General features: G+C 73.1%; 375 protein-coding genes, 1 tRNA gene, 3 rRNA genes and 14 pseudogenes (1 of these 393 running past the window's edge). 170 read left to right on the top strand and 223 right to left on the bottom strand.

The features are described from left to right. Nucleotides 1-354 precede the first annotated feature (354 nt). The 5 genes from OYE22_RS29260 to OYE22_RS29240 all read right to left on the bottom strand — a co-directional run bounded on the left by OYE22_RS29260 (nt 355) and on the right by OYE22_RS29240 (nt 7,435). On the bottom strand, nt 355-2,535 hold the full coding sequence (locus tag OYE22_RS29260) for a 3-hydroxyacyl-CoA dehydrogenase NAD-binding domain-containing protein (protein WP_277323200.1): 2,181 nt from the start codon (nt 2,533-2,535) through the stop codon (nt 355-357). A gap of 35 nt (nt 2,536-2,570) precedes the next feature. Then, a complete protein-coding gene (locus tag OYE22_RS29255; RefSeq protein WP_277323199.1) occupies nt 2,571-3,785 on the bottom strand; it encodes an acetyl-CoA C-acetyltransferase in 1,215 nt (404 codons plus the stop codon). Nucleotides 3,786-3,863: 78 nt separating this feature from the next. Then, the gene (locus tag OYE22_RS29250; RefSeq protein ID WP_277323198.1) at nt 3,864-5,006 is read right to left on the bottom strand and encodes an acyl-CoA dehydrogenase family protein; all 1,143 of its coding nucleotides are present in this window, start codon (nt 5,004-5,006) and stop codon (nt 3,864-3,866) included. A 160-nt stretch (nt 5,007-5,166) separates the two neighbouring features. Continuing rightward, nucleotides 5,167-6,306 (bottom strand): CaiB/BaiF CoA-transferase family protein, encoded by a 1,140-nt coding sequence (locus tag OYE22_RS29245; protein ID WP_277323197.1) that lies wholly within the window; start codon nt 6,304-6,306, stop codon nt 5,167-5,169. A gap of 661 nt (nt 6,307-6,967) precedes the next feature. After that, nucleotides 6,968-7,435, bottom strand: a complete 468-nt coding sequence (locus tag OYE22_RS29240) for a MarR family transcriptional regulator (protein ID WP_277323196.1) — start codon at nt 7,433-7,435, stop codon at nt 6,968-6,970. 196 nt (nt 7,436-7,631) lie between these two features. Between OYE22_RS29240 and OYE22_RS29235 the strand changes: the two genes are divergently transcribed. The 4 genes from OYE22_RS29235 (at nt 7,632) to OYE22_RS29220 (ending at nt 11,289) form a co-directional block, all read left to right on the top strand. Then, nucleotides 7,632-8,918, top strand: a complete 1,287-nt coding sequence (locus tag OYE22_RS29235) for an MFS transporter (protein WP_277323195.1) — start codon at nt 7,632-7,634, stop codon at nt 8,916-8,918. Between the two features lie 46 nt (nt 8,919-8,964). Then, nucleotides 8,965-9,378 carry a heme-binding protein gene (locus tag OYE22_RS29230; protein ID WP_277323194.1) on the top strand — a complete coding sequence of 138 codons (414 nt, stop codon included), beginning with the start codon at nt 8,965-8,967 and terminating at the stop codon, nt 9,376-9,378. 122 nt (nt 9,379-9,500) lie between these two features. Further along, nucleotides 9,501-10,325, top strand: a complete 825-nt coding sequence (locus tag OYE22_RS29225) for an aldo/keto reductase (protein ID WP_277323193.1) — start codon at nt 9,501-9,503, stop codon at nt 10,323-10,325. Between the two features lie 169 nt (nt 10,326-10,494). Next, nucleotides 10,495-11,289: an SDR family oxidoreductase gene (locus tag OYE22_RS29220; RefSeq protein ID WP_277323192.1), complete on the top strand. Its 795-nt coding sequence runs from the start codon at nt 10,495-10,497 to the stop codon at nt 11,287-11,289. A gap of 202 nt (nt 11,290-11,491) precedes the next feature. On the opposite strand, the gene OYE22_RS29215 is transcribed toward OYE22_RS29220, so the two are convergent. Beyond that, a complete protein-coding gene (locus tag OYE22_RS29215) occupies nt 11,492-12,226 on the bottom strand; it encodes a winged helix-turn-helix domain-containing protein (RefSeq protein ID WP_277323191.1) in 735 nt (244 codons plus the stop codon). A gap of 65 nt (nt 12,227-12,291) precedes the next feature. Here OYE22_RS29215 and OYE22_RS29210 point away from each other — a divergent pair, with 65 nt between their 5' ends. Then, nucleotides 12,292-12,750, top strand: a complete 459-nt coding sequence (locus OYE22_RS29210; protein WP_277323190.1) for an OsmC family protein — start codon at nt 12,292-12,294, stop codon at nt 12,748-12,750. Beyond that, nucleotides 12,747-13,151, top strand: a complete 405-nt coding sequence (locus OYE22_RS29205) for an ACT domain-containing protein (protein WP_277323189.1) — start codon at nt 12,747-12,749, stop codon at nt 13,149-13,151. The genes OYE22_RS29210 and OYE22_RS29205 overlap by 4 nt, the downstream gene beginning before the upstream one ends. 15 nt (nt 13,152-13,166) lie before the next feature. On the opposite strand, the gene OYE22_RS29200 is transcribed toward OYE22_RS29205, so the two are convergent. Together OYE22_RS29200 and OYE22_RS29195 are read right to left on the bottom strand one after the other, a co-directional pair. Then, the gene (locus OYE22_RS29200) at nt 13,167-14,660 is read right to left on the bottom strand and encodes a sialate:H+ symport family MFS transporter (RefSeq protein WP_277323188.1); all 1,494 of its coding nucleotides are present in this window, start codon (nt 14,658-14,660) and stop codon (nt 13,167-13,169) included. Continuing rightward, complete coding sequence (locus OYE22_RS29195) at nt 14,657-15,595, bottom strand: dihydrodipicolinate synthase family protein (protein ID WP_277323187.1); 939 nt, start codon at nt 15,593-15,595, stop codon at nt 14,657-14,659. Before OYE22_RS29195 ends, OYE22_RS29200 begins: the two co-directional genes overlap by 4 nt. A gap of 266 nt (nt 15,596-15,861) precedes the next feature. Between OYE22_RS29195 and OYE22_RS29190 the strand changes: the two genes are divergently transcribed. Both OYE22_RS29190 and OYE22_RS29185 read left to right on the top strand, forming a co-directional pair. Next, nucleotides 15,862-17,052 (top strand): saccharopine dehydrogenase NADP-binding domain-containing protein, encoded by a 1,191-nt coding sequence (locus tag OYE22_RS29190; protein WP_277323186.1) that lies wholly within the window; start codon nt 15,862-15,864, stop codon nt 17,050-17,052. A gap of 124 nt (nt 17,053-17,176) precedes the next feature. Next, the gene (locus OYE22_RS29185) at nt 17,177-17,746 is read left to right on the top strand and encodes a DUF1203 domain-containing protein (protein ID WP_277323185.1); all 570 of its coding nucleotides are present in this window, start codon (nt 17,177-17,179) and stop codon (nt 17,744-17,746) included. 77 nt (nt 17,747-17,823) lie between these two features. Here OYE22_RS29185 and OYE22_RS29180 read toward each other — a convergent pair whose 3' ends face one another. Then, entirely contained in the window at nt 17,824-17,988 is a 165-nt protein-coding gene (locus OYE22_RS29180; protein WP_277323184.1) for a hypothetical protein, read from the bottom strand. Between the two features lie 51 nt (nt 17,989-18,039). Beyond that, entirely contained in the window at nt 18,040-18,771 is a 732-nt protein-coding gene (locus OYE22_RS29175) for an endonuclease V (RefSeq protein WP_277323183.1), read from the bottom strand. Nucleotides 18,772-18,878: 107 nt separating this feature from the next. On the opposite strand from OYE22_RS29175, the gene OYE22_RS29170 reads away from it, so the two are divergent. Further along, a complete protein-coding gene (locus OYE22_RS29170) occupies nt 18,879-19,178 on the top strand; it encodes a YciI family protein (protein ID WP_277323182.1) in 300 nt (99 codons plus the stop codon). Nucleotides 19,179-19,260: 82 nt separating this feature from the next. Here OYE22_RS29170 and OYE22_RS29165 read toward each other — a convergent pair whose 3' ends face one another. Together OYE22_RS29165 and OYE22_RS29160 are read right to left on the bottom strand one after the other, a co-directional pair. Then, nucleotides 19,261-20,403, bottom strand: coding sequence for an oxidoreductase (locus OYE22_RS29165; RefSeq protein WP_277323181.1), 1,143 nt, complete (start codon nt 20,401-20,403; stop codon nt 19,261-19,263). Between the two features lie 63 nt (nt 20,404-20,466). Beyond that, a complete protein-coding gene (locus OYE22_RS29160; protein ID WP_277323180.1) occupies nt 20,467-22,218 on the bottom strand; it encodes a sigma factor in 1,752 nt (583 codons plus the stop codon). Nucleotides 22,219-22,420: 202 nt separating this feature from the next. Between OYE22_RS29160 and OYE22_RS29155 the strand changes: the two genes are divergently transcribed. Further along, nucleotides 22,421-22,834: an SsgA family sporulation/cell division regulator gene (locus OYE22_RS29155; RefSeq protein ID WP_277323179.1), complete on the top strand. Its 414-nt coding sequence runs from the start codon at nt 22,421-22,423 to the stop codon at nt 22,832-22,834. After that, nucleotides 22,827-23,837, top strand: coding sequence for a PP2C family protein-serine/threonine phosphatase (locus OYE22_RS29150; RefSeq protein ID WP_277323178.1), 1,011 nt, complete (start codon nt 22,827-22,829; stop codon nt 23,835-23,837). The genes OYE22_RS29155 and OYE22_RS29150 overlap by 8 nt, the downstream gene beginning before the upstream one ends. Here OYE22_RS29150 and OYE22_RS29145 read toward each other — a convergent pair. Continuing rightward, nucleotides 23,794-24,657: an isocitrate lyase/phosphoenolpyruvate mutase family protein gene (locus tag OYE22_RS29145; protein ID WP_277323177.1), complete on the bottom strand. Its 864-nt coding sequence runs from the start codon at nt 24,655-24,657 to the stop codon at nt 23,794-23,796. The two genes, OYE22_RS29150 and OYE22_RS29145, sit on opposite strands and share 44 nt — an antisense overlap. A 431-nt stretch (nt 24,658-25,088) precedes the next feature. On the opposite strand from OYE22_RS29145, the gene OYE22_RS29140 reads away from it, so the two are divergent. The 6 genes from OYE22_RS29140 (at nt 25,089) to OYE22_RS29115 (ending at nt 32,712) form a co-directional block, all read left to right on the top strand. Next, complete coding sequence (locus OYE22_RS29140; RefSeq protein ID WP_277323176.1) at nt 25,089-26,855, top strand: transcriptional regulator; 1,767 nt, start codon at nt 25,089-25,091, stop codon at nt 26,853-26,855. A gap of 199 nt (nt 26,856-27,054) precedes the next feature. Then, nucleotides 27,055-28,605, top strand: a complete 1,551-nt coding sequence (locus OYE22_RS29135; protein WP_277323175.1) for an ABC transporter substrate-binding protein — start codon at nt 27,055-27,057, stop codon at nt 28,603-28,605. Then, on the top strand, nt 28,590-29,654 hold the full coding sequence (locus OYE22_RS29130; protein ID WP_277323174.1) for an ABC transporter permease: 1,065 nt from the start codon (nt 28,590-28,592) through the stop codon (nt 29,652-29,654). Before OYE22_RS29135 ends, OYE22_RS29130 begins: the two co-directional genes overlap by 16 nt. Before the next feature lie 95 nt (nt 29,655-29,749). Then, entirely contained in the window at nt 29,750-30,544 is a 795-nt protein-coding gene (locus tag OYE22_RS29125) for an ABC transporter permease subunit (protein WP_277324376.1), read from the top strand. Further along, a complete protein-coding gene (locus OYE22_RS29120; protein WP_277323173.1) occupies nt 30,541-32,250 on the top strand; it encodes an ATP-binding cassette domain-containing protein in 1,710 nt (569 codons plus the stop codon). Before OYE22_RS29125 ends, OYE22_RS29120 begins: the two co-directional genes overlap by 4 nt. Nucleotides 32,251-32,451: 201 nt before the next feature. Continuing rightward, a complete protein-coding gene (locus OYE22_RS29115) occupies nt 32,452-32,712 on the top strand; it encodes a DUF5988 family protein (protein ID WP_277323172.1) in 261 nt (86 codons plus the stop codon). A gap of 192 nt (nt 32,713-32,904) precedes the next feature. Here the strand turns inward: OYE22_RS29115 and OYE22_RS29110 are convergent, their stop codons facing one another. Continuing rightward, the gene (locus tag OYE22_RS29110; RefSeq protein ID WP_277323171.1) at nt 32,905-33,432 is read right to left on the bottom strand and encodes a hypothetical protein; all 528 of its coding nucleotides are present in this window, start codon (nt 33,430-33,432) and stop codon (nt 32,905-32,907) included. A gap of 614 nt (nt 33,433-34,046) precedes the next feature. Between OYE22_RS29110 and OYE22_RS29105 the strand changes: the two genes are divergently transcribed. The 3 genes from OYE22_RS29105 to OYE22_RS29095 all read left to right on the top strand — a co-directional run bounded on the left by OYE22_RS29105 (nt 34,047) and on the right by OYE22_RS29095 (nt 37,690). Beyond that, nucleotides 34,047-35,252, top strand: coding sequence for a DUF1266 domain-containing protein (locus OYE22_RS29105; protein ID WP_277323170.1), 1,206 nt, complete (start codon nt 34,047-34,049; stop codon nt 35,250-35,252). Nucleotides 35,253-35,397: 145 nt separating this feature from the next. Beyond that, complete coding sequence (locus OYE22_RS29100) at nt 35,398-36,987, top strand: histidine kinase (RefSeq protein ID WP_277323169.1); 1,590 nt, start codon at nt 35,398-35,400, stop codon at nt 36,985-36,987. A 7-nt stretch (nt 36,988-36,994) separates the two neighbouring features. Beyond that, nucleotides 36,995-37,690 carry a response regulator transcription factor gene (locus tag OYE22_RS29095; protein ID WP_277323168.1) on the top strand — a complete coding sequence of 232 codons (696 nt, stop codon included), beginning with the start codon at nt 36,995-36,997 and terminating at the stop codon, nt 37,688-37,690. A 114-nt stretch (nt 37,691-37,804) separates the two neighbouring features. Here the strand turns inward: OYE22_RS29095 and OYE22_RS29090 are convergent. Then, a pseudogene (locus OYE22_RS29090) lies at nt 37,805-38,392 on the bottom strand (phosphatase PAP2 family protein); the annotation flags it as partial. 136 nt (nt 38,393-38,528) lie between these two features. Then, a complete protein-coding gene (locus OYE22_RS29085; protein ID WP_277323167.1) occupies nt 38,529-39,893 on the bottom strand; it encodes a radical SAM protein in 1,365 nt (454 codons plus the stop codon). A 413-nt stretch (nt 39,894-40,306) separates the two neighbouring features. On the opposite strand from OYE22_RS29085, the gene OYE22_RS29080 reads away from it, so the two are divergent. After that, the gene (locus tag OYE22_RS29080; RefSeq protein WP_277323166.1) at nt 40,307-43,132 is read left to right on the top strand and encodes a SpoIIE family protein phosphatase; all 2,826 of its coding nucleotides are present in this window, start codon (nt 40,307-40,309) and stop codon (nt 43,130-43,132) included. Between the two features lie 258 nt (nt 43,133-43,390). Here the strand turns inward: OYE22_RS29080 and OYE22_RS29075 are convergent, their stop codons facing one another. After that, the gene (locus OYE22_RS29075) at nt 43,391-44,353 is read right to left on the bottom strand and encodes a D-2-hydroxyacid dehydrogenase family protein (RefSeq protein ID WP_277323165.1); all 963 of its coding nucleotides are present in this window, start codon (nt 44,351-44,353) and stop codon (nt 43,391-43,393) included. A 285-nt stretch (nt 44,354-44,638) separates the two neighbouring features. Between OYE22_RS29075 and OYE22_RS29070 the strand changes: the two genes are divergently transcribed. Next, a complete protein-coding gene (locus OYE22_RS29070) occupies nt 44,639-44,992 on the top strand; it encodes a metalloregulator ArsR/SmtB family transcription factor (protein WP_277323164.1) in 354 nt (117 codons plus the stop codon). A gap of 97 nt (nt 44,993-45,089) precedes the next feature. Here the strand turns inward: OYE22_RS29070 and mtnC are convergent, their stop codons facing one another. From mtnC to mtnA, 4 genes are read right to left on the bottom strand one after another with little or no spacing between them, the layout of a single operon-like run. Next, on the bottom strand, nt 45,090-45,794 hold the full coding sequence (mtnC, locus tag OYE22_RS29065; protein WP_277323163.1) for an acireductone synthase: 705 nt from the start codon (nt 45,792-45,794) through the stop codon (nt 45,090-45,092). Next, nucleotides 45,791-46,372, bottom strand: coding sequence for a cupin (locus OYE22_RS29060; protein WP_277323162.1), 582 nt, complete (start codon nt 46,370-46,372; stop codon nt 45,791-45,793). The genes mtnC and OYE22_RS29060 overlap by 4 nt, the downstream gene beginning before the upstream one ends. Before the next feature lie 6 nt (nt 46,373-46,378). Continuing rightward, nucleotides 46,379-47,089, bottom strand: coding sequence for a methylthioribulose 1-phosphate dehydratase (gene mtnB, locus OYE22_RS29055; protein ID WP_277323161.1), 711 nt, complete (start codon nt 47,087-47,089; stop codon nt 46,379-46,381). After that, entirely contained in the window at nt 47,086-48,216 is a 1,131-nt protein-coding gene (mtnA, locus tag OYE22_RS29050; protein WP_277323160.1) for an S-methyl-5-thioribose-1-phosphate isomerase, read from the bottom strand. Before mtnA ends, mtnB begins: the two co-directional genes overlap by 4 nt. 966 nt (nt 48,217-49,182) lie before the next feature. Between mtnA and OYE22_RS29045 the strand changes: the two genes are divergently transcribed. The 8 genes from OYE22_RS29045 to OYE22_RS29010 all read left to right on the top strand — a co-directional run bounded on the left by OYE22_RS29045 (nt 49,183) and on the right by OYE22_RS29010 (nt 57,320). Then, on the top strand, nt 49,183-50,310 hold the full coding sequence (locus OYE22_RS29045) for an LLM class flavin-dependent oxidoreductase (protein WP_277323159.1): 1,128 nt from the start codon (nt 49,183-49,185) through the stop codon (nt 50,308-50,310). After that, nucleotides 50,307-50,825, top strand: a complete 519-nt coding sequence (locus OYE22_RS29040; protein WP_277323158.1) for a GNAT family N-acetyltransferase — start codon at nt 50,307-50,309, stop codon at nt 50,823-50,825. Before OYE22_RS29045 ends, OYE22_RS29040 begins: the two co-directional genes overlap by 4 nt. Before the next feature lie 14 nt (nt 50,826-50,839). Next, entirely contained in the window at nt 50,840-51,850 is a 1,011-nt protein-coding gene (locus tag OYE22_RS29035) for an amino acid ABC transporter permease (protein WP_277324375.1), read from the top strand. Nucleotides 51,851-51,858: 8 nt separating this feature from the next. Continuing rightward, nucleotides 51,859-52,611 carry an amino acid ABC transporter ATP-binding protein gene (locus tag OYE22_RS29030; RefSeq protein ID WP_277324374.1) on the top strand — a complete coding sequence of 251 codons (753 nt, stop codon included), beginning with the start codon at nt 51,859-51,861 and terminating at the stop codon, nt 52,609-52,611. 141 nt (nt 52,612-52,752) lie between these two features. Beyond that, a complete protein-coding gene (locus OYE22_RS29025) occupies nt 52,753-53,736 on the top strand; it encodes an ABC transporter substrate-binding protein (protein ID WP_277323157.1) in 984 nt (327 codons plus the stop codon). Between the two features lie 95 nt (nt 53,737-53,831). Continuing rightward, nucleotides 53,832-54,929: an LLM class flavin-dependent oxidoreductase gene (locus OYE22_RS29020; protein WP_277323156.1), complete on the top strand. Its 1,098-nt coding sequence runs from the start codon at nt 53,832-53,834 to the stop codon at nt 54,927-54,929. Nucleotides 54,930-55,600: 671 nt separating this feature from the next. Further along, nucleotides 55,601-56,158, top strand: coding sequence for an NADPH-dependent FMN reductase (ssuE, locus tag OYE22_RS29015; protein WP_277323155.1), 558 nt, complete (start codon nt 55,601-55,603; stop codon nt 56,156-56,158). A 40-nt stretch (nt 56,159-56,198) separates the two neighbouring features. Continuing rightward, the gene (locus OYE22_RS29010) at nt 56,199-57,320 is read left to right on the top strand and encodes an LLM class flavin-dependent oxidoreductase (protein ID WP_277323154.1); all 1,122 of its coding nucleotides are present in this window, start codon (nt 56,199-56,201) and stop codon (nt 57,318-57,320) included. Between the two features lie 16 nt (nt 57,321-57,336). Here OYE22_RS29010 and OYE22_RS29005 read toward each other — a convergent pair whose 3' ends face one another. Next, nucleotides 57,337-58,284, bottom strand: a complete 948-nt coding sequence (locus OYE22_RS29005) for an RNA polymerase sigma-70 factor (protein WP_277323153.1) — start codon at nt 58,282-58,284, stop codon at nt 57,337-57,339. 199 nt (nt 58,285-58,483) lie between these two features. Between OYE22_RS29005 and OYE22_RS29000 the strand changes: the two genes are divergently transcribed. Beyond that, complete coding sequence (locus OYE22_RS29000) at nt 58,484-59,263, top strand: NAD(P)H-binding protein (RefSeq protein ID WP_277323152.1); 780 nt, start codon at nt 58,484-58,486, stop codon at nt 59,261-59,263. Nucleotides 59,264-59,372: 109 nt separating this feature from the next. Here OYE22_RS29000 and OYE22_RS28995 read toward each other — a convergent pair whose 3' ends face one another. Both OYE22_RS28995 and OYE22_RS28990 read right to left on the bottom strand, forming a co-directional pair. Further along, complete coding sequence (locus OYE22_RS28995) at nt 59,373-60,362, bottom strand: sporulation protein (RefSeq protein ID WP_277324373.1); 990 nt, start codon at nt 60,360-60,362, stop codon at nt 59,373-59,375. Nucleotides 60,363-60,478: 116 nt separating this feature from the next. Further along, nucleotides 60,479-60,700 (bottom strand): hypothetical protein, encoded by a 222-nt coding sequence (locus tag OYE22_RS28990; RefSeq protein WP_176160717.1) that lies wholly within the window; start codon nt 60,698-60,700, stop codon nt 60,479-60,481. Nucleotides 60,701-61,305: 605 nt separating this feature from the next. On the opposite strand from OYE22_RS28990, the gene OYE22_RS28985 reads away from it, so the two are divergent. Beyond that, nucleotides 61,306-61,872 carry a TetR/AcrR family transcriptional regulator gene (locus OYE22_RS28985; protein ID WP_176160718.1) on the top strand — a complete coding sequence of 189 codons (567 nt, stop codon included), beginning with the start codon at nt 61,306-61,308 and terminating at the stop codon, nt 61,870-61,872. Nucleotides 61,873-61,986: 114 nt separating this feature from the next. After that, nucleotides 61,987-62,607, top strand: coding sequence for a dihydrofolate reductase family protein (locus OYE22_RS28980; protein ID WP_277323151.1), 621 nt, complete (start codon nt 61,987-61,989; stop codon nt 62,605-62,607). A gap of 185 nt (nt 62,608-62,792) precedes the next feature. Here the strand turns inward: OYE22_RS28980 and OYE22_RS28975 are convergent, their stop codons facing one another. Further along, nucleotides 62,793-63,833, bottom strand: coding sequence for an EamA family transporter (locus OYE22_RS28975; RefSeq protein ID WP_277323150.1), 1,041 nt, complete (start codon nt 63,831-63,833; stop codon nt 62,793-62,795). An 81-nt stretch (nt 63,834-63,914) separates the two neighbouring features. Between OYE22_RS28975 and OYE22_RS28970 the strand changes: the two genes are divergently transcribed. After that, nucleotides 63,915-64,388 carry an Lrp/AsnC family transcriptional regulator gene (locus tag OYE22_RS28970; protein WP_277323149.1) on the top strand — a complete coding sequence of 158 codons (474 nt, stop codon included), beginning with the start codon at nt 63,915-63,917 and terminating at the stop codon, nt 64,386-64,388. 186 nt (nt 64,389-64,574) lie between these two features. Here the strand turns inward: OYE22_RS28970 and OYE22_RS28965 are convergent, their stop codons facing one another. The 3 genes from OYE22_RS28965 to OYE22_RS28955 form a co-directional block, all read right to left on the bottom strand. Further along, nucleotides 64,575-65,168, bottom strand: coding sequence for a 3'-5' exonuclease (locus OYE22_RS28965; protein ID WP_277323148.1), 594 nt, complete (start codon nt 65,166-65,168; stop codon nt 64,575-64,577). A 469-nt stretch (nt 65,169-65,637) separates the two neighbouring features. After that, nucleotides 65,638-66,429: a hypothetical protein gene (locus OYE22_RS28960; protein WP_277323147.1), complete on the bottom strand. Its 792-nt coding sequence runs from the start codon at nt 66,427-66,429 to the stop codon at nt 65,638-65,640. A gap of 237 nt (nt 66,430-66,666) precedes the next feature. Further along, nucleotides 66,667-67,503 carry an EamA family transporter gene (locus tag OYE22_RS28955; protein WP_277323146.1) on the bottom strand — a complete coding sequence of 279 codons (837 nt, stop codon included), beginning with the start codon at nt 67,501-67,503 and terminating at the stop codon, nt 66,667-66,669. A gap of 120 nt (nt 67,504-67,623) precedes the next feature. Here OYE22_RS28955 and OYE22_RS28950 point away from each other — a divergent pair, with 120 nt between their 5' ends. Continuing rightward, nucleotides 67,624-68,199, top strand: coding sequence for an XRE family transcriptional regulator (locus tag OYE22_RS28950; protein ID WP_277323145.1), 576 nt, complete (start codon nt 67,624-67,626; stop codon nt 68,197-68,199). Nucleotides 68,200-68,391: 192 nt separating this feature from the next. Further along, complete coding sequence (locus OYE22_RS28945; RefSeq protein WP_277323143.1) at nt 68,392-69,768, top strand: MFS transporter; 1,377 nt, start codon at nt 68,392-68,394, stop codon at nt 69,766-69,768. A 78-nt stretch (nt 69,769-69,846) separates the two neighbouring features. On the opposite strand, the gene OYE22_RS28940 is transcribed toward OYE22_RS28945, so the two are convergent. After that, nucleotides 69,847-70,890: a sporulation protein gene (locus OYE22_RS28940; RefSeq protein ID WP_277323142.1), complete on the bottom strand. Its 1,044-nt coding sequence runs from the start codon at nt 70,888-70,890 to the stop codon at nt 69,847-69,849. 839 nt (nt 70,891-71,729) lie between these two features. Between OYE22_RS28940 and OYE22_RS28935 the strand changes: the two genes are divergently transcribed. After that, nucleotides 71,730-72,944 carry a GDSL-type esterase/lipase family protein gene (locus OYE22_RS28935; protein ID WP_277323141.1) on the top strand — a complete coding sequence of 405 codons (1,215 nt, stop codon included), beginning with the start codon at nt 71,730-71,732 and terminating at the stop codon, nt 72,942-72,944. A 160-nt stretch (nt 72,945-73,104) separates the two neighbouring features. Here the strand turns inward: OYE22_RS28935 and OYE22_RS28930 are convergent, their stop codons facing one another. Both OYE22_RS28930 and OYE22_RS28925 read right to left on the bottom strand, forming a co-directional pair. After that, complete coding sequence (locus tag OYE22_RS28930) at nt 73,105-74,601, bottom strand: alpha/beta hydrolase (RefSeq protein WP_277323140.1); 1,497 nt, start codon at nt 74,599-74,601, stop codon at nt 73,105-73,107. Nucleotides 74,602-74,905: 304 nt separating this feature from the next. Next, complete coding sequence (locus OYE22_RS28925; RefSeq protein ID WP_277323139.1) at nt 74,906-75,451, bottom strand: pyridoxamine 5'-phosphate oxidase family protein; 546 nt, start codon at nt 75,449-75,451, stop codon at nt 74,906-74,908. Nucleotides 75,452-75,766: 315 nt separating this feature from the next. Between OYE22_RS28925 and OYE22_RS28920 the strand changes: the two genes are divergently transcribed. After that, complete coding sequence (locus OYE22_RS28920; protein ID WP_277323138.1) at nt 75,767-76,315, top strand: DapH/DapD/GlmU-related protein; 549 nt, start codon at nt 75,767-75,769, stop codon at nt 76,313-76,315. Nucleotides 76,316-76,361: 46 nt separating this feature from the next. Here the strand turns inward: OYE22_RS28920 and OYE22_RS28915 are convergent, their stop codons facing one another. Next, nucleotides 76,362-76,826, bottom strand: coding sequence for a GNAT family N-acetyltransferase (locus tag OYE22_RS28915; protein WP_277324372.1), 465 nt, complete (start codon nt 76,824-76,826; stop codon nt 76,362-76,364). Between the two features lie 105 nt (nt 76,827-76,931). Continuing rightward, the gene (locus OYE22_RS28910; RefSeq protein ID WP_277323137.1) at nt 76,932-77,600 is read right to left on the bottom strand and encodes an ATP-binding protein; all 669 of its coding nucleotides are present in this window, start codon (nt 77,598-77,600) and stop codon (nt 76,932-76,934) included. A gap of 206 nt (nt 77,601-77,806) precedes the next feature. Between OYE22_RS28910 and OYE22_RS28905 the strand changes: the two genes are divergently transcribed. Together OYE22_RS28905 and OYE22_RS28900 are read left to right on the top strand one after the other, a co-directional pair. After that, nucleotides 77,807-78,046, top strand: coding sequence for a DUF397 domain-containing protein (locus tag OYE22_RS28905; RefSeq protein ID WP_277323136.1), 240 nt, complete (start codon nt 77,807-77,809; stop codon nt 78,044-78,046). Between the two features lie 85 nt (nt 78,047-78,131). Further along, complete coding sequence (locus OYE22_RS28900; RefSeq protein WP_277323135.1) at nt 78,132-79,019, top strand: helix-turn-helix transcriptional regulator; 888 nt, start codon at nt 78,132-78,134, stop codon at nt 79,017-79,019. Between the two features lie 37 nt (nt 79,020-79,056). On the opposite strand, the gene OYE22_RS28895 is transcribed toward OYE22_RS28900, so the two are convergent. The 14 genes from OYE22_RS28895 to OYE22_RS28830 all read right to left on the bottom strand — a co-directional run bounded on the left by OYE22_RS28895 (nt 79,057) and on the right by OYE22_RS28830 (nt 99,350). Beyond that, nucleotides 79,057-79,884 (bottom strand): SAM-dependent methyltransferase, encoded by an 828-nt coding sequence (locus OYE22_RS28895; protein WP_277323134.1) that lies wholly within the window; start codon nt 79,882-79,884, stop codon nt 79,057-79,059. Nucleotides 79,885-80,079: 195 nt separating this feature from the next. Next, nucleotides 80,080-80,502: a sigma-70 region 4 domain-containing protein gene (locus OYE22_RS28890; RefSeq protein ID WP_277323133.1), complete on the bottom strand. Its 423-nt coding sequence runs from the start codon at nt 80,500-80,502 to the stop codon at nt 80,080-80,082. Between the two features lie 47 nt (nt 80,503-80,549). After that, nucleotides 80,550-81,632, bottom strand: coding sequence for a helix-turn-helix transcriptional regulator (locus tag OYE22_RS28885; RefSeq protein WP_277323132.1), 1,083 nt, complete (start codon nt 81,630-81,632; stop codon nt 80,550-80,552). An 863-nt stretch (nt 81,633-82,495) separates the two neighbouring features. Continuing rightward, nucleotides 82,496-83,515, bottom strand: coding sequence for a 2,3-diaminopropionate biosynthesis protein SbnA (gene sbnA / locus OYE22_RS28880; protein WP_277323131.1), 1,020 nt, complete (start codon nt 83,513-83,515; stop codon nt 82,496-82,498). Between the two features lie 36 nt (nt 83,516-83,551). Beyond that, complete coding sequence (sbnB, locus tag OYE22_RS28875; RefSeq protein WP_277323130.1) at nt 83,552-84,613, bottom strand: 2,3-diaminopropionate biosynthesis protein SbnB; 1,062 nt, start codon at nt 84,611-84,613, stop codon at nt 83,552-83,554. Beyond that, nucleotides 84,610-85,617, bottom strand: a complete 1,008-nt coding sequence (locus OYE22_RS28870; RefSeq protein ID WP_277323129.1) for a TauD/TfdA family dioxygenase — start codon at nt 85,615-85,617, stop codon at nt 84,610-84,612. Before OYE22_RS28870 ends, sbnB begins: the two co-directional genes overlap by 4 nt. Before the next feature lie 19 nt (nt 85,618-85,636). Beyond that, nucleotides 85,637-88,912, bottom strand: a complete 3,276-nt coding sequence (locus tag OYE22_RS28865) for an amino acid adenylation domain-containing protein (RefSeq protein WP_277323128.1) — start codon at nt 88,910-88,912, stop codon at nt 85,637-85,639. Nucleotides 88,913-89,070: 158 nt separating this feature from the next. Then, nucleotides 89,071-91,725 carry a Pls/PosA family non-ribosomal peptide synthetase gene (locus OYE22_RS28860; RefSeq protein WP_348652253.1) on the bottom strand — a complete coding sequence of 885 codons (2,655 nt, stop codon included), beginning with the start codon at nt 91,723-91,725 and terminating at the stop codon, nt 89,071-89,073. Nucleotides 91,726-92,949: 1,224 nt separating this feature from the next. After that, on the bottom strand, nt 92,950-93,291 hold the full coding sequence (locus tag OYE22_RS28855; RefSeq protein ID WP_277323126.1) for a DUF3140 domain-containing protein: 342 nt from the start codon (nt 93,289-93,291) through the stop codon (nt 92,950-92,952). Further along, nucleotides 93,288-93,515: a DUF2945 domain-containing protein gene (locus OYE22_RS28850; RefSeq protein ID WP_277323125.1), complete on the bottom strand. Its 228-nt coding sequence runs from the start codon at nt 93,513-93,515 to the stop codon at nt 93,288-93,290. Before OYE22_RS28850 ends, OYE22_RS28855 begins: the two co-directional genes overlap by 4 nt. A gap of 246 nt (nt 93,516-93,761) precedes the next feature. Further along, nucleotides 93,762-96,056: an FdhF/YdeP family oxidoreductase gene (locus OYE22_RS28845; RefSeq protein ID WP_277324371.1), complete on the bottom strand. Its 2,295-nt coding sequence runs from the start codon at nt 96,054-96,056 to the stop codon at nt 93,762-93,764. 189 nt (nt 96,057-96,245) lie between these two features. Continuing rightward, entirely contained in the window at nt 96,246-96,758 is a 513-nt protein-coding gene (locus tag OYE22_RS28840; RefSeq protein ID WP_277323124.1) for an SRPBCC family protein, read from the bottom strand. A gap of 400 nt (nt 96,759-97,158) precedes the next feature. Continuing rightward, on the bottom strand, nt 97,159-97,392 hold the full coding sequence (locus tag OYE22_RS28835; RefSeq protein ID WP_277323123.1) for a hypothetical protein: 234 nt from the start codon (nt 97,390-97,392) through the stop codon (nt 97,159-97,161). Nucleotides 97,393-97,736: 344 nt separating this feature from the next. Then, nucleotides 97,737-99,350, bottom strand: coding sequence for an alkaline phosphatase D family protein (locus OYE22_RS28830; protein ID WP_277323122.1), 1,614 nt, complete (start codon nt 99,348-99,350; stop codon nt 97,737-97,739). 1,093 nt (nt 99,351-100,443) lie between these two features. On the opposite strand from OYE22_RS28830, the gene OYE22_RS28825 reads away from it, so the two are divergent. The 21 genes from OYE22_RS28825 to OYE22_RS28725 all read left to right on the top strand — a co-directional run bounded on the left by OYE22_RS28825 (nt 100,444) and on the right by OYE22_RS28725 (nt 128,248). Continuing rightward, nucleotides 100,444-101,922, top strand: a complete 1,479-nt coding sequence (locus OYE22_RS28825; RefSeq protein WP_277323121.1) for a sugar transferase — start codon at nt 100,444-100,446, stop codon at nt 101,920-101,922. 70 nt (nt 101,923-101,992) lie between these two features. Further along, nucleotides 101,993-103,306, top strand: a complete 1,314-nt coding sequence (locus tag OYE22_RS28820) for a nucleotide sugar dehydrogenase (RefSeq protein WP_277323120.1) — start codon at nt 101,993-101,995, stop codon at nt 103,304-103,306. Continuing rightward, a complete protein-coding gene (locus OYE22_RS28815) occupies nt 103,296-104,594 on the top strand; it encodes a glycosyltransferase family 4 protein (protein ID WP_277323119.1) in 1,299 nt (432 codons plus the stop codon). Before OYE22_RS28820 ends, OYE22_RS28815 begins: the two co-directional genes overlap by 11 nt. Beyond that, on the top strand, nt 104,591-105,973 hold the full coding sequence (locus tag OYE22_RS28810) for a Wzz/FepE/Etk N-terminal domain-containing protein (RefSeq protein ID WP_277323118.1): 1,383 nt from the start codon (nt 104,591-104,593) through the stop codon (nt 105,971-105,973). Before OYE22_RS28815 ends, OYE22_RS28810 begins: the two co-directional genes overlap by 4 nt. After that, entirely contained in the window at nt 105,970-107,574 is a 1,605-nt protein-coding gene (locus OYE22_RS28805; protein WP_277323117.1) for a Wzz/FepE/Etk N-terminal domain-containing protein, read from the top strand. Before OYE22_RS28810 ends, OYE22_RS28805 begins: the two co-directional genes overlap by 4 nt. A 3-nt stretch (nt 107,575-107,577) precedes the next feature. Continuing rightward, complete coding sequence (asnB, locus tag OYE22_RS28800) at nt 107,578-109,506, top strand: asparagine synthase (glutamine-hydrolyzing) (RefSeq protein ID WP_277323116.1); 1,929 nt, start codon at nt 107,578-107,580, stop codon at nt 109,504-109,506. Between the two features lie 26 nt (nt 109,507-109,532). Next, nucleotides 109,533-111,758: a bi-domain-containing oxidoreductase gene (locus tag OYE22_RS28795; protein ID WP_277323115.1), complete on the top strand. Its 2,226-nt coding sequence runs from the start codon at nt 109,533-109,535 to the stop codon at nt 111,756-111,758. Continuing rightward, nucleotides 111,755-113,731 (top strand): alginate lyase family protein, encoded by a 1,977-nt coding sequence (locus OYE22_RS28790; protein ID WP_277323114.1) that lies wholly within the window; start codon nt 111,755-111,757, stop codon nt 113,729-113,731. Before OYE22_RS28795 ends, OYE22_RS28790 begins: the two co-directional genes overlap by 4 nt. A 9-nt stretch (nt 113,732-113,740) precedes the next feature. Then, nucleotides 113,741-115,291, top strand: coding sequence for a right-handed parallel beta-helix repeat-containing protein (locus OYE22_RS28785; protein ID WP_277323113.1), 1,551 nt, complete (start codon nt 113,741-113,743; stop codon nt 115,289-115,291). Then, nucleotides 115,281-116,612 (top strand): O-antigen ligase domain-containing protein, encoded by a 1,332-nt coding sequence (locus OYE22_RS28780; RefSeq protein WP_277323112.1) that lies wholly within the window; start codon nt 115,281-115,283, stop codon nt 116,610-116,612. The genes OYE22_RS28785 and OYE22_RS28780 overlap by 11 nt, the downstream gene beginning before the upstream one ends. 7 nt (nt 116,613-116,619) lie before the next feature. Beyond that, nucleotides 116,620-117,894 (top strand): glycosyltransferase, encoded by a 1,275-nt coding sequence (locus OYE22_RS28775; protein WP_277323111.1) that lies wholly within the window; start codon nt 116,620-116,622, stop codon nt 117,892-117,894. Next, nucleotides 117,895-119,130 (top strand): class I SAM-dependent methyltransferase, encoded by a 1,236-nt coding sequence (locus tag OYE22_RS28770; protein ID WP_277323110.1) that lies wholly within the window; start codon nt 117,895-117,897, stop codon nt 119,128-119,130. Next, nucleotides 119,127-119,933, top strand: coding sequence for a glucose-1-phosphate cytidylyltransferase (locus tag OYE22_RS28765; RefSeq protein ID WP_277323109.1), 807 nt, complete (start codon nt 119,127-119,129; stop codon nt 119,931-119,933). Before OYE22_RS28770 ends, OYE22_RS28765 begins: the two co-directional genes overlap by 4 nt. Beyond that, nucleotides 119,930-120,577 carry a PIG-L deacetylase family protein gene (locus OYE22_RS28760; RefSeq protein WP_277323108.1) on the top strand — a complete coding sequence of 216 codons (648 nt, stop codon included), beginning with the start codon at nt 119,930-119,932 and terminating at the stop codon, nt 120,575-120,577. Before OYE22_RS28765 ends, OYE22_RS28760 begins: the two co-directional genes overlap by 4 nt. A 2-nt stretch (nt 120,578-120,579) precedes the next feature. After that, on the top strand, nt 120,580-121,605 hold the full coding sequence (locus tag OYE22_RS28755; protein ID WP_277324370.1) for an SDR family oxidoreductase: 1,026 nt from the start codon (nt 120,580-120,582) through the stop codon (nt 121,603-121,605). Then, on the top strand, nt 121,593-122,876 hold the full coding sequence (locus OYE22_RS28750; protein ID WP_277323107.1) for a DUF4910 domain-containing protein: 1,284 nt from the start codon (nt 121,593-121,595) through the stop codon (nt 122,874-122,876). Before OYE22_RS28755 ends, OYE22_RS28750 begins: the two co-directional genes overlap by 13 nt. A gap of 5 nt (nt 122,877-122,881) precedes the next feature. Beyond that, entirely contained in the window at nt 122,882-124,192 is a 1,311-nt protein-coding gene (locus OYE22_RS28745; RefSeq protein WP_277323106.1) for a hypothetical protein, read from the top strand. Further along, nucleotides 124,189-125,145, top strand: a complete 957-nt coding sequence (locus OYE22_RS28740; RefSeq protein ID WP_277323105.1) for a glycosyltransferase family 2 protein — start codon at nt 124,189-124,191, stop codon at nt 125,143-125,145. The genes OYE22_RS28745 and OYE22_RS28740 overlap by 4 nt, the downstream gene beginning before the upstream one ends. Further along, nucleotides 125,142-126,374, top strand: a complete 1,233-nt coding sequence (locus OYE22_RS28735; RefSeq protein ID WP_277323104.1) for a polysaccharide pyruvyl transferase family protein — start codon at nt 125,142-125,144, stop codon at nt 126,372-126,374. Before OYE22_RS28740 ends, OYE22_RS28735 begins: the two co-directional genes overlap by 4 nt. Beyond that, the gene (rfbC, locus tag OYE22_RS28730) at nt 126,371-126,922 is read left to right on the top strand and encodes a dTDP-4-dehydrorhamnose 3,5-epimerase (protein WP_277323103.1); all 552 of its coding nucleotides are present in this window, start codon (nt 126,371-126,373) and stop codon (nt 126,920-126,922) included. Before OYE22_RS28735 ends, rfbC begins: the two co-directional genes overlap by 4 nt. Before the next feature lie 6 nt (nt 126,923-126,928). Then, nucleotides 126,929-128,248: a glutamate-1-semialdehyde 2,1-aminomutase gene (locus tag OYE22_RS28725; RefSeq protein ID WP_277323102.1), complete on the top strand. Its 1,320-nt coding sequence runs from the start codon at nt 126,929-126,931 to the stop codon at nt 128,246-128,248. A gap of 7 nt (nt 128,249-128,255) precedes the next feature. On the opposite strand, the gene OYE22_RS28720 is transcribed toward OYE22_RS28725, so the two are convergent. Then, nucleotides 128,256-128,927, bottom strand: a complete 672-nt coding sequence (locus OYE22_RS28720; protein WP_277323101.1) for a phosphatase PAP2 family protein — start codon at nt 128,925-128,927, stop codon at nt 128,256-128,258. Between the two features lie 149 nt (nt 128,928-129,076). After that, nucleotides 129,077-132,391: a S8 family peptidase gene (locus OYE22_RS28715; protein ID WP_277323100.1), complete on the bottom strand. Its 3,315-nt coding sequence runs from the start codon at nt 132,389-132,391 to the stop codon at nt 129,077-129,079. A 661-nt stretch (nt 132,392-133,052) separates the two neighbouring features. Between OYE22_RS28715 and OYE22_RS28710 the strand changes: the two genes are divergently transcribed. Continuing rightward, the gene (locus OYE22_RS28710) at nt 133,053-133,436 is read left to right on the top strand and encodes an RNHCP domain-containing protein (protein WP_176160771.1); all 384 of its coding nucleotides are present in this window, start codon (nt 133,053-133,055) and stop codon (nt 133,434-133,436) included. 116 nt (nt 133,437-133,552) lie between these two features. Here the strand turns inward: OYE22_RS28710 and OYE22_RS28705 are convergent, their stop codons facing one another. The 3 genes from OYE22_RS28705 to gyrB form a co-directional block, all read right to left on the bottom strand. Next, the gene (locus tag OYE22_RS28705; protein ID WP_277323099.1) at nt 133,553-134,653 is read right to left on the bottom strand and encodes a winged helix DNA-binding domain-containing protein; all 1,101 of its coding nucleotides are present in this window, start codon (nt 134,651-134,653) and stop codon (nt 133,553-133,555) included. 351 nt (nt 134,654-135,004) lie between these two features. Further along, a complete protein-coding gene (locus OYE22_RS28700) occupies nt 135,005-137,224 on the bottom strand; it encodes a DNA topoisomerase IV subunit B (RefSeq protein WP_277323098.1) in 2,220 nt (739 codons plus the stop codon). A gap of 90 nt (nt 137,225-137,314) precedes the next feature. Beyond that, the gene (gene gyrB / locus OYE22_RS28695) at nt 137,315-139,291 is read right to left on the bottom strand and encodes a DNA topoisomerase (ATP-hydrolyzing) subunit B (RefSeq protein ID WP_277324369.1); all 1,977 of its coding nucleotides are present in this window, start codon (nt 139,289-139,291) and stop codon (nt 137,315-137,317) included. 571 nt (nt 139,292-139,862) lie between these two features. Between gyrB and OYE22_RS28690 the strand changes: the two genes are divergently transcribed. Beyond that, on the top strand, nt 139,863-140,411 hold the full coding sequence (locus OYE22_RS28690; protein ID WP_277323097.1) for a hypothetical protein: 549 nt from the start codon (nt 139,863-139,865) through the stop codon (nt 140,409-140,411). Between the two features lie 172 nt (nt 140,412-140,583). After that, nucleotides 140,584-142,269 carry a ribonuclease J gene (locus OYE22_RS28685; protein ID WP_277323096.1) on the top strand — a complete coding sequence of 562 codons (1,686 nt, stop codon included), beginning with the start codon at nt 140,584-140,586 and terminating at the stop codon, nt 142,267-142,269. A 601-nt stretch (nt 142,270-142,870) separates the two neighbouring features. Here the strand turns inward: OYE22_RS28685 and OYE22_RS28680 are convergent. Then, nucleotides 142,871-143,800: pseudogene (locus OYE22_RS28680) on the bottom strand (TerC family protein); the annotation flags it as partial. Between the two features lie 333 nt (nt 143,801-144,133). Between OYE22_RS28680 and OYE22_RS28675 the strand changes: the two are divergent. Next, nucleotides 144,134-145,492, top strand: coding sequence for a vanadium-dependent haloperoxidase (locus OYE22_RS28675; RefSeq protein ID WP_277323095.1), 1,359 nt, complete (start codon nt 144,134-144,136; stop codon nt 145,490-145,492). 190 nt (nt 145,493-145,682) lie between these two features. Here the strand turns inward: OYE22_RS28675 and OYE22_RS28670 are convergent, their stop codons facing one another. Both OYE22_RS28670 and OYE22_RS28665 read right to left on the bottom strand, forming a co-directional pair. Then, on the bottom strand, nt 145,683-146,087 hold the full coding sequence (locus OYE22_RS28670; protein WP_277323094.1) for a Rid family hydrolase: 405 nt from the start codon (nt 146,085-146,087) through the stop codon (nt 145,683-145,685). A gap of 198 nt (nt 146,088-146,285) precedes the next feature. Beyond that, a complete protein-coding gene (locus tag OYE22_RS28665) occupies nt 146,286-146,579 on the bottom strand; it encodes a DUF1330 domain-containing protein (protein WP_277323093.1) in 294 nt (97 codons plus the stop codon). A gap of 168 nt (nt 146,580-146,747) precedes the next feature. On the opposite strand from OYE22_RS28665, the gene OYE22_RS28660 reads away from it, so the two are divergent. Further along, nucleotides 146,748-147,104 carry a helix-turn-helix domain-containing protein gene (locus OYE22_RS28660; RefSeq protein WP_277323092.1) on the top strand — a complete coding sequence of 119 codons (357 nt, stop codon included), beginning with the start codon at nt 146,748-146,750 and terminating at the stop codon, nt 147,102-147,104. 271 nt (nt 147,105-147,375) lie between these two features. On the opposite strand, the gene OYE22_RS28655 is transcribed toward OYE22_RS28660, so the two are convergent. Then, the gene (locus tag OYE22_RS28655) at nt 147,376-147,903 is read right to left on the bottom strand and encodes a hypothetical protein (RefSeq protein ID WP_277323091.1); all 528 of its coding nucleotides are present in this window, start codon (nt 147,901-147,903) and stop codon (nt 147,376-147,378) included. A gap of 377 nt (nt 147,904-148,280) precedes the next feature. On the opposite strand from OYE22_RS28655, the pseudogene OYE22_RS28650 reads away from it, so the two are divergent. Continuing rightward, nucleotides 148,281-149,110: pseudogene (locus OYE22_RS28650) on the top strand (IS5 family transposase). Between the two features lie 125 nt (nt 149,111-149,235). Here the strand turns inward: OYE22_RS28650 and OYE22_RS28645 are convergent. After that, on the bottom strand, nt 149,236-149,799 hold the full coding sequence (locus tag OYE22_RS28645; RefSeq protein ID WP_277323090.1) for a rhodanese-like domain-containing protein: 564 nt from the start codon (nt 149,797-149,799) through the stop codon (nt 149,236-149,238). 76 nt (nt 149,800-149,875) lie between these two features. On the opposite strand from OYE22_RS28645, the gene OYE22_RS28640 reads away from it, so the two are divergent. Then, entirely contained in the window at nt 149,876-150,157 is a 282-nt protein-coding gene (locus tag OYE22_RS28640) for a metal-sensitive transcriptional regulator (RefSeq protein WP_277323089.1), read from the top strand. 35 nt (nt 150,158-150,192) lie between these two features. Here the strand turns inward: OYE22_RS28640 and OYE22_RS28635 are convergent, their stop codons facing one another. After that, nucleotides 150,193-150,945: a sulfite exporter TauE/SafE family protein gene (locus tag OYE22_RS28635; RefSeq protein ID WP_277323088.1), complete on the bottom strand. Its 753-nt coding sequence runs from the start codon at nt 150,943-150,945 to the stop codon at nt 150,193-150,195. A gap of 402 nt (nt 150,946-151,347) precedes the next feature. Then, nucleotides 151,348-152,724 (bottom strand): MBL fold metallo-hydrolase, encoded by a 1,377-nt coding sequence (locus OYE22_RS28630; RefSeq protein WP_277323087.1) that lies wholly within the window; start codon nt 152,722-152,724, stop codon nt 151,348-151,350. Between the two features lie 1,866 nt (nt 152,725-154,590). Here OYE22_RS28630 and cysC point away from each other — a divergent pair. The 8 genes and pseudogenes from cysC to OYE22_RS28590 all read left to right on the top strand — a co-directional run bounded on the left by cysC (nt 154,591) and on the right by OYE22_RS28590 (nt 162,896). Next, nucleotides 154,591-155,163: an adenylyl-sulfate kinase gene (gene cysC, locus OYE22_RS28625; protein WP_277323086.1), complete on the top strand. Its 573-nt coding sequence runs from the start codon at nt 154,591-154,593 to the stop codon at nt 155,161-155,163. Further along, nucleotides 155,148-156,101: a sulfate adenylyltransferase subunit CysD gene (gene cysD, locus OYE22_RS28620; protein WP_277323085.1), complete on the top strand. Its 954-nt coding sequence runs from the start codon at nt 155,148-155,150 to the stop codon at nt 156,099-156,101. Before cysC ends, cysD begins: the two co-directional genes overlap by 16 nt. A gap of 175 nt (nt 156,102-156,276) precedes the next feature. Continuing rightward, nucleotides 156,277-157,610 (top strand): annotated as a pseudogene (locus OYE22_RS28615) (GTP-binding protein). A 94-nt stretch (nt 157,611-157,704) separates the two neighbouring features. Then, nucleotides 157,705-158,394: an HAD-IA family hydrolase gene (locus tag OYE22_RS28610; RefSeq protein ID WP_277323084.1), complete on the top strand. Its 690-nt coding sequence runs from the start codon at nt 157,705-157,707 to the stop codon at nt 158,392-158,394. Beyond that, nucleotides 158,391-159,677: a transaldolase family protein gene (locus OYE22_RS28605; RefSeq protein ID WP_277323083.1), complete on the top strand. Its 1,287-nt coding sequence runs from the start codon at nt 158,391-158,393 to the stop codon at nt 159,675-159,677. Before OYE22_RS28610 ends, OYE22_RS28605 begins: the two co-directional genes overlap by 4 nt. 98 nt (nt 159,678-159,775) lie before the next feature. Then, complete coding sequence (locus OYE22_RS28600; RefSeq protein ID WP_277323082.1) at nt 159,776-160,924, top strand: hypothetical protein; 1,149 nt, start codon at nt 159,776-159,778, stop codon at nt 160,922-160,924. 146 nt (nt 160,925-161,070) lie between these two features. Then, a complete protein-coding gene (locus OYE22_RS28595) occupies nt 161,071-161,973 on the top strand; it encodes a family 3 encapsulin nanocompartment shell protein (protein WP_277323081.1) in 903 nt (300 codons plus the stop codon). Continuing rightward, nucleotides 161,970-162,896, top strand: coding sequence for a sulfotransferase (locus tag OYE22_RS28590; RefSeq protein ID WP_277323080.1), 927 nt, complete (start codon nt 161,970-161,972; stop codon nt 162,894-162,896). Before OYE22_RS28595 ends, OYE22_RS28590 begins: the two co-directional genes overlap by 4 nt. Nucleotides 162,897-163,064: 168 nt before the next feature. On the opposite strand, the gene OYE22_RS28585 is transcribed toward OYE22_RS28590, so the two are convergent. Next, nucleotides 163,065-164,420, bottom strand: coding sequence for an MFS transporter (locus tag OYE22_RS28585; RefSeq protein WP_277323079.1), 1,356 nt, complete (start codon nt 164,418-164,420; stop codon nt 163,065-163,067). A 70-nt stretch (nt 164,421-164,490) separates the two neighbouring features. Between OYE22_RS28585 and OYE22_RS28580 the strand changes: the two genes are divergently transcribed. After that, complete coding sequence (locus tag OYE22_RS28580; RefSeq protein ID WP_277323078.1) at nt 164,491-165,600, top strand: helix-turn-helix domain-containing protein; 1,110 nt, start codon at nt 164,491-164,493, stop codon at nt 165,598-165,600. Between the two features lie 729 nt (nt 165,601-166,329). Then, nucleotides 166,330-166,995, top strand: a complete 666-nt coding sequence (locus OYE22_RS28575) for a hypothetical protein (protein ID WP_277323077.1) — start codon at nt 166,330-166,332, stop codon at nt 166,993-166,995. Between the two features lie 7 nt (nt 166,996-167,002). Here the strand turns inward: OYE22_RS28575 and OYE22_RS28570 are convergent. Continuing rightward, a pseudogene (locus OYE22_RS28570) lies at nt 167,003-167,158 on the bottom strand (IS701 family transposase); the annotation flags it as partial. A 94-nt stretch (nt 167,159-167,252) separates the two neighbouring features. Then, nucleotides 167,253-167,843: a TetR/AcrR family transcriptional regulator gene (locus tag OYE22_RS28565; protein WP_277323076.1), complete on the bottom strand. Its 591-nt coding sequence runs from the start codon at nt 167,841-167,843 to the stop codon at nt 167,253-167,255. A gap of 129 nt (nt 167,844-167,972) precedes the next feature. On the opposite strand from OYE22_RS28565, the gene OYE22_RS28560 reads away from it, so the two are divergent. After that, a complete protein-coding gene (locus OYE22_RS28560; RefSeq protein ID WP_277323075.1) occupies nt 167,973-168,704 on the top strand; it encodes an SDR family oxidoreductase in 732 nt (243 codons plus the stop codon). A gap of 606 nt (nt 168,705-169,310) precedes the next feature. Continuing rightward, a pseudogene (locus OYE22_RS28555) lies at nt 169,311-169,874 on the top strand (ATP-binding protein); the annotation flags it as partial. 378 nt (nt 169,875-170,252) lie between these two features. Here OYE22_RS28555 and OYE22_RS28550 read toward each other — a convergent pair. Then, nucleotides 170,253-170,519: a hypothetical protein gene (locus OYE22_RS28550; protein WP_277323074.1), complete on the bottom strand. Its 267-nt coding sequence runs from the start codon at nt 170,517-170,519 to the stop codon at nt 170,253-170,255. Nucleotides 170,520-171,136: 617 nt separating this feature from the next. On the opposite strand from OYE22_RS28550, the gene OYE22_RS28545 reads away from it, so the two are divergent. The 4 genes from OYE22_RS28545 (at nt 171,137) to OYE22_RS28530 (ending at nt 174,663) form a co-directional block, all read left to right on the top strand. After that, entirely contained in the window at nt 171,137-172,090 is a 954-nt protein-coding gene (locus tag OYE22_RS28545) for an aldo/keto reductase (RefSeq protein WP_277323073.1), read from the top strand. A 22-nt stretch (nt 172,091-172,112) separates the two neighbouring features. Continuing rightward, complete coding sequence (locus OYE22_RS28540) at nt 172,113-172,463, top strand: MerR family transcriptional regulator (protein WP_217200858.1); 351 nt, start codon at nt 172,113-172,115, stop codon at nt 172,461-172,463. Nucleotides 172,464-172,939: 476 nt separating this feature from the next. After that, complete coding sequence (locus OYE22_RS28535; RefSeq protein WP_277324368.1) at nt 172,940-174,292, top strand: GAF domain-containing SpoIIE family protein phosphatase; 1,353 nt, start codon at nt 172,940-172,942, stop codon at nt 174,290-174,292. Then, on the top strand, nt 174,289-174,663 hold the full coding sequence (locus OYE22_RS28530; protein ID WP_277323072.1) for an STAS domain-containing protein: 375 nt from the start codon (nt 174,289-174,291) through the stop codon (nt 174,661-174,663). The genes OYE22_RS28535 and OYE22_RS28530 overlap by 4 nt, the downstream gene beginning before the upstream one ends. 256 nt (nt 174,664-174,919) lie before the next feature. Here OYE22_RS28530 and OYE22_RS28525 read toward each other — a convergent pair whose 3' ends face one another. The 4 genes and pseudogenes from OYE22_RS28525 to OYE22_RS28510 form a co-directional block, all read right to left on the bottom strand. Further along, on the bottom strand, nt 174,920-175,138 hold the full coding sequence (locus OYE22_RS28525) for a hypothetical protein (protein ID WP_277323071.1): 219 nt from the start codon (nt 175,136-175,138) through the stop codon (nt 174,920-174,922). Nucleotides 175,139-175,206: 68 nt separating this feature from the next. Beyond that, nucleotides 175,207-178,424 (bottom strand): annotated as a pseudogene (locus OYE22_RS28520) (RHS repeat-associated core domain-containing protein). A 1,611-nt stretch (nt 178,425-180,035) separates the two neighbouring features. After that, entirely contained in the window at nt 180,036-180,269 is a 234-nt protein-coding gene (locus tag OYE22_RS28515) for a hypothetical protein (RefSeq protein ID WP_277323070.1), read from the bottom strand. Nucleotides 180,270-180,598: 329 nt separating this feature from the next. Next, nucleotides 180,599-180,796, bottom strand: coding sequence for a hypothetical protein (locus tag OYE22_RS28510; RefSeq protein WP_277323069.1), 198 nt, complete (start codon nt 180,794-180,796; stop codon nt 180,599-180,601). Nucleotides 180,797-181,228: 432 nt separating this feature from the next. Here OYE22_RS28510 and OYE22_RS28505 point away from each other — a divergent pair, with 432 nt between their 5' ends. Next, complete coding sequence (locus OYE22_RS28505) at nt 181,229-182,182, top strand: hypothetical protein (protein WP_277323068.1); 954 nt, start codon at nt 181,229-181,231, stop codon at nt 182,180-182,182. A gap of 500 nt (nt 182,183-182,682) precedes the next feature. Here OYE22_RS28505 and OYE22_RS28500 read toward each other — a convergent pair whose 3' ends face one another. Both OYE22_RS28500 and OYE22_RS28495 read right to left on the bottom strand, forming a co-directional pair. Next, nucleotides 182,683-183,291, bottom strand: a complete 609-nt coding sequence (locus tag OYE22_RS28500) for an RICIN domain-containing protein (RefSeq protein WP_277323067.1) — start codon at nt 183,289-183,291, stop codon at nt 182,683-182,685. A gap of 99 nt (nt 183,292-183,390) precedes the next feature. Next, nucleotides 183,391-184,065, bottom strand: coding sequence for a Tn3 family transposase (locus OYE22_RS28495; protein WP_348652280.1), 675 nt, complete (start codon nt 184,063-184,065; stop codon nt 183,391-183,393). Between OYE22_RS28495 and OYE22_RS28490 the strand changes: the two genes are divergently transcribed. After that, nucleotides 184,051-184,185, top strand: a complete 135-nt coding sequence (locus OYE22_RS28490) for a hypothetical protein (protein WP_277323065.1) — start codon at nt 184,051-184,053, stop codon at nt 184,183-184,185. The two genes, OYE22_RS28495 and OYE22_RS28490, sit on opposite strands and share 15 nt — an antisense overlap. A 1,394-nt stretch (nt 184,186-185,579) precedes the next feature. After that, nucleotides 185,580-185,789: a hypothetical protein gene (locus OYE22_RS28485; RefSeq protein WP_277323064.1), complete on the top strand. Its 210-nt coding sequence runs from the start codon at nt 185,580-185,582 to the stop codon at nt 185,787-185,789. On the opposite strand, the gene OYE22_RS28480 is transcribed toward OYE22_RS28485, so the two are convergent. Then, nucleotides 185,768-185,855, bottom strand: a tRNA-Leu gene (locus tag OYE22_RS28480). The genes OYE22_RS28485 and OYE22_RS28480 overlap by 22 nt on opposite strands. Nucleotides 185,856-186,159: 304 nt before the next feature. Between OYE22_RS28480 and fdhD the strand changes: the two genes are divergently transcribed. Further along, the gene (gene fdhD, locus OYE22_RS28475; protein ID WP_277323063.1) at nt 186,160-187,215 is read left to right on the top strand and encodes a formate dehydrogenase accessory sulfurtransferase FdhD; all 1,056 of its coding nucleotides are present in this window, start codon (nt 186,160-186,162) and stop codon (nt 187,213-187,215) included. Between the two features lie 92 nt (nt 187,216-187,307). Here the strand turns inward: fdhD and OYE22_RS28470 are convergent, their stop codons facing one another. Further along, complete coding sequence (locus tag OYE22_RS28470) at nt 187,308-187,919, bottom strand: NAD(P)H-dependent oxidoreductase (protein WP_277323062.1); 612 nt, start codon at nt 187,917-187,919, stop codon at nt 187,308-187,310. 128 nt (nt 187,920-188,047) lie between these two features. Between OYE22_RS28470 and OYE22_RS28465 the strand changes: the two genes are divergently transcribed. The 3 genes from OYE22_RS28465 (at nt 188,048) to OYE22_RS28455 (ending at nt 191,920) form a co-directional block, all read left to right on the top strand. Next, complete coding sequence (locus OYE22_RS28465) at nt 188,048-188,692, top strand: TetR/AcrR family transcriptional regulator (RefSeq protein ID WP_277323061.1); 645 nt, start codon at nt 188,048-188,050, stop codon at nt 188,690-188,692. A gap of 940 nt (nt 188,693-189,632) precedes the next feature. After that, a complete protein-coding gene (locus OYE22_RS28460; RefSeq protein WP_277324367.1) occupies nt 189,633-191,465 on the top strand; it encodes a sialidase family protein in 1,833 nt (610 codons plus the stop codon). Nucleotides 191,466-191,725: 260 nt separating this feature from the next. Continuing rightward, nucleotides 191,726-191,920 carry a hypothetical protein gene (locus OYE22_RS28455; RefSeq protein ID WP_277323060.1) on the top strand — a complete coding sequence of 65 codons (195 nt, stop codon included), beginning with the start codon at nt 191,726-191,728 and terminating at the stop codon, nt 191,918-191,920. 109 nt (nt 191,921-192,029) lie between these two features. On the opposite strand, the gene OYE22_RS28450 is transcribed toward OYE22_RS28455, so the two are convergent. Then, entirely contained in the window at nt 192,030-193,085 is a 1,056-nt protein-coding gene (locus tag OYE22_RS28450) for a bile acid:sodium symporter family protein (RefSeq protein WP_277323059.1), read from the bottom strand. A 139-nt stretch (nt 193,086-193,224) separates the two neighbouring features. Here OYE22_RS28450 and OYE22_RS28445 point away from each other — a divergent pair, with 139 nt between their 5' ends. Beyond that, nucleotides 193,225-194,091, top strand: coding sequence for a LysR family transcriptional regulator (locus tag OYE22_RS28445; RefSeq protein ID WP_277323058.1), 867 nt, complete (start codon nt 193,225-193,227; stop codon nt 194,089-194,091). Nucleotides 194,092-194,177: 86 nt separating this feature from the next. Here OYE22_RS28445 and OYE22_RS28440 read toward each other — a convergent pair whose 3' ends face one another. From OYE22_RS28440 to OYE22_RS28425, 4 genes are all read right to left on the bottom strand, one after another. After that, a complete protein-coding gene (locus OYE22_RS28440) occupies nt 194,178-194,969 on the bottom strand; it encodes an ABC transporter permease (protein WP_277323057.1) in 792 nt (263 codons plus the stop codon). After that, on the bottom strand, nt 194,966-195,973 hold the full coding sequence (locus OYE22_RS28435) for an ATP-binding cassette domain-containing protein (protein WP_277323056.1): 1,008 nt from the start codon (nt 195,971-195,973) through the stop codon (nt 194,966-194,968). Before OYE22_RS28435 ends, OYE22_RS28440 begins: the two co-directional genes overlap by 4 nt. A gap of 516 nt (nt 195,974-196,489) precedes the next feature. Continuing rightward, nucleotides 196,490-197,326 (bottom strand): DUF4097 family beta strand repeat-containing protein, encoded by an 837-nt coding sequence (locus OYE22_RS28430; protein WP_277323055.1) that lies wholly within the window; start codon nt 197,324-197,326, stop codon nt 196,490-196,492. 207 nt (nt 197,327-197,533) lie between these two features. After that, entirely contained in the window at nt 197,534-198,067 is a 534-nt protein-coding gene (locus OYE22_RS28425; RefSeq protein WP_277323054.1) for a hypothetical protein, read from the bottom strand. 409 nt (nt 198,068-198,476) lie between these two features. On the opposite strand from OYE22_RS28425, the gene OYE22_RS28420 reads away from it, so the two are divergent. Then, nucleotides 198,477-200,300 carry a long-chain fatty acid--CoA ligase gene (locus tag OYE22_RS28420; RefSeq protein WP_277323053.1) on the top strand — a complete coding sequence of 608 codons (1,824 nt, stop codon included), beginning with the start codon at nt 198,477-198,479 and terminating at the stop codon, nt 200,298-200,300. Between the two features lie 186 nt (nt 200,301-200,486). Further along, complete coding sequence (locus tag OYE22_RS28415) at nt 200,487-201,320, top strand: aldo/keto reductase (RefSeq protein ID WP_277323052.1); 834 nt, start codon at nt 200,487-200,489, stop codon at nt 201,318-201,320. Nucleotides 201,321-201,412: 92 nt separating this feature from the next. On the opposite strand, the gene OYE22_RS28410 is transcribed toward OYE22_RS28415, so the two are convergent. Then, nucleotides 201,413-202,168, bottom strand: coding sequence for an SDR family oxidoreductase (locus OYE22_RS28410; protein WP_277323051.1), 756 nt, complete (start codon nt 202,166-202,168; stop codon nt 201,413-201,415). Nucleotides 202,169-202,390: 222 nt separating this feature from the next. On the opposite strand from OYE22_RS28410, the gene OYE22_RS28405 reads away from it, so the two are divergent. After that, on the top strand, nt 202,391-203,380 hold the full coding sequence (locus OYE22_RS28405; RefSeq protein ID WP_277323050.1) for a LysR family transcriptional regulator: 990 nt from the start codon (nt 202,391-202,393) through the stop codon (nt 203,378-203,380). Between the two features lie 14 nt (nt 203,381-203,394). On the opposite strand, the gene OYE22_RS28400 is transcribed toward OYE22_RS28405, so the two are convergent. Further along, entirely contained in the window at nt 203,395-204,675 is a 1,281-nt protein-coding gene (locus tag OYE22_RS28400) for an MFS transporter (protein ID WP_277323049.1), read from the bottom strand. Nucleotides 204,676-204,969: 294 nt separating this feature from the next. Between OYE22_RS28400 and OYE22_RS28395 the strand changes: the two genes are divergently transcribed. Next, entirely contained in the window at nt 204,970-206,139 is a 1,170-nt protein-coding gene (locus tag OYE22_RS28395) for a S1 family peptidase (protein ID WP_277323048.1), read from the top strand. A gap of 322 nt (nt 206,140-206,461) precedes the next feature. Here OYE22_RS28395 and OYE22_RS28390 read toward each other — a convergent pair whose 3' ends face one another. The 5 genes from OYE22_RS28390 to OYE22_RS28370 all read right to left on the bottom strand — a co-directional run bounded on the left by OYE22_RS28390 (nt 206,462) and on the right by OYE22_RS28370 (nt 210,039). Beyond that, on the bottom strand, nt 206,462-207,439 hold the full coding sequence (locus tag OYE22_RS28390; RefSeq protein ID WP_277323047.1) for a class I SAM-dependent methyltransferase: 978 nt from the start codon (nt 207,437-207,439) through the stop codon (nt 206,462-206,464). A gap of 199 nt (nt 207,440-207,638) precedes the next feature. Beyond that, the gene (locus OYE22_RS28385) at nt 207,639-208,019 is read right to left on the bottom strand and encodes a hypothetical protein (RefSeq protein WP_277323046.1); all 381 of its coding nucleotides are present in this window, start codon (nt 208,017-208,019) and stop codon (nt 207,639-207,641) included. Further along, nucleotides 208,016-208,843, bottom strand: a complete 828-nt coding sequence (locus tag OYE22_RS28380; RefSeq protein ID WP_277323045.1) for a hypothetical protein — start codon at nt 208,841-208,843, stop codon at nt 208,016-208,018. The genes OYE22_RS28385 and OYE22_RS28380 overlap by 4 nt, the downstream gene beginning before the upstream one ends. After that, nucleotides 208,834-209,379 (bottom strand): sigma-70 family RNA polymerase sigma factor, encoded by a 546-nt coding sequence (locus tag OYE22_RS28375; protein WP_176160799.1) that lies wholly within the window; start codon nt 209,377-209,379, stop codon nt 208,834-208,836. Before OYE22_RS28375 ends, OYE22_RS28380 begins: the two co-directional genes overlap by 10 nt. A gap of 354 nt (nt 209,380-209,733) precedes the next feature. Next, nucleotides 209,734-210,039, bottom strand: coding sequence for a 4a-hydroxytetrahydrobiopterin dehydratase (locus tag OYE22_RS28370; RefSeq protein ID WP_277323044.1), 306 nt, complete (start codon nt 210,037-210,039; stop codon nt 209,734-209,736). Between the two features lie 85 nt (nt 210,040-210,124). On the opposite strand from OYE22_RS28370, the gene OYE22_RS28365 reads away from it, so the two are divergent. Next, nucleotides 210,125-210,928, top strand: a complete 804-nt coding sequence (locus tag OYE22_RS28365) for a helix-turn-helix transcriptional regulator (RefSeq protein WP_277323043.1) — start codon at nt 210,125-210,127, stop codon at nt 210,926-210,928. Nucleotides 210,929-210,972: 44 nt separating this feature from the next. On the opposite strand, the gene OYE22_RS28360 is transcribed toward OYE22_RS28365, so the two are convergent. The 3 genes from OYE22_RS28360 to OYE22_RS28350 form a co-directional block, all read right to left on the bottom strand. After that, nucleotides 210,973-211,386: a nuclear transport factor 2 family protein gene (locus OYE22_RS28360; RefSeq protein ID WP_277323042.1), complete on the bottom strand. Its 414-nt coding sequence runs from the start codon at nt 211,384-211,386 to the stop codon at nt 210,973-210,975. 343 nt (nt 211,387-211,729) lie between these two features. Next, on the bottom strand, nt 211,730-213,436 hold the full coding sequence (locus OYE22_RS28355; protein ID WP_277323041.1) for a SpoIIE family protein phosphatase: 1,707 nt from the start codon (nt 213,434-213,436) through the stop codon (nt 211,730-211,732). Nucleotides 213,437-213,892: 456 nt separating this feature from the next. Then, the gene (locus OYE22_RS28350) at nt 213,893-214,324 is read right to left on the bottom strand and encodes an ATP-binding protein (protein ID WP_277323040.1); all 432 of its coding nucleotides are present in this window, start codon (nt 214,322-214,324) and stop codon (nt 213,893-213,895) included. Between the two features lie 313 nt (nt 214,325-214,637). On the opposite strand from OYE22_RS28350, the gene OYE22_RS28345 reads away from it, so the two are divergent. The 4 genes from OYE22_RS28345 to OYE22_RS28330 all read left to right on the top strand — a co-directional run bounded on the left by OYE22_RS28345 (nt 214,638) and on the right by OYE22_RS28330 (nt 220,949). Beyond that, the gene (locus OYE22_RS28345; protein WP_277324366.1) at nt 214,638-215,510 is read left to right on the top strand and encodes an RNA polymerase sigma factor SigF; all 873 of its coding nucleotides are present in this window, start codon (nt 214,638-214,640) and stop codon (nt 215,508-215,510) included. A gap of 443 nt (nt 215,511-215,953) precedes the next feature. After that, complete coding sequence (locus tag OYE22_RS28340; RefSeq protein ID WP_277323039.1) at nt 215,954-217,153, top strand: Ig-like domain-containing protein; 1,200 nt, start codon at nt 215,954-215,956, stop codon at nt 217,151-217,153. A 247-nt stretch (nt 217,154-217,400) separates the two neighbouring features. Then, on the top strand, nt 217,401-219,587 hold the full coding sequence (locus tag OYE22_RS28335; RefSeq protein WP_277323038.1) for a PIG-L family deacetylase: 2,187 nt from the start codon (nt 217,401-217,403) through the stop codon (nt 219,585-219,587). A gap of 99 nt (nt 219,588-219,686) precedes the next feature. Beyond that, nucleotides 219,687-220,949, top strand: a complete 1,263-nt coding sequence (locus OYE22_RS28330) for an acyltransferase (protein ID WP_277323037.1) — start codon at nt 219,687-219,689, stop codon at nt 220,947-220,949. Nucleotides 220,950-221,090: 141 nt separating this feature from the next. Here OYE22_RS28330 and OYE22_RS28325 read toward each other — a convergent pair whose 3' ends face one another. Together OYE22_RS28325 and OYE22_RS28320 are read right to left on the bottom strand one after the other, a co-directional pair. Further along, the gene (locus tag OYE22_RS28325) at nt 221,091-221,939 is read right to left on the bottom strand and encodes an EamA family transporter (protein WP_277323036.1); all 849 of its coding nucleotides are present in this window, start codon (nt 221,937-221,939) and stop codon (nt 221,091-221,093) included. 165 nt (nt 221,940-222,104) lie between these two features. Continuing rightward, nucleotides 222,105-224,486 carry an MMPL family transporter gene (locus OYE22_RS28320; RefSeq protein ID WP_277323035.1) on the bottom strand — a complete coding sequence of 794 codons (2,382 nt, stop codon included), beginning with the start codon at nt 224,484-224,486 and terminating at the stop codon, nt 222,105-222,107. Between the two features lie 274 nt (nt 224,487-224,760). Between OYE22_RS28320 and OYE22_RS28315 the strand changes: the two genes are divergently transcribed. Both OYE22_RS28315 and OYE22_RS28310 read left to right on the top strand, forming a co-directional pair. Then, the gene (locus OYE22_RS28315) at nt 224,761-225,939 is read left to right on the top strand and encodes a sensor histidine kinase (protein ID WP_277323034.1); all 1,179 of its coding nucleotides are present in this window, start codon (nt 224,761-224,763) and stop codon (nt 225,937-225,939) included. Then, entirely contained in the window at nt 225,936-226,655 is a 720-nt protein-coding gene (locus tag OYE22_RS28310) for a response regulator transcription factor (protein WP_277323033.1), read from the top strand. The genes OYE22_RS28315 and OYE22_RS28310 overlap by 4 nt, the downstream gene beginning before the upstream one ends. Nucleotides 226,656-226,710: 55 nt before the next feature. Here the strand turns inward: OYE22_RS28310 and OYE22_RS28305 are convergent, their stop codons facing one another. The 7 genes from OYE22_RS28305 to OYE22_RS28275 form a co-directional block, all read right to left on the bottom strand. Beyond that, a complete protein-coding gene (locus OYE22_RS28305) occupies nt 226,711-229,959 on the bottom strand; it encodes a chondroitinase family polysaccharide lyase (RefSeq protein WP_277323032.1) in 3,249 nt (1,082 codons plus the stop codon). A gap of 199 nt (nt 229,960-230,158) precedes the next feature. Next, nucleotides 230,159-230,386 (bottom strand): DUF397 domain-containing protein, encoded by a 228-nt coding sequence (locus tag OYE22_RS28300; RefSeq protein ID WP_277323031.1) that lies wholly within the window; start codon nt 230,384-230,386, stop codon nt 230,159-230,161. Continuing rightward, nucleotides 230,383-231,234: a helix-turn-helix transcriptional regulator gene (locus OYE22_RS28295; protein WP_277323030.1), complete on the bottom strand. Its 852-nt coding sequence runs from the start codon at nt 231,232-231,234 to the stop codon at nt 230,383-230,385. Before OYE22_RS28295 ends, OYE22_RS28300 begins: the two co-directional genes overlap by 4 nt. A gap of 169 nt (nt 231,235-231,403) precedes the next feature. Continuing rightward, nucleotides 231,404-232,159, bottom strand: coding sequence for a hypothetical protein (locus tag OYE22_RS28290; RefSeq protein WP_277323029.1), 756 nt, complete (start codon nt 232,157-232,159; stop codon nt 231,404-231,406). A gap of 507 nt (nt 232,160-232,666) precedes the next feature. Beyond that, on the bottom strand, nt 232,667-233,515 hold the full coding sequence (locus OYE22_RS28285; RefSeq protein ID WP_277323028.1) for a helix-turn-helix transcriptional regulator: 849 nt from the start codon (nt 233,513-233,515) through the stop codon (nt 232,667-232,669). Nucleotides 233,516-233,539: 24 nt separating this feature from the next. Then, the gene (locus OYE22_RS28280) at nt 233,540-234,079 is read right to left on the bottom strand and encodes a DUF6879 family protein (protein WP_277323027.1); all 540 of its coding nucleotides are present in this window, start codon (nt 234,077-234,079) and stop codon (nt 233,540-233,542) included. Further along, entirely contained in the window at nt 234,030-234,293 is a 264-nt protein-coding gene (locus OYE22_RS28275; protein WP_277323026.1) for a hypothetical protein, read from the bottom strand. The genes OYE22_RS28280 and OYE22_RS28275 overlap by 50 nt, the downstream gene beginning before the upstream one ends. Nucleotides 234,294-234,488: 195 nt before the next feature. Between OYE22_RS28275 and OYE22_RS28270 the strand changes: the two genes are divergently transcribed. Further along, nucleotides 234,489-235,100: a TetR/AcrR family transcriptional regulator gene (locus tag OYE22_RS28270; RefSeq protein ID WP_277323025.1), complete on the top strand. Its 612-nt coding sequence runs from the start codon at nt 234,489-234,491 to the stop codon at nt 235,098-235,100. A 140-nt stretch (nt 235,101-235,240) separates the two neighbouring features. Beyond that, complete coding sequence (locus OYE22_RS28265; protein ID WP_277323024.1) at nt 235,241-236,002, top strand: glucose 1-dehydrogenase; 762 nt, start codon at nt 235,241-235,243, stop codon at nt 236,000-236,002. Nucleotides 236,003-236,065: 63 nt separating this feature from the next. Here OYE22_RS28265 and OYE22_RS28260 read toward each other — a convergent pair whose 3' ends face one another. Next, entirely contained in the window at nt 236,066-236,665 is a 600-nt protein-coding gene (locus OYE22_RS28260; protein ID WP_277324365.1) for a TetR/AcrR family transcriptional regulator, read from the bottom strand. A 191-nt stretch (nt 236,666-236,856) separates the two neighbouring features. On the opposite strand from OYE22_RS28260, the gene OYE22_RS28255 reads away from it, so the two are divergent. Next, a complete protein-coding gene (locus OYE22_RS28255) occupies nt 236,857-237,678 on the top strand; it encodes a class I SAM-dependent methyltransferase (RefSeq protein ID WP_277323023.1) in 822 nt (273 codons plus the stop codon). Nucleotides 237,679-237,721: 43 nt separating this feature from the next. Here OYE22_RS28255 and OYE22_RS28250 read toward each other — a convergent pair whose 3' ends face one another. The 3 genes and pseudogenes from OYE22_RS28250 to OYE22_RS28240 form a co-directional block, all read right to left on the bottom strand. Further along, nucleotides 237,722-239,161: an amino acid permease gene (locus tag OYE22_RS28250; protein ID WP_277323022.1), complete on the bottom strand. Its 1,440-nt coding sequence runs from the start codon at nt 239,159-239,161 to the stop codon at nt 237,722-237,724. A 76-nt stretch (nt 239,162-239,237) separates the two neighbouring features. After that, nucleotides 239,238-241,583 (bottom strand): annotated as a pseudogene (locus OYE22_RS28245) (phage holin family protein); the annotation flags it as partial. Nucleotides 241,584-241,840: 257 nt separating this feature from the next. Beyond that, the gene (locus tag OYE22_RS28240; RefSeq protein ID WP_277323020.1) at nt 241,841-243,286 is read right to left on the bottom strand and encodes an MFS transporter; all 1,446 of its coding nucleotides are present in this window, start codon (nt 243,284-243,286) and stop codon (nt 241,841-241,843) included. Nucleotides 243,287-243,632: 346 nt separating this feature from the next. Between OYE22_RS28240 and OYE22_RS28235 the strand changes: the two genes are divergently transcribed. Both OYE22_RS28235 and OYE22_RS28230 read left to right on the top strand, forming a co-directional pair. Continuing rightward, nucleotides 243,633-244,415: an MBL fold metallo-hydrolase gene (locus tag OYE22_RS28235; RefSeq protein WP_277323019.1), complete on the top strand. Its 783-nt coding sequence runs from the start codon at nt 243,633-243,635 to the stop codon at nt 244,413-244,415. Then, the gene (locus OYE22_RS28230) at nt 244,412-245,032 is read left to right on the top strand and encodes a VTT domain-containing protein (RefSeq protein WP_277323018.1); all 621 of its coding nucleotides are present in this window, start codon (nt 244,412-244,414) and stop codon (nt 245,030-245,032) included. Before OYE22_RS28235 ends, OYE22_RS28230 begins: the two co-directional genes overlap by 4 nt. Nucleotides 245,033-245,062: 30 nt before the next feature. Here the strand turns inward: OYE22_RS28230 and OYE22_RS28225 are convergent, their stop codons facing one another. Continuing rightward, nucleotides 245,063-245,566, bottom strand: a complete 504-nt coding sequence (locus tag OYE22_RS28225; protein WP_277323017.1) for a CGNR zinc finger domain-containing protein — start codon at nt 245,564-245,566, stop codon at nt 245,063-245,065. Nucleotides 245,567-245,673: 107 nt separating this feature from the next. On the opposite strand from OYE22_RS28225, the gene OYE22_RS28220 reads away from it, so the two are divergent. Continuing rightward, a complete protein-coding gene (locus OYE22_RS28220) occupies nt 245,674-246,555 on the top strand; it encodes an alpha/beta hydrolase (protein ID WP_277323016.1) in 882 nt (293 codons plus the stop codon). 100 nt (nt 246,556-246,655) lie between these two features. On the opposite strand, the gene OYE22_RS28215 is transcribed toward OYE22_RS28220, so the two are convergent. The 5 genes from OYE22_RS28215 to OYE22_RS28195 form a co-directional block, all read right to left on the bottom strand. Beyond that, a complete protein-coding gene (locus tag OYE22_RS28215) occupies nt 246,656-247,894 on the bottom strand; it encodes a serine hydrolase domain-containing protein (protein WP_277323015.1) in 1,239 nt (412 codons plus the stop codon). A 294-nt stretch (nt 247,895-248,188) separates the two neighbouring features. After that, nucleotides 248,189-249,283 carry a serine hydrolase domain-containing protein gene (locus OYE22_RS28210; RefSeq protein ID WP_277324364.1) on the bottom strand — a complete coding sequence of 365 codons (1,095 nt, stop codon included), beginning with the start codon at nt 249,281-249,283 and terminating at the stop codon, nt 248,189-248,191. A 405-nt stretch (nt 249,284-249,688) separates the two neighbouring features. Then, nucleotides 249,689-250,201, bottom strand: coding sequence for a GNAT family N-acetyltransferase (locus OYE22_RS28205; protein ID WP_277323014.1), 513 nt, complete (start codon nt 250,199-250,201; stop codon nt 249,689-249,691). 184 nt (nt 250,202-250,385) lie between these two features. Further along, nucleotides 250,386-251,489 carry an MBL fold metallo-hydrolase gene (locus OYE22_RS28200; protein ID WP_277323013.1) on the bottom strand — a complete coding sequence of 368 codons (1,104 nt, stop codon included), beginning with the start codon at nt 251,487-251,489 and terminating at the stop codon, nt 250,386-250,388. A 177-nt stretch (nt 251,490-251,666) separates the two neighbouring features. Beyond that, nucleotides 251,667-252,995, bottom strand: coding sequence for an aminotransferase class I/II-fold pyridoxal phosphate-dependent enzyme (locus OYE22_RS28195; protein ID WP_277323012.1), 1,329 nt, complete (start codon nt 252,993-252,995; stop codon nt 251,667-251,669). 343 nt (nt 252,996-253,338) lie between these two features. Between OYE22_RS28195 and OYE22_RS28190 the strand changes: the two genes are divergently transcribed. Next, entirely contained in the window at nt 253,339-253,896 is a 558-nt protein-coding gene (locus OYE22_RS28190) for a hemerythrin domain-containing protein (protein ID WP_277324363.1), read from the top strand. On the opposite strand, the gene OYE22_RS28185 is transcribed toward OYE22_RS28190, so the two are convergent. Beyond that, nucleotides 253,835-254,761, bottom strand: coding sequence for a GAF and ANTAR domain-containing protein (locus OYE22_RS28185; RefSeq protein WP_277323011.1), 927 nt, complete (start codon nt 254,759-254,761; stop codon nt 253,835-253,837). The genes OYE22_RS28190 and OYE22_RS28185 overlap by 62 nt on opposite strands. A gap of 183 nt (nt 254,762-254,944) precedes the next feature. Between OYE22_RS28185 and OYE22_RS28180 the strand changes: the two genes are divergently transcribed. Next, entirely contained in the window at nt 254,945-256,732 is a 1,788-nt protein-coding gene (locus OYE22_RS28180; protein WP_277323010.1) for a PAS domain-containing protein, read from the top strand. A gap of 81 nt (nt 256,733-256,813) precedes the next feature. Here the strand turns inward: OYE22_RS28180 and OYE22_RS28175 are convergent, their stop codons facing one another. Continuing rightward, entirely contained in the window at nt 256,814-257,608 is a 795-nt protein-coding gene (locus tag OYE22_RS28175; RefSeq protein ID WP_277323009.1) for a SigB/SigF/SigG family RNA polymerase sigma factor, read from the bottom strand. Nucleotides 257,609-258,082: 474 nt separating this feature from the next. Here OYE22_RS28175 and OYE22_RS28170 point away from each other — a divergent pair, with 474 nt between their 5' ends. Then, nucleotides 258,083-258,631, top strand: a complete 549-nt coding sequence (locus tag OYE22_RS28170) for a type 1 glutamine amidotransferase domain-containing protein (protein WP_277323008.1) — start codon at nt 258,083-258,085, stop codon at nt 258,629-258,631. A gap of 159 nt (nt 258,632-258,790) precedes the next feature. Here the strand turns inward: OYE22_RS28170 and OYE22_RS28165 are convergent, their stop codons facing one another. After that, nucleotides 258,791-259,378, bottom strand: coding sequence for a TIGR03086 family metal-binding protein (locus OYE22_RS28165; RefSeq protein ID WP_277323007.1), 588 nt, complete (start codon nt 259,376-259,378; stop codon nt 258,791-258,793). A 626-nt stretch (nt 259,379-260,004) separates the two neighbouring features. On the opposite strand from OYE22_RS28165, the pseudogene OYE22_RS28160 reads away from it, so the two are divergent. The 4 genes and pseudogenes from OYE22_RS28160 to OYE22_RS28145 form a co-directional block, all read left to right on the top strand. Beyond that, nucleotides 260,005-260,415 (top strand): annotated as a pseudogene (locus tag OYE22_RS28160) (CBS domain-containing protein); the annotation flags it as partial. 271 nt (nt 260,416-260,686) lie between these two features. Further along, nucleotides 260,687-262,585: a bifunctional phosphatase PAP2/diacylglycerol kinase family protein gene (locus tag OYE22_RS28155; protein WP_277323006.1), complete on the top strand. Its 1,899-nt coding sequence runs from the start codon at nt 260,687-260,689 to the stop codon at nt 262,583-262,585. Between the two features lie 267 nt (nt 262,586-262,852). Continuing rightward, nucleotides 262,853-263,683, top strand: a complete 831-nt coding sequence (locus tag OYE22_RS28150) for a methyltransferase domain-containing protein (protein WP_277323005.1) — start codon at nt 262,853-262,855, stop codon at nt 263,681-263,683. Between the two features lie 24 nt (nt 263,684-263,707). After that, a complete protein-coding gene (locus OYE22_RS28145; protein ID WP_277323004.1) occupies nt 263,708-264,067 on the top strand; it encodes a VOC family protein in 360 nt (119 codons plus the stop codon). 205 nt (nt 264,068-264,272) lie between these two features. Here the strand turns inward: OYE22_RS28145 and OYE22_RS28140 are convergent, their stop codons facing one another. Together OYE22_RS28140 and OYE22_RS28135 are read right to left on the bottom strand one after the other, a co-directional pair. Continuing rightward, the gene (locus tag OYE22_RS28140; RefSeq protein ID WP_277323003.1) at nt 264,273-266,399 is read right to left on the bottom strand and encodes a DUF5107 domain-containing protein; all 2,127 of its coding nucleotides are present in this window, start codon (nt 266,397-266,399) and stop codon (nt 264,273-264,275) included. A 218-nt stretch (nt 266,400-266,617) separates the two neighbouring features. After that, the gene (locus tag OYE22_RS28135; RefSeq protein ID WP_277323002.1) at nt 266,618-267,097 is read right to left on the bottom strand and encodes a hypothetical protein; all 480 of its coding nucleotides are present in this window, start codon (nt 267,095-267,097) and stop codon (nt 266,618-266,620) included. A gap of 359 nt (nt 267,098-267,456) precedes the next feature. Here OYE22_RS28135 and fes point away from each other — a divergent pair, with 359 nt between their 5' ends. Next, nucleotides 267,457-268,743 carry an enterochelin esterase gene (gene fes / locus OYE22_RS28130; protein WP_348652252.1) on the top strand — a complete coding sequence of 429 codons (1,287 nt, stop codon included), beginning with the start codon at nt 267,457-267,459 and terminating at the stop codon, nt 268,741-268,743. Between the two features lie 92 nt (nt 268,744-268,835). Here the strand turns inward: fes and OYE22_RS28125 are convergent, their stop codons facing one another. The 5 genes from OYE22_RS28125 to OYE22_RS28105 all read right to left on the bottom strand — a co-directional run bounded on the left by OYE22_RS28125 (nt 268,836) and on the right by OYE22_RS28105 (nt 271,934). Then, entirely contained in the window at nt 268,836-269,285 is a 450-nt protein-coding gene (locus OYE22_RS28125) for an RICIN domain-containing protein (RefSeq protein ID WP_277323000.1), read from the bottom strand. 774 nt (nt 269,286-270,059) lie between these two features. Further along, nucleotides 270,060-270,428, bottom strand: a complete 369-nt coding sequence (locus OYE22_RS28120) for a glyoxalase superfamily protein (RefSeq protein WP_277322999.1) — start codon at nt 270,426-270,428, stop codon at nt 270,060-270,062. After that, nucleotides 270,425-271,036, bottom strand: coding sequence for a GNAT family protein (locus tag OYE22_RS28115; protein ID WP_277322998.1), 612 nt, complete (start codon nt 271,034-271,036; stop codon nt 270,425-270,427). The genes OYE22_RS28120 and OYE22_RS28115 overlap by 4 nt, the downstream gene beginning before the upstream one ends. A gap of 92 nt (nt 271,037-271,128) precedes the next feature. Further along, a complete protein-coding gene (locus OYE22_RS28110; protein WP_277322997.1) occupies nt 271,129-271,617 on the bottom strand; it encodes a hypothetical protein in 489 nt (162 codons plus the stop codon). Next, nucleotides 271,614-271,934 carry a hypothetical protein gene (locus OYE22_RS28105; RefSeq protein ID WP_277322996.1) on the bottom strand — a complete coding sequence of 107 codons (321 nt, stop codon included), beginning with the start codon at nt 271,932-271,934 and terminating at the stop codon, nt 271,614-271,616. Before OYE22_RS28105 ends, OYE22_RS28110 begins: the two co-directional genes overlap by 4 nt. 397 nt (nt 271,935-272,331) lie before the next feature. Here OYE22_RS28105 and OYE22_RS28100 point away from each other — a divergent pair, with 397 nt between their 5' ends. The 4 genes from OYE22_RS28100 (at nt 272,332) to OYE22_RS28085 (ending at nt 275,264) form a co-directional block, all read left to right on the top strand. Further along, nucleotides 272,332-273,159 (top strand): helix-turn-helix transcriptional regulator, encoded by an 828-nt coding sequence (locus OYE22_RS28100; RefSeq protein WP_277322995.1) that lies wholly within the window; start codon nt 272,332-272,334, stop codon nt 273,157-273,159. After that, nucleotides 273,156-273,359 (top strand): DUF397 domain-containing protein, encoded by a 204-nt coding sequence (locus OYE22_RS28095; protein ID WP_277322994.1) that lies wholly within the window; start codon nt 273,156-273,158, stop codon nt 273,357-273,359. The genes OYE22_RS28100 and OYE22_RS28095 overlap by 4 nt, the downstream gene beginning before the upstream one ends. Before the next feature lie 228 nt (nt 273,360-273,587). After that, complete coding sequence (locus tag OYE22_RS28090) at nt 273,588-273,794, top strand: DUF397 domain-containing protein (protein ID WP_277322993.1); 207 nt, start codon at nt 273,588-273,590, stop codon at nt 273,792-273,794. A 531-nt stretch (nt 273,795-274,325) separates the two neighbouring features. Beyond that, nucleotides 274,326-275,264 (top strand): acyl-CoA dehydrogenase, encoded by a 939-nt coding sequence (locus OYE22_RS28085; protein WP_348652251.1) that lies wholly within the window; start codon nt 274,326-274,328, stop codon nt 275,262-275,264. Between the two features lie 218 nt (nt 275,265-275,482). On the opposite strand, the gene OYE22_RS28080 is transcribed toward OYE22_RS28085, so the two are convergent. Further along, complete coding sequence (locus OYE22_RS28080) at nt 275,483-275,815, bottom strand: type II toxin-antitoxin system PemK/MazF family toxin (protein WP_277322991.1); 333 nt, start codon at nt 275,813-275,815, stop codon at nt 275,483-275,485. A 255-nt stretch (nt 275,816-276,070) separates the two neighbouring features. Between OYE22_RS28080 and OYE22_RS28075 the strand changes: the two genes are divergently transcribed. Next, a complete protein-coding gene (locus OYE22_RS28075; protein ID WP_277322990.1) occupies nt 276,071-277,297 on the top strand; it encodes an MFS transporter in 1,227 nt (408 codons plus the stop codon). Nucleotides 277,298-277,319: 22 nt separating this feature from the next. Here OYE22_RS28075 and OYE22_RS28070 read toward each other — a convergent pair whose 3' ends face one another. Next, on the bottom strand, nt 277,320-277,880 hold the full coding sequence (locus OYE22_RS28070) for a DinB family protein (RefSeq protein WP_277322989.1): 561 nt from the start codon (nt 277,878-277,880) through the stop codon (nt 277,320-277,322). Between the two features lie 390 nt (nt 277,881-278,270). On the opposite strand from OYE22_RS28070, the gene OYE22_RS28065 reads away from it, so the two are divergent. Together OYE22_RS28065 and OYE22_RS28060 are read left to right on the top strand one after the other, a co-directional pair. Beyond that, complete coding sequence (locus OYE22_RS28065; protein ID WP_277322988.1) at nt 278,271-278,609, top strand: trypco2 family protein; 339 nt, start codon at nt 278,271-278,273, stop codon at nt 278,607-278,609. Between the two features lie 56 nt (nt 278,610-278,665). Continuing rightward, nucleotides 278,666-283,357, top strand: coding sequence for a tetratricopeptide repeat protein (locus OYE22_RS28060; RefSeq protein WP_277322987.1), 4,692 nt, complete (start codon nt 278,666-278,668; stop codon nt 283,355-283,357). A 183-nt stretch (nt 283,358-283,540) separates the two neighbouring features. Here the strand turns inward: OYE22_RS28060 and OYE22_RS28055 are convergent, their stop codons facing one another. Beyond that, a complete protein-coding gene (locus tag OYE22_RS28055; RefSeq protein WP_277322986.1) occupies nt 283,541-284,305 on the bottom strand; it encodes an alpha/beta hydrolase in 765 nt (254 codons plus the stop codon). A 163-nt stretch (nt 284,306-284,468) separates the two neighbouring features. Between OYE22_RS28055 and OYE22_RS28050 the strand changes: the two genes are divergently transcribed. From OYE22_RS28050 to OYE22_RS28040, 3 genes are read left to right on the top strand one after another with little or no spacing between them, the layout of a single operon-like run. Beyond that, nucleotides 284,469-285,272, top strand: a complete 804-nt coding sequence (locus tag OYE22_RS28050) for an alpha/beta hydrolase (RefSeq protein ID WP_277322985.1) — start codon at nt 284,469-284,471, stop codon at nt 285,270-285,272. Next, a complete protein-coding gene (locus tag OYE22_RS28045; protein ID WP_277322984.1) occupies nt 285,272-286,579 on the top strand; it encodes a SpoIIE family protein phosphatase in 1,308 nt (435 codons plus the stop codon). Before OYE22_RS28050 ends, OYE22_RS28045 begins: the two co-directional genes overlap by 1 nt. A gap of 46 nt (nt 286,580-286,625) precedes the next feature. Then, nucleotides 286,626-286,964 (top strand): STAS domain-containing protein, encoded by a 339-nt coding sequence (locus OYE22_RS28040; RefSeq protein WP_277322983.1) that lies wholly within the window; start codon nt 286,626-286,628, stop codon nt 286,962-286,964. A gap of 16 nt (nt 286,965-286,980) precedes the next feature. Here OYE22_RS28040 and OYE22_RS28035 read toward each other — a convergent pair whose 3' ends face one another. Then, on the bottom strand, nt 286,981-287,550 hold the full coding sequence (locus tag OYE22_RS28035) for a TetR/AcrR family transcriptional regulator (RefSeq protein WP_277322982.1): 570 nt from the start codon (nt 287,548-287,550) through the stop codon (nt 286,981-286,983). A gap of 107 nt (nt 287,551-287,657) precedes the next feature. Between OYE22_RS28035 and OYE22_RS28030 the strand changes: the two genes are divergently transcribed. Beyond that, nucleotides 287,658-289,163 (top strand): MFS transporter, encoded by a 1,506-nt coding sequence (locus tag OYE22_RS28030; RefSeq protein ID WP_277322981.1) that lies wholly within the window; start codon nt 287,658-287,660, stop codon nt 289,161-289,163. Nucleotides 289,164-289,266: 103 nt separating this feature from the next. Further along, nucleotides 289,267-290,508: an FAD-dependent monooxygenase gene (locus tag OYE22_RS28025; RefSeq protein ID WP_277322979.1), complete on the top strand. Its 1,242-nt coding sequence runs from the start codon at nt 289,267-289,269 to the stop codon at nt 290,506-290,508. Nucleotides 290,509-290,620: 112 nt separating this feature from the next. On the opposite strand, the gene OYE22_RS28020 is transcribed toward OYE22_RS28025, so the two are convergent. Next, complete coding sequence (locus tag OYE22_RS28020; protein WP_277322978.1) at nt 290,621-291,169, bottom strand: DUF1062 domain-containing protein; 549 nt, start codon at nt 291,167-291,169, stop codon at nt 290,621-290,623. Between the two features lie 257 nt (nt 291,170-291,426). On the opposite strand from OYE22_RS28020, the gene OYE22_RS28015 reads away from it, so the two are divergent. Next, a complete protein-coding gene (locus OYE22_RS28015; RefSeq protein WP_277322977.1) occupies nt 291,427-292,542 on the top strand; it encodes a MerR family transcriptional regulator in 1,116 nt (371 codons plus the stop codon). Between the two features lie 19 nt (nt 292,543-292,561). Here OYE22_RS28015 and OYE22_RS28010 read toward each other — a convergent pair whose 3' ends face one another. The 10 genes from OYE22_RS28010 to OYE22_RS27965 all read right to left on the bottom strand — a co-directional run bounded on the left by OYE22_RS28010 (nt 292,562) and on the right by OYE22_RS27965 (nt 305,431). Then, nucleotides 292,562-293,398 carry an alpha/beta hydrolase gene (locus tag OYE22_RS28010; RefSeq protein WP_277322975.1) on the bottom strand — a complete coding sequence of 279 codons (837 nt, stop codon included), beginning with the start codon at nt 293,396-293,398 and terminating at the stop codon, nt 292,562-292,564. Nucleotides 293,399-293,561: 163 nt separating this feature from the next. Further along, the gene (locus OYE22_RS28005) at nt 293,562-294,149 is read right to left on the bottom strand and encodes a GNAT family N-acetyltransferase (RefSeq protein WP_277322974.1); all 588 of its coding nucleotides are present in this window, start codon (nt 294,147-294,149) and stop codon (nt 293,562-293,564) included. Nucleotides 294,150-294,381: 232 nt separating this feature from the next. Then, a complete protein-coding gene (locus tag OYE22_RS28000) occupies nt 294,382-294,621 on the bottom strand; it encodes a LapA family protein (RefSeq protein ID WP_277322973.1) in 240 nt (79 codons plus the stop codon). Between the two features lie 238 nt (nt 294,622-294,859). Further along, a complete protein-coding gene (locus tag OYE22_RS27995) occupies nt 294,860-299,215 on the bottom strand; it encodes an amino acid adenylation domain-containing protein (protein ID WP_277322972.1) in 4,356 nt (1,451 codons plus the stop codon). Beyond that, a complete protein-coding gene (locus OYE22_RS27990; protein WP_176160880.1) occupies nt 299,212-299,442 on the bottom strand; it encodes a phosphopantetheine-binding protein in 231 nt (76 codons plus the stop codon). Before OYE22_RS27990 ends, OYE22_RS27995 begins: the two co-directional genes overlap by 4 nt. A gap of 5 nt (nt 299,443-299,447) precedes the next feature. After that, nucleotides 299,448-300,080 (bottom strand): isochorismatase family protein, encoded by a 633-nt coding sequence (locus OYE22_RS27985; RefSeq protein ID WP_277322971.1) that lies wholly within the window; start codon nt 300,078-300,080, stop codon nt 299,448-299,450. Nucleotides 300,081-300,169: 89 nt separating this feature from the next. Then, entirely contained in the window at nt 300,170-301,888 is a 1,719-nt protein-coding gene (locus OYE22_RS27980; RefSeq protein ID WP_277322970.1) for a (2,3-dihydroxybenzoyl)adenylate synthase, read from the bottom strand. Continuing rightward, a complete protein-coding gene (gene dhbC / locus OYE22_RS27975; RefSeq protein WP_277324362.1) occupies nt 301,885-303,057 on the bottom strand; it encodes an isochorismate synthase DhbC in 1,173 nt (390 codons plus the stop codon). Before dhbC ends, OYE22_RS27980 begins: the two co-directional genes overlap by 4 nt. Before the next feature lie 395 nt (nt 303,058-303,452). Then, on the bottom strand, nt 303,453-304,232 hold the full coding sequence (locus OYE22_RS27970; RefSeq protein ID WP_277322969.1) for a 2,3-dihydro-2,3-dihydroxybenzoate dehydrogenase: 780 nt from the start codon (nt 304,230-304,232) through the stop codon (nt 303,453-303,455). A gap of 191 nt (nt 304,233-304,423) precedes the next feature. Beyond that, nucleotides 304,424-305,431 carry an iron-siderophore ABC transporter substrate-binding protein gene (locus tag OYE22_RS27965; RefSeq protein WP_277322968.1) on the bottom strand — a complete coding sequence of 336 codons (1,008 nt, stop codon included), beginning with the start codon at nt 305,429-305,431 and terminating at the stop codon, nt 304,424-304,426. Nucleotides 305,432-305,603: 172 nt separating this feature from the next. On the opposite strand from OYE22_RS27965, the gene OYE22_RS27960 reads away from it, so the two are divergent. The 3 genes and pseudogenes from OYE22_RS27960 to OYE22_RS27950 form a co-directional block, all read left to right on the top strand. Then, nucleotides 305,604-306,704 (top strand): iron ABC transporter permease, encoded by a 1,101-nt coding sequence (locus tag OYE22_RS27960; protein ID WP_277322967.1) that lies wholly within the window; start codon nt 305,604-305,606, stop codon nt 306,702-306,704. A gap of 131 nt (nt 306,705-306,835) precedes the next feature. Further along, a complete protein-coding gene (locus OYE22_RS27955) occupies nt 306,836-307,852 on the top strand; it encodes an iron ABC transporter permease (RefSeq protein WP_277324361.1) in 1,017 nt (338 codons plus the stop codon). A gap of 2 nt (nt 307,853-307,854) precedes the next feature. Then, nucleotides 307,855-308,646, top strand: a pseudogene (locus OYE22_RS27950) (ABC transporter ATP-binding protein); the annotation flags it as partial. Nucleotides 308,647-308,845: 199 nt separating this feature from the next. Here the strand turns inward: OYE22_RS27950 and OYE22_RS27945 are convergent. The 10 genes from OYE22_RS27945 to OYE22_RS27900 all read right to left on the bottom strand — a co-directional run bounded on the left by OYE22_RS27945 (nt 308,846) and on the right by OYE22_RS27900 (nt 325,844). Next, nucleotides 308,846-310,288, bottom strand: a complete 1,443-nt coding sequence (locus OYE22_RS27945) for a caspase family protein (RefSeq protein ID WP_277322966.1) — start codon at nt 310,286-310,288, stop codon at nt 308,846-308,848. Beyond that, a complete protein-coding gene (locus OYE22_RS27940) occupies nt 310,281-310,661 on the bottom strand; it encodes a hypothetical protein (protein ID WP_277322965.1) in 381 nt (126 codons plus the stop codon). Before OYE22_RS27940 ends, OYE22_RS27945 begins: the two co-directional genes overlap by 8 nt. 233 nt (nt 310,662-310,894) lie before the next feature. Continuing rightward, on the bottom strand, nt 310,895-312,955 hold the full coding sequence (locus tag OYE22_RS27935; RefSeq protein ID WP_277322964.1) for a prolyl oligopeptidase family serine peptidase: 2,061 nt from the start codon (nt 312,953-312,955) through the stop codon (nt 310,895-310,897). A 3-nt stretch (nt 312,956-312,958) separates the two neighbouring features. Beyond that, the gene (locus OYE22_RS27930) at nt 312,959-314,329 is read right to left on the bottom strand and encodes a M20/M25/M40 family metallo-hydrolase (RefSeq protein WP_277322963.1); all 1,371 of its coding nucleotides are present in this window, start codon (nt 314,327-314,329) and stop codon (nt 312,959-312,961) included. 13 nt (nt 314,330-314,342) lie between these two features. Further along, a complete protein-coding gene (locus OYE22_RS27925; RefSeq protein ID WP_277324360.1) occupies nt 314,343-315,176 on the bottom strand; it encodes a M55 family metallopeptidase in 834 nt (277 codons plus the stop codon). Nucleotides 315,177-315,640: 464 nt separating this feature from the next. Further along, entirely contained in the window at nt 315,641-317,905 is a 2,265-nt protein-coding gene (locus OYE22_RS27920) for an MMPL family transporter (RefSeq protein ID WP_277322962.1), read from the bottom strand. Nucleotides 317,906-318,394: 489 nt separating this feature from the next. After that, a complete protein-coding gene (locus OYE22_RS27915) occupies nt 318,395-319,117 on the bottom strand; it encodes a class I SAM-dependent methyltransferase (protein ID WP_277322961.1) in 723 nt (240 codons plus the stop codon). Nucleotides 319,118-319,291: 174 nt separating this feature from the next. After that, nucleotides 319,292-321,814, bottom strand: a complete 2,523-nt coding sequence (locus OYE22_RS27910; protein WP_277322960.1) for a SpoIIE family protein phosphatase — start codon at nt 321,812-321,814, stop codon at nt 319,292-319,294. A gap of 336 nt (nt 321,815-322,150) precedes the next feature. Beyond that, on the bottom strand, nt 322,151-324,643 hold the full coding sequence (locus tag OYE22_RS27905; protein ID WP_277324359.1) for an MFS transporter: 2,493 nt from the start codon (nt 324,641-324,643) through the stop codon (nt 322,151-322,153). A gap of 757 nt (nt 324,644-325,400) precedes the next feature. Next, nucleotides 325,401-325,844 (bottom strand): SRPBCC family protein, encoded by a 444-nt coding sequence (locus OYE22_RS27900; RefSeq protein ID WP_277322959.1) that lies wholly within the window; start codon nt 325,842-325,844, stop codon nt 325,401-325,403. 145 nt (nt 325,845-325,989) lie between these two features. Here OYE22_RS27900 and OYE22_RS27895 point away from each other — a divergent pair, with 145 nt between their 5' ends. Continuing rightward, complete coding sequence (locus OYE22_RS27895; RefSeq protein WP_277322958.1) at nt 325,990-327,018, top strand: Rv2578c family radical SAM protein; 1,029 nt, start codon at nt 325,990-325,992, stop codon at nt 327,016-327,018. Between the two features lie 48 nt (nt 327,019-327,066). Continuing rightward, nucleotides 327,067-327,465, top strand: coding sequence for a RidA family protein (locus OYE22_RS27890; protein ID WP_277322957.1), 399 nt, complete (start codon nt 327,067-327,069; stop codon nt 327,463-327,465). Nucleotides 327,466-327,533: 68 nt separating this feature from the next. Here the strand turns inward: OYE22_RS27890 and OYE22_RS27885 are convergent, their stop codons facing one another. From OYE22_RS27885 to OYE22_RS27870, 4 genes are all read right to left on the bottom strand, one after another. Beyond that, complete coding sequence (locus OYE22_RS27885; RefSeq protein ID WP_277322956.1) at nt 327,534-329,318, bottom strand: ABC transporter ATP-binding protein; 1,785 nt, start codon at nt 329,316-329,318, stop codon at nt 327,534-327,536. 50 nt (nt 329,319-329,368) lie between these two features. Beyond that, the gene (locus tag OYE22_RS27880; RefSeq protein WP_277322955.1) at nt 329,369-330,361 is read right to left on the bottom strand and encodes an ABC transporter permease; all 993 of its coding nucleotides are present in this window, start codon (nt 330,359-330,361) and stop codon (nt 329,369-329,371) included. A gap of 18 nt (nt 330,362-330,379) precedes the next feature. Then, nucleotides 330,380-332,155, bottom strand: a complete 1,776-nt coding sequence (locus tag OYE22_RS27875; protein WP_277322954.1) for an ABC transporter substrate-binding protein — start codon at nt 332,153-332,155, stop codon at nt 330,380-330,382. 191 nt (nt 332,156-332,346) lie between these two features. Further along, nucleotides 332,347-333,315 carry an ABC transporter permease gene (locus tag OYE22_RS27870; RefSeq protein WP_277322953.1) on the bottom strand — a complete coding sequence of 323 codons (969 nt, stop codon included), beginning with the start codon at nt 333,313-333,315 and terminating at the stop codon, nt 332,347-332,349. Nucleotides 333,316-333,912: 597 nt separating this feature from the next. On the opposite strand from OYE22_RS27870, the gene OYE22_RS27865 reads away from it, so the two are divergent. Further along, on the top strand, nt 333,913-334,344 hold the full coding sequence (locus tag OYE22_RS27865; RefSeq protein WP_277322952.1) for a subtilase-type protease inhibitor: 432 nt from the start codon (nt 333,913-333,915) through the stop codon (nt 334,342-334,344). Between the two features lie 259 nt (nt 334,345-334,603). Here the strand turns inward: OYE22_RS27865 and OYE22_RS27860 are convergent, their stop codons facing one another. The 8 genes from OYE22_RS27860 to OYE22_RS27825 form a co-directional block, all read right to left on the bottom strand. Next, nucleotides 334,604-335,728 carry a S1 family peptidase gene (locus OYE22_RS27860; RefSeq protein ID WP_348652249.1) on the bottom strand — a complete coding sequence of 375 codons (1,125 nt, stop codon included), beginning with the start codon at nt 335,726-335,728 and terminating at the stop codon, nt 334,604-334,606. 279 nt (nt 335,729-336,007) lie between these two features. Beyond that, a complete protein-coding gene (locus OYE22_RS27855) occupies nt 336,008-337,081 on the bottom strand; it encodes an SPFH domain-containing protein (protein WP_277322950.1) in 1,074 nt (357 codons plus the stop codon). A gap of 191 nt (nt 337,082-337,272) precedes the next feature. Beyond that, entirely contained in the window at nt 337,273-338,136 is an 864-nt protein-coding gene (locus tag OYE22_RS27850) for a S1 family peptidase (protein ID WP_277322949.1), read from the bottom strand. 341 nt (nt 338,137-338,477) lie between these two features. Beyond that, nucleotides 338,478-339,470 carry a DUF1684 domain-containing protein gene (locus OYE22_RS27845; protein WP_277322948.1) on the bottom strand — a complete coding sequence of 331 codons (993 nt, stop codon included), beginning with the start codon at nt 339,468-339,470 and terminating at the stop codon, nt 338,478-338,480. Nucleotides 339,471-339,484: 14 nt separating this feature from the next. After that, nucleotides 339,485-340,813: an NtaA/DmoA family FMN-dependent monooxygenase gene (locus OYE22_RS27840; RefSeq protein WP_277322947.1), complete on the bottom strand. Its 1,329-nt coding sequence runs from the start codon at nt 340,811-340,813 to the stop codon at nt 339,485-339,487. Continuing rightward, nucleotides 340,810-341,835, bottom strand: a complete 1,026-nt coding sequence (locus OYE22_RS27835) for an LLM class flavin-dependent oxidoreductase (protein WP_277322946.1) — start codon at nt 341,833-341,835, stop codon at nt 340,810-340,812. The genes OYE22_RS27840 and OYE22_RS27835 overlap by 4 nt, the downstream gene beginning before the upstream one ends. Nucleotides 341,836-341,934: 99 nt before the next feature. Further along, nucleotides 341,935-344,085: an FAD/NAD(P)-binding protein gene (locus tag OYE22_RS27830; protein ID WP_277322945.1), complete on the bottom strand. Its 2,151-nt coding sequence runs from the start codon at nt 344,083-344,085 to the stop codon at nt 341,935-341,937. A 772-nt stretch (nt 344,086-344,857) separates the two neighbouring features. Beyond that, nucleotides 344,858-346,204, bottom strand: a complete 1,347-nt coding sequence (locus OYE22_RS27825; RefSeq protein ID WP_277322944.1) for a DUF5685 family protein — start codon at nt 346,202-346,204, stop codon at nt 344,858-344,860. A gap of 230 nt (nt 346,205-346,434) precedes the next feature. Here OYE22_RS27825 and sepF point away from each other — a divergent pair, with 230 nt between their 5' ends. Next, complete coding sequence (sepF, locus tag OYE22_RS27820) at nt 346,435-346,869, top strand: cell division protein SepF (RefSeq protein ID WP_176160906.1); 435 nt, start codon at nt 346,435-346,437, stop codon at nt 346,867-346,869. A gap of 179 nt (nt 346,870-347,048) precedes the next feature. Here the strand turns inward: sepF and OYE22_RS27815 are convergent, their stop codons facing one another. Together OYE22_RS27815 and OYE22_RS27810 are read right to left on the bottom strand one after the other, a co-directional pair. Further along, complete coding sequence (locus OYE22_RS27815; RefSeq protein WP_277322943.1) at nt 347,049-348,236, bottom strand: acyl-CoA dehydrogenase family protein; 1,188 nt, start codon at nt 348,234-348,236, stop codon at nt 347,049-347,051. 184 nt (nt 348,237-348,420) lie between these two features. Beyond that, nucleotides 348,421-350,157: an MFS transporter gene (locus tag OYE22_RS27810; RefSeq protein WP_277322942.1), complete on the bottom strand. Its 1,737-nt coding sequence runs from the start codon at nt 350,155-350,157 to the stop codon at nt 348,421-348,423. A 774-nt stretch (nt 350,158-350,931) separates the two neighbouring features. Between OYE22_RS27810 and OYE22_RS27805 the strand changes: the two genes are divergently transcribed. Then, a complete protein-coding gene (locus OYE22_RS27805; protein ID WP_277322941.1) occupies nt 350,932-351,888 on the top strand; it encodes a phosphatase PAP2 family protein in 957 nt (318 codons plus the stop codon). A gap of 147 nt (nt 351,889-352,035) precedes the next feature. Here the strand turns inward: OYE22_RS27805 and OYE22_RS27800 are convergent, their stop codons facing one another. Continuing rightward, on the bottom strand, nt 352,036-352,251 hold the full coding sequence (locus OYE22_RS27800; RefSeq protein WP_277322940.1) for a proteinase inhibitor I78: 216 nt from the start codon (nt 352,249-352,251) through the stop codon (nt 352,036-352,038). A gap of 559 nt (nt 352,252-352,810) precedes the next feature. On the opposite strand from OYE22_RS27800, the gene ctaD reads away from it, so the two are divergent. Beyond that, the gene (gene ctaD / locus OYE22_RS27795; protein WP_277322939.1) at nt 352,811-354,505 is read left to right on the top strand and encodes a cytochrome c oxidase subunit I; all 1,695 of its coding nucleotides are present in this window, start codon (nt 352,811-352,813) and stop codon (nt 354,503-354,505) included. On the opposite strand, the gene OYE22_RS27790 is transcribed toward ctaD, so the two are convergent. The 4 genes from OYE22_RS27790 to OYE22_RS27775 all read right to left on the bottom strand — a co-directional run bounded on the left by OYE22_RS27790 (nt 354,465) and on the right by OYE22_RS27775 (nt 358,173). Next, nucleotides 354,465-355,466 carry a YafY family protein gene (locus OYE22_RS27790; RefSeq protein WP_277322938.1) on the bottom strand — a complete coding sequence of 334 codons (1,002 nt, stop codon included), beginning with the start codon at nt 355,464-355,466 and terminating at the stop codon, nt 354,465-354,467. The genes ctaD and OYE22_RS27790 overlap by 41 nt on opposite strands. A 246-nt stretch (nt 355,467-355,712) precedes the next feature. Then, nucleotides 355,713-355,883, bottom strand: a complete 171-nt coding sequence (locus tag OYE22_RS27785) for a hydrophobic protein (RefSeq protein WP_187063944.1) — start codon at nt 355,881-355,883, stop codon at nt 355,713-355,715. Between the two features lie 95 nt (nt 355,884-355,978). Beyond that, a complete protein-coding gene (locus tag OYE22_RS27780; RefSeq protein WP_277322937.1) occupies nt 355,979-356,926 on the bottom strand; it encodes a hypothetical protein in 948 nt (315 codons plus the stop codon). Beyond that, nucleotides 356,923-358,173 carry a glycosyltransferase family 4 protein gene (locus tag OYE22_RS27775; RefSeq protein ID WP_277322936.1) on the bottom strand — a complete coding sequence of 417 codons (1,251 nt, stop codon included), beginning with the start codon at nt 358,171-358,173 and terminating at the stop codon, nt 356,923-356,925. The genes OYE22_RS27780 and OYE22_RS27775 overlap by 4 nt, the downstream gene beginning before the upstream one ends. Before the next feature lie 624 nt (nt 358,174-358,797). Between OYE22_RS27775 and OYE22_RS27770 the strand changes: the two genes are divergently transcribed. Further along, nucleotides 358,798-359,580, top strand: a complete 783-nt coding sequence (locus OYE22_RS27770) for a hypothetical protein (RefSeq protein WP_277322935.1) — start codon at nt 358,798-358,800, stop codon at nt 359,578-359,580. 206 nt (nt 359,581-359,786) lie between these two features. Next, nucleotides 359,787-360,161, top strand: coding sequence for a hypothetical protein (locus OYE22_RS27765; RefSeq protein ID WP_277322934.1), 375 nt, complete (start codon nt 359,787-359,789; stop codon nt 360,159-360,161). A gap of 110 nt (nt 360,162-360,271) precedes the next feature. Here OYE22_RS27765 and der read toward each other — a convergent pair whose 3' ends face one another. From der to OYE22_RS27740, 5 genes are all read right to left on the bottom strand, one after another. Then, a complete protein-coding gene (gene der / locus OYE22_RS27760) occupies nt 360,272-361,732 on the bottom strand; it encodes a ribosome biogenesis GTPase Der (protein WP_277322933.1) in 1,461 nt (486 codons plus the stop codon). A 58-nt stretch (nt 361,733-361,790) separates the two neighbouring features. After that, a complete protein-coding gene (locus OYE22_RS27755; RefSeq protein ID WP_277324358.1) occupies nt 361,791-362,414 on the bottom strand; it encodes a lysophospholipid acyltransferase family protein in 624 nt (207 codons plus the stop codon). A 71-nt stretch (nt 362,415-362,485) separates the two neighbouring features. Next, entirely contained in the window at nt 362,486-363,208 is a 723-nt protein-coding gene (gene cmk / locus OYE22_RS27750; RefSeq protein ID WP_277322932.1) for a (d)CMP kinase, read from the bottom strand. A gap of 249 nt (nt 363,209-363,457) precedes the next feature. Beyond that, nucleotides 363,458-364,288 carry a hypothetical protein gene (locus OYE22_RS27745; protein WP_277322931.1) on the bottom strand — a complete coding sequence of 277 codons (831 nt, stop codon included), beginning with the start codon at nt 364,286-364,288 and terminating at the stop codon, nt 363,458-363,460. Between the two features lie 239 nt (nt 364,289-364,527). Beyond that, entirely contained in the window at nt 364,528-365,613 is a 1,086-nt protein-coding gene (locus tag OYE22_RS27740) for a prephenate dehydrogenase (protein WP_277322930.1), read from the bottom strand. A gap of 245 nt (nt 365,614-365,858) precedes the next feature. On the opposite strand from OYE22_RS27740, the gene OYE22_RS27735 reads away from it, so the two are divergent. After that, nucleotides 365,859-366,221, top strand: a complete 363-nt coding sequence (locus OYE22_RS27735) for a DUF952 domain-containing protein (protein ID WP_277322929.1) — start codon at nt 365,859-365,861, stop codon at nt 366,219-366,221. 93 nt (nt 366,222-366,314) lie between these two features. On the opposite strand, the gene OYE22_RS27730 is transcribed toward OYE22_RS27735, so the two are convergent. The 11 genes from OYE22_RS27730 to OYE22_RS27680 all read right to left on the bottom strand — a co-directional run bounded on the left by OYE22_RS27730 (nt 366,315) and on the right by OYE22_RS27680 (nt 378,000). Continuing rightward, nucleotides 366,315-367,463 (bottom strand): pseudouridine synthase, encoded by a 1,149-nt coding sequence (locus OYE22_RS27730; protein ID WP_277322928.1) that lies wholly within the window; start codon nt 367,461-367,463, stop codon nt 366,315-366,317. Continuing rightward, nucleotides 367,463-368,083, bottom strand: a complete 621-nt coding sequence (gene scpB / locus OYE22_RS27725; protein WP_277324357.1) for an SMC-Scp complex subunit ScpB — start codon at nt 368,081-368,083, stop codon at nt 367,463-367,465. The genes OYE22_RS27730 and scpB overlap by 1 nt, the downstream gene beginning before the upstream one ends. Before the next feature lie 257 nt (nt 368,084-368,340). Next, nucleotides 368,341-369,780, bottom strand: coding sequence for a segregation/condensation protein A (locus OYE22_RS27720; RefSeq protein ID WP_277322927.1), 1,440 nt, complete (start codon nt 369,778-369,780; stop codon nt 368,341-368,343). A gap of 90 nt (nt 369,781-369,870) precedes the next feature. Next, nucleotides 369,871-370,452 (bottom strand): hypothetical protein, encoded by a 582-nt coding sequence (locus OYE22_RS27715; protein WP_277322926.1) that lies wholly within the window; start codon nt 370,450-370,452, stop codon nt 369,871-369,873. Beyond that, complete coding sequence (locus tag OYE22_RS27710) at nt 370,437-371,555, bottom strand: ParA family protein (RefSeq protein ID WP_176160924.1); 1,119 nt, start codon at nt 371,553-371,555, stop codon at nt 370,437-370,439. The genes OYE22_RS27715 and OYE22_RS27710 overlap by 16 nt, the downstream gene beginning before the upstream one ends. Nucleotides 371,556-371,938: 383 nt before the next feature. Continuing rightward, nucleotides 371,939-373,054, bottom strand: coding sequence for an alanine dehydrogenase (gene ald / locus OYE22_RS27705; protein ID WP_277324356.1), 1,116 nt, complete (start codon nt 373,052-373,054; stop codon nt 371,939-371,941). A gap of 132 nt (nt 373,055-373,186) precedes the next feature. After that, nucleotides 373,187-375,295, bottom strand: coding sequence for a tetratricopeptide repeat protein (locus OYE22_RS27700; RefSeq protein WP_277324355.1), 2,109 nt, complete (start codon nt 375,293-375,295; stop codon nt 373,187-373,189). Between the two features lie 623 nt (nt 375,296-375,918). Further along, complete coding sequence (locus tag OYE22_RS27695; protein ID WP_277322925.1) at nt 375,919-376,374, bottom strand: carboxymuconolactone decarboxylase family protein; 456 nt, start codon at nt 376,372-376,374, stop codon at nt 375,919-375,921. A 75-nt stretch (nt 376,375-376,449) separates the two neighbouring features. Next, nucleotides 376,450-376,932 (bottom strand): Rrf2 family transcriptional regulator, encoded by a 483-nt coding sequence (locus OYE22_RS27690; RefSeq protein WP_277324354.1) that lies wholly within the window; start codon nt 376,930-376,932, stop codon nt 376,450-376,452. Nucleotides 376,933-377,032: 100 nt separating this feature from the next. Next, nucleotides 377,033-377,353, bottom strand: coding sequence for a multidrug efflux SMR transporter (locus OYE22_RS27685; RefSeq protein ID WP_277322924.1), 321 nt, complete (start codon nt 377,351-377,353; stop codon nt 377,033-377,035). Next, on the bottom strand, nt 377,350-378,000 hold the full coding sequence (locus tag OYE22_RS27680) for an NAD(P)H-dependent oxidoreductase (RefSeq protein WP_277322923.1): 651 nt from the start codon (nt 377,998-378,000) through the stop codon (nt 377,350-377,352). The genes OYE22_RS27685 and OYE22_RS27680 overlap by 4 nt, the downstream gene beginning before the upstream one ends. Before the next feature lie 111 nt (nt 378,001-378,111). Between OYE22_RS27680 and OYE22_RS27675 the strand changes: the two genes are divergently transcribed. Next, complete coding sequence (locus OYE22_RS27675) at nt 378,112-378,666, top strand: TetR family transcriptional regulator (protein ID WP_277322922.1); 555 nt, start codon at nt 378,112-378,114, stop codon at nt 378,664-378,666. A 210-nt stretch (nt 378,667-378,876) separates the two neighbouring features. Here OYE22_RS27675 and OYE22_RS27670 read toward each other — a convergent pair whose 3' ends face one another. Beyond that, complete coding sequence (locus OYE22_RS27670; RefSeq protein WP_277322921.1) at nt 378,877-379,503, bottom strand: NUDIX hydrolase; 627 nt, start codon at nt 379,501-379,503, stop codon at nt 378,877-378,879. A gap of 154 nt (nt 379,504-379,657) precedes the next feature. After that, nucleotides 379,658-381,343: a CTP synthase gene (locus OYE22_RS27665; RefSeq protein ID WP_277322920.1), complete on the bottom strand. Its 1,686-nt coding sequence runs from the start codon at nt 381,341-381,343 to the stop codon at nt 379,658-379,660. Between the two features lie 516 nt (nt 381,344-381,859). Between OYE22_RS27665 and OYE22_RS27660 the strand changes: the two genes are divergently transcribed. Beyond that, the gene (locus OYE22_RS27660) at nt 381,860-383,662 is read left to right on the top strand and encodes a glycoside hydrolase family 15 protein (RefSeq protein WP_277324353.1); all 1,803 of its coding nucleotides are present in this window, start codon (nt 381,860-381,862) and stop codon (nt 383,660-383,662) included. An 11-nt stretch (nt 383,663-383,673) separates the two neighbouring features. Then, on the top strand, nt 383,674-385,371 hold the full coding sequence (locus OYE22_RS27655) for a PucR family transcriptional regulator (RefSeq protein WP_277322919.1): 1,698 nt from the start codon (nt 383,674-383,676) through the stop codon (nt 385,369-385,371). Between the two features lie 76 nt (nt 385,372-385,447). Here OYE22_RS27655 and OYE22_RS27650 read toward each other — a convergent pair whose 3' ends face one another. The 8 genes from OYE22_RS27650 to OYE22_RS27615 all read right to left on the bottom strand — a co-directional run bounded on the left by OYE22_RS27650 (nt 385,448) and on the right by OYE22_RS27615 (nt 395,072). Beyond that, nucleotides 385,448-386,524 (bottom strand): glycosyltransferase family 4 protein, encoded by a 1,077-nt coding sequence (locus OYE22_RS27650; protein ID WP_277322918.1) that lies wholly within the window; start codon nt 386,522-386,524, stop codon nt 385,448-385,450. Between the two features lie 640 nt (nt 386,525-387,164). Further along, the gene (gene recN / locus OYE22_RS27645) at nt 387,165-388,916 is read right to left on the bottom strand and encodes a DNA repair protein RecN (RefSeq protein WP_277324352.1); all 1,752 of its coding nucleotides are present in this window, start codon (nt 388,914-388,916) and stop codon (nt 387,165-387,167) included. A 283-nt stretch (nt 388,917-389,199) separates the two neighbouring features. Then, nucleotides 389,200-390,126, bottom strand: coding sequence for an NAD kinase (locus OYE22_RS27640; RefSeq protein ID WP_277324351.1), 927 nt, complete (start codon nt 390,124-390,126; stop codon nt 389,200-389,202). 89 nt (nt 390,127-390,215) lie between these two features. Beyond that, complete coding sequence (locus OYE22_RS27635) at nt 390,216-391,100, bottom strand: TlyA family RNA methyltransferase (protein ID WP_277324350.1); 885 nt, start codon at nt 391,098-391,100, stop codon at nt 390,216-390,218. Between the two features lie 13 nt (nt 391,101-391,113). Beyond that, nucleotides 391,114-391,491, bottom strand: a complete 378-nt coding sequence (locus OYE22_RS27630; protein WP_277324349.1) for a hypothetical protein — start codon at nt 391,489-391,491, stop codon at nt 391,114-391,116. Between the two features lie 307 nt (nt 391,492-391,798). Next, nucleotides 391,799-392,746, bottom strand: coding sequence for an ABC transporter ATP-binding protein (locus tag OYE22_RS27625; RefSeq protein ID WP_277322917.1), 948 nt, complete (start codon nt 392,744-392,746; stop codon nt 391,799-391,801). 95 nt (nt 392,747-392,841) lie between these two features. Continuing rightward, nucleotides 392,842-393,861 carry an iron chelate uptake ABC transporter family permease subunit gene (locus OYE22_RS27620; protein WP_277324348.1) on the bottom strand — a complete coding sequence of 340 codons (1,020 nt, stop codon included), beginning with the start codon at nt 393,859-393,861 and terminating at the stop codon, nt 392,842-392,844. 170 nt (nt 393,862-394,031) lie between these two features. Then, nucleotides 394,032-395,072 carry an iron chelate uptake ABC transporter family permease subunit gene (locus tag OYE22_RS27615; protein WP_277324347.1) on the bottom strand — a complete coding sequence of 347 codons (1,041 nt, stop codon included), beginning with the start codon at nt 395,070-395,072 and terminating at the stop codon, nt 394,032-394,034. Nucleotides 395,073-395,402: 330 nt separating this feature from the next. Here OYE22_RS27615 and OYE22_RS27610 point away from each other — a divergent pair, with 330 nt between their 5' ends. Together OYE22_RS27610 and OYE22_RS27605 are read left to right on the top strand one after the other, a co-directional pair. Next, entirely contained in the window at nt 395,403-396,458 is a 1,056-nt protein-coding gene (locus tag OYE22_RS27610) for an ABC transporter substrate-binding protein (RefSeq protein ID WP_277322916.1), read from the top strand. A gap of 270 nt (nt 396,459-396,728) precedes the next feature. Continuing rightward, a complete protein-coding gene (locus OYE22_RS27605) occupies nt 396,729-397,664 on the top strand; it encodes a siderophore-interacting protein (RefSeq protein WP_277322915.1) in 936 nt (311 codons plus the stop codon). A gap of 255 nt (nt 397,665-397,919) precedes the next feature. On the opposite strand, the pseudogene OYE22_RS27600 reads toward OYE22_RS27605, so the two are convergent. Continuing rightward, nucleotides 397,920-398,894: pseudogene (locus tag OYE22_RS27600) on the bottom strand (HAD hydrolase-like protein); the annotation flags it as partial. A 78-nt stretch (nt 398,895-398,972) separates the two neighbouring features. Between OYE22_RS27600 and OYE22_RS27595 the strand changes: the two are divergent. After that, nucleotides 398,973-400,331: a DUF1015 domain-containing protein gene (locus OYE22_RS27595; protein ID WP_277322914.1), complete on the top strand. Its 1,359-nt coding sequence runs from the start codon at nt 398,973-398,975 to the stop codon at nt 400,329-400,331. Nucleotides 400,332-400,418: 87 nt separating this feature from the next. Here the strand turns inward: OYE22_RS27595 and OYE22_RS27590 are convergent, their stop codons facing one another. Continuing rightward, on the bottom strand, nt 400,419-401,045 hold the full coding sequence (locus tag OYE22_RS27590) for a TetR/AcrR family transcriptional regulator (protein WP_277322913.1): 627 nt from the start codon (nt 401,043-401,045) through the stop codon (nt 400,419-400,421). 130 nt (nt 401,046-401,175) lie between these two features. Here OYE22_RS27590 and OYE22_RS27585 point away from each other — a divergent pair, with 130 nt between their 5' ends. Continuing rightward, the gene (locus tag OYE22_RS27585; protein WP_277322912.1) at nt 401,176-402,627 is read left to right on the top strand and encodes an amidase; all 1,452 of its coding nucleotides are present in this window, start codon (nt 401,176-401,178) and stop codon (nt 402,625-402,627) included. Between the two features lie 371 nt (nt 402,628-402,998). On the opposite strand, the pseudogene OYE22_RS27580 reads toward OYE22_RS27585, so the two are convergent. The 6 genes and pseudogenes from OYE22_RS27580 to OYE22_RS27555 form a co-directional block, all read right to left on the bottom strand. After that, nucleotides 402,999-403,784 (bottom strand): annotated as a pseudogene (locus OYE22_RS27580) (hypothetical protein); the annotation flags it as partial. Between the two features lie 633 nt (nt 403,785-404,417). Then, nucleotides 404,418-405,164, bottom strand: a pseudogene (locus OYE22_RS33500) (hypothetical protein); the annotation flags it as partial. A 129-nt stretch (nt 405,165-405,293) separates the two neighbouring features. Beyond that, nucleotides 405,294-405,410: ribosomal RNA gene (gene rrf / locus OYE22_RS27570) — 5S ribosomal RNA — on the bottom strand. A 132-nt stretch (nt 405,411-405,542) separates the two neighbouring features. After that, nucleotides 405,543-408,669: ribosomal RNA gene (locus tag OYE22_RS27565) — 23S ribosomal RNA — on the bottom strand. Nucleotides 408,670-408,990: 321 nt separating this feature from the next. Continuing rightward, a 16S ribosomal RNA gene (locus tag OYE22_RS27560) occupies nt 408,991-410,517 on the bottom strand. Together the 16S, 23S and 5S rRNA genes form the textbook arrangement of a ribosomal RNA operon. A gap of 548 nt (nt 410,518-411,065) precedes the next feature. After that, entirely contained in the window at nt 411,066-411,749 is a 684-nt protein-coding gene (locus OYE22_RS27555) for a DNA-3-methyladenine glycosylase (protein ID WP_277322911.1), read from the bottom strand. A gap of 170 nt (nt 411,750-411,919) precedes the next feature. Here OYE22_RS27555 and OYE22_RS27550 point away from each other — a divergent pair, with 170 nt between their 5' ends. Then, nucleotides 411,920-412,702, top strand: coding sequence for a sporulation protein (locus OYE22_RS27550; RefSeq protein ID WP_277322910.1), 783 nt, complete (start codon nt 411,920-411,922; stop codon nt 412,700-412,702). Nucleotides 412,703-412,847: 145 nt separating this feature from the next. Here the strand turns inward: OYE22_RS27550 and OYE22_RS27545 are convergent, their stop codons facing one another. Next, on the bottom strand, nt 412,848-413,189 hold the full coding sequence (locus tag OYE22_RS27545) for a barstar family protein (RefSeq protein ID WP_277322909.1): 342 nt from the start codon (nt 413,187-413,189) through the stop codon (nt 412,848-412,850). 100 nt (nt 413,190-413,289) lie between these two features. Here OYE22_RS27545 and OYE22_RS27540 point away from each other — a divergent pair, with 100 nt between their 5' ends. Then, on the top strand, nt 413,290-413,829 hold the full coding sequence (locus OYE22_RS27540) for a YbhB/YbcL family Raf kinase inhibitor-like protein (protein ID WP_277322908.1): 540 nt from the start codon (nt 413,290-413,292) through the stop codon (nt 413,827-413,829). Between the two features lie 340 nt (nt 413,830-414,169). Then, nucleotides 414,170-414,673, top strand: a complete 504-nt coding sequence (locus OYE22_RS27535; RefSeq protein ID WP_277322907.1) for an HNH endonuclease — start codon at nt 414,170-414,172, stop codon at nt 414,671-414,673. A gap of 102 nt (nt 414,674-414,775) precedes the next feature. On the opposite strand, the gene OYE22_RS27530 is transcribed toward OYE22_RS27535, so the two are convergent. The 3 genes from OYE22_RS27530 to OYE22_RS27520 all read right to left on the bottom strand — a co-directional run bounded on the left by OYE22_RS27530 (nt 414,776) and on the right by OYE22_RS27520 (nt 417,205). Further along, complete coding sequence (locus OYE22_RS27530) at nt 414,776-415,726, bottom strand: SPFH domain-containing protein (protein WP_277322906.1); 951 nt, start codon at nt 415,724-415,726, stop codon at nt 414,776-414,778. Nucleotides 415,727-415,847: 121 nt separating this feature from the next. Further along, nucleotides 415,848-416,279, bottom strand: coding sequence for an NfeD family protein (locus OYE22_RS27525; RefSeq protein WP_277322905.1), 432 nt, complete (start codon nt 416,277-416,279; stop codon nt 415,848-415,850). A 134-nt stretch (nt 416,280-416,413) separates the two neighbouring features. Next, nucleotides 416,414-417,205, bottom strand: coding sequence for an ABC transporter ATP-binding protein (locus tag OYE22_RS27520; protein WP_277322904.1), 792 nt, complete (start codon nt 417,203-417,205; stop codon nt 416,414-416,416). Between the two features lie 110 nt (nt 417,206-417,315). Here OYE22_RS27520 and OYE22_RS27515 point away from each other — a divergent pair, with 110 nt between their 5' ends. Next, nucleotides 417,316-418,161, top strand: coding sequence for a hypothetical protein (locus OYE22_RS27515; protein WP_277322903.1), 846 nt, complete (start codon nt 417,316-417,318; stop codon nt 418,159-418,161). 185 nt (nt 418,162-418,346) lie between these two features. Here the strand turns inward: OYE22_RS27515 and OYE22_RS27510 are convergent, their stop codons facing one another. From OYE22_RS27510 to OYE22_RS27500, 3 genes are all read right to left on the bottom strand, one after another. Continuing rightward, nucleotides 418,347-418,586 (bottom strand): chaplin, encoded by a 240-nt coding sequence (locus tag OYE22_RS27510; protein ID WP_277322902.1) that lies wholly within the window; start codon nt 418,584-418,586, stop codon nt 418,347-418,349. Nucleotides 418,587-418,702: 116 nt separating this feature from the next. Then, nucleotides 418,703-419,332, bottom strand: a complete 630-nt coding sequence (locus OYE22_RS27505) for a response regulator transcription factor (RefSeq protein WP_176165934.1) — start codon at nt 419,330-419,332, stop codon at nt 418,703-418,705. A gap of 58 nt (nt 419,333-419,390) precedes the next feature. Then, nucleotides 419,391-420,551, bottom strand: coding sequence for a GAF domain-containing sensor histidine kinase (locus OYE22_RS27500; protein ID WP_277322901.1), 1,161 nt, complete (start codon nt 420,549-420,551; stop codon nt 419,391-419,393). A 228-nt stretch (nt 420,552-420,779) separates the two neighbouring features. On the opposite strand from OYE22_RS27500, the gene OYE22_RS27495 reads away from it, so the two are divergent. Beyond that, nucleotides 420,780-421,481: a nitroreductase family protein gene (locus tag OYE22_RS27495; protein ID WP_277322900.1), complete on the top strand. Its 702-nt coding sequence runs from the start codon at nt 420,780-420,782 to the stop codon at nt 421,479-421,481. Between the two features lie 323 nt (nt 421,482-421,804). After that, nucleotides 421,805-422,590, top strand: coding sequence for a transglycosylase SLT domain-containing protein (locus tag OYE22_RS27490; protein WP_277322899.1), 786 nt, complete (start codon nt 421,805-421,807; stop codon nt 422,588-422,590). Nucleotides 422,591-422,749: 159 nt separating this feature from the next. Here OYE22_RS27490 and OYE22_RS27485 read toward each other — a convergent pair whose 3' ends face one another. Next, the gene (locus OYE22_RS27485; protein WP_277322898.1) at nt 422,750-425,446 is read right to left on the bottom strand and encodes an FHA domain-containing protein; all 2,697 of its coding nucleotides are present in this window, start codon (nt 425,444-425,446) and stop codon (nt 422,750-422,752) included. A gap of 489 nt (nt 425,447-425,935) precedes the next feature. Here OYE22_RS27485 and OYE22_RS27480 point away from each other — a divergent pair, with 489 nt between their 5' ends. Both OYE22_RS27480 and serB read left to right on the top strand, forming a co-directional pair. Beyond that, on the top strand, nt 425,936-426,067 hold the full coding sequence (locus OYE22_RS27480; protein ID WP_277322897.1) for a hypothetical protein: 132 nt from the start codon (nt 425,936-425,938) through the stop codon (nt 426,065-426,067). Nucleotides 426,068-426,586: 519 nt separating this feature from the next. Beyond that, a complete protein-coding gene (gene serB / locus OYE22_RS27475; RefSeq protein WP_277322896.1) occupies nt 426,587-427,831 on the top strand; it encodes a phosphoserine phosphatase SerB in 1,245 nt (414 codons plus the stop codon). A 229-nt stretch (nt 427,832-428,060) separates the two neighbouring features. Here the strand turns inward: serB and OYE22_RS27470 are convergent, their stop codons facing one another. The 4 genes from OYE22_RS27470 to OYE22_RS27455 form a co-directional block, all read right to left on the bottom strand. Then, complete coding sequence (locus tag OYE22_RS27470; RefSeq protein ID WP_176160957.1) at nt 428,061-428,579, bottom strand: histidine phosphatase family protein; 519 nt, start codon at nt 428,577-428,579, stop codon at nt 428,061-428,063. Nucleotides 428,580-429,002: 423 nt separating this feature from the next. Next, complete coding sequence (locus tag OYE22_RS27465) at nt 429,003-429,248, bottom strand: hypothetical protein (protein ID WP_277322895.1); 246 nt, start codon at nt 429,246-429,248, stop codon at nt 429,003-429,005. Between the two features lie 272 nt (nt 429,249-429,520). Beyond that, nucleotides 429,521-429,637, bottom strand: coding sequence for an SGM_5486 family transporter-associated protein (locus OYE22_RS27460; protein ID WP_254391602.1), 117 nt, complete (start codon nt 429,635-429,637; stop codon nt 429,521-429,523). Nucleotides 429,638-429,679: 42 nt separating this feature from the next. Beyond that, on the bottom strand, nt 429,680-431,290 hold the full coding sequence (locus OYE22_RS27455) for an MFS transporter (RefSeq protein WP_277322894.1): 1,611 nt from the start codon (nt 431,288-431,290) through the stop codon (nt 429,680-429,682). Nucleotides 431,291-431,482: 192 nt separating this feature from the next. On the opposite strand from OYE22_RS27455, the gene OYE22_RS27450 reads away from it, so the two are divergent. Then, a complete protein-coding gene (locus OYE22_RS27450; RefSeq protein WP_277322893.1) occupies nt 431,483-432,157 on the top strand; it encodes an FCD domain-containing protein in 675 nt (224 codons plus the stop codon). Nucleotides 432,158-432,347: 190 nt separating this feature from the next. On the opposite strand, the gene OYE22_RS27445 is transcribed toward OYE22_RS27450, so the two are convergent. From OYE22_RS27445 to fabG, 3 genes are all read right to left on the bottom strand, one after another. Then, nucleotides 432,348-432,653 carry a hypothetical protein gene (locus OYE22_RS27445; RefSeq protein ID WP_277322892.1) on the bottom strand — a complete coding sequence of 102 codons (306 nt, stop codon included), beginning with the start codon at nt 432,651-432,653 and terminating at the stop codon, nt 432,348-432,350. A 296-nt stretch (nt 432,654-432,949) separates the two neighbouring features. Continuing rightward, nucleotides 432,950-433,723 (bottom strand): enoyl-ACP reductase FabI, encoded by a 774-nt coding sequence (gene fabI, locus OYE22_RS27440; protein WP_176160960.1) that lies wholly within the window; start codon nt 433,721-433,723, stop codon nt 432,950-432,952. A gap of 5 nt (nt 433,724-433,728) precedes the next feature. Next, nucleotides 433,729-434,433, bottom strand: a complete 705-nt coding sequence (gene fabG / locus OYE22_RS27435) for a 3-oxoacyl-[acyl-carrier-protein] reductase (RefSeq protein ID WP_176160961.1) — start codon at nt 434,431-434,433, stop codon at nt 433,729-433,731. A gap of 355 nt (nt 434,434-434,788) precedes the next feature. Between fabG and OYE22_RS27430 the strand changes: the two genes are divergently transcribed. The 3 genes from OYE22_RS27430 (at nt 434,789) to tyrS (ending at nt 439,097) form a co-directional block, all read left to right on the top strand. Further along, on the top strand, nt 434,789-436,312 hold the full coding sequence (locus OYE22_RS27430; RefSeq protein ID WP_277322891.1) for a TldD/PmbA family protein: 1,524 nt from the start codon (nt 434,789-434,791) through the stop codon (nt 436,310-436,312). Next, nucleotides 436,309-437,736, top strand: a complete 1,428-nt coding sequence (locus tag OYE22_RS27425; RefSeq protein ID WP_277322890.1) for a metallopeptidase TldD-related protein — start codon at nt 436,309-436,311, stop codon at nt 437,734-437,736. The genes OYE22_RS27430 and OYE22_RS27425 overlap by 4 nt, the downstream gene beginning before the upstream one ends. Nucleotides 437,737-437,828: 92 nt before the next feature. Next, nucleotides 437,829-439,097, top strand: coding sequence for a tyrosine--tRNA ligase (gene tyrS / locus OYE22_RS27420; protein ID WP_277322888.1), 1,269 nt, complete (start codon nt 437,829-437,831; stop codon nt 439,095-439,097). A 76-nt stretch (nt 439,098-439,173) separates the two neighbouring features. Here tyrS and OYE22_RS27415 read toward each other — a convergent pair whose 3' ends face one another. After that, nucleotides 439,174-439,446 carry a GlsB/YeaQ/YmgE family stress response membrane protein gene (locus tag OYE22_RS27415; RefSeq protein ID WP_277322887.1) on the bottom strand — a complete coding sequence of 91 codons (273 nt, stop codon included), beginning with the start codon at nt 439,444-439,446 and terminating at the stop codon, nt 439,174-439,176. Between the two features lie 214 nt (nt 439,447-439,660). On the opposite strand from OYE22_RS27415, the gene OYE22_RS27410 reads away from it, so the two are divergent. Both OYE22_RS27410 and OYE22_RS27405 read left to right on the top strand, forming a co-directional pair. Then, nucleotides 439,661-440,035: a DUF3099 domain-containing protein gene (locus OYE22_RS27410; RefSeq protein WP_277322886.1), complete on the top strand. Its 375-nt coding sequence runs from the start codon at nt 439,661-439,663 to the stop codon at nt 440,033-440,035. 222 nt (nt 440,036-440,257) lie between these two features. Then, nucleotides 440,258-440,482: a hypothetical protein gene (locus OYE22_RS27405; protein WP_277322885.1), complete on the top strand. Its 225-nt coding sequence runs from the start codon at nt 440,258-440,260 to the stop codon at nt 440,480-440,482. On the opposite strand, the gene moaA is transcribed toward OYE22_RS27405, so the two are convergent. The 3 genes from moaA to OYE22_RS27390 form a co-directional block, all read right to left on the bottom strand. Further along, nucleotides 440,465-441,454, bottom strand: coding sequence for a GTP 3',8-cyclase MoaA (moaA, locus tag OYE22_RS27400; protein ID WP_277322884.1), 990 nt, complete (start codon nt 441,452-441,454; stop codon nt 440,465-440,467). The two genes, OYE22_RS27405 and moaA, sit on opposite strands and share 18 nt — an antisense overlap. A 202-nt stretch (nt 441,455-441,656) precedes the next feature. Continuing rightward, nucleotides 441,657-443,279 carry a cation acetate symporter gene (locus OYE22_RS27395; RefSeq protein ID WP_277322883.1) on the bottom strand — a complete coding sequence of 541 codons (1,623 nt, stop codon included), beginning with the start codon at nt 443,277-443,279 and terminating at the stop codon, nt 441,657-441,659. After that, the gene (locus tag OYE22_RS27390; protein ID WP_277322881.1) at nt 443,276-443,623 is read right to left on the bottom strand and encodes a DUF485 domain-containing protein; all 348 of its coding nucleotides are present in this window, start codon (nt 443,621-443,623) and stop codon (nt 443,276-443,278) included. Before OYE22_RS27390 ends, OYE22_RS27395 begins: the two co-directional genes overlap by 4 nt. A 409-nt stretch (nt 443,624-444,032) precedes the next feature. On the opposite strand from OYE22_RS27390, the gene OYE22_RS27385 reads away from it, so the two are divergent. Further along, nucleotides 444,033-445,598 carry a S8 family serine peptidase gene (locus tag OYE22_RS27385; RefSeq protein ID WP_277322880.1) on the top strand — a complete coding sequence of 522 codons (1,566 nt, stop codon included), beginning with the start codon at nt 444,033-444,035 and terminating at the stop codon, nt 445,596-445,598. 107 nt (nt 445,599-445,705) lie between these two features. On the opposite strand, the gene OYE22_RS27380 is transcribed toward OYE22_RS27385, so the two are convergent. Next, nucleotides 445,706-446,359 carry a lysoplasmalogenase gene (locus tag OYE22_RS27380; RefSeq protein WP_277324346.1) on the bottom strand — a complete coding sequence of 218 codons (654 nt, stop codon included), beginning with the start codon at nt 446,357-446,359 and terminating at the stop codon, nt 445,706-445,708. A 125-nt stretch (nt 446,360-446,484) separates the two neighbouring features. Beyond that, the gene (locus tag OYE22_RS27375; RefSeq protein WP_277322879.1) at nt 446,485-447,498 is read right to left on the bottom strand and encodes a sterol desaturase family protein; all 1,014 of its coding nucleotides are present in this window, start codon (nt 447,496-447,498) and stop codon (nt 446,485-446,487) included. Nucleotides 447,499-447,930: 432 nt separating this feature from the next. Here OYE22_RS27375 and OYE22_RS27370 point away from each other — a divergent pair, with 432 nt between their 5' ends. From OYE22_RS27370 to OYE22_RS27355, 4 genes and pseudogenes are all read left to right on the top strand, one after another. Next, nucleotides 447,931-448,941 (top strand): DEDDh family exonuclease, encoded by a 1,011-nt coding sequence (locus tag OYE22_RS27370; RefSeq protein WP_277322878.1) that lies wholly within the window; start codon nt 447,931-447,933, stop codon nt 448,939-448,941. A gap of 223 nt (nt 448,942-449,164) precedes the next feature. Beyond that, nucleotides 449,165-449,932: pseudogene (locus OYE22_RS27365) on the top strand (SURF1 family protein); the annotation flags it as partial. A 335-nt stretch (nt 449,933-450,267) separates the two neighbouring features. Continuing rightward, nucleotides 450,268-452,109: a glycoside hydrolase family 15 protein gene (locus OYE22_RS27360; RefSeq protein WP_277322877.1), complete on the top strand. Its 1,842-nt coding sequence runs from the start codon at nt 450,268-450,270 to the stop codon at nt 452,107-452,109. Between the two features lie 4 nt (nt 452,110-452,113). Further along, a complete protein-coding gene (locus OYE22_RS27355) occupies nt 452,114-452,869 on the top strand; it encodes an SDR family oxidoreductase (RefSeq protein ID WP_277322876.1) in 756 nt (251 codons plus the stop codon). Between the two features lie 98 nt (nt 452,870-452,967). On the opposite strand, the gene amaP is transcribed toward OYE22_RS27355, so the two are convergent. From amaP to OYE22_RS27330, 5 genes are all read right to left on the bottom strand, one after another. Further along, on the bottom strand, nt 452,968-453,597 hold the full coding sequence (gene amaP, locus OYE22_RS27350; RefSeq protein WP_277322875.1) for an alkaline shock response membrane anchor protein AmaP: 630 nt from the start codon (nt 453,595-453,597) through the stop codon (nt 452,968-452,970). A gap of 8 nt (nt 453,598-453,605) precedes the next feature. Beyond that, nucleotides 453,606-454,322 carry a DUF6286 domain-containing protein gene (locus tag OYE22_RS27345; RefSeq protein WP_277324345.1) on the bottom strand — a complete coding sequence of 239 codons (717 nt, stop codon included), beginning with the start codon at nt 454,320-454,322 and terminating at the stop codon, nt 453,606-453,608. A 182-nt stretch (nt 454,323-454,504) separates the two neighbouring features. Next, nucleotides 454,505-454,876 carry an Asp23/Gls24 family envelope stress response protein gene (locus OYE22_RS27340; protein WP_277322874.1) on the bottom strand — a complete coding sequence of 124 codons (372 nt, stop codon included), beginning with the start codon at nt 454,874-454,876 and terminating at the stop codon, nt 454,505-454,507. A 6-nt stretch (nt 454,877-454,882) separates the two neighbouring features. Continuing rightward, a complete protein-coding gene (locus tag OYE22_RS27335; protein WP_184568946.1) occupies nt 454,883-455,074 on the bottom strand; it encodes a hypothetical protein in 192 nt (63 codons plus the stop codon). A 44-nt stretch (nt 455,075-455,118) separates the two neighbouring features. Beyond that, nucleotides 455,119-455,583, bottom strand: coding sequence for an Asp23/Gls24 family envelope stress response protein (locus OYE22_RS27330; protein ID WP_277322873.1), 465 nt, complete (start codon nt 455,581-455,583; stop codon nt 455,119-455,121). A 212-nt stretch (nt 455,584-455,795) separates the two neighbouring features. Here OYE22_RS27330 and OYE22_RS27325 point away from each other — a divergent pair, with 212 nt between their 5' ends. After that, entirely contained in the window at nt 455,796-456,743 is a 948-nt protein-coding gene (locus OYE22_RS27325) for a hypothetical protein (RefSeq protein WP_277322872.1), read from the top strand. A gap of 77 nt (nt 456,744-456,820) precedes the next feature. Here the strand turns inward: OYE22_RS27325 and OYE22_RS27320 are convergent, their stop codons facing one another. The 3 genes from OYE22_RS27320 to abc-f form a co-directional block, all read right to left on the bottom strand. Continuing rightward, nucleotides 456,821-457,600: an enoyl-CoA hydratase/isomerase family protein gene (locus tag OYE22_RS27320; protein WP_277322871.1), complete on the bottom strand. Its 780-nt coding sequence runs from the start codon at nt 457,598-457,600 to the stop codon at nt 456,821-456,823. 163 nt (nt 457,601-457,763) lie between these two features. Continuing rightward, entirely contained in the window at nt 457,764-457,985 is a 222-nt protein-coding gene (locus tag OYE22_RS27315) for a helix-turn-helix domain-containing protein (RefSeq protein WP_176160981.1), read from the bottom strand. A 375-nt stretch (nt 457,986-458,360) separates the two neighbouring features. After that, a complete protein-coding gene (gene abc-f, locus OYE22_RS27310; RefSeq protein WP_277322870.1) occupies nt 458,361-459,959 on the bottom strand; it encodes a ribosomal protection-like ABC-F family protein in 1,599 nt (532 codons plus the stop codon). Between the two features lie 327 nt (nt 459,960-460,286). Here abc-f and OYE22_RS27305 point away from each other — a divergent pair, with 327 nt between their 5' ends. After that, nucleotides 460,287-460,700, top strand: a complete 414-nt coding sequence (locus OYE22_RS27305) for a VOC family protein (RefSeq protein ID WP_277322869.1) — start codon at nt 460,287-460,289, stop codon at nt 460,698-460,700. A gap of 76 nt (nt 460,701-460,776) precedes the next feature. On the opposite strand, the gene OYE22_RS27300 is transcribed toward OYE22_RS27305, so the two are convergent. After that, on the bottom strand, nt 460,777-461,373 hold the 3' portion of the coding sequence (locus OYE22_RS27300; RefSeq protein WP_277322868.1) for a saccharopine dehydrogenase. The gene runs 417 nt beyond the window's last position; only the last 597 of its 1,014 coding nucleotides appear in the window; its start codon lies off the right edge, out of view — the gene reads right to left on this strand; it ends in the stop codon at nt 460,777-460,779.

The raw sequence follows: 461,373 nt of genomic DNA, 5'->3' as shown, positions 1-461,373 counted from the left end.
CCGAGCTCCGCTCCGTGCGGACCACTCCAGGAGATCGTCCGACCTCAAGCTTGGTTGAGGTCAAGAGCCCGTGACGTCGAGTCGGCGCTCATCACCACGACGCCCTCGACGACACCGCGTACCCCGTGGCCCCGGAGAGCCTGACGGAGGATCTGACCCGGACCGAACGCGTCAGGCGCGGGCTCCGCTGAGCGGGCCGACGCCAACGCCCTGGCCCGGCGACTCGGTGGCGGGACGCCTCGTCGCCGGGTCAGTACGGCCGAGCCCGGCGGGTGCGGGGCCGGGCGCCGCCCGACGGTGCGGCCGCCGGGCGGCGCCGGGCCGGCGCTCCCCGAAGCCCGCGCCGGCCAGGCGCTACGCGTCGGCGAACCGCTCCCCCCGCTCGGCCTTCTCCACCAGCAGGGCCGGCGGGGCGAAGCGGTCGCCGTAGGCGGCCTGGAGTTCGCGGGCGCGGGCGACGAAGCCGGGCAGGCCGCCCGCGTAACCGTTGATGTACTGGAGGACGCCGCCGGTCCAGGCCGGGAAGCCGATGCCGAAGATGGAGCCGATGTTGGCGTCGGCGACCGAGGTGAGCACGCCCTCCTCGACGCAGCGCACGGTGTCCAGCGCCTCGGCGAACAGCATGCGCTCCTTCAGGTCCTCGAAGGGCACCTCGGGGGCGTCGCCGGCGGGGCCGAAGTGCTCGGCCAGCCCCGGCCACAGCCCCGCCCGCTTGCCGTCCACGTAGTCGTAGAAGCCGGCGCCGCCGCTACGGCCCGGGCGCTCGAACTCCAGCACCATGCGGTCGATGACCGCCTCCGCGGGGTGCGTCTCCCACACGCCGCCCGCCTCCTCGACGGCCCGCTTGGTCTCCTCGCGGATCTTGCGCGGCAGCGTCAGGGTCAGCTCGTCCATGAGCGAGAGCACCTTGGCCGGGTAGCCGGCCTGGCCCGCGGCCTGCTCGATGGTGGGGGCCGGGACGCCCTCGGCGAGCATCGAGACGCCCTCGTTGATGAAGTGGCCGATGACGCGCGAGGTGAAGAAGCCGCGCGAGTCGTTGACCACGATGGGCGTCTTCTGGATCTGCCGGACCAGGTCGAACGCGCGGGCCAGCGCGGCCTCGCCGGTCTTGCCGCCCTTGATGATCTCCACCAGCGGCATCTTGTCCACCGGCGAGAAGAAGTGCAGGCCGACGAAGTCGACCGGCCGCTCCACGCCCTCGGCGAGCAGGGTGATGGGCAGCGTGGAGGTGTTGGAGCACAGCAGCGCGTCCGGCTCCACGATGCCCTGGATCTCCTGGAACACCTTGTGCTTGAGGGCGGTGTCCTCGAAGACGGCCTCGATCACCGCGTCACAGCCGGCCAGGTCCCGCGGGTCGGCGGTCGGGGTGATGCGGGCGAGCAGCGCGTCCGCCTTGTCCTGGCTCGTACGGCCGCGCGAGACGGCCTTGGCGCACAGCTTCTCGGAGTAGCCCTTGCCCTTGTCGGCCGCCTCCTGGCTGACGTCCTTGAGCACGACCTCGATGCCGGCCTTGGCGCAGGAGTACGCGATGCCGGCGCCCATCATGCCGGCGCCGAGCACCGCGACCTTGCGCACGGTGTGCGGCTCGATGCCCGACGGCCGGTTGGCACCGGAGTTGACCGCCTGGAGGTCGAAGAAGAACGCCTGCGTCATGTTCTTGGCGATCTGGCCGGTGACCAGCTCGGTGAAGTACCGGGCCTCGATGGTCTGCGCGGTCTCGAAGTCCACCTGGGAGCCCTCGACCGCGGCGGCCATGATGTTGCGCGGGGCCGGGTAGTGGGCGCCGTTCAACTGCTTGCGGAGGTTGGCCGGGTACGCCGGCAGGTTGGCCGCGAACTTCGGGTGGGCCGGGGTGCCGCCGGGGATCTTGTAGCCGTCGGTGTCCCAGGGCTGGCGGGACTCGGGGTGGTCGTCGATGAACGCGCGCGCCTTGGCGAACAACTCGTCCCGGTCCGCGGCGAGTTCGTGGACCAGGCCGGCCTCGAGTGCCCTGGCCGGGCTGTACTGGGTGCCCTGGAGCAGCACCTTGAGCAGCGCGTCGGTGATGCCGAGCAGGCGTACGGTACGGACCACGCCACCGCCGCCGGGCAGCAGGCCGAGGGTGACCTCGGGCAGGCCGATCTTGCTGCCCGGCGCCTCCAGGGCGACGCGGTGGTGGCAGGCCAGGGCGATCTCGTAACCACCGCCGAGCGCGGCGCCGTTGATGGCCGCGACGATCGGCTTGCCGAGGGTCTCGATGCGGCGCAGGTCGCGCTTGAGTTCGCGGCTGGCGTCGAAGACCTGCCGCGCGTGCTCGGGGGTGACGGCGATCAGGTCGCGCAGGTCGCCGCCGGCGAAGAAGGTCTTCTTGGCCGAGGTGACGATGATGCCACGGACGGAGTCCCGCTCGGCCTCCAGGCGGTCGGCGACGGCGGCCAGCGACGCCTTGAAGGCGGCGTTCATGGTGTTGGCCGACTGGTCCGGGTCGTCCAGGACGAGGGTGACCACGCCCGTGTCGTCCTGTTCCCAGCGGATGGTGGTGGGCTCGGTGCTCATCTGTCTGTCTCCGTATGAGGGTTGGCGGCGGGCGGTCAGACGCGTTCGACGACGGTGGCGATGCCCATGCCGCCGCCCACGCACAGCGTGATCAGGCCGTACCGCTGGTCGCGCCGTTCCAGTTCGTCGATGACGGTGCCGAGCAGGATGGCGCCGGTGGCGCCGAGCGGGTGGCCCATGGCGATGGCGCCGCCGTTGACGTTGACCTTGTCGAGGCTGATGCCCATGTCCTTGACGTAGCGCAGCACGACCGCGGCGAACGCCTCGTTGATCTCGAACAGGTCGATGTCGTCGACGGTCAGCCCGGCCTTGGCCAGCGCCTTGCGGGAGGCGGGGGCGGGCCCGGTGAGCATGATGGTCGGGTCGGAGCCGGAGACGGCGGCGGAGACGACGCGGGCGCGCGGCGTCAGCCCGTACCGCTCGCCCACCTCGCGGCTGCCGATGGCCACCAGCGCCGAACCGTCCACGATGCCGGAGGAGTTGCCGGCGTGGTGGACGTGGTCGATCGCCTCGACCCAGTGGTACTTCTGGAGCGCCACCGCGTCGAAGCCGCCCATCTCGCCGATGGTGGCGAAGGAGGGCTTGAGGCCGGCCAGCGACTCGGGCGTGGTGCCGGGCCGCATGTGCTCGTCGTGGTCGAGGACGACCAGGCCGTTGCGGTCGCGGACGGGGACGACGGAGCGCTCGAAGCGGCCGTCCTTCCACGCCTCGGCGGCCCGCTCCTGGGAGAGCGCGGCGTAGGAGTCCACGTCGTGGCGGCTGAACCCCTCGACGGTGGCGATGAGGTCGGCGCTGATGCCCTGCGGGACGAAGCCGGTCTCCAGGTTGGTCATCGGGTCGCCGAACCAGGCGCCGCCGTCGGAGCCCATCGGCACCCGCGACATGGACTCGACGCCACCGGCCAGGACCAGGTCCTCCCAGCCGGAGCGGACCTTGGCCGCCGCCATGTTGACCGCTTCGAGGCCAGAGGCACAGAAGCGGTTCTCCTGCACGCCGGCGACGGTGTCGGGCAGGCCGGCGGCGATGGCCGCCACCTTGGCGATGTCCGAGCCCTGGTCGCCGAGGGGGGCGACGACACCGAGGACGATGTCGTCGATGGCCGCCGGGTCCAGGTCGGGCAGCCGGTGGCGGAGTTCGTGGATGAGGCCGACAACCAGGTCGATGGGCTTGGTGCCGTGCAGGGAGCCGGCGGCCTTCCCGCGCCCGCGCGGGGTGCGGATCGCGTCGTACACGTACGCTTCGGTGCTCACGTCGGAAGCCTTTCGGGGAGAGCGGTACGGGGTCTGCCACCGGGTTCGGCGCGTCCGCGCTCGCCGGGGGCGGGTGGGTCAGGAGAGCAGGGACCGGCCGATGATCTCCTTCATGATCTCGGTGGTGCCGCCGTAGATCGTCTGGATGCGGCCGTCGGTGAACGCCCGGGCGATGGGATATTCGGCCATGTAGCCGTAGCCGCCGTGGAGCTGGAGGCAGCGGTCGGTGACCCGCTTCTGGAGCTCGCTCGCCCACCACTTGGCCATCGAGGCGTGTGCGGCGTCAAGCTCCCCGGCGTCGTGGTCCACGATGCAGCGGTCCACGAAGGTGCGGGTGACGGCGCATTCGGTGGCCATCTCGGCGATCTCGAATCGCACGTGCTGGAGCTTGGCCAGCGGCCGGCCGAACGCCTCGCGCTCCTTGACGTAGTTCGTCGTCATCTCCAGGACGTGCTCGGCCCCGGCGATGGAGGCGACCGCGATGTTCAGCCGCTCCTTGGCGAGGTTGGTCATGAGGTGGACGAACGCGCCGTTCAACTCGCCGAGCAGGTTCTCCTTGGGCACGACCACGTCGTTGAAGAACAGTTCGGCGGTGTCCTGGGACTTCTGTCCGATCTTGGCGAGATTGCGGCCCCGCTCGAAGCCGGCCATGCCGCGCTCGACCACCAGCAGGCTCAGCCCGTGCGCCCCGCCCTCGGGGGTGGTCTTGGCGACGACGATGACCAGGTCGGCCAGGATGCCGTTGGAGATGAACGTCTTGGAGCCGTTCAACACCCAGTGGTCGCCCCGGTCCTCGGCGCTGGTGCGGATGCCCTGCAGGTCGGAGCCGGCGCCGGGCTCGGTCATGGCGATGGCCGTGATGATCTCGCCACTGCAGAAACCGGGCAGCCAGCGGCGCTTCTGCTCGTCGGTGCCGAGCGAGGTCAGGTACGGGCCGATGATGTCGTTGTGCAGGCCGAGCGCGAGGCCCGGGGCCGCGGCGCGGGTGAACTCCTCGGCGAGCACGGCGCTGTAGCGGAAGTCCTCGTTGCCGCCGCCCCCGAACTCCTCGGGCACCGCGAAGCCGAGCAGCCCCTGCCGGCCGGCCGCGAGCCAGGCGTCCCGGTCCACGATGCCGTTCTCCTCCCACCGCTCGTAGTGCGGCAGCACCTCCTTGGCCAGGAAGGTCCGTACGGTCTCGCGGAACGCCTCGTGTTCCGCGGCGAAGATCTGGCGCTTCACGTGTCTCTCCTCGGGTGCTGCCGTACGGGCGGACGGTGCGGGGCGGGGGCCGCGTGCGCTGGCGGCCACCCGGTGCGGGGCGCGGGCCGGGTCGCGGGCCCGGCGGTAACGGGACCGGCGATCACGGGTCCGGGCCTCCCGGGCGTTACGGGTCCGGGGGTCACGGGCCGGTGGCGGGTGGGTCGGCGAGGTGTGGCAGGCCCCAGTCGTCGGCGACCTCGGCGGTGTGCGCGCCCGGCAGGGCCGGGGGTCTGCGCACGCTGCCCGGGGTCGCCGAGAAGCGGGGCGCGGGGGCCGGTTGGACGATGCCGCCGTGCTCGGTGAAGGTGCCGCGGGCGGCCAGGTGCGGGTGGTCTGGCGCCTCGCGCAGCGAGAGCACGGGCGCGGCGCAGGCGTCCGACGCCGCGAACACCTCGGTCCACTCCTCGCGGGTACGGGTTCTGAAGCGGGCCGCCACCTGTTCACGCAGTTCGCCCCAGCGGGCCATGTCGCCCTGGGCGGGGGCCTGGTCGGCGATGCCGAGCAGGGCGACGAACTCGGCGTAGAACCGCGGCTCCAGGGCGCCGACCGCCATGTGGCCGCCGTCCGCGGTCTCGTAGACGCCGTAGAACGGGCAGCCGCCGTCGAGCAGGTTGGCGCCCCTGCGGTCCTGCCACGCGCCGGCCGCCAGCATGCCGTGGATCATCGAGGAAAGGTGGACCGTGCCGTCCACGATCGCGGCGTCCACGACCTGGCCCGCGCCGCCCGGGGTGCGGGCGTGCTGGAGGGCCGCGAGGACGCCGATGACCAGGTAGAGGGAGCCGCCCGCGTAGTCCCCGACGAGGTTGGCGGGGATGGCCGGCGGCTCGTCCGGCGAGCCGATCATGCCGAGGACGCCTGTGATGGCGATGTAGCCGATGTCGTGCCCGGCCCGCTGGGCCAGCGGCCCGTCCTGGCCCCAGCCGGTCATCCGGCCGTAGACCAACGCCGGGTTGCGGGCCAGACAGGCGTCGGGGCCGACACCGAGCCGCTCGGCGACGCCGGGGCGCAGCCCCTCGATGAGGATGTCGGCACGCTCGGCGAGGTCGAGCACGGTCCCCGGGCCCCGCTCGGACTTGAGGTCGACGGTCACCGAGCGCTTGTTGCGGTTGGTGATGTCGTGGGCCGGGTCGATGCCCAGACCGGCGCCGGCCGGGCGATCGACGCGCACCACGTCGGCGCCGAGGTCGGCGAGCACCATCGCCGCGTACGGACCGGGGCCGATGCCTGCCAGTTCCACGACCCGCACCCCGGTGAGCGGACCGTGTGGTGTTGCCGTCATCCGACCCCCACGTCGTTATGACAATTTTGCTGTAACACCGCCGATGCTAAGAACGTGTTCCAGTTTCCACAAGCCCTTGAGGCAACGGGTTCGCGCCGGTCGGCGCCCGACTTACCGTCGCGTAAGCTCCCTGCCCTCCAAGCCCGTTGAGCGCGGCGGGCGCCGGCCGCCACACTCCCGCGACTCCGCTGGCCGCGGAGTCGAACCGTCCGTCCGCGCGGGCCGCGTGGGTGGAGGAGTCACCCTGCGGCGAGGGGGCGGAGCGAGCGCACGGGCACGGGCACGGGAGAGGTTCGCCTGACGGGCCGCGCCGCGATGCCGCTGCCGCGGGGCGAGCGCGGTGTCACTGCCGAGGTGAGCGCGGTACCGCTGCCGGGGTGAGCGCGACGCCCCTGTCGGGACGAGGTACACGCCCCGCCCCTGGAACCGGCACGGGCGGGGCCGGCCCGTGGCGCGGGGGACAGCGGCTTCGCGGGCACCGTGAGCGTCGCGGCGGGGAGGTGAGCGCCACCAACGCCCCCTCCGGGGGCTCGCCGACGACCGGGCGCCTACGTTACGGACGAGGCGACCACGCCGACCTGACCCGGCGAGCCGAGGAACACGAGCCGAGGACTCGCCAAGCCCCCGGACGGCCCCGCCCCCACGACGCCGGGGCGCCGACTCACACCGGCTGGATGGCTCCCGGCAGTTCGTGGACGGCGTTGACGAGGGGCGCGAACGCGGGGTCCTCGGCCGCCTCGTCGAGGGCCTTGCGCAGGGCGGCGTTGTGGGTGGGGCGAGCCTCGTCCAGCAGGCGCGCACCGGCCTCGGTCACGTCCGTGTATATGCCGCGACGGTCGGTGGGGCACAGGTAGCGCGAGAGCAGGCCGCGCTCCTCCAGGCGGGCCACCAGGCGCGTGGTCGCGCTCTGACTGAGGACGACGGAGTCGGCGACCTGGCGCATCTGCAGGTGGCCGCCCTCGCCGTCGTGCTGCCGGCTGAGCACGTCCAGCAGCGAGTACTCGCGCGCACTCAGCTCGTGCCCCGCCTGGAGCGCGCGTTCGACGCGGCCTTCTATGCGGCCATGCAGCAGCGAAAGGGCCGACCAACGGTGCGCCAGCGCTGTCATCGCCGGGTCGGTGGCGGTCATGGGCAACTCCCTCGGGCGGATCTCGCGGGCGGCGGCGGCGCCGCGCCGACGGAAGACGGGCGGCGTATCACCTACGTCACTATACCCGCGCTTGCGGATATCCCGCGTGTGCAATTATTGTGGACGCTCGTAAGGCGCAGACGCGTCTCACCTTCGGGTTCTCCATCCCGTCCCCGCACCACCAAAGGACCCCGTCATGCCACTCGCACTGCTGGCCCTGGCCCTGGGCGCCTTCGGAATCGGCACTACCGAATTCGTGATCATGGGGCTGCTGCCCCAGGTCGGCGCGGATCTCGGAGTGTCGGTTCCGACGGCCGGCTACCTGGTCACCGGGTACGCCCTCGGTGTCATGATCGGAGCGCCGATCATGACCGTCCTCGGCACCCGGATCTCGCGGAAGAACATGCTCATGCTGCTCATGGGCCTGTTCATCCTCGGCAACCTCATCTCCGCCGTGGCCCCTGTCTTCGCCGTCATGCTGATCGGCCGGGTGGTGGCCTCGCTGGCCCACGGCGCCTTCTTCGGCATCGGCTCCGTCGTCGCCGCCGAGCTGGTGGCGCCGGAGAAGAAGGCCGGCGCCATCTCCATGATGTTCACCGGCCTGACCGTGGCCAACGTCGTCGGCGTGCCCCTGGGCACGTACGTGGGCCAGAGCGCCGGCTGGCGGGTGACCTTCGCGCTCGTCGCCGCGCTCGGCGTGCTCGGCCTGGTGGGCGTCGCCAAGCTCGTCCCCGACCTGCCCAGGCCGGAGGGCGTGCGACTGCGACACGAGGTCGCCGCGTTCAGGAACGTGCAGGTCGTGCTGGCCATGGCCATGACGGTGCTCGGCTTCGGCGGAGTGTTCGCCGCGATCACCTACATCGCGCCGATGATGACCGAGGTCGGCGGCTTCGCCGAGTCGTCCGTCACCTGGCTGATGGTGGTCTTCGGGCTCGGCATGGTGGTGGGCAACCTCCTCGGCGGCCGGTTCGCCGACCGCAGGTTGATGCCCCTGCTCTACACGGCCCTGGGCGGCCTGGCGCTGGTCCTGTTCCTCTTCACCTTCCTGGCCTCGGTCAAGATCGCGGCCGTCGTGGCCGTCTTCCTCATCGGCGCGCTGGGCTTCGCCACCGTCCCGCCGCTGCAGAAGCGGGTCCTGGACCAGGCTCACGGCGCTCCCACCCTGGCGTCCGCGGCCAACATAGGCGCCTTCAACCTGGGCAACGCGCTGTCCGCCTGGCTCGGCGGCATGGTGATCTCCGCGGGGCTCGGCTACACCACGCCCAACGCCGTCGGTGCCGCCCTGGCCGCCGCAGCCCTGGCGCTGGCCGTCGTCTCGCACCGACTAGAAGCGCGCTCGGGCCGGCGCGCCGCGACGCCCCGAGCCCCCGAACCCCTCGTACGCCCCCTCGACACCGCGGCCCCGGTGCCAGCGGACCTCGCCTGGGCCCCGGCCGCCGACTCCGGCGCCGTCCCGGCCGCGACGGGCGCCGGCCGCTCCTGACCGCCGCGACACGCGGACATCCATCCCCCACCGTAGGAAGTGTCCCATGACCACCACAGTGACCCCGCTGACCACAGCCGACGCCGAGACCCTGATCGCCGCGGCGCGCCGGGCCGCCGACGAGGCGGGGGTGCCCGTCAGCGTCACCGTTCTCGACGCCGGCGGACACCTGCTGGCCTTCCGCCGCGACGAGCGTGCCGTGCTCATCTCCGGCGAGACCAGCACCGCCAAGGCGTACACCGCCCTCCAACTGAACGCGCCGACTGCCGAGGTCGCCGACCTGGTCAAGCCGGACGGCCCCTTCCACTCGCTGCCCACCGCGCTGAACCGACCCCTGCTGTTCATCGCCGGCGGGGTGCCCGTCCACCGTGACGGCCACCTCGTCGGCGCCCTCGGGCTCGGCGGCGGCGCCCCCGAGCAGGACCACGGCTTCGCCCAGACCGCGCTCCAGGCCCTCTGACCAGCGCCGAGCCGTACTGGTCGTCGCGGACCGACACAGAGCGGCACGCACAGCCCCGACCAGCACGGACAGCGAACACAGCACCAACAAGCACCAACAAGCACCACCGAAAGGCCCCCATCGTGACTGCCATCCCGAACGTGACGCTCAACAACGGCGTGGTCATGCCGCAGCTCGGCTTCGGCGTCTTCCAGGTCCCCGACGAGGAGACCACCGCCGCCGTCGCCAGCGCGCTTGAGGCCGGTTACCGCAGCATCGACACCGCGGCGATCTACGGCAACGAGCGCGGCGTCGGCAAGGCGCTCAGCGCCTCCGGGCTCCCCCGCGAGGAACTCTTCGTCACGACCAAGCTCTGGAACGACGACCAGGGCAGGGACAAGACCCTGGCCGCGTTCGACGCCTCCCTGGACAGGCTCGGCCTCGACCACGTCGACCTCTACCTGATCCACTGGCCCACCCCGGCCCGTGATCTGTACGTGGAGACGTACGAGGTGCTGGAGGAGATCCTGGCGAGCGGACGCGCCCGCGCGATCGGCGTGTCGAACTTCCGGGTCGCCGACCTCCAGCGGCTGCGCGAGCACACCGGGGTCACGCCCGCCGTCAACCAGGTCGAGCTGCACCCCGCGCTCCAGCAGAACGAGCTGCGCGCCTACCACGCCGAGCACGGCATCGCCACCGAGGCGTGGAGCCCGCTGGCGCAGGGCGCGGTCCTCCAGGACGAACCGGTCGTGCGGATCGCGCGGTCGCACGGCGTGTCACCGGCGCAGGTCGTGCTGCGCTGGCACCTGCGGAGCGGCAACATCGTGATCCCCAAGTCCGTCACGCCCGAGCGCATCCGGCAGAACCTCGACGTCTTCGGCTTCGAGCTGAGCGACGCCGACATGTCCGCCATCGCGGGCCTGGACCGCGAGCTGCGCACCGGCCCGAACCCCGGCACCTTCAACTGACCGTCACCGAACCGCCCAGGCGCCCGCCCGCCCCGCGTGCCACGGGGACGGGCGCCGGGGGCCGGCCGTGTACCGCCGCCGGCAGACGTACCGCCGCGCCCCTCCCCCGCACCGGCACCGCATCGGCACCGCTCGACAGCCGCGCACACTCTCGACGAGGAGAACCATCGTGCAGATCGACCTTTCCGACCGCACCGCCCTGGTCACCGGCTCCACCCAGGGCATCGGGCACGCCATCGCCGTCGGCCTCGCCCGCGCCGGTGCCCGGGTCGCCGTCAACGGCCGGGGCGCGGAGCGCGTCGCGGAGGCGGTGGAGCGGGTGCGTACCGAATCCGGCAGCGACGACGTCGTCCCCGCCGTGGGCGACCTGGCGACGGAGGAGGGGGCCGCGGCCGTGGTCGATGCCGTTCCCAGTGTCGACATCCTGGTCAACAACCTCGGCATCTTCGGCTCCGCCGCACCGTTGGAGATCGACGACGCCGAGTGGCGCCGCTACTTCGAGGTGAACGTCCTCTCCGCCATCCGGCTCATCCGCGCCTATCTGCCCGGCATGACGGACCGGCGCTGGGGCCGCGTCCTCAACCTCGCCAGCGACTCGGCCGTGGTCATTCCCGCCGAGATGATCCACTACGGCATGACCAAGACCTCGCTGCTCGCCGTCAGCCGCGGCTTCGCCAAGGAGGCGGCCGGCACGGGCGTGACCGTCAACTCCGTCATCGCCGGTCCGACGCACACCGGCGGCGTCGAGAACTTCGTCCGTGAGCTGGTCGGCGACGAACTGCCCTGGGACGAGGCACAGCGCGAGTTCATGATCAAACATCGCCCGCAGTCGCTGATCCAGCGCCTCATCGAGCCGGAGGAGATCGCCCACCTGGTCGTCTACCTCTCCTCGCCCTTCGCGTCCGCGACCACCGGCGGCGCCCTGCGGGTCGACGGCGGTTACGTCGACTCGATCCTGCCCTGAGCGACCGGCGACCAGCGACCGCCGGCTCCCGACCCCCGACCCCCGGCTCCCCGCCCCCCCGGTCCCGGCTCCTCGCCAGTGGCCGGGGCGGCCCGCCAGTGGCCAGAACGGCCGCCGGTGGCCGGGCCGGCGCGGCGACGGTCGTCGGCCGGCGTCACGCACCGGAGAGAAGGGACCCGTGACGCCCCGGTCAGCGCACGGGTCAGCGCACCGGACCGGCTCCGCCGGCCGGGCCCACCGGGTCGGCCAGGTCCCCCAGCTCGATGCCCCAGGCGTCGCGCAGCAACTCGCGACCGCTGTCCGTGGTGCTCAGCCCGCGGCCGGCAGGGTGTCGTACGACCCAGCCCGCGGCGAGGAAGCGCGTGCCGATCGCGGCGCCCAGGGCGCCGGCCAGGTGGGTGCGGCGTTCCGTCCAGTCCGGGCAGGCCCGGGTGGTGGGGCGGCGGGCGCGGAGCGCGCCGTCCACGTCCACCCCGAGCGCGCGCAGGCCCGTGGCACCGGCGTCGGCGAGGGTCAGCGACTCGCGGTCGGCCAGCCATCCCTGTTCCGTCCAGGCGTCGGTCAGGGCGACGCCGAGCCGTCCGGCGAGGTGGTCGTAGCACAGCCGCGCCGCGGCCAGGTGGCGCATCTCGCGGTTGCGTCGGTACCCGGAGACGGGCACCGGGTCGGCCAGGGCGCCGAGCGCTTCGAGTGCGGTGGCCACCCGTGGGCCGGCGAGCGCGTAGTAGCGGCGGCGCCCGCGCGCCTCGCAGGTGACCAGGCCGGCGTCGACCAGCGCCGCCAGGTGCTCGGACGCGGTCGACGCGCTCACCCCGGCCGCCCGGGCCAGCTCGCCGGCCGGCCGTCTGGTGCCGTCCATGAGCAGGTTGAGGAAGGCCGAGCGGGCGGGCGCGGCGAGCGCCCTGCCCACGCTGGTGAAGTCCCGGTCCCGGCTCATGGGGGTGACGATACGACGCCGACGCTTCGGCCAGAGCCGAAGCGTCGGGCGCCTACGGTCCCCGCATGGACACCCACACCTACCGCGCCCACCTGCACTGGGACGGCTCCACCGCGGACGGGGTCCGCGGCTACTCGCGCGACCACACCGCCGTCGCCCCACCCGCCGCCGCGCGGGTCGACCTGAGCGCGGACCCGGCCTTCCGCGGCGACCCCGAACGGCTCAACCCCGAACAACTGGTGGTCATGGCCGCCTCCTCCTGTCAGATGCTGTCCTTCCTGGGCGCCGCCGCCCGCGCCGGGGTGACCGTGCTCGGGTACGACGACGAGGCCGGCAGCCACCTCGACCTGGCCGCCGAGCCGGCCCGGCTGGCCGCGATCCGGCTGCGGGTCACCGTCCGGGTCGCCGCCGGGACGGACCCGGCCCGGGTGCGGGAGATCGCCGAGCGGGCGCACCGCTCCTGTTACGTCGCCAACAGCCTGTCGGTGCCGGTCGAGGTGACCACCACCGTGGTGACCTCGTGAGCGCCGGGCCACGGGACCTCGAGGTGCGCCTGCCGGACCGGCCCGGGGCGCTGGCCGACCTGGGCCAGGCGCTCGGCGCGGCCGGGGTGAGCCTGGAGGGCGGTGGCGTGTTCGCGTGCGAGGGGCGGGCCGTCGCGCACTACCTGGTCGACGACGGGCCCGCCGCGCTGGCGGCCGTCGCCGGCGCGGGCCTTGGCCCCGCCGTCGTCCGCGACGTGGCCATGACCCGTCTCGACCAGGAGACGCCCGGCCAGCTCGGCACCCTCGCCCGCCTCCTGAGCGACGCGGGCGTCAACGTCACCACCCAGTACAGCGACCACGCCGGCAACCTCGTGCTGCTGGTGTCGGACGAACACCTCGGGGCGTGCCGCGAGGTGCTCGCGCGGTGGGAGCGGGGCTGACGCGCGGGGGCCGGCTCAGTCGGCGGGCGCCGTCCCGCGCACGTCGTCCGCCCGGGGCGGGGCCGGGCCCCGCGCCGGGGCGGCGGCCGGCACCAGGTGGTCGTCCAGCCCTTCGGGGTCGGTGATCCGGGCCAGCCGGCGCGGGACGTCACAGCCGACGAGCACGATGACGACCAGGGTCAGCCCGAACGTCAACACGGCCAGCGCCCGCCCCAACGGCATCCTCTCGGCCAGGTGGGCGCCGAGCACCGGGGCCACCGCGCCGCCGAGCGCCCCGACGTTGTAGACGAAGCCGAGCGAGGCGGCCCGGTTGCCGGTCGGGAAGTGGCTGGCGATGTACTTGGGCAGGATGCCGGAGATGCCCTGGCTGAGGGCGAGCAGCCCGAACAGCAGCACGCCGAGCGCGACCAGGCTCTCGTCGACGGCGAAGACAGGGAAGACGAAGCCCAGCGAGGCGATCAGGGTCCAGGCGTACGCGCGCCGGGTGCCCGCCCAGTCGCCGACGAAGCCCGCGAGCCAGCAGCCGCACATGGTGCCGAACCCGGCGTAGAACATGACGTCGCCCACCTGGCCGGGCGAGTAGCCCATCTCGGTCTTCAGATAGGTGGGCAGCAGCGCCTGGATCGGCCAGCTGTAGAGGAAGGCGCAGAAGACGGTGACCATCAGGGACACGTACAGGACCCACTGCCGTCGGCCGCCCACCTGGACCGCGAAGGCGATCAGGCAACCCGCGGCCAGCAGCGCCAGCGGCCACACCAGGCCCTTGCCGAGCGGGGTGAACACGCAGAACAGCGCGGCGCTGGCGAGCACGGTCAGCAACGTGTTCAGCCAGGCCCTGCGGCGCCCGGCGAACAGCGGCGCGAACGGGTTGGGGCGCCGGCCACCGGCGGCGATCTCCGCGCTCCAGTCCTCGGCCTCCGGCAGCGCGCGGCGTACCCACAGGGCGACCAGGACCGGCAGCACGCCGATCCAGAACATCCAGCGCCAGCCCCAGTTCGGCACCACCCACTCGTAGAGCTTGGAGGCGAGGATGGTGCCGCCCGCGTAGCCGGAGATCAGAAAGCCGGAGGCGCGGTTGCGCAGCCGGGGCGGCCAGCTCTCCAGGACGTAGGTGGCGCTCGCGCTGTACTCCCCCGCCATGCCCACGCCGATCAGCAGTCGGGCGACGAAGAGGCTGGCGTACCCCCAGGCGAAGCCGCAGGCGAAGGTGCCGAAGGAGTAGAGCAGGATGCTGACGATCATGGCGGCCTTACGCCCGTAGCGGTCGCCGAAGGCGCCGAGCAGCGCGCCGCCGAGCCAGCGGGTGATGAAGGCGGCGGAGACCAGGCTGGCGGCCTCGACGCCGCTGAGGTCGAACTCGTCGGCGATCTCGGTCAGCACGAGGGTGATCAGGACGAAGTCGAAGCCGTCGAGCAGGTAGCCGAGCCAGGCGGCGAACATGGCCTTCCACTGGCCCGGGGACACCTCGCGGTACCAGCGCGTGCCCGTCTCGCGCCCGGTGGCGCTCACGCGGTCAGGCCAGCGTCGTCGAGGAACTTGCGCACCCGGTCCAGGGCCGCGGCCTCCAGCGGGACCTGCGGCGCGGCGGTGGCCGGGCAGTCGATGACGCCGAGCAGGTGCAGCGCGGCCTTGAAGCCGCCGAGCGCCGACGAGCTGCCGCCCATCCGCGCCGGGTCGCCGGTCTCGGTGAGGGCGAACAGCGCGGCGAGCCGGTCCTGTTCGGCGGCGGCCTCGGCCCACCGGCCGGCGCGGGCGTGCGCGTAGAGCCGCAGGTAGCCGTGCGGGTCCACGTTGCCGAGGCCGGGCACGACGCCGTGCACGCCGGCCAGCAGGGCGCCGTCCACCGCCATCTCGGAGCCGGTCAGCACGGAGAACCGCTCGCCCAGACCCCGGTCCCGGGCCGCGACGAGCAGTCGGCGCAACTCGTCCACCTGGCCGCTGCTGTCCTTGAGCCCGGCCAGGGTGCCGTCGGCGGCCAGCGGCAGCACGGTGGCGGCGGTGAGCTTGGTGTGCACGGCGGCGGGGATGTCGTACGCGAACAGCGGCAGCTCCGTGCCGGCGCGCAGGCGGCGGAAGTGGTCGGCGATCTCGACGGGGTGGGTGCGGGTGTAGAAGGGGGCGGTGGCCACCAGGGCGTCGGCGCCGCTGGCGGCGGCGCTCGCGGCGTGGTCGCGCATCCGCGCGGTGGTCGTGTCGATGACGCCGGCGAGCACGGGGACCTGTCCGGCGGCGGCCTCCACCACCGTCTCCAGGGCGGTGCGGCGCTGGGCGTCGGTGAGGTAGGCGACCTCGCCGGTGGAGCCGAGGGCGAACAGCCCGTGCACGCCGGCGTCCAGGAGCCGTCGGGTGAGCGCGACGAGCGACCGGGTGTCCACGTCGCCGGTGGAGGTGAGCGGGGTGCACATCGGCGGGATGACGCCGGTGAGGGGAACCGGTGGGCGCATCGGGATCAGCTTTCTACGAGGCGTCAGCCAGGGTGGGAGGGAGCCAAGCCATAGCAGTAAAGATGACAATACGGACGTTGGACGTCCGATGTGTGGGGTGAATGTGACGGAGCGCCGGACGCCTGTCAACCTCTCCCACATCCGGGTGCCCTCTTGTTGACTGCTGGTCAATAGCTGCCTAGCGTGGCGGCCTCCAGGCTGTGGATCACGCACGGCGCAGCACGCACCACGCTCGGGGCCCGGCCCGCGGGCCACGAGGGGAAGCGATGCCACGCGAGGGACTCGACCAGCGCGCGTACGACGTGGTGCTCGTCGGCGCCACCGGCTTCGTGGGCACGCTGACCGCTCACTACCTGGCCGAGCACGCCCCGCCCGGGCTGCGCTGGGCGCTGGCCGGGCGCAGCCGGGACCGGCTCGAGGCGCTGCGCGCCGAGCTGGCCGCCGCCGACCCGGCACACGCGGGGCTGCCGCTGCTCACCGTCGACGTCGCCGACCCCGACGCGGTACGGGCGCTCGCCGAAAGCACCCGAGTGGTCGCCACCACCGTCGGCCCCTACCTGCGCTACGGCGAGCCACTGGTCGCCGCGTGCGCCGAGGCCGGCACCGACTACGCCGACCTGACCGGTGAGCCCGAGTTCGTCGACCGGACGTACGTGCGCCACCACGAGCGGGCCCGGGCCACCGGTGCCCGTCTGGTGCACACGTGCGGGTTCGACTCCATCCCGGCCGACCTGGGCGCGCTGTACACCGTGGGGCTGCTGCCCCGGGGCGTGCCGCTGCGCGTCGACGGCTACCTGCGCACCAACGCCACCTTCTCCGGCGGAACCCTGGACTCGGCGCTGACCGCCGCCTCCCGGCCGCTGGCGATGGCCCGCGCGGCGCGGGACCGTCGGCGCGCGGAGCCCCGCCCGCCCGGGCGGGCCGTGCGCGCCCCGCTCGGCCCCGTGCACCACAGCCGCGCTGTGCGCGCCTGGGGGGTGCCGCTGCCGACGATCGACGCGCGGGTCGTCGCCCGTTCGGCCGCCGCGTCAACGGCCTACGGACCGGCGTTCCGCTACCGCCACTTCGCGGCCGTACGCCGGCTGCCGGTGGCCGCGGCGGGCGTGGCCGGGATCGGCGCGCTGGCCGCGCTGGCGCAGGTGCCGCGGGTGCGCTCCTGGCTGACGGGCCGGCGCGGTCCGGGCGACGGGCCGAGCCCGGAGCGGCGGGAGCGGAGCTGGTTCGCGCTGCGCCTGGTGGGGCAGGGCGGCGGGCGCCGCGTGGTCACCGAGGTCCGTGGCGGCGACCCCGGCTACGACGAGACGGCCAGGATGCTGGCCGAGTCGGCACTGTGCCTGGCGTTCGACGACCTTCCCGAGACCGCGGGCCAGGTCACGCCGGCCACCGCGATGGGCGAGCACCTCACGGCCCGGCTGGTCCGCGCGGGTCTCGGCTTCCGGGTCGTCTCGGAACACTGAGCGGGAGCGGTTCCGGCGCCCGCACCGTACGGGCCGGGCTGGCCCGGCGCCCGCTCCGTACGGGCTCGAACGCGATGTCCGATATCCGCCAGAAGCGGCGCCCCGGGCGCCCCACCATGGCTGCATGAGCACCTACACGGACACCCAGACCCGCACCCCCGACCAGGACTCCGGGCCGCGCTACGAGATCCGCCCCATCGCCCCGGAGGTCCTGCGCGAACTGCGGGTGCGCGACGACGCCGGCCGGATACCGCGCGTGGTCGTCGACGAGGACGGCGGCAACCCGCTGCGCTGCTGCCTGGGCCGCAGCACCCCCGGCGAGCACCTGATCCTCGTCTCGTACGCGCCGCTGCGCCGCTGGGCCGCCGAGACGGGCGCCACGCCGGGCGCGTACGACGAGGTCGGCCCGGTCTTCCTGCACCCCGAGCCGTGTGACGGCTGGTCCGGCGGCGGGCGGGACGGCGCCCCGGGCGGCTACCCGCAGGGCCTCGTGGGCGAGCGGCGGGTGCTGCGCGCCTACTCGGCGGAGGGCCGGATCCTCGGCGGACGACTGCTGATCCAGGGGAGCCCGGAGCACGGCGGCTCGGTCGTCGACGCCCTGGAGGAGTGGTACCGCGACCCGCGGGTGGCGGCCGTGCACATCAGGGCCGTGGAGTACGGCTGCTTCCTCGCGGAGACCCGTCGCGCGGCATGAGCGAAGCCGCCGGGCCGACCCCACCGCGCGACCGGCGCGGCGGGGGCGGGCCCGACGGGGCCGGCCAGGCGGTCGGGTCAGTCGAAGAGATTGGCGATCACACCGGCGTACGACGTGCATAGCTGCCAGACCAGCCAGAACGCGCCGTACACGATGCCGATCATGAGCACGATGGCCACGATCGGGTCCAGCCGGCGCTGCCAGCGGGACCGGTTCATCAACTGGTAGTCATGCTCTGCCATGCCACCAACATACCGACAACGCCGGCGGCCCCCACCCGCGGCCGGCGCCGGCTAACCCTGCTCGCGGGCGAGGGCGGCCAGCGCCCGGCGGCAGGCGGCGTCGGCCGCGCGGGTGGTCTCCGGCAGTCGGTAGCGGGGGCTGAGGCGCAGGGTGTGGGCGCAGGCGGCGTCCAGCGTCATCCGGTGCCCGACGGAGACGAAGACCGGCTTGACGCCCGGCTGGGTACGCAGCGCCCGGCCCACCTCCTGGGCGCCGTCCCACAGCGGCGAGGCGTCGCCGCGCCGTGGGCCCGGCGGGTCGTGGCGGAAGACGAAGGGGCTCTTGGCGACGCCGATGGTCGGTAGCCCGGTGACCACCCCGAGGTGGCTGGCCAGGCCGAACCGGCGCGGGTGGGCCAGCCCGTAGCCGTCGCACACCACCAGGTCGGGCGTGCGGCCGAGGCGGTCGAGGGCGGCCAGCACGGTCGGGATCTCCCGGAAGGCCAGGAGGCCCGGCACGTAGGGGAAGGAGACCCGGCCGACGGCCGTCGCCTCCGCGACACGGGTCAGGTCGCGCGCGTCGAGCGCGACGGCCGCCGCCGCGACCAGGTCGCGTTCGTCGTCGTACGCCACGTCCACGCCCACCACCAGGCCGGGGGCGCCCGGCGCGGTGGCCACGCTCGACGCGTCGACGCCGCCGCGCAGCCGCTCCTGGACGGCGGTGGCCTCGGCCTCGGTGCGCGGCCAGTCGGCGGGCACGGCCGCCCGGGCCGGCTGCCCCGTGGGTTCGCTGGATGAGCTCATACCGGTGATCACGTTACGCGGGGCCGAACGGTTGCCCCGCGCGGGGGACGGCGGGGTCGCCGGGGACGACGGGTGCGGCGCGGGGCGCTCGGCGTAGCCTGGTGATCATGTTCGTACTCGAATTGACCTACACGGCTCCCCTGGAGCGCGTCGACGCCCTGCTCAGCGACCACGTCGACTGGCTGAACACGCACTACGCGTCGGGGACCTTCATCGCCTCCGGGCGCAAGGAGCCGCGCGACGGCGGCGTGATCCTCGCGGTGGGGGCGGACCGGGCCGCCATCGAGGAGGTGGTGGCGAGCGACCCGTTCGTCACGGCGGAGGTGTGCGCGTACCGGATCACGGAGTTCCTGGCGACCAAGACGGCGCCCGAGCTGGCCGCGTACCGGCAGGAACTGCCGGTCTAGAGGCCGCGCGGTCCCGCCCGGGCCGGGGCGAGTCACTCTCGCCCCGGCCCGGCGTCCGTCGTCCGTGCGCCCGGCGGCGCGGTCAGCGGCCGGAGAGCGCGAGGCGTCCGACGCGGCCCCGCTCGCCGGCGGCCCAGCAGCTCAGGTCCGGGGTGCAGTCGACCGTGTCGTACGAGCCGGTGTCGAAGGTGTGCCAGCGCCGGCCGCCGTCAAGGGTGATCTCGCTGCCGGTGGGGCCGACGGCGAGCGCGGCGGAGCGGCTGTGCGGCAGCCAGGCGACGCCGGAGCGGTAGCCCGGCGGCTGGTGTCGGGCGCCCGTCCAGGTCGCGCCGCCGTCACCGGTGACCGCCGCGGTGCGCGGCGACGGCTCGCCGGCGCGGTAGTCCCCGCCCACGGCCAGGCCGTGCCGGGCGTCGCGGAACGCGAGGCCGAAGACGCCGCGGGCCGGGTCGCCGGCCGGGATGGGCGCCTGGGTGACCGTCCAGGTCAGACCCCGGTCGGCGGAGTGCAGCACGCGCGCGGTGGCGGCCCCGCCGGTGGCGATCCAGGCGTCCCGGCTGCCCGAGCTGACCAGGCACTGACCGCTGGCGGCGAACGCGGCCTCGCCCGGCTGGGCGGCCGGCATCCCCGCCGATGGCAGCACCCGCCAGCTCCGGCCGCCGTCGCCGGTCGACAGGATGCGGTACTTACCGTCCACCGGGTCGCTGAGCGCGATGCCGTGCCGGGCGTCGAAGAAGGTCATGCAGTCGTAGAAGGCCGCCGGGTCGGTGTTGCGGAAGCTCTCCGTCCAGGTCGCGCCGCCGTCGGCGGTGCGGAAGACCCGCGACGCCTCGCCCTCGCCGATGGCGAGCACCACCGCGTGCCGTGAGTCGAACGCCTCCACGTCCCGGAACTCCAGCGAGCCAGCGCCGGGCGGCGAGACGTCGCGCCAGCTCCGGCCGCCGTTCACGGTGCGCAGTACGGTGCCCTTCGTACCGGCCACCCAGGCGGTGCGCCGATCGACGGCGGCCAGCCCGCGGAACCTCGCGTCACTGCCGCTGTCACTCGCCCGCCAGGTCAGCCCCGCTCCCGTGGCGTACGGCGAACCACTCCCCGTGGCCCCGGCCGGCTCCGCCGCGCCCCGGTCGCCCGTGCCCGCCGCGCCTGCCTGCGCCGGCGCCGTCAGCACGGCCGCCAGCGCCACCCCGCACAGCCCCGCCGTCATCATCCGTCGCATCGTCCCCATGACCCTCATGGCGCTGGAAGCTAGCCCATGGGCGCGGCGGCGTCCACGGTCGGCGCCCCACGATCACGCGGCGGTCGCGGGCGAGCACGAGCCGTCAGGGCCGGGTGGGGGCGGCTGCTCGCAGCCTCCGCCGCGGAACCGCCGGTCGGTCAGCGGCGCCAGCAGATCGTCCAGCCGGGGAACAGCTCCTTGCAGACCAGGCCGCCGCCGGTGGGGGTGGGCGACGGGCTCGTGGGCGCGGGCGACGTCGCCGTCGGCGAGGTCGGCTCGCCGGTGGGCGTCGGCTTGCCAGTGGGGGTCGGCCTGCCCGTCGGGGTCGGCTTGCCCGTGGGGGGTGGGCTTGTCGGTGGGGGTCGGCTTGCCCGTCGGGGTGGGCCTGTCCGTCGGCGTGGGCTTGCCCGTGGGAGTCGGCTTGCCCGTCGGCGTGGGCTTGTCCGTCGGGGTCGGTTTGCCTGTGGGAGTGGGCTTGCCGGTGGGAGACGGCTTGCTGGTCGGCGTCGGCTTGCCCGTCGGCGTCGGGGGCGTGGTGGTGGGGGTCGAGCTTGGCCGTGGCGGTGTGTCGGGGGCGGAGCTGGGTGGCGACGTGGGGTCGGCGTCCGAGGCCGGCTCCGTGCGGTCGGGGTGCGTCGGGGCCGCGAGCGCGGGCGGGGGCACCGCGAAGGTGGGGGACGTCGAGGTCGGCGACGCGGGGTTGGCCGAGGTCGGTCGGGGCGCGCCGGGCGCCGTGGTGGGCCCGGTCTCGCCCCGTGGGGTGGTGCCGCCGTACGGCGGCGGGGCGTCCGGCGCCCGCTCGGGCGCGCCCGTGGACGCCGCGACGGGGGCCTGGGCCCGCCGCGCGGCGGACTCGCCGCCGCCGAACACCTGGCCGGCCGCGACCGCGACCGCGGCGACGGCCACCACGCCGGCGCCGGCCACCGCGACACCCACCGGGCCCGCCTGGCCGACCTGTCCGCGCAGCAGGTGGCGCACCGAGCGCAGCGCGCCACCGGCCGAGCCCTTGCCGCCCGCCGCGGCGGCCGTACCGGCACCGGCGGCGCCGGCACCGAGCAGCGGGGCCAGGAACTTCGCCCCACCGCCCGCGAGCAGCGCCAGCAACGCGGGGCCGACGAGCGCCGGCAACCGGGTGTTGGCCTGGGCCAACACCGCGAGCCGGTCCCGGCAGTCCGCGCAGTCCTCCACGTGCAGGGCGATGCTCTCGGCCTGCCGGGGCGAGTCGGTGCCCCGGATGTGGGCCGGCATCCGCTCCCAGTGCCCGGCGCAGGCCGGGTTGTCCGGGGCGCCGGGCTGCTCGCGCAGGAACGCCTGTCGCATGCCCTCGCGGGCCCGGTGCAGCAGAACCGCGGTGGCGCCGGTGTTCGCGCCTATCTGGCGGCCGACGGACTCCAGCGGCTGGTCCTCGGCCTCGGCCAGCCACAGCGCCTTCACCCACCGCTCCGGCAACTGGCCCATGACCCTGGCCAGTAGATCGACGTACGCGACCCGCTGCGCCGGGTCCTGGCCGCTCCCCCGCCCGTCGTACCCGGCCAGGTCGTCCGCCTCGGCCACAGCGGGGTCGCGCGGCACCTCGCGGGCGCCACGGCCGGCCGTGCTGGAGGACAGGTGGCGCACCGTCGTCGTCAGGTACGCGGACACGTTGTCGATCTGGTGCCCGGTGCGCAGCCGGCGCCAGACACGGAAGTGCGCCTCGGCCACCAGGTCCTCGGCGACCCAGGGGTTGCCGGTCAGCGTGCGCGCGTAGGCGACGAGGCGGGGGTGCTCACGTTCGTACAGCCGCGCGTAGGCGTCCGTGTCCGGGGCGGCGGATGCTTCGGTCATGTGGGGGGACACCTCGGGGTGTGACGCGTGGTATCGCGGGGACTCGCGGGCTTGCCAGGATTTTCGCAAGCCCGACTTCGATCACCGCAGCCGCCCCTGTGGTGACGTACGTCACGCAAGGATCGAGTGCACGCGCGTAATGCAGGACCCCTCTTAGGGGTCAAAGAGACAAGGACCCGCACCAAGAGCAAGGGAGCAGGCGTTGTCCATCGTCATAGACCAAGCCATCCAGGCCCGGCTGATCGCCTCCGCGCCCGGCACCCGGGCCATCCCCGCACGACTGCGGTACGAGCCCACCGACCCGTTCGCGGTCCGCGTCTCGTTCCCGCCCGCCGCCTCCCTCGACGGGTTCGAGGTGGAGTGGGCCTTCGGCCGCGACCTGCTGGAGGAGGGGCTGCGCCGGCCCGCCGGCAGCGGGGACGTGTACGTGTGGCCGTGCAGCGCGGAGCGGATCGTATTGGAGTTCCGCGCCGATGAGGGCATGGCCATGGTGCAGCTCAACTCGGCCGACGTGCGGGAGTTCCTCGGCCGCTCGTACGCGCTCGTCCCGGTGGGTGAGGAGGGTGGGTACCTCGATGTGGACGCCGATCTCGCGGCGCTGCTGCGGGATGCCTGAGCCGATGGGCGTCCGCTGTGAGGCCGCCGCGCCGCCGACCGCGCCCGGCCCGGGTCACGTGCCCGGGCTCGCCGTGTCGCCGACGCCGGGTCGTCCCGCGCGCCTGCCGCGGCCCGCGTCGGCCGCCGGCGGTGTGCCGGGCGCCTCCCGGCCACGGGTCCCGGCCGGCCGGGACGCGGTGGCCGGCGTGCCGCTGCCACGGATGCTGACCGCCGCCTCGCGCAACGTCCCGGCCGACTCCGGCGCGGCCAGCGGCGACGTGTGCGCGGTCCGGCAGACCCCGTACGGCCTGCGGCTGCTCATCGGTGACGTACGCGGCAAGGGCCCCGGGGCCGCCGTGGGAGCCGCAGCGCTGCGCCGGGCGTTCGACCGGGCCGCGGACCGGGTGCCCACCCTGTCCGTCCTGGTGGACACCCTGGAGTGGGCGCTGGTCGGCGCGACGGCACGGCCCGCCGGGTCGGGCGCCGCCGACGGGGCCGACGCGGCCGAGGACTCCGCCGAGAACTTCGCCACCGTGCTGGTCGCCGAGGTCAGCCCGGACGGGCACGCGCTGCGCCTGGTCAACCGGGGCCACCCGGCGCCGCTGCTGCTGCGTCGCGGCCAGGTGCGCCGGCTCGAACCGCGCCAGCGGCTGCTGCCGCTGGGTCTCGGCGCGGTCTCCGGCGCCGGCCAGGTCCCCGCGCCGGCCGGCCCGTACGCCGACGAGGTGGCCTTCCCCGAGGGCGCGTCGCTGCTGCTGTTCACCGACGGGGTCACCGAGGCGCGGGACGCGCACGGCGTGTTCTACGACCCGTTGGCGCGGCTGGCCCGGTTCGCCGGCGCCGCCCCCGCCGACCTGCTCGACGTACTGCACCGCGACGTCCTGCGGCACGCGGGCGCGGCCCACGGCGCGCGGGCCCTCTCCGACGACCTGGCGATGGTCGCGGTGCGGCGCGCGCCGTGGCCCGTCGCGGGGCCGGTTACGAGCGGCGCTCGAAGAGGCCGTTCAGCTCGGGGTAGCTGAGCCCGTCGGTGAAGCTGGTGTACGTCCCCGAGGTCAGCACCTCGCGCGCGGCGCGCCGGGTCAGCGCGTGCACCGACTGCGCGATCGCCGCGCCGACGCTGATCCGCGCCACGCCGAGCTCGGCGAACTCCTCGACGCTGGGCGCCCCCGGCCACACCATCACGTTGAGCGGGGCCGCGATGCCCTTGACGAGCGCGGTCACCGTCTCGAAGTCCACGACGCCGGGGACGAAGACGCCGTCGGCGCCGGCCGCGACGTAGGCGGCCGCCCGCTCCAGCGTCTCGCTCAGCCGGGTCTCCGGCTCGCCCACGGAGGCCAGGTAGACGTCGGTGCGCGCGTTGATGAACAGCGGCACGCCGACCTCGTCGGCCGCCTGCCGGGCGGCGGCGATCCGCGCGGCGTTCTCCTCGGTCGAGCGCACCGCCGGGCCCTCGGACGCGTGGCTGGCGTCCTCCAGGTTGATGCCGACCGCGCCCGCGCCGAGCACGCCGCGCACGGTCGCCGCGACGTCCTCGGCGCTCTCGCCGTAACCGGCCTCGACGTCGGCGGTCACCGGCACGTCCACCGTGGCCACCACGCGCGCGATCAGCTCGACCGCCCGCTCGCGGCTCAGCCGCTCCCCGTCGCCGAAGCCGAGTCCCCAGCCGACGCCGGCACTCGTGGTGGCCACGGCGGCGGCCCCCGCCTCTTCGACGATGCGCGCGCTGGCCGGGTCCCAGGCGTTCGGCAGCACCAGCGGCCGCTCGCCCGTGTGCAGGTCGCGGAAGGTCCGGGCGCGCTCGATCTGGGTGGCGAGGGTGGTGGGTGTCTCGTTGCTCATGCGCCAAGTCCACCAGCCCGCAGGGCAGTTCGGCTGGCGGTTTTCCGACATGATCATCTGCGACCCGACGGCCGGCGGAGCACCAGCCCCGGCGGGCGACCCGACCAGGGTGCGATCAGTGTCCGCCGGACCGCAACCGTCTTGGCCGTACGACGGTCACCTTGGGTGTCACCGACGCACAGGGCGCGGCGGACGCGCGGTACGGGGCCGGCCGGCCCCCGGGCGGCCGGCCGCGACGAGGCGGCGCGCGCGGCACGCTCCGCGTGACGCGGGGCCGGCGGCGGTTGGCGTGGGGATGACGCGCGTACGGGTCGCGGCGTGCCACCGGACCGTGGCCGACGCGGCGGAGTGACGCGGCGTCCGGCGGTGTCAACGCCGGGCGGGTACGAGTGGGATTGAGCGGGATCACAGGGAAACGGGGGGTGGCGCGGATGGCGAGCGCGACCGAGATCGAGAAGTTCGCGGACTGTCTGCGGGAGTTAAAGGAGCGATCAGGGCGCAGTTACGGCGCATTGGCCCGCCGGTTGCACGTCAGCACCTCCACGCTGCACCGCTACTGCAACGGCGACGCCGTGCCGGCCGACTACGCCCCGGTGGAGCGACTGGCTAGGCTCTGCGCCGCCACACCGGACGAGTTGGTGGAGTTGCACCGCCGCTGGCTGCTCGCGGACGCGGCCCGCCGCACCGCGCCGGGGCGCGGGCCGCGCTCCGCGCGGGGCGCGGCGCCGGGCCGCGACGCCGTCGCCCCGGCCCCCGGGGCGGACTCCCCCGGCAACGCCGTCGCGGCGGAGGCCACGCCGCCCCCTCGACCGGAGGGCGACGCCGCCGGTGACGAGCCCGGCGCCGCGCGCACTCCCGCCGTGAACCCGACCGGTGCGCCGGCCGGTGAGCCCACCGGGGACCCGGCCGGGGGTGACGGGCCCAGCGTCACGGATGACGAACGCACCGGAGCGGAGGACGGCCCCGCCGAGACGGAGAGCGAGCCGAGCGCCCCGGACGACGGGCCCGGTGCCGCCGACGCGCCCACCTCGGACACGCCGACCACCCGGCCCGCCGCACCAACGGCGGGCGCGGGCGCGCCGGATGGGGCGCGTGGGCCGGCTCGGCCGCGCTCGGGGCGGGTGCTGCCCGTGCTGCCCGCACGGCTCGCCGCGCGGCTGCGCGGGCGGCGGGCCGTGGCGTGGGCGGCGGTCGGCGCGGTGCTCGCGGCGGCCGTCATCGGCGTCGCCGCCGCGGCGAGTTCGCCGCCGGACGGCTCCGGTGGCCGGGGCGCCGCGTCCGACGCCGGGCGCGGGCGCGCGGCGTCCGAGGCCACGGCGCCGCCACGGGCGGGCGGCGCGAGTGGCCAACCGCAGGGCGAGCGGGGCGGAGCCGCCGGCGAGTCGGCCGCCGAACGGCGCACCGAAACGGGCCGGCGGGGGCAGGCCGAGGAGCGGCGGCCCAAGGCGAGGGCGACCGCCCCGGGCCCCGCCGCCTCCGCCGGCGGCTCGTCCCGCACCGGCGCGCCGTCCGCCGACCCCACGCCCGGTGGCGACGCGGGGCGCGGCGGGGGGCACGGCGGGCCGGGGGCCGACGCGGGCACACCGCTGACGCTCAGCACCCGCTCGCACGTGTGGGAGAACGGCTGCGACCACCGCTACCTCGTCGACCGGGAGCCCGCCGAGGTCGCCCCGCCCCCGGTGGAGCAGGACGCGCCCGGTTGGGCCAGGGCGCACGGGGCCGTGCACGGCGGCACCACCAACGTGGAGGTGACCGTGGCCGGGCGCTCCTCGCGGGCCGTGGTGTTGCGCGGGCTCCAGGTCCGCGTGGTGGGGCGGCAGGCGCCGCTCGCGTGGCCGGCGTTCGCGATGGAGAACGGGTGTGGCGGTTCGCTCACGCCGCGCGCGTTCTCCGTCGACCTGGACATGGCCCGTCCGCTGGCCAAGCCCACCGACGGGCACGACGGCGAACGACCGCTGCCCGCCGTGCGCTTCCCGTACCGGGTCTCGGCCACCGATCCGGAGGTGCTGCGCGTCAACGCCCGTACCGTCGCCTGCGACTGCCAGTGGTACCTGGAGCTGGACTGGGTCAGCGGCGACCGGCAGGGGACGGTACGGATCGACGACGGCGGCCGGCCGTTCCGCACCAGCGGGCTCAAGGGGCGCCCGGAATACGGCTACTGGTCGTCGGACGGCGGGTGGCTCCGCGACGGCGGCTGATCGGATGAGGTGGCCGCCCGCGACGGCGTGTGCGCCGCCCGCGCGGGGGCACGCGCCTGCCTGCCCAGCGCACTTGGCCGCGCGTGCGACGACGAGCATCAGCCAGCCGAGAACCCGACCCTTGCAGGTTTAGGCAAGCCTTACCTACTGTTCGATCCGCGTCTGAACAGTACGAACACACCGGCGGATCGGGGACAGCGTGGATGCGACCAGAAGGCAACTGCTGTGGGCCGGTGGCGCATTGGGGACCACGGCCCTGCTCGGCGCGTGCGGCGGCGACGACCCGGACCCGGCGGCCCGGTCGAACGGCTCCGAGAAGCCCCGCAAGGGCGGCACGCTACGGGTGGGCGCGCTCGGCCGGGCCTCCGCCGTCACCCGCGACCCGCACGGTGTGCAGGCGAACGAGAGCGACTACCTCATCCTCGCCCTCGTCTACGACACGCTCACCGCCCCCGGCGCGAAGCCCAACACCGCGCCCCGCCTCGCCACCAGGTGGTCGTCCTCCAAGGACCTGCGGACCTGGCGGTTCACCATCGCCGACGGCGCCACCTTCCACGACGGCTCGCCGGTCACCGCCGACGACCTGGTCTGGTCGCTCAAGCGGCTGCGGAACACCCCCTCGGGCGCCTCCCGGATGCCGGGCGTGGCGGCGGGGAACATCAGGCCCCACGGCGAGAACGGCGTGGAACTGGTCTCCGACTACCCCAACGCCGAAATGCCCCAGCTCATGCGGCTGACCACCTTCATCCTGAAGCGGGGCACGCCGGAGAAGGAGATCCACCAGAGCCCGGGCACCGGGCCGTTCAAGCTCGACTGGTACCGGGGCGGCAACGCCCGACTGGTGCGCAACGACGCGTGGCACGGCGGGGAGGTGCTGCTCGACGCCATCGAGGTACGGCTCTTCGAGAGCCCGCAGGCGCTGTCCGGCGCGCTCCTCGCCGGCCAGCTCGACCTGGCGTCCAACGTCGGCGCGGTCGCCGCCCGCACGGCCGAGCGGCGCGAGGACATCCAGGTCGTCAGGCGGCGCGACGACATGCCGCTACCGATCGTGATGCGCACGGCCGACGGCCCGTTCGCCGACCCACGGGTGCGCGAGGCCCTGCGGCTCGCCGTCGACCGGCCGGCCATGGTCGAACAGGCGCTCTCGGGCTACGGCGTGGTCGGCAACGACATCATGGGCACCGGCGACCCGGCGTACGACCGCTCCATACCGCAGCGGGTCCGCGACCTGGACCGGGCCAGGAAGCTGCTGGCCGAGGCGGACTTTGACCTCTCCAGGACGTACGAGCTGGTCACCACCGAGGACGTGGCCGCGCTGGCCGAGTCGGCCACCCTCTTCGCCAACCAGGTGCGCGAGGCCGGGGTCAGGGTCAAAGTCGTCAAGCGGGACTCCGCCGTCTTCTACGACGACGTCTGGCTCAAGGGCGACCTGTACACCACCTACTGGGGCACCAACGACTCCGTCGTGTTCTACGCGAGCAAGACGCTGTCGTCCGAATCCGCGCAGAACGAGGCGGGTTGGCGGGACCCGTCCTTCGACGCCGCGTACCGCAAGGCCATGCGCACCGCCGACGCCGGCGAGCGCGCCACGCTGCTGCGCGAACTCCAGAAGATCCAGCACGAGAGGTCCGGCTATCTGCTGTGGGGCGTCGCCGACGGCATCGACCTGGCGGCGGCGCCCGTACGCGGCCTGCCCAAGTTGCCCGGGTACGGGCGCGTCCAGCTTGAGCGCGCGTGGCTGGCCCGCTGAGGGGCGCGGCGCGGCGGCCCGTGACACCCGGCGAGCGACCGCGCGCCGACCGACCGGCGCCAGACGCCGGCGCGCCGGAGCGCGGCGCGCCCGGCGGGCTGGCCCGCGTCGGGGCGGCCGTGGCGCGCCTGGCCGGGCTGCTCGCCCGCCGCGCCCTGCTGCTCGCCGTGCTCCTCGCGCTGGTCTTCGGCGCCGTGGAGCTGCTGCCGGGGGACGCCGCCGACGCCACCGCCGAACGCGGCGAGTCCGCCGCCGACATCGAGGCGCGCCGCCATCTGCTAGGGCTCGACCGGCCGGTCCTGGAGCGCTTCGCGGACTGGATGGCGGCGCTGCCCAGCGGCGACCTGGGCACGTCGGCGCGCGGCGAGTCGGTCGCCGCGCTGCTGGGCACGCCCTTCCCCAACACGCTGCTGCTCGGCGGCCTCGCGCTGCTCGTGACCGTGGCGGTGTCGCTGGCGCTCGGCTGCTGGGCCGCGCTGCGCCCCGGCGGCGGCGTGGACCGGGCCGTGTCCGCGAGCGCGACGGCGGTCCTCGCGGTGCCGGAGTTCGTGGTGGCGGTCGCGCTGGTGCTGGTGTTCTCGCAGTGGGCGGGCTGGCTGCCGGCCGTGACCATCGCCGACGCCACCGGCACGCCCGCGTCCTGGGACATGCTGGTGCTGCCGGTGTTCGCGCTGGCCATCCCGCAGATCGGCTGGAACACCCGGATCGTACGGGCCGCCCTCGCCGACGAGGCCACGGCCCCGCACGTGGAGACCGCCGTCATCGACGGGCTGCCCCGGCACCGGGTGCTCAGCCACCACCTGCTGCCGGGCGCGCTGCCGGCCATCGCCGCGGGGCTGGCTACCTCGACCGGCATGCTGCTCGGCGGCGCCGTCGTAGTGGAGACGATCTTCAACTATCCCGGCGTCGGCTCGGTGCTCGCCGGGGCCGTCACCGACCGCGACGGGCCCCTCATCGCCGGCGTGGTGGCCCTGACCGGCGCGGTCATCAGCGGCGTGCTGCTGCTCGCCGACCTGGTCCGGGCCAGGGCGTCCGGGAGGCGCGAATGAAGCTCCGGAGGGCACGCGTGAGAGTCTCCGCCCACCACGAAGGCCCGGCCCACCGGCCCGCCCCGGCCAACCGGTCGGGCCCGGGCCCGTGGGGCGTGGCGCTGCGCACGGCGCCCGCACTGCTGCTCGTCGCGCTGGCGGTGGCCGGCCCCTGGCTGGCCCCGCACGCCGTGGACACGCCGGTCGCCGCGCCGTACGCGGAACCCGGCGGCGACGCGGCGCTGGGCGGCGACCAGCTCGGCCGCGACGTGCTCAGCCGCCTGCTCGCCGGCGGTCGGCAACTCATCGGCACCTCGCTGCTCGTGGCCCTCCTGGTCACCGGCATCGCCGCGGTGCTCGGCGCGGTCAGCGCGCTGCGCCCCGCCGTCGGCCGCTTCGTGGAGCGCGCCGCCGACGTGCTGATGCTGCTGCCCGCCGTGCTCGGCATCCTGCTGATCTCGCTGTCCTGGCCGGACGGCGGCCGGCTCGCGGTGGTCACGGCCGCCGTGGTGCTGGGCGTGCCGTACGCGATCCGGCTGACGGCGGGCGCCGCGGCGCCCATCGCGGCCTCGGGGTACGTGGAGGCGGCGACGGCCGGCGGCGAGGGGCTGTGGCACCTGGTGGTGCGCGAGGTGTTGCCGAACCTGCGGGCCACCCTGCTCGCGCTGTTCGGGCTGCGTTTCGTCGCCGCCGTCTACCTCGTCGCCACCGCGGGCTTCCTCCAGGTCGGCCCGCAACCGCCGACCGCCGACTGGGCGTTGATGATCCGGGAGAACTCGGCCGGCGTCCTGCTCAATCCCTGGGCCGTGGTGGCCCCCAGCATCGCCATCGGCCTGCTGGCCATGAGCGTCAACCTGGCGGCCGTCGCGCTCGTCCCGCAGGCCGGCCGGAAGGCGGTGACCGCGCTGTGACCCACCGAACGCGCTGGACGTCGAAGAAGTCCCCGCGGCACCCCGCACCACCGGTCGCACCACCGGCCGCGCGGTCGGCCGCCGACTCGGCCGACGCCGCCGAGCCGGCCGTACGGGTCACCGACCTCACGGTGGTCAGCACCATGGGCCGCCACCCGTTGCTCGCCGCGGGCTCGTTGACCGTACGGCCCGGCCAGGTGGTCGCGCTCACCGGACCGTCCGGGGCCGGCAAGACCACGTTGCTGCGGGCCGTCAGCGGCGCGCTGCCGCCCGGGGCGGAGTGTGCCGGCGGCGAGGTCGAGGTCCTCGGCCGCCCGGTGCTGCGGTTGGCCGAGCGCGAGTTGCGGGCGCTGCGCCGGCACCACGTCGCCTACGTCGGCCAGGACCCCGGGTCCCGGCTCAACCCCCGGATGCGGGTGCGCTCGCTGCTCCGCGAGACGGCGGTCCGGCCCGAGCCCGACACGGTGGAGCGGTTGCTGGCCGAGGTCCGGCTGCCGGTGGACGAGGGCCTGGCCGACCGCCGCCCGGGCGGGCTCTCCGGTGGCCAGCAGCGGCGCGTCGCCCTGGCCAGGGCGCTGGCCAGGGAGCCGGTCGTGCTGCTCCTCGACGAGCCGACGGCCGGCCTGCACCCCGCGCTGCGCGACGAGGTCGGCGACCTGTTGCGGCACCTGGCCACCGAACACCGGCTCGCCATCGCGCTGTCGTGCCACGACGCCGACCTGGTGTCCCGGCTCGCCGACGAGGTGGTCGAACTGCGCCCGGCGGCCCGCCCGTCGGGCACGGCCGCCCCGTACGCCACAGGTACCGCGCTCCCGGCGCGACGACCCGCCACGAGCGCGGGCGCGCCGGCCGGGACCACCGCGCCGCCCCCTGCCACCACCACGGCCGCCACCCTGGCCACCACCGTTCCGCCCGTCCCGGCCACGGCGCTCCTGACGGTGCGGGACCTCGGCGCGGTGGTGGGTCCGCGGCGCGCGCGGCGCACCGTGCTGAGCGGCGTCGGCCTCGCGCTGCCGGCCGGCGGGTCCCTCGGCATCGTCGGCGTCTCGGGCTCGGGCAAGACGACCCTGGCGCGCGCCGTGGTCGGGCTGCACAAGCCGTCGTCGGGCACCGTCGCATTGCGGGACACGCCGCTGGCGGCCTCGGTGCACGGGCGCTCCCGCGACCAGCGGCGCCGGATGCAACTCGTCCCGCAGGACCCGCTGGGCGCCCTCAACCCGAGCGTCACGGCCGGCGCCGCCATCGCCCGCCCGCTGCGGCTGCACCACCGCACGAGCGGCGCCGACGCCCGCGCACGCGTGGCCGAGCTGCTCGAACAGGTCGCGCTGCCCGCCGACTTCGCCGACCGCTACCCGCACGAGCTGTCCGGCGGCCAGCGCCAGCGGGTGTCCATCGCCCGGGCCCTCGCGGCCCGTCCCGACGTGCTCGTCTGCGACGAGGTGACGTCGGCGCTGGACGGGGAGACGGCGACGGCGATCATGGACCTGCTGGTCGCCCTGCGCGAGCGACACGGCCTCGCGCTCGTCCTGATCAGCCACGACCTGCGACTGATCGGCGACCGGACCGACACGGTGCTGGTGCTCGACGCGGGGCGCACGGTCGAGGCGGGGCCCACGGAACGGGTGTTCCGCGCGCCGGAGCACGCCGTCACCCGGGCCCTTCTGTCCGGCCGCCTCCCCGCCACCGGACCGGCCTCGGTGGCGTAGCCGGCGCCCCACACTGCGCGTGACGCAGGTCACTGCCAAGCCCCTAACGCCCCCAGAAACACCCGCCACCCCGACGAATCGGATTTAGGGGTTACTTGGGGCGCCGGGCTGCTGCTGAACTGCGGGAGAGGCGGCCCCGTCGTCTCGCTGGAGATCGCGTACCCGCCTCCACCGCGCCGCTCACCGGAGGAGCTTTCCCTCGTGACCAACGAACTCGCGACCGAAGACGTCCTGCCCCGCCAGACCGCGCCCGCCGAGGCCAATATCATCCTCCGTGGCGGCCCCGCGGAGGACCTCCCCGACCACGAGCGCATCCGGTACGTGCGCGACCCCGGGTCCATGCTCAAGCTGCCGCGCGGGAACCACTACGCGCACTTCGCGCCGACCGCGGAGACCGTCGCCCACGGCGAGCGCGCCCTGCGGGTGTTCCGGTGGACCCGCACCACGTACGTCGCCGAGTAGCCGGCCCGCCCGGCCACCTCGGTCACGGCGGCCGCCCGTCGCCCCACCGACGGCGCCACCACGCACGAGCGCGCGGCCACGGAACCCGTACGGGACCGTGGCCGCGTGCTCGTGTGCTGTGCTGTGCTGTGTGAGGGCGTACCGCGCGCCGAGGCGTACCGCGCGCTGTGCGTACGCCGTCGGGGCCGCGGGCTACGAGGTGGGCATCTGCCGCGAGAACTCGTCGGTGCCGCTGTCGCTCCAGGTGATCGTCAGCTTCTGACCGCCCTCACTGAGCGCCGCCTTGCCGGTCATCGTGTCGCCCTGGCAGGTGGCGTTGACGTTCATCTGGTCGTCGGAGGTGCCCGAGCACGTCATGGTGCCCATGCGCATGACGAACGCGCTGCCGGAGACGCTGAGGATGCCCACCTGCCCGGAGTCGGTCCGCTCCGTCGTGTACCACAGGCCCTGAGCGCTGCTGGCGTCCGAGCCGCCGGTCGAGCCGGAGCCGCCCGAGGTGCCCGTCGAGCTCGAACCACCGGTCAGCCCGGTCGAGTCCGGGCCCGGGATCTTGATCTCGTCGCCGCCGGTGCCCTCACCGCCGCCGATGGCCTGGTTCCCGCCCTTGTTGGGCTTGCCGAACAACGACCCGCCGTCGTCGCCGTCGTCGCCACAACCGGTCAGCGTGAGCGCCAGTGCCGCGACAGCGGCTGCGGCGGCGATCTTTGTCTTGTTTCGCACGGTAGGTCCCCCGTCATGCCCTGATCAATTGCCCGGGAAACCTAGCAGGCCGTTGCGGTTTCACAGACCGTCGGACGGGGTCCGTCGAGGCTCGGGGACACAATCGATATCCAGCCGTTGCACAGCGGACCGTCCGACTCCGGCCCGACGGCTCGCGTCCCCGTCCCTCCCCCGCTCACCCCGCCGGCGCCCCATCACCCGGCGCACCCACCCCCACCTGGCCTTCCTCGCGCCGAACCCCCCGTATCCGCCGGGTGGAGGCGACCATGGCACACCGCACGGTGCGAACACCCCCTAGTCGCTCACCCCGTCCGACCCCTACATCTCTCCCTGAACCCCTATTTCCTGGCCCACGGCGTTAGCTGCCCGGGGACGGGGTTTCGGCGGCCGGGCCTCGCGCCGAGACACCCGTCGTGTGCGGCACGGCAGCGCCCTCACCCCGGCGCCGGGCTGACGAGCCGTGCCCCGTCCCCCGCCTGGCCGCGCTCCGGCGCGGCGCGGGCTCGTGCGGCCCGGCGCACGGTGGCGCGTATCCGCCGACCGCGCACCGCGCGCCGGTATCGGATTCGGCTGGCGCCCATGGCGGGGCACCCCCGCGGGGAATACTGACTGCCATGGGGACGCCGATCATCGGAGCTGCCGCACAGGTGCCCGCGTGGGTGCCGCCGACCGACGTCGAGAGAGCACTGTTCGAGGCGAAGGCACGCCGGGACTGGGACGGCTACCTGCGGGTGCTGTTCGCCGCGCCGACCTTCGCGTACGCCCCCAGACAACTCGTCGACGACGACCAACTCATCGCCTGGGTCCCGCACACGGCGGCCCACGGGCCGCGCTACCTCGCCGTCTACACCCGTGGTGAACTCACCACGCCGCGCGCCGGGGAGGTCGCCTGCGCCATCGCGCTGCCGCTGGCGCCGTACGTGTGGTGGGGCGAGAAGCTGCGCGGCATGGTGGTCAACCCGGGGACGCCGACCGAGGCGTTCTTCCCCGGCGCCCGGCGCAAGCGGCGGCGCTGGCTCGCGCTGCGGGACCAGACGCCGAGCCGCGAGGCGGCGGGAGAGGCGGCGGCCGGGGCGCTGCTGACCAAGTACACCGGGCCGCTGCGCGGGCGGCTGGCCATGGGACTCGCCTGCGGGGCGCACCTGTCCGTGCACCGGCGCGCGCTGTGGAACGACCTCACCGACGTCTACGCGGACTACCGCGCCGACACCAGGATCCTGCGCGAGGCATGGGGCGCGTCCAGCCGCGCCCAGTGGCGCCGACAGCTCGACTTCCTCCTCCGGGGCCGCAACAGCCCGCCGCAGCCCGAGTTCGTGCTGCGGGTGCGGCGCGGCATCGCCCGCGGCGCACCCGGCAGGCCCGTCGATCCGCGACTCTGGCAGCGGGCGGCGGCCGAGACGCTGTACGAGCGGGGCGCCACCGAGTCCGAGTTGGTGGAGGCGCGGGAACTCATCCAGCGCATCCTGCGCTACGAGGCGCGGTTTCGCGCCGACGGACTGCTGCCGCCCGACGGACACGTCGCCTCGGCCACGGGGTACGACTTCGGGCGCGCGGTGAGCGTCGCGCGCTGGGGGCTCGGCGCCCGGTACGCGGACCGCGCGGAGGTCGAGGCCGCCGTGATCCGGGCCGGCTCGCTGTGTCGCCGGCACTACACGTCCTGGTCGGACTTCTCCGCCGGCTACGTGCTCGGCCGCGTGCTGCGGTTCGACGAGGAGGCGTTCGGGCCGATGTACGCATCGGCCCTCGCCCCGCACCGCATCCTGCTCGACACGCCCGGCAGCCCCTGGCGCACCCTGGACTTCGCCACCCCCGGGGCGTAGGAACCCCGGCCCGGCGCGGCGCGGCCCGGGCCCACGGGTGGCTGGGGCCTACGGGCCCACGGGTGCCCTGGCCCACGGGTGGCCGGGGCGGGATTGGACTTTCGGCAGTGTCGGGCCGTGGCCTGGCCTTCGTAGGGTCGTGGGCGTGGAAAGCACGACGATCGACGGCGGGCGCGACCGTGGCGGGACTCCGCCGAGGGCGGCGCGAGGTGACGCGGGCGCGGTGGCACGGGCGCTGGCACGCGGGGTGGACCCCGGGCACCTGCTGACGGCCTCGGCGACGGTGACGGCGGGGCTCAGCGTGGTCAGCCTGTGGTGGGCGCTGCCCACCGCCGTCGCCGCGTTCCTGGCCGGGCGGCGGCCGGGCAGGACGCTGCCCACGGCGTTGGTGCTCGTCGCGCTGTTGGCCGCCGGCCTGGTGGCGATCACCGTGGTGCCCGCGTGGCTCGAGCTGTCGAGCATCTTCGTGGCGGTAGTGGTGGTCGCCGCGATGCTCCCCTGGTTCTCGGGGCGGTTCTGGCGGCAGTACCAGGAGCTGGTGCGGGCCGGCTGGCAGCGGGCCGGGCAGCTCGAACGCGAGCAGCGGCTCGTCGCGGAGCAGGCCCGGCTGCGCGAACGCGCCCGGATCGCCCAGGACATGCACGACGTGCTCGGCCACGACCTCTCCCTGATCGCGCTGTCGGCCGGCGCGCTCCAGCTCAGCCCCGACCTGGACGAGCGGCACCGCGAGGCGGCCCGTGACATCAGGGCCCGCGCCGCGGCGGCCGTCGAACGGCTCGGCGAGGTCGTCGGCGTGCTGCGCGACGCGTCGGACGCCGCGCCGGAGCGGGCCCGCGCCGCCACCCTTGAGCGCCTGGTGGAGGAGGCGGCGCAGGCCGGCCTCGCGGTGCGGCTGCGCGTCGACGGCGACGCCGCCGCGGCGCACCCATCGCCGGTCGCGGAGCGGGCCGCGTACCGGGTCGTGCAGGAGGCGCTGACCAACGCCGCCAAGCACGCGCCGGCCGCCGAGGTGGCCGTGCGGGTCAGCTACGGGGACCAGGAGCTCGCGGTACGGGTCGAGAACGGGCCGCCGCCGGGCCGGGGCGAGCGGGCCCCGGCCGCCGTCGAGGCCGCCCCCGGCGCCCCGCTCGTGGTGTCCGGGGGTGGGCGGGGGCTCATCGGTCTCGACGAGCGGGTGCGGCTGGCCGGCGGCAGCTTCGCCTGCGGCCCGTACGCGGCGGGCTTCGCGGTCACCGCCCGCATCCCGCACACGCCCCCCGCCCGCCCCGAGCAGCGCCACCCGGCGGCGGCCGGCTCCCTGGAGTGGCCTGCCGGCGGCGCCGGTCAGCCGGGCGGGCCGGGTGGCCCGGACACCGGCGCGCTGCCGCGCGAGCACCAGCGGGCCCGCCGGCGGGTGCGCCGCACACTGGTGGCGGCGCTGATGCTGCCGCTGGTCACGGGCGCCGTACTGAGCGCCGTGCTCATCGTGTGGAACGCGGTGACCACCTCGCGCGCCGTCCTGGACCCGGCCGACTACGCCCGGCTGCGGGTGGGGCAGGATCGTCGCCAGGTCGAGCGGGTGCTGCCGGACCAGCAGACGGTGCACCGGCCCTCCGCCGCGCCGCCGAAGGGCGGCCCCAGCACGTGCGAGTTCTACGCGGTGACGGCCGACCCGTTCGACGACCGGTCGGGCGACGCGTACCGGCTGTGCTTCAGGGGCGACCGCCTGGTGTCGCTCGACGTACTGACGAGTTGAGGAACCCGTGATCCGCGTACTGATCGCCGACGACGAGGCGATGATCCGCGCCGGCGTGCGAGCCGTGCTGACCACAGCGCCCGACATCGAGGTGGTGGCCGAGGCCGGGGACGGGCGGGCCGCCGTGGACCTCGTGCTGCGGCACCGCCCCGACGTGGCCGTGCTCGACATCCGGATGCCCGGCACGGGCGGCATCGAGGCGGCGGCCGAGATCGGCAGGACCGCGCCGGGGACCGGCGTGCTCATGCTGACCACCTTCGGTGAGGACGACTACATCCTGCGGGCGCTGGGCGGCGGCGCCGTCGGCTTCCTGATCAAGTCCGGCGAGCCCGAGGAGTTGATCGCGGGGGTTCGCGCGGTGGCCGACGGCGCCGCCTACCTGTCACCGAAGGTCGCCGCCCGGGTGGTCGCGCACCTCGCGGCCAGCGGCGCCGGAGACGCGGCGAGCCGGCGGTCGGCCGCTCGGGCGCGGGTCGAGGCGCTCACCGCCCGCGAGCGGGAGGTGCTCACCTTCCTGGGCGCCGGGCTGTCCAACGGGCAGATCGCCCGGCGGCTGCACGTGGTGGAGGGCACGGTCAAGGCGCACGTCAGCGCCATTCTGGCCGGGCTCGGCGTGGAGAACCGGGCCGCGGCGGCGGTCGTCGCCCACGAGGCGGGCGTGGTCGCCCCGGCCGAGCGCCCCGCGGGCCCCGGGCACGGGTGAGACCCGGGCGACCAGCGGCGTGAGGACGCGCGCGGCGAGCGGTCCCAGCGCGATGAGCACGGCGGCCGTGACGCCGCCGCCGAGCACCGCGCCGGCCAGCACGTCGTGCGGGTAGTGCACGCCGAGCACGACGCGCAGCAGCGCCGCCACCACGGCCAGCGGCAGGGTCACGGCGGCCAGCCGGGGTCGCAGCACGGCGAGCCCCACCGCGATGCCGGCGGCCAGCGTGGCGTGGTTGCTGGGGAAGGACCAGTCCCCCGGTTCCGGGCACTCGCCCAGCACAGCGGCGCCGCGCAGCGCCCGGCACGGCCGCTCCTCGTCGACGGCGAGCTTGAGCGCCTCGCTCGCCGCGTAGGCCGCCACGGTGCCGACGCCGACCAGCAGCGCGCCCGCCACCTGGCGCGCGTCGCCGCGGCGCACGGCGCGCCAGCACGCCCAGGCCAACAGCGCGCCGAGGAGGACCAGCGTGCCCTCGCTGGCCAGTTCGCTCAGGGTGGCGAACCACGACGGGGCGCCGTCCAGCGCGTCGCCGAGCGAGCGGTACGCCTTCGCCGACGGCCCTTCGGTGACCTGGACCGGGTCCGGCTCGCCGACGCCGCCCGGCGCCAGCCAGCCGACCACGCCGCCGACCGCCGCGAGCAGGCCGACCGCGAGCAGGGGGCGCCGCACGGCCCCGGAGTGTGTGGGAGATGTTCGTTCCATGGCCACTGAACGTAAAAGTGGCCGTGCTGGGAAACCCGGGTCGAACGGCAGGCCGCGCCCCCCACCTTCGTCGGGGTTGACACCCCGTCCGGGGGTGGACGCGGCGCGGCGCGTCCACCCCCCGGTGGTGCTCGGGTCAGACCGGGGTGCTGCCGGCCGGCTCCGGCGCGTCGGCGTCGTCGGGCGCCTGCGGGAGGCTGTCCATGAAGGAGCTGACCGAGAACACGGCGCGACCGGGGCCGGGCGGGCCGTAGCCGGGCGGCGAGGTCAGCCCGTACTCCTCCAGGGTGGCGCGGTAGGTCTCCAGGAGGCGGATGTGGTACTCCAGCGGCGCGCCGTTCGGGTTGGCTTTGCCGAGCGGTGTGGTGGGCTCGGGGCACCAGGTGGTGAAGCGGGGCACGACGCCGTGGGACATGAAGAAGCGCAGGCCCTCGGTGGTGGAGTCGATGGCCTCGCGCACCGTGGTGAAGCCGAAGGCCTCGGCCATCTCCACGCCCGCCACGAAGTTGGGGATCACGTTGCGTGCGCCGAAGATCTCGGTGGAGTCCAGGATGCGCCGGTGCCACTCGTCGCGGCCGACGTAGCGCTCCTTGCCGGGGCAGTACAGCTCGAACAACCGCCGGTCCCAGACCTCGAAGTTGGGGTGGTAGATGCGAATGCCGTAGTCGTGGAAGCGCCGCACGTCCTCGCGCGGCAGCGCCTGGGCCACGACCTTGCCGATCCACCGCCCGGGGAACCGCTCCTCGATGGCCTTCGCGTAGTGGCCGTAGAAGTCGGCCTCGTCCCGGCCGCCGACGTGCGAGGTGATGGAGCCGCCGGTGAGCGTGTACGCCTGCGAGGCGCGGGCCGTGTCGTACCGGTCGATGATCTCCAGCGCCTCGAGCACCTCCTCGACGGGCTTGACGCCGGTGTACGGGCGGCCCGCCGCCTTGTGCTGGCGCCAGTTGTGGTTGATGTCGCAGTACTGGCACTCCTCCTTGGCGCCGAAGTACTGGCACACCCGGAAGACCGTCAGGTACACCAGGTAGCCCCACTGGATGGTCGGCGCGACCTCCATCACGGACTTGCCGTTGGCGAGCGTGTGCCGGTAGTAGTCCGGCATCGGCGGCAGCCCGACGTCGGCTATGCGAGCCCCGTCCAGGTACAGCCCGAGCGCGCCGTCGGCGCCGGCCCGCACCACGTACGGCGACGCGGGGTTGACCCGCACCGAGACCACGGTGCGCCGCAGGTCGTAGGGGCCGCCGGTGAGCACGATCTCCTCGGGCGGCCGGTTGAGCGCGGCGGCGCCGAGTTCGGGCAGCGTGCGGTGGTCGAAGGAGAAGATGAAGTACGACTTGGGCTTGACGTCGCCGGACGCGCCGTCGGCAGTGCCGCTCAGCGCGGACTCGTCGAAGGCCATGCCGCCGCGCAGCAGGTCCTCCTTGAGCACCGCTTCCCTCGGCACCTGCGGGAAGCGTTCCATCAGGTCTTCGACCAGCGCGGTCCGGGTTCGGCTCTCCATGTGCTGCTCCATCCCTGGCGTCCTGGGCGGCCACCGGTTCGGCGGCTGCCGGCCACTGGCACTTCATTGCACCAGAGCCGCCGCCGGCCCGGCGGCGCGGGGTACGCGCCGGGGCGGTGCCACCACGGGCCTGGCGGCCCACGCTCCGGGCGGGACACCCGGGTGGTGGGCCCCCGGGTGCCGTCCCGGGCCGGGCCGCCTAGCGTGGAGCGGGCGCGGAGCGGTGCGGCTCGCCGCGCGGGGTGACGTGTGCGCCGGCGCAGCAGGGGGCGCCAGGCGTACAGTGGCCGTCCGTCGACCGATGACCTGACGTCCGTCGCGGCCTGGGCCACTCGGTGTCCTACGGTGCCCGCCCGGCACCGGTGAGCCGTCGTGGCGGGCGCCGGCCAGGACGCCGAGCGAGGTGCACGCGTATGCGACGCGCGGACAAGACCAAGGACCCCGTGTCCGCCCTCAGCGACCCCGCCGGGGCCGTACTGGACGCCCACGGCACCATTCTGGGCTGGACCGACGAGGCAGCCACGCTGCTCGGGCTGGCCGGTGACGAGGCGTGCGGGCGGCCGGTCACCTCACTGCTGGCCGACCGGGACCAGTGGCGGCGGGCGCTGCGGACCCGCACGCCCGACGCGTGGGAGGGGCGGGTGGTGCTCCGGCACGTCGCCGGCCACGAGGTGCCGGTCGTCTTCCGGGTGCTGCCGCTGAGCGGCGCGGCGGGCCGGGTCGACGCGACCCGCTACCTGGTGCTCGCCGCGGCGCGCCCCGCCTACGAGCGGTGGCGGCAGGACATCGCCTTCTCGCACGAGCTGTTCCTCCAGGACCGGATGGGCGTCGTGCTCTTCGACGTGGACCTGCGGCTGGTGCGCACCAACGCGCACCTGCTCTGGTACACCGGCGTCCCGGGCGACCTGGCCGGCCACCGGCTCGGCGACTTCCTGTTCCCCGAGGACGCGGCGGTCCTGGAGCGACACCTCGCGGAGGTGCTGCGCACCGGTGACCTGCGGCTCGGCGTCGAGGTGCTGATCCGCACCCGGGAGGACCCGCGGGGCGGGCGGCACATGACCATCTCGGCGTTCCGGCTGCGCGATCCGCACGACGGCGGCCTGGTGGGGGTGGCGGCGTTCTTCACCGACATCACCGACCACGTCCGCGCCCGGCAGCGGCTCGACCTGCTGCACCACGCGGCGGCGGTGCTCGGCGAGTCGCTCTCCATCATCCGTACGTGCGAGGACCTGACGACCGTCCTCGTCCCCGGCCTGGCGGACCTCGCCGCCGTCGACCTGGCGGACCCCGTGCTGATCGGCGAGGAGCCCGCGCACGACGGGGAGCACCTGTTCGCGCTGCGCCGGATGGCCGTGGCCGGCACGGACGGCAGCCCGCTGCCCACCGGGCCGATGACGCTCGGCAGCATCGACACCCAACGGGCGACGGACATCGCGGCGGCGGCCGAGGCCGTGGACGGCAGCCAGGCCGAGGCCGTCTCGCGCGGCGGCGGACAGCGTGCCGAGCGCCCGGACCGCGACGGCCTCGTCGCCGACCTGCGGCGCACGGCGACCGCCGACGGCGTACAGACCCCCACCCACTCGGCGAACGGCGCCGCGGGCGGCACCCAGGCCGCCGACGCGGGGTCCGCCGCGGCGGAGGCGGCTGGCAAGCGGGCGGCCGACCGACGCGAGGCCGACCAGCAGGCGGCCGACCAGCGGGAAGCCGATCAGCAGGCGGCCGGCGAGGGGACGGGCACGGCCGGCGGGGGTGCCACGGCCGGCGCGCTGGCCGACGTCGGCGCGGGCGCCAGGGGCGAGCGCTGGGTCGACCGGGAGATGACCGGCCAGCAGGGCGCCGACGGCTCGGGCGACGGCCACGTCGGGGCGCCCGGCGCAGGGGACGAGGTGCTGGCCTGGGCCCGGTCGGTGCCCGGGGCGCACTCGGTGATGACGGCACCGCTGCACGCGCGCGGCATCCTGCTGGGGCGCGTGACGGTCTGGCGCACCGAGGCTTTGGAGCCCTTCGACGCCGAGGACCTGACGCTGCTTGAGGAGGTGGCCGCCCGCGCCGGGCTCGCCGTGGACAACGCCCGGCGCTACACCCGCGAGCGGCGGGCCGCGGTCAAGCTCCAGCGCAGCCTGCTGCCGCCCGCGCTCACGGACGTGGTGGCGGCCGAGACGGCCAGCGTGTACCTGCCGACGGACGCGGCGCGCGGCGTCGGCGGCGACTGGTTCGACGTCATCCCGCTCTCGTCGGCCCGGGTCGCGCTGGTGGTCGGCGATGTCGTCGGACACGGCCTCCAGGCCACGGCCACCATGGGCCGGCTGCGTACGGCCGTGCGCACGCTGGCCGACCTGGACGTGGACCCGGAGGAGTTGCTGACCCACCTCGACGACCTGGTGCTGCAACTGACGGTGGAGGCCGACAGCGACCGGCCCGGCATCGAGGACGGGGCGCCCAACTCGCTGACCGACTCGGTCGGGGCGTCCTGCCTGTACGTCACGTACGACCCGGTGACCGGACACTGCGTCATGGCCAGCGCCGGGCACCCGCCGCCCGCGCTGATCTCCCCGGACGGCTCGGTCCGCTTCATCGAACTGGACCCCGGGCCGCCGCTGGGCGTGAGCAGCCTGCCCTTCGACATCACCGAACTCGACCTGCCGCCGGGCAGCGTCCTCGCGCTGTACACCGACGGCCTGGTGGAGCGGGGCGCCGGCGACGTGGACGAGGGCATGGCCGAACTGCGCGCCCGACTGCTGCGGGCCGACGTGCTGCGCCGCCCGCTGGCGGGCCTGCCCCGCGAGGTCGTGACCGACCTGCCGCCCAGCCGGCTGCCGGACGACGTCACGCTGCTGCTGGCCCGCACCCGGATGCTCCCGGAGCGCGATCGGGCCGCCTGGACGCTGGCGGCCGACCCGGCGCTGGTCGCCGGCACCCGTGAACTGGTCGCGGGCCAACTCGCGGAGTGGGGCCTGCACGAGCTGACCTTCACCACCGAGTTGGTGGTCAGCGAACTGGTCACCAATGCCATCCGGTACGCGGGCGGCCCCGTCGAACTCAGGCTGATCCGGGCCGGGGTGCTCATCTGCGAGGTGTCGGACCCCAGCAGCACCCAGCCCCGGATGCGCCGCGCCCGCGCCACCGACGAGGGCGGGCGCGGCCTGTACCTGGTCGCCCAGCTCACCAGCCGCTGGGGCAGCCGCTACACCCGGCACGGCAAGACGATCTGGACCGAGCAGCCGCTCCCGGACGTCTAGCTCCCGAACGCACAGGAGTACGGGCCGGCCCGCGCCCGGTGCCGAGCGGCGCGCCGGCCGTTGGGCGGCGACTCACACCGCCACCACCGCCCGCCGCTCCCGGGTGAGGTCGATGTCCGTGTCCGTGCCCGGCCGGTTCCACCGTCTGACGATCCGGGTGCGCCTGGGTCCGGGCCCGGGCGAATCCCGGGCCGACGGCGGCACCGCCCGGTGGCGGTCCCGGCCCGGTGGCGGCCCCGGGCGTGCGGTGGCGGGGACTCACCCCGTAAGACGGCGGATCGGCGCTCCCGCGAGGTAGGCCTGGATGTCCTCGACGGCCTGCCCGTAGTACCTGCGGTAGTTGCCCCGGGTGACGTAGCCGAGGTGCGGGGTGGCCAGCAGGCGGGGCGCCGTGCGCAGCGGGTGGTCGGCCGGCAGGGGTTCCTCGTCGAAAACGTCCACGGCGGCGCCGGCGATGGTGCCGGCGCGCAGCGCGGCGAGCAGCGCTTCCTGGTCGACGATCGCGGCCCGCGAGGTGTTGACCAGGTAGCCGGTCGGCTTCATGAGGGCCAGCTCGGCCGGTCCGAGCAGCCCCCGGGTGCGGTCCCCGAGCGCCAGGTGCACCGAGACGAAGTCGCTCCCGCGCAGCAGCTCCTCCTTGGAGCCCGCGTGCGCCACGCCGACCTCGGCGGCGCGCTCCGGGGTCAGGTTCTGGCTCCAGGCGACGACGTCCATGCCGAAGGCCAGGCCGATCCCGGCCACCCGGCTACCGATCTTCCCGAGCCCCAGCAGGCCGAGGCGCTGGCCCGCGAGGTCGGCGCCGAGCGTGCTCTGCCAGGGGCCGCCGGCGCGCAGCGCGGCGTTCTCCGGGACCAGGCCGCGCGCCAGGCCGAGCAGCAGCGCCCACGTCAGCTCGACCGGCGGGGTCGGCGAGCTCTCGGTGCCGCACACGGTCACCCCGTGGGCCTCGGCGGCGGCGAAGTCGATGACGGAGTTCCGCATGCCGGAGGCAACGAGCAGGCGCAGCCTCGGCAGGCGAGCCAGGAGCGAGGCGGGGAAGGGCACCCGCTCCCGCAGCGTGACCACGATGTCGAAGTCGGCCAGGGCGGCGGCCAGCTCGTCCTCGGTGCCCAGGTGTTCGGCGAAGGTGACCACGTCCACCTCGCCCGCCAGGGCCGCCCAGTCGGCGCTCGTGGCGGCCACGCCCTGGTAGTCGTCGAGGACGGCGCAGCGCTGTTGCATCTCGGTGCTCTCCCTGGTGGTCGCGGGTGCGGACGTTGCCCCCTGCCTATCGCACGGGCCTCCCCGGCCGACGCACCGGCCCCCGTCGTGTGCTCCCCGCCGGGACGCGGAGGCGCCGCTTCCGCCGTGGGAGAGCGCCGGGGACATGCCGCCGGGCGGAGCGCCGAACGGCCCACGGCCCGCCGTGTCGTTCCCCGTTCGCGGGCGGGTCCGTGCGGCCTGGCCAGGCATGCGGGGCCTGATCGGTCCTTGGCGTCCGGGAAGTGCCGGTGTCACCATAGGCATATGCCCACGCTTCAGGAGACGGCCGCGGTCCCGCGCGTTCAGCCGTGCTGCCCTCCGCTCACCCGGCAGGAACTCTCCCCCGCGGACGCGGCGACGATGGCCGCCATGTTCAAGGCGCTCGGCGACCCGGTCCGGCTGCGGCTCTTCTCCAAGGTCGCCTCCCATCCCGACGGAGAGGCGTGCGTGTGCGACATCGCCGACGTCGGCGTCTCCCAGCCCACCGTCAGCCACCACCTCAAGAAGCTGCGTGAGGCGGGCCTGCTGACCTCCGAGCGGCGTGGCACCTGGATCTACTACCGCATCGCCCCCACCGTCCTGGCCGCCCTGTCCCTCATGCTCAGCGACGCGAGGTGACCAGCCGCCCGACGCGGCCCCGTATCGCCGCGCGCGGTACCACGGGAGACGCGGGCTCCCCCCGTGGCTGAGCGCCCGTCAGGGCGGGGCGTCCGGGTTACGGGTCGGGCAGTACGCCGTGCAGGTCTGGCACGGTGGCGTGGCCCGGCACCCGGTCGCCGCGCGGGTCGCCGGCGCGGCGTACGCCGATGACGCGCCAGCCGGCCCGGGCCGCGGCGTCCAACTCCTCCCGCACGTCGCTGAGGAAGAGCGTGGCGCCGGCCGGCACCCCGATGCGGGCGGTGATGGCCAGGTAGGACCCGGGGGCGCGCTTGGCCCCCGCGTTGGCCAGGTCGAAGTACCCGCACAGCAGGGTGCTGAGGTCGCCGTGGTCGCTGTGGGCGAACCAGTCGCGTTGCGCGGCCACCGATCCGGAGGAGTAGACGTAGCGGGCGATGCCCGCGCGCCGCCAGCGGGCCAGGGCCGTGGGCACGTCGTCGTAGACGTGGCCGGCGAGTTCACCGCTCGCGTAGCCGTCGGCCCAGATCAGCCCCTGTACCTCCTTCAGCGGCGGGGCCTTGACGTCCGCGTCGGACCAGGCGGCCAGCGTCGCCGCGGCGCCTCGTTCGTCGAGGTCGGGCGCGTCGGCGTGGGCGCGGGTCGCGTGCAGCACCCGCTCCCAGGCCGGCTGGCCGCGGTGGGTGGCCAGCCAGTGGGCTAGGCGCTGGCGCGCGTAGGGGAAGAGCACGTCGCGCACGTGGTCCGCGGAGCCGGTGGTGCCCTCGATGTCGCAGACCACCGCGCGCGGCGCGGGGCCGCTCACGCCGCGTCCGCCGCGAGCAGCGCGTCGAGGCGTGGGAAGCGCTGGGCGATCGGGTCGCCGGTGAAGTCGCCCACCCAGCCGTCCTCCCCGGCGAAGAAGCGGATCGCGGTGAACTCGGGGCGCGGGCCCATGTCGAACCAGTGCGGGGTGCCGGCCGGTACGGACAGCAGGTCCCCGGCCTCGCACACCACCGCGTACACCTCATGCGCGAGGTGCAGGTAGAAGCACCCCACACCGTGGGCGAAGAAGCGCACCTCGGCCTCGGCGTGCCGGTGCTCCTCGATGAAGGTGGCGCGCGCCGTGGCGGCCTTCTGTCGCCAGGCGTCACTCTCTTCGGGGTGCAGCCCGGCGACGTCGACCAGGCGCAGGTCGTCGCGGGCCTTGAGCGCGTCCACCTCGGTGCGGTAGCGCGCCAGCACCTCGTCCGGGGCGGTGCCGGGCGCGATGGGGCCGCGCACCGGCCAGCGGTCGAAGGCCACCGCGTGCGCGCGTAGCGCGTCGGCGACGCGGGCCTGGTCGCGGGTGCGCAGGAGCACCTGGTCGGGCGCGTCGTCGGGCATGACCTGGAGCAGGGTCACGGCACGTCACCTCTCGGCATCGGGTGTGTCGTCATGTGCGTCGTCGTGCGTGTCGACGTGAGCGTCGACGGGGCTGATCGACGGCAGGCCGCCGGTGAGCAGCAGCAGTTGGCAGATCGCCTCCAGGCACTCCAGCCGGTCGCGGGCCTGTGCCAGGTCGCGGCCCCAGGTGGTGACGCCGTGGTCGGTGATGAGCAGGGCGGGGGGCGGGTGCGGGGTGGCGGCGAGGTGGTCCGCGACGTCCGCGGCGATCCGGGGCACGTCGGGCCAGTTGGGGAAGACGGGCAGCGCGGCGCTGGTCGGGTCGGCCAGGCCCAGCCCCTTGAGGAGTTCGAGGCGCTCGACGCGCAGCGTGCGCCGGCGCGCGGGGTGCCCGGCGCGGGTGGCGACGGCGGTGGCGTACGGCGCGTGGACGTGGATGACGGCGCAAGCCTGGGTCGTGCGGTAGATGGCGCAGTGGATCGTGGTCTCGGCCGACGCGCGCAGCGGCCCGGGGCTCACCTCGGCCCCGCTGTCCACGTGCACGGCGACCATCTCGCCCTCGGTCAGCTCGCCCTTGGCCCGGCCGCTCGCGGTGATCAGGGCGGTGGCGTCGGACAGCCGTACGGAGAGGTTGCCCGCAGTGCCCGGCATCCAGCCGCGCTCGTACAACTGCCGCGAGAAGCGGGCCAGTTCCGCGCCCGGATCGCCGTCGGCAGGCGGCTCGGCTCCGGTCATGTCGCCGCCCCGCCGCGCTGGTACGAGGCGGCCGGCGCGCCCGCCGGTGGTCGCGCGACGCGCTCCCGGTCGCCACGGCCCGCGGCGGCCATGCCGGCGGCGGGGGCGCCCCCGGGCACGAACACCCGGTCCTCGGAGACGATCGCGGTGACCAGGTCGGCCGGGGTGACGTCGAAGGCCGGGTTGTACGCGGCGGCGCCCGGCGGTGTGGTCACCACGCCCGCGTACGCGGTGACTTCGGTGGGGTCGCGTTCCTCGATGACGATGCCCGAGCCGTCGGCGGTCGCCCGGTCCCAGGTGGACTCGGGCGCGACGACCACGAAGGGGATGGCGTGTCGCGCGGCGGCCGTCGCGAGCCCGTACGTACCGATCTTGTTCGCGACGTCGCCGTTGGCGGCGATCCGGTCGGCCCCCACCAGCACGCAGTCCACCAGCCCCTGGGCCATGGCGGCGGGTGCTGCGGAGTCCACGCACACCCGGTAGGCGACACCCGCCCGCCCCAGCTCCCAGGCGGTCAGCCGGGCGCCCTGGAGCAGCGGCCGGGTCTCGCCCACCAGTACCTCGCGGACCAGGCCGCGGCGGCCGAGTTCGAGGATGACGCCGAGCGCGGTACCGACCGCGGCCGTGGCCAGGCGACCGGTGTTGCAGTGCGTGAGCAGGCGCATCGGCCGCGCTCCGACGCGCGCGAGGACCAGTTCGCAGGCGCGCTCCACGGCGGCGGCCCCCGTCGCGACGTCCTCATCGATCATGGCCAGCGCCTCGGCGAGGACCGCGTCGGGTCCGGCGGCGACGCGCCCGGCGGCCCGGTGGACGGCCCAGGCCAGGTTGACGGCGGTGGGCCGGGCGGCGGCCAGCCGCGCGGCGTCGGCGCGCACCGCGGCCTGGTCGCACCCGCCGTCCGTGCGGTGCCGGTGGGCCGACAGCGCCACGCCGAGGGCGCCGGCGAGTCCGATGGCCGGCGCCCCACGGATGGCGAGCGAGCGGATGGCGGCGACGAGTTGGTCCACGCTGGTCAGCCGCAGCACCCGGGTCTCGCCGGGGAGCGCGCGTTGGTCGACGGCGACGATGGCCCCGTCGTCCCAGGCGAGCGACGGCTGGTCAACCGGTGCGGCACCGGAGGCGGGCACGGGCCGCCTCCCCCTCGCGTCATCCATCGGCATTCCCTCGACTCGGGCCGGGGCGGCACGTGCGGCCCCGAACTGTGGCGTGCCCCGCGGCCCATGCCGCGGCGGTCGTACGGAGACGGCCCCGCGACCGGGCGCGGGACGGACGGACGACGGTCGGGCGCGCCGTGGTGGCGGCGCCCGACGGCCAGGCTATATGAAAACGATAATCAAATATACGGGTGCCGCGACACCGCGCGGAACCGACCGACAATGCCCCCACCCCACGGCGGGAGTGCCCCGAGACGCGGCGAACGACGAACGGCGGACGACAGTCGGCGGCGGGCGATCGACAGAACGGCCGGCGGGCGGCCGGCGGACGGTCGGGGCGTACGCCGGCGTACGAGACGGATCGGACGGCGACCGGCGGGCCGCGCTCCGCGCCGCGTCGCGACCAACTCCGCTGGTGGCGGGGCCGGTTCGTGGTCGATCGTATGTGCGCCCCTCGCGGGTGTGTCAATGGGCGCACATATCGCATCAGAGTCGGTCAATGTCCGTCCAATATCCGGGCACGTAGTTGACGGGAGGCGCAAACTACTGGTCCATTAGTTTCGTGAAGGGACAACAGCGCTTGGTCACCCGCGACCACATCGACTTCGGTCGGGTGTGGTCCGCCGCGTGTTGTCGCTAACGCGGCAGCGGGCCGTCTGACCGGCCCTCTCCTCCTGCGGTAGCCCCGTCGCGGGCCCCCCTCGCTCGCCGCCCCACCCTCGCGCGGCCCCTCCCCCACGTCGGCCGGCCCCCGCATCCCAGCGGCGCGCCGCCGCGGACCACGCCGCGCGAACCACCGTCCGAGCCCGCGCCACCCACCGGTGCGCCGTGCTCGCCGCGTCCCGTTCACCCACCACTTCCGTGCCACCCCGACGGCCCGCTCCGCGCGCCGACCCGTCGGTGTGTCGCCCTCCCCGTTTCTTCGCGAAAGGCCCTCCCATGCCCGTGGAGTTTCTTGGCATCGCTGCCACCAACGACGGTTCCGAGACCACCGCACGCTCCGGCGCCGCGTTCGACAAGGAGTACACGATCCGGCTCGCCCGGGCGCACGAGGAGTACGGCTGGGACCGAGTGCTGTTCGCCTACGCGTCCGGCGCCCCCGACCCCGCCCCGGCCGCCGCGTACCTCGCCAGCAAGCTCGACTCCCTCCAGATCCTGCTCGCCCACCGGCCCAACGTCTCGTACCCCACCTTCGCCGCCAAGACCTTCGCCACCCTCGACCAGATCAGCGACGGCCGGCTGACGGTGCACTTCATCACCGGCGGCAACGACCACGAGCAGCAGCGCGAGGGCGACACGCTCAGCAAGGACGGGCGCTACGCCCGCACCCGCGAGTACATCCAGCTCGTCAAGAAGATCTGGACCACCACGGAACCCTTCGACCACGAGGGCGAGCACTACCGGTTCCGCGATTTCGTCGCCGACGTCTTCCCCGTTCAACAGCCGCGCCCCGGCGTCTCGTTCGGCGGCTCGTCGCCCGCCGCGTACGCCGCCGGCGGCGCCGAGGCCGACATCTACTGCCTGTGGGGTGAGCCGTTGGCCAAAACCGCCGAGCAGATCGAGGCGGTGAAGGCGGCCGCCGCGGCGGCCGGGCGCACCGACGTGCCGCGCATCCAGGTCGCCTTCCGCCCGATCATCGCGCCGACCGAGGAGTTGGCCTGGGAGAAGGCCCACCGCACGGTCGGCGCCATCCGGGCCCGGCGCGAGCAGGGGCTGCCCCGCCACCACCGCGGCGGCGCGCCGGAGAACACCGGCTCCCAGCGGCTGATCGCCATCGCCGAGCAGGGCGAGCGCTACGACCGCGCGCTGTGGACCCCGACCGCGGCGGCCACCGGCGGCGCGGGCAACTCCAACGCGCTGGTCGGCACGCCCGAGACGGTCGCCCAGGCGCTGCTCGACTACTACGACCTCGGCGTCGACATCCTCTCGGCCCGCGGCTACGCGCTCCTCGACGACGCCATCGACTTCGGCCGGTACGTGATCCCGATCGTCCGCGAGGAGGTCGCCAAGCGCGACGCCGAGCGCGCGGCGGGCGCCGAGCGGAGCCTCGCGGCGGTGCGCGGATGACCTCCGTCGCACAGCCCCCATCCGACCTGACGGTCGTCGAGGTCCCGGTCTCCCACCCGCTGGTCAAGCCGCTGCTGCGGGAACTCGGTGACGAGTACACCGCGCGCTACGGCGGCGACGCGCACGAGGAGTTGGCCCGCTACCCCGACGAGGAGTTCACGCCCGCCCACGGCGGGACGCTGCTCCTCCTCCTGGAGGACGGTGACCCGGTCGCGGGCGGTGCCTTCCGCCGCTACGACGCCGCGACGGCCGAGCTCAAGCGGATCTGGACGCACTCCGCGCACCGCCGTCGCGGCCTGGCCCGACAGGTGGTGATCGAGCTGGAGCGCACGGCGCGCGAGCGCGGCTACCGGCGCGTCTACCTGACCACCGGGCCGCGTCAGCCCGAGGCCCGCGGCCTGTACCTGGCCACCGGCTACACGCCGCTCTTCGACACCGAGGCCGACCCCGAGACCATCGGCCCGCTCCCGTTCGAGAAGCACCTCGCCCCGGCAGACCAGCAGGCACGACCATGAGCAGGCACACCACCATGGGACTCACCACGGACCCCGCGCCGCCGGGCACCGGCGGCACCGACCTCGCACCTCACAAGGAGGCCGACCCGGGCGACCTCGCCGCGCTCAGGGTCGTCCCCACCCGGCACTACGGCCGGTGGGCGGCCGCCGTCGCCGTACTCGTGCTGACGGCGCAGTTCGCGCACGGGCTGATCACCAACCCCGTCTGGGAGTGGGAGGTCTTCCGCGCGTACGTGCTGTCGGAGACGATCGTCTCGGCCGTCGGCCTGACGCTCCAACTCACCGCGTACGCCACCGTCCTGGGTTTCGCGCTCGGCACCGTGCTGGCCTTCATGCGGCTCTCGCGCAACCCGGTCCTGCAGACCGTGGCCTGGGCCTACATCTGGATCTTCCGGTCCATCCCGATGATCGTGCAGCTCGTGTTCTGGTTCAACCTGAGCGCCCTGTACGAGCGGCTCGGCCTCGGCATCCCCTTCGGCCCGGTCTTCTGGTCCGTCGACAGCAACGACCTGATCGGCACCATCGGCGCCGCCCTGATCGGCCTCTCGCTGCACCAGGCCGCCTACGCCGCCGAGATCGTGCGCGGCGGCGTCATCTCCGTGGACCACGGCCAGTTGGAGGCCGCCGCCGCGCTCGGCATCCCGCGCCTGCGGCAGATCCGGCGCATCGTGCTCCCGCAGGCCATGCGCGCGATCCTGCCCACGGCCGGCAACGAGATCATCGGCCTGCTCAAGGGCACGTCGGTCGTCTACGTCATGGCCATCGGCGAACTCTTCTACCAGGTGCAGGTGATCTACGGCCGCAACGGTCACGTGATCCCGCTGCTGATGGTCGCCACCGCCTGGTACGTGTTCCTGACCTCCGTGCTCTCCCTCGCGCAGTACTACGTCGAGCGGCACTTCGCCCGTGGCGCCAACCGCACCCCGCCGCCGACCCCGCTCCAGCGGGCCCGCGCCGTCGTGGCCCGACTGCGGGCCACCGCGGCCGACAAGGCGCCCGCCGCACCCCGGGGAGGCACGGCGTGAACGACGTCATGGTCGACGTACGCGGCGTCCACAAGAGCTTCGGGGCGCTGAAGGTGCTGCGCGGCGTCGACCTCACGGTCCGCACGGGCGAGGTCACCGCGCTCCTCGGCCCGTCCGGGTCGGGCAAGTCCACGCTGTTGCGCGTCATCAACCACCTGGAGAAGGTCAACCGGGGGTGGATCAGCATCGACGGCGAGCTGATCGGCTACCGGCGCTCCGGCGACAAGCTGTACGAGTTGCGGGAGCGGGACATCCTGCGCCAGCGCACCCACATCGGGTTCGTCTTCCAGCACTTCCACCTCTTCCCGCACCTGACGGTCCTGGACAACGTCGTCGAAGCCCCGGTCGCCGCGCTGCGTCGGCCCCGCAAGGAGGCCGTGGTGACGGCGGAGCGGCTGCTCGCGCGGGTCGGCCTGGCCGACAAGGCCGGCGCCTACCCCCGCCAACTCTCCGGCGGGCAGCAGCAGCGGGTGGCCATCGCCCGCGCGCTGGCCATCGAACCCAAGGTGCTGCTCTTCGACGAGCCGACCTCCGCGCTCGACCCGGAGCTGGTCGGCGAGGTGCTCGACGTCATCAAGGACCTGGCCCGCTCCGGCACCACGATGGTCATCGTGACCCACGAGATCGGCTTCGCCCGCGAGGTCGCCGACACCGTGGTGTTCCTGGACGGCGGCGTCGTCGTGGAACAGGGCCCACCCGGCGCCGTACTCGACGCCCCTCGGCACGAGCGCACCCGCGCCTTCCTGTCCAAGGTGCTCTGACCCCGGCGCGCCCCGTACCCCGCCTCACCTCCACCCCCGCACCACCCCGTACGCCTCATATCACCCACCCTGCTCTGTCTCGTCCCGCGACACCCCGCACCCGCACCGCTCACGTTCCACCCGCAGGCAAGGAGAACACCCATGCGCACCCTCGTCGCCACCCGCACCACGGCCGCGGCGCTCGTCCTCGCGGCCACCGCCGCCCTCGCTGCCTGCAGCAACCCCTCGGACGGCGGCAGTACCGAGGTCGCCGCCAAGTCCGGCGCCCGTACGAAGATCAACCTGAGCCCGGACCAGAGACGGATCAGCACCCCCAAGGTGGAGGCCATCGCGGCCAAGGTGCCCGCCGAGATCCGCGAGCGGGGCACGCTGAAGATCGTCAACTCCTCCGGTTCGGCAGCGCCGTTGAACTTCTACGCCACCGACAACAAGACCCTCATCGGCGTGGAGACCGACATCGCCGCCCTGATCGCGAACGTGCTCGGCCTCAAGCCCCAGTTCACCTCGACCTCCTGGGAGAACATCTTCATCGGGCTCTCCAGCGGCAAGTACGACCTGGGCGCGAGCAACATCACCGTTACCGAGGAGCGCAAGGACCGCTACGACTTCGCCACCTACCGCAAGGACGACCTCGCCTTCGAGGCACGCGAGGGCAGCGGACTCACGGTCAAGGGGCCGAACGACGTGGCGGGCAAGACCGTCGCCGTCAGCTCGGGCACCAACCAGGAGAAGCTGCTGGTGGAGTGGAGCAAGGAGAACGAGCGGGCCGGCCGGAAACCGGTGGACATCAAGTACTACCAGAACGCCACCGACACCTATCTCGCACTCGCCTCCCGCCGCATCGACCTCTACCTCGGCCCGAACCCGAACGCCGCCTACCACGCGGCGTCCACCGGCAAGACCGAGGTCGTCGGCACCCATTCGGGGGCCGGCACCTCCCTCCAGGGCCTCATCGCCGCCACCACCAAGAAGGGCAACGGGCTGGTCGAGCCGCTGGCCGAGGCGCTGAACGAGGTCATCGACAGCGGCACGTACGGCAAGGTGCTGGCCCGCTGGGGCCTGACCAACGAGGCCGTGGCGAAGTCGGAGATCAACCCGCCGGGGCTGCCGCGCACCAACAGGTAATCCCCGCGTCGCGGCCCCGGCGCCCGCTTCCCCTCGTGGCGCCGGGGCCGCGTCCGCCCGCGCCCACGCCCGGCCCACGCCACCGGAGGTACCCCGTGCGATTCCAGGTCCTGACCATCGTCCAGCACGCCCCCCATCCGCTGACCGGCGCGCTCGGTTCCGCGGCCGACCGGCTCGCCGAGGTCGTGGAGACCGGCGTGCGGGCCGAGGAGTTGGGCTTTGACGCCTATGCGGTCGGCGAGCGCCACGCCGGGGCGTTCCTGTCCTCCAGCCCCACGGCGCTGCTCGGCGCGCTGGCCGCCCGCACCACCCGGATCAGGCTGCTGACCGGCGTGACCGTGGTCGCCATCCTGGACCCGGTCCGGGTGGCCGAGGACTACGCGACGCTGGACCAACTCTCGCGCGGACGCATCGAGTTGGTGATCGGCAAGGGCGCGGAGATGGGCCACTTCGACCTCTTCGGCCTGGACGAGGAGTCGCAGTGGGAGTACCAGGCCGAGAAGTACGAACTGCTGCGCAGGCTGTGGCGCGAGGAGAAGGTGAGCTGGCGGGGGCGGTTCCGCCCGGCCCTGGACGGGGCCACCACCGTGCCCCGCCCGTTCGGCGCGCGCCCGCCACGCGTCTGGCACGGCTCGGCCACCAGCCTCAACTCCCCGGAGCTGGCCGCCCAGCACGGCGACCCGCTGTTCAGCGCCAACGCCATCCAGCCGCGCGCGGCGTACGTCCGGCTCATCGACCACTACCGCGAGCGCTACGTGGCGCACGGACACGACCCGGCACACGCCTACGTCGGCGCGGGATCGGGCGGCCTCTTCCTGGCGGACACCACGCAGCAGGCCATCGCCCGGTTCAAGGACTTCTACGAGGCGCGGGTGCGCCAGACGTACAAGCCACACCTGGCGGGCAAGCCCGGCTACAACACGCCCTTCCGATCCATCGAGGAGGCGATCGCGGACGGCCCGCACCTGATCGGCAGCCCGCAGCAGGTCATCGACAAGATCCTCGACTTCCACCAGGTCTACCGGCACGATCTGCAGTCCATCACCGTGGACGGCTCCGGGCTCGCCCTGCCGGCGCAGTTCGAGCAGCTCCAGCGCTTCGCCGAGGAGGTCGCGCCGGTGGTACGGCGGGCCGCGCCCACCACGCTGTGGCAACGCCCGGCCCACGCGGAGCGGAGCACGCCCGCGCCCTGACGGGGCGTGTGCCACCGGGCCGGGCCGGTCAGCGGGCCGCCCGGGCTCGCGTCAACGGGAATTGAACGGCGATCCGTCCGCCATGCGGAATCACATTTCGGCCTTCTTGACCGGTCGAACTCCCCACTGGTTAGATCGGTGACATGAAGCGACAGGAACTCACGCGGCGACGCCATGTCGATCTCGCGCGCGTCACAAGTTCCCGCTGTCGCCCGTGATTACGAGCGCGGTCGCGCTGAATTACCCGCTCCCGCCAGGCGCCCCCGGTCGCATCGCCTCTGACCAGTGATCATTCGGGCCCACCAGCCCTCGATCCGGCGCACCGGCCTCCCTTCCGTAACTCCCGCGACGGCGCGGAAGCGGCGCGGGAATTTCCTCCCCGGATCGCCTGTTCACATTCCTGTCCTCGCTTTTCCACGGCTTCTCCAACTCCCCACGGAACAGCGCCAGCAGATCTCTCCACACGTCTGCGTGCATACGACATCGACCGGCGTGGACGGCGACGGAAAGACCTGTGTTCGCACACGTCGTCACCGGGTTCTGGCACCCGCTCGCCCCACACCGCCCGCGACGCCGGGAACGCGTTCCCGCCCCGTACTCCCCGGCCCGGCCGGCCGGCGTCCGTACGCCGCCGTGCCGACCGAACCCCTGGTCTTCGAAAGGTCCCCGTCATGGCCACCGTCCTGTCCGTCTCCGGAAGCCCGTCCGCGACCTCGCGCACCGCCAGGCTGCTGCGCCACCTCGACGCCCGACTCGCCTCCCAGGGACACGAGGTGGTCCCGCTCGACGTCCGGACCATCCCGGCCGAAGCGCTGCTGGGTGCCGACTTCGAGCACCCGGCGATCGTGGCGGCCACGGCCCAGTTCGCTCGGGCGCAGGGCGTGGTGATCGGCACCCCCATCTACAAGGCCGCCTACTCCGGCCTGCTCAAGTCCCTGCTCGACCTGCTGCCGCAGTACGCGCTGGCCGACAAGACCGTCCTCCCGCTGGCCACCGGCGGCACGACCGCGCACGTGCTGGCCATCGACTACGCGCTGCGCCCCGTGCTCAACTCCATGGGCGCGGCGCACATCGTGCAGGGGTGGTTCACGCTCGACAAGGACCTGGCCGTCGGCGACGACGGCGCGCTGACCATCGCGCCGGCCGCGGCCGGCGCCCTGGAGCAGGTCGCGGACCAGTTCTCGGCCGTGCTCGGAGGCCGTACGACCGTGTTGGCGGCCACCGGATGAGCGCCCCCACCCACCCCTGCGCGCGAAGGGCGTACACCCCGTGAGCCTCACGTTCCACTGGTTCCTGCCCACCAACGGCGACAGCCGCCACGTCGTCGGCGGCGGCCACGGCACGCCCGTCACCGCGGCCGGCGGCGACCGCCCACCGACCGTCGGCTACCTGACGCAGATCGCCCGCGCCGCCGAGGACCTGGGCTTCGTCGGCGCGCTGACGCCCACCGGCGCCTGGTGCGAGGACGCCTGGCTGACGACCGCCATGGTCAGTCAGCACACCGAGCGGCTGAAGTTCCTGGTCGCCTTCCGCCCGGGGTTCGTCTCACCCACCCTCGCGGCCCAGATGGCCGCCACCTACCAGCGACAGACCGGCGGCCGGCTGCTGCTGAACGTGGTCACCGGCGGCGAGAGTCAGGAGCAGCGGGCCTACGGCGACTTCCTCGACAAGGACGCGCGCTACGCCCGTACGGACGAGTTCCTGCGGGTGGTGCGCGGGTTGTGGCGCGGCGAGCGGGTGGACCTGGAGGGTGAGCACCTGCGGGTGGCGGACGCGCGGCTGTCCCAACTGCCCGACCCGGTGCCGGAGATCTACTTCGGCGGCTCGTCGCCCGTCGCGGGCGAGGTGGCCGCCCGCCACGCGCGGGTCTACCTCACCTGGGGCGAGCCGCCCGCCCAGGTGGCAGAGAAGATCGCCTGGGTGCGGGGGCTGGCCGAGAAGGAGGGGCGCGACATCCGCTTCGGCATCCGGCTGCACGTCATCACCCGGGACAGTGCGGAACAGGCGTGGGCCGAGGCGCGGCGGCTGCTGGACGGCTTCGACCCGCGGACCGTGCGCGCGGTCCAGAGCGGGCTGGCCCGCAGCGAGTCGGAGGGCCAACGGCGGATGCTCGCCCTGCACGGCGGCGAGCGGGACGACCTGGAGATCCACCCGAACCTGTGGGCCGGCATCGGGTTGGTACGCGGCGGCGCGGGCACCGCGCTGGTCGGCAGCCACGACGAGGTGGCCGAGCGCGTCATCGAGTACCACCGGCTCGGCATCGACGAGTTCGTGCTCTCCGGCTACCCGCACCTGGAGGAGGCGTACTGGTTCGGCGAGGGCGTCCTGCCGCGCCTGGCCGCGCGGGGCCTGTGGGCCCACCCGGCGGGGACGGTGCCCACCGCGGCGTGACCGGGGCGGGGCGCGCTCAGCGGCTGACGGCTGTCTCGCGCCCCACCCGGGACAGCTTGTCGGGGTTGCGGACGTGGTAGGCGCCGGTGACGTAGCCGTCCTCGACCCGCACCGCCACCACGCCGTCGATCTCCCCGCCCACCCGGACCAGCAACCCCGGGCCACCGTTGATCTGCACCGGCTCGACCGACCTCTCGGCGTCGCGCCGCCACCAGCCGGCGGCCAGCAGGCGGGCCACCCTGTCCGCGCCCACGACGGGTTGGAGCAGGGCGTGCCTGACTCCCCCGCCGTCGCTCAGGGCGACCACGTCCGGGGCGAGGATGTCGAGGAGGCTCTGCAACTCCCCCGTCTCGACGGCACGTTGGAAGGCCTGCAGCGCGGCCCGGGTCTGGGTGGGCGAGACGGGGCCGCGCGGTCGGCGCGCGGCGACGTGTGACCGGGCCCGGTAGGCGAGTTGGCGGACGGCGGCCGGGCTCCTGCCGACGGCCTCGGCGATCTCCTCGTACTCGACGGCGAACACCTCACGCAGTACGAACACCGCCCGCTCCACCGGCGTCAGCGTCTCCAGGACGAGCAGCATGGCCATCGACACGCTGTCGGCCAGTTCGACGTCCTCGGCGACGTCCGGGGCGGTCAGCAACGGTTCGGGCAGCCAGGGCCCGACGTAGGACTCCTTGCGCCGGCTGAGCGCGCGCATCCGGTCCAGCGCCTGCCGGGTGACGATCCGCACCAGGTAGGCACGCTCCTCCCGCACGGTCGCCAGGTCCACGCCCACCCACCGCAACCACGTCTCCTGCAACACGTCCTCGGCGTCGGCGGCCGAGCCGAGCATCTCGTAGGCGACGGTGAACAGCAGGTTCCGGTGAGCGACGAACGCCTCGGTGGCGGCGTCCACCGGCTCCGCCCGATCGCCACGCCGCGGCCTCCCGGCCGGGCTCGTGACCGGATCGCCGTGCTCGCTCATACAGACTCCCACCCGCTCGTTTCCCCACGCTGCCGCACGCACTGGACGCCGGCGCCGGCGGCCGCGTAACACCCGCGGCCGGTGGCCTACGTCACACGGGCGCGGTTGTTACGCGTGCCCCGAGGCCGACGTCTGGTGTGCGTCGGTGCGCCCACCGCACCGACCCAGCACCCCAGAACCGGGAAGAAGGACAGGGAACATGAGCACCGTCAAGTTCGCCGTGGCAGGAGCGACCGGACGGCTGGGACGCCACGTCGTGGACGTCCTCGCCGAGCGGGGACACCAGGTCGTGTCGATGTCCCGCGCCACCGGTGTGGACGTCATCACCGGTACGGGCCTGGCCGACGCCCTGACCGGGGTCGACGTCATCATCGACGTCGCGTCGTGGCACGCCTCGGACCAGGAGGCGGCCACGGAGTTCTTCCGCACCGCCACCCGCAACCTGCACGAGGCCGGCCGGCACGCGGGCGTCGACCGGCTCGTCGCCGTCTCCATCATCGGGGCCGACAAGGCCACCGCCGGCTTCGTCGCGGCCCAGCAGGCGCACGAGGAGGCCCACCTGGCCGGCCCGCTGCCCGCCCGGATCCTGCGGGCCGCGCAGTTCCACGAGTTCGTCGACCAGCTCCTGGACTGGCGACAGGGCGACGTCGCCTACGTACCGGCCCTGCCCACCCAGCTCGTGGCCTGCCGCACCGTGGCCGAGACGCTGGTCGACCTGGCCACCGACGCGGACGCGCCCGACCCGTCGGCACCCGACACGCCGATCCCCGAGATCGCCGGGCCCCGCCGGGAGGTCATGGCCGAGGCGGCCAAGCTCCTCGGCGCCCGCCGCGGCATCAAGGTCGTCGAGGTCGACGGCGCCGGCATACCCGACGCCGAGATCGCCGCGGCCGGCGGGTTCCTGCCCGGCCCGCACGCCAGGCTCGCCGGTCCCACCTTCCAGGAGTGGCTCGCCACCCGGGAGCGGGTGCCGTCCTGATGACCCAGATGTGGTCAGCCGGTACCACCCACTGATACCGGCGCCGTGGGGGCGCGGCGTCCGGCCGCGCCCCCACGGACGGGCCCGGCGAACTGCCCCGTACGCGCCGTCAGTCCTCCCCCTCTTCCCCCTCGTCGCCCTCGAAGGCGTCACCGATCTCGTCGACCACCTCGGCCGCGACGATGCCACCCACGACGCCCACGGCCACCCCGGCCGCCACTCCGGCCACCACGGCCCCGGTGCCCGGCCCCGACCGGCCTCCCGTGGCGTGCCCTGCGAGGTACCCATCGGACGCGGCGGGCCCGTGGTCCACCGCGTACGCGCCGCCACGCCGCTCGACCATGCCCCGAACCCAGGAGTCCACCGCGGCCGGCCAGTCCATCCGCTCGACGTCCTGATGGGCCACGGTGAACCGGTGGACGGCGTCGCCGCCGGCGGACAGCAGGCCACCGCGCTTGTCGGCCTCCAGCACGACCTCCATGCCCACCGGCGTGGCGAGGAACGTCACCTCGACCTCCTGGACGGCGTGCGCCAGGTCCGGCGGCGGGCTGAGTTCGATCTCCTGGTAGAACGGCAGGCTCTGGCTGGTGCCGCCGATGTGGCCGAGTTCCAGGTCCGCGCTGGTGAACCCGTATCCGAGCTGCCCGAACGCCTCCAACACCGCCTCCTGCACCGGCAGCGGGCGCACCCGCAGCGGGTCCAGGTCGCCCTTGTCTCGCGCGCCCGCGACCGCGAGTTCCGTGCGGACGCCGAGGACCACGCCGAGGCCCTGCCCGTACAGCTCGGTCATCGGCGTCTCCCATGGCAGCGGCAGCCCGAACGGCACCTCCCGCTCCTGGCCCTCGGCCAGCCGGAAGCCCCCGTCGATCGTCGCCCGGTGGAAGGCGACCAGCCCCTCCCGCTCCCCGTCGCCGCCCTCGGCCTCGACCCGGGCGACCAACTCCAGCGTGACGTGCTCGATCTCGGCCGCCGACGTGCCGCCGACCATCCGCACCCGGCCGGACAGGACGCCGCCTGGCGGCACCGCGCCGTCGTCCAGAACCGTGTCCACCGAGGGGCCGCCCACCCCGATGGCTCCCAGCAGCCGTTTGAACACCATCGCGGCGCTCTCCCTCTCCGTCGCTCTCACGTGATGATCCTTCGCACCGCGCGCCACCCGGCACGCGCCCGTACGCGGCGGCCCCCCGCGCGGGGGGCCGCCACCCGGTGCCCGGCCTACTTCGCCGCGGCGTCCAGGGCCGCGAGGGACGCGGCCCAGTGGAAGTACTTCACCTTGGCCAGATCGGCCACCGTCGTGACGCCGAACGCCTCGTGCAACAGCTCGCCGTCGCGGTCCGAGACGCCCTTCAGGGCCGAGACCGGCGCGGCGAGGATCTCCGGGAGATCCTTGTCCGCCCACGCCTTGTCGAGCACCTTGCCAAGATCTACTGCCGCCATTGCCCTCTCCCTGGGGATGTGGTGTTCACTCGTGATCGGCCGGGCCGCGGCACGGTCGCCGCCGCATCGGCCCGCACCGGTTCCGGCGATTCCGGCGATCCCGGCCCTGTGCGGCCGACTTGGCCGGAACGCCGCGCCGGCGCGGCCGCGTGGTCCGGCTTCGTGCGGTGTAGCGGGGTCTGTCGTACGTCGCCGGGGTCGCGGAACTCCGGTTGCCAGGGCCGCCACGGCGTTCCTCCGGTTCCGCTCCACCGACCGAGGGCACAGAATCTACAACACTGTAGAGGTCGACCGGACCGATCGCGCCAGCGAACGCCACCCCACGTCGAGCCACTAACCCCGCTCCCCCGGCGGGTGGATGACACTCCGTCATACCGCCGAGGAACACTCGTACGCCGCCCGAGCGCGGCTCCCACCGACGCCCGCGCGAGTGGCGCCCTCCACCGCCCCTGAGTGGTTGGCCAGTAGCCCACCAGCCCGACTCCTGCGCTCACCGTCACCGCCACGAGGTGGCCTGGTCGGGCGACCGTGGGGCGAGCCCCGCAGCCCGGCCCCCGGTCAGGGCCTCGCTTGGCGCTCCGGGCGCTCAGTGGTTAAGTAGTCACATGACGAGATCGCCGGCTGGGCGCCAGCTTTCGACGGCGGAGGAACGGCGCGAGACGGTCCTGCGGACCGCCGTCGGCGCGTTCGCCGCCCGCGGGTACTACGGCACGACGACGGGCGAGGTCGCCAAGGCCGCCGGCATCTCCCAGGCGTACGTGTACCGGCTGTTCCCCGACAAGGAGACCCTGTTCGTGGCCGTGATCGAGCACTGCTCGACGCGGATGCGGGCGGCCTTCGCCGAGGCCGCGGCGCGGGCGACGAGCAGCGATCCGGCCAGCGTGCTGGACGCGCTGGGTGACGCGTACGCGCGGTTGGTCGCCGACAAGGACCTGTTGCTGGTGATGTTGCAGGCCAAGTGCGCGGCGAGCGAGCCGGCCATCCGCGACGCGGTGCGTGCGACCTACGCGCGCGAGGTCGAGTACGTGCGAGCCGTCTCCGGCGCCGGCGAGGAGGACATCCAACGCTTCTTCGCCCGCGGGTTCCTGTGCGACGCGCTGATCGCCATGGGCGCGGACGAGGTCGACGCCCCGTGGTCGCGCACCCTGCTGACCGGAATCCGCCACTACTGAGCCGGCGAGCGGGGCCCACGCCGCTGTGCGCCACACCCGCGAAAAGAATTCTGGCGCGGGATGTCGAGAACCCGGTCCCGGCCTCGTCCCCGTTACGGCAACCGCGAGGAACGCGTGAGGGAGACGAACGACATGGGCAAGATCACCACCGGCGCCACCACGATGTCCCTGGACGGCTACATCGCCGGACCCGAGGAGAGCGGCTTCGACCTGCTGTTCCAGTGGTACGGCGACGGCGATGTCGAGATCCCGTCGGCCAGCCCCGACGTGCCGCCGTTCCGCGTCTCCGCGGCCAGCGCCGAGTTGCTCGGGCAGGAGTGGGCGAACACCGGCGCGCTGATCGTCGGCCGGCACCTGTACGACATGACGAACGCCTGGGGCGGACGTCACCCGATGGACGTGACCACGGTCGTGCTCACCCACCAACGCCCGGACGACCGGCCCGAGGACGACGAGAACTTCGTCTTCGTCACCGACGGCATCGAGTCGGCGGTGGCCAGGGCCCGGGAGCTGGCCGGTGAGAAGGACGTCGTGGTCAACGGTGGGGAGATGGCCCGCCAGTGCCTGGAGGCCGGCCTACTGGACGAGGTCGGCGTCGCGCTGGTACCGGTCATCCTGGGTGGCGGAAAGTCGCTCTTCGGCGAACTCGGCACCGTACCGGTGCGGTTCGACGGGCCCAGCGCCGTGGTCGACGGCGGCGGTGTCACCCACCTGCGCTACCAGGTCAGGAAGTAGGCCAACGCCCGCCCCGCGCCCGCGCTCCGGGGCGACGGCTCTCCTTAGCCGAGTGCGCCCGGTCGTCTCCGATCCGGTCACACTCGGCCAAGGCACGTCCGAGCAAGGCTCACCCGGCCGAGGTGCGTTCGGTCAACACCCGGTCAGGGCACGGCCTCGGAGACGGGTGCGGCGTGGCCCGGGATTCATCGGGACGAACCCTTCGGCAGGGACGACTCGGTGGCCGGGTCGGTCGCCGCCTCGCCCTCCGGCGCGTCGGCGGCCGACGCCCCGGGCGAGTCGCCGGGCGGCGCGCCCCGGCCCTTGATGCGCCGCGTGATGGCCTTGCCGCCGACGATGAGCACCACGGCGCTGACGATGACGGCCCCGCCGAGCAGCAGGTTCGGGCTGAGGTCCTCCTCGCCGAGCAGGGTGCCGAGCGCGACGGCGACCACCGGGTTGACGTAGGCGTAGGTGGCCATCGTGTCGTTGGGCAGGGTGGCGTTGGCGTAGCCGTACGCCGTGAAGGCGAGCATGGAACCGGCGACGACCAGCCACAGGAAGCCGACGATGGACTCGGTGGAGACGTTCGCGAACTCCAACTCGCCGAACTCGCCCTTGACTCCGGCGAGGGCGACCAGCAGTACCCCGCCGATCACCATCTCCAGCGAAGCCACCACCAGCGGGTGGGGCGGCAACGAGGCGCTGCGGGCGTAGACCGAACCGGCCGCCCAGCACAGCGACCCGATGAGGACGAGTATGGCGCCGCCGGTGTCCACGTCGGCTCCCGGCCCACCCACGAGGACGCCGACGCCCACCGTGCCGAGGAGGAGCGCGAGGGCCATCGTGAGCGTGACCCGCGTCTTGGTCACCGCGGCGTTGATCAGGACCATCCAGACCGGGACGGTCGCCACGATGAGGGCGGCCAGGCCGGAGTCCACGGTGGTCTCGCCGACGCTGAGCAGGCCGTTGCCGCCGACCAGCATCAGAGCGGCGACGACGAGGGCGGAGCGCACGTGCAACTTGGTCGGCCGGTTGGCCCCGCTCGCGTGGCGCGGCGCGACGATCGCGTACATCACCACGCCCGCGATGAGGTAACGGAAACCGGCCATGAGTAGTGGGGGGATGGTGTCGACGGCCATCTGGATGCCGAGGTACGTGGACCCCCACACGACCCACACCGTGACCAGTGCCAGCCAGGGTAGGAGGGAGCGGCGCGTAGACGTCAACTTAGGCTCAGTGAGCATCTGGCCTCATTTACTAAGGCAAGCTACGTATTATGGCTATGCGAGGGTAAGTTGATCCGCCACGGAGGGCAAGTTGTCACTATGACACGACAGCTAGATGACATCGATCGGACGATCCTGCGGGCGATGACGACGGACGGACGGCAGACCGTCCGGGCGCTGGCGCGGATCGTCGGGCTGTCCGAGCCGTCAGTTCGTGAGCGCCTACAGCGCCTTGAGCGCGACGGCGTCATCACCGGGTACCGCGCGCAGCTCGATCCGGCGAGCGTCGACGCGACCACGGCGGCCTTCGTCGCGGTGCGCTTCGAGCCCAACCTGGACGCGAAGGAACAGATCAACAAGCGACTCGAACACGAGGACTGCGTGTTGGAGGTGCACGAGGTGGCGGGCGAGGACTGTTACTGGCTCAAGGTGCGCGTGTCCGGTACCCACGCGCTGGCCGAGTCGCTGGACCGCATCCGGGCGATCCCGTCGGTGCGCAGCACGAGCACCACCATCGTGCTGCGCACGGTCTTCGAACGGCCGTTGGGCCCGGACACCGCGCGCCAGCGGTAAGGCCGACGACACCGCCTGGCCCCGGCACTCCGGCGCCGGCCGCCTCGACGCCGGGCGACGACGGCCGAGCGGTGCGCGCGAGCGCCCCTGGGTGACGCGTCCGGGGGCCGGCGGAGCCAGCGAACCGTACGTCGCTCGGGGGTGTGCGCCCGGCCGCCGAACGGGGGTGGGGCGCGGCTCGCGCGCCTAGAAGCAGCCCGCGGGCAGGGCGGCGCCGCCGGCGTACAGGTGCCTGATGGCCGCGGCGAAGGAATAGCAGTCGAAGAGCGCCGAGTGCTCCTCGCCGGCGAAGGGCTTGGGCAGCCCCAGCACCTTCCACAGGCGGCCCACGTTGGCCTCGGCGGTGGCCGGTGCGAGCGTGTTCAGCCAGGGGCGCACATTGAGGAAGTGGGCGGCGAGAAATCCGCTCTTCACCTCTTCCCCGCGCGCTCGTGCCCAGCCCACGTTCTCCCCGAGGACGACCATGTCGTTGCCGTACGAGAGGACGGACTGGCCGCGGCAGAAGGTCAGGAAATCGCCGAGGGCGGCGGCCGGCGAAAGGCCTTCCCGGTCGACCTCCTCCTGCGTGATGCCGGTGAGGTCGGTGAAGTACGGGGACAGTTCGGGATTGACCACGGGACGCACCAGCACCTCGTACTCCTCGGCGACGGTGAGGTCCTCCCGCAGGCGTAAGGCACCGATCTGCACGATTTCCCGGAGCTGTCCCGGCGCCGCCCAGTCCTGCTCCAGCGCCCCGGGCCACGTGGTGAATTCGAGGTCGAAGATGACAAAGGTCGACAAAGCAGCTCCTCCTAGTACGGAAATCCCGGAACTCAGGTCGCCGATGCGGGGCACGGGGTGGGAAACACGTACGGAACGCCGTCCGGAATACGACGGAAAAACGGTCGCCCGCGCTTTCCCAACGCCCCGACCCTTTCGGGGCCGTATCTCGCGGGGAGTCGTACGGTGCGCACCGCCGGGGCCCCGGAAGTGGCGCGGCGCGACGCCCCGCGAAAGGCGTTGCGATCTGGGCGCCATCGTATCGGCGACGGGCGTCGGTCCAGCTTCTTCCCGGCGCTTCGCCACTCAGTGGACACGCGCCGTTGTGGTGCGGTTTTCCGCACTTCGCCGTCCGTACGCGAACCGGGGGCCGACGTCCCGTCAGGCCGCGCGCGCGGCAGCGACGCGACGCGGCCCCGCCGCACCGGGCGGTCGGCGGGCGCGGTGGGGACGAGCCGGTGTTACCCGACGGGGCGGGCGCGCGGGTGCCTCACGCGCCGGCGTCGTGCCGGTCCGCGCGCGGCACGGGAACGTCATCGCTCAGCCGCTCGGGGCCGCCGTAACCGGGGCTGGCGAAGTCCGGGCTGGCGTAGCCGACGCGCGGGCGCTGCGGGCGACGGTCGGCCCGCCGCCCCGGCCGCGCCTGCTCGCGTTCCCGCAGGCGGTTCCGGAGAAAGGGCAGCATGCCGCGCTCCAACAGCGCCCGCTGCCAGGTCTCGCGGGCCCGGTCCACGGCGGCGGCGCGCGCCGCGCGGTCCGGTCCCGGCCGGGGTATGGAGCGGTGCCGGACGGCCGTGACGAGGAGGCCGGCCAGCGCGGCGGTCCCGGTCAGCACGGCGACCACGGCCGCGGTCCAGCCGGCGCGCACGAGCGCGTCGGCCGTCTCCGGCGTCGAGTCGGCGATCTCCAGGACGTAGCCGAGCAGCAGGAAGACCACGGCCGCCATGCTGGCCAGCAGTGGGGCGAGGACGGCGAGCGCGGGCAACAGCCTGCGCCGCGCCCGCGCCAACCGGCCGACCGGCGACGCCCGGCGCGGCCGCGTCGCGTCCGGGGCCCCACCATCGTCGGCCCGCGCGCCGAGGTAACGCGCGTACTCCGGTGCCGCGTTCGCCGCGATCTCCGACCGGCTGGCCTCGACGCGTTCGCGCAGCCAGTCGGTGAGGACGGCGGTGTGGACGCCTCGGCGCAGCAGCGTACGGATCTCCGTGGTGGCCAACGCCCGGTGCAGCACGTGGTCGAAGTCGGCCCGGTCTTCACCGCGCAGTTCGGGCGCGCTCGTCATGGTGCTCCCCCGGGTCGTGGGCGGAGCTGCCGCGTCCGCCCTTCCGTGCCGCTGTTCTTGCTGGCCTTGCTGGTCCTACTGGTCTCGCTGTTCCGCGCGAGCCTTCGCCGTTCTCGTCGAGGGTTCGCCGTTTCCCGCCAGACTGTTGAATCTACAGCACTGTAGAAACCCAGGGGTGGTAATGCGCCAGTGCCCGACCGATTGGCCACGCCCGCCCCTTCGACCCGGCGCGATCGGTCAGGTCAGGGCGAGGAGGCTGACGGCGACGGCGGCGGCGCCCAGGCCGACCCACTGGCCACGGTGGACGCGCTCGGCCAGGACACCGCGGGCGAGCAGGACGGTGCCGGCCGGGTACAGGGCGGTGATCACGGCGACCACGGCCAGGTCGCCGCCGCGGGCGGCGAGCAGGAACAGCAGGTTGGCGACCGAGTCCAGCATGCCGGCCGTCGCCGAGATCGCGTACGCGGGTCGCTCCGGGCCCAGTCGCCGGAACATCAGCCCGGCGGCGGCCAGCGTGACGGCGGAGGACACGGCGCGGCCGACGACCAGCGGGCCGACGCCGCTGTCGGAGGGCGCCTGGTGCAGGAAGACCAGTTGCAGGGCGATGGCGGCCCCGGCGCCGAGGGCCAGCAGCAGCGCGGTACGCGACGGGCGCGCCCTTCCGGCGCCGTGCCCGGCGCTGACCAGCACCACCGCCGCCAGCGCCAGCGGCAGTCCGACCAGCCCGGTCAGCCCCAGGCGCTCACCCTGCACCAGGCCGACGCCGACCGGCAGCATGGCCGAGACCAGCGCGGTCACCGGCGACAGGACGTTCATCGGCCCGATCGCGAGCGTGCGGTAGAGCAGGGCGAACGCGGCGGCCGAGGCGACTCCGGAGGCCGCGCCCCAGGCGAGGGTGGCGGGGGCGAAGGAGGCGCCGAGGAGGGGCCACAACAGCAGCTCGACGGTGAGCGAGGCCGGGGCCGCGATCATGACGGTGCGCAGGACATGGGCCTTGCGGGCACCGAGACCGCCAAGGAAGTCGGCGCATCCGTAGGCCAGGGAGCTACCCAGGGCCAGCAGCAGAGCGATCACGGGCGGCACATCCCTTACTATCAATCGAACGACCACACCGTACATCGCATCGACCGAAGGCCGTCAACCAAGCGACCGTGTGATGCAATGCACCGACCGCCGACCGAAGGGGCGACAGCGATGGCCGAGACCGAGGCGGCGTTGCGGACGCTCGCGCACAACGTCCGCGCGGCCCGCACCCGTGCCGGCCTGTCCCTGGACGAACTCGGCCGACGCGCCAAGGTGAGCAAGGGCGCGCTGGTCGCCCTGGAAAAGGCGCAGGGCAACCCGAACTTCGCCACCCTGGTACGCCTCGCCGACACCCTCGGCGTCTCCGTCTCCGCGCTCCTGGAGGGCAGCCCCGAGCAGCGCGTCCGGGTGGTGAGTGCCGACGCGGTCACGCCGCTGTGGAAGGGTGAGCGAGGCGGCGAGGCGCGGCTGATGCTGACCACCAGCGGGCCCGCGCCCACCGAGGTCTGGCGATGGACGCTGGAGCCGGGCGAGGAGTACCCCAGCCACCCCCACCAGGCCGGCGTCGCGGAGACCGTCAGCGTCACCGCCGGACGCATGGTGCTCGTCGTGGACGGCGTCGAGCATCCGGTCGAGGCCGGGCAGACCGCCACCTTCGACGCCGACCACGCGCACTCCTACCGTGGCTCGGGCACCGAGACCTGCCACCTGATCATGACCGTCCACCTCCCCCCGAGCCCCGCGTAGCGACTCGACGACTCCCGGCCGACCGGCCACCACCGGCCACGGACCGCCGCCCGCCGCCCGTCGCCCGTCGAGGCACCATCCGTCCGCTCAGTCCCGCTCAGCCGCTCGCGTCGCGTCAACACGTGCGTCATTGCGCACATGATGGCTAGATTTGACGAGCGAGCAACCGGTCACCGGCGGAGGGAAGGCCCCATGCTGTCCGTGTTACGCCGCCACCGCGGCTACCGCCGGCTGTTCACCGCGCAGGTCGTCGCGCTCGTCGGGACCGGCCTGGCCACCGTGGCGCTGAGCCTGCTCGCCTACGACCTCGCCGGTTCGCACGCGGGGTCGGTCCTCGGTACCGCGCTGGCGATCAAGATGGTGGCCTACGTCGGGCTCGCCCCGCTGATCAGCGCGTTGGCCCACCAACTGCCGCCGCGCCCGCTGTTGGTGGGCGCCGATCTGGTCCGCGCGGCGGTCGCCCTCACCCTGCCGTTCGTGGACGCGGTCTGGCAGGTCTACGCGCTGATCTTCGTACTCCAGGCGGCCTCGGCCACCTTCACGCCGGCCTTCCAGTCGCTGATCCCCCAACTGCTGCCCGCCGAGGACGACTACACCCGCGCCCTGTCCCTGTCCCGCCTGGCCTACGACCTGGAGATCCTGTTCAGCCCGCTGTTGGCCGCCGCGCTGCTGTCGCGGATCACCTACGACTGGCTCTTCCTCGGCACCGTGGCCGGTTTCCTCGGCTCGGCCGCCCTCGTCCTGTCCGCCGCCCTCCCGGGGACCACGGCGGCGCCCGCGCCGAGCCACGCCGACGGCGCCCCCGGGTTCGCGGCCCGGGTCACCCGTGGCACCCGGATCTTCCTGGCCACGCCCAGGCTACGGGCGCTGCTCGCCCTGACCCTGGCGATCGCGGCGGGCGGCGCGATGGTCATGGTCAACACCATCGGCTACGTACGCGACCACCTCGGGCGCGGCACGTCCGACGTACCGGTGGCGCTCGGCGCGTACGGAGCGGGCTCCATCGCCGCGGCGCTGCTGTTCCCCGCCCTGCTGCGGCGCGCCAGCGACCACACGCTGATGCTGCCCGCCGCCTTCGCGTCCGCCGCGCTGCTGCTCACCCTGGCCGCCCTCACCCGGGCGGGCGCCGGCGCGTGGCAGTGGCCGGCCCTGCTGGCCCTCTGGTGCGCGTTCGGCGTCACCGAGTCGGTCATCATGACCCCCACCGGCCGGTTGATCCGCCGCTCGGCCTCCGCCGCCGACCTCAACGCGACCTTCACCGCGCAGTTCTCGCTCGCCCACGGTTGCTGGCTGCTCACCTATCCGGTGGCCGGCTGGCTGGGGTCCGGCGCCGGACTGTCCGTGGTGGCACTGGTGTTGGGCGCGGTGGCGCTGGGAGCGGCGCTCGCCGCCTGGCGCCTGTGGCCCGCGCCCGACACCGCGTACCTGCCGCACGTGCACACCACGCTGGCGCACGGGCACCCACACCTGGCCGACGCCCAGCCGGCGGGCGGCGGCTGGCGGCACACGCACGAGTTCGTCATCGACGACCTGCACGAACGCTGGCCGCTGCGCCCCCGTCACACCTGAACCCCAACCGCCCACCTGGCGGGCGCCCCGGGCACCACGCCCGGCTCACCACTCCCCCGGCGGGCCGCTCGCCCCGCCTCACCCCTTGCCTGCGCCCTCGCCGGGCGCGGTCGTCGCCGCCCCCCGCTCCTCGGACGAGCCGTCGTACGGTACGTCGCCCGCGGGCCCACCCACCGGCGGCCGCGACCCACCCGGCACGCCCCGCGCCGGGGCGCCGGCGCCCTCGTCGGCCGGCGGAACGGGCCCGGGGTCGTGGCCGGTCGAGGGGGCGGGCTCGGCGCTCTGCCGCCCCGGGCGGGCCCGTCGACGGGTGGCACCGGGGCCGGGCGGGGCGGGCACGCTGTGGTGGCCGTGGCTGGCGACCATCTGGCGCACCCACACCTCGGCGGTGGCGTCCCAGTCGCGCCGGTCCGCGTCACCGTGGCTGACGAGGTGTCGGTTGAGCAACCCGTGGCCGTACGCGAACAGGCCGCCGGGCTTGTCCGCCTCCAGGATGACCTCAACGCCTCCCGGGTTGGCCAGGAACGTCACCTGCAACTCCCGCATCACCGCCGCGTAGCGGGGCGCCGGGGCGAGCCCGATGACCTGGTACAGCGGGAGGCGTTGGCTGGTGCCGTGGATGAGTCCGTGCTCCAGCCCGGCCGAGCGGAAGCCGAAGCCGAGCCGGTCGAGCGCGGCGAGCAGACAGTCCTGGACGGGCAACGGGGCCACTCTCAGCGGGACGAGATCGCTCCTGCCCCTGGTCCCGGCCGCCGCGAGTTCGGCGCGTACCCCGAGCGTGACGTCCAGCGACGCCCCGGACAGTTCGGTCACGGGGGTCTCCCACGGCAGCCGCACGTCGAAGAGGAGGCCGCGCTGCTCGCGCCGGTCGAGCCGGAAGCTGCCGGGCAGGGTGAACCGCGCGCAGACGGCCTCCGACGCGGGCCCGCCGGCCCCCGGCGCGGCGCCGACCTGGGCCACCAGCTCCAGGGTGAGACGGTCGATGTCGCAGTCGGCTTCGCCGCCCAGCAACCGGAGTTGGCCGGTGAGGCCGCCGCCGGGTAGCGCGGCCCGCGGCATGAGGGTCGTGTCGAGACTGGGGCCGCCCCGGCCGAGAGGGGCGGGCACCTTCGTGAACACCATGGCGGCGTTCTCCTTCACATGGGTGACGGGGGCGGGTTACGCGACGCCGCACGCGGTCGCGGGACAACGGCGGGCGCTCCACTGCCGGTTCGGTGGCCGCGAGCAGCGCCCGTGGACGCCCGGCCGCGCGGGCTTCGGCCGCGCACCGGGCTCCCACCCGGTGCGTGCCCCGCCAGACCCCGGCCCACCCCGCGCCCCGGCGACGGTTTCCGAGCGAGCGGCGCATTGGGGCACGTTCGCCGGGGCGCCGAGCGCCCGGACGCGCCCCCTCGCCCGCCCGTCAACCGGCCCACCACGTCTCCTGCGGGCACCGCCGGGCGTGGCGACGTACGACACCGTCACGGTGCCGCGCCCCTCCCCGTGTCCCCCGTTCGCGCCGCACAGTGGCGCCCCTCCAGACTCCGTGTCTCTACAAAACTGTAGAAGCATAGAGGGACCGTCCGGCCCCCCGCACGCCGTTTCGGCCGGGCCGGCGAAACGGCGAGAAAGCCGCGTCAGCCACCAACCCAACAGACCGCCCGCCGCCCCCGACAGAGCGCCGCGAACACACCCCGCACCGCCCCGCCCGGACGCGGCGCGCGACCACCCCCCACCCGCGCGCACCCCCACACCCACCCGCGCCCCGCTCCACACGAGCGCGAGCGCACCCCGCATCCGAAGAGTACGCCGCCACCGAACTGGCCGCGCGGAGAGACCCCTTGGCGCCACCACGCCCTCACGGGGCGGGCCGCCGGGGCGTCGGGAAGGCGGCCCGACCGATGAGGGCAGGCCCCGAGCCCCGGGCCCCGAGGCGCGGGGCGTAGACCAGGAACCAGCGTCATGGTTGGCAGACTGGGGCCATGAACAGCGAGTCCACCCCCTCCGCCGAGCCCACCGCCACGCCACGGGCGGGCGACTGGATCACCATCCCCCTCACCGCGGACCTCGTACGGGGCGCGCTCGACCTGGAACACACCACGGACGGCGTACGGCCGCACCGGCTGCCGGCCCGGGCCCGCGCGCAGTGCGCCGACGGACAACTGGCCATGGCCGAGGCGCAGCCGTCCGGCGTACGGCTGGCCTTCCACAGCCGGGCCACGGCCATCGAGCTGGACGCGCTCCCCACCAGGAACGTCTACCAGGGCGGGCCGCCGCGCCCGGACGGCGTGTACGACCTGCTCGTCGACGGTCAGCTCACCGACCAGGCCAGCGTGGCGGGCGGCAACACCCTGCTGATCGACATGGCCACCGGGTCCCGCGAGACCCGGCCCGGGCCGGCCGGCACCCTGCGGTTCACGGGCCTGCCCGACCGCCCGAAGGACATCGAGATCTGGCTGCCGCACAACGAGATCACCGAGTTGGTCGCGCTGCGCGCCAACGCGCCCGCCCAACCCACGACACACCCGACGCGCCGGGTGTGGCTGCACCACGGCTCCTCGATCAGCCAGGGCTCCAACGCCGCGAGCCCCTCCACCACCTGGCCGGCGCTGGCGGCGGCGCGCGGCGGCGTGGAGCTGGTCAACCTCGGCCTGGGCGGCGGGGCGCTGCTCGACGCCTTCACCGCCCGCGCCATGCGGGACACACCCGCTGACCTGCTCAGCGTCAAGATCGGCATCAACCTGGTGAACACCGACCTGATGCGGCTACGCGCCTTCACGCCGGCGGTACACGGCTTCCTCGACACCGTCCGCGAAGGGCACCCCACCGCGCCGTTGCTCGTCGTCTCGCCCCTGCTGTGCCCGATCCACGAGGACACCCCCGGCCCCGCCGCCCCCGACCTCGGCTCACTCGCCACGGGGCAGCTCCGGTTCGTGGCGACCGGTGACCCGGCGGAGCGGGCCGCCGGAAAGCTGACGCTGACCGTGATCCGGGACGAGTTGGCCCGCATCGTAGCCCAGCGCGCCGCCCACGATCCGCACCTGCACTACCTCGACGGTCAACTCCTCTACGGCCAGGAGGACTTCGCCGAACTACCGCTGCCCGACGCGCTCCACCCGGACGCCGCCACCCACCGCCGCGTCGGCGAGCGGTTCGCGGCCCGCGTCTTCGGCGCGGACGGCCCGTTCGCCGCGTAGGGGTGGGCAAGCCGCGTAGGGGCGGGCAAGCCGCGTAGCACCGGGCAACGAGCCGGAAGCACGACGCGGGCCCCGCCCGGCACGACGACGCGGGCCCCACGGCACCCGGCGCCCGCGTCGTCTCCGGTCCCGGCCCCCGCCGGCCCCGCGCGCCCCGCTCTCAGTCCTCGCGGCTGATCAGGTAGGCGTCGATGGCGCGCATCGTGTCCTCGGTCCCGCCCCTGCGGTAGAGCCAGTGCCCCACGACGTCCACCGTAAGCAGGGACGCCTTCGGGTAGGAGCCCGCCATGCGCCGCGCGCCCGGCAGCGGGGTCGCCAGGTCGTGGGTGGCGTTGGCCACCAGGACGGGTGGCAGGTCGCCCTTGGCCCGGGCGGGCTGGGGCAACGGTGGCATGGTCCAACCCTGACAGCCGAGTACGGTGTCCAGGGCCTGCGCGTTGTAGCGGACGTGCGGGGCGGCCCTGGCGACCCGCTCGCGGATGGCCCGGTACTCGGCGTAGTCGCGGATGCGGAAGTCGTAGTCCCGACACAGCACGAGTTGCGTCTCGATGGAGGAGCCGCCGGGAACCCAGCGCACCTCGCCCTTTCCGGTGTGCAGGGCGGCCAACTGGCGTGCCGTCTCCTCCCAGCTACTCTTGCCGAGCGCGAAGGTGAGGAAGTCGGACAGTTGGTCGGCGTTCACCCGGACCGACGTCGGCCCGTCCGGGCCCGGTTCGCGCAGGGTGCCCGCGTCCGCCCGGGCGAAGAGTTCATCGGTCACGGCCGTCACACTCTGCCCCTTGAGCACACAGGCCGCGTCCCGCTCGCACCAGGCCGCGAGCCGCTTCAGCGTGTTCTCGGTGGTGACGCTGCCGTCCGTGAGGTAGCGCTCGGCGTTCGGCCTGGCCGGGTCCATCGCGCTGTCCAGGGCCAGCGCGCGCAGGCGGGTCGGGAACAGCCGCGCGTAGCGCTCGCCGAGGAAGGTGCCGTACGAGTGGCCGATGAAGCTGATCCGGGGCTCGCCGAGGGCGGCGCGGATGGCGTCCATGTCGCGGGCCACGCTCTCGCCGTCCATGTGCGCGGCGAGCGGTCCCGTCTTGCGCAGGCAACTGTCGGCCAACCGGCCGTTCAGCGCCCGCAGCCGCGCGAACTCGGCCGCGCTGGCCGGGCGGGACGGCGCCGCGTCCCTGATCGTCTCGTCGCAGCGGGCGCCCTGGCTGCGGCCGATGCCGCGCGGGTCGAAGCCGACCATGTCGAAGCGCCGCAGCATGGCCGGCTCGTAGCCGCTGACGGGATCGTCCGCGTAGAGCGCCTCGTCCGCTCCGGGCGCCCCCGGGCCGCCCGGGTTCGACATCAGGACGCCGATCCGCCGCGCGGGGTCGGTGGCCCGGTAGCGGGCGACGAAGATGCCGATCTTGGGCCCCTCGGGCCTCGACCAGTCCAGCGGCACCTTGACCGTCGCGCACTGCGCCCTCGGGCTGGGGTCGGGATAGGGCGGGTCCGCCTTGGGACAGGCACCCCAACGAAGAGTTGACGCGGGCGGGTTGGCGCGCGGTCGGTCGTCGCTGGCTGCCGCGCCGGGGGCGGCCAGGGTGGCGGAGGCCGCCAGGGCGAGGAGGACGGCGGGCACCCGCCGTCGCGCGCCCGTCCTTCCACGCGTACGCATGCTCGTGTTCATGCGCGTCACTGTCGCGGCCCCGCATGGTGGCCCGGCTATGGGCACATGATGGGAACGTAACAACACCCGCGGGCCGGGCACACCGCTTCGTACGCACCACCAACCCGCCGACCGAACTCGGCCTCGCCGGCTGGCGGGTCGGCGGGCTGATTGGGCCGAAGGGTTGGCGCACCACCGGGGGTGGCGGTGGCGAGGCCGGGCCGGCCGCTCGGCAACGGCCCGCCCCCGGGCGGCGGCCCGCCCCCGGCCTGCCAACTCTCCGGCGGCCGGAGCTGGGGCCGGGGGCCGGGGCCGGCCCGTACGCTCAGAAGGTCCAGCGCGTGTGGCTGTAGACCCCGCCTTCCCGACCGAAGCCGTACGCCGTGTTGGGGGTCACCCCGAAGGCCAGCACCTCACCCTTCCGGATGCCGTCCGCCATCCCGAAGAAGGTGCCGTCGGGCGAGGTCATGTGGTCGCCGTACTTCGCCTCGTGGGCGGCGATGACCTCCTCCAGCAGCGCCGGGTCCGTCACGCGCTCGGCCACGCCCTCCACGACGATGTCGAGCCCCTCGGTGAGCGCGTTGCGGCCGGTGGTGAGCGCGCAGTGCGGGTCGTGGGCGAGGTTCTTCGCCTTCTGCTCCCCGGGGCCGGTGGAGAAGTAGAGCGCGCCGTCGTGCCAGGCGCCGACCAGCGGCGTGACGTGCAGCCGGCCGTCGGGGCGCACCGTGGACAGCCACAGGACCTCGGCCTTCGCCAACTGCCGAAGGGCCTCGCCCCACTCGACGGCCGTGACGGCCTCGGCGCCGGGGCGCGGGTTGGTGGCTGAGCTGTAGCGGGCGTCCAGCTCGGCCACCGGTTCCGATGCGGGCATGCGGGTCTCCTCTCGTTCCTTTGTTCTCCCCGTAACGATCAGCCGGCGTGGCGGGTTTCACCGCACCGTCCGCGCCCGGCGGGAGAGTTGCCGGCGGCGAGGGTGCGTGCGGCTGTGGCGTACGCGTGGCCGTGGCGTACGCGCGGCTCACCCGGGCTCACAACCAGGCGTTGACCCTGACCCGCGTGTTCGTTGTTTGATTCCCGGTCGTCCGCATCGCTTTGATGACGCGGTCAGCCGTTCTCCGGTCCATCGCCACGACCGCTGGCGCCACCCGACGGCCCCGCCAACCCGCCACCAACGCGAGGAGTCCGCATGCCCGACCAGGACCGTCTCTACGTCCGCACCCCCGAGTTCGCGCGGGTGGCCGAGCGGATCGAGTACGTCACCACGCTCACGTCACGCCTGAACGTCCTGCCCTTCGACGACAGGGCCGCCCGGGCGGCCCTGCTGTCCGAGATCATCGGCAGGCCGGTGCCCGACTCCGTCACGGTCTATCCGCCCTTCTACACCGACCACGGGCTGGGCATCGACTTCGGCGAGCACGTCTTCGTCAACCAGGGCTGCACCTTCCTCGACCAGGGCGGCATCCACCTGGGGGACGGCGTCCTGATCGGCCCGAAGGCCAACCTCATCTCGTCCGACCACCCGCTGCCGGCCTCCGAGCGCAGCGCGTTCATCACCCGGGCCCCCGTCACGATCGAGGCCAACGCCTGGCTCGGGGCCGCCGTGACGGTGCTTCCGGGTGTCACGGTCGGCCGCGGCGCCGTGGTGGGTGCCGGCGCCGTCGTCACCAAGGACGTGCCCGCCCACACGCTGGTGACCGGGACGGCCGCGTTCACGCGCAAGCGATGGGAGGACTGAGCGCGCTCACCGGGCACAAGCCCCCACCGCGCTCGGAGACCGCCGCTCAGCCGATCGCGCGGCGGTAGACCTGCCGCGAACCGCCCTCGGGCCCGGGGTCGGCGGCCTCCGCGGGACTGAACCCCAGGCGCTCGTAGAAGACGCGCGCCCCACCGGCCACGGCACCCGGATGGTCAGCCCCGAAGGTGATGACCTCGACGCTGCCCGGCCCCCGGACGAACCGCCGCTCCGCGTCCGCCATCAGCGCCCGCCCCACGCCACTCCCCCGGGCCTCGGCCGAGACCACCAGCCAGTGCACGTGGTACGTCGGCGCCTGGCCGCCGAACAGCAGCCCGCCGAGCAGTGGCGACTGTCCCGACACGGCCACGAGCGCCGACGCCTGGCGTATGTGCTCCCGCACGGCACGGTGGAAGCCCGGCTCGTCCACCATCGCCCCGAACCAGTGCTCGACCTGGGCCGCCAGGTCCAGGAAGCCGGGAAAGTCCTGCTCGCGCGCGATTCTCGTAGTGATCACGGGGGCAGCTTGGCAGACGCTCCGACGGTCTCGGCGTGCCGCCGTCGGAACACGGCCCGCCCACCCACGCCGCCGGGCCCCGCGCCGCGGAGACCTCCGGCCTCATACCCCCATCAGGGGACGGGAGTTGGGCCCCACCCCGGGCCGGTGGCGGCGCGCGGGGCCTGGCGCGCCGGGGGCCAGGTCGCCGGTGGCACGGGAGGCGGGGGTGGTGGGGCCGCCCGCGCCGGCGATGGTCGGTATGCGGGCCCAGACGGTCTTGCCGGTGCTCGTGGGGTGGGACCAGCCCCAGGACTCGCTGAGCCTGGTGATGATGTGCAACCCGCGCCCCTGTTCGGCCAGCGGATCGTCGGGACCCACCACCGGGGCCCGGGGGCTCGGGTCGGCGACGGCGCACAACAGGGCGTTGGCCTTGCGGATCAGGGCCAGCCAGGCGTGCTGGCCGGCGTGCGGGTGGGCCGCGCCGAAGGCGTGCTGGTGGGCGTTGGCGACCAGTTCGGTGGTGATGATCTCGGCGTCGTCCAGGTAGGCGCCCAGGTCCCAGGCCCGGAGCGTGGCCCGTACGAAGCGGCGGGACGCGGGGATGTTCTGGGCGGTGCCGTCCAGGCGTAAGGCGGACATGCTGCCGGTCGTCAGCCCGAGCGCGCACGCCCAGTCCTGCCGGGCGCTGTGCATCAGTGCGCCGAGTTCGGGGGCCCCCCCTTCGGCCACTGGGGTCTGCAGGTGGCGCTGCCTGCCACTGCGAGCTGACACGTGGCGGTCTGCCGGCATGGTTCATTCCTCCGAGGGATTTCCCAGTGAAGGCATCGAGTTGGGAAGCGTCCCCTGGATAGTGTCGCCTCTCAGCCGCTGAGGCAATTGCCTCTTGGAAATTGCCCCGATCGACTCACAGTGAAGCCATGGTGAAGGCTTTCGGCTGCCCGATCGCATTTCTCGGCGGATAACTTGTTCGAATTACGGCAAGAAAGTGGTGACCCGTGCAGCAGGTGCACAACGGAATGACGCCGGCCAGTTCGATCGCCGGTGTGACGTGGGTGAAGAGCCAGCGGACGGCGCGCGAGGGCCAGTGCGTGGAACTCGCGGCGCTCGCGGACGGCAGGGTCGCGATGCGCAACTCGCGTCATCAGGACGGGCCGGCCCTTGTGTACACGCGTGACGAGATCGCGGCCTTCCTCGACGGCGCGAAGCGTGGCGAGTTCGACTTCATGATCGCCTAAGTCGTCTCGTCTTCACGCCCATTGGCGTCAGCGCGCGCACTCCTCGGTGGAATACTGGGCCGAAGTCTTCCACCGAGGAGCGTGCATGGAAGCCGAAGCGGCCTTTCCGGCGTCAATCGAGCAGTACGCGGCCAAGGCGGGTCACGGCCCGGTCGTGGTGCGCGTGGCCCTGGCCAGCCACCTCCGGCAACGCCGCCTGGCCGCCGGCGTGTCCATGGAGCAGGCCGCCGCGCACCTCAAGGTCACGCCGTCGAAGATCAGCCGCCTGGAGAACGGGCGGCGGCCGTGCCAGCCCTGGGACGTGGTGCGTCTCCTCCAGCTCTACGGGGCGCCGCAGGCCCACATCGACCAACTCGTGGGGCTCGTCGGCGTGTCCACCGAACCGGGCTGGTGGAGCTCGTTCGGGATTCCCAAGTGGTTCGAGCTGCTCGTGGGACTGGAGGCCGCGGCGCAGCGGATCCGCATCTACGAGTCGATGCTGGTGCCCGGCCTGTTGCAGACCGACCACTACGCGTGGCACATATCCCACGGCGATCAGGACGACGAGGAGGAGGCCCGGCAGCGCCTGGAGGTGCGGCTCCAGCGCCAGCGCAACGTCCTCGACGGTGGCGGGCAGGAGTTGTGGGTCGTACTGGAGGAGGCGGCGCTCTTACGGGCGGTGGCCCCTCGTCCGGTGATGCGGGCCCAGATGGAGCGCCTGCGCGAACTGGCCGACCGCTCGGGCATCACCCTCCAGGTCGTGCCCTTCGACCAGGCCCACTTCAGCCCCCGGGTTCCGTTCACCCATCTCCACTTCGCGGAGCCGGAGTTGGCCGACCTCGTCTACATCGAGCAGGTCGACGACGCCATCTACCTGGACAAGGCGGACGACGTCGAGAAGTACCGCGCCAAGCTGGACCACCTCTCGGCCTCGGTGCTCACCCCCGAGCAGACCTGTCGCAGGCTCGACGAGGCGATCCGCTTCTTCGAGTAACCCGCCCGTCGCCGACGCCCCGCACCCAGCCACGGGGTCACTCCGAGGTGCGGGCCACGCCCCCGTACTCGATCCACTCGTCGCCCGGCTGCTTGCGGACCAGGTCGGTGTCCTGGCGCCAGGTGGAGATCTCCACCAGGCCCGGCGACACGAGGTGCAGGCCCTCGAAGTACGCCGCCACTTCCCGTGGTTCGCGCACCCGGCCCCAGTCGCCGCCGGTGCTGCGGCGCATGAAGTCCGTGGTGGCCTGACGCGTGACGGGGTCCTCGCTGACGAGGTGGCTGATGACCAGGAAGCTGCCCGGCGGCATGGCGGACACGACACGGCGTACCAGCGCCGCGGGGTCGTCCTCGTCGCCGATGCAGTGCAGTACGGAGACGAACAGCGCGGCCATCGGCTCGGTGAAGTCCAGCAACCGCCGCACGCTCGGGTCACTCATGATCGCGTCGGTGTCGCGCATGTCGGCCTGGATGACGGCGGTGCGCGACTGGTCCTCAAGCAGCGCCCGCCCGTGCGCCAGGACGATCGGGTCCTTGTCGACGTAGACCACCCGGGCGGCGGGGTCGACCTGCTGCGCGACCTGGTGCACGTTGTCCTGGGTGGGCAGCCCCGAGCCGTGGTCGAGGAACTGGCGTATGCCGCACTCGCGCGCCAGGTAGCGCACGGCCCTGCGCAGGAAGTGACGGTTGTTCTGGGCGAGGATCTTCGTGCTCGGCGCGAGGGCGGAGAGCTCCTCGCACGCCTTGCGGTCGGCGGCGAAGTGGTTGCTGCCGTCGAGGTAGTAGTCGTACATGCGCGCCACGCTGGGCTGGCTCGTGTCCACCCCGCGCGGGGAGGCGGGGCTCCGCGGAAAGTGCCCGTCCATACAGCCCCCTTGAGACGATCGTGGCGCGTCGAGCGCGCTCATCCTAGGTGGGCCGGTGCTGGTGTGACAGGTCCGGTCGGGACCACGGCAGGCGCAGGGAAGTGAACCAGCCACTGTGACGGGCGCGGGGCGCAGTCGCGCGCGCCGGGTTCGTCAACGCGCGCTCCCCCGGGCCTCCCACCACGCCGCGCTCGCTCACCGCGGCAGGTCCCGGAGGGCCGTACGCAGGTGCGTCGCGATCACCGCCGGGTCCACGCCCATCAGTTGCGCGGCCTGGTCGGTGGTGAGGGAGAGGCGGTAGCGCAGGATGAGGGCGTCCGCCTGGTCCTCGGGCCAGGCCCGGTGCAGGGTGTCGGGCGGCCGTGGATCGCTCGCCCGCGCCGCCGCCCGGACGCGGGCGCGCAGCAGCCGCCAGGCCACGGCGGGCAGGCAGGCGCTCCGTAGCGCGCCGTCCCAGTCCAGAGCCAGGTCGCCGAGGGCGGCGGCCACCGCGTTCCGGCTCGCGACCTCGTGGCGGAGGCGGACGCGGCTGTAACGGTGGTACAGCTCCTGGTGGCGGTGGCAGAAGGCGGTGTACTCCAGCGGCGGGCTGACGGCCGGGGGCGCCGGGTGGGCCACGGTCGCCTCCACGGCTCGCGCACGCTGGGGAAACCGGGCCCGCACGGTCACTCACCCTCGTCCCGCCCGGCCGCGCCGCGCGGGAGCGGGCCAGCGTCGGCCAGGGTCTCCAGCGGGGCGTCCAGGGTGGCGAGCAGCGTGTAGTGCAACCCCTCCCACACCGCGCGCAGGTCGCCAGGGCGCGCTCCGAGGGCGGAGACGAGCGCGCTCAACCGCGCCCAGTCGGGCACCTCGTCCCCGGCCAACACGCGCTCGACCCACTCCGCCGACAGCGCCTCGCTGGCCTTGCACACCTGCTCCACCTCGGGGCAGGCGGCGGCCAGGTACAGGCCCATCACGGCCGCGTGCACCCGGCGGGCCGCCTCGTCCACCCCCACGCGCGCCCGGGGGCCCAGCCCGTGCGCGCTCTCCCACAGGTGGCGCACGTACTCCGGCCGCCCGCCGCACTCCCGTACCAGGGCCTCGACCACCGGCCAGGCGGCCGAGCGCTCCCCGCTGAGGATGCGCGAGATGTACGAGGGCGAGCGCCCGACCGCCCGGGCCAACTCCTGGAGGGGGCGGTCGCCGTGCAACTGGCTCAGGGCCGCCGCCAGGGCCCGCCCCGCGCGCTCCATCGCGGTGTGCTCCCCCGGGCCCGCAGCGGTGGCCCGGCCGGGGCTGACCCGGGGCGCCTCGTCGCGGCCCACCCCGCGCTCGCGGTCGCGACGCCGCAGGAGACGCCGCACCTCCTCCTCGCCCCACCGCGTGCGGGCCGTGTACGTGCTCACCGCCGCCGCGGCGGCCACCTCGTCCCAGCTCCGCCCCGCGCGGCGCCCGTCCTCGACCGCCGCCGCGACGTAGCACTCCACCTCGCGGGCGAGCCTCCTGGCCCGCTCCAACACGGCCTCCAGGTCGGCGCCGGCCTGCTCGGCCGCCAGCAGCGCCGCGACCTCCTCGGGCAGCCCCTCGGCGACCGACAGCGCGAGCCCCGTGGACACGGGCTGGCTCGACCGCTCGCGCTGGCCCTGCGAGCGCGCCCGCTGCGCCCGCCGTCGGCACGTCGTCGAGCAGTAGACCCGCCGACGGCCAGGCCCCTGGCGCACGTCCATGCCGCGGCGGCAGAACGCGCAGGCGTGCTTCACCTCGGACACCGGGGAACCACCTTCTTCCCCACCTGGTTTTTCTCCCTGACGTGATGCCATTTCCGCGCCGTGCGGGACAGCAATGTCAGTTCATCGCCCCTGGATACGAGAGTGCGGCCAGAGGCGCATGCGGCGCGGTGGCCAACCCGCCGGCTGCCGGCCTCTCGTTGAACCGTCGATAAACCCGCAGGCAGACAAGGCGCGATTTCCTTGCCCGACACACCCTTACGACCCCGGCGCCCACCATCCCGCGCCGGCGCGTGGGATACGCGTATCAGCCGGAGACGGCAGACAGGCGGCGCCGACAACCACGCCGGGCAGATGACAGCCCTGGCAATTGCCGCACCGACACTCCTCGGCCAAAAGTCCTGGCTGCTACGGTCGCAGCACGTCAAAGGGTGCCCCCAAGCGGCCCCTTCGAACTGATGGTTCGCACATCGAATACCCTTTCGCGTGAACCGTCTCGCACGAGGGCCCCGGATCTGCTTGCCGGCCGTCCGGGGTAACCTCAACGTGAGTAATACAACGGTCAGTTCGTTCCGCGAGGACAGTACCGCTCCCGCGACAGCCGACGCCATCGGATCTGCACTTTATGCAGGAAATGTATTTTTCGCCGCCGCCCTCGGTGCGATTAGGCGCCCTACTCGGCCGGCATGCGTTCGGCTATTCCTCGTACGGCCATTCTCCCCGGCGGCGGTTAGCACAGAATTCCGAAATCGCGGCGCGCCTTACGGGTGACAGGGACGTGGACGCCTCCGAGCAGAGCGGCTTCGTCACCGGTTCGAGCCCGCATGTGAGAGGGGGCACCCGGCACGGGCCGGGTGCCCCCTCTCACATGCGCTCACTCCTGACGCCGACTGACCCGGGGAGCGTCAACGGGCCCGCGAGTCCGAGTGGTTGGCGCTCAGGTCGCGTTGCAGGTCGCTGGTGAGTCCGTCGGTGGCGAGCACGTCGTCGCCGTAGAACTCGTGCAGCCACTGCGGGTGGTAGAGCGTGTCGAGGTAGCGGTCGCCGAGGTCCGGGGCGATGGCGACCGAGGTGAGGTCGTGCGCGTCGTGCGCGTCGAGCCAGCGCTCGGCGCCGCTGACCACGGTGCCGGTGGACCCGCCGAAGAGGAAGCCGCGCCTGGCCAGACGGTGGCAGGTGCGGATGGTGTCCGTCTCCTCGACCACGACCACATCGTCCACGTACGCCTCGTTCAGCAGCGCCGGGCGGACACTGGTGCCAAGGCCCGGGATCATGCGGCGGCCCGACTCGCCGCCGAAGGTCACCGAGCCCACGCTGTCCACCGCCACGATCCGCACCGGGCGGCGCAGTTCCTTGAAGTAGCGCGCGCAGCCCATCAGGGTGCCGGTGGTGCCGGCGCCGACGAACAGCACGTCCAACCCGGGGAAGTGGCGGGCGATGGCGGGTGCCGTCGTACGGGAGTGGGCCCGCCAGTTGTCGGCGTTGGCGTACTGGTTGAGCCACACGTAGCGCTCGTCGGCGGCGCACAGCGCCTGGACGTGGGCGATGCGCGCGCCGAGCAGCCCGTCGTTGGTTGCGGGTTCGGGGATGACGTGCACCTGGCTGCCCAGGGCCTCCATGGCGCGGCGGGCCGACAGGTTGCAGCGCGCGTCGGTGACGCACACGAAGCCGTAACCCTTGCTCGCGGCGATGATGCTGAGCGCCACGCCCAGGTTCCCCGACGAGGACTCGATCAGGACGGAGCCCGGTTTCAGGGCGCCGCTCCACTCGGCGGCCTCCACCATCTCCGTCGCGGCCTTGAGCTTGATCGAGCCGGCGAAGTTGAAGCCCTCGCACTTGAGGAAGAGCGCGTGCCCGACGATCGGCCGCAGGTCGACGTAGAGCTCCTCCTCGTTGAAGTCCACCGGAGCGGAGATGACCGTCATGTCGCCCCCTTCAGCCTTCGGTGCTGGCCCGTCCGGTCAGCCATGACGGCGCAGTTCATGGAAGAAGTCGTCGATGACGTGCAGGTGACCGGAGCGGCTCACCTCGTCGTGGACGTACTTGCCGACGGCGAGGTCGAGGACCCCGAGCCCGAAGGGTGAGAAGACCACCGTTCGGTTCGCGGGCACGCTCACACGTCCGGCGAGCACGTCGTCCAGGGTGCCGGCGATGAAGGCGCGGTTGCCGGTGCGCTGCTCGGCCAGGTGTGGCGAGGTGTCGGCCTGGAGGCAGTGTTCGATGTCGTCCACGACGTTGACCGAGTCGAGGATGATCTCGGGCGCGAGGTCGCGCAGCGAGATGTGCAGCACCAGCGGGTGGTGGTCGAACCAGGTCGGGTCGCCGACGTGGGGCCTGCCGGCGGTGGTGGCGAAAACGACGAGGTCGCTGGAGCGGATCAGCGCCTCGGCGCTGTCGTGCACGGTGACGTGACCCGCGGCGTTCGACTGTTCCAGGTAGGTGCGGAAGCCGGCCGCGCTGTCGGCGGCCAGGTCGTGCACGCCGGTGTGCTCGAACGTCCAGCCGGTGGCGGCCAGGAAGGTGTGGATGTAGCGGGCGATGAGCCCCGTGCCGAGGAAGCCGACGCGGGTCGGGCGGGGCCGGCCACGGCTGAGCCGGTCGGCGGCGAGCGCGGCGGAGGCCGCCGTTCTGGTGGCGCTGATGATCGAACTCTCCAGGCAGGCGAACGGGTAGCCGGTGTCGTGGTCGTTGAGGATCAGTACGGCCGAGGCCCGTGGGATGCCGGCGGGCACGTTGGCCGGGAAGCTGGAGATCCACTTCAGGCCGTCGACCCTCGTCTGTCCACCCAGCGAGGCGGGCAGCGCGATGATCCGGGACGCGGGGCGGTCCGGGAACCGCAGGAAGTACGAGGGCGGGTTGACCGAGTCGCCCTGGCCGTGCAGCCGGTAGGTGGCCTCGACCAGCTCCACGATCGAGGTCTCGCGGCCCTGGATCGTCTGCCGCACCTGGGCCCCGGAGATCACCGCGAACGGCGGCACGGCGGCGGAGGCGGGCTGGGCGGTGGCGGAGCGCTCACTGATCACGTGTGGGTCACCTCGATCGTCGGCGAGCAGTCGGAGAGCCGCACCTGGTCGGCCATGGCGACGAGGATCTCGCGCGGCCCCTCGAACGGGTCCCTGCTGTGGGCGGTGCGGATGTTGTCCACGACCAACAGGTCCCCGGCCTGCCACGGCTCGCGTGCGGTGTGGGCCTCGTAGACGGCGTTCAACTGCCGTACGACCTCCGCGTCGATCGGGTCGCCGTTGCCGTGGAAGGTGTTGAACGGCAGGCCGTCGGCGCCGTAGACGTCCACCAGGTACTCGCGGACCTCGGGCTCGATCGTCCACTCGTTGAGGAAGGCGACCTGGTTGAACCAGCAGCGCCGGCCGGTGACCGGGTGCCGGACCACGGCGCTGCGGCGCTGGCGGGTACGGAGTGAGCCGTCGGGCTGCCACCGGAAGTCGATCGCGTTGGCGCGGCAGTAGCCCTCCACGGCGTCGCGGTCCTCGGTGCCGAACGCCTCGGCCACGGACGCGCCGATCTCGTCGTTGTAGTTGCGGGTCAGCAGCCAGCCCTGGCGTTCGAACCGCTTGACCAGCTTCCTGGGCAGCGCGTCGAGGACGGTGGGCGCGTCGGCCACGCCGGTCGCCCCGCCGGAGGTGGGCGCGGTCAGGCAGGCGAAGAGCATCAGGCCGGGGAACTCCAGCGTGTAGCTGAGTTCGTGGTGCATGCACATCTGTTGGTTCTGTGGCCACTTCGAGGAGGAGTACACCCCCGCGCTGTGCGTCCGCCGGGGCGCGAAGGTCTCTCTCTCCTCGCCCATGAGGCCGTTGGAGACGGCCCTGAAGACCGCTTCGGCCTGGCCGACGTCGCCCAGGCCCAGGCCGCGGACCAGCAGGGCGCCGTGCTCGGTGACGGTGGCGCGCAGCGCGTCCCGGTGCTGGGCCGCCCAGTGGGCCGGTTCGGCCCGGGTTTCGAGCCGCAGCACCGGCGGGCTGCCGGGCCGGCGCACCACGTCGAGCGGTGACGCCGTTGATGGCGATGGCATGTCAGTACCCCTTTCGTTCCTACTTGTCGCGGTTCACGGACGCGTCGGGCGCCTGTAGGGCGCGCAGCACGGCCTGGGCCGCGTCGGCCGGGCGGGTTCGCGGGAAGTAGTGCCCGCCGTCGGCGAGTTCGCGCAGCTCCACGCGGTCGGCCAGCAGTCGCCAGGTGTGGTGGCGGTGCGTGGCGTCCGCGGTGATCGGGTCGTCGGCGGCGACGACCGCCGTCAGGGGGGTGGTCAGCCGGTCGGCCGGCGGGTGTTCCAGAAGGTCGGTGAAGTAGCGGTGGGCCGCCACGCAGTCGTGCCGGTAGGCGGCGCCGATGTGGTCGCCGTGCCGCGCGTCCAGGTCGTCGAGGGTGCTGTAGCCGGTGTCGGCGCTCAGTTCCTTGGTGATCTGCGCGTTGCTACGCTGCGCCAACTCGGTGATCGCCGCGCGCCGTTCGGGCGCCTCGCCGAGGAGTTGTGCGCCGACGAACACCCGGTGCACGGGTATGCCGCGGGCCTCCAGGCCGCGGGCGGTCTCGATGGCGGGGGCGGCGCCGGACGAGTGGCCCCAGAGCAGCAGCCGGGGTGACCGGCGGCCGGCCAGTTCGGCGACGACCTGCTCGACCACCTCCTCCAGCGGGGCGAAGGGGGCGCGCTCGGCGGCGAGATCGTGGCCGGGCAGCTCGACGGCCTCGACCGCGAGCCCACCGGCCCGCAGGGCCGTGGCCATCGGCCGGAAGTTGACCGCGTTGCCGCCGGCGTACGGGAAGCACACCAGGAGCGCGGTGGGCTCGCCCTCCGGTTCGGCCAGCGGGTGCAGCAGCCCCGGCCGGCGTACGGTGCGGCCGTCGACCAGGGCGGCCAGGTCGGCCAGGACGGGGTGGCGGGTGAGGTCGTTGAGGGAGACCGCGCGGTCGAGGGCGATGGCGAGTTTGACGGCGGAGAGCGAGGTGCCGCCCAGGTCGAAGAAGTGGTCCCGGCGGCCGATGCGATCGGTCGGGATGCCGAGCACCGTGGTCCACGCCTGGGCCAGTCGCCGTTCGGTGGGTGTGTGCGGCGCGTGCTGGCCGTTGTCGGTGGTGGTGGCGGTGCGTTCGGCGGCCAGCGCGGTGAGCGCCTTCTTGTCGACCTTGCCGTTGGCGGTGAGCGGGAGTCGGTCGCGCCAGTGGAAGGCCGTCGGGACCATGTACGCGGGCAGCGACTCGCGCAGCCGGTCGCGCAGGTCCTCCGCCGCCACGGCGTGGGGCCCGGCGCAGAAGGCCACGAGGCGCTTGGTCTGGCCCTCGTCCTGTCCGGCCACGACGACGGCGCCGTCGCGCACGCCGGGCACCCGCAGCAGCGCGCTCTCGATGTCGCCGATCTCGATACGGAAGCCGCGGATCTTGACCTGGGCGTCCCGGCGGCCGAGGAAGTCGAGCTTGCCGCCGGGCAGCCAGCGCCCGAAGTCGCCACCCCGGTACAGGCGTTGGCCCGGGTGGTACGGGTCGTCCCGGAAGGCGAGCCGGGTGCGCTCGGGGTCGTTGACGTAGCCACGGCCGACGCAGACGCCGGCGAACACGATCTCGCCGGGGGCGCCCAGCGGAACCGGCGACAGGTGCTCGTCCACGACGTACACCCGCACGTTGTTGACGCAGGGGCCGAGCGGGACCCGGTCGCCCTCCGGCGCCCGGTCCATGACCTCGTGGTTGGTGTCGTCGGAGGTCTCGGTGAGGCCGTAGGCGTTGACCAGCCTGATCCCGGGCTGGGCCGCGAACCAGCGGTGGGCGATCTCCTTCTTCAGCGCCTCGCCGGTGACCGAGACGCAGCGCAGGTCGGGCAGCGGGCGGGGGCGGCGTTCCAGGTCGGTGAGGACGGCCTCCAGGTAGGAGGGGACGACCTGGAGCACGTTGACCCGGGCCTCGACGAGGGTGTCGACGAACCGCTGGACGTCCAGGATCACCCGCTGTTCGACCAGGTGGGTCCGGCCGTCGACCAGGAGGGCGGAGACCAGTTGCCACAGCGAGATGTCGAAGCCCTGGGGGGCGGTCTGGGCCACCACCTGTCCCGGGCCGATCCCCAGGTCGGCGATCTTGGCGTAGAGGTGGTTGAGCATGCCCGCGTGCTCGCACATCGCGCCCTTGGGCTCGCCGGTGGAGCCGGAGGTGAAGTAGATGTAGGCGAGTTGGTCCGGCCCGACCTCGACACCGAGGTTGTCCTCGGCGTGCTCCTCCGCGTACGCGGCCTCGATGGGCAGGGCGCGGACGGCGGGCAGCGCCTCCAGGGCCGGGTCCAGGCCGGTGGTGCCGGGGCCGGTGAGGGCGAGCGTGCAGGCGGCGCGGGAGAGCATGGCCGCGATGCGGTCGGCCGGCAGGTGCGGTTCGACGGGCAGGTAGACGCCGCCGGCCTTGAAGACGGCGATCACGGCGGCCATCCAGTCCAGGTCGCGCTCGGTGAACACGGCCACCACGCCCTCACGTCCCAGGCCTCGCGCCAGCAGGGCCCGGCCGAGGTGGTTGGCGCGGGCGTTGAGTTCGCGGTACGTCCACTGCCGGTCGCCGTGGACGGCGGCGACGGCCTCGGGGTGGGCCCGTACCCGTTCCTCGAAGAGTTGGTGGAACCGGCGGTCGGGCAGCGGGCGGTTCGGACCCGCCAACTCTTCAAGCTGGTAACGGTGTTCGGCGGCGGACAGCAAGCTCTGCCGGGCGGGCTCGGCGTCCGGGTCGGCGGCGAGTTGGGCGAGCGCGGTGTGGTGGTAACCCGCGACCCTGGCGGCGTACTCGGCATCCAGCACGTCGGTCCGGTAGCGCAGCCACAGCGCGAGCCGCTCACCGCTCCACCGTGCCGCCACCCGCAGCACGGTGTGGGGAGCCAGCTCGCCGCCGCTGCCGGTCAGGTCCAGCTCGCTCTCGTACGGCAGGTGGTCCAGGCCCAGTTCGCGCGCGAGGTCGGCCACCGCACAGCCCTGGTGCGCCAGCAGTTCGGCCTCCGCGTCGCGGGCCCGCGCGACCAGTTCGCGCCAGGTGCCCGGCGCGGTCGTCAGCCGGCAGGGCAGGGCGGGGCCCGGCCGCGACGTGGCGTAGCCGGTGCCCACCGTCCGCTCTCCGGAGAGCGCCGCCAGCACCCTGGCGTGCGCGGCGAGCAGCAGCGTGTGCGGCGGTACGCCCATCTCGTCCGCCCGTCGGCGCAGTGCCGCCGCGAGGTCGTCGGGGACCTCGGCCTCCTGGTCGGCGACGCCCGTCACCGGTTCGGGCGTCCACCGTGGGATGGCGGTGAACCCGCCGGCGGTGAGCACCTTCCGCCAGTACTCCCGGTCATCGTCCATCGATGCGCTCATCGAGCCTCCCTCCTCGCCGTGCCGTGGCGCCGCGGGTCGCTGGCCGCGGGAACGCGGCGGTGCGGCGGTGGTTCGTGTGCGGTGGTTCGTGTGGTGTGCGGGGGTGGTTCGTGTGGTGTGCGGGCCAGCCGGTCACCCGGTCGCGGGTGGTCGCGGCGTCACCCTGACGTGCTCTTCGCGACGGGCGCCCCGTCCGGCCTGGGGCGCGGTGCCAGGACCCGCCGGTCGGCCGCTGACGCGAGCGTCGCCGCGCTGGTGGCAGACGCGCCGGTCGTCGCGACCGGCCGTGGCGCGGTGCCGCGCAGTTCGCCGGCCGGGTTTCCGCCCCACCGCGCGTGCGCGGGTACGTCCTCGCCCTTCATCAGGAACGAGTCGGCGGCCAGGGTCGCGCCGTCCCCCATGGTCACGCCGTAGTGGACCAGCGCGCCGACGCCGATGGTGCATCCCGCGCCCAGGGCGCTGTGGTCGGACTTGAAGGTGCCGTCCTCCTGGGAGTGGCACTGGATGGCGCTGGCCGTGTTGAGCGTGCAGTCGTCACCGATGGTCACGAGGGTGCGCTCGGAGAGGTCGCAGCCGTCGTCGTAGAGCCGGCGGCCCACCCGTACGCCGAGCAGCCGCCAGAACACGCTCTTGAACGGGGTCCCGTTCAGTGCCTGGAGGTGGGCGTAGGGCACCTTCCACAGGCGTTCGTGGTGCCAGAAGTAGGGGTCGTAGATGGAGCACACCATCGGCCGCAGCGGGCGGAAGCGCGTCATGCACCGCTCCACGAGCGCGTAGTACAGAGCGGTGAAGACGAACACGCTCGCCAACAGCGCGACCTCCATCAACTGGCCCACCGTGTCGTACCGGCCGATGGCCGCCAGGCCGAGCAGGGTGACGACGAGGACGTGCACCCAGCGCAGGAGGAGGACGACGCCCATCGTGCGGAGGTTGTAGCGGTTCTTCGCGGCCAGGCCGCGGCGCAGTCCCTCGCCGTCGCGCAGGTGGTCGAACCGGGTGTCGCGGTCCACTGTGCGCGGGATCTCGAAGCTGGGCGAGCCGAGCAGGCCCGTTCCCTGGCGCACCTCGCCGTCGAGCGGCACCATCACCTTCGTCGCCAGCAGGCAGTTGTCGCCCGTCCGGCCTCCCGGGGGGTACGAGATGTGGTTGCCCAGGAAGCTGGAGCTGCCGATCGAGGTGTGCGAGAGGCGGAAGGAGGTGCTGGAGACGTCGGTGTTGATGATGGACAGCCCGTCGGCGACCATCGTGCCGCTGCCGACGGTGCTCAGGTACGGGGACTCGTGCTGCACCCGGATGCCGAAGTTCGAGCCGGTCTGCTCCACCTGGGACAGGTCGTACCCGAGGCATCGCAGGTAGTGGACGACGTACGAGCTGTCGCCGAAGAGCCACAGGAAGAACCTGGCGTTGGTCATGCGCTGCACCGTCCGGTGCATGGAGTACCGGAAGCCGTACAGCGGGTAGACCACGCCCGGCCTCAGCGGCAGGCTCAGCAGGCGCGGGACGGTGAACAGCAGGACGGGGGCCAGGACGAGGAAGCCGGCGAACAGCACCAGTGAGAGCGCCAGCCCCTCGACGTAGAACGCCGAGGACGTGACGGGTTCCGCGCCCGAGTCCCGCCCGCCGGCCAGCGTCCGCGCCCAGGTCAGCAGCGCCTCGACGCTGGCCATGAGCAGCGGCACGACCACGAGCAGGGTCTTGAGCACGCCGGCGACGCCGAAGGCGGCCCGTCGCAGCGTGCCGCACCTGGCCGGCTCGACCCTGAGGTAGTCGACGTCCGTGCGCTGCGCGGGAGATCCGTGCCAGTGCTGGCCGCTGGGGACGGCCGTGCCGCTGTGCAGGGCGGAGGCGTGGCCGAGTTGTGCCCTGTCCCCCATCGACGTGCGGATGTCCAGGACGGAGCGTTCGCCGACGAACGCGTCGCGGCCGATGGTGACCGGTCCGGTCTCGATCCGTCCGGCGTGTGCCCGGTGGCAGAGGAAGAACGCCTCCTTGCGGATCACCGTGCCGGCGCCGATGGTGAGCAGGTCGGCGCAGACCGGGACGCTGCGCGAGAGGATCGTGACGTGCTTGCCGACCCTGGCGCCCAGGGCCCGCAGGTAGAACACGTACACGGGGTTGCCGACGAAGAGGGCCAACGGGCTGCTGTGGACGAGCACCTTGACCACCCAGAAGCGCAGGTAGGTCAGGCCCCACAGGGGGAAGTCGCGGGCCGTCCAGCGGCCGACGAGGAGCCACTTGGCCGCGATCGGCAGCAGGCTCATGCCGAGGAAGTTGGCGGCGCCGAAGACGACGGCCCGGCCGTAACCCCCCGTCGGATCGGTCGCCTCGGAGATCCACTCGTAGCCCCGCACGGTGACGACCGTGAGCAGGAAGGCGTAGCCGAGGAAGAAGAGGAGTTGCGCTGCTCCGCACAGGGCGTAGCGGACCGTGCTGCCCGGTTCGGGCGCCGGCTCCGGGGCCGCGGCCGCCGGTGCCGGTGTCGGGTCCGATGAGCCGACGGGGGCGGGGGCCGTCTCCGCGAGCGCCGCCGCCAGACTGCGCACGGTCGGGTACTTGTAGATGTCTTTCATCGACGCCGCGGGAAGGTCCGGCCGCTTCCTGACGCGGGCACAGAAATGTGCCATCACCAGCGAGTCCGCGCCGAGGTCGTCGAAAAAGTGGCTGTCGAGCGGCACGCTTTCGGTCTGTACGACCTCGGCCAGCAGCTCGGCGAAGATCTCCGCTACGCGATTCTCCGGACTTGCCCATTCCTGTGAAGTTGCGGCGACTTCTTCCGGATCGTCGCTCGCTGATATGGCAGGTTCTCGCGCCACGTGAACTCCCTGAGAGTCAGACGCCACTAGCCGACGACTAAATACGGATCACGATGCCTCTCGTATCTTCGGATCACGGAGACCGGAAGGGCACACAACGCTTTACCGGCCGCCGGACGGAACGGATCTTCTTGGTTCCGCGACGACCTGGCCGACGGCGCTGTCGACATGGACGTTGACCTCACACTTCTACGCCCGAGGGCGCTTTCGTGATCCTTTTCCGGCAGTGATCTCTCCCTTTCCGGAAAGATCACATGCGTACGCGCCGGTCGAACTACCGCGCCCCCGAAAGAAGCGTTACGGGCATTGCCGCACGCCCGACAAATCCGGTTTCCGGCGCTCCACACATCCCGCACTCGTCGACGTTTCCGCAGGTGGCAAGCTTGCGAGAAGGCGTGGCGGCCAGGCCGGGAGCGGTTGTGACCATGCCGAACCATGCCCCATATCCCCTCCGCGAGCCAGAACCATAAAGCACTCCAGTGGCTCCGGCAAGGTGCCGCAATGCCGGCCGATCATTCCGCTTGCCGGCCCTGCGAGTGACTTAGCCATTCACAAGGAACTGATAGGTAGGCGTGCGGCTTTCGCACGAGATCCATTAAGTTGACGCGCGTCATCCACGCCCCGATCCGGAGGATTAGCGGGCATACCCCGCGGCACCGCATGCCGTTCGGCGCGACGGCGCACGGTGGCCGATGTCATTCGCCAGCGACAAGGCGGGGCGTTTCGCCGCGTCGAAATCGGAGCGTGGGACACCGGTACACGGAAACCTCAGGTCGCCGCCGGCGCACTGGACATTGCGCCCACGGGGTGGCGACGGCTGGTTCGCCGGGGAGCTGGACGGATTTGGCAGTCATGTCCGCTGCATGGGCCATTTATCTCGAAAGCGCCTCGAATACCGACGGCGGGGTGCGCGCTTTAACCGCTCGGTAACCCCATGCCCATGGGCTCGGAAGCGGGGCCCGCTGGCCTCCGTGGCACGACCGGGGGGAATACCGTCCGGGCCCGGTTGCACCGTCCGCACGGGACCGCCTTGACCTGGTCAACCGGCCAGGTTCGGAGTAGCGTCACGCGACCGGCGCGCCCGGGCGGAGGGCCGGCTCCGTACCGCCCCACCGCCGCTCGCGCCGCTCTCCGCGCGCCCCCGACCAGCGCGCCCGATCCGCCGCCATCCGCATCGGCGGCTTCCGGCCACGGCGGGACGAGGGTCCGCGCGCCGGGCGCGTGTCACTTCGTCGGGTCGTGTCCCCAGTTCATGAGGGAGTAGCGCCACTTGGTGTGGGTGACGTCGCCGCTGGGTCGTTGGGCCGTGTGCCGATGGACGTAGCCCACGACCTTCCGCATGTGGGCCAGGTCGTCGTCGCTGAGGTCGGCCTGCTTCGTGTTCAACAACTCAACGATGCGTCGCCCCGAGGCGTGGCCGACGCTCTCGCCCCCGTCATCCGACCAGCCCACGCTCTTCGACTCGTCCGTCGCCAGCCACGCCCTGAGGTCGCCGGCCGTCATGTTGACGGCCTCACCGAACTCGCGCCTGGTCTCCTCGCGGCCCGTGTCACTCGCGCCGCTCACGCCCCGTCCCCCCGCTTCCGCAGGGACTTCGGCTTGTGTACGGCCCTACGGCCGGTCTTGTCGCTCTCGACCTCGTACTGCGGCTCCTCCTCCGAGGCGGCCACGGTGCGCCCCGCCGCCTCGGTGCGCTTGGTGATCTTCTTCTTGACCTTCCCGGGGACGGACTGTCCGTGACTGCTCCAGGAGACGTGGTCTCCCTTGCCCAGCTCTCGGTCTTTCGCCATGGGAGGCCCCTTACCTCGCGGGTCGCGGTCGCCTTCCACTGTGCTCCGCACCCGGCCGGCCCGCCATTCGGCGCCGGCACGGCACGGGCCGACCGCCCCACCACGCCGGACCACCGTCCCGGCGCGGCGGGCCGTCGCGACGCGGGCGGCTGTCGCCAGGCGGGGCGGCCGTCGCGACGCCGGGGGACCGTCGCCACGCGGGGTGGCTGTCTCAGCGCGGGTGGTCGGCGCGGTCGGCCCGGCGCGTCAGGGGCGCGGCTCCAGGCGGACGACGATGCCCTTGGAGGTCGGCGTGTTGCTGGTGTCGGCCACGCTGTCGAGCGGCACCAGGACGTTGGTCTCCGGGTAGTAGGCCGCGGCGCAGCCGGCGGTGGTGGGGTAGGAGACGAGCCGGAAGTCCTCGGCGCGGCGTTCGGTGCCGTCCTGCCAGACGCTGACCACGTCCACCTTCGCGCCGTCGGCCAGCCCGAGGGCGGCCAGGTCGGCGGGGTGGACGAGGACGATCCGGCGGGAGCCGTGGATACCCCGGTACCGGTCGTCGGTGGTGTAGGGGACGGTGTTCCACTGGTCGTGGGAGCGCAGCGTCTGCAACAGCAGGTGGCCCTCGGGGGCGCGCAGCATCGTGAAGTCGTTGCGGGTGAACCGCGCCTTGCCGCCGGGGGTGGGGAACACCCCCTCGTTGACCGGGTTGGGCAGGGCGAAGCCGCCCGGCTTCCGCACCCTGGTGTTGAAGTTCTCGAAGCCCGGGACGACCCGCGCGATGCGGTCGCGGATGTTCCCGTAGTCCGCCTCGAAGTCCTCCCAGGGCACGGGCACCCTGTCGCCGAGCGTCTGGCGGGCCAACCGGCTGAGGATCGCGACCTCGCTGAGCAGGTGACTTGAGGCGGGCTCCAGGCGTCCGGCCGACGCGTGTACCTGGCTCATGGAGTCCTCGACGGTGATGAACTGCTCCTCACCGCCCTGGCAGTCCCGTTCGCTGCGGCCGAGGGTCGGCAGGATCAGGGCCGTGTCGCCGCAGACCGCGTGCGAGCGGTTCAGCTTCGTCGAGATGTGCGCGGTGAGGCGGCAGCGGCGCATCGCCTCCTCGGTGCGCTCGCTGTCGGGGGCGGCGCGTACGAAGTTGCCCGCGAGGCCGAGGAAGACCCTGACCCGGCCTTCGAGCATGGCCCGGATGGAGTCCACCGTGTCCAGGCCGTGCCGGGCGGGCGGGGTGAAGGAGAACTCGCGCTCCAGCGCGTCCAGGAAGTCCTGGGGCATCTTCTCCCAGATGCCCATCGTCCGGTCGCCCTGGACGTTGCTGTGTCCGCGCACGGGGCACACGCCGGCGCCCGGCCTGCCGATGTTTCCCCGCAGGAGCTGGAAGTTCACCAGTTCGCGGATGGTGGGCACGCCGTGCTTCTGCTGGGTGAGCCCCATCGCCCAGCACACCACGATCCGCTCGCTGGCCAGCACCCGGTCCCGCAACTCCTCGATCTGCCGGCGGGTCAGTCCGGTGGCCGCCAGCACGTCCGGCCAGGAGACGGTGGCGCGCAGGTGGTCCGCGAACTCCTCGAACCCGGTGGTGCGGTGCTCGATGAAGGCGCGGTCGAGGACCGTGCCCGGCGCGGCGTCCTCGGCCTCCAGCAGGAGCAGGTTCAGGGCCTGGAAGAGGGCGAGGTCACCGCCGAGGCGGATCTGCAGGAACTGGTCGGCGATGTTGGTGCCACGGCCGATCACACCCCGGGGTTTCTGCGGGTTCTTGAACCGCATCAGGCCCGCCTCGGGGAGCGGGTTGACGGCCACGATCTGCCCGCCCCCACGCTTGGTCTCCTCCAGCGCGGACAGCATCCGGGGGTGGTTGCTGCCGGGGTTCTGCCCCACGGTGAGCACCAGGTCGGCGTGGTGGATGTCGAGGAGGCTGACGTCACCCTTGCCGATCCCGAGCGTCTCGTGCAGCGCCGCGCCGCTGGACTCGTGGCACATGTTGGAGCAGTCCGGCAGGTTGTTGGTGCCGAGCGCCCGGGCGAAGAGTTGGAGCACGAAGGCGGGCTCGTTGCCGGCCCGGCCCGAGGTGTAGAAGACCGCCTCGTCCGGCGAGTCCATGGCGCGCAGCTCGTCGGCCAGCAACGCGATGGCGTCGCGCCAGCTGATCGGCTCGTAGTGGTCCGCGCCCGGCCGCTTCACCATGGGCTGGGTGAGCCGCCCCTGTTGGTTCAGCCAACGGTCCGAGCTGCGCGCGAGTTCGCTCACCGAGTACCGGCGGAAGAACTCGGGTGTGACGCGCCGCGTGGTGGCGTCGTCGTTGGCGTGCTTGGCGCCGTTCTCGCAGTACTCGTTCGTGTGCCGCCGGCCCGGGGCGGGGTCGGGCCAGGCGCATCCCGGGCAGTCGAACCCCTTGGTCTGGTTGATGTCGAGCAGGTTCAGCGCCGTACGACGGGGCGAGGTCTCCGCGAGCGAGTACTGGAGCGCGTGGGCGACGGCCGGGACGCCGGCCGCCCACGTCTTGGGCGGGGTGATCTTCGCCTGCTCGCCGCCGGGATCGTCGTTCACTGAGTCTCGCACCGCATCGGCCTTCCACTCCGCGCCCCCGGCCTCCGCTTCCTCGCGCGCGAAGGCGTCGGGGGTGAACAATAGACAGAATTTATCTGAAATGCCCCGTTATGCATCATCACAGTCTCGGCAGTCTCCGCCGTCGGCGTCACGCCGTCATCGGCGGCACGGCGTCAGTCGGCCGGTCGGCCGTGGCGTGGCTCAACCGGTCGGCCAGTGCGGCACCCGTGGTGGCAGGCGGTCGGCGTCGGGCCTGACGTGGCCGCCGCTGATCGTTCCCCGCCACTGCCCGGTCTCCCGGCCCTGCCCCTCGATGTACTCCTTGAAGCGCTGAAGGTCCGCCAGCACCTGTCGCCGAACCACGCCCAGGGCGTCCCCGACCCGCTCGGCGACGCCGCGTGGCGTGAAGTCGATGCGCAGCGCGACCCGACAGCGGGACTCCCCCAGCGCGTGGAAGTCCACCGTTCCGGTGAGCCGGGGTGTCCGCACGCTGCGCCACACCACGCGTTCGTCGGGGCGCTGCTCGGTGATCGCGGCGTCGAACTCGCGCGTCACGCCGCCGAATCTGGTCACCCAGTGCGTCATGGCGGATCGGGAGCGGTCCACCTCGCGCACGCCGCGCATGAACCGGGGGAAGCACTCGAACTGGGTCCACTGGTTATAGGCCACGTGGACCGGGACATCGACGTCGACGGCGCCCTCGATGACGCTCATACCTGTCCTGCCTCCTCCGCATCGGGCCGGGGCGCGCGAGCCGGTACACGCCAGGCCAGGACACACCTGATCGCCACCGGGTGCCCACTCCGCGCGCTTCCAACCACCCCGCCGGCGGACCCGTCGAAGGTGGTCCAGGTGCCGTGGCGACGCGTAAAGCCGCTGGTCGCCACGGGTGTGCCAGCGAGCCGGCACACTGCTGCGCGCTCACGACCGGCCCTGCGTCCAACCGGGCCACTCGCGCCGGGCAGAAGGCCGCGCCCGGATGCCTGGGCCGAGCACCGGGTGCCGGTACCGGTCGCCGGGGCCGGATGCCGGTACGGGGTGCCGGGGCCGGGCGCCGGGGCGGGAGCCGGGGACGGGCGCCGGGGCGGGAGCCGGGGACGGGTTCCGGACGGGGTTACGCCGCGTCGGCGGGGCGCCGCGCCGGCTTCGGGGCGCGCTCCGCCGCCCGCGTGGGCTCGGCCGTCGGTGTGGGCTCGGCCCGCGCCCTCGGTACGAGGGAGAGGTGGCGCCTGCCGCGCGCGTGCCGTGGCGGGCGCGCGGGCGCTCCGAGCAGCCACTCCTCGTAGCGTCCCAGCACCAGGACCAGGACCAGCAGGCCGGGCGGCAGCAAGATGGCGACGATGACCACGACAGCTCCTCGGGATGGCGGCTCGTCCTCACCGAGTAACCCGATTCGGCCCATGTGCCACCCTCGGCGGACGACGCGTACCGATCCGCCGGCGGGACGCGGCAGCCGCCGCTGGTCGGGGCGGGTCACGCGCCCCCGAATCCGGACAGGTCAGGCGGCCAACCCAGCCACCACCTCCGCCGCCCCGGCGCCACCAGGCCACCCAGGCCGTCCACTGGCCGAACCCTCCCAGGCCGGTTCGGGCCTGGAAGGGTTCGGGCCGGAAGGGGTCGGGGCCCGAAGGGTTCGCCCGCCTGGCGGCGTTCGCGGCCTGGAAGGCCCGTGGCGACGCCCCACGGTGGGAGTCAGAGCTGGTGGGCTCCGGGGCGGCCGGCCTGGACCAGGAACGAGGCGGCGGTCTCCACCGGCGCGTCCGGCCTGGTCACGAACGGCAGCACCCGGTAGTCGGCGCGCAGTTCGCGGTGGTTCAGCCGTACGCGGGTGTAGCCGCGCTGGGCGTTGTGCCACTTCAGGTGCGGGTTGACGCCCTCGGTCATCCAGTCGCGCCCTACCTTGTCCATGGCGGCGCCGTCCTTGCCCGAGCTGATGGACGTGCCGGCGAACTCCGTGCCGACGGTGGGCGACTTCGGGTTGTCGAAGTCCAGCTTGAGGTCGGAGACCACGCTGCGGTGGATGTCGCCGGTGATCACCACCGGGTTGTTCACACCCTGCCGGTAGAAGCCGGTGAGCAGCCGGTCGCGGGCGGCCGTGTAACCGTCCCACATGTCCAGGCCGGAGGAGAGGACGTCGGGGTTGGGGTCCTGGTCGACCTGGGAGACCAGGGTCTGGTTGGCGAGCACGTTCCACGTGGCGCGGGAGCGACCGGCGCCGTTCAGCAACCAACGCTCCTGCTGGGCGCCGAGCATGGTGCGCGACTTCTCGCGCCGTTCCTTGTCGTAGCCGGGCTTGGTGCCGTCGCCGCCGACCTGGTCGTCGCGGTACGAGCGGGTGTCCAGGACGTGCAGGTCGAGGACGGAGCCGAAGTTCAGCCGCCGGTACAGGCGCATGCGGTCGCCCCGCGGCTTCTGGGGCAGGCGCAGCGGCTGGTGCTCGTAGTACGCCTGTGCCGCGCGCGCCCTGCGGGCCCGGAAGGAGGCGATGTCGTCGTCGGGGAAGCCGTCCTTGTCGACCTGGGCGGTGTCGCGGGCCCAGTTGTTCTCGACCTCGTGGTCGTCCCAGGTGACGATCCACGCGAAGGCGGCGTGCGCGGCCTGGAGGTCGGCGTCCAGCTTGGTGAGGGCGTAGCGGTTGCGGTATTCGGCGAGGGTGTAGGTCTCGCGCTGGTACGAGGGGTCCAACCGCATGTCGCGGACGCCCGCGTTGGCGCCCACACCGCCCTCGTAGAGGTAGTCGCCGAGGAAGGCGACGAAGTCCAGGTCCTCGTTGGCCATGTGCCGGTAGGCCGTGTAGAAGCCCTCGTACCAGCACTGACAGGAGGCGAAGGCGAAGCTCACGTCGGAGGCCCAGCCGCCGTGGCCGTGCGGGGCCGGCGCGGTGCGGGCGCGGCCGACGGGGCTGATCGCGCCGCCGGTGCGGAAGCGGTAGAAGTACTCGCGGCCCGGGCGCAGCCCGTGGACCTCGGCGTGTACGGAGTGCGCGAGTTCGGGCACGGCCCAGGCGCGGCCGTGCCGGACGACGTGGCGGAACCGCTCGTCGGCGGCCACCTGCCACTCGACCGCGACCTTGCGCTCGGGCATGCCGCCGCGGCTGTCGACGGCCAGCGGGTCGGGCGCCAGCCGGGTCCACAGGACGAAGCCGTCGGCGGACGGGTCGCCGGAGGCGACGCCGAGGCGGTAGGGATCGTCCTGGTAGCGCGGTGCGGCCCAGGCCGAGCCGCTGCTGAGACCGGCGCTGAACAGGCCGAGCGCGGCGCCGGTCGCGCCGGCGGCGCCGATCAGGCGGCGTCTGCTGATGTCCATGGATCAGGTCCCTTCGTTGAGGGGTGAGGAGTCGGCGGAAGGGGCGTCGGAGCGCACGCCGCCCGCGGATTCCGGTACGGGGACCCACCCGTTCACGTGCGTGCGTCCCCACGGTTCCCCGCACCGCCGACGGACTGGCCCACGATCACGGGGGCAGGTTGCGGTGACGGGTGGAACAGAACTCCAGCGGGCCACATAGGTGCGAACTGCAGCTATTGCGCCGGCAGTTCGACCGCTATGCCCCCTTCGCCGTACTCACGGGGGGGGCGGCCACGGTCCCACCCGCGGCCCGGCCTCTACTCCGATATGGCGTCTGACCTGGCACGACGGCCCGGAACGAGGCTGGGTGGGGACCCGGACCCGGGCGAGTCCCAGTCGCGGTTCGCGGCCCGTTGGCGCATGGCCGCCTTGGCGTGTTCCCGCGTGAGCGCGCGCGTATGTGGGTGCGTATGTGGGTGCGCGAGCACGTCGGCGCGTAGGTGCGGTGTCACCCGAACGGCGCGGCGGTCATCGTGGCCCTCTTCAGCACCACCCACGGCCACGCCGGCCGATCCGGGCCGCCCTTGTCGATCACGCTTTACGACCCCTTTGGCCGGCCCGAGCCTTGGAATGCCACTTTCCCACTCGTCACAGAACTCACCATCTGTCACACGAACCCCAATGCCGTTCTCCCGTCGGTAAGTTCAGTTTCAAAAGTCGACCACAAGTCGCACACATCCTCTCTTCATCTTGGCTCCGATGGTCTAGATTGACCGTGCTTCGGCGGTTCGGAGGCGAGGCGGGCCCATAACGATCTATTGGTCCGACGCCACGGGCGGCCAGCGGTCACACCCTCGGCGCCGGGCGTCGAGGTGATCCATTTCCTGGAGCCCCAGCGGGCGCCGCGGGTGTGGGGAGCACCCGAGGTCGTTCCGCCGGGTTTCCACGCACCTCGAAGGTCTGGCGGGCCAGGCGTATGCGGTTGCCGCCAGGCGGGTTGTTCACGTAGCGCTGCGAAAAGCCGCGATGCCATGCGCGGGAGGTGGGGACCTCCCGTGGAGAGGAACGGTCTGAGGAAAGGCACCTCGATTCTTTGGGGACCTGGGGGGGTTCTGTGCAGCAGGGGGAATTAGTCAGCCCGTTTCCGCCGGCGCACCGGCGTCTGGGGAACGGGACGGGCAACCAACCCGCGACTGAGTGGGAGCAGCGGTACCGCCGTACCGTGATCACCAGCGACACCGTGACCACCGCCTTCGTGGTGGCGGCGATCGGCAATTTCTTCGGGGCCCGGGACGCGGCCAACTGGCACGAGAAATGGGGAATTCTCGCCTTCGGCACCGAACTTCTGGTGCTGGCCGCCCTCGCGGTGAGCCGGGCGTGGAACCCGGCCGTTCTCGGCCAGGGTGCCGAGGAGTTCCGCCGACTGGGGCGCGCTGTGTTCACGGCGACCGTCGTCCTGGCGCTCGGCGGAATCGCGCTCACCTCGCGCAACATCAAGCTCTGGATATTCGTCGCGGTCCCCGCGATCGCGCTCACCACCCTTACCGCGCGCTATCTCCTGCGCCTTTGGCTGCACAGGCAGCGCAAGGAAGGGCGCTGTCTGCGACCGGTGCTCGCGGCCGGAAGCCCGACCACCGTGCGCGACCTGATCGCGCGCACCCGGAAGTTTCCACACCTGGGCTGGCGGGTGGACGCGGTGTGTACGACCGATGGTCGCGGGCTCGACGGGGAGCACGTGGACGGCGTGCCGGTCGTCGGCCGGTTGGCGGACGTCGCGAACCACGTCCACCGCGACGGCTACCGCGTCGTCGCGGTCACGCCCGACCCGCACTGGTCGCCGGACCGGCTGCAGCGGCTGGCCTGGAACCTTGAGGGCAGCGACGCCGAGATGGTCGTGGCGCCCGTGCTGATGGAGGTGGCGGGGCCGAGGCTGCACGTCGACACGGTCCTCGGGCTCCCGTTGCTGCGGGTCAGCATGCCGACGTTCACCGGCGGCCGGCGCGTGGTCAAGGAGGTCGTCGACCGGCTGGGTGCCGCGGTACTGCTGCTGCTGTTCGCGCCGCTGATGGTGCTCGTCGGGCTGCTCGTGGTGCTGGACAGCCGGGGCGGCGCGTTCTACAGCCAGCGCAGGGTGGGCAAGGACGGCCGCGAGTTCACGATCCTCAAGTTCCGCACCATGGTCGTCGGCGCCGACCGGGTGCGCGCCGAGTTGGCCGATCGCAACGAGGGCGCGGGGCTGCTGTTCAAGCTGCGCCGGGACCCGCGGGTGACCCGGGTGGGGGCCGTGCTGCGCCGCTACTCGATCGACGAGCTGCCACAACTTCTGAACGTACTCACCGGCTCGATGTCGCTCGTCGGCCCGCGGCCCCCGCTGCCGGAGGAGTGCGCCGCGTACGGCCCGGACATCCGGCGGCGGCTGCTGGTCAAGCCCGGGCTCACCGGTCTGTGGCAGATCAGCGGGCGCAGTGACCTGCCGTGGGAGGAGGCGGTCCGGCTCGACCTGCGGTACGTGGAGGACTGGTCGCTCGCGCTGGACACGGTGATCTTGTGGAAGACCCTGCGCGCGGTGCTCCACGGGCAGGGGGCCTACTGATGCGCGGGGGCCGACCGGCCGGCGCGCGGACCGCAGGCCACAGCGGCCTGCCTGGGGGGAGGGACGGGTCATGAGGATCAGCGTTTTCGGGCTCGGCTACGTGGGCTGCGTGTCGGCCGCGTGCCTGGCCAGCATGGGACACGAGGTCGTCGGGGTGGACGTGAACCCGGTCAAGGTCGACCTGGTCAACGACGGCAGGGCGCCGGTGGTCGAGGAACGGATCGGCGAACTCGTCGCCGAGGTCGTACGCACCGGGGCGCTGCGCGCCACCGGCGACGTGCGCGAGGCGGTCGGGAACAGCGAGATCTCGCTGGTCTGCGTGGGCACGCCGTCGGCGCCCAACGGGAGCCTGTCCACCAGCTACCTGGAACGGGTCACCGAGCAGATCGGCGCGGCGCTGGCCGAGCGCGGCGGCCGGCACACCGTCGTCTACCGCAGCACGATGCTCCCGGGCACCTGCCTGAACCTGTTGGTGCCGATCCTGGAGAAGCACGTCGGCGGCACCGCGGGGGTGGACTTCGGGGTCGCGGTCAACCCGGAGTTCCTGCGCGAGGGCACGAGCGTGCGGGACTTCTTCGACCCGCCCAAGACCGTCATCGGCGAACTCGACCCGGCGAGCGGCGACCCGCTGCTGGCGCTGTACGAGGGGTTACCCGGCGAGGTGTTCCGGGTGCCGATCCCGACGGCCGAGGCGATCAAGTACGCGGACAACGCGTTCCACGGCCTCAAGGTCGGCTTCGCGAACGAGCTGGGCGCGGTGTGCCAGGCGCTCGGCGTGGACTCGCACCAGGTGATGGACGTGTTCCTGGCCGACCGCAAGCTGAACATCAGCCCCGCCTACCTGCGCCCCGGCTTCGCCTTCGGCGGCTCCTGCCTGCCCAAGGACCTGCGCAGCCTGGTCCACGCGGCGCAGCGGGCCGACGTCTCGGTGCCCATCCTGGCCCACGTGCTGCCGTCCAACTCCGCGCACCTGCAGCGCGCGGTGGAGCTGGTCGAGCGCACCGGCAGGCGCCGGGTGGGCCTGTTCGGGCTGTCCTTCAAGCCCGGCACCGACGACCTGCGCGAGAGCCCGCTCGTCGAACTGGCGGAGCGGCTCTTCGGCAAGGGGTACGACCTGCGGATCTACGACGCCAACGTGAGCCTGTCGCGGCTGCTCGGCGCGAACCGCGAGTACATCGAGACCCGGCTGCCGCACCTGGCGCAGTTGCTCGCGGACTCCGTGGACGAGGTCCTTGAGCACGCCGACGTGTGCCTGGTGGGGACCAGGGACCCGGCCGTCCTCGCGCGGCTGCCGCACGGCAGCGGCCCGTTGATCGATCTTGTCCGTCTTCCCGACGCCGACGCGCGCCGGGCCGAACCGGGGTACGTGGGCCTTGCTTGGTGACGCGACGTTGAACGGCGAGCCCGACCGGGCTGGCGAGATCGGCGACATCGGACCGGGGCGGCGCGCGCTGATCCTGGTGGAGAACCTGTCGGTGCCCTTCGACCGGCGGGTGTGGCAGGAGTGCACGACGCTGCGCGAGGCGGGCTGGGAGGTGCACGTCATCTGCCCCCGGGGCGGCAAGCGGGACACGGAGCCTGAGGCGGTGATCGACGGGGTGCGCATCCACCGCTACCCGCTGCGCGCGGCCACCGGGGGCCCGGCCGGCTACCTGCGGGAGTACGGAGCGGCGCTGTGGCACACCGCCCGGCTGGCCCGCAGGGTCGGCCCGGTCGACGTGGTGCACGCCTGCAACCCGCCCGACCTGCTGTTCCTGCCGGCCCTCTGGCTGAAGCGGCGCGGCGCGCGGTTCGTCTTCGACCAGCACGACCTGGTGCCCGAGCTGTACCTGTCCCGCTTCGACCGTGGCGAGGACCTGCTCTACCGCGCCGTGCGCGCCCTGGAGCGGCTGACCTACCGGGCCGCGGACGTGGTCATCGCCACCAACGAGAGCTACCGGGACGTCGCGGTACGCCGGGGCGGACGCCGGCCGGCGGACGTCTTCGTGGTGCGCAGCGCGCCCGCCGTCGAGCGGTTCCAACAGGTGGACCCGGAGCCGGAGTTGAAGCGCGGCAAGCCCCATCTGCTGTGCTACCTGGGCGTCATGGGCCCGCAGGACGGCGTGGACTACGCCCTGCGGGCGCTGGCGAGGCTGCGCAACGAACTGGGGCGGAGCGACTGGCACGCGGTGTTCGTCGGCTCCGGCGACTCCTTCGACGCGATGGTGGAGCTGTCCCGGCGGCTCGGGCTCACCGAGCAGGTGCAGTTCACCGGGCGCGTGCCGGACGCGGACCTGGTGCGCTACCTGTCCACCGCGGACGTGTGCCTCTCCCCCGACCCGCGCAACCCGCTCAACGACGTGTCGACCATGAACAAGGTCCTGGAGTACATGGCGATGGGCCGGCCCGTCGTCTCGTTCGACCTGAAGGAGGCCCGGGTCTCCGCAGGGGAGGCCGCCGTCTACGCGCCCGCCAACGACGAGGCCGCGTTCGCCGGCCTCATCGCGCGGCTGCTGGACGATCCGGGGCAGCGGGAGCGGATGGGCGCCATCGGTCGGGAGCGGATCAACGGGCGGCTCTCCTGGCGGAACTCGCAGGCCTCGCTGCTGGCCGCCTACGCCGCCGCCTGCCGCGGCCTGCCCCCGGTGGCGGCGGGCACCTCGGCCCGGGCGGGGAAGAGGCCGCACCGTTGAGCGAGGACACGATACGCCTGGCCACGATCGGGCGGATGCTCCAACGGCGCTGGCGCCTGCTCGCCGTCCTCACGGCGGTGGGCGCGCTCGTCGGCTACGGCGTCTCGGCGCTGTTCCCCCCGCGGTACACGGCCTCGGCATCGGTCCTGCTGCCGGGGCAGTGGGAGGAGCGCGAGTTGTTGACCCAGGCGTACATCGTGACCAGTTCGTCGGTGCTGGACCGCACGGCGGCCACGCTGCGCTGGGCGGGCGACGGTGACGAGGTGCGGGAGCGGGTGAGCGCCAAGGTCGCCGACGGGAACGTCATCAGGATCTCGGGCACCGCCGACACACCGGAGCGCGCGCAGCAGCTCACCGACCGGCTGGCCCAGCAGTTCGTCACCTTCGCCGCGCGGGTCACCGGCGACGGCACCGACCCGAAAGCGGCGACCGGGCCCGAGGCGCTGCGGGAGCAGGTGGAGCGGGCCAACCGGCGCATCACCGAGCTGTCCCGGGCGGCCGACCCGGGGCGCACCGTGGAGAGCGTGCAGGCCCGCACCTCGCTGGAGAAGTTGCGTACCGCGCTGGAGACGGCGGTGAAGAAGCTGGAGGAGGTCGATCCGGCGACGCACAAGGCCGGCATGGTGGTCATGGGGCCGGCGGCCCGGCCGGCGAGCCCGGCGCCGCCCACGACGGGGCACCTCGTCGCCGGTGGGGCGGCGTTGTCCTTCCTGCTCGCGGTCGTGGGCCATCTCACCGCCGCGCGGGCCAACCGGCGCCCGCGTACCGGGGCCGAGATCGCCTCGGCGCTCGGCTCGACGCTGCTGGGCACCGTCGACGTGCCGGCCGAGCGGCCCGCTGTGGGCCGGGGCCCGGGGGGTTGGCCGCGCCGCTTCCTCGGGCTCGACACCCGGTGGGACGCGCCGACCCCGCTGGCCTCCGGCGACGAGGCCAGCCGACGCGTCCGCTACCGGCGGGTGTGCGCCCGCCTGAGATCCCAACACCCCTCTGCTCGACGGCTGTTGGTCGTCGTGCCGGACGGCGACGGGGTCGCCCGCCGGGCCGCCGAGCGGCTCGCCGCCGAGACCAGGGGCGACGCCGCCACCCCGGCGGGCCGGGGGCTCCCGGCGCTGCGGGTGGTGGGCGTGTCGGTGTCCCAGCCGATGGTGCCGGACCGCGACGCCGAGTCCGGTGTCCTGGTCGTACTGAGCGCGGGTATTTGGACCGCGGCGGAACTCGCCGGCGTCGCCGGGGCGTGTGCGGACGGCAGGCACGAGATCGTCGGCGTCGTCGTCGCGGGCGCGGTCCGCAACCAACCGACACGGACGCCCGAACAGCCGGAGCAGAACGCCACGTTGGCGCTCGCGGTGCCCGGCCAGACGGCGGGGGGCGCCGAGTGACCACGAGCCAGGCAGCCGAGTCGCCGGCCGCCGCGCCCCTGCTCGACCTGCAGGCGCTGCTGGCCGCGGTGCGCAGGAGGCGCCGCCTGTGGTGCGCCCTGGCGCTGCTGGGGATGCTGGCCGGCGCGGCCGTGGCGGTGCTGGTGCCGCCGGCGCCGGCCGCGGTGACCAAGGTGCTGGTCGCGCACCGGGAGGACCAGCCGAACGACACCGGCACGCTGATCCGTACCGACGTCGCGCTGCTCCAGACCACCCGGATCGCCGACCGGGCCCTGCGGGCCCTGGGCTCCTCGGAGCGCCCCGAGGACTTCATGCGGGACTACCGGGGCACCGGCCTGACCAACAACCTGCTCCAGATCGACGTGACCGGCGACAGCGACGCCCAGGCGCTGGCCCGGGCCAAGGCGCTGGCCGAGGCGTTCGTCGCGGACCACGTGCGGCGCGTCCAGGACGCCGCCAAGGCCGAGGCGGCGTCCCTGCTCGCGCAGCGCGACCGGATGCGGGGCGAGCTGGCCGAGGTCAACAAGGCCATCGGCAGCCGATCGCCGGAGAGCGACCCCAAGGCGTCGGCGAGCGTCGAGTCGCTCTTCGCCCGCCGGTCCGAGCTCAACTCGCGGATCGCCGACTTCGACCAGCGCGCCGCCGAGGCCCGCGCCGGCACGCCCCGGCTCGTCTCCGGTACGCAGATCGTGGACGCCCCGCGCGTGGTGCGGCACTCCAGGCCCAAGGCCGTGCTCACCAACGCCGCGATCGGGCTCGTCCTCGGCCTCGTCCTGGGCATCGCGGTGGCCACGGTGGGCACGGTGGTGGCGGACCGGCCCGTGCTGCGCCGGGAGATCGCGGTGCACCTGGGCGCTTCCGTCATCGCGGAGGCACGCCAGGCGCCGCGCTGGTCAACCGGCCCGTGGCGACGCCGCCGGGCCCGGGCCGCGCGGGCCCGGCTCACCGCGACCCTGGCCCGCGCCGTGCGCGGCGCGGCGGAGCCGGTCTCGCTCCTGGAACTGGGCTGCCCGCGCGGCGTACGGGGGCTCGCCCTGGACGTCGCCGAAGCGCTGGCGGCGGACGGGCCGCTGGTCATCGTGGACGGCCTGCCGGGCGCTGACCTCGCCAACAGCCCGAAGTTGCCGGCGGGTTCGACCGTGGTCAGCGACGCGAGGGCCGAGGACGCGCCCGGGGCGACGCGCCGGATCGGTGTCGGCTCGGTCTCCCCCGGCACGGCGTGGACCGACCTCCGGTACCTCGGCGCTCAGACCGTATTGGTCGTACGGGCCGGGCACGGCAGCGCCGCGTGGCTGCACACCGTCGCGCGGCAACTCGCGGACCAGCGCGTTCCGGTGCTCGGCGTGGTGTTGATCGACCCCGACCCGCGCGATCGGACCGACGGCACGCTCTGGGACGGGTCGCCGACCGCGCCGCGCGGCGACGGCGAGCGACCGGCCCGGGAGAGCGGCGCGGACCGATTACGGGCGAGACGGCTGGCCCGACAGAGCGGTGGTGGTACCCCGCACGCCGTTCAGGCGGTCGGGGAGGGCCAGCCGCAGCCGGGGTGGCCGGCGGCGCCGGCCGCACGGGTCCCGGACAGCGATCAGGAGGCGCGGTAGCACATGTGTGGAATCGCAGGCACGTACCGGTGGCCGGACGGGAAGGCCGTGACCGATCGGCTCACCGACGTCCTCGCCCACCGGGGCCCGGACGGGGCGGGCCGCTACAGCCACCCCGCCGGGGACGGTGAGGTGCAGCTCGGACACCGCCGGTTGGCCGTCATCGACCTGACCGAGACCGGCGCCCAGCCGATGGTCTCGGACGGCCTCGCCCTGACGTACAACGGCGAGCTGTACAACGCGCCCGAGCTGCGGGCCGAGCTGACGGCGGCGGGAGTGCGCTTTCGCGGCACCTCCGACACCGAGGTGCTGCTCGCCGCCTGGCGGCGCTGGGGCACGGGGTGTCTGCCCCGGCTGCGCGGCATGTTCGCCTTCGCGGTCTTCGACGAGCGCACCGGCAACCTGGTGCTCGTCCGCGACCAGCTCGGCGTCAAGCCGCTGTTCCTGCTCCGGCGCGGCGGGGGGCTGATGTTCGCCTCCGAGCTGAAGGCGCTCAGCGCCGGGGCCGGCGGGACGCTGGAGGTGGACCACGGGGCGCTGGTGGCCTCGCTCCTCTACTACTGGGTGCCGGACACCCGCTGCGCGTTCCGCGAGGCGGAGAAGCTGCCGCCGGGAAGCTGGCTGCGGTGCCGGCCGGACGGCCGGGTGGAGCGCGGCCGGTTCTGGAACCTGCGGGAGGTCGCCAGCGAGGGTCAGGAGCGGGCCCTCGGCGGTGAGCAGCCGGACCTGGCCGCCGTCATCGAGGAGTCGAACCGGCGGCACCTGCTCTCCGACGTGCCGGTGGCCACGTTCCTCTCCGGCGGTCTCGACTCCAGCTACCTGACCGCGCTGGCGGCCCGCGAGCGGCCCGGGATCTCCGCCTACACGATCGGGTTCCGCGCCGCGGACGCCAGGTTCGAGGCGATGCCGGACGACCTGCGCTACGCCCGGCAGGTGGCCGAGCGGTACGGCGTCGACCTGCACGAGATCGAGATCGCCCCGAACGTGCTCGACCTGCTGCCACGGATGACGTACCACCTGGACGAGCCGATCGGCGACCCCGCCGCGATCAACACGTACCTGATCTGCTCGGCCGCCCGGGAGGCCGGGGTCAAGGTGATGCTCTCGGGGATGGGCGCCGACGAGTTGTTCGCCGGGTACCGCAAACACCTGGCCAACGTGCTCGCGCTGCGCTACCAGCGCGTCCCACGGCCCCTGCGGCGCGGTGTGGCGGCGGCCGTGGACCGGCTGCCGGTGGCCACCTCCCGCCGAGGACTGCGCTCCGTGCGGTTCGCGAAGCGGTTCCTGTCCTTCGCGGAGCTGCCGGAGGAGACCGCGTTCCGGCGCAGCTACACCATGTACGACCAGGACGAGCTGCTGGCCCTGGTCAACCCGGACCTGGCCGGGACGGTCGACGACGTGCTGGGTGAGCACGCGGAGGTCTACCGGGACAACGACCTGGACGACTTCGTCAACCGGATGTGCCTGGGCGACGCCCGGATGTTCCTGCCGGGCCTGAACCTCGCGTACACGGACCGCGCCAGCATGGCCGCCTCCACGGAGGTGCGGGTGCCGTACGTGGACGTCGAGGTGGTCAGGGCGGCGTTCGCGGTGCCCGGTGACCGGAAGATCGTCGGGCGACAGGGGAAGGCGGCCCTGAAGCAGGCGGCCTCCCGGACCCTGCCCCGGGAGATCGTGTACCGGCCCAAGGGCCTGTTCAGCGCCCCGCTGCGGGCGTGGATGAGCCGGGACCTGGCGCCGCTGGTACGCGAGGTGGTGCACGACGGCGTGCTCGTCAACTCCGGGTTCCTGCGCCGCGACGCGCTGGCGCGGATGGTCGCCGAGGACGCGGCCGGGCGGCGGGACTTCTCCAAGCATCTGTGGCACGTGCTCTCCCTTGAGCACTGGTACCGCGCCGCGACCTCTGGCTCCGGTCAGAACCAAGCGGCCTGACGGCGTAGACATCACGAGGAGCTCGGGTGAAACAGGTTGTGCAGAACTACAAGAGCGGCGAGCTGGCGCTGCTCGACGTGCCGGTGCCGGGGTGCAAGCCCGGCGGCGTGCTGGTACGCAGCGCCTACTCGCTGATCTCCACCGGAACCGAGCTGATGAAGGTCTCCGAGGCCGGCATGTCGATGCTGGGCAAGGCCCGCTCCCGGCCGGACCAGGTGGCCAAGGTCGTGCAGAGCGTGGCCACCAACGGGGTGCCCGCCACCTACCGCAAGGTGATGGGCAAGCTGGACTCGTACACGCCGCTCGGCTACTCGCTGTGCGGGGTGGTCGAGCAGGTCGGCGCCGGGGTCGACGACGTGAAGGTCGGCGACCTGGTCGCCTGCGCCGGCAACGAGCACGCCCTGCACGCCGAGCTGAACTGGGTGCCGAGGAACCTCTACGCCCGGGTGCCGGACGGCCTCGCGCCACGGCACGCGGCCTTCGGCACCGTCGGGTCGATCGCGCTCCAGGGCGTGCGCCAGGGCGAACCGCGGCTCGGCGACGTGGCGCTGGTCATCGGCCTCGGGCTGATCGGGCAACTGGTGGTGCAGTTCCTGGCCGCGTCGGGGGTGAGCGTCGTCGGGGTCGACCCCGACCCGGTGCGCTGCGAACTCGCCACCCGGTTGGGCGCCACGACCTGTGGCGACCCGGCGTCGGTGGCGGTGGCCAGCTCCGTCGCCGAGCTGACCGACGGGCACGGCGTGGACCAGGTGTACCTGGCCGCCGGCGGCGCCAGCAACCAACCCGTCGAGCTTGCCGCCCAGTTGAGCCGGGACCGGGGCCGGGTCGTGGACATCGGCAAGTGCAGCCTGAACCTGCCGTGGAACGCGTACTACGAGAAGGAGCTGGACGTCCGGTTCTCCCGCAGCTACGGCCCCGGGCGCTACGACCCGGAGTACGAGCTGGAGGGGCGGGACTACCCGATCGGCTACGTGCGCTGGACCGAGCGGCGCAACCTGGCGTGCGTCCTGGACCTGCTGGCCCGTGGCCGGATCGACGTGGAGCCGCTGGTCTCGCACGTCGCCGACTTCGCCGAGGCCGTGGAGACCTACCGGCGCCTGGAGGAGGGCGACCTGAAGGCCGTGGCCGTGCTGTTCCGGTACCCCGACCAGCCGGACCACCCGGACCTCGCCGAGCGGGGGGCCGAGGCGGCGGCCCCGACCCTGACCGTGCCCGCGGTACGCCGTGGCGCCGGCCCCACCAGGGCGCCGGCCCGGACCGGTCACGCGCCGGTGCGGCTGGCGTTCGCCGGCGCGGGCAACTACGCGACGTCGATGCTGCTGCCGCACCTGGCCCAGCGCGAGGGCGTCGAGCTGGCCCGGGTCGTCACCACGACGGCGCTGTCCGCGGCCAACGCCCAGCGCAAGTTCGGCTTCGCCGAGGCGACCACCGACCTGGACGCCGTACTCGACGACCCGGGCATCGACGCGGTGTTCGTGGTCACCCGGCACAGCTCGCACGCCGAACTGACCCGCAGGGCCCTGCTCGCCGGCAAGGCGGTCTTCGTGGAGAAGCCGCTGGCGCTCACCGAGGACGAGCTGGCCGGTGTGCTCGCGGCGGTCGAGGAGTCCGGCAACGACCGGCTCCAGGTGGGCTTCAACCGCCGGTTCGCCCCGTTGCTGCGTCAGGCGCGGCACCGCTTCGGCGCCCGGACCGGGCCGGGCAACCTGCGCTACCTGGTCAACGCGGGCCGCCTGGAACACGGCAGTTGGTACCTGCAACAGGGCACCCAGGGCTCCCGGTTCGCCGGCGAGGGCGGCCACTTCATCGACACGGCGAGCTGGCTGCTCGGGGCCGACCCGCTGTCGGTGTACGCGCTCGCCGCGCCCGGCCACGAGGACGGCGGCGACCTCCAGGTCGTGCTGCGCTACCCGGGCGGGTCCACCGCCACCATCAGCTACGTCACCACCGGCCCGGCCGGTTTCCCCAAGGAGACGCTGGACGTGGTCGCGGGCGGTCGCGCGCTGCGGCTCGACGACTTCGTACGGGCCTCCGTGTACGGCGGTCGCGGCAGGCGGTGGGTCAGCTCGCGGCTGCCCAAGGCCCGGGACAAGGGCCAGCGCGCCGAACTGGACGCCTTCCTCAAAGCCGTGCGCACCGGCGGGCCGATGCCGGTGTCGCTGGAGTCGCTGGCCGCCACCACGGCGGCCACCCTCGCCGTGCGGACCAGCCTGGTCGGCGGCGCGCCGGTGACGTTGGCGAGGGCGCGATGACCGGGAGCGCGGTGTGGTACCTGCGGCGGCTGTCCCGGATGGGGCCACGGGAGGTCGGCGGGCGGGTGGTCGACACGGTGCGCAGGCGGCGCTGGCGGTCGGCGCCGCCGGTCGCGCCGGAGGTGACCGGCGCCCGGTTCACCTCGGCGCTGCCCGCCGGGGCGCTCGACGCGGTGCCGCCGGACGCCGCGAAGCGGCTGCTCGCCGAGGCGGACCGACTGTTGGCCGGGCACGCCGAGTTCTTCGGGGTGTCCCGCGAGGACCTCGCGGACCCGGACTGGTGGTACGACCCGAAGACCGGGCGCCGCGCCCCGTCGGGTTACGCCTTCGACGTGCCGTACCGGAGCGAGGAGGCGGTCGGGGACATCAAGCAGATCTGGGAGCTGTCCCGGCACCAGTACCTGACCGTGCTCGCCGCCGCGTACGCGCTCAGCGGGGACGAGCGGTACGCCGAGCGCGTCGCCGCGCACCTGCGCTCCTGGTGGGCGGCCAACCCGCCGCTGCGCGGGGCGCACTGGATCAGCGGCATCGAGCTGGGGATCCGGCTGCTGTCCTGGGTGTGGGTCCGCCGGCTGCTCGACGGCTGGCCGGGCGTGGCCGCCCTGTTCGAGGACAACCCGGTGGCGCGCCACCAGGTCTGGCACCACCAGCGCTGGCTGGCCGCCTTCCCCAGCCGGGGGTCGTCGGCCAACAACCACGTCATCGCCGAGGCCGCCGGGCAGTCGGCGGCGGCCTGCGCGTTCGACTGGTTCCCCGACTCGGCGCGCTGGCGGGACGACGCACTGCGCTGCCTGGAGCGGCACCTGCGGAGCAACACCTTCGGCTCCGGCCTCAACCGCGAGCTGGCCACCGAGTACCACGGGCTGGTGCTGGAGCTGGGCCTGGCGGCGGTGGCCGAGGCGGACGCCGCCGGCGTGCCGGTCCCGCCGGCGGTCCACCTGGTGCTGCTGCGGATGACGGACGCGCTCGCGGCCGTCGTGGACGACCGGCTGCGGCCGCCGCGCCAGGGGGACGCGGACGACGGGCACGGCCTGGTCGTGGACGGCGCGGGCACCGACCGCTGGGGCTCGCTGCTGGCCACCGGTGACGCCGTGTTCGGTCGGCTCCCCTGGTGGCCGACGGTGTCCGGCACCGATGTCCGCACCCCGCTGCTGGCCGCGCTGATCCGGCCGTACGCGAAGCGGGAGGCCGCGCCGGACACGCCCCGCCCGGCCGACCGGCCGGCCCACTTCGCCGACGCGGGGCTGACCGTCCTGCGCGGCCCGGCGGGGATCTGGTGCCGCTGTGACGGCGGTCCGCACGGCTTCCTGGCCATCGCCGCGCACGCCCACGCTGACGCGCTGTCCGTGGAGGTCCGGCAGGAGGGGGTCGATGTACTGGCCGACCCGGGCACGTACTGCTACCACGGGGAGCCCGAGTGGCGGCGGTACTTCCGGTCCACCCTCGCCCACAACACGCTGGAGCTGGGCGGCGTGGACCAGTCCGTCTCCGGGGGCCCGTTCCTGTGGACCCGGCAGGCCCGTGGCCGGGTGCTCTTCGCGAACGCGTCCGGCACCGCCGGGGACGGGGTGGATCGCTGGTACGCCGAGCACGACGGGTACCGGCCGGTGGCGCACCGGCGCCGGGTGGAGCTGAGTGCCGCGACGCGGGAGTTGCGGATCGTGGACGAGGTGCGCGGGCCGCGCCGGGCCGCGCGGCTGGCCTTCCACCTCGGGCCGGCGATCGTCGCGGACCTGGTGGGCGACCGGGCCGAGCTGACCTGGACCCGGGACGGCGAGCACCGCTCCGCCGTCCTCGAACTGCCAGGGCGACTGCGCTGGTCGGCCCAGCGCGGCGCGGTCGAACCGCCGTTGGGCTGGTACTCCCCCGGCTTCGGGCGCAAGGAACCCGCCACCACGCTGGTCGGCACCGGCTTCGCCGGTGGCGCCGGGTGGTCGGGCGAGTTCACCACCGTGCTCAGGTTCCACGGCTGAGGGGGGCGGGTGGGGATCAAGAGGCGGCATCGGACGTGGTCGGCGGCGCCACTGGCGCTGGCCCTGCTGGCGGCCGGCTGTGCGAGCGCGCCGGACGGCCCGGCGCGACCGACCGGCGCGCCGGCGCCGACACCACCGGTGGGCGCCGGGGCCGTGGCCCGGGTGTGCGCCGAGCCGATGGCCGGGCCGGCGAAGGCGCCGGCCGGTGCGGTGCCGGTGGACCCGGCGGTCGTCGACGACCTGGCGGCCAAGACCCGGAGCAGCCCGCCGCACACCACGTTCTGGCTGCGCCCCGGCAGGCACCGGCTCGAACCGCACCGCTACGCCCAGGTCGTCCCCAAGCCGGGGAACCGCTACCTCGGCGCGCCGGGCGCGGTGCTCGACGGGCGCGGGACCAACCAGTACGCGTTCGGCGGCGGCGCCCCCGACGTCGCCATCCGCCACCTGACCGTGCAGGGGTTCGTCGCGCCGCACAACGAGGGCGTGGTCAACCACGACTCGGCCGACGGGTGGGTGATCGAGCACGCCACCATCCAGCACAACTCCGGCGCCGGGCTGATGGCCGGCGCCCGCCAACGGGTGCGGGCCAACTGCCTGCGGGGCAACGGGCAGTACGGCCTGAACGCGTACAAGGCCGGCGACACCATCCGCGACCTGCTGGTCGAGGGCAACGAGATCGTGGCCAACAACACCGACGACTGGGAACGGCGGCGGCCGGGCTGTGGCTGCACCGGGGGCGCCAAGTTCTGGGCCGTGGGCGGCGCCGACGTGCGCGGCAACTGGGTGCACGACAACCGAGGCACCGGGCTGTGGGCCGACACCAACAACAACGACTTCCGTATCGAGAACAACGTGGTGGAGGCCAACGACGGCGCCGCGCTGATCTACGAGACCAGCTACAACGCGGTCATCCGCGCCAACACCTTCCGGCGCAACAACCGGGTCGAGGGCCGGCGGGCGGCCGGGCGCGGCGACGACTTCCCGTACGCGACGCTGTACGTGTCCGAGTCCGGTGGCGAGCCACGGGTGCGGGCCCGCACGGACAGGATCGAGATCCACCGGAACCTTCTGGAGGACAACTGGTCCGGGATCACCCTGTGGGAGAACGCCGACCGGTTCTGCAACAGCCCGGCCAACACCTCCACCGGTGACTGCACGCTGCTGGTGCCGCGCCCGGAGCGCTGCGCGCGACCGGCGATCGGCAGCGCGCCGCTGTACGCCGACTGCCGGTGGAAGACCCAGCGGGTGGACATCCACCACAACCGCTTCGTCGCGGGCCCCTCCGTCGCCGGATGCGCGGACGCGTGCCAGCGGATGGCGGTGCTGGCCAACTACGGCAGCTACCCGCACTGGTCGCCGTACCGGGGCACGCGGGTGGCGTCCGCCGTCACCCACCGGCAGCACAACCGCTGGCACGACAACGTCTACCTGGGCCCCTGGAAGTTCGTGGCCCACGACCCGAGCCGGGTGCTCGACTTCGGACGGTGGCGTGACGCGCCGTACGGGCAGGACGCGGGCAGCACCCTGCGCGCCGGGGGCGGTGACCACGATGGACGGTGACCCGCGGCGCGGCGTACTGCCGGGAGGGGCGGAGGCGGCGGGCCGGCCGGAGGCGGCGGGCGGGCGAACCGACGGCCCGACGGGGCCGGCGGGGCCGACGGTCGCGCCGGGGCTCGTCGGCGTCGTGTGGGGGCTGCTGGTCCTCAACACGCTCGGCTCCGCCGGGGCGAGGACCATCGTCCCGCTGCCCCGCTCCCTCATCCAGATGGTCACCATGGGCGCGCTGGTCACCGCGTTCGCGCTGGCGCTCGTGCTCAACGCGCGGCTGCGCATCCGGGCCAGCGCCTTCCTGCTGCTGCTCACCCTGCTGCTGGTGCCGAGCCTGATCTCCAGCCTGCGGCTGGAGTCCGGGTTCGGCGCGCTGTTCCGGTGCACCAGGCTGACCCTGTTCGTCGGCACGCTGTGGCTGCTCAGCCGCTGGTGGGACGGGAGCCTGAGGTTCGTACGCAGCCACGTCCGGCTGTACTTCGTGGTGCTCGGCTCCGCCGCCGCCGGCCTGCTCATCTCGCCGGGCGCGGCCATGCCCGAGCTGTACGGCGGGCGGCTGGTCGGCGCGTTGTGGCCGCTGACACCGCCGCAGATCGGCCAGTACGCGGCGGTGGTCATCGGGCTCACCGTGCTGCTCGCCATCGGCCGGCAGGCCGACCGGCTCAGCGCGACGGTGATCATCGTGCCGTCCCTGGTCCTGCTCGCGCTGACGCACACCCGCACGGCCACCATCGGCCTGCTCGTCGGGTTGCTGCTGGCGATCGGCTCGCTCGTGCTGACCAGCGCCGCCGCCCGCCGGTTCTTCGTCTGGACGGTGGCGTGCGCCGTGGTCGCCGCGGTGGGGTTCGCCTCCGCGCTGCGGGCGTGGTTCCTGCGCGGGCAGAGCCAGGAGAACTTCTCCAGCCTCACCGGTCGGGCCAAGGTCTGGGACGCGCTGCTCGCGGCACCGCGCACGACGGCGGAGAAGCTGTTCGGCACGGGCCTGAGCGACAAGTCCTTCGGCGGGCTGCCGATCGACAACAGTTGGCTGGCCGTCTACCACGAGCAGGGACTGACCGGCATCACGCTGGTGGCGGCGCTGCTCCTGGTGCTCGGCGGCGTCGCGCTGCTGCGGCCACCGTCGCTGCCCAGGGCCTGCGCGATCTTCCTGATCAGCTACTGCTCGATCTCCTCGTACACCGAGGCCGGCCTCGGTGACGCGTCGCCGTACCTGCTGCACCTGGCCGTGGCCGCCTCACTGCTGGCGGCCCCCGGCACGGGCGCCGCCCCGCCCCGCCGGACGCCGGCGATCCCACGACGGCGCGTCCCGCGCTGGGCCCAGGAACGGAGGTGAGGTGACCATGCGCGTCCTCGTGGTGCACAACCGCTACGCGTCGGCGCAGCCGAGCGGCGAGAACAGGGTCGTCGACCAGGAGGTGGGGCTGCTGCGCGCGGCCGGCCACCGGGTCGAGCTGTTCGAGCGGCGCAGCGACGACATCGCCGACCGCTCGCTGCTCGGCAAGGCCACCATCCCGCTCCTGGTGCCGTGGAACCCGGCCATACGCGCGGAGTTGGCGGCCCACCTACGCGCCACGCGCCCCGACGTGGTGCACGTGCACAACGTCTTCCCGCTGCTGTCGCCCGCGGTCCTCGCCGCCTGCGCCGACGCGGGCGTGCCCGCCGTCGCGACGCTGCACAACTACACCCAGGTCTGCCCGCCCGGCACGCTGCGGCGGGAGGGCCGGCTGTGCACCGACTGCGTCGGCACCACGGCGGCGCTGCCGGCCGTCCGGCACGGCTGCTACCGGAACTCCCGGCTGGCGACGGTGCCGCTGGCGGTGAGCCTGGCGGTCAACCGGCGGCGCTGGTGGTCGGGCGTGCGGCGGTTCCTGTGCATCTCGGCGGCGCAGCGCGAGGTCCTGGTGCGGTCCGGCATGCCGCCCGAGCGGCTGGCGGTCAAGCACAACTTCGTCCCCGACCCCACCGCCCGCCGGGAGGGCGCCGGCGAGCACCTGCTCTTTCTGGGCCGGCTCGCCGAGGCCAAGGGGGTGCGGCTGCTCATGGCCGCGTGGGACGAGGTCGCGGCGGGCGGCGGGGTCGGCGTGCCACTGGTGCTCGCCGGCACCGGGCCGCTGGAGGCGGAGGTGAGCGCGTGGGCCGAGGGCCGGGACGACGTGCGCTACGTCGGCCTGTACGACCAGGACCAGTGCCAGCGGGCCATCGCCCGGTCGGTCGCCGTGCTGGCCCCCTCGCTGTCCCTGGAGACGTTCGGCCTGGTGGTGGTGGAGGCGATGGCGGCCGGTGTGCCGCCGATCGCCGCCGGCCACGGCGCCTTCGTCGAACTCGTCGAGGACGGGGTGACCGGGCTGCTGCACGAGCCGGGCGACGCCGCGTCGCTCGCGGCCTGCGTGCGCCGGATCACGGCCGATCCGGCCCGTAACCAGGAGCTGGGCCGGGCGGCCCGGCTCCGCTACGAACAGGGCTTCAGCCCGGCCGTCGGGCTGCGGCGCCTGGAGGAGGAGTACCGCTCCGCGATCGCGGAGTGGTCCGGCGGCGGGGTCGGCCCGCCGCCGGTGGCGAACGACAGCACTGGCTCGCGGCGGGAGCGCCCGCGCGAGCAGGGATGGGGGCAGTAGATGACACGATGCCGACTCTGCGGCTCGGCGGCGCTGGCCAGCGTCGTCGACCTGGGGGCGACCCCGCCGTGCGAGAGCTTTCTCGCCGCGGACCAACTGGACCGGATGGAGCCCACGTACCCGCTGCACCTGCGGGTGTGCGCCGACTGCTGGCTGGCGCAGCTCCCGCCGTTGATCACTCCGGAGGAGACGTTCAGCGAGTACGCGTACTTCTCCTCGTACTCGACCTCCTGGGTGGAGCACGCGCGCGCCTTCGTCGCCGACGCCACCGGGCGGCTGGCGCTCGGGCCCGACTCCTTCGTGGTGGAGGTCGCGAGCAACGACGGGTACCTGCTGCGGCACGTGGTGGAGCGGGGCGTGCGCTGCCTGGGCATCGAACCGTCGGTGAACGTCGGGGCCGCGGCGCGGGAGGCGGGCGTGCCCACGCTCACCGCGTTCCTCGACCCGGCCACCGGCGCCCAGGTGCGCGCCGAACACGGCCCGGCCGACCTGGTGGTGGCCAACAACGTGTACGCCCACATCCCCGACGTGGTCGGCTTCACCCAGGGGCTGCGCGCCCTGGTCGCCGACGACGGCTGGGTCTCCGTCGAGGTGCAGCACCTGCTGACGCTGATCGAGGAGAACCAGTACGACACGATCTACCACGAGCACTTCCAGTACTACACGGTCGCCTCCGCGGCCCGCGCCCTGGCCAGCGGCGGACTCACGCTCGTGGACGTGGAGTTGCTGCCCACGCACGGCGGCTCCATCCGGTTGTGGGCCCGACCGGCCGAGGTGGCCGGCGAGCCCTCCCGGCGGGTGGTGGACGTGCTGGCCCGGGAGAAGGCCGCCGGGCTGCGGGAGCTGTCCGGGTACGCCGAGTTCTCCGCCCGCGTCGCCAAGGTCCGCCGGGACCTGCTGCGGTTCCTGATCGAGGCGGCCGAGCGCGGCCAGACGGTCGTCGGCTACGGCGCCCCCGGCAAGGGCAACACCCTGCTCAACCACTGCGGCATCCGGCCCGACCTGCTCGCGTACACGGTGGACCGCAACCCGTACAAGCACGGCAGGTTCACCCCGGGCACCCGGATCCCGATCCTGCCGCCCGAGCAACTGGCCGTCGACCGGCCCGACTACGTGCTCGTCCTGCCGTGGAACCTGCGGGCCGAGCTGGTCGAGCAACTGTCCTTCGTGCACGCCTGGGGCGGCCGCCTGGTCTTCCCCGTTCCGGAACTGAGCATTGTCGAGGTGGGGCCGTGAAGGTCGTTCTGTTCTGTGGCGGCTACGGGCTGCGGATGCGCAGCGGTGCCGCCGACGACGTGCCCAAGCCGATGGCGATGGTCGGTCCCCGGCCGCTGATCTGGCACGTCATGCGCTACTACGCGTACCACGGGCACACCGAGTTCGTCCTGTGTCTGGGGTACGGGGCCCACCACATCAAGGACTTCTTCCTCAACTACGAGGAGACCACCTCCAACGACTTCGTGCTGCGCGACGGGCGGACCGAGCTGCTGTCCACCGACATCGCCGACTGGACGATCACCTTCGTGCAGACCGGCATCGAGTCGCCGATCGGCGAGCGGCTGCGCCGGGTACGGCACCACCTGGACGGCGACGAGATGTTCCTCGCCAACTACGCCGACGTGCTCACCGACGCCCCGTTGCCCGCCATGATCGACGCCTTCGCGCGGCGGGACGCCGGGGCCTCGATGATGGTGGTGCCGCCGCAGTCCTCGTTCCACTGCGTGGACCTGGGCGAGGACGGCCTGGTCGGGGGCATCACGGCGGTCAGCGACATGCCGCTGTGGGAGAACGGCGGCTACTTCGTGCTCCGGCAGGAGATCTTCGACCACCTCCCCGAGGGCGGTGACCTGGTCGCCGACGGCTGCGCCCGACTGGCCAAGCAGGGCCGGTTGGTGGCCTACCAGCACCGGGGCTTCTGGAAGCCGACCGACACCGTGAAGGAGCGGGCCGCGCTGGACGCCGCCTACGCGCACGGCGACCGACCGTGGGCCGTGTGGGAGCGGGACGCGGCGCCGGCGAACTCGGGAGCGCGCGCGTGATCCGGCTCGGCGGCGGGCCCCTGGACCGGGTCGTCGCGGTGGGCGCGCACTGCGACGACATCGCCATCGGCGCCGGCGGCACCCTGCTGACACTGTGCCGGGCGCGCCCCGGCCTGCGGGTCGACGCGCTGGTGCTCAGCGGCGGTGGCAGCGAGCGCGAGCGGGAGGAGCAGGCGGCGCTTGCCGCCTGCTGCCCCGGCGCCGACCTGCGGCTGACCGTGGACAAGCTGCCGGACGGCCGGCTCCCGGCCCACTGGGAGCAGGCCAAGGCCGCGGTCGAGGAGCTGCGCGAGCGCACCGAACCCGACCTGGTCCTCGCGCCGCGCACCGCCGACGCCCACCAGGACCACCGGGGCCTGGCGAAGCTGATGACCACCGCCTTCCGCGACCACCTGGTGCTCGGCTACGAGATCGTCAAGTGGGACGGTGACCTGGGCCCGATGACGGCCTACCAGCCGCTGACGCCGGAGGTCGCCGAGGACAAGGCGCGGCTGCTCCAGGAGCACTACCCCTCGCAGCGGCACCGGCCCTGGTACGACCGGGAGGCGTTCCTGGGCCTGGCCCGTATCCGCGGCATCGAATGCCACGCCCGCTACGCCGAGGCGTTCGCCGTCACCAAACTCACTCTCGACCTGGGGGAATGAACGTGCGCGTACTGCTGACCGGACACCAGGGCTACCTGGGCACCGTCATGGCCCCGGTGCTCACCGCCGCCGGACACGACGTCGTCGGCCTCGACGCCGGCCTGTTCGCCGACTGCGTGCTCGGCCCGGCCCCCGTGGACCCGCCGGGGTACCGCGTCGACCTGCGGGACGTCACGGCCGACCACCTGGTCGGCGTGGACGCCGTGATCCACCTAGCCGCGCTCTCCAACGACCCGCTGGGCGCGCTCGCGCCCGACCTCACCTACGACATCAACCACCACGCGTCCGTGCGCCTGGCCAGGCTGGCCCGCGACGCCGGGGTGCGGCGCTTCCTGTACGCCTCCACCTGCTCGGTCTACGGCGCCGCCGGCGGCGACGACCTGGTGGGCGAGGACGCCCCGCTGCGCCCGGTGACGCCGTACGCGGAGTCCAAGGTGCGGGTGGAGGACGACCTGCACGCGCTGGCCGACGACGACTTCAGCCCCGTCTTCCTGCGCAACGCCACCGCCTTCGGCCACTCCCCCCGACTGCGCGCCGACATCGTGCTGAACAACCTGGTGGGTCACGCGCTGCTGTCCGGCGAGGTGTTGGTGCTCTCCGACGGCACGCCCTGGCGACCGCTGGTGCACGCCGCCGACATCGCCCGGGCCTTCGCGGCGGCGCTGACCGCCCCGCGCGAGGCGGTGCACGACCGGGCGTTCAACATCGGCAGCGAGCCGAACAACGTCACGGTCGCCGAGATCGCCGCGCAGGTCGCCGAGGCGGTGGCCGGCTCGCGCGTGGTGATCACCGGCGAGACGGGCGCCGACCCGCGCTCCTACCGGGTGGACTTCTCCCGGTTCCGCGCCGCGATACCCGGCTTCGACTGCGAGTGGTCGGTCAAGCGCGGCGCGCTCGAACTCGCCGACGCCTACCGGACCCACGGGCTGACCCGGGAGTCCTTCGAGCGGCGCTTCACCCGGCTCGCCGTGCTGCGCGCGGCGTCCGAGGCCGGCGCCGTGGACGGAAGTCTGCGGTGGCGGTCATGAGCGAGCTGGGCAAGGAGATGTACGCGCTGGTGGAGCGGCTGTACCCGCTCTGCCGCAGCATCACGGGGGACGGCGTGCGCGCCACCTTGGACATCGTCGGCGAGTACCTGCCGCTCACGGTGCACGAGGTGCCGACCGGGACGCCGGTGCTCGACTGGACGGTGCCACGGGAGTGGAACATCCGGGACGCCTACGTCGCCGACGCCGCCGGCAACCGGGTCGTCGACTTCGCCGCCTCCAACCTGCACGTGCTCGGCTACAGCGTCCCGGTCGCGACCACCATGCCGCTGGCCGAGCTCCGCGCCCACCTGCACACCCTGCCCGACCAGCCGACCCTGGTGCCGTACCGCACCAGCTACTACGCGCCGACGTGGGGTTTCTGCCTGGCCCAGGAGGTCCTGGACGCGCTGCCGGAGGGCGATTACGAGGTGCGCGTCGACTCCACGCTCGCCGACGGCCACCTCACCTACGCCGAGCACGTGGTCCCCGGGCAGGTCCCCGACGAGGTGATCGTCTCCTGCCATGTCTGCCACCCGTCGCTGGCCAACGACAACCTGGCCGGCATCGCGGTGGCGACGTTCCTGGCCCGGGCGCTCGCGGAGCAAAACCCCTACCACACCTACCGGTTCGTCTACGCGCCCGGCACCATCGGGGCGATCACCTGGTTGGCGCGCAACGCGGAGCGGATCGACCGGGTCAAGCACGGGCTCGTGCTGGCCTGCGCCGGCGACCCGGGCTCGCTGACGTACAAGCGGAGCAGGCGCGGCGACGCGGGGATCGACCGGGCGATGGAGCACGTCCTGTCCGCCTCCGAACGACCGCACCAGGTCCGGGAGTTCACCCCGTACGGCTACGACGAGCGGCAGTACTGCTCCCCCGGGTTCGACCTCGGCGTGGGCTCGCTCACCCGGACCCCGTACGCGGGCTACCCCGAGTACCACACCTCGGCGGACGACCTCGACCTCGTCTCCCCGGACGCGATGGCGGACACGCTCGCCGTCTGCCGCGAGGCGTTCGCCGTGCTCGACCGCGACCGGCGCTACCGCAACCTCAGCCCCTACGGCGAGCCGCAGTTGGGCCGGCGCGGGCTGTACGACGCGCTGGGTGGCAGAAGCGACACCAAGCAGGCGCAGATGGCCATGCTCTGGGTGCTGAACCTCTCCGACGGCGAACACGGCCTGCTGGACGTCGCTGAGCGGGCGGGGCTGCCGTTCGACACCGTCGCCGCCGCGGCCGACGCCCTGCGGGACGCCGGGCTGATCACGACGTGACACCGATGACGACCGAGGGCGAGGGCACCACGGCCCCGAAGGCCCCGCCGGACCAGGCCGGGCGGACCGCCAAGCGGGCCATGTTCGGCCGCCTGTCCTGGGGCCTGGCCGACCAGGCGGCCTCCAGCATGTCCAACTTCGTGGTGGGCGTGTACGTGGCCCGCTCGCTCGGACTGACCGCCTTCGGCGCCTTCAGCCTGGCCTGGGTGACCTACGGCGTGGTGCTCAGCGTCTCCCGGGGCCTGGCCACCGACCCGCTCGTGGTGCGCTTCAGCGGCGTGCCGGTGGCCTCCTGGCGCGTGGCGGTGGCCCGTTCGGCGGGCACCGCGCTCGGCGTCGGCACGGCCGTCGGCGCGGTGTGCGTGGTCCTCGGGCTGGCGTTGGGCGGCCGGGTGGGGTTCGCGTTCGCCGGTCTGGGCGTCGTGCTGCCGGGGCTGCTGTTGCAGGACGCCTGGCGGTTCTCGTTCTTCGCCGCGGGCGACGGCCGCAAGGCGTTCGTGAACGACGTCGTGTGGGGCGTGGCCCTCGTGCCGGCCATGGTGATCGCGGCCCGCGTGGGCAGCGTGACCGCCTACGTGCTCGCCTGGGGCGCCTCCGCCGCGGTGGCCGCGGCGTACGGCTGCTACCAGTCCGGCATCAGGCCCCGGGTGACCGGGGCCCGCGAGTGGCTGCGCGACCACCGCGACCTCGGCTACCGGTACCTGGCCGAGAACGTCGGCGTCAGCGGCTCCAGCCAACTGCGGGCGTACGGGCTCGGCGCGATCGTCGGCGTCGGCGCGGTGGGGGTGATCCGGGGCGCCGAGCTGCTGCTCGGCCCGTTCCTCGCCGTGCTGATGGGGCTCTCGCTGGTCACCGTCGCGGAGGCGGCCCGGGTGCTGCGGCGGGCCCCGGAGCGCCTGGGCAGGTTCTGCCTCGCGCTGGGCGGCGGGCAGGCGCTCGCCGCGCTGCTGTGGGGCGCGGCGCTGCTCCTCGTGCCCGACCGGCCCGGCGAACTGGTGCTCGGCGACGTCTGGGACTCCGCGTCGGCGATCATCCTGCCGGTCACCCTGGGCGTCGCGGGCGCCGGCCTCGGCACCGGCGCGGCGGCCGGGCTGCGCGCGCTCGCCGCCGCCCGGCGCAGCCTGCGCTGCCAACTGTTCGCCTCCGCCTGCTACGTCGCCGGCGGGCTCGGGGGCGCGGCCGTGGCCGGCACGGCCGGCTCGGCCTGGGGCGTCGCCGCCGCCGCCGCGTGCGGTTCCGCCGCGTGGTGGCTGCAGTTGCGCTCCGCCCTGCGCGAGCGCCACCAGAACACCCTTCGTGAAGTGAGGACGTCATGACTGTCTCTGGCCGCACTCCCCGGCTGAGCATCGGCCTGCCCGTGTACAACGGCGAGGAGTACCTCGCGGAGTCGCTGGACGCCCTGCTCGGCCAGACCTACGAGGACTTCGAACTGGTCATCACCGACAACGCGTCGACCGACGGGACGCGCGACATCTGCCGCGCGTACGCCGCCCGGGACTCCCGCGTGCGGTACATCCGGCTGCCCCGCAACATCGGCGCCGCGCCGAACCACAACCACGTGTTCACCCAGTGCCGCGGCGAGCTGTTCAAGTGGGCGTCGCACGACGACCTGTACGCCCGTGACCTGCTGCGGCGCTGTGTGGAGGCGCTGGACGAGCGGCCGGAGGTGATCCTCGCCCACGCCGACCAGGCGGTCATCGACGGCGACGGCAAGGTGAAGGTCCCGTACGCCTACACGCTCGACACCGCCTCGCCGCGCGCGCCCGAGCGCTTCCGCAGCATGCTCTTCGAGCCCGGCGGCGACGACTTCTACGGGGTGATCCGGGCCGACGTGCTGCGCCGGGTCAAGCCGCACGACAGCTACCACCACGCGGACCGCACGTTCGTCGCCGAGATCGGCCTGCACGGGCCGTTCCACCAGGTGCCGGAGCTGCTGTACTTCCGCCGCGACCATCCCACGCGCGCCGAGCGGGCGAACCCCTCCAAGCGTTCTCGGTGCGTCAACCTGGACCCGCGCCGGGCGGGGCCGCTGCACCCGACGCCCCGGCTGCTCGCCGAGTACGTCGGTGGCTTCGTCTCGGCGATCCGACGGGCGCCGCTGTCCTCGGCCGACCGGCGCGCGTGCTACGGCCACCTGGCCGCGTGGATGGCCAGCCGGGCCCGGCCGGGCGCGGGCGAGCGGGTCGAGGACCGCGCGCCCGTGGACCCGGCCAAGCTCACGGTCTCCGTGGACGCGCTCGTCGCCGGCCGCGACGGGAGCCGGGCATGACGCCCGCGAGGCGAACTCCGCTCCGCGTCGGGGTGTTCGGCCTGCTCGGCTCCGGGAACATCGGCAACGACGGCTCGCTCGAAGCGGTGCTCGGGTACCTCGCCGCCGAGCACCCGGGCGCGGTCGTGGACGCGATGTGCGGCGGAGCCGAGGACGTCGCGCTCCGCTACCGGATTCCGGCCACGCGGCTGAACTGGTACCGCGGGGAGTACCGGACCGCGTCCCGCGCGGGCGCCGTCGCCGCCAAGGGCGTGGGCAAGCTCGTCGACGTCGCCCGCACCGCCGCCTGGGTGCGCCGGCACGACGTGGTCATCGTGCCGGGCACGGGCGTCCTGGAGACCACGCTGCCGCTGCGGCCGTGGGGCCTCCCGTACTCGCTGTTCCTGCTCTGCGCGGCCGGCCGGCTGTTCGGCACCCGGGTCGCGTTGGTCAGCGTCGGCGCCGGCCGGATCGGCAACCGGCCGACCCGGGCCCTGGTGCGCTGGTCGGCGCGGCTGGCCGGCTACCGGTCGTACCGGGACGCCATGTCCCGCGACGCGATGCGGGACATGGGCGTGGACACCGCGCGCGACGGCGTCTACGAGGACCTCGTGTTCGCCCTGCCGACACCGACGGCGGGCCCCGCCCCGGGGACACCGGGCACGGTCTGCGTCGGCGTCATGGCCTTCCACGGCAGCAACGACGACCGCGCCAGGGCCGAGCAGATCCACCGGCGCTACCTCGACGGGACGACCGCGTTCGTGCGCGCCCTGGTCGCGGACGGCAGGCCGGTCCGGCTGCTCACCGGCGACGAGGTCGACCGGCCGGTGGTCGCGGCGATCCTCGACGCGGTGGACTCACCGCTGGTCACCTCGGCCGAGACGGCCTCGCTGGCCGACCTGATGAAGGAGATGGCGGTCGCCGACGCCGTGGTGGCGACCCGCTACCACAACCTGATCTGCTCGCTGAAGGTCGGCAAGCCGACCCTCGCGCTCAGCTACTCGGGCAAGAGCGACGCGCTCATGGCCCGGATGGGCCTCGGCACCTACTGCCACCCCGCCCGCGAGGTCGACGCCGACCGGCTGCTCGCACAGTTCCGGGCCCTTGAGCGGCGGTCGGCCGAGCTACGGCGGACCCTCGCCGAGCGGAACGTGGCCGCCACCCGGCGCGTCGAGCACCAGTTCGCCGCCCTGACCGAGTCCCTGTTCCCGGCGTCCGACCACGCCCCTGCCACGCGGGAGACCCCATGAAAGCGACCCAGGTCCCGGAGATCGCCGGCGCCTACCTCTTCGAACCGACGCCGCACGCCGACGAACGCGGCTTCTTCTGCCGCACCTTCGACGCCGACGTGGTCCGCTCGGTGGGCCTGGACCCGAACGCGTTCGTCCAGGACAGCCTGTCGCGCTCGGTCCGGGGCGTGCTGCGCGGCCTGCACCTGCGCTCGGGCGCCGGCGAGGCGAAGCTGGTGCGCTGCTCGTACGGGAGGATCTTCGACGTCGTCGTGGACCTGCGGCCGGACTCGCCCACCTACCTGGGCCGGGGCCTGTTCGAACTGTCCGACGCCACCCAGACCACCCTGTACGTGCCGGCGGGCTGCGCGCACGGCTTCCAGGCGCTGACCGACATCGCCGACGTCTCGTACCGGATCGACCGCCCGCACGACCCCGCCGAGGACGTGACGATCGCCTTCGACGACCCGCGGCTCGCCATCCCCTGGCCGCTGCCCGTCACGTCGGTGTCCGCGCGGGACCGGCGGGCGCCGAGCCTGGCCGACGCCCTGACCCACGAGGAGGGTTGAGGCACCGTGGCACCTCCAGCCGAGGAGTTCCCGCTGCCCAGGTCGCGTGCGGCCAACGAGCGGCTGCACGCCCTGGTTCCCGGTGGCGCGCACACCTACGCCAAGGGCGACGACCAGTACCCCGCGGACCTGGCCCCGGTCATCAGCCACGGTCGCGGCGCCCACGTGTGGGACGTCGACGGGAACCGCTACGTCGAGTACGGCTCGGGGCTGCGGTCGGTCAGCCTCGGCCACGCCCACCCGCGCGTGGTCGAGGCGGTGCGGCGGGAACTGGACCGGGGCAGCAACTTCGTCCGCCCGTCCATCGTGGAGGTGGAGGCCGCCGAGCGCTTCCTGGCCACGGTGGGGACCGCCGAGATGGTGAAGTTCGCGAAGAACGGCTCGGACGCCACCACCGCCGCCGTGCGCCTGGCCCGTGCCGTCACCGGGCGTCCGCTGGTGGCCGTCTGCGAGACCCACCCGTTCTTCTCGGTCGACGACTGGTTCATCGGCACCACGCCGATGAACGCCGGCGTGCCGGCCGCGACCACCGAACTCACCGTGCGGTTCCCGTACGCGGACCTGGCGGCCACCGAGGAGATGCTCGCCCGCCACCAGGGGCAGGTCGCCTGCCTGATCCTCGAACCCGCCGGCCAGGCCGACTACCTCGCCGGGTTGCGCGCGCTGGCCGACCGGTACGGCTGCGTCCTGGTCTTCGACGAGATGATCACCGGCTTCCGCTGGTCCGAGGCGGGCGCCCAGGGCCTGTACGGCGTCGTGCCCGACCTGTCCACCTTCGGCAAGGCGCTGGGCAACGGGTTCGCCGTCGCCGCGCTGGCCGGGCGCCGCGAACTCATGGAACGCGGCGGGCTGCGCCACCCCGACGAGCGGGTGTTCCTGCTGTCCACCACGCACGGCGCGGAGACGCACGCGCTGGCGGCAGCGATGGCCGTGCTCACCACCTACGTCGAGGAGGGCGTCACCGCGCGCCTGCACGCCATCGGCGAGCGGTTGGCCGCCGGCGTCCGGGACGCGGCGGCCGGCGCGGGCGTCGGCGACCACGTGGCCGTCCGGGGCCGGGCCAGCAACCTGGTCTTCGCCACCCTCGACGCGGACCTGCGGCCCTCGCAGGAGTACCGCACCCTGTTCCTGCGCCAACTCATCGCGGGCGGGGTGCTGGCCCCGTCGTTCGTGGTGAGCAGCGCGCTCAGCGACGCCGACATCGACCACACCGTGGACGTGGTGGCCCAGGCGTGCGCGGTGTACCGGAAGGCGCTGGACGCCGGCGACCCCACGCCCTGGCTGGCCGGGCGGCCGGTGAAACCGGTCTTCCGCCGGTTGGCGTAGGGCGTCCTCAGTCGCGCGCTCGCCGGGCGGCGTCGGCCGCCCGGTCGACCAGCCACGCCGTCGCCGGCACCACCGCGAGCGCCGTGCACCAGCCGCCGAGCACGTCGGTCGGGTAGTGCGCGCCCAGCGCGATCTGCGCCCACCCCATCGCGGCGCCGGCGACCAGCGTCAGGGTGAGGGCGAGGAGGGTGCCGGCCCTCGCGCCGAGCCGGAGCCGGCCGGCCACGAGTAGCGCCACCACGAGGGCGAAGGCGGCACAGAAGGCGGTGTGACCGCTCGGGTAGGACAGGTTGTCACCGTGGATGGTGCGCCCCACCAGCGGCTTCAGCAGCCGCGTCGTCACCACGGCCAGCCCGACGCCGACCACGACGAGCGCCGCCGCGCGCGGCCACCGCAGCAGCAGGCAGCCCGCCACGGCGAGGCCGACCAGCGTGGCCGCCCCGGCGGGCTCCCCCCAGAAGTCCACGGCCAGCGCGACGGACCGCCACCGGGGCCGCACGTCCTCCGCCGCCACCGAGAACCGCGCGTCCACCCGGCCCGGCCCGCCGTCGCCCGCGTACCAGAGGCCGACCACGACGACCACCAGCGCGGCGACGGCCGCGACCAGCCCGCACCGCGCGCGCAGCGGTGCGGGCAGCACCGCGGGCACCGGGCGGCCGACGCGTTCAGGATCATCCAACGTTCGCACGCTGCCAGCCTTTCAGTCGCCGACCCCGCGCGCCGACCCCCGCGCCGCACGCGCGACGGCACCGGCCCGCCGGGATGACGCTCCCCGACGGGCCGGTGCGCTGGTGACCGGGGTGTTACCGGGTGTGGGGCGAGCGGGTGTTACCGGGTGCGATAGGCGTCGTAGATGGACTGGCTCACCGTGTTGCCCTGCTTGTCGCTGGCGTTCGCCCGGAAGGAGACGGTCTTGCCCGCGCCCGGGTTCTTCACGGTCACCTTGCCGCCGCTGACGGCCAGCTTCTTCCAGTGCGCGCCCTTGTCGTAACTGACGTACACGGCAAGCGACTTCAGGTTCTTACCGGCCGCCGAGCCCTGCACCGTGACCGGGACCTTGACCGTCGCCCCCGCCTTGGCGGTGCTGTCGACGGCCAGAGCGGGGGTGAAGCGCACCACCGAGGTCGGCAGCTTCACATGGCTGGTGGTCTTCTTCGAGGAGAAGGTCCAGTCACCGGTGACCTTGGTGGAGACGTTGGCGACCCCACTGCGGCTGACCGAGGTGCTGAGCTTGTAGCGGGCCGCTCCGGCCGGCACCGTGAACACCTCGGCGCCGGTCAGCGGGTCCGTGTTGCTGCCGACCTTCTTGCCGTCACGGTAGAGGGTGGTCCGCGCCTTGTCGGTCACCGTGTAACCGGTGTTGTTCCCGCCGTCGGCGAAGAGCGGGAGGGCGCCGTACAGGTCGTTGCCCTCGCGGAAGACGCCCTCGTTCGCGCTCACCTTGGGGCCGAACACCCCGATGTTGAACTGCTGGCTGTAGGACTTGCCCGGAGCCAGCCGACGCTCGTCGGTGTTGTAGGTGGCCTCGTAGTCGTCCTTGGCGCTGTACTGGTCGAAGGACACCAGCCACCGCGGGCCCTTGCCGTTGACGTAGAGGGTCGCGGTGTGCGGCAGCTTGGTGGGGATGCTGACCGCCCAGCTGCCCGCGCCGTCGAAGACGGGGAAGGTGAGCAGGGCGCCGGTCTTCTTCGGGGCCGGGGAGCCCAGCCTGGCGGTGATCTTGGCGAGATCGGCGGGCTTGGCGTGCCGGACGAATCCGGTCGGCGCCTTGGTGACGGAGCCGCCGTAGGCCACGTGGTACGTGGGGCCGTTCTCTCCCCGCTGGAAGCTGCTGGTGAACTGCTGGGTCAGCTCACCGGCCGGAACGGCCGGGCCGAGGTGCGCGGTCCTGAACTTCGCGAAGGAGTCCAGCAGATAGCCGTAGCCGTAGGACGCCTCCCCGGTGAGCCCGACCTCCGCGTAGGCGAGCCGCGAGGTGGCGTCCCGGTCCGGAACGGTCACGTCGACGGGCTTGGTGGTGCGTGCGTCGAGGGTCACCGTGGTGGTCTTGTCGACGACCAGCTTGGGTTGGTTGATCCAGTCGATGCTCTCGTCACTGCCGTTGACAGCGCCGCTCAGCAGGTAACGCCCCTTGGGGAGTCGGACCTTGCCGTCCTTGCTCGTGTCATCGACAAGGTAGTCCCGGCCAGCGCCGAGGCCGCTGATCCCGTTCAGCGCGCTGCTGAAGGTCTGCGCGGGCTTGCCGTCCCGACCGACGTGCTTGAGGGTCACCTCGTACGACTCGACCTCGCGCTCCACCGCGGCGGCGGTGCGCACGGTCTGCCCGCCGCCCGTCGCGGTCACCCGCGCGCTGTACGCGCCGTCGACGGTGCCACCCAGCCGGGTGTCCACGGTGACGGAGGTGGTCGCCGTACCGCCGGCGGGAACGGTGAGCCGCTTGTCCTTGGCGGTGAAGAAGCCGGCGGGAGCGGGCCTGCCGTCGGGGCCCGTACCGGTCAGCGCCACGTCCACGGTGACCGGCTTGTCACCCAGGTTGCGGTAGGTCAGCGTCCTGCTCTGCGGCTTGTCGTCGGCGTGCGGCCACTGCTGGGTGCCGAAGGAGAGCGAGGCCGGCTCGGCGATGACCGTCTGCGTGATGGCCTTGCGCAGGTCGATGCGGCCGGTGCCCTGCTCGAAGGCGGTGTACGCGCCGGGGGTCGTGGAACCGGTCAGCGCGGCCTTGATCCGCTCACCGCTCCAGTCCGGGTGCTGCTGGGCCAGGATCGCGCCGGCACCCGCGGCGTGCGGGGCGGACATGGAGGTGCCCGAGATCGCCACGTAGCCGTCGGCGACCGGGGTACCTCCCTCGGCGATCTGGCTGCCGGGCGCCGCCGCGGCGCCGATGTCCACGCCGGGCGCGGTCACGTCGGGCTTGATGGCACCGTCCCCCACCCGGGGACCCCTGCTGGAGAAGCCGGCCAGCTTGTCCTTCTTGTCGACGGCGCCCACGGTCAGCGCGGCGTCCGCGCTGCCAGGCGAGCCGACGGTGCCGGGGCCGAACTCGCCCTCGTTGCCCGCCGAGATGGCGAAGAGGATGCCGTGCTCGGCCGCCAGCTTGTTGACGGCGGCTTCCAACGGGTCGAGCTCGGGCGTGTCGGTCGCGCCCAGGCTGAGGTTGACCACGTCGGCCTTCTGGGCCGCCGCCCACTCAAGTCCCGCGATGATGCCCGAGTCCTCACCGGACCCCTCGTCGTTCAGGACCTTGCCGTCGAGGATCTTCGCGCCGGAGGCGACGCCTCGGTACTTCCCGCCGGACTTCGCGCCGGTACCCGCCGCGATGGAGGCCACGTGCGTGCCATGGCCCACCCGGTCCTTGGTGTCGACGGCGTCGGTGAAGTTCTTCTCGGCGACCTGCTGCCCGACCAGGTCCGGGTGCGTCTGGTCGACACCGGTGTCCAGGACGGCGATCTTGACGCCCTTGCCGTCGTAACCGGCCTTCCACGCCTCGGGCGCGCCGATCTGCGACACGCTCTTGTCGAGGCTGGCCTCGCGGATGCCGTCCAGCCACACCGTGGCCACCCCGGGGGCGGCGGTGCGGTGCGAGGCGCCCCGCGACGCGTCGGTCAGCGCCTCCCAGGCGGCCGTGGCGTGCTCGGGCGAGGCCGTCACCGCGTCGGCGCCCAGCACCGGGAGCGAACGCCGCACCTTCGTCCCCTCGGCGGCCCGGAGCTTCGCCTTGGCGGCGGGCCGCTCGCCCTGGTAGGCGACGATGAGCCGCACTCCCTCGCGCTGGCTGGCCACGTACTCCGGCCGGCTCAGCGTCGTCACGTCGAACAGCCGCTTGTCCACCGTGCCCCGGGCGATCAGGCGCCGGGCGTCGAGCGGGATCGCGTACGCGTGCCCGTCCCGCCGCTCCACCTGTACGGGGATGTGCTCGCGCCCCTCGGCCGGCCGGATGGCGACCGGGTTGCCCTTGGTATCGACCGCGACCCGGTCACCGGTGACGAGGGTGACCCAGGTGCGGGCGCCGTCGGCCCCGCGCTGGCCCTTCGCCCGCTCGCCGTCCGCCGTGACGGCGGAACCTTCCCGCGCCACAGCGGTCGGGGTGGTCAACCCCGCCGCGAGCGCGGTGGCGGCCACGACGGCCACTCCGGCGCCCCACACAGCTCTTCTTCCTGTACGCAACTTTCCCCCCAATGAGGACAGCTCACGAGAAGGGCCCCACAGGCCCCTCACATCAGTGCGTGCACAGGCGAGTATGTGCCGGATCGCGGCACCCACCCGCGAGTGTGGCGGAAAAGCCAAGTACTCCTGAAACAAAAGGACTTGAAAGCGTTGGTAGGCATCTGGTGTGTTGCCGCCGTGTGGCGTTGTGGGGGGTCGGATTCCGGTACGGCCAGGTCAGGGACGGTATGGCGGACGGTAGGTCCCCGCTTGTTCGCGGGGGCGCCCTCGCCGCCCGCCGGCGACCCCCGCGCGGCTCGGCGGGCGGAAATCAGTTGTGCGCCGACCCGCGCGGCGGTTTCCATGGGCGTGGCATGGGGCACCGGCACGGCGTCGGGCCCTGCGAAGAGGTGGTGTTGTATGCCCAGGGCGTCGCGGAACGGATCTCGCGTACGAGGACGGTCCGCACCGGTGACTGCTGGACCCGGCCGACGCGTTCGGCCCGGTCGAGGCTGACCGGCTCCACACGGACTCCCCTACGCGAGCGGCGTACCCCGCGGCGGCCGACCCGGCCGCTGACTGGACCGCGTTCGCGACGTGCCGCACCTCGGCGCGCGCGACACGCTCCGCACGTGACGCACACTCCCAGGAGTCCCCTCGCATGACCCGACCCAGCAAGCGGGAGCGCGCCGCACACGGCCGCTCCCGGAACGCCACCTCGTTCCGCTGTCTGCACTGCGGCCTCGACATCTCCATGAGCGCCGTGGGCACCAGCCATCGCAACCACTGCCCGCACTGCCTGTGGAGCCGACACCTCGACACCACTCCGGGCGACCGGGCCGCCGACTGCGGTGCCCGGATGGAGCCGCTGGCCATCACCGTGCGCGGTGACGGCGAGTGGGTGATCATCCATCGGTGCACCGGCTGCGGCGTACTGCACGCCAACCGCACGGCGGGCGACGACAACGCCCTGCCGCTGACCCGGCTCGCCGTACGCCCGCTGGCCCAGCCACCGTTCCCCTTCGAGCGGCTGGCCGGCCTGTGAGCCGCTGACCGTGCGACGGGCCCGGCGACCCCGACCAGGGGCCGCCGGGCCCCTTTGCATCGCGGTCGGCCGCCCCGCCGCCGTACGGGAGGGCGGGAGCGACCCACGGGGAACGTTCAGCGGGGGGAGGTCTCCATCTCGAATCCGTGGCGCTCACCGTCGGCGAGGAACGAGGCGAGCGCGTCGCCCTGTTCGGCCACGGCGGTACGGTCGGCGCGCGAGAGGGCGCGCAGCGGGGTGACCGTGACCGTGCCGTCCCGGACGCTCCACGTGGCGGCGACCCGGCCGTCCACCAGGACGAAGCGGGCGCCGGTGACGGACAGGCCGCGGTGGGCGTCGTCGATGATCCGGCCACGGTCGTGGTAACCGAGGACGGCGTTGTCGAAGGCGGGCAGGAACCGCACCGGCGCGGGCGTCCCGGGGTCGGGGCGTGGCGCGTCGGGGAGGTCGAGCAGTTCCCGGCCGCGCTCGTCGCGGAAGGTGGCCAACTCGGCACGCAGGGCCGCGAGGGCGGTCGGCAGCCCGGCCAGGCCGCACCAGGCGCGCACGTCGGCGGAGGCGGCGGGCCCGAAGGCGGCCAGGTAGCGCCGCACCAGCGCCTGGCCGACCGGGTCCGAGCCGGTGTGGGGCAGCGGGTCCACCTCGCGGCCGAGCCAGGACGCGAGCGGCGCGTTGCGCACCCCCGCCCGGACGCGCCACAGTCCGCGCGGCGGCAGCTGCGCCACCGGGACGAGCGCGGCGATGACCACCTCGCCGAGCGCCCGTGGGCCCGGCTCGGGCCACCGTTCGGCCAGCGCCCGGCCGAGGTCGGCCATCGAACGGGGCTCGCCGGCGGTCAACAGGGCACGGCCCGCCGCCGCGAGTTCGTCGAGGTCCACTCCGGCGAGTTCGCGGCGGTAGGCCCCGACGGACCGTTGCCGGAGCATGGCGTCGTGGCGCGCCCGCCAGGCCAGCGCGTCGTCCGCGGTGACCAGGTGCACGGTGCGGCGCATGAGGTGGGTGCGTACCACGCGTCGCTCGGTCAGCAGGTTCGAGAGCGCGTGCGGGTCGAACGCGCGCAGCCGGGACCACAGCCCGACGAACGGTTCCTGCGGCTCCTGGGCCTGGAGGCCGCCCAGGTGCCCGACGGCGTCGATGACCGGCAGCTCGGCGTGGTCGAGGAGCAACTGCCGGGCGAGCGTGGCGCGGTTGAGCGCCCGGGTGTCCAGCACGGTCATCGGGGCCCCGCCACCGCCCGTACGTCACCGCTGCTCCCGGTCGCCACCGGGCACCGCACGGCAACCGTGCGCGTGGCGCGGCCGCCGGCCCGGCCGCCTGCCGGGCAAAAGCGGGGCGAGGTGGCCGAGCCACCGGGTTCTTCCTGGCTGTTCTCGTCGTGATGCACGGCCTAACGATGGCAGGCCATGAGGACAGGGTGTGTCCGCCTTGGTCGCCCGCTCGCGGGAGGTGCGGCGGGCCTAAGAGGGCCGTGGCGTGCGGAGCCCGCCGCTCGTACGGGGGCGACCGTGGCCCCGCCTGCCGGGCTCCCCCGGGTCGCGCGCTGCCCGTACGCGCGATCCGGGAGGTGGCTACGCGTCGATGCGCGACCGGTCCAGCGTCGCCGCCGATCCGGAGATGAACTCCCTGCGCGGCGCCACGTCGTTGCCCATCAGCAGGTCGAACACGCGCTCCGCGGCGTCCAGGTCGACGAGGTTGATCCGGCGCAGGGTGCGGCGGCGCGGGTCCATCGTGGTCGCCGCCAGTTGGTCGGCGTCCATCTCGCCGAGCCCCTTGTAGCGCTGGACGGAGTCCTCGTACCGGATGCCCCGGCGGCGCAACTCCGCGAGCGTGTCGCGCAGTTCGCGGTCGGAGTAGGTGTAGACGTACCGGTCACGTCCCTTCCGGGGCCGGGTGATCTCGACGCGGTGCAGCGGCGGGACGGCGGCGAAGACCCGGCCGGCCTCGACCAGCGGCCGCATGCAGCGGTGGAACAGCGTGAGCAGCAGGCAGCGGATATGGGAGCCGTCCACGTCGGCGTCGGTCATCATGATGATCTTGCCGTAACGGGCCCGGGCCAGGTCGAAGGTGCGGCCCGAGCCCGCGCCGACGACCTGGATGATCGCGCCGCACTCGGCGTTGCGCAGCATGCCGGCCATCGACGAGCGGCGCACGTTCAGGATCTTGCCCCGGATCGGCAGCAGCGCCTGGAACTCGGAGTCGCGGGCGAGTTTGGCCGTACCCAGCGCGGAGTCGCCCTCGACGATGAAGAGTTCGCCGCGGTCGGCGTCGCCGCCGCGGCAGTCGGCGAGCTTGGCCGGCAGCGCGGAGGACTGGAGGGCGGTCTTTCGGCGCTGCACCTCCCTGTGCTGGCGGGCCGCGACGCGCGTGCGGGCGGCGGCGACGACCTTGTCCAGCACGGCGCGGGCCTGGGCCGAGGTGTCGCGCCTGGTGGAGGCGAGGAAGGCCGCCAACTCCCGCGCGACCACCTGGTGTACGACGCGGCGGGCGGCCGGCGTGCCGAGCACCTCCTTGGTCTGGCCCTCGAACTGCGGCTCGGCCAGCCGCACGGTCACCACGGCGGTCAGGCCCTCAAGGACGTCCTCCCTGACCACGTCGCCCTCGGCGACGCGCAGCAGCTTCCTGGCGCGCAGCGCCTCGTTCACCGTCCTGGTGACGGCCTGCTCGAAGCCGGCGACGTGGGTGCCGCCCTTGGGCGTGGCGATGACGTTGACGAAGGACCGCACGGTCGTGTCGTGGCCGGCGCCCCAACGCAGGGCCACGTCCACGCCGAGTTCGCGGCTGACCTGGGCGGGCGTCGAGCGGCCGTGCTCGTCCAGGACCGGGACACTCTCCTCGAAGGTGCCTCGACCGGCGAGGCGGAGCACGTCGCACAGGGGCCTGTCGTCGGTGAGGTACGCGCAGAACTCGCCGATCCCACCGTCGAAGTTGAAGGATTCCTCGCCCGTGCTCCCGCCCGGCCCGAGCCCGTACGCGTCCCGGACGACGAGGGTCAGGCCCGGCACCAGGAAGGCGGTCTGGCGGGCGCGTTCGCGCAGCGAGTCCAGGCAGAGCCGGGCGTCGGGCGGGAAGATCTGGCGGTCGGCCCAGTAGCGCACCCGGGTGCCCGTACGCGACGCGGGAATCCGGGCCGTTCGACGCAGGCCCGGGGCGGGTGTGAAGGGGGCGTCGGGTCCCGGCCCCGCGTACCTGCCGGGGGTGCCGCGGTGGAAGCTCATGGCGTGGGTGTGGCCGTGCCGGTCGATCTTGATGTCGAGCCGCGCGGAGAGGGCGTTGACCACGCAGGCGCCGACGCCGTGCAGGCCGCCGGAGGCCGCGTAGGCGCCACCGCCGAACTTCCCGCCGGCGTGCAGCTTGGTGTAGGCGATCTCGACGCCGGACAGGCCGGTGCGGGGTTCGACGTCGACGGGGATGCCGCGGCCGTTGTCGGCGACCTCGACCGAGCCGTCCTCGTGCAGGGTGACCTCGACGCGGTCGCAGGCGCCGGCCAGGGCCTCGTCCACGGCGTTGTCGATGATCTCCCACAGGCAGTGCGCCAGGCCCCGGCCGTCACTGGAGCCGACGTACATGCCGGGGCGTTTGCGCACGGCGTCGAGCCCCTCCAGGACCATGAGGTGCCGTGCGGTGTAGTCGGAGCCGCCCCGTGGCGGGTTGACCGTGGGGGCGGCGGTGACCGTGGGTGGAGTGTTGGCTGGGGGTGGAGTGCTGGCTGGGGGCGGGGTATTGGCCGTAAATGGGGTGCTGGCCGTAAATGAGGTGCTGGCCGTGGGTGGGGCGGGGGACGCGCGCACGCGAATGCTCTCCTCGGCGGCGGTGGCGGGTGGTGGGCCCGGCCCGGGGCGCCCGGGGGGCGGTGGGCCGGGGGCCCGGGGCGGGGTGTGTCAGATGTCGAGGAAGCGGACGTCCTTGGCGTTGCGCTGGATGAAGTGGCGGCGCGCCTCGACGTCCTCACCCATCAGCACCGAGAACAGGTCGTCGGCGACGGCCGCGTCGTCCAGGGTGACCTGACCCAGGACCCGGTGGTCGGGGTCCATGGTGGTCACGCGCAGCTCCTCGGCGTTCATCTCACCGAGGCCCTTGAAGCGTTGGATGGAGTCGTCCCTGACCCGGCGGCCGGCCTGCCGGCCCCGTTCGACGAGTACGTCGCGTTCGCGGTCGGAGTAGGCGTACTCCACGTGTTCCCGGCTCCACTTGATCTTGTAGAGCGGGGGGCGGGAGAGGTAGACGTGGCCCTCTTCGATCAGCGGTCGCATGAAGCGGAAGAGGAAGGTGAGCAGCAGGGTGTTGATGTGCTGACCGTCGACATCGGCGTCCGCCATCAAGATGATCTTCTGGTAACGGAGCTTGGCGATGTCGAAGTCCTCGTGCACGCCCGCGCCGAACGCGGCGATGATCGCCTGGACCTCCTGGTTGTGCAGGATCTTGTCGATCCTGGCCTTCTCGACGTTGAGGATCTTGCCCCGGATGGGCAGGATCGCCTGGTACCGCGGGTCGCGACCGGACTTTGCCGAGCCGCCCGCCGAGTCACCCTCGACGATGAAGATCTCGCACCGCGCCGGGTCGTTGGACTGGCAGTCGCTCAGCTTGCCCGGCAGCGACGCCGTCTCAAGGAGGCCCTTGCGGCGGGTCAGGTCGCGCGCCCTGCGGGCCGCGACCCGGGCGGTCGCCGCCTGGACGGCCTTGCGCACGATGTCGGCCGCCTCGTCCGGGTTGCGGTCGAACCAGTCGGTCAGGCGCTCGTGCACGACCTTCTGCACGAAGGTCCGCACCTCGCTGTTGCCGAGCTTGGTCTTGGTCTGGCCCTCGAACTGCGGCTCGCCCAGCTTGACCGAGATGATCGCGGTCAGGCCCTCGCGGATGTCCTCACCGGCGAGGTTGTCGTCCTTCTCGCGCAGCAGTCTGCGCTCCCGCGCGTAGCGGTTGACGACGGTGGTCAGCGCCGCCCGGAAACCCTCTTCGTGGGTGCCGCCCTCGTGGGTGTGGATGGCGTTGGCGTACGAGTAGACGCTGTCGGTGTACTGGCTGTTCCACCGCATCGCGACCTCGACCGACAGCAACCGTTCCGGGGCCTCGGCCTCGAAGGAGATCACCGAGGGGTGGACCGGTTCCCCCTTGCGGGCGCCCAGGTGGGCGACGAAGTCGACGATGCCGCCGGCGTAGCGGTAGGAGACCGTCTTCGCCGCCCGCTCCGCGACGGCGTCCGAACCGACCTCGTCGGCCGCGGCCGTCGCACGCGCGGAGGGACGTTCGTCGGTCAGGGTCAGGGTGAGTCCCCGGTTGAGGAACGCCATCTCCTTGAAGCGCCTGGCCAGCGTCTCGAAGGAGAAGTGGGTGGTCTCGAAGATCGCGTCGTCCGCCCAGAACGTCAACGACGTGCCGGTCCGGGAGGTGGCCTCGTGGCGGACGAGCGGGCCCGTGGGGTCGCCGTTCGCGTACTCCTGCGTCCACCGGTGGCCATCGGTCCAGATCTCGGCCGTCAGCCGGGTCGACAGGGCGTTGACCACGGACAGGCCCACGCCGTGCAGGCCGCCGGAGACCGCGTAGCCCCCGCCGCCGAACTTCCCGCCCGCGTGCAACACGGTCAGCACCACCTCGACGGCCGGTCGCCCCTCCACCGGGTGCGTGCCCACCGGGATGCCCCGGCCGTTGTCGACCACCCGTACGCCACCGTCGGCCAGGATCATCACCTCGATCCGGTCGGCCACCCCGGCCAGCGCCTCGTCCACGGAGTTGTCCACCAACTCCTGCACGAGGTGGTGCAGCCCCCGCTCCCCCGTGGAGCCGATGTACATCCCGGGCCGCTTGCGGACGGCGTCGAGTCCGTCCAGGACGGTGATCGCGTTGGCGTCATAGGCCACGGTCTCGTCGCGGTTGGGCCGCTGACCTCCGGCGGTGTGGGCGCCAGCGTCGGCGTCGGTGTCGGCGTCGATACGAGTGTCGTACGTGGTCACAGGTGCTCTCTTTCGGGCATGACGGACCGCGCTCTGGCACCGCGGTGCGGGAGAGCGGTCGACGACCTGGCGAAAACGGGACACGGCAACACGAAGAGGACCCACGAGCCTTGCCGGCCCGGGACCAGTCACCGTCGGAACGATCTCGACGATACCGAAGATGCCACCCACCCCGGGGGCGAGAAGGCAGTCAGGTTCGCCTGAAACCCTCTTTCGCTTGACCGATCGATCCCCCCTGAGTCGAGGACGGGAAAACGCGTCAGAGAGGCGCTCAGCGGCTTTCCTGGCGCCTTGCCGCGTCGGGCCCGAGACGCTTTCTTCCGGTCGGCCCGACGAGCGCGTCCCGTACCGCCTGGCGCCGAGCCGCCGCACCGGCGCCGGCGGCCGCCGAGCCGGCGCCGCCCGGCTCGGACCGCCCCAGGTCCCCTCCCGAGCGAGGGGACCTAGCGTCGGCGGGCATCGATCGGGAGGAGACAGGGTGACGGCGAACCCGGCGAGCGAAGTCAGCCTGCTGCCACGGGACTTCGGCAGCCTCAGCCGCACGGCACCCGCGGCCCTGCCGGACACGCTGTTCGTGTTGGGTGCGAACGACGGCGTGCGGGATGCCCCCGACGCGAACTTCCGGCTGCTGTTCGGGCGCAACGAGCCCGAGGTCCACGTCTGCGGCGGCCCGACCGACGCGCTCGTCAGCCGGCGACACCGGAAGCTGAGCCCAAAGGAGAAGCTGGTGCTCGTCTGCCTCGCCCAGCGCTACCTGCGACACGGGCCCCACCCGCGACCGCTGACCTGGTCCCAGGTGGGTGACGAGCTGGCCCGACTACGACCGGCGGAGCGGTGGAGCCCGAAACGCGCCGCGCACATCGTCGCCAACGTCCGCAGACGGCTCAGCGGGGAGAACGGCGTACCCGGCCTCCTGGAGGAGGAGGTCCCCCAGCCGGTCGGCAACACGCTCAACCACAACCTCATCACCGACCTGCTGACCACCGCGACCATCGTCAGGGCGGACCTGCGCCTGCTGCGCCCCTGACCCACCCCGCCGGCCGCCCGGACGGGCCTGGCCTCCGCACCACCCATACCTCTCGCACCACCCGTACCACGGCCCCTCACCCACCCGCACCAGCGCGCCGTGGCCCCGCCGGCGGCGCCGTTCGGTTGCCCTGCGATGGATCACCCACGAGACCCTCCGGTAGCGTCGGAATATGAGCCACCCGCATCCCGAACTCAAAGCCGCTCCACCGCTGCCCAAAGGGGGGCTGAGGATCGTCGCTCTGGGCGGTCTCGGTGAGATCGGCCGCAACATGACCGTCTTCGAGCACGCCGGCAAGCTTTTGATCGTCGACTGTGGCGTCCTGTTCCCCGAGGAGAACCAGCCCGGGGTGGACGTGATCCTCCCCGACTTCACCTCGATCCGGGACCGCCTGGACGACATCGTGGCCGTGGTACTGACCCACGGCCACGAGGACCACATCGGCGGCGTGCCGTACCTGCTGCGTGAGCGGGCGGACATCCCCGTGGTCGGCTCGAAGCTGACGCTGGCGTTCCTGGAGGCCAAGCTCAAGGAGCACGGCATCCGGCCGCGTACGGTGCGGGTGCGCGAGGGCGACCGGCGCGGCTTCGGTCCCTTCGACTGTGAGTTCGTCGCGGTCAACCACTCCATCCCGGACGGTCTGGCGGTCGCGATCCGCACCGGCGCCGGCATGGTGCTGCACACCGGCGACTTCAAGATGGACCAGTTCCCGCTGGACGACCGGATCACCGACCTGCGCGCCTTCGCCCGACTGGGCGAGGAGGGCGTCGACCTCTTCCTCACCGACTCCACCAACGCCGAGGTGCCCGGCTTCACGACCTCCGAACGCGATCTGAACCCGGCGATCGAACAGGTCATGCGCACCGCCCCGCGGCGGGTCATCGTCTCCAGCTTCGCCAGCCACGTCCACCGCATCCAGCAGGTGCTGGACGCCGCCCACCAGCACGGCCGCAAGGTCGCCTTCGTGGGTCGGTCCATGGTGCGCAACATGGGCATCGCCCGCGAACTCGGCTACCTCCAGGTCCCGTCGGGCCTGGTGGTGAGCACCAAGGAACTGGAGTCCCTGCCGGACCACCAGGTCACCCTGGTGTGCACCGGGTCCCAGGGTGAGCCGATGGCCGCGCTCTCCCGGATGGCCAACCGCGACCACATGATCCGCATCGGCGAGGGCGACACCGTCCTGCTCGCCAGCTCCCTGATCCCCGGCAACGAGACCGCCATCTACCGGGTGATCAACGGGCTGACCCGGTGGGGCGCGCACGTCGTCCACAAGGGCAACGCCAAGGTGCACGTCTCGGGGCACGCCAGCGCGGGCGAGCTGGTGTACTGCTACAACATCGTCAAGCCGCGGCACGTCATGCCCGTGCACGGCGAGTGGAAGCACCTGCGGGCCAACGCCGACCTGGCCATCCGTACCGGCGTCGCACCCGACCGGGTCGTCATCGCGGAGGACGGCGTCGTGGTCGACCTGGTCAACGGGCGTGCCTCGATCACCGGCAAGGTGCCCGCCGGCAACGTGTACGTGGACGGCATGACGGTCGGCGGCGCCACCGAGGCATCTCTCAAGGACCGGGTCACCCTCGCGGCGGAGGGCGTGGTCACCGTCGTGGCGATCGTCGACGCCGACACGGGCGCCCTCACCGAGCCCCCCGACTTCCTGGCCCGTGGCTTCGTCCACGACGACGCCACCTTCGAGCCGGTCATCCCCGTGATCGAGAAGACCCTGGCCAAGGCGGCCGAGGAGGGCGTCGGGGACGCGCACCAGCTCGAACAGCTCGTCGCCAGGGCCGTGGCCAACTGGGCGTTCCGCACCTACCGCCGCAAGCCGCTGATCATCCCCGTCATCATCGACGCCTGACGGCCCCCACGCCGCACCCGCGACGAGGCCGGAGTCGACCCGCTCCCCGAGCCCTGGCGCGCGCCGCTTGGCCGCCGCCCCGCGCCATCGAGCGCGGGCGCGCCCCAGGGCGCGGGCAGGCGCCAGGGCGCGGGTACGGGCCCGCGGCGCGGCGTACGGGCCGGGGTTCCGCACCGTGCTGGCGGTCGTCTCAGTGGGCTGAGGGGCGCTTGCGACCGGGGTCCAGGCGGTAGTCGGGACAGTCGCGGTTCTGGCACGCGCCCGGGCCCCAGACGGGAACGAACGCGCCCAGGGTCTTGTGGCGGTGCACCGCGGCCGGCACGGACTTCTCGCAGGTCGGGCACGTGTACCCTTCGGTCTTGCGCTTCGCTTTGACCATGTTTTTACGGTATCTCCGTACTGGCGGGTCGGGAAGTTCACCGCTCCCCCGCCCGCTCGCGGACGGGCTGGTCGCATCGCCCCCGCCCGGTGGCCCGGCCGCCGGCGCCGGGTCCGCCACCGGCCGCGCGCCGGTGGCCCGGGGCCGCTCGGCGGCAGTCTCGGCGTCGACGTCCTGTTCGCCGGGCTCTCGCGCAGGCGGCTCCTGCCCGGGCCCCGGCGGGGGCGGCCTTCTGACGCTGAGCAGCACGGCCCCGGCCAGCACGACGACGATGACCGCGAGGCTGACCGGGGAGGGGACCTCCGGGACGTCGGGGCTGATCAGCTTGTGGGACGCCTGGAGGATGAGCTTGACCCCGATGAAGGCGAGGGTGATCGCCAGGCCCTTGCTCAGGTAGTGGAAGCGGTCCAGGAGGCCGGCGAGCAGGAAGTAGAGGGCCCGCAGGCCGAGGATGGCGAACGCGTTGCTGGTGTAGACGATGAACGCGTCGTCGCTGACCGCGAGGACGGCCGGCACGCTGTCGACGGCGAAGATCAGGTCGGCGGCCTCGATCGCCGCGACCACCGCCAGCAGCGGCGTCGCCATCCGCCTGCCGGCCTCCCGGACGAAGAACCTCGCGCCCGCGTGCTCGTCCCGCACCGGCATGACCTTGCGGAGCATTCGCACGGCGAGGCTCCGGCCCGGGTCGAAGCTCTCCTCCTCGTCCCGCAGGAGCTTGTACGTGCTGTAGAAGAGGACCGCGGCGAAGGCGAACAGCACGGCGGTGAAGCGGCTGACCACGGCCACGCCGAGGGAGAGGAAGACCCCTCGGAAGACGAGCGCGCCGATGACCCCGAAGAACAGCACCCGGTGCTGGTAGGCGCGGGGCACCCGGAAGTACGCGAAGATCACGGCGAAGACGAACAGGTTGTCCACCGACAGGCTCTTCTCCAGCAGCCACGCCGTCGTGTACTCGGTGCCCGCGGTGGTGCCGAGGACGAGGAAGACGACCGCGCCGAAGGCCAGCGCGAGCCCCACCCACAGGCCGCTCCAGGCGGCGGCCTCCCTGAAGCCGATGACGTGCGCGGTGCGGTGGGACAGCAGGTCCACCGCCAGCGACACCACCACCGTCGCGGCGAACGCCCCCCACAGCCAGAGCGGGACCTCAAGCACGCCGAACACCCTCACTACGACCCGCGCGCGAAACGCGCCGACCCTTGTACAGAAGTGTCCGCCATGACACCCGCGCCAGCACGCGGAGCGGATGCGGTCGCTCGGCGCGCCCCTCGATGAGCAGACCGGCACCGCCGTCCGCCCCGTGGCCGACCAACCCCACCACGGCGGCCGGCCCGCGCCGCTCCACCGGAGACCGGCTCTCCGCCCCCCTCGGGACGCGGCGGCGCGCGGCCGGACCCGGCGCCGCGGACGCCGGTGGGCGCCGTTGACAGCCCTGGGGCCGCACGCGAGTATCCGTCTCGATCCGCAGACTCAGAGGGGGGTACCACTGTGTCCAGATCTCCTGACGGCAGACCGGGCGGCGCCACACCGCGCCGCCGCACCGTCCTCCTCGGCCTCACGGCCGGGGCCGCCACCGCGCTGACCACCGGCCTGCCGCTGGCCCGCGCCGCGGACGCGCCGTACGAGCCCGTCCTGTACTGGAGCAAGATCCTTGAGGGCGCCGTCAAGGCCACCGGCGGGGCACCCGGGCCCGCGGCGAGGGCGGCGGCGATCATGCACCTGGCGATGTACGACGCGGCGAACTCGCTCGTCCCCATCGGCCGCCCCTACCTGGCGAAGCAGCCGGTGCTGGGCACCGCCTCGCTCAACGCGGCCATCGCCACCGCCGCGTACACCGCCCTGCGCGCCCTCTACCCCTCCGGTTCCTTCGACGGGAACTACGGCTTCGCCCTGTCCCAGGACACCAGTTCCCAGACGGATAAGGACAAGGGCGCCGCCGTGGGCCGGGGCGCGGCCCAGGCACTGGTCCAGGCCCGCGCGAACGACGGGGAGGCGACCACGGTGACCTACATCCCCGACGGCGTCCCCGGGTCCTGGCGCACCACCGGCTCGGGCCCGGCCGTCACCCCGCACTGGGGTGGGGTGAAACCCTTCGCCGAGTCCTCCACCCCCGGGCAGTTCCGGCCCGGCCCTCCGGGCGGCTTCGCCACCTACCAGGACCTCCTGCGCAGCAGCCAGTACGCCGAACAGCTCCAGGAGGTACGGGTCTTCGGTGGACACTCCAGTACGGCCCAGACGACGGTGGTGCGCACCCCGGAGCAGAGCGACATCGGCAGGTTCTGGGCCAACGACCTCGACGGCACCTACAAGCCCACCTCGCAGCTCTACCAGCACACCCGCATCATCGCGCGCAAGCGGACGCTGACGCCCACCCAGAACGCGCGACTCTTCGCCGTCCTGTCGATCGCCCTCGCGGACGCGGCGGTCGCCGCCTGGGACGCCAAGTACAACACGCCGATCGACCTGTGGCGGCCGGTGTCCGCCATCAACCGCGCCGACGAGGACGGCAATCCGGCCACGACCCCCGACCCGGCCTGGCGCCCGCTCTCCTCCGGCCTGGACGGCTCCAGCTACACGCCCGCCTTCCCCGCCTACGTGTCGGGCCACGCCACGTTCGCCGGTGCCTGGGGCAGCGTCCTGCGGACCTACTTCGCGACCGACGACATCGCGTTCAGCGCGACCACCGACGGCGGCACCGCCACCCGGCGGTTCAACACGCTCTCGGCCGCCGTCGACGAGAACGCCATCAGCCGCATCTACCTCGGCGTCCACTACCGGTGGGACGCCGAACAGGGCCTGGTCACCGGCGAGAACGTCGCCCGCCACGTCACCGCCACCTATCTCTGACCCCGCCCCGCCCCACCCGGTCACGCGGCCACCAGACAGCCAGTCAGCGTCGGGGGCGCGGGCTGCCTCACCCGCTCCCGCGCCTCAACCCGCTCGCCGCCGTCGCCCCGCCCGACGGCGCGCGAGCGGCTCGGGCCCGACCACCCCTACGACGTGGCCCGGCCGCCGAGTTCACCCCGTACGGCCTCGGTCAGGGCCGGACGGCCACCGCGTCCACCTCGAACAGCATCCCCGGCAACGCGAGAGAGGCGACGCCACTCAGCGTCTGGGCCGGCAACCGGTCGCCGAACCGGGCGTGCACCACCTTGCCGAGGACCTCCAGCTTGTCCAGGTCGTGGTCGACGATGAACGTACCGAGGCGAACCACGTGCTCGTAACCGAGACCGACCCCCTCCAACGCCGACCGCAGCCGGTCAAAGGCCAACTCCACCTGCGCGGCGAAGTCACCGGGCACCGGGGCACCGGTGGCGTCCGAGGCGTACTGCCCGCCGATGAAGACGACTTCGCCGGGCGCCGAGACGGCATGGCTGTACCCGAACAGCGTCGGGTCGTGAAGGGCGGGCGGGTTGGTGATGCTGCGCTGATCAGTGCTCATGCCTGCTCGAACATCCGCTCGGTCCCGTCCATTCCGCGACGCCGGGTGGCGATGTGACTGCCCGTTGGGCTGGCGCTCTGGTGGCGCGTGCCGCCCGGTGGCGGTGGTCGGTGCCTGTGGGTCCCAGGCTGTGTGAGACCCAGACGTGTCCCGTAGCGGACGCCATCGGACTCGCGCCAACTTCCGCCCCCACCCCGGTCAGTCGACGCCTTCGACGATGCGGAAGTCGCGCTCGACGCCGTCGGCCAGGGCGACCAGCGCCTTCTGGTAGGCCGCGCTCTCGTACGCCGCGACGGCCCGCTCGAAGCTGTCGAACTCGACCAGGACGGTGCGCTCGGCGATTCCGGCGTCCCGCGCCTCGACCCGGCCGCCGACCGCGAGGGTCCGACCGCCCTCGGCCCTGACGGCCGGAGGGGTCAGCCTGTTGTAGGCGGCCAGCTTCTCGGGGTCGGAGATGGTGCGGTAGACGCTGACCCAGTAACCCTTGGGCATGGGGAAGACCTCCGGTGTTGCGATGAGTGCGTCGGACGTACGGGTTGACCTCGGACGAACGTCGGCGGGGTAGGGCGGGGTGAGCGGTTCGACGCGTGACCTCACGACACCCCACTTCGATTTCCGAATCACTATGATGCTTCGAGAGTCGAAGCGCAAGGAGTGAGCATGGGAGCCAGCACGCCACGTCCGGGTGTGCCAGTCCGGGGGTCTGAGTCGGGCCGTCCGGTGATGGCCGCACTCGACCTGCTCGGACGGCGTTGGACGATGCGGATCCTGTGGGAACTGAGTCACGCTCCGACCGGCTTCCGCGAGTTGCAGCGCCGATGCGAGCGCATGTCCTCCAGCGTGCTCAGCACCCGGATCGAGGAACTGACCGGCGCCCGCCTGCTCACCCTGGACGGCGATGGCTACCGCCTCACCCCACTCGGCCAGGACCTCGTCGAGTCACTGAGTCCCCTGGCCGCCTGGAGTCGACGCTGGGCCGAGGAGATGGGACCCGCGACGACGGAAGGCCAGGAATGATCAACGCGCGGCTGGTCCGACCACGGCAACGGAGCCGTCTTGGTCTGGGCCCGCAACCGGGCGGCGGATCACCGCTGGTGGCCGCGTACCGGCGGATGAACCTCACCCGCTTACGGCGAGGGCCGCCCTCCCCGACAGGATCGGGAAGGGCGGCCCCACTGCTGTGCGCTGGTCCGATGAGAGGCCGTCGCACGGCCGGTTGGTCGACGAACGGGGCCGTGGCCACCTGTCCGCCGCCGCGCGCGCCACGCTCGGGCCGGGTTGGACTGGGTCACACGGTGGCGGCGATCGCCTCCATCGGGCGCGCCTGTCCGGTCGTGCCGACCTGGATGTAGCCACTGGTCACCCAGCCCTGCCAGCCGATGTCGCGCAGGTGCGCGTTGGCCGACACGGTGCCCGTGCCCACCTGGAGTTCGACGGCCTCGATCGCCAGGCCCCGACCGGTGGTGCCGATGTACAAGTCCTCGCCGTCCGACACGCAGGCCCAGCCCTGCCAGCCCGCGGTGGCGACGTGAGCGCGGGCACACAGGCCGCCCGTCCCGGAGGTCGCCAGGTTGAGCGACTCCATCCGTCTGGATTGGCCGGTGGTGCCGGCCACGCCGCCGTCGCAGGCCACGAAGTTCTGCCAGCCGACATCCTGGACGTGGGCCTTGTAGCAGATGGAGCGGCCGCTGACGTTCTGCGCGGCCGTCGTCTGGGTGGTGCTGGAGGTGGTGGCGACAGCGGAGCCGCTGCCGAGCAGCGAACCGCCCACCGCGAGTGTCGCGGCCGCCAAGGTCATGGACAGTGCTTTGCGCATGAGCATGCCTTTCCAGGACGTGACCAGCATCGATTGCGCCCTCACCATCACCATCAGGGCGTGAAGGCAGCTAATGCTCCGCATTCAAACCCAAAGAGGTCAAACCCGAACGCCTCTTTCCGCTTTCCTTTCGATACGGATTTCCATGGATGGCCCCACATTGCCCCACCGTGGTTTTGGTCATTCATCCGGCAAATTGGCCAAATGCATGGAATGGAGGGTGGCTACGCAAGGGCTCCGGCCCGCGGCAGCGTCAGTGCCGCACGCCTCGGCCACCACGGCTCCGCCACCGCCGCTGCCACGACGCCACCGCCACGACGCCGCCGGCCTTAGGCGGTGTCTTCAAATGATCTTGTCTGGTGGATCATGGTGTCGTGATACGTCGCCATGAACTGTCCGATGCCGAGTGGGAGTTCGTCCGGCCGCTGCTGCCCGAGTCGTTGCGGGGACGCAAGCGGCTGGACGACCGCAGGGTCCTGAACGGGATCGTGTGGAAGTTCCGGACCGGGACGGCCTGGCGGGATGTGCCCGAGCGCTATGGTCCGTGGGCAACGCTGCATACGCGTTTTCGCAGGTGGGCGGCGGACGGGACGTTCGACCGGATGCTGCGGGCCGCCCAGGCCAAGGCGGACGCGGCGGGTGACATCGAGTGGCTGGTGTCGGTCGACTCCACCATCGTCCGGGCACACCAGCACGCGGCCGGGGCCCGAAAAGGGGGCTCCAAGACCCGGCACTCGGCCGCTCCCGAGGCGGTTTGACCAGCAAGATTCACCTGGCCTGCGACGGTCGGGGCCGTCCTCTCGCCTTCCTCGTGACGGGCGGGAACACCAACGACTGTGCCCAGTTCACCGCCGTGATGGAAGCGATCCGGGTGCCCCGGATCCGACCCGGTCGACCCCGCACCCGACCCGATCATGTCATGGGCGACAAGGGCTACAGCTCGAAAGCGATCCGTACCTGGCTCCGTCGCCGCGGCATCCCGCACACGATTCCCGAGCGGGCCGACCAGGTCCGCAACCGGTCCCGGCGCGGCAGCCGCGGAGGCCGCCCGCCGGCCTTCGACCGCGAGGTCTACAAGCACCGCAACGTCGTGGAACGGTGCTTCAACCGCCTGAAACAGTGGCGCGGCATCGCCACCCGATACGACAAGACCGCCCAGTCCTACGAAGCAGCCGTCACCCTCGCATCACTCCTGATGTGGGCGTGACATTTGACGACAGAACCTAGGCCCTCTCCCCTCGCGTACGGGCTACCCGTCGATCACGGCCACCGCCCGGTCGCCATGCCCAGCCCCCGAAAAGAGCACCGTACTCACGAATGTCGGGCCGGAGGTCAGCCGGCCAGGGCGGTCAGGGTGGCGTCCAGGTCGGAGGGCCTGGGTTGGTTGTGAGGGAGTTTGGCGAGGATCTTGGCCATGCCGCAGGTGTTGGTGAGGGCGGAGAAGACCAGGCCACCCGCGACGCCCGCGGAGAGCCAGCGGGCCGGGTTCCAGCGTCGTCCGGCGATGAGGCCGGTCAGCACGAGGGAACCGGCGACGAGGCGGACCTGACGGTCCATGGCCCAGGGGGCGCGGGTGTCGGCGGGACGGTGGATGTCGTGGCCGAGGTGCGCCCAGGCGGTGGTCCCGCCGGTGAGGGTGGCGGCGGCGATGCCGTGACCGGCCAGGTGTCGGCAGGCTTGGGCGGAGCGGGCGCCGGAGGCGCACACGACGAGGAGGTCGCCGCGGTCGGTGGCGGTCCGCAGGGCCGGCAGGGCGGCGTCGAGGTGATCGAGGGGGATGTTGTGGGCGCCGGGCAGGTGGCCGGAGACGTATTCGCCGGGGGTGCGCACGTCGATGACGGTCAGCTCGTGCAGACGGGCGCTGGCCTGGTCGGCGGTGAGGGCGGTAGGTATCACGGGGACTTTCCTTTGCTCGGTGGGCGTTACCCCCTCGGTACGATACCCACGGGGGTATGACGAAGGAGTGTGGGTCATGGAGCTGGCGATGGCGGCTGAGGAACTGAAGACGGTGGTCAACCGGCTGCGCCGGGCGCAAGGCCAGATCGCCGGCGTGATCAAGATGATCGAGGAAGGACGGGACTGTGAGGACGTGGTCACGCAGCTCGCGGCGGCGTCCCGGGCGTTGGACAGGGCGGGTTTCGCGATCATCGCGACCGGGTTGCAGCACTGCCTGACCGATGCGGACATGGCCGCCTCCGGTGATCGGGAGCAGATGCGTGCCCGGCTGGAGAAGCTGTTCCTTTCGTTGGCCTGACGCGGTCGGCGGCGCGCGGTCACCCGCCTGGTTCGTCAGGTGAGGGCGTCGATGAGCATGAAGGCCGCCACGGCCAGCAGTACGACGGCGAAGACGCGCCGCAACCGAGCGCCGGTGACCTTGGTGGCCAGGCGTTTACCGTCCCTGGCTCCGAGGATCGCCGCCCCGGCGAAGGGGCCGATCACCGCCCAGTCGACACCCGTGGCGGTGGCACCCCGAGTGGCCAGGGAGGCCAGCGAGTTCGCCGAGATGACCAACAGGCTGGTGCCGACGGCGGCCCGCATCTCGAATGCCAGCACGGTGACCAGGGCCGGGACGGTGAGGAAGCCCCCACCGACGCCGAGCAGACCGGTCAACGCGCCCAGGCCGACGCCGGCGCCGGCCGACCTGGCGGGCCGTGGCCCGTCGGCCGACGGGCCGGTGATGGCGCGGCCGGGGCGGAGCATCGCGCCGGCGGCGAGCGCGGCGACGGCCGCGAACGCCGCGGTCAGCACGGGCTGCGGCAGGCGGGACGCGACGGCTCCGGCTGTCGCGGCGGGCAGGAGCCCGGCCGCCGCGAACAGGGCGCCGGCCTTCCAACGGACGTCACCGGTGCGGGCGTGGGCGTACAGGGCGGTGAGGGAGGTGGCGGTGACGATGATCAGGCTGGCGGTGGTGGCGGCGGCCGGGGTGAAGCCGAGCAGGTAGATCAGTGCGGGCACCGCCAGGACGCTGCCGCCCCCGCCCAGCGCGCCGAGCGCGAGTCCGACCACGGCCCCCGCGATCAGGGCCAGGATCAGCACGCTCACGCTGTGCCACCACCGCTGCTCCCCCGCCCGGTGGCCGGTAGGCCCGTCGCACACGCCGAGGCGGTCATGCCGCCGGTGGCGTCCGCGCCCGGGAAGCCGCGTCCGGCCAACAGCTCGACCGCCCGCCGGGAGCGGGGAGCGTGGCGGCGGACCGTGCCTCCCCACTCGCCCTGTACGGCTGCCGGGAGCGGCGCCCCAGCCGCCGGGCGGCGCAGCGAGGGACGCGGCGCGTCGGGCGCGCGCCCGGAGCTCCACTGCGGTACCGCGCGGACGTCCAGCGGAGCGGTCCTGTCGTCGCTGGTCCGTGGTCGGGCCTGGTAGGGGGTGAGGCGGCCGGGGCCGCGGCGCGGGGGCGCGAACATCGATGGGTCACTTTCGTGCGGGTGGCGCGGGTAAGGCGTGTCAGCCGGTGGCGTCGGGACGGGCGAGGGGCAACCCCGCCTCGGTGGCCGAGTCAAAACCGTCGTCGACGGCGACCACGTCGCGGCCGGCCGCGTCCAGGAGGGAGGCCGCGATCGCGGCACGCATGCCGCCGGCGCAGTGCACCCACACCGTCCCGGGCGGCACTTCGCTGACGCGGCCGTGCAGCTCGTGGACCGGAATGTGCACCGAGCCGTGGACGAATCCGCCCTCCCGCTCGGCTGTCCGGCGCACATCCAGCACAACCACCCGCTCGCCGCGCTCGCGCACATGGGCGAGGTCGGCGAAGCGGGCGCGCGGGAAGGAAGCCAGCTTCTCGCCCTCGCGGACCCAGGTAGCCGGGTCACCCGTCGCGGCGGCGGCCGGGCGGTCGATGCCCACCCGCGCGAGCTCCCGCTGCGCCTCGGCCACCCGCTCGGGCGTCTCCGCGAGCAGGGTGACGGGCTTGCCCCACGGGATGAGCCAGGCCAGGTAGGTGGCGAGCTTGCCCTCGCCCTCGAAGTTGAACGACCCGGCCACGTGCCCCTCGGCGAAGGCCGTACGGCTGCGCAGGTCCACCACCCACTCCCCGGCGGCCAGCCGGGAGGCGAGTTCCTCGGCGTCCGCCCGCCTCGGTGGCGTGAGGTCGACCGGCGCGGGGCCCGCCGCGTTGGCCGGTCCCATGTGCGCGTAATAGGCGGGTACGTCGTCCAGCCCGGCGAGCATCCGGGTGACGAACGTGTCGACGTCCGAAGTGAGCGCGTCGTTGGTCGTCCGCTCCTTGCCGATGGTGGTCGTGTCCCCCTCGGCCTGGGACGAGGAGCAGAAACTGCCGAAGCCATGGGTGGGCAACACCGGCACGTCGTCGTCCAACTCGCCCACCAGTCGACGCACGGAGGCGTGCTGGGCGCGGGCCAGTTGCTCGGTGAGCCTCGGTTCCACCAGGTCCGGGCGGCCCACGGTGCCGATCAGCAGCGAGCCACCGGTGAACGCCGCCACACCGCGCCCGTCCTCGGTCAGGGCGTAGGAGGTGTGGTGCGGGGTGTGCCCGGGGGTGGCGATCGCACGCAACACCAGGCCCTCGTCCACCGTCACCGTGTCCCCGTCGGCGACGGGGGTACGGGCGAACCGCACGTGGGCCCCGGCCGGCACCAGGTACTGGGCGCCGGTGACGCGGGCCAGCTCCAGGCCGCCACTGACGTAGTCGTTGTGCACATGAGTCTCGGCGACGAAAGCGATACGCACCCCGCGGCGGGCCGCCGCGGCGATGACCTGGTCGACATCGCGCGGCGGGTCGATGACCACCGCGGCCCCGGGGCCGCCGGCCAGGTAGCTGCGGTTGCCCAGACCCTCGAACTGCAGGGTGTCAACGAAGAACACGACTCACGACTCCTCTTGCGCGGTGTACCCCCCGGGGTATCTTTCACCCACCCTAACAGCCATACCCAGGGGGGTATTCCTGCCACGCAAAGTGCCCGTTAGCGGACATGCCCGGCGCCCTACGGGCAGTCGCGCCGCCACCGCCGTACGCGAGGCCGGCCCTGGCCGACCAGGGCTTCAACTCGCGCGCTGTCCTACGATCCCCCGGAATTTCGCCCCGAGAATTCTGGAGCGCATCGACCAAAGACAGAGCCAACACACCTTTGACGCCGCCCGAACCGGAACAAGAAATTCACCCCGAAAGAATCAGCGCGAGACAGCCGAAAAACGCCCCAGTCAATTCGGCGACCAGCGAGCCATCCGCCGAACTAACGCACCGCGCCAGAACAAGCCGGTAACGCGAAAAAGGCCCTGCTTACAAGGCGGGCGAAGAGGGCAGGACAAGCAGCCGCCCTTACCCCCCGACCTCTACCGACAAGGCCCTCAGGTAACAGCGAATGCTGTCCCCACAGAGCAGCCCCCGACGCGGCGCGAACCCACCCGCCGCACGAGATTTCGCGGATACCCGTACCCGATGCCGCATCGCGATACCAGCACACAGCGCCGGCGCGAACTCCCCGGCCGTCTCCTTCCCGGAGCGGGAAAAGATCGCGTCCAGCGCGGGCGACAGCTCGTCCCGGAGACACCCAAGCCACTGGTCAGCGACTTTCGTCCAGTGAACCGAGCAGGGCCCCGAGGGTCCGCCACCACGCGCGGCCTGTCGCAGCCAACGGAGGCCAGGCCGGCTACCCGTGGAGCGCGAGCCGGGTCATGTCATCCAACTGAGCCCGGACAGGCATTTTCTGGCCGCCGGCCATAGAGACCCCAGGGGCGGCCCGAGCACGGGTGCGGGAGGCGGCCGCTGGTCGGCTCCACGCGCCGGGCCAGCTTGGTAAACCCGCTCGGACACGGTGGCGTGGCGCGTCGATCTTCCACCGCCCGGGAGTGGTCCGGTCGCCGGTCGAGGAACGGTTCTCGCCACGAGGGAGCCTTCTTCGGCCGACCTGACGGAGCGCATATGGCCGGTTCTCGAAGGCGCGTGCGCGGGCGCCGCCGGCGCACTTTGCCTAGTCGTCACCGGTTCAAGTAAAGGGCGCCACCAACGGGCGACGGCTGCGGGTAGGCAATTATCGATCTTCGATCAGGGCGCGATTCTTACGGGGGCGGGCGGTTGGCCGATACGCGCGGTAGGGATTTGGGCAGGGCGGGGGACAGTGATAGGACGAAAAAGCGAATGGCGGTCTCGCCAAAAGGCGAACGCGCGTCGGCGCGGGGGTTTCACCAGACGCATGCGGTAACACCGCGAGCGACACCGGAGAGCATGTCGTCAGGCCGCCGCGAATCGACGCGCCAGCGATTCCTGGTACGACGCATGAGTACGGAGCGTCCTTGGGCGAGACCGGTGAGGGAAACACCGGCAGTGCCTCAACACCGTTTCTCTGAGTGAAAGGCGAAGGGTTGACAGTGGCGCACCTCCTGCCGCCGTTCCATCGACGGCACGAAAGACTGCCCTGCTTCCTCTCCCCCCACGAAGGTTCTTTCCGCTCGCCCCGCGTGTGACGTGAACTCCGCGTGCTCGGCGGGTCCGGCGCGGCTCTCCCGCCGTGCCCGCGCCGTGCCCGGGCCGTCCCGGGAACGGCGGTGTGGCGGTGTTCCGGCGCGACAGGACACCGATGCCGCGACGCCGCCCGCACGTCAAGACGCCGGAGGTCGACACGTCGGACGTCGACACATCGGACGTCGACACATCGGCGCGTCAACACGCCCGCGACGACGGCATACCGCGCCGTCGACGCGTCGAGGGGCCATGACGATGAGGTGATCAGTATGGAGACGGGACCGGTCTGCACCTGTTGGCCCGGTGCGACAGTGTGGATCACGGGGCTGCCCAGCGCGGGCAAGACGACCATCGCCGACACGCTCGCGAAGCGCCTGAGAAGGAGCGGGCGCCGGGTGGAGGTGCTGGACGGCGACCAGATCCGCGCCTGCCTCTCCCCCGGGTTGGGCTTCTCCCGTGAGGACCGGCACACCCATGTGCGGCGCGTCGGGATGATGGCCGAGGTCCTCGCCCGCAACGACGTCCTGACCCTGGTCCCGGTGATCGCCCCGTACGCCGACAGCCGCGCGGCGGTGCGGGCACGGCACCACCGCAGCGGGACGCGGTTCCTGGAGGTGCATGTCGCCACCCCCGTCGAGGTGTGCGCGCGGCGCGACGTGAAGGGCCTGTACGCGCGGCGGTCAGCCGGCGAGATCTCCGCGTTGACCGGCGTGGACGACCCGTACGAGGCGCCCGACGATCCGGACCTGGTGATCGCGGCGCACCAGCAGGACGTCGACGCGTCCGTAGCGGCGCTGCACGAGTTGCTCACGACGAAGGGACTGGCATGGCCACCGCGGTGACCGGCACGCACGCCGACGGCGACGGGCGCCTGGAAGGAGATCCGTACGCGCTGTCCCACCTGGACGTGCTGGAGTCGGAGACGGCACACATCTTCCGGGAGGTGGCGGGCGAGTTCGAGCGGCCGGTGCTGCTGTTCTCCGGCGGCAAGGACTCGGTGGTGATGCTCCAGGTGGCGCTGCGGGCCTTCGCGCCCCAGCCGCCGCCGTTCGCCCTGCTACACGTGGACACCGGGCACAACTTCCCCGAGGTGATCGAGTACCGGGACCGGGTCGCGGCGCGGTACGGGCTGCCGCTGCACGTGGCGTCCGTGCAGGAGTTCATCGACCGGGGCGAGCTACGCGAGCGGCCCGACGGCACCCGCAACCCGCTACAGACCGTGCCGCTGCTGCGTGCCATCGAGAAGAACCGCTTCGACGCGGTCTTCGGCGGCGGGCGGCGCGACGAGGAGAAGGCGCGGGCCAAGGAGCGGGTGTTCTCGCTGCGGGACGAGTTCGGCGGCTGGGACCCGCGCCGGCAGCGCCCCGAGCTGTGGCAGATGTACAACGGGCGGCACGCGCCGGGCCAGCACGTACGGGTCTTCCCGCTGTCGAACTGGACCGAGCTGGACGTGTGGCAGTACGTCGCACGGCGGCGCGTCGAGCTGCCGGCCATCTACTACGCGCACGAGCGCGAGGTGTTCGCACGCGACGGCATGTGGCTCGCGCCGGGCGAGTGGGGCGGACCGCGCGAGGGCGAGCGGGTGGAACGGCGCCTGATCCGCTACCGCACCGTGGGCGACATGTCGTGCACCGGAGCGGTGGAGTCGGACGCCGACACCGTCGAGAAGGTCGTCGCGGAGATCGCGGCCTCACGGCTGACGGAGCGCGGCGCCACCCGGGCCGACGACCGGCTGTCCGAGGCCGCCATGGAAGACCGCAAGCGCGAGGGGTACTTCTGACATGGACACGAGCCACAGCGCACTCCGGACCGAGCACGAGACCACCCACCAGGATCACGGCGAGACCGACACACGGCCCGACACCGGGCCTGCCGGGGGAACCGGCACCGCGACCGCGGGGGGAACCGGCACCGCGACCGCCCCGGGAACCGGCCCGCTCGCGGCGGCCACCACGCTGTTGCGGTTCGCCACCGCCGGCTCCGTCGACGACGGCAAGTCCACCCTGGTGGGCCGGCTGCTGTACGACTCCAAGTCGGTGTTGACCGACCAGTTGCGGGCGGTCAAGGCGGCGTCTGGCAGGCGCGGGCACGACGGCCCCGACCTGGCGTTGCTGACCGACGGGCTGCGGGCCGAGCGCGAGCAGGGCATCACCATCGACGTGGCCTACCGCTACTTCGCCACACCCCGACGGCGGTTCGTCCTCGCCGACACCCCGGGCCACGTGCAGTACACCCGCAACATGGTCACCGGCGCCTCCACCGCCGAACTGACCGTGGTGCTGGTCGACGCCCGCAACGGCGTGGTGGAACAGACCCGCCGGCACGCCGCCGTCGCCGCGCTGCTGCGCGTGCCGCACGTGGTGCTGGCGGTCAACAAGATGGACCTGGTGGACTACGCGGAGCCGGTGTTCACCGCCATCGCCGAGGAGTTCACCGGCTACGCCGCCTCGCTCGGGGTGCCCGAGGTCACCACCATCCCGATCTCGGCGCTGACCGGCGACAACGTGGTTTCCGGCTCGCCCCGCATGCCCTGGTACATCGGTCCGACGGTGCTGGAGCACCTGGAGGCGGTGTCCCCGTCACCCACGACCCGGCCGAGGAGGCGGCCCGACTGCCGGTCCAGTACGTCCTCCGCCCACCCGGCCCCGAGGGCGTCGAGCGCCGGTACGCGGGGCAGTTGGTGTCGGGGATGCTACGGGTGGGGCAGCCGGTGACGGTGTTGCCGTCGGGGCGTACCAGCACCATCGCGGCCCTCGACAACCTGGGCGATCCGGTGGACGTGGCCTGGGCCCCGCAGTCGGTGGCCGTACGCCTGGCCGACGACCTCGACGTCTCGCGCGGCGACCTCCTCGCGCCCCGCGACGCGGCGGTGGAACCGACACGACGACTGACGGCGACCGTCTGCCACCTGAGCGACACCCCGTTGCGGCCGGGCGCGAGGGTCCTGCTGCGGCACGCCACGCGCACGGTCGCGGCGGTGGTCGAGGAGATCCCGTCCCGGCTGGCGCTCGCGGACCTGACACAGCACCCGGAGCCGGGGGAACTGGCGGCCAACGACATCGGCCGGGTGGTGGTGCGCGTCCAGGAGCCGCTGGCCGTCGACCCGTACGCCCTCTGCCGGCGCACCGGTTCCTTTCTGCTCATCGACCCGTCGGACGGTACGACGCTGACGGCGGGCATGGCCGGGCGCGCCTTCGGCGCGACGACGGATGCCGAAGCCCAGGGGACCGTCGGCCAGAGGGCCGGCGGCCGGGCAGGCGAGGCGCCGGGCCGCTCCCGCGTGACCTGAGGAGCGGCCCGCGCGGGACCGTGCCGCGCGCGGACGCGCGGTACGCCGCGCCCGCCCACGGCACGCACCGATCACGACGCGAACAGGATGAGTAATGTCCGATCACTTAGTTGTCTTCGACTGCGACGGAGTGCTGGTGGACAGCGAGACGCTGTCCGCCCGGGTCATGCGGGACATGGCCCAGGAGCTGGGCGTGACCTTCGCCGGCGATGCCGCGCTCGCGATGATCCAGGGGCGCAAGGTCGCCGAATGGGTGGCGGAACTGGGCGGGCTGGCCGGCCGGCCCGTGTCCGACACCTTCGTACCGGAGTTCCGCAGCCGATGCGCGGCGGCTTTCGACCGCGAACTCGTCGCCGTCGACGGGGTCGAGGAGCTGCTGTCCGGTCTCGACCTGGCGTTCTGTTGCGCCTCCAGCGCCCCGCTGGAGAAGATCCGGCACGTCCTGGGCCGCACCGGCCTGTTGCGCCACCTGCGCCCCGAGCACCTCTACAGCGCCTACGAGATCGGGGTCTGGAAGCCGGACCCGGGGCTGTTCCTGCACGCCGCCCGGGCCCACAGTGTCCCGCCACAGCGGTGCGCGGTGGTGGAGGACAGCACACCGGGCGTCCGGGCGGGCCTGCGCGCCGGCATGACGGTGTTCGGTTACGCGCCGAACGGCGTCGCGGCCTTCGCCGAGGAGGGCGTCACGGTGTTCCACTCCATGCGGGAGCTGCCGGACCTGCTGCGGCGCTGGCACGCGGCGCTCCCCGGCGTCACCACGCCCGTGAAGGAGGTGTGCCGGTGACCACGCTCCAGGGTTACTACGGCACCACGCCCATCCCGTGTCCGCTCGACGAGGTCGACGACGCTGACCTGAGCGTCCTGGAGAAGCTCCAGCGGGCGAACGCGTCCGCCGAGATCTGGTGGGACTCCCCGCCACTGGACTTCCCCGCCTGGCGGGACACCGTCCTTGACCGCGCCCCCGACCCGGTACTGCGGGCCCGGTGGGCCCGGCACTTCGAACGGTTCATGGCTTTGGACGACCCGGAGCACTCGCTGGTGCGCGGGGTGACGACCAACCCCTCGCTGGTGGCCAAGAGCGTGCTGAACGCGCCGCGGAAGTGGTCGCGCGAGGTGCGGCGGCAGGCCACGCAGCAACGGAAGTTCGACGCCGAGTCGGTGTTCCGGCTCATCTACCGGGGGGTCGTCGCCCAGTCCTCGCACGCGATGCTGCCGCTGTGGCAGCACACCGACGGCCGGTACGGGTGGGTCTCCGCCCAGCTCGACCCGCGGCTGATGTTCGACTGGCGCGGCATGCTCGCCGAGGCCCTGACGCTGACCGAGGTGAACCCCAACGTGATGGTCAAGGTGCCGGGCACACCCGCCGGTTACGTGGTCATCAAGGAGCTGGTCAGCCGGGGCGTCTCGATCAACAACACGCTCACCTACACCGTGCCGCAGTTCCTTGAGTGCGTGCGGGCGGTGGAGGAGGGGCGCGCGGTGGCGGAGCGCGCCGGGATCGGCACCGACCGCTGGCGCGCCGTGATCACCCACATGATCGGCCGCTTCGGCTCCCAGGGCGACCTGCTCAAGGAGGCCGAGGAGTACGGGGTGGAGCTGGGCCCGCTGGACGTGCGCTGGGCCGAGGTGGCGGTGCTGAAGCAGATCACCCGGTTGCTCGGCGACGGGGGCCACCCGGTGAAGATGCTGCTGTCCAGCCTGGAGGTGGAGGACCCCGCGGCGGACACCGGCGTGCTGAGCATGCACCTGGAGCAGACCGCCGGCGCGGACATCGTCTACACCTGCAAGCCCGCCTTCGTGGAGGCGGTCACGCGGCGCGAGGCGGAGCTGGCCCGGTTCGACCCGGAGGCCATCCGGCGCCCGGTCCCCGCCGACGTGCTGGCCCGGCTCAACCGGCTGCCGTACTTCCGGTGCGCCGTCGAGCCGGGTGGCATGCGGCCCGACCAGTTCGCCGACCACGGCGCCTTCGCCACCACCCGTACCGAGGTGCACCGGAACACCTGCCGCCTCGTCGACTTCGTCAAGCACCAGATCGACGAGCTGCCGGTCGGCGTGCGCGGCGGCTGACCGGCCGCCCGCCCGCACGGCCGGACAGCGAAGCGCGAGCCGCGGCCACGGCGGCGGCACCAGCAGAAGGAAGACCGGCGAAAGGAAGAGGAGGAAGGATGCCACCGAAGGCCGCGCAGCGCGAGAAGCCGCTGATCATGGTGGTGGGGTGCGGTGACCTGGGATCACGGCTGCTCACCATGCTGCTCCAGGCGCCCGAGACCAACCACGTGGTGATCACCGGCCGCGACGTGGAGAGGCTGACCCGCACGGCGAACCTCGCCCGGTTCACCGCCGCGAACCTGGGGCTCGTCGGGGAGGTGGGCGTCGAGCGGGTCGACCTCGAAGACGTCGGCGCGACCGCCGAGACCCTGGCCCGGGTGCGCCCGGACATCGTCGTGATGACGGCGTCGCTCCAGTCCTGGCGGGTCATCACCCAGTTGCCGAGGGAGCACTTCGAGGCGCTGGACGAGGCGCAGTTCGGCCCCTGGCTGCCGATGCACCTGACGCTCAACCACCAGCTCGCGAAGGCCGTCCAGGAGTCCGGCACGGCACCGGTGGTGCTCAACGCGGCGTTCCCCGACGCGGTGGGCCCGGTACTGGACACGGTGGGTCTGGCTCCCACGACGGGCGTCGGCAACGTCGCCAACATCATCCCGGCGCTGACCTTCGGGTTCGCCATCGAGGCCGGGGTCGCGCCGGCCGACGTGCGCGTACGCCTGGTCGCCCAGCACTACTTCAGCCACTACGTGCCCCGGTTCGGCGACGAGGGCAACGGGCGCTACCACCTGTCGGCGACCGCGCGCGGGAAGCCTCTCGACGGCATCCCGCACCGCGCGGTCTTCGCCCACCTCAGCGGGCGGCTGCGCAGGCTCGGAGGAGAGGCCGGCCAGTTGCTCACCGCCTCGTCGGCGATGCGCGTGGTGCACGCGCTGGCCTGCGGCGGCGAGCGGATGGCGCACGCCCCCGCGCCGGGCGGTCTGCCCGGCGGCTACCCGGTGCGGGTCGACGCCGGGGGCGTCACCGTGGACCTGCCCGCCGATGTGCCGCTAGACCTCGCCGTGGCCATCAACGAGGACTGCCAGCGCGCGGACGGCATCGACCGCGTCGACGCCGACGGCACGGTCACCTTCGCCGAACGCGAGATGTCCGTCATGAAGGAGCTGCTCGGCTACGAGTGCCGGACGATGCGTCTGGAGGACAGCGGCGAGTGGGCGGCGGAACTGGGCGCGAAGTACCGCAAGTTCGCCGAGCGCGTCACCACCTGAGGCGCCGGCCGCCCTCGCGCTCCCACCGGCCCGCGCACCGCTCCCCCGCGCCGTGGCCCCGCCGCCGTCCCTTGTACGTCGGGCGCGCTCCCCCGGCGCACGCTCGGCCGTACCCGCGACCACCCCGTTCGTCCACGATCCACCCGATGACGAAGGAGAACGCGATGACCACCCAGCCCCTGGGCAGCGAGATCGAGATCGCCTACGAGGACGCGAACAACGAGAACCTCACCCCCGGCGAGGACTTCGCGCGGGCCGTCGCCGCGCGGACCGACGAGGACGAGGTCGTCGTCCCGTTCCAGGCGTACCTGCCCGCCTCGTTCCCGCTGCTGAAGACCCGCCCGCGCTACATGGTGCGGCACCTGCTGAAGGTGGGCCGGGTCCGCGACGGGAACGGCGCCTACCTGGAGGAGTTCACCCACACCGACCGGGGCCCCAGCGGCACGGCCTACCAGGCGACGCCGGAGTCCACCTTCGGCTCCACGCTGCGCACGGCGCGGTTCACCGACGTGGAGATGACGCTGAACGTGCCGGTGGACTTCGTCCGCAGGCCCGGGCTGCTGGCCAGCTTCATCGACTACCGGATGTTCGTGCGCATGTGGACGCAGGAGAACGAGATACTCCTGTACGGCAGCAAGGATGGCCACGTCGAGGGCCTGATGAACATGAAGGGGCTGCGTAGGCGGACCGGCAGCGGGGACCTCCACCGCGAACTGTCCCTCGCGGCCTGCGAGGTGGAGGAGACCGGCGGCTCCTGCGACGGCGTCGTCGTCCACCCGGAGCTGTACTGGCTGGCCGCCGAGAGCGGATTCCTGGACCGGTTCCGCAGCGCGGGCGTGACGGTGTCGCGCACCAGGATGATGCCGCGCGGCAAGGCGCTGCTCGCGGACTTCCGGGCCGGGGCGACCCTGCTGAACCCGGGCGTGTCCACGCTGACCCTCAGCAAGGATCCGGAGGCGGCGGACCGCCGCGTGATCACCGCCCGCACCAGGATGGGGCTGGCGGTGCACGTGCCGCAGCACTTCCTGCTGTACAGCCACGAGGGGTGAGCGGCGCGGTGCCGGAGGAGAAGCCGCGCGTCCTGTACATCACGGGCATGATGCGGTGCGGCAGCACGTTCGTCGGCAACGTCCTGAACGAGATGCCCGGCGCGATCCACATCGGCGAGCGGTACTTCCTGTGGAAGAACGCGCTGCTCAGGGACGGCACGAACACCCTGTGCGGCTGCGGCCGCGACCTGCTGGAGTGCGAGGTGTGGTCCGGGCGGCTGCGGGACCCCGGCGGCTGGAAGGCCCGCCGGCTGTGGGACCTGCAACAGCGCTTCCTGCGCACCCGGCACACCGCGCCCCGGCTGGCGGAGCTGCGCGGCCACCGCCGCCCGCCGCCCGAGGTCGCGGAGCTGGGCGACGCGATAGCCGACACCCTGCGCGGGACCGCCGAAGCCAGCGGCGCCCCGCTGGTCATCGACAGCTCCAAGAACGCGGCCGACGCCGCCGTGCTCGCCGGGCGCCCGGACCTCGACGTCCGGCTGCTGCACCTGGTACGCGACCCACGGGCCACGGTGACCTCGTACCTGGCGCCCAAGGACTACCTGGAGCGAATGAGCGCGGCGCGGACCCTGTCCTACTGGGCCGCGTTCAACGTGGCGTCGGAGGCCGTCGGCGCCGCGCTGGGCGACGAGCGCTACCTGCGGCTGCGGTACGAGGACTTCACGCGCGCCCCGCGCGCGGTCATCGACGAGATCGCCCGGTTCGCCGGGGCCAAGGACACCTCGGCGATCGACTTCGTCTCCGACCGGTCCGTGGTGCTCGGCACCAACCACACGGTCACCGGCAACCCCGACCGCCTCCAGCAGGGCACGACCGAGATCAGGACGACCGAACGGTGGCGGGAGACCATGTCGGCGCCAGGCCGGGTGGCCGCCTACGCCGGCGTGGCGCCGCTGATGCTCAGGTACGGGTACCACCGGTAGCGGCCCTCGCCGCCGGAAGCCCGTGACACGCGGCGGGCCGGGCCACGCGCCCGGCCCGCCCTCGCCGCCCTCCCCCGCGCGACCGGCCGCCGGCCGGGCGGGGGCCGGACAGGCCGGGTACGGGGGCCGGACGGGCGATCGCGCGGGCCGGACGGGCGGGTGCGGCGGTCAGCCGCGCCCCCGGTCGGCCGGGCCGCGCGCCCCGTGCGCGGCCGGGGACGCGTCGGTACCGGCCCGGGCGGCCTCGGGGGCGGACGGTGCGACGCTCCGCCCCTCCGGGGCGCGGGCGGGCTCGCGCACGACCCGATAGGTGGTCCAGAGGAGGGTGAGGGCCGCGAGAACGGCGGTCAGCACCAGCAACTCGCTGACGGAAAGGGCGTGTTCGGCGACCGCCAGCAGGTACGGCGCGCCGAAGCCGAGGTAGGCGATGGCCTGGAAGATGGCGGTCAGCCTGCCCAGGTTCTCCGGGCCCGCCATGCGCTGCACCTCCATCAGGCCGTACACCAGGCAGCAGCCGTACCCCGCGCCCAGTACGAGCGCCGCCGCCGCGATCAGCCACCAGCGCGCGTCCGTGGCGGCGATCGCGCCGAGCACCAGACCGACCACCACGATGCCCAGCGCGGTGGCGACCAGGTACGGCTTGTCGGGGCGGCTGACCCGGCGCGCGAGCGGCTGGACGAGGATGCCGGCGACCATGGTCAGGGCGGTGACCACCGCGCTGAACAGCAGCGCGTCATCGCCAAGCTCCTCGCGCACCAGGCCGGGCAGGTAGGCGAGCGCGATCGAGGACGCGCCGAAGACCCACGGGGCCAGCGGCACCACCACGAGGCGGAAGCGGCGACCACTCTCCCGCGACAGGCGCGGCCGGGCCCACAACACGGTGTCCGCCTCGGCCTGCCGGGTCTCCGGGGCGCGCAGCACCAGCGGCAGGGCGACGAGGGCGAGCAGCACATGCGGGACGTAGGAGCTGACGATCGGGTGCGGCGCCCACTGCGCCAGCAGCCCGGCGACGAGCGGACCCACCGCGAAGCCGGTGGTCATGCCGATCGTCGCGCGCCGGGCTCCGATGTGGGCGTCCTGGCCGGAGCCGTGGACCGTCAACTCCTTGATCCACGCGGTGCCGGCGCTGAACGCCGCCCCGCTGGCGACGCCGGCGACCAGCCGCCCGACGAACAGCCAGGCCAACCCCGAGTCCGCCAACATCAGCAGGACGCTGGCCAGCGCCGAGACGCCCAGCGCGGGTGCCAGCATGCGACGGCGCCCGTACCGGTCGGACAGCGGGCCGCCCAGCAGCAGTCCCGGGATCAGCCCGATCGCGTAGAGGGCGTACGTGGCCTGCACCGTCGCCGTGGAAACGCCCAGCTCGGAGCGGTACATCAGCAGCAGCGGCGCGAACTGGTTGGCTCCCCAGCCGACGGCGGCGACCCCCAGGGCGATCGCCAGCCAGGCGCGCCCGCCGACCCCGGGAGGCCGGGCCCGACTCGCCGGTGGTTCACGGTCCACACGCGTTGTCTGATCGGTCATATACCGACAGTGACGGTGGCCACCTCTCCTCGCAATGGGCCGGAATGCCAACACGCGTACAATTTGGGACATGACTTCCGTGGCCCTGGCCGTAGTCGACGGGATGCCCCTGTTCGAGCTGGCCATCCCGTGCACGATCTTCGGCCCCGGCAACCCGGAGGCGGTTGGCGCGGGCTACGAGCTGACCGTCTGCGCCCCGCCCGGCGCCATGATCGGCGGCTGGCTGCGCGCCGAGGCCCCGCACCGGCTGGAGGACCTGGTGAAGGCCGACACGGTGATCGTGCCCGCCTGCGACGAGGCCATGGACCGCCCGCCCACCGACCTGGTGGAGGCCGTCCGCGCGGCCCACGAGCGGGGCGCGCGCGTCGCCTCGATCTGCACGGGCGCGTTCGTGCTGGCCGCCGCCGGACTGCTCGCCGGCCGCCGCGCCACCACCCACTGGATGTACGCGCCGAGGCTGGCCGAGAGCTACCCGGACGTCGAGGTGGATTCCGACGTGCTCTACATCGACGACGGCGACGTGCTGACGGCGGCGGGACAGGCGGCGGGGATCGACCTGTGCCTGCACATGGTGCGTACCGACCACGGGGCCGCCACGGCCAACCGGCTCGCGCGGCGGCTGGTGGTGGCCCCACACCGGGCCGGCGGCCAGGCCCAGTTCGTCGCGACCCCACTGCCCGGCCCGGACGACGCCGCGCCCGGTGCCGGCCGGCACGACCTGGCCGGACTGCTGGAACGGACGCTGGAGCGGCTGGACGAGCCGGTCACGGTCGCGGTCCTGGCCCGCAGGGCCGGGATGAGCCCACGCCACTTCACCCGCCGGTTCGCCGCCGTCACCGGCACCAGCCCCTTGCAGTGGCTGCTCACCCAACGCGTCCGCCGCGCTCAGGAACTGCTGGAGGTGACGGACGACAGCGTCGACCGGATCGCGGAGCGCGTGGGCATCGGCACCCCGACGACCCTGCGCCGACACTTCCACCGCATCGTCGGCGTCTCCCCCATCGCCTACCGCCGCGCGTTCACCGAGGCCCGCGGCCTGCGCCCACCCACCGCCCAGCCCACCCCACCACCGAGCGACGCCGCCGTGACCGGAACCACCGCACTCGGGGCACACACCCCCGCCCGCACCGCACCACCGCCAGCCGCTCCGACCGTCCCCCCGACGGCCCGCACGCCCTGACGACGATCATTCCCCTCGCGTCCACCCGCTCCACCGCCGAACCGTTTTCGGCTAGCCGCTGTCTGGATATGCGACGGCCGAGTGAATTCCAGGCGTATCGCCGGCGTTTACCCTCTGGGGTTATGACCTCGGTCAGCCGGTATTCGGTATTCCAGATGAAGGTCCAGGTGTGCTTCTTGCCGTTGAAGCCGCTCTTCTCCGGTGCCTGCGGCCTCTCGTCGTTCTCCAGGTCGCCGTTCTGTTTGATCGTCTCTCGCTCGACGCCTGCATGCCCGCGACCGCGACCGTGGAGACGGAGCCGGGTCCCGCATATCTGGTTCGGGTATTGGCCGAATTCTGGGTGGTCTGGTTGAAGGAACCAAGGAAACCAAAGATCACCCGTGCTTCGATCGACTCTTCCCGCACGGTCTTCACCTGGTAGGGGGCACCATGGACCCCGCCCGAAGCCGGCTAACATTCACGTCCCCCGGGGAAACCCACTCCCTCATGAACGGCCGAATCGCCACACTCGTTATGGCTACCGGCGCACCTGGACCAAATCGTGTTACAAGCTTTACGCCGCAGGCGTTCTGGTTGAAGAGGCGCGTCCGTGCTTAGCTTGGCGCGCGGGGGTCGCCACGGATTGCGACTACCCCGCTTCTGGCATGCCAGGCATTGCCCGTACTCACCGCATGATTCCACTGACCCGAGGAAGTGGCCTTCATGAATTTAGTGCGCCGTCTCAGCGTAATGACCGCGGCTATCGCCGCCATCACCATGGCCCTCGTCACCCCGGCATCCGCCGCCCCGGCCGAGCGGACCGCCGCATCCGTCGGACCGGTACAGCTCTCCATCGGAGGCCTGGGAAGCGGGCCGTACAACGTCGCGGTGCAGTCGGCCGTCGGCACCGCGATGGACAATGCCGTGTCCAAGGGGTTCGCCCCCGCCCAGTGCAAACTGGTCAAGGGCCCCAGCGTGGTCAATGAACTCCCGAACGGATACGTGCAGGTCGCGGTCGAGTACCTCTGTGCGGGAGAGCCGCACACACCCGGGCCCACGTTCGTCCTCAACCGCTACCACAAGAGCTCCGACACTCAGAGCAACACCTGGTACCACCCCGCCGGTTACCAGCTTCAGGGGCCGCTCGGGTCGCTGTACACCTACGCGGCCGCTGGCACCACACCGTTGTACCTCTGCCAGGTCAGGGGCGACCACTTCACCACCACAGACGTCAACTGTGAGGGCCAGCAGTATGTGACCCGTCTCGGCTGGCTCTACACAACCCAGCCGGCCGGAGTCGCCACCGTTCAACTGTTCCGATGCCTGCGGAACGAGAACCGCCAGATCTTCGACTCCATCCAGTCGAACTGTGAGGGTCAGATTCACGGAGGCGCACTGGGATACACCCTGGCCTGAGCCAGACCCAGCCGTTCTTTCGCTCCAGCCGCGGCGATCAGCCCTCGCACATAGGCGAGCGCGGATCGCCGCGGCTCCCCCGGTTGAACCGGTGCACGAACCGCTTATGCGGAGCGCCCAGTTCACCCACCCACAGCCTGACATCAGCAAGGCCCCCGCCCATGACCACAACCAACGAACGAGCTTTCAGACCGCGTGCGGGCACTACCGGAACAGGCCGCTGAACTACGGCTTCGATGATGTCCGCTCTTCTGTCATCAGTCGTCCGGAAGCCTTGAGGGCGCGGTTCTCAGCCCGTCCAGGGTGAGGTCGAGGAGGCGTTCGGCCTGCTCTCGCTGCTCGGGCTTGGCCGAGGTGAGGGCGATACCAGCGAGGGCGGCGAACATGTCGGTCGGGCTGATGTCTGACCGGATCGTTCCGGCAGCGGTATTGGCGTCCATGAGGGAGGCCAGGGCGGCCTGAATCATCTCGTGGCTGTCGGCGTAGGGATTGGTCCCCGAGTTGACAACGGCTCGCAGGGCGTCGGCCATGCCGAGTTTGGCGGTGGCATAGTCGATGAAGCGGCGGGTCCAGGCTCGCAGAGCCTCGGGGGGCGACATCGCCGCAAGGAGGCCGGGGACGGCGTCGCACAGCCGGGCCACTTCGTTGCGGTACGCCGCCTCGATCAGAGCTTCCCTGGTCGGGAAGTTGCGGTAGAGGGTGCCGGTTCCCACACCCGCTTCCTTGGCGACGCGTTCGAAATGCGCGTTCAGTCCCTGCTCAGTGAACACACGCACCGCGGCGGCCAGGATCTTGTCGCGGTTGCGTTGCGCGTCAGCCCTCAGCGGGCGTCCCGTGTCCCGGGCCATCAAGGGCTCTCCCTGTCTCCGTTTGCTAACCGGAGGCGCCGCCACTTACTGTGGGTTGAAGTGGCGGCGCCTCCAGTTTCACTGTAGGGCACGGCCGCCCGCACTCCTCCGCTGGAAGGGCGGTCCCCCATGTCGGGAATCGACGGCAAAGTCGTGGCGATCACGGGCGCCAGCAGCGGCATCGGTGAGGCGACCGCGCTCCTGCTCGCCGAGCGCGGCGCGAAGATCGTCCTCGGGGCACGCCGTCCGGAACGCCTTGAGGCCCTGGCCGCCCGCATCGAAAAGGCCGGCGGTGAAGCCGCCTGGGCGCGTACGGACGTGACGCGACACGAGGACCTTTCCGGCCTCGTCAAGCTGGCACGCGATCGATACGGCAAGCTCGACGTCCTCGTCAGCAATGCCGGGGTCGGTCTGATCTCCCGCCTGGATGACCTGCGCGTCCAGGACTGGGAGGAGATGATCGACGTCAACCTCAAAGGGGTCCTGTACGGGATCGCCGCAGCCCTTCCCATCTTCCGGGAGCAGGGCTTCGGACACTTCGTCAACACCGTGTCCACCGCCGGACTGCGCATCGTGCCGCTCCAGTCGGTGTACGCCGGCACGAAGAACGCCGTGCGCACCATCTCCGAGGGCCTGCGCCAGGAGGCCGGGGACAGCCTGCGCGTGACCGTCGTCTCGCCCGGCGCCGTCCGTACGGACTTCGCAGAGCGCATGGATCCGGCCGTGAAGGACCAGATCGACAAGATGATGGAGATCGCTCTCTCGCCGGACGCGGTGGCCCGCGCCATCGCCTTCGCCATCGAGCAGCCGGACGGTGTTGACGTAGGTGACATCGTCATTCGCCCCACCGCCCAGGGATAGGCCCGCGCATCCACATCACACCAAGCAGATGCCTATCCAACCCACGAATGCTCTCAGCTAAGACACAGGGGCCGGGTCGACCCTTGAGTCTCGCTGAACAGGCACAGCCGCGATCTACAAGCAGCTCGGGCTACGACTCACCTATGGCCCCGGGAAACACAAAGTGCTGGTTGAGATCGATCTCAACCAGCACCATCTGGGCTCCCGTGGGCTACCAGTCGATGTCCGAGGGGGGATCGCGACCCTTGTCCCACGGATTGATCCGATCCGGACAGAGCTGATGCTTCCATAAGCGCGGGATGGGCTGTGCAATCCATGCCGCCAGAAAGCCGCGCTCCGCCACCGACCAACATGCTCGACCTTCTGCACGAGCGCGAACGGGAGCATGGAAGTACCTGCCGCTGCACAGCTTCGATCGCTTGTTGTCGGGTGGCCGGGCGAAAGCGCCTGCCGTTATCGCTCACGGTCCAGCAGTCGCCAGTGTGGAGCGCTATCACGCCGGCGCGGGCTGCGTCCCCTGTCCCGGATCAAGGAGACCGTTACCGCGATCGCCTCCGGCGACTACTCTCGCCGCGTGCCCGCGGCTCACCCCGGCTGCCCTCCTCCTCCCTCGACCTCGCCCCCACGGACCTGCGCACCCTGGCCGCGGACGCCCTGCACGACGTACGCGCCCTGGACGCCACCCGACCCCTGACTCTCACCGGCCCCGGCGGCGGAGAACCCGCCACCGCGCCCGCCGACGCCGACGAAGCGCGACTGCGCCAAGTCGTCACCAACCTCATCGGCAACGCCATCACTCACACTCCCGCCGGCACCCCCATCCGGATCGGCGTCGGCACCATCGGCGCCCACGCCGTCCTGGAGGTAGCCGACCAGGGTCCAGGTCTCACCGCTCCCGAACGCGATCGCGTCCTCGATCGCTTCTACCGCACCGACGACTCCCGCACCCGTGCCACCGGCGGCTCTGGTCTCGGTCTCGCCATCGCCCAATCCCTCGCCACAGCGCACGGGGGCCACATCGCCCTCGACACCGCCCCTGGAGAAGGCTGCACCTTTCGACTGCTGCTGCCCGCTCTCAATGCGGTGAAGACACCAACTTCCGACGAAGCGCGCGAGCAGCAGAGGGTTGGCGACGCCACGCGCACCGATCGGTACCCGCGCATGCACTAAGCGGCAACGCCCCCCAAAAGGTCCTGTTTGCCTTCGTCCATCGATCAGCGTGATCGGCGGTGGTGGGTGGGCCGGCGATGGCCGGCGGAACGGAGCCAGGCTCGTTGGGTGTTCGGGGCGTGCGGTGTGCTGGTTGGTTGGTGCGGCGCGGGTCCCGGCGCCGTGGGCAACCCGCGTCTGCTACCGCGGAGTCACCAACTGAAACGGCCTCCTGGCCATGCGCGCGCAGGCCTTCCCCACTGTCACGGCACACGCACCTGGGACAAGGGGCTCGAACGGGTGGGGCGGCCGCCGTGAGACCGCCCCCGCACGATCGATGTCCCGCTACACCCCGCCCTCAGCGAGGGACCGGGTCAGACAGTGAAGTCCAGCTGAAACCTAGCCTGCGATGATGGCACCGAGGGCCATTCCGCCGATGAGTCCAACGGCGCCGACTATCAGGGCGATGGTGGACAGCCGTTCGTGTCGGGCGAATTTGGCGATGATGGCCAGGATCAGCCCTCCCAGTCCGAACACGATGGGCAGGAAGAGGAGACCGATCGCGCCCAGCACGATCGCGATGATGCTGAGAACGTTCTCGCTGGCACTGTTCCTGGCCACGGCGTGGTGCCGCCCGACCGGCTGGTTGCCGTACTGCGTAGTCATCTCTCGCTCCTTCGGATCGGTCGCTCGAAGATCCGGTCTCAAGGCGACCGGTCTGACGCTCAGTTGCCCCGAACCTCGGATGTAATGCCGCCTGCGGACCGCCAGTTCGCGGTCGATGGCTGTTTCGCACAGTGGCCCTGGCTCGCTCGCGACGGTGTGTTGGCCGTGGTGAGCCGTTGACCCGGCCTCACAGGATGGCCAGACGCGGTAGTCGAGCTTGTCGCGTCGGTGAGGTCAGGGGCGGCCGACCGATCAGGTGGAGGGGCCTTACGCAGGAACCCGTCCCGCATCCGGCAGGACGCCGATCTGCTCGCGAAGGGTCTCCAGGCGAGCGACGGCGTCCTCGGCGACGCTGGCCGGCCAGCGCCCGTCCGCGCTGGCCGGCGGGATCAGGCCCAGACGCAGAGCCCGCCGCATCCGCCACTCAGGCAGAGCGAGCAGGGCGGAGCGCGCTTGAAGGTCGCCGACCAGAACCTGGCGAAGCCCGTGTGACGAGTCCTCGTCCTGGACGAGGCCGGGATCGAGGCCCCGGTCGCCTTCGGCGGCGGCTGCCGGAGACCGGGTCCCGAATTTTCTCCCCGAGCGCACTTGATCTGGAGCGCGCTCCAGATCCGAGTATGAGGGGCATGGATACCAACACCACTGACCCCCAGATCGTCCTGGGGACGATGGACTTCGGCACCCGCGTCGGCCCGGACGAGGCTTTCGCGGTCCTCGATGCCTTCGTCGGCGGAGGTGGCGTCTGGCTCGACACCGCGAACTGCTATTCCTTCTGGGTTGATCCGAGTGGCGTCGGCGGTGCCAGCGAGCGTGTCATCGGCGCGTGGCTCCGCGCCCGCCCCGGCGCGCGCGACGCGGTGCGGATCGCGACGAAGGTCCGGCATAACCCGCTCGTCCCGCACTCCTGGCCACAGAGCGCCGAAGGACTTTCCGCCCCTGCCATACGCACTGGTGTTGAGGGAAGCCTGGGGCGTCTCGGAGTCGATCACGTCGATCTCCTCTGGGCTCATGCCGAGGACCGCACCGTGCCGCTGGAGGAGACCGTTGGCGCCTTCGGCGAGCTGGTCGCGAAGGGAACGGCTCTACGGGTTGGGGCGGCGAATCATGCTGCCTGGCGCGTCGAGCGCGCCCGGTCACTCGCCCAGGAGCAGGGCGTGGAAGCGTGGACGGCCCTGCAACTGCGCCACTCACTCGTCCAGCCGCGCCCACTGACCCCCCTCGCGGAGAGTGGCCATCGCCTGCTCACTGACGAGGATCTGGACTTCGCGCAGTCGCAGGGGCTCACCACGTGGTCGTACAGCTCGCTGATGTGGGGTTCCTACGTGCGCGCAGACAAGCCACTTCCACCCACTTATGATCACCCGGGTACCACCCGGGTGCTCTCGGTCCTAGACGATGTGGCCAATGAGCTGACGGCCACGAGGAACCAGATCGTCCTCGCGTGGCTGATGCGCCGGGGGATCGACCCCATCGTCGGCGTGAGCCGGGTGGAGCAGATCGAGGAGGCGCTCGCCGCACGCCGTGTGCAGCTCGACGACGAGCACCTGGCGCGCTTCGCCGAAGCGCGGTAGCAACGGTCGGACAAGGAGCCCTGTGACCACCCGCCTCACCCCTGCAGCAGCGGCCGACCGCACCGGTGTCTCCCTCGACACACTGCGCTACTACGAGCGTGAAGGGCTCATCGGCCCTATTCGGCGCTCCACCGGCGGGCGCCGGGAGTACACCGAGGACGATCTCTTCTGGATCGGCCTGGTCACGTGCTTTCGTGACGCCGGCCTCGGCATAGCGGACCTGCGGGCGTTCGTCGCCATGCTGCGCGCCGAGCATTCTGCGCAGGAGCGGGTCGCCTTCCTCCGCGAGCGCCGTGCCACCCTGGAGCAGCGCGTGGCGGCGCTGCGCCGGGCCCTGGAGGTCCTCGACGACAAGATCGCCTACTACAGCTGAGAGCAGAGGGCCCCGCACTCAGCTCGCACCCTGTCCACCAGTCGTCGGTGAGGCGGAGGCTGTACCGGACGTCATCGGGGCAGGACCGTGGTGCCGCCGTCGGCGCGGACCAGGAAGCCTGTTGGGTGGGCCGTCGTGCAACGGGTGGCGCGACGGCGGCCGGGTGTGATCCGGATGGGGCCGTGTGGGCCCGGATCTCCTCAGCACAGGGTGTCGGCGGGTTGTGGAGGGGCGGGGTTGTTGAGGGAGTTGTTGAAGGCCCTGGGGCTCCCTTCGGTGATCGTTGGCCGTTCCTCAGAAGACGTCGGTTTCTTGAAGGGCGGGGGCGGCACTATCCTCGCTGCGGCGCCGACCACGGTGGCTGGCCGGCGAGGAGAGGTAGAGCAATGCCGCAAGCGGGACATGCTGTCGCGTGGGGGAATTCCCCCGGGCGACAAGCGCCCAGCGCAGTGGAGGAGGCGCACCGCTTGGCGGCGGTGCGCCGGTACGACATCCTCGATACCCCGCCGGATGGGGCGTACGACCGGGTGGCGGCGATGGCGGCCCGTTTGTTCAAGGTGCCGGTGGCGACCGTGACGATCGTGGACGAGGATCGGATCTGGTTCAAGGCCGCCCACGGTCTGGAGGGCGTCGGCGAGATCAGCCGGGAGCCGGGCCTTTGCGGCTCGGCGGTCCTCGCCGACGACACCCTGGTCATCCCCGACACTCTCGCCGACCCCGTCGCCTGCAACAACGGGCTGGTCACCGGTCCGATGGGCGTCAGGTTCTACGCCGCCGCCCCGATCATCACCCACGACGGGCACCGGCTGGGCACGGTGAACATCCTCGACGTCAAGCCGCGCTCGATCACCGAGGAGGACACCCGCACGCTCGCCGACCTCGCGGCGATCGTCCTGGACGAGCTGGAGATGCGGCTCGCGGCCCTGAAGGCCCTGCGCGTCGAGCAGGAGCGGCGCAGGGAGCAGGAGGAGGCCCGGGCACGGGCCGAGCGAGACAAGGCGTCGATCGAGGCGTTCGCCGCCACCTTGCAGCGCACCCTGCTGCCGCCGGCGCTGCCGGTGGTTCCGGGGCTGGAGCTGGCCTGCCACTACGCCACCGCCTCTCCGCAGGACGTGGGCGGCGACTTCTACGACGTCTTCCCCCTGGACGCGGGGCGCTGGGTGTTCTTCCTCGGGGACGTGTGCGGCAAAGGCCCCGAGGCCGCCGCCGTGACCTCCCTGACCCGCTACACCCTGCGGGCCGCCGCGCTGATCGACCCCGACCCCGACACCGTCCTGACCGCGCTCAACAGCGCGCTGCTGCTGGACCCCGCGGACGGCACCCGCTACTGCACAGCCGTCTTCGGCCTCCTTCAGCCGCACGAAGACGGAGGGTTCACCGTGACGGTGGCCACCGGCGGACACCCGCCGATCTACCACCTGCCCGCTCCCACGAGCCAACCCGTACACCCGCAGGCCATCCGTCCCCAGGGCGGCATGCTCATCGGCGCCCTCGCCGAGGCACGCTTCGCCTCCACCACCTTCCGCCTCGCACCCGGCGAGGCACTGCTGCTCTACACCGACGGGCTGACCGAAGCCCGCACCGAAAACGGCGACATGCTCGACGAGGAGGGCCTGACCGCCTTCCTCACCGAACGCACCGGGCCCGCCAGCGCGACAGCGCTCGTAGAGGACACCATCACCCTCATCGACACCTTCCCCCACGGCGCCGGCGACGACGTCGCCCTGCTGGCCCTGTCCGTCCCCGCAGCCGACGCCGACGTGAACGCGGTGGCCGCCACCGCCCACACCATCGCCCCCGCCGGCCCGACGCCGGAGAAGCACCCGTGACCAACACCTTCCACCTCACCTGCCAGCACACCGACGGCGACCTCGCCCTGGCCCACGTCGCCGGCGACCTCGACGTCGCCACCGCGCCCGCCTTGCGCACCCAGGCCCTCGCCCTCATCGAACGGGGCCACCGCCACTTGATCCTGGACCTGGCGGCCGTCACCTTCTGCGACTCCTCCGGCTTCAACGCCCTGGTCGGCATCTACCGCTGCGCCCAGGCAGCCGACGGCAGCCTGGCCCTGTCCGCCGTTCCCGACCGGCTCGACCGGCTGCTACACCTGACCGGCCTGGACACCCTGCTGCCCGCCCACCCCACCGCAAACGCCGCTCTCGCCGCCCACACCCGCAGCCCGCGCACAGACTCCGCATAAGCACGGGGGCGGACCCCGCCTCGGCCTTGTTCTTGATGGCCTTGCAGACCTGCTCCCCGCGCACGCGGGGGTGGACCGAGAAGCACAGGTCGCCGTCGCCAGATTATCCTCGTCGATTTTTCTTCGTGCCGTAGTAGATGAAGATCCCGAGCACTACTGCGAGCGCCACAATAAATAGCACGAGCCCGAACGTGCCATCGGGATACCACCCGCGAGCCAGGTTCATTGATTTTCCATTCTAGTATTATGCCGCAGTTCAGAGTGCTTGGTTTTTCGGCCGGAAGGCGATCCACGCAATGAGCACGAGCACGTCGAGGATCACCGCCACGGCCAGCAACGGGAAGGCAGCGTCCCAGCCACCTTTCATGCCAAGGATGAGAGCGAGGAGGTATAGGACGGCGGACGAGACTGCGAACAGGATGAAGTTACGCTTTGACGTCCCGTCTCCATATGCTCGCTCGAAGAGTTTGGCCATGTTTTTCCCTTTACTACCGGGGGCGGCCGCCGAAACGGCCTCCCCCGGATTTTACGTTCCGCTGTCCACTAATTCTTCAGTGAGTCCTCGACCTTTCCTCCGACGTATTCACCTGCGGCCGCCGCGACGACCGTGCAGCCTGTGCCGAGTGCGAAGCCTGCAACCCCTCCCGTGGGGACTGCGGTGACTCCAGCGCCGAACGCGCAGGCGGATTCGATCGCTATACCGGTGGCGAGGCCGGCGACCTGTCCCCACAGCGCGTCGGTGTCGCCCTTGAGGCCGTTGGAGACGGCTTCGGTGACGTCGCTGGCGCCTTCGGCGATGGTGCTGACCCAGCTGAGGCCGTTGGGGTCGATGCGGTTGACCGGGTCGCCATCCGCGTAGAGGTACGGGTTCTTCTCCTGGCCGGAGGGGTCGGGCTGGGTGAAGCGGCCGATGTTGGCGTCGTAGTAGCGGGCGCCGAGGTGGTAGAGCCCGGAGGGGTCCTGGTAGCCGCCGGCGAAGCGGTAGGGCTGGGCGACCGGCTCGCTGGAACGGGCCAGCAGGCGGACGCCGCGGGGGCTGTAGGTGTAGGTGTTGACCTTGTTGCCGTCACCGTCGGCCAGACCGATGACGCTGCCGAGGGCGTCGGTCAGGTAGTAGTAGGACTTGCCCCCGGTCGTCATGGAGTTGAGGGTGCCCCCAGGTTCCCGGTTGAAGCCCATGTCCACCCCGTCGGTGGTCTTCGCCGACAGGCCCAGCGGGCCGTGGTGGAAGAAGGTGTCGCCGAGCTTGATCCGCTCGCTCTGGTCGGTGGAGGCGTACTGACCCGCGTACGTCTTGGAGTCGACCGTGATGGAGGTCAGCTGGGAGTAGTCGGACCACTGCTCACCGGTGCGGGTGTACTCGGGCGTGGAGGCGCCGGCGGTCTCGTTGCCGACCTTGTCGTAGGACCAGGTGCCGGTGGAGGAGGACTTGGAGGTGAGCTGCTGGGCGTCGTTGTAGGTGTACGTGGTGCCGCGCGGGCAGCCCTTGTCGGTGCCCTGACTGGTGAGGTTGCCGGCCTGGTCGTAGCAGTACTGCCAGGAGTCGGCGATGGCCCCGTTCCTCTCGTCCTTGGCGTAGGAGAAGCGGCCGGCGCTGTCGTAGGTGTAGGTGGTCTTGTAGCCGCCGACCGCGTCGGTCTTGGTGAGGATCTTGCCTCCGTCGTCCTCGGGCTTCTTCGTGGTGCCGCGGTCGTAGGAGTAGGTCAGCTCGACCAGGGTGCCCTGGGGGGAGGTCGTCTTGATCTTCTCCGGGCGGTTGGACTTGTCCGGGGTGACGCTCTGGACGGTGCCGCCGGGGTAGGTGGTCTTGGTGCGGGTGTCGTTGTTGTCGTAGGTGTACCTGGTGACCTTGCCGGCGGGTCCTTCAGCTCGGTGAGCTTGTTGACCGCGTTCCAGGTGTAGTCGGTGGTGCCGGCCGGGTCGGTGTAGGTGTCGACGTTGCCCGCCGCGGTGTAGGTCAGCTTGGTCTGCGAGCCGTTCTGCAGGGTGCGGACCGTCTCGCGGGACAGCGGGTCGAAGGCGTACGTCGTCACCCCGGATCCGTCGGACCGCTGGACCAGGTTGCCGTCGCCGTCGTAGGCGTAGGTGACCGTGGCGTAGTTCGAGGAGTCGACCTTCGTGATCCGGTCCCGCTGGTCGTACTCGTAGAGGACCGTCACGCCCCGTCCGTCGAGCGTCCTCACCACGCGGCCCTGCTCGTCGTACCGGTGGGTGGTGGCGCCCAGCGGGGCGGGCGGGGTGACCTTGGTCAGGTTGCCCTTGGCGTCGTAGGTGAAGGACGTGGACACCGACTTGGTGTCGGTCATCTTCGCCGTCACCTTGCAGCGCTGGCCTTCGAAGCCGCCGCAGGTCGGGGTGGCCTTGTTGTAGTCGAAGGTCTGCTTGCCGCCGCCGGTGCCGGTGACCGCGACCGAGGTGGTGTTGCCGGCCGAGTCGTAGGCGTACTCGGTCTTCTCCTTGTCGGCGGTCTGCATCGTGCCGGGCAAATCGGCGCCGGCGATGGTCTGGTAGCCGGTCAGCGAGGCGGTGGCGCCGGTGGGCAGACCCGCCGAGGTCGGGTTGTTGCGTCCGTCCCAGCCGTACGTGGTGATATTCCCGCCAGTCGAACCGGTGCCCATGGCGTCGGTCGCCGTCTGGATGTTGTGGTTGGCGTCGAAGGTCCTGGAGCGGTTGCGGTTCAGGGCGTCGGTGGTCTTGGTGACCCGGCCGTCGTGCTCGTGCTTGGTGGCGTGGTTCTCCGGGTCGGTGACCGTGGTCGTCCCCGCCGCCCTGGGGTCGGTGGTGTTCGAGTACGCGTAGGTGTAGGTCGGGCCGGTGTGCCCGGAGCCGTTGAACGCGGTGGCCCGCAGCATCGAGCGGACGCGGTTCTGCTTGTCGTAGGTGAAGACCGTCACCCGCCCCTCCGGCGTGGTGATCTTGGTGACGCGTCCGTCGCCGTCGTACGCGAAGGCGGTGGCCTTACCCTCGGTGTCGGCGGTGCGCACCAGGTTGCCGGCCGGGTCGAGGTCGAAGACGGCCGTCCGGCCGGTGTGGTCCTTGGCCTGCCACTGGTTGGGATACGACTTGACCAGGTCGATCCAGCGGCCGGAGCGGGTCTCGGTCAGCTTGAAGCCCTTGTGCTCCTCGCCCTTATCGTGCTGGTCGACGGTGATGGTGCCCTTGTTCTTGTCGGTGACCTTAGTCAGCGTGCCGTGTTCGTTGTAGGTGTCCTTCACGCCCGTCTTGCGGCTCGTGAGGGTGTAGGTGCCGTCGGCGTTTTTCTTCAGGTCCTTGGAGTAGCCCTTGGGCGTGGTGAAGGTGCCGTCGGCCTTCTTGTCGAAGCGCACCGCGTCGCCGGTAGCGTCATACAGCACCACCTCGTCATCCAAGATCTGGAGGTAGCGCTCGTACTCCTGCCACCACCGCTGGGACACCTTCCCCCAGGGCGCGTCGAAGGAGTTGTAGGTCCGCGCCAGGCGCAGCTTCTGGCCGACCCCGGCGACGTCGAAGTCGGTGGCGGCGAGCATCAGGTTGCCGTTGGAGAGGTTGATCCGCGCCACGAGGGAGTCGGTGATGCGGAAGTCGGAGATCTCGTGCCAGGGGAGCGCGCCCTGGCCCTCGGGCACGTAGGCGGGCACCTCGCCCCGGACGCGGGGCGGCGCCTTCGCCGTCGTCTCGCCGGCGCGTGCCCGTTCCTTCTGCTGGGCCCGCCAGGCCGCCTGCTCCGGCGAAGGTTCTCCCTCCGGTTCCGGTACCGCCGGCTTGGTCTCGCCGACCTTCACCGGCGGGATGGCGAAGGGCTCCTTGGGCTTGCCCCACACCGACGTCGGACCGGGGTCCGGCGGTGTCGGGGCCGCCAGCGCAGTTGTCGAGGACGCGGCGAGCGACAGGGCGACCACCGTCGCCGCTAACCCGTAACGGGCTGATCTGTGAGCGGTTATGCGGGCACGCCGATAAGGCGTGCCCGAGGCACGTCTGGACATGTCTTCCCCCCACGAGAAGAGTCGTCACAGTGACCGCAACGGCCACTGGAAGCGCACACGCTGCCACAACTCCTGCACAAAGAGCTGTGCTGTTCCCCCGAGTTTGCTTCACATGCCAACCGCAATCAGACAAGTCCCTAACCGTCTGCACTGGGGCAAACAGGCACGTCCGGACAGGCAACGCCAGACCGGCGGCCGATTGGCTGACGGAACCCTGCTGGCAGGCCTCATGGCAGGCAGCGTGAGGTCGACTGAAAGCGTTTGCGGCTATCGGCCTCGTGAAGTACCTGAGTGGCCGAGGACTGCGCTGTCTCGGTGCTGAGGCAAACCTCATCCACCGGCCGTAGGTCCCACCGCCAGCCGCGTCTGCGAGCCCTGCTCCGTCCAGCCGCCCGCTTCCTTATGTGCTGATCTGCAGCCGGCTAGTGTGGACTGCTGCAGTTGCCTGTTCCAGTCCGCGAGTGTAGGGCCCGGGACAGGGTGACGAGGGCACGTTCCGGCTTGGGCGGTACGGGTGCGTTGGCAACGCCGCGGGAGCCCGTCAGTCAGGAGACGTCTTTGGCCTCCGCGTGCCACCGGGAGGGAGGCTTGGCCGGGAAGCTGGCGCCGTGTCAGTAGCCGTACGCGGTCTAGGAGCTCGAACTGGTTCCGGGTAAGGGAGATAGCCCATCGGGCGCCGCACTGCGAGTCGGTGCAGGTGACTTCAGACCAGGCGTGGCCGGCGGAGAGCTGGGTGAAGAGGCGCTCCCAGCCGCCAGTCTTGTCTGACCATCGCGCGGAACCGTAGAAGCTGTGGCGGTCGGGATCGTAGTGACGCAGGAGCATCTCCACGGTGGGGGCGATGCCGGCGCGGGGCGTGTCGCCGGCAGGGCAGAGCCCACCGCGCCCGGGCGGGCGCGGTGGGCGGGCGGGCCGTGTCAGTCTGCCTCGGTGGTGGGGCGCCCGCGTTGGCGGCGGCTGGGTCACCAGTCCACGACCGGCTGGGGCAGGTAGAGCGGGTGCCCCTTGTCGGTCCAGTCTGCGGGCGGGGGGGCGCCGGGACCGTTTTGCAGCGCCCGTTGAAGGGTGCGGCGGTGAACGTCCAGGTGGCGTGCGATGCGGGCCACCGGGAGGGGGCAGCTGGGCAGAGGCGGCTGCGTGGGTGCCTGGCCATTTATGACATGCGGAGACCCGATCGGCGCGTCGCAAGTCGCCCCGCCGCACGAGGGCCGCCTCCCTCTCGCTCCCCTTCACTGCAGCAAAAGGACGCGCACCGCAAAACTGTGCCCAGCCCGGGCACAGTTTTTCAGATCCGCCCTCGTCACCGCCCTCGCCCTCTCCCGGCGGCGTAGGCGATACGCATGCGGGGAGCCTTGCGCGTATAGCACCCCCTCGTCCGTGGAGGTGAGAAATGGCGAACTGGCGCTGTGGTTAATCGCCAGCGGCGGCGTTGAGTTGGGTCTGGGCCGCGACGACGAAACCGTCGTGAGCCACGCGGTGCGCGGCGAACGCATCGAGGTAGCGCTGCCACGACAGCTGCCGCGTGGGGCCAGGCGCTATCTCCTCAGAGGGGAAGTTGACGCAGCCGAGGATCAGGAGTCGTGTAGCGGCCTCGATGACGCTGGGCGGTCCTTCGAGGACGACGAGGTCGTACGCACTGGCCAAGTCGTCGCCGGCGAGGTGCACTTCCTGCGTCCGTTGCTGAAGTGCTTGCTCGCCGGCTTCCCCTCGGAGCGCCCGTGCTCGCTCTCAACGACCTTCCATCGTCGGCGTCTTGAACGCGGCGCGAAGCGCGCATTAAGTCGGCGTAGGCGTCGCGCTGGGCTGCGCGGCGTACGGAGTCGATGGGCCCTTGGTGGGCGTCGCGGGCGCTGGCTCTGCCGGCGGCCCCGGCCACAGTGGCAGTGGCGAGCGCGGCGCCGGCGCCGATGAGCGCGGCGACGATCTCGGATGTCACCGCGATCAGGCGTCGGCCGGCTCTGCCGCACGGGCTTCTAGACGTCGGCCTCCAGGGCCGCGCGCGGCAGCCCCTGGGCGCTCGCGTGTTCGGTGATGGCCTGCTGGACCGCGGTCGCGGCCTCTCGCCACGCCACGAACTCCTGCTGGTCGTCCTCGCGCGGCGCGCTCGCGTACTGCGCGTGCGCGGTGATAGCGGCGCGCTCCAGGGCTATGAGGTCGGCAGGAAGGTCCACGTGAGGGTGTGTATGTCGCGCGCCGCCAGGCCCGCGCCGGCGGTGGGGCCCGGCATCAGAGAGTCGTGTCCTGTCAGCGGGGGGCGGGGTGCGGCGGAAGACGACCACGGTCACGTCGTCCCGGTTCACCATGAAAAGGGTGGTGCGAGGATGGGTTGACTGGATTGTCAGCCGTATTTGTCTGAGAAGTGCTTCGCCGGGTGGAGCGGAAGCACTGCCGGCTCCTTCCGGTGTGACACGGGCTTCGGCTCCTGGCCTTCGGCTTGAAATCGCCGCGACGGTCGCGCGTTCGCCTGGCTGCGCGTGGGGAGATACCAGCGATCACACACCGAGTAGCCAGGGGGTCACGTGGGGTGGAAAAGAAAAGTATCCGAAAGCACACCAACCGTAGCCGAGCCCGCGACTGAGGCGCTGGAAAGTGTTCAGGCGGCCGTGGCGGTGCTCCACGAGCAGCTCGAGCACTCCACTGCGGGGGTGGCCGCTGTTCATCGCCGGCTCGACGACCCCACCGATGGGCTGGCTCGCGTGTATGGGCAGGCGGCACAAAGCCGTAAGACCTTGGAGGCCATGCATCCCGGGATGTCCGAACTACGGGAAGACGTCCAGATACTGCTCCGGCGCCAAGGCGAGGTCATCGCGGGCCTGGCCGCCGCGCGCGCGGAAATCCAGCAGGTAGCCGCAGCACTTGGCCCCGCCCATAGTGGGGGCGGCGACCCTCCCGCGGCCGCGCTGCCCCCCGAAGAGCCCACGGAGGAGAGCGACTTCTGGACACCGGCGCCCTCCGAAGGGCCCTCCACGGACGCTGCGCCGCATCACGAGCACGCCGACTTCGTCACCGCCACACCCCAGGGGGAGATCATGACCGACCAGCCCGCGCCAGACGACGCCAAGCTGAAGAGCGAGATCGAGGCCGCCTATCGCGGCGCCCCCGCCTCAGGGCAGGCCTCCCGGGCTGGCCAGCCCCCCTCCACAGAGAACGACCCCGCCGTCGACCACGGCGTGCTGCTGCTGAAGGCGGCCGGTGTCGCCTCCGTGATCCTGGTCGCCCATCGCGACACCTGGGACTGGGTGGCCGCCCTGGCCGCCCAGCACAAGCACTGGCGTACGCCCGCTGTCGTCGAGGACGTGGTCGAGGACGCGGAGGAGGATGGTCGGGAGGGCCGGGTCCAGGCCGTGCTGTCCGGGCGGTCGTTGATCGCGGTCTTGATCCAGCTGTGGAAGATGCGAGCGGAGGCGACGCCGGCCGACGCGGACTTTGCTCTGGCGTTGACCACATACACCCGCATCGCGTCCAGGCTCGCCGAAGTCGGCGAGCAAAGTGAGCGCGGGCAGACGATCCGCGTCGTCCTCGATGACGGCCTCCCCTCCCGCACCGCCGCCAACTGATCCCGGGCCGCCTGGGCTGAAGGGCGTCATCAACCAGCTCCGCCGGACAGCACCTTCCTGCGGGCTGGCGCCGGCCAGGCGCTCCGGTGCGACCTCCCGCGGCCAGCGCCCAGCTGTCTCATCGCCGCTTCATGACGTTCGGGCAGCACGTTCCGGCCGCCGAGGTCGCCCGGACCGTGCTCTCACCGACCCGGCCCCAGCGCGTCGTACGGGGGACGTACGGCCCGACCGACTTCACGACGCGAGCGGTGGGATCCAGAAGAGGTTGAGTCGGACCCTGCGTGCCGACTGTCCGAAGCGGTCGGCGAGCTCAGCCATCCCGACCACACTCAACTCCGGGAGCGTCGGCCGCGGCGCGGGCGGCGGCCCCGGGCCACTTTGTCATCCGGGTGCTCCCGGAGAGGGGCAGCGAGTTAGTTGTCAAGGCAACAGCAGCGGACCGGTGGCGCGTGGGCACACCGCCACCGGTCCGCACGCGCCCCCGGTCTAGGGCGGACCCGTCAGTCGATGGCCCAGAACCGGTTGTTGGCCGCGTTGCTGCAGGTGTACTGGATGAGGTCGGCGCCGTTGCCCTTGCTCGCGCCCCGTACGTTCAGGCACTTGCCGCTCTTCGCGTTGACCAGCCGGTACTGGCCGTACTGGCTGTGGTACTCCAGCACCCACAGCCCGTTGTTCTGGTTGTTGCAGTCCCACTGGACGACGCGGGCCTTGTTGGCCGTGCTGCCACCCTTCACGTTCATACACAGCTTGCTGTTGTAGTTGACCACGTGCCTCGTGGAGCCCGGCCCCTCGGTGAGGTACCACCAGTGGTGGCCCTTGCCGGTGCACGTCCACTGGTCGAGCCCCTTGCCCCTGGCCTTGCTGAGCCCCGGCACCTCCGCGCACTTGTTGGAATGCGCGAACTTGAAGTAATAGATGTAGTCGCCGGCGGCGCCCTTGGCCTCCCCCTGGAGCCCGTCCACAGCGCGCCAGGCCGACCCGGTGGCGCGCTCGGTCGCAGCCGAGTCGGCACGAGGCGCTACAGCGTCGGCCGCCGGCGCGGATACGAAGCCCCCTCCGATGACAGCCGTGGCCGCGGCGAGCGCCAGTGCCTTCTTGTTCTGTGCCATGGTTATCCCCCGAATTCCCGTGACTCTGTCCTGCGCGGGCCCGAACGAATCGGCCCACTCCCCTGCAGGAACATAGGCACTCACTGAGGGTTGCCACGTTCAGCGAGAGGCGTGCCTTGTGTCAACTGTCGCTGAGCCGGGGCCTGGCGGACCAGGCGGCCATGCCGAAGCCGGCCGCAGCCGAGTCCGTCTCGCGCAGCGAGGTGAAGCCCACGTCAGCTTCAGTTCGTACGCCTCCGGCGGGATGCCGAGCTCGTGACTGCTGTACTCGCCGAACCGGTTGATGTGCTCAATCAGGTAGGGCGAGATGTGCGCAAGATCCTCCGGTTCGATCGTCCAGCCCTCCTCCAGTAACTGGCGGGCGATCTCTACGATGTCCAGGGCGTTGTGGAAGAACACCGAGCTGGTGAGCAGCGCGTTGAACTTCATCGCCTTCCCCTGCTCGACAGGGGCGTTGTCAGCGATGACGCCGCGGGCACCGAAGCCGACCCACTGGGAGAAGCGGTTGAACGACTCGACCTTGTTCGTCGCCACGGTCACCCGCCGCCGCAGCGGCGCGTCGGTGAGGTAGCGCAGCAGCTGCACGGTGCGGATCACGCGGCCGACCTCGAGCGTCGGGTCGTCGCCGACACCGGGACGGCGCTGGCGTCGTCGAGACCGAAGACCTCGGCGAGGTGGAGCGGATCGGGCCCGTGGGGCAGGGCCTCTTCGAGCACAGCGCGGAACCGTTGTCCCTACATCGCGACGGACAATGAGGGAATGGCCGCCGAGCATCCGGTGATCGTCCAGCCCTACGACGCGGCTGCATGGGACGGTTTCTACCAGGCGCACCTGAACTTGATCCAAAACCCCGCCTGCCGCTCGTGCACAGGCTGTGCGATCCACGAGCGGTAGTACTGAATTCAACTCGTTCATGCCCGTCTCGACCGCCAAGCGACGGCCCCGCCACGCCGTATGCGCAGCCGGCGCCCATCGTGTGGAGGCCCGCCGGGTCCTCCGGCGCGCGCCAGGCTGGCTGTGGCAGACGTGTTCCTCGTAACGAGGCCGGGTGAGTACGGAGCGGCCACAATCGCGAGTCCGGCGACGGTCGCGTCGTCGCGGACTCCCGCCGAGAAGTCCCGAAACGGGGCCATGGTCGAGTGCGGCCCGTTCGACGTCGTCACATTCGTCGGAGCGCGAGCGTGTCCCGCTGCCACCACACGACGTGCACGCCGGCGTCGTGCCGCGCGGTGGGCGCGACGCCGGCGTGCTCCTGGTCCTCGCCGCCGCCTGTCCTCTCCGTCAGATGTCGGGCAGCCCCTGCGGGCGCCGTCGATCGCCCGGTGAACGGCCGCGACATTGGCCGCCGACGGCAAACGCCTATACGGACTGGAACCCGACCCGGCCACGGCCCCGGTCGTGGTCCGCATCTTCGCCGATTACCTCAAGGGACTCGGGCTGTTCGCCGTCGCCGAAGGTTTGACCCGCGACAACATCGTCTGCCCCTCCGCCCACGACCGGCCCCGCAACCCCCATCGCAGCGGCGTCGCGTGGTCCAAAAGCGCCGTCCGCGCCATCGTGACCAACCCCCGTTACACCGGTCGCAGCGTGTGGAACCGGCAACACAAACACGAAACCCTGGCCGACGTCGAAGACGTCACCCTCGGCTACGCCACCACCATGCGCTGGAACAGCCAGGACAAGTGGATCGTCTCCAAGAAGATCGTCCACACCCTCTTGGTAGACGACGACACCTTCGCCCGAGCCCAAGCCACCCTGCGCTCCCGCGCCCACACCGGCACCCCCCACCTACAGCACCGCACCCACAATCCCTACCTCTTCCGGGGGCGCCTCACCTGCGCCCTGTGTACGCGACGGATGCAAGGGCAGTGGTCCCACGGCGAGGCCTACTACCGCTGCCGCTTCCCCGAGGAATACGCCCTGGCCAATCACGTCCAGCACCCACGAAACATCTACCTGCGTGAAAGCTGGGTCATCCCCCCGTTGGACACCTGGGTGAGCGAGGTGTTCCGCCCGCACCGGCTGGACGACACCATCGATCAGATGTCCCTCAGCACGGCCACTGGGACCGAGAACGCCGCCGTAGCCACCACGGCTCGGCGGGTGATCGCCGAGTGCACCGCGAAGCTCGCCGCCCACCGCGCCGCTCTCGAAGCCGGTGCCGACCCCACCATCGTCACCCAGTGGGTCGCCGAAACCCAGGCTCGCCGCGTCAAAGCCGAGGCCGATCTCCGTGTCGCTACCCACGGTCCCGCCGCCCGCATGAGCCGGACGAGATCGCGCGGATCGTGCGTTCCATCAGCGATCTCACCACCGTCATCCAGAAAGCAGAGACCGCTGACAAGATCGAGATCTACCGACGCCTCGGCCTCCACCTCACCTACGAAGCCAACCGCGCGATCGTGCGCGCCGAGATCAGGCTCGTCGAGTGCAACACAAAATCCCCACGGTCAGAGAACGACCGTGGGGATTTGGATGGTGTCCGAGGGGGGACTTGAACCCCCACGCCCGATAAAGGGCACTAGCACCTCAAGCTAGCGCGTCTGCCATTCCGCCACCCGGACTAGGTGTGCTCCGCGGTTCCCCGCGGCGACATGGATAACGATACCAAGGATTCGCGGTGCGTTTCACCTGCGTATCCGCACCTCACGAGGGGTCCGGGAGCCGTGACAGCCAGGGGTCGCAGAGCGGTGGGTCACGCACGCAGCGTGATGGCGCGATCGGCCGGCGGAGTGGGTGGCGCCGGCCGTGGTCGTCGGGCTCGCGCCGAGCCCGTGACGTGTCGCGATGGGTGACAATGCGGGAGGCAGGGCCGGCGCGTACGCGGGTTGGCCGACGGCATCGCGACGACCAGGATGGATCGACACCATGGGACGGGTCACCGAGCGACGGCGCGTGGTACGCATCCGTGGCGGCAAGGTCAGTACGCGGCCCGACACGCTCGTGGCCGAGGAGCCGCTGGAGATCCGGCTGAACGGCAAGCCGCTCGCGATCACGATGCGCACCCCGGGGGACGACTTCGCGCTGGCCGCCGGGTTCCTGGTGAGCGAGGGTGTGCTCGCGCGCGACAGCGACCTGGCCACCATCGCGTACTGCGCGGGAGCGGTCGCCGCGCCACGGGAGGAGTCGCCTGACGAGCTGGTCGACGGGTCGCCGGGTGGGTTGGGCGACGCGGCTGGCGGGGGCGGTGGGGTGGCTGCCGGGTGGGCGGCCGCCCCACTGCCCGCCGCCGTCGGGCGACGGGCCGGCGGGGTGGGGCGGGGTGGCGCGGGGTTGCCCGTGATCGACACGCGGGGCGGCGCCGGAAGCGCCCCGGGTGGCCCCGGGGCCCGGGGCGCCAACACGTACAACGTGGTCGACGTGCACCTCGCGCCCGGGGTCCCGCTGCCCGACATCGCGCTGGAGCGCAACGTGTACACCACCTCGTCGTGTGGGCTGTGCGGGAAGGCCAGCCTGGACGCGGTGCGTACGACCGCGCGCTGGCCCGTGGGTGACCCGGCCACGCCGGTCGTCCTCTCCCCCGACGTGCTGGCCGCGTTGCCGGATCGGTTGCGCGCGGCGCAGCGCGTGTTCGAGCGCACCGGCGGGCTGCACGCCGCCGCGCTGTTCACGGCGGAGGGCGAACTGCTGGACGTACGGGAGGACGTGGGCCGGCACAACGCCGTGGACAAGCTCGTCGGCCGCGCCCTCCAGCAGGGGCGGCTGCCGCTGTCCTCCAGCGTGTTGCTGGTGTCGGGGCGCGCGTCCTTCGAGCTGGCGCAGAAGGCGGTGATGGCGGGCATCCCGGTGCTCGCCGCGGTGTCGGCGCCCTCGTCGCTGGCGGTCGACCTGGCCGAGGAGACGGGGCTGACCCTGGTCGGCTTCCTGCGGGGCGCGGACATGAACGTGTACGCGGGTGCGGAGCGGGTGAGCTGGGAGGGATAGGCGCGCCGGCGGGCGCGGGGTGAGGGTGGCCGGGGACACATTCGGCGAGCAGGGCGCCGCTGGCCTCGAAGATTTCCCGACGCTTGTCGCCGCTACGCGGGTGTCGCCTGCGGGCTGGTCGTACGCAGCGGCTTGAGCGCCCCTGACCAGGCGATGACCTCGTCCAGCAGCTCGTTCAACGTCGGCTCCTGGTGGGGCCCCGGGGTGATGGCGCCCGGCTCGGACGGGTCGGTGATCTCGAAGTCGGTGAAGGCCGAGAGGGCGACCTGGGTGCGCACGGTGGCGACCTGGAGTTCGGTCATGGTCAGCCGCAGGTGTTCCACGGCTCGGGTGCCGCCGTGCACGCCGTGGCTGACGAAACCGGCCGCCTTGTTGTTCCACTCCGCGTACAGGAAGTCGATCGCGTTCTTCAACGCGCCGGGGAAGGAGTGGTTGTACTCCGGGGTGACGAAGACGAACCCGTCGTACGAGCCGATGACCTGCGCCCACCGGATGGTGTGCGGGTGGCGGTAGTCGCCGAACAGGGCCGGAAGCGGCTCGTCGAGGACGGGGAGCGCGTAGTCCGCCAGGTCCACGGTTTCGAAGGTCGCCTCTCCCCGGGTGACGGCTGCGTGCCGGGTGGCGACCTGGGCGACCCAGTCGGCCGCGACGGCCGTTCTGCGGGTCGACCGGGTGCTGCCGATGATGATGGCGATCCTGAGCATGGGTATCTCCTCGACTCGACGTCCAGGCGCAACGACGTACCGCGGTCCGTGCGCCCCAGCACGAGCTAAAGTACAACGGTCGTGGTAATTAGTAAAACGCTCACTGCAAATAACTCGGAGGACCCAGCGTGCCCAGTCAGAACACCGCAGCCGGTCGCCCCCGTGGCAGGTCGGCGGACAAGCGGAAGGCGATCCTCGACGGTGCGCTGACCGTCTTCGCCCGAGACGGCTACGCCCGGGCCAGCATCGACGCCATCGCCGCCGAGGCCGGGGTCTCCACGCGCACCATCTACAACCACTTCGGGGACAAGGCCGAGCTGTTCCAGGCCACCATCCAGGAGAGCGCCACGCTGGCCGCCGAAGCCCAGCTCGCCATCATCGACCGGCACCTGCGCAAGGTCACCGACCTGGAGGCCGATCTCCTCGACTTCGGCCGCGAGTTCACCGCCCCGATGACCGGTACGCACGCGGCACACTTCGCGCTCGTACGCCAGATCCACGCCGAGGCCGGACACATCCCGTCGGCCGCCATCGGCGTCTGGCAGGAAACCGGCCCGCTGCGCGTCCGCCGCGCGCTCGCCGCGTACCTGCGTCAGTGGTCGGAGCAGGGGTTGCTCCACACCGCCGATCCCGACCAGGCCGCCATCCACCTCATGCTGCTGATCTCCGCCACGGACCCCGCCCGGCCAGGCTTCGACGCACCCACGCGGGAGGACGCCGACGACAGGATCGCCGCCGGCATTCACGTCTTCCTCAACGGCTACCGGCGCTGACCCCTCGGGCCCACTCTCCGCCAGCTCCGACGCGGGCCGACGACGGGTCGTCAACTCATCAACACGCCGACGGCCTGGCCAGCCACACCCAACACCCAGAGCCGCTTCCGGCGGGGCACTCCGGGCGCGGCTACTCGGCCAACCGCTACCGGCGGTTGGCTCCCGGGCGCCGCGTGGCCGGCGTCCCGCGACACTCCCCCGACTGCCCATCGGACACCAACTGGCGCCCCGGCGGCGCCAGTTACCTGCTTATGGGCATGCTCATCGAGCGGGGCACGGGCCGTGCCCGGCAGTGGCAGACGGCCCGTCACATCAGCGAGCCGCCGGGCCTGCGCGTCACCCGGGTGCCGAGCCACGGCCCTACCTGCCCAGGCCGTACGCACACGGCGCCCCCCTTCACGCCAGACGTCGGCGAGGGGCGGGACCAGGCCGGTGGAGTGGGTGGGTGGGTGAGGCTGGCACGGGGCGTGGGGTGGCGCCGCCGTACGGCTTCGACCATGTGTTCTTGGTTCCCCTGAGCGAGTGAAGCCCGCGCGGCGCGCGGTTCTTGTGAGGGTAGTCGGGAGAGAAGTAACTTCTGCGCAGCGCACATGGGACGTGGGATGTCTTGATGTCCAGATGCCTTCGAAGGGCAGGTCCGAGTATGGCGTCAGAACTTCACGAAGACCCCGCTAGAGGCGGCAGATCTCAGCAATCCCCATCCACTCAGCGTCCACACGAGGCGCATCCAGCCCACACCTCGTCAGGCCGCGGCTCGTACGACACCACAGGCTCGAACGACTCGACTGACCCACGCGTCACCGGCCGGCGCCGGCGCTGCGGCGCCCGCCGCGGCGCCACTCGCCGCGGCACACGCGTGCACGTGCGCCGCGCACGCCTGCGCACTGTGCGCCGGACGACGTTGTCGGCCTTCCTGCTGCTGGCGCTGCTGCCCGCTCCGGTGCGGGCCGTGGTGCCGGGGCAGGCCGCGGCGGCGGCTCGCGCGGGCATCGAGCAGCAGGTGCTCTTCAAGGCGCCCGAGGACGGCGACTACGCCTGTTTCCGGATTCCCGCCATCGTCGAGACCCGGGACAAGACCGTGCTGGCGTTCGCCGAGGGGCGGGTGGACAACTGCGGCGACGCGGGCGACATAGACCTCGTCCTCAAGCGCTCCTTCGACGGCGGGCGCACCTGGTCCAAGCTCCAGGTCATCGACGAGGGCAGGGGCGACACGCACGGCAACCCCGTGCCGATCGTGGACCGTGAGACCGGTCGCATCCTGTTGGCCAGCACGTACAACGCGGGGCGGGGCGACGCGGGGAACTGCGAGGTTCCCTGTGACCGCAGGCCGCACCTGCAGCACAGCGACGACGACGGGGCGACGTGGTCGACGCCGCGCGACCTCAGCGACCAGATCCGTGATCCGCGCTGGGACGCGTGGTACGCCACCGGGCCCGTGCACGGCATCCAACTCACCCGAGGCAAGCACGCGGGGCGGCTGGTGTTCGGCATCAACGCGGAGAGCTACGGGACCGACCGCATCACCGAGAACCACGCCGCGCTGGTGCTGAGCGACGACGGGGGCGACTCGTGGCGGCTCGGCGCGCAGGACACGTGGCCGCTGGCCCCCGACGGGACGTTCCGGCAGAAGCCGTCCGAACTGACGCTGGTGGAGCGGGTCGACGGCGGCATCTACGTCAACGGGCGCGAGCAGGACGGCAAGGACCTCGGCCATCGGGACGCCACGGTGAGCCGGGACGGCGGGGAGAGCTTCCAGGCGCCGTTCCGCGCGCTGCCCGACCTGTACACGCCGATGGTGCAGGGCGCGGTGGTCCGGCTGCCCAGCGCGGGCCGGCGCGGCCCCGGCCGGCTGCTGCTGTCCGCGCCGGCCGACCCGGACCGGCGGCGCACGATGATGATCCGCTCCTCCTACGACGAGGGCCGCACCTGGGAGAGCGTGGACCGGGGCGCGGTGGTGACCACCGACTGGTCCGGCTACTCCGACCTGGTCGCCCTGTCGAACGGCCAGGTCGGGCTGTTGTACGAGGGCGGGGCCGTGGACGCCCGCGACGAGATCCGCTTCGCGCGCCTGACCGAGGACTGGCTCGGACCACGCCGCGGGCCCGACCCGACGACGCCGGACGGCGGGCGCGGCGCGCGGCCGGCCGCGGTGCTGGGCGGGGCGCGCACGGGCGAGGGACGGTTCGGACGGGCGGTGGAGTTCGACGGCGTCAACGACGCGGTGCGGCTGCCGTTCCGCGAGACGCTGCCGCTCCGGGAGCGGGACTTCACCGTCAGCCTGTGGTTCCGGTACGGGGCCACCGGCGGCGAGCAACCCTTCCTGTGGATGGGCGGGGTCGGCAACAAGTCGCCCCAGGTGGCGGTGCGCGGCGAGCCGGGCAGCGACCGGATCACCGCGTCCATGCTGACGGTGGAGGGCGCGGCGCCGCCGGTCACCACGACGGTGCGCGCCCCGGACGCGTACAACGACGGCCGCTGGCACCACCTGGCGCTGCGTCGCGGCGGCGGCGAACTCACCCTCTTCGTGGACGGCACGCCGACCTCGGTGCGCGCCCCGGCCGGTTCGGTCAGCCGCAACTCGGTCTTCGGCGTACACGTCGGCCAGAAGGTCGACAGCCGCTCCCACCTGACGGGCGCGCTGGACGAGGTGCTGGTCGTCGACCGCGCCCTGCCGGACGCCGACATCGAACGGTTGGGCTCCACGTCAGCACAGGGCATCGCCGGTGACGGCGCGGTGCTGTGGCTGCCGCTGGATCGCGTACGCCAGCCCTGACGCACCACGCGCGCGTCGGCCCCGGTACGCCCACGGGCGGCCGGGGCCGACGCGTGTTCGCCGGTGGTCCGGCCCGCTCGGAGGGTGGGCCCACGAGGCGGCTCGCGGCCGGCCGGCACGGGGCGAGCGGGGGTCAACCACGGGGAGGTGCGGGTGAGTGCGCCGGGGGTGCCCCAACAAGCCCCCTGCCGGCTCCGGTTGCCGGCAGGGCGTCGTACGCTCGCCCCTGGCAGCAGGCCGACCGTCACCGAGGGGGACACATGACCGCGGAGCCGCTGAGCTTCGAGGAGCAGGAGCAGCTCGTCGTGATCCTGAGCACCAGCATCGAGACGATGCCCGAGGAGGAGTTCGAGGCGAACTACCAGAAGCTCGACCGGGACCACCAGTTCGAGGTCGACGAGTCCATCCGCGAGTTCGCCGCCAACGCCGTCGGTGACGAGAACTGGGACCAGTAGCGGCGTGCCGGTGGGCGCCGGAGGAGAACTGGGCCGCCCGGCCCTCCCCCGGCGCCGGGACCTCGGGGTGAGGCGGCCGGGCCCGGGGGCGCCCGCTTGTCGGTGGTCCCTAGGGTGACGAGACTCGGGCCTCGTCGCTCGGCCGGGGCGTCGGGCCGGTGGTGGTTGGCAGGGGGGCCGGCGTCGGGTCGTGCGGGGCGCGGGTCGCGTACCGCCTGGCCAGGACGGCGCAGACCATGAGCTGCATCTGGTGGAAAAGCATGAGCGGCAGCACCGCGAGCCCCGCGTCCGCGCCGAACAGCACGCTCGCCATGGGCAACCCCGCCGCCAGGCTCTTCTTCGAGCCGGCGAAGGTGATCGCCACCCGGTCGGCGTACGGGAAGCCGAGGCGGCGCGCGCCGTACGAGGTGAGGGTGAGCATCGCGGCCAGGAGCGCCGCCTCCACGCCGAGCAGGGCCAGCAGCCGCGCCCAGGTGACCTGCTGCCACACGCCGTCGGCCATGCCGTGGCTGAAGGCGGTGTAGACGACCAGCAGGATCGAGCCCCGGTCGGCGTATCCGAGCACGCGCCGATGGCGGGCGACGAAGCCACCGACCCAGCGGCGTAGCAGTTGGCCGGCCAGGAACGGCACCAGCAGGTGGAGCGCGATGGTCAGCAGCGAGCCGACCGAGAACCCGCCGCTCGCGCCCAGCAGCAGCCCGGCCAGCACGGGCGTGACGACCACACCGACCAGGCTGGAGAAGGAGCCAGCGACGATGGCCGCGGCCACGTTGCCACGGGCCACCGAGGTGAAGGCGATGGAGGACTGGATGGTGGAGGGCACCAGGCACAGGAAGAGCAGCCCGGTGTGGAGGTGGGGCGTGAGCACCAGCGGGACCAGCGCACCGGCGGCCAGGCCGAGCGCCGGGAACAGCACGAAGGTGCAGGTGAGGACGGACAGGTGGAACCGCCAGTGGGCGAGCCCCGCCAGCGTCTCGCGGGCCGAGAGCCGGGCGCCGTAGAGGAAGAACAGGCCGGCGACGGCGACCGTGGTGGTGGCGTCGGCGACCACGGCCGCCTGCCCGGTCACCGGCAGCAGGGCGGCCAGTCCGACAGTGGCCACCAGCGCCAGGACGAACCCGTCGAGCGGCAGCCAGCCGGGCATCGCGAGGGCGGGGCGGCGCATGGGCTCCCTCTCCGGTCGGAACTCTCCCCGGCCGGGGCGGCCGGTACCCGGCCACCCTGCCGCACCGTTCGCTCATCGGGAAAGGCGCATACCGTTCTCACTGTCATCACGGCATGCGATGACGGGTTACGGTGGCGGCATGTTCGACCCGGCGCAGTTGCGCACCTTCCGTACGGTCGCCCAGACGCTGAGCTTCACGCAGGCCGCGCAGCGGCTCGGGCTGCGCCAGTCGACGGTCAGCCAGCAGGTGCGCAAGCTGGAGGCGGCGGCCGGTCGGCAACTCTTCCTCCGCGACACGCACAGCGTGGAGTTGACCGAGGACGGCGAGGCGATGCTGGGGTTCGCCCGCACGATCCTGGAGGCGAACGAGCGCGCGGCGCGTTGGTTCGCGGGCGCCAGGCCGCACGGCAGGCTCCGGTTCGGGGCCTCCGAGGACTTCGTACTGACCCAGCTTCCGGAGATCCTGGAGGGGTTCCGCCGCGACCATCCGCGCGTTGACCTGGAGCTGACCGTGGAGCTGTCCGGGACGCTGCACGCGTTGCTTGAGGCCGGGCGGCTCGACCTGATCCTCGCCAAGCGCTCGCCCGACCGGCCCGGGGGCCAGCTCGTGTGGCGGGACCGGCTGGTCTGGATCGGCAGCGATCGGCTGCGGATCGAGCCGGACCGGCCGCTGCCGCTCATCCTGTTCCCGCCACCTGGCATCACCCGGGCTCGCGCCCTTGAGGTGTTGGAGCGGCACGGCCGGGCCTGGCGGATCGCGTGCACCAGCGGCAGCCTGAACGGGCTGGTCGCCGCGGCCCGGGCCGGGCTCGGCGTCATGGCGCACACCCGGGGCATGATCCCGCCCGGCCTGGTCCGGGTGCCGGACCGGGTGGGCCTGCCCGACCTGGGTTCGGTGGAGTTCGCGCTGCTGCGCGGCGCGGGCGCGGGCGCCGCGCACGGCGGCGCGGACGCGCTGGCCTCGGCGCTCCTCGCGGGCGGGGACCGGCTGCACCGGGGTGGGTGACCGCGAGCCCCGCGCCCGCCCCGGCCGAACCTCGCGGGAGGGAGCGGGTTCGGTCGGGGGCCCGCACGGGGGTGCCCCGTGGCGCGCTACCGCTTGACGATCCGGTCGTACGCCACCCGCGACCACAGGTAGCCGACCGCGGTGAGGCCGACGCACCAGGCGAGGGCGATGAGACCGCTGTTCCCGATCCCGGTGCCGAGCAGCAACCCGCGCAGCGTCTCGATGACGGGTGTGAACGGCTGGTAGTCGGCGAACCAGCGCACGCCGGTGGGCATCGACTCCGGCGGCACGATGGCGCTGCCGACGAACGGGAGGAACTGGAGCGGCATGGGCGCGTTGCTCGCGGTCTCGACACTCTTGGACACCAGGCCCATGGCGGCCGCCAGCCAGGACAGCGCCAGGGTCACCAGGGCGAGCAGCCCGATGACGGCGATCCACTCGGCGGGGTTGGCGTTCGGCCGGAAGCCGATGGCCAGCGCGACGCCGACGACGAGCGCGATGCTGACCATGGTCTGGATCGCGCTGCCCACCACGTGGCCGGTCAGGATGGAGCCGCGCGAGATGGCCATGGTGCGGAACCGGCTCACGATGCCCTCGGTCATGTCGACGCACACGCCGACCGCGGTGACCAGGGACCCGGACGTGGCCGCCATCAGGATGATGCCGGGTGCCACGTAGTCGATGTAGTCGCCGCCGCCCGTCGGCGCGCCCGCGATGCCGGTGCCCAGGGCGTCGCCGAAGACGTAGTTGAACAACAACAGCATCATGACCGGCATGCCGACGACCGCGAACGTCATCGACGGGTAGCGCACGGCGTGCCGCAGGTTGCGCCGCAGCATGGTCATCGAGTCGGTGACGGCGTGGGAGGCAGTGCTCATGACGCGCTCCGGTGGGTGGGGCGGGGGTTGGTGGGGCGGTCGTTGGTGGGGCTGGTGAGGGTGAGGAAGACGTCGTCGAGGTCGGGCGTGTGCACGGTGAGCGTGTCGGCCTCCAGCGCGGCGCCGTCCAGGACGTCGAGCACGGCCCGCAGCGTCGAGACGTTGCCGTCGCTGGGAATGCGCAGGGTGCGGGTGTCGGCGTCGCGTACGGCCGTCTCGAAGAGTTCGGCGGCGAGTTGGAAGCGGTGCGGCTCGGCGAAGGAGAGTTGAATGTGGCCGCCCGGGATGCGGCGTTTGAGCTCCTCGGCGGTGCCCTCGGCGATCAGCTTGCCACGGTCCAGGACCGCGATCCGGTCGGCGAGTTGGTCGGCCTCCTCCAGGTACTGCGTGGTGAGGAAGATGGTGACGCCGTCCTCGGCGACCAGCTCGCGGATGATGTCCCACATGGTGCGGCGGCTGCGTGGGTCCAGGCCCGTGGTCGGCTCGTCGAGGAAGATGACGCGCGGATCGCCGACCAGCGTCATCGCCAGGTCGAGCTTGCGTCGCATGCCACCCGAGAAGGTGGCGGCCGACCTGCGGGCCGCGTCGGCCAGGTCGAACCGGCGTAGTAACGCGGCGGTGCGGCGGCGGCCTTCGGCCCGATCGAGGTGGTGCAGGTCCGCCATCAGGAACATGTTCTCCTCGGCGGTCAACAGGTTGTCCACCGCCGCGAACTGACCGGTGACGCCGATGGCGGCGCGGACGCCGTCCGGCTCGCGCACCAGGTCGCGGCCGGCGACCCGGGCCTCACCGCCGTCCGGGCTGATCAGCGTGGACAGGATCTCCACGGTCGTGGTCTTGCCGGCACCGTTCGGCCCGAGCAGCGCGAAGATGGTTCCCTCGGCGATGCGCAGGTCGATGCCGTCGAGCACCAACTTGTCGCCGTAGGACTTGCGCAACCCGGCCGCGGATATTGCCGCTGTCGCGGGGGCGGCACTCGACGCCCCGGTGTGAGTGGCGGACATGAGCCTCTTCCTTGGGTGTGTTGGGTGTGAGTGTGTTGGGTGTGAGTGGGTTGGATGTGAGTGGGTTGGGTGGGTGGGTTGGGTGTAAGTGGGTTGGGTGTGGGTGCACGGCCGTTGTGGGTGTGCTGGGGCGGGGCCCGTCGCGGGCAGGGGTGGGTGGCGCGTGCCGGTGGGCGGTCGTACGGGAGCGCCGGTGGAGGCGCTACGTGGCGGAAGCGGCGGCCAACTACCCATTGACACGGTCTAGTTGGCCTGTCGTCGGCTGTGTGACCACGTCGGCTGGCCGGGCGCGTTGGCGTGGCTGACTGGCCCGGCCGCGGCGGGGTGAACGTGGACACGGGCGGCGGGCGCGACGGGGCAGGGTGGGGCCGATGCGTACGGGGGCCGCGCCCCGGGCCGTGAAGGTGCCGAGGGGCGGGCAGGTGCGCGGTGAGGGCCGCCCGCCTGGGAGCGCGTCGGGAGCGGTGAACTACCGGGTGTGGGCGGGCACTTGGGCGGGCTGCGGGGTGGTGTGGGTCAGGAGCGGTGGAGCAGGATGTCGCCGAGTCGGGTGCGGGCGCGTACCTGGACGGTCTCGTCCGTGGCGTGCGGTTCCTCGGTCGGGCCCAGGGTGTTGCGTACCGCTCCCAGCCCCGAGTGGGCGTCGAACCAGACGGCGACGGACTCCCGGACGCCGACCTCCAGGTCGCCGGTGCCGGTCTGGAGCGTCACCGTGCCGCGCGCGACCTCGCCGACCCGGATGCCGCTGTGGGCGGACCTGGCATCGACCCCGGCGTGGGCGACGCCGATGGAGATCCGCCCGTTGGAGGAGTTGACCCGCAGGTCGCCGCCGGCCTCGCCGACGGTCGTCTCGCCGTGCAGGTTCTTGATCGTCGCCGCGCCGCGCAGCGTCCCGGCGGTGACCCGGCCCGCGCCGTTGATCTCGGCTTCGCCGGCCACGTGGTCCACGGCGATGTCGCCGAGTCCGGTCCTGAGGTGGGCGCGTTCGGCCTCGCCGACCCGGATGTCGCCGACCGAGACCTTGAGGTCGCAGTGTCCGAACCGGCCCTCGCAGATGACGTCCCCGACGGCCATCCCGCCCCGCACGTGCGAGCCCGTGGGAAGTTCGATGGTCACGTCCAGGGTCCCGGTACGGCCGAAGAGGGAGCGCCGCTTGGGGCCCTTGACCAGCAGGGTGCCGTTCGCGTAGGTGACCTTGGTCTGTTGGGCGGCCCGGACGTCGTTCTCGTCGGCGCCGTTGTCCGGCAGCACCTCGACGACCGTCACGGCACGCTTTCCGGCCGTGACGCGGGTGTCGCCGAAGTCGCCTTCTACGGTCACGGAGATGGGTTCGGGCGTGTCGAACTCAGGCATGGCGGTCCCGTCCTGGGCTTGGGTGATGACTCGGGTGTTGGCTGACGGACTGGCCGCGACCCCGCGTGGCGGCCTGGGGCTGGTGTGGTGTGGTGTCGTGTGGGTGGCGGGGCGCGGCGGGCGCCGCATTGGTGGCGCGGCGGGCGCGTTGGGCGGCGGACGCGCGGGGTGGCCGGGCGCGCGGGCCACAGGGCCGTGCGCCCGCGGCTAGCGCACCCAGCCGGTGTAGCTCTGGCCGCCGCGGCGGCGGCCACGGCCCGGGCCGCGCCCACCGGCGTCGGGCTCCAGGGCGGTGGCCGCCGCGCGCACCAGCCAGGCGTTGACCGAGAGCCCCTCGCGGCTCGCGGCGTCCTCGATCCGGGTCTTGAGGTGGGCGGGCAGCCGGAAGTTGATCCGGGCCGTGCCACCGTCCTCGCCCTCCGGCGCGAGCGGCGGGGGCGGCGGCGCGCCGTCCGGTGCCCCCTCGTGCTCCCGCGCCTGCTCGTACGCCTCCGGCTCCGGCGGCGCCGTCACCACGAACTCCGGGTCGAGCCCGCGCAGCCGCACGTCGACCGAGCCCGGCGCCAGCTCGCGGGTGATCTCGTCCGCCGCGGCGGACAGCGCGTTCAGCAGGGTGAGTCGGGCGGCCGACTCCAGCGGGGCGGTGAGCCGCTCGGCCAGTGCGCGGGCTTCGTCGCCGCCCGCTGCCGCGGCCACCGCCAGTTCGTGTCGGAGGTTGTCGACGTACGGTGCGAGGTCCATGGCGCCATCATGGCGCCAATGTGGCGCCACGACAAGTTCCAAGCGCGCCACAGGCGCCATCAGAGCGCCACAGCGGCACCCCGCCCGCGCGGGCCGGCCCGGCCGGACCCACCTCTCCGCCGCTCCCCAACCCGCCCGGCGACCCGGCTCGCCGACGGAGAGGACAGAAACGACAGAAAGCGAGTGCGCGGGTGTAGAGCCGGGGTGCCTCGTTCGGAAAGATTCGGTGCAGAATCCGGCCACAAAGATCGCGCCACCGCCCCGATGTTCGCCCAAGGGGTTACGAATAGGCCCGTCTCACCGCGTTGACCAGCGGCGATGCCATCGCCATCGAATACGGAGCGCCACCGCCCGACGCATGTGGGGTCGGGTACGGTCGCGGCGCTGCGTGGAGCCGAGGAGTGAGTAGTTGCGCGAGTTCACCGTCCCACCCCTGGTGACGGCGCCGCAGGTCGGAGGGCTGGCGGACGCCGTGTTCGACCATGCCGCCGACGACCCGGGGCGGGTGACGTTCGCGCGCAAGGTCGACGGCCGCTGGCGGGACGTGACCTCGGGCGAGTTCCGCGACGAGGTGCTGGCCCTGGCCAAGGGCCTGCTCGTGCGGGGCGTACGGTTCGGCGACCGGGTCGGGATCATGTGCCGCACGCGCTACGAGTGGACCCTGTTCGACTTCGCGCTGTGGTCGATCGGCGCCCAGTCCGTACCGCTGTACCCCAGCTCGTCCGCCGAGCAGGTGCTGTGGACGCTGCACGACGCCGAGGTGCGGGCGTGCGTGGTCGAGCACGAGGACCACGCCATGACCGTCGGCTCCGTCATCGACCGGCTGCCCCGGCTCACCCAGCTCTGGCAACTGGACGCCGGGGCGCTGGCGGACCTGCTCGCCTGCGGGCGGGACCTGGACGACGACGTGGTGCACCGGCACCGGCTGGCGCTGACCCCCGACTCGACCGCGACGATCATCTACACCTCGGGCACGACGGGCCGCCCCAAGGGCTGCGTCCTGACCCACGCCAACTTCATGGCGGAAGCCGACAACATCGTCGCGCGCTACGAGTCGGTGTTCCACTCCCGGCCCGGCGACGAGGCGAGCACCCTGCTGTTCCTGCCACTGGCCCACGTCTTCGGGCGGATGGTGCAGGTCGCCGCCGTGCGGTGCCGGGTGAAGCTGGGCCACCAGCCGGAGCTGTCCGCCGCCGCCCTGCTGCCGGACCTGCGCACCTTCCGACCCACCTTCATCTTGGCCGTTCCCCACATCTTCGAGCGCGTCTTCGCCGCGGCCCGGCGCAGTGCCGAGGCGGCGGGCAAAGCGGGCCCCTTCGACAAGGCGTTCGAGGTGGCGGTGCGGCACGCGGAGGCCGCCGAACGCCGGGCGTTCGGCGCCGGCGGCGGCCCCGGCGCCGCCCTGCGCGTCCAGCACCAGCTCTACGAGAAGCTCGTCTACGGCAAGATCCGCGAGGCCATGGGCGGGCGCATCCGGCACGCGATGTCGGGCGGCTCGGCGATGGAACGGCGGCTCGGGCTGTTCTTCGCGGGCGCCGGCATCACCATCTTCGAGGGGTACGGACTGACCGAGTCGACGGCGGCGGCCACCGCCAACCCGCCCGAGCGCCCCCGCTTCGGCACCGTCGGCCTGCCCATCCCCGGCACCACGGTGCGGCTCGCCGACGACGGCGAGGTGCTGGTGCGCGGCGGGCAGGTCTTCGCCGGCTACCTCGGCGACCCGAAGGCGACCGCCGCCGCGCTGCGCGACGGCTGGCTGGCCACCGGCGACATCGGAGCCCTCGACGAGGACGGCTACCTCACCATCACCGGCCGGAAGAAGGAGGTCCTGGTGACCTCCGGCGGCAAGACCGTCTCGCCCCTGGCCCTGGAGGAGCGGGTGCGGGCCCATCCGCTGGTCGCGCAGTGCGTCGTGGTCGGCAACGACCGCCCGTTCGTCGCGGCGCTGGTCACCCTCGACCCGGACGCGGTCGCGCACTGGCTCCAGATGCGCGACAAGCCCCGCCTGCCGCCGGCCGAGCTGGTCCGCGACCCCGATCTGGAGGCCGAGATCCGGCGGGCCGTGGTGGCGGCCAACACGCTGGTCTCCCACCCCGAGTCGATCCGTACGTTCCGGATACTGGCCGCCCAGTTCAGCGAGGAACAGGGGCTGCTCACGCCGTCCCTCAAGCTCAGGCGGAAGGCCATCGAGCAGGCGTACGCCAGTGAGGTCGAGGCGCTCTACAGCACCTGACGTACGCGCGCCGCACGCGCCTCGTGCGCGTCCCGTGCGCGCGGGCCCGCCGCGGGTCGGGGGCGCCGGGGCGGGCCGAGGGGCCGCGCGGGCGGGGGCGGGAATGCTGTCGCGGTGGGAATGCGATCAACGGGCGCCGCGTTGACGCTGGAGTACGACGACCCCCAACGTAAGGATCGATTGCTCGTGAGCAAGGTCCCCTCAATCACCCTGAACACCGGCGCCCCGCTGCCGCAGCTTGGCTTCGGCGTGTGGCAGGTGGAGAACGACGCGGCCACCGCCGCGGTGAGCACGGCCCTTGAGGCCGGCTATCGCAGTGTGGACACGGCCGCCGCGTACGAGAACGAAGAGGGCACGGGCAAGGCGGTCGCCGAGTCGGGCATTCCCCGCGAGGAACTGTTCATCACGACGAAGGTCTGGAACACCGACCAAGGGTACGACGCGACGCTGCGCGCCTTCGACTCCTCGCTCAGCAAGCTGGGCCTCGACTACGTGGACCTGTACCTGATCCACTGGCCGGTGCCCGCCCGGGACGCCTACGTGGACACGTACAAGGCGCTGGAGAAGATCCACGCCGAGGGTCGCGCCAAGGCGATCGGCGTGTCCAACTTCCACCCCGCGCACCTGGAGCGGCTGCTCGCCGAGACCTCGGTGGTCCCCGCGCTCAACCAGATCGAGCTGCACCCGCACCTCCAGCAGGGCGCGCTGCGCGCCTTCCACGCCGAGCACGGCATCGCCACCGAGGCGTGGTCCCCGCTGGGTTCCGGCAAGGGCCTGCTCGACGACCCGAAGATCGGCGCCATCGCGGCCAAGCACGGCAAGTCCCCGGCCCAGGCCGTCCTGCGCTGGCACCTCCAGCTCGGGAACGTGGTCATCCCCAAGTCGGTGACCCCCTCGCGCATCCGCGAGAACATCGACGTGTTCGACTTCGAGCTGGACGCTGACGACCTCGCGACCCTGGCCGGCCTCGACGCCGGTCGGCGCACCGGGCCGGACCCGGACACCTTCGACGTGGGCTGAGCCCACTCTCGCCGCGCCCCCGCCGCTCGCCCTCTACGGGGCGGGCGGCGGGGGTGCGCCCGTAGGCGGCGGAAGGGCGGCTTACCCGGGCGTCAGCGCAGCGCGTATCCGCCGTCGGGGTAGAGCGTGGATCCGGTCATGTTGCGGTTGCCGAACAGGAACACCACGCTGTCGGCCACCTCGTCCTCGGTGCCTATCCGGTCCAGGACCGTGGCCTCGCGGTAGCGCGCGAAGCCCTCCTCCCGCACCTCGGCCGGGCGGCGCCCCCACAGGTCGCCGTCGAGGGCGCCGGGCGAGACGACGTTGACCCGCACCGGGGCCAGCTCCACGGCGAGGCCGCGCCCGAGCCCCTCGACGGCCGCGTTGCACGCCGCGTACGCGGGGGCCGCGCCGAACGGGCGCACGCTCGCCGCACCGGAGACCAGCACCACCGAGCCGTCGCGGGCCAGCTTGGGCGCGGCGTGCTTGACCGCGTAGTACTGCCCCCAGAACTTCGAGGTGAAGGGGGACTCGGCCGCCTCGTCGTCCAGCTCCAGCATGGGCCCCGTCTGGTACGAGGCGGCCGGCGTGAACAGGTGGTCCACGCGCTCCAGCGGGGCGAAGAAGGCCGCCAGCGAATCCTGGTCGGTGGTGTCCACCGTGCGCCAACTCGCCCGCTCCCCGAGCGTCTCGGCCGCGGCGGCCAGTCGGTCGGCCGTGCGCCCGCCGAGCACCACCCGGGCCCCGTGCGCCACCGAGCGGCGCGCCACGGCGTATCCCATGCCGGAGCCGCCGCCGAGGATGACGACGGTGCGGTCGGCGAGCGGCGAGTTCGGGGCGGGGGCTGGGGTCGTGTCCGAGGTGGACATCAGGGTCCTGCCTTTCGACGGCGGTACGTGGGGCGGGGCGCGGCTCCGCGTGGGGCGCCACCCACCCCGTGATCAGGGTTCGCAGATGCCAACTCGCCGGGCACGCCCCCGCATTCCTGCCAGGCCGCCGTCGCCACGGGTCACCGTGGCGGAAAGGGAGGTTACGCGAGAAGGTCGGGCACGTGTATTGCTGCCACGCAGATGCCGCCATAGCTTTCGCATATGGAGCTTGAGTTGCGGCACCTCAGAGCGATACGCGCGATAGCCGACACCGGCTCGCTGACCAAGGCCGCAGCCTCGTTGGGACTCGCGCAGCCGGCCCTCAGTACCCAGCTCAAGCGGATTGAGCGGGCACTGGGCGGACCGCTGTTCGTTCGGGACCGCACCGGGGCGAGACCGACCCCGCTGGGCGAGTTGGTCCTGGACCGGGCCCGGGTGCTGCTGCCCGCGGTGCGCGAGCTCCAGGAGGAGGCCGTGCGGTTCGCGAACGCGTGGGCGCACATCCAGCGGTTCCGCATCGGCGGCACCCACGGACCACTCCTCGGCGGCCTCATCGACCGGTTGGCGACGGCCCACCCGTCCGCCCCGGTCAGCACGTACACCTCCTGGTCCGTACAGGAGTTGAGCACGATGGTCGTCGAGGGGCGGTTGGACTACGCGCTCGTCGGCGTGTGCGGGCAGAGCCCGCCGCCGGTGGCCGACCAACTGACCTGGCAGCCGATCGGCACCGACCCGGTCTTCGTGATGCTGGTCGAGGACCATCCGCTGGCGGGCGAGGCGGAGTTGAAGCTGAGCGCGCTGGCGTCGGAGTCGTGGACGAACGTACCCGGTGACGGGTGCTTCGGGGACTGCTTCGCCGCGGCCTGCGCACGCGCCGGCTTCACACCGGTTTCCGTCTTCGAGACCGATACGGCCTCCTGCGTGCACCTGGTCCAGGTGGGCCGCGCCGTGGGCCTGTGCCGGGCCACCTTCCCGCCGACGCCCGGCGTGGTCGTCCGGCCGCTGGCCGGGGCGCCGCTGAGCTGGCGGCACATGATCGGCTGGCACCCCGGCGCGCCGGCCGCCGACACCGCGCCCGCCGTCGCGGGGCACGCCAGGGCCACGCACGCGGACGCGGTGCGGCGCAGCGAGCCGTACGCGACCTGGCTGCGGTCCCACGCGCGATGTAGCGCGGCCTTCGGCACGGCCACGGTCGGCCCGGCCGCCCCCTGAGGCGACAGCCGGCGTCAGGTCACCGCCTTCTCGGGCACGGCGCGCGTGCTGGGGTAGGCGGCCCAGACGACCACCGAGGCCAGGGCGATCGCGGCCACCGCCAGGAGCAGTCCGGCGCGCACGTGGACGGCGGCCGTCACCGAACTCGCGACCAGCGCTCCCAGCGGGACCCCGAGGCCGGACGAGAGCATGCGCCGGGTCGTGTTCACCCGGCCCTGGAGTTCCTCGGGGGTGACCTCCTGGGCGTAGGTCATGGTGTTGACGATGACCAGCAGATAGGTCGAGCCCCAGGCGGCGATCGCGACCAGCGCGAGGCGCCAGTCGGTGGCCAGCACGGCCGCGAGGCCGAGCACCGCGCTCGCCGGCAGCGCGACCAGCATGATCCGCGGGGCGCTGACCCGGCGCCGCAACCGTGGTAGCAGCAGCGATCCGAGAATGCCGCCGGCGCTCCAGGACGTGAAGAGCAGCCCGATCCTGGCGTCCGACGCGCCGATGTCGAGTTCGCGGTCGGCGAAGATGACCAACTGGCCGATGAAGGCGCCGCCCGCGAAGGACTGGAGGCCACCGGCGACGGTCATGGTCCGCAACACCGGGTGCCCCCACAGGAAGCGCAGCCCCTCGCGGATGGAGGCCAGCAGCCCGGGCCGGGCCGTCGCGCCGTCGCCCGGGTGGGTCGGCGCGTGCCCGACGCCCCGGAGCAGCAGCGCGGAGGCGAGGAAGGACAGCGCGTCCAAGGTGAGCGCGCCGGAGGCGCTGGTGCCGGCGATCAGGGTGCCGGCCATCGCCGTTCCCGCGATTCGCACGGCCGTCTCGCCGCCCCACAGCGCGCTGTTGGCCTCGGCGAGCCGGTCGCGGCCCACGGCGGCCGGGAGGAGTCCGTAGCCGGCCGCGTCGAAGAAGACGGACAGCGTGGACGACAGGAACGCGGCCGCCAGGATGTGGGCGGGGGTCAGCGCGCCCAGGGCGGCGGCGAGGGGCACGCTGCCGACGCAGGCGCAGTTGAGCAGGTCGGCGGCGACCATGAGCCGGCGGCGGCGCACCCGGTCGGCGAGGGCCCCGGCGAGCAGCCCGAAGAGCACGTAGGGCAGGGCCTCGCCCGCGGCGACCAGGGAAACGAGGAAGGGAGACCTTGTTTCCTGGTACACCAGCACCGGCATCGCCACGAGGGTGACGGACGAACCTAGTACGGAAAGCACCCGGGACAGCCAGAGGTTCCGGAAGTCGCGCGTCCTGCGCAACGGGGTTCTCACGGGCGCCGACTGGCAGCCCGCCGGGTCAACAGATGGTGTCGTCATGACAAGTTGTAGACATACCGCGCGCCCGGCTGTCAAAGCGCGGGAGGGGGCGCGAGTCACGCGGGCGGGGCGGGCCCCGTACGCCGCGTCGAGGCCCTTCTGACCAGGGTGGCCCGCGGCCGGCGACGCGCGGTCCGTCCGGCGGGCAGCCGATCGCCGCACCCCGCAACGGGGTCTTCCCGGCCGGACGGCGTGATCGGCGCCATATCGTCGCGATATGAGGAAGTTGACAGGTCCACGTCCAAGCCCGTCCGGATTACGGTGACGCCACCCCCGACATGAGGAGAACACCAGATGCTCCGCAGACGTGGCTTGATCGCTGGTTGCGCCATCGCCATGAGCGCCTTCTCCCTGACCACCCTTCCCGCCGTGGCCGACAACGGCCCCTCGTCCGCTTCCACCGTCGCCGCCGAGAGCGCCACCCCCGCGCTGCCGGCCGGCATGCTCAAGGCGATGGAGCGCGACCTCGGCCTGACCCCCACTGAGGCCAAGGAGCGCATAGCGAACGAGTACCGGGCCGCCACCCTGGAGGCCAAGCTCCGCGGCACGGTCGGCGCCGACTTCGGTGGCTCCTGGCTGACCGGCGACGACGCCCGCCTGGTCGTCGCCACCACCGACCCGGCCGACAGCGCCCCCATCTCCGCCACCGGCGCCAAGGCCCAGGTCGTCAAGCACACCCTGAAGGAACTGGACGCCGCGAAGAGCGCGCTCGACCGGGCGGCCCGCGGCAACTCCACCAAGGCCGCCCCGGTCTGGTACGTGGACGTCAAGTCCAACAGCGTCGTGGTCCGCGCCTCCGACCCGGCCGCCGCCCGCACCCTGATCGCCAAGAGCGGTGCGGACAGCTCGCTGGTGCGCGTGGTCAAGTCCGCCGAGCAGCCGCGGACGTTCTACGACGTGCGCGGCGGCGACGCGTACTACATCGGCAGCGGCTCGCGCTGCTCCGTCGGCTTCTCGGTGACCAAGGGCACCCAGCAGGGCTTCGCCACCGCCGGTCACTGCGGCCGCGCCGGCCAGTCCACCACCGGCTACAACCGCGTGGCGCAGGGCACCTTCCAGGCGTCCCGCTTCCCCGGTGCCGACATGGCCTGGGTCGCCGTCAACAGCCAGTGGACGGCCCGCCCGTGGGTGAAGGGCCCGAGCGGCAACGTCACCGTCTCCGGCTCGCAGCAGACCGCCGTCGGCGGCTCGATCTGCCGCTCCGGTTCCACCACCGGCTGGCACTGCGGCACCGTGCAGCAGCACAACACCAGCGTCAGCTACCCGCAGGGCACCGTCTCCGGCGTGACGCGCACCAGCGTCTGCGCCGAGCCCGGCGACTCCGGTGGTTCGTACATCTCCGGCAGCCAGGCGCAGGGTGTCACCTCCGGTGGCTCCGGCAACTGCAGCAGCGGTGGCACCACGTACCACCAGCCGATCAACCCGATCCTGAGCGCCTACGGGCTCAAGCTGGTCACCGGCTGACCCACCCCCACCCGTGGTGCGGGCCCGCCGGCCCGCACCACCCGGGCCCGCTGACCGACCCGATGAACGGCCAGCGGTACGACCACGGCACGACCGGGGGCCGACGCCAGCGCGTCGGCCCCCGCGTCCGGTGTCCGTACCGACCCAGTGTCCGTACCAACCCAGCGCCCGCGCCCCCACGCCCGCGCCGCTCGCCCCTGTCCCACACCACCAGCGCCGCCGCCCCGCACCGGGTCGGCGGCGCTCGGCGTACGCGACGGGCGAGGGGGCCGACAGGCGCGCCCGTGGGCCGCCGCCCGGGTCCGCCGGTAGCGCCCGGGGCCTACGCGTGCGCGGTGTGCACGGTCTCGGCCGTCAGCACGAACACGTCCCGGCGGCGGGCGATGCCCTCGGGGTTCTCGGGGTCGAGCAACTGGTCGAGCACGATCGCGTCCTCCGCGTCCAGCAGCTCCGGCGCGTGCTCCTGGAAGCGGGACAGGACGGAGGTCAGGTACGCGCGCCCGTCCGCGCCGAGCGGCGCCGGCAGGTCGAGCAGGAAGCTGCGGCTGGCGGCCTCGCGCAGGCCGGCGTCGGTGAGCAGGGCCGCCCAGTCCTCGACCACCCGGGTGCTGCCCGGCAGCCCGGCCCGCATGCCGTCGAACCGCTCCTCGGTGGCCGTGGTCAGCCGGGCCTGGAGGCCGGGCCGGCCGAGGCCGAAGTCGCGGGGCAGGAACCGTAGCGGCAGCCCGCCCTCGGTCAGGGCCATCAGCCCGCCCGGGCGCAGCGCGCGGGCCAGCCGCCGCACGATGTCGCGCTGGTCGCCGACGTGGTGCAGCACCTTGCGGGACCAGATGAGGTCGGCCTCGCCGATGCCGGCCACGAGAGGGCCCGCCTCCTCGGGCGCGGCGCCGGCGACGCCGTCCGGGAGGTCGGCCAGCAGCGTGCTGACCCGGTCGCCGAGGCCGCGGCGCGCGGCGCGCTCGGCGGTGAGGTCGAGGAGTGGTTGAGCCGCGTCCACCGCGACGACCTCGGCCTCCGGAAACGCCTCGGCGAGCAGGCAGGTGGCGACCCCGGGGCCGCTGCCGATGTCGAGCACGCGCCGCACCGCGCCGGGCCGCCCGCCCGTCGCGGCCAACTGCTCGCGCAGCCAGCCGAGCACCTGCTCGGTGACGGGCTGGTACACCTCGGCCTCGCGCACCAGGCGGGGCCCCTCCGTCGCCCAGTCCAGGTCCGCGTGGTGGTGGGCGTGTCCGTGCGGCTGGCCCGTGGACGGTTGGTCCGCGGGCCGATGGGTGTGCGGGTGGGAGTGCGCCTGGGTCATGAAGCTGCCTCCGGCTCGTGACGGTGTCGCGGTGGGCCGGCCGTTACGCGGCCACCTGCGACGAGCCTGCCGCCGGGTACGGCGTGCCGGCAAACATCGTTGCTGGTTCGGCAACGCGGGGTGGTGTCCGAGGGCACCGACCCGCCCGGGCACGGCGCCCTTCCCGAACCCGCGCCGCACCCGGCCTGGGGGCCGCGTCTCAGGCGATGTCGGTCACCGTGATGGTGACGCTCACCCGTGGCTCCGGCGCGCCGGCCGCCGCCGAGAGTTCCTTCACGGCCTCGGTGACCGCCGTACGGACCTCGCGGGTGACGTCGAGCGCGCGGTACCCACGGGCGACCGCGAGGTGGATGCGCAGGCTCCAGCCGCGCGGCGGGTCGGTGCGCTGCGCGCGGACGCCCGCTATCCGGTGGGCGGCCGGTGCCTGGGCGTCGCGGGAGCGGTAGCGCACCGCCGCGCCGCGTACCAGGTCGCCGAAGCCGGGTCGCAGGTACGCGACGCCCGGCGTCCGGCGGGCGGCGTCGGCGGCCGCCTCCAGGACGCTGGTGTGCTCCTTGGCTTCCTCCTGCGAGGGGATCACCGCTCTCTCCTTTCGCGGGTCTCGTCGGAGAACGGCGGCTCGCCGCCCGGCGCGTCACCGAGGTCGTCGCCCAGGACGTCCACGACGGACACGTCGATCTCCACGATGTCCATGCCGACGGCGTCCCGCGCGGCGTCGGCGATCAACTGCCGTACGAGGGTGGCCAGTTCCGGAACGGTCCAGTGCAGTGCCGCCGTCAGCTCCAGCGCCACGCGCATCGGTCCCCGGTAGCGCGGGCCGCCGGGGAGCAGCGAGCGGCGGGCCGCCGTGGGGTCGACCGGCATGACCCTGCAACTGCCCGCGAACACGCCGGGCAGTGACTCGGCGGTCTCCCGGAACACCTTGGCCGCCGCGACCTCGGCGATCCACGCGTCGTCCACGGGCTCACCCAGCGGCAGCATCCGGCCGGGCCGCAGCTCGGACCTGACCAGGTTCATCACCCGGGCCGTCACCGCCTCGGCGGGCGGCTCCCGCTCGGCGCGCGCCTCCCGTACGTAGCGGTCGAGCACGCCGAGGCCGGTCAGCGCCTCGCGGCAGTAGGGGCAGCCGGTGGTGTGCTCGTCCGGCTCCTCCGCCTCCCACACGGACGACAGCGAGCGCCCGCACAGCAGGATCTCGTCCTCCTCCGCGCCCTCGGGATCGGCCTCGGAAAGGGCGTCTGGGCGCGGGGTGGGGTCGGGGTTCGCGGCGGCGTCGGGGGCCGGGGTGGGATCAGGCCGCGAGGAGGTCTCAGGGCCGGGGGTGTGGTGGGGTCGGGGGTGGGTGTTCTCGTGGTCCCGGTCCGGCCCGTCGCCGGGCGAGCCCGGGTTCATGCCTACCGCCATGCGCCCATCGCCTCCGTCAGGTAGCGCCGTGCTCGGAAGATCCGGCCGCGTACGGCCTGCTGGCTGATGTGGGTCACGTCAGCGATCTCCTCGTACGACAGGCCGTGCAGTTCGCGCAGCACCCAACAGGCGCGCTGCTCGGGGGTCAGGCCGTCGAGCGCGTCCGAGAGCGCCCGTACCACCTCGGTGGACTCGGCGGCGCGCACCGGGGACGCCGCGTGTTCGGGCGCGCTCAGCTCGGGGACCGTGCTCAGGTCCTGGGTGGGTCGGCGGGCGCGGAGCAGGTTGAGGCACCGGTTGGTCACGATGCGGTACATCCAGGTGGAGAACGCCGCGTCGGCCCGGAACTCCGGGAGCCTGCGCCACGCGCTCACGAACGCGTCCTGCACGGCGTCCTCCGCGTCCGCCCGGCTGCCGAGGAGCCGGGTGGCAAGGCTGAGCAACTGCCCGCTGTGCCGGCGCACCAGCAACTCGAACGCCGCCTCGTCGCCTTCCCCGGCCCGGACGGCCAGCAGCTTGTCGCTGGGTTCGGGCACTCATCGGCTCCTCTCCGTTCCATACCGCTACAGCCTGCTCCCTCGGGCACCGCTCTCCGGGTTCGACACGGCGGGGGCTCACCCGTCACGCGTGGACTGGGTCACGCCACGGTCCGCACATCTCAGGGGAGAGGTCGTCGAGGCCCACCCCTCCTCCGGCGCCTCCGGCGAGGACGACGACGGGACGCGCGTCCAGTAACACCGCTCCGAGCCCCGCCGACCGGCCGGCGGCGCTCCCCGAAACCGACGAGGCCCCGGACCGGGGACAGCGGTCCGGGACCTCGGCGGAGTGGGAGGCGCGTGACGGTAGGCGGTGGGCGGCGCGGTGGCGGTGGGCGGCCGTGGCGGCGCGGCCTACCGGGCGCCGTGGGCGGGGGCGATGGCCTCCAGGCGGCGGGCGAGTTCCAGGTCGAGGTCGGTGACCTTGCCGCCGACGCTGTGCGTGTTCACCGTGACGGTCAGCTTGTCGTAGCTGAGCAGCAGGTCCGCGTGGTGGTTCAGCTCCTCCTGGAGCTGGGCGACGTGCACGACGAGGGCGGCGGCCTGCGGGTGGCCGGCGAGCGCGTACGTGCGGGTGATGCGGTCGCCGTCCGTGCTCCAGCCGGACAGTTCGCCAAGGCGCGCCTCGATCTCCTGCCGGGACAGCGGTTCTACGGCCATGCGGGCCTCTCCTTCGTCACCGTCGATACGCGGATACGCGGATACTGGGTGACCAGCCTGCCACGGCGCGGGTTACGGTCTGGGGATGACGACTGCCACGGTTGGCTCGGGTGTGGGTGCGCTGCTGCGGAGTTGGCGCGGCCGGCGCCGCATCAGCCAGTTGGAACTGGCGCTGCGGGCCGATTCGTCCGCGCGGCACATCAGCTTCATCGAGACCGGCCGGGCCCGCCCCAGCCAGGAGATGGTGCTGCGCCTCGCGGACCACCTCGACATACCCGTACGGGAGCGGAACGCGCTGCTCGTCGCGGCGGGATACGCCCCGCACTACCCGGAATCCTCGCTGGACGACCCCGCGTTGTCCGGGCTACGCGCCGGCCTGGACCGGCTGCTGACGGCCTATGAGCCGTATCCGGCGCTGGTCATGAACGGCACGTACGAGGTGGTGGCCGCCAACGCCGGTACCGCGATGCTGCTCGCCGGCCTGCCCGCGCACCTGACGCACCCGCCGGTGAACGCCATGCGCGTGACGATGCACCCGGAGGGCATCGCGCGCCGCATCCTCAACTACCGCCAGTGGCGCGGGCACCTGCTGGAGCAGATGGAGCGCCAGCTCGCGCTGCTCCGCTCGGAGCCGCTGCGCACACTGTACGAGGAGGTCAGCGCCTATCCGCTGCCGCCGGGCAGCGACCGGCGGACCACCTCCGACGCCACACACGTGCCGTTCGCACTGCCGATGGTCATCGAGCACGACGGCCGGGTGCTGTCGTTCATCTCGACGGTCACGACGTTCAACACGCCGATGGACGTGACCGTCTCCGAGCTGGCGGTGGAGACCTTCCTGCCCGCCGACCCGGAGACGGCCCGCTTCCTGCACGAGGCGCGCCCCTGACGATCGCCGGCATGCCGGTACGCCGGGGGCCCGTGCCGGCGCGCTCAGGCGGCGGGCGCCCGGTCCAGGAAGCCGAGCACGGCGCGGGCGCGGCCGTCCTCGTCCAACGTCATCACGTCGGACCCGGCCGCCGGCGACGAGCCGTCGGCGTCCGAGACCAGCTCCCAGGAGAACCGCACGATGTGGTGGTGCCCGTCGACGGTGCCGGTGCCCCGGAACGTGTAGCCGGCGTACTGCTCCCGCGCCCCGGTGATCACGGCCGCGAGCTGGGCGTGGCCGCTGACGTCGCACAGCGGGTCGGTGTACGAGCCGTCCTCCGCCCACGCGGCGGCCACGGCGCGCTCCCGCTCGGCCGGGTCGGCGGCGTTCCAGGCGGCGAAGTAGCGGTCGACGGCGGCCTCGTAGTCGAAGCCCTGGCCCTCGGTCGCGGGGGTGGTCGGGGTGGTGGCCTGGGACATGAGGTCCTCCGCGGTTGGTGAGAGCGGCCCGGACGGGCCGCGGACGGCTGAGCGACTCCCGTCGGTCCCGTCCGCTGCGGGACGGGCGAGGGAGGCGGGACCCGATCCGGAGTGCGCCGGACCGGGTCCCGTTGCCCTCACTCTGCCGGGCGGCCGGCGCCGGGGCGATTACCCCGGAGGTCATGGTGCGCAGGCCGGGCCTGGGACGCGGGTCGCGGCGGGAGCGTGGTGTGGCCCGTAGATGTCGGCCGGCCGCCGCGCGCGGGCGAGGCCCGGCGCCCGCCCGGGCCACGCCGGAGCGGGGCCACGCGGCCGGGGGTGGGTGGGGACGGCCGGGGCCCGGTCAGCTCGGGATGTCCTGCTCGGCCCAGACGATCTTTCCGGTGGAGGTGCGGCAGGAACCCCAGCGGCGGCAGAGCATGTTGATGAGCTGGAGGCCGCGCCCGCCCTCGTCACTGACGTCGGCGTGCTGGATCTGCGGCAGGTCGGGGCCCGTGTCGGAGACCTCGATCATGAGCCGTTCGCCCTGGAGCAGGCGCAGCCGGCCCGGGCCCTGCCCGTACCGCAGGGCGTTGCCGACGAGTTCGCTGACGATCAGCTCGGTGACGTCGGCGAGCGCGTCCAGGTCCCACTGGGCGAGCTGGTCGGTCACGTGGCGGCGGGCTTTCGAGGCGGCGGTGCCGTCGGGGGGCAGGTCCCACACGGCGAGCCGGACCGGCGTCTCGCCGTCGGACGCTGCGGTGAGCAGGACCGCCTCGTCGAAGCGCCGGTCGCTGCCGGGCAGCGCGGTCAGCAGGCTGCCGTCGTCCAGGCGCTGCGGCGGCATCTGCGCCACGGTCTCCAGGAGCCGCCCGAACTGGGTGTCGGGGTCGTCGTCCCGGGTCTTGATCAGGCCGTCGGTGTAGCAGATCAGCCGGCTGCCCGGCGAGACGCGGACGCGCAGCGGGTCGTACGGGATCACGCCGGCGCCCAGCGGCGCGCCGATGGGCACGTCCACGTAGGTGGGCTTGCCGTCGCCGTCGACCAGCAGCGGGCGCGGGTGGCCGGCGCTGGCCAGCGTGTACGTGGAGTCCGCCAGGTCGTAGACGGCGCACAGACAGGTGGCGACCTGGTCGTCCTCCAGGTCGCGGGTGGCCAGGTCGAGCCGGGCCAGGACGCGGTCGGGGGCGGTGTCGAGCATCATCAGCGTGCGGGCGACGGTGCGCAGCCGCCCCATGGTGGCCGCCGCGGACACGCCGTGCCCCATCACGTCGCCCACCACGAGCGCGGTCCGCCCTCCGGGCAGCGCCATCAGGTCGTACCAGTCGCCGCCCACGCCGCGGGCGTCCGCCGCCGGCGCGTAGCTGGTATGCACGGCCAGGCCCGGGGTGTGCGGGGCGGCGCGGGGCAGCAGGCTGCGCTGGAGGGAGATCACGTGCTCGCGCTCGCGCCCGTAGAGCCGGGCGTTGTCGATGAACACCGCCGCCTTGGAGGCGAGCTGTTCGGCCAGGGCCAGGTCGGTGGCGGTGAACGGCGGGCTGCTGCCGGCGCGCACGAAGTCGGCGCTGCCGAGCAGGAGGCCGCGGGCGATCAGCGGGACCGCCATGTAGCTGTGCACGTTTCCGCGGCGCATCTTGTCCGCGGCGCTGTCGGTGGAGGCGACCCGCGAGAAGTCGCGGTCGGTCATCCGGGAGACGAGCACCGGCTTGCGCTGGGCCAGGCACACGGTGGTCAGCAGCGTGTCGCGGTGCTTCTCGTCGCGGACGATGATCTCGCCGACCGGGTCCGGCTCCAGGTTGGTCAGCGCGTCCACGGCGCGGACGGCCATCGCCCGCCGCGTGGCGAGCTTGGCCCCCTCGGCCCGGCGGTCGCCCTCCTCGCCGCGCAGCACCACCTCCAGCAGGTCCACCGCCACGGCGTCCGCCAGTTGGGGGACGACGAACTCGGCCAGCTCCTGTGCGGTGCGCCGCAGGTCGAGGGTGGTGCCGATGCGCGTGCTGGCGGCGCTGAGCCAGGCCAGCTTGCTGCGCGTGGTGAACTGGCTCGCCGCGCCGCCCTGGTCCTGGCTCACGCGCACGCGGCGGCGCGCGGCGCCCCGGCCGCGGGCGGCACTCTGCGTGGCCAGCCGACTGGTCAGACGCCGAGTGCGGCTGCCGTCGTTCACCGTGCTGGCCTCCCATCGCGCCCAGGCCGCCGTCGCCTTACGAGTGTGCCGGCAAAGCGGCGTCCGCGCCGCCCGGGCGCCGTCCACGGGTGGCTGTTCGAGGTTGTTGTCGGGACAGCGAGCGTATGTCGCTCTCCTGCAATGTTCAACGGCTCGGACCCGCTCCGGCCACCCTCGTGACACTTCCGACCTGCTCGGGGAGCCCTTCGTGGAGGCTGAGCGGGGCGCTCGGATTCCCGCTGTGCGCCCCCCGGTGCGCGGGTGGCGCCGCCGATGCGCGGGTGGCGCCGCGCGCCACGGGCCGCGCGTACCTCGGTCTGCGCGTACCTCGGTCTGCGCGTGCCTCGGTCGCCAGGGGCGGCGTCAGAACACGGGCAGGGCGACGCGGATCTCCTTGCCGCCGCCCGGGCACGGGGTGACGTGGACCTCGCTGGCCAGCCGGCGGATCATCGGCCAGCCGTAGCCCCCGACGGGGACCGGGTCGTCCGGGGTGCGTGGTTTGACGAAGGGCAGGTCGTCGCTGTGGTCGCGTACGGCGATTCGTAGCCCGTCGGCGTCGAGCGCGGCCCACAGGCCGACGACGCCGCCGCCGTGCCGGATCGCGTTGGTGACCAGTTCCGAGGTCACGAGCAGCACGTCCGCCATTCTCTCGGTGGCTGGCCCGGCCTCGCCGTGCGCCGGCTCCCGTGCGCGCACTAGGTCCTCGATCAGGCACCGTGCCTCGCTGGCACTGCGCGGAATGGCGAATCGACTCCGGACGGGAGGTCGCACGCGGCTACACCTCGTGGCGTCCATACCGTCACCCCCGTACTGACGTGTGTTTCCGTTGTGATGCGGCTGCCCGCTCGTGCCGGCCGCAAGCCGGCACATCCACAGTTTGTACACGCTGTGCCGGCCGTCGTGCCCGCCGGAGCCGTGTTCGTAGGGCCGCTACGGCCCTCCTGTCGTGGTCCGCCGAAGGGCCCGCCGGCCGACCGGCCAGCCAAATTGAAAAAGATGGGCATGACCGGGATACGGGCGGGTAGGCGACGCTCGCCACCGAGAACGGTGGTCAGCGACAGCGGATTTTCGGGGAGGACTCATGACGGCGCAGGTCATGGCCCAAGCGATGAACACGGCCCAGGTGGAGCCCGTATCTCCCTTGGAGACCAGCGGAAACGCCCCGGAGTCGGGCGGAGGTCTGCCGGAACTCGCCGAGCCGCACAAGCTCGCGCCGAAGGACGCCCGGTCGCTTTCCAAGCTCTTCTTCGACCGGTTGACCGTCCTTGAAGAGGGCACTCACGAATACCAGTACGCGCGCAACACGCTCATCGAGATCAACATGTCGTTGGTGCGGTTCGTGGCGAAGCGGTTCAGCCACCGCGCCGACGAGATGGAGGACATCGTCCAGGTCGGCATGATCGGCCTGATCAAGGCCATCGACCGGTTCGAGCTCTCCCGCGAGGTGGAGTTCCCCACCTTCGCCGTCCCGTACATCGTCGGCGAGATCAAGCGCTTCTTCCGGGACACGAGCTGGTCCGTGCACGTCCCCCGGCGCCTGCAGGAGGCCCGGATCGAGCTGGCCAAGGCCTCCGAGGAGCTGAGCGGCCGGCTGGGGCGCGCGCCGACGGTGCGCGAGCTTGCCGAGGTGCTGGACATGACCGAGGAGCAGGTGATCGAGGCCCGGGTGGCGGCCAACGGTTACAACTCGGCCTCCCTGGACGCCGCCATCAGCGGCGACGACCAGGACAGCGCGGCGGCGCTGGCCGACTTCATCGGCATGGACGACCCGGCCATGGAGCTGATCGAGGACTTCCATTCGCTGGCGCCGCTGATCGCCGAGCTGGACGAGCGGGAGCGGCGCATCCTGCACCTGCGGTTCGTCGAGGAGCTGACGCAGGCTCAGATCGGTGAGCAGCTCGGCGTCTCGCAGATGCACGTCTCGCGACTGCTGTCGCGCATCATCAGCCGGCTGCACCGCGGACTGCTCACCTCACGCTGAGCGCGCGGACCGCGCGGGCGGGTACGGCTGCTGGCGGCAGGTGACGCACCCGCCCACGGCCCCGGTATCGGTCGGGACACCAGGTCCCGACCGATACCGGGGCCGTGCCGCGTCCGGACGGCGGTGCCACCCCGCGCCACCGCCCGCCTAGCCGGCCGGGGCGGCGGAGGCGCGGCGGCGCGCCGGGGCGCGCCTCCGCGGGTCGCCGCGTGCGCGCGCGAGGGGGCGCGCCGGGGCGCGTCCGCGGGGGCCATGGCGTGGCGAACGGACGCGGCACCGCGTGGCCTGGTCGAGTACCGCAGGGGCCGCGGGGCGCTCGATTCGCGGGGGTTGTCCCCCGATGGCTGTCACAGAGGCGTTACGGAGTTTTCCGGGCGGATTGGCAACCGCCGTTCCCGATATCCGCTCTTCCCCCTTGACAGCCAGCGCACGGAGGAATCGCCATGCTTCACGCCCGACGCCCGCAGTACCGCACCTCGCTCCAGCACCGCCGTACGGCGGCCCTGGCCGGCACGGCGGCGCTGGCTGCCGCCGCCCTGACCGCCTGCTCCAGCGCGGACGCCAACACGGCGTCGGACAAGCCAGCGACGGTGACGGTCAACCTCTCCGGCTCCCAGGTCAAGGCCGGTGAGCAGGTCAAGGTGACGGCGCGGGGCGGCAAGCTGACCGAGGTGACGGTCGCCGACACCAAGGGCACCAAGCTGACCGGGCGCCTGGCCAAGGACGGGACCTCGTGGACCTCGGACCGGAAGACCGCCCCGGGCGCCAGCTACACCGTCACCGCGCAGTCCACGGGCGACGGCGGCGCGAAGGACTCGAAGACCTCCTCGTTCCGCACGGTGGCCGCGGACAAGGTCAACAAGTTGGACTGGCGGCCCGGTGCCAAGTCCACCGTGGGCGTGGCCCAGCCCATATCGCTGGTCTTCGACCACCCGGTCAAGAACAAGGCCGAGGTGGAGAAGCAGCTCAAGGTCGAGACGTCGAACAACACCGAGGGCTCCTGGGGCTGGATGCAGGACTGGTCGGGCAAGGACCGGGTGGACTGGCGGCCCAGGGAGTACTGGCAGCCGGGCACCAAGGTGAAGCTGAAGGCGCAGCTCGCGGGCGTGGACTCGGGCGAGGGCGGCTGGTTCGTCCGCGACTACGCGACGGACTTCACCGTCGGCGAGCGCCAGGTGGTCTCGGTGGACCTGGACACCAAGCAGCTCACCCTCACCCGGGGTGGCCAGCGGGTGCGGACGATCCCGATCTCGGGCGGCACCCCCGGCGGCGACAAGGCGTCCTGGCGGGGCACCACGGTGCTGATGTCCAAGGAGGGCACCATCAACATGAACTCCGAGACGGTGGGGCTCGGCAACTCGTACAACAAGATGGTCGACTACTCGATGCGGTTGAGCTGGTCGGGCACCTACGCGCACGCCGCGCCGTGGAACGCGGCCTACTTCGGCCGGGCCAACCACAGCTCGGGCTGCATCGGGATGAGCGACGCGGACGCCGCCGCGCTCTACGGGCAGGTGCGCGTCGGCGACCCGTTCGAGATCAAGGGCCAGGAGACCAAGGGGCTGATCGCGCCGAACAACGGCTTCGGCGAGTGGAACCTGAGCTGGGACGCGTGGCAGGCCAAGAGCGCGCTGCGCGGCTGAGCCCGCGGCGCGCCCCGCGGAGGCGCCCGCCCCCGCGCGTCCCCGGGGGGCGGGCCCGTGACGCCGGTGGTCCCTGACTGCGGTCAGGGACCACCGGCGTTTTCGTGTGTCGTGACGCGTTCATGCCCGACATATGCGGGTCGGCACACATTCGTACGTCATTTCGATACGTGACGGTCGAGGGCGGCCCGGCAGGCAACCCCGTTGAGCCCTGCGGCATCTCTCAGCACGCCAGGGTGGCCCTCAGGTGGCCACCGCAGAACGACGCGGGACCACTCAGGTGCACAACTCCTCACGTACCGGCATAGCGCGGCGCTCGGCGCTGGTCGGCTTCGCGGCCGTCGCCGCCGCCACCGCCGCCGGGTGCGCGGGCGGTGCCTCCTCACACCCGCGCCCCGTCCACCGGCCGGTACGGGCCGTCGACCCGAGCTCGACCGACGCCTACGCGAGCGGTGGCGAGCCCACGCTGCTCCAGGTCATGGCCCACCCCGACGACGACCTGTACTTCATGAACCCGGACGCCGAGCACCTGGTGCGCGCCGGCGTGCCGGTGGTCTCGGTCTACGTCACGGCCGGCGAGGCGATCGGCAAGAACTGGGTGCCCGGCATGCCGAAGCCGGTGCTCGACAAGGCCGCCTACTCCGCCGCCCGGCACCAGGGGCTGCGCCAGGCGTACGCCACCATGCTCGGCCTCGACGCCTTCACGCCCTGGCGGACCTCGGTGCTCGACCTGCCCGGCGGCGTGCGGGCCGAGACCAACGTGCTGACCAACGGCCGCCGCCGGGCCCAGCTCGTCTTCCTGAACATCGCGATGCTCTCGCCGGGCCAGGTGCGCATCCCCGCCCTGTGGGCCGAGCCGGGCGCGGTCATGCGCAGCCTGCCGGCCACCGGCTCGCCGTGCCAGGACGTGAGCACGTACGACCACGACACGCTGGTCGACGTGCTGGCCGCCATCATGGACGGCTGCCGCCCCACGGTGATCCACACCCTGGACCCGGACCCCGAGTTCCAGGCCCACGACGCCGCCCACCCCAAGGACAACGACTACGGCTCCTGTTCCGACCACCGGGACCACACCCCGACCGCGCTGTTCACCTGGAAGGCCATGTCGCAGTGGGTGGCCGACGTCACCCGCCGCGAGCGGCGCGCGCCGCGCTTCACCACGCTCGCCTTCCGCGGCTACTACAACCAGCGCTGGCCCCACAACCTGCCGCCGAGCGTCGTCGCGGACAAGCTGCGCCTGGTGGACGCCTACGGCGGCGACCCGCGCTGGGAGTGCGGCAACGCGGCCGGCTGCGGCGACTACGGCCAGGGCGGCGGCCGGGCGCTGCGCAGCCGCAAGGCGTGGATCCGCTCCACCCACCACCGCTACCCGGGCCCGCAGCTCGCCCTCGGCACCGACCGGTCGGGCCGGCTGACCGCGTACGGCGTGCTCGGCACGCAGGCCGCCCGCTGGCGGGAGACCGCGCCGGGCAGCGGGCGCTTCGCGGCGCCGCGCAACCTGGGTGGCGGGCCGCTCGCGCCGACCCTGGCGCAGGTCACCGACGCGGCCGGGCGCACCGTGCTGTTCGGGCTGCGCTTCGCGCGCCTGGAGGGCCAGGGCGGCGCCAACACCCGGGAGATCGTGGCCCTTGAGGAGCGCTCGCCCGGCGGCGCGTTCGGCCGCTGGCGCAGCCTGGGCACGCCCGAGCCACAGCCGGTGCGCGGACGCCGGGTCGGCACTCCGGCCGCGGTCGCCACGCCCGACGGCCGGGTGCACCTGTTCGCCCGTACGGCCGCCAAGGGCCTGGCCACGCGGGTGCGCTCGGCCGGCGGCCAGTGGGGCCCGTGGCAGAACCTCGGTGGCGGCGGCGTGCAGGACGGGCTGTCCGCCGTGCTGGACGCCGAGCACCGGGTGCACGTCTTCGCGGCGGGCCACGACACCGTGCACCACTGGTCGCAGGACGCCCCCGGCGAGCCCCTCACTTTCCAGCCACTCATCGGGTTGCCAACGCCCGGCCACCAGCCGGGCGTGGTGTCGGCCCCCGACGGCTCGCTGACCGTGGTCTACCGCGCGCCCGCGGCCGCGCGCCCGGTGGCCTACCGCTTCACCCCGACCAGCGGCGGCCGGGCCCGCCGCCCGGCCGCCGACGCCGCCGCGCCGCACGCCACGCCGCTGCGGGAGTTCGACGGTTACGGGGCGATCGGCACCGGCGTGCTCGCCGCGCGCGGCGGCGGGGACACCGTCGTCCTGCTCGGACGGGCCACGGACGGACGGGTGCAGTTGCAGAAGGGCCTGACGACCGGGGCCGCGCCGGTGCGCGCGCCCGCGGGGCCGCTGCCGGTGGGTACGAGTGCGCTGGTCGCGGGCGTGGATCAGCAGGTGTACGTGGCCGGGATGGGGGCAGGCGCCGCGCCATGGGTCTGGCAACCCCACCCGACATCGGATGTCTGACTTCCGGACCGGCTGCGGCGGACCAGGGGCCTGGCATGTCAGCATGCCCGGAATGGATTCCGCGTTCAGCGGCCCGGGCTTCGAGGAGGGGAAGACGATATGCGCCACGCCGACCGAGGCGGTGTCGATGGGGCGACCCACCACAAGCGGTCGGCGCCCAGACTCTACGTCCTCGACGGGCTGCGGCTCGTCGCGGCTCTCATGGTGGTGCTCTTCCACTACGTCGCCCTCTACGGCGGCTGGGAGAACAACCCGCGCGCGGTCTTCCCCTCGCTGCACGCCTACGCGCGCTACGGCTGGCTCGGCGTCGAGGTCTTCTTCCTGATCAGCGGCTTCGTGATCTGCATGAGCACCTGGGGGCGTTCGCTCGGTGACTTCGTGGTCTCCCGGGTCTCGCGGATCTACCCCGCGTACTGGGTGGCGGTGCTGCTGACCGCGGCCGTCGTCACGGTCTGGCCGCAGGTGCGCAGCGTCGCGGGCTGGGGCGAGGTGGTGACCAACCTGACCATGCTCCAGCAGGGCCTCGGGGTCTCGGACGTGGACGGCGTGTACTGGACGCTGTTCATCGAGCTGAAGTTCTACGCGCTGTTCGCGGTGGTGGTCGCCACCGGGGTCACCTACCGCAAGTGCGTGATGTTCTGCGGCATCTGGACGGCGGCGGCGGTGATCGCGCCGACGGCGGACAACACGCTGCTCGACATGTGGGCGATGCCGCTGTACTCGCCGTACTTCGTGGCGGGCATCGCCTTCTACCTGATGCACCGGTTCCGGCCCACGGCGCTGCTGTGGGGCATTGTGCTGTTCTCGCTGCTGCTGGCCCACCACCACCTCGGCGAGCGGATCACCGACAACCTGGCCGACCCCGAGCAGTCCATCGCGCACTGGCCCGCGCACCTGATCGTGGTCCTCGCCTTCGGCGCCATGGCGCTGATCGCGCTCGGCGCCTTCGACCGGGTGCGCTGGCGCTGGCTGGCAACGGCCGGGGCACTCACGTACCCGCTGTACCTGGTGCACATGTACATCGGCCTCACGATGATCCACTGGCTGCGGGGGCTGCTGCCGGCGCCCTACATCGTGCTCATGGTGGTCGTGGTGATGCTGCTGGCCGCGTACGCGCTGCACCGCTGCGTCGAGCGCCCGCTCGGCACCTGGCTGCGCGGGGCGATGCGCCGGGGCATCGACGACATGCGGCGCTACTCGGCCCCGCGTGCGGCGACGGGCCGGCCGGCGGACCCGGACCGCGTGGGCGCCACCGCTCCCGGCACCACGACCGCTGACCGGGCGGTGGCCACCGGCGTCGGCCCGGGCGCCGGCCCGGAGTCCCTGGTGGCGGCGGAGCGACCGGTGCGCGAACGGGTGTGAGCACCTCGCGGGGCGGCACGAGACCGAGCACCGCCCCGCGAGGTCGCGACAGCGCCACGGGCCGCCCGCCCGTGGCGCCATCGCGCTCCCCCGCCGCCCACTCCCGACCCCGGTCACGCTCACACGGGCGGAGCACGACGTTCACCCCAGACTGAGCAGGACCACCGCGGCGCCCGAACCCACCAGCCCCACCGCCTGTGCGCGGGCGACCTTCTCGCGCAGGACCGTGAGGCCGAGGACTGTCGGGACGGCCGGGTAGAGGGAGGCCAGCACGACGGCGACGGCCAGCATCTGCAGGCGGGTGGCCCAGAGGTAGAGGATGAGGCCGAGGGCGGCTCCCGCGCCGATCAGGACGGCCAGGGCCGACGACCTCGCGGACTTCCCGAACTCGGACGTGTGTCGCCAGGTGGCCGGCAGCAGGAACAGCACCGCGGCGAGGCGGCCGACGGCCACGGGCCAGAGGCCGCTCGCCGGAGCCGCCTGGGCGAGGGCGACGTACTGCACGGCTACCCCCAGGCTGGCGACCAGGCCGTCCGTCGCCACCGACCCCGACCCGGTTCCTCCGTCGTCGCCACGATCGGTGCCGCCGGTGGAGACGAGCCACAGGGCGGGCACGGTGACGCAGATGCCCAGCCAGGCCAGCGGGGTGGGGCGGTCCCCCAGGAAGCACACCCCGCACACCACGGACAGGGCCACCCCGGTGACGGCGCTCACGGGTATCACCACGCTCATCGCGCCGCGGCTCAGACCTCGGTTGAGGAAGTGCATGGCTGTGGCGCTGCCCACACCGGAGAGCGCCCCCCACGCCAGGTCGGCTGAGCCGACCGCTTCGGCCGGTAACAGCAGAGCGGCCGCGAGCGCGAGCAGCAGACCTCCGACCTGCCCGAGGAAGGTGACCACGGCGAAGTGGACCCGGCGGGACAGCAGTCCGCCGGCGAAGTCGACGAAGCCGTAAGCGACCGCGGAAGCCAACGCGAGAAGAGCACCCATCCGCTCCGTGTGCCCGATGCCGTCGCCCCGACCCGCCGAGGCCAACGCCCGCTCCACACACGACGTCGGTCTCCGTGGCCCGTCGCGGCCACGGAGACCGACGTCATCTCTCCGGCCCGGGGTTCATCGACGGTGTCGACCGCCCCGGCGGATACCTGACGCGTGTCAGCGCGCGTTCAGGTCGTCGTAGTACGGCGGGTGGGTGCGCGGCTGGCCCGGATACGGCTCACCCGCGTGCGGCTGACCCTGGTAGGGCTGCTCGCCGTACGACTGGCCGGCGTACGACTGCTCGCCGTACGACTGGTCGCCGTACGACTGGTCGCCGTACGACTGGCCCGCGTACGACTTCTCCGCGTACGACTCGCCCGCGTGCGCCGGGGCGTGCTGGTTCTTCCGGTCACGGCCCGGGCGGATCGGCCACCAGGTGGAGCGGCCGAGCAGTGCGGCCAGCGCCGGCACGAGCACGATCGACAGCACGAACGCCGAGAGCATGATGCCGAGCGCGGTGGCGAAGCCGATCTGCTGCGTCGAGGGCACCGCGTTGACGGCGAGGCTGCCGAAGGACGCGGCGAGCACGACGCCGGCGGTGGCGATGGCGGGCGCGGTGTGCCGCACGGCGCGGGCCACGGCGGCGCGGGCCGGGCCCGGGCGGTCCATCTCCTCCCGGATGCGGTCGCTGATGAGGATGTTGTAGTCGGTGCCGAGCGCGACCACGAACAGGAAGAGCACCAGCGGCAGTACGAAGTTCACACCCGGCTTGTCGAGCGCGTGCTGGAAGAAGAGGGTGGACGCGCCGAGGGTGGCGGCGAAGCCGAGCCCGACGGCGATCATCAGCATGGCCGGCGCGAGCAGGCTGCGCAGCAGCATGAGCAGGATCAGCGAGATCAGCACGGCGGCGACCGGGAAGACGATCTTCAGATCCTTGTCCACGGCGGTGGAGACGTCCGCGAAGATCGCCGCCGTGCCGCCGACATGGGCCTTGAGACCGGCCGGCGCGTGCTGGGCCACGGCGTCGCGCACCGGCCCCGACACCAGGTCGCGGGCGGCCTGGCTCTGCGTCTCGACGGTGAGGTACAGGTCGAAGCGGGCGGCGTCGCGTTCCGGGTTCAGCTCGGTCTTGCCGACCTGGCCGACGCCCTTGACCTTGGCCAGGGCCCGGGGCAGCTCGGCGATCCGCTCGGCCGTCAGGCGCTGCCCCTCGGGCGCGGCGACGTACACCGTGGTCGGGTCGGACACGCCGGCCGGCAGCGCGCGGGAGACCTCCTTGGCGGTGGTGGCGGCCGGGGTGTCCTGGTTGCCGCCGCTGGTGTCGAAGTCCATCCGGATACCGACCAGCCCGGCGGTCAGCGCGCCGAGCAGCGCCACGCTGGCCAGCACGAGGGCCAGCGGACGGCGGGCGACGAGGTCACCGACGCGCCCGGCCAGACCCGCTCGGGGCGCGCGCTTGAGGGCGCGCGAGGGCCAGAACATCTTGCGTCCGGTGACGGCGAGCAGCGCGGGCATCAGCGTGAGGCTGGCCAGCAGCATGACCAGGACCGCGACGGCGATGGACGGGCCGAGCACCCGGAACTGTCCGAAGCTGGCGACCGCCAGCGTCGCGAAGGCGGCCACGATGGTCAGGGCCGCCGAGGTGATCGCGGTGCCGACGCGGGCGCTGACGTCGCCGGCCACGGCGCGGGCCGGCAGGTCGGGGTGGGCCCGCAACTGTTCGCGGAAGCGGAACAGCAGGAACAGGAAGTAGTCGATGCCGATGCCGATCAGCACGACGCTGATCATGCTGGGCGTCGAGGCGTCGAGCTTGATGCCGGTGAGCATCGCCGCGCCGACGACCGCGCCCGCCGCCGCGCCGCCCACGATCACGACCGCGAGCAGCGGGACGAAGGCGGCGAGGACGCTGCGGAAGACGAGCACGTTGATGAGGACGATCAGGCCCATCATGACCGCGCCGACGATCTTCTCGGTGTTCTCCTGCTTCTCGCCGGTGTCGACGAGGTCGGCGAGGCCGCCGGTGAAGCCGGTGCGCATCCCGACCTCGGCGAACTCCTCCTTGGTGTCGTCCCGGAACGCGCGGTAGAGGTCCTGCATGCCCGGGTCGGTGGAGTTGCCGGTCAGTTGCGCGGTCAGCAGTTGGAAGCCCCGGTCGGGCGCGACCATGGCCGACGCCACCTTGGGCGTCTGGCTGTAGTCCTCGACCATGAAGCTGGGCGTGTCCTCCTCCGGCTCGGGCATCTCGACGCGCTTGTCGCCGAGCTGCTTGGCGACGGCGGTGATGCGCCGCTCGTCGGCCCCGGTCAGCGGCTTGCCGTCGGTTCGGGCGACGAGCACCGTCACCGCGTTGGCGTCGGGCTTGACGCCGAACCGCTCCTCGGCGACCTTGAGCGCCGCCGCCGAGTCGTACTTCGCCGGGAGGAAGTCGCCGCTCTGCGACTGGGTCACGCGGTAGATCAGCGCCTGGCTGAGCAGGGTGAGGAAGATGCCGACCACGGCCCACAGGGCGATGACCTTCCACGGATTGCGGGTGGAGAACCCGGTCAGGGCCCGGATCACGTTGTCCTCCGATGATGGCGATGGTGGGTGGAGCGCCGAGTTCTCCCGGCCGTATCCAGCTCATCAGCGGTCGGCGGCCACATCGTCCGAGCGGGGAACGAGAAACGGCCTGGGAGCGCGGGCCGACCGGCGCCGGCGTCCAGGACCCTGGTCCCAGGACGGGGTCAGCTCGGCGGCCGGCCGGCGGACCCGGGCCCGGTGCGAAAATGGAGCCCACAGCACAGCCGTGGCGTACCGAAAGCGGTCGGCAGGGCCCTTCGGAGGGAAGAACGACATGTCGACACCACGCCGCGGCTCGGGTGCCCCAGCGGCACCACCGGGTCGCGAGGGCCTGCCCTGGACGCGCAACGACGCGCTGGTCGCCGTCGCGGCCGGGGTGCTCGACCTCGTCGGCTTCACCATCGTCATCCAGAGCGAGCAGGGGTACGTCCCGGTGGCCGGCTGCCTGCTGATGGTGGCCTCCGCGGTCCCGCTGCTCGTGCGGCGCCGCGCGCCGCTGCTCACGCTGGCGGCCATGCTGCTGTTCGGCCTGGCCCTGAACCTGTCCGTGTCGGTCCCGCAGCACTTCAACGCCACGACCGCGGTCGCGCTCTTCACCGTGGCGCGCTCGCAGCGCCCGGCCGTGACGGCGGTCGCCGCGCCCGTCACGGTGGCGCTGACGTTGGTGACGCGGCAGAACTGGCCGCTCCCGACGCTGGTGGACACGCTGGCCAACGCGGCGTCCGGGGTGCTGGTGGTGATCAGCGCGGCCGTGGTGAACCACTGGCACCGTGAACAGGCCGTCAAGCGGCAGATGCTCACCGACCGGGCGGTGGCCGACGAGCGCCGGCGCATCGCCCGCGAACTGCACGACATCGTCGCCCACCACATCACCACCATGCAGCTCATGGCCGGCGGCGCCCGGGCCAACCTCGGCCGGAACCCGGAGGTGGCCCGGGAGGCCCTGGTCACCCTGGAGGGCTCGGGGCGGATGGCGCTGCGCGAGATGCGACAGCTCCTGGACGTGCTGCGGGCCGGCGACGAGGTGGAGGAGGAGCCGACGTCCCCGCAGCCGGGCGTGGGCGACCTCGGGCGCATCGTGGACGACTCGTGCCGGGCCGGGCTGCCGGCCGTGCTCGACACGCGCGGCGACGAGCGCCCGCTGCCGCCGAGCGTGGGTCTGACCGTCTTCCGCATCGTGCAGGAGGCGCTGACGAACGCGCGGAAGTACGCGGGCCAGGCGCGGGCGACCGTGCGGTTGACGTACGACCGGGACGCGGTCGCGGTCGAGGTGACGGACGACGGTGAGGGCGCGGACACGGGCGACGTGTCGGGCTCCGGCTACGGCCTGGTCGGGATGCGGGAGCGGGTGGTGCTGCACGGCGGAACGCTGGAGACCGGCCCCCGCGACGAGGGCGGGTTCCGGGTCTGGGCCCGGCTGCCGCTGACGGCGGACGAGGGGGTAGGGCGATGAACGCGAGGGACGCGGTGAACGAGAGGGACACGGTGGGCGCTGACGCGGCCGGGCCGGCGATCAGGGTGCTGATCGCCGACGACCAACCGCTGGTACGGCGCGGCCTCGCGCTGATCCTCACCCCCGACCCGGCCTTCGAGGTGGTGGGCGAGGCGGGCGACGGCGCCGAGGCGGTGGCCCTGGCCCACCAACTGCGACCCGACGTCGTCGTCATGGACATCCGCATGCCGGTACTGGACGGGGTGGCCGCCACCGAGCGGCTCACGCGGGACCTCCCGGCGTGCCGGGTGCTGGCGCTGAGCACCTTCGACATGGACGAGTACGTGGTGGCCGCGCTGCGCGCCGGCGCGTACGGGTTCCTGCCCAAGGACATCTCGCCGGAGGAGCTGGTCACCGCGGTACGGGTGGTGCACGCCGGCGAGGCGGCGGTCGCGCCCCGGCTGCTCTCCCGCCTGATCTCCACCTACGTCCGGGCCCCGCACCGCCCCCAGCCCCCGACCGCGACGACGGGCGACCTCACGCCGCGCGAGCTCGAGGTGTGGCGCCTGATGGCACTGGGCCTGGACAACACCGAGTTGGCGACGACCCTCGACATCAGCGTCTCGACCGTGAAGAACCACATCACCAGCGTCTTCGGCAAGCTGAACGTCCGCGACCGCGCCCAGGCGGTGATCGCCGCGTACGAGAGCGGGCTGGTGGAGGTGGGTGGCGGGTAGGCCCTGGCGGGCGGCGGCGGGGATTCAGTGTCGGCCCGGTCTCGGCGGCCCCGGCTCAGGCGCGCGCCAACCACACCTGCACCGGCCGCCCGTGCGCGGTGCGCACGCTCAGCACGGTGTCGTCCGCCGCCGCCGTCGCCCGGCACCCCTCCCCCGTCCCCGGCGCGAGGCGCCACCGGCCGCGTAGCCGCACCCGCAGGGTGTGGGGCCGGCTCGGGTGGGTGAGCCACGGGCGGGAGAAGGGGCTCCAATGGCCGACGTAGCGCTCACCCTCGTACTGGTCGGCGTCCCGGCCCTCGTACAGCCGCAGGTCGGGGTCGCACACCGACAGCGCGAGCGCGCCGTCCCCGTCCGGGCGGCACAGCAGCAGCGCGGGTGTGTCCACGCCGCGCACGGGGCCGCCGCCCGCGTCCAACCCGTCGGTGGGTTGGAACGCGGCGTAGCCGGTGAGGCCGGTGGCGCGGTCGGTGACGGTGTGCGCGGCGTCGTCGGCGCGGTGCACGGTGTACGGGGCCGTCGCCGGGTCGGCCATCTGGCGGGTGAAGGCGGCCATGGTGGCCGGCGTCGCCCCGACGACCATGGCGTAGGAGTAGCGCGCGGCGCGCGGGGCGTGGCCGTGCCGGAGCCAGGCGGTGGCGAAGTCGCCGCTGGTGGGGGCCCCGTTGCCGTGGCGGCGTGAGTGCTGGGTGGAGCGGGTCAGCGCGAGGCGCTGCCCGGCCGGCACGTAGTAGCCGAGGCCCTTGTCGTCCAGGAGCCAGGTGTCGGCGGCGAGGACGCCGTCGGGGTGGTGGTAGGGGAAGGCGGTGATCGGCTCGGCGTCGCCGAGGTGGGTGGGGTCGCCGGTGCGGGCCAGGTGGGTCTGGAAGAGGGTGGTCTCGGTCTCGTGATGGCGGTCGTCGTTGCCGATGCCGGTGCCGAGGGCGATGACCCGGTTGTCGAAGAGGAAGACGGAGATACGGGCGTGGTGGCTCTCGTCGTGCTTGGGGTGCTCGCGCAGCCGCATGGCGAACATGCCGTTGTGCCCGTCGATCGTGTGGCCGCCCGCGAACGCCTCCTCGCTGAGCAGCATCTCCTCGATGGTGCCGGTCAGGTCGGCCTTCAGCGCGTCCCACGGCTTGTGCAGGGTGGTGGTGCCGGGGCGGCGGTTCCAGTCGTAACCCTCCTGCCGGAAGCCGCTGTCGCGGTTGGTGACGGGGTCGCCCCGGTGCAGGACGTGGATGTGGCCGTAGGTGTTGTAGCGGCCGTACCAGTTGGCGCCCTCGTACACCTCGGTCGACCACAGGTAGCGGTTGTGTCCGCGCACCACGACCTGCCAGGCGTCGCGCCGCTGGATGGCCAGCGCCGCGTAGTTGTACGCCCAGGCTCCCGCCGGCGGGTCCTCCGCGCGCACCCCGGCGGCCCGCAGTCGCTCCGCGACCTCGCGCTGGGCGTCGGTGGGCCGCGCCGGCAGCAGCCGCAGGAAGGCCGCGCCGACCTCGGCGTCGATGGCCGCCCGCCCGTCCGGGGTGCCGGCGATGGCCAGCCACTGGTACGGGGTGACGGACAGGCCGGTGGTGCCCTCGGGCTTGCGACCGCTCAGCGGGATCGGCCAGTGCAGGGCGTTGGCCATGATCCGCAGCGTCAGGGCGGCGCGCCGCAGGGCGGCGTGGGCCCGCGTGGTGACGCGGAACGGGCCTCGGCTGAGCAGGTAGACGATGGGCGCGACACCCGAGAACCCGTCGCGCGCGTAGTCGGGGTAGCAGCCGACGTGGTGGAAGGTGGTGCCGTCGACCTTGAGCCCGTCCTGGATGCCGTCGGTGGGCAGCAGGTAGCGGCTCAACCAGTCACTGAGTACGCGCAGATGGCCCACCTGACGGGCCTCCCCGTCCTGGAGGAGGGCGACGGCGAACATGCCCCGTACGTTGGTGTTGAGGATGTCCACCGTGGAGCCGTGCCCGTTACGGAAGTCGAAGCCCCGCCGCAGCCGCCCGAACCCGACCAGCCACGTCAGGTCGGCCCGCACGGCCGCCAGCAACCCCGCCTCGCGCAGCACCTCGCGCATCAGGACGACCGAGTCGTAGTAACCCACCATGGCGAAGCCGAGGTGGTGGATGGTCCCCTGGCAACTCCCGTACGTCCAACCCAACGCGCGGAGTCGCCGCACGATGGTCAGGTACAGGTCGCCGAGTGTGTCAGCCCGCGGCGTGCCGGGGCCCGCCGCGTCGTACGCCTGGGCGATGGTACGGAGTAACCCGGTCACCTCCTTCAGGTCGGCGGCCCCGACGAAGGCGGTCAGGTCGGCGGCGATCTCGGGCGGGTAGATCTGCGTCTGGAAGGAGAAGACGGCCCGGTCCCGCGTCAACTCTTCTGTCTTGCTGACAAGTTGCTCGACGTACGCGTCGGTGACGGGTGGCCCGCCGGCCAGGTAGTCGTCGTGGTAGCGGCGGACGACGGTGCGCAGTCCCGCGTGCTCGGCCGGCGTGGGGGTGGGGGCCGGGACGGGTTGGCGGGTCAGCAGTCGGTCGAAGAGGTAGAGCGCCTGCCAGTGCTGCTGGTCCCAGTTGTCCCCCTCGATGCCGACGTGGTCCACCTGCGCGTCGCGGCAGGGCGCGTCGGGCCGCAGCGCGACGTTGAGCAGGAGCTGGTCGAGCCAGAGCGTGCCGGCGCGGCGCGGGGCGGTGATCCGGCAGGTGTCCATGTCGGTGCGCGGCCGGCCGTGCATGTCGTACGCGTACCGCACCCAGGCGGTACGCCACCCGGTGAAGTCCAACCGGAAGTCGAACCAGCAGTCCACCCGCTCCCCGCGCCCGAACTCGAAGCGCACCGCGTCGTCGGTGGCCCGCTCGTTGTGGACCCACACCGCGAAGGTGTCCACGGTCCCCTGCCACGCCTGGTCGGCGAGCGGGTTGGTGCGGTACGGGTCGGGGGCCCAGGCCAGGGCGGCGCTGACGGTGAGGTGGGTGCGCGGCCCGTGGTCCCAGCGGAGCGCGTGCCGTCCGCAGACGGAACCGTGCGTGGCGTCGATGGCCAGCGCGCCGCCCGGCCCGGCGGTGATCGCCTCGGGCACGGCGGTCTCCAGCAGGAACGCGGGCGGGGTGAGGGCCAGCGCCCGTTCCTCCAGGGTGGCTGCCCGCGCGACGGTGGCCGCCCGGCCGGCGGGATCGGCGGCCGCTGCCCCTGGTGCGTGCGCCGCCGCGGGGCTCGCCGGGGCGAACGGGAGCAGGGGCGCGGCCTGCGCCGCGGCCGCGCCGGTGGCGGCGACGCCGTAGGCGAGCAGCCTGCGCCGGGTGACTCTGCTGGGTTCGACCTCAGGCCCACGCTCCACTGGGGTTTTCCTTCCGTCGCCGGCCGGTGCTGCCCTGCTGTGCCCCCGCGCTTCGATTGTGCGGGCGAGGGGGGCGGGCGGGCACAGGGTGCGTGGCGGGCGGGGGCGGAGGGGCCCCGGGCGGGGGCACGACGAAGCCCCCGTCAGCCAGACGGGGGCCTCTGAGGTGCGGCTGCCGAGAGAGTGTGACGCCGGGGCATCAACCGCCGGCGAACTCCCCGGCCTTGACGGCGGAGACGAACGCTGACCAGGCTGGCGCTGCGAAGACGAGTGCCGGACCGTGTGGGTCCTTCGAGTCACGCACCGGGACGGCACCGGGGTGGCCGTCGGCGACCTCGATGCATTCGCCGCCGGGCTCACCGTTGCTGTAACTGGACTTCCGCCAGCACGACACGGCGGACGCGTCAGGAATCATGTTCATGCTCATACTCTTTCAGGTAGGCGCGCGCCCCGGGAACATTTCAGCAAATACCCTTTGATCACCGTTCGCGACTCGGCAGTGGATAGCGCCGCGTCGTGGACGGCGGAGTACATCTGTGTCAGCTTCCGCATGTCACGCGCGGTCCTCGCCCGCTTCCCGGAGAAGAAGCTCTCGACGTAGCCGTCCATGGCTCCGTTGGCGAAGGTCAGCAGGCTCAGACTGCCGCCCAGCAGCGGATGCCCCCCACGTTCGAACGGCAGCACCTGGACCGTTACGCGCGGCATCTCGGCGACGTGCAGCAAGGCTCGTAACTGGTCGGCCATGCAGGCGGCCCCGCCCACCTTCCGCTCCAGCACGACCTCATCGACAACGGCCTCATAGCGGAGTTGGCTGGACTCCTCCAACACCGCCTTGCGCTTGAGGCGCGTCGCCACATGGCCTTCGACCTGCTCATCGGACGCGTCGAGCAGAGAGGCGCGGAAGAGGGCACGCGCGTAACCTTCGGTTTGCAGAAGTCCCGGGATAACGCTGCCGCCGAAAACCTGAATGCGAGTCGCCGCCAGCTCGTTGTTCACGATGACACGGCCGTACCTGGGGATCGTTGTCCTACGGGCCGTGGCTAGCGATTCCACCATCACCCCGTCCGTACCGAAGAACGCGTCCAATGCCTCAGCGAGCGTTTGGGATGGCAGTTGCTTTCCGCGCTCCACCCTGCTGATGTACGAGTGCGGGTAATGCACCGCGTCGGCCAGGCTACGCAGCGACACCCCCGCCCGCTCGCGCAGGCGGCGCAACCTCCGCCCCAGCAGGACCCGAGGCGCGAGCCCGGCCTCGTCCTCGTTGTTCAGCTCCATCAGCGAAGACCCCAATTCCGTGTCCCCTGTTGCCTGTTGGTCACAGACAACGCGTAGGCAGCACACCCCTCACCGGCAATACTGGCCACCGTACCGATAAAATCCAGGCCAGCACCGGGTTTAGCCCGATCGAGTGACAGAGTGCGAAAGGGCAACGCGACATGCGCATTTAGTCGCCCGAGGAAACGGACAAGAGTTTTTCCCAGAGTCGCTGCATCTTCCGCACATCGTCCCTGGGCTGCTTCCACACGTTCCCGACGACCTCAACCGGGCACGCAGGGCACGAGTGCAAAAACTCCGCGAACTGGTCGTCACACCAGCTCGGCACCCAGGCGCCGGAGCGGCAGAGGAAAACCGCGTCGAAGGCCACCCGAGGCACGGACCCGTTGTCGATACGCATGCTCACCGGGATCAACGGCTCCTCGACCGGCCGCGCCAGGGATTCACGCCACGAGGGAAAGTGGACGAACACGTGCGAGCCGTTCCAGTAGTGCGCGAGCATCCAGTTCTCGGCGCTGATCCCCTTCTCACCCGAGAGGACTCCCCTCTTCCAGGCGGCGAAGCTTCGATCGTTTCGCTTGTATCCACAGTCGTGATGAGCGTCGTACAGGTGGACGCTCTCCCAGGGCCCCGAACCTCCGAGGTCCGACGGGAAGATCTGCGACGCCCAGGCGTTCGAATCAGCATAGAAGACCTTGGCGCCAACGTTGATATCGAATCGTCCCCAGAAGTCCTCGTAGCCCTCGCACCGGGGGAGCTTTACCCCCGCAGCCACGAAGGCCCGGAGGCGCTTGAGCCAGATCGCCTCGACGTGTACCGGGTCCTCAGCCACCGGCCAGGAGAACAATTCAGGATGGTCCCCGAGCGGGCCTCCGGCCGCAGGCGTCGAATAGAAGAAGTCCCAGTCGACAACGAGCAGATGCATCTGGCCGCGAACCTCTTTTCTGGGCACTGACAGGCCCCCGGCCGAAACCGGGGGCACACAGGAAATGCAGCGGTCAGTGCCCGGGGGATCCACTACCGCCCTGGCCGTCACCGTCCTCAATGTCGGTGTTATCGGGGTCGTCTTCGCCACCTGTCGGGGTAGCCTTACGGAGCAGTGCTGCCTTGAGATTCACGGGCTTTCGCCTCCTCAAGCGCCGCCAAGGGCGCCTCCCTCGGCGGTGGTGCACCTGCACCCGCCTCGGCCCTGCACCGGCCGAGGCGGGAACCCTTGGACGCGGGATCGCGCAGGAGAGTGCACAGGAGGGCCCGGCTGCCGGAAGCGGGTCCGCGACCTCACGCTGGCACGCCGGCAGCGGATTCCGGTGTTGTCTTCGCTGAGCACTGCGGTGTCGCCTCGCTACCTTCAACATCCCTCTGTGCGCTGTGTTTTGAAGGTAGGAAGCGCGGACAGGCCAGGTCCAACCTGTTGCACGTTGTTGCAGGCGAACTACCCGAGTGAGTCAATCGCAGCGTTGATCAGCAACCTGGCCTCCGGGCCGTACACAGCCATCTGACGCATCTGCTCGAACGCCCGCAGATACACGTCCACATCCCCGGGGCTGGTCAGCGTGACCTTCCCTGCCATCAGTTCAACGTGCACTCGCTTGTCGTCGAATATCGAGAACTGCTCGACGCCCCACATCGTCCGCCGTGCCGACTGGGGGATGATCCCGAGCGAGACCGCCGGGTACGACATGGCCGTGAGCAGATAGCCGAGCTGGCCTGCCATCGCGGCATCGTCGGCGTCACGACGCCGGAGCACGGACTCCTCGACGAGGAGCACGACGCGATGCAAGCCGTCACGGATGATCTGTGCCCTGTCGAAACGAGCTGCTGCCGCAGCGGCGGAGTCGTTCGGCACTTGCCGGAAGTCCGCGATATCCGAAAGGAGTTGTTGAGCATAGCTCTCGGCCTGAAGCAGCCCGGGCATCACGTTGGAGCAGTAGATCCGAAACAGAGACGTGCTCTGGTAGAGGGGGCGGCTCACGTCCACGAGCCTGCGCATACCCGTGCGTTGCTGCCCCCGCCACTGCACGTACATGGACTCCGCGTCACGCGAGGCCGCCACGAGGTCGGCCGCCAACTCCCGAGCGTTGCAGGCCATACACCAGGCACGGATATCGGCGTCTGACGGCGTTGTGCGGACGTTCTCGATGCGTGAGGTCTTCGACTTGTTCCACCCGCACAGGTCGGCCAGCCCTTGCGTAGTCAGCCCGGCGTCCTTGCGTAGATTCCGGAGCCGCTTGGCAACGGACTGCCGGGCGGCCTCCGCGCTGGACAACGGCGATGTCGACATGGGCTGGCCTGGTACCTGTGTTCGCTACTTGACCTCGTACTCCTCATGGGGAATGGCTCGATCCCACACGGCCACGAAGGCCGCGGACAGAACCTTCAGGAGATCACCTCTGTCGCTCATCTCGTCCTTTACCAGCGAACCGTCCCCGGCGAAGTGGTGAATGCGGGCGAGGCGATCATCGAACAGCCAGTAGTCGTTCCCCGGAAGCAAGAGATCCGATGCCAAGCGGCGAGGGAGCCAGCGGACCTGCTCCCCCGACTCGATGTTGGCGCGCGTGACGTAGTGCTCCCATCGGATGTACTCGGAGACAGGCTCACTGACCACACGAACCCGACGAATGACCACTCCACGCCGCACGGCCTCTGCGATGTGATCGTGAAACGGACGCCACCACGAGCCGCGATCGTCCCAATTCACACGCTCCCCCTGGCGCCATGCCCGGAAGCGCGCGTTGTCGAAGTAGGTGTCCCTCGTCTCCAGGTGGTTCGCAGTGCGTTCGGTGTTACCGAGGATCTCAGCGAAGCTGGGCTGCTTCTCGCTCTGCCGCTGCCCGCTCTGCCGCATCGCACGCCTTCCTGATCTGCGCAATCATGCGCGCCGGGATACGAATCACTTCCTCGGTGTCCGGAATGGGTCCGAACTCACGACACTTCGCCTTGGTGGCATCGTCGCCCTTCCAACCCTGAAAGATGAGCTCCGCCTCCTCCGTGTCCGCCCAGACGGAGGGGCAGTGGTCTTCGTCCGTGTCGGGGTCCTTGCCGAAGAACAGTAGAGACATAGCTACCTCTCCCGCGCCGTCAGTTGCGACCTGTTGCACGAACATCGCCTCAGCGAGCTACCGCCGTCAAGCTTCCCATCACTCCCGCCCGGCCCGATCCGGCCAAGAACATGCACAAGCCATGCCCCGGCAAGCAGCCTTACGCCATCCCAGGTTTATTGACCGAACGTTCTCGATACAGCTAGTCTCGCCCCCGTGGCCAGGACCAAGGAATTCGATCCGGACGCCGCGCTCCAGGCAGCGCTCGAACTGTTCTGGCGGCGCGGGTACGAGGCGACGTCGATGGCGGACCTCGTGTCGCACCTCGGCATCGCGCGGGCCAGCATCTACGCGACGTTCGGCAGCAAGCGCGAGCTGTACGCCAAGGCTCTGGAGCGCTACAGCGAGCAGCACGGGCCCGACATCGTGATGGAGCTGTCCCAGCCGGGGCCGGCGCTGCCCGCCGTGCGGGCCGTGGTGCGCCGGTTCGCCGACGAGGCCGCGGCCGACCACGAGCGGCGGGGCTGCTTCGTCACCAACACCGCGATCGAGCTGGCCCCGCATGACGCCGCCATGGCCCGGCGGGTCGGGGCGAGTTGGGACTCCATCGAGACCGCGCTCACCTCGGCGCTCATCCGGGCCAGGGCGCAGGGCGAACTGCCGGCGGGGCGCGATCCGCGAGCGCTGGCCCGCATGCTGCTCGTCCTCCTCCAGGGCCTGCGGGTCATCGGCAGGTCCACCGACCAGCCGGGCCGCCTCGCGGACGCCGCGACGCAGGCGCTGGCCCTGCTCGACCCGGCCGAGCCCGCGACCGCCGACCAGCCGTAGCCCGCCGCAACGCCCCACCGCCTCCCACCGGGCCCCCGCTTCACACCCTGAGCCTCGCACGCCCTCATTCAAGACCGATCGATCTGGTTTATCTGGCGGACCCGCCGGGTTCCGTCCCCCTTACGTGAAGGAGTCACCTCATGGCCGCACGCTTCACCGGCAAGACCGCCCTCGTCACGGGCGGCGGCACCGGCATCGGCCGGGCCGTCGCCGTCGCGCTCGCCGCCGAGGGAGCGCGGGTCGTGGTCGCCGGCCGTACGGCCGAGTCGCTCAAGGAGACCGTCGACCTGATCGAGCGGGCGGGCGGGGTGGCCGCCGCGATCACGGCCGACGTCACGCGCGGGCCGGACGTGGAGCGGCTGGTGCGGGAGACGGTGGAGCGGTTCGACGGGCTGCACGTCGCCGTCAACAACGCGGGGCTCATCCTGCCCGCGACCCCGGTCGCCGACGTGAGCGAGGAGGACTGGCGACGCGTCGTGGACGTCAACGTGACCGGCGTCTGGCTGTCGCTCAAGCACGAGATCCAGCACATGCGCGCGCACGGTGGCGGCGCCATCGTCAACATCGCCTCCCGGCTCGGCGCCCACTCGCGCCGCCGCAACATGGCCGCGTACGTCGCGAGCAAGGCCGCCGTCAGCGCGCTGACCCGCAACGCCGCCCTCGACCACATCGCCGACGGCGTACGTGTCAACGCGGTGAGCCCGGGCTCCACGGACACCTCGATGTCCACGCTGCCGGGCGAGAGCCCGGAGGCGAAGGCCGAGCGGATGCGGCAGCAGGTACCCAACGGCCGGGTGGCCCGTACCGAGGAGATCGCCGCCGCGGTGCTCTACCTCGCCTCGGACGACGCCGCCTCCACGGTCGGCGCCGACCTGGTCGTGGACGGCGGCTCGACGGCCTGAGCGAAGGGACTCCTTGCGGAGGCTCACCGACGGGCGGGCGCCGTGCGGGCAAGGGCGGTACGGCTACCCGTCCCCCCTGACGTGCCCCGCCAGCACCGACACCACGAGCCGGCGCACGGTGGCCTCGGCCGGTGGGCCCGGGTCGCGGTCGGCGAAGAGGAGGTGGCCGCCGCCGACCAGGGAGAGGGTGAGGGAGTCGAGGTCGGCGTCGGGCGCGACGCGGCCCCTGGCGCGCTCGTCGGCCAGGTAGGCGGAGACCGCCGTCGTGACCTCCGCGAGGATCGCGATGCCGCCTCCGGGCCTGGCCTGCCGGAGGCGGGCGCGCAGCTCGTCGCGGAAGGTGATGAGCGGGATGATCGCCACCGGGACGGGCTCGAACAGGGTGGTCAGCGCGGCGGTGAGGTTGTCGGCCACCGTGCCGGTGCCGGCGGCCTCGCGCAGCGCGTGCGCCCGCGCCTCAAGCCGCGCGGCCCGGTCGAGCACCAGCTCGGCGAGGAAGCCGTCGAAGTCGGTGAAGTGTCGGTGCAGGACGCCCTTGGCGCAGCCCGCCTCGTCCGTGACGGCCCGGCTGGTCAGCCCGGTGGGGCCGGCGCGTAGCAGCACGCGTTCGGCGGCGTCGAACAACTGCTGTCGCGCATCGCGAAGGTGCACTCCGGTCGGCACGTACCGGTCCTCTCCCACGCCAGTCTCCTGGCACCCGTCGGCGTGCGGGCACTGGCCGCACGTGGCACCCACCCCGTGTGGGCCCGCGCCCCGTGTGGGCACCTTGCCATGCGCGGGCGTATGCCCCGTATAGGCCCTGGTCACGTACGCACCCTTGGCACGCGTGGGCGCTTGCCCACTAGAGTGACCGCATGCCCACTTTACCGCGAGAGCAGTCAGAGCCAGCGCGCCCGCACCAGGCGCGACAGGTGGCCGAGTCGTTCGGTGCGCAGGCCGAGCGTTACGACCGGGCCCGGCCCGCGTACCCCGATGACCTGGTGGCGCGGATCGTCGCCGGGAGCCCGGGGCCCGAGGTGCTGGATGTCGGGTGCGGCACGGGGATCGCGGCCCGGCAGTTCCAGGCCGCCGGCGGCACCGTGCTCGGGGTCGAGCCGGACGCGCGGATGGCCGAGTTCGCGCGGGCTCGCGGCCTGCCGGTGGAGGTGGCGACCTTCGAGTCCTGGGAGCCGGCGGGGCGGGCGTTCGACGCGGTGGTCGCCGCCCAGGCGTGGCACTGGGTGGACCCGGTCGCCGGCGCCGTTAAGGCGGCCGACGTGCTGCGCCCGAGGGGGCGCCTGGCGATCTTCGGGCACGTCTTCGAGCCGCCCGCCGAGGTGGCCGAGGCGTTCGCGGCCGCCTACCGGCGGGTGGCGCCCGACTCCCCGTTCGGACAGCAGCCGGCGCGGCGGGCGCTGGAGTCGTACCGGGCGGGGTACGCGCGGATCGCCGACACGATCCGTGGGACGGGGCGGTTCACCGAGCCCGAGCAGTGGCGCTTCGACTGGGAGCGGACCTACACCCGCGCGCAGTGGCTGGAGCTGCTTCCCACCACCGGCGGGCTCACCCGGCTCTCCGCCGACCAACTGACCGAGGTCCTGGGCGCGGTGGGCGAGGCCGTCGACGCGCTCGGGGGTCACTTCACGATGCGCTACACCACCCTGGCGACCAGCGCCGTCCGCACCGGCGCGCCCTGAGCCCCGGCGCGCGCGGCGTACCGGCGGCCGGCCCGCGCGCGGGTCACGTCCTGCCGCCGCCCGCGCCCACCCCGGCCGGTACCTGATCGGCCGGCGCCTGGCCGGCCGGTGCCTGGCCCGGTGGCTCGGCGAGGGGCGCCGCGCTCGCGGGCTCCGTGCCGGCGGGCGAGCCCGTCCGCGTACGCCGGGCCGCCAGCCACACGTACACCAGGACGCCCGCGAACAGGAACAGCACGCCCTGGTAGACCGCCGCGTAGCCGGCGCCGGCGACCAGCCACAGGGAGAAGCCGAAGGCGGTCAGGGCCAGGGCCGCGTCGCGGGTCAGGCGGGCGGGGCGGACGCGGTCGCGCTGGCCGGAGAGGAGGAAGTAGAGCTGGGCGGCGGTCGCCAGGAGGTAGGGGACGGTGGCGGTGAAGGTGGTGACCAGGACCAGCATCTCGAAGGCGCCGCCGGTGCCCAGCGTGTAGGCGGCGACGGTGAGTAGGGAGGCCAGTACGGTCCCGACGAGTACGCCGGTGGTCGGCACGCCGCGCCGCCTGCGCAGGAACGCCGCGGGGAACAGGCCGTCGCGCGCCGCCGCGTACGGTGCCTGGGCGCTCATCAGGGTCCAGCCGTTGAGCGCGCCGGTCATGGAGACGAGCGCGGCGCAGGCGATGACGACGCCGCCCCAGTCGCCGCCGAACATGGCGTTCACGGAGTCCGAGAACGGCGCCGTGGAGTCCACCAGGTCCGCGTGGGTGACGGTGCCGAAGACCGCGAGCGTGCCGAGGAGGTAGACCAGTGCGGCGCCGAGCGTGCCGAGGACGGTGGCGCGGCCGACGTTGCGGCGCGGGTCGCGTACCTCGCCGGCGCTCATCGCGGCCGACTCCACGCCGAGGTAGCTGAACAGCAGGATCGCCGCCGCGGCCGAGACGCTGCCGGTCAGGCCCTGGTCGCCGGCCTGGAACGGGCCGAGGTTGTCCGGGTCGAAGAAGACGAGGCCGCCGATCGCGACCAGCAGCAGCGGCGCGAACTTCAGCACCGTCGAGACGAGTTGCACCGCGCCGACGTACCGGGTGCCGGCCAGGTTCGCGAGCGCGGGCAGCCAGAGGATGACCAGCGCGGCCAGCACGGTCCGCCAGGTCGCGCCGTGCACCGGGACCAGCACGTCGAGGTAGCCGACGGCCGCCACCGCCAGGGCCGCGTTGCTGACCCAGGTGGTGATCCAGTAGCTCCAGGCGGCCAGGAAGCCGGCGAAGTCGCCGAAGGCCGCCCGCGCGTACACGTAGGGGCCGCCGGTGCGCGGGTCGCGCTGGGCCAGCTTCCCGAAGACCAGGGCCAGCGCGAGCGCGCCAGCGGTCAGCACCACGAACGCGACCAGGCTGACGGTGCCGTACGGGGCGACGAGGGCGGGCAGCAGGAAGATGCCGCCGCCGATGATGTTGCCCATGACCAGGGCGGTCGCGGTGGGCAGGCCGAAGCGGCGGGAGTGGCGGTCGTGCATGGGGGGTGAGCCTCTCGGTGCGGGTCGCGCACATCGCCCGAAGGTGTCGGACGGGACGGACCGCGCAATATGGTCAGGGACCGGGAGCGGCTCGCAAAATCAGCGCGATTTGTCCTGTACGACGGGCTCCGTCGTGGAAAAAGCGCCGGTCACACGGGGTGCGACCGAGGATTCGTCCACCGGCTCCGCGAGCTGTTCCGCTGCCGGGAGCCGGTCCGCGTCGGCGAGCCGCTCCGCCTCCGCGAGCCAGCGGCGCAGGACCTGGTGGACACGTTCGGCCCCGACCAGTTCCGTGCCGTCGGCGGTGGGCGGGGACAGTTCGCTCGGCCACAGCAGGAAGGCGTGGGACTGGTCGCCGCCGAGGCCGCCGTGCGAGCCGATCTGGTCCTCGAAGGCGTGCACCTCGCCGGTGCGCGGGTCGTAGGCGGAGTTGACCATGATGTCGGCGACGTGCGGGAAGCCGTCGGTGCGCAGCACGGCCGCCGCGGCGCCGGGGCCGAACGGGGCCAGCGGGCTGGCGCCGACGACGTGCCCGGTGGCGAGGTGGTGTTCGCCGCCGTGCGCGCCGAGCACCACCGGGCCGTGCGCGGCCGACCGTACGAGGAGGAACCCGATGCCGGGGTGCTCGGCCAGGGCGTGCAGCAGGGCGGGGTGGCGGCGGTCGATCTCCTCGCGGGTCATCCGATGCGGCACGTCCGGGAAGGAGATCAGGCCCAGGTTGCCCGAGCCGAGCACGAGCGGTCCGGACCGGCCCCGCCGGCGCTGCGACTCGGCGGGGGTGGAGGGTGGCTCGGCGGGGTCGGTGGCGGGGAGTGTGGCGAGGGGTCCGGCGGCGGGTGGACCTGTCATCGGGGCCGGGGGCGCGGGGGCGCGGCCCGGGGGTGGTGGCGGTCGTGTCGGGGCCCGCGGGCGGTGCGCCGGCGGGCGCCTGCTCGTGTTCGTGCGCCTTCTCGGGCCGGTGCAGCGCGACGCGGGCCGCCGCGCGGGCCTCCGCTCCGCTGCGGGTGCGCTCGGCGCGGCGCGAGACCGGCAGCCCGCAGCCGGCCCGTACCAGGTCCTCCAGGGTGAGCCCGTACTGCGCCGCGAAGGTCTCGCCGGGGGTCTGGCCGTGGTCGGACAGGAGCACGAAGCGGTAGTCGCGGGGCGCGTGCCGGGCGGCCTTGGCGATCAGCTTGATGCTGCGGTCGAGGCGGCGCAGCACCTGGTGGGTGTCGCGGCTGTACGGGCCCGAGTGGTGGGCGACCTCGTCGTAGGCGACCAGGTCGGCGTAGACGGCGCCGCGTCCGGCGAGCATGTCGCCGATGACGGCGGCCACGACGACGTCGCGTTCGACGACGGTGGCGAAGGCGCGGATGAAGGGGTAGAGCCCGCCGCGGCGCACCCGGGGCCGTTCGCGGCGCAGCTTGGCGCGGGTGGACTGGCCGATCTCGCGGCAGACCTCGGCGATGAAGGAGCCCGCGGTGCGGGTGGCGTTGGCGGGGTCGGAGAAGTAGGCGAAGTAGCCGGCCCGGGAGCGGTTGTGCTTGCCGCGTCGGCCGGCGACCGACAGGACGAGGGCGAGTTGGTCGGCGCCGCCGGTGAACAGGTTGCCCCGGCTGGCGCCGTCCTTGGCGAGCAGGCCCGGGTGGCCGGCGCGGGCGGCGGCGCGGCGCTGGAGTTCGGCGGCGCTGGTGGGGCGGTTGCTGATCATCAGCTCGCCGGTGTCCTTCTCGTACCAGCGGAAGGCGGGCACGTCCTCGGTGGAGCCGTGCAGGATGCCCAGTTGGCTGGCGCCGGTCTGGCTGGACCAGTCGGTGCGCCAGCGGGTGAGGGTGTGGGTGGTGCCCTCCCAGGCGGCGAGGGTCTCCATGAGCGGCGGCCGGGGTCTGGTCCGGCCACGGGTCGCGGGGCGCTCGCGCAGGGCGGCCCGCAGCAGGTCGTGGCCGACGCCGTCGAGTTGCAGGAAGACCGTGCCGGGGGCGGTGGCCGGGGCTCCGGGCCGGGCGCGGCCGGTGACGGGTCGGCCGCGCCAGGGCGGGGCGCCGGGCAGGCCGCCACGGCGGTGCCTGCGGTAGGCGAGCCGGGCCAGCCGGCGGCGGTAGGCGCCGTCGTCGCGTACGGCCAGGGCCGTGCTCGTCGCGGAGGAGGCGGCCGACATGACGGCGGCCACGACGACGGCGGTCTCCGGCTCCACCTGGCCGCGCCCGTCGGGTATCAGGCTGAGGGCGACCAGCAGCAGCGAGCCGTTGAGGAAGAAGACGAGGAGGCCGAGGACGAAGGCGGGCACCAGCAACAGGGCGCGCACCAGTGCCGGCCAGACCAGCGCGCTGAGTACGCCGAAGGCGCCCGCGCCGGAGGCGGCCGTGACGGCGATCCGGGTGGTGCTGTCGCCGTCGGCCGACTGGAGCCGGAAGTCGGGCAGGATGCCGGCGAGGGCGAGCATGGTCAGCGTGCTGACCGCCCACACCACCGTCACCCGCAGCAGGGTGCCGCCCACGGTCTTCCATCGGGGCCACTGCACGCGTCGTCTCACCTCGTGTTCCCGCCCGCCTGGTGCCCGGGCTCGGCGCCCAGCCTGTCATGTCGGAGCCGCCGGCGTCGGCCGACCGCCGAGCGGGCCGCGCGCGGCCCCGCCGCTTTCCGGGGTCCGGGCTCGGGTCCGGGCTCGCGTTCGGGTTCGACCGGCCCGGGCCCGGGCCGCTAACCGCGCCCCTTGGGCAGCAGCGTCGCCGCCCCGGCCGTGGCGAGCGCGGCGAGCAGGCCGGCGATGAGGAAGGCCACGCCGTACCCGTTGGCCCCGCCGAGCGCGTTCGCCACCGCTGTCAGGACCGCGATCCCGAGCGCCGTGCTGACCTGGCGCGTGGTGTTGAGCAGCCCGGAGGCGAGCCCGGTCAGGGCGGGCGGGGCGCTGCTGGTGGCCGCCACGGTGATCGGTGTGAAGGCCACGCCCGCGCCGAGGCCGACCAGCAGCAGCGGGACCACGATGGTGGGCCAGAACGCCGTGTCGGGGCCGAGCCGTACGAGCAGCAGGAAGCCGGCGGTGACCAGACAGAGGCCGAGGCTGGCGGTGCGCCGGGTTCCCCAGTGGGTGGTCATCCACCCCGTGACCTGCGCGCCGACCATCACGGCGAGGGCAGTGGGCAGGAAGCCGAGCCCGGCGCGTGAGGGCGAGTAGTCCAGCACGTGCTGGAGGTAGAGCGAGAGCACCACGGGGCTGGCGAGGTAGCCGACGCCCAGGCAGAACATCACGGCGTTGGCGGCGCTGACCGCGCGGTGCCCGAAGATCCGCAGCGGCATCAGCGGGCTGCGGGCCCACCGGTGCTGGCGGACCACGAAGAGGGCGAGCAGGACGACGGCGGCGGCCGAGAACGCCACCGCCCGCGCCGTGCCGGCCGGCTCGCCGAAGGCGACGACACCGTAGACGAGGGCGGCGAGCCCGCAGGTCACCAGGGACGCGCCGAGCAGGTCCAGCGGCTCGCGCGGGGCGTCCGTACGGGGCCGTGGGGCGAGCGCGCGCCAGGCGACGGCGAGCACCACGACGCCGATGGGCACCTTGACGAGGAAGACCCAGCGCCAGCCGAACGAGTCGGTGAGCAGCCCGCCGAACACGGTGCCGGCCGCCGCGCCGACCGCCCCGACCATGCTCCACAGGCCGAGCGCGCGGGCCCGCTGGGCGGGTTCGGCGTAGGCCAGGTGCACGATGGTCAGCGTGGTGGGCATGAGCAGCGCGCCGCCCAGGCCCTGCACGGCGCGGGCGGTCACCAGGTGCCAGGGGGCGGTGGCCAGGCCGCACCAGAGGCTGGCGGCGGTGAAGACGCCGAGCCCGGTGAGGAAGACGGTGCGGGTGCCGACCAGGTCGGCGAGCCGGCCGCCGAGCAGCAGGAAGCCGGCGAAGGCGAGGGTGTAGGCGTTGACGACCCAGCCGACGGACGAGGTGGTGAAGCCCAGGGCGGTGGCGACCGGCGGCAGCGCCACCGAGACGATGGTCGCGTCCAGGACGACGAGGAACTGCGCGCCGCACGACAGCAGCATGAGCAGCCACGGCGGCGCGGTTCCGCCGGCGCGCGGCGTGGCCGACGCCCCCGGCGCACCGCCCTTGGTGAAGACCCGCGAGGTGAAGACCCCCGACACGGCGCGCGGCGACATGCCCTCCCCTTTCCGCCAACCCCCGAGACCCGAGTTAGGTAAGGCCAACTTAGCTTCTGCGCCCCTTACGGCCCCCGCGGCGAACGTTGGCCCGCCGCCCCGCCCTCCCCGGCCGGAATTCACCCGTCCATGCCTCCCCCGTGGCCGCCCCATGACCCGTACGTGACCCGGCCTTGACGGACCCGGGCCCGCCCCGGCCGGGACCGCGCTCCCGCCGCGCGGGCCGGGCCCGGAGGGTGGGACCGGCCGCGCGCCGGATACCCCGCACGGGCGGCCCGGCACCTGAACTACGCTCGGGTGGGCTGACGCCGGTCAGCGTGCGAGAGCGTCGAGACGGGAGATCCGGGTGTCGGTGGAGATCACCTGGTGGGGACATGCCACCGCGACGGTGGTGGACTCCGGAGTCCGCGTCCTCACCGATCCGCTGCTCGTCCAGCGCCTGGCCCACCTGCGGCGGCGGCGCGGCCCGGTGCCGCCGGACAGCGCGCTCGTCACCGACCTCGCGCTCGTCTCCCACCTGCACGCCGACCACCTCCACCCCGGCTCGCTCGCGCGCCTGGCGCCCGGCACCCGGCTGATCGTGCCGCGCGGCGCGGGCGCGGCCGTGCCGGCGCTGCGCCGGGTGGCCAGCGCGCGGGCCCTGCGCGTCACCGAGGTGCTGCCCGGCGACGAGGTCACGGTCGGCGAGGTGCGGGTGCGGGCCGTGCCCGCCGCGCACGACGGGCGACGGCTGCCGTACGGGCGGCACCGGGCGCCCGCGCTCGGCTACGTCCTGCGCGGCGCGGCCACCACGTACTTCGCCGGCGACACCGGTCTCTTCGACGAGATGCCCACCGTGGTCGGGCCGTGTGACGTGGCGCTGCTGCCGGTCGGCGGCTGGGGCCCGTACCTGGGCCCGGGCCATCTGGACGCGCGGCGCGCGGCGCGGGCGCTGGAGCGGCTCGGGGCGCGCAGCGCGGTGCCGGTGCACTACGGCACGTTCTGGCCGATCGGGCTCGACGCCGTCCGGCCGCACGAGTTCCACGCGCCGGGCGACGAGTTCGTGCGGCACGCGGCCCACCTGGCGCCGGGGTCGGTGGTGCACCGGCTGCGGCACGGCGAGAGTGTGCGCCTGGAGGCCGCTCGGTGATCTCCGAACTAGCTCGCGCCATACCGCCCGAGTCCACCCAGCAGGCGGTCGGCTACCCCTCGCTGTTCCTGCTCGTGGTGCTGGGTTCGCTGGTGCCGGTGGTGCCCACGGGGGCGGTGGTCAGCTCGGCGGCGGTGGTGGCGATCCACCAGACCTCGCCGTTGGCGCTGCTGATCGTCTTCGCCGTCGCCTCGCTGGCCGCCTTCCTCGGCGACCTGGCGCTGTACTGGCTCGGCCAGCGCGGGGTGCGCTCCAGGAACGGATCGCGGTGGCTGGGGCGGCTGCGCGAGCGGGCGGCTCCGGAGCGGCTTGAGCAGGCGCGCGCCAGGCTGGACGAGCACGGCGTCGCCGTCCTCGTGCTGTCCCGGCTGCTGCCGGCGGGGCGGATTCCGGTGATGCTCGCCTGCCTGCTCTCCCACGTGCCGATGCGCCAGTTCGCACGCGGCGCGGCCCCCGCGGCGCTGGCCTGGGCAGTTACGTACCAGTTGATCGGCCTGCTGGGCGGGTCGCTGTTCGCCGAGCCGTGGGAGGGCGTGGCCGCGGCGGTCGGGCTGGCGCTCGTGGTGACCGTGGCGCCCGCGGTGTGGCGCCGGCTGCGCGGGACGCCGGCCGGGTAGCCGGCGCGCCCGGCCGGGAGCGCGCGCCCGTCAGGGCGTGGGGTTCTGGCGGGCGCGCTCCTGGTGGCGGCGGGCCTTGAGGCGGTTGCCGCAGGTCTTCATCGAGCACCAGCGGGCGGTGTTGGCGCGGCTGTGGTCGAGGAGGAAGAGGCGACACTCCTCGTTGCCGCACGGGCGCAGCCGGCCGGGTCGGCGCTGTTGGACGTCGTACCAGGCGAGCACCAACTCCACCGCGAGCAGCCGCTCGGGCGGCGCCGCGAGGCGCCAGCGCAGCTCCGCCCCGTCGACCTCGGGGAGTTGACTGACCTCGGCGAGCAGCCGCCGCAGCTCGGGCTCGGGCACCGCGTCGCGGGTGGCGGTCTGGAGCGCGTCCCGCGCCGCCCGCAGCCAGTCGAGCGCTCGCGCGTCACCCCGGCCGCCGTGCTCGTGCGCCCACTGCCGTAGCGCGGCGTCATCCGCCCACAGGTCCCTCGGCTTGCCCTCCAGCACGGGCGTGCTGTTGAGCGCCGCGAGCAGCGCCGCCTCGTCGATCATCTCCGACCACCTCGCCACCTAACCCTCTTCATTCGCTTGACAGGTTACCTCGCATCGGGTCAACTGAAAGCGCCAGTAACCACCACGGCGACTTAAGAGGGTTAGTCATGACGAACGTTCACCACCGGTACGCCACCGTGCGCGGGCACCGCGTCTTCTACCGGGAGGCCGGCCCCCGCGACGCGCCGGCCCTCGTGCTGCTGCACGGATTCCCCACCAGCTCGCGCATGTTCCGCCGGCTGATCCCGCTGCTCGCCGACCGGTACCGCGTCATCGCCCCCGACCACCTCGGCTTCGGCCACTCCGACGCCCCGCCCGCCGACGCCTTCCCGTACACCTTCGACGCGCTCACCGACATCACCGAAGCGCTCCTGACCGAGCTGGGCGTCTCCCGGTACGCGGTGTACGTGCAGGACTACGGCGCCCCCATCGCCTGGCGGCTCGCGCTGCGCGACCCGGCGGCGATCACCGCGGTGATCTCCCAGAGCGGCAATGCCCACGAGGACGGCTTCGTCCCCGAGTTCTGGGCGCCCCTGTGGGCGTACGCCGAGGACCCGGGGCCGAAGACGGAGGCGGCGGTCCGTACCGCCCTCGACCTGGATGCCATCCGCTGGCAGTACCTGCACGGCGTCGACCACCCCGAACGCGTCGACCCGGACACCTGGACAGCCGACCACCGCGACGTCAGCCGCCCCGGCAACGACCTGGTCCAACTCGCCCTGTTCCGCGACTACGCCACCAACCGGCCGCTCTACCCGCGGCTGCACGCCTACTTCCGGGACAGCCGCGTCCCGCTGCTGGCCATCTGGGGAGCGGGGGACCTCATCTTCGGCCCGGACGGCGCGCGCGCCTTCGCGCGGGACCTCCCGGACGCCGAGATCCACGTGGTGCCCGGCGCCGGCCACTTCCTGCTGGAGAGTCACCTGCCGACCGCCGTCGACCACATCCGGGACTTCCTGGACCGGGCGCTGCCGACGACCCGGGGCTGACGCCGCGCCGCGCGGGCCGGCCCCGGGCGATGCGGGCCGGCCCCGGCCCCGGGCCGGCGCGCGGCCGGACCCGTGGCACGGGTGCCGGCCGCGCGCCGGTCTAGCGGGCGTCACACAGCGCGTGGTCCACCAGGCGCGACGTCGCCTCGTCCTGGCGGCGTTGCTGGGCGGAGCCGGGGCGCCAGGTGGTCACGGCGGTGGCGACCGCGCGCCGACCGTCGTCGGTGGCGCCCGCCGCCGCGACGTAGCCGGGCGAGGAACCGCCGTGGTACCAGACGCCCGCGTCGCACCCGGCGACCGGCCGCCAGTACACGCCGAGCCCGAACCGCACGCCGGACCCGCCCACCCGCCCGTCCCGCGCGGCCGTGGTCTCCCTCAGCCGGGCCAGCTCCGCCTCGCCGAGCAGCCGCCCGTCGAAGAGCGCGCGGAAGAACTCCGCGACGTCGCCGGTGGTGCTGACGACGGAGGTGTCCGGCAGCGGCACGAACACCGAGGTGTCGGTGAGCTGGTCGGTGTCCGGGAAGCGGGTGTAGCCGGTGGCCGCCGGGCGCGGCAGGTGCGCGGACGCGCCGGCGGTGAACGTGTGCCGCAGCCCGAGCCTGGCGATCACCCGGTCGTGGATCTCCCGCGCGACCGGTCGGCCCGTGACCTTCTCGATGACCATGTCGACGAGCAGGTCGTTGGTGCGGGAGTAGCCCCAACGCTTGGTCGCCACCGGCGCGCTGGGATCGGGCTGCCACCTCGGCCCGCGCGCCATCGCGAGTCGCACCAGCTCCGCCGGTTCGTACGCGGTGAGGCGCCTGGTCTGGAACGCGCGCGGCGTGAGTTCGCGGGCCCCCGGCAGTTGGTCGGCGTAGTCGGTGAGCCCGCTGGTGTGGCGCAGCAGGTCGGCCACCGTGATCCGGGTGCCGTCGTTGCCGTGCCCGCTCACCACGCCGGGCAGCACCCGCTCCACTGGGTCGGCCAGCCGCAGCCTGCCCTCGCCGACGAGTTGGAGCGCCACCACGGCCGCGAACGGCCGGCCGACGCCGCCGACGCGGTAGTACGCGCGCCACGGCACCGGCCGCCGCGTGGCCACGTTCCCGTCGCCCGCGCGGGCCGCGGCCCGGCCGTCCGAGGTGCGCACCTCCGCCAACACCCCGGTGCCGCCGGCCACGTGCACCGCGTTGGTGTCCCGCCGCAGCTCGCGCCGGTCCACCTCGGAGCGGCCCGACGCCGTACCGGTGGCCGTGGCCACCGCTCCCGCCGCGACCGCCACCACCACGCCGAGGCCCACCCCCAGCCGCGCCCGTCTGGACGCCCACCCGCCGCGCCCGCGCTCCCCCGTCGTGCTCCCCACCGGTCCCCCTCTCGCGCCGGCGCACGCCACCGAGGGCGGATCCGGCCTGTGCATCGGTCGGCCCCACCGCCCGCGCCGTCAGCCGCTCGCCGCGTCCCCGGCGCCCGGGCGGGCAGGACCCTCCCATCCTGCCCGTGACCGCGCGCGAACGCCGCCGGGTTTTTGGCCCGGTGCCCGGGGTGGCCGATCTTCGCACGACCTCAACGGCCTAACGGGACGCGGGAGTTGCGCCTTCCACAGGCCGAGCGCCCCCGGCGTTGGCCGGCTCCCGCGCTCACCGACCCCGGCGGTTCCTCACCGGCACAGCGCCGCGTCCACCAGGGCCAGGACGTGGTGCGGGCCGTCCGCGACCGTGGGCGTGTCTGCCGTGACGGCGATCGACACGGCGCGGCCGTCGTCCGTCCTGCCACCGCTGGTCTGGTAGCCGGGGATGTTGCCGCCGTGCCCCCACGCCAGGCCGCCGCAGCTCAGCGGCGTGCTGATGACGCCGAGCCCGTACCGGGCGCCGGGCCACAGAGCGCCGTCGGGGGTGGCGACGGTGGTGCGCATCTGCGCCAACTGGGTCGGGGCCAGCAACTCGCCGCCGAACAGGGCCGCGTAGAACCGGTTCAGGTCGGACGGGGTGGAGATGAGCTGCCCGGCGGCCCAGCCCCAGGAGGGGTCCATCCTCGTGATGTCGTCCAGCGGCGCACCGGGCCGCTCGGCGAAGTACCCCCTGGGGTGCGCCCCACGGATGCGCTCGTCGCCGACGCCGGGGAAGTAGGTGTCGCGCAGCCCGACGCGGTCGATGACGCGGCGGGTGATCTGCTCGGCCAGGGGCCGCCCGGTGACCTTCTCGATGATCAGGCCGGCGAGCGTGTAGTTGGTGTTGCTGTACGACCACCCCTTCCCGGGGGCGAACAGTGCCTTGTGCGCGAGGCCCAGGTCGAGCGTGGTGCGGGGCTGGACGTAGGTGTGGCGCCCCTTGCCGGTGAGGTCCTCGATGTACGGGACGTAGTCCGGCAACCCGCTGGTGTGCTGGAGGATGTGGCGGACCGTGATGCGGCGGCCGTCGATGCCGTCGCCGCGCACCAGGCGCGGCAGGTACCTCTCGACGGGGGCGTCGAGCGAGACCTTCCCCTCGCCGACCAACTGGAGGACGACCGTCGCGGTGAACGCCTTGGTGTTGCTCCCCACCCGCACCCGGCCGTCGAGCGGCGCCCTGGCCCCCGTCCGCAGGTCGGCGACGCCGACCGCGTAGTCCCGCACCCGGCCGTCGGGGCGTGTGGTGGCGGCCAGCGCGGCGGGGTACCGGTCCTCGCGGACCAGGCGTTCGAGCCCCTGGTGCACGACGTCCCGGGAGCCCCGGTCGGCGGCGGCCGGCGCGGGCAGCGTGCCGCCGACGGCCAGGGCCGCGGCGAGCGCCCCGACCACGGCGACGGCGCGCCGCGAGCGAAGCGAACGGAGTGAGCGGGACTGTGTCGAGCCGGGGCGGGTGCGCGACGGACGGTGGCGCGTGGTCACGGGGGAACCTCCTGGTGGCGCCCTGTCGGGCGCGGGGAACGCGGGGCGGGCCGGTGCGACGCGCGCGGGCCCCGCCGGGGTGGCGGCGGCGCGACGGTCGCGTACGAGGAGGCTAGGAAAAGCCGCCGCCCAGCACATCGACCGTGGGCACGAGGGCCCCGGGTCCCGGCGGCGACTACGCCACTGGGATGAGGGTCCCAGCACGGAGGAGTACGGCGGGACCAGGGGCCTGGGTGGGCGGCGGTGCTCGCGCGCGGAAATCCCTTTGTGAGGTAGCGCGGTGACCGTGGGTCAGACGGCGGTCAGGGCGTACTCGACCTGTGGGAGCGGGTTGCCGTCCCCGTAGTCGAAGTCGCGGACGACGCCCGACTCGGTGAAGCCGTGCCGGGCGTAGAAGCGGCGCGACCGGGGCGTGTCCCGCAGCGTCCACAGGTGGATGCCGCGCGCGCCCCGCTCGCGGATCGCGGTCAGCGTGCTGGCCATCAGGGCCTGTGCGACGCCCGTGCCCCAGCCGTCCGGATGGCCGTAAAAGCCGAAGATCTCGACCGAGCCCGGCTGCGGGGACGAGGGGCCGAAGTAGGAGAACGCCGACGGTCGCCCGAACGCCGTGGCGAGCAGGCACGTGTTCTCCGGCTGCTCGGCGAGCACGGCCTGCCAGCGGTGGCGGCGCCGGTGCAGCGCCTGGGTGAAGAAGTCCGGGGAGAAGAAGTCCGCGTAGGCGGCGCGCCAGGACGCCGCATGGATCCGGCCGATGACATCGCCGTCGCTCGGGGTGGCCGGCGAGACCGTGAAGTTCGCTGTCATCTGGCCACCGTACGGGCGGGTGCCGGGGCCGTCTCGACAATATGTCCGACGGCAGGCCGCCTACCGCTCGCCGGCCGCGTACGGCGAGCGACGCGGCCCGCGACGGCCCGACCCGCGAGGGTACGGCGGGACAGCGGGCGGCCGGCCGGTCAGCGGGCGGGGGCGCGCCCCCGCCCCGACCCTCTCAGGACGCTTCCAGCACGCGCGAGGCGCCCACCGGCAGGTCCCACAGGTCCTCGCGGTCCCGCCCGGCCGCCTCCCACGCGGCGCGCACCCGGTGCAGGGGTTCCACCGGCGGCTCGGCCGAGAGGAGGAACGTGGCCCAGTGCATCGGCGCCATCCGGCGCGCCCCGAGGTCGCCGAGCGCGCGTACGGCCTCCTCGGGGTCGGTGTGGACCGGGTGCAGCATCCAGCGCGGTTCGTACGCGCCGATCGGCAGCAGGGCCAGGTCGATGCCGGGGTAGCGGTCGCCGATCTCGGCGAACCAGTGGCCGTAGCCGGTGTCGCCGGCGAAGTAGACCCGGCGTGCCGGCTCGTCACCCGTGGCCCGTGGGGCGGTGAGCACCCAGCCGCCCCACAGCGAGCGGCAGGTGTCGGTCAGGCCGCGCTTGCTCCAGTGGTGGGCGGGCACGAAGTCGAAGCGGACGGCGCCGCCCTCGGGGGCGGGCAGCTCGACCGCCTCCCACCAGTCGAGTTCCGTCACCTGGGTGAAGCCGCGGCGGCGGCACCAGGCGGCGAGCCCGGCCGGCACCAGCAGGTGGGTGGTGCGCGGCAGCCGCTTGAGGGTGGGCGCGTCCAGGTGGTCGTAGTGGTTGTGGCTGATCACGACGGCGTCCACACGCGGCAGGTCCTCCCATCGCACCCCCACCGGCGTCACCCGGGGCGGGGTGCCGAGGATCCTCCGGGACCAGACCGGGTCGGTCAGCACGGTCAGCCCGCCGACGCGGATCACCCAACTGGCGTGCCCCGCCCAGGTGACCGCCACCGCGCCAGGCCCGGGCGTCGGCAGCGGACCGGGAGCGAACGGCAGCTCAGGAACGGTGTGCAGGGCCCGGTCGGAGGGGCGCAGCAGCCCCTCGCGGGCGAGTCTGGCCAGCGCGCGCACGCCGGGCAGCGGAGCGGTCAGCCGGTGCGCGAACGTCCGGGGCCAGCGGCGTACTTCACCCAGCGGGCGGGGCGCCGGCAGCGGGCGCGGGCCCGCCACGGGGCGCGGACGGCGCACGGCGTGCGGGCGGCCCGCGCCACGGGGGCCGGCGTCGGTGCGGGGCCGCTCGGTCTGGTCGGTCATCGACAGGGCTCCATTCGTCAGGGGAACGGACTCGGGCGCGGCGATATGTCCCCTCACACGGCTACCCCGTCACGCCCGTCGACCGACGCGGCCGACGCGCCCGCGACAGGGCGACGAGGGGCTCGGTGTGGTCGGGGGGCGTACGAAGGGGCGCGGGGCGTACGGAGGGTGGGCGGGTCAGTCGGCCGTCAGCTCGCTGAAGGCCGACTCGAGGAAGGTCAACGCCGCGCGGACGTGCGGCTGTTCCAGCGGGTCGCGGGCCGCCAGCGTGGCGAGTCGCTGATCGTCGTCGGCGCCGAGCAGCGGCAGCGTGGACAGCCGTACCCGCAGCTCGTCCGGCGTGTCCCCGAACCGGTGTCCGCCGGGCACCGGCTGCCCGAGACGCCAGGTCAGGTGCCGTTCGAGGTCCACCGCGTCGGTGATGCCCCGGCGGGTGAGCGGCCCGCGCAGCTCCGCGAGGTCGACGTACAGGTGGTGGCCCGCGCGCGGTGGGCGGCTGAGTACGCCGAGGTCGGTCAGCCGGTCGTAGGCGGCGCCGCCGACCGCGCCGTAGGCCCGGGCCGCGGCGGCCGTCCTGGCCCGCACCGGCGCCGGCTCGCGCAGCGCGTGCAGCGCCGCCGAGGCCACCGGGGCCGGGAGTTCACCCCGTACGGCGTCGAGCGCGGCCAGCAGTCCGGCGTGCAGTTCGGCGCCCCGGTCGGAGGCGGGCAGCCGGGCGATGGCGGCGGGCCAGCTCGGTGGGGTGAACGCGCCGGCGAGGTCGGTCAGCACCACCACCCGGTCGGGGACCATCTCGGCCGGGCTGACGACGACGGTCTCCCCCGGCCACCCGGTGACGGGCCGCTCCGGGCCGTCCGCCGGTCCAGGGCGCGCCGCGCCGCCGGGACGGGGCGGCGAGCCGGTCGCGGTGGCGGGCGGCGGCGGGTCGGTGGCGGTGGGGTGCACGGTGTCGCGCCAGGTCTCGTCGCTGACGATGAGCAGGTCCTCCGCCTCGGCGGCCTCGCACACCTCGTGCAGCAGCTCGGGCGGCGCCACCGTGCCGGTCGGGTCGTCGGCGACCGCGAGCACCAGCACCCGCGGGTCGCCGCCCTCGGCCCGGACCCGGCGCACGGTCTCAAGGAGCGCGAACGGGTCGGGCACTCCGCCGCTCGGGGCCGGCGCCGGGGCGTGGTAGGTGGGGCGGCCGGCGAGCCGGGCGAGCGGCGCGTACCAGGCCGCCGACGGGCGGGTCAGCAGCACGTCACCGCCGCCGACCGCGAGCAGGGCCAGCAGCAGCGGCTGGCCACCGGCCCCGGCGAGCACCTGGTCGGGGTCGGTGCGCAGGCCGCGCCGGTCCCAGTAGTCGCAGGCGGCGCGGTGCAGTTCCGGCGCGCCGCCGACGGGTTCGGGCCGGCTGCGGCCGGAGGCGGCGGCGAGTCGGGCGGCGAGTTCCGGCAGCGGGGGCAGCGCGCCCTCCGCCGCCCAGGGGGTCGCGGCGCTGTGTGGAGCCGGGGCGGGCCGCTGCATCGGTACCTCCGTCGACGAGCGGGGCGGGGCGGTCTTCCGCTCGCCGCACACGTACGTACGTGAACACATACTCCCTCACCCACCGAACGGTGCCACCTTCGCGGATCGCCCGCTTCCCGTGCCGGCCCGGCACACGCGGTCGGACCTCGGCGTTTGTCCGTAGAGGGCGCGGGCACTCGGCTGGTGCCCGACGCGGCCCAGACGCCGTGGGGTGTGACCGGCGCCCCGGGTGTGCGGGTACCCGCGCGGCGCGGGTGGCCGCCGAGCGCGCCCGGTCGGGGCGGTCGCGCCGCGTGGCCCGGCAGCCGGAGAAGCGACGACGAGGGGGCACACCGTGACGACCATGCCCGAGGGGCAGCGGGACGGCCTGGAGGTGCTGGCCAGCGACCACCGGGCGGTGGAGGGCCTGCTCGCCACGTACGGGCCGGACCTCGAACCCGAGGAACAGCTCGCCCTGGTCGAGCGGGTGACGGTCCTCGTGGTGCGGCACATGGTGGCCGAGGAGGAGTACCTGTACCCGGTGGTGCGCGCTGAGCTGCCGGACGGCGACGCGCTGGCCGACGCCGACCTGCGGCGACAGGCGGCGGTCGAGGCCACGCTCAACGAGCTGGACGGGCTCGACCCGGTCAACGAGCGGTTCGAACCGCTGGTGCGCCGGCTGACGGACGAGGTGGCCGCGCACATCGAGTTCGCCGAGGGGCGGCTCTTCCCCGGGCTGCGGGAGCGGCTCAGCGCCGAGCGGCGCATGGGGCTCGGTCTGCACCTGATGTCGGCCAAGCGCACCGCGCCCACCCACCCGCACCCGGAGGCGCCGGACAGGCCGCCGCTGAACAAGCTGATCAACCCCGGGGTCGGGCTCGTCGACCGGGTGCGGGACTGGCTGTCCGGCCGAACTCGATGAGCTGTGGCTCCAGGCCGCGGCCCCGGCTGCGGACCACCGTCTCGGCCAGTTCGGCGAGCTTGCGGTTGGAGCGCTGGGACATCCGGCGCAGCATGTCGAACGCGGTCTGCGCGTCACAGCCCACGATGTGCATGAGGATGCCGCACGCCTGGTCCACCACCGGTCGGGTGCGCAGCGCGGTGTCCAACTGGTCGACCTCGGCGAGCGCCGCCCGGTAGCGCCGGGCGTACACCAGGTTGGCGACGGTCAGGTCGCCCAGGAGTTCGGCGGTGTCCCGGTCGGCCGGGCCGAGGACGCCCGGGCGCAGCCCGTAGAGGGTGATGGTGACGGCCAGCCCGTCGTGTTCGAAGGGCAGCGTGGCGCTGGCCCGTACGCCTGCTGCCAGCGCCCTGGCCCGGTACCGGGGCCAGCGTTCGTCGTACAGCAGGTCGTCGGTGACGGCGGGCCGCCCGGTGCGCAGGGCGGCGGGGATGGGCCCCTCCCCCTGGCTGAGTTGCATGGCGACCAGCGCGGACAGGTCGGGGTGGGTGGCGGCCGTCAGTTGCTGTTCCACCTCGGCCTCGACCACCTCGGCCTCCGCCGCGCCGGGCCCACCGAGCTCCTCGCCGACGGCGGGCGGGGCCGACGCGGGCGTACGGGCCCGTGGGATAGCCGCTTCCGGGGGCGGGACGCGGGCCGGGCCGCCGGGCCCGGCCAGGGCGGCGACGTCGCGGGCGGCGACGGCGGTCGCGGTGGCGCCACAACTGCCGGGGGTGTGGGCGACGGCCTGCTCGGCCAGGCGCGTCAGCTCGCGGCTGAGGGCGGCTCCGGCGTCCGGCGGCGGGGCGATCGACTGGTGGGAAACGGCGGATGTGCGGTCGGGCATGTTCACGGGCTTCCTCTCCTGGGCGGTGGCCGTCTTCCCCCTGCTCCGCTCCTCGTGCTGCTCGGATGCCCGGGTCTACGCCTTGGAAACGAATCGATGAACGATGTGCGAGCAGGCGTGTTCCCGCCATTCGGACATGGTGGGGCGGGACCGGAAGGGTCGGGCAGCGGTTAGCGTGTGGCCATGACAGAGGGTGAGGACGAGGGGTTCAGCCAAGAGCTGACCGACTTTCGCCGACGAGTAGAAGAACTGCGCGCCGTGCGGGCGCTGCCCGCGGCGGAACGGCTTGGCGCGCTGGACGCGGCGCTGGTGGAGCTCCAGCACGCCGCCGATGTCCTGTGGCCGCGCTTCGAGCGCTGGACGGCCGTGCGCGGTGACGGGCGCGGCAACGCGCAGGAACAGCGGCTGCTGCGCGCTCTGTTCCAGCGGCTGCCGGTGGCGGTCGCCCTGGTGGACCGGGAGGCGGTCGTACGGCGGATGAACTTCGCCGCCACCCAGCTCTTCGGCACCCAGGCCGGCTACGCGACGGGCCGCACGCTGACCGGCTGGTTCCGGCACGACGGCCGGGCCGCGCTGCGCTCGCAGATCGCGGCGGTGGCCCGGGGCGAGGGCGGGCGCGTCCTGCTGGCGCGCGTCCCGCGCCGGCCCGGCGCGACGGACCCCGCGCCGGGGCTGCCGGGCCGAACGGCACAGGGCGAGGAAGCGGGGCCGGAGAGCGCCCCGGACGCGCTGTGGGTCACGCTGGGCGCGATACGCCCGCCGGACGAGCGGCAGCTCGCGGTGCTCGCGGTCTTCCAGCCCGCGGACGGCGCGAGCGCGGCGAACGGCCCCGCCGCGACGGGGTTCTCGCTCGGCGCCGACCGGTCGCCGACCCAGCCCGACCTCGCCGAGGTCTCGCGCCAGGCCGAGGTGCTCGACCTGGTGGACGAGGCGGCCACGGCGCTGCTGAGCGCGCCGCCCGGGGCCGACCCGGAGGCGGTCGCCCTGCGCGCCGCGCAGGTGCTCCACCGGCGTTTCGCCGACTGGGTGGTCGTCGACTGGGCCAACCGCGACGGCACCGGTGGCGGCGGGCGACCGGTCGAGACGCCCACCACCGCAGGTGCCCCCGAGGCCGCGCCCCTCGGGGGCACCGCTCATGGCACCGGTGGTGCCGTGGCCCCCGACCCCACGGCGGCCACGCCCGTCGACGCCCGGCCCTCCACCGGGCCCGGGCGCGCGGCACCGCTGCGGCGCCTGGTGGTCTGCGGCCCGGACGACGGCAGCGGCCTGGTGGCCACCGTGGTCGCACAGGACCCGGCGGACTCCCCACTGGTGGCGGGGGCCGTACGGAGCGGCACCTCGGCGCTCCAGGTGCGCCCCGACGAGGTGGCGGCGTTCGGCCTCGACGCCTCGGGCGCGCCGGTGTTGGTGGCCGCCGAGGTGACGTCGCTGCTGTGCGTCCCGCTGCGGGTCGCGGACGCCGGGCCCGCTCAGGGCGCGCTCACCGTGTTCCGGACCGGCGCCCGGAGGGCGTTCGGGATGGCGGAGGCGGGCGCGCTCGACCGCACGGCCCGACACCTGGCACTCGCCCTGGACCGCGCCGCCACCTCCGGCACCGCGACGCGGAGCGGGCCGGCCGCTGCCGGCACAACAGACGCGCCAGACAGATCGGATAAACCCGACAGACCCGACACGCCAGACAGATCCAGCAGCCCGGACGGCGGACAACCAGCCGTCGCCACCATGATGTGCGCCACAGCGACGAGCGTCGCTCCCGCCGGTGACGACCGGACCAGGGCCCCCGACCCCGCGGGCGCGGCCCACGCGGCCGGCCCCGTGGGAGGCGCGGGGCACGCCGGTGCGGCGGCGGTCCCGGACCAGCAGCAGGTCTGCCATACCCCGCCCACGGAGCCGGGCACGGGGCCCGGGGGCACGGCCCGGGCTCCGGAGCCGCGCCACTCGTCGGACCCGCCCCGCCCACCGGGGCTCTGAGGCGCCGGCCGCCCCGTGGTGGGCGGCCCGGCCGGGGGTCACGGCGCGCGGCGCGGTCCGCGCCGCGCGCCGTGACCTCTCTCACGCGGCGTCCGCCATCACCCGTTCGCCGATCCGGGCGCAGGTGCGGTTGATGAGCCGGGAGACGTGCATCTGGGACATGCCGAGCTGGTCGGCTATCCGGGACTGCGTCATGTCGCAGAAGAAGCGCAGGTAGAGGATGCGCCGCTCGCGCTCGGGCAGGGCGTTCAGCTTGGGCTTGACGGCCTCGCGGTCCACGATGCGGTCGTAGTCGGGCTCGGGGGCGCCGAGCGTGTCCACCAGTGAGTAGCCGTCGGCGGCGCCGGTCAGCTCCGCGTCGAGCGAGAGGGCGGCGAAGCTGTCCAGCGCGCCCATGCCGGTGCGCACGTCGGCCTCGGACAGCCCGGTGTGGCGTGCCACGTCCTCGACCGAGGGCCGCCGGCCGTCGGGGGTGCGGGTCAGTTCCTGGATGGCGGCCCGCACCTTCTGCCGCAGCTCCTGTACCCGGCGCGGTACGTGCAGGCTCCACAGGTGGTCTCGGAAGTGCCGCTTGACCTCGCCGACGATGGTCGGCACGGCGTAGCTCTCGAAGGCCGTGCCACGGCCCGACTCGTAGCGGTTGACGGCCTTGACCAGGCCGAGCATGGCGACCTGCTTCAGGTCCTCGCCGCTCTCGCCGCGGTTGCGGTAGGTGGCGGCGATGCGCTCGGCCATCGGCATCCAGGCGCAGATGACGCGCTGGCGCAGCGCGTCCTTCTCCGGGCCGTCGGGGAGTTCGTCGATGCGTCGGAACTCCGCTGAGGTGTCCGGGGCGTCGTCATGCGGGTGCCGCTTACGTGCACGTACGGACGTCATGTTCCGCTCTCCCTGATTTCGGTGCATCGGTGCGTCGCCGTGGGGGACGGCGAGCGGGATGTCATCGCGGGAGCGGCGCACGCGGACCGGACGGGGCCCGCGCAGGTGGCCAGAGCCTCCCGCGGGTCGTGCCTCCGGTCCGAAGCACGTCCTTCGGGTGCCCGAGGGTCCGCGCGGGCAAACCCTGGTTCCCTGGGAAGTCGGTAGAGCGGGTACCCGGGCGGGCGGACGCCTCGTCGTACGAAGCCCCTCGATTGGCGTACACGGCGTCGAGCAACTATCGAGGGAGCGGGGGCACACATGACCTGTCCGGCCGCATGGAGCCGCTCCCGGAACACAGGCAACGGCACCAGCGACCGGGCGACAGACCGCCAGGACACCAGAGCAACCCAGCAACCCAGAGCAGCAGAGCAACACAGCAGACCAACCCAGCAACAGAGCAGAGCCAGCACCAGATCAGAGAGGTACTTCCACATGCGAGTCGCGTTTCTCACCGCCCCCGAGGGCGTCGAGCAGGTCGAACTGACCGACCCCTGGGAGGCCGTACGGGCCGCGGGGGGCACCCCGGCCCTGCTGTCCACCGCCTCCGGCAAGGTCCAGGCGTTCCACCACCTCGACAAGGCCGACACCTTCCCGGTGGACGAACTCGTCGGCGAGGCCGACATCGAGACCTTCGACGGCCTGGTACTGCCCGGCGGCGTGGCCAACCCCGACGCGCTACGGCAGGACGAGAAGGCGGTGGCGTTCGTCCGGGACTTCTTCGCGGCGGGCAAGCCGGTCGCCGCGATCTGCCACGCGCCGTGGACGCTGGTCGAGGCCGACGTCGTGCGGGGCCGCACCCTCACCTCGTATCCCAGCCTGCGTACCGACATCCGCAACGCCGGTGGCGAGTGGGTGGACGAGCAGGTCAAGGTCTGCTCGGGCGGCCCGAACGTGCTGATCACCAGCCGCAAGCCGGACGACCTGCCCGCGTTCAACGAGGCGTTCCTGGCGGAGTTCAGCCGGGTGTCGGGGGGCCGGTAGCGGCCGCTCCCGCGCCGACCGGGGCGCGACCGGCGCGGCGATGGCCGCGCCGCGCGCCCCGGCGCCCGGGCCGGGCCTGAGCGCGGCGCCGGACCGCGCGGGAACGCGCCGGTCCGCGCCGGACCGCTGGGCGCGCGCTGCCCGGCGGCGTGGGCCCGCTCAGGGGCGGCGCCCCAGCAGGGACAGCAGCTTGGTCTGCACGTCGGCGCCCGGCGGCGGGGTGACAGCCGGGGCGAACAGGCCGGTGCGCGCCAGGTCCGCGGCGTACGGCGAGACCTCGCGTACGGCGAAGTCCACCAGCCCCCGTGGCAGTTGCTCGTCCGCGCCGATCGCCCGGGACAGGTCCCACGCGTGCACGACGGCGTCCATCGTCATCTGGGAGCAGTAGGCCAGCGCGCTGTCCGTGCCCGAGGAGAGGTGCACGGTCCGCTCAAGGGCGCCCGGCTCGGCGAACGCGGCGAGCGCGCTCTCGGCCGCGCGGTCCCAGGTCGCCACCGGGTCGTCACCCAACTGGTCGCCGTCGAAGCGGTCGCCCTGCTCCTCGATGGTGGAGCCGTCGCGGACCAGGGCCGGCACCCACAGTTGTTCGACCGTCAGGTGGTTCACCAGGTCCCGCACGGACCAGTCGGTGCAGGGTGTCGGGGCGGTCCACTGCCCGTCGCCGACGGCGTGCACGCGCTCGGTGAAGAGTTCGATGGCCTCGCGGTGTCGCTGCGCCACCCGGTGTTCGTCCCTCGTCTCAGCCATGCGCCCCATTGTCCCCACACATCTCCCCACCCGCCCGCGCTGCCGGTGCGCGCCGCCACCGCTCGTACCCCCGGTAAGGCGTACGCGTGGTTCAGGCGTACGCGGCGTCGGCGGCCGGGCGCGTGGCGGCTCGGCACGTGGCGGTCCGGCACACCGTGGCTCGGCACATGATGGCCCGGTATCTGACGGCCTGACGGCCTGGCAAAGCGCCGGGCGCGGGCCCTGACACCCGCGCCCGGCGCCCGCCGGCGCACACCGCGCCGGCGACGGCCCCTCAGCCAGCGCCCGGGTCCCCTCCTCCCAGCGCGTTCAAACCCACGTACCGCGTACGAGTCGCCCGCCCACCCCGCACCCACACGCCACCCACGCGCCCCGCACACCCGCCGCGTACGGCACCCGCGCACCACGCACGCGCGTGTCCCGCAGCCACGAACCCGTGCCTGGGGTCGCCGGCGCGCGAGCCCTGGCGTGGCGACATCGCGCTGATATCGGCCTCCCGTGTGATCGGGCGGCCCCCGGGTACTCGCGCCCGGCGGTGGGCCTGGACGGGCCAGGTCCGGGGCGGTAGCCCCGAGCAGCGGGGCGCGCGGACCCACGCCCCACGGCCACAGACAAGGCGGAGCGAGATGGCACAGAACGTACGGCAGGTGATGACCCCACGGGTGACGACGGTTTCGCCGGACGCCTCACTGGTGGAGGCCGCCCAACTCATGCGTGCCAGGGACATCGGAGACGTCCTCGTCGCCGAGCACGGACGGGTGCTCGGCGTGTTGACGGACCGCGACATCACCGTGCGCGCGGTCGCCGACGGAGCCGACCCCCTCACCGTGAGCTGCCGCGCGATCTGTACGCCCGAGCCGGTCACGGTGACCCCCGACACGCCGGTGTCCGAGGCGGTACACCTCATGCGCCGGCACGCCGTCCGCCGCCTCCCCGTGGTGGAGAACGGTCAGCCGCTCGGCATGGTGAGCCTGGGGGACATCGCCGAGCAGCACGACCCGGGTTCGGCGCTCGCGGACGTCAGCCGCGCCGCGCCCACCGACGCCCACCCCGGCGGCCCCGGCGGGCCCGCGGACGGGCACACCGGCCACCATCGAACGGACGGGTTCGGTGGCGGCCCAACGGATGGGTCCGGTGTCGGCTGACGCCCGCCCACCGCGCGCCATCGGCCCGGCGGCGATTCTCTCCCCGCTCAGCCGGGCCCGCCCTGACCAGCGCCGACACACCGGTCCGGCCTACGCTGGCCGGCGCTGGGTAGGCGGGGCAGCCGTGGCGCGGCCACGCGCAGGTTCGACGAAGGAGTCACGGATGGCAGGTCAGGGCGGGAGATGGGGCGCGGCGCGCCGGTCGCGCGGGAGCGACCGGGCGTCGGGCCCGGCGGCGTGGGCGTTGCCCGGGCGCGCGGGTGGCCGGCCCTCGTGGCTGGCCCGCCCGCGACCGGCGGGGCCACTCGCCCTGGCGGCCGTGGTCGGCGCGCCCGACGGCCCGCTGTCGCGCGTCGCCGCCGCGGCCGAGGGGTGGCGCGGTGCGCGCCGCGCCCCGTGGCGGCGCGCCCGCGCGACGCCGGTCGCCCGGGCCGCCGCGGCGGCGAACCTCACCCCCGCGCCGGGCCACCCCGGCGTCTCTGACCACTGGCTGGTCGGGCTCGACAAGAAGCTCTTCCAGACGGTGGCGTCCCGGCACTGGCCGGGCGCCGAGCGCGTGCTGCCCCGGCTGAGTCACAGCGCCAACCACGGTCGGCTGTGGCTGGCCCTGGCGGCGGGCATGGCGGCCACCGGGCACCGCCCCACGCGCCGGGCCGCGGTGCGTGGCGTGGCCTCGCTCGCCCTGGCGTCGCTGACGGTCAACACGGTGGCCAAGCGTTCGGTGCGGCGGACCAGGCCGCTGGTGCACGTCGTCCCGATGGTCCGCCGGCTGCGCCGGCAGCCCATCACCACCTCCTTCCCCTCCGGGCACTCCGCGTCGGCCGCCGCCTTCGCGGTGGGGGTGGCCCTTGAGTCGCCGCGCTGGGGCGCCGTGGTGGCGCCGATCGCCGCGTCGGTGGCCTTCTCGCGCGTCTACACCGGCGCGCACTACCCCAGCGACGTCCTGGTGGGCTCGGCCCTCGGCGCCGGCGCGGCGCTCGCCGTGCGCGGCCTGGTGCCCACCCGGTCGCAGTTGCCGCCCGCCGCGCGCCCCCGCACGGACGCCCCGGCGCTGCCGGGCGGCCGGGGCCTGATCGTGGTGGCCAACTCCGGTTCGGGGGCCACCAGCGTGTGGCCGCCGCGCGCCGACCCGCTGGACCCGATCCGCGAGGCGCTGCCCGAGGCCGAGTTCTGGACCTTCACGCCCGACCCGGAGCCCGACCTGGTCCCGGAGGGCGAGCGGGCGGCGGCCGACGGGCGCGCCGGTGGCGCGGCTGGGTCCCACACGGCACCCGACGCCGAACCGCCCTCGCTCATCGAGCTGTTGGAGAAGGCCGCGCGCCGGGCCGCCGAGGTCGGCGGCGCGCTCGGGGTGTGCGGCGGCGACGGCACGGTCAGCGCCGCGGCGACGGTGGCCGCGCGCGAGGGGCTGCCGCTGGCGGTGCTGCCCGGCGGAACGCTCAACCACTTCGCGTACGACCTTGGCCTGGAGACCGTCGACGACACGTGCCGGGCGGTGACCTCGGGCGAGGCGGTCGCGGTGGACCTGGCGCGGTTCACGGCCGACGGGGCGGCCACGGCGACGGCCACGCACTACGTCAACACCTTCAGCATCGGCTGCTACCCGGAGATGGTGCGCATTCGCGAGCGCTGGTCGGGGCGCGTGGGCAGTTGGGCGGCCGAGGTGCTGGCCGCGGCCCAGGTGCTGCGCACGGCGGAGCCGCTCGACTTGGTCATCAACGGCAAGCGGCGCGCGGTGTGGATGCTCTTCGTGGGCAACTGCTCATACCGGGGGGTGGGTTCGGCCCCGGCCAGCCGGCACGACCTCGCCGACGGCCTGCTCGACGTGCGCATGGTGCACGGTGGCCGGCTGCCCCGCGTCCGGCTCCTGTCGGCCGCGCTGCTCGGCGTCCTGCGTCGCTCTCCCGTCCACGCGGAGGCCCGGCTGCGCCACCTGCGCGTGGACGAGATCCCGGAGGGCACCGACCTGGCGTATGACGGCGAGGTCACGCGCGCCCCGCGCGGCCTGACGCTGGACAAGGTGAACGAGGCGCTGCGCGTCTACCGCCCGCTCGACGTCTGACCGGCGGTGCCAACGGCGGCAGCAGTGACGGCGGCGACGGCGACGGCGACGGCGACGGCGAGATGAGTGACGGCCCGGCCGGGCCAACAGGCGGGCGAGCAGCCGAGCGGCAGGCGGCGCCGAAGCCCACCACCCGGCCGGGCGCCTCGACGTATCGCCTCTCACATACCAAGACGACCCTCTCGCCCAACGAGACAGCGGCGTACGGTTCGGGAGTGGCGCCCGCTCGGGTCGCCGTGCCCTGACCGGAGTTACGGGAGGTCCGCCATGCCCTCGACGCCCACCGACGCGCCCCGCCGCGCCGCGCACTACGTGCACGGCCACCACGAGTCCGTGCTGCGCTCCCACACCTGGCGCACCGCCGAGAACTCGGCCGGCTACCTGCTGCCCGAACTCACCGCCGGGCGCGCGGTGCTCGACGTCGGCTGCGGGCCCGGCACCATCACCGCCGACTTCGCCGCCCGGGTCGCGCCGGGCCGGGTCACGGGCGTCGACGCGGCCGGCTCCGTGCTCGACCAGGCACGGGCCGTGGCCGCCGAGCGCGGCCTCGACAACGTCACGTACGCCGTCGGCGACGTCTACCGGTTGGACTTCCCCGACGCCTCGTTCGACGTGGTCCACGCCCACCAGGTGCTCCAGCACGTGGCGGACCCGGTGGCCGCGCTGCGCGAGATGCGCCGGGTGTGCCGGCCCGGCGGGGTGGTGGCCGTGCGCGACGCCGACTACGCCGCCATGGCCTGGTATCCGCGGGTGCCCGCGCTCGACACCTGGCTGGCCGCCTACCGCGCGGTGGCCCGCGCCAGCGGTGGCGAACCGGACGCCGGGCGGCGGCTGTTGTCCTGGGCCCGGCGGGCGGGGTTCACCGACGTCACGGCGTCGGCGGACACCTGGTGCTACGCGACGCCGGACGAGCGCGCCTGGTGGAGCGGGCTGTGGGCGGACCGGACGCTGGTGCCCGCCTACCGGGAGCGCGTGGTGGCCGGCGGACACGCCACCGAGGAGGAGTTGCTGGCGGCGGCCGACGCCTGGCGAACCTGGGGCGCGGCGGCCGACGGCTGGTTCGCCGTGCTCCACGGACAGCTCCTGTGTCGCGTGTGACCTGGCTCAACTAGGCTCGTTCGCATGGACATTCTGGGGACTTCACTGCGGGTGTGCGTGGCCGATCTGGACGCCGCGATCGCCGTCTACGAGCGGCTGACCGGGGCGCAGGCGATGCGCTTCGAACGGGGCAACGTCTCGGTGGCCGCGGTCGGCTGCTTCTTCCTCATGAGCGGCCCGGCGGCCGAGATGGAGATCCTGAAGAAGGTCACCGCCACCCTGGCGGTGCGGGACGTGGACGCGGCCGTGTCGGACCTCAAGGCCGTCGGCGCGCAGATCATCGCCGGCCCGCTGCCGACCCCGATCGGCCGCAACCTGGTTGCCCGGCACCCGGACGGCTCGGTCTTCGAGTACGTGGACCGCAACCCCCAACCGGCCGCCTGACCCGCCACCCCGCGCCGCACGCGACACACGCGCCCCGAGCCGGCCACCACGTCCACGCGGCGGCCGGCTCGACCGTCTCCTCCCCCCGGCCCGCAGCCACCCGGCCCGGAGCCACCCACCAACCGGGCCCCGCCCCACCGACCGGAGCACGACCCACCCCCAACGACCCGCCCCCAACAACGCACCGTCGCGCGTCAGCCAGCCGTCAGGCGGGCCGCATGCGGAACTCGTAGCGGTCGGGCAGCGGGTGCAGCTCCCTGGCGCGGGCCCGCAGCGCGTCGGCGTCGAGCCCGGCCGACTCCGGGTCGGCGGCCACCAGCCGTTCGGCCACGGCGAACCACGTGTCGCTGAGCGACTCGTCGCCCTCGCGCAGGTCGTCCACCTCGAAGCCGGCGTCGAACAGGGCGCGGGCGCCCGCCGCGTCGCCGTCCGCGACCAGCACCTGGGCCGTGAGCAGGACGAACCGGCCACGGGCGCGCACCGCCGCCGGCAGCGCGGCCAGCACGTCCCGCGCCTGTGCCGCCCGGCCCACCGCCAGGAGCGCGGTCACCGCCTCGCGCCCGAGCCCGGCGAGCGCGGCCCGCCACTCGGCGCCGCCCTCATCCCCACCCTCCGCACCGGTCTGCGGGTCGGCCGCCGTGGCGCCGCCGTCGCCACCGTCCCCGTACCGCTCGCGCCACTCCCCCACCGCGCCGTGGAACGCGGCGAGCCAGCGGTCGGCGGCGCGGTGCGGGTGGCCGTCCGTCTGGTCGGCGACGGCCAGGCAGCGCAGGACGGGCCACCAGTCGCTGATCTCGATGGCCCGCTCCCAGCTCCGTACGGCCTGCGAGCGGTCGCCCTCGTGCCACTGGGCCACCCCGAGGTGGTACTTGAGGTGCGGGTCCACCAGCACGTCCGCGTCGGCGGTCTCCAGGAGTTCGCGCCAGGGCCGGGAGACCAGCGAGGTGCCGGGCGGTGTCGCCGGCTCGGGCGCCGGCAGCGCGCCGGTACGCAGCAGTTCGCGCCACGGCTGCTGGTCCGCCCCCAGCGAGGTGGGCGCGAACGGCGTGCCCGGCAGCGCGTACCCGGCGCGCTCCACCTCCAGGGCGCCCCAGCCCGAGCCGCTGGCCAGCACCTCGTCGGGCTCGGTGTCGGCGCTCGGCAGCCACGCCTGGTACGCGGCCTCGACGTCGGCCCGGGGCAGCGCCCGCGCGAGTCGTTCGGCGACCGCGCCGCGCGCCGCGGCCCAGTCGTCGCCGTGCACGGTGGTCGGGTCGGCGCTCAGCGGGCCGTACGCCTCCAGCCAGCTGAAGTCCTCTTCGGCGCCGAGCCGTACGTGTTCGAGCTGGGTGCGGGCCAGTCCGGCCTGGATCTCGGCGTAGCCGCCGGTGCCGGGCTCGGTGAGCCAGTCCTGCCAGCGCCGGCCGCCGCCGCCGGCGCCCCACAGGAACAGCTTGCGGCCCCGCAGCAGGTCGGTCGAGGTGTGCACGAGGCCGTGCCCGTCCCCGTCCAGCGCGGCGATCCAGCGCCGGGCGCCCGCTGGCAGGTCGTAGAAGTAGTCCGCCGCGTGCGAGCCGCGCAGCGGGTACGTGTGGTCCACGCCGCGCCAGTGGGGCACGGGCACCCGGCGCAGGTCGCGCTCGTAGCCGAAGTGGTACGCGGCCTCGGCCGGCGCGAGCACCCGGGTGTGCTCGGTCTCCGGGACGGCGATGTTGGACCACCAGTACACCGGCGCCGGGTGCGGGTGCGGGTTGCGTACCCGCACGCCCACGTAGAGGAAGTCCGAGCCGTCCGGCAGCCACAGGTCCACCTGGAAGGGCAGGTCGCGCAGCCGCTCCCACTCCCACAGGCGCAGCATCCGGCCGCCGGCACCGTCCGGGGCGGGCACGGTCGCCGCGTGCACGGGGGCGCAGGAGAGGGTGGTGTGGCCGGTGGCGCCGATGTTCCACTCGATGCCGCCGGAGAACCAGGCGCCGTTGAGCGCGAAGTCCGCGGGTTGCAGGACCGGGTTGCGGTAGAGCAGTTCGCGCTCGGTCGGCTTGTGGAAGAGGGAGGCCACGCGCCCGCCGAGCCCGGGCAGCACGGTCGCCCGCAGCCGGTCGTTCTCGATCACGATCGCGTCCAACTCGGTCGGTACGCGGTCTCGGGTGTACGCGTCGCGCAGGCGGGTGGGCAGTATCGAGCGCAGCGGCTCGTAGGCGACCTGCCGGGCCATCTGGTCGGGCAGCCCCGCGCGGGTGCGGTCGTCGACCTGGTGGACCTCGTCCAGCGGACGCAGAGCGGGCAGCGGGTTCTCCGGGCCCAGCGCGGCGGCGGGAAGGGTGAGGGTGGTGCGTCGCACGCTCGTTACCACTACTGCCTCTCTCAGTCCTTACACCCGCGACCGCCTCGCTGCGACCGCGTGATCACCATGGAACATGGTGTGAGCGCCGCTGAACAGGGCTTCAAGGGGGTGGGGTTCATTCCCCCGCCGGTGTTGACGTCGCGGGCCCGGCGCGTCGTGGCCGTGCCACCAGCGTGTTGTCGGCGTACGACCGTCGCCCTCGGGCCCGGGCCTCGGCCCGCCCCGGCTCAGGCCCAGGCGTTGAAGAGGACCCCGCCGAGCGTGGTGATGCCGTAGGTGCGGACCTGGCGCCACTCCGTCCTGGTGAGGACCGAGGTGTCGACGGCTGACAGGGCCATGGTCAGCTGTGCGCGCCACAGCACGGTGAAGCCCAGGTCACCGAAGACGCGGGCCCACGGTGGTGGCGCCAGGAACTCGTCGGTGTACCAGTTCCGGTCCTCCCGCGCGAACGCGACCCAGGGGTGGTGGGCGTGGCAGAGGACGACGGACTCGTCCGTGCCGTGGGGGTGGGTGACCGTCGCCGTGTGGAACGTGCGGGGATACGCCTGCCGTTCCACCCCACCCACCGCTCCCCCGGCGACGCGGGCGGCCGCGTACAGCGCGGTACGGAAGCTCGCGAGGTCGGTGACGGGCAGCGGGCCGTCCTGCGGGCGGTAGAAGCCGGACGCCCCGCGCGGGATCCTGAAACTCACGTCCTCGCCGTTCATGGGGCCATCCTGCACGCGGGTCCCGGCGTACGGGGACGCGCGGTCCCGTACGGCACGCCGACGCCGCCGCCCCCGGCCGTGGCGGCCCGCCGGCCGGCGGGCCGGAACAAGTGCCAGGTAAGGTGACCCTCACCCGTAGCGGGATCTTGTCAGCCGCCGGCCCACGCCGCGCCGGCCCGCCCGCCGGCCCCCGCCCGTACCCGACCGTCCTTCGTCGTGCCGGAGGTTCCCCGCCATGTCCGCCTCCCCGCCACCGACCGACGCGCCGGCCGACCCGCCGACCAGCGCCCCGACCAGCGCCCCCCACCGACGCGCCTCGGCGTCCCCCGCGCGTGCCGCGCCCGGCGCCCGTGCCCCGTGTGGCCAGCCCCCGGGTGGCGGAGCTGGACCGGCGGCGGCGACGGCGCGACGCGGCGGCCACGCACGCGGTGCCGGACTTCTGGCGCGAGGTCGAGGCAGCGGGCACGCCGCTGGTCGAGCCCGACCCGGAAGGCGACCCGGAGCACGCGGTCGTCACCTTCCTGTGGCGCGGCACCCCGGCCACCCGGTCCGTGCTGGTGCTGCCGAACAAGGTGATCGACCCGCGCGCGCCCGAGCACAACCTCATGGAGCGGCTGCCCGACAGCGACGTGTGGCACTGGTCGATCCGCATGCGGCGGGACTGGCAGGCCACGTACGCGCTCTGCGTGGACGAGGGGGCGCCGCTCGCCCCGTCCGACCCCGGTTACCTCGCCTGGTTGCGCGGCCAGGGCCGCCCCGACCCGCGCAACCCCCGCACGCTGCCGCGCCGCTGGGGCGGCCCGCCGCAGTCCGTGGTCCGCCTCCCGGACGCGCCGTCCGACGCCGCCTGGCGGCGGCGCGCCGACGTGCCACGAGGCACGGTCAGCCGTCACACGGTGGCGTGCGCGGGGCTCGGCAACGAGCGTCGGGTGTGGGTGTACGAGCCCGCCCGGGCGACAGCCGACGACGGGCCCGGTACCGGTACCCACCCGGAGGCCGGGGCCGGCCTGCCCGTGCTGGTCCTCTTCGACGGCGAGATGTGGCAGCCCGAGTTGGACGTCGCCACGCTCCTCGACAACCTGATCGCCGACGGGCACGTACCGCCGCTGGTCGCGCTGCTGCCCGAGTCGCTGGACAGCGACACCCGCTGGGCGGAGCTGGCCTGCGACGACCGGTTCGTGGACTTCCTCACCGACGACCTGTTGCCCTGGGCCTCCGAGCGCTGGCCGCTGACCACCGACCCGACGCGCACCGTGTTGGCCGGCCAGAGCCTGGGCGGCCTGATGGCCACGTACGCCGCCGTCCGCGCCCCGCACCGGTTCGGCAACGCGCTGTCCCAGTCGGGCTCCTTCTGGTGGCCGGACGGCCCCGCCGCGCAGTGGCTGACCTCCCTGGTCGAGGCCACCCCGGCGGCCCCGGACCACCCCGTGCGCTGCTGGCTGTCGGCCGGCGAGCAGGAGTGGGTGCTGCTCCCGGCCAACCGCCGCCTGCCCGAGGTCCTGCGGGCCCAGGGTTACGCGGCGGAGTACCGGGAGTTCAACGGCGGCCACGACTACCTGTGTTGGCGCACCGAACTGGCCGACGGCCTCGCCGCCCTCCTCGGCCCGGGGCGGGCCGAGGAGGAACGGCGGGGCGGACCGGCCTGACGGGCCGGGCGCGCGTCAGGCCGGCGCCGGACCACATAGCGGGGCCACCTGCCGGAACAGGCGTCGGACCAGGGCGATGACCGGTCCGCGGGTCACCCTCCCCAGCGCTGGTTGTTGCCGCCGTTGCAACCCAAGGTGTAGACGTGACCGGCGCCGTTGCTGTCCAGGCACTTGCCGGTGGCCACGTTCTTCCAGACCACGATGCCGGCGCCCGACTCCCGTACCGTCCAGCGCTGGTTGTTGCCGCCGTTACAGCCGAGCGTGTAGGCGTCGCCGGCGCCGTTGCTGTCGAGACACTTGCCCGTGGCCACGTTTCTGATCTCGCCGCCACCGGTGCTGTTGAACGACACCGTCCAGCGCTGGTAGTTACCGCCGTTGCAGCCAAGGGCGTAGGCGTCACCGGCACCGTTGCTGTCCAGGCACTTGCCCGTGGCCACGTTCTTGAACTGCACCTGCGGGGCGGCGTAGGCCGTGCTGGAGAACACTCCCGCCAGGGCACAACCCATGCCCATGGCCGCCACTACCGTGGTCCGAAAGCGCATGACAGTTCCTCCTGCTCGAAATGGACAGATTGTGTTTCCCGCGCGCTGTTCACGGCGGGCCCGTTGGCGAACTCCCCGGGAGAACGTACGGCCCCGCGCGGCAACAACCCGTCGAATTTCCGGCCCGGAAAGAAAACCGAACGACAAACAGCGGTTGGCCGTCCCGGGACGCGTACCCGGGCTGACCACTGCTCCACTGCCGTCACGACCGAGCCGGCGCGCACAGCTTCCCAGCCCGTTTCGCGGCACCGCCAGTTCGTATCGGGCCAGGAAGATCCCGCCACGCGCGACCGGTGCGGGCGGGTCGAGGCGGTTCACGTGGGCGCCCGCCCCCGACACCGTGCCCACCAGGCGTTTCCGGAAGCCGTTCCAACGCTGCGACCGCCTGCCGTTTCCCCTGAGATTCACGACGTCAACAACTCACCCACAAAGGGAAACCCGCCACCGAACACGTGACAACTTCCTGCCTCGCGGATGCCACGAGGTTTTTCACGGAAATGGCAGAAAGCAAGCACCGCGGCATGACATGGCGCAGACAATAAGCGAACCCATCGAGACCTCTGCACTGCTGCCACGCCCGGCCGAGCCGATCCCGAACGGAATTCCGACCACGTGTGCGAAAGCGCGAGGAGAAATGCCACCCGACGACCCATGCCCCACTCGGCTTTCGCACCAGAATCCCCCCGCGTCCGCCCCACGGACGGGCCCGCTCGAACGTACGAAAGCGGGCCCGGACACGCGGGTCGCGGGACCAGGAACCGGGAACAGGGCGGGTCAGTCCACCGGCTGGCTGAGCCGGATCTGGTTGCCGAACGGGTCAAGGAGGGTGACCGAGAACCCGATCTCGTCCTCTTCGAGCCCCGGCCTGAGATACGGGTACTCCTTGGCCGTCAGCTCGGCGTGCAGCTCGCGCACCCCGTCCAGCTCGACGTACACGGCCGTGCCGGGTGTCCCGTCGCCGTGGTGCTCCGACAGGTGCAGCACCAGCGCGCCCCGGGAGACCTGGGCGTACCGGGGCAGGTCGGGGGCGAAGCGGTGCTCCCAGTCGACGGTGCAGCCGAGGTAGGTGACGTAGAACGCGTGGGCCTTGGCCCAGTCGAAGACCCGTAGCACGGGGACGGTACGGCGAAAGGTGACGGTCATGGCCCCACTGTGCCGTGCGGGCCGCCGAGGCGGGGCATTTCGCTGGTGATGGCCCAGCGTTCGTGGTCGCGCCAGGCACCGTCGACGTAGAGGAAGTCGGGCGACAGTCCCTCAAGCCGGAAGCCGATGCGCTTGACCAGCGCGATCGACCGGGCGTTGGTGGGTTGGATGTTGGCTTCCAGCCGGTGCAACCCCAGGGGGCCGAAGGCGTACTCGATGACCAACCCGAGCCCCTCGGTGAGCAACCCACGGCCGGCGGCGTGCGAGAAGGCGCCGTAGCCGAGCGCGCCGCACTGGAAGACGCCGCCGACGATGTTGTTGATGGTCGCGTAGCCGGCGATCCCGTCCGTGGCCCGTTCGCAGATCACGAACCCGGCGCGCGCCGGCTCCTCCAACCGCGCCACATAGTGCGCGAACTGCTCGGCCGTCGTGGGTGGGAACAGCCACGGCCGGTGCAGTGCGACGCTCTCCCGCGCGCGGGCGGTGAACTCCGCCTCGTCACCCCGGCCCAGCAGCCGGATCGCCGTACGCTCGCCCACGGCGAGATACCCGCCGCCGGACGCGGCGGGACGCTCGTGAGGTGGCCGTTTGCGGTGTGAGGCGGGCATCGATCCATCGTACGGAGCGGGCCACGGGCCCGCGAGTCAGGCTGGGGCCCGTCCCACCCCCCGGGCGCCGGCGGCTGGGTGACAGGGTCGGATCACCCTGGGCCAGTGTCGGGGTCGGGATCGGTGGCCAGGCGGAAGGGCGTGCCGTTCCAGAGCGCCGGGGGTGGCTGGCCGACCACGAGGGCGCGCAGAGCGTGCACCAGGGCGACGTGGCCCAGTTCGGTCACCGGCGTCCACGACCAGGGATGCTGGCCGCAGGTGCAGGCGACGGGGACGTCGTCGGCGAGCCAACCACCGTCCACGATGAGCGAAAGCTCCTCCGGGCAGTCACCCTCGGCCGGTCGCTGGTCCACGGCCAGCACGCGGGGCAGGGTGGGTGGCCGCAACCCCAGCGCGGTGGCGACGCGGCCGGCGGCGGCTCGTATCGACTCGTCGGGCCGCAGGATGACGCCCGGCGGCGCGGGCGCACCGCCCCCCGCCACCTGGAGGACGCGCGGCCATGCCCGGCTGACGTCGAGCGGTCGGGCTGGTTCGACGGGACGCCATACGAGCAGGTGAACCCAGGTCTGGCGGGGCGTCACGAGGTGTCTCCAGCCATGTACCGGGCCAGGCTGGCGCACTCCTGGGGGCTGCGGTCACCGAAGGTGCACAGTCCCGCGGTCCGGCTCCCGTCGGACCAGAACCATCCCTCACCGGTGGTGCACTCGACGCGTCGCGCGTTGGGGCAGAGCACGTCCTTGCGGAGGGCGTCGGGGTCGAAGAGGGCGAGTTCGTAGGCGTGCCGGAAGTCGGTGTCGGTGACCGGCGCCCACGTGTCACCGGTCCGCAGGAAGAAGCGGAGCGCTACGTCCTGCACGAGGACGCGGTGCGCGTCCTCGAAGATGAGGTGGGTCAGCACGCGCCATCACCTCGTTCGGGGGCATGTTGGCGAAGACGGTGGACATGCAAAGCCTCGATGGCCTTACGGTGCTGAATGGCATCGCGCAACGCTCTTGCCCGTTCGGCGACCGTCCGGATGGCCCTGCACGTGGCACACGAACTTGACGCTTCAACCTGCGAGTTGGCCGGCTGACGCGTCCGAGTGTCTACCTGAGGGGTGTCGCCCCGTGCCTCGCGATCGCGCTTGTCGAGCAACGCGGCGAGCTTGGCGTCGGGAGGGGTGGGGGCGGGGGGTGTTGGACACGGTGGGGTCCGCTCCTCTCCGTAGTGATGTCACTACCGGGAGCACCGAGGGTCCCCTAGAGTCGGGGGGTCTTCAAGGTGCCTCAAAAGAACGCAGAGTTGGTGGTCGCCCGTTGAATCTCAAGGAACTCAACCCAGACAGTTCACCGCAGGCGGCCTTTGGGGCCAAGCTGCGCAGCGTGCGGGAGAAACGCGGCTGGACACAGGAGGAACTCGGCGAGCGGATCGGGTACTCCGGCAAGCACGTTTCGGCCATTGAAACTGGTCGGAAGTCTCCGACTCGCCGATTTTCGCGGAGCACGGATCAAGCCCTGGGCACCGGAGATGAGTTCGAACGCGAGTGGCGCGAGATCCGACACGGAAGCTTGCTGGAGGGCTTCCCGGAGTTCGTCAACTACGAGGGCCGGGCGGCCGAGATCCGGCTGTACGAGGTTGGCGTCGTGCCAGGTCTGTTGCAGACCCCGGAGTACGCGGTGGCGCTGGCCGAAGGCGCCATCAAACGAGGGGCGATCACACCCGACCAGGCAAGCGAGCGAGTCTCAGTAATCGCCGAACGGCAAGCGGCTCTTGTTCGGACGACTCCGCCGTTGCTGCTGATGGTGCTGGACGAGAGCTGCATCCGTCACCCCGTCGGCGGCCCAAAGGTGATGAACGCCCAGTTCGACCGGCTGATCGAATTTGCGGATCAGCCGAACACGGTCCTCCAGATCGCCCCTTTCGACATGGGGGTACGCCGAGCGTTTCGCCTGCCGATCACGATGCTGACCATGCCAGATCGCTCACTCATGACCTACGCGGAGTCTGCACTACGAGGGCATCTGGAACGAGAAACTTCGTTCGTGCTGCCGATACTGACGGCCTACCATCAGCTACAGGCCGAGGCACTCACCCAAGCATCGTCCGTGTCCATGATCCGTCAGTTACGAAAGGGCTCCCCGTGACGACCGACAACCCCCGCTGGATCAAGTCCTCGTACAGCGACAACGGTGGCCAGTGCGTTGAGGTCGCCGCCAACCTCGCAACCCACGGCACCATCCCCGTCCGCGACAGCAAGGACCCGCACGGTCCCACCCTGGCCTTCAACACCACGGCCTGGACCGCCTTCGTGGCCGGCATCAAGGCCGGCGACTTCACCGCGTAACCACGCTCCACACCGGGCCCCTGCCGCACCCCGACCGAGAGCGGCAGGGGTCTTCGCATGCTGCAAACAGGCTCCTAGTGAGGGCAGTTGACACAAGCAACAAAGTCAATTGGCCGGGAGGCCACTTCCCCGAGACCTGCGCCGGCGACCTACCATCGGTGAGCCGAAGCGCCACGACCGGCATCCCGCTCGCATCCGTGACCGAGCAAGGTCGAAGGGGCACACTCCATGACGACCCAATCCCCCCACTGGATCAAGTCCTCACACAGCAACAACGGCGGCGCATGCGTCGAGGTCGCCGCCAACCTCGCCGCCGCGCACGGCACCGTCCCCGTCCGTGACAGCAAAGACCCACACGGTCCCATCCTCACCTTCGACACCACGGCCTGGACCGCCTTCGTGGCCGGCGTCAAAGCCGGCGACTTCACCGCGTAACCGTGCACCGCCTCAAAGCCCCTGCCGCTCGCGAACCGAACCAGACAGGGGCGTCTACGCCAACGAACTCTTCACGCTTGGTCGTCGCACCATGATCCGCCGGGGGTACGGAGCCGCCTACCTCCACGCCGACGACTGACGACCAGAGCAGCCGTTCCACCGGGTCAGACCCTCTCGTAGCCGTCCTGCGGACAACGCGAGCTGGTGTCTCCGCGCCGCAGGCGGACGGCGCTGCCCGAGTACCCTGCCCTTCCAAGGCTGGCCCGCCCCCGGGGGCGATGGTGGCGCGGGAGAAGCCGTATCGGGCCGCCAACTGATGGGCCTCGCACAGAAGTTGGGGTATACATGCGATTTCTGGAACGGGAACGCGCCACGGTGGCGCGACTGCTACCGGACTTGGACGAAAGCCTGCGGGCAGTGCCCCTGACGGAACTGGAGAGCCAGGGAGGCCCCGGCCTTCGGCTCTTTCGTGACAGCGGCGGACCCGGGCTGGTGGCGCCAGGCAGCCTACAGGGGCAGGGAGCCACCGCCATGGACGCGCTGCGGGTGCAGCGTCTGCTGGGCAGCACGTCGCCGTCGCTGGCAGTGGACACCACTCCGCACCACTTCTCGATGGCCGCCCTTGTCGCCCTGTTAACCTCCGCCCCTGGCGAAGCGGCCATGGACGAGATGCTGGTCAGCGGCCTGGCGGCGGGCAACCGCATCCTGGCGTTCGGCTTCGCCGAGACCGAGAAACACCCCGACGCCGGAGTCCTCTCTCCTTCGCTGCGGGCCACCGAGGACCCTGAAGGTGTGCGGGTCAGCGGGGTGACACGTACGGGTGGCCTGGGCCAGGAGATGGACGTGCTCGTCACCACCGTCATGGCGCCTCGCTGGGACGAGACGGGCGAGGAGCCGGCGTTGATGCTGGTACCTGCGGAAGCCGAGGGGCTGACCGTCGGCGGATCTGGCAGGGATGGTGAGCGGGTCACCCTGGACGGTGTCCTGTTGCCGCCAGACCTGCTGCTGCGAGACTCGTCCCCCGACGGGCAGTTGGACGTGGCGTTGACCACCGGCTTCCTCTGGCTCCAACTGCTGACGACGGGCAGTTGTCTGGGGGCCGCCAGCGGACTGGTCGAGCGCGTACTGCTGGAGGACCGGGTACCCGAGTCCGATCGGATCGGGCTGCTGGTGGAGATCGAAGGCGCGATGTCGGCCGCGGAGGGCGTCGCCCGCCGCATCGACGACGGCAGCCCGGACGAGTCAGCACTCGCCCACGCCCTGCACGTGCGGTACCACGTCCAGGACTGCCTGGCCCGGGTGGTTCCCCGTGCGGTCGAACTGCTCAACGGCCTCGGCTCCACGGCGCCCGAGGAGGTCGATCTCTTCACCGGCTGTGTCGACGGGCTGGCCCTGCACCCGCCAGCGCGCTCACGAATGACCGGTGCGCTGTCGGCGCACCTGGCTGGCGGGCCGCTCACCATCACCTGACCCCGGGCTGTCACGGCCTTCGACACCCGGTCTGAACCGCGTTCGTGGCCGGCATCAAGGCCGGCGACTTCACCGCGTAACCACGTACCACCCCCGGGCCCCTGCCGCATTCCGAACGAGACCGGCGGGGGCCTTCTGCGTGCCACAACTCGGGGGGCCACTCCCCCGATGCCCTACTGACGACCCGGCACCGTCGGCGGCCTCCGCCCCTTGCCCGCCTACCCCAGGCCACCGAGGCGGAGGGCGTCCTCGATCTCGCTGAGCTTCGAGGAGGACAGCACGCCCACTCGCTCGACCAGGTCGTCCCGGGACACGGTGGTCAGCCACGTGCACGGGGTGAAGCCCGGGCGTGGCAACGCGAACCGCAGGACGCCCTCGAAGGGCAGACCGTCCCCGGCACCCACGGCCACTTCGACGGCCAGACCGCTGATGTCGATGCCCGCCGGAGCGACGACCTGCATCGCCCGGAGCCCGGACACCTCGTCTCCCGGCAGCAGCACGACCGGCCGTCGCTTGTCGAAGTCGACCCACCAGACTTCGCCGTGTCGCATGTCTCCTCCTGGCACGGTCTGCGGTGAGGGTGCTGTGTGGGCGAGTGCGGTCGCCGTTGCTCATCGGTGGGTGAAGACCGGAGAGCACGCGATGGTCGCGGGTCACAGCGTAGGCCGTACCGTGCGGGCCGCCGTGAGCCGGAATGCGACACCACCGTGAGGTGCGAGGTTGCGGTCGCGGAACTGCCAGCCACCTCGTGGTCGGCCCTGCTGGACTGATCGCGAAACGCGCTGCCTCCACAGGACGGAACCGTTATGCACGCCGCCACCACCACCGCCTCGGTCCATGACGAACGCCTGCCTCCACGCACCCCGTTGAGCGGGTGGCTGGCCGTGGTCTCGGTGATGTTGGGGATCTTCGTCATCGTCACCACCGAGATCCTGCCGATCGGGCTGCTGACCTCGATCGGGTCCGATTTCACCGTCACCGACGGGATGGCCGGGCTGATGATGACCATGCCGGGCTTCCTGGCGGCGGTCTCCGCTCCCCTGGTGACCGTGGCCACGGCACGTCACGACCGGCGGCTGATGCTGTGCGTCTTCGTCCTCCTGCTGGCGCTCGCGAACTTCCTCGCCGCCGTGGCCCCCGACTACTGGCTCGTGCTGGTCTCCCGGGTCATGGTCGGGATCACGATCGGCGGCTTCTGGTCGATCGGAGCCGGGTTGGCCGAGCGGCTGGTGCCGCCCGCCTCCGTCGGCAGGGCGACTGCCGTGATCTTCTCGGCCGTCCCGCTGGGGTCGGTTCTCGGGGTGCCGGCGGGCACCCTGATCGGTGAACTCGCGGGATGGCGTACCGCGTTCGCCATCATGGGCGCGCTGACCGTCGGCGTCCTGGTCATGCTGGTCCTGTTCGTGCCACCGCTTCCCGCGGGCCAAGCCACCCGGCTGGGTGTGCTCAGCGGCCTGCTCCGTGGCGCGACCACCCGCTTCGCGCTCCTGCTGACGGTCCTCGTCGTACTGGCCCACTTCGGTACGTACACCTACGTGACGCCGTTCCTGGAACAGGTCACCCATGCCGGCGGCGGTCTGATCACCACGTTCCTGCTGCTCTACGGTGCCGCCGGCATCCTCGGCAACTTCCTGGGCGGTGCCTGGGTGGGCCGGCGCCCACGGGCCGTCTTCGGGCTCGCCTCGGCCCTGATCGCCGGCGTGACCCTGCTGCTTCCCGCGTTGGGCCGGTGGGAGGCCGGCGCGGTGGCGCTGCTGATCGTGTGGGGGATCGCGTACGGCGCCGTACCCGTCGCGTCGCAGACCTGGTTCGCCAAGGCGGCACCGCACGCCCCGGAAGCGGCGTCGGTCCTGTTCACCGCATCGTTCCAGGCGACGATCTCAATGGGTGCGCTCGTGGGCGGAGTCCTGCTGGATCGCACGTCCGCGTCCACGGTCATGTCGCTGGGCGGGGGTGTCGCGGTGCTCGCGGTCCTCGCGGTCCTCGTGACAGGGGGCCTTCGGGTCGGGTCGGGCCGGGGCGACACGCCCTGAGAGTCGCGCGTTCCGCCGGGCCCTACGGCTTCTCGGGGCCCGACGGCTTGACGGGGGCCGGCGGCGAGGCCGCCCGGATGAGCCGTAGCTGACCGATCTCGGCGACGTTCTTCATCAACTCGGCGTTCAGCCAGGCGACCATGTGGCCGACGGTGTTGTCCGGAGGGGTCTGCCAGGGCAGCGTGGAGGCGGCGTCCAGGTCGGCGTCGGTGAGTTCGTCGAGGACCGCCAGCCACTGGGTCCGCAGGTCGCGGAGCCAGGCGATGGCCGCGGGTCCGTCGCCCGGCCAGGTGACGTCGGCGCGCTCCCGGGGCGTACGTCCCCGTGCGTGGTCGATGGCGGTGCTCCACCACCAGCCGATGTGCCAGCTCACCCAGCCGATGGTGGGCACGGGAACGGGGTCGGGCTCGGTGTCGGCCCAGTCCGGCCGCCAGTCGCCGGCGGCGTCCGGCCGCACTGTCCAGGTCAGGTCAGCGGGCTCCCACAGGAAATCCTCGGGCGCCAGCCGCTCCAGGTGGTACTCGAAAAGCGACCAGGTCATGTCGAACTGCCAACGCAGCAGGTCTCGGCGGGGGTTGCTCATCGTGCGATCCTCGCACGCGACCGTGTCCGCTTCCGAGCGCCTTTCTGGGAGGACACACACCTGGAGCGTCTTCCCGGGGGAGGGCACCTGGAGTGCCCCGGGGGGAGGCACCTGGAGCGCCCCCGGAGAGTGCGTCTGGCACGCCCCGTTCCCCCGTCGGTGCTGGCCGCTCCGGCGCGTAACCCCGCACGCACCACCCCCCGGTGCCCCGCCGCGCTCCAACCCGGACCGGCGGGTGCCCTCGCCTGCGCCGACGGCCGTATGGAGCGCTCCCACCTTCGCGAACCACGGGACAGGTCAACCGCCCCTTGGTTACAGTCGGTCCGCCGTGGTGGGGCGCCGGGCGGAGGACCAGGGCGCCGGGGCCACGGGCGAAACCGGGGGGATCACGTGGAGATCGAGTTGGCGGATGCCGTCGCCGCTGTGCGCGACAGCCTGATGGAGGCCGCACGGCGCGGCGAGGGGCAGGAGGTCACCTTCGACGTCGGCCCGATCGAGTTGGAGTTCCTGGTCGAGGTCCGCCACGAGGCGCGGGCGAGTGGGGGTCTGCGCGCCTGGGTCGTCACCGCCGACACGGAGGGTACGGCGGCGCGTAGCCGTGGCCACCGGGTGATGGTGACCCTCACCCCCCGGCGCGGTGACGGCCCGGTGCGCATCGCCGCGCAGGGGCGGGGCCAGGCGTCCGACCCCTTCCCGGGCGGCGGCACCGCCGGCCGACGGCCCAGGTGACGAGGCTCGTTTCCAGCGTTCAGCGGTGACATCGGTACGGAACGGGGGGGCGTCCGGTGAGTGGTAGCCGTGTGGTGCGGGTGGCATGGGCGGGCTGGGGGGCCGGTTACGAGATCGCGCCCGGGCTGGTGCTGACGGCCGCACACGTCGTGGGCGCGGTCGGCTCGCCGGTCGGCGTCGCCCGGATCGGGACGAGCGTCGACCATCCCGGGCTCGTCGTGTGGCGCGGGATGCCGGAGGGCGGCGGCGGCGCCCAGCACGCGTCCCACACGGACGTCGCGCTGGTGCGCGTCACCTCGGAGAGCTGGGAGCCCGCCGGGCCCGCCCAGGTGTCGTGGGGGCGGATCGCCGGCGACAGCGCGTCCGTCGCGTGGCGCGCCACCGGTTTCCCGCACACCGAGTACCGCTCCCGCGAGTCGGAGCAGGCGGAGGGCCGGATCAGCCCCCTCAACGGGCTGGTCGGCGGCGTGTACGTGCTGGACGGCACGACCTACCGGCCCAGGGGAACCAGAGATTCCGCCTGGAACGGGATGTCGGGGGCGGCCGTGCTGTGCGGCGACTTCGTGGTGGGCGTCGTCGTCGCCGACATACCCGACCGCGTCCCGGCGCGGCTGGAGGCGGAACCGGCCATCGTCCTCCTGCACGACGTGTCGTTCCTCGCGGCCCTGGACACGCACGGGGCGCCCGGCCCGCACGTGCCACAGCCCGTGGAGTACGCCGACCTCGCCGACCCCGACCACCACACCGTGCCGCGCCACCCGCCGCGCTCGGCCGTGGAGTTGCTCCACCCGGCGCGCGCGGTCGTGCCCTTCCACGGCCGGGCGGCCGAGCTGGGCGCGCTGACCGCCTGGACCGAGCAGACCGACAGCGAGGTCGCCGTCGTGCACGCCCCCGGCGGCCGGGGCAAGACCCGGCTCGCGGTGGAACTGGCCCGAAGCCTCCAGCCACGGTGGTCCGTCGTGTGGTTACGGCCCGGCGCCCGGCCGGCGCACGACACGTGCGCGCCCGGACTGCCCCTGCTGATGGTGGTCGACGGGGCCGACGGCCGCGTCGAGGAGGCGCGGGCCGTGCTGGACTTCACCGCGCGACACCGCGAGGCGCCGGTCAAGGCGGTCCTGCTCGCCCGCTCGGCCGGCGACTGGATCGAGGAGGTCGCCGGGGACTCCCTGCAGCGCGGCGCGATGCTCTCGACCGCGCTGGTGCGTGAACTCCCGGAACTGCCGCTGGGCGGCCCCGACGGCTACCGCGACACCGCCCGCGCCCTGGCCCACGGGTTGGAGTCGCTCTCCGGCCACGACGGGCCGGCATGGCACGGGTACGCCGCGCGCACCCCGCCGCCCCTTCCCGAGGGCACCCACGGCTCCCCGCTGACCCTGCACATGGCCGCCCTGGTGCACCTGCTGGACGCGGCGCGGGGAGTGGCGGCCAGCCCGGGAGACGCGTCGGCCGTCGAGAAGCGGCTGCTCCAACACGAGCGGGCGCACTGGCGCGGCACCGCCCGGGCCTCCCGGCTCTGTCCTCCCCTGCTGTGGCGGATGCTGGAGGACGCGGTGGTGGCGGTCGTGGCGCTGGGGCCGCGCGGGCCGCGCGAGACGACCGCCGTGCTCGCCCGCGTGCTCGGCACCGACCAGGGCGGCGCGGCACCCGGCGACCTGCGGGCCGTGCACGCCTGGGTGCGGGCCACGCTCCTGGCCGACGGTGACGCCGCCGTACGCCTGCGACCGGACCGGCTGGCCGAACGGCTGGTCGGCGAGCGCGTGCGGGACGACCCCGGCCTGGTCGACGCGCTGCTGCCGGCCGCCACACCCGACCAGGCCACCAGTTTCCTCGCCCTCGTCACCCGGGCCTGCGTACGGGGCGCCGGCCCCGACGGCGGGACGCTGACCGACTGGTGCCTGCGGCACCCGGCGGTGCTCGGCCCGGCGGCCGTCGCCCTGGCGTCCCGCCTGGAGGAGCCGGCCCCGCTGCTGGCCGCGCTGGAAGCGCTCGTCGACCGCCCCGACGCCGGGTTGGACGAGTTGGAGCACCTGGCATCGGCCGTCCCGCCACACCCGTACCTGCTGGCCCCCTGGGTGCTGACCCTGCACCGGCGCATCGTCGCCGCCCACCGGCTGCGTGCCGCAACCGACCCGGCGGCGCGCCCGGGCCTTGCCGTCGCGCTGCGCGAGATCTCCAAACGCCTGTCGTCCGTGGGCGAGCGGGAGGAGTGCCTTGAGGCGGTACGGGAGGCGTACGACCTGTGGCGGGAGATCCCGCCGGACCACCCGCGCCACCAGGCCGAACGCGGGGCGTGCCGGGTCAACGCGGCCATCTTCCTCAGCGACGTCGAACGCCGGCGGGAAGCGTACGAGGCGGCGACGGAGGGCGTGGAGCTGCTGCGGGCCGCGCTGCGCCCGGACGACCCGGAGAGCCGGGTGGACCTGGTGAAGGCCCTGGACACGCGCGCGGCGGCGGCGCGCCTGCTCGGCGACCACGACACGGCCTGGCGCGTGATCGAGGAGAGCCGGCGACTGTGTGAGGCCCTGTGGGACGGCGATCCCGAGGCGCACGACACCCTCATGGTCAACCACCTGAACAACCACGCCATCGTCGCGATGGAGTCCGGCCGCCGCGACCTCGCCCTGGCCTCGACCCGCAGGGCCGTCAGGCTCCAGCGGCGGCTCGCCGAGGAGAACCCCGACGCCGCGTTGTCGGGACTCGCCCTGGTGCTGGCCACCGCCTCCTCCGCGGCCCAGTTGGCCGGCTCGCACCGCGAGGCGCTGGCCCACATCCGCGAGTCCGTCGCCCTCCGCAGACGGCTCGCCGAGGCGCGCCCGCGCGCGTACCAGGCCGACTTCGCCAACAGCCTCAACAGCCTGGCCATCGACCTCGGCAACCTCGGGCACCAGGCCGAGGCGCTCGACGCCGCCGAGGAGGCGGTGGGGCTCTACCGCGACCTGGCCGACGAGCGACCACACATCCACACCCCCCGCCTGGCACTGGCCCTCAACACCCTCGCCACGCAACGCCAGACCAGCGGCTACCGCCTCCGGGCACAGCGGGTCGCGAGCCAGAGCGTCCACCTCTTCCGCGAGCTGGCCCGCGCCGAACCCGACGGCTTCCGCAACCTCCTGGCCATGGCCCTGACCACCCTCGCGGGCACGTTGCGGTCCGAGGACGGGACGCCACGGGAGACGGCCCGTGCGGCCGGCCACTTCCGGGAGGCCGCGGACATCCTGCGGGAGCTGGCCGCCTCCGCGCCCGGGGCCCACCTGCCGGACCTGGCCGCGTGTTTGAACAACCTGGCGGGTGCCCACCTCGCACTCGGCGAGCCGCAAGCGGCCCTGGCGACGGTCCGGGAGTCCATCGAGCTGAACAGCGCGGCGGAACGGGACCTGCCGGCGGCCTTCGCCGAGCCGATGCTCAGGAACTGGCTGACCGCCATGCGCGTCCACTACGACCTCGGGGACCTCGAGAACGCGCTCGAAGCCGCCGAGGAGGCCCTGCGACGGCTGCGTACGCTCTCCGTCGAGGCTCCCCTGCGCTACGAGACCGACCTGTGGAGCGTCCTGGCGACCACCGGGGAGTTGCTGTGGATCGGCGGACAGCACGAGGAGTCCCTCAGGCGGTCCCGCGAGGCGCTGGACATCAAAGGCGGCTGGGTCCGGCGGGGCGACAGTCAAGAGCGCCAGGAACACCGGAGCGAACAGGCCGACGACCTGGAACGGCACGCGCGACGGCTGTGGTGGCTCGGCCGCCCGACGGAGGCGGCCACGGTCGCGGACGAGGCCCGCGCGCACCGGCGCGCCGCGCACCGGCACCGCGGCGACGAGGCCAGCGGGCTCGCCCTGGCCCGCTCCGAGGCGCTGCTCGCCGAAACGCTGGAATCCCGTGGAGACTGGCAGGGCGCCCTGCCTCCGGTGAACAGCGCCCTCGCCGGGCTCCGCGCGCACCATTCCGGTGACCCGTCCGACCTGCGCGCCGAGCTGACGAACGTACTCCTGCGCCGAGCCCGCGTGCTGTGGCGTACCGGTGACCCGTCGGCGGCGGTCGCGAGCGTCGACGAGGCGCTCGCGGTGGCCCGCACCGACGCCGAACCACCGCTCGCCGACACCGTGGTGGGCGACGCCCTGCTGCAACGGGCCGTGCTGCGCTTCGAGATGGCAGCCGCCTCGGACGCGGCCCCGCCGGCGGCCGCCCTGCCGCCGCTCGCCGAGGCCGTCGAGTTCTGCGCGGCACTGCCGGACGACACCTGGGGCACGGCGCTGCGCGCCGGGTCGCTGCACGCGTTCGCCCTGTGCGCGGCGACCGTGCCGGGCAGCGGGGAGGAGGCCGCCACCGCGAGCGAGGACGCCGTGCGAATCCTGCGCCGCCTCAACGAGGACGGGCCCCCGCCACTGGGCCCCGTGCTGACCGAACTCCTCGCCGGGCAGGCCCGGGTGCTGGCCCTGACCGGGCGGGCGCGGCAGGCCACGGAGGTGGCGCGGGAGGCTGTCGGGCGGGCCCGCGAGCACGCGGCCGGGGAGCCCCACGCCCACCGGGAACTGCTCGCCCACGCGCTGGCCGGCCTCGCCCGCGCCCGGTTGGCGGCGGGCGACCGCTCCGCCGCCGCCCGCGCCACCTCCGCCGAGGCCCTCACCCTCTTCCAGGGTCTCCTCGCGGAACAGCCCCTGGCCATGGCCCGGTACGCCGGCGAGGCGCGGGAGATCCACGACCTGCTGCACGCGGACCGCGCGGGGGCGCCGGAGCAGCCGGCCCCGTCTCCGTGAGCGCGTGCCGCGCGCGTCGCGCGGGGCTCCGGGCGGTGAGGTGCGTGGTGGCGCGTGGTCGGGGTGGCGCGTGGTCGGGCGCGTCCGGTGTCGGGTGGCGCGCGGTCGGCGTGAGGGCCGGTGACTTTCCCCCGTACCCTCGCCGCGCGCCAGGCGGCGTGCCACGCGGCGTGTCAGCGGTGCTCAGCCGGTGGGCGTCGGCTGGCGCAGGAAGTCGAGCAACAGGTGCGTGGTCTCGGACGGCCGCTCCAGGCTGGGCAGGTGACCGGCCCACGGCAGTTCCACGTGGTCGGCGTGCGCGAGCAGATCCGGCAGCCGGGCGGCGATCCGCCGGAAGTCGGTCACGTCGTGCCGGCCCGACACGGCCAGGCAGCGGGCCTCGATCGCCGTGAGGTCGATCTCGGCCTGGAGCGGCCGGAACTCCTCGTCGACGGCCAGTTGCACCTCGAAGGCGTGCCGCTGCATCCGGCGTACCGCTTCCCGGGCGGCCTCGTCGGCCTCCGGGCCCAGCCAGGTGTCCACCATCAGTTCCGTCGCGCCGGCGACGTCCCCCGCTTCGAGCAGCGCGTCCTCGCGCGCACCGATCGCCCGCAGGTCGGCCGATGGCTCGTGCCCGGGGAAGGCGGAGCACAGCAGCGCCATGGCGCCCACCCGCTCGGGCCACCGCGCGGCGACCTCCAGCGCGACCCGCCCGCCGTACGAGGACCCCACCAGGGTCACCCGCTCGATGTCCAGGCCGTTTAGGAGGTCCAGCACGTCGTCGGCGTTGCTGTGCGGCCGGTCCGGAGCGGGCGTCTCGCCGAAGCCCCGCAGGTCACAGCGCACCAGTCGGTAACCGGCGTCGATCATGGCTGGCCACTGTGGGTCCCACATCCGCCGGTCACACACCCCGGAATGCAGCAGCAGCACCGCGGGACCGTCGCCGGCCACGTCATGAGAAAGCGTCATCCGGCAGACCCTACGCAGGAACCCTCCGCGCCGCCTCCCAGTAACCGCCGCCCACCCGGCCCGGTCCAACCCTCCGGGGCCAACCCCGTCGGTACACCCCCCGCCCGGCGACCAGGCCGACGCGGCGCTCCGGCGCGTTGACGGGCCTGTCAGACTGCATGGCATGGACATCGTTCAGAGGAACAACGTCACCGTCGCCGGCAACCCCCAGGGCCCCACGGTCGTGCTGGCCCACGGGTTCGGCTGTGACCAGAACATGTGGCGGCTGACGGTGCCCGCTCTGGCCGATGCGTACCGTCTGGTGCTGTTCGACTACGTGGGGTGTGGACGCTCGGACCACTCGGCCTTCTCCGAGGAGCGCTACGCCTCGCTGGAGGGTTACGCGCGGGACGTGGTGGAGGTGTGCGCGGCGCTCGACCTGCGGGAGGCGACGTTCGTGGGCCACTCCGTCAGCTCGATGGTCGGCGTGCTGGCGGCCGAGCTGGCCCCGGAGCGGATCGGAGCCCTGGTGATGGTCGCCCCCTCCCCGCGGTACATCGACGACGAGGGCTACCACGGTGGGTTCAGCGCGCAGGACATCGACGAGTTGCTGGCGAACCTGGACTCGAACTACCTGGGCTGGTCCGCGGCGATGGCTCCGGTGATCATGGGTCACCCGGACCGGCCCGAACTGGGCGAGGAGCTGAAGAACAGCTTCTGCGCGACCGACCCGGACATGGCCCGCGTGTTCGCCCGTACCACGTTCCTGTCCGACACCAGGGACGAACTCGGGCGGGTCAAGGTTCCGACGCTGGTCCTTGAGTGCGCCCAGGACGTGATCGCTCCCCGCGAGGTCGGCGCCTTCGTGCACCAGGAGATCTCCGGTTCGACGCTGGTGACGCTCGACACCACCGGCCACTGCCCGCACCTGTCCGCGCCCGAGGCCACCAACAAGGCCATCCGCGAGTTTCTCGCCGGGCTCCGTTGATGGCCGACACCGATCATCAGCCCGAGCCCTACGAAGCCGACGACGAAGAGAGGCCCGATATCCAGAGTCACCGCGACTCCGCCCCGGACGCGGCGTTCGCCGCGTTGCTGGAGGACAGCGCCGAGGAACTGTACGAGGCGGCGCCGTGCGGCTACCTCTCCACGCTGATGGACGGCACCATCGCGAAGATCAACGCGACCCTGCTGGACTGGCTCGGCATGGAGCGGGGCGAGGTACTGGGCCGGCGGCGGTTCGTCGACCTGCTGACCGTGGGCGGAAAGCTGTACCACGAGACGCACTACGCGCCCCTGCTGCGGATGCAGGGTGACATCAACGGCATCGCGATGGAGCTTCGGTGCGCCAACGGCGACCGGATGCCCGTACTGGTCTCCTCGGTGGTCAAGTACGGCGACAGCGGCGCTCCCCTCCTGATCCGCACTACCCTCTTCGACGCCCGGGACCGCCGCGCGTACGAGGAGGAGTTGCTGCGCGGGCGCAAGGTCGCCGAGGAGGCCCGCAGACAGGCGGAGGCCGACCGCGCCCGGTTGCAGGACGCCCTCGCCGTACTCCAGAAGTCCCTGCTGCCCGACACCCTGCCCATGGTGCCCGGAGTGGAGACGGCGGCCTACTACCACATCGCCTCCCCCGACCGGCTCGGCGGCGACTTCTACGACGTGTTCCGCCTGGACGGCGAACGCTTCGCCTTCTTCCTCGGCGACGTGTGCGGCAAGGGCCCGCAGGCCGCGGCGGTCACCTCGCTGACCCGCTACACCCTGCGCGCCGCCGCGTTGCACGACGCCGACCCCGCCTCGGCCCTGACCACCCTGAACACCGTGCTGCACGACCGCTACACCGGCAGCGGGGACCCGCGCTACTGCACCGCCATCTTCGGCATCCTCACCCCCGGCGCCAGCCCCGGACAGCACACCGTCCGCCTCGCCTCGGGCGGCCACCCACCGGCCGTCGTGCTGCGCGCCGACGGAACGGCCAGCTACCTGCCCACCCCGGGCGGCCTCCTCGTCGGCGTACTCCCCGACGCGCACTTCACCACCGCCGAGACCACCCTCACCCCCGGCGACGCCCTCCTGCTCTACACGGACGGACTCACCGAGGCCCGTACCGGCGCCGACCGCACCAGTCTGTACGGGGACGAGGCCCTGCTGGAGTTCGCCGCCGACCACGCCGGCAAGTCCGCGCCTGACATCATCGGAGCCCTGACCGACCTGCTCGCCAGCTTCGGCGACGGCCTCGACGACGACACCGCCCTGCTCGCGCTGGGCGTCCCGCCCCTCACCGCCCTGCCCTAACCCCGCCCCCGCCCCCATCCGGTGTCACTTCCACGAAGAACGGTCGATGAGCACACTGAAGATCACCGCCCAAGACGCCGCGACCGGCCCCGTCCTGCGGGTCTTCGGCGAGTTGGACTACCACAGCGCCAGCCAACTACGGGAACGCGTCACCGCGGCCGCGCTGCGCCCGGGTCAGCGGCTGACCCTGGACCTGGGCGGCCTGGAGTTCTGCGACTCCAGCGGTATCAACGCGCTGATCGCGGCCTACCAGCACGCCAGCGCGATGCGGGCGACCATCGCCCTCGCGTCCGTGCCCGCTCCCACCCTGCGCATCCTGCGTCTCACCGGGCTGGACAGGGTCATCCCCCTCGACCCCGGCGGCGACGCCACCGCCCTCGGCTAAGCGCCGGGCGCCGGGCTCACGGGCGGACCAGCGGGAGGAAGATCGTGTCGACGATCTCCTCGATCACCTCGGGTGCGACGGGCCGTAGCGTCATCATCGTCTCGCCGCGCAACAGGTCGAACGGGAGCGAGGCGATCCGTGGCGTCAGCCTGGCCGGGTCGATCTCGCCGCGCTCGATGGCGCGCCGCATGATCTCGTCACGCCCGGAGCGGCGTCCGGCGACGATCGTCTCGCGCAGCTCGGCGAAGCTGGTCTCGGTCTCGGCGAAGTAGCCGGCGAGCAGCAGGCTGAGTTGGACCAGGAACGCCCCGCGTTTCTCGCTCGCCTCGGTCAGGGTGGCGATCAGGTCGCCGCGCAGCGATCCCGTGTCGGCCGGCGGGGACAGTTGGATGACGTTGCGGCGTACGACGGCCGCCTCCACCAGCTTCTGCTTGTCCGCCCAGCGCCGGTAGAGCACCGGCTTGCTGGTGCCGGCGCGCCGGGCGACGGAGTCGACGGTCAGGTTCGCGTACCCCCGCTCGCTCAACTCCTCCCAGGCCGCGTCGAGGATCGCCGCCTCCAGCGCTTCGCCCCGCCGCCGTCCCACAGCACTCCTTAGAACCTTTGACGTTTCTTATCGGCGTACCTTACTCTGCCGAATAAGAAACTCGAACGTATCGTAATGCTCGTGGGAACCCTCGCAAGGAGCCCCTCATGCGGCAGAGCAGGACCGGAAGCGCGGACGCCGGGACGCACACGCGATGGAACGGGCGACTCGTCGGCCTGGTGGCCGTCCTGGCCCTGGTGAACTTCGTGGTCGACTCGGCCATCGCCGCGCCGCTGCTCGTCCTGCCGGAGATGCTCGACCACTTCGACACCGACCAGGCGGCGTGGCTGAACGCCACCGCGATGCTGGCGGGAGTGATGTGGGCGCCCCTGCTCGGAAAGAGCGCCGACATCCACGGAAAGCGCCGGGTGCTCGTGCTGACCCTGCTGCTGAGCTGCGCCGGCGCGCTCTTGTGCGCCCTCGCCCCCAGCATCTGGCTGTTCGTGCCGGGGCGCATGCTGCAAGGTGCGTCGCTGGCGGCCGTGTTCCTCGCCGTCGCCATCGTGCGCGGCGTCTGCGCACCCCGCGTCGCGATGCTGATCGTGGGCATCGTGACCTCCGGTTCCGCGGTGCTCAACATCGCGTCCCGGTTCCTCATCGAGGACATGGCCAGGGAGTTCGGATTCCAGGTCCTGTTCCTCGTATCGGCCTTCGTCGCCGTCGCCATGGCCCTTTGCGTGCACCGCTTCGTACCCGAATCCCCCCTCAAGACGCCGGGCACCATCGATGTCGGCGGCGCCCTGCTCCTCGGCGGAGGGCTGGCCGGCGTGCTCGGCTATGTCAGCCTCGGCTCGGACCTCGGTTGGCTCGCCGCCGGGCCGCTGACGCTGCTCCTCGGTGGCGGCGCGGCGCTGGCCCGGTGGTTCCTCTTCTCCAGCCGGAAGCCGCACCCCCTGATCGACGTACGGGATCTCGGCTGGCCACTGGTGCTGACGCTCCTCGTCGTCTTCCTCGGCGCCGGTTCGTACCAGAGCACCCTGCAACTCATCCCGCTGATCAGCGACGTATCGGCCGATGAGGGTCTCGGATACGGACTGGCCGGCCAGGGAACGGTGGCGCTGCTGCTCTCGGCGCCGGGGGTGGGCGTCACGCTCGGCGGCCCGGTGGCCGGCTGGCTCACCGCACGCGTCGGGCCGGCGAAGACCCTGGCCGGGTCGGTCGCGCTCGGAACGGCGGCCACCATCGGGATGTTCCTCGGGATCTCCCACCTTTCCGCCGCGCTCTGCTTCACCTTCCTGCTGGGCGTCACGGTGGGCGGCCTCGGAACGTCCGGCTTCAACATGGCGGGCAGCCTGGCACCACCCGAACGACAGGGAATCGTCTCCAGCCTGGTGATGGTCATGGTCTCGATCGGCTCGGTGGTGCTGAACTTCGTGGGCGCGGCCGTCCTCAAGTCGACCGCGGTGGACGTCGACGGCGAATCCGTGAACTCGTCCACGGGCGTTGTCAGTTACCTGACGATCGCCTGCGGGGCGTTCACCGTCGCCGCGGTGCTCGTTCTCCTCCTCGTACGCGCCACCCGCCCGGGCCCCGCTTCCCCGTCACCCGACCGGAACCGCGTGCGCGACCACGATCACGACCACGGACGGGACGCGGTCGCCGGAAATCCGTGAGCGGGTCGAAAAGAATCCGCCGGCAGAGTCCGACAGTTTCGTCGCGGGCCAGGTGCTACCGAATTGGCCGCGCATCTCTCATCACACGTCGAGGAGTTGACGCATGGGCACACGAACGCCGTCGAAGGGCACGGTCCTGGTTTCCGGCGCGAGCATCGCGGGAGCCGCCGTGGCGTACTGGCTGCACCGGTACGGATACACGGTGACCGTGGTGGAGAAGTCCGCCGGAGTACGGAGCGGCGGATATCCGATCGACGTACGGGGCACCGCCGTGGAAGTGGTGCGCCGGATGGGAATCCTGCCGCGACTGCGGGAAGCGCATATCGCGTCACGGCGGTTGACCTTCCTCCACGCCGACGGCAGCACGGTGGCGTCCGTGCGTCCCCAGGCCATAGCCGGCGGCGACGAGGGACACGATGTCGAGGTACCGCGCGGGGAACTGGTCGAGGCCCTGTACGGAACCGTCCGGGACGAGGTGGAATTCCTGTTCAACGATTCCGTCGACACGCTCACCGACCACGAGAACGGCGTCGACGTCATCTTCCGCAGCGGCCTCCGGCGCGGATTCGACCTGGTCCTGGGCGCGGACGGGTCGCACTCGCGCACCCGCGAACTCGTCTGCGGCCCGGAGCGGCGGTTCCACCACTACCTGGGATACTGCTTCACCATTTTCACGATGCCCAACACCCTGGGGCTCTCCCACGAAGCGCTGATCTGGAATGCCCCCGGTCGAGCCGCCGCGCTCTACGCGGTCCGGGACAGCGGAGAACTCCACGCGTTCCTCACCTTCGCCCACCCGCGACCACCGTACGAGACCCTTCGCGACCCCGTGGCACAACGCGAACTCGTCGCCGCCACCTTCGCCGACGACGGATGGGAGATACCGGGAATGGTGGCCGCGATGCACCGCGCGCCCGACCCGTTCTTCGACACCGTGAGCCAGATCCGCATGCCGCGCTGGTCCAGGGGTCGCACGGCCTTCCTCGGCGACGCCGCGTACGCCCCGTCGTTCCTCACCGGCCAGGGCTCCAGCCTCGCCCTCGTCGGCGCCTATCTGCTCGCCACCTCGCTGGCCACCCACCCCGGCGACCACACCGCCGCCTTCGCCGCCTACGAACGCGACGCCCGCGCGTTCGTCGAACTGAACCAGGCACAGGTCGGCACGGGAGACGCGGCACTCTTCCCCACCACCGCCGAAGCCCTGGAAAAGCGCAACCGGAGAATCCGCGATCTCACCACCGCGCCCCCGAGAACCGGCCGCCCGGCCCACACCGCCCTCACCCTGCCCGACCCCGTCGATGCCGGCGAGCCGGCTTCGACGACTCATCCAGCCGCTTCCCACTGACTGACCTGGCCGGGGCCTGCCCGGCAATGCGCACCGGACAGGCCCTGGGCCCGAAAGGGAAAGCGGGGAACGCGCCCTGGCCGTCCCGGGCTTCACCACCCGGGCTCAGCGCTTAGCGCTTGAGCGTGAAGGTGAAGCCGTCGGAGAGCTTGCCGGTCAGCCGTACGCCCGAAACGAGTTTCCCCGCCACGATCAGCCGCTCGACCTCGGCCCGCGAAAGCGCGCAGCCTTCGGCGATCAACCGCACCGGCCGGACGGGAATCCGCGCCGCGAAACGCACCTCGACATCGATCACCTCGCGGTCCAGGTCATCCAATTCCCCCGTATCGAGGCGCCAGGCATCATCCCAGTCCAGGGCGATCCGATCGCGGCGCCGTACCACCGGGTCCCGCAGCAGCTCGGCCGCGAGTTCCGGATCGTTGTCGTGCAACCGGGCCAACAACGAGGGTCGTACAGAACGCACGTTCACCCGTTCCAGAACCGGGAACTTCGCGGTCGCCCCACATCCCGTACAGAACGCGAGGAGCCAGGCGTCGAGGAGTTTGTGGTGGGCGTTGACGCGGAATTTTCCGTTCGCCCGCGAACGCTCGGACGCGCACACGTGGCAGCGTCGGACGATGAGCGGCAGGCAGGTGGGCATGACCACCCAACTGGTGAGCACAGAAGTACACCGATCTCAGTGAGAAGTCCGCGGCAAAAGGAGCGCGGCACGCACGGGGCGCGACGCGCGACGATTCAGCGCTCGGGAGGTCTCACAGGGTGTACAACGGCATGTCCTTGTCTGGGCGACGTGTTTCCGCCGAAACGGTAGGGGCCCGGGCCGACGCCGTTCCACTGGTTTTCCGGTGGCGGCGACGCGCGTTCCGGGACCCGTGGCCGCTTGACCCTCACGCGGCGTGATGCCGCATTCTCGGGGGCGTGGAAGAGCACCTGACCGTGGGGCGCGTGGCCGAGTTGGCCGGAGTGAGTGTCCGCACGCTGCATCACTATGACGAGATCGGCCTCGCCCGGCCGTCCGCGCGGACCTCGGCCGGCTACCGGGCCTACTCGGCGGGCGACGTGGAACGACTGCGGGAGGTGCTCGCCTTCCGGCGGCTGGGTTTCGGACTGCGCGAGATAGCGGACCTGGTGGACGACCCGGACACCGACGCGGTCGCGCGCCTGCACCGGCTGCGCGGCCTGCTGTTGGACCAGCGCGACCGCGCGGCCGCCATGGTGACCGCCATCGACAAGGAACTGGAGGCACGGGCCATGGGAGTCAGGACGACGTCAGAGGAGCGACTGCACCCGCTCGGGGCGCGGTTGTACGAGTCCATCGGGGCCGCCTATCCGGCGACGCGGCGCACCGAGCCGCGCATCGCCGCGCAGGTCTGGCAGGCGCTCGGGGACGCGCGGACGGTGCTGAACGTGGGCGCCGGCACCGGCTCCTACGAGCCGCCGGACCGCGACGTGACCGCGGTGGAACCCTCGGCCGTCATGCGGGCCCAGCGCCCCGAGGGTTCGGCACCGTGCGTGGCCGCCGCCGCGGAGCGGCTGCCGTTCCCCGACCAGTCCTTCGACGCGGCGATGGCGTTCAGCACCATCCACCACTGGCGGGACCCGGTCGCCGGGCTGCGCGAGATGCGGCGCGTGGCCCGACGCGTCGTGGTCTTCACGCACGACGCCACCGACGCCGGCTGGCGCGACCGCTTCTGGCTCAGCCGCGACTACCTGCCCGAGGTCGGCCACCTCGTCGCCGGCCGCCCCCCGGTGGACCAACTGGCCCGCGCGTTCGGGGCCCGCCTGGAGCCGGTCCTCATCCCGTGGGACTGCGCCGACGGCTTCTTCGAGGCGTACTGGCGCCGCCCCGAGGCGTACCTGGAGGAGCCCGTACGCCGCGCGACATCCGTGTGGACCCGCGTCGGCCCGGAGGCCGAGCGGCGAGCGGTGGCCGCGCTCCGCGATGACCTGTCCTCGGGCCGCTGGGCCGAGCGCAACCGCGACCTGCTCGACCTGGACGCGGCGGAGCTGGGCCTGCGGCTGCTCGTCGCCTGAGCCGGGGCGCGCGGGGCCGCTACCTGGCGGCCACGATCGCCTCGGCCAGCGCGTCCGGCTGGGACAGGAAGGGCGAGTGGGAGCAGTCGAGTTCGGTGACCTCGGTGGGTGTGGCCGAGACGGTGTCGATCTCCTTGACGAAGCGGTACTGCAAGGTCGCGGGGATCACGTTGTCCCGGCCGCACACGACGTACGCGTGCGGCACGCTGCCGTAGCGCTCCTGGGTGACGGTCAGCGGCTCCAGCGGAATCCCCGCCGGCCCGTCCGTGCTCAGCAGCGCGATGGTGGCGTCGGCCGTGCGGTCGTCGACGTCGTTGTAGAACGTCTCCTTGATCTGGTCGCGCCGCTCCGGGTCGCCGAAGTCGATGCGGGCCGCGCCCACCACCATCGGGTCGGCCGCCAGATGCCGGCTCACCATCTCGCCGGTGTTCTCCGGACAGGTGTTGTAGTAGCCCGCCGGCGCCCCGCTCACCGGGGCGAACGCGGAGACGTAGACCAGGCCGGCCACGAGTTCGGGGACCAGTTCCGCCACCGCGGTGGCGACCACGCCGCCCATGCTGTGGGCCACCACGAGGACGGGCTGGCCGCCGCCGACGGTCCGTATCTGCTCGGCGAGTACGGCCGCCGCGGACGAGGCGGTGACCGCCGCCACCGGGGACGGCTCGGTGGCGAACGACGCCGCGTCGAACGGCCGCGCCCAACGGGCGCGCGGCGCGGGGCCGCGCAGCCCGTGCCCCTCCAGATCCACCGCGACCGACGGCACGCCCCGCGCGGCCAACCGCTCGACCACCGGGCTCCAGCACCAACTGCCGTGCCAGAAACCGTGTACCAGGACCACGGGCAGGGGGTTGTTCATGGTCTCCTCTTACGTTCGGATGGGGGTGGGCACCGACCGGCAGCGTAGACGGCGTTGATGTTGGTGCGGCAGGTGGCCGTCCTCGCGACGCCGGACGAGGCCCGGCAACTGGCTGTTCGGCGCGAGTCGTTGGATCGCCGGGCACGGCGAACGCGCTACGGGCTCACGCGTCGCCCTCGACCCGGGCGTGCAGATGCATGTCGTGCCAGCCGTCCGCGTGCCGCAGGGCGCTGCGCCGGGTGCCTTCGAGCGCGTAACCGGCCCTGAGCGCCACCTCGCAGGACGGCTCGTTTCGATCCGAGTGGGCGAGTTCCAGCCGGTGGAACCCCGCCTCGTCCAGGGCCCACCGGGTCAGCGTGGTGAGCGCGCGCGGGGCCACGCCCTGGCCACGGGCGTGCGGCAACACCCAGTACGCGGCCTCGGCGAGCCCCTGGGTGAGGTCCATCCAGCGCAGGGCCACCCGGCCGAGCACCTCGCCGCCGCCCGCGTCGGCGACCGCCCACTGGGCCGCGCGCTCCTGGCGCCACTGGCGCTCCCCCGCCGCGATCCACTGGAGGACCTCGTCGCGCGAGCCCATGCGGCGCAGCGACCACTTCTGGATACCCGCGTCCTGGTACGCCCCGTACACGACCTCGGCGTCCGCCACCGTCCACGGCCGCAACAGCAGCGCGCCGTCGGGCGATTCGAGCGTGGGCTGTGCGGAGTGGGACAGCCTCCCCGTGGGGACGACCGGCGCTGGCGACAGGCTCATGGTCAACATCATCGCCTGGCACGGAGAAGGGTTCCACACCCCGCCCGGGCGTGCGTGGGCCGGCGGCGGCCGGCGAGGGGGCGGTGAGTGGCCGCCGGGTCAGACGGCGGGCCGGGCCTTCTTGCCGAGGAGCGGGCAGGCGGTCCCCGCCGCCGAAGGGGAGGTCGTGGGTGCCCCGGCCGGGTCGGCCGGGCGGGGCCTCTCGCGGGTCGTTCCGCCGATCAGAGCCGGATCACCGCCGCCGGAACAGGTAGGCCCCGCACAACCCCCCGATCACCGCCACCGCGGCCAGCGCCAGCCAGAGCGGCATGGTGACCTCGGGGATCAGCAGGCGGATCTTGACCTGGCGGGTGTTCTCGAAGATGAAGATCAGGCCGAGGACGCCCAGCACGAGGAGGGCGATCCTGCCGGGCGTGAGGAACTCGTGTGTGCGCCCGCCTCCGCCGGTGTCCGGCCTTGTCTTGGGACTCATGACGCGCCCTTCCCTCGAACGTCGGACCGCCCCGCACGCCCGGTCGCCTCCCGTCGTGTCCGGCCACGCCGGGCACGTCCGGTCACGCCTGGAGTGCGGCTTACCTCCCAGGATGCGGCGCGGGCGGCGGCGCGCACCGCGTGGCGGCGGGGCGTAGGCCAGACGGGTGAGGTGGGCCGGGAAAGGCCCAGGGGCGCGCCCGCTCGCGCGCCCCTGGGGGTTTGGCCACTCGGCGTGCTCAGGCGCTGCCGGCCGGCCACTCCCGTATCGCCGCCGCGACCACCGCCAGCGCCTCCGGCTGGGTGAGCTGGGGGTGCAGGCAGTCGATGTCGTGGTTGACCAGGCGGCCGGTGACGTAGGGCAGCCACGCGTCGCGGGTCAGCCAGTCCTCGGGGCGGGGGGCGGCGGCCGTGAAGAACAGGACGTCGCCGTCGAAGGCGCGGTGCTCGTGCTTGCGCATCAGCGTCGCGTTGTTCACCACGATGTCCACGACCGCCGAGAGCGTGTACTCCGGCAGGCTGGCCAGCGCGCTGCCCTCGCGGCGCAGCGTGTCGAGCACCTGCTCACGGGTGAGCGCGCGGCCCTCCTGGATGTCGAAGCCCGCCATCCGCAGCAGCGCGCGCGGGGCGTCCGCCTGGGCCGGGATGGCCAGGTCGCGCCACTGGTCGGAGGGGTAGGCGTCCATGAGGGCCAGCAGTTCGACGCGCTCCCCCGCCTCCTGGAGGCGGACCGCCACGGTGTGCGCGACGACCCCGCCGACCGACCAGCCGAGCAGCCGGTAGGGGCCGTGTGGCTGGACGGTGCGGATGTGGTCGAGGTAGTCGGCGGCCATCTCCTCCATCGTCGCGGGCAGCGGCTCGGGCGCGGTCAGGCCGCGGGCCTGGAGCCCGTACACCGGCTGGTCGGGGCCGAGCGGGGCCAGCAGGCCCGCGTAGCACCAACTGATGCCGCCCGCCGGGTGGAAGACGAACAGCGGGGGCCTGGCACCACCGGGGCGCAGCGGGAGCAGGACGCCCAGCGCGTCGTCCGCGGCGCCGGCGCCCGACTCGCCCTCGGCGGCGGCCCGCAGCCGCTCGGCGAGCGCGGCGGGTGTGGGGGCCTGGAAGAGGGTGCCCAGGGCGAGTTCGACGCCCAGCGTCTCGCGGATGGCGGCGACCAGTCGCATGGCCAGCAGCGAGTTGCCGCCGAGGTCGAAGAAGCTCTCCTCGACGCCGGCCTGGTCCACGCCGAGCGCCCGCGCGAACAGCCGGGTCAGGGTCTCCTCGCGGTGGCTGCGCGGGGCGCGGCCGGGTCCCGTGGTGGCGGTCGGGGGCGCGGGCAGCGCCTTGCGGTCGAGCTTGCCGTTGGGGCTCAGCGGAAGCGCGTCCAGAACGACGATGGCGCTCGGCACCATGTAGTCGGGCAGCCGCGCCGCGAGGCGCTCCCGGAGCAGGGCGGGGTCCGGGCCGCCGCCCACATCCGGCGCCCCCTCGGGGAGAGCGGCGCCTGTGCGCTGGTCTCGGGCGGCAGTGTCGGGCCCCGCATGACCGGCCCGCTCGGGCGCCGTCGGCGCGGCAGCCACGTGCGTGCTCTCATCGCTCCCCATCGCTGGACGGTCGGCCCCGGCGGCGGCATCCGCCGGAGCCGACCGCCCGGTCCGCGTGGCGGGCTGGTGGCCCGTCACGTAGCCGACGAGGCGCTGGTCGCCCGGCCGGTCCTCGCGGACCAGCACGCAGGCGGCGGCGACCTCGTCCGACGCGGCCAACGCCGCTTCGATTTCGCCGAGTTCGATGCGCAGGCCGCGCAGCTTGACCTGGTGGTCGGTGCGGCCCAGGTACTCCACGGCCCCGTCGGCCCGCCAGCGGGCCAGGTCGCCGGTGCGGTACATGCGGGCGCCGGGCTCGTCGGCGAACGGGTCGGCCACGAAGCGGGCGGCGGTCAGGTCGGGCCGACCGAGGTAGCCGGTGGCGAGTTGGGTGCCGGCGAGGTACAGCTCGCCGGCGACGCCGGGCGGGCAGGGTTGCAGCGCGGCGTCCAGGACGTACAGCCGGGTGTTCCACACCGGCTTGCCGATCGGCACCGGGCCGCTCTCGCCGGGCGCGCACGGGTGGTACGTGACGTCGACGGCGGCCTCGGTCGGGCCGTACAGGTTGTGCAGCGGCACGCCGGGCAGCAGGCGGTGGAAGTCGGTGACGGTCTCCCGGGGCAGCGCCTCGCCGCTGCAGAAGACGCGCCGCAGGCCCGTGCAGTGCGCGGCGCCCGGCTCGGTGAGGAAGACGCCGAGCATGGACGGCACGAAGTGGACGGTGGTGACGCGCTGGTCGCGGATGGTGCGCGCGAGGTAGGCCGGGTCCTGGTGCCCGCCGGGCTCGGCGACCACCAGCGTGGCGCCCTCGCGCAGCGCCCAGAAGAACTCCCACACCGAGACGTCGAAGCCGGACGGGGTCTTCTGCAACACGCGGTCGTCGGCGCGCAGCGGGTAGGTGTCCTGCATCCAGCGCAGCCGGTTGTCGATCGCCCGGTGCGGGATGACCACGCCCTTGGGACGGCCGGTGGAGCCCGAGGTGTAGATGACGTACGCGGGGTGGTGCGGGGTCAGCGCGCGGCCCGGGTCGGTGCCGGGGAAGCGGGCCAGGTCGGCCCGGACCTCCGGGTCGTCGAGGACGAGCGCCGGCACGGCGGTCTCCGGCAGCGCGCCGTGGGTGGCCCGGTCGGTGAGCACGCACGCCGGGGAGGCGTCGCCCAGCATGTACGCCAGGCGCTCGGCCGGGTAGTCGGGGTCGAGCGGCAGGTAGGCGCCGCCCGCCTTGAGGACCGCGAGCAGCGCCACCACCAGGTCCACCGAGCGGGGCAGGGCGACGGCGGCGAGCACGCCGGGGCGTACCCCGAGTTCCGTCAGGCGCCGGGCGACCCGGTTGGCCCGCGTGTTGAGCTGCGCGTACGTCAGCGTCTGGTCGCCGAAGACGAGGGCGGGGGCGTCCGGGACGCGGGCCGCGCGGTACTCGATGGGGCCGATCAGCGTGGTGGGCGGCAGGGTGCGGGCGGTGTCGTTGAAGTCCGTGATGACCAGGGCGCGTTCGGCCGGGGTGAGCACGGACAGCTCGCCCAGCGGCGCGTGCGGGTCGGCGGCGGGGTCGGCGATACGGGCCAGCAGGTCCAGGAAGCGGCGCTGGTGGCCGGCGAGGTCGTCCTCGGCGTACAGCCGGGGGTTGCCGTCGTAGTCGATGCGCAGGCCGGCGCCGTCGGCGCGGTCGTAGATGTTGACGGTGAGGTCGTCCACCGGTCCGGTGGACAGGTTGTGCGCGTCCGAGCGGGCGCCGGCGAAGGTCAGCCCGTAGTCGAAGGGCATCACGTTGACCAGCGGGCCGACCAGGGCCCGGCCGTCGCCGAGCAGCCCGAGGTCGCGGCGGATGTCCTCGTACCGGTAGCGCTGGTGGCGGCGGACGGCGCGGATGCCGAGGACGACCTGGCGCACCAGGTGGGCCAGGGTGTCCTCGGGGCGCACCCGCAGTCGCAGCGGCAGCACGTTCATCACCATGCCGGGGATGCGCAGCGCGGCCGAGCCCATGCGGCCCATCATCGGCACGCCGAGCACGACGTCCTCGCTGTGCGTGGCCCGCGACAGGTACAGCGCCTGGGCGGCGAAGAGCAGGTCGGGCCAGGTGGCGCGGAGTTCGGCGGCCAGGGTGCGCAGCCGCTCGGTCTCCTGGTGGCCCAGGTGCGCGGTGCGGCGCAGGAAGGTGTGGTCGGGCAGCGCGGTGCGGCCGGCCAGGCTCGGCGCGTCGGGCAGGTCCAGGGCGCGCGGGGCGCCGGGCTCGCCCCCGGTGGCCGGGGTGTCGGTGTCGGCGGGGGGCGCGGCGCCGAAGGTGGCCGCCCAGTGGGCGCGGTCCTTGGCGAAGCCGTCGCCGGCGCGGTACGCCTGGTCGTCGGCGACCAGGTCGGTCAGCCGGCCGAACGGGCTGGGCGTGGGCTCGGCGCCGGTGGCCAGGGCCGTGTAGACCTCGGCGACGCGGCGGGCCAGGAGCGAGTAGCCGTAGCCGTCCATGACGAGGTGGTGCACGCGCTGGTACCACAGCCAGCGCTGGTCGCCGACCCGGAACAGGGCATGCTGGAACAGCGGGCCGCTGGCCAGGTCGAAGGGCTTGGCCAGGTCGGCGCGCATCCAGGCCAGGGCCGCCGCGTCCGGGCCCTGGTCGGTGTCGGCCGCGTCGCGCAGGTCGGCCTGGTGCAGCGGGAAGGCGCGGCGGGCCGTGCTGTCCGGGTTCGCGCCCCGGGTCGCGGCCGGCCGGCCGGGTGGCTCGATCTCGATGGGCACCTGGCGGGGGCCGGCCGCGTCCCCTTCGGCATCTCCGTCGCCGTCGCCCGCGACGACGCGCACCCGCAGGGCGTCGGCCTCGCCGGTGGTGCGGTGCAGGGCCTCGGCGAAGACGGCCGGGTCGATGGGGCCGTGAATCTCGATGTACTCGGCGGTGTTCTGGGCCGGGCTGTCCGGGTCGAGGGCCTGCGCGAACCACATGCCCGACTGGGCCGAGGTCAGCGGCAGTCCGGGCGCGGACCGCGCGGCGCCGGTGGCCGCTCCGCGCCGTGGGACGGCGGGATCGAGCAGGGTGGTCATGTCCGCGCCCCCAGGAGGGGGGCCCACCGCTCGATGGCGGGCTCCTCGGCGAGGTCCACAAACGTCACCTCGACGCCGTGGTCCCGGCGCCAGCGCTCGACCAGGGCCATGACGCGGACCGAGTCGAGGCCGTAGTCGACCAGGTTCTCGTCGTCGGGGATGTCGGCGGGGTCCTCGCCGAGCACGTCGGCGACGTCGGCGCGGATCTGCTCCACGGTCAGGGCCATCGCGGTTACTTCCCCTCGAAAACGGTGTCGGTGGTGGTGACGACGGCGCACTTGGCGGCGGCGTAGCGCAGGGCCATGGCGTGGTCGGCGGCCGAGAAGTCCGCGACGGCGTCGGCGACCAGGAAGGACTGGATGTCGCGCATCCAGGCGTCGGCGGCGCTCAGCAGCACGCCGATGTGGGCGTACACGCCGACGATGACCAACTGGTCGCGGCCCTGGGCGGCCATCCGCTCGGCCAGGTCGGAACGGACGAAGGCGCTGTACTTCCACTTGGTGAGCACGGTGTCGCCGGGCTCCGGCGCCACCGGGGCGGCGATCGCCTTGGCGTGCTCGTCGTCGGGCAGCCCCGGCCCCCAGAAGTCCTGCTGGAGCCCGCGCTCGGCGGGGCTCTGGCCGCCGGGCTGGGCGGAGTACACGACGGGCACGCCGAGCCGGGCGCAGTCCTTCTTGACCCGGGCGACGTTGGCGAGCAGTTCGGTCACCGGCGACGCGTCCTGGTCGAACGCGGACAGGAAGTAGTTCTGCAGGTCGTGTACGAGCAGTACCGCGCGGCTCGGGTCGACCGTCCAGGCCACCTTGTTGGCGGGCAGGTCGGCCGCGGTGGGCATGGGGTAGGGCGCGATGGCGGGCAGGGCCATGACGGGGCCTTTCAGGCTTCGGGTCGAGCGGGTGGAGCGGTGCGCGCCCCCGCCAGTGCGGGGTGGCGGCCCCGCGGGGCGGCGGGGCGTCAGGGGGTCGGGGCCGTCGCGGGCGGCGCTGCCCGCGACGGGTCGGCCGGCGCGTCGGCCGGCGGCTCCGCCGCGCGGGCGGCGACCTGGGCCGCGATGGCCGCGCGCAGGTCCTTCTTGCTGACCTTGCCGACGCCGGTGCTCGGGAACGCGTCGATGAACTCGACCCGGTCGGGCACCTTGTACGCGGCCAGGCCGCGCTCGCGGACGAACTTCTTGATGGCGATGGGGCGTACGGGTTCTGCGCCGGCCCGGGGCACGACGTACGCGCAGGTGCGCTCGCCGAGGTAGGCGTCGGGCATGGAGACGACGGCGACGTCGTGCACGGACGGGTGGGCCAGGATGTGGTTCTCGATCTCCTCGGCGGCGACCTTCTCGCCGCCCCGGTTGATCTGGTCCTTGGCCCGGCCCTCCACCACCAGGTAGCCGTCCTCGGTCAGCCGCACCACGTCGCCGGTGCGGTAGAAGCCGTCGGCGGTGAAGGCGGTGGCGTTGTGCTCGGGGGCGCGCCAGTAGCCACGGATGGTGTACGGGCCGCGGGTGAGCAGGTGGCCGGTGGCGCCGACGGGCAGGTCGTTGTCCTCGTCGTCCACCACGCGCACCTCGTCGTCGGGCGAGATGGGTCGGCCCTGGGTGGTGACGATGGTCTCCTCGTCGTCGTCCAGGCGCGTGTAGTTGACCAGCCCCTCGGCCATGCCGAACACCTGCTGCAGCGTGCAGTTCAGGGCGGGCCGCACGCGGCGGGCGGCCTCCTCGCTGAACTTGGCGCCGCCCACCAGGAGCACCTGGAGGCTGGAGAGGTCGTGCTCGCCGCGCCCGGCGGCCTCGATCCAGGCCAGGGCCAGGGGCGGCACGAGCCCGGTGAGGGTGACACGCTCGCGCTCGATGAGCGGGAAGGCGACGTCGGGGCTGGGCTGCGGGGCCAGCACGACGCGGGCCCCGGCGTACAGCGCGCCCAGCGTGCCCGGCGAGCTGAGCGGGAAGTTGTGGGCGGCGGGCAGCGCGCACAGGTAGACGCTGGTCTCGTCCACGGCGCAGATCTCGTTGGAGCCCCACAGCGAGTAGATGTAGTCGTCGTGGGTGCGCGGGATGAGCTTGGGCACGCCGGTGCTGCCGCCGGACAGTTGCAGGAAGGCCAGGTCATCGGGGGCGGGCGGGTCGGTGATCGGCACCGGGTCGGCCGGCACCTCGGACAGCGGGGTGTGCCCGCCCGCCTCGGCCGGCTCGGCGGCGACGAACACGTGCCGCAGCGTGGGCACCCGCTCGCGGACGGCCGTCGCCAGTTCACGGTAGTCGAACCCGCCGTGTACGGCCGGGATGACGTACGCGGCGGCCTCGGTGAACTCGCAGAAGTAGCGCACCTCGCTCTCGCGGTGCGCGGGCAGCGCGAAGACGGGCAGCGCGCCGATACGGAACAGCGCGAACATCACCTCGAAGAACTCGGCGACGTTCGGGAGTTGCAGCACCACCCGGTCGCCCTTGCCGATGCCACGGGCCAGGAACCCGGCGGCGAGCCGGTCGGCGCGGGCGTCGAGTTCGCCGTAGGTCAGGCGGCGGCCGTCCGGGGAGCCGGGCGCGGGCGCCGGGTCCACGACGGCGATCCGGTCCGGGTGGCGCTCCGCGCGCTCGCGCAGCATCTGCCCGAACGTTTCACCGCGCCACCAGCCGGCGGCCCGGTACCGCTCGGCGAACTCGCTCGGCCAGGTCGGCGTACTCACTGGTCAACCCCCACCGCGTGCAGGAACGTCTGGAACTTCGCGCCGGTTTCGGCGGTCTCGGCCTCCGGCGTGGAGGCGGCCACCACGCCGGCGCCCGCGTACAGGCGCAGCGTGCGCCGCTCCGCCTCGGCACACCGGATGGTGACGACCCACTCACCGTCACCGCTGGCATCTTCCCAGCCGACCATGCCGGTATACAGACCCCGGTCGAAGGGTTCGAGGTCGCCGATGACCTCGCGGGCCAGACTGGTCGGGGTGCCGCAGACGGCCGGCGTCGGGTGCAGCGCGCAGGCCAGCTCCAGGGCGCTGGCGGCGCGCCCGTCGCGCTCGGCCAACTCGCCGGTGACGGTGGTGGACAGGTGCCACATCGCGGCGGTGCGCACCAGGGTCGGCCGCTCGGGCACGTGCAGGCTCGCGCAGTACGGGGCGAGGGCGGCGCGCACCGCGTCCACGACGACGGCGTGCTCGTGCAGGTCCTTCTCGGACTCCAGGAGCGCGGCGGCGCGGCGGACGTCCTCGGCGAGGTCGGCGCTGCGCGGCGTGGAGCCGGCCAGCGGGTTGGCGACGAGCTGGCCGCCGCGCCGGCTGACGAGCAGTTCGGGGCTGGCGCCGAGCAGCGTGCGGCCCGCGCCGGCCGGCAGGGCGAAGGTGTAGCCGCGCGGGTCGCGCCGGGCCAGCCGCTGCACCATGGCGGGCAGGTCGAGGTCGTGCGGCGAGGTGAGTTCCAGGGTGCGGGCGAGGACGACCTTGCTGAACTCGCCGCGCCGCATGCGGGCCACGGCCGCGGCGACGGCCGCTCCGTACGCCTCGGGCTCCGGCACCGGGCGCACCGACCAGCCGGTGGCCTCGGGGGTGGCGGCGGGCAGGGCGATCAGCGGGTCGTGGGCGAGCGGTGGGGCCCACCGGACGGCGTCGGGGACGGCGAGGGCCGCGGGCGCCGTGTGGTCGAAGGGCACGGCGCCGACCACCAGCGGCGCCTGGTCGCCGGCGTCGGCCCGCTCGGCCAGCGTGGCGGCGACCCGCTCGGGCAGCGGGCGGGCGTCGTGCGGGACCTCGGCGCGTACGCCGTGGGTGAGCAGGGTCCTGGTGGGCGAGGCGAAGAACCGGGCGTCGCCCGCGGAGTAGGCGTCGAGCAGGGCGGTGGCCGAGCCGACGGCGTCGGCGTCCACCGTGCGCGCGGGCCGCTGGGCGGGCGCCGCGCCACGGCCACTGCCGCGCGCCGGCCGCACCCGGGTCGTACGGGCCGCCTCGGCGCTCGCGGCGTGCGGGGCGGCGTGCCCGGCGCGGGGCGGGGCGGGGTGCGGGGCGGGCCGCCCCGGCGTGGCATCCGACTCGGACGGGCCGGATATCGGGCGCTCGGCGACCTCGTGTGTCGTCGTCACCTGTTACTCCATTCGTTCGGTGCGGGGGGCACCGGTCGGGGTGTCGATGGGGCCGTTCACCTGGCGCGCGGGCTGGCGGGCGGGCCGTGTCGTTCGCGGCGCCCGGTGGCGCCTGGCGGCGTCGGCTCGCGGTGGCATACGGGCCGGGCCGGCCGCCGGGCGGGGCCGCGGCCGACGCGGGGTCAGGCGCGCAGCGTGGCGCCGCCGTCCACGTACAGGTCGTGCATGGTGATGTGGCGGGCGCGGTCGGAGACGAGGAAGGCGACGGCCTCGGCGATGTCGCCGGGCTCGGCGATGCGGCCGAGCGGGATGCCCACCCGGTAGGAGGCGGGGTCGCCGTCGATGACGCGCAACGGGGCCTGCGGGTCGGTCCACAACTGCCGCTGCATGGCGGTGTCGGTGGAGCCCGGTGAGACGACGTTGCAGCGCACGCCGCTGCGGGCCAGTTCGAGGCCGAGGCACTTGGTGAACATGGTGGCGGCGGCCTTGGACGCGGCGTACGCGGCCATGCTGGTGCGCGGCACCCCGGCCGCGTTGGAGCCGACGGTCACGACGCTGCCGCGACGGCGCTCGCTCATCCGGCGGGTGACGGCGCGACAGGTGTGGAAGACGCCGGTGGTGTTCACGGCGAAGGTCTGGCTCCAGTCCTCGTCGGTCAGCTCCGCGACCGGCCCGGGGCGCAGCACCCCGGCGACGTTGACGAGGATGTCGATGGGCCCCACCTGGTCCTCGACGACGGACACGACGGCGTCCACGGCGGCGCTGTCGGTGACGTCGGCGGGGTACGCGCTGACGCGCGGCGCCCCGTACTCCTTCTCCAGCGCGGTGACGCCGTCGGCGTCGCGGTCGAGGGCGGCGACCTTGGCCCCTCGGTCGGCGAGGACCCTGGCCACCGCCTCGCCTATGCCCTGTCCCGCGCCGGTGACCAGCGCGATCCGTCCGGAAAGTTCTGGCTGCTGCACGGTGTTGCCCCCTCGGCAATGGCCTTACTTAGGTAAGCCTAACCTAGCATGGGTTGCCCGCTTCGCCCCAGGTGGCGGGCCTGTTCGCGGCTCACGGGGCGGCCGGCGCCCCGGCCGCTTCCCGCCCCGGTCGGGGCTTCGCCCTCCGGGCGGGACGCCGCCGGCGAGCGGCCCCGCCCCGCCGGGCGGGACTACTTGCCCATCGCCTTCTCGATGTCATCCAACACCGACATGGCCGCGAGCGAACCGCCCAGGCTCGTCCACTTGGAGCCGTCGATCTGCGTCACGTGGCCGCTCTTGACGGCGCCGAGCTGCTGGTAGGCGGGCTTCTTGCGCAACTCGCCGAACAGGTCGGCGTCCTTGCCCTTGGAGGAGAGCGTGCCGATGAACAGCCAGTCGGCGTCGATCTGCTGGATGTCCTCGTCACTGAGCGGCGTCGAGTGCCCGGCGCCCTTCTTGTTCTGCAGCGCCGGCCGCTTGAACTCCAGGTCCTTGAGGACGTCGCTGATGAAGACGCCCTGCTGCATCACGGCGGTGCCCTTGGCGGAGTAGCGGGCCACACTCACCGACGAACCGGCCTTGTCGCCCAGCGACTTCCGCACCTCGGTGACGCGCTTGTCGTAGTCGGCGATGAAGGTCTTGGCCTCGTTCTGCTTGCCCAGCACCTCGCCGGTGAGGGTGAGCGCCGACTTCCAGTTCTTGTCCTTGCCCACCGTCATCACGGTCGGCGCGATGCCGCGCAACTGCTTGAGCACCTGGGCGTCGGCGATCTGGCCGGCCAGGATGACGTCCGGCTTGGCCGCCAGCACCTTCTCCAGGTCGGGGCCGGTGACCGCGCCGACGACCTCGATGTCCCCCGCCTTGTCCGCCAGGTACTCCGGCGCGCCCTTCTGCCCACGACCCGCCGTCAGGCCGACCGGCTGCACGCCGAGGGCGAGCGAGGAGTCGAGGTCCATCTCGCTGAGCACCACGACCCGCTCGACCTTCTCGGGCACCTTCACGTCGGCGCCGGTCACGTCCTTGACGGTGCGGGACTTGCCCTTGTCATCCCCCTTGTCCGAATCATCCGACCCACACGCGGAGAGCGTGAGGGCCGAGACGACGGTGAGGGCGGCCAGCGCGGTCAGCCGGGCGCGCGGGGAACGCGCCAGGGCCGGGCGGGAGGTGGACGAAGAAGCGGACGAGGGGGACGGGGACATGCGGTTCTCCGAAGTGTCAGCCGGCGGAAGGCAGTTGCCACCGCCGGTCCTGCCGTACGGGCCGCGCCACTGGTCGCGACGGGAAGCCCGCACCACCGGGGCATGGCATTCGACGGGTGGGTCTGGCGACCCACCCGGCACCCCGGGTCAAGAGCGAGGTTAGGCTAACCTCATGTCCGTTGCGCAAGAGGCCGGGCCTCCCGTCGACGTGACGAGGCCCACGCTGACCAAGTCCGTGCGGCCCAGGCACCGTCCCACCGCGTGGGCCGCCGCCGCTCTCGTCGCGTTGTTGCTCACCCTGTGTCTGCTCTCCCTCCTCATCGGCTCGGGCAAGACCCCGATGGGCCGCGCCCTGGACTACCTCCTCGGCGACCCGTCGGCCCGCGCGGACGCCGCGCTGCGGCTGGCCGTGGTGGACGTGCGGCTGCCGCGCACCATCGCCGCCGTCCTGGTGGGCACGGCGCTGGGCGCGGCGGGCTGCCTGCTCCAGGCCGTCACCCGCAACCCGCTGGCCGAGACCGGGCTCCTGGGCGTCAACTCCGGTGCCGCGCTCGGCGTCGTCATCGGGCTCACCTACTTCGACGTGACGTCGCCCTACGGCATCCTCGTGTGGGCCCTGGTCGGCGGCATGGCCGCGAGCGCCGTCGTACTGCTGCTCGCCGCGTCCGGACGGGCCACCACATCACCGCTGCGCCTGGTGCTCGCCGGCTCCGCGCTCGGCGCCACCTTCCACGGCATGACCTCGTACGTGCTCCTGGGCACCCAGTCCACCTTCGACGTCTACCGGTACTGGACCATCGGCTCGTTGGCCGGCGTGGAGACGCGCACCGCGCTGTCCATCGCCCCGCTGATCGTCGTCGGCCTGGTCGTCGCCGTGGGCGCGAGCCGCCCGCTGTCCGCACTGGCCCTCGGCGACGACAGCGCCCGGGCCCTCGGCCACCACCCAGGCCGCATCCGCCTCGTGGTGGCCGGCGCCGTCACGCTGCTCGCCGGCGCCGCCGTCGCGCTGGCCGGCCCGATCGCCTTCCTCGGCCTGCTCGCCCCGTACGCCGCGCGCCTGGTCACCGGGCCACGGCTGGCGGCCCAACTGCTGCTGTCCGCGCTGGTGGCCGCTAACGTCATGGTCGCGGCCGACATCGCGGCCCGCGTCGTCATCCGCCCCTGGGAGACGCCCGTGAGCGTGCTGCTCGCCCTGATCGGCGGACCGCTGCTGATCTGGATCGCCCGCACCAACCGCATGCTCGGCCTCGGCGCGCCCGGCGGTGGCGCGTGACGCCCCCCGAGGCGCGACCGGCGCCCGACGCGCCCGCGCCGACGCCACCGGCGACGACCCCGCCGAAGACCCCGCCGACGGCCCGCACCGGCGGGGACGCCGCGCTACGCGTCGCGCCGGCCGACAGCACCGTGCTGCGCACGGGCACCTGGTCCTGGCTCTTCCCGCACCGGGCCGCGCTCATCTCGCTCGGGCTGCTCGCGGTCATCGCCGTCGTCGTCGCGCTGGCCACGCTGGCCAGTTCGACCGGCATGAGCGTGGGCACCTCGCTGCGCGGTCTGCTGGGCACCGGCGACCGGCTGACCGTGATGCTCGTCCAGGAGTTCCGGCTGCCGCGCATCGTGGTGGGGCTCCTGGTCGGCGCCGCCCTCGGCATCGCCGGCTGCCTCACCCAGACCCTGGCCGGAAACCGGCTGGCCACCCCCGACATCATCGGCGTCAACGAGGGCGCCACCGCCGCCGTGGTGGCCTCCGTCGTCGGCAGCTCCACCGCCATGGTCGGTGACTGGTGGCTCGGGCCGCTGGGCGCGGCGGGCGCGGCGGCGCTGGTCGTGCTGTGCGCGGGCGGCGCCGGCACCCGTGGCTACCGGGTCCTGGTCGTCGGCATCGGCGTCTCCACCATCATCGGCGCCATCAGCGACCTGGTGATGTCGCGCCAGAACGACAACACCGCCGGCGGCGTCTTCCTGTGGAGCGTCGGCAGCCTGAGCGGACGCGACTACGGCGTGGGCCAACCGCTCGCCCTGTGCCTGCTGGTGCTGGTCCCCCTCGCGCTGGTCGCCGGGCGCCGCCTGGACGTCCTGCGCTTCGACGACGACGTGGCGGCGGCCCTCGGCCTCAACGTGCCACTGCTGCGCGGCCTCACCCTCGCCCTCGCCGTCGCGCTCGCCGGCATCGCGGTCGGCATCGGCGGCCCCATCGCCTTCGTCGCGCTCGCCGCGCCGGTCATCGCGACCAAGCTGTACGGGCCGACCCGGGTCCCCGTCATCGGCTCGGCCCTGGTGGGCGCGGCGCTGGTGGCGGCGAGCGACGCGCTGGGCCGGGTGGTGGCCCCCGTGGAGATCCCCGTCGGCGTCATCACCAGCGTGCTCGGCGGACCGTTCCTGCTGTGGGTGCTGTTCGGCGGCTCCCCCTCGCGAAAGGCATGACCGTGGAACTCGTCGTCCAACAGCTCAAGGCGGGCTACCCGGCAGGCACCCGGGGCGGGGCCGAACCCGCCCACCTCGCCGTGCGCGGCGTCGACCTGACCATCGCGCCCGGCCAGGTCGTCGCGATCGTCGGCCCCAACGGCTGCGGCAAGTCCACGCTGCTGCGCGCCATGGCCCGGCTGCACCAGCCGCACGCGGGCACCGTCAGCGTCGGCGGCGACGACATCTGGCGACTGCGCCAGCGCGCGGCGGCCCACCGCGTCTCGCTCCTCCCCCAGTCCCCGCAGGCCCCGGAGGCGGTCACCGTCGCCGGCCTCGTACGGTACGGGCGCCACCCGCACCAGGGTCTGTTCCGCCAGTGGTCGCGCGAGGACGAGCGCGCGGTGCGCGCCGCGCTGACCGCCACCGGCGTCGCCGACCTCGCCGAGCGCCGGCTCGACCAGCTCTCCGGCGGCCAGCGGCAGCGCTGTTGGCTGGCGATGGTGCTGGCCCAGGAGACCCCGGTGGTCCTCCTCGACGAGCCCACCAGCGCACTCGACCTCGGCCACGCGGTGGAGGTGCTCGAACTGGTCCGCGAGGTGGCCACCGCCGGCCGCACCGTCGTCATGGTCGTGCACGACCTGACCAGCGCCGCCCGCTACGCGGACGTCATCGTGGCCATGCGCGACGGCGAGGTGGTGGCCACCGGCCCCTCCCGCGAGGTGGTCGACGCCGCGCTGGTGGAGCGGCTGTACGGGGTCCCGGCCGACGTGCTGGCCGCCCCGGTGGACGGCTCGCCGGTGGTCGTACCCCGGGCGAGGGCGGCGACCGGGACCGGGGCGGCCCGGGAGTCCGAGGCGGCCGGGGCCGCGCCGGCCGACGACGAGCGCCCCGAGCCGCACGCCCCGAAGGCGGGCCCGGCCACGGTGGTGGACGCGGACGAGCCGCCGGCGGGCGGGCCGGTGGCCGTACCCCAGCCCTGACGCGCCCCGCTCCCCCGGCCGCGTACACCCGTCACGCGCACGTCTTGTCGCCCTCGGGCGCGGGGCCTTCGCCCTGGGTCACCTCGAACGTGGCGCCCATCTCGTCTGTGCCGGGCACCTTGGGCGTCACGCCGACGACGAGCACCTTCGTCCATTCCCTGGCGGGCCCCGGCACCACCGTCGACTCCCCGATCGACACGCCGTGCGCCTTGCAGCCACGGGCGGAGGTGTCGACGAAGAACGAGACGAGTCCGCTGGTGTTGGCGCCCTTCCCGTCGTCGGAGCGCACCGCGGAGCTGCCGCCGATCTGGCCCTGCCCCCCGCCGAAGGCGGACTTCGAACCGTTGTGGTAAATGTCGCCCACCAACCCGTTCACCCCGACCAGCACACCCTCCGGCGTGCGTTTCGTCTTGTTCAGCACCACGGTCAGCTTCCGTGTGGCATACGGCTTCTCCCCCGTCGGGCGCTCCGCCGGGCGCGGTTGCCGGGCCTCGGACGGACGGGTCGGCCGGGTGGCGCTGGGCGTCGGTTTCGCCTCCGGTTCCGCCGTGCCGCTGTCCAGGCTCGCGTAGCCGAACACCCCCGCACCCGTCAGCGCGACGAGCACGCCACCACGGAGCCACCGCGAGGCCGACCGTCGGCGCGAAAGCCGCCACCAGCGCGGAGGGACGGGCGGCGGCCCGGCCGGCACCGGCCCACGTACGAGGGCGACCCGGTGCGCGTCACCGATGCCACCGGTCTGCGGCTCGGCGACCTCGAGCACCCGCTGGGTGTGGCGTACGAACTGGTACACGTCGCTGAGGCTCAGCGGCTCGGGCTGGGCCAGGGCCTGCAACAGCGCGCCGGTGAAGATGCTGTTGCGGTGGCCCTTGCGCGCCATGGACAGGCTGTTGGCGCTCGTGGACGTGAGCACGTACACGCCCCTGGTCGGAGGCGGCACCGGCGCCAGCAGGTGGTTCGCCCCCATCGCGTCGACCGCCCGGCCGGAGAAACAGCAGTCCAGGACCAGCACGCGGGCCGCCGCCCGGGCGCCGGCCAGTTCGCGCTGGAGCACGCTGAGGGGGAGCGCGGTGAAGCCGGTCTGCTCCGGGTCGGTGTGCTCCAGCGCCAGGTGCAGCTTCGAGTCGTCACCGATCAGGCCGTGCCCGGTGTAGTAGACCAGCAGCAGGTCGTCCGCCGCCGCCCGGGCCTTGGCGAGCGCGCCGCCGACCGCGCGCTGGTCCAGCACCTGCTTCTCGTCGAGCCCGAGTACGGTGCAGTGCTCGGGCTGCGTGTCGGCGAAGAGCCCGTACCGGGGGTGCAGGAAAGCGGCCTTCAGGTCTTCCAGGTTGTTGCGGACGGCGGGGATGTCCGGCAGGTCCTTCGAGGCGAAGGTGCTCGCTCCGATCAGTACGACGCGGCTCGTCGCGCCGTTCGGGAACCAGGTGCCCGCTCGCGGCACCTCGCCCGTCGCGGACCCCTCCGCCTCACTCATCGGAGGCGGCCAACCGCTCGACCTCGCTGATGATCGCCTGCGGGTCGCGGACCCCACGGGCGTCCACCGTCACCTCACGCCCGTCGCTCGCCTTGATCGTCACGGTCACGTCCGAGCGGCGCTGGCCGAGCCAGGTGGACACGGACTGCACGACCAGGGCCCCGGCGCCGCCGGAGCCGAGGCTCACGACCAGGGCCTCCACCAGAGCGCCCATCTCCCCCTCGGCGAGGGGACGGGGACACAGGGCGACCCGGCCGCGCAGGGCGTCCTCGCGGCTCAGCCAGTCGCGCAGCGAACGCAGGAGGGAATCGCTGTCGGCACCCCGCACCGACAGTCTCAGCTCACCTTCGGACACACCGTCTAGGACAGACATACGAGCAGCCTGACCACAAGGCTCGGGACCGGTCCCGGAAACCGGGAAACGGCAGTCGATCGGGTGAGGTCGGCGGCTCCCGTAGCCCGTTCGGCCCATGTCCTCACCCCTGTCGTACGTACGCGAGCGGGTCGTGGGCCCGCGACCGGCGGGAGCCCGGGGCGGCGGGCGCGCACGCCACCCAACCCGGGCTCCCGGCACGGCGTTCAGGCCGAGGCCCGGCCGAAGGTGCGCTACGGCGCCAACGTCACCGCCCGCACCCCCGCCGGTTCGAAGCCGAAGACCTGCCCGTAGAGCGACAGTTCCGCCTCCAGCGCGCTGACGATGGTCTCCGCGCGCCGGAAGCCGTGGCCCTCGCCCGGGTAGGTGAGGTAGGCGTGCGGGATGTCGCGGCCCTCGATCGCCGCGAGGAAGCGCTCGCACTGCACCGGTGGGCAGACCGCGTCGTCGAGCCCCTGGAGCAGCAGGAACGGGGCGCGCAGGCGGTCGGCCTGGTGGAGTGGGGAGCGCTCGCGGTAGCGGCCTGGGACCTCGGCGAGCGGGCCGATCAGGCTCTCCAGGTACTGGGCCTCGAAGTCGTGGGTGTCGTCGGAGGCCCAACTCGCCAGGTCGAGCACGGGGAACATGACGGTGCCGCACGCGTACCGGTCGGTGCCGGTCAACGACGCGGCGGTGGTCCAGCCGCCCGCGCTGCCGCCCCGGATGGCCAGCCGGTCGCCGTCGGCGCTGCCCTCGGCGGCCAGCGCGTCGGCGACCGCGGCGCAGTCCTCGACGTCCACCACGCCCCACTGGCCGCGCAACAGCTCGCGGTAGTGCCTGCCGTACCCCGTGGAACCGCCGTAGTTGACGTCCACGACGCCGATGCCGCGCGAGGTGAAGTAGGCGATCGGCAGCCCGAGCACCAGCGGGGAGCGACTGGTCGGCCCGCCGTGCGCCCACACCACATACGGCGGCGACTCGCCCTCGGGCGCCTGGTAGTCGGGGTTGCGCGGCGGGTAGAGGTGCGCGTGGACCTCGCGGCCGCCGGGGCCGGTGAAGGTGCGAGCCACCGGTTCGGGGTAGTACGCCGGGTCCACGACGTCCGTGTGCGGCTCGCCGACGACGCGGGCATGGCCGGTGCGGGTGTCCAGCTCGACCACCTCGTACCCGCTGGTCGGACTCGCCGCCACGCCCACCACCCGGGTGCCGGCCACCGCGAGCGTCGGCTGCCACTCGCTCCACGGGCCGACCACGTCCACCGGCCCCGCCCCGGCCTGGCCGCCGCCGGGGCCCGGCCGCCGGGCCGGCTCGTCGCGCGGGCCCGGGTCGAGTATGCCGAGCGCGGTGACGCCCCGGCCATGGATGACCGCGACCAGCCCGTTGGGCAGCGGTGCGAACCAGCGGAAGCCGACCTTCCACAGCGGTCCGGCGAACTCCTCGTCGCGCGGGCACAGGTTGACCGCCGCCCCGCTGTCCGGGTCCACCCGGTGCAGGTTCCACCAGCCGGTGCGGTCGCTCGCGGCGATCAGCGTGCCGTCAGCGGCCCACTCGGCCTGCGGGATCGACTCGCCGGGCCCGCCGATCAGGGTCCGTACGCCGCTGAGGGCGCCGTCCGCGCCCACCTCGGCGATCTTCAACTCGGTGCCGTCCCACGGCATCCGGGGGTGGTCCCAGGCGATCCACACCACCCGCCGCCCGTCGGGCGAGCGGCGCGGGCCGGTCAGGAACCGGTGCGCGTCGTCGGTGAGTTCGCGCAACGCGCCCCGGTCCCGCGCCGCCGAGCCGTCCAGCGGCACGGCGGCCAGCACCCGGCGCACGTCGCCCGGGGCGGGGCCGGTGAACTCCTCCAGGACGCACCACACCTCGTCCCGCTCGGGCACCAGCACCGGATCGACCCAGCGCAGCCCGCCACCAACGGCGGAGACCGGGGTCAGGGGGCGCGGCTCGGCGGCGCCCGCGCCCTCGCCGGCACCGGCGTCGGCGGCGTCCGGCTCGTACGCGTACAGCCGCTGGTCGTCGAAGTGGCTGAAGACCACCAGCGGCCCGCCGGTGGCGCGCGCGACGGCGGCCCAGGGGGCGCCGCCGTACTCCATGACCCGGCTGCGCACGTTCCACGGCCGGTCCAGCACCGGTTCCTCGGCGCCGCCGGGGCGCCGGCGCACCAGCGTGCGCCGGCCGCCCTCCGCCGGGCGCGGGGCGGTCCACCACACCTCGTCGCCGACCACGCCCACATGCTCGGGGCTGCCGTCGTGCGCCGCCGTGAGCGCCGCGTCAATCGGGGACCGCCAGGCTCCGTACGGGGCCGTGGACACCATCTCTCATGCCTCCCGCAGAAAGTGATCGAGGACGCGGACGCCGAAGTGCAGGGCCTCGACGGGCACCCGCTCGTCCACGCCGTGAAAGAGCGCCGCGTAGTCGAAGCCCGGGGGCAGCTTCAGCGGTGAGAAGCCGTACCCGGTGATCCCCAGGCGCGAGAACTGCTTGGCGTCGGTGCCGCCCGCCATGCAGTACGGGACGGCGTGCCCGTCCGGGTCGAAGCGCTCGACGGCCGCGCGCATCGCCGCGAACACGGGCGCCTCCACCGGGGCCGACAGCGGCACCTCCCGGTGGTGGTACTCCCATTCGACGCCGGGTCCGGTCAGCGCGTCGAGGGTGGCCTCGAACTCCGCCTCGCAGCCGGGCAGCACCCGGCCGTCGACGTAGGCGGTGGCGCTGCCGGGGATGACGTTCACCTTGTAGCCGGCGTCGAGCATCGTGGGGTTGGTGCTGTTGCGCACGGTGGGGGCGATGAGGTCGGCGGCGCTGCCGAGTTCGGCGAGGAGGGCGTCCACGTCGAAGTCGGGGGCGTCCAGCTCGGCCTTGACGCCGTAGAGCTGGGCCAGTTCGGTCAGCGCGCTGCGCACCGTCGGGGTCAGCCGCACCGGCCAGCGGTGCTCCCCGATCCGGGCCACGGCGGCGGCCAGTTGGCTGACCGCGTTGTCGTGGTTGATCTTCGATCCGTGGCCGGCCCGGCCGCGCGCGGTCAGCCGCAGCCAGGCGGTGCCCCGCTCGCCGGCGGCGATCGGGTACAGGCGGCGCACCCGCTCGGCGCCCGGCGTGGTGCCGTGGTAGGTGAAGGCGCCGGACTCGCTGACGCCCTCGGTGCAGCCCGCGAAGAGGTCCGCGTGCTGGTCGACGAGGAAGCCGGAGCCGGCGTCGGCGCTGTCCTCCTCGTCGGCGGTGAAGGCGAGGACGACGTCGCGCCGGGGGCGCAGGCCGAGCCGCTGCCAGGCGCGGACGACGGCGACCATCATCGCGTCCATGTTCTTCATGTCGATGGCGCCACGGCCCCAGACCACGCCGTCGCGGATCTCGCCGGAGAAGGGGTGCACGCTCCAGTCGGCCGCCTCGGCGGGCACCACGTCCAGGTGCCCGTGGACCAGCAGCCCGGGCGCGGCGCGGTCGTGGCCCTCGATCCGGGCCACGACGTTGGTGCGCCCGGGCGCCGCTTCGAGCAGGTGCGCCTCCACGCCCGCTTCGCTCAGCCGCTCGGCCACGTACTCCGCGGCCGGCCGCTCCCAACAGGAGCCGCCGCCCCGGTTGGTGGTGTCGATGCGGATCAGCTCCGAGGTGAAGCGCACCACCTCGTCGAGCGCCTGCCCGTCCAGGGCGGGCCCGCCCGTGCCGTTGCCGTCGTGCGTCGGCCTCATGTGTCTCCCCCGCTCAGCCGTACTGTTCCTCGACCGCCGCCGATACGACGGTGGTCACCGCCTTGAAGCAGCGGATGCCCTCGTACATCGTCGGCGAGGTGTACGCCACCCGCCGCTCGCCGCGCCGCTCCACGCCCGGCACCACCGTCGCGGCGCCCGCCAGGTGCTCGGCGTCGAACTCCACCACCACCTCGTGCGGCCCGGTCCGCTCCGGCTCGCCGCGCGCGGCCAGCGCGGTCGCCTCGCGCGCCGCGGCCCTGATGTCGGCCGCCGTACGGGCCGGGGGGCGGCAGACCGCGGCGTACCGCGACACGTGGTCCTTGACCGCGACCATCCGTGCTCGCGGCGCGTATCCCTTGGCGTCCTCGCAGGTCAGGTCGTCGCCGGTGACCAGGACGACCGGCACCCCGTACTCGGCGACCACCAGCGCGTTGAGCCGGCCCTCGCTGGCCCGCACGCCGTTCAGCCACACCCCGGTGATGGAGTTGGCCAGGTAGGTGTGGGCGAGGACGCCCTCGCTGCCGGCGCCGGTGTGGTAGCCGACGAACGCGATGCCGTCCACGTCGCCGTGTTGCACGCCCTCCACCATGCTGAGGCTCTTGTGCCGGCCCGTGAGGAGCTGGGCGCGTTCGTCCAGTCGCTCCAGGAGCAGGTTGCGCATCGTCCAGTGCGCCTCGTTGATGAGCACCTCGTCGGCGCCGCCGTCGAGGAAGCCGAGGACGGCCGCGTTCACGTCCGAGGTGAACAGCGTGCGGCAGCGTTCCCACTGTGGCGTGCCGGGCAGGACGTCGGCGGGCCAGGTCACGCCGGTGGCGCCCTCCATGTCCGCGGAGATGAGGATCTTCACCATTAACCCGTTCTACCGCAGGCGGAAGGGGCCGCGCACGAACCCCGACGTCACTTGTTCGCCGCCGGCACCCGAACACCCCACCGGCCCCCCCGCCCGGCCCAGGGCGCGCGCGGACCGGCGCGGCGCGCACCGGACGGCCGGCCGGCCGCGTACGCCGGCACGCCGTGCCCCATGATGACCCGACGCGCCGTGTTGGCACACCCCCCGGAGCGGCCCGCGTCCCACCCATCTCGCGGCGGGAGGCCGCCCCGGGCGCAGGAACGCGCGCCGGGCCGGCGCTTCGCCGGAGTATCTGCCGGGATACGGCCGGCCCGCGCCACGGGCGTCGGGGCCGGGTCGAGACGGGACGGGCCGGGGACGGTGCGCGCGGTGGCGCGAGGCCGGCGGGAGCGGGCAAAGGGAGCGGGGGCGGGCGGAGAACGGTGGTCTCCGCCCGCCCCCGTCCCGGGGCCGGCCGCGCGCTAGTCGCGGTTGGCGGGCTCCAGGTCACGCTCGGGCGCACCCGAGTCGTCCGGCTTGACCGGCGACGGGAGGGGCTGTGCGTCGCCCTCGCGCAGGCCGATCTTGGCGTGCAGCGCCCGCAGCGGGCCCGGTGCCCACCAGTTGGCGCGGCCGGCCAGGCGCATGAACGCGGGCACCAGGGCGCCACGCACCAGCGTGGCGTCCATCAGGACCGCGAGCGAGAGGCCGACGCCGATGGCCTTCATGTAGCTGATGGAGCTCATGATGAAGCCGAGGAAGACGATCGCGATCAGCACGGCGGCGGCGGTGACCGTCGATCCGGTGTGCTCCAGACCGCGCGCCACCGCCTGGGTGTTGTCCTTGGTGAGGTCGTGCTCCTCCTTGATCCGGGAGAGCAGGAAGACCTCGTAGTCCATGGACAGGCCGAAGGCGACGCAGAACAGCAGGATCGGCACGGTCCAGGTGATGGTCCCGGTGACCGCGAAGTCGCCGACGATGCCCTCCAGGTGACCGTTCTGGAAGCCCCAGACCAGCACGCCGAGCGTGGCGCTCAGGCTCAGGCAGTTGAGCACCAGCGCCTTGAGCGGCAGCACGATGCTGCCGGTGAACAGGAACAGCACGATGAACGAGCTGATCGCGATGACGCCGAGGCCCAGCGGCAGCTTGTCGTTCATCGACTCGATGGCGTCGTGCAGCTCCGCCGCCGGGCCGCCCACCTGCACGTCGTACGGGGCGTCGACGGCGCGGATGTCCTGGACGAGCTGGCGGCCCTTCTCGGACAGCGACTGGCTCTTGGGCACCACCGACAGGTAGGTGCTGTCGGTGACGCCGAACCGGTCGGCGGCCGGGGTCGGCGGGGCGACCCGCTGGCCGCCGGCGAAGGTGCCGATCTCGGTGTCGACGCGGGCCACGTTGTCCAGCTTGGAGAGCTGCTCGGCGTAGCCGGCGACGTTGCCGCGCTCGCCCTTGCCCGGCGTCTCGTTCAGGACGACGTTGAGGGCCTGCGTCTCCTGGGCGTTGAAGTCCTTCCGGAGCGTCTCGCCGACCTGACGCGACTGGGTGCTGGTCGGCAGCACCCGCTCGTCGGCCAGGCTCATCTTCAGGTCCAGGAACGGCGCCCCGAGGAAGAGCAGCAGTCCGATGACGACCGCGGCGATCGGCACCGGGAAGCGCATGACGGTGATCGCCGTACGGTGCCAGAAGCCCTCTTCCGGCCTGGGCGCGGTGGGCTTCTTCTTGCCCAGGATGCGGCCCTTGTCGATGCGCGGGCCGAGCGCCTTCAGCAGCGCGGGCAGGAAGGTCACCGAGACCAGCGCGGCCAGCAGCGCGGTGGGGATGCCGGCGTAGGCGAAGGAGCGCAGGAAGTAGAACGGGAAGACGAGCAGCGCGCCCATGGCCAGCGCCACGGTGACGGCGGAGAAGACGACGGTACGGCCAGCGGTGCGCAGCGCGATGGAGATGGCCCCGTCGGTGTCGACCCCGCGTCCGAGTTCCTCCCGGTAGCGCTTGATGAGGATGAGGCTGTAGTCGATGGCGAGGCCGAGTCCGAGGCCGGTGGCGACGTTGGTGGCCATCACGGAGACGTCCGTGAACAGCGTGAGGATGCGCATCGTCAGCAGCACGGAGACGATCGTCAGACCACCGACCATGAGCGGCACGGTGGCCGCCACCAGGCTGCGGAAGACGAAGAGCATCACGACGAGCAGGATCGGGAAGGTGATCATCTCGATCTTGACGAGATCCTTCTCCGTGATGTCGAAGATCTCCTTGTTGGCGAGGACGGTGCCGCCGATCTCGACCTCGACGCCGTCGACCTTGCCCTCGTACCGGTCGGCGAACTTGTCGAACCGGTCCTGGACCTCGTCCTCGTCGCCCAGGATGCGCGCCATCACCAGGGCGCTGTCGCCGTCCTTGCCGCGCAGCGACTCGGCCTTGCCCAGGGACCAGTAGGAGACGGCCTGCTCGACGTGCGGCTCCTTGCTGAGCCGGGCCGTGATGTCCTGGCCGGCCTTGGCCACCTCGGGGGCGTCCACGCCGCGCTTGTCGGTGATCAGCAGGGTGAGGTTGGGGGCGCCCGCGTGGAAGCGTTCGTCCATGATCTTCGCGGTCTTGGCCGACTCGGTGGAGCTGTCGACGAAGCCGCCGGAGGACAGCTTGGAGATGACTCCGCCGCCCAGCGCACCCGCGACGAGGAAGAGGACTCCTGAGAGGTACAGGACGAGTCTGCTGCGACCGGAGGTGAACCGGGCCAGGGAAGCGAACATCTGACAATTCCTTCAACTCGAACGATCGACCGCGGTGACTGGCGGCGGCCAGGACGACGGCGGCGCATGTCAGAGCCGCCCGTCCACGCACTGTGGAACAAGCTGCCCCTGTGGAACAGTCTGCCCCACAGGCTTCGGCCCCGCTACCGGACCCCCCACTCCAGGAGTCACACCAGACGCCCGGGACCCACCGAACGGAGCACGCCCGGCGCCGATCGCCGCCCAGGCGGTCCGACTTAGCCCTGGGTATGCGGATATGACCGAACGTCACGTCCGATCGGGGTGTGGGCGACAGCACATGCCCCGCCCGCTCCGTGGACTTCCACCACCGCCGTCGCGACCCCGCGCGAGGCACCGGGCACCATGACACCGGGGCGCGCCGCCCCGCACGGCGACGCGCCGCACGCCCCGGCCCGCCCCGCCCCGCGCCGCGCTCGGGCCCTGGCGGCCCGGCGGCCGGACGGGCCCGGCGGGCCGGGTCACGGTCGGTCAGACGGCGCGCGTCACCAGCCACCACGCGGACGGCAAGATGATCAGCGCGCCGTCCGGGCCGTGCTCGGTCGTGGTGAGGGGAAGTTCGCCGCTCTCCAGGCAGCGCAGCCGCGCGGCGTTCAGCAGGTCGGGCACGACCTGGTCGGAGACCTCGCCGGGGGCGATGCCGTGCTGGAAGACCGCGGCGAGCTTGGGCGGCGGCCCGTCCGGCCCGTTGGCCAGGCCGCGCAGCACCCGCCCGGCCTCCTCGGCCAGTTCGACGACGAAGGCCCGGCCGCGCTCGCCGGTCAGCACGGCGATGGCCTCGGCGACGCGCGACAGGTCGCGGCTGTCGCACTGGTGCAGCACGCCGCGCAGATAGACGTTCACGTCACCGAGTTCCGCGTGCAGCGCCCGTACGGCAGGCAGGTTGGCCGCGTCCAACTGCCGGTAACTGGCCACCCCCGCCGGGTCGTCGGCGCGGGCGCGGGCCACCGCAGCGTGCGACAGGTCCACGCCGATCACCCGGTCGAAGTGCTGGGCCAGAAAGCGGCTCTGGGTGCCGTTTCCGCACCCGACGTCGAGCACCGGCAGCTCCGGGTCGAACTCGCCCTGGAACAACGGCAGGTGCAGCCCCGCGGTGTGCTGCGGCGGGGCGTCCCACAGGACACCGCCCGGCTCGGTGGGGGCGTCTCGCCAGTACTCTTCCCAGGCCCGTACGTAGCCGGTCGACTCAGTCATGCCCAATTGCTACTGGCCGGCGCCGACCGGCACAAGCGGCCGATCGAAAGTTTCCCCGTTCCGCCACCGGCCAGCCGCCGTCCCGCCGCCCGCGTCGCGGCCTACCGCCACCCGGGCCCGCACCACAGCCCCCCGCCGGCGCCGGACGCGGGCGCCAGCCGTGGGTCGGCACGGCTAGCCCAGCGACTGCTCGAACCAGACCGTCTTGCCCTCGGCCGTGCGGCTGGTGCCCCACTCGCTGGCCAGCCTGCTCACCACCCGCAACCCGCGCCCGAACTCGGCGTCGGGCGCGGCGTCCAACAGCGCGGGCAGCGTGTGGTCGTCGTCGCGCACCTCGCACAGCAGCGCGTCCGTGCGTACCAGGCGCACCCGTACGACCTGCCTGGCGTGCCGCACCGCGTTCGTCACCACCTCGCTGACCAGCAGCTCGGCGGTGGGAACGGCCTCGTCCAGGCCCCAGCGGCACAGTTGCTCGCGGACGTAGCGGCGCACGGCGCGCACCGAGCGCGGCTGTGGGGCCAGCTCCCAGTCGGCCACGTCCTCGGCGGCGATGCCGTTCAACCGGGCCATGAGCAGCGCCACGTCGTCCTTGCGCCCGCCACGGCCCCGGTTCAACGTCCCGGCCAGCGAGCGGATGATGGTGTCGCAGGCGTCGTCCATGGAGGCGGCCGGGTGGGCGGCGGACTCGCACAGCGCGGCCAGGCCCACCGCGATGTCCTCGCCGCGCACCTCGACCAGGCCGTCCGTGCACAGCACCAGCCGGTCGCCGGGCTCGACGGGCACCCGCACCGTCTCGAACGGCACGCCGCCCACGCCGATCGGCGCGCCCGTGGGCAGGTTGAGCAGCTCGCTGCGGCCGTCCCTGGCCCGGACCAACACCGGTGGGATGTGTCCGGCGTTGGCGATGGCCAGCTCGCCGCCGATCGGGTCGTAGACCGCGTACAGGCAGGTGGCCAGGTAGTGCTCGCCCAGTCGCTGGGCGAGGTCGTCGAGGTGGCGCAGCAACTGGGTGGGCGGCATGTCCAGGCCGGCCATGGTCTGCACGGCGGTCCGCAACTGGCCCATCATCGCGGCCGAGTTCAGGCCGTGCCCCATCACGTCGCCGACCACCAGGGCGGTGCGCGAGCCGGGCAGCTTGACGCTGTCGAACCAGTCGCCGCCGACCCGGCCGAGCCGGGTGCCGGGCAGGTACCGGGTGGCGGTGTCGCAGCCGGCCATGCGCGGGGCGATGTGCGGCAACATGCTGTCCTGGAGCGTCTCGGCGACGTTCTCCTGGTGGGTGTACATCCGGGCGTTGTCGAGCACGAGACCGGCCCGCGCGGCGAGTTCGGCGCCGGTGACCCGGTCCATGTCGTTGAACTCGGGCCGGTCCTGGTGCCGGAGCAGGATCATGAAGCCCAGCACCACCTGGCGCGCCTTGAGCGGCACGACCAGCATCGAACGGTTGTTGATCAGCGGGCTGATGTCGCGCTTCTCGAACTGCGCGGCGATCGCGTTGCCCATCTGCTCGGAGATGCGCGGCACCAGGACCGGCTCGCCGCTGGTCATGCACTGGAAGAACGGGGTGTGCACGGGGAAGGGCATCGACTCGCCGACCGGGATGACGTCGTCCCAGCGGCCCGGCTCGTCGTTGTGCTCCACGGCCACCCGGTGCCACATCGTGGTCGCGTCCGGCGGGCCGTCCGGGAAGCCCTCGCCCGCGACGACCTGTTCGCGCAGGTAGGTGCCCGCCACGTCGGTGAAGCGCGGCACGACGGCCGCGCTGACCTCCTCGATGGTGCGGGCGAGGTCCAGCGAGGTACCGATGGCGCCGCTGACCTCGTTCAGGAACTCCAGCCGCTCGCGGACCGCCGCGTACTCCAGGTCGGAGGCCAGTTCGGCGGCGGCAGCGGCGGCCGCCCGGGGGTCCGCCGTCTCGTCGTGGGCCACCCGCTCCAGCCGGACGCGCCGCTCGACCCGCTTCGGCACGCCCCAGTCGGGGGTGACCGGCACCCGCTCGTGCTGGCTGATCTCCAGTACGGGATAGCCGAGTTCCAGCACCTGCGCCACGATGCGGGCGCTCTCCCGCGGGCTCATGCTCGGCAGGATCTCGGGCAGCCGGCGGGCCAGCTCCCGCGCCTCGCCGAACTCGGTGTGCAGCGCGAACCCGGGGGCCACCCGTTCGTGCCAGTCCCGGTCGCCGGCCAGCCGTCGCGCGTCGGCGGCCAGCAGCAACAGCCGCTCGGGCCCCGGCCCCACCAGCGGGTAGGCCCACCACAGCACCTGGCCCGGGCCGCGCTCGGTGGCGGCCAGGTGCGCGCGGCCCGCGGTGGGGTAGCCGGATCCGCCGGTCAGCGAGAGGTCGAGGGAGGGGCCGAGGCCCGCGAAGTCGGCGAGATCGGCGAAGTCGGCGAGTGCGCCGCCCTCGTCGGCGGCGTCGGCGGGCCGCGGGCTGTCGAGCCCGCCCCGCTCGTCGCGGCCCTCGCGGAACGCGCCCGAGACCGGCATGAGGTCCACCGCGGGCGCGCCCACGGCCTCCTCCCGGTCGTAGCCGAACAGCTTGCGCGCACCGATGCTCCAGTGCGTGACGAGCCCGGCGCCGTCCACCACGACCACCGCGAGCGGTATCCGCCCCGGGGCAGGCGACCGCTCCGCCCGGGCCGGTGGCTCCGGGGTCACCCTGTCGTCGCCCTCACCCGGCGACGCGCCGTGGTCCATTGGCGAAGTCTCCTTCGTACGCGTACGCAAGATCTGCGCCCCCGCGGCTACGGTACGGCCTGGGCGTGGCACGGCGTGCGGCATTGTCGGAATAGGAGTGCGCCCGGCGCGCGCCGTAAGCGCCCCACGCCGCCCCCGCCCGGTACGCCCCGGGTCGGGCCGCTGGCGCCGTCGTCCCGCCACACGCGTGGGGGCCGGGTCGGCGCACCGACCCGGCCCCCACGCTCCACCCCGTGCGACCGCCCGGCCGCCCGGCGCACTGCGCGTGCGCCCACCGGCCCGCGCCGGCCCACACGCGGTGTCCCCGTAACGTCCCGTCGCGTCCGCGAGCGGGGCTCAGTCCTCGTAGCCCAGTTGCAGATCGCGCTCCGTGCGTCCGCCGCCGGCGACCCGCAGCACGGTGGCGACCGGCGGGTAGCCGGCCGCGATCACCGTGTACTCGCCGGCCGACAGGTCGATGAAGCGGAAGACGCCGTCCGCCCCGGTGGTGGCCGTGTCCACGACGTTGCCCGCCGCGTCGAGCAGCGTCACCCGCGCGTCCTCCACGGTGCGCCCGCCGCCGGCCCGCACCGTGCCGCGCAGCACCGCGCCGCCGGCCAACTCGATGTCCTGCCGGGTCTCGCGGGCCGCCTGCACGCTCACCGGCAGCGCGGCCGGCCGGTAGGCGGGGGCGCTGGAGGCGAGCGTGTACTCGCCGGCCACCAACTCCGTGATCAGGTAGCCGCCTTCCCGGCCGCTGCGGGTGGAGGCGACGACCTCGCCGCGCACGTCGGTGAGGGTGACCATCGCGTCGCGCACCGGCGTGCCGTCGGCCGTGCGCACCGCGCCGGCCAGCCGTCCCGCGCCGCCGAGCACCACGTCGAGTTCGACCGGCCGCTCGCCGACGGTGACGCTGACCGCCTGCGGCTGGTGCCCGCTGGCCGCCGCGATCAGCACGTAGGCGCCCGCGCCCGGCGTGCTCAGCGCGTACCGCCCGTCCTCGCCCGTCGCACCCCGGCCGACCTGCCGGCCGCCCACGTCGATCAGGGTGAGCGCGGCGCGCGGGACGGTGCTGCCGTCGTGGTGCGCCACGGTCCCGCACACCGGCGGGCCCGCCAGCAACTGGGCGTCGGCGCGCGACTGGTCGCCGGAGGCGTAGGAGGTGGTGTACGCGTCGGTGACGTACGGGTCGCTGGCGTACGCGTCGGCGTACGACTCGGGCGCCCGCTGGTCCGCGGTGGGCGACGGGGAGCCGTTGGTGACGGTGTCGGCCAGGCCGCGCGCGGCGGGGACGGCCGGGTCTTGCTGGTCGGTCTGGGACGCCAAGGGATTCTCCTTCAGCAGCAGGGCGAGCAGGAAGCCGAGAACGAGCACGGGCACGAGGTACCCGAAGACGCGCGGCAACGCGTCGACATGGGCGGCGATGTGGCCGTCGCGCAGGGCGGCGGGCAGCGAGTGGACCACCTCCGGGGTGAGGGCGTCCCGGTCCAGGTCCCTGACGCCGGTGGGCAGGTGACGCGCCACGGCGTCGGCGGCCCGGTGCGCGAAGACCGCGACGAGGACGGCCACGCCGATGCCGCCGCCGACCCGCCGCAGCCCCCGGTGCCCACCGGTGGCCGGGCCCGCGTCGGCCGGCCCGCCGGCGCCCCGGACGGCCATCACCAGGACCGGCAGGACCAGCCCGACGCCGAGGCCGAGCACGCCCGTCCACAGGCCGTACGTCAGCCGGGAGGTGTCCGCGCCGAGCCCGGACAGCAGCCACATGCCGACCGTCGCGACGCCGCAGCCGAGGATCGGGTACGCGCGGAAGCGGCCCGTGCGGCTGGCCAGGCGCCCCGCCACCAGCGCGGCCACGGCGGCGCCGCCCAGCAGCGGCAGTGTCAGCAGCCCGGTCCGCGTCGCGCTGGCGCCGGCCATCCGGTGCAGGTGGGCGGGCAGTTGGTCGCACGCCCCGTACAGCGCGATCCCCACGGCCACCCCGACCAGCGTGTCGACGGCCAGGAACGAGCCGCGCCCGGGGGGCCGTGACGCGGGGGACGGTGACGTGGGGAGCCGTGGCGCGGTGCGCTGGCGGGCGAAGTACCGCACGGCGACCCACAGGAGCACGGCGCCCAGGGCGCCGAGGCCGATGCCGAGTACGGTCCGCCCGTCCCAGTCGCCGTCCGTGCCGCCCCAACTCGTCAGCAGCACCAGGCAGAGGGTGGCCGCGGCGGTGAGCAGGGCGCCGAACGTGCCGGCCCCCGTCCGGCCGGCCGGGCGCGGCAGTCGCGGCGCGCACACGGCCGCGACCAGCGCCAACAGGCCGAGCGGCACGCCGAGGTAGCAGCACCAGCGCCAGGAGACGTGGTCGGTGAGCAGGCCGCCGACGGCCGGCCCCACGGCGACGGCGAGCCCGAACACGGCGCCGAGCAGGACCGGGAAGCGCCCGCGCCACCGGGGCGGGGCGACGGTCGCGGCGATCGACTGGGCGCCCACGACGAGCCCGCCGGCGCCCAGGCCCTGGAGGGCGCGGAAGACGATGAGTTCGTCCATCGTGCGGGCCCAGCCAGCCAGCGCGGAGCCGGCGACGAACACCAGGAGGGCGAGCAGGAACAGGCCCTTGCGGCCCACGAGGTCACCGAGCCTGCCGTAAACCGGCAGCACGAGCGCCGCGGCCAGCAGGTAGGAGGTCACGACCCAGGGCAGCCTGTCGCCGCCGTGCAAGTCCGCCGCCACGGCGGGCAGCGCGCCGGCCGTGACGGTCTGGCCGAGGGCCGCGAGCAGCAGCGCCAGCAGCAGGCCGGCGCGGACCAGCGCGGCCCGGCCCGGACCGAGCGGCCGGGGAGCGGCGGGCGGCGGCGCCTCGGACACCGGAGCGGCCGGGGAGGGCTCGGCCGGCTGCCTCGATTCGGCCGCCTCGTCCGCGCCCCATCCGGTGGGCACCGGTCGCGCCTCGCCCGCCGCGACGGCGAGTTCAACCGTCGGCTCTCGCGCCGTCCTGTCGTCCTGGGTCGCGGGGTCCGGGCCGAGCGCCGTACTTGGCTCGTCCCGGTCCGCCAGGGTGGTCCCGCCCACGTACCGCTCCCGTCGTCACGTCTACACCGCGACCATTTCTCGCATTACGCGACAACCGCGAGCAACCGCGACGAATCCCTGAAACATGGCGCCGGCGGGCCCCAACTCCCTTGTTTGAGGCGCCTGTCACGCGCCCATCAGGGGTTTCACCGCCCACGACGGGGGCGGGCGGGGCCGGCACGGCGCCGACAAGTCCACTCGTTCCGGTGAGCGGACACCGCGCGCGCTCGGGGTCGGCTCCGGGGCGGGCTGACGCCTCCGGGCGGGCGCCTCTCCCGGGCGTACGCGCCTCCCGGCCGTACGTGGCGGGTCAGGCGAGGCCGGGCGGGAGGCTCGGGGCGGGCCGGGCGCAGGGCGCCGGGTCGCGCGGATGACGCCCGCCGGGGCGGACGCGGGAGGCGCGGGCCGCGAGGCGGCCCGGCGGGGCCGGACGGGTGGCCCCGCCGACGGGCCGGGCGTAGGGGGCGCGGCGCCGTGCGGCGCGTGCCGTGCCGCCGACGGGGCGCGCCCGGCGTCGCCCCGTCAGCTCCGCTGCCGTCGGCCGGTCAGCGGGTCACTTCTCCAGCTCCGCGGCGAGGCGGGTCAGCAGGGCGTCGTAGATGCGGCCGAGCCCCTTGGGGGCGAAGGTCTTCTCGAAGAAGCCGCCGATGCCACCGGCGCCGGTCCAGGTGGAGGTGACCACGACGCGCGAGGCGCCCTCGCCCGCGGGCGTCACGATCCACGTGGTGACCATCGTGGAGTTCCGGTCCTTCTCGACGAGCTGGCCGTCGGTGGGCTCGGTCACCTCAAGGAGGCAGTCGCGCACCCGCTTGCTGGTCGCCTGGAGCTTCCAGTGGACCAGGGTGCCCTCGCCGTCGCCGCCCTCGCGTACCTCGTACTCGCTGAACTGCTCGGGCATGACCCGCTTCCGGGTGCCGCTGTAGTCGGCGAGCGCATCGAACACGTCCTCGGCGCCCGCCCTGATGATCCGCTCCGTGGTGGCCTCGACCTGCGCCATCGCTGTTCCTCCGGTCCTGTGCGCGTGCTGTCGTGCGTGATCGGCAAGCCAACCACCTTCCCGGCATCCGCCCAAATCGGAGGTTGACACCCTCCGGATAGCACGTATGTTCTATTAGGCAGGGCGTACGACCGAGGAGGTGCACATGCGCTGGGAGACCCTGGCGGAGGAGAAGTCGGCACCCGCGCTGTTCGGCACGGCCAGCGTGACGCGCACCTTCGACACCCCCGAGTTCCGCGGCATCACCTTCCACGAGGTGCGGGCCCGCTCGCTGGTCAACCGGGTGCCAGGGGCGTCCCGGATGCCGTTCGAGTGGACCGTCAACCCCTATCGCGGCTGCTCACACGCGTGTGTGTACTGCTTCGCGCGCAAGACGCACAGCTATCTCGACCTGGACACCGGCATCGGTTTCGACTCGCAGATCGTGGTGAAGGTCAACGCGCCCGAGGTGCTGCGCCGCGAGTTGGCCGCGCGGAGCTGGACCGGCGAGCACATCGCGATGGGCACCAACGTCGACTGCTACCAGCGCGCGGAGGGTCGATACCGGTTGATGCCCGGCATCCTGTCCGCCCTCGTCGAGCGGTCCAACCCCTTCTCGATCCTCACCAAGGGCACGCTGATCCTGCGCGACCTGGAGCTGTTGCGGGCCGCGGCGGCCCGTAGCGACGTGGGCGTGTCGATGTCGGTCGGCTTCACCGACCCCGAGCTGTGGCGCACCGTCGAGCCCGGCACGCCCTCGCCCGAGCGGCGGCTCGACACCGTGCGCACCCTGACCGACCACGGCATAGCCTGCGGCGTCCTGATGGCCCCGGTCATCCCGTACCTGGGGGACGCGCCCGAGCAGCTCCGCCGCACGGTGGCGGCCATCGCCGCGGCCGGGGCGACCTCGGTCACACCGCTGGTGCTGCACCTGCGACCGGGCGCCCGCGAGTGGTTCCTCGCCTGGCTCGACCAGCACCACCCCCGGCTGCGCCGGCGCTACGACGCGCTGTACGCGAACGGGGCGTACGCGCCGACGTGGTACCAGCGCCGGATCACCCGTCAGGTGCACGAGCTGGCCACCGAGTACGGCATCGGCCCGGCTGGCCCCGGCGCGGCCCGCGCGCTCCCCCGGCCGCCGGCGGCGCCCGCCCCACCTGACCCGGCCGCCGGGACGCAGCTCGCGCTGTTGTAGAAACGGGTCGGCGGCAGCAGCCGCACCACCCGCACCGCGAGGAGTCCCATGGCCGAGCACCAGCACATCAGCGCACCGGACGGCGTCGCGCCGGGCAACGGCTTCAGCCACGTCGTCATCGGCACGGGCACGCTCGTGGCCGTCTCCGGGCAGATAGCCGTGGACGCCCAGGGCGAACTGGTGGGCCGCGACGACCCCGAGGCGCAGGCCCGTCAGGTGTTCGCGAACCTCCAGCGCTGCCTGGAGTCGGCCGGCGCGACCTTCGCCGACGTGGTGAAGCTGACCTTCTACGTCACCGACGTCGCCCACCTGCCGGCCGTGCGCGCCGCCCGCGACGCGTACGTGGACACCGCGCGGCCCCCGGCCAGCTCGGCCGTCCAGGTCGCCGGGCTGATCCGGCCCGAGTTGCTGGTCGAGGTCGACGCGCTGGCCGTGCTCCGCGCCTGAGCGGCGGCCGGGGCCCGGCGGCCGGGCGCCCCGACCGTCGGGGCGCCCGCGCCACGGCGCGGCGCCGGTCACAGGGTCGCGGCCAGCAGCTCCCGGGTGTAGTCGTGCGACGGCCGGTCGAAGACCTCGTCGCGGGTTCCGGTCTCCACGATCTCGCCGCCGCGCAGCACCGCGATCCGGTCGCAGAAGTGCCGCACCACCGCCAGGTCGTGCGAGACGAACAGCAGCGAGAGGCCGAACTCCTCGCGCAGGTCCATCAGCAGGTTCAGCACCTGGGCCTGGACGGAGACGTCGAGCGCGGACACCGGCTCGTCGGCGATCAGCAGCCTCGGTTCGACGGCCAGCGCCCGGGCGATGCCGACGCGCTGCCGTTGGCCGCCGGAGAACTCGTGCGGATAGCGCCCGAGGTGGTCCGCCCGCAGCCCCACGCGCTCCAGCAGCCACACCGCGCGCTCCCGCCGCTCGGCCGCGCCCTGTCGGGTGTGGACCTGGAGCGGCATGGTGACGATCTGCTCGACGGTGCGGCGCGGGTTGAGCGAGGCGTACGGGTCCTGGAAGACGAGCTGCACCTCGCGGCTCAGCTCGCGGCGCAGGGCGGTGGAGCGGGCGGCGGCGGAGATGTCGCGCCCGTCGAAGCGGACGGTGCCGGCGGTCGGCCGCTGGAGCCCGGCCAGCACCCGGGCCGTGGTGGACTTGCCCGACCCCGACTCCCCCACCAGGCCCAGCGTCTCGCCGGGCGCGATGGCCAGGCTGATGCCGCGCACGGCCTGGAGCGGGGGCCGGCGCAGCCCCGGCAGCCGGGGCCCGCGCGCCGGGAACTCGACCCGCAACCCGCGCACCTCGGCGATCGGCGGCACGGGCTTGCCGGCGGCCGGCACCGTGGTCGCGGTGGCGGGCTTCTCGCGCCCGGCGGGCCGCGCGTCCGCCGCCCCGCCCCGCCCCGCGTCCGCCGCCCCGCCCCGCCGCGCGGACGGGGCGCGCGCCGGCGCGGGCGCCGGGTCGGGGTCGTCGACCGTCGGCAGCCGGGTGCCCGGCTCGGTGCGCAGCGTGGGCGCGGCGCCGATCAGCGCGCGGGTGTACGGCTCGCTCGCGTCGGTCAGCAGCTTCTCGGCCGGGCCCTGCTCGACCTGTCGGCCGCCGCGCAGCACCAGCATCCGGTCGGCCATCTCGGCGACCACCCCGACGTCGTGGGTGACGAGCAGCACGGCGGTGCCGTGCTCGCGGCGCAGTTCGTCGAGGAGGTGCAGCACCTGGCGTTGGACGCGGGCGTCGAGCGCGGTGGTCGGCTCGTCGGCGATGAGCAGGTCCGGCGAGTTGATCAGGGCCATGGCGATCATGACGCGCTGCCGCATGCCGCCGGAGAACTGGTGCGGGTAGTCGCGGGCGCGCGCCGCGGGAATGGCCACGCGTTCCAGCATCTCGCCGGCCCGCTCGCGCGCGGCGGCCCGACCGGCGCCCGGGTGGTGCAGCCGGTAGGCCTCGGCGAGTTGGGCGCCGACGGTGTGGAAGGGCGAGAGCGCGGCCAGCGCGTCCTGGAAGACCATGGCGGCCCGGGCCCCGCGTACGGCGCACAACCGCTTCTCGCTGGCGCCGACGATCTCGACGCCGCCGACCTGGATGCTGCCGGTGACCCTGGTGCGGGCCGCGTCGTGCAGACCGAGCGCGGCGAGGCCGACGGTGGACTTGCCCGAGCCGGACTCGCCGATCAGGCCGAGCACCTCGCCGGGCGCCACCTCGAAGGTCAGCTCGCGCACGGCGGGCACCGCGTCGAGGCCGCCCCGGGCGTCGTGCGCACGGGTGAAGGAGACGGACAGGTCGCGAACCCGCAGCGCGGGGTGGCCTGACTCGGCCATGGGGGCTTCCTCTCGGGGCGGGCGGTCTGGCCGCCGGGCGGCGGTGGCGGTCATGCGAGCCGCACCCGGGGGTCGAGCCAGGCGACGACGAGGTCGGCGACGGCGACGAAGACGACCACGCACAGCGCGGCCAGCAACACGGTGCCCACCACGGTCGGCAGGTCGTTGCCGACCACCGCGTCCACGGCCAGCTTGCCGACCCCGCCGAGGCCGAAGACGGTCTCGGTGATGAACGCGCCGCCGAACAGCGCGCCCGCCTCCAGGCCGAGCAACTGCACCAGCGGCGGGGCCGCGCCGCGCGCCGTGTACTTCAGGTGGGCGCGGCGCGCGCTGAGCCCCTTGCCGCGCGCGGTGCGCACGTAGCCCTCGTGCATGACCTCAAGGAGTTGGGCGCGCGAGAGCCGGGCGAAGACGGCCGCGTTGACGAACCCGAGGACCAGCCACGGCAGCAGCAGCCCGGCGGCCCAGCCACCCGGGTCGTCGGCCAGCGGAACGTAACCGGGCAGCGGGAAGAGGTCGGTGCTGTACACGAGCAGGTACTGCAACGCGTAGCCGAGGAAGTAGATCTGCACGCTGGCGCCGACGAGGGTGAAGGCGGACAGCATCCGGTCGGTGCGGCTGCCCCGGCGCAGCGCGGAGACCAGGCCGGTGCCGACGCCGAGCACCACGATCACCGCGAGCGCGCCGACGGCGAGCGACAGGGTGACCGGCAAGTGGTCGGCGATGGCCTCGGTGACCGGCTGGTGCAGGGTGTACGAGTAGCCGAGGCAGGGCGCGCCGCACTCGATGGGCGTGCCGTCCACGTCGTTGATGGTGCGCCCGGTGACCAGGCCGCCGAGGTAGTCGACGTACTGCGCCACCATGGGTCGGTCCAGGCCCATGCTGTGGCGCACGGCCTCGACCTGGGCGGTGTCGCACTTGGGCCCGCAGGCGATGAGCGCCGGGTCGGACGGCGCCGCGTAGAAGAGCCCGAAGGCGGCGGCGGTGATCGCCAGGAGTACCGCCGCCGCCTGGAGGGCCCGTCGGAGGACGTAGCTGAGCATGGAGTGTGGGTCCCGGGATCAGGAGTCGGCGCGGTAGAGCCAGGCCGCGCTGATGCTTCCGTAGATGGGGTGGATGAACGCGCCGCCGATGTTCTTGCCGCGCACCTGGGAGACGTGCGGGTAGAGGAACGGCACCACGGGGGCGTCCTTCATCACGACCTGTTCGAGGTCGATGAGGGCGGCGGCCTTCTGCTTGGCGTCGCCGATCTTCTCGATCCGCTCCAACTCCTTGTCCACGGCCGGGTTGTTGTACCGGATGCCGTTGGAGAGGGCGTCCAGCTTGCTGTGGTAGCCGTCGGGCAGCAGCGTGGAGGGCGTCGGCCAGTCCACCGAGTTGGTGCTCAGCCACAGGTCGTACGGGGCGGGCCCGCGGAAGACCTGGTGGGTGAAGGAGGCCGGGTCCAGCGGCTTGGTGACCAACGTGATGCCCACCTTGTCGAAGGCGTCGACGAGCACCTGGGCGAGGCGGTCCTGCACCGGGTCGCTCTCGTAGGCGTACGTCAGCTTCGTCACCGGCTTCCTGGCCTTGGCCAGGTGCTCCTTGGCCTTGGCGATGTCACCGGTGGGCGGCGCGGGGAACAGGTCGTACTTCTTCCAGCCCACCACGGCCGGCGAGGAGAGCGTGGTGGCGAACTCGCCGGCGCGCGGGCCGCCCATCACCTGGCGGGCCTGCTGGCGCGGGAAGAGGTAGGCGATGGCCTTGCGGACCTCGGGGTCGGTGACGCGGCTGTTCTTGATGTACAGGTCGTTGACGTACGCGCCCTGTCGGCCGCTGACCACGAGCTCGCCCTTGGCCTTGTCGCGTTCGGTCTCGCGGAACAACTCGGGCGGCAGGTCGGCCCGGGTGGTGACGGAGGAGGCGCCGTCGCCACGGCCGGCGAGGATCTCCTGGCTGGTGTTGAGCGCGTTCTTGCCGAAGGTGAACTCGAAGCGGTCGGCGTACTGGTGCCGGATGGAGTCGGTCTCGGGCTTCCAGTGCGGGTTGCGCTCCAGCGTCAGGCGCTGGTTCTGCTTGTGCTCGACGATCCGGTACGGGCCGGTGGCCAGCGGCTTGATGTCGTACCCGGTGCCGGTGTCCTTGTCCTCGCGCACCGGCGACGAGGAGGACTGGGCGGCCATGTAGGGCACGTCCGCCTGCGGCTCGGGGAAGTGGAAGACGATCGTCTTCTCGTCCGGCGTCTCGATGGCGTCGAGGTCGCCGTCCTTGGGGCCGCCGTACTTCTTGACCGCCGCGGTGCGGTCGGGCGAGCCGGTCAGCCACTCCGGCCAGTAGGTGGGCCCGAGTTCGAAGCCGGGCGCGAAGGTGCGCTGGATGCCGTACTTGACCTGCTGCGCGGTGACCGGCTTGCCGTCCTCCCAGGCGATGCCGTCCTTGAGGCGGTACGTCCAGGTCCTGCCGCCGTCCGACGGGGTGCCGGTGTCGGTGGCCAGGTCGCCGACGAGGGTGGGCTTGCCGTCCACCACCTGGTACTGGGTGAGCTGACGGCCCCACAGCAGCGAGGTGTTGTACGTCTCGCCGGCGTAGATCTTCTGCGGGTCCAGGTGCGCGTAGCCGGTGGGGTTGGCGATGTGGATGGTGCCGCCCTCGCGGGCCCCGTCGATCGCGGGGGCGGGGCCGGTGCTGTCCTTGGCGGTGCCGAGGGACGCCGTGAGCGGGGCGGTCTCCTTCGGCGCGGGATCGTCGCCGCCGCCCTTGCCCGCGCCGGCGGAGCAGGAGCACAGCAGCGTGGCGGCGACGACGGCGATGGCCGGTACGGCCACGGTGCGCGGGCGGTGGCTGGGCTTGCTGAGCATGCGGAACTCCGATGCGGAAGGTGCGGATGGGGCGAGTTGGTGAGAGGAGGACGAAAGGTGGCGTGGGGGTGCCGTGGGGCGTGGGGGTTGGTGGCGCGCGGGCCCGGGGCGGGCCGCGCGTGCACTCGGGGTCGGTGTCCGCCGTACGGGCGGGCGCTCCTGGTCGTGGCCGGGGGCGCCGCGCCGGTGGCTCAGCGGGCCGTGCGCGGGTCGATGGCGTCGCGCACGGCGTCTCCGAGCAGGTTGAAGGCGAGGACGAAGACGAGGATGGTGACGCCGGGGAAGACCATGTAGGTGGGGTCGTCGTAGAAGACCTCGGAGCCGCGCGAGATCATCCGGCCCCAGTCGGGGATCGGCTCGTTGATGCCCACGCCGAGGAAGGACAGCGCGGCCTCGGCGGTGACGATGCCCGGCACGGCGAGCGTGACGTGCACCAGCACCGGGGCCCAGACGTTGGGCAGCAGTTCCCGGAAGATGATGTGCCGCCGCCCCGCGCCGACCGCCCGGGCCGCCTCGATGAACTCGCGCTCCCGCAGCGACCGCACGGTCGTCCGCAGCACCATGGCCAGCGGCACCCAGCCAAAGGCGGAGAAGACCGCGATGAGGACGGCGAACTGCATCCAGGCGGGTTCGTTTTCGCCGGGTGAGACGAATCGGGTCTGGATGATGGGGCTGAGGGCGAGCAGAAGCAAGAGCGTGGGGAATGCGAGTAGCACATTGCAGATAAAGCTGAATACCCGGTCCGTGATTCCGCTCAGATAACCGGCGGTCACCCCGAGCACGATGCCGGTGACGGCGATGACGGCGACCGAGGCGAGGGCGATGAGCAGCGAGGTGCGCATGCCGTAGAGCAACTGGGTCAGCACGTCGCGGCCGAGCCCCGGTTCGAGTCCGAACCAGAAGTCGGCGGAGATGCCGCCGTTGGGCCGGACCGGAAGACCTTCGGGACTGAGCAGGTCAGGGTCGTTCTGACCGTAGTGCTCGGTGGGGTTCTTGCCGTAGAGCGCGGCGATCAGGGGCGCGCAGACAGCGAGCGCGGCACACAGCAGCACGACACCGAGGGCGGCCATCCCGACCCGGTCGCGGCGCAGCGCGCGGGCGGCGGTGGCGAGTGGGCCCGCGGGCCCACTGGACTTCACTTCGGCCATCACTTCGGCCATCGCTGCCCTTCTCCTGAATCTCAGCGGGGATCGCCCGCAGCCGGTTCGCGACCATTAGAACGACGGCTCGATGCAGTGGCAAATCATCTCTTTCGATGGCTCATAAACGACGAAGAAAACATTTCACGGAGGCGGCTTTATTTCACGCTTACGTAACGCGCGTGAAATAAAAAGCCGGACAAAAGCCGCATAGCGTCCGGCGAGCGTCACACTCGGGCCGATCGCTGAGATTCCGCTCACACAGCCTTCAGTTCCAAGGTTCAACGAACAATCGACCTTGATTGAGAGGACAATCAACGGCGTGCGCCTGTCCATCCATGACAGGCGAGCATGAGAGCGATGCGTTCCGGCCGATCCGCGCCCGCCGGCTTTCGAACCCCCACGGCGCGCGCCGCGCGCCGAACCGACTCGGGCGCACCGACGCGCCCCAGGTCCCCGCGTCGCGACCACGCCCCGGCGCATCCAGCCGTAACGCCACGATAAGCCACCGTTCGATTACGAGTGGTGACCGGAAGCGAGTCATCGCGCGTGCGATCACCGCATGCGTCCGTAAGACTCCGGTCCGTATCTGCCACCTCGAACAAGGGAGTGTTCGACATGCGGAAGATCGCTGGGGGATTCGCACTGGCCGCGGCGCTGAGCATCGGCTGCCTGGCCACCACCGTCGGGACGGCGCACGCCGCGCCCGCGGGCACCACCTCGCTGTACCCGCCCTCGTCCCTGGTGCTCTCGGTCGCGCCGGGTGAGGACGCCACGGCCGTCGCCACCCGCGCCGTGACCCTGACCTGTCAGCCCAAGGCGGGGGGCAGCCACCCGGCGCCGACCGCCGCCTGCGCCGAGCTGGGTGTCACCGGCGCTGACTTCGCGCACATGACCGAGTCGGCCGAGGGGTCCTTCTGCACCCGCGAGTACGACCCGGTCACCGTCGTGGCGCAGGGCGTGTGGGAGGGGCGGAACGTCTCCTTCTCGCACACCTTCGGCAACTCCTGCCTCCAGCAGGCCGCGCGCGGCACGGTCTTCCACTTCTGAGACCGGCTCGCGCGCCGAGCGCGATCCGCCCACTGAGCGCGATCCGCCCGCCGGCCGCGACCCGCGGTCGCCCCGGCCCGCCGGGCGGCGCCACGGGTGCGTCGGGCTGACGCGGTTGAGCACCGCGCGCACGAACGGCCCCCGGACACGGTGTGGGTGTCCGGGGGTCGCTCCTCGTGCGGGTCGCCGCGCGCCGCGCGGCGCCCGCCGACGGTCGTACGGCCTACGGCCGCGCGCCGCGCCGGCGCCTACGCGCCGGTCAGCCGATCTGCGTCCCGGTGGCCTGCAGGGCCTCGGTCACCGGCTGGAAGAAGGTCTCGCCGCCCGAACCGCAGTTGCCGCTGCCGCCCGAGGTCAGGCCCAGCGCGGTGTCGCCCGCGAAGAGCGAGCCGCCGCTGTCGCCGGGCTCGGCGCACACGGTGGTCTGGATCAGCCCCTCGACCGTGCCCTCCTGGTAGTTGACGGTGGCGTCGAGCGCGGTGACGTCGCCGTCGTGCACCTGGGTGGTGCTGCCGCTGCGGGTCACCTTCTGACCGACGGTGGCCTCGCCGGCCTTGGCGATCGCCTGCGTGCCGCCGTACAGGTTGACCTCGCTCGGGTGCGGGACATCGGCCGTGTACTTGGCGATGCCGTAGTCGTCGCCCGGGAAGCTGCCGCCCTCGGTCGCCGCGACCTGCCGGCCGCCCTGCGAGTCCGACCAACCGGAGACGGCGTTGGTGCAGTGACCCGCGGTCAGGAAGTACGGTTCGCCGCCCTTGGTGACGTTGAAGCCGAGCGAGCAGCGGGAGCCGCTGCCCCAGATGGCGTCGCCGCCCGCGAGCAGCGGCTTGAGGGTGTTGGTCGAGCGCTTGACCGTGACCCGGTCGCCGAGCGAGTCGGTCACCTTCGTCAGCTTGGCCAGCTTGTCGCCCCGCACCGTGCGGTCGGCGGTGACCACGACCGCGTTGCTCTTCGGGTTCATCGCCCAGGAGGTGCCGGGGATGGTGGCCTTGGCCTTGAGGGTGCTCCGCGCCTGGTTCAGCGCGGCCAGCGAGTGCTTGACGACCCGGGGCTCGGCGCCGGCCGCGCGCACCCGCTCGGCGGCGGAGTCGTCCACCACGTTCACGACGAGCTTGCGGTCCTTGGCCTCGTAGTACGAGCCCGCGGTGGCGTCAGCGCCGAGGTCGGCGGTGATGTCGGTGGCCAGCGCGCCGGCGGCGGTGGCCGTGAGGGGATCGGGGGCGGTGGGCGCCGCGTTGGCGCTCTGCAGCGTGAGGGTGGTGGTGATCAGTGCCGCTACGCCGGCTCCGGCGATGACCGAACGGCGTACGCTTGTGCGCTTCAACTCAAGACCTCCAGTGGGGGGTGGGTCCGGCTTGTGGGGGTTCGGACCCGGAGGAGGCACGTACGGGCCGCTCCTCAGGAGGGCGCGTCCATGCCAAGTTGCTCCGCTGAGTATTCCCAGGCACTCGCGCGGCACACAAGGTCGCGTTCAAGTCGCCGCCTTGGTGTACCCCACGCACTACCCGAGTCACAGAACACACCTACCGCGCCCACGTCGGAACCGCACCCGGACACGTGCCGTGCGGGGCCGCACACCTGCGGTGATCGCCGCGAGTGGCTGATAACGCCGCCCGGAGTCGTCATCCGGATCGGCGGGGCGCGACCGGCGCGCGCGGGTCGGCTAGCGCCCGTCGTCGCGCCGCTCGTCGCGGGAGGGGACGGCGCCCGGCCCGGCCTCGTCGCCGGCGCGCGCCGGGGCGCCCTGGGTACGCGTCCGCGCCGTGGACGCCAGCGTTCCGCCGGCCTCGCGCCGGGCCGTGACACCCGCGAGCGCCCCGGCGCGCGCCGGAGCCCGCTCCGCGCTCGGCGCGCCGGCCGGGGCGGGCGACTCGGTAGCGGCCGGCTCGGCGGCGGGCCGTTCGGTAGCGGAGTGTTGGGACGCGGGCTGTTCGGTAGCGGGCCGCCCCGTGGTGTCGGCGGGCGGCGTCGCGGATGGCTGCTGGGCCCGTTCGAGGAAGCGCAGCAACTCCACCGGGAAGGGCAGGACGAGCGTGGAGTTCTTCTCCGCCGCTACCGCCACCACCGTCTGGAGCAGGCGCAACTGAAGGGCGGCCGGCTGCCGGGACATCTCGCTGGCCGCGTCGGCGAGCTTCTTGGATGCCTGGAACTCCGCGTCCGCGTTGATCACGCGGGCCCGCCGCTCGCGGTCGGCCTCCGCCTGCCGGGCCATCGACCGCTTCATCGTCTCCGGCAGCGACACGTCCTTGATCTCCACCCGGTCGATGTGCACGCCCCACCCCACGGCCGGGCTGTCGATCATCAGCTCAAGGCCCTGGTTGAGCTTCTCCCGGTTGGAGAGCAGGTCGTCGAGGTCACTCTTGCCGATGATCGAGCGCAGCGAGGTCTGCGCCATCTGGGAGACCGCGAACCGGTAGTCCTCCACCGCCACCACCGCGTCCGCCGGCGCCACGACCTTGAAGTAGACGACGGCGTCCACCCGGACCGTCACGTTGTCCCGGGTGATGCCCTCCTGCGCGGGGACCGGGAGGGTGACGATCTGCATGTTCACTTTGCGCAGCCGGTCCACCCCCGGCACGATCATCGTGAATCCGGGCTGCCGCACCTCGCGCCGGAGCCGGCCGAGCCGGAAGACGACGCCCCGCTCGTACTGCTTGACCACCCGGGCGGCCGCCACGGCGTACACCAGGCCGCAGCAGAGCAGCACCACCAACACCGTCAGCAACGTCTCGATCATCACGGCCACCTGCCGTCCGTAGCGCGAGCGATGCCCCATCCGGGCTACTGATGTCCACGATAGCCCCGCTTCGCCCGAATGGTTCCGCAATGCCCGGCTGGAGACGCTGCCGGGCCCGGCCGGGGCCGCCGCCGTCCGGCTACGACGGCCTCCCCGTACGACCGGGCCCGGTCAGGTCAGGTCAGGTCAGGTCAGTAGACGTTGACCTTGTACTTGCTCAGCGCCTCCTTGACCGGCTGGAAGAACGTCGTGCCGCCCGACGAGCAGTCGCCGCTGCCGCCGGAGGTGAGGCCGAGGGCGGTGGTGCCGGAGAACAGGGCGCCGCCGCTGTCGCCGGGCTCGGCGCAGACGTTGGTCTGGACGAGGCCGGAGACCACGTCCCCGCCGCCGTAGTTCACAGTGGCGTTCAGGCCGGTGACCTTGCCACTTCGCAGCCCCGTGGTGCTGCCGCTGCGCTGCACCTTCTGGCCGACGGTGGCGTTGGCCGCCTTCTTGATGTCCCGCGACGAGCCGTTGTACAGGTTGACGGTCCCCGGGTGCTTGAGGGAGCGGTTGTCGTAGCGGATGAGGCCGTAGTCGTTCCCCGGGAAGCTGGACCCGACGGTCTTGCCGATCTTCGTGCGGTGGTTGAACGTGGTGTACCAGGGCGGCTTGCCGTCGGTGCAGTGGCCGGCGGTCACGATGAAGTACTCGCCCTTGGCGTTGCGCGCGTTGAACCCGGCCGAGCAGCGCCAGTCGCCCGCGTAGATGGCGTCGCCGCCGGCGATGAGCTTGTTGAAGGTGCCGGGGGTGCGCTCGACGCGGATCGCGCCGGCGTGCGCTCCCGCCGCGCGCTTGAGCCGGGATATCTCGGCCCGGCTGACGGTGCTGTCGGCGGTGACGACAAGGGTGTTGGTGGCTTTGTCGACGTACCAGGCGGTGCCGGGCACGTTCGCCGAGCGGACCGCGTCGCCCGCGGTGGCCGCCCGGACCGTGGTGGGTGCGGCCGGCGCGTCGGTGGCGGCCCCGGCGGCCGGCACCGCGAGCGCCGAGACGGCGGCGAGTCCGCAGGTCACGCCGATGACGCGGACACGTCCGCGGGGGCGGGGGCGGAGCGTGGTGCGGGTGTTCCTCAACTCTTCCTCCGGGGAAGTCGTGGGCCGGCTGCCGCGCCGGGCCCCGGGTGGCACGGCCACGGGGGTACGGCTGTCCGGCACGGCACGGCTACACGACGCCTCCGCCACGCTTCTCGTCCCCCCGTACGAGCGCTGTCAGGAGTATTCGGGCTGCGGCCGGCGCCGCACAAGGGGGTGGCGAGCCACCCTCGGCGGCGCCCGGCGCCCACCACGCCCGGAACGGCCCGCTCCCCCGCCGCCCCCACCGGCCACTGCCCCGTCGGACCGGTGAACGGCCCCGGTCAGCCCGTCGCCACCGGGTTGCGCTCGCCCGCCGTGAGCGGGAACGGGAGCGTGTTGCCCGGCGGCGGGAACGGGCACAGGAAGTGGTCGGTGAACGCGCACGGCGGCAGCAGGGTGCGGTTGAAGTCCAACGTCAGCCTCCCGTCGACGCCCGGGGCGCCGGGCCGCAGGAAGCGGAACCGGTAGCTGCCGCCCTCGGCCCTGGCCCGCCCGCTGGTGGCGTCGGCGAGCACGATCCACAGCGAGCCGTCCCCCTCGTCCCCGGCCACCAGCGTGTGTTCCACGCCCTCCACCGTGAACACCACCTCGCCGGTGAGCCCGAGCCCCCGCCGCGCCCCGTCGGCGTTGGCCACCTGGATCGTGCGCCCCTCGGGGAACGGCCGGAAGACGGCGGGCACCGCCCAGCGCTCGGCGTAGTCGAACGCGTCGATCCCCGCGAACGCCCGCCGGGCCGCCGCGTCGGGGTCGAAGACCCGTACCGCCCACAGGCCCTCGCGGCGCAGCACCACCAGGTGCCGGTCGCCGCTGGTGACCCGGGCGTCCAGCGGCCCGTGCTCGGGCCCGAGCCTGGCCTCGCCCTCCAGCGGCTGGCCGTCGACCGCGAGCAGGTCCTCGGCGGTGGCGCTGACCACGAGTTCCTCGCCGTCCTCGGTCCACCGCCCCGGTACGCCGGGCAGCCTGCCGTCCGGCGCGTCGGCCAGCCAGTGGGTGCCGGTCACCGACAGCGGGCCGTACGGAGCGGCGACCGCCTCGGTGCGCTCCCGCAGCCAGGCGCGCCAGTCCGCCCGCTCCGACGAGGTCTCGCCCGGCGGCTGGCGTCGGGCCGCGTCCGACCCCGGTATCTCGGGTTCACCGCCGGCCCCGGGCTCGCTACCGGTCCGGGCCGTGGAGTGCAGGATCGTTCCCGGCCGCACCGCGCCGTTCGGTGCGGCCGTCCCCGCGGGCCGCGCCGGGGTGGCCGCCGTGCTGCGCTGTGCCGCTGTGTCCGTCATGCTGCTGTGTCCTTTCACGAGGGCTGGGCGAGCCCGAGATGGGCGCGCAGCGTGCTGCCGGTGTACCGGGTACGGAACGACCCGCGCTCTTGGAGCAACGGCACCACCTGCTCGACGAAGTCGTCGAGCCCGCCCGGAGTCAGGTGCGGTATCAGGATGAAGCCGTCGGCGGCATCCGTCTGGACGAAGGTGTCCATCTCGTCGGCGACCGCCGCCGGCGTCCCGATGAAGGACTGCCGTCCGGTGGCCTCGATCACGGTCTGCCGGATGGACAGCCCCTTCTCCTCGGCCAGCGCGCGCCAGGAGGCAACGACGGCGCGCGGGTCGGCGTGCCGCACCCGGCCCTGGCTGAGCTGGGCATCGTAGTCGGGTTCGATGTCCGGCAATGGGCCATCCGGGTCATATCGCGATAGGTCGACTCCCCAGATCTGCTCCAGTGTGAGCAGCGCCGTCTGCGGCGAGATCTGCTGGTGCCGGATCTCGGCGGCCTTCTCCTGGGCCTCGGCCGCGGTGTCGCCCAGGACGAACGTCACCCCCGGCATGATCTTCAGGTCCTCGGGGCGGCGCCCGTGCGCGGCGAGCCGGCCCTTGACGTCGGCGTAGAACTGCCGACCGGCCTCCAGCGTGCCGTGCCGGGTGAAGACGATGTCGGCGGTCGCCGCGGCGAACTCGCGGCCCTCGCTCGAATCGCCGGCCTGGATGACGACCGGGTGGCCCTGCGGGCCGCGCTCCACGCTGAAGCGGCCCTCGATGTCGAAGTGGTGCCCGTGGTGCGCGAAGGCACCGGCCCGCGCGCGCTCGGCGCCCGGCGGCCAGGAGTCCCACAGCTCGCGCGCGGTGGCGACGAACTCGGCGGCCCTGGTGTAGCGGTCGGCGCGGTCCAGGAAGCCGCCGCGCCGGAAGTTCTCGCCGGTGAAGGCGTCGGAGGAGGTCACCACATTCCAGGCGGCGCGTCCCCCGCTCAGGTGGTCGAGCGAGGCCAGGCGCCGGGCGAGTTCGTAGGGCTCGTTGAAGGTGGCGTTGACGGTCGCGGCGAGCCCGAGCCGCTCGGTGACGGCGGCCAGCGCGCTGAGCACCGTGATCGCCTCGGGCCTGCCGAGGACGTCGAGGTCGTGGACGCGGCCCTGGTGCTCGCGCAGCCGCAGCCCCTCGGCGAGGAAGAAGAAGTCGAACAGGCCGCGCTCGGCGGTCTGGGCCAGGTGTGTGAAGGACGCGAAGTCGATCTGGCTGCCGAGCGCCCGCGGCGACGCGCTCCACACCGTCGTGTTGTTGACGCCCGGGAAGTGGGCGGCGAGGTGGATGGACTTACGGCTGGTACGCGGGGTGCCCGAGGTGTCGGTCATCGCGCTGATGCCTCCCTGGCGAGGGCGTAACGGTTGGCCGGGCGCGGCAGGCCCAGGTGTTCGCGGAGCGTGGCGCCCGGATAGAAGTGGCGCGCCAGGCCGCGGTGTTGCAGCACGGGCACCGTGCCGTCCACGAGGAGCCGCAGGTCGCGCTCGGGGTCCCGGGGGCGGAAGTGGAAGCCGTCGGCGACGCCGTCGGTGTGCCAGCTCGCGGCGAACTCGGCCAGCGCGACCGCGTCGGCCGACGCGTCGAGGTCCACCGGCAGCGAGGCGAGCACGATCAGCCGGTCCGGCTCCCGACCCCAGGCGCGGGTGCGTTCGCGCAGGTCCGCGCGGGCTACGCGGGCGACGTCGGGGTCGTCGGTGCGGATGAGGGCGACATCGGCGTAGCGGGCCGCCGTCGCCCGGACGTGGGAGGGCGTGGCGTCGATGACGGTGACGGGGTGTCCCTGTGGCGGGCGGGGCACGATGGAGGGGCCGCGCACCGAGAAGGTGGCCGACTCGAAGTCGACGTAGTGCAGCTTGTCCCGGTCGACGAAGCGACCGGTGGCCACGTCCCGGATCTCCGCGTCGTCCTCCCAACTGTCGAAGAGCCGGGTGACGACGTCCACCACCTCGCCCGCCTCGTGCCACAGCTCCGGCGCGGGGGCCGCCGGCCGGCGGCCGACGAGCCGGGCCTCGGCCTCGGTGGCGGAGACCTCGACGATCCAGCCGGCCCGCCCGCGGCTGACCCAGTCCAACGTGGCGACCTGGGTGGAGACGTGGAACGGCTCGGTGTGGGTGGTGGTGACGGTCGGCACTAAGCCGATGCGGTCCGTGGTGGGGGCGACGCGGGCCAGCGCGGCGAGGGCGTCGAGCCGTGCCACGCCGGGCGCGGGCTGGCCGAGCGAGTCGTCCAGGGTGACGAAGTCGAAGGCACCGCGCTCGGCGAGCTGGGCCCGGTCGACGAAGGCGGACGCGGTCTGGGGCGCGCCGCCGTCGATGGCGACGGCCAGTCGCAGCGGACGGTTCAAGGGGGGCATGGGGGTCCTTAGGGTCCGTGGGTGGATACACGTCGGGCGGACGTTCTCGCGCCGGCTCGGGCCGACGCGGCGCGCGAGCCCGGGCCGTGCCGGGGCCGGTCAGGCGCTCAGCCGCGCCGGCCGGGCGTCCTCGGTGAGCAGCCGCAGCAGGGCCCGGGCCACCGCGTCGTTCTGGCGTACGGCGGGGGCTCCGGTGCCGGGTCGGGCGAAGGCCGCGGCGACCCGGGCGTCGGTGGGCGCCCCGATCGCGAACCGGCGCGGGTGCGGCCGGCCGGCCCCATCGAGCAGGCGGGCGTCCTCGGGGCGTACGGCGACCAGCCCGCCGGGCGTCACGCGCAACCCGTCCGGGTCCTCCTCGTGCAGGGCGCGGAGCAGCCGGTCGCGGGAGCGGGCCACCGACGGGTCCGGCAGCCTGGCCTCGACCAGCGCGGTGGCCTCGACCCGGTGGCCGGGTACGGAGGCGCTGGTGGCCACGTAGGCGCCGCGCGCCGGGTCGGCGGTGACGCTCATGTCGGCCCCGACGAAGCGCACGACGCCGGCCCGGGACAGGGCGAGCAGTTGCCGCAGTCGGGGGCCGGGCGGGCCCGAGGCGAGGTAGCTGAAGAAGCCGTGCCACCACGGGCCGATGTCGCCGAGCCCGGCGACCTGCCCGTACACCGCCAGCAGGCCGAGGAAGACGGCCAGGTCGGAGCTGTGTTCCGGGTCGTGGCGGCGTATCAGGTCGGCGGTGACGTACTCCCGCAGCCCCTCCTGGAGCGCGGCGTGCGAGGCGAAGGTGACCCCGGCCAGCGGGCGGTCGAGGCGGGTCAGGTCGAGCCGGTCGGCGGGGTCCGGCACGGCGGCGGCCACCAGCGCGGCCAGCTCGGCGCCGCCCACCTCGCAGGCGGCGTACGCCGTCTCGAACTCCGCCCAGCTCCCGACCGTGCGCTCCGGGTGAGCGGTGAACAGCCGGTGGTAGTGCACGTAGCCCAGCTCCTTCTGGACCAGCGGCCACGCGTCCCGGGCGAAGTCGACCGGCCGCTGCCGCCGCAGCACGTCGGCCACCTGCTCGGGCCCGAAGAAGCGAGGCAGCGGCGGCAGTTCGCCCGTCCAGTCGTAGCCCAGCTTGGCGTGGTACGGCACGCCGCGCCGCGACCCGACGTACAGCACCGGCTCCCGCCCCGACGGCCGGTAGACCAGCTCGGGGCCGTCGCCCGGCCCCTGGCCACCGGCGCCCGGCGCCTCGGCGTACGTCCCGCCGCGTCCCTCGGTCAGCAGGACCATCAGGTCCACGAAGGCCAGCCCGAAGCCGCGCACCAACACCGGCTGACCCGGGCGCAGCGCGCGCAGATCGCTGTCGGCGGTGTACTCGGGCGGCAGGTACGTCAGCCGGTGCCGGGCCGCGAACGCGCCCAACTCCCGCTCCTGAACGTCGGGTTCGGCGTCGAGGTGGCCGAGGGCGAGCACCACGGCGTCGGCGACGAGCGGCAGTTCCCGGTCCTCCAGCCACACCCGCTGCGCGCCGTCGCGCGGGCCGGTCAGCCGCACCGCGCGTCTGCGGTGGACGCGCAGCTCGACGCCGGCAGGCAGCGCGGCCACCGCCCGCTCGTACACCCAGCGCAGGTACGCGCTCTGCAGCCGCCGCGTGGCGAAGGTGCGCCCGGTCAACACGGCGACCTCCGCGGCGAGTTCGGGCGCCAGCGGTACGTTCAGGCGCCCGGCGCGGATGTCCTCGGCCCACTCGGCGAGCGAGGGCCCGGAGTCCGGCGGCCCGTCCCGCTCGGCGTCCCAGCCACGGCTCCCGTCGTCGAACACGGACACGTCGGCGGCCATCGAGTTCATCCACAGCAACGGCGACTGCCGCGGCCGCCAGACCCGGCCGCCGCCCGGCGGGTGCGGATCGACGAGGTGCAGCACGAGCCGCCCACCCCACGGCGTCGCGCCGCCACCTGGGGCCGCGCCGCCCCCCGGGGTCGCGTCGGCGCCGGTCAGCCGGGGGCGCGGGGGCAGGTGGGCCGGGCCGCCACGCGACCGGCCACCGACCGGCGAGCCCGCGCTGACGTGCGAGGGCGCGCTGACGTGCGAGGGCGCGCTGACGTGCGAGGACGCGCCGGCCGGCGATGCGACCAGGTCGGCGGCCGACAGGAGTTGGGCGGCGCGCGCGGCGATCCGGGCGATCAGGCCCACACCGCGCGGGCCGGCGCCGACGATCGCGATGGCCGGGGGCCGGGGGCGTCGGGGAAGAGGGGAGCTATCCGGTGACACGGACATGCGAAGACTCCGTGGGTGCTCGAATCCGAGCACGCGTCCCGTCCACACACCGGTCGAGCCCCTCAGCAGGACCGGACTGTGAAGGCTATGCGCTGGCCACTGCCCGCTGTCAAGGCTGTCCATACTGTGAACGGCGCGTCTCAAGTCAGTTGACGGACAAACGGAAGCCTGCTCCACTTGGCCCATGTACACAGGGCAGCGCCTGGTCACCCGCGACCACATCGACTTCGGTCGGGTGTGGTCGTCCTCCTGTTCGGGCTGACGCCGCTCCTACGCGCCTGAGCGCCCGCCCTCACCGGCCCGGCCGCGCTCGGCCTCCCGTGACCTCAGCCGTTACGGCCCCAACCCCCGCGCGGGCGCACGCGCCCCGCACCCACGCTTTCGGCACGCATCCCCACACGGTCAACGCTCGGCCTCCCCTCGCCTTGCTCGCGCACCACCCCGTTTCCCCGTTGCCCCACCATGCCTCCACCGACCCCTGCCCAACCCTGGCCCGGCCGCCCAACTTCCTTACTCTTACCGCCTGTTGACTACCGCCTCGCCCCACCCTGGAGGCGACGGCCACCCACTGACCGTCGCCTCCACAACCCACACCGGAGCGGGGCCGGGTTCCACGCCGGCCCCGACAGAAACCACCGCCCGCGCCACCCACACCCGCACTCAAACAACCCACCGGAAGCCCACCGCCGCAACGCGAGCGCGGCGAGGGCCACCAGCGGGCGCGGGTCGTCGACCCCACCGAGCAACTCCGCCCGCGCGGACGCGCCCCCGCTCAGCAACTACAGTCGCAACACTCACAACATTCGCAGCACTCACAGCACTCGCAGCATTCGCACTTGTGGCACCAGCCGCCGCGCTTGTCGCCGCTCCAGGGGTCGTGGTACTCCTCGCGGCAGCAGAGCTGGCACGTGCAGCACAGGCCGAGCCAGACCGCGCAGCCGGGGACCAGTGAGCGTCGGCGCGGTGGGCGGCCGGGGGAGCCGCCGGGGTCGCCACCTCCGTCGCCGCCCCCGCCGCCGAACCAGTCCCCGTCCGAACCGCCGTGGCCCGGCCCCGGGTGCAGCGGCTGGGGCGCGCCGTGGGCACCCTGCGGCGCGTTCAGGCCGCCGTACGGGGCGTACGAGCCGTTGCCGTGCGCGGGCTGGCCGCCCTGTGGCTGGGCATAGGGGTTGCCGTGCGGTTGGGCGTACGGGTTGCCGTACGGCTGCTGGGTTCCGGGACCGTACGGGTTCGCGGGGTGGCCCGCCGGGTGCGAGCAGGTGGGGCCGAACGCGCGGTCCACGGCGTGCCGCAGCTCGTGCGCGAGCAGCACGTGGGCGAGCTTGCCGTCGGTGAACTCCACGTCCCGCAGGGCCAGCCGCACGCCGTGCACCGCGTCCTCGCACAGCCGCCGCGCCTCGGCGAGCGTCGCGCCGGTGGCGAGCAACGGGTTCCACGCGCCGGTGCGCGCGTCCTCGTCCAGGTCCTCCACCGCGTCCAGGAGGTGCGCGAGGCGGCCGAAGAGTCGCCCGACCTCGGCGAGCGGGGCCCGGTTCGCCGGCCGGCCCGCCAGCTCGGCGGTGTGCGCGAAGGCGGCGGCGGTCGCGGTCTCGGTCGGTTCGGTGATGGTCAGCAGCGGGGTGCCGCGGCCGGCGAGCGCCTCGATGTCCGGCTGCCGGTCCACCGCCGCCACCAGCACGGCCGTGTCGAAGCCGAGGTCGGAGCCGGTGAGCGCGCCGGCCCGGTCCCAGCGGGTGGCCACCCGGCGGGCCGCGGCGGCCACCGGGCGGCGGCCCAGCGCGCCGTCACCGTCGGCGATGTGGTCCCGGACCTTCGCCGACGCAAGGACCAGGGAGACGGCGGCGGCCAGCCGGGCGCCCTCGCCGCGCGCGACGGGCGCCGTGCGCATGCCGCGCAGCGGGCAGGGCCCGGCGGTGCGCCGCCCGGCCGCGCGGGTGGCCTCCGGCGACTGGGCCTCGACCAGGACCGAAATAATCAGGCCGTCATAATTGGTGGCAACTCGGGCGAATTGGCCGTGGTCGGCCCGTAGCGCCAGACATAGTCCGCACAGGTGTGCCATCCAGTCGGTGCGAAGACGATCCGACAAGCGATGCCGACATGGTCGGACAATCCCAAACAAAGCTTCCTCGTTCCCCCGTACGCCGCGTGGCGTCACTCATTTAGCCGGCGAGTCTAACTACCATGCCGTCAGGCCCCTTGCACGGGAGGAACTCTGATTCCTGGGCATGCGTTGTGCACCAGTACCGTCACGAATCCCCTGTGCGGCGGCTATCCGCTTGGCACATCATCTACAACATGGCCGACCATAGAGGAGCGGACAGTACCCACCGCACGTGAGAGGAGGCGTCCATGGGATCGGTGCGCAAGGCGAGTGCTTGGCTTGGCCTCGTCGACGACAGCGATGATGAGCGCTACTACGACGACGACTACTCCGAGGGGCCCGAGCCCGGCGACGCCTGGGTGACCGACCCGCGGGTGCGGGTCGCCGACCAGGCCGCGCAGGACCAGGGCTCGCGCATCGCCACGGTCACCCCGGACGGGTTCCGTGACGCGCGGGGCATCGGCGAACTGTTCCGCGAGGGCATTCCGGTGATCGTGAACCTCACCGCCATGGAGCCCGCCGACGCCAAGCGCGTCGTGGACTTCGCCGCCGGGCTGACCTTCGGGCTGCGCGGCTCCATCGAGCGGGTCGCCACTCGGGTGTTCCTGCTCACACCGCCCGACTACCAGGTCGTCAGCGGCGAGGCCCGCCGCGGCAACAGCGGCTTCTTCAACCAGAGCTGACCTGGCGGCGTGCGCGCCTTCGCTGCGCACGCCGCCGGGCCGGGTCCGGCCCCGGTCACCCGACCCGCGCCGGCACCCCGCCCGCCTCGCTCGACTCCCCCGCGCCTCTCATCGCGCGCGTCGCGCCCATCTCGTTCATCCCGCTCGTGACGCTCGGCCCCCTCGCCCCGCCTGGTCCGTCACCGGAACGCGTCGAGCCCGGTCAGCGCCTTGCCCAGCACGAGCTGGTGCATCTCCACCGTGCCCTCGTAGGTGAGCACCGACTCCAGGTTGGTGGCGTGCCGCATCACCGGGTACTCCAGCGAGATGCCGTTCGCGCCCAGGATGGTGCGGGCCGTACGGCAGATCTCGATCGCCTCCCGCACGTTGTTGAGCTTGCCGAAGCTGACCTGCTCGGGCCGCAGCCGCCCGGCGTCCATCCGACGCCCGAGGTGGTACGCCAGCAGCAGACCCTTGTGGAGTTCGACCGCCATGTCGGCGAGCTTGGCCTGGGTGAGCTGGAAGCCACCGATCGGCTTGCCGAACTGCTCACGGGTCTTCGCGTAGTCCAGGGCCGCGTGGAACGAGGAGCGCGCGGCGCCCAGCGCGCCCCACACGATCCCGTACCGCGCGTGGCTGAGGCAGCTCAGCGGGCCGCGCAACCCCGTGACCTCGGGGAGCACCGCGTCGGCCGGCAGCCGCACCTGGTCGAGGACGAGTTCGCTGGTGACCGAGGCGCGCAGGGACCACTTGTGGTGGATCTCGGGGGCGGAGAAGCCGGGCGCGTCCGTGGGCACGACGAAGCCGCGGATGCCCTCGTCGGTCTGGGCCCAGACGACGGCGACGGCGGCCACCGAGCCGTTGGTGATCCACATCTTGCGGCCGGTGAGCACCCAGTCGGAGCCCTCGCGCCTGGCCGTGGTGCGCATGCCCGCGGGGTCGGAGCCGTGGTCGGGTTCGGTCAGGCCGAAGCAGCCAATCGCCTCCCCCGCCGCCATCGGCGGCAGCCAGCGCTGCTTCTGCTCCTCGGAGCCGTAGCGGTGGATGGCGTACATGGCCAGGGAACCCTGCACCGAGACCAGCGAACGGATGCCGGAGTCGGCCGCTTCCAGCTCCAGGCAGGCGAGCCCGTACTGGACGGCGCTGGCGCCCGCGCAGCCGTAGCCGTCGAGGGACATGCCGAGCGCGCCGATGGAGCCGAGTTCCCTGGCCAGGTCGCGGATGCCGGGCAGTTCGCCGCGCTCGTACCAGTCGGCGACGTACGGCAGCACCCGGTCCGTGGCCCAGCTACGGACGGTGTCGCGCACCGCGAGGTCCTCGGGCGCGAGGAGGTCGTCGATGCCCAGCGGGTCGGTCGGGTCGAACGGCGGCAAGGTGCGCGCGGACATGAGGGCGGCCTCCGGCTCGGGTGCGGTCTGGGTCGGGACCGGCGACCGGGGCCCGTACCGCCTCGGCGACCGGGGTGATCATCCCGTCGCGCCCGACGCTACTTCCGGGTACGAGACGGCGTCCAGCCCCCTTTGCCGCCAGCGTCGCGGGGTCGGCGTTGGCGTCGGCGCGGGGCGCGCGGTGTCAGCGGCGTGCGGACGAGGTGGCCGGGGTCGTGTCGGACGCGGGCGCGGCGCTCTCGGGCGCGTCGGGGTGCCGGCGGCGGCGCGGCACGGTGTCTCCCTTGCCGCGCGCGTGCCTGGGCGCGGAGGTCGGGCGGGTCGTGTCGTCGTCCGGGTCCGCGGGGCCGTCCATGGTGCGCGGCAGGCACAGCGCGGCGAGCGCGCCGAGCAGCAGCAGGCCGGCGCTGACCCAGAGCGTGCTGTGCAGACCGGTGACGAAGGAGTCGCGGGCGGCGGCCCGCAGCACCGCGCCGGACGCCCCGCCGAGCGCGTCGGAGACCTCGTACGCCTCGCCGAGCGAATGGCTCGCGGCCCTGGCGGAGTCGTCGGGTATGCCCGGGGTCGCGGCGACCCTCGGGGAGTAGGCGGCGTTCATCACGCTGCCGAGCAGCGCGATGCCGAGGCCGGCGCCGAGCTGGTAGGAGGTCTCGCCTATGGCCGCGGCCCCGCCCGCGCACCTGGCCGGCGCCTCGCTGAGCATCGACTCGTACGCCCCGAACAGGGTGGTCTCCAGGCCGAAGCCGAGGAGGACGAAGCCGCAGACGAGGACGGCGGGGCGGTCGTGCTGGCCCATCGCGGTCAGCGACAGGACGGCGCCCGCGGTGACGGCGAAGCCGAGGGCGACCATGGTGCGCGGGCCGAGCCGGTGCAGCATGCGGGAGCCCACGAGGCCGGCGGCCATGGCCGCGAACGTGAGCGGCAGCAGGCGCAGGCCGGTCTCCAGCGGGGTGAGGCCGAGGACCAGTTGCAGGTACTGGGCGGCTATCAGCTCCAGCCCGACCAGGGCCAGCATCGCGAGCACGATGCAGCCCACCGCGGTGCCGAACGCGGGTCGGGCGAACATGGCCAGGTCCACCAGCGGGTTGCTACGCCGGCGCTGGCGGCGCACGAAGAGCACCAGGAGGACGCCTCCCAGCAGCGTCGGGCACACGGTCCCGAGTTCGGTCAGACCCTGCCCGTTGCCCAGCCGCTTGATTCCGAGGACGGCGCCGAACAGGCCGAACGCCGCCATCAGCGCGCCGGTCACGTCCCAGGGGCCGTTGCCGTCGCCGGTGGACTCGGGCAGCAGCCAACGGCCGACGGGCAGGGCGGCGACCATCAGCGGGATGTTGATCAGGAAGACCGAGCCCCACCAGAAGTGCTCCAGGAGGAAGCCGCCGAGCAGCGGTCCGGCCGCGGCGCCCACGGCCGCGACGGCGCTCCAGATGCCGATCGCGACGGCGCGCTCGCGACGGTCGGGGAAGACCTGGCGGAGGATCGACAGCGTGGCGGGCATGATCATCGCGCCGCCGACGCCGAGCAGGGCCCGGGCCACGATCAGGACCTCGGGCGTGGTCGCCAGGGCGGCGAGCGCGGAGGCCAGGCCGAAGAGCCCGTAGCCGAGGAGCAGTACGCGCCGGCGGCCGACCCGGTCGCCGAGGGTGCCGAAGAGGATCAGCAGCGACGCGCACACCAGCGGGTAGACGTCCACGATCCACAGCAGCTCCATCGAGCCGGGCCGCAGGTCCTCGCTGACGGCCGGGACCGCGACGTGCAGGACGGTGGCGTCGACAGCGACCAGCAGCAGGCTCACGCACAGCACCACGAGCACGAGCCACCGGTCGGCGCCGCCGTTCGCGTCGCGCCAGCGCGAGGCACCGGGTCCGAACCGGGAAACGCCCGCTGACCGTCGGTTGCCGGTCGTGGTCGTCCCGGTCATAGAGGTACCTCCCTGTGGTGCGCTCGCGGCGCGGGGCCTGTTCGGGGCATGACGCCGACGTGACGTCGAGAAGGCAGTCCGGTGGCCCTGCGGATTGGGCGAGTGAGACGTCAGCGTACGCGAGTCGCGGTGGGGGCCACGTACCTCACCGCCCCCTGAGCCCCTTGCCCCATTTGTCCCAACCACCGTCTGACCTGCGCTCACACCCCACCCGACCCGCACGGCGAGGCCCACGCCGGGCTCAGGGGCGGCCCGACCTCGCCGTCCGGGCGTCGGACACCCACCCGGGCCTCGCGCCCCCGGCCGGGCCGCGGCCCGAACCGGCGCCGCGACGCGCGCGGGGCCACCGGCGCGCACTATGGCCGGATGTGATCGCGCGCCAGGAGCCGCCGCACGGGGCCCGGGCCGCGACACCGGTCGTTCACCGAGATGATCACCGCGCGTCCGACGGGGCCGGTCGCCGCCCGGCAACCGGGCGGGAAACGGCGGGGAACGTCATGGCTAATCAGCGATAAACAGAGGAGCGCTAATAGAATAAACGGGTTCCGCGCGATCCCGATGAGAAGCGCTACGGGAATAGCCAAGGACTCCCGGCATTCCGTGAAATCGTGAACGGCAATGCCGAGAACGAGACCCTCTCCACATCACATCGTCATCACAAAGAGACGTGATCGACCGATGTCACCTGTCACGCAATGTAATGTCGATTGAGTGCGTACCGATGACAAGCTTCCTCAGGCGGAGGAGCGCCCAGCCAAAGTCGCGCGACCGCGCATGACGCGGACGCGGGGCTGGCTGCTGGGGTCCACTCTCGCGGTCTACGTGGCCACGGTGGTCGGCGTGCTCACCACCTCCTGGCTGGTGAAGCTCGACTGGCAAGTCATGTTGTTCCGGCCGTACAAGCAGTGGCCGGAATTCCACACCTTCCTGGACTACTTCGTCGTGCTCGGCCAGCGCGGGCCCACGGCCGTCATGGTGACCGCCTGGCTCGGCTGGTGCTGCTGGCAGCAGCGCAGCCCGCGCCCGCTGTTGCTGCTCGGCACCTCGCTGCTGCTGCTGAACGCGACGGTGGGGGCCGCGAAGTTGGGGATGGGCCGCCTGGGCCCGCACTACGCGACCGTGGTCGGCTCGAACGAGATGTGGGCCGACGGCGATATATTTCCTTCGGGTCACACCGCGAACGCCGTGGTCACCTGGGGTGTGCTGGCCTACCTGGCGACCACGCCGGGGGCCCGCAGGGTCGCCTCCGTCATCGCCTCCGTGGTCACCCTGGGCGTGGGCATGACGACGGTCTACCTCGGCACGCACTGGGTCAGCGACGTGCTCCTCGGCTGGGCCGCCGGTCTGCTGATCCTGCTGGCGCTGCCGATGTTCGAGGCGCCGATGGCATGGGCCGAGATGGTGTTGCGGATCGCCTGGGCGCGCCTGCGCGCGGGCTCCCTGTTCACCCCACAGCCGGCCGCCGCGCTGACCAACCCGGCGCTGAGCACGCCACGGGCCACCTCGGACGAGGAGCACCACACCCGCGAGCGGCTGCCGTTGGCCGGCCGCGCCGGCGGGGCCGCGCGGGCCCCGGAGGGCTGGCCGCACCACCCGGCCCGGCCGCACACCGCGCGCTCCGAGCGCACCCCCGTCACCCCGACCGGCAGCCGCCGCCCGCCGCACTCGGACCGCTCCCGCGCGGCGCCGCTCGGCTCGGCCGGCGCCCCGCGCGGACGCACCGGCGGCTGACGGCCCAGGGCCGCGCGGCGCCGCCCGCGCGGCCACGGCCCGCACGATCGGCGCGCACACCGGCGGGCCGCCTACGGCGAAGGCCCCGACGCTCCTAGGAGCGTCGGGGCCTTCGCCGTAGGCGCCGGGGCCCGGCCGGCGCCGGCTTCAGCCCTTCCAGCAGCGCTCGACGACGCCGTCCTCGACGGTGAAATTCAGTCGGCCGGTCAGGTACTCCATGGTGATGATCGCGCCCTTCGGCAGCGACCTGACGGTGGTCCAGCCGCGCTCCCTGGCCCGCCGCTCGGCGGCCTCGCCGGCGAGTCCGACGTAGGAGTCCAGGTCGTCGGCCGGTTCGGCCGGGGGTGTGGGTAGAGGTGCCATGCCAGCCACCGTAGGCGGCCCCGCCGGGGGACGGAAGGCGGGCCCTGCCAGCGGAACATGGCCCACGGGCACCTCACTGGTCACACTTGTGTCACAGAAAACCCGGCCTGGTTTGCCGTGCCCCGCATCACCCGTAAGGGCCTTCCGTTCCCCGTCGGAAGGGGCGGCCGAGTTCTCATCAATTTCTCATTTCGGCGCCCGAAAAGGGTCGCGCCGCGCGCTGTACGGCAGCTACGGGTATGGAAATTGAACGGCTAACGGAAATGCATACCGCATCACACAGGGAGCGCACAATTCCACCACATTGATCTGGCCGTTCGCACACAGGTTTGGCCATAGCTACACGTACCGACTTCCCGCGCTGACGCCCACATGCCAGACACACCAGACAAGCCCGACAACGATCCCCGCACAGGCCCTCATAAGTGGCTCACGGACGGGGCAGAAGCGGGCGAATCGGCGCGCCGTACGCGTGTCGTACCGGCACGCCCGCCACGGGAGCCCCGCATCATGGCGGGTACCCGAAGCCCGGCAGAGCAGACGCCCAGAGGGAGCACGCATGGGGACGGAGACCGCTCAGGCGGCTGCCGGGCCGGTTCGGGAGCGGCGGCCCGGCCGCGTGGTGGTGGACTGGCTGACGACGACCGACCACAAGAAGATCGGCCACCTCTACCTGATCACCTCGTTCGGCTTCTTCCTGCTCGGCGGGTTACTGGCCCTGGTGATGCGGGCCGAGCTGGCCCGCCCGGGGTTGCAGCTCGTCTCGAACGAGCAGTTCAACCAGGCGTTCACGCTGCACGGCACGATCATGCTGCTGCTGTTCGCGACGCCGACCTTCGCCGGGTTCGCCAACGAGATCATGCCGCTCCAGATCGGCTCCCCCGACGTGGCCTTCCCGCGCCTGAACATGCTCTCGTACTGGCTGTTCCTCATCGGCGGGCTCATGGTGGTCAGCGGCATGCTGCTGCCGAACGGCGCGGCCGACTTCGGCTGGTTCGCCTACGCGCCGCTCAACAGCGCCACCCACTCGCCCGGCATCGGCGCCGACCTGTGGATCATGGGCCTGGCGCTGTCGGGCTTCGGCACGATCCTGGGCTCGGTCAACTTCCTCACCACCATCATCGGGATGCGCGCACCCGGCATGACGATGTTCCGGATGCCCGTCTTCACCTGGAACGTGCTGTTCACCTCGATCCTGGTGCTCATCGCCTTCCCCGTACTGGCCGCCGCGCTGCTGTGCCTGGAGGCGGACCGGCGCTTCGGGGCGGTGGTCTTCGAGGCCAAGTACGGCGGGGCCATCCTGTGGCAGCACCTGTTCTGGTTCTTCGGGCACCCGGAGGTCTACATCATCGCGCTGCCGTTCTTCGGCATCATCACGGAGATCATCCCGGTCTTCTCCCGCAAGCCGATCTTCGGCTACGTGATGCTGATCGGGGCGACGATGGCCATCACGGGGCTGTCCGTGGTCGTCTGGGCCCACCACATGTTCGCCACCGGAGCGGTGCTGCTGCCCTTCTTCTCCTTCCTGTCCTTCCTGATCGCGGTGCCGACCGGGGTGAAGTTCTTCAACTGGATCGGCACCATGTGGCACGGGTCGATCTCCTTCGAGACGCCGATGCTGTGGTCGATCGGCTTCCTGGTCAGCTTCCTGTTCGGCGGCCTGACCGGCGTGATCCTGGCCTCGCCGCCGCTGGACTTCCACGTCACCGACAGCTACTTCGTGGTGGGCCACTTCCACTACGTGGTCTTCGGCACGGTCGTCTTCGCGATGTTCGCCGGCTTCTACTTCTGGTGGCCGAAGCTCACCGGCAAGATGCTCGACGAGCGACTCGGCCGCGTCCACTTCTGGACCCTGTTCGTCGGCTTCCACGCCACGTTCCTGGTCCACCACTGGCTGGGCGTGGAGGGCATGCCGCGCCGGTACGCGGACTACCTGGCGGCCGACGGCTTCACCGCGCTCAACATGGTCTCGACCGTCGGCGCCTTCCTGCTCGGCCTGTCCACGCTGCCGTTCCTCTACAACGTCTGGAAGACCGCGCGCTACGCGCCGCCGGTGGCCGTGGACGACCCGTGGGGGTTCGGCCGCTCGCTGGAGTGGGCGACCTCCTGCCCGCCGCCTCGGCACAACTTCCTCGCGCTGCCCCGCATCCGCTCCGAGTCCCCCGCCTTCGACCTGCGCCACCCGCGAGTGGCGCGGTTGGAAGAGTCGAGCATCAAGGCAGAGCCCGGTCGAGACGGTCGCGAATCCGCCTGATGTGCTCGCGCAGCTCGGCCGGTTCGCGCACCTCGAAGTCGAAGCCCGCCAAGACGATGTGCAGCACCAGCACGTCCAGCGCGTGTGCGCCGGTGTGCAGCAGGCAGGAGTGGTCGTCCACCGCCTCGAGGACCCCGGCCGACGGCGAGATCTGCTCCGCGGCGCGCTCCACCGAGACCCGCAACAGCACGGTGGCGCGGTGCGCGTACGCGGTCACGGACACGCCCCGCGACACGTAGGCGGCCAGGTCGTCGGCGGGCGGCTCGCGGTCTTCGAAGCGCGGGCCGTGCGGTGGCTTGGGGGTGATGCGGTCGGCCCGGAAGGTGCGCCAGTCGGCGCGGTCGAGGTCCCACGCGACCAGGTACCAGCGCGCCCGCGAACACACCAGGCGGTACGGCTCGGTCGTGCGGCGACTCACCCCGCCGCCGTGGTCCCGGTACTCGAACCGGACCCGCTCCCGGTCCCGGCAGGCGTGCGCCAACTCGGTCAACACCCGCGGGTCGATGGCCGCGTGGCCGGGCGCGCCGACCATCGGCACCGTGTACGTGTTCAGCGCCGAGACCCGGCGACGCAGCCGGTCCGGCAGCACCTGCTCCAGCTTGGCCAGGGCGCGCACGGTGCTCTCGTCGATGCCCTCCACCCCGGCGGGGGCCATCCGCAGTCCCACCGCGACGGCCACCGCCTCGTCGTCGTCGAGCAGCAGCGGCGGCAGCTCGGCGCCCGCGCCGAGCTGGTAGCCGCCCGCGGTGCCCGGCACGGAGTGCACCGGGTAGCCGAGTTCGCGCAGCCGGTCCACGTCGCGGCGGATGGTGCGCGGGGTGACGCCGAGGCGCTCGGCCAGCTCCGCGCCCGCCCAACTACGGCGCCCACCGCCCGCGCCGTACCGGTCCGCCGACGCGAGGCCGCCGTGGGTCTGCAACAGCGAGAGCAGACGCAGGAGTCGGGCCGAGGTTTCCAACATGGGCAGCAGTCTGCCAGCCGTCGCGGACAGCCACGGTCCGCGAGGAGCCGTGAGGGGGCGGGCGGCACCACCCGCTCCCGAACCCGACGCGCCCGTGCCCGCGCCCGACGGTCGGGCGCGGGCACGGGCCCACAGGCGGCGACCGGGCCGGCACCGAACCCGTCGTTCGGTGCCGGCCCGGTCGCCGGACGGCTCGCCGGCGCGGCGGTCACCGTGGTGGGGTGCCGCGCACCCGGACCGACCCGCTCACCATCGATACCAGCGGGAGCGGTGGCCGCTCGGCGTGGTGGAGCGCACCAGGAAGCCGAGCAGCCAGATGACCAACACGGCGATGGCGATCCACCACAGCACCTTGATCGCGAAGCCGGCGCCGAACAGGATCAGGGCCAGCAGCAGAACGAGTAGAACAGGAACCATAGTTCGCACCTCCAGGACAACCGAGTGCCCCGCCCACCACGGCTCATGCACATTGCCCCGCCCCGCGACGGTGTCATGACTCACACCGACGGTCGCTACGCCCCCTCGACGCGCACCGAGAGGTCGTTGTCCGCCGTGTAGTACGGGGTGACGCGGACCGTGCCGCGGTCGGTGCCCAACGACAGCGCCGGGTAGGCGAAGACGGGCTTCTTGTCCACGACGTCGTCCAGGATGCGCGCGATGCGCACCCGCGTCGCGGGCGACCGGTCCGCCGGGGCGGTCTCCGCCGAGGCGCCCTCCGCCGCTTGGCCCTCGCCCTCCTCGCCCCCGTCGGCCCGGGCCAGCCACAGGTCCCACACGTCCTGCCCGCCGTCCCAGTGCGCGGCCAGGTCCGCGTAGGCCAGTGAGAAGCCGAAGTCGGCGCAGTCCGCGGTGACCGGGACCTCGTGCTCCACCGACGGGTCGCGGCGCAGCCGGGCCCATACCACCGCGCCGGTCAGCCAGGCCACCGGGCGCTCCACCCGGTAGAGCCGGCCGCGCCCGGTCAGCGTGCCGTCCGCCACCCGCAGTTCGCCGGCCTCCACGTGTGGGGCCCGCAGCCAGCTCCGCAGCGAGAGGTTGCCGTGCTTGGTGGTGTACGGGATGCACACGGCCAGCGGCGACAGACTCGGGCCCGGCCTGCGGTCGACCAGCGAGCGCAGGTCGTTCAGGCCGGGCGCCAGTCGTCGCGGCCGCTCGTCGCCCACGGCCACGTACACGTCCCAGCGGCCCTCGGGCAGCGCGACCGTGCTGGGCAGCACGGCCCTCACCCGGCGCTCGCCGGCCGGCGACAGCGGCAGCCGCACCTCGTCGGCGCCCTCCGCGTCGCCCCGGAGCCTGAGCACGAGCGCCGCGTTCCAGTCGGCGGGGTCGGACAGCGCGAGGTCGATGTCGAAGGTGAGGCCGCCCGCGGAGTCGGCGACGCTGTCCGCGCGCAGCGGCCCGCTCGCCTCGGGCTCGGGCCGGGAGGCGGGCGTGGGCAGTTGTGCAGGGGGGGTCGTCATGCGGCACGTACCTTTCTGAACGCCTGTCGTCCGACGTCCTTGGTCGCGTACACGCCACTGAGCAGGGCGCCTCGCGTGCGGTGGAGCGAGCCGCGCAGTCCGCCGCGCGACATCAGGTCACTGAAGAGCGCCTCGTACCGGCCGGCGACCTGGGAGGGGTCGTAGCGGGCCGAGTTCGCGAGCGCGGCGCCGCCCATGCGCTGCCGCAGCTCGTCGTTGTTGATCAGGTCGAGGAGGGCGCCGGCGATCGCGTTGACGTTGCCGACGGGCACCAGGCGGCCGTCCACGCCGTCGTCGATGATCTCGCCGGGGCCGTGCGGGCAGTCGGTGGAGACCACCGGCAGTCCGCAGCGCATGGCCTCGACGATCGTCATGCCGAACGACTCCAGGCTGGAGGTGACGGCGGCGATGGAGCCCTTGGCCCACTCGGGGTCGAGCGGGTTGGCGGGGCCCATGAGGTAGACGTGATTGTAGAGCCCGAGGCGGTCGATGAGGGCGCGTAGCTTGTCCCGCTCCGCGCCGCCGCCGTAGATCCGCAGCCGCCAGTCCGGGCGCTGGGCCACGACCTTGGCGAACGCCTTGATCAACAGGTCGTACCGCTTCACCGGGGCCAGCCGGCCGGCGGCCACGACCCACTTGCCGGTTCCGTCGGCCGGGGTGATCCCCGGCTCCGGAACGCTGTTGGGCACCGCCTCCACCCGCACCCCAGGCAGCCGCATCTGGCGCCGGTAGGTGTTGGCGTCGGCCTCGGTGACCGTGGTCACCGCGTCCAGCCTCGGGTACAGGCCGCGCAGCGTCTTCTTCAGCCCCTTGGAGTGCGTGCTCAGGGTCAGGTGCTCCTGCCCCACGCGCACGATCCCGCGCCGCGCCTCGCGCGCGATGTGGCAGTTCAGCCCGGGCCGGGTGCCGACCACCACGTCCGTCTCCAGGCCCGCCAGGTGCTCGCCGATGCGCAGGTCGGTCAGCTCGCTGTACTGCTTGTACCGGCCCTCGGTGTACGGGAACACGCGGGCGGGCTTGGTGTAGCGCGGGTCGTCGCCCTCGTAGTCCGGGCTGTTCTTACGGATGTCCACCAGATGCCGCAACGTCACCTTGGAGCCGGGGTCGAAGACCGGCTCGTCGCGGTGCCGGAACACGGAGACGATCTCCACGTCGTGCTGCTCCGCGAGCGTGCGGGCAGTGTTGTACGTGGTGCGGATCGTCCCGCCGATCCCGTACGCGTTGTGAATCAGGAATGAGATATGCATCCGTCCCCGTCATCCCACGGTTTTCCCCGCGGACGGTCGCTCGTCCGCCTTAACTTCTGGGTAAGACTAGGAAAACGGTTGCGGGGTTGGCCCCACACACCATCTTGTTCCCCAAGCGATGTGCAATCGGTAGCGGCCCGCGGGAACTTTCCCAGCCGAGTGATCATCATGGCCGGTCGGCGTGGTCCGTCCCGGGGCGCCGCGCTGCCGGGCGTCACCGGGTCGGGCGAACCGGCGCGGTCGCTCCCGCGCCCGGCGCACCGGGTCGCGGGCCGCTCGGGACGGGTGCCCCGAGGCCAGGATGACCGTTCGCTCGCTGCCCAAGGGTGCCCGCTCCAGCGCGAGCGCGCCACCGCGCCGGTCGGCCGGCCCCCCGCGCGGCGGCGCACGGGGGCGTGATCCGGCCGCCCCACAGGACCCACCCGCCCCGTACCCGCTCGCCGTGGGCCAGCGGCGGGGCGGGTCGGGGCGGCCCGCAAGCGCTTCCGGGCGGCGTTGGCGGCGGGCCGGGGACGGCGTGTTTCCGCGTCACGCCCGGCGTGACCCCCGCCGCTGGTCCCCCGTTGTGTTCATTACGAGCCGGGGGTCCACCCGGCGCATGAAGACGAATTCGAGGAGCCACCCGTGCCGCGCATGCTCGACGTCAGCGACGACGTACGCGCCGAGATCGGCGACGAAGAGGCCGAACGGCTGCTCGTCGGCGACAACACCCCGGGCAACTACGACTGCACCTCGTGCCGCACCCCCGGCGACGCCGCCCAGGAGCCCACCAGCACGGTCCTGTTCGTCGGCGACGAGACCGCCGTCCTGGCCTTCGCGCACGCCTCCTGCATCCCCTCGCAGGTGGTCACGGTCTCCGAGGAGCAGTTGCAGGGGGCCGTACGGTCCATCACCGCGAGCCAGGACGCCGACAGCGTCCCCAGGAGCGACCCGCGGCAGGCCGTGCTCGGCGTCACCAGCGGGCTGATCCTGCTCGGCGGCGAGGTCCACCCCGGGCTCGTGGTCGAGCCGACCGGCCCCATCGTCCGCCCCGGCTCCGACGGCCCGGGCGACGACTTCCTGACCCTCCTCACCGAGCAGGGCTTTCGGCCGGTCACCGACCTGGAGCAGCGGCCGGAGCGGAACTCGGGCTGGTCGGTGCTGCTGGCCATGGGCCAACTGCACGCGGTCCTCTCCCCCGGCGCCGACGGCACCGCCTCCACCGCGTGGTGGCAGGCCCACCAGCCGCTGCACGTGACCGAGGGGTGGCGGGCCGCCGCGAACAAGAGCAACACCGTGTTCGTCTACGCGGCCCCGGCCGGCGCCATCGGCCAGCAGCCGCGCGAGGACCTGCTGCGCTCGGCCCTGGAGCGGGCCGCCGCGCGCGGGGAGCTGGTCGCCGCCGCGATGCCGCTCGCGGGCACGTGATGCGGGCCGCGCCCGCGCGGGGGCAGGGCCCCCAGCCGGGCCCGCAGCCGCCCGGCACCGCCCCGTACGGCTCCCGGTTCACCACGCCGGACCGGGAGCGCGCCCGGCCGAACGCCCACTTCGGACACACTCCCCCATACGCCTCACGGGTGGCGCATTCGCCATACTCCCCGCATCCGACGAGCGATCGGGTCGTTGGCGCTTACGTGCACACATACGAGACCGCCCCCCGCGACCCCTACCAGCCTCCGATCCCTGGCATGCGACCCCCGCACGAGGGACCCGACCACGCGCGGCCCCACCAGCACGTCGCGTCGGCCACGCCCATCTTCGACGCCCTGTACGCGGAGTACCGCAGGTCCTTCCGGGCCCTGCCGGGGGACCGCTCGGGCGAGGAGGACCTCGGGTTCACGGCGTTCGGCCACCGCGAGCAGCGGGGCTCGTGGGAACGCCCGGGCGGCTGGGAGCGCACCGGCGCCTGGGACGGCGGCGGCTGGTCGGGCAACGGCCGCCACCAGCGCGCCAACCTGCCCGCCGCGCTGCCGCCCGCGCCCCGGGACGGCAGGCGGCGCGGTCTGTAGGAGGACCGCCGCCGCGTCGGCTGGACGCGGCGGCGACGGGGTCAGCGGCCCGACGGAGCCGCCGGAGCGGCCCGTGCGTGCGCGGCGGCCTGGGGTCCGACCCCGGGCCGCTACTTCTTGCGCCCGCGCTTCTCGCGGACCCGTACCGAGATGTGGATGGGGGTGCCCTCGAAGCCGAACTCCTCGCGCAGCCGGCGCTCCACGAAGCGGCGGTAGCCGGCCTCCAGGAAGCCGGAGGCGAACAGGACGAACCTCGGGGGCTTGACGCCCGCCTGCGTACCGAACAGGATGCGCGGCTGCTTACCGCCACGGATCGGGTGCGGGTGGGAGGCCACGATCTCGCCGAGGAAGGCGTTCAGCCGCCCGGTGGGGACCCGGGTCTCCCAACCGGCGATGGCGGTCTCGATCGCCGGGACCAGCTTCTCCATGTGCCGCCCCGTACGCGCCGAGACGTTGACCCGCTGGGCCCACGGGATCTGCACCAGGTCCCGCTCGATCTCCCGCTCCAGGTAGTAGCGGCGCTCCTCGTCGAGGGTGTCCCACTTGTTGTACGCGATGACCAGCGCCCGACCGGCCTCCACGGCCATCGTGATGATCCGCTGGTCCTGCACGCTGATGGACTCGCTGGCGTCGATGAGGACGACCGCGACCTCCGCCTTCTCCAACGCCGCCGCGGTGCGCAGCGACGCGTAGTAGTCCGCGCCCTCCTGGAGGTGGACGCGGCGGCGGATGCCGGCGGTGTCCACGAACTTCCAGGTCTTGCCGCCCAGCTCGATCAGCTCGTCCACCGGATCGCGGGTGGTGCCGGCCTGCTCGTTGACGACCACCCGCTCCTCGCCCGCGACCTTGTTCAGCAGCGAGGACTTGCCCACGTTCGGGCGGCCGATGAGCGCGACGCGGCGCGGGCCGCCGACGGCCGTGCCGAAGGTCTGCGCCGGGGCCTCGGGCAGCGCGTCCAGGGCGGCGTCGAGCATGTCGCCGGTGCCACGGCCGTGCAGCGCGGAGACCGGGTAGGGCTCGCCGAGACCGAGCGACCACAGGGCCGCCGCGTCCGCCTCGGCCGAGGGACCGTCCACCTTGTTGGCGCACAGCACGACGGGCTTGCCGGCCCGCCGCAGCAGCTTGACCACGGCCTCGTCGGTGTCGGTGGCGCCCACGGAGGAGTCCACGACGAAGACGACCGCGTCGGCGGCCTCCATCGCGAACTCGGCCTGCGCGGCCACCGAGGCGTCGATGCCGAGCACGTCCTGCTCCCAGCCCCCGGTGTCCACCACCTTGAAGCGGCGCCCGGCCCACTCGGCCTCGTACGTCACCCGGTCCCGGGTCACGCCGGGGCGGTCCTCCACGACCGCCTCGCGGCGCCCGAGGATCCGGTTGACCAGGGTCGACTTGCCGACGTTGGGGCGTCCGACGACGGCGAGCACCGGCAGCGGGCCGTGGCCGGCCGCCGCGATGTCGCTCTCCACCTCTTCGGGGTCGAAGCCCTCCTGCGCGGCGAGCTCCATGAACTCCGCGTACTCGGCGTCGCCAAGCTCACCGTGCTCGTCGCCGGTGTGGATCTGGTCGTTCATGAAGTGTTCCTCGTCGTCCCTCGGCGGCGGGCCCTCACGGCCCGCCGCTCACGTCTGTCTAGCGGCCGGTGCGGCGCCTGGCGTCGGCCAGGTGCTCGCTCAGCCGCGCCTGGATGCGGACGGTCGCCGCGTCCAGGACTGCCCGGGTGGCCCGGGTGCGGGTGGCGCCCGTCCCGGACGGGGCGCCGCCGTCGGTGTCGTCCGTGGCGCGGAAGGCCGGGCCGAAGACGATGTCGATGCGGGACCGCAGCGGGGGCAGGGCCGCTATGGCCCGGCCGCGCCGCTCGCTGGTGCCCAGCACCGCCACCGGCACGATGGGGGCGTCGCCGCGCACCGCGAAGTAGGCCAGGCCGGCGCGGAGCGCGGCGAAGTCGCCCTCGCCCCGGGTGCCCTCCGGGAAGATGCCGAGCACGTCCCCACGGCGCAGCACGGCGAGCGCGTCGGTGATCGCCGCCCGGTCCGCGATCTCCCGGTCCACCTTGAGCTGGCCGATGGAGCGCAGGAACGGGTCGAGCGGCCCGACGAACGCTTCCTTCTTGATCAGGAAGTGCACCGGCCGGGGCGCGGTGCCCATGAGCATCGGGCCGTCGACGCCGTGCGCGTGGTTGACCGCGAGGATGACCGGGCCGCTGCTCGGCACCCGCCAGGCGCCGAGCACGCGCGGGCGCCACAGCGTGTTCATCAGGCCGATGCCGATACGGCGGCCGACCGCGGCACCCGGCCCGCTCGGTGCCTGCTGTGCCGCGGCCGTGCTCACGCGCCCTGCTTGTCTTCGATCAGGGTGACCACGCACTCGATGACCTGCTCCAGGGTCAGCTCGGTGGTGTCCACCTCGACCGCGTCGTCGGCCTTGGCCAGCGGGGAGGTCTTGCGCCCCGAGTCGGCCGCGTCCCGCTTGGCCAGCGCCGCCTGCGTGGCGGCGATGTCCGAGGCGCTCCTGCCGCCCAGCTCGCCGCTGCGGCGGGCGGCGCGGGCCGCCTCCGAAGCGGTGAGGAAGATCTTGAGGTCGGCGTCCGGCAGCACGGTGGTGCCGATGTCGCGGCCCTCGACGACGATGCCGTGCGGCGCCTCGGCGGCGATGGTGCGCTGCAACTCGGTCAGCCGGGCGCGCACCTCGGGTACGGCGCTGACGGCGCTGACGGCGGCGGTGACCTCGGCGGTGCGGATGGGGCCCGCGGCGTCGGCGCCGTCTACGCTGATGGTGGGCGCGGCCGGGTCCGTACCGGAGACGATGGCGGGCTTGGCCGCGGCGTCGGCGACGGCGGCCGGGTCGTTCACGTCGATGCCGTTGCTCAGCATCCACCAGGTGATCGCCCGGTACTGGGCCCCGGTGTCCAGGTAGCGCAGGCCGAGCTTGGCCGCGACGGCCTTGGAGGTGCTGGACTTGCCCGTGCCGGAGGGGCCGTCGATGCCGACAATGACTGCTGCCGGTGCGGTCCGGGCGGCGGTTTCCACGGTGACAGACACCTTCCTCATGCACGGGGCGTTACTACGGGGCGGACGCGGAGTGATCGCGAAACGAGAGGTCTCCGACAAGGTTACTGGTTGGAATGACCACCCCGTGCAGCCGAGGCCGCCGCCGTCGGCCGAGGGCCGGCCGCCACCCGTGGTGTGGCGGCCGGCCCCGGGCGCCGCGCGGGTCCCCGCCCGGGCCGGCGGCCGCGCGGGAGTGACCCGAGAGGCGCCGGCTCCGGCCGCCCCCGCACACGTCACCGCGTCAGCCCGTCACCGCGTGATCTTGTTCGTCACGTCGGCGGTCTGGCCGCGCGGCGGCGCCTCGACCTCCGCGTCGGTCCCGTAGTCGGTGAAGTCGATGACCGTGCGGGCGGTCACGCGCTGCGCGTTCATCTCGCCCTGCTTCGGCGTCAGCTCCATCTGCTGCCGCCGGATGCGGCCGTCGTCGTCGAGCCACAGCTCCATCGGCAGGTGCCGGCCGAACTGCTTCTTGAGCTGGGCGGCCTCGGCCTTGCGGGTGCCGGCGAGCTTGTCCACGTCGATGCTCACCCGGTAGCGGGTGGTCTGAACACCGTTCAGTTCCTGGCGGCCGAGCTTCTCGACCTTCCCGTCGGAGATGGCCTTGGTGTACTGGGCGGACGCCGCCGGGTCGCTGATCTGGTCGCCTCCGGAGCGCTCGTTCCGCTCGGCGACCTTCGCCAGGTCCACCTTGATCCACTGCTTGCCGCCGGGGATCTGCTGGCGCTCCTCCTTCGGCGGCTGCTGGAAGAGCACGCCGTCGACGACCCGCTGTTCGAGCTGCTTCCCGTCCCCGGAGAGCTTCAGCTTCGACGCGCCGTCGTCGAAGTCGATGACGCCCTCGCCCCGCACCGTGACGTCCTTCGAGCCCGCGCTGGTCTTCGTGACCAGTCGCATCTTCGCGGTCTCCGCCTCGGCGGTCTTCTCGTAGGCCGTCTGGACCACCTGGCTCTGGTCCGCTCCCGCGCCGGGCGTCTCGGGGCTTTCCGAGCTCTTCCCGCCGCCCGCGCTGTCCGTCTTCTTGTCGGAGCCGTCGTCGCTTCCGCATCCGGTCAGCGCCGTACCGGCGGCGAGTCCGGCCACCGCGAGGGCGGCGATCGTCGTACGTCCCCGGCGGGACGCCCGTCCGGCGCCCGCGCCGCCGTCTGTCCGTCGAATGAGCCGCCGTGCGCGCATCCTGCCTCCCGTGGTCGTGTCTGCTGTCGAGACACGCGGGTGCCCCGGGCCTGGCGGCGTACACGCCCCCGCCGCCAGGCGCGGGGCGTAACGCCACTCTTCGGCCACCACGATGGCCGAGAACCGGCGGTCGCGGGACGGCGCGCTCACGGGCGCAGCGGCCAGCCCCGTTCGCGCAGCGCCACGGTCAGCGGTTGCACCGCGTTCGGCTCGACCACCAGTTGGATGCGGCCCGCCTGCTGGCCGGTGGCGTGCTCGATCCGTACGTCCTCGATGTTGACGCCGGCCCGGTCCGCGTCGGCGAAGATCCGGGCCAGCTCGCCCGGCTGGTCGCCGATGAGGACCGTCACGGTGTCGTAGGCGGCGGGCGCGGCGCCGTGCTTGCCCGGCACCCGGACCCGGCCCGCGTTGCCCCGGCGCAGCACGTCGGCGATGCCGGCAGCGCCGTCCTCGCGCGCGGCCTCGGCGCCGGACTCCAGGGAGCGCAGCGCTCGTACGGTCTCCGCGAGGTCGTCGGCCAGCTCGGCCAGCACGTCGGCGACCGGGCCCGGGTTGGCGGACAGGATGTCGATCCACATCGCCGGGTCGGAGGCGGCGATCCTGGTGACGTCCCGGATGCCCTGGCCGCACAGCCGCACGGCCGTCTCGTCGGCGTTCTGCAGCCGGGCCGCGACCATGCTGGAGACGAGCTGCGGGGTGTGCGAGACCAGCGCCACGGCGCGGTCGTGCGCGTCGGCGTCCATCACGACGGGCACGGCGTGGCACAGCGCCACCAGCTCCAGGGCCAGGTTCAGCACCTCGGTGTCGGTGTCCCGGGAGGGCGTGAGCACCCAGGGGCGGCCCTCGAAGAGGTCGGCGCTGGCGGCCAGCGGGCCCGACCGCTCGCGGCCCGACATCGGGTGCGTGCCCAGGTAGTGCGTCAGGTCGCAGCCCTTGGCCTCCAGCTCGCGGCGCGGGCCGCCCTTGACGCTGGCGACGTCCAGGTAGCCGCGGGCCAGGCCGCGGCGCATCGCGTCGGCCAGGGTGTCGGCGACGTGCGCGGGGGGCACGGCCACGATGACCAGGTCCACCGGGCCCTCGGGTTCGGCGTCGCTGCCGGCGCCCATGGCGGCGGCGGTGCGGGCCTGCGCCGGGTCGTGGTCGGCCAGGTGTACGTGGACGCCCCGGCCCGCCAGCGCGAGGGCGGCCGAGGTGCCGATGAGGCCGGTGCCGATGACGAGAGCGGTTCTCACGAAGTGGTGTCCTTCTGCGGGCTGGGGGCTGGCGCTGTCACCTACCGCGTACCGCCACCCTAACCAGCGCCGGCCGGCCGCCGGCCCGACGCCCAGCAGCCGAGACGGGCGCGTGGCGGGGCGTGGGTGGGCCGCGCGGGGGCCTTGTGTCCGGCAGGCGGCCGGGGCGGGCAAGTGGGGCGCAATGCGCCGTGCGGCGGGGCGGAGGGGGTACGAAGCGCCCCGGTTCCGGTAGAACGTTCCGCATGATCTACCACGTGGTTCCCCTGGACGACTGGCTGGTCGCGCCCGACCGCCCGTACGCCCCGCGCTCGCTCGCCGAGGACGGATTCGTGCACTGCTCGCCCGACGAGGCCACGACGCTGGCCGTGGCCACGGCCCGCTTCCGGTACGCCGTCGGCCCGCTGATGGTGCTGCTCATCGACGAGGGGAAGCTGGACGTGATGGTGCGCTGGGAGGCCGCCGACCCCGCGCCGCCGCCCGGCGTGTCCGCCGCGACCCGGTTCCCGCACGTGTACGGGCACATCAACCGGACCGCGGTGGCCGGGATGATGGAGGTCAAGCGGGACGAGGAGGGACGCGCGGTCTCGCTCGGCCCCTGGTCGTGACGGGACCGCTGACGGCCCCGGGGCCGTCAGCGCCGGGGCCGGGCCGACTGGCCAGCCCCGCGCCGCGCACGGGCCCCGGGCCGTGCGGTGTGGTTAGAGGTCCACCTCGCGCATGAGCATCCCGACCTCGGTGTTGGTCAGCCGGCGCAGCCAGCCCGACTTCTGGTCGCCGAGCGGGATCGGCCCGAAGTGCGTGCGGACCAGCTTCTCGACCGGGAACCCGGCCTCGGCGAGCATGCGGCGCACGATGTGCTTGCGACCCTCGTGCAGCGTGACCTCGACCAGGTAGTTCTTGCCGACGTTCTCGACCACCTTGAAGTGGTCGGCGCGGGCGTACCCGTCCTCCAGCTCGATGCCGTTCTTGAGCTGCTTGCCGAGGTCACGCGGGATGGGGCCCTGGATCGCGGCGAGGTAGGTCTTCTTCACGCCGTACCGGGGGTGGGTGAGGCGGTGCGCCAGCTCACCGTGGTTGGTGAGCAGGATGACGCCCTCGGTCTCCGTGTCGAGGCGCCCGACGTGGAAGAGCCGGGTCTCGCGGTTGGTGACGTAGTCGCCGAGGCACTGGCGGCCGTCCGGGTCCTCCATGGTGGAGACGACGCCGGCGGGCTTGTTGAGGGCGAAGAACAGGTACGACTGGGTGGCGACGGTCAGGCCGTCCACCTTGATCTCGTCCTTCTCGGGGTCCACGCGCAGCCCCTGCTCGGTGACGATCTGCCCGTTCACCTCGACCCTGGCCTGGTCGATCAGCTCCTCGCAGGCGCGCCGCGAGCCCATGCCGGCCCGGGCGAGCACCTTCTGCAGCCGCTCGCCGTCCTCGCCGCCGAAGGTCTTGGGCAGGTTGAGCTTCGGCTTGTTGTGCCGGGCCCGGTTGCGCTCCTCGATCTGCGCGTCCAGCTCGCGCGGGCGGGCCGGGACGGAGCGCCCTCGGCCGCCGCCCGGCCGCCCGGCCGCGCCACCGCGACCGCCCGCCGGGGCACCGCCACGGCCACCCGCCGGGGCGCCGCCACGGCCGCCGGCCGCCGGGCCGCCGCGGCCGCCCGCCTTCGGGCCGCCCTTCGGCGCGCCCTTGCCGCCGCCGACGCCGCCCGGCCGGTTCGCGCCCGACTGCCCCGTGCTGCCGACGTCGTAGCGGCGCTCCTCGGGCCGGGGCGTGCCCGAGCGCCGTGGCTTGTCGTCACGCCTGCCGCCACCCCCGCTCCGGGGGTTCCGGTTGCCGCCGCTGTTCCTGTCACTGCTTCGCATCAAGGTTCCGTAGTCGAGTGGGCCGTCGTGGTGTCTGCGTCGTCCGGTGCGTCCGGGTCGAACGAGGGGACCCCCTCAAGCGAGTCCGCCTCGACGGCGTCCACCTCCGGCAGAAACGGTGCCAGCTCGGGCAACTCGTCCAGGCCCCGCAGGCCCATCCGCTCCAGAAAGTAGTTCGTCGTCCTGTACAGGATCGCACCTGTTTCGGGTTCCGTGCCCGCCTCCTCCACCAGACCGCGCTGCAGGAGGGTCCGCATCACGCCGTCGCAGTTCACTCCGCGTACGGCGGAGACGCGCGAACGGCTGACCGGTTGACGGTACGCGACGACGGCCAACGTCTCCAACGCGGCCTGGGTGAGCCTGGCCTGTTGGCCGTCGAGCACGAAGCCCTCGACGGCCGCGGCGTACTCGGGCCGGGTGTAGAACCGCCAGCCCCCCGCCACCAGGCGCAGCTCGAAGCCGCGCCCCTGGCGGGTGTACTCGTCGGCCAGCTCCCGCACCGCGTCGGCCACCGCGCGCCGGGGCCGGCCCAGCACCTTGGCCAGGTGTTCCTCGGTGGCCGGCTCGTCGACCACCATCAGCACGGCCTCCAGCGCGGGCCGCAACGCGAGCCTGGCCACCCCACCGGCGCCGTCGCCATCGCCGTCGGGGTCCGCCTCTCCCCCGGCGTCCCCGGCGTCTCCGGCGCCGTCGGGGTCGCCGGCGTCCTCGGGGTCGCCGTCCCCGGCCGGGTACGGCGTGCTCGGGTCGGCCGCCCGCGTCGCGTCCGGCCCCGGCGCGGGGTGCGCCTCGGCCGGGCCCGCGCCGCCCGGCGGGGGCCCCACCTGCTCGGCGGGCGCAGGTGACGTCCGCCGCTCCGCTGCCTCGTCCCGCTCGGTCATCGCCGCGCCTCCCACTCGCTGCCTGGTCCGGGCCCTCCCGGCCGCTGGTCGGCCGGCCCCGCGTCGGCCGGCCCCGCCGCGCTCGTACCGGCCGCCAGCTCGTCCGCCGCGCCGCCCTGGTCCGCCTCAGCGGTACGGGGTTCAGAGTCGGCGGTGGGCCGCGCCGCGGCCGGCTCGCGCTCGCCCGGTTGTTGGTCGAACTCGTCGGTGACGCGCGGCCGTTCCCCCTCGGCGCCGGTCCAGCGGACGCGGAGCGCGCCGAGCGCCTCCTCCTGGTCCAGCGTGATGACCCGCTCCCGGTACAGCTCAAGGAGTGCGAGGAAGCGGGCCACGACGGTGAGGGTGTCGGGGGCGTCGTCGGTCAGGGTCTGGAAGTCGGTCGCGCCGAGCTGGCGCAGCCGCGCGATCACGACCTCGGCCTGCTCCCGGACGCTGACCAGCGGCGCGTGGATGTGGTCGACGTACACCTGCGGCTTGGCCTTGGGCTGCATCGCCTTCACGGCCAGCTTCGCGAAGCCGTCCGCCCCTATCCGGATCACCACCTCCGGCAGCAGCTCGGCGTGGTGCGCCTCCAGGCCGACGGTGCGCGGGTAGCGCCGGGCCTCGTCGTCCAGCCGCTCCTGGAAGATGTCGGCGATCCGCTTGTAGGCCCGGTACTGGAGCAGCCGCGCGAACAGCAGGTCCCTGGCTTCGAGGAGGGCGAGGTCGGCCTCGTCCTCGACCTCGGCCGACGGCAACAGCCGGGCCGCCTTCAGGTCGAGCAGGGTCGCGGCCACCACCAGGAACTCCGTCGTCTGGTCGAGGTCCCAGTCCGGTCCCATGGCGCGGATGTGCGCCATGAACTCATCGGTGACCTGCGAGAGCGCCACCTCGGTGACGTCCATCTTGTGCTTGGAGATGAGCTGGAGGAGCAGGTCGAAGGGGCCCTCGAAGTTGGCGAGCCGGACCGTGAACCGACCGTCGTCGGCGGCCGGCTCGCCGGTCCCATCCGCCGCCTCCACCGCCTCCGTTTGGGGTTCCGCACCCGGCGGTACGTCGTCGGCGCCTGCCTCCGCTGCGGGTTCCGCGCCCGGCCGTACGTCGTCGGCGCCTGGCCGCTGGGGCGGGGCGTCCCCGCGCGGGGCCTCGGCGGCGCCGTCAGCGGCCGTGCGCGGCCCCGTGGCCTCCGGGTCGCCGGCCGGCTCCGGCGCGGCCTCCCGGGGCGGCTCAGCGGGTTCGGCGGGCTGCGGCACGCCGACGGGCTCCGGCATGCCGGCGGGCTCGGGGGGCCCGACAGGGCCGGTGGGCTCGGGGGGCCCGACGGGGCCGGTGGGCTCGGCGGTCGCCGGATCGGGGGGCGGTGGGGTGGTGCCCTGGTGCGTGCCCGGGCCCCGGCCGAGGCTGCGGCGCGGGGCGCGCGGCGGCGTGGCCGGGGCGGGGTCGTCGTTCGTGGGCATGGGGGTCCAAGGTGCGGGGGCGGGCGAAAGGCCCGTACGAGCGGGCAGGTTACCGCCGCCGCCCCGCGATGTGCGGGATCTCCGCGCCGGTCAGCGACCGCGCAGCCGGCGCACGAGAATGCTCGCGTCGCCGCGCGACTCCAGGTCGGCGAGGACGACGGCGACCGCCTCGCGGACGATGCGCCCACGGTCCACGGCCAGCCCGTGCTCGCCGCGCAGCACCAGGCGCGCGTGTTCGAGGTCCATCAGCTCCTCGGCGGAGACGTAGACCGTGATCTTCTCGTCGTGGCGCTCCCGGCCGCTGGGCCGGCGGCCCGCGGCCCGGCCGCGGCGGCGCGCCTGCGCGGGTGGGGTCGGACCGTCCTGCGCCTGGCGTCCCTTGGGTCGTTCCTGCGCGGCCGGCGCGCGGCGCTCGCCCGGCTGCTCCGGTCCGCTCTCGTGTCCGTCCCGGCCCTCGTGGCCGGCGCCGGCCCGCTCGTCGGCCTCGGCCGCGCGCCGCGCCGCCTCTGCGTCCCCCTCGGACGCCGGGGCCGGCACCCGGCCCCGGGCGTCGGCGGGCAGCGCCCGCTCCTCGCCGCCCGCCTGCCGGCGGGGAGAGGACGCCTGGAGGGCGGTGCCCCCGGTGGTACGGAACAGTTCGTCGGCTCCGGGCAGACTCACTCGGCGGGACACCGGGCGAGCACCTCCCTGGCGAGCTGGCGATAGGCGGCGGCACCGACGGAGTTGGAGGCGTACGTGGTGATCGGCTCGCCGGCCACGGTCGTCTCCGGGAAGCGCACGGTGCGGCCGATAACCGTGTGGTAGACGTGGTCGTCGAACGCCTCGACGACGCGCGCGAGCACCTCACGGCTGTGCACCGTGCGGGAGTCGTACATCGTGGCGAGGATGCCGTCCAGCTCCAGGTCGGGGTTGAGCCGCTCCTGGACCTTCTCGATGGTCTCGGTGAGCAGCGCCACACCGCGCAGCGCGAAGAACTCGCACTCCAGCGGCACGATGACCTTGTGCGCGGCGGTGAGCGCGTTCACCGTCAACAGGCCGAGCGAGGGCTGGCAGTCGATGACGATGTAGTCGTAGTCGGCCAGCAGGGGCTTGAGCGCGCGCTGGAGCGTGGACTCGCGGGCCACCTCGCTGACCAACTGCACCTCGGCCGCCGACAGGTCGATGTTGCTCGGCAGCAGGTCCATGTTGGGCACGGCCGTCTTGAGCAGCACCTCGTCGGCCGACATGCCCCGCTCCATGAGCAGGTTGTAGACCGTGAGGTCCAGCTCCATCGGGTTCACGCCGAGGCCGACCGACAGGGCGCCCTGCGGGTCGAAGTCCACCAGCAGCACGCGGCGGCCGTACTCGGCGAGCGCGGCGCCCAGGTTGATGGTCGAGGTGGTCTTGCCCACCCCGCCCTTCTGGTTGCACATCGCGATGATCTTCGCGGGGCCGTGCTCGGTGAGCGGTCCCGGGATCGGGAAGTACGGCAGCGGGCGCCCGGTGGGGCCGATGCGCTCGCGGCGCTGACGGGCCGCGTCGGGCGCGAGGGTGGCCGCGTACTCGGGATCGGGCTCGTACTCGGCGTCGGGGTCGTAGAAGCGCCCCTCGGGCATTGCGTCGTAGTCGGCGAAGGTCGCGGGGTCGGTTCCGCCCTGCTCGCCGGCCATGGCGTTCACGTGTTGGCCGTCCATGCTCTGGTGGGCTCTCGTCATGCTCTGGTGGGCAGCGAAGGTGTGGACAGCGACGGAGCCGACAGCCCGTTGCCCCGAGGGACTCTGGCCCCGCGCACCCATTCCTGGTTGACCACCCCCGGGAGAAAATGTCGACTCAACCACAAGTCGTCCTACCTCCTTGGTGACCAGGAAATTTCTCGATTGGTCAGCGTGACACCATGCCGACGATTGGCGACTCTATGGCGTGTCGGCGGTTCGCAGCAACACAATCCACCGGACCCGGCCCGATGTGTCGGCAAGGGAACACCCGGATGTCAAGGGTGAGAGGCGGCCCGCGTCGAGGTTTCCCAGTCGCCCATAGCGGCTGAAAAGTTGCGTTCAAGGCGAGTTGACACGAGGCCGGATCGCGTGGTTCCCCGGGCGCGTCGCACGCACCCGTGGCCGGGCCTCGCCACACGGCAAGACCCGGCCACGGATTCGGTGTTGCTTTCCTCGGCGTCGATCTAGCCGAGCAGGGTGCTCAGTTCGACGGTGGCCAGGCCGTGCGCCTCGCCGACGGGGCCGTAAACGACCTGGCCGTCATGGGTGTTGAGGCCCTTGGCGAGCGCGGGGTCGCGCCGCAGCGCGTCGCGCCAGCCACGGTTGGCCAGCTCCACGATGTAGGGCAGCGTGGCGTTGGTCAGGGCGTAGGTAGAGGTGTTGGGCACCGCGCCGGGCATGTTGGCGACGCAGTAGAAGACCGAGTTGTGGACCGGGAAGGTCGGCTCGGCGTGCGTGGTCGGGTGCGAGTCCTCGAAGCAGCCACCCTGGTCGATCGCAATGTCGACAAGTACACTTCCGGGCTTCATCCGGGACACCAGCTCGTTGGTGACGAGCTTCGGGGCCTTGGCGCCGGGGATCAGGACGGCACCGATGACCAGGTCGGCGTCGAGGACCGCGCGCTCCAGCTCGTAGGCGTTGGAGGTGATGGTCTGCACCTTGGTGCCGAAGACCTTGTCCGCCTCGCGCAGCTTGTTGATGTCCTTGTCGAGGAGCGTGACGTGGAAGCCCATGCCGACCGCGATCTGCGTGGCGTTCCAGCCGGAGACGCCGCCGCCGATGACGACGGCCTTGCCGGCCTGCACGCCGGGGACGCCGCCGGGCAGCACGCCGCGGCCACCGGCCGAGCGCATCAGGTGGTAGGCGCCGACCTGCGGGGCGATCCGCCCGGCGACCTCGGACATCGGCGCGAGCAGCGGAAGCTGGCGGCCCGCGGTCTCCACGGTCTCGTACGCGATGGCGGTGGTGCCGGACTCCAGGAGGGCGTCCGTGCACTCGCGGGAGGCGGCCAGGTGCAGGTAGGTGAAGAGGGTCTGGTCCTTGCGGAGGCGGTGGTACTCCTCCGCGATCGGCTCCTTGACCTTGAGCAGCAGGTCGGCCGTGGCCCACACCTCGTCCGCGGTGGCGAGGATGGTCGCACCGGCGCCGGTGTACTCCTCGTCCGCGATCGAGGAGCCGAGGCCGGCACCCTGCTCGATGAAGACCTGGTGGCCATGGCGCACGAGCTCGTGCACGCCAGCGGGGGTGATGGCCACCCGGAACTCGTTGTTCTTGACCTCGCGGGGGATGCCGACCTTCACGTCGATCACGGTCCTTGATTCTGGGATTTTCCGGACAATATCGGCAATGCATGTGCATACCGGAAACGACCGTGGTGGTCGCGGTACTCCCAGTCTAATGAAGGATGTCGCGCTGTCTAGCCTTGCATTGCATCAATCTTGCCGGGGAGTGCTGCTGGTTTCGCAGGTCGAGTCCGGCTTGCCCCTATGGACCGGCTCTCCAGCGTCCTCCGTTTCGGCCTCCGGTACGGCTTTAGCGGCCGCCGGTACCCTGCGCGGATTTCGCGGCCCGACGAGCCGGCCGGCCTCCCGCCGGTGCAACTCCGCGGCCGGCTGGTCGCCGAGCCGTTGCAGGGCGTCCGCGAGCCGCAGCCGCACCACCGCGAGCGCCCGCGGGTCCCCCGCCTCCCGCGCGTGCTCCAGCGCCTCCTGACAGGTGCGCAACGCCTCGCGCGGCCGGCCCGCGAACTCCCACACCCGCGCCACCTCGGCCAGCGCCCGCGCGTAACCGGCCTGGTCGCCGAGCCTGCGCCACGCCGCGGCCGAGGCCCGCCAACCGCGCAGCCCCTCGCTCCAGCGACCGGCGCACGCGTGCACCGTGCCGAGGCGGCCGTAGAGCCGCGCCTGGTCGGCCAGCTCGTGCCGGGTCAGGCGCAGTTCGAGGGCGCGCCGGTACCAGTCGGCGGCCCGGTCCCAGTCGCCCAGCTCGTGGTAGGTGGCGCCGATGGACTCCAGGGCCCGGCCGATGGAGTACGGGTCGTCGGCCACCCGCGCGGCCTTGAGGGCGCCCCGGTAGCGGGCGAGCGCCGCGTCCGGGCGCTGGGCCCGCGCGTCGAGGTCGCCGAGGTTCAACAGCGCCGCCGCCCGCTCCAGGGGAAGGTCCCTGCGCGTGGCGACGTCGAGCAGCAACCCGTGCAGTTCGTACAGCTCCGGCGCCGCGCCGCCGGCGCCCCGGTGCGCGGCCAGCGCGTGCGTCAGCGCCGACAGCATGCGCCTGGCCAGCGTGTCCAGGCCGCCGTCGGCGGCCGCGAGGCGGGCGGCCGCCAGCAGTGCGGGCTGGCGCGAGCGCAGCCACCGGGCGGCCTCGGCCCGGTTCGGGAAGCGCAGCGCCGCGGGCAGTTCGGCGCTGCGCTGCTCCTTGGCCTCGTCGTCCGGCGCCGCGGCCAGGTGGGCCGAGTGCAGCAGCCGTACGGAGCGCTCCAGCATGCGCGCCCGGGCCAACTCGACCTCGGCGGCCCGCTCGTGCTCGCGCAGCAGCGCGGTCAGTCCGGGCATCAGGCAGCCGGGCACCTGGTAGCGGGGCGGCATCACGTCGCGCGCGGCGGCGCGGGCCGCGCCCTCCGGTGGCAGCGGGCGCAGCAGCCCGTGGGCCAGGAAGTCGGCCAGCGTCTCCTGCGCGCTGGGCACCGAGCAGCCGGCGAGCGCCGACGCGGTGTGGGCGTCGGCCCAGCCGCCGGGGGCCAGCGCCAGCAACCGCAGCAGCCGGGCGGTCCGGGCCGGCAGCGACGCGTGCACCAGGCGCAGGGCCCGGGCCAGCGGGCGCCCCGAGTGCTCGGAGCCGGCCTCGGCCGCCAGCTCCCGCAGCCGCGCGGCGGCGTCCGAGACCGAGGCCATGGGGCGGGCCGCGAGCCAGCCGCCGACCAGCGCGAGCACGGCGGGCTGCGCGCCGCACTCCTCCACGACGGTGCTGGCCGCCACCGGGTCGACGGTGATCCGGGTGGGCCCGGCGTACTGGGTGAGCAGCGCGATGGCGGCCTGCCCGTCCAGGCCGCCGACGGTGCACGGCCGAACGTCTGGCACCCCGGTCAGCGGGCCACGGCTGACCACCAGGAGCAGGCAGTCGGGCGCGTCCGGCACCAGGGCGTCGACCTGTTCGGCGCTGTCCGCGTCGTCCAGGAGCAGCAGCGCGCGCCGCCCGGCGAGGGCGGCGCGCAACGCCTCGGTCAGCTCGTCCTCGTCGGCGCCCGGGGGCGCGGAGACCCCGAGCGCGCTCAGCAGGTCGCGGGCGACGCGGGCGACGGGCACCGGCTCGCCGTCGGGTGTGGTCAGCCCGGCGCGCAGCACCCCGCTCGGGTAGCGGTCGGCGACCTGCGCGATGAACGCCTCGGCCAGCGCCGTACGACCGGAGCCCGGCCGGCCCGCGATGAGCAGCACCCGGCCGCGCGGGGCCTTGCGGCCGGCCAGCGTGTCGAGGCCGGCCCGGTCGATGTCGGCGCGCAGGGAGGCCAGCTCCTGCCGACGTCCGGTGAACCCGCTGGGCAGCGCGGCGGGCCCGGGCCGCCCCGGGGCGCGGCTCGCGGACGCCTCGGTGGGCGCCTTCGCGGCCCCCGGCCGGGCGGCGGGCGACGGGCTCGCGGGCTCGCCGGGTTCCGCGCACGGAGCGCCCGGAGTCGTCCGCTCCGGCTCCGCCGTCGCCGCCGGCTCGGTCGCGGGCGCGTGCCGAGCCGCGTCGGGGTCAGGGTCGGGCCGCGGGGTTCGTATGTCCCCCGGTGGCACCTCTGACCGCGGTGTCGCGAGCTCGTCCGGCGGGACGTCCCCCCGGGTGTCCACCGCCTGCTCCGCCACGGGCCACGCTCCTTATTCCCCGCCGCGCGCGGGGAGACCCAGTCCTGCGCATACGCCGGCCGCGGGCGCGGTCGGGCGAGACGAGCGTAGTTCACTGGCTGCCGCGCGGCGGGCGGCCTCGGCGGGCCGCGTACCCCGAAAATCACCTGATCGGATTGGCGCCGGGCCGCGGGTCCTCGCGCGGCGGTCGCGGACCCCTGTCGGACCGTCAGGCAGGCGCCGCCCGGGGCCGTCACGCGTGGCGGCCGTGTCGCCGGGCGGGGCGCCCGCCGACGGGGCGCCCCGCTTCCCGGCGGGGCTTCGCGGTGGGGGTCAGGCCCTCACCGGAAGGAGCCGGCCACCAGCCCCGCGGCGACGTTGACGCGGTTCCAGGCGTTCACCGACGCGATGGCCATCACCAGGGCGGCGAGCGCGTCCGGGGCGAAGTGGCGGGCGGCGGTGTCCCAGACGTCGTCGGGCACGCCCGCGGGGTTGTCCGCGATGCGCGTGACCGCCTCGGCGAGCGCCAGCGCGGCGCGTTCCCGGTCGCTGTAGAACGGCGCGTCCCGCCACGCGGCGACCGACCACAGCCGTTCGTTGGTCTCGCCCGCGTCGCTGGCCCGGTGCGCGTGCAGGTCGACACAGAGCGAGCAGCCGTTGATCTGGCTGACCCGCAGGCGGACCAGTTCCAGGACGTCGTCGGGCGCGGGGCTGTCGCGCAGGAACTCCTCCATCGCGGACAGGGCCTGATAGCCACGGCCGGCGACCTTGTACACGTTCGCCATACGAGGTTGCATCTCGATCCTTTCGTTTCTGGACAAAAAATATTCAGGAATTTTCACGGTGGAGGCCGCGCCACGGTCTGGCGCGGCTCAGCGCACGGGTTGGGCCAGGCGGTTTCGTGCCATCCGTGGCGCGTCGGGATGCTTGGCCTCGACCGAGTCCCTGAGGTCGGCGAGCGTCTGGGCGGCCAGTTCCCGCCGCCACGCCAGCTCCGCCCGGCTCATCGCCTGGGAGACCAGGCAGTGTCTGCGGTAGTCGACGTCCGACCGCCCGCCGGGCCCGTCACGCATGATCTGCTGGCACCGGAAGGCGTCCCGGCCACCCTCGATCGCGACCACGACGTCCAGGAGCGTGATCTGCTCCGGCGCCCGCGCGAGCCGGAAGCCGCCGCGCGGCCCGGAGGTCGAGGCGACGATGCCGGCGCGGGCCAACGCCTGGAGTTGCCGGTTCAGGTACGCCGGCGGCAGGTCGTAGAACGCCGCCAACTTCCGCGCCGTCACGGCCTGCTGCTCCGCCCAGGCGAGGTTGAGGCAACTGTGCAAGGCCCACTCGACGCCCTCGCTCATCTGCATACTCGACATTTAACATTCAGAATCTTCCACGATCAACGCCGGGGAGGCGACCGGCACGTCCGCACCCGCCGCCTCCCCGCCCCTCGCCCGCCCGGCCCCGCTACTCGGGCGAGGTGACGCGCGCGAGGGCGACGCCGGCGATGATGAGCGCCAGCGCGGCCACCCGGCCGGCGCTCACCGGGTCCTTGTTCAGCGCGATGCCGAGGGCGATGGCGCCGATGGCGCCGATCCCGGTGAACACCGCGTACGCCGTGCCCACCGGCAGGTCCCGCATCGCCAGCGACAACAGGTAGACGGCGCCGGCGGCGAGGAGGAAGCAGACCAGGGTGGGCAGCGGTCGGGTGAAGCCCGCCGTGGGCTTGATGCTCTGCGACCAGGCCACCTCCACGGCACCGGCGGCCAGCAGCAACAGCCAGCTCACAGCGCGCTCCCCAGCTTCCGGGCGGCGGCGAGCGCGGCTGCCCGGGAGTCGTCGTGCTGGGCGCGACGGGCCGCCAGGGCGGGGTCGAGGCGGGAGTTGACCAGTTCGGTGCCGACGAAGGTGACGTCGTCGACGGCATAGTGCCCCTGGATGAAGTCGCGCAGGTACCGCTCCTGGTGGTCGTACGGGTGGCGCGGCGTGCCGGGCCCGTACGCGCCGCCGCGGGCGTGGGCGACGACGAAGCGGCGGGGGGCCAGGGACATCTTCGGGAAGGTCACCTGGTCGATCCACGCCTTGAGGGCGGAGGGTATGGAGAAGTTGTACATCGGCGCGGCCATCAACACCACGTCCGCGGCGAGGAGTTCGGCCAGCAGCGGCTCGACGACGGCCCAGGTCGCGGCCTGGGCCGGGGTGCGGACCGCCTCCCGGTACCGGTGCGGGTCGGCGATCTGGCGCTCCAGGAGGTGGTCGCACAGTTCGGTCCACGCCTCGTCGATGTGCGGGACGGGATCGCGCGCGAGGTCGCGGTGGAGGTAGGTGCCGTCCGGGTGCGCCGCGCGCCAGGCGTCGGCGACGGCGTCGCCCAGTTCGCGGCTGAAGGAAGCGCGGCGCGCGCTCGCGTCGAGGTGCAGCAGGGTGGAGCTCATGAGGTGCCTCCCTGGAGTCAGCAAAGCGGACACGGTGTCCGGTTGCGCGGTCGAAGACTAGCAACTGGACAGGCCGTCCACTTATTCCGGAGAGGGTTCTACGCTGACCCCGTGACCAAGGAACGCGCCGATGCCGCTCGCAATCGGGAAAAAGTGCTCGCCGCCGCGGCCGAGCTGTTCGCCGCGAAGGACCCGCGCACCGTCACGATGGAGGACATCGCGCGGGCCGCCGGCGTCGGCCGGGGGACGCTGTACCGGCGGTACCCGGACGTCGCCTCCATCGCCACCGCGCTGCTGGACGAGCACGAGAAGGCCCTGCAACACGAGTTGCTCCAGGGCCCGCCGCCGCTGGGCCCGGGGGCGCCGCCGCGTGAACGGCTGGCCGCCTTCTACGCGGCCATGGTCGAACTCCTCGACCGCCACGTCCACCTGGCGCTCGGCGCCGAGACCGGCGCCCGGCGGTACGCCACCGGCGCCTACGGCTTCTGGCGCGCTCACGTCATGGCCCTGCTGCGCGCGGCCGGGGTGGCCGATCCGGACGCGCTGGCGGATGCCCTGCTGGCCCCGCTGGCGCCCGACGTCTTCGCCTACCAGCGCGAGCGCGGCGTCACGCCGGCGCGCCTGACCGCCGCGCTCGCCGAACTCGCCCGCGTCCTGGACCGCTGAGCGCCGGCACGCCGGTCAGCGGGCGGAGGCCGGCCGGCGGGCGGAGGCCGGACAGCGGGCGAGGGGGGCACGGGGACCGGTGGGGCCGGTGCGACCGGCGGCCGGCCGTGGGGCACGCGGACGGTGTCCGCCGAAGGCGCCGGTCTCCCCCGTCGGAAACTTCCGCTGGTCCGCCCCGGTGGCACGCGCCGGGGCGGCCTGGGCCGGCCGTCAGGCGTCGAACGGGCGGGCCGGCCACGGGGCGTCGGCCGGGCGCAGCGCGTCGAGGCCGTCGCCGGCCTGCGCGGCCAGCAGCGCGAGCACGCCCACTACCAAGGAGTTGTTGTGCAGTTCGCCGGCGAGGGCGCCACGGGCCAGCTCGGCGGCCGGAACGCGGGCGAACTCCATGTCGGCCTCCTCACCCGAGACCTCGAAGCGCTCGCCCTCGGCGTCCGAGATCTGGCGGGCCAGGAAGATACGCACCGACTCGTCGCAGCCGCCGGGCGTGGTGTAGACGTCGGTGAGCACGCGCCAGTCCTCGGCCTTGACGTGCACCTCCTCGTACAGCTCGCGCTGGGCCGCGTGCAGCGGGTTCTCGCCCGGCACGTCGAGCAGGCCGGCCGGAATCTCCCAGAGCTTGTGACGCACCGGGTGCCGGTACTGGCGCAGGACCAGTACGCGGTCCTCCTCGTCGAGGGCGAGGATGGCGACGGAGCCGGGGTGCACCTGGTAGTCGCGGGTCGCGGTGGACCCGTCGGGCATGACGACCTCGTCCGTGCGGACGCTGGTCTTGTTGCCGGTGAACGGCGTGCTGGTCGACACGACCCGCCATTCCTCGGCGATGTCCTTGATGCCCATCTGTGCGCCTTCCTGAGCTGGCTGTGCGGTGTGGAGCTGCGCCGGTGCCGCACGGCGCGAGCCCGCCGGGGCGGGCCGGCGGCCCGGACACGACACCGGGGTACGCGCCGCTGGGCGGCCCGTACCCCGGCAACCGTATCGGTGCGGCGCGGCGTCAGGACGCGCTGGTCCGCCCCTCGGTCCCGGCCGCGGCGCCGGTCTGCTCGGCCGCGGCGCGCTGGCGCGCCACGGCGGCCTTGACCAGGCCGGCGAAGAGCGGGTGCGGGCGGGTCGGGCGGGAGCGCAGCTCCGGGTGGGCCTGGGTGCCGACCAGGTACGGGTGGACCTCGCGCGGGTACTCGACGTACTCGACCAGCTTGTTGTCGGGCGAGGTGCCGGAGAAGACGATGCCGGCCTTCTTCTCCAGCTCGGCCCGGTAGGCGTTGTTGACCTCGTAGCGGTGCCGGTGCCGCTCCTCGACGTAGGGCTGGTCGGCGTAGACCTCGCGGACGATGGAGCCCTCGGCGAGCTTGGCCGGGTACATGCCGAGCCGCATGGTGCCGCCCATGTCGCCCTCGCCCGCGACGATGTCGAGCTGCTCGGCCATGGTGGAGATGACCGGGTCGGTGGCGGCCGGCTCGAACTCGGTGGAGTTGGCCCCGCCGATGCCCGCCAGGTTGCGCGCGGCCTCCACGACGATGCACTGCAGGCCCAGACACAGGCCGAGCAGCGGGATCCGCGCCTCGCGGGCGTACTGGATCGCGCCCACCTTGCCGTTGACGCCGCGCTCGCCGAAGCCGCCGGGGATGACGATCGCGTCCACGTCGCCGAGTTGTTCGTGGGCCCCGGCCTGCGTGGTGCAGTCGTCGGAGGTGACCCACTTGACCTTGACCCGCGCCTTGTTCGCGAAGCCGCCGGCGCGGATGGCCTCGGTCACCGAGAGGTAGGCGTCGGGCAGGTCGATGTACTTGCCGACGAGGGCGACCGTCACCTCGTGGTCGGGGTTGTGCACCCGGTCGAGCAGGTCGTCCCAGGTCGTCCAGTCGACGTCCCGGAAGGGCAGGTCCAGCTTGCGGACGACGTAGGCGTCCAGGCCCTCGGTGTGCAGCACCTTGGGGATGTCGTAGATCGACTTGGCGTCGATCGCCGCCACCACGGCCGCCTCGTCCACGTCGCACATCAGCGAGATCTTGCGCTTGATCGCGGTGGGCACGTGTCGGTCGGCGCGCAGCACGATGGCGTCGGGCTGGATGCCGATGTTGCGCAGCGCCGCCACGGAGTGCTGGGTCGGCTTGGTCTTCAGCTCGCCGGAGGGGCCGATGTAGGGCAGCAGCGAGATGTGCACCACGAAGACGTTGTCCCGGCCCACCTCGTGCCGCACCTGGCGCACGGTCTCCAGGAACGGCAGCGACTCGATGTCGCCGACGGTGCCGCCGACCTCGGTGATCACCACGTCGACGTCGTCGGTGGCCATGCGCCGGATGCGGTGCTTGATCTCGTTGGTGATGTGCGGGATGACCTGGACGGTGTCGCCGAGGTACTCGCCGCGCCGCTCCTTGGCGATGACCTGCGAGTACACCTGGCCGGTGGTGACGTTGGCCGAGCCGTCGAGGTCCACGTCGAGGAAGCGCTCGTAGTGACCGATGTCCAGGTCGGTCTCGGCGCCGTCGTTGGTGACGAAGACCTCACCGTGCTGGAACGGGTTCATCGTGCCGGGGTCGACGTTCAGGTACGGGTCGAGCTTCTGCATGGTGACCCGCAGGCCCCGCGCCTTCAGCAGCGCACCCAGACTGGAGGCCGTCAGCCCCTTGCCGAGGGAGGAGGCGACACCCCCGGTGACGAAGATGTGCTTGGTCGTCATGGATGTGGGTGGCAGTGCCAAGAGGGGGCTCCCGTGGGATCGCGAAGTGAGGTGCGTCCGACACCGTCCCGAAGTCGGGCGATGCCGTCGCTGCGGTCCGGGGTCACCCGAAATGTCGCTGGGGTGCCCACCGGTTTCCACGGGATACCAGGCTATCAGCGCGCCGGGGTCGCCGCTCCCGAAGGCACCGCCCCGGCTTCTGGAACAGGCTGCCCGGGAAGTCGCTGACCTGCACCGGAGCGCCGGGCCTCGACACCGGGCGCACACGGTGCGCACACATCGTCCGCAGCCGCCACTACCTCACCACCCGATCGGCGCACCAGGCCGCGGCCACCATGTGGGACTCTGCCCACGGATCAAGCCCGTGGGACGTATCCTGCACGGACGCACGCTGCGAGCCGACCGGTGTGGCACCAAACCCCGTTTGCCTCCGGAGTACCAGCTCGTCCAAGATCCAAAGCCGTAAGACCGCAAGACGCCCCGCGGGGCGAGGTGGCCGTTCGAATGGGGATGCACGTGGCCGGGCGCATCGAAGATTACGCACTCATTGGCGATATGCAGACCGCCGCCTTGATCAACAGGGATGGCAGCGCCGACTGGCTGTGTCTGCCCCGCTTCGACTCCCACGCCATCTTCGCGGGGCTGTTGGGCACCGAGGAACACGGCTTCTGGCGGCTCGGCCCGGCCCACCCGGCCGACACCCCCGCGCCGCACGCCGACCGGCGCCGCTACCGCGGTGACTCGCTGGTCCTGGAATCGGAGTGGGACACCCCGCGCGGCACCGTGCGGATCATCGACTTCATGCCGCCGCGCGACGGGGCGCCGCAGCTCATCCGCATCGTGGAGGGCGTCAGCGGACGCGTGCCCATGCGCTCCGAGCTGCGCATGCGCTTCTCCTACGGTCGCGTGGTGCCCTGGGTGCACAAGGTGGAGGGCCGCACGGTGGCCGTCGCCGGGCCCGACTCGGTCTGGCACGACACCACCGCCGAGACGTACGGCAAGAACCTCACCACCTACTCGGACTTCACCGTCTCGCCCGGTGAGCGCATCGCCTTCACGATCAGCTGGGAGCCCTCGCACAAGGGCCAGCCCGCGCTGCCGGAGCCGGAGACCTCGCTTGAGGCGACCGAGGACTTCTGGCGCGAGTGGGTCGAGCACTGCACGTACCACGGCCCCTACCGGGACGCGGTGGTCCGCTCGCTGATCACGCTCAAGGCCCTGACGTACGCGCCCACCGGTGGCATCGTTGCCGCGCCCACCACCTCGCTGCCCGAGGAGGTCGGTGGCGTGCGCAACTGGGACTACCGCTTCACCTGGCTGCGGGACGCGGCCATCACCCTGTCCTCGCTGCTGCGCACCGGCTACCGCGACGAGGCCCGCGCCTGGCGCGAGTGGCTGCTGCGCGCGGTCGCCGGTGACCCGGAGAACCTCCAGATCATGTACGGCATCGCCGGCGAACGGGAGCTGGGCGAGACCGAGTTGCCGTGGCTGCCGGGCTACGAGGGCTCGCAGCCGGTACGGGTTGGCAACGGCGCGGCCGGTCAGCTCCAGCTCGATGTGTACGGCGAGGTCACCGAGGCGCTGCACCTGGCGCACATGACCGGCCTGGCCCGCAACGACTACGCCAGCGTCCTGCAGCTCAAGCTGATCAGCTACCTGGAGAAGCACTGGTACGAGCCGGACGAGGGCATCTGGGAGGTGCGCGGCCCGCGTCGGCACTTCGTGCACTCCAAGGTGATGGCCTGGGTCGCGGTCGACCGCACCATCAAGCTCATCGAGGCGGGCGACGCGGACGGCCCGTTGGAGCGCTGGCGCGAGATGCGCGACGCCATCCACCGCGACGTGTGCGAGAAGGGTTACGACAAGGAACGCAACACCTTCACGCAGTCCTACGGCTCCAAGGAGCTGGACGCCTCGCTGCTGCTCATCCCGCAGATGGGCTTCCTGCCCCCGGACGACAAGCGGGTCATCGGCACCATCGAGGCCATCCAGCGCGAACTGTCCACGCCGGACGGGTTCATCATGCGCTACCCCACCAGCAGCGGCGACGAGAACCTGGACGGGCTGCCCGGCGACGAGGGAGCCTTTCTGGCCTGCTCGTTCTGGATGGCCGACGACCTGGCGATGATCGGCCGGGTGGACGAGGCCCGCAAGCTCTTCGAGCGCCTGCTCGCCCTGCGCAACGACCTCGGGCTGCTCGCCGAGGAATGGGACCCGCGCCTCAAGCGCCAGGTGGGCAACTTCCCGCAGGCCTTCAGCCACGTGCCCCTCATCGACACGGCGCTCCGGCTCACCGCCTCCGGCGCCTACGGCGGCTGACCCCCGGCGCGGTGTCCGAGCCCGGCACCATCACCGTGGCGCGGGCCCTTGAGCTGCCCGCGCTGCGCCGTGGCCTGCCGGAGATCCTGACCGCACCGGGCGAACTCCAGCGCCCGGTGCGCTGGGTGCACGCGGGCGAGACGCCGCGCATCGCCTCCCTGCTCAGGGGTGGCGAGCTGCTGCTGACCACCGGCATCGGGCTGGGCAGCCGGGCGGCCGAACAGCGCGCGTACGTCCGCACGTTGGCCGAGCGCGGCATCGCGGCCCTGGTGGTGGAGCTCGGCTCGCGGTTCACCGCGCTGCCCGCGGCCGTCGTGGACACCGCCCGCTCGCTGGGGCTGCCGCTGGTCCAACTCCACCGCGAGGTGCCGTTCGTGGCGGTCACCGAGGAGATCCACACCGAACTGGTCAACGCGCACTACGCGCTGTTGCGCCAGGCCGACGAGGTGCACCGGCAGTGCGCCGAGGTGCGGCTGCGCGGCGGCGGGGTGCCGGAGATCCTGCGGCTGTTCGCGCGCTTCGCCGACAACCCGGTCTTCCTGGAGACCCCGGACGGACGCCTGCTGTACGCGGCGGGGCCCACCGGCCGGGCCGGGCTCGCCGACCCGCTGCAGATCTGGGACGGGCTGCGCGCCAGGCGCCCGGGGACCGCGACGGCCGTCGGAGACCCGACCCACACCCAGGAGACGCCGCAGCCGCCCGCCGGCAGCGTGCTGGTCGACGTGCCAGGCGGCGGCCCCGGGCCGGGCGCGGTGCGGGCCCGGCTCGTGGTGCTGCCCGTGGCGGGGCCGCTCGCACCGGTGCACCGGATCGCGGCCGAGCGCACAGCCACGCTGCTGGCCCTGGTGCTGCTCCAGGCTCGGCAGGAGGAGGAACTCGCCGCGCGGGGCCGGGGCGACTTCCTCACCGACCTGGCCGAGGAGCGGATCGCGGCGGCCGACGCGCCCGCGCAGGCCCGGGTGCTGGGCTTCCGGCCGGGCGACGGGCCGCTGCTGCCGGTGGTGATGGCGCTGCCGACCGCCACGGCCCCGCTGGGCGGCGGCGACCACTGGGCCGCGCTCGCCTCGGCGCTGCGGGAGGAGCTGACCGCGGTCGGCGTACCGGCGCTGTTGGGCGTGCGCCTGCCGGAGGCACGGGTGCCGCTGCTGGTCGGGCTGCGCGGGGCCGATGAGCGGGTGGCGGTCGCGGAGCGGGTGGCGGGCGCGCTGCGGGCCGGTGTCGAGCGGGCCTGGCCCGAGCGGGCGCCGGCGCTCGGACAGCGCGGGGCGCGCTCGGGGCCGCCGGTGGTCGTGGTGGGGCTGGTGGGTGGCTGGGACGCCGCCGGGGCCGAGTTGCGGCACGCCGCGTCGGCGGCGAGCGCGGCGCGCGGGCTGCCGGACCGGCCGTGGCACGACGTGCGCGGCCTTGAGGTGGACCTGCTGCTGTGGCGGCTGCGCGAACACGGCGACCTCGCGGCCTTCGTGCACCGCATGATCGGCCCGCTCCTCGAACACGACCAGGCGGCCAAGCCACCGCTGCTGCCGACGCTCATGGCGTACCTGGCCCACGCGGGACGCAAGGCCGAGACGGCGCGCGCCCTGCACGTGAACCGGCAGACGCTCTACGACCGGCTGGCCCGGATCACCCGGCTGCTCGGCACCGACCTGGACGAACCGCGCACCGTGCTCGCCCTCAGCCTGGCCCTCCAAGCCCGCCGCCACCTGTCGTGACCCCGGCGGCGCGGCCGCCCTCCGCCCGCCCGCGCCGGGGTAGCCGCCCGGGCCGGTCCGGGTGGGCGCCGGCGAATCAGCCCGTCAACTCGTCGTAGACGCCCAGCACATGCGCGACCGCGTCGTCCTCGGTCGGCCACCGCGCGGCCTGCGCGCGCCCGGCCGAGGCCAGCCGCCCGCGCCGGGCGGGGTCGGCGAGCAGCCCGAGCACCGTGCGGGCCAGCGCCTCGGGATCGCCGTACGGGACGAGTTCCGCGCCGTCGCCCACGAGTTCGGGCACGCCGCCTACTGCCGTCGCCACCAGCGGCACCCCCGCGTGCAGCGCCTCGTGGGCGAGGTGCGGGCGCGCGTCCCACCGGCTCGGCAGCACCGCCACGTCCGCGGCCGCCAGCAGTTCGGGCATGTCGTCGCGGCGGCCGAGCAGCCGCACCGGCAGCCCCTCGGCCTCGATCCGACGCTGCAACCTGACGCGTTCCGGGCCCTCGCCCGCGATGGCCAACAGGGGCGGCGGGTCGTCCGAGCGCCAGGCCCAGACCGCGTCGAGCAGCACGTCGAACCCCTGCCGCTCCTCCAGGCGGCCGGCGGCGAACAGCAACGGCCGGTCCACGGCGCCGAGTTCGGCCCGCGCCTTGCGCTGCCGCGGGTCCTCCTCCCGGGTCACCGGTGGGGGCGGCGGCACCGCGACCGGTGCCAGCCTGGCGTCCCTGGCGCCGCGCTGGCGCGCGAGGTCCACCAGGTCGGCCGAGGTGCCCAGGACGACGCGGGCGCCGCGCGCCACCCGCCGCTCGGCCAGGTATCGCAGGTGGGCGCGGGCGCCGTGCACCGGGGGCCGGGCGTGCCAGGTGACGACCAGCGGCGCGGTCCCGCCGCGGCGGGCGAGCGAGGTCAACAGGCCGGCCCCGGTGCCGTGCGCGTGCACGATCGCGGCGTCCGCGCACACGGCCCGCAACGTGGTCAGCGTCGCGGCGCTGGCGCGCGGCTCCACGGGGACGAACCGGGCCCCGGCCGCCCGGAACCCGTAGGCCGCCTCAAGGCCGCGCGGCCCGCACACGGTCACCCTCAGCCCCCGCGCCACGAGCCCGGCCGCGAGCGAGCGCACCTGCGCTCCGCTCTCGGACGCCCCGTTTCCGAGCACCTGGACCGCGTGCGTCACACCAGGTCCTGGCGCTGACGCCGTGGGGCGGCTCACGGTAGGGCTCACGCGGGCACTGCTCCTCGGTTGACGGCACGGCGGGGACGGCGCGGTGGGTGGGGGATGGGGATGGGCAGGCGGGTCGGGCGGGAACTGCTGGGGCCGGCGGGCGTACGGCGCGGGTGCCTGCGTGACGGGGGCGACGGGGATGACAGCAGGGGCGATTGGGGGTGATTTGGGCCGAGTGATGCGCGTAGCGTGGCGGCGTCACGGGGCGGGGCGGACAAGGGCGTGGGGAGAGGCGGGGCGGAACGGGTGGGGCGGGATGTGGCGGGCGGCATGCGCTGGTGACATGTGCCGCGCCCAGGATGCCAGCCGTGGCCGGCGTCGCGGCACCACTGTTTCCGCCTTTTTGCTCACGCCCGCCGTCTGGTTGGCGGTGGATTCACTCACACGAGCGAGTCGGCGCCCCCGCCTCGGCGTCCCACCAGCCGGAGGCGGCAGCCCCCGGCCGGTCCCGTCACCCCGCCCCCGGGCGCCGCCGCCCCGGCGCGACCGACACCGCCGCCCGCGCCCCCGCCGCCGGGCGGGGCGGCCGGCCACTTCGTACGGACCGGCGCGAGCAGCGGGCGCGAGCGGCGGGCTTGCGAAGCCGCGGGTTCTAGCCGCGCGGGCGGCGCGTGGTGTGGGCCGCCGCGCGGGCGGTCTCCAGGAGTTCCTCCGCGTGTGCCCGGGCCAGTTGCGAGTCCTCCTGGCCGGCGAGCATCCGGGACAGCTCGCGCACCCGGTCCTCGCCCTCCATCACCTGGACGCCGCTGCGCGTCACCGAGCCGTCGTGGGTCTTCTCGACCACCAGGTGCCGGTCCGCGAAGGCGGCCACCTGCGGCAGGTGGGTCACCACCACGACCTGCGCGGACTCGGCGAGCTTGGCGAGCCGTCGGCCCACCTCCACGGCCGCCTTGCCGCCGACGCCCGCGTCCACCTCGTCGAAGAGGTAGGTGGGCACGGGGTCGGAGCCGGCGAACACGACCTCGACCGCGAGCATCACGCGCGAGAGCTCACCGCCGGAGGCGCCCTTGGCGATGGGCCTGGGCGGCGCGCCCGGGTGCGGGGCCAGGAGCAGCTCGACCTCGTCGGCGCCGTGCGGACCGTAGGCGACGGCCCGGCCGTCCACCTCGATGCCCTCCTGCGGGTCGGCGACCTCGGTCTGCCGGATCGCGAAGGTCACCCGGGCGTGCGGCATGGCCAGCTCGCCCAGCTCCCCGGTGACCGCGTCGGCGAACCGCTTGGCCGCCGCGTTCCTGGCCTCGGTCAACTCCTGGGCCCGCGCGCCGAGTTCGGCGCGCAGCGCGTCGCGTTCGGCGGTCAGTTCACCGATCCGGTCGTCGTCGCCCTCGAGTTCGCCGAGCCGGGCCGCGCTCGTCTCGGCCCAGCTCAGCACGGACGCGATGTCCTCGCCGTACTTCCGGGTGAGCTGGGCCAGGGCGGCCCGGCGCTCCTCCACGGCCGCCAGGCGTCGCGGATCGGCGTCCAGGTTGTCCGCGTATCCGGCGAGTTCGCCCGCCACGTCGGCGGCCAGGATGCCGATCTCGCCCAGCCGGTCGGCGAGGGTGGCCAGCGCCGGGTCGTGGGACCGTACGGCCTCGACGGCGCGGTGGGCGCCGGCGATCAGGGTGGCCGCGTCGACGCCCTCCGGGTCCTCCGGGTCGCCGGCCAGCGCGGCGTGCGCCAGGCTCGCGGCGGAGGCCAAGGCCTCGGCGTGGCCGAGCCGCTGGGACTCGGCGGCCAACTCGGCGTCCTCACCCGGGCGCGGCTCGACGGCGGCGATCTCCTCCAGGCCGAACCGCAGCATGTCGGCCTCCTGGGCCCGCTCGCGGGCGCGGGTGGTCAGCTCGGTCAGCTCGGCGGAGACGGCGCGCAGCCGGCGGTAGGCGCCGGTGTACGCCTCCAGGGGCGCGGCGACGGCGTCGCCGGCGTACCGGTCGAGCGCCTGTCGTTGCCGGGCCGGCTTGAGCAGGCCCTGCTGGTCGGTCTGGCCGTGCACGGCCACCAGCTCGTCGGCGAGTTCGCCGAGCAGCCCGACCGGGACCGACCGGCCGCCGACGTGGGCGCGCGAGCGGCCCTCGGCGGAGACGGTGCGGCTGATCAGCAGGGTGCCCTCGTCGACGTCGGCGCCGGCCTCCTGGACCCGGTCGGCGACCGTGCCCCGGTCGGCGATGACGATCCGGCCCTCCACGACCGCCGCCTTGTGGCCGATCCGTACCAGGGCGGCGTCGGCCCGGCCGCCGAGCAGCAGGCCGAGGCTGGTGACCACCATGGTCTTGCCGGCCCCGGTCTCGCCGGTCACCGCGGTGAATCCGGGCGACAGTGCCACGACGGCATCGTCGATCACCCCGAGCGACTGAATCCGCATCTCTTCGAGATGCGGGCGCGCACCCGCTATGACCTGCGTCTTTTCCTCTCGGCGAGTGCTCACTTGCCCCTCTGGGGAAATCCTGGGGAGTCTGCTCCACACTCCCGCTCGCGTCGTTCTGTCCACCGAGGAGGGTAGCGAGCGCTTCGCGCCTCCTCCCGCCCGCCTCCGGCTTGAGCCGAGCGTAGTGGCCGAACGCGTCGATCGGCGAAGCGGCCGGTGGGCGCCGGTTCGGGCCCGGGGCTCGTGGCGGCGGCTCGGGGCAGGCGGGGCCGGTGCGGCATCAGTGCGGAGCGCCGCGCCAGCCGGCCACCGGCAGGGCGAACTTCGCGACCAGACGGTCGGTGAACGAGGCGTGGTGCAGCCGGGCCAGGCGCACCGGCACCGCGCCGCGCCGCACCTCGACGCGCGCCCCCGCGGGCAGCTCCACGGTGCGCCGTCCGTCGCACCACAGCACCCCGTGCGGGGTCTGCGGCTGCACCTCCACCGCCAGCACCGAATCGGGCGCGGTGACCAGCGGCTTGGCGAACAGGGCGTGCGCGCTGATGGGCACCATCAGCAGCGCCTCCACCTCCGGCCACACCACGGGGCCGCCCGCCGAGAACGCGTACGCCGTCGAGCCGGTGGGGGTGGCGCACACGACGCCGTCGCCGCCGAAGCCGGTGACGGGGCGGCCGTCCACCTCCGTGACGACCTCAAGCAGGCGTTCCCTGGCGGCCTTCTCGACCGACGCCTCGTTCAACGCCCAGTCGGTGTGCACGACGTGGCCGTCGTTGCGGACCAGCACGTCGAGCGTCATCCGCTCCTCGACCTCGTACGCGCGCGAGACCACCCGCTCCACGACCTGGTCCAGGTCGTCCCGCTCGGCCTCGGCGAGGAAGCCCACCCGGCCGAGGTTGACCCCGAGCATCGGCACGCCCGAGGTGCGGGCGAACTCCGCGCCGCGCAGCAGGGTGCCGTCGCCGCCGAGCACGATGAGGAGTTCGCAGCCATCGAGCACCCGCGGCGTCGCGTCGACCCGCGCCACCTGCGAGGGCAACGGCAGGTCCGCGGCCTCGGCCGCCAGCACCCGCACGCCGATGCCGCTGCGCAACAGGCCCTGGACGACGAGTTCGGCGCTGCGGACGGCCGCGGGCCGGCCGGTGTGGGCGAGCAGGAACACGGTGCGCTCCCCCGCCGCCCCCTCCGCCCGGGCCTGGAGTTCCGCCAGCGCGGGCGCCGGCGCGGACGGGTCCGCCCCGGGCGCGGCCGGTCGCGCCGCGCCCGTGGGCGGCTCCTGTGCTGCTGCTTCTGAAGTGGTCACCGAGGCCCCTCCGCCACTGCACGGTCAACGTCCGCCGGGTCCAGGTCAGGCGCCCCGGCGCGAAGCCACAGAAAGTATTCGACATTGCCCGACGGGCCCGGCAGCGGGCTGGCCGTCACGCCCAGCACCCCGAGCCCGAGTTCCGCCGCCCGGGCGGCGACGGTGCGCACCGTCTCGGCGCGCAGTTCCCTGCTCCGTACGACGCCGCCGCTGCCCAGCCGTTCCTTGCCGACCTCGAACTGTGGCTTGACCATCAGGACGAGGTCGGCGTCCGGCGCCGAGCAGCGCACCAACGCCGGGAGCACCAGGCCGAGCGGGATGAACGACAGGTCGCCCACCACCAGGTCGACGGGTTGGCCGTCGAGCTGTTCCAGCGTCAGCTCGCGGACGTTCGTACGGTCCTTGACGACCACCCGCTCGTCGCTCCGCAGCGACCAGGCGAGCTGCCCGTACCCGACATCCACCGCCACCACCTGGGCCGCCCCGGCGCGCAGCAGCACGTCCGTGAAGCCGCCGGTGGAGGCGCCGGCGTCCAGCGCCCGGCGCCCGGCGACCCGCAGGCCGCGCCCGGCGCCGCCCTCGGGAGCGGGGCCGGTGTCGGCGGCGGGGTCGGGGGCCGTGCGGGCGCGGTACTCGTCGCTGAACGCGAGGAGGGCCCCGGCCAGCTTGTGCCCGCCGCGCGAGACGTAGTCCGGGTCGCTGTCGTCCTGGGTGACGACGACGGCCGCGCTCGTCTCGACCTGGGTGGCGGGCTTGGTCGCGGTCGTCCCGCCGATGGTCACCCGGCCCGCGGCGATCAGCTGGCTCGCGTGCTCGCGCGAGCGCGCCAGCTCGCGGCGGACCAGCTCCGCGTCGAGTCGGTTACGGCGTGGACGGCTCACTGCCACGTGCGGTTCAGCTCCTGTGATCGTGCGGGGACGGCGCCGGTACGAGCCGGCCGGGGCCGGGGCGCTGGTCGAGTGCGTCGAGCACGTCGCGCAGGCCCCGGTGTACATCCTCGTACACCTCAAGGTGACCGTCGACGGGCAGGTGGTCGAGGTCACCGAGGCGCTCCAGGCCGGCGTCGACCGCCGGGTCGCCGGTGGGCGTGCGCACGAGGCCGAGCGGGGCGGTCTCCTCCCCCGGCTCCCCCGCCTCCTCCCGTCGCCCGGCCGGTGGCCGCTCCGGCTCCCGCACCGCCTGCCGCGGCTGCTCCGGCCGCTGTACGGGGGGTGCCTCGCGCGGCTCCGACGGGTCGGCGGGTGGCGCGGCGGCCTCCGGCGTCGGCGCCACCGTGGTGGTCGGCGCGGCGGTCGGGCCCGGTACGACGCGGGCGGGCCCGGGCGCGCCGGGCTCGACGGCGGCCCCCGTGGGGCTGGGGGCGTCCGCCGTGGTGGGGTGGGGCTGCGCCGGGTGGGCTGGCGCGCTGGACATCGGCTCATCCATGGCCCCGACGCTACCGTGCGACACGCCCTCACCAAGGCGGCCCGCTGGCCGCGCCCGGGTGCGGTCGGCGACGCCCGGGCGGGGGCGGGGAGGGACAGGGAAGGGCGGAGTGGGGGGCGAGCGGGCCGGCGGTGCCGGGTGGTGCCCCCGGCGCTCAGCGGCCCGGCGTCGGTTCGCCCGCCGGTACCGGATCGGCGGCCTCGCCGGTTCCAGAGGCCTCGCCGGCCTTGGCGGCCTCCGTCCCCGCGGCCGGCGTCGGAACGGCCGTGGCCTGGCGGCGCGAGCGGCGGGCGGCGGGGATCACCAGGGGCGTGCCGCTCTCCGGGTCCTCGATCACCTGGCAGCGCAGGCCGAAGACCCGCTCCACCAGCTCGGCCGTGACGATCTCGCCCGGCTCGCCCTCGGCGACGACCTCGCCGTCCCGCATGGCGATCAGGTGCGTGGCGTACCGGGCGGCGTGGTTGAGGTCGTGCAGGACGGCCACCAGCGTGCGGCCCTGCTCCTCGTGCAGGTCGGCGCAGAGGTCGAGCACGTCGATCTGGTGCTGGATGTCGAGGTAGGTGGTCGGCTCGTCGAGCAGCAGCAGCGGCGTCTGCTGGGCGATGGCCATGGCGATCCACACCCGCTGCCGCTGCCCGCCGGAGAGTTCGTCGACAAAGCGATCCGCCAGTTCGGCGACGCCGGTGGCCGCCATCGACTCGTCGACGATCCGCTCGTCGGTCTCCGACCACTGCCGCAGCAGCCCCTGGTGCGGGTAGCGGCCGCGCGCCACGAGGTCGGCCACCGTGATGCCGTCCGGCGCGATGGAGGACTGCGGCAGCAGCCCCAGGGTCCTGGCGACCTTCTTCGCCGGCAGGGACGAGATGGCCTGCCCGTCGAGCAGCACCGAGCCCGCCGTCGGCTTGAGCATCCGCGACAGGGCGCGCAGCAGCGTGGACTTGCCGCAGGCGTTCGGCCCGACCACGACCGTGAAGGAGTGGTCGGGTATCGACACGGACAGGTGCTCGGCGACGGTGCGCCGGTCGTAGGCGAGGGTGAGGTCCTGCCCGGTGAGCCGCTGTCGCGCGCCGGACGCGGCGGGGGTCGCGGAAGAGGTAGCCACGGTGTGTTCGGTGTCCTTGTCGTCGTTGGTGCCAGTGCTCGCGGCGCGGCCGGGGCCGCCCGGGTCGCCGGGCGCCCGCGCGCCCCCGCCGCCCCTCATACCCGGCCCGCCCGGCGCTCGGCCACCAGCAGCCACAGCAGGTACGTGCCGCCGAGCACCCCGGTGAGCACGCCGACCGGAAGCTGGTCGGCGCCGAACGCCCGTTGCGTGCCCCAGTCGGCCGTGACCAGCAGGGCCGCCCCCATGCAGGCGGCGGGCAGCAGGTTGGGGCCCGGCGACCGGGTCAGCCGGCGGGCCAGTTGCGGCGAGGTCAGCGCGACGAAGGCGACCGGGCCAGCGGCAGCGGTCGCGGCGGCGGTGAGCAGCACGGCGGCCAGCAGCATCACCAGCCGGGTGCGCTCGACGCGTACCCCGAGGGCGTACGCGCTGTCGTCGCCCAGCTCCAGCATCCGTAGGGCCCGGGCGTGGCCGACGACCACCGGCGCGAGCACGGCGCACACCGCGAGCAGCGGCCAGACCTGGTCCCAGTCGCGGCCGTTGAGCGAGCCGGTGAGCCAGACGACGGCGCGCGCGGCGTCCACCAGCTCCGCCTTGGTGAGCAGATAGCCGTTGACCGCGCTGAGCATGGCCGCGGCGCCGATGCCGACCAGCACCAGCCGGTAGCCCTGGACGCCCCGCCGCCAGGCCAGCGCGTACACGGCCAGGCCGGTGAGCAGCCCGCCGAGCACGGCGCCGGCGGCGACCTGGGCGCTGGTGCCCTGGAAGAGCACGATCACGGTGAGCGCGCCGGCCGCCGAGCCCTGGCCGAAGCCGATGACGTCCGGGCTGCCCAGCGGGTTGCGCGCCAGGCTCTGGAAGACGGCGCCGGCGAGGCCGAGCGCGGCGCCGACCAGCAGCGCCACCAGCACGCGGGGCAGCCGCAGTTCGCGCACGACGTAGTCCTGGGCGACGGTGCCGTCGCCCAGCAGGGCGCGCACCGCGTCGGCGAAGCCGATGGGGTAGCCGCCGGTGCCGATCAGCACCACGCCCATGGCCAGAGCGAGCGTCGTCAGCGCCAGCCCGACCAGGCCCGCCCGCACGTCCACCCGGACCGAGAGGCCGCCCCGGGCGCGCAGCGTGAGGCTCCGGCGGCGGCCGCGCCCGGCCGACCCGCCGTCAGGGCGCGCTCCGGCGGCCGGCGTACGGGCCGGGGCCGGTGCGCCCGGAGCGGCACCGCCGGGGCGCGGCTTCGCGCCGCCGGGGGGCTGGTCGGCGGTGGTGCGGGCGGTGGACTGGTCGTCGGCGGTCACAGGTGGGCCAGCCTTCGGCGGCGTACGAGGTAGATGAAGGCGGGGCCGCCGACGAGGGTGGTGACGACGCCGACCTGGAGTTCGCCGGGCCGGGCGACGACGCGCCCGAGGATGTCGGCGCCCAGCAGCAGGACGGGCGCGAGCACGGCCGCGTACGCCAGTGTCCAGCGCACGTCGGGGCCGGTGAGCGCGCGGACCAGGTGCGGCACGAGGAGGCCGACGAAGGCGATCGGGCCGCAGGCCGCGGTGGCCGCGCCGCACAGCAGGGTGATGGCGAGCACGGCCAGGACCCGGGTGCGGTTCAGCCGCGCGCCCAGGGCGCGGGCCGCGTCGTCGCCCAGCGCGACGGCGTTCAGGGGCCGGCCCAGGGCGAGCGCGAGCAGGGCGCCGGTCGCCAGGAAGGGCGCCACCCGCGTGAGCACGTCCTCGTTGGCGGCGGCGAGTGAGCCGACCGTCCAGAAGCGCATCGTGTCCAGGGCGACCGAGTCCAGGAGCTGTACGGCCTGGACGTACCCGAAGAGGGCGGCGGAGACCGCGGTACCGGCGAGCGCGAGCCGCACCGGCGTCGCGCCACGGCTGCCGCCGAGCGCGTACACGAGCACGGAGACGACCGCGGCGCCCAGGAACGCGAACCAGACGTACCCGGTCGGCGAGGTGACGCCGAGGAAGCTGATGGCGGAGACGACGGCGGCGCTGGCGCCGGCGTTGACGCCGAGGATGCCCGGTTCGGCCAGCGGGTTGCGGGTCAGAGCCTGCATCACCGCGCCGGCCAGCCCGAGACCGGCGCCCACCAGCAGGCCGAGCAGCGTGCGCGGCAGCCGCACGTCGCGGACCACGACGTCGGCGTCGGTTCCCGAGTAGTTGGTGAGGCCGTGCCACACCTCGCCGAGCGCGAGCGGCTTGGCGCCGACGGCGACGCTGGCCGCCAACACGAGCAGCAGCACGCCGAGCGCGGCGACCAGTCCGGCCGCCCGGGCCGCACGCCGGCGGGGCGGGGGCTCGGGAGTCTCCGCCCCCGCCGGCGCCGCGGCCGTCACGGGGCTCACCACGGTCACGCGGAACTCCACCTCTTGGGACAACGGGGCGACCAGACCCGCCACCCCACATAAGGTTAGGTTAGCCTAACCCTCGTTTGGCGTACGTTGTCGAGCCGCGTACGCCGCGCCCCGGCCCCGACCCGCACCAGCCCGGCTCCCCCAACTCGCCCCGGCCACACCGAACGCCACGCCTACAAGCCGTCCCGCGCCCCCACCGAAGAACCCGCCCGTCGCCCCGCGCGGCCCCGCATCGCCCCCGGCCAGCCCCGGAGCGGCCCCGGTGCGCCGCACGCGCCCGGCGCACCGCCCGCGACCGGCCAGAGGAGCCCCATGACCCCGCCCCGCACCGCACCGCCGATGTCCCGCCGTGGCCTGCTCGCCCTCGGCGGCGCGCTCGGCGCCGGCGCCCTGCTCGCCGCCTGCGGCGAGGACGACAAGGGCTCCGGGAGCCGCGCCGGCGGCCCGTCGGGCTCCGGAGGCCAGCGCGGCCCGTGGACCTTCAGGGACGACCGTGGCGTCACCGCCAGGGCCGAGCGGACACCGAGGAACATCGTCGCCTACGTCGGCACCGCCGCCGCCCTGCACGACTTCGGCGTGGAGTGCGTCGGCGTCTTCGGCCCGACTAAGCGCGAGGACGGCAGGCCGGAGATGCTCGCCGGCGAACTCGATGTCGACAAGACGACCGTCGTCGGCGACACCTGGGGCGAGTTCAGCATCGAGAAGTACGCGGCCCTCCAGCCGGACCTGCTGGTCACCAACATGTACGCCAAGGACGACCTGTGGTTCGTCCCGGAGAACAGCCGCGAGAAGATCCTCGACCTGTCCCCCAACGTCGTCGGCCTCGCCGCCTCCCACACCTCGCTGCCCGCCGTCGTCCAGCGGTACGCGGCGCTCGCCGCGTCGCTCGGCGCCGACCTGGGGTCGCGCCGGGTCACCGACGCCAAGGCCCGCTTCGGGCGCGCCTCCGAGAGCCTGCGCCAGGCCGCCGGGGAACGGCGCGGCCTGCGGGTCCTCGCCGTCTCCGCCAGCAACGACCTCCTCTACGTCGCCGACCCCAAGGTGTACGCCGACCTCACCTACTTCAAGGAGTTGGGCGTCGAACTCGTCACGCCTGACAAGGTCAGCGGCCAGGGCTTCTTCGAGAACTTGAGCTGGGAGAACGCCGACGCCTACGACGCCGACCTGATCCTCCTGGACAACCGGGGCCAGTCCCTCCAACCGACCGACCTGAAGGCCAAGCCCACCTGGCGGCGACTGCCCGCGGTCAGGGCCGGCCAGGTCGTCCCGTGGGCCTACGAACCGCGCCTCTCCCACGCCGGCTTCGCACCCCACCTGGAGGCGCTGGCCAAGGCCGTACGGGAGGCCAGGGAGGTCAAGGGCGGCTGAGGCACCCGAGCACCACGGCCCGGGCGACCCGCCGCAGGCCCGCGGCCCTCACCACAGCCGCCGCGACCGCCGAAGGCACGACACGCACGGGCACGCACCACACAGGACACGCAGGACACTCACGCACGCCCCACGCACCACACGCGGAACGCACAGCACGCGGCACGCAGACGCAGACGCACCCACGCAGGACGCACACACGCAGCACGCGGCACCCAGCACCGCCTGCCCGCAGGCAGCAGCCCCACCCCATGACCGAAGGGAACCACCATGGCGAACACGCCCTACAGCTTCTTTGACCTGCGGGTCGTCCGGGCCGAGCGGTTGAGCCCCAGCTTCGTGCGCGTCACCTTCGGCGGTCCGGAGCTGGCCTCCTTCGTCAACGGAGGACGGGACCAGCGGCTCAAGATCTTCCTGCCGCAGCCGGGCCAGGAGGCCCCGGTGGTGCCGCGCTCCGCCGACCTGTCCTGGTACCCGGAGTGGCGCGCGATGGACCCGGCCGTACGCGGCGTCATGCGCACCTACACCGTCCGCGAACACCGCCGCGACCCGCACGAGGTGGACATCGACTTCGCGCTCCACGGCGACACCGGCCCGGCCTCCCGCTGGGCCGCCACCGCGGCCCCCGGCGACCGGGTGACGCTCCTCGGCCCGACCGCCGAGGAGAACGGCGGCGTCGACTTCCAGCCCCCCGGCCTCGGCGGCGTCCCCGCGTCCGACGCGCGCGGCAACCCGCTGCCGGCCACCACCTGGGTGCTGATCACGGCGGACGAGACGGCGCTGCCCGCCGTGGCCAGCACCCTCGCCTGGCTGCCGGCCGGCACGCCCGCCAGGGTGTGGATCGAGGTCCAGCACGCCGAGGACCGCCAGGCCCTCCCGACCAAGGCCGACGCGGACGTCACCTGGCTCGTGCGCGACGAGACCCCCGCGCCCGAACCGGCCACCTCCGGCGCCCCGCTCACGCACGGCCAGCGCACGCTGGACGCGGTGCGCGCCGCCGAGCTGCCCGACGGCACCCCGTACGCCTGGATCGCCGGCGAGTCCAGCACCGTTCGCGCGCTGCGCCGCCACCTGGTCGGCGAGCGCGGCTTCGACCGCAAGGCGGTCAAGTTCACCGGCTACTGGCGGCAGGGCACCAGCGAGGACCAACTCCTCGACCAGGAGGCCGTCGAGGCCGACGAGGCCGAGGACGCCGCGAACGAGTAGGACGAGCCCACCGCCCGAGCGGCGGGTCGGCCCCGGACCCGCCGGTCCGCGACCGCCCCGCCGCCTCTCCCCGGTACCGCCGCCCCAGGGCCCCGGCGCGCCCGGCCCGGCCTCAGTACGCGGCGTCGCTCACAGGCCCAGCTTCGCCAGCGCCTTGTCGGCGTTGATCCGGTCGCCGTCCCGGTGGGCCGCGCTCAGCCCCGGCCCGGCCCCGCCCGCGCGCCTGACCGGCTCGCCGGTGCGCTCGCGCTCCGCGTCGCCCGCGGTCCAAGTCGCCGCGCACAGCGCCCGCAGCCCGTCCAGCGGGTCGCCCGCGCCGTCGATCTCCGCCCGCGCGTCCCGTACCCGGGCGGTCCAGCCGCCACAGGCGAACCCCTCGCCGGCGGCCCGCACCTCGGGGTGTGCCGTCAGCATCCCGCGCAGGTCGGCGGCGACGAACGTCGGCCGGTGCACGGGCTCGGCGGCCAGGAGTTGCGCCGCGTCGGTCACCCCGGTCAGCACGAGCAGGGAGTCCACGCCCCCGCCGTTGGCCCCCTCGATGTCGGTGTCCAACCGGTCGCCGACGACCAGCGGCTGCTTGGCCCCGGTGCGCAGGATGGTCTCCCGGTGCATCGGCGGCTGCGGCTTGCCCGCGACCTGCGGTGCCCCGCCGGCGACGAACCGTACGACCTCCACCGCCGCGCCGTTGCCGGGCGCGATGCCCCGGGCGGTGGGGATGGTCAGGTCGGTGTTGGAGGCGAACCACGGCACACCGCGCGCGACCGCGTACCCCGCCTCCATCAGCCGCTCCCACGGCTGCTGCGGCCCGCCGTACCCCTGGACCACCGCCGCGATGTCCGCGTCGGCCGAGTCCACCGGCACCAGGCCGCGCTCGCGCAGCGCCACCCGGAGCCCCTCGCCGCCGATGGCCAGCACCTGCGCGCCGGGCGGCACCTGCTCGGAGATGAGCCGGGCCACCGCCTGCGCCGAGTTGATGACGTCGTCGGGCCGCGCGGGCGCGCCCAGGCTGGTCAGGTGCTCGGCAACGGTCTGCGGGGTACGCAGCGCGTTGTTGGTGACGTACGCCAGGTGCATCCCCGCCGCCCGAGCGACGTCCAGCGACTCCACCGCGTGCGCGATGGCCTCACCCCCCGCGTACACGACCCCGTCCAGGTCGAGGAGTGCGGTGTCATACGCCTCGTGTAGCGGTCGCGCACTGTCGCCAGGTCGAGTACGAGTGCTCTCGCTCATGGGGTCGTCGCTCCTCATAGGCTCATATGTTTGTCCCCCGATCATCGCGCATCCTGTGGAGCGGCATAGCATTCCCCAATGAGCACTCCAGGACCTGTCGGGCAAGGTCTTCAGCTCGCCCCGTTCCGTGGCCTGCGGTACGCCTCGGAGCGAGTCAGCAGCCTTGCCGCCGTCACCTCGCCGCCCTACGACGTCGTCGTGCGGCCGGACGGTCTGCGGCATCTGGAGACGGCCGACCCGTACAACATCGTCCGCCTGATCCTTCCGCAGACCGGGGAGCCCACCGCCCGCCACCAGCAGGCCGCGCAGACGCTGCGCCGCTGGCAGGCGGAGGGCGTGCTGACCCCCGATCCGGAACCGGCGCTGTACGTCTACGAACAGCGCGACCAGGGGCTGCTCCAGCGCGGGCTGATCGGCGCCCTGCGGCTGAGCCCGCCGCGGGAGGGGGTCGTCCTCCCGCACGAGAACGTCATGCCGCACGTCGTCGAGGACCGCGCCGACCTGATGCGGGCGACCGCGGCCAACCTCGAACCCCTGCTGCTCTCCTACGACGGGCACGAGACCGACGCGCTCAACGGCGACGCGGGCCTGGCCCCGTCCGCCGACGGCCACGCCCCGGCGGCCGCGCCCGGCGCGAGCGCGGTGATCGACCGCGCGGTGCGCCGCCCGCCGCTGCTCGCCACGACCACCGAGGACGGGGTCGCCCACCGGCTGTGGCGGATCGCCGACCCGGCCGAGATCGCCGAGGCCGCCTCCGACCTGCGACAGCGCCAGGCCCTGATCGCCGACGGCCACCACCGCTGGGCCACCTACCTGCGGCTGCGGGACGAGCGGCGCGACCCCGGGCCCTGGGACTTCGGCCTGGTGCTGCTCGTGGACAGCGCCCGCTACCCGTTGCGGGTCCGCGCCATCCACCGGCTGCTGCGGCGGCTGTCCCCCGCCGACGCCCTCGCCGCCGTCGGGGACGCCTTCCGGGTCCGCCCCGTCGACGGCCCGCTGACCGCCGCTCTCGACGCCCTGGCCACGGCCCAGGACGAGGCCGAGCGGGCCGGCGCCGCGCGCAACGCCTTCCTGCTCGCGGGCGGTGGCCGCTTCCACCTCCTGGACCGGCCCGACCCGGCGCTGCTGGCGGCGGCCGTCCCACGGGACCGCCCGGAGGCGTGGCGCACGCTGGACGCGACGGTGCTGCACGCGCTGCTGCTCGACCGCGTCTGGCGGATCTCCGACGCCCCGGAGCACATCGGGTACATCCACGACGCCAACGCCGCCGTGGAACAGACGGAGCGACACGGCGGCACCGCCGTGCTGATGCGCCCCGTCGAGGAGGGCGTCGTACGCGACCTCGCGCGGCAGGGCGTGGCCATGCCGCACAAGTCCACGTCGTTCGGGCCCAAGCCCGCCACCGGCCTGGTCCTGCGCAGCCTCGAACTGGGCTGAGCCGGCCCGGCCCGACGACCGGTCAGCGCGCCGAACCGGCGCGCGGGCGCGGCCGGTTGCCCCGGTGCGGCCGGCGGTGCGCGGCCGTTAGCCGGCGGCCGGCCGGGAGGTGGCGAGCGGGGAGCGGTGGCGGTCCACGATCCCCTCGACGATCCGCAGCAGCCGCTCCCCCACCCGGTCGATGCTGCCGTTCTGCGTGCTGACCTGCGCGCCTTCGAGCGCGAACGTGATCTCGGCCGCGACCTGTTCGGGATCGGGCAACCCGGCCTCGGCACACATGCCCACCAGTCGGCGGGTCTGCCGGGCCTTGTGCTCCTCGATCACCTGCCGCGCGGGATGGGCCCGGTCGGGCAGCTCGGCCAGGGAGTTGATGAACGGGCAGCCCCGGTACGAGAGCGAGGGCAGCCCCTCGGCGATGAAGTGGGCCAGGCCCAGGATCTGCTCCCGGGGCCGGCCGGGATGCTCGGCCTCGACCCGGTCGAAGGCCGCCTGGTAGTCGGCGGCGACGATCCGCAGCCACTCGGCGACGAGCGCGTCCTTGGTCTCGAAGTGCCGGTAGATCGCCATCTTGGTGGTCTCGGCCCGCTCCGCGATCGCCTGCACCCCCACCCGCCGGATGCCCTCGCGCTGGAACAGCTCCTCGGCCGCGTCCAGGATGCGCTCCCGTGGCGGCAGCTTGGCCACCCTGCTCGGCCTGCTGCTGGTCGCTGCCATGACTGCTCCGTGACGTCGCTCCGGTGCGGGCCCCGCGCCACGCCCTGCTACGGTACCAGTCCGTCCCGAGCGATACCGAGCGGTATCACTTGGGCCGCGACGGTATCGTTCTGTCTGCTGGGAGTGTCCGATGAGAGTGACCGAGTATGTGACCTTCGACGCGGTCGGGCTCGCCGCCGCGATAGCCGACGGCGAGCTGACCCCCGCCGAGGTCGAAGCGGCCGCCCGCGAGGCCGCCGAGGCGGTCAATCCGCGGATCAACGCCGTCGTGGAGACCTGGGAGGCCGACGACCGGCCCCGCCCGGGGAGCGCCCCGCTGGCCGGCGTCCCCTTCCTGATCAAGGACATCGCGGTCACCATGGCCGGCAGACGCATGGAGCTGGGCAGCCGCCTGGCGGCCGGCCACGTCGCCGCCGCCGACTCCAGCCTGATGCGCCGCTTCCGCCGCGCCGGCCTCGTGACGTTCGGCCGCACGAGCACCCCGGAGCTGGCGTACAGCGGCACGACGGAACCCGCCCTCCACGGCGCCACCCGCAACCCCTGGGACCTGGAGCGCAGCGCCGGCGGGTCCAGCGGGGGCGCCGGCGCGGCCGTCGCCGCCGGGGTGGTCCCGATCGCCCACGCCACCGACGCCGCCGGCTCGATCCGCGTCCCCGCCGCGTACAACGGCCTCTTCGGCCTCAAGCCCACCCGCGGCCGGGTCTCGACGGGCCCGGCCTTCGACGAGATCTTCAACGGCCTGGCCGTACACGGCAGCGTCAGCCGCACCGTACGCGACAGCGCGGCCCTGCTCGACCGGATGCGCGGCCCGGAGCCCGGCGACCCCTACTCCGCCCCACAGCCCTCCCGGCCGTACGCGGAAGAGGTCACCCGCGACCCCGGCACGCTACGCGTCGGCGTCCTCACCCACGCCTGGGGCGGCCACCGCACCGCGCCGCCGGTGGCCGACGCGCTGGCCGGCACCGCGCGGCTGCTCACGTCCCTCGGTCACCGGGTGGAGGAGGTGACGGTCGACCTCGGGGTGGACTGGGAGGAGTTCCTGTTGGCCAGCGCCCGACAGTGGACGGCCAACCTCGCGGCCACGGTCGACGAACTGGCCGCCGCCACCGGCCGCCCCATCGACTCCTCGACCCTGGAGCCACCCACCCTGGCCAGCTACCACTACGGCCGACAGGTCACCGGCACCGAGTTCGTCACCGCCCTCGCGCTGCGCAACCGCCTCTCCCGCGCCTTGGCCGGGTACTTCGCCACCCACGACATCCTGCTCACCCCGACCCTGCCGGACCTCCCCGTGCCGCTGGGCACGTACGCCCGGGACGCCGAGGCCCTGGACGGCCTCGGCTGGCTCCGCCGGCTCTTCGACCTCGCCCCGTTCACCGCGGCCTTCAACGTGGCCGGCACCCCCGCCATGTCCGTGCCGGCGCCGCCCGACCCCGCGACGGGGCTCCCCATCGGCATGCAGTTCGCCGCCGACCACGGTCGCGAGGACCGCCTCTTCCGCCTCGCCGGCCAGCTCGAACAGGCCAGCCCGTGGGCCGACCGAACCCCCACGGTCTGGGCGGGGAACCCGCCGGGCCGCTGAGGGCCCGCGCGCCGGAACCTGAAGCCGGCGAGGCGCGCCCGCGCCACGGCTTCACGGCCCGCCCGCGCCACGAACGCCCGAGGGCGGAACCCGTGGTGGGTTCCGCCCTCGGGCGCACACGCGAACGATCAGACGTCGTCGGACCGCCGCTCCGCGGCCTCCTCGTCGGCGCCACGCGCCTCAGCGGAACCCGCACCCGGCGCGTCCTCACCCGCCACGACGCCACCATCGCGGTCACGGTCACCGTCAACACCGGCATCGGCATCGGCATCGGCATCGGTGCCACGGTCGGCGCTCTCCGTGCCGGCCGCCTCGGCCGCCTCGGCCGCTTCGGTCTCCTCGGCCGGTACGGGCTCGGGGTCGAGGTCCCCGGCACGCTCGCCGCTCACGTCGCCGGCCTCGTCGTCCACCTCGGCCGCGGCATCCCGCTCAGCGTCGTCCCGCTCCGGCGCGTCCTGCTCGGCGGCGTCGTACGACTCCCGGTCCCGCTCGGCCGGCTCGCCCGCCGCCTCGGCGTCCTCGCCCTCCAGGACGTCGACGAACTCCACGCCGTCGAGCTCCGCGAGCCGGTCCGAGGCGTCCGTGGTACCGCCCTGGTCCGCCTCCAGCGCCTTCGCGAACCACTCGCGCGCCTCGTCCGCGCGGTCGACCGCGAGCAGCGCGTCGGCGTACGCGTACCGCAGCCGCGCCGTCCACGGGTGGACGGCGGACGAGGCCAGCTCGGAGCTCTGCAACGTCACCACGGCGGCATCGGCCTGCCCCATGTCGCGGCGGGCGCCGGCCGCGACGAGCCGCATCTCCACCTGCCCGGCCCGGTCCAGCTTCTGCACCTCGGGCTCGCCGGCCATCGCCAACGCCCGCTCGGGCCGCCCCATGCCACGCTCGCAGTCGGCCATGACCGGCCACAGCTCGGCCGAGCCGGTCATCCGACGCGCGGTGCGGAACTCGGCCAGCGCCTCCGCGTACTTCCCGGTCGCGTACGAGGCGAACCCCGCCGCCTCCCGCACGGCCGCCACCCGCGAGGCCAGCCGCAGCGCGATCCGCGAGTACGCGTACGCCTGCTCCGGGTCCTCGTCCAGCAGCTTCGCCACCATGACCAGGTTCTTGGCCACGTCCTCGGCCAGGGTCTTCGGCAGGCTCATCAGCTCCTGCCGCACGCTCTTGTCGATCTCGTCGCCGGTCACCTCGGCCGGGATCGGCAGCCGCCGTACGGGCTCCCGCTCGCGGTCGTCCCGCCGCCCGCCGAAGCCACCCCGGTCGTCGCGCCGCCCGTGACCGCCACCGGCCCGGTCGTCCCGCCGCCCGTACGAGCCGCCCGCGCGGTCCCCGTCCCGGTACCGTCCGTAGCCGCCACCGCCGGAGCGCTCCTCCCGCCGCCCGTAGCCGCTGCCGCCACCACCGGCCCGGTCATCGCGCCGGCCGTAGCCACCACCAGAGCGCTCGTCACGGCGCGGGTACGCGCCGCCGGAACGGTCATCGCGCTGGCCGCCCCCGTGGCCGCCTCGGTCGAAGCCCTCCCGGCGGAAGCCGCCGCGCTGGTCGTCGCGGCGCGGTCCACGGTCGCGGTCGTCGCGACGGGGCCCACGGTCACGGTCGTCCGGACGCGGCCCACGCGGCCGATCATCACGCCCACGCGCGTCCCGGTCACGGTCCCGGTCATCGCGACGGAACGGCGGCCGGTCATCACGCCGCGCGAACCCGCCACCAGAACGCCCACCACGGTCGTCGTCCCGGTCCCGGCGGAAGCCACCGCGAGCACGGTCGTCGCCACGCTGCGGCCCACCACGGTCATCGCGCCGGTACCCGCCACGGTCGTCGTCCCGACGGAAGCCACCACGGTGGTCATCACGCCGGCCACCACGGTCATCGTCCCGGCGGAAACCACCACGGTCGTCGTCGCGCCGGAAGCCGCCACGGTTGTCGTCCCGGTCCCGGCGGAAGCCGCCACGGTCGCGGTCGTCACCGCGCTGCGACCCACCGCGATCGTCCCGGCGGTACCCACCGCGGTCGTCATCACGCCGGAAGCCACCACGGTCGTCATCCCGGCGGAAACCGCCACGGTTGTCGTCGCGCCGGAACCCCTCCCGAGCGCCGCCGCCCTCGCGCCGGAAGCCGCCGCGCTCGTCGTCCCGACGCGGGTCACGGCCACGGTCGTCGCGCCGCTGGTCCCCGCCCCGGGCGTCGCGACGGTCGTCGCGCCGGAACCCACCACGGTCGTCGTCCCGGCGGAAGCCGCCGCGCTGGTCGTCGCGACGGGACCCACGGTCACGGTCGTCCGGACGCGGCCCACGCGGCCGGTCGTCACGCCCACGCGCGTCCCGGTCACGGTCCCGGTCATCGCGACGGAACGGCGGCCGGTCATCACGCCGCGCGAACCCGCCTCCAGAACGCCCACCGCGGTCATCGTCCCGGCGCGGGCCGCCGCTCCCTCGGTCATCCCGCCGCGCACCGCCAGGGGCACGGAAATCCCGCCGGTCTCCGCCGTCCCGTCGGCGCGGCCCGCGATCCGATCGATCGTCGGGTGAGTTGGTGGACATCGGCGTGACTCCTGTCTTTGGGTACTGCGGTCATTCTCGCGCACCGGACTTGACGGCGCGCTTCGGGCAAAACAAAAAGGACCTGTGGTCCCAGCGTGAACGCTGGGACCACAGGTCCTGTCAAAGATTGTTCGGCGGCGTCCTACTCTCCCACAGGGTCCCCCCTGCAGTACCATCGGCGCTGAAAGGCTTAGCTTCCGGGTTCGGAATGTAACCGGGCGTTTCCCTAACGCAATAACCACCGAAACCCTTTTGGGTTCTAGCGAACAAGCACACTCTTCAATTGAGTAACTTAATGCCTTGAACAACAAGGTTATTAAGTGGTGCACCGGTGCGACTGTTCGCAGTCCGGGAACCACACAGTGAACGCGAGCAACTGAGGACAAGCCCTCGGCCTATTAGTACCAGTCAACTCCACCCCTTACGAGGCTTCCATATCTGGCCTATCAACCCAGTCGTCTACTGGGAGCCTTACCCCATCAAGTGGGTGGGAGCCCTCATCTCGAAGCAGGCTTCCCGCTTAGATGCTTTCAGCGGTTATCCCTCCCGAACGTAGCCAACCAGCCATGCCCTTGGCAGAACAACTGGCACACCAGAGGTTCGTCCGTCCCGGTCCTCTCGTACTAGGGACAGCCCTTCTCAAGACTCCTACGCGCACAGCGGATAGGGACCGAACTGTCTCACGACGTTCTAAACCCAGCTCGCGTACCGCTTTAATGGGCGAACAGCCCAACCCTTGGGACCGACTCCAGCCCCAGGATGCGACGAGCCGACATCGAGGTGCCAAACCATCCCGTCGATATGGACTCTTGGGGAAGATCAGCCTGTTATCCCCGGGGTACCTTTTATCCGTTGAGCGACGGCGCTTCCACAAGCCACCGCCGGATCACTAGTCCCGACTTTCGTCCCTGCTCGACCCGTCAGTCTCACAGTCAAGCTCCCTTGTGCACTTACACTCAACACCTGATTGCCAACCAGGCTGAGGGAACCTTTGGGCGCCTCCGTTACCCTTTAGGAGGCAACCGCCCCAGTTAAACTACCCACCAGACACTGTCCCTGATCCGGATCACGGACCCAGGTTAGACATCCAGCACGACCAGAGTGGTATTTCAACAACGACTCCACACACACTGGCGTGCATGCTTCACAGTCTCCCACCTATCCTACACAAGCCGAACCGAACACCAATATCAAGCTATAGTAAAGGTCCCGGGGTCTTTCCGTCCTGCTGCGCGAAACGAGCATCTTTACTCGTAATGCAATTTCACCGGGCCTATGGTTGAGACAGTCGAGAAGTCGTTACGCCATTCGTGCAGGTCGGAACTTACCCGACAAGGAATTTCGCTACCTTAGGATGGTTATAGTTACCACCGCCGTTTACTGGCGCTTAAGTTCTCAGCTTCGCCAACCCGAAAGTCAGCTAACCGGTCCCCTTAACGTTCCAGCACCGGGCAGGCGTCAGTCCGTATACATCGCCTTACGGCTTCGCACGGACCTGTGTTTTTAGTAAACAGTCGCTTCTCGCTGGTCTCTGCGGCCACCCCCAGCTCAAGGCGCAAAGCCCATCACCGGAAATGGCCCCCCTTCTCCCGAAGTTACGGGGGCATTTTGCCGAGTTCCTTAACCATAGTTCACCCGAACGCCTCGGTATTCTCTACCTGACCACCTGAGTCGGTTTAGGGTACGGGCCGCCATGAAACTCGCTAGAGGCTTTTCTCGACAGCATAGGATCATCCACTTCACCACAATCGGCTCGGCATCAGGTCTCACCCTCATATGCCATCCGGATTTACCTAGATGACGGGCTACACCCTTACCCCGGGACAACCACCGCCCGGGCTGGACTACCTTCCTGCGTCACCCCATCACTTACCTACTACCCCCTAGGGTCAGCGGCTCCACCACTCCCCTCAACTCCGAAGAGATCAGGGCGGCTTCACGGCCTTAGCATCAGAAGATTCAGTATTGGGCGCTTCAAAGCGGGTACCGGAATATCAACCGGTTGTCCATCGACTACGCCTGTCGGCCTCGCCTTAGGTCCCGACTTACCCTGGGCAGATCAGCTTGACCCAGGAACCCTTAGTCAATCGGCGCACACGTTTCCCACGTGTGAATCGCTACTCATGCCTGCATTCTCACTCGTGAACCATCCACAACTCGCTTACGCGGCTGCTTCACCCGGCACACGACGCTCCCCTACCCAACCCAACCTCCGTTAGGAGTACATGCTGGATTGACACGACTTCGGCGGTACGCTTGAGCCCCGCTACATTGTCGGCGCGGAATCACTTGACCAGTGAGCTATTACGCACTCTTTCAAGGGTGGCTGCTTCTAAGCCAACCTCCTGGTTGTCTCTGCGACTCCACATCCTTTCCCACTTAGCGTACGCTTAGGGGCCTTAGTCGATGCTCTGGGCTGTTTCCCTCTCGACCATGGAGCTTATCCCCCACAGTCTCACTGCCGCGCTCTCACTTACCGGCATTCGGAGTTTGGCTAAGGTCAGTAACCCGGTAGGGCCCATCGCCTATCCAGTGCTCTACCTCCGGCAAGAAACACACGACGCTGCACCTAAATGCATTTCGGGGAGAACCAGCTATCACGGAGTTTGATTGGCCTTTCACCCCTAACCACAGGTCATCCCCCAGGTTTTCAACCCTGGTGGGTTCGGTCCTCCACACGGTCTTACCCGCGCTTCAACCTGCCCATGGCTAGATCACTCCGCTTCGGGTCTTGAGCGTGCTACTCCAACGCCCTATTCGGACTCGCTTTCGCTACGGCTCCCCCACACGGGTTAACCTCGCAACACACCGCAAACTCGCAGGCTCATTCTTCAAAAGGCACGCAGTCACGACCACCAAGAACAAGTCTCGATGGCGACGCTCCCACGGCTTGTAGGCACACGGTTTCAGGTACTATTTCACTCCGCTCCCGCGGTACTTTTCACCATTCCCTCACGGTACTATCCGCTATCGGTCACCAGGGAATATTTAGGCTTAGCGGGTGGTCCCGCCAGATTCACACGGGATTTCTCGGGCCCCGTGCTACTTGGGAGTCGTACAAGCAAGCCATAGATGTTTCAGCTACGGGGGTCTTACCCTCTACGCCGGGCCTTTCGCATGCCCTTCGCCTACACCTACGGTTTCTGACTCACCCGACGACCGGCAGATCATCGAAGTACGATCCCACAACCCCAACCACGCAACCCCTGCCGGGTATCACACATGACTGGTTTAGCCTCATCCAGTTTCGCTCGCCACTACTCCCGGAATCACGGTTGTTTTCTCTTCCTGCGGGTACTGAGATGTTTCACTTCCCCGCGTTCCCTCCACATACCCTATATATTCAGGTACGGGTGACAGCCCATGACGACTGCCGGGTTTCCCCATTCGGACACCCCCGGATCAAAGCTCGGTTGACAGCTCCCCGGGGCCTATCGCGGCCTCCCACGTCCTTCATCGGTTCCTGGTGCCAAGGCATCCACCGTGCGCCCTTAAAAACTTGGCCACAGATGCTCGCGTTCACTGTGCAGTTCTCAAACAACGACCAGCCACCCGTCACACACCACAACCGTGATGCTGCACCGGGGCCGGCAACCGAAGACACAACCTCACGGCCGTACCCTCAGACACCCAACAGCGCGCCCAATCCTGACTCTCCACCACAGCACGCGTTCCACGCCTCAGAAGAGGCAGTACTAGCAAACCGTGCCAGATCGTCACGATCGAATAGTCAACGTTCCACCCATGAGCAACCAGCGTCGAACACTCGCCGACGAACTGGCTCTTGGACCACCAGGTAAGACCTGGCAGCCAAAGTGCTCCTTAGAAAGGAGGTGATCCAGCCGCACCTTCCGGTACGGCTACCTTGTTACGACTTCGTCCCAATCGCCAGTCCCACCTTCGACAGCTCCCTCCCCAAGGGGTTGGGCCACCGGCTTCGGGTGTTACCGACTTTCGTGACGTGACGGGCGGTGTGTACAAGGCCCGGGAACGTATTCACCGCAGCAATGCTGATCTGCGATTACTAGCGACTCCGACTTCATGGGGTCGAGTTGCAGACCCCAATCCGAACTGAGACCGGCTTTTTGAGATTCGCTCCACCTCACGGTATCGCAGCTCATTGTACCGGCCATTGTAGCACGTGTGCAGCCCAAGACATAAGGGGCATGATGACTTGACGTCGTCCCCACCTTCCTCCGAGTTGACCCCGGCAGTCTCCTGTGAGTCCCCATCACCCCGAAAGGCATGCTGGCAACACAGAACAAGGGTTGCGCTCGTTGCGGGACTTAACCCAACATCTCACGACACGAGCTGACGACAGCCATGCACCACCTGTACACCGACCACAAGGGGGCGACCATCTCTGGCCGTTTCCGGTGTATGTCAAGCCTTGGTAAGGTTCTTCGCGTTGCGTCGAATTAAGCCACATGCTCCGCCGCTTGTGCGGGCCCCCGTCAATTCCTTTGAGTTTTAGCCTTGCGGCCGTACTCCCCAGGCGGGGAACTTAATGCGTTAGCTGCGGCACGGACGACGTGGAATGTCGCCCACACCTAGTTCCCAACGTTTACGGCGTGGACTACCAGGGTATCTAATCCTGTTCGCTCCCCACGCTTTCGCTCCTCAGCGTCAGTATCGGCCCAGAGATCCGCCTTCGCCACCGGTGTTCCTCCTGATATCTGCGCATTTCACCGCTACACCAGGAATTCCGATCTCCCCTACCGAACTCTAGCCTGCCCGTATCGAATGCAGACCCGGGGTTAAGCCCCGGGCTTTCACATCCGACGCGACAAGCCGCCTACGAGCTCTTTACGCCCAATAATTCCGGACAACGCTCGCGCCCTACGTATTACCGCGGCTGCTGGCACGTAGTTAGCCGGCGCTTCTTCTGCAGGTACCGTCACTCTCGCTTCTTCCCTGCTGAAAGAGGTTTACAACCCGAAGGCCGTCATCCCTCACGCGGCGTCGCTGCATCAGGCTTTCGCCCATTGTGCAATATTCCCCACTGCTGCCTCCCGTAGGAGTCTGGGCCGTGTCTCAGTCCCAGTGTGGCCGGTCGCCCTCTCAGGCCGGCTACCCGTCGTCGCCTTGGTAGGCCATCACCCCACCAACAAGCTGATAGGCCGCGGGCTCATCCTGCACCGCCGGAGCTTTCCACCACCAACCATGCGATCGGTAGTCATATCCGGTATTAGACCCCGTTTCCAGGGCTTGTCCCAGAGTGCAGGGCAGATTGCCCACGTGTTACTCACCCGTTCGCCACTAATCCACCACCGAAGCGGCTTCATCGTTCGACTTGCATGTGTTAAGCACGCCGCCAGCGTTCGTCCTGAGCCAGGATCAAACTCTCCATGAATGCCTCCGGGATATCCCGGCAAACACACACGATAAGAGCGGAACACCGACCGGAATAAGATCGGTGTTCACAGCGTCCTCGCTGTGTCGCCCCCCAACCCCATCACAGGATCGGGAGGACTTTTCAAAGGAACCTCGCCCCCACAGTACGTGGGAGACGGGGTATCAACATATTTGGCGTTGACTTTTGGCACGCTGTTGAGTTCTCAAGGAACGGACGCTTCCTTCGGTCCCGTTTCATCGGGCCCTCCGGGCGCTTCCCTTCGGTGTTTCCAACCTTACCAGATCCTTTTTCCTGCCGTTTCCGGTCGGAATTTGTTTCCGGTCCCCTGTTGGAGCGGGGTTTGTTTCGCGCCTTTCGGCGTGGTCACTACTTTAGCGGATTTCCCCCGGGCTTCATAATCGAAGCTTTCGCAACGAATTCCGGCATGCCGAAATCCATCCCAGTTGGGGGCCGTGCAGTAGTGGTTTTTTACCGCTCAGGTGGCGTCCGCATGATCGTAACGACCGTGCCGACAGCGCTGCCCTTCTCAAGCGGCTCGGGCTACGTTAGGCGCCCGGCCGCCTCGCGTCAAGCTTCGTCGTCGAGGCTGAGCGGTTGCGGCGCCGAGGAACGTGCGCGCGGTAGGGGCTGACCGTCGGGTCGTCGGCGATCCAGAAGCGCCAGGGGTGGGTCGCCCCCTCCCCACCCACTCCCGTACGCGGACCGCTCAGCACGTGGTCGGCGGGGACGGGGTCGCCGTGCAGGACGCTCAGGGGGGCCTGCGGTCCGGCGCAGACGTCGGTGCCGTTCAGTACGCGGCCCACGTCGAGCGCCGTGGCCAGCCGCGCCGGGCCCTGGGCCAGCTCCCGGTCCTTGCGCGCGGCCGCACGTCGCGGGCGGGCCAGCTCCTGGCCTCGGATGATCTCGCCGGCGCGCAGCAGCACGCCGCTCGGGGTGCCCTCGGCGTCGCACACCAGGTTGAGGCAGTGCCACATGCCGTACGTGAAGTACACATAGGCGTGGCCGGGCGGGCCGAACATCGACGCGTTGCGCTCGGTGCGCCCCCGGTAGCAGTGCGAGCCGGGATCGGAGGCCCCCGCGTACGCCTCCACTTCCGTGAGGCGTACCTCGATCGGCCCCTGTGGCGTCGAGCGGACGAGTATCCGGCCGAGCAGGTCGGGGGCCACCTGGAGAACGGGGCGGTCGAAGAAGGAACGGTCGAGCGGCGTACGGTCACATCCCACAGTCACGCGCTCCGAGGGTACGGGACCGCGCTGCGAACCTTGGAGTGCGCGCGGCGAGCTGCCAGGGTGTGTGGCGCGGAACCGGCCGACACGGTTTCGCGTGAGTACCGATCGAGCCGATCGATACACATCACGATGAGGCGACGAGAGTCTGTCGCGTCCTGGGGAGGAAGAACATGGGCTTCAAGAAGCTGCTCGCGAGCCTGGGGGCCGGCGGTGCCTCGGTGGAGACGGTGCTCACCGAGGAGAACGTCGTACCCGGCGGCGTGGTCCAGGGCGAGGTTCGCATCCAGGGTGGTTCCGCGGCGCAGCAGATCGAGGGGCTCTCCGTCGGGCTCCAGGCCAGGGTCGAGGTGGAGGGCAACGACCAGGAGACCAAGCAGGACATCGAGTTCACCAAGCAGACCCTCGGTGGCGCCTTCGAGGTGCAGCCCGGTGCCGTGCACGCCGTGCAGTTCGCGCTGGAGGTCCCGTGGGAGACGCCGGTGACGACGTTCCTGGGGCGGCACCTCACCGGCATGAACATCGGCGTCACCACGGAGCTGGCGATCGCCCGGGCCGTCGACAGCAGCGACCTCGACCCGATCAACGTGCACCCGCTCCCCGCGCAGCAGGCCATTCTCGACGCGTTCGGGAGCCTGGGCTTCAGCTTCAAGAGTGCCGACCTGGAGCGCGGTCACATCCGTGGCACCCGGCAGCGGCTCCCCTTCTACCAGGAGATCGAGTTCTACGCCCCGCAGCAGTACCGGGGGCTGAACCAGGTCGAGCTGACCTTCGTCGCCGACGACCGGTCGATGGACGTCGTGCTGGAGATGGACAAGAAGCCCGGCCTGTTCACCGAGGGCAGCGACTCCTACCGCGCCTTCACCGTGGAGCTGTCCAACTTCCAGGGCACCGACTGGGCGGCCTACCTCAACCAGTGGCTGGCCGACGTGGGCGGCAAGCGCAACTGGCTCTGACATCGCCACGGTGACGTCGCCACGGTGACGTCTCCCAGCCTCTGACGTCAGCGACGCGCCCGTTCCCGGGCGCCGAGTGGGGCGTGCGCCGACCGGGTCGGGGCGCGCCCCGCTCGCCGTGTACGCGCCGGTTTCCGGGGCCGGCCTACTCCTGGTCGTCGAAGGTCACCGTCAGCGGCGTCTCCCGATGTGCCCAGTACTCGATGGCGTCCGCCAGCACGTCGGCCGCGGTGCGGGCCGTTTCGGGGGCTTCGGCGCGGAACCGCTGCCAGCCGCGTATCCGGATCTCGTAGCCGCTGGGCCGCCCCCACCAGGACAGGTCGCGCAGGCAGTCGTCGAGGGCGTCCCAGTTGCGGCCGAACCACTCGGGGAGGTCCAGGTCACGGGCGCAGCGGTCGAGGAACGTCGGCTCGTCGCGCACGCCGTCGAGGTCGAGTTCCGCGCGGTGCGGGCCGGTGTCGGGGGTGCCGGGCTCGGATGCGGTCATGTGGGCCATCGTCGCAGCCCGCACGCCCGCCCGGGGCGAACGATCTCGCTACGCTGGCCGTGATCGCACAGTCGCGAGAGCCGAGCAGAGAGGATTCGACGTGTCCGAGCAGAACCGGCGCCCGCTCCCCCATGACTTCCACCCCGCGGTGCCCTCGTTCACCGTGCTGAGCGACGACGTGACGCACGGCGGGGTGCTCAAGGACGACCAGGTGTACAGCGGGGGCAACCGCTCCCCGCACCTGCGCTGGTCGGGCTTTCCGGAGGGGACGAAGAGCTTCGCCGTCACCTGCTTCGACCCGGACGCGCCGACCGGCAGCGGGTTCTGGCACTGGTCGCTCTTCGACATCCCGGCCGACGTGACCGAGTTGCCCGCCGGCGCGGGCAGTGACGGCTTCCCCGGGCTGCCGGCGGGTGCGGTGCACGTACGGAACGACTACGGCACCCGGGACTTCGGCGGTGCCGCGCCGCCGCCGGGCGACGGCTCGCACCGGTACGTGTTCACGGTGTACGCCGTGGACGCCCAGAAGCTAGGCCCGGACGCGGACGCGTCGCCGGCCGTCGTGGGCTTCAACCTGCGCTTCCACACGCTGGGGCGCGCCCAGTTGATCGGCGAGTACGAGGCGCCTGCCGAGGGCTGAGCGGCGTCGCCCCGTGGGAGTAGGTCGGGCGCGGCGCCGCCCGGCCGGGCGGGGTGGGCGGTGCGCGGTGTGAAGTGAGCGGCGAGAGGGGCGGGCCCGGGTGGGTCCGCCCCTTACGCGTGTCCCGAGTCCGCGTCGCGCGCGTGGGCCCGGGCGGGGAGCGGCCCGGTCGGCGGGGGCCATCTCGGGGGCGCCGCGCGGTAGTTGCGGAGGTCGGGACGGGTGACATGAGGCACTCACACGTGGGATCACGCGTGAAATTGCGTTGTCCTCCCCCGCTCGCGCGTCCAGAGTTGTGCCGTGCCCGAAGGGGGCAGGCCGGACGCGGGAGGTGTGGGGGATGCGCGAGACTCTGGTGCTCAACGCCAGCTTCGAGCCGCTGTCGACGGTGACGCTGAGGCGTGCGGTGGTGTTGGTGCTACAGGAGAAGGCCGTGGTCGAGCAGGCCCACCCGGAGCTGCGGGTGCGGGCCGCCACGGTGGAGTTGCCCATGCCGCGGGTGATCAGGCTGAGCCGGTACGTACGGGTGCCGTTCCGAAGACGGGCGCCGTGGTCGCGGCGCGGGGTGCTGGTCAGGGACCGGCATCGGTGCGCGTACTGCGGTCGCCGGGCGACGACCGTGGACCATGTGGTGCCTCGGTCGCGCGGGGGCGGTGATACCTGGCTGAATACCGTCGCTTCGTGTGCGGAGGACAATCACCGCAAGGCGGACCGTACACCGGAGCAGGCGGGGATGCGGCTGCTGCTCACGCCGTACGAGCCGTCGCCGTCGGACGCGTTGGTGCTGGCCCTCGGGGGCGCGGGGCGGGGTGCGCTGCCGGACTGGCTGCCGGTGCCCGCCTGAGTCCACGCCGAGCCGTACCGAGATGGTGTGGGGCCCCGACGTCGAACGTCGGAGCCCCGCACCTCGCTTGTCGCCCGTGCTCCCACTGCCGTGGGGCGCCGGTCAGTCGATCCTGGGCTGCTCGCGTCGCGGGGCGGGCGCGGCCTCCGTACCGCCACCGCCGCCGAGGCCGCCGCCACCCGGGCCGAAGTTGCCGAGCGCGCCGCCAAGGCCCTTGAGGGCGTCGCCGATCTCGCTGGGCACGATCCAGAGCTTGTTGGCGTCGCCTTCGGCGATCTTCGGGAGCATCTGGAGGTACTGGTACGAGAGCAGCTTCTGGTCCGGGTCGCCGGCGTGGATGGACTCGAAGACCGTACGGATCGCCTGCGCCTCACCCTCGGCGCGCAGCGCGGCGGCCTTGGCCTCACCTTCGGCACGGAGGATGGAGGACTGCTTCTCGCCCTCGGCGCGGAGGATCTCCGACTGCCGGACACCTTCGGCCTGGAGGATGGCGGCGCGCTTGTCGCGGTCGGCGCGCATCTGCTTCTCCATCGAGTCCTGGATGGAGGTCGGCGGCTCGATCGCCTTCAGCTCGACGCGGTTGACGCGGATGCCCCACTTGCCGGTCGCCTCGTCGAGCACGCCGCGCAGGGCCGCGTTGATCTCCTCGCGGGAGGTCAGGGTCCGCTCCAGGTCCATGCCGCCGATGATGTTGCGCAGCGTGGTGACGGTGAGCTGCTCGATGGCCTGGATGTAGCTGGCGACCTCGTAGGTGGCCGCGCGGGCGTCGGTGACCTGGTAGTAGATGACCGTGTCGATGTTGACCACCAGGTTGTCCTGGGTGATCACCGGCTGCGGCGGGAAGGGGACCACCTGCTCGCGCAGGTCGACGCGGTTGCGGACGGAGTCGATGAACGGGACGACGATGTTCAGCCCGGCGTTGAGGGTCCGTGTGTAGCGCCCGAAGCGTTCGACGATGGCCGCGCTGGCTTGCGGGATGACCTGGATCGTCTTGATCAGGGCGATGAACACGAGCACCACCAGGATGATCAGGACGATGATGATCGGTTCCACAGTGGCTCCCCGTGCCCTTCGGTTGTCGGTCGATCTTGGATAGGTGAGTCTGTCAGATCAGCGCACCGCCGCGCAGCTTCGCCGCCGCTCCGGGCGGCGGCCTCCGCCCCGCGCGTACGGCTCACATCACGACGGCTGTCGCGCCGTCGATCTCCACCACATCGACCTGCTGGCCCGGCTCGTACGCCTGGCCTGTGTCGAAGGCGCGGGCGGACCAGACCTCGCCCGCGAGTTTGATGCGCCCGCCGTCGCCGTCCACCCGTTCGAGCACGACGGCCTGACGGCCCTTCAGGGCGTCGATTCCGCTGGCGTGGGAGGGGCGTTGGGATCGGTTGCGCGCGGCTATCGGGCGCACGACGGCCACCAGCGCGACCGAGACGACGACGAAGACGACGACTTGGAGCACGATGCCACCACCCAGCGCGGCGGTGATCGCGCCGGCGACGGCGCCCACGGCGAACATCCCGAACTCGGGCATCGCCGTCAGTACGAGAGGAATTCCCAGCCCGACGGCGGCGATCAGCCACCACACCCATGCGTCCACGTGGTTCATGGTAGTTCTCGGCCCGCACCGAGGACAGGGGACCGCTCACTCCACGCCATCGCGCGCCGGGCCGGCACCCCGTGCGCGGGCCCCGGCCCGTCGCTCCGCCGGTCGGAGCGACGGGGGACGCTACCGACAGCGGGTCACTTCAGCGGCAGGCCCTGCGCGGTCCACCGGTCGCCCCGGCGCTCGACCACCAGCGGCAGCCCGAAGCAGTGGGAGAGGTTGCGGGAGTTCAGCTCGGTCTCCACGGGGCCGGCGGCGAGCACCTCGCCCTGGCGGATCATCAGGACGTGGGTGAAGCCGGGGGCGATCTCCTCGACGTGGTGCGTGACCATGATCATGGAGGGCGCGTACGGGTCGCGGGCGAGCCGCCCGAGGCGGCGTACGAGGTCCTCGCGCCCGCCGAGGTCGAGGCCGGCGGCGGGCTCGTCGAGCAGCAGGAGTTCGGGGTCGGTCATCATGGCGCGGGCGATCAGGGTGCGCTTGCGCTCGCCCTCGGAGAGGGTGCCGAACTTGCGGTCGAGGTACTCGCTCATGCCCAGCCGGTCGAGGAAGGCGCGGGCGCGGTCCTCGTCGACGGCCTCGTAGCTCTCCTGCCAGGTGGCGGTCATGCCGTACGCGGCGGTGAGGACCGTCTGCAGCACCGTCTGGCTGCGCGGCAGCTTGTCGGCCACGCCGATGCCGGCCATGCCGATGCGCGGCCGGAGCTCGAAGACATCGACGCCGCCGAGCTTCTCGCCGAGGATCTGCACCGTGCCGGTGGTGGGGAAGAGGTAGCTGGAGGCGATGTTCAGCAGCGTCGTCTTGCCCGCGCCGTTGGGGCCGAGGATCACCCAGCGTTCTCCCTCGGCGACCGACCACGAGACATGGTCCACCAGAGCCCGGCCGTCGCGGACCACGGATACGTCCACCAGCTCCAGAACATCGCTCATGAGCGCGTTGTCTCCCATTGCAGTCTCGTCATGTCGCGTGTGCCGGCGGGCACAGCTCCCAAGCAAAACCTACGCCACCCGTTGTCGGTGCCAGTCCTTAGGCTGGTGGCATGCTCGACGAACCTCGCTCAGGACGCCTGGCCGCGTGGGGAAATGCCCTGCTTGCCGGACTTGTCTCACCTGATGACGCGGCGCACCGTATCACCGGCACGGATGCGTCACACCGCGTCGTGGACCTGCCGGAGAGATCGGCCCCGCCCGGCGCCGCCCCGGACCCCGCGCCGGTGGGGCTGACCCTGGCGATGGGGCGGCTGCGCGCGCTGGGCGCCACCGGCCTGTGTGTGGCACTGCCGGTGGCGGGGCACCCGCTCGGGCTGAGCGGGCCGCCGGAGTTCAACGCGCGGGCGCTGGAGGCCGGCGAGGCGGTCATCGCGGTGGGTGTGGGGCTCGGCCTGGTGCCCGAGGTCCACCGGGCGGGGCCGCGCGGGGTGGGCGTGGACGGCGGCCCGGTCTCCGAGAGCGACGTGCACACCGAGGTGCTCTGGCGCTGCCTGCCGGTGCGCGAGGCGCCGCCGGCCGACGTGCCGTCGCTGGGCGAGGCGGAGCGCGAGCTGGCCGAGGCGCTGCGGGAGGCGACCGAGGCGCTGGCCCGGCTGAACGTGGCGGGGTCGGGCCCGGTCGCGGCGGCGGCCCTGGAGGCGTACCGGGCGCGCGCCGAGCGGGGACGCGAGGTGTTGGCCCCGGGGTATCCGCCGCGCGCGGTGCGCGTGCTGGAGCTGGCGCAGCGGGTGGGGGCCCTGGTGGACATCGCGTACGGGCCGGAGCACGGCGGCGCGGTCAGCGCCTCCGAGATCGCGGCGCGCTCCGAGACGTTGCGCCCGGTGGAGCGCACGGCGCGCCGGGCCCAGGTGGCCGCGTACAACGCGTACGTGGAGCAGCGGCAGCGGCAGGCGTAGCCGCGCCGGCCGGTCACCCCTGACCCGTCGGGGCGGTCGGGGCGCGCAGCAGTCGGCCCCGCGACGGTCGCCGCGGGGCCGGTGGTGCTGGGAGAAGCGCGCGGGAGGCGGCGGGCGTGGACGGCGCCCCTGACCGGGCCGTTATCGACCCGTGCCGGGAGCGCCGAAGCGCCGCGGTCCCGCGATCAGAGGTTGGTGCAGAAGTTCCCGAAGGTGGGGTTGAGAACCCCGACGACGTTCACCGAGTTACCGCAGGCGTTGACCGGCACGTGCACCGGAACCTGGACCTGGTTGCCGGAGCCCACGCCCGGCGAGGCCGTGGCCGCGCCCCGCGCCGCGGAGTCGGCCGACGCGACGCCCGCCCCGGCCATGGCGAGGCCGCCCATCATGATCGTTACGGCGGCGGCCCTCTTGATGTTCTTCACTGCTCAACCCTTCTCGGCTTTCACCGCGGCGAACCGCCGCGGCGTGCACTGGAGAACGGTCGACCGCCGAATGAGTTGCGCCGACGAGCCGTCGATCACACGACCGTATGAAAATGTCAGTCGCCCACCCCGTGCCGGACGGCCCACAGGGCGGCCTGCGTGCGGTCGGCGAGGTCGAGCTTCATCAGGATGTTCGAGACGTGGGTCTTCACGGTCTTCTCGGACAGCACCAGGGCGCGGGCGATCTCCCGGTTGGAGCGGCCGTCCGCGATCAGGGCCAGCACCTCGCGCTCCCGGTCGGTGAGCGAGGCGCCACGGCCCTGGCTGCCGCCCGCCTCCTCCTGCGAGAGCAGCGCCCCGGCCACCTCCGGCTGGAGCAGCACGTGCCCGGCGTACACCGAGCGGATGGCGCCGGCGAGGGCGTCGGGGTCCACGTCCTTGTACACGTAGCCGGCCGCGCCGGCGCGCAGCGCCGGGACGACGGTGCGCTGCTCGGTGAAGCTGGTCACGACCAGCACGCGGGCCGGGTTCTGCAACTCACGCAGCCGGCGCAGCGCCTCGATCCCGTCGGTGTCGGGCATCTTGACGTCCATCAGGACCACGTCGGGGCGCAGCTCCTCGGCGCGGGCCACGCCCTCGGCGCCGTCGGACGCCTCGCCGACCACCTCGATGTCGTCCTGGACCTCAAGGAAGGTGCGCAGCCCGCGACGTACCACCTGGTGGTCGTCGACGAGCAGCACCGAGATGCGCGGCCGGTCGGGGCGCGGCGGGTGGGACGCCGCGGTCTGCTCTGTGGTCTCCGGCTCAGCCACCGGGCACCTCCATCTCGATCAGGGTGCCCTTGCCGGGCGTGGATTCCACGGTGAGCGCGCCGCCGACGGCCGCCGCCCGGTCACGCATGGAGACCAGGCCGAGGTGACGGCCGGCGCGGCGGACGGCCGAGGGGTCGAAGCCCCGCCCGTCGTCGCGTACGGACAGCAGTGCTCCGCCGGCGCCGTGCCGGGCGAGTGTGACCTCGACGCGGGAGGCCCCGGCGTGCCGGAGCGCGTTGTGCAGGGCCTCCTGGGCGACCCGTAGCAGCGCCTCCTCCTGGGCGGAGGGCAGCGCGCGCACGCCGTTCGCGGAGAAGGTGACGCGGGTGCTCTGGGCGCGGTCGAGGACCTGGGTCTGGGTACGCAGCGTGGCGACGAGGCCGTCCTCGTCGAGCGCGGCCGGGCGCAGCTCCACCACGGCGGCGCGCAACTCGTCGGCCGCCTCCGCGGCCAGCGCCGTGACCTGCTGGAGTTCGCTCCTGGCACGGTCCGGGTCGCGGTGTACGAGGGCGGTGGCGGCCTGGGCGGTCAGGCGGAGCGAGAACAGCTTCTGGGCGACGGCGTCGTGCAGCTCGTGCGCGAGGCGGGCGCGTTCGCCGGCGATGGTCAGCTCGCGGCTGCGCTCGTAGAGCCGGGCGTTGGTGAGGGCGATGGCGGCGTGCTGGGCGAGGATGCCCAGGAGTTCCTCGTCCTCCGCGGTGAAGCCGCAGCCGCCGGTCGGGCGGGGGCACTGCTTGTTGGCGAGGAAGAGGGCGCCGAGGACCTCGTCGCCGTCGGCGATGGGCAGGCCGAGGAAGTCGGACATCTCGGGGTGGGCGTCCGGCCACCCCTCGAACCGGGGGTCGGTACGGACGTCGGCGAGGCGTTGCGGCGTCGCGTCCCTGAGCATGGCGGCGAGGATGCCGTGCTGACGCGGGAGCGGGCCGATGGCCTTCCACTGCTTCTCGCTCACGCCGTCCACGACGAACTGGGCGAAGCCGCCGTGGTCGTCGGGGACCCCGAGCGCCGCGTACCTGGCGTTCAGCAGCTCGCGGGCGGAGACGACGATCGTCTTGAGGACGTCGCGGACCTCCAACTGCCGGTTCATGGCGAGCAGCGCGGTGCTCACGGCCGCCAGTCCGGTTCCGGGGCCGATTCCCGGTCCTTTGGTCATGGCTTCACCGTACCGGCGTGATCAGCGGGCCGTATCGGGCCGGCGGCGGCCGGTGATTAGGCCGTGAGACCTAGGCCGTACGGCCCTGCCCCGGGTTGGGCCCGGGAGGGGTCCGTGGTGGCGGACGCCGGGTGGGATGTGGGGGCGTGTGGGGTTCGAGGGGTGGGTGGGGCGGCGAATTCTCGGATCCGGCCCGCATTCCGTCCGGGGCGGGGTCAGACTCGGCACATGTCTGTACCTACGCGGAACTGGACCCCCACCCACGGCGACCCCTACCAGCCGGTCCCCTACCGCCCCGCGCGGATGGACCCGGCACAGTCCCTGGAGCGCGCGGCCGAGCTGCGGCGCCGGATGGACGAGCGCAGGACCGTACGACAGTTCTCCACCGACCCCGTGCCCGAGCAGGTGGTGCGCGACGCCATCGCCTGCGCGGCCACCGCGCCCTCCGGAGCGCACCAGCAGCCCTGGACGTTCGTCCTGGTCAAGGACCCGGAGGTGCGGCGCAGGATCAGGGAGGCGGCAGAGGAGGAGGAGCGCCGCTCCTACGAGGGGCGGCTCGGCGAGGAGTGGCTGGCGGCGCTGCGACCGCTCGGCACGGACGAGGTCAAGCCGCACCTGACGGACGCGCCGCACCTCATCATCGTCTTCCAGCAGCGCTACTGGCTGGGCGAGGACGGCACCAAGCGCAAGCACTACTACGTGGACGAGTCGGTGGGCATAGCCGTGGGCATGCTGCTGTCCGCGCTGCACCTGTCGGGGCTGGCCGCGCTGATCCACACGCCGAGCCCCATGCGGTTCCTGTCCCAGGTGCTGGGGCGGCCGGAGAACGAGAAGGCGTTCGCCGTCATCCCGGTCGGCTACCCGGCGGACGACTGCGCGGTGCCCGACCTGGTACGCAAGTCGCTGTCCCAGGTGATGGTCGAGATCTAGACCGTCGACCTTCCGTACGCGCCCGCTCACGCCGGGCCACCTCTCGGGGGGCCCGGTGTGAGCCCGCGCATAGGACGGGGATCACCTACGAATGGGATTAGTTGAATTCCCATGGCTTCGCACCGGGAAAATAGCCGCGATCGAGGGGTTTCGATAACCCCCCTTTGCCACGAAGCCAGATAGTACGTCACACCTTTGCCAGGCGATTTTCCAACCGCTAACAATTGCCGAGTCGCACGGCGCCGTCATCAGACGCGGCGCTCTTCTTCTGCGCCGACGTCACGGCGACTGCGACCCCCGCGATTGGAAGAGGTTTACTCCGCATGCTCGTCCCCAGCATTCGTGGTTATCACCGCCTGCCCAAGGCCCACAAGCTTTCCGCCGCCGGCATCGCCGCTACCGGTGTCGTCGCCATCGCCTTCGCCGCCGTCCCCAGCGACGCCCACGCCGAGTCGAACGCGGCCCCGTCCGCGCAGAGCGTCGCCGTGAACCAGGCCGCCTTCGGTGGCAAGGCGCTGTCCTCCGGCGTCCCGCAGCAGGCGAAGTCCGACCTGCCGCGCACCGGCGCCGTCGAGGCCCTGCAGAAGGCCGCCCAGGACAAGAAGGAGGCCGCCGCCGAGGCGGTGCGCTCCGAGCAGACCCAGGCCGCCGCCGACATGCAGACGGCCAAGGAGCGCAGCGCCGCGCAGAGTGCGGCCAAGGAGCGTTCCGCGCGGAGCGCGGTCAAGGAGCGCTCCGGCAAGACCGCCAGCCGTTCGGCGCCCCGCAAGGCGGCTCCGGTCACCTACTCCAACAACCTCGACGGTTGGATCAAGGAATCGCTGGCCATCCTCAAGAAGAATGGCATTCCGGGCACCTACGAGGGCATTCACCGCAACATCATGCGTGAGTCCAGCGGTAACCCGCGGGCGATCAATGACTGGGACGTGAACGCCATCGCCGGCATTCCGTCCAAGGGCCTGCTCCAGGTGATCCCGCCGACCTTCAAGGCGTTCCACGTCGAGGGCACGTCCTGGGACATCTACGACCCGGTCGCCAACATCACGGCCGCTTGCAACTACGCGGCCCAGAAGTACGGCACCATGGACAACGTCGACTCGGCGTACTAGGCCGGCGCTCGGCCACCCGCCGAATCCGGCGGCGCGGGCCCACCGCTTCGGCCCGCGCCAGCAGGCGGCACCTGTTCCATCACGCGCCGCAGGGCGGCACCCTTCCCGGGGTGCCGCCCTGCGGCGTTCGTGTGGCCTCCGCGAGCGGACGCCGGGGCGCTACTTGCGCATGACCTCCGGCTCGTGGCGGCGCAGCAGCCGGGCGACGGCGAAGCCGCAGGCGACGCCGAGCGCGATCAGCGCGAGCATGTCGATGGTCCACTGGCCGACCGAGTGCTCCCACAGCGGGTCGAGGTCGTTCGGCTGCTTGCGGTCCCAGGGCGCCATGACGTGCGAGAGGTCGAGCGTGGCGCCCGAGGCGCCGATCGCCCAGCGCGAGGGCATCAGGTACGCGAACTGCTCGATGCCGAGCGAGCCGAAGATCTTGAACAGCACGCCGGTGAAGACGACCTGCACGATCGCGAACATCACCAGCAGCGGCATGGTCTTCTCGGCCGTCTTCACCAGCGAGGAGATGACCAGGCCGAACATCATCGAGGTGAAGCCGAGGGCGATGATCACCAGGCACAGTTCGGCGGCGGGCGGGAAGATCAGGCCCTCGTCCGGCAGGTCCCGGGTGGAGAAGCCGATCGCGCAGATGATCACGCCCTGGATCGCGGTGATCAGGCCCAGCACGATGACCTTGGACATCAGGTAGGCGGACCGGGACAGGCCGACGGCCCGTTCCCGTTCGTAGATCACCCGTTCCTTGATCAGCTCTCGTACGGAGTTGGCGGCGCCGGAGAAGCACATGCCGACCGCGAGGATCAGCATGATCGTGCCGGCGTCCTGGTTGAACTGTCCCTTGGGCCCGGCGACCAGGCCGTAGTCGGAGGGGATGACCACGCTGACCGCGCCGAGCACCGCCGGCAGGATGACCATCAGGCCGATGAACCCGCGGTCGGAGGCGATCACCGACACGTAGCGCCGCATCAGGGTCCACAACTGCGAGGCCCAGCTCTGCGGCTTCTGCGTACGGGCCGGCGGCGGCTGGACGTGGACCGACTGCGGGGCGACGGCGTCGATGTCGGCCGCGTACATCTGGAAGTGCTGCGAGCCGCGCCAGCGGCCGGCCCAGTCGTAGTCGCGGTAGTTCTCGAAGGCCGAGAAGACGTCGGCCCAGGTCTCGTAGCCGAAGAAGTTGAGCGCCTCCTCCGGCGGGCCGAAGTAGGCGACGGACCCGCCGGGGGCCATGACCAGCAGCTTGTCGCACAGCGCCAGCTCGGCCACGGAGTGCGTGACGACGAGCACGGTACGGCCGTCGTCGGCCAGGCCGCGCAGCAACTGCATCACGTCGCGGTCCATGCCAGGGTCGAGGCCGGACGTCGGCTCGTCCAGGAAGATCAACGACGGCTTGGTCAGCAGTTCGAGGGCGACGGACACGCGCTTGCGCTGGCCACCGGAGAGCGAGGTGACCCGCTTTTCGGAGTGGATGTCGAGCTTGAGTTCGCGCAGCACCTCGCCGATCCGCGCCTCGCGCTCGGCCTCGGCGGTGTCGCCGGGGAAGCGGAGCTTGGCCGCGTACCGCAGCGCCTTCTTGACCGTGAGTTCCTTGTGCAGGATGTCGTCCTGCGGGACGAGCCCGATGCGCTGCCGCAACTCGGCGAACTGCTTGTACAGGTTCCGGTTGTCGTAGAGGACGTCACCCTGGTCGGCCGGGCGGTAGCCGGTGAGCGCCCGCAGCAGGGTGGACTTGCCGGAGCCGGACGGGCCGATGACGGCGACCAGCGACTTCTCGGGAACGCCGAAGGTGACGTCCTTGAGGATCTGCTTGCCGCCGTCGACCGTCACGGTCAGGTGGCGGGCCGAGAAGGAGACCTCGCCGGTGTCGACGAACTCCTCAAGCCGGTCGCCGACCAGCCGGAAGGCCGAGTGACCGACGCCGACGATGTCGCTGGGGCCGATGATCTGGCGGCGGACCGGCTGACCGTTGACGTAGGTGCCGTTGTGGCTGCCGAGGTCGACGATCTCGAACCGGCCGTCGGCCATGGCCCGGAACTCGGCGTGGTGCCGGGAGACCTGGAGGTCCGAGACGACGAGTTCGTTCTCCAGCGCACGACCGATGCGCATCACGCGGCCGACGGCGATCTGGTGGAAGGTGGTCGGGCTGCGGTCCCCGTGCGGGGCGACGCCCGCGCCCGGCCCGGCCTGGCCGGGGAAGCCCTGCGGCGCCTGCTGCTGATGCCCCGGTGCCTGCTGCTGGTGTTGCGGCGGCACCTGCTGGGGCTGTTGCGCCTGCTGTGCTGGGTGCTGGTGCTGCGGCGCCTGCGGAGGCTGTGCGTGAGGGGCCTGCTGCTGCCCGTGGAACTGCTGCGGCGGGACCGCTTGGTGCGGGGCCGCGTGCTGGGGCGGGGCCGCCTGCTGGGGGTGTTGGGGCTGCGGGGCCTGCTGCCATCCCTGCTGTTGCCCGGCGTGCTGCCAACCCGCGGGCTGCTGCGGGGCGGGGGCCTGTTGCTGCGCGGCTATCCCGTGCTGCGCGGCGTAGCCGCCGGCTTGCGGATGGGCGTCGGCCCCGGCGGCCATGGCCGCGCCGGTGAAGTTCAACCGTGGTCCGTCGGAGGCGTTTCCGAGGTGAATGGTCGTGCCCGGGCTGATCTCCAGGTGCTGAACGCGCTGGCCCCGCGCATAGGTGCCGTTGGTGCTGCCGTGGTCCTCGATGGCCCAACCGTGCCCGTTCCAGTGCACGGTGGCGTGCCGCCACGAGACCCGGGCGTCCTCCAGCACCACGTCGCCTTGCGGATCGCGCCCGAGGCTATACGACCTGGACGGGTCCAGCGTCCAGGTCCGTCCATTCAATTCCAGTACGACTTCCGGCACTCCATGCCCCAATTACTTGTCCCCCGAGTTACCCCCTGCGACAGGGAGTCTAGGGATGGCGAACATCGTGAGGAACTATTTCAGGCTCGGTCCCCCAACGGAAAGTCGGGCCTTGCCACGGCCCTGTAACGGGTGACGCTCGGTACGGAGAAAGGCCCCCGGAGAGGAATAAGCACCCATGGATGCGTACGGACCATACGTATCCGGGCAATTGGCGGACCCGGCCCGACCGTTGCCGCGCGGGCCCGGCCGGGCGCCGAGCGCCGAGTGGCAGGCAGCGGGCGGGCCGGGCGCGGCCCACGGCACCCGGCCGCGACCACGCGGGGCCGACCTTCCGGTGCCGGCCAGGGAGCACGCCGGCATGCACGTCGGACGGACATCGCCTCGCGTCAGCGGCGTTCCCCGCCGACGCGATCACGCTCTCGCCCGACGGGGCAACGATACGGTCACGATCGACGCTGTGTGATACGCGCGTAAGGCGTGTGAGGTATGCGTGAGGTGCGCGTGATGATTTCCGCGCGGTCGCCGAAGGCGATGTCGGCGGAATCGCCGACAAAGAGCGCGACGCGCGAACTCCGAGTCGCTGCCGATTTCGGCGATATCGACCGCGAGCCCGCTTGATCGAATCCCCCGCTCCGCCGCGTATCGCCGACCGCCGGCTATCCCCGGTACGCCGCGCACGCCGTGGCCCGGCCACGTGTGCGGCGCCCGTGCCCCGCCAGGCGCCGCCTGCGCCCGCGTGGCACCCGCCCAGCCCACACGCTCGACGCTCGCCACCGGGCGCCCGCCGTCCGCCGTCCGCCCGCCTGCGGCCCGTCGCCCGTCGCCGCCGCTGAAGCCACCGTCGCCGTCGCCGTCACCCCGGAGCGTCCAGGTCCGCCCGCGCGGGTCGGGCCAGCGGCCATGGGTCCGCCCCCTCCGTCACGCGTGCCCCGGGCGTCGCAGCGCGGGGTGTCGGACCGGCGAGCGGTGGGGCGATCTTTGACGTATGCCGTCTACGTCACCGCGCAGACGGGGGCAGACCGTACCGAAACGGAACCTCACGCACTGGTAACGGTCCGGCGACCAGTGGCCGTACGACTGTCCGTGGTCCGGACAGGCGGACGACAGATGTCCCTGGCCCGCTACCGTGGAAACACCATGAGCACACCGCAGACCACCCCCGTCACGTCCGTTCCCGGCGACGACGTGCCCACTCTCCTCGTCAAGATCTTCGGCAAGGACCGCCCCGGCATCACCGCCGGGCTCTTCGACACGCTCGCCGCCTTCGACGTTGATGTGATCGATCTGGAGCAGGTCGTCACCCGTGGCCGGATAGTGCTGTGCGCGCTCGTCACGGCGCCCGACGAGAAGGGCGCCACGGCCGGCGAGCTGCGCTCGACCGTGCACAGCTGGGCCGACTCGCAGCGCCTCCAGGCCGAGATCATCTCCGGCATCGGCGATAACCGGCCACGCGGCACCGGGCGCTCACACGTCACGGTGCTCGGCCACCCGCTGACCGCCGAGTCGACCGCGGCCATCGCCGCCCGCATCACCGGCGTCGGCGGCAACATCGACCGCATCTTCCGACTCGCCAAGTACCCGGTGACCGCCGTGGAGTTCGCGGTCTCCGGCACCGAGACCGAACCGCTGCGCACGGCCCTCGCGCTGGAGGGCGCGGCGCTCGGCGTGGACGTCGCCGTGGTGGCCTCCGGGCTCCAGCGACGCGCGCAACGGCTGGTGGTGATGGACGTCGACTCGACGCTCATCCAGGACGAGGTGATCGAACTCTTCGCCGCGCACGCGGGTTGCGAGGCCGAGGTCGCCGAGGTCACGGCGCGCGCGATGCGCGGCGAGTTGGACTTCGAGGAGTCGCTGCACGAGCGGGTCGCGCTGCTCGCCGGGCTCGACGAGTCGGTGGTGGACAAGGTCCGCGCCGAGGTGCGCCTCACGCCCGGGGCGCGGACCCTGATCCGTACGCTCAAGCACCTCGGCTACCAAGTGGGCGTGGTCTCCGGCGGGTTCACGCAGGTCACCGATGACCTGAAGGAACGGCTCGGGCTCGCCTTCGCCGCGGCGAACACCCTTGAGGTGGTGGACGGCAAGCTCACCGGGCGCGTGATCGGTGACGTCGTGGACCGGGCGGGCAAGGCGGCCCTGTTGCGCAGGTTCGCCGCCGAGGCCGGGGTGCCGCTGGCGCAGACCGTCGCCATCGGCGACGGCGCGAACGACCTGGACATGCTGAACGCGGCGGGGCTCGGCGTCGCCTTCAACGCCAAGCCGGTCGTCCGCGAGGCGGCGCACACCGCCGTCAACGTGCCGTTCCTGGACACCGTCCTGTACCTGCTCGGCATCACCCGCGAAGAGGTCGAGGCCGCGGAGACGCACTCGCCCGAGGACGCGTAACCCCCGCTCCCCCGCTCACGGGCCTCGCCCGCCCCCGTCCCGTACGGGGTGCGCGTACGGGGCCCGAGGCGCCTGCGGCCCGCCGCCGGCCGGTGGTCCGGCGGCGGAGGGCCGCTCGCTCAGGCGGGGTGGGCGGCGCCGCACGGCGGTCGGCCCGGCGAGGGCGGGCCGGAGGTGGTGGGCGGCGCCGGACTGGGCGCGCGCACCGCGCCGGGGCGGCGCGGTGGCCTCACTCCTGCGGCGACCAGTAGGCGGTGAGTCGGCCCACGCCGTGCTCGACCGACTTCCACGTGCCCTGGAAGGTCAGCACCGCGATGGCCGCGGTGGGGAAGCCGGCGCGGTTCATCCGCGCCAGGGCGTCGCCCTCGGCGTCGCCGGCCAGCGCGTCGGCCAGGGCGTGCATGCCGGGGTTGTGGCCCACGAGCAGGAGTTCGTTGACGTCCTCGGCGGTCTCGTTGACCAGGGCGATGAGTTCGCCGAGCGATGCCTCGTACATCCGGTCCTCGTAGACCGTCCTGGGGCGCTGCGGCAGCTCGTGCACCGCGAGCTTCCACGTCTCGCGGGTACGAACCGCGCTGGAGCAGAGGGTAAGTTCCGGAGCGATGCCGGCCGAGGCGAGCCAGCGACCGGCGGCCGGGGCGTCCCTGCGGCCACGCTCCGCGAGGGGGCGCTCATGATCGGATTCTTGGGACCAGTCGGCCTTCGCATGTCGGAAAATGACGATCCTGCGGGGAACATCGACGCTCATGTCGTCCAGCTTCGCATGAAACGCGCCGTGAGGCGCGGGGTGTTGGGACGCGCACTCGGTACGGGGGACGGCGCCTGGGACCCCGTGTCACTGGGCATGCGCGCTGGTACGAGGCGGGTGCGGGGGCGGAACCGGCTGCTTCGCGTGGGCGGATCGGCCCGGCGGCGGGGCGGGGCGGGTTCAACGGGACCGCACACCGTCGATGTGCGGAGTCGTGCGCTCCGCGGCTCCTCGCGCGGGGGTGCGCGGGCCCGCGAGGCCCGGTCTCCGGCGCACGATCCGATCTCGGCACGCGGCCGGGTCCCGGCACGTGGCCCGGTTGTCACGGAGGCTGGCAGCCCGCAGGGCGCGGGTGGCACGCGCGCGGCGCGACACCGAGCTGAGACCGGGGCGGCGGCCCACCGTCGGGGCCGCGGCGGCGGCTCAGGACAGGAGCTGGACTATCGAGTCCCGCAGGAGGGCCACGAACCGCGCCACGTGCCCCGTGCTCCCCTCGGCCGCCTGGGCGTCGGAGGGGCCGACGAGCATCAGCAGCAGCGCGGCGAAGACCACGGCGGGCAGCGCGATGGCCCACCAGGGAAGCTCCACCTCCCGCACGGCCGGCTGCTCGGCGCCGGTGGCCCGCGCGCGGTCGGACCGTCCGGCGGGGCTGTACGCAGGGGCTGCCATGGGGATCGCCTCCGGGGAACGATGGGGCGGCGCGACCGCCTGCCACGGCCGCGCCCACCGCTGTGCGCGGTGTACATCGAACTTACGAAAGCGCGGCCCTCGCGCCCATCCGGTGATCCACCCAGTTGCCCCTGAGCCTGACCCCCTAGGGGATGGTGGTGCTAGCCCCACCACGACGCCCGGCCGGACTGGCCCGTGACGCGCGAGGGTCGGCCCAGCCCCCCGCGCGCACCTCCCCGGCGCGGGCGGTACCCGCGGGGGCGGGGGATGGCTCAGGGCGAGGCGATCGTCGCGATGATGCCGATGACGACGGTGATGCCGAGCATGACGCCAAGGATGGTCAGCAGCTTCTTCTGACCGTTCTGGGGGTTCGGGTCGAGAACAGACATGTGGCCCAGTGTCCCACTGCCGGTTCGCGGGGCGCGTCGGGGTCAGAGCTCGTTCTCGACGATGCGGTCGCGCCCGGCCAGCACCCCCGCGCCGATCTGCAACACCAGCAGTCCGCCCATCAGCGCGATCGGCAGGTCCCAGCCGTCGGTGTGCTGGTAGAGCGCGCCGACCAGGAGCGGCCCGGGGATGGAGATCAGGTAGCCGGTGCTCTGCGCGAAGGCCGACAGGCGCACCACTCCGGAGCTGCTCCGGGCCCGCATGCCGATCATGGTGAGGGCGAGCGGGAAGGCGCAGTTGGAGAGGCCGAGCAGCACGGCCCAGGCCCAGGCGCCGCCGGCCGGCGCGCTCCACAGCCCCGCGTACCCGACCAGCCCGCACGCCCCGAGCGCGACGACCAACCCGCCTTGGTGGGGCAGCCTGGCCGCGAGCCGCGGCAGTACGAAGGACAGCGGTACCCCGAGCGCCATGGTGACCGCGAGCAGGACGCCCGCGGTGGACGCGGAGACGCCGGCGTCCCGGAACATCTGCGGCATCCAGCCCATGGTGATGTACGCGCCGGTGGCCTGGAGCCCGAAGAAGACGGCCAGGGCCCAGGCGGTGGGGCTGCGGGTGATCCGGCGCCCCGGCGTGGCCTGCGGCCCGGCGTCGGCGTCGCCGTCACCGGACGACCGGCCCCGCGCGGCGGGCTGCCCCGGTGCGGCGGACTGGCCCCGCCCGGCCGGCACGTTCCCGGCCTCCCGCGCGGGCTCGCCAGAACCGCCCGGGCCGCCCGGGCCGGCGGGGCCGGGCGAGCCAGCCGAGCCACCGGTAAGAGTCGAACCGTCCGCACCGGCCGGATCCGCCGGCGTCGCCGGGCGGGCGGCGCGGCTGGACCTGACGATGACGAACCAGGGCAGCACCGCGAGGGCAGCGACCACGGTCCACAGCACGAGGCCGGTGCGCCAGTCGCCGCCCAGCGCGTCGGTCAGGGGCACGGTGCTGGCCGCGGCGATGGAGGTGCCGAGGGCCAGCGCCATGGTGTAGACGCCCGTCATCGGCCCGACCCGGTCCGGGAAGCGGCGCTTGACGATCACCGGCAGCAGGATGTTGCTGACGGCTATGCCGGCGAGCGCGAGGGCGCTGGCGAGCAGGAAGCCGACGGTGCCGCCGGCGAACGGGCGGATCAGTACGCCGAGGCCGATGGCCACCAGGCCGGCACAGACGACGGCCTCCTGGCCCCACCTCCTGGCCAGCCGGGGCGCGGTCAGACCGAAGACCGCGAAGCACAGGGCGGGCATGGAGGTGAGCATTCCGGCGACGGTGCCGCTCATCCCGAGGCCGTCGCGCACCTCTTCGAGGAGGGCGCCGAGGCTGGTGATCGCGGGCCGCAGGTTGAGCGCGGCCAGGACCAGCCCGGCGATCAGCAGCCGGCGCTGCCAGGGCGAGCCCGGAAGCGCCGCCGCCGTGGGCCGGTCGCCGACGGCGACCGGCGCGCCCCCGGCCTCGCTGGCGCCCTCGCCGGCGCTCTCGCGCACGGCGGCGGGCTCGGGCGGCGCGACGGTTGCCGTGCGCCGCGCCGTGCGGTCGCCCGTGGCGGGCACCTGGCCGTGCCGCGCCGAGGAGCCGTCGCGCGCGGGCGTGCGCCCGGCCTCCGCAAGGTGGTCGTCTGTCATGCGGCCATCATAGAATCATGGGATGAATCCCTGTCCACTCCGAACTTCGGCGGCCGCTTCCTCGCCGCCCTCCGCGCGCCACGGCCGGCCGCCCCGTGTGCGGGGCCGCGGCGGGGCGACAGAATGGGGGCTTCGCCAGCCCGTCGGACGCCCCCGCCCAGGAGGGTTCGGCCGCCCCCGACCAGGAGAGTCATGCCGCTGACCTCGCCCCGGCGTTCCGCCCTCGCCGACCAGGTGATCGCCCAGCTCCGCGCCCAGATCACCACCGGCGAGTGGCCGGTCGGCTCGCGCATCCCCACCGAGCCCGAACTCGTCGAGCAGCTCGGGGTGGCGCGCAACACGGTGCGGGAGGCGGTGCGCGCCCTCGCGCACAACGGCCTGCTCGACATCCGGCAGGGCTCGGGGACATACGTGGTGGCCACCAGCGAACTGGCCGGCGTGATGAACCGCAGGTTCGCCGGGGCCGACCCCCAGCACATCGCGGAGCTGCGCAGCGCCCTGGAGGCGGAGGCGGCCCGGCTGGCCGCGCGACGGCGGACGGAGCCGGACATGCGCCAGCTCGGCGTCCTCCTCGAGCGGCGCGAGCGAGCCTGGGAGTCCGGCGACGCGGCGAGCTTCGTCGAGGCCGACGGCACGCTGCACATGGCGGTCGTGGCGGCCTCGCACAACGACGTGCTGGCCGAGTTGTACGCGGACCTCGGCATGGTGCTGCGCGAGTTCCTGCGGGCCAACGTCGGTGAGCGGTTGCGTCCGGAGGCGTACGTGGACCACGCGCGGCTGGTGACGGCGATCCGGGACCGGGACGAGGAGCGGGCCGCGGCGGAGGCTTCGGCACACCCCTTCGGGTGCCGGTTCGTGGAGGCGTGAGGCCGGCGCCCCCGCTCGGCCACCCGCCGCGCCGCGCGCCGTAACGCCCGGCCAGGAGCGGTGCGACCGGCGCCAGGGAGCCAGCACCTGGCGCCGGCCGGATCAGGGGGGCGGGGCGTACGCCCGGCTCGGGGGCGCCGTGCCCTCGCGTGGGTACGTACCGGAAAGGTGGGAGCGCGGGGGGGGGCCGTCAGCCGTGGGTGATCCACACGCTCTGGACTTCCTTCCAGCAGCGGTCCGCCAGCGTCACGCCCTGGGTCGGGCCCAGCTCGACGGGGCGGCCGTCGACGTCGGGGTCCCACCAGCGGCGGCATTCGATGTGCAGTTGGACGTGGTCCGCGTCCGCGTCCGGGTTGAAGCAGGTCGCGGTACCGGTGCTGCCGCGCACCGCAGTGCGGCAGTCCGCCTCGGTGGGCGCGGCGCCGGCAGGCGGCGTCAGCGACAGGGCCAGCCCGGCCGCGGCCATCGCCAGGGCGGCTATTCGGCGACGGGACATGCGCACGCCGACACCTCTCTTAGCGCGTTGCCGGGGGGGGTGCCCCCGGCTCCCTCACAGTGTCGCCGGCACCGCCCCGGCGCACGACCTGGGAAGGCCGCTCGAGCGGGCCGCCTGAGGCGCGGGCCGGACACGGACAGCGGAGACGGCCGGTGGGACGTCTCCTGGGAACGAGCACTGGAGACGTGGGAACGAGCGCTGGAGACGGACGACGCCCGCCCCGCCGTTCGGGCGGAGCGGGCGTCGTCCCGCGTACGAGTGCGGCGCCCGTACGGTGGGCGCCGGTTGGCGGTGGGTCAGGCACCCATCATGTGCACGCCGCCGTCGACGTGCACGACCTCGCCGGTGGTCTTCGGGAAGAAGTCCGAGAGGAGCGCGACCACGCCACGGCCCGCGGGCTCGGGGTCGGACAGGTCCCAGCCGATCGGGGCGCGGTGGTTCCAGACGTCGGCCAGTTCCTCGAAGCCCGGGATGGACTTGGCGGCCATCGACTTGATCGGGCCGGCCGAGACCATGTTGCAGCGGATGTTCTTGGCGCCCAGGTCGCGCGCGAGGTAGCGGCCCGTGGACTCCAGGGCGGCCTTGGCCACGCCCATCCAGTCGTACTTCGGCCAGGCGATGGAGCCGTCGAAGGTGATGCCCACGACCGAACCGCCGCGCTTCTCCATCAGCGGCAGGCAGGCCATGGTCAGCGACTTGAGCGAGTACGCCGAGACGTGCAGCGCCGTCGAGACGTCCTCCCAGTCCGCCTCCAGGAAGTTGAACGCGCCCTGCGGCCCGAAGGCGATCGAGTGCACCACGCCGTCGAGGCCGGTGTCGTCGCTGGAGTGCTCGCGGATCTTGTCGGCGAGCGAGGCCAGGTGCTCCGGGTTCTGCACGTCCAGTTCGATGACCGGCGCGGGCTTGGGCAGCCGCTTGGCGATCCGCTGCACCAGCGTGACCCGGCCGAAGCCGGTGAGGATCACCTCGGCGCCCTCCTCCTGCGCCACCTTGGCGGCGTGGAAGGCGATGGAGTGATCGGTCAGGACGCCGGTAATCAGGATGCGCTTGCCTGCGAGGATTCCACTCATGTCGTTCAGTGACCCATGCCCAATCCGCCGTCGACGGGAATGACGGCTCCAGTGATGTACGCGGCCTCCTCGGAGGCCAGGAAGCGGACCGAGGCGGCGATCTCCTCGACCTGGGCGTAGCGGCCCAGGGGCACCTGCTTCACGATGCTCTCCCGCTGCTCGTCGCTGAGCACCCGGGTCATGTCCGTGTCGACGAAGCCGGGGGCGACGACGTTCACGGTGATGTTGCGCGACCCGAGCTCGCGGGCGAGGGAGCGGGCGAAGCCCACCAGACCGGCCTTGGACGCGGCGTAGTTCGACTGCCCCGCCGAACCGAGCAGGCCCACGACCGAGGAGATGAGCACGATACGGCCCTTGCGGGCGCGCAGCATGGCGCGGTTGGCGCGCTTGACGACGCGGAAGGTGCCGGTGAGGTTGGTCTCCAGCACGGAGCTGAAGTCCTCTTCCGACATGCGCATCAGAAGCTGGTCACGGGTCACGCCGGCGTTGGCGATCAGCACCTCGACCGGGCCCTGCTTCTCCTCGATCTCCTTGTACGCCTGCTCGACCTGCTCCGGCTCCGTGATGTCGCACTTGACGGCGAGGAATCCGGCCGGCGGCTCGCCGGAGCGGTAGGTGATGGCGACCTTGTCCCCCGCGTCGGCGAACGCGCGAGCGATAGCGAGGCCGATGCCCCGGTTTCCACCGGTGACGAGAACCGAGCGGCTCAAGGGTCCACCCTTTCGATAAGCGGTCTGGATACCCGAAAACTATCGGTCCCCCGGTCCCGACGGAGAAGCCGCCTCCGACAGGGGCGTACGGCGCGCGCTGTCGGGTCCCTACAGAACCGGCCGTCCGACCGGCCACGGGCCACTCTCGCGTGCCGACGGCTACGGTGCGTGGATCGGCGCACACCAGCGCGTGCCCGGCCGCGGCAGGGCGCCGCGCGCCGCGGCGACGGCAGGGAGCGGCGAACCGGCCGCCGTCCCGGCCGGCTCGTCACGCCGGCACAAAACCACGCCGGACCAGGGCGGCGACATGATTCACTGCCGTGACGAATCGAGTCATCGAGAAGGTGAGGCGCCCGTGGCGCACGAGATTGATGAGACCTTCCTCGCGCTGCCGCTGCGCGCGCTGGCCGATGCCGCGCTCGCACGGGCTCGCGCGCTGGGCGTCGAGCACGCGGACTTCCGTTTCGAGCGGGTGCGCAGCGCGTCCCTGCGCCTGCGGGACGCCAGGCCGGCGGGTTCGTCGGACACCACCGAGCTGGGGTACGCGGTGCGGGTGGTGCACGGCGGAGCGTGGGGGTTCGCCTCGGGCGTCGACCTGACCATGGACGCGGCGGCGCGGGTGGCCGGGCAGGCGGTGGCCATGGCCAGGCTCTCGGCGAAGGTGATCGAGGCCGCCGGCAGCACGGAGTCCGTGCGGCTGGCGGACGAGCCCGTGCACGCGGACCGGACCTGGGTCTCCGCGTACGAGATCGACCCGTTCACCGTGCCCGACGCGGAGAAGACGGGCCTGCTGGCGCAGTGGAGCGAGCGGCTGCTCGCCGCGGAGGGCGTGGCGCACGCGGACGCGTCGCTGCTGACCGTGCACGAGAACAAGTTCTACGCGGACACCGCCGGCACCGTCACCACCCAGCAGCGGGTGCGGCTGCACCCGACGCTGACGGCGGTGGCCGTGGATCCCCAGAGCGGCGAGTTCGACTCGATGCGCACGCTCGCGCCGCCGGTCGGCCGGGGCTGGGAGTACCTGACCGGCACCGGCTGGGACTGGGACACGGAGCTGGCGCGGATGCCCGAGCTGCTCGCGGAGAAGATGCGCGCCCCTTCCGTACAGGCCGGTACGTACGACCTGGTCGTCGACCCGTCCAACCTGTGGCTGACCATCCACGAGTCGATCGGGCACGCCACCGAGCTGGACCGGGCGCTGGGCTACGAGGCGGCGTACGCGGGCACCTCGTTCGCCACCTTCGACCAGCTCGGCTCGCTGGCGTACGGCTCCGGGATCATGAACGTGACCGGTGACCGCACCGCCGAGCACGGCCTGGCCACCATCGGCTACGACGACGAGGGGGTGGCCGCGCAGTCCTGGGACCTGATCAAGGACGGGACGCTGGTGGGCTACCAGCTCGACCGCCGCATCGCGCGGCTCACCGGGTTCGAGCGGTCCAACGGCTGCGCCTACGCGGACTCCCCCGGCCACGTGCCCGTCCAGCGGATGGCGAACGTATCGCTCCAGCCGGCGCCGGACGGGCCGAGCACCGACGAGCTGATCGGCGAGGTCGAGCGGGGTATCTACGTCGTGGGCGACCGGTCCTGGTCCATCGACATGCAGCGGTACAACTTCCAGTTCACCGGCCAGCGCTTCTTCCGGATCGAGAACGGCCGGCTCGCCGGCCAACTGCGTGACGTCGCCTACCAGGCGACCACCACCGACTTCTGGGGCTCCATGTCGGCCGTCGGCGGGCCGCAGACCTATGTGCTGGGCGGCGCGTTCAACTGCGGCAAGGCCCAGCCCGGTCAGGTCGCCGCCGTCTCGCACGGCTGCCCCTCCGCGCTGTTCCGCAACGTGAACATCCTGAACACCACGCAGGAGGCCGGGCGATGAGCGCCGCCACGCACCGCACCACCGCGCCGCACGAGATCGTCGAGCGCGCCCTTGACCTGTCCCGCGCCGACGGCTGCGTGGTCATCGCCGACGAGCGCTCCAGCGCCAACCTGCGCTGGGCCCGCAACGCGCTGACCACCAACGGCGTCACCCGCGACCGCACGCTCACGGTGATCGCGACGGTCGACGGCCGCGAGGGCACCGCCTCCGGCGTCGTCTCCCGCTCCGCCGTGACCGCCGAGGACCTGGAGCCGCTGGTACGCGCGGCCGAGGCGGCGGCCAGCGGCGCCGGCCCCGCCGAGGACGCGGGCCCGCTGGTGAGCGGCGGCACGCCGTCGGCGACCTTCACCGAGGCCCCCGCCGAGACCTCGTCCGAGGTCTTCGCGGCGTTCGCGCCCGCGCTCGGCGAGGCGTTCGGCCGCGCCCGCGCGGCCGGCCGCGACCTGTACGGCTTCGCCTACCACGAGCTGGTCTCCAGCTACCTGGGCACCTCCACCGGGCTGCGGCTGCGCCACGACCAGCCCAGCGGCACGTTGGAGCTGAACGCGAAGGCGCCGGGGGCGGGCGACGCGCCCGTCCCGCGCTCCGCCTGGGTCGGGCGCGCCACGAACAACTTCACGGACGTGGACCCGCTGGCGCTCGACGCGGAGCTGGCCCAGCGCCTGGAGTGGGCGCGGCGCCGCACGGAGCTGCCGGCCGGGCGGTACGAGACGCTGCTGCCGCCGACGGCCGTGGCGGACCTGCTGATCTACCAGCTCTGGTCGTCGTCGGGGCGGGACGCCGCCGAGGGTCGTACGGTCTTCAGCAAGCCGGGCGGCAGCACCAAGGTCGGCGAGCGGCTGGCCAAGCTGCCGCTGACGCTGCGCAGCGACCCGGGCGAGCCCGGGCTTGAGGCGGCGCCGTTCGTGCTGGCGCACAGCTCGGGCGGCGACGCGTCGGTCTTCGACAACGGGCTGCCGCTGGGCCCCACCGAGTGGATCAGGGACGGCGCGCTGTCCCGCCTGGTGACCAGCCGGCACAGCGCCGCGCTGACCGGGCTGCCGGTGGCCCCCGCGGTGGACAACCTGATCCTGGACGGGGGCGGCTCGCGCTCCCTGGCCGACCTGGTGGCCGACGCCGGGCACGACGGGCCCGCGCTGCTGCTGACCTGCCTGTGGTACATCCGCGAGGTGGACCCGGCGACGCTGCTGCTGACGGGGCTGACCCGGGACGGTGTCTACCTGGTGGAGCGGGGTGAGGTCGTCGGCGAGGTGAACAACTTCCGGTTCAACGAGTCGCCGGTGGACCTGCTCTCCCGGGCCAGCGAGGCGGGGCGTACCGAGCGGACGCTGTCGCGCGAGTGGGGCGACTACTTCCCCAGGACCGCGATGCCGGCGCTGCGCGTGCCCGACTTCCACATGAGCTCGGTCAGCGAGGGCGTATAACCTCGTACCGGAGCGAGCCGGCTCGCTCCGGCGGATCGGGCCGGCCTACGGACGCTCCGGACGAACAAGCCATACAAGGAGATACGAGAACCGTGACGGACATCGTCGACGACCTGAAGTGGCGTGGGCTCTTCGCCCAGTCCACGGACGAGGACGCTTTGCGCAAGGCCCTCGCGGACGGTCCCGTCACCTTCTATTGCGGCTTCGACCCGACCGCGGCGTCGCTGCACGTCGGGCACCTCGTGCAGGTGCTCACGATGCGCCGGCTCCAGCGGGCGGGGCACCGGCCGCTGGCGCTGGTCGGCGGGGCCACCGGGCAGATCGGTGACCCGCGGCCCACCGCCGAGCGCACGCTGAACGACCCGGCGACGGTCGCGAACTGGGTGACCCGGCTGCGCGCCCAGATCGAGCCGTTCCTGACCTTCGACGGCGAGAACGCGGCCGTGCTGGTCAACAACCTGGACTGGACCGAGGGCCTGTCGGCGATCGAGTTCCTGCGGGACATCGGCAAGCACTTCCGGGTGAACAAGATGCTCACCAAGGACTCGGTCGCCCGCCGGCTGGAGTCCGAGCAGGGCATCAGCTACACCGAGTTCAGCTACCAGTTGCTCCAGGGCATGGACTTCCTGGAGCTGTACCGTCGCCACGGCTGCGTGCTCCAGCAGGGCGGCAGCGACCAGTGGGGCAACCTCACGGCGGGCATCGACCTGATCCACCGCCTGGAGCCGCAGGCCACGGTGCACGCGCTGGCGACGCCGCTGATGACGAAGGCGGACGGCACCAAGTTCGGCAAGACCGAGGGCGGCTCGGTCTGGCTCGACCCGGAGATGACCACGCCGTACGCGTTCTACCAGTTCTGGCTGAACGTGGACGACCGGGACGTGAGCCGGTACGCGCGCATCCTCTCCTTCAGGAGCCGGCAGGAGCTGGAGGAGCTGGAGAGGTCGACCGAGGAGCGCCCGCAGGCGCGGGCGGCCCAGCGCGCGCTGGCGGAGGAGCTGACGACGCTGGTGCACGGCGCCGACCAGTGCGCCGCGGTCATCGCCGCGTCCCGGGCGCTGTTCGGGCAGGGCGACCTGGCCGAGCTGGACGCCGCGACGCTGAGCGCCGCGCTGTCCGAGCTGCCGCACGCGCGGATGGGCACGCTGGCCCCGGTGGTGGACCTGTTCGCCGCCGTGGGCCTGGTGGCCAGCAAGTCGGCCGCGCGACGCACGGTGAAGGAGGGTGGCGCCTACGTGAACAACGCCAAGGTGACCTCCGAGGACGCCGAGCTCGACGAGGCGGACCTGTTGCACGGCCGCTGGCTGGTGCTGCGGCGCGGCAAGAAGAACCTGGCCGCGATCGAGGTCGCGGCCGACTGACAGGGTGCCGCCGGGGGTCGGCCACGCGGGTGCGTGGCCGGCCCCCGGCGGGGCCGCCCGGTCGTCGCCGACCGGGTCAGGCGTGGCGTTTCCCCTTGATCGACGCCCAGAGCCGGTCGCCGACGCCGACGACGAGCACGGCACCGGCCAGTTGCAGCAGATGCCGGATCCAGTCGATCCCCTTGGTGTCGTCCACTCCGATCCAGCCAGCGACCGCGTTGCCGATGATGCTGCCGATGATGCCGAAGATGATCGTCAGCCAGATCGGGATGTTCTGCTTGCCGGGGAGAATGGCCTTGGCCAGCAGGCCCAGGACCAGGCCCACGATGATGGCCCACAACCAGCTCATGTCGCCTCCTCTAGCGGCGGGTGTGCGCATCCCGGTCCAAGTGTCCGACCGGTTCGCCCACGTCGCATGTCAGGGGACGGGCTCGGGGCGACCCGGCGTCGGCCGAGCGGGCGGGTCGGGGTGCCCCGGTCTCGTACCCGGGCCGGCCGCGGCGTACCGTTGACGGTGTCCGGAGCCGGGTACGTTCGACCCGTCAGGTAGGTGGTGGAGCGAGATGCGGAAGCACAACGGCCCCGAGGTCTTCCGGATCACCGGTGCCAGGGAGGGCCTGGCCGATGACGTGCGGCGCAGGCAGCGGCGCTATGTGATCTCGATGTCCGTGCGTACGCTGTCCGTGATCCTCGCGGCCGTGTTGTGGAACGTCGAGCGCCACGTCGCCTTCGTCGCCCTCGCGCTCGGCATCCTGCTCCCCTACGTGGCCGTGGTGATCGCCAACGCGGGGCGGGAGAACGCGCCGAGGTTGCCGTCCACGTTCATTCCGCCCCCCGCCCGGCCCATGCTGATGGGCCCGAACCGGCCCTCCGCACCGGAATCCGGACACGAGAAGGCGGCGCCCACTCCGGGCGAGTCCCGGGAGCACCGGGGCTGACCTGGGGTGGCGTGGCAAGCTCAAGAAAACCTCAGATCAATCGTGCGGTTCCGCTGCACCGCACTGGGTCCCGCGTGACATACTTCGTAGGCGCTCCGCATCCCCCGTCGGAGCGACGGACTGACGCCGGGCGGCTCCCCCCGTGGCTGCCCGGCGTCGTCATGTCCAGACCAATATCGGGGTCGCCGGTCGCCCCGGGCGCCGTCGCGTAGGGTCGCAGTCGTGAACGCGTCCGACACCTCCGATGCCATCTGCTCAGCCAAGGGCTGCCGCGAGCCCGCGGTGTGGGTGCTCGCCTGGAACAACCCCAAGCTGCACACCCCCGAGCGCCGCAAGACGTGGCTGGCGTGCCCGGCCCACCGCGAGCACCTCTCGCAGTTCCTCGGCATCCGCGGCTTCCTCAGGGACACCGTGCCGCTGGCCGAGTGGTCAGCCCCCGATAGCTGACATCGGCCGCTGCGGCTGGAGGAAGGTCGGGTCGTCGAGGCCGGAGCCGGCCTTCTTGCCCCACATCGCGCGTCGCCACCGCTCGGCCACCTCGGCGTCCGGCGCCCCGGAGCGCAGCGCGGCGCGCAGGTCGGTCTCCTCGCGGGCGAACAGGCAGGTGCGCACCTGGCCGTCGGCGGTGAGCCGGGTGCGGTCGCAGGCGCGGCAGAAGGGGCGGGTGACGGAGGCGATGACGCCGACCCGCGCCGGGCCGCCGTCCACCAGCCAGCGCTCGGCCGGCGCGGAGCCGCGCTCGTCCTCGTGCTCAGGGGTGAGCGCGAAGCGGGTGCGCAGGCTCGCCAGGATGTCGCCGGCGGTGACCATGCCCTCGCGCTTCCAGCCGTGCTGGGCGTCCAGCGGCATCTGCTCGATGAAGCGCAGCTCGTAGCGGTTCTCGACGGCCCAGGCGAGCAGGTCGGGGGCCTCGTCGTCGTTGAGCCCGGGCATCAGGACGGCGTTGACCTTGACGGGGGTGAGGCCGGCGGCGCGGGCGGCGGCGAGGCCGTCGAGCACGTCCTGGTGTCGCTTGCGCCGGGTCATGGTCTGGAAGACGTCGGGCCGCAGTGTGTCGAGGGAGACGTTGACCCGGTCGAGGCCGGCACCGCGCAGGGCGGTGGCGGTGCGGACGAGGCCGATGCCGTTGGTGGTCAGCGAGATCTGGGGGCGCGGGGTGAGGGCGGCGCAGCGTTCGACGATGGCGACCAGGCCCGGGCGGAGCAGCGGCTCGCCGCCGGTGAAGCGGACCTCGGTGACGCCCAGCTGGGTGACGGCTATGGAGACCAGCCGGACGATCTCGTCGTCGGTGAGCAACTCGGGCTTGGGCAGCCAGTTCAGGCCCTCGGCGGGCATGCAGTAGGTGCACCGGAGGTTGCAGCGGTCGGTGAGGGACACCCGGAGGTCGGTCGCGACCCGACCGTAGGTATCGAGCAGCATGTGGCGACCCTTCTCGCGTGACGCACGACCTGACGTTGCCGGCGGGTCCCCTGTGCCGGAGGGGACCCCGTGTCAAGTGTCTCGCAGCGTACGCGATCTCCCCCGTGGCCCGACAGAACGCTGGATCGCGGGGCGGCGGGACGCGGCGCGGGCCCGGCGCCGAGGTGGCGTCGGGCCCGCGCGACGGGGTGGGGCGCCGGGGTCAGTGCGCCCCGTAGCCGGTCAACGACCGCACTTCGAGCTCGGCGTACTTCTCCTTGTCCACCGGCTCCTTGGAGACCAGCGAGCCGATCCAGCCCAGCAGGAAGCCGAGCGGGATGGAGACCAGGCCCGGGTTCTCCAGCGGGAACCAGTAGAAGTCCACGTCCGGGAACATCGACGACTCCTTGCCGGAGACCACCGGCGAGAAGAGCACCAGGAACACCGAGGCGAACAGCCCGCCGTAGATCGACCAGAGGGCGCCCTGGGTGGTGAAGCGCTTCCAGAAGAGGCTGTAGAGGATCGTCGGCAGGTTGGCCGACGCGGCCACCGCGAAGGCCAGCGCCACCAGGCCGGCGACGTTCAGGTCGCGGGCGAAGACGCCGAGCACCACGGCCGCGATGCCGATGCCGACCGTCGCCCAACGGGCCGCGGAGACCTCCTCCTTCTGCGTCGCCTGGCCCTTGCGGATGACGTTGGCGTACAGGTCGTGCGCGAAGGAGGACGAGGAGGCCAGGGTGAGCCCGGCGACGACGGCGAGGATGGTGGCGAAGGCCACGGCCGAGATCACCGCGAGCAGGATCGCCCCGCCCGCCGAGTCGGGCCCGCCGCCGATCTCCTGCGCGAGCAGCGGCGCCGCGGTGTTGCCCGCCTTGTTGGACTCGATGATGTCGGTGCGTTTCAAAAGCGCCGCCGCGCCGAAGCCGAGCGCGATGGTCATCAGGTAGAAGCCACCGATGATGCCGATGGCCCAGTTCACCGAGCGGCGCGCGGCCTGCGACGTGGGCACGGTGTAGAAGCGGATCAGGATGTGCGGCAGGCCGGCCGTGCCGAGCACCAGCGCGATGCCGAGCGAGATGAAGTCGAGCTTGGTCGTCGCGTCGATGCCGTACTTGAGGCCGGGTTCGAGGAAGGCGCCGCCGGCGCCGCTGTTGTCGGCGGCCTCGCCGAGCAGCGTCGAGATGTTGAAGTCGTACTTCAGCAGGACCAGGAAGGTGATGAGCAGGGTGCCGGCGATCAGCAGCACCGCCTTGACCATCTGCACCCAGGTGGTGCCCTTCATGCCGCCGATCGAGACGTAGAGGATCATCACCACGCCGACCAGCACCACGATGAGGATCTTGCCCGCCTCGCTGGTGATGCCGAGCAGCAGCGAGACCAGCACGCCGGCGCCGGCCATCTGGGCCAGCAGGTAGAAGATCGAGACCACGATGGTGGAGATGCCGGCCGCGGTGCGCACCGGGCGCTGCCGCATGCGGTACGCCAGCACGTCCCCCATGGTGAACCTGCCGGAGTTGCGCAGCGGCTCGGCGACCAGGAGCAGGGCGACCAGCCAGGCGACGAGGAAGCCGATGGAGTACAGGAAGCCGTCGTAGCCGTAGAGGGCGATGGCGCCGGCGATGCCGAGGAAGGACGCGGCGGACATGTAGTCGCCGGAGATGGCCAGGCCGTTCTGGAAGCCGGAGAACTGCCGGCCGCCCGCGTAGAAGTCGGTGGCGTCCTTGGTCTGCTTGCCGGCCCACACGGTGATGCCGAGGGTCACCAGGACGAACGTCGCGAACAGCGAGATAATCAGCGGCCGGTGGTCGCTGACGCCCTCGGCGGCGAGGTGGAGGGTATCCGTCACGACTCACTCTCCAGGCGGGCCTTGATCGCGCTGGCGCGCGGGTCGAGCTTGGCGTTGGCGTGGCGGGCGTACCACCAGGCGATGGCGAAGGTGGACAGGAACTGCAGCAGGCCGAAGACGAGGGCCACGTTGACGTTGCCGACGACCTGCTTGCCCATCAGGTCGCCCGCGTAGCTCGACAGCAGCACGTAGAGCAGGTACCAGCTGACGAACGCGATCGTGAGCGGGAAGGCGAACGAGCGGTGGGAGCGGCGCAGTTCGGCGAATTCCTCGCTGGACTGCACCTCGATGAAGTCGGGTCGTCCGGCCTTGCGGGCCGGACCTTGGGGCGGTGCGGGGTCCACGGTCTCTCCTGACGTGGCGACTGGCTGGGGACGGATCACGGGCGGGTGCGGGAGCGGTGGGCGGGGCGGCGACTGGCGTGCCGGGCAAGGGCGTTGCCGCGGGGCGTGGGCGTCAGCGGGCGGCGGGTCGGGGGTCGCGGGCGGAGGGGACGGGGCGTCGGGCGGGCGGTGAGTGATCCGGGTCACGCATCGTAGGCCGAGGTAGCGCCGTCGAACAGGGGGACAAGCGACGGAATCCGAGAAGATCCATTTCGGGATGGTGACGCCGTGTGTCACTCCGTTGGCCGTAGCGAGTTTTTCCACGTCAGCCATTGATGGACGGCTCGCTCAGCGTTAGCTTCACTCGTCATATAACCGGTCCGGTCGCGCTCCGCGTTCGGACGGCCCTGACGACTGATGGGGAGACCCCATGGCTCATCTGCGATCCAGACGCCGGCGCGCCCTGCTCGCGGTGCCCGTAGGACTCGCGCTCACCGCGTCACTCGGGTTCCTGCCCGGCGCGGCCTCGGCCTCCTCGCAGGACGCGCCTTCCTCCGCCACCGCTCCGCGCGCGGCCGGTCCGGCGTTGTCGTACGTGGTGAACACGGCCCCCGACAAGGCCACCGTCGGCAAGGTCAAGAAGGAGATCGCGAAGGCGGGCGGCTCCGTCGTCGCCAGCTACCCGAAGATCGGCGTGATCGTCGCGCACGCCCCGGCCACCGGTTTCGCGGAGAAGATACGCGCCGTCAAGGGCGTGCAGTCCGCCGGCGCGACCCGCACCTCGCCCCTGACGCCGGCCGCGACCACCGAGGTCGGCAAGCCGGAGAAGGTCAAGGCCCCGCGCGCCAACGCGCAGAGCGCGGCGAAGGCGAGGGCGGCCGGCCAGGAGCCGCTGGAGCCCATGCAGTGGCACCTGCCCGCGATGAAGGCGGACGAGGCGGCCAAGGTCAACCCGGGCGACAGGAACGTCACCGTCGCGGTCATCGACACCGGCGTGGACGACACCCACCCGGACCTGGCTCCGAACTTCGACCGGCGGGCCTCCGCCAACTGCGCGAACGGCGTCCTGGACACCTCGAAGGGCGCCTGGCGCCCGTACGACCCGGACGCGGACTACCACGGCACCCACGTGGCCGGCTCGGTCGCCGCCGCGCGCAACGGGGTCGGCGTCGCCGGCGTCGCGCCGAACGTGAAGATCTCCGCCATCAAGGTCAGCGACCAGAAGACCGGCCTGTTCTACGCCGAGAACGTGGTCTGTGCCTTCGTCTTCGCGGCCGACAAGGGCGTCGAGGTCACCAACAACAGCTACTACGTCGACCCGTGGATGTTCAACTGCAAGGCCGACGCCGACCAGCGGGCCATCCTTGACGCGGTGGGCCGGGCGGCCAGGTACGCGCAGGACAAGGGCGCCGTCAACGTCGCCTCCGCCGGCAACTCCAACTTCGACCTCGGCGCGAAGTCGATCAAGGACACGTCGAGCCCGAACGACTCGCAGGAGGTCGACCGCGAGATCGACCCGGCCACCTGCCTGGACGCGCCGACCCAGTTGCCCGGCGTGGTCACGGTCTCCGCGACCGGCGTCAAGTCGCTGAAGTCGTACTACTCCAACTACGGCCTCAACCCGTCGGTGGCCGCCGGCCAGATCGACGTCGCGGCCCCCGGTGGCGACCGCAACCAGCTGCCCGAGCTGCCCGCCAAGGACGGCCGCATCCTGTCCACCATGCCCGGCGGCGACTACGCCTACCTCCAGGGCACCTCGATGGCGAGCCCGCACGTCGCGGGCGTGGCCGCCCTGGTGCGCAGCGCGCACCCGAACGCCAGCCCGCAGGAGGTGCAGTGGCTTCTGAAGCAGCAGGCCGACAACCCGGGCTGCCCGACCGCCCCGTACGACCCGAACGGTGACGGCAAGGCGGACGCCACCTGCACCGGCACCAAGCACGTGAACAGCTTCTACGGCTACGGCATCGTCAACGCGCTCAAGGCCGTCACGCAGTAACGGCGACCTGGAGGCGTCAGCGGACGCGCGCGGGGCCGGGCAGCCGATCGTCGGCGGCCCGGCCCTCGTGCGTCCGGGGCGTGTCGGCGGTCGGTGGTCGGGCCCGGCTACGCGCCGCGCCGGGCCGCGCGGCCCGGGCCCGGCAGGCCCGCGCCGGAGACCTCGCGCGCCCCGGGCTCGCCCGCCCCGCGCAACACCCCGACCGTGAGGGCCAGTTGGGCGCCCCCGTACGTCAGCATGATCCAGAACTGCGGCGCCGGGGGTTGCGGCCAGTCGGCGATGCCGGTGGCGATCAGCGTGTCGGAGAGCAGGAACAGGGCGCCGCCCGCCCCGGCCCACGGGCCGACGCGCAGCGCCGCCAGGGCCATGGCCGTGAGCAGCAGGCTGTACGCGGCGACCGGCCCGCGCATGTCGGGCGCAAGCCCCGGCCACAGCAGGGCCACCGTGCCCAGCCAGGCCGTCGCGTAGCCGGCGGCCACGAGCGCCACTGTGCGGCGGGGCGCGGTGATCGGGCCGAGGCGGGCGAAGAGGACCAGGTAGCAGACGTGGCCCGCGGCGAAGGAGGCCATGCCGGCGAGGAAGGCCGGCTCGCCGCCGAGTTGCAGCAGGGTGTCGCCGCCGCAGCCGAACAGCAGGGCGGCCACGAGGAGTCGCGGCCCGCCCCGCAGCAGCACGTACGCCGCCAGCGCCGGCATCAACGCGGGCTTGGTGGCGTACTCGACGGGCTCGGCGGAGGTGTCGGAGACGGCGGGCACGAGCAGCGCGGTCAGGTGAACCAGCGCGAGCAGGGCGAACAGGACGGCGCAGGGCAGCACGGCCCGGACGTGCCGGTGACCGCCGAGCGGGGCGAGCCGGGTGGTCCCTGGCGCGCGAGCCGCCTCGCCGCTCACGCGGCGCGCTCGACGCGGCGGCCGGACTCCGCCACGGGCGGGCCGCCGGCGGTGGGCGGGGGCACCGGCGGGGCGCCGTCGGCAGCGGGCTCGGCGCCGTCGGCAGCGCACGTGGCGACCGGGTCCGGGCGTGCCGCGCCGTCGGCCGCTGACGGGGCGTCGTCGGTCGCGGCGCGGCGGTGGTGTGGTTGCCAGCCGGGGCCACGGAAGAGCAGGCCCGCGCGCTCGCGCCAGTCGGTCGCGGCGGCCAGGTCGCGGCCGATGGCCGCGTACTCGTGGGTGGCGACCCGCAGCGGGTTGTAGGTGTGGATGTTCTTGGTGAGGCCGTAGACGGGGCGTTCGGTCTCGGCGACGAAGGTGCCGAACATCCGGTCCCACACGATGAGGATGCCGCCGAAGTTGCGGTCCAGGTAGCCGCCCTGGGAGGCGTGGTGGACGCGGTGGTGGGAGGCGGTGTTGAAGACGTACTCGACCGGCCGGGGGAGCTTGCCGACGCGCTCGGTGTGCACCCAGAACTGGTAGACCAGGTTGGCCCCGGACAGGAAGGCCACCGCGGCCGGGTGCACGCCGCACAGCACCAGTGGCACGTAGAAGGGCCAGACCGTCAGCGAGGTCCACGGCTGGCGCAGGGCCGTGGTGAGGTTGAACTTCTCGCTGGAGTGGTGCACCACGTGACAGGCCCACAGGACGCGGACGACGTGGTGGCCTCGGTGCGACCAGTAGTAGAAGAAGTCCTGGGCCAGCAGCATCAGCGGCAGCGTCCACCACAGCACGGGCACGCGCAGCGGGGTGAGTTCGTAGAGCGCGGTGTAAATCGCCACAATCGGGATTTTCCACAGCGGATCGAAGAAGACGCTGCCAATCCCCATCGTCACGCTGGTCGCGGCGTCCTTCGCCCCGTAGCCCGCGGCCTCCTCGTCGGGGCGCAGCCGGTAGCTCACCATCTCGATTGCGGTGAGCAGGACGAACGCCGGTATGGACCAGAGCACGACATCGGGTAGGTGCGGCATGTCCGCACGATAAGGGCGGCTCCGTGGCGATGAACAGATGTTGTTACTGACGAGTTTCGAAACTCAGTAAGTACGCGCCCGGCCACGGCACCAGCGCTACGCCAACGTGCCGTCCGGCCGCCTCGACGCCGGCGGGCCCGCCCCGGCACGCCCCGCCGCCGCCCGCCCCACGCCCGCGCCTCCCCACCCTCGGCTCCCCGCGCGCCGTCGGGTCCGCCGGGGCGCCTACGACGCGCCGGGCGCCGGGCAACCGCACTTTTCGGCCGAACAGTTGACGCCACCACAGCCCCATCGGGCCCGCCCGTCAAGGGGGTTGGCCCAGGTCGCACGGGGCCCGGTCACCGCGGCCGGCCCGAAGGCCGCGGCCTCCGGCACGGGCTCGGCCCGCCCGCCGCGACCGAGTGTCAGGGGTGGCCCGTATCCTCGTGAACCATGCTTGAAGACCGACCGGCCGCCGCTCCGCGGATTCCCCCACAGTCCGCCCCGCCACCCCCGTGGCCGTCCGCCTACCCCGACGGGTACGCGGTCGTTGACGTGGAGACCACCGGACTCGCCCGCGATGACCGCATAGTGTCGGCCGCCGTCTACCAGCTCGACGCGCGCGGCGAGGTGCAGGACCACTGGTACACGCTGGTCAACCCGCAGCGCGACCCGGGCCCGGTCTGGATCCACGGGCTCACCAGCACCGAGCTGGCGCGGGCCCCGCTCTTCCCGGAGATCGCCGACGAGTTCGCCCGGCGCCTCGACGGCCGGGTCCTCGTCGCGCACAACGCCGTCTTCGACTGGTCGATGATCGCCCGCGAGTACGCCCGCGCGAGGGGTGCCGCCCCCGTCCGCCAGCGGCTGTGCACCATCGCCCTCTCCAAGGAGCTGGGGCTGCCGCTGGCCAACCACAAGCTGGAGTCGCTGGCCGCGCACTACGGCGTCGTCCAGGAGCGGGCCCACCACGCGCTCGACGACGCGCGCGTGCTGGCCGAGACCTTCCGGCCCAGCCTGCACCTGGCGGCGGCGTCCGACATCCGCCTGCCGCTGCTCGCCTGCCAGCCGCTCACCGAGTGGTCGGACGCGCCGGCCGCCCGCCCGCCGGGGCAGCGCTCCGGGTTCGGGCAGACGAGTTGGCGCCCCAGCCGCAAGCGGCCCGCCTGCCCGTACCCCAACCCCGGCCGGTACGAGCCCGGTGGCCGGCTGGCGCAGGGCATGCGGGTGGCGTTCTCCGGCGACACCTCGGTCGACCGCGAACTCCTTGAGGACCGGGCCGTCGAGGCCGGGATGCACGTGGCGACCAGCGTGTCGCGGCTCACCAGCCTGCTGGTCACCAACGACCCCGACTCGCCCACCTCCAAGGTGGTCAAGGCCCGCTCGTTCGGCACCCCGGTGATCGACGAGGCGGCCTTCATGCAACTGCTCCAGGACGTGGCACCGGCCCCGACCGCCGCCGGCTGACCGACGCGCCACCGGGCCCCACGCGCCCGCGCGCACCTCGGCCAGGGCGCTGACCGGGGCGGGTCGGGCGCGGGCCGGATTCCGGACGGGTGCGGACCGGGTGTCGGTCGGGTCGGGCGCGGACCGGGACGGGGCTCGGCGGTCGAAGATCACCGCCCGCCGTCGGCCGGCCGGGGGTCGCCCCGCTCACCGCCGACCCGCGACCGAGTTGTACGGTCATGGGGTGTACCGCTTTCTGTTGACCCGGCAGTGGGTGATCCTCACGCTGGTGGGTCTCGTCCTCATCCCCGTGATGATCGAGCTGGGTTTCTGGCAGCTCGGTCGGCACGAGCAGCGGGTCGAGCACAACAAGCGGGTGTCCAGGAGCCTGGACGCCCCGGCCGTCCCCATCGGCGAGCTGACCGGCGTCGGCCGCGACGTGCCGAAGAAGACCGCCATGCGCAAGGTCACGGTCTCCGGCACCTACGACCCCCGCCACGAGGTGGTGGTGCGCCAGCGCACCGGCTCCGACGACCAGTCCATCGGCTACTTCGTCGTCACCCCGCTGCTGCTGGCCGACGGCAACGCGGTGCTGGTCAACCGAGGCTGGATTCCGGCGCCCGGCAACCTGACCCAGTTCCCGGACGTGCCGGCCCCGCCGACCGGCGAGGTCACCGTCACCGGGCGGCTCAAGGCCGACGAGACCACCGGCAGCAGCGGCATCAAGGACAAGAAGGGCCTGCCGCCGCGCCAGGTCATGCTGATCAACAGCGAGCGCCAGGCCGAGGCGGTGGGCCGGCCGCTGCTCGGCGGCTACGTGGAGCTGACCGATTCCACGCCTCGGGGCACCAACCAGCCGGAGCCGGTCCAGGCCCCCGACACCAGCGGCATCGGCTCCCACATGGCGTACGCCGTCCAGTGGTGGCTGTTCACCGCGGCGGTGCCGGTCGGTTGGGTGGTGCTTTTCCGCCGGGAGTTGCGGGACCAGGCGGCGGCAGCCGCCAAGGCGGCCAAGGACGCGGAGGCCGCCAGGGAGAAGGCGGCGGCCGAGCCCGAGGCCCCCGGCGCGAGCGACGCCACCCCACGCGCCGACGCCGACGCCAGCACCCGGGGCGAGGCCGCCGCCACGGAACCCGAACCCGGGGCCGCCGCCGCGAAGCCCCAAGCCACCGCGAAGGCCCAAGCCACCGCGAAGCCCGAAGCCGCCACGGGGCCCGGAGCCGAGGCCGGCGGCGATCCGGATGCCGGGCCTGGCAAGCCCGACGCGCCCGCCGAACGCACCGCGTCCGTGGCCCGGTCGGCGGCGGCTTCGGACTAGGGCCCAGCTCAGCGGGAACCAGTTCGGGCATGGCCCAACCCATCGAGGACTACGCCGTGATCGGCGACCTCCAGACCGCCGCCCTGGTCGGTCGGGACGGTTCGATCGACTGGCTCTGCCTGCCCCGCTTCGACTCCGGCGCCTGCTTCGCGGCGCTGCTCGGCGACCGCGACAACGGTCACTGGACCCTGGCGCCAGCCCCCGACGAGGACACGGAGAACACGACCAGCGCCGACGGCACCGACGACGGAGACGGCGAACCCGCCCGCTGCGCGCGCCGCTCCTACCTGCCCGACACGCTGATCCTGGAGACCGTGTGGGAGACGGCCACCGGCTCCGTCCGGGTGTACGACTTCATGCCGCAGCGCGACCGGACCCCCGACGTCATGCGCATCGTGGAGGGCGTCACCGGCCAGGTGTCCATGCGCAGCGTGCTGCGGCTGCGTTTCGACTACGGGCACGTCGTGCCGTGGATGCGCCGGTGCGACGGGCACCGCGTCGCCGTCGCCGGCCCCGACTCGGCCTGGCTGCGGAGCGTGCCCGAGGTCCACACGTACGGGCAGGGCCTCAGCACCCGCTCCGAGTTCACCGTCGCGGCGGGCGAACGGGTGGCGTTCGTGCTGACCTGGCACCCCTCGCACGAGCCGCCCCCCGACCTGGTCGACCCGTACGAGGCCCTGGAGCACAGCCGCGAGGACTGGCAGGACTGGGCCGCGAAGTGCACGTACCAGGGGCCCTACCGCGAGGCCGTGCTGCGCTCGCTGATCACGCTCAAGGGGCTCACCTACGCCCCGACGGGCGGCATCGTCGCGGCGCCGACCACCTCGCTTCCGGAGGAGCTGGGCGGCGTGCGCAACTGGGACTACCGGTACTGCTGGCTGCGGGACTCCACGCTGGCGCTCAGCGCGCTGGTGCGGACCGGGTTCATCGAGGAGGCCGGCGCCTGGCGGGACTGGCTGCTGCGCGCGGTCGCCGGCGACCCGGCCGACCTCCAGATCATGTACGGGCTCGGCGGCGAGCGCCGGCTGCCCGAGGCGGAGCTGGGCTGGCTGCCCGGGTACGCGGACTCGGCACCGGTGCGGATCGGCAACGCCGCGGTCGACCAGGTCCAGCTCGACATCTACGGCGAGGTCATCGACTCGCTCACCCTCGCCCGGAGCTTCGGCCTGCGGAACAAGCCCACGGCCTGGAGCCTGCAGTGCGCCCTGCTGGAGTTCCTAGAGTCGCGCTGGCGTGAGCCGGACGAGGGGCTGTGGGAGGTGCGCGGCCCACGGCGGCACTTCGTGCACTCCAAGGTGATGGCCTGGGTCGCGGCCGACCGCGCGGTGCGCGCCATGGAGCGGGACCCCACGCTGCCCGGCGACCCGGACCGCTGGCGCGCGATGCGGGAGGCGGTGCACCACGACGTGTGCACGCGGGGCTTCGACGCCGAGCGGGGCACCTTCACCCAGTCGTACGGCTCCACCGAGCTGGACGCGGCGACGCTGCTCATCCCCCGGGTCGGGTTCCTGCCACCGCACGACCCGCGCGTCATCGGCACGGTGGACGCGGTCCGCGAGGAGCTGTGCGAGGACGGGCTGCTGCGCCGTTACAGCACGGACGGCGTGTCGGTCGACGGGCTGCCCGGCACGGAGGCACCGTTCCTGGTGTGCTCGTTCTGGCTGGCGGACGCGCTGTACCTGATCAGTCGTACGAAGGAGGCGACGGACCTGTTCGAGCGGCTGCTCTCGCTGCGCAACGACGTCGGCCTGCTCGCCGAGGAGTACGACGTCGGCAGCGGTCGCCAACTCGGGAACTTCCCGCAGGCGTTCAGCCACATCGGCCTGGTGGGTACCGCCCTCGCGCTGTCGGGGCGGGCCACGGCAGACTGAGGCCATGGATCTTGGACTCAAAGACCGGGTGTACGTCGTCACGGGTGCCACGCGCGGCCTCGGCAACGCCACGGCACGCGAACTGGTGGCCGACGGCGCGAAGGTCGTGATCACCGGGCGCGACGCGGACCGGGTGACCGCCGCCGCGCGGGAGCTGGGGCCGAACGCGTACGGCCTGCCGGCGGACAACGCCGACCCGGCCGCCGCCGAACGGCTGATCGCCACCGCCCGGGAACGCTTCGGCCGCTTCGACGGCATCCTCATCAGCGTGGGCGGCCCGCCCGCCGGCTCGGCGGCCGGGAACACCGACGAGCAGTGGCAGGCGGCCTTCGATTCGGTGTTCCTCGGCGCGGTGCGGCTGGCCCGCACCGCGGCCGGCGAACTGCCCGCCGGCGGTGTGATCGGCCTCGTGCTCTCCGGCTCGGTGCGCGAGCCGATCCCGGGCCTGACCATCTCCAACGGGCTGCGCCCCGGGCTCGCCGGCTTCGCGAAGTCGCTCGCGGACGAGGTGGGCCCGCGCGACATCCGGGTGGTGGGCCTGCTGCCCGCGCGCATCGACACCGACCGGGTGCGGGAGCTGGACGCGGCGACGGGCGACGCGGACGCCGCGCGCGAGCGGAACGTCGCGAACATCCCGCTGGGCCGCTACGGCACCCCGCGGGAGTTCGGCCGCACCGCCGCGTTCCTGCTCTCGCCGGCCGCCTCCTACCTGACGGGCCTCATGGTGCCGGTGGACGGCGGAGCGCTGCGCGGCCTGTGACCCGCCCGACCGTGCCGCCGCTCCCCGCCCGCGCGGCGAGGGCGGCGGCTTCGGGCGCGCCTGACCGCCGGTTCGTCGTACGCGGCGGCGCGCGGGCGTCAGCTCACCCGCTCCGCCCGGTGGCGCACCGCGCGCATCCTGACCTCGGCGGGCAACCGGTCGAGGCCCGCCGACGCCCGGGCGTGCTCCAGCGCCTCGTCCCGCAACCGGGCCAGCGTCTCGGCCGGTTGGGCGTGCGCGGCGAGTACGAGCCGGACCCGGGCCTCCGGGGCGGTGCGGCGACCGCGCAGCGTGACGCGCGCGCGGTCCACCCCGTCCATGGCCTCCGCCTCGGCGGCCAGCACGCCCTCAAGGGCCCGGCCGCGCAACACCGCGCCCTCCCCCTCGCCGCTGGCGACCAGCAGCTCGCGCAGGCGCCGCCGCCGGGCCTGGGCGAGCAGCCACCACAGCGCGAGCAGGACGATCAGCGCCAGGGCGGCGATCACGGTGGGCCACCACCAGTCCTCGTCCCGCCAGCGCCGCCGATCGTCATGGGTCAGCAACACGTCGTCGGGCCCGTCGAAGGGCCAGCTCCCGGGCAGGCCGAAGCTCCACCGGCGCGGCAGGTCGAGCCCGCCGACCAGGACGGCGGCCCCCAGCGCCAACAGGAGCAGCCCGGCCAGGGCGAGCAGCACCCGGTTGACGACCCGCACCCTGGAACGTCCCACCCGTACCGGCTTCGCCGCCATCTTCCGCCTCATCTCCTCGTCGGCCGGCGGACCTGGACCCGCAGCCCGGGACGGCGCGCCAGGCCGAGCTGTCGGATGCCGTCGTCCAGCGCGTGGTCGAGGTCGGCGCGCACCTCGTCGAGTTCCCGGAAGTGCGCCTGTGCCCGCACCCTGACCCTGCGTCGCCCCGCGTCCACCCGGACGGTCCGTACGCCGGGCACCTCCATGGCGCGGTCCCGCAGCACCAGCGCCGCCGCGGAGCGGTCGAGCCCGGCGCGCACCCGCGGGTCGGGGCGCATCGGCAGCACGCCGCGCCGGCCGGGGGTGAGCGCCAGGATGATCAGCCACAGGCCGAGGACGACCGCGACGCAGGCCCCGGCCACGATCCAGGGGTCGTCCAGCGGGCGGGTGGCCAACTCGTCGCTGAGCCGGCGCCGCCAGCGCATCGCGCTCCGGTCGGCCCGTACCGCCGCCACGTCGTAGAGCAGCAGGCCGGCGGCGCCGAGCACGACCAGCGCGAGCAGCGCGGCGGGCAGCCGTCGGCTGGCCCAGAAGCGCCGGGCGCGCTCGCGCTCGCCGCGCGCGGGCGTGTACCTGACGGAGGAGGCGCGCTGCCCGGTACCGCCGCCATCGTCCGTGGCGGCCTCGTCACCGTCCGGGCCCGCGAGCGTGGCGCCGCCGCCCGTGGGGTCCTTCTCCAGCAGCGGCAGTCGCCGGGTGGTCTCCGCGCCGGCCTCGCCCGCCACGCTGGCCCCACTGGCCGCGCGCGTCTCGCCCGCCGGGCCCGTGTCACCGGTCCCACCGGTGTCGCCGGCCGCGTCGGGGCCGCCCGGGGGCGTGCGCCTCGGGGCGCCGCCGGGCCGCCGCGCGGCGGTGTGCTCGTCCTCGCTTCCGGTCGAGCCCGCGCCGGCGGCTGGTTCGTCGTTGCTCACCGCGTCCTCCCCCGGCCGACGCCCGTCCGCTCCGGCGCGTGCAGCCGCTCGACCGTGACGGCCACGTCCCGTACGTCCATGCCCGCCAACGCCCTTACCCGTCCGCTCACCTGACGACGCACGGCGCCACACTGGGCGCCGATGTCCGAGGGGTAGCCGAGTTCGACGGCGACCCGCACCCGGGCCTCGCCGCGCAGCCCGTCGCGGGCCGGCCGGTCGCGCACCGCGACGGCGGCCTGCGGTGGCTTGCCACCGGCCCCGCGTACCTCCCGCGCGTCGCCGAGCACCTCCCGGGCCGCCTGCGAAGCGATCTTCGCGATGACCCGGTCGGCGATCCGCGTCGAGCCGCGTTCACCCGATCGCACCACGCGGCCTCACCGCCGTCGGCCGTCGCGCTCGCGCGGGCGGAAGAAGTCGCCCAACTCCAGCTCTCCGTCGAGGAACTTGCCTGCCACGAACCCGATCAGGCCCAACGCCGCCACCAGGAGAAAGGCCCCGAAGCCGCCGAAGTACCCGGCGAAGCCCAGTGCCATTCCGGCGGCCAGACCGACCACGGCCATGCTCATCGTGTACTCCCTTGCCTCCACCGCGCCCGGTCGGTCCGGTCCGGCTACTGGAGCCGCGAGTCGGACTCGTCGTCCTGCTCGTCAGGCAGCTTCACATCACTTACCACGATGTTGACCTCGACCACCTCAAGGCTGGTCATCCGCTCGACCGCGGAGATGACATCTTCCCGCACGCCGCGCGTGACGTCGCCGATGGAGACGCCGTAATCCACCACGATCTCCAGGTCCAGCGCCGTCTGCACCTCGCCGACCTCGGCCTTGACGCCGCGCGTGACGGAGCGCCCGCCACCGGGTACCCGGTCCCGCACCGCCCCGAAGGTGCGCGCGAAGCCGCTGCCCATGGCGTGCACGCCGGGCACCTCGCGGGCCGCCATGCCGGCGATCTTCTCCACCACGCCGTCGGCGATCGTCGTCTTGCCCCGGGAGGCCGGGGGGCCGCCGCCTCGGGGAGTCGAGGCTCCCGGGGCAGTCGCGCTTCCCGCCTGCTGCTTCTGTGTCGTGTCCGTCATCGCCCATTCCCTTCCCGCGAAGCTCTCAGGGGAGCGGCCTGACCGTTCCTCATGTCACCGTAGGCGGGCTCGCGGCGAACCGCGCCCGGGGCGTGGCAGTCGTGGGAACGCGCCGGCCCCGGGTGGGTCGCGGCCGGCCGGCGCGCCGTGGTGCGGCAGGCTGAGCGGCAGCGGGCGAGTAGGTGTCCGTACGGCGGGAAGGGTGGCGGACCGTGGTGGCAGACGCGTTGGCGCAGGCGGTACGGCAGCAGTTGGGGCTCGGCAGGCTGCTGCCGCTGGGCACGGAGCACGACGGTGCGTGGGTGACGGAGCACGCGGCCACGGCCGTGCTGCGCGCGGCGGCGGCGGAGGTTCCCGAGGTTCGCGTGACCGCGCTGCACGTCGACCTGCTGGCCCCCGACCAGGCGGCGGAGCCCGCCGTTCCGGCGCCGCCGACCGCACTGCGCCCGGGGCCGCTGCGGGTGGCGGGCGAGTTCCTCGCGGCGGCGGAACAGCCGCTGCCCACGTCGGCGGAACGGTTGCGGGCGACCCTGTACGCGGCGGCCACCGACCGGCTCGGCCTGGTCGTCGGCGCGGTCGACCTCCGGGTGACGGGTCTGCTGGAGGAGGCACGGGCGACGGAGGCCACACAGCCGCCAGGCGGGGCACGGCCGGCGGACGGGGCACGGCCGGCTAACGGGGCGCCCGGCGACGCCGGGCCGGCCGGTGCGGAGGGCCGCCCCGGGACGCGGGCGTCCGCGGAGCTGGCACCGGCCGCCGCCCGCCCGGCGTCGGAGGCCACGGTCGAGGGCCGGGTGGCCGGCGCCGTCGCGGAGGTACCGGGGGTCGCCCGGCTCGCGCCCGCGCTCGGCGGCCTGACCCGCCCGGTACGCGTCGAGGGCCCGCGCGCGACCGCCGAGGCCGAGGCACCCGTGGCGGGCGCCTCCGCGCCGGCCCGCCACGCGCAGGTGCAGGTCGCCGTGGCGGCCGGACACCGGGCGGTCGAGGTGGCCCGCGCCGTACGCGACCGGGCCCGCGCCGCCCTGCTGGCCGAGGCCCCGGGCCCGGTGACGGTCGCGGTGCTGGTCACGGCCGTGGACGCGGCGGATATGGCACTCCGGGAGAACACGGGAAACGCACGGAGCGCGCGGAGCGCCGAGAGCGCGGCGGACCGGGCCTGAGGACGTCGGACCCGGGGCCCGTACCGCGCGGGCGCCACGACCCGCGACCGTCGGGCGGCCAGCGCGCCGGTCGCGGGCTATTCGGCCAGTTGGGCGAGGTCGCGCAGGCGGCGGCCCTGGGCGGCGCGCTCGGCCGCCCGCTGCTCGTCGAAGGTGCGGTCCGACGCGCCGCGCAGCAGCGCCTTCGTCTCGATGACGGCGTCGCGCGGCGCGGCCAGCAGCGCGGCGGCCAGGTCCCGCGTGGTCGCGTCCAGCTCGGCGGCCGGCACCACGAGGTTGGCCAGCCCGGTCCGCTCCGCCTCCTGCGCGTGCACGAACCGACCGGTGGCGCAGATCTCCAGCGCGCGGGCGTACCCGACGAGGGAGACCAGCGGGTGGGTGCCCGCGAGGTCCGGCACCAGCCCAAGGCTCGTCTCGCGCATCGCGAACTGCGCGTCGTCGGCACAGATGCGCAGGTCACAGGCGAGCGCGAGCTGGAATCCGGCACCGATGGCATGCCCTTGGACCGCGGCTATGCTGACGATGTCGTTACGCCGCCACCACGTGAACGCCTCCTGGTAGGCGGCGATGGTCGCGTCGAGCTCCGCCTCGGGGCCGCGCCCCATATCGACGAAGGACGGCTCGCCGTCGAAGCCCTCAGGGGTGAACGCCTGCCGATCGAGCCCCGCGGAGAAGGACTTGCCCTCTCCGCGCAGCACCACGACGCGCACGCTGCCCGGCAGCAACCGCCCGGCCTCGACCAGGGCCCGCCACAGGGCGGGCGTCTGGGCGTTGCGCTTGGCCGGGTTGGTCAGGGTCACCGTGGCGATGGCGTCATCGACGGTCAGGCGTACGCCGTCCGTGTCGAGCAGGGTCACTGAAGCCTCCGGTCGGTCGGCAGCGGTCACTGCGGCCTTAAGTTAACTGCACAGTAACCACCGTGCCGACCGAACCACCGACCGGGTGCCACCGACGACGTGACCAGTACGCCGCGGCGACGTGACGCGCGCTCGAACTCGGGACGGACACGCGCCGCGTGGGTCAGGTCGAGGCGGCTTTCTTCCCTCGTGTCGCTCCGCCGCGACCACGCAGCGTCACTCCGGACTCGCTCAGCATTCGATGGACGAAGCCGTAGGAACGGCCGGTCTCTTCGGCCAGCGCTCGAATGCTCGCACCGGAGTCGTACTTCTTCTTGAGGTCTGCCGCGAGCTTTTCGCGCGCGGCGCCGGTCACCCGGCTGCCCTTCTTCAGAGTCTCGGCCACCCGTGCCTCCTCATGGGAAGTGCGCTATGGGACTCTCATGATCACCCCTAGCCGCGCTCCTGGCCACCCATTCGACAAGGTCCGCGTGACCGGCTTGCCGGCGGCGAGCGGCCGAAAGGCCGCCGGAACGGCGAATTCCGGATGTCGGCGCGCGTGCGTCCATTCGGAGTGCGCGGCGAAGCGGCAGGTCAGGGATGGCACCAGCGGGGCTCTCCGGGACCGCCGAGCGCTACTCTGCGTGCGCACGCGCGGGTGGCGCCGGCACGCCGCGAGATGAGCCCTTCTCACCCAGATGAAGGATCACGTCTCGGCCGAATGATCCAGAACATCTGGATCAAGCGGCGGCACGAGGCCCCGAACGCCGGCCCGCGAGCGTCAGGCGAGCGCCACGAGGTCGGCGTAGTCCTGGCCCCACAGGTCCTCCACGCCGTCGGGCAGCAGGATGATGCGCTCCGGCTGGAGCGCGTCCACCGCGCCCTCGTCGTGGGTGACCAGCACGACCGCGCCGGTGAAGGTGCGCAGCGCGCCCAGGATCTCCTCGCGGCTGGCCGGGTCGAGGTTGTTGGTGGGCTCGTCGAGCAGCAGGACGTTGGCCGAGGAGACCACGAGCGTCGCCAGCGCGAGCCGGGTCTTCTCGCCGCCGGAGAGGACGCGCGCGGGCTTGTCCACGTCGTCGCCGGAGAACAGGAAGGAACCCAGCGTCTTGCGGATGTCCACGAGGTCCAGGTCGGGCGCGGACGAGCGCATGTTCTCCAGGACGGTGCGGTCCGGGTCCAGCGTCTCGTGCTCCTGCGCGTAGTAGCCGAGCTTGAGGCCGTGGCCGGGGGTGACGGTGCCGGTGTCGGGCTTCTCGACGCCGGCGAGCAGTCGCAGCAGCGTGGTCTTGCCGGCACCGTTGAGGCCCAGGATGACCACGCGGGAGCCTCGGTCGATGGCCAGGTCGACGTCGGTGAAGATCTCCAGCGACCCGTACGACTTCGACAGGCCCTCGGCGGTCAGCGGGGTCTTGCCGCACGGCGCGGGGTCGGGGAAGCGGAGCTTGGCGACCTTGTCCGAGACCCGCACCTCGTCGAGGCCGGCGAGCAGCTTCTCGGCGCGGCGGGCCATGTTCTGCGCGGCCACCGTCTTGGTCGCCTTGGCGCGCATCTTGTCGGCCTGCGAGTTGAGCGCGGCGGCCTTCTTCTCGGCGTTGGCCCGCTCGCGCTTGCGGCGGCGCTCGTCGGCCTCGCGCTGGGCCTGGTAGAGCTTCCAGCCCATGTTGTAGATGTCGATGTGGGCGCGGTTGGCGTCCAGGTAGAAGACCTTGTTGACGACCGTCTCGACCAGTTGGACGTCGTGCGAGATGACGATGAAGCCGCCGCGGTAGGTCTTGAGGTAGTCGCGCAACCAGACGATCGAGTCGGCGTCGAGGTGGTTGGTCGGCTCGTCGAGGAGCAGCGTGTCGGAGTCGGAGAAGAGGATGCGGGCCAGCTCGACGCGGCGGCGCTGACCACCGGAGAGCGTGTGCAGGGGCTGGCCGAGCACGCGGTCGGGCAGTCCGAGACTGGCGGCGATCGTGGCGGCCTCGGCCTCGGCGGCGTAGCCCCCCTTGGTGAGGAACTCCGTCTCCAGGCGCTCGTACCGCTTCATCGCCTTCTCCCGGGTGGCGCCCTTGCCGCCGGCCATCCGCTCCTCGTTCTCGCGCATCTTGCGAAGGACGACGTCGAGGTCGCGGGCGGAGAGGATGCGGTCGCGGGCGAGCACGTCCAGGTCGCCGGTGCGCGGGTCCTGCGGGAGGTAGCCGACGTCTCCGGAGCGGGTGATGGTGCCGGCGGCCGGGGTGCCCTCGCCGGCGAGGCACTTGGTCAGCGTGGTCTTGCCAGCGCCGTTGCGGCCGACGAGGCCGACCCGGTCGCCCTTGGCGATACGGAACGAGGCGGACTCGATGAGAACTCGGGCGCCTGCGCGCAGCTCAAGGCCGGTGGCGGTGATCACGGGGAGGACTCCAGGGCGGAATACGGACGGCGGAAGGGACAGGCGCGCAACCACGACCGCACGCGGCGCACCGGGCGACGGCGGCGGACGGCGCACCCCAGCGACGAAGGCGGGGCCGGGCGGAAGCCGTCTAGTGCGCAAGGAGAATGGCCATGCCGTCCACTGTAGCGGTGCGCGGCAAGTGGTTTACCGGGGGTAGGACGGGAACGCGCCGCTCCCGGCGCTGTCAGACCCCGGTGCCAGACTGTGAAGCGAGTCACAGTCACGAGGCGCTTCGCGCCGCCGCCCCAGCGCCCTGGAAGCACCAGCACCCGGAAGGTGATCACCATGGCAGGCACCGCCACCGGCCGCCCGACCCTGTACCCGACCCTCCTCTACCGCGACGCCCAGGCCGCCATCGCGCAGCTCACGACGGCCTTCGGCTTCACCAGGCAGGCGGTGTACGAGGGGGACGGCGGCGTGGTCCTGCACGCCGAACTGGCCTACGGCAACGGCACGGTGCTGCTCGGTTCCCGGCGCACCGAGGGCGCGTTCGCCCAGGCGATGGCGGACGCCGGGCCGGCCGGCGTCTACGTGGTCGTGGAGGACACGGACGCCCACCACGCGCGGGCCCGTGAGCACGGGGCCGAGATCCTCATGCCACCCACGGACCAGGCGCACGGCTCGCGGGACTACATGGCGCGCGACATCGAGGGCAACGTCTGGAGCTTCGGCACGTACGCCCCGGCCACGGACGGCTGACGCCCGCGCGCGGCCGGCCGGGCCGGGACGGCCGGCTCCGGCCGCGCGCGGGCGGGGTCGGCGCGGCGCGCGGGGGCTATCCGGCCGCGCCGGGCGCTTCGGTGAGGACGGCCCCGCCCTCCAGCATCCGTTCGACCGCGTAGGCCGGGTCCACCAGCGCCTCCGGGGTGTGGATGCCGGGCGGTACGGGGTCGCCGCGCAGTGCGAGCAGCCGCTCGACGCCGAGCGCCATGCCGAGCGCGGTCAGCGGGCGCTGCCCCGCCGCGTGCGTGAGGTAGCGGCCCGTGCGCAGCGGCGCGCCTCCTGGGGCGGTGCCCTCGATGTCCACGCGCACCTCCAGGGAGGCGGGGCCGCCGCGACGGCTGCCCGTGGAGGTGCCGACGGCGAAGGCGAAGTGGACGTTCGGCGCGTCCGTCGCGAGGGCGATGCTCGGCACGTCGAGGATGGCGATGTACGCGCCGGGCACGGCGGTCCCGTCGGAGGCGACCACCTCCACCCGCGCGTCGGCGGCGGGGAGCCAGGTGAACACGCCGTCGCGGCGCACCAGGCCCGCTGAGGTGATGGCGGACCAGCGCTCCAGGTCGGCGATGCCGGCCGGCCCGCCGGTGTCCCGCTCGTCCAGTACGGCGCCGATCCGGACGGCGTCCACCCGCTCGAACTCGCGGGCCAGGTG

The organism is Streptomyces sp. 71268 (genome assembly GCF_029392895.1).
Taxonomy (GTDB): domain Bacteria; phylum Actinomycetota; class Actinomycetes; order Streptomycetales; family Streptomycetaceae; genus Streptomyces.
Note: the sequence above shows the minus strand (reverse complement) of the source record. Positions and strands in the feature narration are given on the sequence as shown.

Bases quoted from the DNA above. Each gene is read 5' to 3' on its own strand.
- OYE22_RS29260 (WP_277323200.1), bottom strand. From the start codon at position 2,535: ATGAGCACCGAGCCCACCACCATCCGCTGGGAACAGGACGACACGGGC.
- OYE22_RS29245 (WP_277323197.1), bottom strand. From the start codon at position 6,306: ATGACGGCAACACCACACGGTCCGCTCACCGGGGTGCGGGTCGTGGAA.
- OYE22_RS29240 (WP_277323196.1), bottom strand. From the start codon at position 7,435: ATGACCGCCACCGACCCGGCGATGACAGCGCTGGCGCACCGTTGGTCG.
- OYE22_RS29235 (WP_277323195.1), top strand. From the start codon at position 7,632: ATGCCACTCGCACTGCTGGCCCTGGCCCTGGGCGCCTTCGGAATCGGC.
- OYE22_RS29230 (WP_277323194.1), top strand. From the start codon at position 8,965: ATGACCACCACAGTGACCCCGCTGACCACAGCCGACGCCGAGACCCTG.
- OYE22_RS29215 (WP_277323191.1), bottom strand. From the start codon at position 12,226: ATGAGCCGGGACCGGGACTTCACCAGCGTGGGCAGGGCGCTCGCCGCG.
- OYE22_RS29210 (WP_277323190.1), top strand. From the start codon at position 12,292: ATGGACACCCACACCTACCGCGCCCACCTGCACTGGGACGGCTCCACC.
- OYE22_RS29195 (WP_277323187.1), bottom strand. From the start codon at position 15,595: ATGCGCCCACCGGTTCCCCTCACCGGCGTCATCCCGCCGATGTGCACC.
- OYE22_RS29190 (WP_277323186.1), top strand. From the start codon at position 15,862: ATGCCACGCGAGGGACTCGACCAGCGCGCGTACGACGTGGTGCTCGTC.
- OYE22_RS29185 (WP_277323185.1), top strand. From the start codon at position 17,177: ATGAGCACCTACACGGACACCCAGACCCGCACCCCCGACCAGGACTCC.
- OYE22_RS29180 (WP_277323184.1), bottom strand. From the start codon at position 17,988: ATGGCAGAGCATGACTACCAGTTGATGAACCGGTCCCGCTGGCAGCGC.
- OYE22_RS29175 (WP_277323183.1), bottom strand. From the start codon at position 18,771: ATGAGCTCATCCAGCGAACCCACGGGGCAGCCGGCCCGGGCGGCCGTG.
- OYE22_RS29170 (WP_277323182.1), top strand. From the start codon at position 18,879: ATGTTCGTACTCGAATTGACCTACACGGCTCCCCTGGAGCGCGTCGAC.
- OYE22_RS29165 (WP_277323181.1), bottom strand. From the start codon at position 20,403: ATGGGGACGATGCGACGGATGATGACGGCGGGGCTGTGCGGGGTGGCG.
- OYE22_RS29160 (WP_277323180.1), bottom strand. From the start codon at position 22,218: ATGACCGAAGCATCCGCCGCCCCGGACACGGACGCCTACGCGCGGCTG.
- OYE22_RS29150 (WP_277323178.1), top strand. From the start codon at position 22,827: ATGCCTGAGCCGATGGGCGTCCGCTGTGAGGCCGCCGCGCCGCCGACC.
- OYE22_RS29145 (WP_277323177.1), bottom strand. From the start codon at position 24,657: ATGAGCAACGAGACACCCACCACCCTCGCCACCCAGATCGAGCGCGCC.
- OYE22_RS29140 (WP_277323176.1), top strand. From the start codon at position 25,089: ATGGCGAGCGCGACCGAGATCGAGAAGTTCGCGGACTGTCTGCGGGAG.
- OYE22_RS29105 (WP_277323170.1), top strand. From the start codon at position 34,047: ATGGGGACGCCGATCATCGGAGCTGCCGCACAGGTGCCCGCGTGGGTG.
- OYE22_RS29085 (WP_277323167.1), bottom strand. From the start codon at position 39,893: ATGGAGAGCCGAACCCGGACCGCGCTGGTCGAAGACCTGATGGAACGC.
- OYE22_RS29080 (WP_277323166.1), top strand. From the start codon at position 40,307: ATGCGACGCGCGGACAAGACCAAGGACCCCGTGTCCGCCCTCAGCGAC.
- OYE22_RS29075 (WP_277323165.1), bottom strand. From the start codon at position 44,353: ATGCAACAGCGCTGCGCCGTCCTCGACGACTACCAGGGCGTGGCCGCC.
- OYE22_RS29070 (WP_277323164.1), top strand. From the start codon at position 44,639: ATGCCCACGCTTCAGGAGACGGCCGCGGTCCCGCGCGTTCAGCCGTGC.
- mtnB (WP_277323161.1), bottom strand. From the start codon at position 47,089: ATGACCGGAGCCGAGCCGCCTGCCGACGGCGATCCGGGCGCGGAACTG.
- OYE22_RS29045 (WP_277323159.1), top strand. From the start codon at position 49,183: ATGCCCGTGGAGTTTCTTGGCATCGCTGCCACCAACGACGGTTCCGAG.
- OYE22_RS29040 (WP_277323158.1), top strand. From the start codon at position 50,307: ATGACCTCCGTCGCACAGCCCCCATCCGACCTGACGGTCGTCGAGGTC.
- OYE22_RS29035 (WP_277324375.1), top strand. From the start codon at position 50,840: ATGGGACTCACCACGGACCCCGCGCCGCCGGGCACCGGCGGCACCGAC.
- OYE22_RS29030 (WP_277324374.1), top strand. From the start codon at position 51,859: ATGGTCGACGTACGCGGCGTCCACAAGAGCTTCGGGGCGCTGAAGGTG.
- OYE22_RS29025 (WP_277323157.1), top strand. From the start codon at position 52,753: ATGCGCACCCTCGTCGCCACCCGCACCACGGCCGCGGCGCTCGTCCTC.
- ssuE (WP_277323155.1), top strand. From the start codon at position 55,601: ATGGCCACCGTCCTGTCCGTCTCCGGAAGCCCGTCCGCGACCTCGCGC.
- OYE22_RS29005 (WP_277323153.1), bottom strand. From the start codon at position 58,284: ATGAGCGAGCACGGCGATCCGGTCACGAGCCCGGCCGGGAGGCCGCGG.
- OYE22_RS29000 (WP_277323152.1), top strand. From the start codon at position 58,484: ATGAGCACCGTCAAGTTCGCCGTGGCAGGAGCGACCGGACGGCTGGGA.
- OYE22_RS28995 (WP_277324373.1), bottom strand. From the start codon at position 60,362: ATGGTGTTCAAACGGCTGCTGGGAGCCATCGGGGTGGGCGGCCCCTCG.
- OYE22_RS28990 (WP_176160717.1), bottom strand. From the start codon at position 60,700: ATGGCGGCAGTAGATCTTGGCAAGGTGCTCGACAAGGCGTGGGCGGAC.
- OYE22_RS28985 (WP_176160718.1), top strand. From the start codon at position 61,306: ATGACGAGATCGCCGGCTGGGCGCCAGCTTTCGACGGCGGAGGAACGG.
- OYE22_RS28975 (WP_277323150.1), bottom strand. From the start codon at position 63,833: ATGCTCACTGAGCCTAAGTTGACGTCTACGCGCCGCTCCCTCCTACCC.
- OYE22_RS28970 (WP_277323149.1), top strand. From the start codon at position 63,915: ATGACACGACAGCTAGATGACATCGATCGGACGATCCTGCGGGCGATG.
- OYE22_RS28960 (WP_277323147.1), bottom strand. From the start codon at position 66,429: ATGACGAGCGCGCCCGAACTGCGCGGTGAAGACCGGGCCGACTTCGAC.
- OYE22_RS28950 (WP_277323145.1), top strand. From the start codon at position 67,624: ATGGCCGAGACCGAGGCGGCGTTGCGGACGCTCGCGCACAACGTCCGC.
- OYE22_RS28945 (WP_277323143.1), top strand. From the start codon at position 68,392: ATGCTGTCCGTGTTACGCCGCCACCGCGGCTACCGCCGGCTGTTCACC.
- OYE22_RS28940 (WP_277323142.1), bottom strand. From the start codon at position 70,890: ATGGTGTTCACGAAGGTGCCCGCCCCTCTCGGCCGGGGCGGCCCCAGT.
- OYE22_RS28935 (WP_277323141.1), top strand. From the start codon at position 71,730: ATGAACAGCGAGTCCACCCCCTCCGCCGAGCCCACCGCCACGCCACGG.
- OYE22_RS28930 (WP_277323140.1), bottom strand. From the start codon at position 74,601: ATGAACACGAGCATGCGTACGCGTGGAAGGACGGGCGCGCGACGGCGG.
- OYE22_RS28925 (WP_277323139.1), bottom strand. From the start codon at position 75,451: ATGCCCGCATCGGAACCGGTGGCCGAGCTGGACGCCCGCTACAGCTCA.
- OYE22_RS28920 (WP_277323138.1), top strand. From the start codon at position 75,767: ATGCCCGACCAGGACCGTCTCTACGTCCGCACCCCCGAGTTCGCGCGG.
- OYE22_RS28910 (WP_277323137.1), bottom strand. From the start codon at position 77,600: ATGCCGGCAGACCGCCACGTGTCAGCTCGCAGTGGCAGGCAGCGCCAC.
- OYE22_RS28900 (WP_277323135.1), top strand. From the start codon at position 78,132: ATGGAAGCCGAAGCGGCCTTTCCGGCGTCAATCGAGCAGTACGCGGCC.
- OYE22_RS28895 (WP_277323134.1), bottom strand. From the start codon at position 79,884: ATGGACGGGCACTTTCCGCGGAGCCCCGCCTCCCCGCGCGGGGTGGAC.
- sbnA (WP_277323131.1), bottom strand. From the start codon at position 83,515: ATGACGGTCATCTCCGCTCCGGTGGACTTCAACGAGGAGGAGCTCTAC.
- OYE22_RS28870 (WP_277323129.1), bottom strand. From the start codon at position 85,617: ATGCCATCGCCATCAACGGCGTCACCGCTCGACGTGGTGCGCCGGCCC.
- OYE22_RS28865 (WP_277323128.1), bottom strand. From the start codon at position 88,912: ATGAGCGCATCGATGGACGATGACCGGGAGTACTGGCGGAAGGTGCTC.
- OYE22_RS28850 (WP_277323125.1), bottom strand. From the start codon at position 93,515: ATGGCGAAAGACCGAGAGCTGGGCAAGGGAGACCACGTCTCCTGGAGC.
- OYE22_RS28840 (WP_277323124.1), bottom strand. From the start codon at position 96,758: ATGAGCGTCATCGAGGGCGCCGTCGACGTCGATGTCCCGGTCCACGTG.
- OYE22_RS28830 (WP_277323122.1), bottom strand. From the start codon at position 99,350: ATGGACATCAGCAGACGCCGCCTGATCGGCGCCGCCGGCGCGACCGGC.
- OYE22_RS28820 (WP_277323120.1), top strand. From the start codon at position 101,993: ATGAGGATCAGCGTTTTCGGGCTCGGCTACGTGGGCTGCGTGTCGGCC.
- asnB (WP_277323116.1), top strand. From the start codon at position 107,578: ATGTGTGGAATCGCAGGCACGTACCGGTGGCCGGACGGGAAGGCCGTG.
- OYE22_RS28790 (WP_277323114.1), top strand. From the start codon at position 111,755: ATGACCGGGAGCGCGGTGTGGTACCTGCGGCGGCTGTCCCGGATGGGG.
- OYE22_RS28780 (WP_277323112.1), top strand. From the start codon at position 115,281: ATGGACGGTGACCCGCGGCGCGGCGTACTGCCGGGAGGGGCGGAGGCG.
- OYE22_RS28775 (WP_277323111.1), top strand. From the start codon at position 116,620: ATGCGCGTCCTCGTGGTGCACAACCGCTACGCGTCGGCGCAGCCGAGC.
- OYE22_RS28770 (WP_277323110.1), top strand. From the start codon at position 117,895: ATGACACGATGCCGACTCTGCGGCTCGGCGGCGCTGGCCAGCGTCGTC.
- OYE22_RS28745 (WP_277323106.1), top strand. From the start codon at position 122,882: ATGACGACCGAGGGCGAGGGCACCACGGCCCCGAAGGCCCCGCCGGAC.
- OYE22_RS28740 (WP_277323105.1), top strand. From the start codon at position 124,189: ATGACTGTCTCTGGCCGCACTCCCCGGCTGAGCATCGGCCTGCCCGTG.
- OYE22_RS28735 (WP_277323104.1), top strand. From the start codon at position 125,142: ATGACGCCCGCGAGGCGAACTCCGCTCCGCGTCGGGGTGTTCGGCCTG.
- rfbC (WP_277323103.1), top strand. From the start codon at position 126,371: ATGAAAGCGACCCAGGTCCCGGAGATCGCCGGCGCCTACCTCTTCGAA.
- OYE22_RS28710 (WP_176160771.1), top strand. From the start codon at position 133,053: ATGACCCGACCCAGCAAGCGGGAGCGCGCCGCACACGGCCGCTCCCGG.
- OYE22_RS28705 (WP_277323099.1), bottom strand. From the start codon at position 134,653: ATGACCGTGCTGGACACCCGGGCGCTCAACCGCGCCACGCTCGCCCGG.
- OYE22_RS28685 (WP_277323096.1), top strand. From the start codon at position 140,584: ATGAGCCACCCGCATCCCGAACTCAAAGCCGCTCCACCGCTGCCCAAA.
- OYE22_RS28670 (WP_277323094.1), bottom strand. From the start codon at position 146,087: ATGAGCACTGATCAGCGCAGCATCACCAACCCGCCCGCCCTTCACGAC.
- OYE22_RS28665 (WP_277323093.1), bottom strand. From the start codon at position 146,579: ATGCCCAAGGGTTACTGGGTCAGCGTCTACCGCACCATCTCCGACCCC.
- OYE22_RS28660 (WP_277323092.1), top strand. From the start codon at position 146,748: ATGGGAGCCAGCACGCCACGTCCGGGTGTGCCAGTCCGGGGGTCTGAG.
- OYE22_RS28655 (WP_277323091.1), bottom strand. From the start codon at position 147,903: ATGCGCAAAGCACTGTCCATGACCTTGGCGGCCGCGACACTCGCGGTG.
- OYE22_RS28640 (WP_277323089.1), top strand. From the start codon at position 149,876: ATGGAGCTGGCGATGGCGGCTGAGGAACTGAAGACGGTGGTCAACCGG.
- cysC (WP_277323086.1), top strand. From the start codon at position 154,591: ATGGAGACGGGACCGGTCTGCACCTGTTGGCCCGGTGCGACAGTGTGG.
- cysD (WP_277323085.1), top strand. From the start codon at position 155,148: ATGGCCACCGCGGTGACCGGCACGCACGCCGACGGCGACGGGCGCCTG.
- OYE22_RS28610 (WP_277323084.1), top strand. From the start codon at position 157,705: ATGTCCGATCACTTAGTTGTCTTCGACTGCGACGGAGTGCTGGTGGAC.
- OYE22_RS28600 (WP_277323082.1), top strand. From the start codon at position 159,776: ATGCCACCGAAGGCCGCGCAGCGCGAGAAGCCGCTGATCATGGTGGTG.
- OYE22_RS28595 (WP_277323081.1), top strand. From the start codon at position 161,071: ATGACGAAGGAGAACGCGATGACCACCCAGCCCCTGGGCAGCGAGATC.
- OYE22_RS28585 (WP_277323079.1), bottom strand. From the start codon at position 164,420: ATGACCGATCAGACAACGCGTGTGGACCGTGAACCACCGGCGAGTCGG.
- OYE22_RS28580 (WP_277323078.1), top strand. From the start codon at position 164,491: ATGACTTCCGTGGCCCTGGCCGTAGTCGACGGGATGCCCCTGTTCGAG.
- OYE22_RS28575 (WP_277323077.1), top strand. From the start codon at position 166,330: ATGACCGCGGCTATCGCCGCCATCACCATGGCCCTCGTCACCCCGGCA.
- OYE22_RS28565 (WP_277323076.1), bottom strand. From the start codon at position 167,843: ATGGCCCGGGACACGGGACGCCCGCTGAGGGCTGACGCGCAACGCAAC.
- OYE22_RS28560 (WP_277323075.1), top strand. From the start codon at position 167,973: ATGTCGGGAATCGACGGCAAAGTCGTGGCGATCACGGGCGCCAGCAGC.
- OYE22_RS28550 (WP_277323074.1), bottom strand. From the start codon at position 170,519: ATGACTACGCAGTACGGCAACCAGCCGGTCGGGCGGCACCACGCCGTG.
- OYE22_RS28545 (WP_277323073.1), top strand. From the start codon at position 171,137: ATGAGGGGCATGGATACCAACACCACTGACCCCCAGATCGTCCTGGGG.
- OYE22_RS28525 (WP_277323071.1), bottom strand. From the start codon at position 175,138: ATGGCCAAACTCTTCGAGCGAGCATATGGAGACGGGACGTCAAAGCGT.
- OYE22_RS28500 (WP_277323067.1), bottom strand. From the start codon at position 183,291: ATGGCACAGAACAAGAAGGCACTGGCGCTCGCCGCGGCCACGGCTGTC.
- OYE22_RS28490 (WP_277323065.1), top strand. From the start codon at position 184,051: ATGGCCGCCGAGCATCCGGTGATCGTCCAGCCCTACGACGCGGCTGCA.
- OYE22_RS28495 (WP_348652280.1), bottom strand. From the start codon at position 184,065: ATGCTCGGCGGCCATTCCCTCATTGTCCGTCGCGATGTAGGGACAACG.
- fdhD (WP_277323063.1), top strand. From the start codon at position 186,160: ATGGGACGGGTCACCGAGCGACGGCGCGTGGTACGCATCCGTGGCGGC.
- OYE22_RS28470 (WP_277323062.1), bottom strand. From the start codon at position 187,919: ATGCTCAGGATCGCCATCATCATCGGCAGCACCCGGTCGACCCGCAGA.
- OYE22_RS28455 (WP_277323060.1), top strand. From the start codon at position 191,726: ATGACCGCGGAGCCGCTGAGCTTCGAGGAGCAGGAGCAGCTCGTCGTG.
- OYE22_RS28450 (WP_277323059.1), bottom strand. From the start codon at position 193,085: ATGCGCCGCCCCGCCCTCGCGATGCCCGGCTGGCTGCCGCTCGACGGG.
- OYE22_RS28445 (WP_277323058.1), top strand. From the start codon at position 193,225: ATGTTCGACCCGGCGCAGTTGCGCACCTTCCGTACGGTCGCCCAGACG.
- OYE22_RS28440 (WP_277323057.1), bottom strand. From the start codon at position 194,969: ATGAGCACTGCCTCCCACGCCGTCACCGACTCGATGACCATGCTGCGG.
- OYE22_RS28435 (WP_277323056.1), bottom strand. From the start codon at position 195,973: ATGTCCGCCACTCACACCGGGGCGTCGAGTGCCGCCCCCGCGACAGCG.
- OYE22_RS28430 (WP_277323055.1), bottom strand. From the start codon at position 197,326: ATGCCTGAGTTCGACACGCCCGAACCCATCTCCGTGACCGTAGAAGGC.
- OYE22_RS28425 (WP_277323054.1), bottom strand. From the start codon at position 198,067: ATGGACCTCGCACCGTACGTCGACAACCTCCGACACGAACTGGCGGTG.
- OYE22_RS28410 (WP_277323051.1), bottom strand. From the start codon at position 202,168: ATGTCCACCTCGGACACGACCCCAGCCCCCGCCCCGAACTCGCCGCTC.
- OYE22_RS28405 (WP_277323050.1), top strand. From the start codon at position 202,391: ATGGAGCTTGAGTTGCGGCACCTCAGAGCGATACGCGCGATAGCCGAC.
- OYE22_RS28400 (WP_277323049.1), bottom strand. From the start codon at position 204,675: ATGACGACACCATCTGTTGACCCGGCGGGCTGCCAGTCGGCGCCCGTG.
- OYE22_RS28395 (WP_277323048.1), top strand. From the start codon at position 204,970: ATGCTCCGCAGACGTGGCTTGATCGCTGGTTGCGCCATCGCCATGAGC.
- OYE22_RS28390 (WP_277323047.1), bottom strand. From the start codon at position 207,439: ATGACCCAGGCGCACTCCCACCCGCACACCCATCGGCCCGCGGACCAA.
- OYE22_RS28380 (WP_277323045.1), bottom strand. From the start codon at position 208,843: ATGGCGGTAGGCATGAACCCGGGCTCGCCCGGCGACGGGCCGGACCGG.
- OYE22_RS28370 (WP_277323044.1), bottom strand. From the start codon at position 210,039: ATGGCCGTAGAACCGCTGTCCCGGCAGGAGATCGAGGCGCGCCTTGGC.
- OYE22_RS28365 (WP_277323043.1), top strand. From the start codon at position 210,125: ATGACGACTGCCACGGTTGGCTCGGGTGTGGGTGCGCTGCTGCGGAGT.
- OYE22_RS28360 (WP_277323042.1), bottom strand. From the start codon at position 211,386: ATGTCCCAGGCCACCACCCCGACCACCCCCGCGACCGAGGGCCAGGGC.
- OYE22_RS28350 (WP_277323040.1), bottom strand. From the start codon at position 214,324: ATGGACGCCACGAGGTGTAGCCGCGTGCGACCTCCCGTCCGGAGTCGA.
- OYE22_RS28345 (WP_277324366.1), top strand. From the start codon at position 214,638: ATGAACACGGCCCAGGTGGAGCCCGTATCTCCCTTGGAGACCAGCGGA.
- OYE22_RS28340 (WP_277323039.1), top strand. From the start codon at position 215,954: ATGCTTCACGCCCGACGCCCGCAGTACCGCACCTCGCTCCAGCACCGC.
- OYE22_RS28330 (WP_277323037.1), top strand. From the start codon at position 219,687: ATGCGCCACGCCGACCGAGGCGGTGTCGATGGGGCGACCCACCACAAG.
- OYE22_RS28325 (WP_277323036.1), bottom strand. From the start codon at position 221,939: ATGGGTGCTCTTCTCGCGTTGGCTTCCGCGGTCGCTTACGGCTTCGTC.
- OYE22_RS28315 (WP_277323034.1), top strand. From the start codon at position 224,761: ATGTCGACACCACGCCGCGGCTCGGGTGCCCCAGCGGCACCACCGGGT.
- OYE22_RS28310 (WP_277323033.1), top strand. From the start codon at position 225,936: ATGAACGCGAGGGACGCGGTGAACGAGAGGGACACGGTGGGCGCTGAC.
- OYE22_RS28300 (WP_277323031.1), bottom strand. From the start codon at position 230,386: ATGAGCATGAACATGATTCCTGACGCGTCCGCCGTGTCGTGCTGGCGG.
- OYE22_RS28295 (WP_277323030.1), bottom strand. From the start codon at position 231,234: ATGGAGCTGAACAACGAGGACGAGGCCGGGCTCGCGCCTCGGGTCCTG.
- OYE22_RS28290 (WP_277323029.1), bottom strand. From the start codon at position 232,159: ATGCATCTGCTCGTTGTCGACTGGGACTTCTTCTATTCGACGCCTGCG.
- OYE22_RS28285 (WP_277323028.1), bottom strand. From the start codon at position 233,515: ATGTCGACATCGCCGTTGTCCAGCGCGGAGGCCGCCCGGCAGTCCGTT.
- OYE22_RS28280 (WP_277323027.1), bottom strand. From the start codon at position 234,079: ATGCGGCAGAGCGGGCAGCGGCAGAGCGAGAAGCAGCCCAGCTTCGCT.
- OYE22_RS28275 (WP_277323026.1), bottom strand. From the start codon at position 234,293: ATGTCTCTACTGTTCTTCGGCAAGGACCCCGACACGGACGAAGACCAC.
- OYE22_RS28265 (WP_277323024.1), top strand. From the start codon at position 235,241: ATGGCCGCACGCTTCACCGGCAAGACCGCCCTCGTCACGGGCGGCGGC.
- OYE22_RS28255 (WP_277323023.1), top strand. From the start codon at position 236,857: ATGCCCACTTTACCGCGAGAGCAGTCAGAGCCAGCGCGCCCGCACCAG.
- OYE22_RS28250 (WP_277323022.1), bottom strand. From the start codon at position 239,161: ATGCACGACCGCCACTCCCGCCGCTTCGGCCTGCCCACCGCGACCGCC.
- OYE22_RS28240 (WP_277323020.1), bottom strand. From the start codon at position 243,286: ATGTCGCCGCGCGCCGTGTCGGGGGTCTTCACCTCGCGGGTCTTCACC.
- OYE22_RS28225 (WP_277323017.1), bottom strand. From the start codon at position 245,566: ATGATCGACGAGGCGGCGCTGCTCGCGGCGCTCAACAGCACGCCCGTG.
- OYE22_RS28220 (WP_277323016.1), top strand. From the start codon at position 245,674: ATGACGAACGTTCACCACCGGTACGCCACCGTGCGCGGGCACCGCGTC.
- OYE22_RS28205 (WP_277323014.1), bottom strand. From the start codon at position 250,201: ATGACAGCGAACTTCACGGTCTCGCCGGCCACCCCGAGCGACGGCGAT.
- OYE22_RS28200 (WP_277323013.1), bottom strand. From the start codon at position 251,489: ATGACCGACCAGACCGAGCGGCCCCGCACCGACGCCGGCCCCCGTGGC.
- OYE22_RS28195 (WP_277323012.1), bottom strand. From the start codon at position 252,995: ATGCAGCGGCCCGCCCCGGCTCCACACAGCGCCGCGACCCCCTGGGCG.
- OYE22_RS28190 (WP_277324363.1), top strand. From the start codon at position 253,339: ATGCCCGAGGGGCAGCGGGACGGCCTGGAGGTGCTGGCCAGCGACCAC.
- OYE22_RS28185 (WP_277323011.1), bottom strand. From the start codon at position 254,761: ATGCCCGACCGCACATCCGCCGTTTCCCACCAGTCGATCGCCCCGCCG.
- OYE22_RS28180 (WP_277323010.1), top strand. From the start codon at position 254,945: ATGACAGAGGGTGAGGACGAGGGGTTCAGCCAAGAGCTGACCGACTTT.
- OYE22_RS28175 (WP_277323009.1), bottom strand. From the start codon at position 257,608: ATGACGTCCGTACGTGCACGTAAGCGGCACCCGCATGACGACGCCCCG.
- OYE22_RS28170 (WP_277323008.1), top strand. From the start codon at position 258,083: ATGCGAGTCGCGTTTCTCACCGCCCCCGAGGGCGTCGAGCAGGTCGAA.
- OYE22_RS28165 (WP_277323007.1), bottom strand. From the start codon at position 259,378: ATGGCTGAGACGAGGGACGAACACCGGGTGGCGCAGCGACACCGCGAG.
- OYE22_RS28155 (WP_277323006.1), top strand. From the start codon at position 260,687: ATGGCAGGTCAGGGCGGGAGATGGGGCGCGGCGCGCCGGTCGCGCGGG.
- OYE22_RS28150 (WP_277323005.1), top strand. From the start codon at position 262,853: ATGCCCTCGACGCCCACCGACGCGCCCCGCCGCGCCGCGCACTACGTG.
- OYE22_RS28145 (WP_277323004.1), top strand. From the start codon at position 263,708: ATGGACATTCTGGGGACTTCACTGCGGGTGTGCGTGGCCGATCTGGAC.
- OYE22_RS28135 (WP_277323002.1), bottom strand. From the start codon at position 267,097: ATGAACGGCGAGGACGTGAGTTTCAGGATCCCGCGCGGGGCGTCCGGC.
- OYE22_RS28125 (WP_277323000.1), bottom strand. From the start codon at position 269,285: ATGCGCTTTCGGACCACGGTAGTGGCGGCCATGGGCATGGGTTGTGCC.
- OYE22_RS28120 (WP_277322999.1), bottom strand. From the start codon at position 270,428: ATGACCGTCACCTTTCGCCGTACCGTCCCCGTGCTACGGGTCTTCGAC.
- OYE22_RS28115 (WP_277322998.1), bottom strand. From the start codon at position 271,036: ATGCCCGCCTCACACCGCAAACGGCCACCTCACGAGCGTCCCGCCGCG.
- OYE22_RS28090 (WP_277322993.1), top strand. From the start codon at position 273,588: ATGACGACCCAATCCCCCCACTGGATCAAGTCCTCACACAGCAACAAC.
- OYE22_RS28085 (WP_348652251.1), top strand. From the start codon at position 274,326: ATGGACGCGCTGCGGGTGCAGCGTCTGCTGGGCAGCACGTCGCCGTCG.
- OYE22_RS28080 (WP_277322991.1), bottom strand. From the start codon at position 275,815: ATGCGACACGGCGAAGTCTGGTGGGTCGACTTCGACAAGCGACGGCCG.
- OYE22_RS28075 (WP_277322990.1), top strand. From the start codon at position 276,071: ATGCACGCCGCCACCACCACCGCCTCGGTCCATGACGAACGCCTGCCT.
- OYE22_RS28070 (WP_277322989.1), bottom strand. From the start codon at position 277,880: ATGAGCAACCCCCGCCGAGACCTGCTGCGTTGGCAGTTCGACATGACC.
- OYE22_RS28055 (WP_277322986.1), bottom strand. From the start codon at position 284,305: ATGACGCTTTCTCATGACGTGGCCGGCGACGGTCCCGCGGTGCTGCTG.
- OYE22_RS28050 (WP_277322985.1), top strand. From the start codon at position 284,469: ATGGACATCGTTCAGAGGAACAACGTCACCGTCGCCGGCAACCCCCAG.
- OYE22_RS28045 (WP_277322984.1), top strand. From the start codon at position 285,272: ATGGCCGACACCGATCATCAGCCCGAGCCCTACGAAGCCGACGACGAA.
- OYE22_RS28040 (WP_277322983.1), top strand. From the start codon at position 286,626: ATGAGCACACTGAAGATCACCGCCCAAGACGCCGCGACCGGCCCCGTC.
- OYE22_RS28030 (WP_277322981.1), top strand. From the start codon at position 287,658: ATGCGGCAGAGCAGGACCGGAAGCGCGGACGCCGGGACGCACACGCGA.
- OYE22_RS28025 (WP_277322979.1), top strand. From the start codon at position 289,267: ATGGGCACACGAACGCCGTCGAAGGGCACGGTCCTGGTTTCCGGCGCG.
- OYE22_RS28010 (WP_277322975.1), bottom strand. From the start codon at position 293,398: ATGAACAACCCCCTGCCCGTGGTCCTGGTACACGGTTTCTGGCACGGC.
- OYE22_RS28005 (WP_277322974.1), bottom strand. From the start codon at position 294,149: ATGAGCCTGTCGCCAGCGCCGGTCGTCCCCACGGGGAGGCTGTCCCAC.
- OYE22_RS28000 (WP_277322973.1), bottom strand. From the start codon at position 294,621: ATGAGTCCCAAGACAAGGCCGGACACCGGCGGAGGCGGGCGCACACAC.
- OYE22_RS27995 (WP_277322972.1), bottom strand. From the start codon at position 299,215: ATGACCACCCTGCTCGATCCCGCCGTCCCACGGCGCGGAGCGGCCACC.
- OYE22_RS27990 (WP_176160880.1), bottom strand. From the start codon at position 299,442: ATGGCCCTGACCGTGGAGCAGATCCGCGCCGACGTCGCCGACGTGCTC.
- OYE22_RS27985 (WP_277322971.1), bottom strand. From the start codon at position 300,080: ATGGCCCTGCCCGCCATCGCGCCCTACCCCATGCCCACCGCGGCCGAC.
- OYE22_RS27965 (WP_277322968.1), bottom strand. From the start codon at position 305,431: ATGTCCCCGTCCCCCTCGTCCGCTTCTTCGTCCACCTCCCGCCCGGCC.
- OYE22_RS27960 (WP_277322967.1), top strand. From the start codon at position 305,604: ATGTCCGTTGCGCAAGAGGCCGGGCCTCCCGTCGACGTGACGAGGCCC.
- OYE22_RS27945 (WP_277322966.1), bottom strand. From the start codon at position 310,288: ATGAGTGAGGCGGAGGGGTCCGCGACGGGCGAGGTGCCGCGAGCGGGC.
- OYE22_RS27940 (WP_277322965.1), bottom strand. From the start codon at position 310,661: ATGTCTGTCCTAGACGGTGTGTCCGAAGGTGAGCTGAGACTGTCGGTG.
- OYE22_RS27935 (WP_277322964.1), bottom strand. From the start codon at position 312,955: ATGGTGTCCACGGCCCCGTACGGAGCCTGGCGGTCCCCGATTGACGCG.
- OYE22_RS27930 (WP_277322963.1), bottom strand. From the start codon at position 314,329: ATGAGGCCGACGCACGACGGCAACGGCACGGGCGGGCCCGCCCTGGAC.
- OYE22_RS27920 (WP_277322962.1), bottom strand. From the start codon at position 317,905: ATGTTCGCTTCCCTGGCCCGGTTCACCTCCGGTCGCAGCAGACTCGTC.
- OYE22_RS27915 (WP_277322961.1), bottom strand. From the start codon at position 319,117: ATGACTGAGTCGACCGGCTACGTACGGGCCTGGGAAGAGTACTGGCGA.
- OYE22_RS27910 (WP_277322960.1), bottom strand. From the start codon at position 321,814: ATGGACCACGGCGCGTCGCCGGGTGAGGGCGACGACAGGGTGACCCCG.
- OYE22_RS27900 (WP_277322959.1), bottom strand. From the start codon at position 325,844: ATGGCGCAGGTCGAGGCCACCACGGAGCGGATCATCAGGGCGGGCGCC.
- OYE22_RS27895 (WP_277322958.1), top strand. From the start codon at position 325,990: ATGCGCTGGGAGACCCTGGCGGAGGAGAAGTCGGCACCCGCGCTGTTC.
- OYE22_RS27890 (WP_277322957.1), top strand. From the start codon at position 327,067: ATGGCCGAGCACCAGCACATCAGCGCACCGGACGGCGTCGCGCCGGGC.
- OYE22_RS27885 (WP_277322956.1), bottom strand. From the start codon at position 329,318: ATGGCCGAGTCAGGCCACCCCGCGCTGCGGGTTCGCGACCTGTCCGTC.
- OYE22_RS27880 (WP_277322955.1), bottom strand. From the start codon at position 330,361: ATGCTCAGCTACGTCCTCCGACGGGCCCTCCAGGCGGCGGCGGTACTC.
- OYE22_RS27875 (WP_277322954.1), bottom strand. From the start codon at position 332,155: ATGCTCAGCAAGCCCAGCCACCGCCCGCGCACCGTGGCCGTACCGGCC.
- OYE22_RS27870 (WP_277322953.1), bottom strand. From the start codon at position 333,315: ATGGCCGAAGTGATGGCCGAAGTGAAGTCCAGTGGGCCCGCGGGCCCA.
- OYE22_RS27865 (WP_277322952.1), top strand. From the start codon at position 333,913: ATGCGGAAGATCGCTGGGGGATTCGCACTGGCCGCGGCGCTGAGCATC.
- OYE22_RS27855 (WP_277322950.1), bottom strand. From the start codon at position 337,081: ATGATCGAGACGTTGCTGACGGTGTTGGTGGTGCTGCTCTGCTGCGGC.
- OYE22_RS27845 (WP_277322948.1), bottom strand. From the start codon at position 339,470: ATGACGGACACAGCGGCACAGCGCAGCACGGCGGCCACCCCGGCGCGG.
- OYE22_RS27840 (WP_277322947.1), bottom strand. From the start codon at position 340,813: ATGACCGACACCTCGGGCACCCCGCGTACCAGCCGTAAGTCCATCCAC.
- OYE22_RS27835 (WP_277322946.1), bottom strand. From the start codon at position 341,835: ATGCCCCCCTTGAACCGTCCGCTGCGACTGGCCGTCGCCATCGACGGC.
- OYE22_RS27830 (WP_277322945.1), bottom strand. From the start codon at position 344,085: ATGTCCGTGTCACCGGATAGCTCCCCTCTTCCCCGACGCCCCCGGCCC.
- sepF (WP_176160906.1), top strand. From the start codon at position 346,435: ATGGGATCGGTGCGCAAGGCGAGTGCTTGGCTTGGCCTCGTCGACGAC.
- OYE22_RS27815 (WP_277322943.1), bottom strand. From the start codon at position 348,236: ATGTCCGCGCGCACCTTGCCGCCGTTCGACCCGACCGACCCGCTGGGC.
- OYE22_RS27810 (WP_277322942.1), bottom strand. From the start codon at position 350,157: ATGACCGGGACGACCACGACCGGCAACCGACGGTCAGCGGGCGTTTCC.
- OYE22_RS27805 (WP_277322941.1), top strand. From the start codon at position 350,932: ATGACGCGGACGCGGGGCTGGCTGCTGGGGTCCACTCTCGCGGTCTAC.
- OYE22_RS27800 (WP_277322940.1), bottom strand. From the start codon at position 352,251: ATGGCACCTCTACCCACACCCCCGGCCGAACCGGCCGACGACCTGGAC.
- ctaD (WP_277322939.1), top strand. From the start codon at position 352,811: ATGGGGACGGAGACCGCTCAGGCGGCTGCCGGGCCGGTTCGGGAGCGG.
- OYE22_RS27790 (WP_277322938.1), bottom strand. From the start codon at position 355,466: ATGTTGGAAACCTCGGCCCGACTCCTGCGTCTGCTCTCGCTGTTGCAG.
- OYE22_RS27785 (WP_187063944.1), bottom strand. From the start codon at position 355,883: ATGGTTCCTGTTCTACTCGTTCTGCTGCTGGCCCTGATCCTGTTCGGC.
- OYE22_RS27780 (WP_277322937.1), bottom strand. From the start codon at position 356,926: ATGACGACCCCCCCTGCACAACTGCCCACGCCCGCCTCCCGGCCCGAG.
- OYE22_RS27775 (WP_277322936.1), bottom strand. From the start codon at position 358,173: ATGCATATCTCATTCCTGATTCACAACGCGTACGGGATCGGCGGGACG.
- der (WP_277322933.1), bottom strand. From the start codon at position 361,732: ATGAACGACCAGATCCACACCGGCGACGAGCACGGTGAGCTTGGCGAC.
- OYE22_RS27755 (WP_277324358.1), bottom strand. From the start codon at position 362,414: ATGAACACGCTGTGGCGCCCGCGCGTGCTCGGCGCCTGGCGGGTGCCG.
- cmk (WP_277322932.1), bottom strand. From the start codon at position 363,208: ATGAGGAAGGTGTCTGTCACCGTGGAAACCGCCGCCCGGACCGCACCG.
- OYE22_RS27735 (WP_277322929.1), top strand. From the start codon at position 365,859: ATGATCTACCACGTGGTTCCCCTGGACGACTGGCTGGTCGCGCCCGAC.
- OYE22_RS27730 (WP_277322928.1), bottom strand. From the start codon at position 367,463: ATGCGAAGCAGTGACAGGAACAGCGGCGGCAACCGGAACCCCCGGAGC.
- OYE22_RS27720 (WP_277322927.1), bottom strand. From the start codon at position 369,780: ATGCCCACGAACGACGACCCCGCCCCGGCCACGCCGCCGCGCGCCCCG.
- OYE22_RS27710 (WP_176160924.1), bottom strand. From the start codon at position 371,555: ATGGGTGCGCGGGGCCAGAGTCCCTCGGGGCAACGGGCTGTCGGCTCC.
- OYE22_RS27695 (WP_277322925.1), bottom strand. From the start codon at position 376,374: ATGCAACCTCGTATGGCGAACGTGTACAAGGTCGCCGGCCGTGGCTAT.
- OYE22_RS27690 (WP_277324354.1), bottom strand. From the start codon at position 376,932: ATGCAGATGAGCGAGGGCGTCGAGTGGGCCTTGCACAGTTGCCTCAAC.
- OYE22_RS27680 (WP_277322923.1), bottom strand. From the start codon at position 378,000: ATGAGCTCCACCCTGCTGCACCTCGACGCGAGCGCGCGCCGCGCTTCC.
- OYE22_RS27670 (WP_277322921.1), bottom strand. From the start codon at position 379,503: ATGGGCATCAAGGACATCGCCGAGGAATGGCGGGTCGTGTCGACCAGC.
- OYE22_RS27665 (WP_277322920.1), bottom strand. From the start codon at position 381,343: ATGACGACCAAGCACATCTTCGTCACCGGGGGTGTCGCCTCCTCCCTC.
- recN (WP_277324352.1), bottom strand. From the start codon at position 388,916: ATGCGGATTCAGTCGCTCGGGGTGATCGACGATGCCGTCGTGGCACTG.
- OYE22_RS27610 (WP_277322916.1), top strand. From the start codon at position 395,403: ATGACCCCGCCCCGCACCGCACCGCCGATGTCCCGCCGTGGCCTGCTC.
- OYE22_RS27605 (WP_277322915.1), top strand. From the start codon at position 396,729: ATGGCGAACACGCCCTACAGCTTCTTTGACCTGCGGGTCGTCCGGGCC.
- OYE22_RS27595 (WP_277322914.1), top strand. From the start codon at position 398,973: ATGAGCACTCCAGGACCTGTCGGGCAAGGTCTTCAGCTCGCCCCGTTC.
- OYE22_RS27590 (WP_277322913.1), bottom strand. From the start codon at position 401,045: ATGGCAGCGACCAGCAGCAGGCCGAGCAGGGTGGCCAAGCTGCCGCCA.
- OYE22_RS27585 (WP_277322912.1), top strand. From the start codon at position 401,176: ATGAGAGTGACCGAGTATGTGACCTTCGACGCGGTCGGGCTCGCCGCC.
- OYE22_RS27550 (WP_277322910.1), top strand. From the start codon at position 411,920: ATGGGCTTCAAGAAGCTGCTCGCGAGCCTGGGGGCCGGCGGTGCCTCG.
- OYE22_RS27545 (WP_277322909.1), bottom strand. From the start codon at position 413,189: ATGACCGCATCCGAGCCCGGCACCCCCGACACCGGCCCGCACCGCGCG.
- OYE22_RS27535 (WP_277322907.1), top strand. From the start codon at position 414,170: ATGCGCGAGACTCTGGTGCTCAACGCCAGCTTCGAGCCGCTGTCGACG.
- OYE22_RS27525 (WP_277322905.1), bottom strand. From the start codon at position 416,279: ATGAACCACGTGGACGCATGGGTGTGGTGGCTGATCGCCGCCGTCGGG.
- OYE22_RS27520 (WP_277322904.1), bottom strand. From the start codon at position 417,205: ATGAGCGATGTTCTGGAGCTGGTGGACGTATCCGTGGTCCGCGACGGC.
- OYE22_RS27515 (WP_277322903.1), top strand. From the start codon at position 417,316: ATGCTCGACGAACCTCGCTCAGGACGCCTGGCCGCGTGGGGAAATGCC.
- OYE22_RS27500 (WP_277322901.1), bottom strand. From the start codon at position 420,551: ATGACCAAAGGACCGGGAATCGGCCCCGGAACCGGACTGGCGGCCGTG.
- OYE22_RS27495 (WP_277322900.1), top strand. From the start codon at position 420,780: ATGTCTGTACCTACGCGGAACTGGACCCCCACCCACGGCGACCCCTAC.
- OYE22_RS27490 (WP_277322899.1), top strand. From the start codon at position 421,805: ATGCTCGTCCCCAGCATTCGTGGTTATCACCGCCTGCCCAAGGCCCAC.
- OYE22_RS27480 (WP_277322897.1), top strand. From the start codon at position 425,936: ATGCGTGAGGTGCGCGTGATGATTTCCGCGCGGTCGCCGAAGGCGATG.
- serB (WP_277322896.1), top strand. From the start codon at position 426,587: ATGAGCACACCGCAGACCACCCCCGTCACGTCCGTTCCCGGCGACGAC.
- OYE22_RS27470 (WP_176160957.1), bottom strand. From the start codon at position 428,579: ATGAGCGTCGATGTTCCCCGCAGGATCGTCATTTTCCGACATGCGAAG.
- OYE22_RS27465 (WP_277322895.1), bottom strand. From the start codon at position 429,248: ATGGCAGCCCCTGCGTACAGCCCCGCCGGACGGTCCGACCGCGCGCGG.
- OYE22_RS27460 (WP_254391602.1), bottom strand. From the start codon at position 429,637: ATGTCTGTTCTCGACCCGAACCCCCAGAACGGTCAGAAGAAGCTGCTG.
- OYE22_RS27455 (WP_277322894.1), bottom strand. From the start codon at position 431,290: ATGACAGACGACCACCTTGCGGAGGCCGGGCGCACGCCCGCGCGCGAC.
- OYE22_RS27450 (WP_277322893.1), top strand. From the start codon at position 431,483: ATGCCGCTGACCTCGCCCCGGCGTTCCGCCCTCGCCGACCAGGTGATC.
- OYE22_RS27445 (WP_277322892.1), bottom strand. From the start codon at position 432,653: ATGTCCCGTCGCCGAATAGCCGCCCTGGCGATGGCCGCGGCCGGGCTG.
- fabI (WP_176160960.1), bottom strand. From the start codon at position 433,723: ATGAGTGGAATCCTCGCAGGCAAGCGCATCCTGATTACCGGCGTCCTG.
- OYE22_RS27425 (WP_277322890.1), top strand. From the start codon at position 436,309: ATGAGCGCCGCCACGCACCGCACCACCGCGCCGCACGAGATCGTCGAG.
- OYE22_RS27415 (WP_277322887.1), bottom strand. From the start codon at position 439,446: ATGAGCTGGTTGTGGGCCATCATCGTGGGCCTGGTCCTGGGCCTGCTG.
- OYE22_RS27410 (WP_277322886.1), top strand. From the start codon at position 439,661: ATGCGGAAGCACAACGGCCCCGAGGTCTTCCGGATCACCGGTGCCAGG.
- moaA (WP_277322884.1), bottom strand. From the start codon at position 441,454: ATGCTGCTCGATACCTACGGTCGGGTCGCGACCGACCTCCGGGTGTCC.
- OYE22_RS27385 (WP_277322880.1), top strand. From the start codon at position 444,033: ATGGCTCATCTGCGATCCAGACGCCGGCGCGCCCTGCTCGCGGTGCCC.
- OYE22_RS27375 (WP_277322879.1), bottom strand. From the start codon at position 447,498: ATGCCGCACCTACCCGATGTCGTGCTCTGGTCCATACCGGCGTTCGTC.
- OYE22_RS27370 (WP_277322878.1), top strand. From the start codon at position 447,931: ATGCTTGAAGACCGACCGGCCGCCGCTCCGCGGATTCCCCCACAGTCC.
- OYE22_RS27360 (WP_277322877.1), top strand. From the start codon at position 450,268: ATGGCCCAACCCATCGAGGACTACGCCGTGATCGGCGACCTCCAGACC.
- OYE22_RS27355 (WP_277322876.1), top strand. From the start codon at position 452,114: ATGGATCTTGGACTCAAAGACCGGGTGTACGTCGTCACGGGTGCCACG.
- amaP (WP_277322875.1), bottom strand. From the start codon at position 453,597: ATGGCGGCGAAGCCGGTACGGGTGGGACGTTCCAGGGTGCGGGTCGTC.
- OYE22_RS27335 (WP_184568946.1), bottom strand. From the start codon at position 455,074: ATGAGCATGGCCGTGGTCGGTCTGGCCGCCGGAATGGCACTGGGCTTC.
- OYE22_RS27330 (WP_277322873.1), bottom strand. From the start codon at position 455,583: ATGACGGACACGACACAGAAGCAGCAGGCGGGAAGCGCGACTGCCCCG.
- OYE22_RS27305 (WP_277322869.1), top strand. From the start codon at position 460,287: ATGGCAGGCACCGCCACCGGCCGCCCGACCCTGTACCCGACCCTCCTC.